This window comes from Halobellus inordinatus, from assembly GCF_024464655.1.
In the GTDB taxonomy this organism is placed as follows: Archaea; Halobacteriota; Halobacteria; order Halobacteriales; family Haloferacaceae; genus Haloquadratum; species Haloquadratum inordinatus.
In genome coordinates this window covers 1-452,017 of the sequence record NZ_JANHAV010000001.1, presented here as the reverse complement: position 1 = coordinate 452,017, position 452,017 = coordinate 1, and the positions used below count along the sequence as shown (strand labels likewise).

442 protein-coding genes, 12 tRNA genes and 2 pseudogenes (1 of these 456 cut by a window edge) are annotated in these 452,017 nt (G+C 66.2%); 212 read left to right on the top strand and 244 right to left on the bottom strand.

All coding sequences use genetic code 11. The features are described 5' to 3' along the window. From NO347_RS02275 to NO347_RS02245, 7 genes are all read left to right on the top strand, one after another. Positions 1 to 664, top strand: the end of a protein-coding gene (locus NO347_RS02275) for a flagella accessory protein C (RefSeq protein ID WP_256288417.1). It extends 746 nt beyond the left edge of the window; only the last 664 of its 1,410 coding nucleotides appear in the window; its start codon lies off the left edge, out of view; the stop codon is at positions 662 to 664. Further along, the gene (gene arlF, locus NO347_RS02270; protein ID WP_256288083.1) at positions 648 to 1,094 is read left to right on the top strand and encodes an archaellum stator protein ArlF; all 447 of its coding nucleotides are present in this window, start codon (positions 648 to 650) and stop codon (positions 1,092 to 1,094) included. The genes NO347_RS02275 and arlF overlap by 17 nt, the downstream gene beginning before the upstream one ends. Further along, entirely contained in the window at positions 1,095 to 1,553 is a 459-nt protein-coding gene (arlG, locus tag NO347_RS02265; protein ID WP_256288082.1) for an archaellum stator protein ArlG, read from the top strand. 2 nt (positions 1,554 to 1,555) lie between these two features. Then, the gene (gene arlH / locus NO347_RS02260) at positions 1,556 to 2,308 is read left to right on the top strand and encodes an archaellum protein ArlH (protein ID WP_256288081.1); all 753 of its coding nucleotides are present in this window, start codon (positions 1,556 to 1,558) and stop codon (positions 2,306 to 2,308) included. Next, positions 2,308 to 3,975 carry a type II/IV secretion system ATPase subunit gene (locus NO347_RS02255; protein WP_256288080.1) on the top strand — a complete coding sequence of 556 codons (1,668 nt, stop codon included), beginning with the start codon at positions 2,308 to 2,310 and terminating at the stop codon, positions 3,973 to 3,975. The genes arlH and NO347_RS02255 overlap by 1 nt, the downstream gene beginning before the upstream one ends. A 158-nt stretch (positions 3,976 to 4,133) precedes the next feature. After that, the gene (gene flaJ, locus NO347_RS02250) at positions 4,134 to 5,795 is read left to right on the top strand and encodes an archaellar assembly protein FlaJ (protein WP_394337703.1); all 1,662 of its coding nucleotides are present in this window, start codon (positions 4,134 to 4,136) and stop codon (positions 5,793 to 5,795) included. Beyond that, positions 5,792 to 6,880, top strand: coding sequence for a CheF family chemotaxis protein (locus tag NO347_RS02245; RefSeq protein ID WP_256288079.1), 1,089 nt, complete (start codon positions 5,792 to 5,794; stop codon positions 6,878 to 6,880). The genes flaJ and NO347_RS02245 overlap by 4 nt, the downstream gene beginning before the upstream one ends. Positions 6,881 to 6,965: 85 nt before the next feature. On the opposite strand, the gene NO347_RS02240 is transcribed toward NO347_RS02245, so the two are convergent. Then, positions 6,966 to 7,193 (bottom strand): DUF7511 domain-containing protein, encoded by a 228-nt coding sequence (locus NO347_RS02240; RefSeq protein WP_121568125.1) that lies wholly within the window; start codon positions 7,191 to 7,193, stop codon positions 6,966 to 6,968. A gap of 113 nt (positions 7,194 to 7,306) precedes the next feature. Between NO347_RS02240 and NO347_RS02235 the strand changes: the two genes are divergently transcribed. Beyond that, complete coding sequence (locus NO347_RS02235; protein WP_256288416.1) at positions 7,307 to 7,489, top strand: DUF7576 family protein; 183 nt, start codon at positions 7,307 to 7,309, stop codon at positions 7,487 to 7,489. Positions 7,490 to 7,502: 13 nt separating this feature from the next. Here the strand turns inward: NO347_RS02235 and NO347_RS02230 are convergent, their stop codons facing one another. Both NO347_RS02230 and NO347_RS02225 read right to left on the bottom strand, forming a co-directional pair. After that, entirely contained in the window at positions 7,503 to 9,899 is a 2,397-nt protein-coding gene (locus NO347_RS02230; protein ID WP_256288078.1) for an ATP-dependent DNA helicase, read from the bottom strand. A 92-nt stretch (positions 9,900 to 9,991) separates the two neighbouring features. After that, on the bottom strand, positions 9,992 to 10,363 hold the full coding sequence (locus NO347_RS02225; RefSeq protein ID WP_256288077.1) for an ArsR/SmtB family transcription factor: 372 nt from the start codon (positions 10,361 to 10,363) through the stop codon (positions 9,992 to 9,994). Between the two features lie 171 nt (positions 10,364 to 10,534). Between NO347_RS02225 and NO347_RS02220 the strand changes: the two genes are divergently transcribed. Both NO347_RS02220 and moaC read left to right on the top strand, forming a co-directional pair. Then, positions 10,535 to 11,977 carry an NAD(P)H-hydrate dehydratase gene (locus tag NO347_RS02220; RefSeq protein ID WP_256288076.1) on the top strand — a complete coding sequence of 481 codons (1,443 nt, stop codon included), beginning with the start codon at positions 10,535 to 10,537 and terminating at the stop codon, positions 11,975 to 11,977. After that, the gene (gene moaC / locus NO347_RS02215) at positions 11,974 to 12,519 is read left to right on the top strand and encodes a cyclic pyranopterin monophosphate synthase MoaC (RefSeq protein ID WP_256288075.1); all 546 of its coding nucleotides are present in this window, start codon (positions 11,974 to 11,976) and stop codon (positions 12,517 to 12,519) included. Before NO347_RS02220 ends, moaC begins: the two co-directional genes overlap by 4 nt. A 48-nt stretch (positions 12,520 to 12,567) precedes the next feature. On the opposite strand, the gene hflX is transcribed toward moaC, so the two are convergent. Then, positions 12,568 to 13,923: a GTPase HflX gene (gene hflX / locus NO347_RS02210; RefSeq protein ID WP_256288074.1), complete on the bottom strand. Its 1,356-nt coding sequence runs from the start codon at positions 13,921 to 13,923 to the stop codon at positions 12,568 to 12,570. 327 nt (positions 13,924 to 14,250) lie between these two features. Here hflX and NO347_RS02205 point away from each other — a divergent pair, with 327 nt between their 5' ends. Further along, entirely contained in the window at positions 14,251 to 15,324 is a 1,074-nt protein-coding gene (locus NO347_RS02205) for a DMT family transporter (protein WP_343217974.1), read from the top strand. A 93-nt stretch (positions 15,325 to 15,417) separates the two neighbouring features. On the opposite strand, the gene thrS is transcribed toward NO347_RS02205, so the two are convergent. The 7 genes from thrS to NO347_RS02170 form a co-directional block, all read right to left on the bottom strand. After that, the gene (gene thrS, locus NO347_RS02200; protein ID WP_256288073.1) at positions 15,418 to 17,343 is read right to left on the bottom strand and encodes a threonine--tRNA ligase; all 1,926 of its coding nucleotides are present in this window, start codon (positions 17,341 to 17,343) and stop codon (positions 15,418 to 15,420) included. A gap of 101 nt (positions 17,344 to 17,444) precedes the next feature. Beyond that, the gene (locus NO347_RS02195; protein WP_256288072.1) at positions 17,445 to 17,900 is read right to left on the bottom strand and encodes a hypothetical protein; all 456 of its coding nucleotides are present in this window, start codon (positions 17,898 to 17,900) and stop codon (positions 17,445 to 17,447) included. 110 nt (positions 17,901 to 18,010) lie between these two features. Beyond that, positions 18,011 to 18,793 carry an endonuclease V gene (locus tag NO347_RS02190; protein ID WP_256288071.1) on the bottom strand — a complete coding sequence of 261 codons (783 nt, stop codon included), beginning with the start codon at positions 18,791 to 18,793 and terminating at the stop codon, positions 18,011 to 18,013. Positions 18,794 to 18,797: 4 nt separating this feature from the next. After that, positions 18,798 to 19,745 (bottom strand): rhomboid family intramembrane serine protease, encoded by a 948-nt coding sequence (locus tag NO347_RS02185; RefSeq protein ID WP_256288070.1) that lies wholly within the window; start codon positions 19,743 to 19,745, stop codon positions 18,798 to 18,800. Positions 19,746 to 19,926: 181 nt separating this feature from the next. Further along, positions 19,927 to 20,211 (bottom strand): YgaP family membrane protein, encoded by a 285-nt coding sequence (locus NO347_RS02180; protein ID WP_256288069.1) that lies wholly within the window; start codon positions 20,209 to 20,211, stop codon positions 19,927 to 19,929. A gap of 200 nt (positions 20,212 to 20,411) precedes the next feature. Further along, a complete protein-coding gene (locus NO347_RS02175; RefSeq protein WP_256288068.1) occupies positions 20,412 to 20,546 on the bottom strand; it encodes a hypothetical protein in 135 nt (44 codons plus the stop codon). A 150-nt stretch (positions 20,547 to 20,696) separates the two neighbouring features. Next, the gene (locus NO347_RS02170) at positions 20,697 to 21,230 is read right to left on the bottom strand and encodes an inorganic diphosphatase (RefSeq protein WP_256288067.1); all 534 of its coding nucleotides are present in this window, start codon (positions 21,228 to 21,230) and stop codon (positions 20,697 to 20,699) included. 293 nt (positions 21,231 to 21,523) lie between these two features. Here NO347_RS02170 and NO347_RS02165 point away from each other — a divergent pair, with 293 nt between their 5' ends. Further along, positions 21,524 to 21,883: a PadR family transcriptional regulator gene (locus NO347_RS02165; RefSeq protein WP_256288066.1), complete on the top strand. Its 360-nt coding sequence runs from the start codon at positions 21,524 to 21,526 to the stop codon at positions 21,881 to 21,883. A gap of 91 nt (positions 21,884 to 21,974) precedes the next feature. Here the strand turns inward: NO347_RS02165 and NO347_RS02160 are convergent, their stop codons facing one another. Together NO347_RS02160 and rnhA are read right to left on the bottom strand one after the other, a co-directional pair. Continuing rightward, positions 21,975 to 22,631, bottom strand: a complete 657-nt coding sequence (locus NO347_RS02160; RefSeq protein WP_256288065.1) for a DUF7108 domain-containing protein — start codon at positions 22,629 to 22,631, stop codon at positions 21,975 to 21,977. Then, entirely contained in the window at positions 22,624 to 23,220 is a 597-nt protein-coding gene (rnhA, locus tag NO347_RS02155) for a ribonuclease HI (protein ID WP_256288064.1), read from the bottom strand. The genes NO347_RS02160 and rnhA overlap by 8 nt, the downstream gene beginning before the upstream one ends. Before the next feature lie 260 nt (positions 23,221 to 23,480). Here rnhA and NO347_RS02150 point away from each other — a divergent pair, with 260 nt between their 5' ends. From NO347_RS02150 to NO347_RS02140, 3 genes are all read left to right on the top strand, one after another. Then, positions 23,481 to 24,356, top strand: a complete 876-nt coding sequence (locus tag NO347_RS02150) for a transcription initiation factor IIB (protein ID WP_394337702.1) — start codon at positions 23,481 to 23,483, stop codon at positions 24,354 to 24,356. Between the two features lie 472 nt (positions 24,357 to 24,828). Further along, positions 24,829 to 26,091 (top strand): DNA repair protein NreA, encoded by a 1,263-nt coding sequence (nreA, locus tag NO347_RS02145; protein WP_256288063.1) that lies wholly within the window; start codon positions 24,829 to 24,831, stop codon positions 26,089 to 26,091. A gap of 106 nt (positions 26,092 to 26,197) precedes the next feature. Beyond that, positions 26,198 to 26,596: a TRAM domain-containing protein gene (locus NO347_RS02140; protein WP_121568106.1), complete on the top strand. Its 399-nt coding sequence runs from the start codon at positions 26,198 to 26,200 to the stop codon at positions 26,594 to 26,596. Between the two features lie 8 nt (positions 26,597 to 26,604). Here the strand turns inward: NO347_RS02140 and NO347_RS02135 are convergent, their stop codons facing one another. After that, the gene (locus NO347_RS02135) at positions 26,605 to 28,338 is read right to left on the bottom strand and encodes a radical SAM protein (RefSeq protein WP_256288062.1); all 1,734 of its coding nucleotides are present in this window, start codon (positions 28,336 to 28,338) and stop codon (positions 26,605 to 26,607) included. 123 nt (positions 28,339 to 28,461) lie between these two features. Between NO347_RS02135 and NO347_RS02130 the strand changes: the two genes are divergently transcribed. Together NO347_RS02130 and NO347_RS02125 are read left to right on the top strand one after the other, a co-directional pair. Continuing rightward, a complete protein-coding gene (locus NO347_RS02130; protein ID WP_256288061.1) occupies positions 28,462 to 29,118 on the top strand; it encodes a GNAT family N-acetyltransferase in 657 nt (218 codons plus the stop codon). Positions 29,119 to 29,199: 81 nt separating this feature from the next. Beyond that, the gene (locus NO347_RS02125) at positions 29,200 to 30,396 is read left to right on the top strand and encodes a 3-dehydroquinate synthase II (protein ID WP_256288060.1); all 1,197 of its coding nucleotides are present in this window, start codon (positions 29,200 to 29,202) and stop codon (positions 30,394 to 30,396) included. Between the two features lie 99 nt (positions 30,397 to 30,495). Here the strand turns inward: NO347_RS02125 and NO347_RS02120 are convergent, their stop codons facing one another. Continuing rightward, a complete protein-coding gene (locus tag NO347_RS02120; protein ID WP_256288059.1) occupies positions 30,496 to 30,948 on the bottom strand; it encodes a zinc ribbon domain-containing protein in 453 nt (150 codons plus the stop codon). A gap of 173 nt (positions 30,949 to 31,121) precedes the next feature. Then, positions 31,122 to 32,174 (bottom strand): transcription initiation factor IIB, encoded by a 1,053-nt coding sequence (locus NO347_RS02115; RefSeq protein ID WP_199722982.1) that lies wholly within the window; start codon positions 32,172 to 32,174, stop codon positions 31,122 to 31,124. A gap of 255 nt (positions 32,175 to 32,429) precedes the next feature. On the opposite strand from NO347_RS02115, the gene NO347_RS02110 reads away from it, so the two are divergent. Further along, the gene (locus tag NO347_RS02110) at positions 32,430 to 33,236 is read left to right on the top strand and encodes a helical backbone metal receptor (RefSeq protein WP_256288058.1); all 807 of its coding nucleotides are present in this window, start codon (positions 32,430 to 32,432) and stop codon (positions 33,234 to 33,236) included. 63 nt (positions 33,237 to 33,299) lie between these two features. Then, positions 33,300 to 33,878 carry a DUF84 family protein gene (locus NO347_RS02105; RefSeq protein WP_256288057.1) on the top strand — a complete coding sequence of 193 codons (579 nt, stop codon included), beginning with the start codon at positions 33,300 to 33,302 and terminating at the stop codon, positions 33,876 to 33,878. Positions 33,879 to 33,883: 5 nt separating this feature from the next. Here the strand turns inward: NO347_RS02105 and NO347_RS02100 are convergent, their stop codons facing one another. Continuing rightward, entirely contained in the window at positions 33,884 to 35,752 is a 1,869-nt protein-coding gene (locus NO347_RS02100; RefSeq protein ID WP_256288056.1) for a flippase-like domain-containing protein, read from the bottom strand. Positions 35,753 to 35,945: 193 nt separating this feature from the next. Between NO347_RS02100 and NO347_RS02095 the strand changes: the two genes are divergently transcribed. After that, positions 35,946 to 36,191 carry a DUF7123 family protein gene (locus tag NO347_RS02095; RefSeq protein WP_121568098.1) on the top strand — a complete coding sequence of 82 codons (246 nt, stop codon included), beginning with the start codon at positions 35,946 to 35,948 and terminating at the stop codon, positions 36,189 to 36,191. A 48-nt stretch (positions 36,192 to 36,239) separates the two neighbouring features. Here NO347_RS02095 and NO347_RS02090 read toward each other — a convergent pair whose 3' ends face one another. The 11 genes from NO347_RS02090 to ppsA form a co-directional block, all read right to left on the bottom strand. Then, positions 36,240 to 36,881, bottom strand: coding sequence for a winged helix-turn-helix transcriptional regulator (locus NO347_RS02090; RefSeq protein ID WP_256288055.1), 642 nt, complete (start codon positions 36,879 to 36,881; stop codon positions 36,240 to 36,242). Positions 36,882 to 36,998: 117 nt separating this feature from the next. Further along, complete coding sequence (locus NO347_RS02085) at positions 36,999 to 38,234, bottom strand: SPFH domain-containing protein (protein WP_256288054.1); 1,236 nt, start codon at positions 38,232 to 38,234, stop codon at positions 36,999 to 37,001. A 183-nt stretch (positions 38,235 to 38,417) separates the two neighbouring features. Then, positions 38,418 to 39,023, bottom strand: coding sequence for an NfeD family protein (locus NO347_RS02080; protein WP_256288053.1), 606 nt, complete (start codon positions 39,021 to 39,023; stop codon positions 38,418 to 38,420). A 158-nt stretch (positions 39,024 to 39,181) separates the two neighbouring features. Next, positions 39,182 to 40,345 carry a restriction endonuclease gene (locus tag NO347_RS02075; protein WP_256288052.1) on the bottom strand — a complete coding sequence of 388 codons (1,164 nt, stop codon included), beginning with the start codon at positions 40,343 to 40,345 and terminating at the stop codon, positions 39,182 to 39,184. Beyond that, the gene (locus tag NO347_RS02070) at positions 40,342 to 42,165 is read right to left on the bottom strand and encodes a DUF7282 domain-containing protein (protein WP_256288051.1); all 1,824 of its coding nucleotides are present in this window, start codon (positions 42,163 to 42,165) and stop codon (positions 40,342 to 40,344) included. Before NO347_RS02070 ends, NO347_RS02075 begins: the two co-directional genes overlap by 4 nt. A gap of 119 nt (positions 42,166 to 42,284) precedes the next feature. Further along, a complete protein-coding gene (locus NO347_RS02065; RefSeq protein WP_256288050.1) occupies positions 42,285 to 42,518 on the bottom strand; it encodes a DUF7312 domain-containing protein in 234 nt (77 codons plus the stop codon). A gap of 47 nt (positions 42,519 to 42,565) precedes the next feature. After that, a complete protein-coding gene (gene pyk / locus NO347_RS02060; protein ID WP_256288049.1) occupies positions 42,566 to 44,332 on the bottom strand; it encodes a pyruvate kinase in 1,767 nt (588 codons plus the stop codon). A gap of 64 nt (positions 44,333 to 44,396) precedes the next feature. Continuing rightward, positions 44,397 to 46,505: a methionine--tRNA ligase gene (gene metG, locus NO347_RS02055; protein WP_256288048.1), complete on the bottom strand. Its 2,109-nt coding sequence runs from the start codon at positions 46,503 to 46,505 to the stop codon at positions 44,397 to 44,399. An 85-nt stretch (positions 46,506 to 46,590) separates the two neighbouring features. Continuing rightward, positions 46,591 to 47,112 (bottom strand): YqaA family protein, encoded by a 522-nt coding sequence (locus NO347_RS02050; protein WP_256288415.1) that lies wholly within the window; start codon positions 47,110 to 47,112, stop codon positions 46,591 to 46,593. A 158-nt stretch (positions 47,113 to 47,270) separates the two neighbouring features. Continuing rightward, positions 47,271 to 48,383 (bottom strand): tyrosine decarboxylase MfnA, encoded by a 1,113-nt coding sequence (mfnA, locus tag NO347_RS02045; RefSeq protein WP_256288047.1) that lies wholly within the window; start codon positions 48,381 to 48,383, stop codon positions 47,271 to 47,273. Between the two features lie 67 nt (positions 48,384 to 48,450). After that, entirely contained in the window at positions 48,451 to 50,739 is a 2,289-nt protein-coding gene (ppsA, locus tag NO347_RS02040; protein ID WP_256288046.1) for a phosphoenolpyruvate synthase, read from the bottom strand. A gap of 184 nt (positions 50,740 to 50,923) precedes the next feature. Between ppsA and NO347_RS02035 the strand changes: the two genes are divergently transcribed. Further along, entirely contained in the window at positions 50,924 to 51,529 is a 606-nt protein-coding gene (locus NO347_RS02035; protein WP_256288045.1) for a J domain-containing protein, read from the top strand. Between the two features lie 203 nt (positions 51,530 to 51,732). On the opposite strand, the gene NO347_RS02030 is transcribed toward NO347_RS02035, so the two are convergent. Further along, a complete protein-coding gene (locus NO347_RS02030) occupies positions 51,733 to 52,614 on the bottom strand; it encodes a DUF7839 domain-containing protein (protein ID WP_256288044.1) in 882 nt (293 codons plus the stop codon). A 179-nt stretch (positions 52,615 to 52,793) separates the two neighbouring features. On the opposite strand from NO347_RS02030, the gene NO347_RS02025 reads away from it, so the two are divergent. Beyond that, on the top strand, positions 52,794 to 53,489 hold the full coding sequence (locus NO347_RS02025) for a metallophosphoesterase (RefSeq protein ID WP_256288043.1): 696 nt from the start codon (positions 52,794 to 52,796) through the stop codon (positions 53,487 to 53,489). A gap of 111 nt (positions 53,490 to 53,600) precedes the next feature. Here NO347_RS02025 and NO347_RS02020 read toward each other — a convergent pair whose 3' ends face one another. Then, complete coding sequence (locus NO347_RS02020; protein WP_256288042.1) at positions 53,601 to 54,875, bottom strand: NAD(P)/FAD-dependent oxidoreductase; 1,275 nt, start codon at positions 54,873 to 54,875, stop codon at positions 53,601 to 53,603. 93 nt (positions 54,876 to 54,968) lie between these two features. On the opposite strand from NO347_RS02020, the gene NO347_RS02015 reads away from it, so the two are divergent. The 9 genes from NO347_RS02015 (at position 54,969) to NO347_RS01975 (ending at position 62,101) form a co-directional block, all read left to right on the top strand. Continuing rightward, positions 54,969 to 56,141 carry a pyridoxal-phosphate dependent enzyme gene (locus tag NO347_RS02015; RefSeq protein ID WP_256288041.1) on the top strand — a complete coding sequence of 391 codons (1,173 nt, stop codon included), beginning with the start codon at positions 54,969 to 54,971 and terminating at the stop codon, positions 56,139 to 56,141. A 67-nt stretch (positions 56,142 to 56,208) separates the two neighbouring features. Then, on the top strand, positions 56,209 to 56,913 hold the full coding sequence (locus NO347_RS02010) for a metal-dependent transcriptional regulator (RefSeq protein ID WP_256288040.1): 705 nt from the start codon (positions 56,209 to 56,211) through the stop codon (positions 56,911 to 56,913). Next, on the top strand, positions 56,910 to 57,620 hold the full coding sequence (locus tag NO347_RS02005; protein ID WP_256288039.1) for a TMEM165/GDT1 family protein: 711 nt from the start codon (positions 56,910 to 56,912) through the stop codon (positions 57,618 to 57,620). Before NO347_RS02010 ends, NO347_RS02005 begins: the two co-directional genes overlap by 4 nt. A gap of 109 nt (positions 57,621 to 57,729) precedes the next feature. Further along, entirely contained in the window at positions 57,730 to 58,425 is a 696-nt protein-coding gene (locus NO347_RS02000) for a LysE family translocator (protein WP_256288038.1), read from the top strand. Positions 58,426 to 58,541: 116 nt separating this feature from the next. Beyond that, complete coding sequence (locus tag NO347_RS01995; protein ID WP_256288037.1) at positions 58,542 to 58,757, top strand: hypothetical protein; 216 nt, start codon at positions 58,542 to 58,544, stop codon at positions 58,755 to 58,757. Further along, complete coding sequence (locus tag NO347_RS01990; RefSeq protein WP_256288036.1) at positions 58,750 to 59,127, top strand: hypothetical protein; 378 nt, start codon at positions 58,750 to 58,752, stop codon at positions 59,125 to 59,127. The genes NO347_RS01995 and NO347_RS01990 overlap by 8 nt, the downstream gene beginning before the upstream one ends. A gap of 55 nt (positions 59,128 to 59,182) precedes the next feature. Next, positions 59,183 to 60,229 (top strand): NAD(P)-dependent glycerol-1-phosphate dehydrogenase, encoded by a 1,047-nt coding sequence (locus tag NO347_RS01985; protein WP_256288035.1) that lies wholly within the window; start codon positions 59,183 to 59,185, stop codon positions 60,227 to 60,229. A gap of 92 nt (positions 60,230 to 60,321) precedes the next feature. Then, positions 60,322 to 60,942, top strand: a complete 621-nt coding sequence (locus NO347_RS01980; RefSeq protein ID WP_256288034.1) for a DUF420 domain-containing protein — start codon at positions 60,322 to 60,324, stop codon at positions 60,940 to 60,942. 100 nt (positions 60,943 to 61,042) lie between these two features. Then, a complete protein-coding gene (locus NO347_RS01975; RefSeq protein WP_256288033.1) occupies positions 61,043 to 62,101 on the top strand; it encodes a glycosyltransferase family 4 protein in 1,059 nt (352 codons plus the stop codon). 142 nt (positions 62,102 to 62,243) lie between these two features. Here NO347_RS01975 and NO347_RS01970 read toward each other — a convergent pair whose 3' ends face one another. Beyond that, positions 62,244 to 62,798: a plastocyanin/azurin family copper-binding protein gene (locus tag NO347_RS01970; RefSeq protein WP_256288032.1), complete on the bottom strand. Its 555-nt coding sequence runs from the start codon at positions 62,796 to 62,798 to the stop codon at positions 62,244 to 62,246. 388 nt (positions 62,799 to 63,186) lie between these two features. Between NO347_RS01970 and NO347_RS01965 the strand changes: the two genes are divergently transcribed. The 8 genes from NO347_RS01965 (at position 63,187) to NO347_RS17245 (ending at position 71,473) form a co-directional block, all read left to right on the top strand. Continuing rightward, entirely contained in the window at positions 63,187 to 63,444 is a 258-nt protein-coding gene (locus NO347_RS01965) for an MTH865 family protein (RefSeq protein ID WP_121568072.1), read from the top strand. 18 nt (positions 63,445 to 63,462) lie between these two features. Beyond that, positions 63,463 to 64,233, top strand: a complete 771-nt coding sequence (locus tag NO347_RS01960) for a hypothetical protein (RefSeq protein ID WP_256288031.1) — start codon at positions 63,463 to 63,465, stop codon at positions 64,231 to 64,233. 62 nt (positions 64,234 to 64,295) lie between these two features. Continuing rightward, the gene (locus NO347_RS01955; RefSeq protein ID WP_256288030.1) at positions 64,296 to 66,101 is read left to right on the top strand and encodes a S9 family peptidase; all 1,806 of its coding nucleotides are present in this window, start codon (positions 64,296 to 64,298) and stop codon (positions 66,099 to 66,101) included. Positions 66,102 to 66,358: 257 nt separating this feature from the next. Next, the gene (locus NO347_RS01950) at positions 66,359 to 67,789 is read left to right on the top strand and encodes a GAF domain-containing protein (RefSeq protein ID WP_256288029.1); all 1,431 of its coding nucleotides are present in this window, start codon (positions 66,359 to 66,361) and stop codon (positions 67,787 to 67,789) included. A gap of 170 nt (positions 67,790 to 67,959) precedes the next feature. Continuing rightward, positions 67,960 to 68,391 (top strand): cobalamin B12-binding domain-containing protein, encoded by a 432-nt coding sequence (locus NO347_RS01945; protein WP_121568069.1) that lies wholly within the window; start codon positions 67,960 to 67,962, stop codon positions 68,389 to 68,391. Next, positions 68,391 to 69,569: a methylmalonyl Co-A mutase-associated GTPase MeaB gene (meaB, locus tag NO347_RS01940; protein ID WP_256288028.1), complete on the top strand. Its 1,179-nt coding sequence runs from the start codon at positions 68,391 to 68,393 to the stop codon at positions 69,567 to 69,569. Before NO347_RS01945 ends, meaB begins: the two co-directional genes overlap by 1 nt. Positions 69,570 to 69,642: 73 nt before the next feature. Continuing rightward, complete coding sequence (locus NO347_RS01935; RefSeq protein WP_256288027.1) at positions 69,643 to 70,566, top strand: alpha/beta fold hydrolase; 924 nt, start codon at positions 69,643 to 69,645, stop codon at positions 70,564 to 70,566. A 163-nt stretch (positions 70,567 to 70,729) separates the two neighbouring features. After that, the gene (locus NO347_RS17245) at positions 70,730 to 71,473 is read left to right on the top strand and encodes an NAD(+)/NADH kinase (protein ID WP_256288026.1); all 744 of its coding nucleotides are present in this window, start codon (positions 70,730 to 70,732) and stop codon (positions 71,471 to 71,473) included. A 106-nt stretch (positions 71,474 to 71,579) separates the two neighbouring features. On the opposite strand, the gene NO347_RS01925 is transcribed toward NO347_RS17245, so the two are convergent. From NO347_RS01925 to NO347_RS01890, 8 genes are all read right to left on the bottom strand, one after another. Next, positions 71,580 to 72,029, bottom strand: coding sequence for a DUF7313 family protein (locus tag NO347_RS01925; protein WP_256288025.1), 450 nt, complete (start codon positions 72,027 to 72,029; stop codon positions 71,580 to 71,582). 144 nt (positions 72,030 to 72,173) lie between these two features. After that, positions 72,174 to 72,449 carry a DUF7314 family protein gene (locus NO347_RS01920; protein ID WP_121568064.1) on the bottom strand — a complete coding sequence of 92 codons (276 nt, stop codon included), beginning with the start codon at positions 72,447 to 72,449 and terminating at the stop codon, positions 72,174 to 72,176. After that, complete coding sequence (locus tag NO347_RS01915) at positions 72,442 to 72,855, bottom strand: DUF7315 family membrane protein (RefSeq protein WP_425492333.1); 414 nt, start codon at positions 72,853 to 72,855, stop codon at positions 72,442 to 72,444. The genes NO347_RS01920 and NO347_RS01915 overlap by 8 nt, the downstream gene beginning before the upstream one ends. A gap of 134 nt (positions 72,856 to 72,989) precedes the next feature. After that, on the bottom strand, positions 72,990 to 73,754 hold the full coding sequence (locus NO347_RS01910; protein WP_256288024.1) for a cytochrome b family protein: 765 nt from the start codon (positions 73,752 to 73,754) through the stop codon (positions 72,990 to 72,992). Positions 73,755 to 73,758: 4 nt separating this feature from the next. After that, positions 73,759 to 74,565: a cytochrome b gene (locus tag NO347_RS01905; RefSeq protein ID WP_121568061.1), complete on the bottom strand. Its 807-nt coding sequence runs from the start codon at positions 74,563 to 74,565 to the stop codon at positions 73,759 to 73,761. Between the two features lie 2 nt (positions 74,566 to 74,567). Further along, positions 74,568 to 74,954 (bottom strand): DUF7318 family protein, encoded by a 387-nt coding sequence (locus NO347_RS01900; protein WP_121568060.1) that lies wholly within the window; start codon positions 74,952 to 74,954, stop codon positions 74,568 to 74,570. Between the two features lie 2 nt (positions 74,955 to 74,956). Continuing rightward, complete coding sequence (locus NO347_RS01895) at positions 74,957 to 75,622, bottom strand: plastocyanin/azurin family copper-binding protein (protein WP_256288023.1); 666 nt, start codon at positions 75,620 to 75,622, stop codon at positions 74,957 to 74,959. 61 nt (positions 75,623 to 75,683) lie between these two features. Continuing rightward, the gene (locus NO347_RS01890) at positions 75,684 to 76,688 is read right to left on the bottom strand and encodes a YjgN family protein (RefSeq protein WP_256288022.1); all 1,005 of its coding nucleotides are present in this window, start codon (positions 76,686 to 76,688) and stop codon (positions 75,684 to 75,686) included. Between the two features lie 135 nt (positions 76,689 to 76,823). Here NO347_RS01890 and NO347_RS01885 point away from each other — a divergent pair, with 135 nt between their 5' ends. Further along, the gene (locus NO347_RS01885; RefSeq protein ID WP_256288021.1) at positions 76,824 to 77,306 is read left to right on the top strand and encodes a DUF7321 family protein; all 483 of its coding nucleotides are present in this window, start codon (positions 76,824 to 76,826) and stop codon (positions 77,304 to 77,306) included. 15 nt (positions 77,307 to 77,321) lie between these two features. On the opposite strand, the gene nth is transcribed toward NO347_RS01885, so the two are convergent. From nth to NO347_RS01860, 5 genes are all read right to left on the bottom strand, one after another. Further along, positions 77,322 to 78,008 (bottom strand): endonuclease III, encoded by a 687-nt coding sequence (gene nth, locus NO347_RS01880; RefSeq protein WP_256288020.1) that lies wholly within the window; start codon positions 78,006 to 78,008, stop codon positions 77,322 to 77,324. A 142-nt stretch (positions 78,009 to 78,150) separates the two neighbouring features. Continuing rightward, entirely contained in the window at positions 78,151 to 80,850 is a 2,700-nt protein-coding gene (gene rad50, locus NO347_RS01875) for a DNA double-strand break repair ATPase Rad50 (RefSeq protein WP_256288019.1), read from the bottom strand. Then, positions 80,851 to 82,404, bottom strand: a complete 1,554-nt coding sequence (mre11, locus tag NO347_RS01870) for a DNA double-strand break repair protein Mre11 (RefSeq protein WP_256288018.1) — start codon at positions 82,402 to 82,404, stop codon at positions 80,851 to 80,853. It lies immediately after the preceding gene. After that, positions 82,401 to 82,889 (bottom strand): DUF7966 family protein, encoded by a 489-nt coding sequence (locus NO347_RS01865; RefSeq protein WP_256288017.1) that lies wholly within the window; start codon positions 82,887 to 82,889, stop codon positions 82,401 to 82,403. Before NO347_RS01865 ends, mre11 begins: the two co-directional genes overlap by 4 nt. A gap of 125 nt (positions 82,890 to 83,014) precedes the next feature. After that, a complete protein-coding gene (locus tag NO347_RS01860; RefSeq protein ID WP_256288016.1) occupies positions 83,015 to 83,278 on the bottom strand; it encodes a helix-turn-helix domain-containing protein in 264 nt (87 codons plus the stop codon). Positions 83,279 to 83,553: 275 nt separating this feature from the next. Between NO347_RS01860 and pan1 the strand changes: the two genes are divergently transcribed. Further along, positions 83,554 to 84,771 carry a proteasome-activating nucleotidase Pan1 gene (gene pan1, locus NO347_RS01855; protein WP_256288015.1) on the top strand — a complete coding sequence of 406 codons (1,218 nt, stop codon included), beginning with the start codon at positions 83,554 to 83,556 and terminating at the stop codon, positions 84,769 to 84,771. Positions 84,772 to 84,866: 95 nt separating this feature from the next. Here pan1 and NO347_RS01850 read toward each other — a convergent pair whose 3' ends face one another. From NO347_RS01850 to NO347_RS01840, 3 genes are all read right to left on the bottom strand, one after another. Continuing rightward, the gene (locus NO347_RS01850; protein WP_256288014.1) at positions 84,867 to 85,310 is read right to left on the bottom strand and encodes a DUF7346 family protein; all 444 of its coding nucleotides are present in this window, start codon (positions 85,308 to 85,310) and stop codon (positions 84,867 to 84,869) included. 50 nt (positions 85,311 to 85,360) lie between these two features. Then, positions 85,361 to 85,834 carry a DUF7322 domain-containing protein gene (locus NO347_RS01845; RefSeq protein WP_256288013.1) on the bottom strand — a complete coding sequence of 158 codons (474 nt, stop codon included), beginning with the start codon at positions 85,832 to 85,834 and terminating at the stop codon, positions 85,361 to 85,363. 64 nt (positions 85,835 to 85,898) lie between these two features. Then, a complete protein-coding gene (locus tag NO347_RS01840) occupies positions 85,899 to 86,087 on the bottom strand; it encodes a DUF7331 family protein (protein ID WP_256288012.1) in 189 nt (62 codons plus the stop codon). A gap of 301 nt (positions 86,088 to 86,388) precedes the next feature. On the opposite strand from NO347_RS01840, the gene NO347_RS01835 reads away from it, so the two are divergent. From NO347_RS01835 to sufD, 4 genes are all read left to right on the top strand, one after another. Beyond that, a complete protein-coding gene (locus NO347_RS01835; RefSeq protein WP_256288011.1) occupies positions 86,389 to 89,133 on the top strand; it encodes a DNA-directed DNA polymerase in 2,745 nt (914 codons plus the stop codon). A gap of 158 nt (positions 89,134 to 89,291) precedes the next feature. Next, the gene (locus NO347_RS01830; RefSeq protein ID WP_256288010.1) at positions 89,292 to 90,206 is read left to right on the top strand and encodes an ABC transporter ATP-binding protein; all 915 of its coding nucleotides are present in this window, start codon (positions 89,292 to 89,294) and stop codon (positions 90,204 to 90,206) included. A gap of 33 nt (positions 90,207 to 90,239) precedes the next feature. Beyond that, on the top strand, positions 90,240 to 91,670 hold the full coding sequence (sufB, locus tag NO347_RS01825; protein WP_256288009.1) for a Fe-S cluster assembly protein SufB: 1,431 nt from the start codon (positions 90,240 to 90,242) through the stop codon (positions 91,668 to 91,670). A 1-nt stretch (position 91,671) separates the two neighbouring features. Then, positions 91,672 to 92,883 (top strand): Fe-S cluster assembly protein SufD, encoded by a 1,212-nt coding sequence (sufD, locus tag NO347_RS01820; RefSeq protein WP_256288008.1) that lies wholly within the window; start codon positions 91,672 to 91,674, stop codon positions 92,881 to 92,883. Between the two features lie 47 nt (positions 92,884 to 92,930). On the opposite strand, the gene NO347_RS01815 is transcribed toward sufD, so the two are convergent. The 8 genes from NO347_RS01815 to NO347_RS01780 all read right to left on the bottom strand — a co-directional run bounded on the left by NO347_RS01815 (position 92,931) and on the right by NO347_RS01780 (position 102,959). Then, positions 92,931 to 95,987: a DUF7286 family protein gene (locus NO347_RS01815; protein ID WP_256288007.1), complete on the bottom strand. Its 3,057-nt coding sequence runs from the start codon at positions 95,985 to 95,987 to the stop codon at positions 92,931 to 92,933. Further along, entirely contained in the window at positions 95,987 to 96,892 is a 906-nt protein-coding gene (locus NO347_RS01810) for a DUF7284 family protein (RefSeq protein WP_256288006.1), read from the bottom strand. Before NO347_RS01810 ends, NO347_RS01815 begins: the two co-directional genes overlap by 1 nt. Beyond that, positions 96,889 to 97,299: a DUF7285 family protein gene (locus tag NO347_RS01805; RefSeq protein ID WP_256288005.1), complete on the bottom strand. Its 411-nt coding sequence runs from the start codon at positions 97,297 to 97,299 to the stop codon at positions 96,889 to 96,891. The genes NO347_RS01810 and NO347_RS01805 overlap by 4 nt, the downstream gene beginning before the upstream one ends. Next, on the bottom strand, positions 97,292 to 97,771 hold the full coding sequence (locus NO347_RS01800; RefSeq protein ID WP_256288004.1) for a DUF7283 family protein: 480 nt from the start codon (positions 97,769 to 97,771) through the stop codon (positions 97,292 to 97,294). Before NO347_RS01800 ends, NO347_RS01805 begins: the two co-directional genes overlap by 8 nt. 81 nt (positions 97,772 to 97,852) lie before the next feature. Continuing rightward, entirely contained in the window at positions 97,853 to 99,637 is a 1,785-nt protein-coding gene (locus tag NO347_RS01795; RefSeq protein WP_256288003.1) for a type II secretion system protein, read from the bottom strand. Further along, positions 99,637 to 101,736 carry an ATPase, T2SS/T4P/T4SS family gene (locus NO347_RS01790; protein WP_256288002.1) on the bottom strand — a complete coding sequence of 700 codons (2,100 nt, stop codon included), beginning with the start codon at positions 101,734 to 101,736 and terminating at the stop codon, positions 99,637 to 99,639. Before NO347_RS01790 ends, NO347_RS01795 begins: the two co-directional genes overlap by 1 nt. A gap of 45 nt (positions 101,737 to 101,781) precedes the next feature. Further along, complete coding sequence (locus NO347_RS01785) at positions 101,782 to 102,273, bottom strand: DUF7311 family protein (RefSeq protein WP_256288001.1); 492 nt, start codon at positions 102,271 to 102,273, stop codon at positions 101,782 to 101,784. Then, positions 102,270 to 102,959, bottom strand: coding sequence for a DUF7310 family coiled-coil domain-containing protein (locus tag NO347_RS01780; protein ID WP_256288000.1), 690 nt, complete (start codon positions 102,957 to 102,959; stop codon positions 102,270 to 102,272). Before NO347_RS01780 ends, NO347_RS01785 begins: the two co-directional genes overlap by 4 nt. 113 nt (positions 102,960 to 103,072) lie before the next feature. Here NO347_RS01780 and NO347_RS01775 point away from each other — a divergent pair, with 113 nt between their 5' ends. Beyond that, positions 103,073 to 104,164, top strand: a complete 1,092-nt coding sequence (locus tag NO347_RS01775; protein WP_256287999.1) for a tubulin/FtsZ family protein — start codon at positions 103,073 to 103,075, stop codon at positions 104,162 to 104,164. Positions 104,165 to 104,268: 104 nt separating this feature from the next. On the opposite strand, the gene NO347_RS01770 is transcribed toward NO347_RS01775, so the two are convergent. Further along, positions 104,269 to 105,618: an alkaline phosphatase family protein gene (locus NO347_RS01770; RefSeq protein WP_256287998.1), complete on the bottom strand. Its 1,350-nt coding sequence runs from the start codon at positions 105,616 to 105,618 to the stop codon at positions 104,269 to 104,271. A 113-nt stretch (positions 105,619 to 105,731) separates the two neighbouring features. Here NO347_RS01770 and NO347_RS01765 point away from each other — a divergent pair, with 113 nt between their 5' ends. Genes NO347_RS01765 through NO347_RS01755 form a run of 3 tightly spaced genes read left to right on the top strand, consistent with a single transcriptional unit; the run spans position 105,732 to position 108,426 of the window. Then, on the top strand, positions 105,732 to 106,175 hold the full coding sequence (locus tag NO347_RS01765) for a DUF5788 family protein (RefSeq protein WP_256287997.1): 444 nt from the start codon (positions 105,732 to 105,734) through the stop codon (positions 106,173 to 106,175). Beyond that, a complete protein-coding gene (gene polX, locus NO347_RS01760) occupies positions 106,172 to 107,926 on the top strand; it encodes a DNA polymerase/3'-5' exonuclease PolX (protein WP_256287996.1) in 1,755 nt (584 codons plus the stop codon). The genes NO347_RS01765 and polX overlap by 4 nt, the downstream gene beginning before the upstream one ends. 8 nt (positions 107,927 to 107,934) lie before the next feature. Continuing rightward, positions 107,935 to 108,426, top strand: a complete 492-nt coding sequence (locus NO347_RS01755) for a Mut7-C RNAse domain-containing protein (RefSeq protein ID WP_256287995.1) — start codon at positions 107,935 to 107,937, stop codon at positions 108,424 to 108,426. Positions 108,427 to 108,435: 9 nt separating this feature from the next. On the opposite strand, the gene NO347_RS01750 is transcribed toward NO347_RS01755, so the two are convergent. Then, complete coding sequence (locus NO347_RS01750; protein WP_256287994.1) at positions 108,436 to 109,419, bottom strand: cell division protein CdpA domain-containing protein; 984 nt, start codon at positions 109,417 to 109,419, stop codon at positions 108,436 to 108,438. Positions 109,420 to 109,750: 331 nt separating this feature from the next. On the opposite strand from NO347_RS01750, the gene NO347_RS01745 reads away from it, so the two are divergent. The 4 genes from NO347_RS01745 (at position 109,751) to NO347_RS01730 (ending at position 112,557) form a co-directional block, all read left to right on the top strand. Further along, entirely contained in the window at positions 109,751 to 110,032 is a 282-nt protein-coding gene (locus NO347_RS01745) for a DUF5789 family protein (RefSeq protein ID WP_256287993.1), read from the top strand. Positions 110,033 to 110,065: 33 nt separating this feature from the next. Next, positions 110,066 to 110,737: a CPBP family glutamic-type intramembrane protease gene (locus NO347_RS01740; RefSeq protein ID WP_425492340.1), complete on the top strand. Its 672-nt coding sequence runs from the start codon at positions 110,066 to 110,068 to the stop codon at positions 110,735 to 110,737. Positions 110,738 to 110,821: 84 nt separating this feature from the next. Further along, on the top strand, positions 110,822 to 111,271 hold the full coding sequence (locus tag NO347_RS01735) for a DUF302 domain-containing protein (RefSeq protein ID WP_256287992.1): 450 nt from the start codon (positions 110,822 to 110,824) through the stop codon (positions 111,269 to 111,271). Between the two features lie 452 nt (positions 111,272 to 111,723). Further along, on the top strand, positions 111,724 to 112,557 hold the full coding sequence (locus tag NO347_RS01730; RefSeq protein WP_256287991.1) for an MBL fold metallo-hydrolase: 834 nt from the start codon (positions 111,724 to 111,726) through the stop codon (positions 112,555 to 112,557). A gap of 433 nt (positions 112,558 to 112,990) precedes the next feature. Here NO347_RS01730 and NO347_RS01725 read toward each other — a convergent pair. The 4 genes from NO347_RS01725 to NO347_RS01710 all read right to left on the bottom strand — a co-directional run bounded on the left by NO347_RS01725 (position 112,991) and on the right by NO347_RS01710 (position 115,062). Next, positions 112,991 to 113,064: transfer RNA gene (locus NO347_RS01725), tRNA-Arg, on the bottom strand. Between the two features lie 30 nt (positions 113,065 to 113,094). After that, positions 113,095 to 114,384 carry an RNA-guided endonuclease InsQ/TnpB family protein gene (locus NO347_RS01720; protein ID WP_256287990.1) on the bottom strand — a complete coding sequence of 430 codons (1,290 nt, stop codon included), beginning with the start codon at positions 114,382 to 114,384 and terminating at the stop codon, positions 113,095 to 113,097. Continuing rightward, complete coding sequence (locus NO347_RS01715) at positions 114,385 to 114,510, bottom strand: hypothetical protein (RefSeq protein ID WP_256287989.1); 126 nt, start codon at positions 114,508 to 114,510, stop codon at positions 114,385 to 114,387. It lies immediately after the preceding gene. Positions 114,511 to 114,810: 300 nt separating this feature from the next. Then, positions 114,811 to 115,062, bottom strand: coding sequence for a Sec-independent protein translocase subunit TatA/TatB (locus tag NO347_RS01710; RefSeq protein WP_256287988.1), 252 nt, complete (start codon positions 115,060 to 115,062; stop codon positions 114,811 to 114,813). A gap of 427 nt (positions 115,063 to 115,489) precedes the next feature. On the opposite strand from NO347_RS01710, the gene NO347_RS01705 reads away from it, so the two are divergent. Beyond that, entirely contained in the window at positions 115,490 to 115,690 is a 201-nt protein-coding gene (locus tag NO347_RS01705) for a hypothetical protein (RefSeq protein WP_256287987.1), read from the top strand. Between the two features lie 91 nt (positions 115,691 to 115,781). Here NO347_RS01705 and NO347_RS01700 read toward each other — a convergent pair whose 3' ends face one another. The 5 genes and pseudogenes from NO347_RS01700 to NO347_RS01685 all read right to left on the bottom strand — a co-directional run bounded on the left by NO347_RS01700 (position 115,782) and on the right by NO347_RS01685 (position 122,685). After that, positions 115,782 to 116,861 carry a PGF-pre-PGF domain-containing protein gene (locus NO347_RS01700; RefSeq protein ID WP_256287986.1) on the bottom strand — a complete coding sequence of 360 codons (1,080 nt, stop codon included), beginning with the start codon at positions 116,859 to 116,861 and terminating at the stop codon, positions 115,782 to 115,784. A 63-nt stretch (positions 116,862 to 116,924) separates the two neighbouring features. Then, on the bottom strand, positions 116,925 to 121,349 hold the full coding sequence (locus tag NO347_RS01695; protein WP_256287985.1) for a beta strand repeat-containing protein: 4,425 nt from the start codon (positions 121,347 to 121,349) through the stop codon (positions 116,925 to 116,927). A 351-nt stretch (positions 121,350 to 121,700) separates the two neighbouring features. After that, positions 121,701 to 121,796 (bottom strand): annotated as a pseudogene (locus tag NO347_RS17325) (surface glycoprotein); the annotation flags it as partial. An 87-nt stretch (positions 121,797 to 121,883) separates the two neighbouring features. Further along, entirely contained in the window at positions 121,884 to 122,045 is a 162-nt protein-coding gene (locus tag NO347_RS01690; protein ID WP_256287984.1) for a hypothetical protein, read from the bottom strand. Positions 122,046 to 122,391: 346 nt separating this feature from the next. Continuing rightward, a complete protein-coding gene (locus tag NO347_RS01685) occupies positions 122,392 to 122,685 on the bottom strand; it encodes an ArsR family transcriptional regulator (RefSeq protein ID WP_256287983.1) in 294 nt (97 codons plus the stop codon). Between the two features lie 171 nt (positions 122,686 to 122,856). On the opposite strand from NO347_RS01685, the gene NO347_RS01680 reads away from it, so the two are divergent. After that, positions 122,857 to 123,336 carry a redoxin domain-containing protein gene (locus tag NO347_RS01680; protein ID WP_256287982.1) on the top strand — a complete coding sequence of 160 codons (480 nt, stop codon included), beginning with the start codon at positions 122,857 to 122,859 and terminating at the stop codon, positions 123,334 to 123,336. Between the two features lie 167 nt (positions 123,337 to 123,503). Beyond that, complete coding sequence (locus NO347_RS01675) at positions 123,504 to 124,316, top strand: HD domain-containing protein (RefSeq protein WP_256287981.1); 813 nt, start codon at positions 123,504 to 123,506, stop codon at positions 124,314 to 124,316. A 43-nt stretch (positions 124,317 to 124,359) separates the two neighbouring features. Here the strand turns inward: NO347_RS01675 and NO347_RS01670 are convergent, their stop codons facing one another. The 3 genes from NO347_RS01670 to NO347_RS01660 form a co-directional block, all read right to left on the bottom strand. Then, positions 124,360 to 125,274 carry a mechanosensitive ion channel family protein gene (locus NO347_RS01670; protein ID WP_256287980.1) on the bottom strand — a complete coding sequence of 305 codons (915 nt, stop codon included), beginning with the start codon at positions 125,272 to 125,274 and terminating at the stop codon, positions 124,360 to 124,362. Continuing rightward, positions 125,271 to 125,519 carry a YhbY family RNA-binding protein gene (locus tag NO347_RS01665; RefSeq protein ID WP_115821811.1) on the bottom strand — a complete coding sequence of 83 codons (249 nt, stop codon included), beginning with the start codon at positions 125,517 to 125,519 and terminating at the stop codon, positions 125,271 to 125,273. Before NO347_RS01665 ends, NO347_RS01670 begins: the two co-directional genes overlap by 4 nt. Positions 125,520 to 125,780: 261 nt before the next feature. Then, positions 125,781 to 126,065, bottom strand: a complete 285-nt coding sequence (locus NO347_RS01660) for a ribonuclease P protein component 4 (RefSeq protein WP_256287979.1) — start codon at positions 126,063 to 126,065, stop codon at positions 125,781 to 125,783. Positions 126,066 to 126,192: 127 nt separating this feature from the next. Here NO347_RS01660 and NO347_RS01655 point away from each other — a divergent pair, with 127 nt between their 5' ends. The 3 genes from NO347_RS01655 (at position 126,193) to NO347_RS01645 (ending at position 129,441) form a co-directional block, all read left to right on the top strand. Next, complete coding sequence (locus NO347_RS01655; protein ID WP_256287978.1) at positions 126,193 to 127,035, top strand: universal stress protein; 843 nt, start codon at positions 126,193 to 126,195, stop codon at positions 127,033 to 127,035. 130 nt (positions 127,036 to 127,165) lie between these two features. Continuing rightward, a complete protein-coding gene (locus NO347_RS01650) occupies positions 127,166 to 128,260 on the top strand; it encodes a glycosyltransferase family 4 protein (RefSeq protein ID WP_256287977.1) in 1,095 nt (364 codons plus the stop codon). Between the two features lie 59 nt (positions 128,261 to 128,319). Next, positions 128,320 to 129,441 (top strand): glycosyltransferase, encoded by a 1,122-nt coding sequence (locus NO347_RS01645; RefSeq protein ID WP_256287976.1) that lies wholly within the window; start codon positions 128,320 to 128,322, stop codon positions 129,439 to 129,441. A gap of 34 nt (positions 129,442 to 129,475) precedes the next feature. Here NO347_RS01645 and NO347_RS01640 read toward each other — a convergent pair whose 3' ends face one another. The 7 genes from NO347_RS01640 to cyaB all read right to left on the bottom strand — a co-directional run bounded on the left by NO347_RS01640 (position 129,476) and on the right by cyaB (position 135,050). After that, a complete protein-coding gene (locus tag NO347_RS01640; RefSeq protein WP_121568021.1) occupies positions 129,476 to 129,904 on the bottom strand; it encodes a hypothetical protein in 429 nt (142 codons plus the stop codon). 160 nt (positions 129,905 to 130,064) lie between these two features. Beyond that, positions 130,065 to 130,379 (bottom strand): PRC-barrel domain-containing protein, encoded by a 315-nt coding sequence (locus tag NO347_RS01635; RefSeq protein ID WP_256287975.1) that lies wholly within the window; start codon positions 130,377 to 130,379, stop codon positions 130,065 to 130,067. Positions 130,380 to 130,513: 134 nt separating this feature from the next. Next, positions 130,514 to 130,972, bottom strand: coding sequence for a DUF5804 family protein (locus tag NO347_RS01630; RefSeq protein ID WP_256287974.1), 459 nt, complete (start codon positions 130,970 to 130,972; stop codon positions 130,514 to 130,516). A 450-nt stretch (positions 130,973 to 131,422) separates the two neighbouring features. Next, positions 131,423 to 131,692, bottom strand: coding sequence for a hypothetical protein (locus tag NO347_RS01625; RefSeq protein WP_256287973.1), 270 nt, complete (start codon positions 131,690 to 131,692; stop codon positions 131,423 to 131,425). A 126-nt stretch (positions 131,693 to 131,818) separates the two neighbouring features. After that, a complete protein-coding gene (locus tag NO347_RS01620; RefSeq protein ID WP_256287972.1) occupies positions 131,819 to 133,012 on the bottom strand; it encodes a tRNA sulfurtransferase in 1,194 nt (397 codons plus the stop codon). A 149-nt stretch (positions 133,013 to 133,161) separates the two neighbouring features. Further along, positions 133,162 to 134,367, bottom strand: a complete 1,206-nt coding sequence (locus tag NO347_RS01615) for a methionine adenosyltransferase (RefSeq protein ID WP_256287971.1) — start codon at positions 134,365 to 134,367, stop codon at positions 133,162 to 133,164. A gap of 74 nt (positions 134,368 to 134,441) precedes the next feature. Then, the gene (cyaB, locus tag NO347_RS01610; protein ID WP_256287970.1) at positions 134,442 to 135,050 is read right to left on the bottom strand and encodes a class IV adenylate cyclase; all 609 of its coding nucleotides are present in this window, start codon (positions 135,048 to 135,050) and stop codon (positions 134,442 to 134,444) included. A gap of 122 nt (positions 135,051 to 135,172) precedes the next feature. On the opposite strand from cyaB, the gene NO347_RS01605 reads away from it, so the two are divergent. The 3 genes from NO347_RS01605 to NO347_RS01595 all read left to right on the top strand — a co-directional run bounded on the left by NO347_RS01605 (position 135,173) and on the right by NO347_RS01595 (position 137,255). Beyond that, positions 135,173 to 135,697, top strand: a complete 525-nt coding sequence (locus NO347_RS01605) for a DUF6789 family protein (RefSeq protein ID WP_256287969.1) — start codon at positions 135,173 to 135,175, stop codon at positions 135,695 to 135,697. Between the two features lie 232 nt (positions 135,698 to 135,929). Further along, on the top strand, positions 135,930 to 136,886 hold the full coding sequence (locus tag NO347_RS01600; RefSeq protein ID WP_256287968.1) for an FKBP-type peptidyl-prolyl cis-trans isomerase: 957 nt from the start codon (positions 135,930 to 135,932) through the stop codon (positions 136,884 to 136,886). Between the two features lie 81 nt (positions 136,887 to 136,967). Continuing rightward, complete coding sequence (locus tag NO347_RS01595; protein WP_256287967.1) at positions 136,968 to 137,255, top strand: DUF8049 family protein; 288 nt, start codon at positions 136,968 to 136,970, stop codon at positions 137,253 to 137,255. Positions 137,256 to 137,407: 152 nt separating this feature from the next. On the opposite strand, the gene NO347_RS01590 is transcribed toward NO347_RS01595, so the two are convergent. The 3 genes from NO347_RS01590 to NO347_RS01580 all read right to left on the bottom strand — a co-directional run bounded on the left by NO347_RS01590 (position 137,408) and on the right by NO347_RS01580 (position 139,120). Continuing rightward, a complete protein-coding gene (locus NO347_RS01590) occupies positions 137,408 to 138,034 on the bottom strand; it encodes a DUF7125 family protein (RefSeq protein ID WP_256287966.1) in 627 nt (208 codons plus the stop codon). 25 nt (positions 138,035 to 138,059) lie between these two features. Beyond that, positions 138,060 to 138,668, bottom strand: coding sequence for a MinD/ParA family ATP-binding protein (locus NO347_RS01585; protein ID WP_256287965.1), 609 nt, complete (start codon positions 138,666 to 138,668; stop codon positions 138,060 to 138,062). A 77-nt stretch (positions 138,669 to 138,745) separates the two neighbouring features. After that, a complete protein-coding gene (locus NO347_RS01580) occupies positions 138,746 to 139,120 on the bottom strand; it encodes a YlbF/YmcA family competence regulator (protein ID WP_256287964.1) in 375 nt (124 codons plus the stop codon). 149 nt (positions 139,121 to 139,269) lie between these two features. Between NO347_RS01580 and dph2 the strand changes: the two genes are divergently transcribed. Continuing rightward, a complete protein-coding gene (dph2, locus tag NO347_RS01575) occupies positions 139,270 to 140,304 on the top strand; it encodes a diphthamide biosynthesis enzyme Dph2 (protein ID WP_256287963.1) in 1,035 nt (344 codons plus the stop codon). Positions 140,305 to 140,406: 102 nt separating this feature from the next. Here dph2 and NO347_RS01570 read toward each other — a convergent pair whose 3' ends face one another. The 5 genes from NO347_RS01570 to NO347_RS01550 all read right to left on the bottom strand — a co-directional run bounded on the left by NO347_RS01570 (position 140,407) and on the right by NO347_RS01550 (position 143,373). Beyond that, positions 140,407 to 140,880, bottom strand: a complete 474-nt coding sequence (locus tag NO347_RS01570; protein WP_256287962.1) for a TIGR00725 family protein — start codon at positions 140,878 to 140,880, stop codon at positions 140,407 to 140,409. 37 nt (positions 140,881 to 140,917) lie between these two features. Further along, the gene (locus NO347_RS01565) at positions 140,918 to 141,307 is read right to left on the bottom strand and encodes a hypothetical protein (protein WP_256287961.1); all 390 of its coding nucleotides are present in this window, start codon (positions 141,305 to 141,307) and stop codon (positions 140,918 to 140,920) included. Positions 141,308 to 141,363: 56 nt separating this feature from the next. Continuing rightward, a complete protein-coding gene (locus NO347_RS01560; RefSeq protein WP_256287960.1) occupies positions 141,364 to 142,119 on the bottom strand; it encodes a YkgJ family cysteine cluster protein in 756 nt (251 codons plus the stop codon). 66 nt (positions 142,120 to 142,185) lie between these two features. Continuing rightward, complete coding sequence (locus NO347_RS01555) at positions 142,186 to 142,989, bottom strand: MBL fold metallo-hydrolase (RefSeq protein WP_256287959.1); 804 nt, start codon at positions 142,987 to 142,989, stop codon at positions 142,186 to 142,188. Positions 142,990 to 143,100: 111 nt separating this feature from the next. Beyond that, positions 143,101 to 143,373, bottom strand: a complete 273-nt coding sequence (locus NO347_RS01550; RefSeq protein WP_256287958.1) for a MarR family transcriptional regulator — start codon at positions 143,371 to 143,373, stop codon at positions 143,101 to 143,103. A gap of 200 nt (positions 143,374 to 143,573) precedes the next feature. Between NO347_RS01550 and NO347_RS01545 the strand changes: the two genes are divergently transcribed. Beyond that, positions 143,574 to 144,296: a class I SAM-dependent methyltransferase gene (locus tag NO347_RS01545; RefSeq protein WP_256287957.1), complete on the top strand. Its 723-nt coding sequence runs from the start codon at positions 143,574 to 143,576 to the stop codon at positions 144,294 to 144,296. Positions 144,297 to 144,419: 123 nt separating this feature from the next. Next, on the top strand, positions 144,420 to 145,322 hold the full coding sequence (locus tag NO347_RS01540) for a glycosyltransferase family 2 protein (RefSeq protein ID WP_256287956.1): 903 nt from the start codon (positions 144,420 to 144,422) through the stop codon (positions 145,320 to 145,322). 102 nt (positions 145,323 to 145,424) lie between these two features. On the opposite strand, the gene NO347_RS01535 is transcribed toward NO347_RS01540, so the two are convergent. Then, on the bottom strand, positions 145,425 to 146,255 hold the full coding sequence (locus NO347_RS01535; protein ID WP_256287955.1) for an amidohydrolase family protein: 831 nt from the start codon (positions 146,253 to 146,255) through the stop codon (positions 145,425 to 145,427). Positions 146,256 to 146,503: 248 nt separating this feature from the next. Between NO347_RS01535 and thsA the strand changes: the two genes are divergently transcribed. Beyond that, on the top strand, positions 146,504 to 148,072 hold the full coding sequence (gene thsA, locus NO347_RS01530; RefSeq protein ID WP_256287954.1) for a thermosome subunit alpha: 1,569 nt from the start codon (positions 146,504 to 146,506) through the stop codon (positions 148,070 to 148,072). A gap of 78 nt (positions 148,073 to 148,150) precedes the next feature. Here the strand turns inward: thsA and NO347_RS01525 are convergent, their stop codons facing one another. Both NO347_RS01525 and NO347_RS01520 read right to left on the bottom strand, forming a co-directional pair. Continuing rightward, positions 148,151 to 148,957: an SAM hydrolase/SAM-dependent halogenase family protein gene (locus NO347_RS01525; RefSeq protein ID WP_256287953.1), complete on the bottom strand. Its 807-nt coding sequence runs from the start codon at positions 148,955 to 148,957 to the stop codon at positions 148,151 to 148,153. 7 nt (positions 148,958 to 148,964) lie between these two features. Next, positions 148,965 to 149,501 (bottom strand): nicotinamide-nucleotide adenylyltransferase, encoded by a 537-nt coding sequence (locus tag NO347_RS01520; protein WP_256287952.1) that lies wholly within the window; start codon positions 149,499 to 149,501, stop codon positions 148,965 to 148,967. 166 nt (positions 149,502 to 149,667) lie between these two features. Between NO347_RS01520 and lonB the strand changes: the two genes are divergently transcribed. Both lonB and NO347_RS01510 read left to right on the top strand, forming a co-directional pair. Continuing rightward, complete coding sequence (lonB, locus tag NO347_RS01515; RefSeq protein WP_256287951.1) at positions 149,668 to 151,827, top strand: ATP-dependent protease LonB; 2,160 nt, start codon at positions 149,668 to 149,670, stop codon at positions 151,825 to 151,827. Between the two features lie 5 nt (positions 151,828 to 151,832). Next, positions 151,833 to 152,807, top strand: coding sequence for a CPBP family intramembrane glutamic endopeptidase (locus tag NO347_RS01510; RefSeq protein ID WP_256287950.1), 975 nt, complete (start codon positions 151,833 to 151,835; stop codon positions 152,805 to 152,807). Positions 152,808 to 152,842: 35 nt separating this feature from the next. On the opposite strand, the gene NO347_RS01505 is transcribed toward NO347_RS01510, so the two are convergent. Continuing rightward, complete coding sequence (locus NO347_RS01505) at positions 152,843 to 153,295, bottom strand: MGMT family protein (protein WP_256287949.1); 453 nt, start codon at positions 153,293 to 153,295, stop codon at positions 152,843 to 152,845. A gap of 131 nt (positions 153,296 to 153,426) precedes the next feature. On the opposite strand from NO347_RS01505, the gene trpC reads away from it, so the two are divergent. The 6 genes from trpC to NO347_RS01475 all read left to right on the top strand — a co-directional run bounded on the left by trpC (position 153,427) and on the right by NO347_RS01475 (position 157,953). Beyond that, on the top strand, positions 153,427 to 154,305 hold the full coding sequence (gene trpC / locus NO347_RS01500; protein WP_256287948.1) for an indole-3-glycerol phosphate synthase: 879 nt from the start codon (positions 153,427 to 153,429) through the stop codon (positions 154,303 to 154,305). Next, positions 154,302 to 155,549 carry a tryptophan synthase subunit beta gene (trpB, locus tag NO347_RS01495; protein WP_256287947.1) on the top strand — a complete coding sequence of 416 codons (1,248 nt, stop codon included), beginning with the start codon at positions 154,302 to 154,304 and terminating at the stop codon, positions 155,547 to 155,549. The genes trpC and trpB overlap by 4 nt, the downstream gene beginning before the upstream one ends. Before the next feature lies 1 nt (position 155,550). After that, on the top strand, positions 155,551 to 156,390 hold the full coding sequence (gene trpA, locus NO347_RS01490) for a tryptophan synthase subunit alpha (protein WP_256287946.1): 840 nt from the start codon (positions 155,551 to 155,553) through the stop codon (positions 156,388 to 156,390). A gap of 27 nt (positions 156,391 to 156,417) precedes the next feature. Further along, on the top strand, positions 156,418 to 157,212 hold the full coding sequence (locus NO347_RS01485; RefSeq protein WP_256287945.1) for a 2-amino-3,7-dideoxy-D-threo-hept-6-ulosonate synthase: 795 nt from the start codon (positions 156,418 to 156,420) through the stop codon (positions 157,210 to 157,212). A gap of 160 nt (positions 157,213 to 157,372) precedes the next feature. Then, a complete protein-coding gene (locus NO347_RS01480; RefSeq protein WP_256287944.1) occupies positions 157,373 to 157,531 on the top strand; it encodes a DUF7559 family protein in 159 nt (52 codons plus the stop codon). Then, positions 157,528 to 157,953 (top strand): Hsp20/alpha crystallin family protein, encoded by a 426-nt coding sequence (locus tag NO347_RS01475; RefSeq protein WP_256287943.1) that lies wholly within the window; start codon positions 157,528 to 157,530, stop codon positions 157,951 to 157,953. Before NO347_RS01480 ends, NO347_RS01475 begins: the two co-directional genes overlap by 4 nt. A 34-nt stretch (positions 157,954 to 157,987) precedes the next feature. Here NO347_RS01475 and NO347_RS01470 read toward each other — a convergent pair whose 3' ends face one another. From NO347_RS01470 to NO347_RS01455, 4 genes are all read right to left on the bottom strand, one after another. Beyond that, positions 157,988 to 158,587: an NUDIX hydrolase gene (locus NO347_RS01470; protein WP_256287942.1), complete on the bottom strand. Its 600-nt coding sequence runs from the start codon at positions 158,585 to 158,587 to the stop codon at positions 157,988 to 157,990. 62 nt (positions 158,588 to 158,649) lie between these two features. Continuing rightward, complete coding sequence (locus NO347_RS01465) at positions 158,650 to 159,147, bottom strand: DUF7109 family protein (RefSeq protein ID WP_256287941.1); 498 nt, start codon at positions 159,145 to 159,147, stop codon at positions 158,650 to 158,652. Continuing rightward, positions 159,144 to 160,286 carry a glycosyltransferase family protein gene (locus NO347_RS01460; protein WP_256287940.1) on the bottom strand — a complete coding sequence of 381 codons (1,143 nt, stop codon included), beginning with the start codon at positions 160,284 to 160,286 and terminating at the stop codon, positions 159,144 to 159,146. Before NO347_RS01460 ends, NO347_RS01465 begins: the two co-directional genes overlap by 4 nt. Before the next feature lie 72 nt (positions 160,287 to 160,358). Then, on the bottom strand, positions 160,359 to 161,486 hold the full coding sequence (locus tag NO347_RS01455; protein WP_256288413.1) for an MFS transporter: 1,128 nt from the start codon (positions 161,484 to 161,486) through the stop codon (positions 160,359 to 160,361). A gap of 146 nt (positions 161,487 to 161,632) precedes the next feature. On the opposite strand from NO347_RS01455, the gene NO347_RS01450 reads away from it, so the two are divergent. Beyond that, positions 161,633 to 161,803, top strand: a complete 171-nt coding sequence (locus NO347_RS01450) for an HVO_0758 family zinc finger protein (protein ID WP_199722979.1) — start codon at positions 161,633 to 161,635, stop codon at positions 161,801 to 161,803. A 57-nt stretch (positions 161,804 to 161,860) separates the two neighbouring features. On the opposite strand, the gene NO347_RS01445 is transcribed toward NO347_RS01450, so the two are convergent. From NO347_RS01445 to NO347_RS01430, 4 genes are all read right to left on the bottom strand, one after another. Continuing rightward, positions 161,861 to 162,955: an aldo/keto reductase gene (locus tag NO347_RS01445; RefSeq protein ID WP_256287939.1), complete on the bottom strand. Its 1,095-nt coding sequence runs from the start codon at positions 162,953 to 162,955 to the stop codon at positions 161,861 to 161,863. Between the two features lie 124 nt (positions 162,956 to 163,079). Then, a complete protein-coding gene (locus tag NO347_RS01440) occupies positions 163,080 to 164,273 on the bottom strand; it encodes a DHH family phosphoesterase (protein WP_256287938.1) in 1,194 nt (397 codons plus the stop codon). 158 nt (positions 164,274 to 164,431) lie between these two features. After that, positions 164,432 to 165,343: an NAD-dependent epimerase/dehydratase family protein gene (locus NO347_RS01435; RefSeq protein ID WP_256287937.1), complete on the bottom strand. Its 912-nt coding sequence runs from the start codon at positions 165,341 to 165,343 to the stop codon at positions 164,432 to 164,434. Next, positions 165,343 to 165,774, bottom strand: a complete 432-nt coding sequence (locus NO347_RS01430; protein WP_256287936.1) for a DUF5791 family protein — start codon at positions 165,772 to 165,774, stop codon at positions 165,343 to 165,345. The genes NO347_RS01435 and NO347_RS01430 overlap by 1 nt, the downstream gene beginning before the upstream one ends. Before the next feature lie 162 nt (positions 165,775 to 165,936). On the opposite strand from NO347_RS01430, the gene NO347_RS01425 reads away from it, so the two are divergent. From NO347_RS01425 to NO347_RS01415, 3 genes are all read left to right on the top strand, one after another. Further along, positions 165,937 to 166,431 carry a ferritin-like domain-containing protein gene (locus NO347_RS01425; protein ID WP_256287935.1) on the top strand — a complete coding sequence of 165 codons (495 nt, stop codon included), beginning with the start codon at positions 165,937 to 165,939 and terminating at the stop codon, positions 166,429 to 166,431. Positions 166,432 to 166,462: 31 nt separating this feature from the next. Further along, positions 166,463 to 166,918 carry a metal-dependent transcriptional regulator gene (locus tag NO347_RS01420; protein WP_121567970.1) on the top strand — a complete coding sequence of 152 codons (456 nt, stop codon included), beginning with the start codon at positions 166,463 to 166,465 and terminating at the stop codon, positions 166,916 to 166,918. Between the two features lie 391 nt (positions 166,919 to 167,309). After that, positions 167,310 to 167,382: transfer RNA gene (locus NO347_RS01415), tRNA-Gln, on the top strand. Between the two features lie 234 nt (positions 167,383 to 167,616). Here the strand turns inward: NO347_RS01415 and NO347_RS01410 are convergent. The 4 genes from NO347_RS01410 to NO347_RS01395 form a co-directional block, all read right to left on the bottom strand. Then, complete coding sequence (locus NO347_RS01410; RefSeq protein ID WP_256287934.1) at positions 167,617 to 168,279, bottom strand: DUF998 domain-containing protein; 663 nt, start codon at positions 168,277 to 168,279, stop codon at positions 167,617 to 167,619. A 176-nt stretch (positions 168,280 to 168,455) separates the two neighbouring features. Continuing rightward, complete coding sequence (locus NO347_RS01405) at positions 168,456 to 168,893, bottom strand: type IV pilin domain-containing protein (RefSeq protein WP_256287933.1); 438 nt, start codon at positions 168,891 to 168,893, stop codon at positions 168,456 to 168,458. Positions 168,894 to 169,114: 221 nt separating this feature from the next. Continuing rightward, on the bottom strand, positions 169,115 to 169,924 hold the full coding sequence (locus NO347_RS01400; RefSeq protein ID WP_256287932.1) for a hypothetical protein: 810 nt from the start codon (positions 169,922 to 169,924) through the stop codon (positions 169,115 to 169,117). A gap of 75 nt (positions 169,925 to 169,999) precedes the next feature. Next, positions 170,000 to 170,854, bottom strand: coding sequence for a hypothetical protein (locus tag NO347_RS01395; protein ID WP_256287931.1), 855 nt, complete (start codon positions 170,852 to 170,854; stop codon positions 170,000 to 170,002). A 764-nt stretch (positions 170,855 to 171,618) separates the two neighbouring features. Between NO347_RS01395 and NO347_RS01390 the strand changes: the two genes are divergently transcribed. From NO347_RS01390 to NO347_RS01370, 5 genes are all read left to right on the top strand, one after another. Then, positions 171,619 to 173,979, top strand: coding sequence for an amino acid permease (locus tag NO347_RS01390; protein ID WP_256287930.1), 2,361 nt, complete (start codon positions 171,619 to 171,621; stop codon positions 173,977 to 173,979). A gap of 1,121 nt (positions 173,980 to 175,100) precedes the next feature. Next, positions 175,101 to 177,482, top strand: a complete 2,382-nt coding sequence (locus NO347_RS01385) for a BGTF surface domain-containing protein (protein WP_256287929.1) — start codon at positions 175,101 to 175,103, stop codon at positions 177,480 to 177,482. Between the two features lie 173 nt (positions 177,483 to 177,655). After that, entirely contained in the window at positions 177,656 to 178,345 is a 690-nt protein-coding gene (locus NO347_RS01380) for an HD domain-containing protein (protein WP_256287928.1), read from the top strand. 118 nt (positions 178,346 to 178,463) lie between these two features. After that, entirely contained in the window at positions 178,464 to 178,787 is a 324-nt protein-coding gene (locus NO347_RS01375) for a DUF8066 domain-containing protein (protein WP_256287927.1), read from the top strand. A gap of 60 nt (positions 178,788 to 178,847) precedes the next feature. After that, positions 178,848 to 179,582: a diphthine--ammonia ligase gene (locus NO347_RS01370; RefSeq protein ID WP_256287926.1), complete on the top strand. Its 735-nt coding sequence runs from the start codon at positions 178,848 to 178,850 to the stop codon at positions 179,580 to 179,582. 18 nt (positions 179,583 to 179,600) lie between these two features. Here the strand turns inward: NO347_RS01370 and NO347_RS01365 are convergent, their stop codons facing one another. Beyond that, entirely contained in the window at positions 179,601 to 180,560 is a 960-nt protein-coding gene (locus tag NO347_RS01365; protein ID WP_256287925.1) for a nucleotidyltransferase family protein, read from the bottom strand. A 175-nt stretch (positions 180,561 to 180,735) separates the two neighbouring features. Here NO347_RS01365 and NO347_RS01360 point away from each other — a divergent pair, with 175 nt between their 5' ends. Beyond that, complete coding sequence (locus tag NO347_RS01360) at positions 180,736 to 181,038, top strand: transcriptional regulator (RefSeq protein ID WP_256287924.1); 303 nt, start codon at positions 180,736 to 180,738, stop codon at positions 181,036 to 181,038. Positions 181,039 to 181,087: 49 nt separating this feature from the next. Here the strand turns inward: NO347_RS01360 and NO347_RS01355 are convergent, their stop codons facing one another. The 7 genes from NO347_RS01355 to NO347_RS01325 form a co-directional block, all read right to left on the bottom strand. Continuing rightward, the gene (locus NO347_RS01355) at positions 181,088 to 182,422 is read right to left on the bottom strand and encodes an ABC transporter ATP-binding protein (RefSeq protein WP_256287923.1); all 1,335 of its coding nucleotides are present in this window, start codon (positions 182,420 to 182,422) and stop codon (positions 181,088 to 181,090) included. Beyond that, positions 182,419 to 183,588, bottom strand: coding sequence for an ABC transporter ATP-binding protein (locus NO347_RS01350; RefSeq protein ID WP_256287922.1), 1,170 nt, complete (start codon positions 183,586 to 183,588; stop codon positions 182,419 to 182,421). The genes NO347_RS01355 and NO347_RS01350 overlap by 4 nt, the downstream gene beginning before the upstream one ends. Next, positions 183,585 to 184,820: an ABC transporter permease gene (locus NO347_RS01345; protein WP_256287921.1), complete on the bottom strand. Its 1,236-nt coding sequence runs from the start codon at positions 184,818 to 184,820 to the stop codon at positions 183,585 to 183,587. Before NO347_RS01345 ends, NO347_RS01350 begins: the two co-directional genes overlap by 4 nt. Further along, positions 184,820 to 185,803 (bottom strand): ABC transporter permease, encoded by a 984-nt coding sequence (locus NO347_RS01340; protein WP_256287920.1) that lies wholly within the window; start codon positions 185,801 to 185,803, stop codon positions 184,820 to 184,822. The genes NO347_RS01345 and NO347_RS01340 overlap by 1 nt, the downstream gene beginning before the upstream one ends. Positions 185,804 to 185,934: 131 nt before the next feature. Further along, the gene (locus NO347_RS01335; RefSeq protein WP_256287919.1) at positions 185,935 to 187,773 is read right to left on the bottom strand and encodes an ABC transporter substrate-binding protein; all 1,839 of its coding nucleotides are present in this window, start codon (positions 187,771 to 187,773) and stop codon (positions 185,935 to 185,937) included. A gap of 118 nt (positions 187,774 to 187,891) precedes the next feature. Further along, positions 187,892 to 188,458, bottom strand: a complete 567-nt coding sequence (gene hpt / locus NO347_RS01330) for a hypoxanthine/guanine phosphoribosyltransferase (protein ID WP_121567922.1) — start codon at positions 188,456 to 188,458, stop codon at positions 187,892 to 187,894. 116 nt (positions 188,459 to 188,574) lie between these two features. Next, positions 188,575 to 188,997, bottom strand: a complete 423-nt coding sequence (locus NO347_RS01325; protein WP_256287918.1) for a type IV pilin domain-containing protein — start codon at positions 188,995 to 188,997, stop codon at positions 188,575 to 188,577. A 256-nt stretch (positions 188,998 to 189,253) separates the two neighbouring features. Between NO347_RS01325 and NO347_RS01320 the strand changes: the two genes are divergently transcribed. The 13 genes from NO347_RS01320 (at position 189,254) to NO347_RS01260 (ending at position 201,609) form a co-directional block, all read left to right on the top strand. Beyond that, positions 189,254 to 190,348 carry a monovalent cation/H+ antiporter subunit E gene (locus NO347_RS01320; protein ID WP_256287917.1) on the top strand — a complete coding sequence of 365 codons (1,095 nt, stop codon included), beginning with the start codon at positions 189,254 to 189,256 and terminating at the stop codon, positions 190,346 to 190,348. After that, positions 190,348 to 190,632, top strand: coding sequence for a cation:proton antiporter (locus tag NO347_RS01315; RefSeq protein WP_256287916.1), 285 nt, complete (start codon positions 190,348 to 190,350; stop codon positions 190,630 to 190,632). Before NO347_RS01320 ends, NO347_RS01315 begins: the two co-directional genes overlap by 1 nt. Further along, positions 190,633 to 190,944: a monovalent cation/H(+) antiporter subunit G gene (gene mnhG, locus NO347_RS01310; RefSeq protein WP_256287915.1), complete on the top strand. Its 312-nt coding sequence runs from the start codon at positions 190,633 to 190,635 to the stop codon at positions 190,942 to 190,944. It abuts the gene before it with no gap. After that, on the top strand, positions 190,941 to 191,483 hold the full coding sequence (locus tag NO347_RS01305; RefSeq protein ID WP_256287914.1) for a DUF4040 domain-containing protein: 543 nt from the start codon (positions 190,941 to 190,943) through the stop codon (positions 191,481 to 191,483). The genes mnhG and NO347_RS01305 overlap by 4 nt, the downstream gene beginning before the upstream one ends. Beyond that, on the top strand, positions 191,480 to 191,998 hold the full coding sequence (locus tag NO347_RS01300; RefSeq protein WP_256287913.1) for an MnhB domain-containing protein: 519 nt from the start codon (positions 191,480 to 191,482) through the stop codon (positions 191,996 to 191,998). Before NO347_RS01305 ends, NO347_RS01300 begins: the two co-directional genes overlap by 4 nt. Then, positions 191,995 to 192,354: a cation:proton antiporter subunit C gene (locus NO347_RS01295; RefSeq protein WP_256287912.1), complete on the top strand. Its 360-nt coding sequence runs from the start codon at positions 191,995 to 191,997 to the stop codon at positions 192,352 to 192,354. Before NO347_RS01300 ends, NO347_RS01295 begins: the two co-directional genes overlap by 4 nt. Further along, positions 192,351 to 193,916 carry a proton-conducting transporter transmembrane domain-containing protein gene (locus NO347_RS01290; protein ID WP_256287911.1) on the top strand — a complete coding sequence of 522 codons (1,566 nt, stop codon included), beginning with the start codon at positions 192,351 to 192,353 and terminating at the stop codon, positions 193,914 to 193,916. Before NO347_RS01295 ends, NO347_RS01290 begins: the two co-directional genes overlap by 4 nt. Further along, a complete protein-coding gene (locus NO347_RS01285; RefSeq protein WP_256287910.1) occupies positions 193,913 to 195,823 on the top strand; it encodes a cation:proton antiporter in 1,911 nt (636 codons plus the stop codon). The genes NO347_RS01290 and NO347_RS01285 overlap by 4 nt, the downstream gene beginning before the upstream one ends. Further along, positions 195,823 to 197,640, top strand: coding sequence for a Na(+)/H(+) antiporter subunit D (locus tag NO347_RS01280; protein ID WP_256287909.1), 1,818 nt, complete (start codon positions 195,823 to 195,825; stop codon positions 197,638 to 197,640). The genes NO347_RS01285 and NO347_RS01280 overlap by 1 nt, the downstream gene beginning before the upstream one ends. A gap of 274 nt (positions 197,641 to 197,914) precedes the next feature. Then, a complete protein-coding gene (locus NO347_RS01275; protein WP_256287908.1) occupies positions 197,915 to 198,424 on the top strand; it encodes an NAD-binding protein in 510 nt (169 codons plus the stop codon). 1 nt (position 198,425) lies between these two features. Next, on the top strand, positions 198,426 to 200,642 hold the full coding sequence (locus tag NO347_RS01270) for an amino acid permease (RefSeq protein WP_256287907.1): 2,217 nt from the start codon (positions 198,426 to 198,428) through the stop codon (positions 200,640 to 200,642). Positions 200,643 to 200,787: 145 nt separating this feature from the next. Next, a complete protein-coding gene (locus tag NO347_RS01265) occupies positions 200,788 to 201,267 on the top strand; it encodes an Lrp/AsnC family transcriptional regulator (protein ID WP_256287906.1) in 480 nt (159 codons plus the stop codon). A gap of 72 nt (positions 201,268 to 201,339) precedes the next feature. After that, entirely contained in the window at positions 201,340 to 201,609 is a 270-nt protein-coding gene (locus NO347_RS01260; RefSeq protein ID WP_256287905.1) for a hypothetical protein, read from the top strand. A gap of 33 nt (positions 201,610 to 201,642) precedes the next feature. Here the strand turns inward: NO347_RS01260 and coaBC are convergent, their stop codons facing one another. The 3 genes from coaBC to NO347_RS01245 all read right to left on the bottom strand — a co-directional run bounded on the left by coaBC (position 201,643) and on the right by NO347_RS01245 (position 204,709). Then, positions 201,643 to 202,827 (bottom strand): bifunctional phosphopantothenoylcysteine decarboxylase/phosphopantothenate--cysteine ligase CoaBC, encoded by a 1,185-nt coding sequence (gene coaBC / locus NO347_RS01255; RefSeq protein ID WP_256287904.1) that lies wholly within the window; start codon positions 202,825 to 202,827, stop codon positions 201,643 to 201,645. Between the two features lie 73 nt (positions 202,828 to 202,900). After that, a complete protein-coding gene (locus NO347_RS01250; protein WP_256287903.1) occupies positions 202,901 to 203,761 on the bottom strand; it encodes an FAD-dependent oxidoreductase in 861 nt (286 codons plus the stop codon). A 66-nt stretch (positions 203,762 to 203,827) separates the two neighbouring features. After that, positions 203,828 to 204,709, bottom strand: coding sequence for a DUF7551 domain-containing protein (locus NO347_RS01245; protein WP_256287902.1), 882 nt, complete (start codon positions 204,707 to 204,709; stop codon positions 203,828 to 203,830). A 143-nt stretch (positions 204,710 to 204,852) separates the two neighbouring features. Here NO347_RS01245 and NO347_RS01240 point away from each other — a divergent pair, with 143 nt between their 5' ends. The 3 genes from NO347_RS01240 to NO347_RS01230 all read left to right on the top strand — a co-directional run bounded on the left by NO347_RS01240 (position 204,853) and on the right by NO347_RS01230 (position 208,542). Then, complete coding sequence (locus NO347_RS01240; RefSeq protein WP_256287901.1) at positions 204,853 to 205,401, top strand: type II toxin-antitoxin system RatA family toxin; 549 nt, start codon at positions 204,853 to 204,855, stop codon at positions 205,399 to 205,401. Positions 205,402 to 205,526: 125 nt separating this feature from the next. Then, positions 205,527 to 206,864, top strand: a complete 1,338-nt coding sequence (trkA, locus tag NO347_RS01235) for a Trk system potassium transporter TrkA (RefSeq protein WP_256287900.1) — start codon at positions 205,527 to 205,529, stop codon at positions 206,862 to 206,864. A 76-nt stretch (positions 206,865 to 206,940) separates the two neighbouring features. Further along, the gene (locus NO347_RS01230) at positions 206,941 to 208,542 is read left to right on the top strand and encodes a TrkH family potassium uptake protein (protein ID WP_256287899.1); all 1,602 of its coding nucleotides are present in this window, start codon (positions 206,941 to 206,943) and stop codon (positions 208,540 to 208,542) included. 21 nt (positions 208,543 to 208,563) lie between these two features. On the opposite strand, the gene NO347_RS01225 is transcribed toward NO347_RS01230, so the two are convergent. The 4 genes from NO347_RS01225 to gatC all read right to left on the bottom strand — a co-directional run bounded on the left by NO347_RS01225 (position 208,564) and on the right by gatC (position 212,580). Continuing rightward, positions 208,564 to 210,222, bottom strand: a complete 1,659-nt coding sequence (locus tag NO347_RS01225; RefSeq protein ID WP_256287898.1) for a TrkH family potassium uptake protein — start codon at positions 210,220 to 210,222, stop codon at positions 208,564 to 208,566. Then, positions 210,222 to 210,902: a potassium channel family protein gene (locus tag NO347_RS01220; RefSeq protein WP_256287897.1), complete on the bottom strand. Its 681-nt coding sequence runs from the start codon at positions 210,900 to 210,902 to the stop codon at positions 210,222 to 210,224. The genes NO347_RS01225 and NO347_RS01220 overlap by 1 nt, the downstream gene beginning before the upstream one ends. Before the next feature lie 95 nt (positions 210,903 to 210,997). Beyond that, positions 210,998 to 212,302: an Asp-tRNA(Asn)/Glu-tRNA(Gln) amidotransferase subunit GatA gene (gene gatA, locus NO347_RS01215; RefSeq protein WP_256287896.1), complete on the bottom strand. Its 1,305-nt coding sequence runs from the start codon at positions 212,300 to 212,302 to the stop codon at positions 210,998 to 211,000. Continuing rightward, on the bottom strand, positions 212,302 to 212,580 hold the full coding sequence (gatC, locus tag NO347_RS01210; RefSeq protein ID WP_121568838.1) for an Asp-tRNA(Asn)/Glu-tRNA(Gln) amidotransferase subunit GatC: 279 nt from the start codon (positions 212,578 to 212,580) through the stop codon (positions 212,302 to 212,304). The genes gatA and gatC overlap by 1 nt, the downstream gene beginning before the upstream one ends. Before the next feature lie 162 nt (positions 212,581 to 212,742). On the opposite strand from gatC, the gene NO347_RS01205 reads away from it, so the two are divergent. Continuing rightward, entirely contained in the window at positions 212,743 to 213,222 is a 480-nt protein-coding gene (locus NO347_RS01205) for an NUDIX hydrolase (protein WP_256287895.1), read from the top strand. A gap of 21 nt (positions 213,223 to 213,243) precedes the next feature. Here the strand turns inward: NO347_RS01205 and NO347_RS01200 are convergent, their stop codons facing one another. Beyond that, positions 213,244 to 214,425: an asparagine synthase C-terminal domain-containing protein gene (locus tag NO347_RS01200; protein ID WP_256287894.1), complete on the bottom strand. Its 1,182-nt coding sequence runs from the start codon at positions 214,423 to 214,425 to the stop codon at positions 213,244 to 213,246. After that, entirely contained in the window at positions 214,426 to 215,109 is a 684-nt protein-coding gene (locus NO347_RS01195; RefSeq protein WP_256287893.1) for a PHP domain-containing protein, read from the bottom strand. Between the two features lie 142 nt (positions 215,110 to 215,251). Here NO347_RS01195 and purL point away from each other — a divergent pair, with 142 nt between their 5' ends. Beyond that, positions 215,252 to 217,381 (top strand): phosphoribosylformylglycinamidine synthase subunit PurL, encoded by a 2,130-nt coding sequence (gene purL / locus NO347_RS01190; protein WP_256287892.1) that lies wholly within the window; start codon positions 215,252 to 215,254, stop codon positions 217,379 to 217,381. Positions 217,382 to 217,428: 47 nt separating this feature from the next. Here the strand turns inward: purL and NO347_RS01185 are convergent, their stop codons facing one another. After that, complete coding sequence (locus NO347_RS01185) at positions 217,429 to 217,581, bottom strand: DUF7550 family protein (RefSeq protein WP_199723012.1); 153 nt, start codon at positions 217,579 to 217,581, stop codon at positions 217,429 to 217,431. Between the two features lie 91 nt (positions 217,582 to 217,672). Between NO347_RS01185 and NO347_RS01180 the strand changes: the two genes are divergently transcribed. Continuing rightward, a complete protein-coding gene (locus tag NO347_RS01180) occupies positions 217,673 to 219,541 on the top strand; it encodes an alpha-glucosidase (RefSeq protein WP_256287891.1) in 1,869 nt (622 codons plus the stop codon). A gap of 219 nt (positions 219,542 to 219,760) precedes the next feature. After that, on the top strand, positions 219,761 to 220,573 hold the full coding sequence (gene hisF / locus NO347_RS01175) for an imidazole glycerol phosphate synthase subunit HisF (RefSeq protein ID WP_256287890.1): 813 nt from the start codon (positions 219,761 to 219,763) through the stop codon (positions 220,571 to 220,573). A gap of 37 nt (positions 220,574 to 220,610) precedes the next feature. Here the strand turns inward: hisF and NO347_RS01170 are convergent, their stop codons facing one another. After that, positions 220,611 to 220,895 (bottom strand): DNA-directed RNA polymerase subunit L, encoded by a 285-nt coding sequence (locus tag NO347_RS01170; RefSeq protein ID WP_121568846.1) that lies wholly within the window; start codon positions 220,893 to 220,895, stop codon positions 220,611 to 220,613. A 26-nt stretch (positions 220,896 to 220,921) separates the two neighbouring features. After that, complete coding sequence (locus tag NO347_RS01165; RefSeq protein ID WP_256287889.1) at positions 220,922 to 221,938, bottom strand: MBL fold metallo-hydrolase; 1,017 nt, start codon at positions 221,936 to 221,938, stop codon at positions 220,922 to 220,924. A gap of 119 nt (positions 221,939 to 222,057) precedes the next feature. Between NO347_RS01165 and NO347_RS01160 the strand changes: the two genes are divergently transcribed. Further along, positions 222,058 to 223,161 carry a J domain-containing protein gene (locus tag NO347_RS01160; RefSeq protein WP_256287888.1) on the top strand — a complete coding sequence of 368 codons (1,104 nt, stop codon included), beginning with the start codon at positions 222,058 to 222,060 and terminating at the stop codon, positions 223,159 to 223,161. Positions 223,162 to 223,564: 403 nt separating this feature from the next. Here the strand turns inward: NO347_RS01160 and NO347_RS01155 are convergent, their stop codons facing one another. The 3 genes from NO347_RS01155 to NO347_RS01145 all read right to left on the bottom strand — a co-directional run bounded on the left by NO347_RS01155 (position 223,565) and on the right by NO347_RS01145 (position 226,123). Then, positions 223,565 to 224,194 (bottom strand): uracil-DNA glycosylase family protein, encoded by a 630-nt coding sequence (locus tag NO347_RS01155; protein WP_256287887.1) that lies wholly within the window; start codon positions 224,192 to 224,194, stop codon positions 223,565 to 223,567. A gap of 48 nt (positions 224,195 to 224,242) precedes the next feature. Next, entirely contained in the window at positions 224,243 to 224,719 is a 477-nt protein-coding gene (locus tag NO347_RS01150; protein WP_121568850.1) for a DUF5793 family protein, read from the bottom strand. A 495-nt stretch (positions 224,720 to 225,214) separates the two neighbouring features. Continuing rightward, positions 225,215 to 226,123, bottom strand: coding sequence for a serine/threonine-protein kinase RIO2 (locus tag NO347_RS01145; RefSeq protein ID WP_121568851.1), 909 nt, complete (start codon positions 226,121 to 226,123; stop codon positions 225,215 to 225,217). Between the two features lie 138 nt (positions 226,124 to 226,261). Here NO347_RS01145 and NO347_RS01140 point away from each other — a divergent pair, with 138 nt between their 5' ends. The 4 genes from NO347_RS01140 (at position 226,262) to NO347_RS01125 (ending at position 230,405) form a co-directional block, all read left to right on the top strand. Beyond that, positions 226,262 to 227,089 (top strand): lipoate--protein ligase family protein, encoded by an 828-nt coding sequence (locus NO347_RS01140; protein WP_256287886.1) that lies wholly within the window; start codon positions 226,262 to 226,264, stop codon positions 227,087 to 227,089. A gap of 78 nt (positions 227,090 to 227,167) precedes the next feature. After that, positions 227,168 to 227,998, top strand: coding sequence for a deoxyribonuclease IV (locus tag NO347_RS01135; RefSeq protein WP_256288412.1), 831 nt, complete (start codon positions 227,168 to 227,170; stop codon positions 227,996 to 227,998). An 83-nt stretch (positions 227,999 to 228,081) separates the two neighbouring features. Then, a complete protein-coding gene (locus NO347_RS01130) occupies positions 228,082 to 229,557 on the top strand; it encodes an endonuclease/exonuclease/phosphatase family protein (RefSeq protein ID WP_256287885.1) in 1,476 nt (491 codons plus the stop codon). A 38-nt stretch (positions 229,558 to 229,595) separates the two neighbouring features. Then, positions 229,596 to 230,405, top strand: a complete 810-nt coding sequence (locus tag NO347_RS01125; RefSeq protein WP_256287884.1) for a class I SAM-dependent methyltransferase — start codon at positions 229,596 to 229,598, stop codon at positions 230,403 to 230,405. Positions 230,406 to 230,450: 45 nt separating this feature from the next. Here the strand turns inward: NO347_RS01125 and NO347_RS01120 are convergent, their stop codons facing one another. Continuing rightward, positions 230,451 to 231,095 carry a DUF7095 family protein gene (locus NO347_RS01120; protein ID WP_256287883.1) on the bottom strand — a complete coding sequence of 215 codons (645 nt, stop codon included), beginning with the start codon at positions 231,093 to 231,095 and terminating at the stop codon, positions 230,451 to 230,453. 370 nt (positions 231,096 to 231,465) lie between these two features. Between NO347_RS01120 and ncsA the strand changes: the two genes are divergently transcribed. Then, a complete protein-coding gene (gene ncsA / locus NO347_RS01115) occupies positions 231,466 to 232,431 on the top strand; it encodes a tRNA 2-thiolation protein NcsA (RefSeq protein ID WP_256287882.1) in 966 nt (321 codons plus the stop codon). Positions 232,432 to 232,578: 147 nt separating this feature from the next. On the opposite strand, the gene ftsZ (NO347_RS01110) is transcribed toward ncsA, so the two are convergent. The 3 genes from ftsZ (NO347_RS01110) to NO347_RS01100 all read right to left on the bottom strand — a co-directional run bounded on the left by ftsZ (NO347_RS01110) (position 232,579) and on the right by NO347_RS01100 (position 234,776). Next, positions 232,579 to 233,790, bottom strand: a complete 1,212-nt coding sequence (gene ftsZ, locus NO347_RS01110) for a cell division protein FtsZ (protein ID WP_256287881.1) — start codon at positions 233,788 to 233,790, stop codon at positions 232,579 to 232,581. A gap of 4 nt (positions 233,791 to 233,794) precedes the next feature. Further along, positions 233,795 to 233,974 carry a ribbon-helix-helix domain-containing protein gene (locus NO347_RS01105; protein ID WP_121558722.1) on the bottom strand — a complete coding sequence of 60 codons (180 nt, stop codon included), beginning with the start codon at positions 233,972 to 233,974 and terminating at the stop codon, positions 233,795 to 233,797. A gap of 211 nt (positions 233,975 to 234,185) precedes the next feature. After that, positions 234,186 to 234,776, bottom strand: coding sequence for a double zinc ribbon domain-containing protein (locus NO347_RS01100; protein ID WP_256287880.1), 591 nt, complete (start codon positions 234,774 to 234,776; stop codon positions 234,186 to 234,188). A gap of 141 nt (positions 234,777 to 234,917) precedes the next feature. Between NO347_RS01100 and NO347_RS01095 the strand changes: the two genes are divergently transcribed. The 13 genes from NO347_RS01095 to NO347_RS01035 all read left to right on the top strand — a co-directional run bounded on the left by NO347_RS01095 (position 234,918) and on the right by NO347_RS01035 (position 243,784). After that, positions 234,918 to 235,580 (top strand): HAD family hydrolase, encoded by a 663-nt coding sequence (locus tag NO347_RS01095; RefSeq protein ID WP_256287879.1) that lies wholly within the window; start codon positions 234,918 to 234,920, stop codon positions 235,578 to 235,580. Continuing rightward, the gene (gene cbiB, locus NO347_RS01090; protein WP_256287878.1) at positions 235,571 to 236,527 is read left to right on the top strand and encodes an adenosylcobinamide-phosphate synthase CbiB; all 957 of its coding nucleotides are present in this window, start codon (positions 235,571 to 235,573) and stop codon (positions 236,525 to 236,527) included. The genes NO347_RS01095 and cbiB overlap by 10 nt, the downstream gene beginning before the upstream one ends. Next, on the top strand, positions 236,518 to 237,282 hold the full coding sequence (gene cobS / locus NO347_RS01085) for an adenosylcobinamide-GDP ribazoletransferase (RefSeq protein WP_256287877.1): 765 nt from the start codon (positions 236,518 to 236,520) through the stop codon (positions 237,280 to 237,282). Before cbiB ends, cobS begins: the two co-directional genes overlap by 10 nt. After that, positions 237,267 to 237,893: an NTP transferase domain-containing protein gene (locus tag NO347_RS01080; protein ID WP_256287876.1), complete on the top strand. Its 627-nt coding sequence runs from the start codon at positions 237,267 to 237,269 to the stop codon at positions 237,891 to 237,893. Before cobS ends, NO347_RS01080 begins: the two co-directional genes overlap by 16 nt. Continuing rightward, positions 237,884 to 238,906, top strand: coding sequence for a nicotinate-nucleotide--dimethylbenzimidazole phosphoribosyltransferase (locus NO347_RS01075; protein ID WP_256287875.1), 1,023 nt, complete (start codon positions 237,884 to 237,886; stop codon positions 238,904 to 238,906). The genes NO347_RS01080 and NO347_RS01075 overlap by 10 nt, the downstream gene beginning before the upstream one ends. Beyond that, positions 238,896 to 239,951 (top strand): aminotransferase class I/II-fold pyridoxal phosphate-dependent enzyme, encoded by a 1,056-nt coding sequence (locus NO347_RS01070; protein ID WP_256287874.1) that lies wholly within the window; start codon positions 238,896 to 238,898, stop codon positions 239,949 to 239,951. Before NO347_RS01075 ends, NO347_RS01070 begins: the two co-directional genes overlap by 11 nt. A 41-nt stretch (positions 239,952 to 239,992) precedes the next feature. Continuing rightward, positions 239,993 to 240,760 carry an adenosylcobinamide amidohydrolase gene (locus NO347_RS01065; RefSeq protein ID WP_256288411.1) on the top strand — a complete coding sequence of 256 codons (768 nt, stop codon included), beginning with the start codon at positions 239,993 to 239,995 and terminating at the stop codon, positions 240,758 to 240,760. 81 nt (positions 240,761 to 240,841) lie between these two features. Next, the gene (locus NO347_RS01060; protein ID WP_256288410.1) at positions 240,842 to 242,146 is read left to right on the top strand and encodes a cobyrinic acid a,c-diamide synthase CobB; all 1,305 of its coding nucleotides are present in this window, start codon (positions 240,842 to 240,844) and stop codon (positions 242,144 to 242,146) included. A gap of 82 nt (positions 242,147 to 242,228) precedes the next feature. Further along, positions 242,229 to 242,501, top strand: a complete 273-nt coding sequence (locus tag NO347_RS01055; protein WP_121568868.1) for an eL43 family ribosomal protein — start codon at positions 242,229 to 242,231, stop codon at positions 242,499 to 242,501. A 41-nt stretch (positions 242,502 to 242,542) separates the two neighbouring features. After that, positions 242,543 to 242,677 (top strand): DNA-directed RNA polymerase subunit P, encoded by a 135-nt coding sequence (locus NO347_RS01050; RefSeq protein WP_089764242.1) that lies wholly within the window; start codon positions 242,543 to 242,545, stop codon positions 242,675 to 242,677. Positions 242,678 to 242,689: 12 nt separating this feature from the next. Further along, a complete protein-coding gene (locus tag NO347_RS01045) occupies positions 242,690 to 242,998 on the top strand; it encodes a KEOPS complex subunit Pcc1 (RefSeq protein ID WP_256287873.1) in 309 nt (102 codons plus the stop codon). Between the two features lie 92 nt (positions 242,999 to 243,090). Continuing rightward, on the top strand, positions 243,091 to 243,477 hold the full coding sequence (locus tag NO347_RS01040) for a prefoldin subunit beta (RefSeq protein WP_121568870.1): 387 nt from the start codon (positions 243,091 to 243,093) through the stop codon (positions 243,475 to 243,477). Between the two features lie 4 nt (positions 243,478 to 243,481). Then, entirely contained in the window at positions 243,482 to 243,784 is a 303-nt protein-coding gene (locus NO347_RS01035) for a DUF3194 domain-containing protein (RefSeq protein WP_256287872.1), read from the top strand. 111 nt (positions 243,785 to 243,895) lie between these two features. Here NO347_RS01035 and NO347_RS01030 read toward each other — a convergent pair whose 3' ends face one another. From NO347_RS01030 to NO347_RS01020, 3 genes are all read right to left on the bottom strand, one after another. After that, a complete protein-coding gene (locus NO347_RS01030) occupies positions 243,896 to 245,803 on the bottom strand; it encodes a DUF2070 family protein (RefSeq protein ID WP_256287871.1) in 1,908 nt (635 codons plus the stop codon). Between the two features lie 40 nt (positions 245,804 to 245,843). Next, a complete protein-coding gene (locus tag NO347_RS01025; protein ID WP_256287870.1) occupies positions 245,844 to 246,392 on the bottom strand; it encodes a GMP synthase subunit A in 549 nt (182 codons plus the stop codon). Between the two features lie 188 nt (positions 246,393 to 246,580). Then, a complete protein-coding gene (locus tag NO347_RS01020) occupies positions 246,581 to 247,159 on the bottom strand; it encodes a DUF7097 family protein (protein WP_256287869.1) in 579 nt (192 codons plus the stop codon). Positions 247,160 to 247,350: 191 nt separating this feature from the next. Between NO347_RS01020 and NO347_RS01015 the strand changes: the two genes are divergently transcribed. Both NO347_RS01015 and NO347_RS01010 read left to right on the top strand, forming a co-directional pair. Further along, entirely contained in the window at positions 247,351 to 247,698 is a 348-nt protein-coding gene (locus NO347_RS01015) for a DUF192 domain-containing protein (protein WP_256287868.1), read from the top strand. A gap of 111 nt (positions 247,699 to 247,809) precedes the next feature. Beyond that, a complete protein-coding gene (locus NO347_RS01010; protein ID WP_256287867.1) occupies positions 247,810 to 249,378 on the top strand; it encodes a (R)-citramalate synthase in 1,569 nt (522 codons plus the stop codon). 228 nt (positions 249,379 to 249,606) lie between these two features. On the opposite strand, the gene NO347_RS01005 is transcribed toward NO347_RS01010, so the two are convergent. Together NO347_RS01005 and NO347_RS01000 are read right to left on the bottom strand one after the other, a co-directional pair. After that, positions 249,607 to 249,691, bottom strand: a tRNA-Ser gene (locus NO347_RS01005). A 75-nt stretch (positions 249,692 to 249,766) separates the two neighbouring features. Next, positions 249,767 to 251,461, bottom strand: coding sequence for a histidine kinase N-terminal 7TM domain-containing protein (locus NO347_RS01000; RefSeq protein ID WP_256287866.1), 1,695 nt, complete (start codon positions 251,459 to 251,461; stop codon positions 249,767 to 249,769). 207 nt (positions 251,462 to 251,668) lie between these two features. On the opposite strand from NO347_RS01000, the gene NO347_RS00995 reads away from it, so the two are divergent. Next, entirely contained in the window at positions 251,669 to 252,364 is a 696-nt protein-coding gene (locus NO347_RS00995; RefSeq protein ID WP_256287865.1) for a DUF6989 domain-containing protein, read from the top strand. Between the two features lie 37 nt (positions 252,365 to 252,401). On the opposite strand, the gene NO347_RS00990 is transcribed toward NO347_RS00995, so the two are convergent. The 7 genes from NO347_RS00990 to NO347_RS00960 form a co-directional block, all read right to left on the bottom strand. Then, positions 252,402 to 252,977, bottom strand: a complete 576-nt coding sequence (locus NO347_RS00990; protein WP_256287864.1) for a DUF7261 family protein — start codon at positions 252,975 to 252,977, stop codon at positions 252,402 to 252,404. Beyond that, positions 252,974 to 253,390 (bottom strand): DUF7262 family protein, encoded by a 417-nt coding sequence (locus NO347_RS00985; RefSeq protein WP_256287863.1) that lies wholly within the window; start codon positions 253,388 to 253,390, stop codon positions 252,974 to 252,976. The genes NO347_RS00990 and NO347_RS00985 overlap by 4 nt, the downstream gene beginning before the upstream one ends. Then, on the bottom strand, positions 253,383 to 254,093 hold the full coding sequence (locus NO347_RS00980) for a DUF7263 family protein (protein ID WP_256287862.1): 711 nt from the start codon (positions 254,091 to 254,093) through the stop codon (positions 253,383 to 253,385). The genes NO347_RS00985 and NO347_RS00980 overlap by 8 nt, the downstream gene beginning before the upstream one ends. Next, positions 254,090 to 254,674, bottom strand: a complete 585-nt coding sequence (locus NO347_RS00975) for a DUF7266 family protein (RefSeq protein ID WP_256287861.1) — start codon at positions 254,672 to 254,674, stop codon at positions 254,090 to 254,092. The genes NO347_RS00980 and NO347_RS00975 overlap by 4 nt, the downstream gene beginning before the upstream one ends. After that, positions 254,671 to 255,417: a DUF7289 family protein gene (locus NO347_RS00970; RefSeq protein WP_256287860.1), complete on the bottom strand. Its 747-nt coding sequence runs from the start codon at positions 255,415 to 255,417 to the stop codon at positions 254,671 to 254,673. Before NO347_RS00970 ends, NO347_RS00975 begins: the two co-directional genes overlap by 4 nt. Next, the gene (locus tag NO347_RS00965) at positions 255,414 to 257,279 is read right to left on the bottom strand and encodes a type II secretion system F family protein (protein ID WP_256288409.1); all 1,866 of its coding nucleotides are present in this window, start codon (positions 257,277 to 257,279) and stop codon (positions 255,414 to 255,416) included. The genes NO347_RS00970 and NO347_RS00965 overlap by 4 nt, the downstream gene beginning before the upstream one ends. A 137-nt stretch (positions 257,280 to 257,416) precedes the next feature. Next, positions 257,417 to 259,780 (bottom strand): type II/IV secretion system ATPase subunit, encoded by a 2,364-nt coding sequence (locus NO347_RS00960; RefSeq protein ID WP_256287859.1) that lies wholly within the window; start codon positions 259,778 to 259,780, stop codon positions 257,417 to 257,419. Between the two features lie 203 nt (positions 259,781 to 259,983). Between NO347_RS00960 and NO347_RS00955 the strand changes: the two genes are divergently transcribed. After that, a complete protein-coding gene (locus tag NO347_RS00955) occupies positions 259,984 to 260,991 on the top strand; it encodes a terpene synthase family protein (protein WP_256287858.1) in 1,008 nt (335 codons plus the stop codon). 11 nt (positions 260,992 to 261,002) lie between these two features. Here the strand turns inward: NO347_RS00955 and NO347_RS00950 are convergent, their stop codons facing one another. The 6 genes from NO347_RS00950 to NO347_RS00925 form a co-directional block, all read right to left on the bottom strand. Beyond that, positions 261,003 to 261,740, bottom strand: a complete 738-nt coding sequence (locus NO347_RS00950) for a DUF8116 family protein (protein ID WP_256287857.1) — start codon at positions 261,738 to 261,740, stop codon at positions 261,003 to 261,005. A 62-nt stretch (positions 261,741 to 261,802) separates the two neighbouring features. Further along, positions 261,803 to 262,375 (bottom strand): DUF8054 family protein, encoded by a 573-nt coding sequence (locus NO347_RS00945; RefSeq protein ID WP_256287856.1) that lies wholly within the window; start codon positions 262,373 to 262,375, stop codon positions 261,803 to 261,805. Positions 262,376 to 262,377: 2 nt separating this feature from the next. Continuing rightward, positions 262,378 to 263,151 (bottom strand): nucleotide-binding protein, encoded by a 774-nt coding sequence (locus NO347_RS00940; protein WP_256287855.1) that lies wholly within the window; start codon positions 263,149 to 263,151, stop codon positions 262,378 to 262,380. A 69-nt stretch (positions 263,152 to 263,220) separates the two neighbouring features. After that, on the bottom strand, positions 263,221 to 264,906 hold the full coding sequence (locus tag NO347_RS00935) for a cobyric acid synthase (protein ID WP_256287854.1): 1,686 nt from the start codon (positions 264,904 to 264,906) through the stop codon (positions 263,221 to 263,223). Then, on the bottom strand, positions 264,906 to 265,610 hold the full coding sequence (locus tag NO347_RS00930; RefSeq protein WP_256287853.1) for a cob(I)yrinic acid a,c-diamide adenosyltransferase: 705 nt from the start codon (positions 265,608 to 265,610) through the stop codon (positions 264,906 to 264,908). Before NO347_RS00930 ends, NO347_RS00935 begins: the two co-directional genes overlap by 1 nt. Before the next feature lie 181 nt (positions 265,611 to 265,791). Continuing rightward, positions 265,792 to 266,787, bottom strand: coding sequence for a glutathione S-transferase family protein (locus NO347_RS00925; protein ID WP_256287852.1), 996 nt, complete (start codon positions 266,785 to 266,787; stop codon positions 265,792 to 265,794). Positions 266,788 to 266,988: 201 nt separating this feature from the next. On the opposite strand from NO347_RS00925, the gene NO347_RS00920 reads away from it, so the two are divergent. Then, entirely contained in the window at positions 266,989 to 267,915 is a 927-nt protein-coding gene (locus NO347_RS00920; RefSeq protein ID WP_256287851.1) for a sulfide-dependent adenosine diphosphate thiazole synthase, read from the top strand. Positions 267,916 to 268,017: 102 nt separating this feature from the next. Here the strand turns inward: NO347_RS00920 and NO347_RS00915 are convergent, their stop codons facing one another. Together NO347_RS00915 and dcd are read right to left on the bottom strand one after the other, a co-directional pair. Then, a complete protein-coding gene (locus NO347_RS00915; protein WP_256287850.1) occupies positions 268,018 to 268,938 on the bottom strand; it encodes a thiamine-phosphate synthase family protein in 921 nt (306 codons plus the stop codon). Beyond that, positions 268,935 to 269,525, bottom strand: a complete 591-nt coding sequence (gene dcd, locus NO347_RS00910; protein ID WP_256287849.1) for a dCTP deaminase — start codon at positions 269,523 to 269,525, stop codon at positions 268,935 to 268,937. Before dcd ends, NO347_RS00915 begins: the two co-directional genes overlap by 4 nt. A 199-nt stretch (positions 269,526 to 269,724) precedes the next feature. On the opposite strand from dcd, the gene pth2 reads away from it, so the two are divergent. The 4 genes from pth2 to NO347_RS00890 all read left to right on the top strand — a co-directional run bounded on the left by pth2 (position 269,725) and on the right by NO347_RS00890 (position 273,526). Beyond that, entirely contained in the window at positions 269,725 to 270,063 is a 339-nt protein-coding gene (gene pth2 / locus NO347_RS00905; protein WP_256287848.1) for a peptidyl-tRNA hydrolase Pth2, read from the top strand. Positions 270,064 to 270,140: 77 nt separating this feature from the next. Beyond that, positions 270,141 to 271,223 (top strand): sensor histidine kinase, encoded by a 1,083-nt coding sequence (locus tag NO347_RS00900; RefSeq protein WP_256287847.1) that lies wholly within the window; start codon positions 270,141 to 270,143, stop codon positions 271,221 to 271,223. Between the two features lie 57 nt (positions 271,224 to 271,280). After that, entirely contained in the window at positions 271,281 to 272,690 is a 1,410-nt protein-coding gene (truD, locus tag NO347_RS00895) for a tRNA pseudouridine(13) synthase TruD (RefSeq protein ID WP_256287846.1), read from the top strand. Between the two features lie 110 nt (positions 272,691 to 272,800). After that, positions 272,801 to 273,526 carry a DUF2103 domain-containing protein gene (locus NO347_RS00890; RefSeq protein WP_121568896.1) on the top strand — a complete coding sequence of 242 codons (726 nt, stop codon included), beginning with the start codon at positions 272,801 to 272,803 and terminating at the stop codon, positions 273,524 to 273,526. A 24-nt stretch (positions 273,527 to 273,550) separates the two neighbouring features. Here NO347_RS00890 and NO347_RS00885 read toward each other — a convergent pair whose 3' ends face one another. The 10 genes from NO347_RS00885 to NO347_RS00840 form a co-directional block, all read right to left on the bottom strand. Further along, on the bottom strand, positions 273,551 to 274,312 hold the full coding sequence (locus NO347_RS00885; protein WP_256287845.1) for a 4-phosphopantoate--beta-alanine ligase: 762 nt from the start codon (positions 274,310 to 274,312) through the stop codon (positions 273,551 to 273,553). Positions 274,313 to 274,423: 111 nt separating this feature from the next. Further along, positions 274,424 to 275,278: a pantoate kinase gene (locus NO347_RS00880; RefSeq protein WP_256287844.1), complete on the bottom strand. Its 855-nt coding sequence runs from the start codon at positions 275,276 to 275,278 to the stop codon at positions 274,424 to 274,426. 393 nt (positions 275,279 to 275,671) lie between these two features. After that, positions 275,672 to 275,878 (bottom strand): cold-shock protein, encoded by a 207-nt coding sequence (locus NO347_RS00875; protein ID WP_004978121.1) that lies wholly within the window; start codon positions 275,876 to 275,878, stop codon positions 275,672 to 275,674. 258 nt (positions 275,879 to 276,136) lie between these two features. Then, positions 276,137 to 277,441, bottom strand: a complete 1,305-nt coding sequence (gene aspS, locus NO347_RS00870) for an aspartate--tRNA(Asn) ligase (protein ID WP_256287843.1) — start codon at positions 277,439 to 277,441, stop codon at positions 276,137 to 276,139. Positions 277,442 to 277,659: 218 nt separating this feature from the next. After that, a complete protein-coding gene (locus NO347_RS00865) occupies positions 277,660 to 278,382 on the bottom strand; it encodes a phosphoglycerol geranylgeranyltransferase (RefSeq protein WP_121568900.1) in 723 nt (240 codons plus the stop codon). A gap of 63 nt (positions 278,383 to 278,445) precedes the next feature. Beyond that, positions 278,446 to 279,162, bottom strand: coding sequence for a winged helix-turn-helix domain-containing protein (locus tag NO347_RS00860; RefSeq protein ID WP_305148728.1), 717 nt, complete (start codon positions 279,160 to 279,162; stop codon positions 278,446 to 278,448). A 51-nt stretch (positions 279,163 to 279,213) separates the two neighbouring features. After that, complete coding sequence (locus NO347_RS00855; RefSeq protein ID WP_256287842.1) at positions 279,214 to 280,290, bottom strand: glutamate--cysteine ligase; 1,077 nt, start codon at positions 280,288 to 280,290, stop codon at positions 279,214 to 279,216. A gap of 133 nt (positions 280,291 to 280,423) precedes the next feature. Next, complete coding sequence (locus NO347_RS00850) at positions 280,424 to 281,077, bottom strand: fibrillarin-like rRNA/tRNA 2'-O-methyltransferase (RefSeq protein ID WP_256287841.1); 654 nt, start codon at positions 281,075 to 281,077, stop codon at positions 280,424 to 280,426. Further along, positions 281,074 to 281,925: an NOP5/NOP56 family protein gene (locus NO347_RS00845; protein ID WP_256287840.1), complete on the bottom strand. Its 852-nt coding sequence runs from the start codon at positions 281,923 to 281,925 to the stop codon at positions 281,074 to 281,076. The genes NO347_RS00850 and NO347_RS00845 overlap by 4 nt, the downstream gene beginning before the upstream one ends. Before the next feature lie 60 nt (positions 281,926 to 281,985). Continuing rightward, on the bottom strand, positions 281,986 to 283,968 hold the full coding sequence (locus NO347_RS00840; RefSeq protein ID WP_256287839.1) for a PAS domain-containing protein: 1,983 nt from the start codon (positions 283,966 to 283,968) through the stop codon (positions 281,986 to 281,988). A gap of 151 nt (positions 283,969 to 284,119) precedes the next feature. Here NO347_RS00840 and NO347_RS00835 point away from each other — a divergent pair, with 151 nt between their 5' ends. From NO347_RS00835 to NO347_RS00805, 7 genes are all read left to right on the top strand, one after another. Continuing rightward, positions 284,120 to 284,251 (top strand): hypothetical protein, encoded by a 132-nt coding sequence (locus tag NO347_RS00835; RefSeq protein WP_256287838.1) that lies wholly within the window; start codon positions 284,120 to 284,122, stop codon positions 284,249 to 284,251. Position 284,252: 1 nt separating this feature from the next. Then, positions 284,253 to 284,801 carry a DUF8009 family protein gene (locus NO347_RS00830; protein ID WP_256287837.1) on the top strand — a complete coding sequence of 183 codons (549 nt, stop codon included), beginning with the start codon at positions 284,253 to 284,255 and terminating at the stop codon, positions 284,799 to 284,801. Positions 284,802 to 285,027: 226 nt separating this feature from the next. Beyond that, on the top strand, positions 285,028 to 285,678 hold the full coding sequence (locus tag NO347_RS00825) for a DUF6517 family protein (RefSeq protein ID WP_256288407.1): 651 nt from the start codon (positions 285,028 to 285,030) through the stop codon (positions 285,676 to 285,678). A 155-nt stretch (positions 285,679 to 285,833) separates the two neighbouring features. Beyond that, entirely contained in the window at positions 285,834 to 285,998 is a 165-nt protein-coding gene (locus tag NO347_RS00820) for a hypothetical protein (protein ID WP_256287836.1), read from the top strand. Then, the gene (corA, locus tag NO347_RS00815; RefSeq protein ID WP_256287835.1) at positions 285,995 to 286,993 is read left to right on the top strand and encodes a magnesium/cobalt transporter CorA; all 999 of its coding nucleotides are present in this window, start codon (positions 285,995 to 285,997) and stop codon (positions 286,991 to 286,993) included. The genes NO347_RS00820 and corA overlap by 4 nt, the downstream gene beginning before the upstream one ends. A gap of 223 nt (positions 286,994 to 287,216) precedes the next feature. After that, positions 287,217 to 288,284 carry a transcription initiation factor IIB gene (locus tag NO347_RS00810; RefSeq protein WP_256287834.1) on the top strand — a complete coding sequence of 356 codons (1,068 nt, stop codon included), beginning with the start codon at positions 287,217 to 287,219 and terminating at the stop codon, positions 288,282 to 288,284. A gap of 192 nt (positions 288,285 to 288,476) precedes the next feature. Beyond that, entirely contained in the window at positions 288,477 to 288,656 is a 180-nt protein-coding gene (locus tag NO347_RS00805; protein ID WP_121568908.1) for a DUF7836 family putative zinc-binding protein, read from the top strand. Between the two features lie 90 nt (positions 288,657 to 288,746). Here NO347_RS00805 and NO347_RS00800 read toward each other — a convergent pair whose 3' ends face one another. After that, the gene (locus NO347_RS00800) at positions 288,747 to 289,154 is read right to left on the bottom strand and encodes a translation initiation factor IF-2 subunit beta (protein WP_256287833.1); all 408 of its coding nucleotides are present in this window, start codon (positions 289,152 to 289,154) and stop codon (positions 288,747 to 288,749) included. Between the two features lie 288 nt (positions 289,155 to 289,442). Here NO347_RS00800 and NO347_RS00795 point away from each other — a divergent pair, with 288 nt between their 5' ends. Further along, positions 289,443 to 289,679, top strand: coding sequence for a UPF0058 family protein (locus NO347_RS00795; RefSeq protein ID WP_121568910.1), 237 nt, complete (start codon positions 289,443 to 289,445; stop codon positions 289,677 to 289,679). 136 nt (positions 289,680 to 289,815) lie between these two features. Here NO347_RS00795 and NO347_RS00790 read toward each other — a convergent pair whose 3' ends face one another. The 4 genes from NO347_RS00790 to malQ all read right to left on the bottom strand — a co-directional run bounded on the left by NO347_RS00790 (position 289,816) and on the right by malQ (position 293,345). Continuing rightward, the gene (locus tag NO347_RS00790) at positions 289,816 to 290,187 is read right to left on the bottom strand and encodes a group I truncated hemoglobin (RefSeq protein WP_256287832.1); all 372 of its coding nucleotides are present in this window, start codon (positions 290,185 to 290,187) and stop codon (positions 289,816 to 289,818) included. Positions 290,188 to 290,283: 96 nt separating this feature from the next. Then, positions 290,284 to 290,772: a DUF555 domain-containing protein gene (locus NO347_RS00785; protein WP_256287831.1), complete on the bottom strand. Its 489-nt coding sequence runs from the start codon at positions 290,770 to 290,772 to the stop codon at positions 290,284 to 290,286. Positions 290,773 to 290,846: 74 nt separating this feature from the next. Then, a complete protein-coding gene (locus NO347_RS00780) occupies positions 290,847 to 291,770 on the bottom strand; it encodes a DNA-3-methyladenine glycosylase family protein (protein WP_256287830.1) in 924 nt (307 codons plus the stop codon). An 84-nt stretch (positions 291,771 to 291,854) separates the two neighbouring features. After that, entirely contained in the window at positions 291,855 to 293,345 is a 1,491-nt protein-coding gene (malQ, locus tag NO347_RS00775; protein WP_256287829.1) for a 4-alpha-glucanotransferase, read from the bottom strand. 122 nt (positions 293,346 to 293,467) lie between these two features. On the opposite strand from malQ, the gene NO347_RS00770 reads away from it, so the two are divergent. Continuing rightward, positions 293,468 to 294,337 (top strand): SDR family oxidoreductase, encoded by an 870-nt coding sequence (locus NO347_RS00770; RefSeq protein ID WP_256287828.1) that lies wholly within the window; start codon positions 293,468 to 293,470, stop codon positions 294,335 to 294,337. Positions 294,338 to 294,358: 21 nt separating this feature from the next. On the opposite strand, the gene NO347_RS00765 is transcribed toward NO347_RS00770, so the two are convergent. Then, positions 294,359 to 295,639 (bottom strand): ArsA family ATPase, encoded by a 1,281-nt coding sequence (locus NO347_RS00765; RefSeq protein WP_256287827.1) that lies wholly within the window; start codon positions 295,637 to 295,639, stop codon positions 294,359 to 294,361. A gap of 106 nt (positions 295,640 to 295,745) precedes the next feature. Further along, positions 295,746 to 296,867 (bottom strand): pyridoxal phosphate-dependent aminotransferase, encoded by a 1,122-nt coding sequence (locus tag NO347_RS00760; protein ID WP_256287826.1) that lies wholly within the window; start codon positions 296,865 to 296,867, stop codon positions 295,746 to 295,748. Between the two features lie 88 nt (positions 296,868 to 296,955). On the opposite strand from NO347_RS00760, the gene NO347_RS00755 reads away from it, so the two are divergent. Beyond that, positions 296,956 to 297,468, top strand: a complete 513-nt coding sequence (locus NO347_RS00755; protein ID WP_256287825.1) for a CinA family protein — start codon at positions 296,956 to 296,958, stop codon at positions 297,466 to 297,468. Between the two features lie 92 nt (positions 297,469 to 297,560). Next, the gene (locus NO347_RS00750) at positions 297,561 to 298,127 is read left to right on the top strand and encodes a metal-dependent hydrolase (RefSeq protein WP_256287824.1); all 567 of its coding nucleotides are present in this window, start codon (positions 297,561 to 297,563) and stop codon (positions 298,125 to 298,127) included. Positions 298,128 to 298,161: 34 nt separating this feature from the next. On the opposite strand, the gene NO347_RS00745 is transcribed toward NO347_RS00750, so the two are convergent. Continuing rightward, positions 298,162 to 298,950, bottom strand: a complete 789-nt coding sequence (locus NO347_RS00745; RefSeq protein ID WP_256288406.1) for a PHP-associated domain-containing protein — start codon at positions 298,948 to 298,950, stop codon at positions 298,162 to 298,164. Between the two features lie 143 nt (positions 298,951 to 299,093). On the opposite strand from NO347_RS00745, the gene NO347_RS00740 reads away from it, so the two are divergent. Beyond that, positions 299,094 to 299,396: a DUF7565 family protein gene (locus tag NO347_RS00740; protein ID WP_121568919.1), complete on the top strand. Its 303-nt coding sequence runs from the start codon at positions 299,094 to 299,096 to the stop codon at positions 299,394 to 299,396. Between the two features lie 170 nt (positions 299,397 to 299,566). On the opposite strand, the gene NO347_RS00735 is transcribed toward NO347_RS00740, so the two are convergent. The 5 genes from NO347_RS00735 to NO347_RS00715 form a co-directional block, all read right to left on the bottom strand. Next, on the bottom strand, positions 299,567 to 300,019 hold the full coding sequence (locus NO347_RS00735; RefSeq protein WP_121568920.1) for a transcription elongation factor Spt5: 453 nt from the start codon (positions 300,017 to 300,019) through the stop codon (positions 299,567 to 299,569). Position 300,020: 1 nt separating this feature from the next. Next, positions 300,021 to 300,194 (bottom strand): protein translocase SEC61 complex subunit gamma, encoded by a 174-nt coding sequence (locus tag NO347_RS00730; RefSeq protein WP_103992772.1) that lies wholly within the window; start codon positions 300,192 to 300,194, stop codon positions 300,021 to 300,023. Between the two features lie 177 nt (positions 300,195 to 300,371). Continuing rightward, positions 300,372 to 301,532 (bottom strand): cell division protein FtsZ, encoded by a 1,161-nt coding sequence (gene ftsZ / locus NO347_RS00725; protein ID WP_121568921.1) that lies wholly within the window; start codon positions 301,530 to 301,532, stop codon positions 300,372 to 300,374. Positions 301,533 to 301,744: 212 nt separating this feature from the next. Continuing rightward, complete coding sequence (locus NO347_RS00720) at positions 301,745 to 303,172, bottom strand: D-aminoacyl-tRNA deacylase (protein ID WP_256287823.1); 1,428 nt, start codon at positions 303,170 to 303,172, stop codon at positions 301,745 to 301,747. Between the two features lie 66 nt (positions 303,173 to 303,238). Then, on the bottom strand, positions 303,239 to 304,561 hold the full coding sequence (locus tag NO347_RS00715; protein WP_256287822.1) for a sodium:calcium antiporter: 1,323 nt from the start codon (positions 304,559 to 304,561) through the stop codon (positions 303,239 to 303,241). Positions 304,562 to 304,784: 223 nt separating this feature from the next. On the opposite strand from NO347_RS00715, the gene NO347_RS00710 reads away from it, so the two are divergent. Next, positions 304,785 to 305,591: a shikimate dehydrogenase gene (locus NO347_RS00710; RefSeq protein ID WP_256287821.1), complete on the top strand. Its 807-nt coding sequence runs from the start codon at positions 304,785 to 304,787 to the stop codon at positions 305,589 to 305,591. Between the two features lie 49 nt (positions 305,592 to 305,640). Here NO347_RS00710 and NO347_RS00705 read toward each other — a convergent pair whose 3' ends face one another. The 3 genes from NO347_RS00705 to NO347_RS00695 all read right to left on the bottom strand — a co-directional run bounded on the left by NO347_RS00705 (position 305,641) and on the right by NO347_RS00695 (position 308,503). Further along, positions 305,641 to 307,584 (bottom strand): ABC transporter ATP-binding protein, encoded by a 1,944-nt coding sequence (locus NO347_RS00705; RefSeq protein WP_256287820.1) that lies wholly within the window; start codon positions 307,582 to 307,584, stop codon positions 305,641 to 305,643. 60 nt (positions 307,585 to 307,644) lie between these two features. Next, positions 307,645 to 307,914 (bottom strand): DUF7538 family protein, encoded by a 270-nt coding sequence (locus NO347_RS00700; RefSeq protein WP_256287819.1) that lies wholly within the window; start codon positions 307,912 to 307,914, stop codon positions 307,645 to 307,647. Positions 307,915 to 307,981: 67 nt separating this feature from the next. After that, entirely contained in the window at positions 307,982 to 308,503 is a 522-nt protein-coding gene (locus NO347_RS00695) for a DUF192 domain-containing protein (protein ID WP_256287818.1), read from the bottom strand. Between the two features lie 92 nt (positions 308,504 to 308,595). Here NO347_RS00695 and NO347_RS00690 point away from each other — a divergent pair. Next, a tRNA-Val gene (locus NO347_RS00690) sits at positions 308,596 to 308,669 on the top strand. Positions 308,670 to 309,059: 390 nt separating this feature from the next. Then, positions 309,060 to 309,133 (top strand) — tRNA-Phe (locus tag NO347_RS00685). Between the two features lie 192 nt (positions 309,134 to 309,325). On the opposite strand, the gene NO347_RS00680 is transcribed toward NO347_RS00685, so the two are convergent. Further along, the gene (locus tag NO347_RS00680) at positions 309,326 to 309,751 is read right to left on the bottom strand and encodes a universal stress protein (protein WP_256287817.1); all 426 of its coding nucleotides are present in this window, start codon (positions 309,749 to 309,751) and stop codon (positions 309,326 to 309,328) included. A gap of 94 nt (positions 309,752 to 309,845) precedes the next feature. On the opposite strand from NO347_RS00680, the gene NO347_RS00675 reads away from it, so the two are divergent. Then, the gene (locus NO347_RS00675) at positions 309,846 to 310,007 is read left to right on the top strand and encodes a hypothetical protein (RefSeq protein WP_256287816.1); all 162 of its coding nucleotides are present in this window, start codon (positions 309,846 to 309,848) and stop codon (positions 310,005 to 310,007) included. Positions 310,008 to 310,029: 22 nt separating this feature from the next. On the opposite strand, the gene NO347_RS00670 is transcribed toward NO347_RS00675, so the two are convergent. Continuing rightward, entirely contained in the window at positions 310,030 to 310,947 is a 918-nt protein-coding gene (locus NO347_RS00670; RefSeq protein ID WP_256287815.1) for a hypothetical protein, read from the bottom strand. 422 nt (positions 310,948 to 311,369) lie between these two features. Here NO347_RS00670 and NO347_RS00665 point away from each other — a divergent pair, with 422 nt between their 5' ends. The 6 genes from NO347_RS00665 to NO347_RS00640 all read left to right on the top strand — a co-directional run bounded on the left by NO347_RS00665 (position 311,370) and on the right by NO347_RS00640 (position 315,661). Beyond that, positions 311,370 to 311,564: a cold-shock protein gene (locus NO347_RS00665; protein WP_121568930.1), complete on the top strand. Its 195-nt coding sequence runs from the start codon at positions 311,370 to 311,372 to the stop codon at positions 311,562 to 311,564. A 227-nt stretch (positions 311,565 to 311,791) separates the two neighbouring features. Next, positions 311,792 to 312,616 (top strand): aldo/keto reductase, encoded by an 825-nt coding sequence (locus NO347_RS00660; RefSeq protein ID WP_425492339.1) that lies wholly within the window; start codon positions 311,792 to 311,794, stop codon positions 312,614 to 312,616. Between the two features lie 28 nt (positions 312,617 to 312,644). After that, positions 312,645 to 313,112 (top strand): VanZ family protein, encoded by a 468-nt coding sequence (locus NO347_RS00655; RefSeq protein ID WP_256287813.1) that lies wholly within the window; start codon positions 312,645 to 312,647, stop codon positions 313,110 to 313,112. A gap of 141 nt (positions 313,113 to 313,253) precedes the next feature. Next, complete coding sequence (gene nucS, locus NO347_RS00650) at positions 313,254 to 314,072, top strand: endonuclease NucS (protein WP_256287812.1); 819 nt, start codon at positions 313,254 to 313,256, stop codon at positions 314,070 to 314,072. Positions 314,073 to 314,174: 102 nt separating this feature from the next. Continuing rightward, positions 314,175 to 314,705 (top strand): 50S ribosomal protein L16, encoded by a 531-nt coding sequence (locus NO347_RS00645; RefSeq protein ID WP_256287811.1) that lies wholly within the window; start codon positions 314,175 to 314,177, stop codon positions 314,703 to 314,705. 95 nt (positions 314,706 to 314,800) lie between these two features. Then, positions 314,801 to 315,661 carry an ATP-grasp domain-containing protein gene (locus NO347_RS00640; RefSeq protein WP_256287810.1) on the top strand — a complete coding sequence of 287 codons (861 nt, stop codon included), beginning with the start codon at positions 314,801 to 314,803 and terminating at the stop codon, positions 315,659 to 315,661. 133 nt (positions 315,662 to 315,794) lie between these two features. Here the strand turns inward: NO347_RS00640 and NO347_RS00635 are convergent, their stop codons facing one another. After that, complete coding sequence (locus tag NO347_RS00635; RefSeq protein ID WP_121568935.1) at positions 315,795 to 316,160, bottom strand: Hsp20/alpha crystallin family protein; 366 nt, start codon at positions 316,158 to 316,160, stop codon at positions 315,795 to 315,797. 362 nt (positions 316,161 to 316,522) lie between these two features. On the opposite strand from NO347_RS00635, the gene gap reads away from it, so the two are divergent. From gap to NO347_RS00620, 3 genes are all read left to right on the top strand, one after another. Then, on the top strand, positions 316,523 to 317,569 hold the full coding sequence (gene gap / locus NO347_RS00630) for a type I glyceraldehyde-3-phosphate dehydrogenase (RefSeq protein WP_256287809.1): 1,047 nt from the start codon (positions 316,523 to 316,525) through the stop codon (positions 317,567 to 317,569). 102 nt (positions 317,570 to 317,671) lie between these two features. Beyond that, a complete protein-coding gene (locus NO347_RS00625; protein ID WP_256287808.1) occupies positions 317,672 to 318,895 on the top strand; it encodes a phosphoglycerate kinase in 1,224 nt (407 codons plus the stop codon). A gap of 77 nt (positions 318,896 to 318,972) precedes the next feature. After that, a complete protein-coding gene (locus NO347_RS00620; RefSeq protein ID WP_256287807.1) occupies positions 318,973 to 319,473 on the top strand; it encodes a metallophosphoesterase in 501 nt (166 codons plus the stop codon). A gap of 24 nt (positions 319,474 to 319,497) precedes the next feature. On the opposite strand, the gene NO347_RS00615 is transcribed toward NO347_RS00620, so the two are convergent. Next, entirely contained in the window at positions 319,498 to 320,031 is a 534-nt protein-coding gene (locus NO347_RS00615) for a DUF2391 family protein (protein ID WP_305148735.1), read from the bottom strand. Positions 320,032 to 320,190: 159 nt separating this feature from the next. Beyond that, positions 320,191 to 321,264: a type II glyceraldehyde-3-phosphate dehydrogenase gene (locus tag NO347_RS00610; RefSeq protein ID WP_121569196.1), complete on the bottom strand. Its 1,074-nt coding sequence runs from the start codon at positions 321,262 to 321,264 to the stop codon at positions 320,191 to 320,193. Between the two features lie 213 nt (positions 321,265 to 321,477). On the opposite strand from NO347_RS00610, the gene NO347_RS00605 reads away from it, so the two are divergent. From NO347_RS00605 to NO347_RS00590, 4 genes are all read left to right on the top strand, one after another. Further along, complete coding sequence (locus tag NO347_RS00605) at positions 321,478 to 322,428, top strand: aminopeptidase (protein ID WP_256287805.1); 951 nt, start codon at positions 321,478 to 321,480, stop codon at positions 322,426 to 322,428. Positions 322,429 to 322,614: 186 nt separating this feature from the next. Next, positions 322,615 to 323,274, top strand: coding sequence for an HVO_0476 family zinc finger protein (locus NO347_RS00600; RefSeq protein WP_256287804.1), 660 nt, complete (start codon positions 322,615 to 322,617; stop codon positions 323,272 to 323,274). 122 nt (positions 323,275 to 323,396) lie between these two features. Continuing rightward, entirely contained in the window at positions 323,397 to 323,606 is a 210-nt protein-coding gene (locus NO347_RS00595; protein WP_256287803.1) for a hypothetical protein, read from the top strand. A 221-nt stretch (positions 323,607 to 323,827) separates the two neighbouring features. Then, positions 323,828 to 324,634, top strand: a complete 807-nt coding sequence (locus NO347_RS00590; protein WP_256287802.1) for a protein-L-isoaspartate O-methyltransferase family protein — start codon at positions 323,828 to 323,830, stop codon at positions 324,632 to 324,634. 42 nt (positions 324,635 to 324,676) lie between these two features. Here the strand turns inward: NO347_RS00590 and NO347_RS00585 are convergent, their stop codons facing one another. Next, on the bottom strand, positions 324,677 to 325,771 hold the full coding sequence (locus NO347_RS00585) for a pyridoxal-phosphate dependent enzyme (protein ID WP_256287801.1): 1,095 nt from the start codon (positions 325,769 to 325,771) through the stop codon (positions 324,677 to 324,679). Positions 325,772 to 325,775: 4 nt separating this feature from the next. Further along, a complete protein-coding gene (locus NO347_RS00580) occupies positions 325,776 to 326,732 on the bottom strand; it encodes a succinylglutamate desuccinylase/aspartoacylase family protein (RefSeq protein WP_256287800.1) in 957 nt (318 codons plus the stop codon). Positions 326,733 to 326,895: 163 nt separating this feature from the next. Between NO347_RS00580 and NO347_RS00575 the strand changes: the two genes are divergently transcribed. Then, positions 326,896 to 327,186, top strand: a complete 291-nt coding sequence (locus NO347_RS00575; RefSeq protein WP_256287799.1) for a DUF7536 family protein — start codon at positions 326,896 to 326,898, stop codon at positions 327,184 to 327,186. A gap of 19 nt (positions 327,187 to 327,205) precedes the next feature. Here NO347_RS00575 and NO347_RS00570 read toward each other — a convergent pair whose 3' ends face one another. Then, entirely contained in the window at positions 327,206 to 328,429 is a 1,224-nt protein-coding gene (locus NO347_RS00570) for a potassium channel family protein (RefSeq protein ID WP_256287798.1), read from the bottom strand. 118 nt (positions 328,430 to 328,547) lie between these two features. On the opposite strand from NO347_RS00570, the gene citZ reads away from it, so the two are divergent. From citZ to NO347_RS00485, 17 genes are all read left to right on the top strand, one after another. Continuing rightward, entirely contained in the window at positions 328,548 to 329,687 is a 1,140-nt protein-coding gene (gene citZ, locus NO347_RS00565; protein WP_256287797.1) for a citrate synthase, read from the top strand. Between the two features lie 451 nt (positions 329,688 to 330,138). Next, on the top strand, positions 330,139 to 331,350 hold the full coding sequence (ilvA, locus tag NO347_RS00560; RefSeq protein ID WP_256287796.1) for a threonine ammonia-lyase: 1,212 nt from the start codon (positions 330,139 to 330,141) through the stop codon (positions 331,348 to 331,350). A gap of 241 nt (positions 331,351 to 331,591) precedes the next feature. Beyond that, the gene (locus NO347_RS00555; RefSeq protein WP_256287795.1) at positions 331,592 to 333,034 is read left to right on the top strand and encodes a cytochrome ubiquinol oxidase subunit I; all 1,443 of its coding nucleotides are present in this window, start codon (positions 331,592 to 331,594) and stop codon (positions 333,032 to 333,034) included. Next, positions 333,027 to 334,118 carry a cytochrome d ubiquinol oxidase subunit II gene (locus tag NO347_RS00550; RefSeq protein WP_256287794.1) on the top strand — a complete coding sequence of 364 codons (1,092 nt, stop codon included), beginning with the start codon at positions 333,027 to 333,029 and terminating at the stop codon, positions 334,116 to 334,118. The genes NO347_RS00555 and NO347_RS00550 overlap by 8 nt, the downstream gene beginning before the upstream one ends. A 51-nt stretch (positions 334,119 to 334,169) precedes the next feature. Then, complete coding sequence (locus NO347_RS00545) at positions 334,170 to 334,373, top strand: DUF7981 family protein (RefSeq protein WP_121568952.1); 204 nt, start codon at positions 334,170 to 334,172, stop codon at positions 334,371 to 334,373. A 27-nt stretch (positions 334,374 to 334,400) separates the two neighbouring features. Further along, positions 334,401 to 334,481 (top strand) — tRNA-Ser (locus tag NO347_RS00540). Positions 334,482 to 334,607: 126 nt separating this feature from the next. Next, a complete protein-coding gene (locus NO347_RS00535; protein ID WP_199723018.1) occupies positions 334,608 to 334,781 on the top strand; it encodes a hypothetical protein in 174 nt (57 codons plus the stop codon). A 419-nt stretch (positions 334,782 to 335,200) separates the two neighbouring features. Further along, positions 335,201 to 336,847: a thermosome subunit beta gene (thsB, locus tag NO347_RS00530; RefSeq protein WP_256288405.1), complete on the top strand. Its 1,647-nt coding sequence runs from the start codon at positions 335,201 to 335,203 to the stop codon at positions 336,845 to 336,847. Between the two features lie 424 nt (positions 336,848 to 337,271). Continuing rightward, the gene (locus tag NO347_RS00525) at positions 337,272 to 338,264 is read left to right on the top strand and encodes an ornithine cyclodeaminase family protein (protein WP_256287793.1); all 993 of its coding nucleotides are present in this window, start codon (positions 337,272 to 337,274) and stop codon (positions 338,262 to 338,264) included. Between the two features lie 77 nt (positions 338,265 to 338,341). Continuing rightward, a complete protein-coding gene (locus NO347_RS00520; protein ID WP_256287792.1) occupies positions 338,342 to 338,845 on the top strand; it encodes a DUF7549 family protein in 504 nt (167 codons plus the stop codon). Positions 338,846 to 338,927: 82 nt separating this feature from the next. Continuing rightward, a complete protein-coding gene (locus NO347_RS00515) occupies positions 338,928 to 340,367 on the top strand; it encodes a receiver/sensor box histidine kinase (protein ID WP_256287791.1) in 1,440 nt (479 codons plus the stop codon). A gap of 263 nt (positions 340,368 to 340,630) precedes the next feature. Then, positions 340,631 to 342,304: a type II/IV secretion system ATPase subunit gene (locus tag NO347_RS00510; protein ID WP_425492338.1), complete on the top strand. Its 1,674-nt coding sequence runs from the start codon at positions 340,631 to 340,633 to the stop codon at positions 342,302 to 342,304. After that, a complete protein-coding gene (locus NO347_RS00505; protein WP_256287789.1) occupies positions 342,291 to 344,468 on the top strand; it encodes a type II secretion system F family protein in 2,178 nt (725 codons plus the stop codon). Before NO347_RS00510 ends, NO347_RS00505 begins: the two co-directional genes overlap by 14 nt. A gap of 164 nt (positions 344,469 to 344,632) precedes the next feature. After that, positions 344,633 to 345,394, top strand: coding sequence for a class I SAM-dependent methyltransferase (locus NO347_RS00500; protein WP_256287788.1), 762 nt, complete (start codon positions 344,633 to 344,635; stop codon positions 345,392 to 345,394). 70 nt (positions 345,395 to 345,464) lie between these two features. Then, positions 345,465 to 346,838, top strand: a complete 1,374-nt coding sequence (locus NO347_RS00495) for a hypothetical protein (protein ID WP_256287787.1) — start codon at positions 345,465 to 345,467, stop codon at positions 346,836 to 346,838. A 163-nt stretch (positions 346,839 to 347,001) separates the two neighbouring features. Then, positions 347,002 to 348,066 carry an NAD(P)/FAD-dependent oxidoreductase gene (locus tag NO347_RS00490; protein WP_256287786.1) on the top strand — a complete coding sequence of 355 codons (1,065 nt, stop codon included), beginning with the start codon at positions 347,002 to 347,004 and terminating at the stop codon, positions 348,064 to 348,066. A 166-nt stretch (positions 348,067 to 348,232) separates the two neighbouring features. Beyond that, positions 348,233 to 348,303, top strand: a tRNA-Gly gene (locus NO347_RS00485). Between the two features lie 353 nt (positions 348,304 to 348,656). Here the strand turns inward: NO347_RS00485 and NO347_RS00480 are convergent. Beyond that, positions 348,657 to 349,457 carry an FkbM family methyltransferase gene (locus tag NO347_RS00480; protein WP_256287785.1) on the bottom strand — a complete coding sequence of 267 codons (801 nt, stop codon included), beginning with the start codon at positions 349,455 to 349,457 and terminating at the stop codon, positions 348,657 to 348,659. Positions 349,458 to 349,509: 52 nt separating this feature from the next. Then, positions 349,510 to 350,253, bottom strand: a complete 744-nt coding sequence (locus NO347_RS00475; RefSeq protein ID WP_256287784.1) for a methyltransferase domain-containing protein — start codon at positions 350,251 to 350,253, stop codon at positions 349,510 to 349,512. A gap of 845 nt (positions 350,254 to 351,098) precedes the next feature. Here NO347_RS00475 and gltB point away from each other — a divergent pair. Both gltB and NO347_RS00465 read left to right on the top strand, forming a co-directional pair. Then, positions 351,099 to 355,640, top strand: a complete 4,542-nt coding sequence (gene gltB / locus NO347_RS00470; RefSeq protein WP_256287783.1) for a glutamate synthase large subunit — start codon at positions 351,099 to 351,101, stop codon at positions 355,638 to 355,640. Between the two features lie 283 nt (positions 355,641 to 355,923). After that, a complete protein-coding gene (locus NO347_RS00465; RefSeq protein ID WP_256287782.1) occupies positions 355,924 to 356,685 on the top strand; it encodes a DUF7289 family protein in 762 nt (253 codons plus the stop codon). A gap of 35 nt (positions 356,686 to 356,720) precedes the next feature. Here the strand turns inward: NO347_RS00465 and NO347_RS00460 are convergent, their stop codons facing one another. The 7 genes from NO347_RS00460 to NO347_RS00430 are packed head-to-tail and all read right to left on the bottom strand — an operon-like array spanning position 356,721 to position 366,545. Beyond that, positions 356,721 to 358,235, bottom strand: a complete 1,515-nt coding sequence (locus tag NO347_RS00460; RefSeq protein WP_256287781.1) for a DUF7289 family protein — start codon at positions 358,233 to 358,235, stop codon at positions 356,721 to 356,723. Further along, positions 358,232 to 358,765: a DUF7266 family protein gene (locus NO347_RS00455; RefSeq protein WP_256287780.1), complete on the bottom strand. Its 534-nt coding sequence runs from the start codon at positions 358,763 to 358,765 to the stop codon at positions 358,232 to 358,234. Before NO347_RS00455 ends, NO347_RS00460 begins: the two co-directional genes overlap by 4 nt. Continuing rightward, positions 358,762 to 359,712, bottom strand: a complete 951-nt coding sequence (locus tag NO347_RS00450) for a hypothetical protein (protein ID WP_256287779.1) — start codon at positions 359,710 to 359,712, stop codon at positions 358,762 to 358,764. The genes NO347_RS00455 and NO347_RS00450 overlap by 4 nt, the downstream gene beginning before the upstream one ends. Then, the gene (locus NO347_RS00445; RefSeq protein WP_256287778.1) at positions 359,700 to 360,284 is read right to left on the bottom strand and encodes a DUF7288 family protein; all 585 of its coding nucleotides are present in this window, start codon (positions 360,282 to 360,284) and stop codon (positions 359,700 to 359,702) included. The genes NO347_RS00450 and NO347_RS00445 overlap by 13 nt, the downstream gene beginning before the upstream one ends. Further along, positions 360,284 to 360,811, bottom strand: coding sequence for a DUF7287 family protein (locus tag NO347_RS00440; RefSeq protein ID WP_256287777.1), 528 nt, complete (start codon positions 360,809 to 360,811; stop codon positions 360,284 to 360,286). Before NO347_RS00440 ends, NO347_RS00445 begins: the two co-directional genes overlap by 1 nt. After that, positions 360,808 to 362,859 (bottom strand): type II secretion system F family protein, encoded by a 2,052-nt coding sequence (locus tag NO347_RS00435; RefSeq protein WP_256287776.1) that lies wholly within the window; start codon positions 362,857 to 362,859, stop codon positions 360,808 to 360,810. The genes NO347_RS00440 and NO347_RS00435 overlap by 4 nt, the downstream gene beginning before the upstream one ends. After that, entirely contained in the window at positions 362,856 to 366,545 is a 3,690-nt protein-coding gene (locus NO347_RS00430; protein ID WP_256287775.1) for an ATPase, T2SS/T4P/T4SS family, read from the bottom strand. Before NO347_RS00430 ends, NO347_RS00435 begins: the two co-directional genes overlap by 4 nt. Before the next feature lie 194 nt (positions 366,546 to 366,739). On the opposite strand from NO347_RS00430, the gene NO347_RS00425 reads away from it, so the two are divergent. Both NO347_RS00425 and NO347_RS00420 read left to right on the top strand, forming a co-directional pair. After that, positions 366,740 to 368,956, top strand: a complete 2,217-nt coding sequence (locus NO347_RS00425; protein WP_256287774.1) for a coiled-coil domain-containing protein — start codon at positions 366,740 to 366,742, stop codon at positions 368,954 to 368,956. A 74-nt stretch (positions 368,957 to 369,030) separates the two neighbouring features. Further along, complete coding sequence (locus NO347_RS00420; protein ID WP_256287773.1) at positions 369,031 to 369,966, top strand: phosphoribosyltransferase HisG-related protein; 936 nt, start codon at positions 369,031 to 369,033, stop codon at positions 369,964 to 369,966. Positions 369,967 to 370,065: 99 nt separating this feature from the next. On the opposite strand, the gene NO347_RS00415 is transcribed toward NO347_RS00420, so the two are convergent. From NO347_RS00415 to gatB, 3 genes are all read right to left on the bottom strand, one after another. Beyond that, entirely contained in the window at positions 370,066 to 371,361 is a 1,296-nt protein-coding gene (locus tag NO347_RS00415) for an MFS transporter (RefSeq protein WP_256287772.1), read from the bottom strand. Between the two features lie 152 nt (positions 371,362 to 371,513). Continuing rightward, positions 371,514 to 374,087, bottom strand: coding sequence for a DNA topoisomerase I (locus NO347_RS00410; RefSeq protein WP_256287771.1), 2,574 nt, complete (start codon positions 374,085 to 374,087; stop codon positions 371,514 to 371,516). 147 nt (positions 374,088 to 374,234) lie between these two features. Then, positions 374,235 to 375,725: an Asp-tRNA(Asn)/Glu-tRNA(Gln) amidotransferase subunit GatB gene (gene gatB / locus NO347_RS00405; RefSeq protein WP_256287770.1), complete on the bottom strand. Its 1,491-nt coding sequence runs from the start codon at positions 375,723 to 375,725 to the stop codon at positions 374,235 to 374,237. A gap of 144 nt (positions 375,726 to 375,869) precedes the next feature. Between gatB and NO347_RS00400 the strand changes: the two genes are divergently transcribed. The 5 genes from NO347_RS00400 to NO347_RS00380 all read left to right on the top strand — a co-directional run bounded on the left by NO347_RS00400 (position 375,870) and on the right by NO347_RS00380 (position 383,394). Next, on the top strand, positions 375,870 to 377,171 hold the full coding sequence (locus NO347_RS00400; RefSeq protein ID WP_256287769.1) for an MFS transporter: 1,302 nt from the start codon (positions 375,870 to 375,872) through the stop codon (positions 377,169 to 377,171). A 79-nt stretch (positions 377,172 to 377,250) separates the two neighbouring features. Beyond that, positions 377,251 to 378,150 (top strand): prolyl oligopeptidase family serine peptidase, encoded by a 900-nt coding sequence (locus NO347_RS00395; RefSeq protein ID WP_256287768.1) that lies wholly within the window; start codon positions 377,251 to 377,253, stop codon positions 378,148 to 378,150. A 126-nt stretch (positions 378,151 to 378,276) separates the two neighbouring features. Continuing rightward, positions 378,277 to 378,762 (top strand): DUF7518 family protein, encoded by a 486-nt coding sequence (locus NO347_RS00390; protein ID WP_256287767.1) that lies wholly within the window; start codon positions 378,277 to 378,279, stop codon positions 378,760 to 378,762. A gap of 29 nt (positions 378,763 to 378,791) precedes the next feature. Then, positions 378,792 to 382,388, top strand: a complete 3,597-nt coding sequence (gene smc / locus NO347_RS00385; protein WP_256287766.1) for a chromosome segregation protein SMC — start codon at positions 378,792 to 378,794, stop codon at positions 382,386 to 382,388. Continuing rightward, entirely contained in the window at positions 382,381 to 383,394 is a 1,014-nt protein-coding gene (locus NO347_RS00380; protein WP_256287765.1) for a segregation and condensation protein A, read from the top strand. Before smc ends, NO347_RS00380 begins: the two co-directional genes overlap by 8 nt. 107 nt (positions 383,395 to 383,501) lie before the next feature. Here NO347_RS00380 and mtnP read toward each other — a convergent pair whose 3' ends face one another. The 6 genes from mtnP to NO347_RS00350 all read right to left on the bottom strand — a co-directional run bounded on the left by mtnP (position 383,502) and on the right by NO347_RS00350 (position 392,903). After that, entirely contained in the window at positions 383,502 to 384,362 is an 861-nt protein-coding gene (gene mtnP / locus NO347_RS00375; protein WP_256287764.1) for an S-methyl-5'-thioadenosine phosphorylase, read from the bottom strand. Positions 384,363 to 384,547: 185 nt separating this feature from the next. After that, complete coding sequence (locus NO347_RS00370; RefSeq protein WP_256288404.1) at positions 384,548 to 385,504, bottom strand: AEC family transporter; 957 nt, start codon at positions 385,502 to 385,504, stop codon at positions 384,548 to 384,550. A gap of 93 nt (positions 385,505 to 385,597) precedes the next feature. Further along, the gene (locus tag NO347_RS00365; RefSeq protein ID WP_121568984.1) at positions 385,598 to 386,311 is read right to left on the bottom strand and encodes a phosphoribosyltransferase; all 714 of its coding nucleotides are present in this window, start codon (positions 386,309 to 386,311) and stop codon (positions 385,598 to 385,600) included. Positions 386,312 to 386,402: 91 nt separating this feature from the next. Further along, on the bottom strand, positions 386,403 to 388,769 hold the full coding sequence (locus NO347_RS00360) for a PAS domain S-box protein (RefSeq protein ID WP_256287763.1): 2,367 nt from the start codon (positions 388,767 to 388,769) through the stop codon (positions 386,403 to 386,405). Beyond that, positions 388,762 to 390,216, bottom strand: coding sequence for a DUF7125 family protein (locus NO347_RS00355; RefSeq protein ID WP_256287762.1), 1,455 nt, complete (start codon positions 390,214 to 390,216; stop codon positions 388,762 to 388,764). Before NO347_RS00355 ends, NO347_RS00360 begins: the two co-directional genes overlap by 8 nt. Positions 390,217 to 390,416: 200 nt before the next feature. Then, positions 390,417 to 392,903 (bottom strand): PAS domain S-box protein, encoded by a 2,487-nt coding sequence (locus tag NO347_RS00350; RefSeq protein WP_256287761.1) that lies wholly within the window; start codon positions 392,901 to 392,903, stop codon positions 390,417 to 390,419. Positions 392,904 to 393,044: 141 nt separating this feature from the next. On the opposite strand from NO347_RS00350, the gene NO347_RS00345 reads away from it, so the two are divergent. Then, positions 393,045 to 393,944, top strand: a complete 900-nt coding sequence (locus tag NO347_RS00345; protein ID WP_256287760.1) for a PhzF family phenazine biosynthesis protein — start codon at positions 393,045 to 393,047, stop codon at positions 393,942 to 393,944. Positions 393,945 to 394,043: 99 nt separating this feature from the next. Here NO347_RS00345 and NO347_RS00340 read toward each other — a convergent pair whose 3' ends face one another. Genes NO347_RS00340 through NO347_RS00320 form a run of 5 tightly spaced genes read right to left on the bottom strand, consistent with a single transcriptional unit; the run spans position 394,044 to position 396,330 of the window. After that, complete coding sequence (locus NO347_RS00340) at positions 394,044 to 394,802, bottom strand: proteasome assembly chaperone family protein (RefSeq protein WP_256287759.1); 759 nt, start codon at positions 394,800 to 394,802, stop codon at positions 394,044 to 394,046. Positions 394,803 to 394,806: 4 nt separating this feature from the next. Next, positions 394,807 to 394,989 (bottom strand): RNA-protein complex protein Nop10, encoded by a 183-nt coding sequence (locus tag NO347_RS00335; RefSeq protein WP_256287758.1) that lies wholly within the window; start codon positions 394,987 to 394,989, stop codon positions 394,807 to 394,809. A gap of 43 nt (positions 394,990 to 395,032) precedes the next feature. Continuing rightward, positions 395,033 to 395,836 (bottom strand): translation initiation factor IF-2 subunit alpha, encoded by an 804-nt coding sequence (locus NO347_RS00330; protein WP_256287757.1) that lies wholly within the window; start codon positions 395,834 to 395,836, stop codon positions 395,033 to 395,035. A gap of 24 nt (positions 395,837 to 395,860) precedes the next feature. Further along, positions 395,861 to 396,046: a 30S ribosomal protein S27e gene (locus tag NO347_RS00325; protein ID WP_121558855.1), complete on the bottom strand. Its 186-nt coding sequence runs from the start codon at positions 396,044 to 396,046 to the stop codon at positions 395,861 to 395,863. A gap of 2 nt (positions 396,047 to 396,048) precedes the next feature. Next, complete coding sequence (locus NO347_RS00320; RefSeq protein ID WP_121568992.1) at positions 396,049 to 396,330, bottom strand: 50S ribosomal protein L44e; 282 nt, start codon at positions 396,328 to 396,330, stop codon at positions 396,049 to 396,051. 224 nt (positions 396,331 to 396,554) lie between these two features. On the opposite strand from NO347_RS00320, the gene NO347_RS00315 reads away from it, so the two are divergent. Then, positions 396,555 to 396,812 (top strand): HAH_0734 family protein, encoded by a 258-nt coding sequence (locus NO347_RS00315; protein ID WP_121568993.1) that lies wholly within the window; start codon positions 396,555 to 396,557, stop codon positions 396,810 to 396,812. A 72-nt stretch (positions 396,813 to 396,884) separates the two neighbouring features. On the opposite strand, the gene NO347_RS00310 is transcribed toward NO347_RS00315, so the two are convergent. Then, positions 396,885 to 399,317, bottom strand: coding sequence for a DUF2298 domain-containing protein (locus tag NO347_RS00310; RefSeq protein WP_256287756.1), 2,433 nt, complete (start codon positions 399,315 to 399,317; stop codon positions 396,885 to 396,887). A gap of 129 nt (positions 399,318 to 399,446) precedes the next feature. On the opposite strand from NO347_RS00310, the gene NO347_RS00305 reads away from it, so the two are divergent. From NO347_RS00305 to NO347_RS00295, 3 genes are all read left to right on the top strand, one after another. Then, entirely contained in the window at positions 399,447 to 400,259 is an 813-nt protein-coding gene (locus NO347_RS00305; RefSeq protein WP_256287755.1) for a glycosyltransferase family protein, read from the top strand. Then, on the top strand, positions 400,260 to 400,709 hold the full coding sequence (locus NO347_RS00300) for a GtrA family protein (protein WP_256287754.1): 450 nt from the start codon (positions 400,260 to 400,262) through the stop codon (positions 400,707 to 400,709). It begins immediately after the preceding gene. A gap of 69 nt (positions 400,710 to 400,778) precedes the next feature. After that, positions 400,779 to 400,853, top strand: a tRNA-Met gene (locus tag NO347_RS00295). A 303-nt stretch (positions 400,854 to 401,156) separates the two neighbouring features. Here the strand turns inward: NO347_RS00295 and NO347_RS00290 are convergent. The 5 genes from NO347_RS00290 to NO347_RS00270 form a co-directional block, all read right to left on the bottom strand. Continuing rightward, positions 401,157 to 401,567 (bottom strand): Rieske (2Fe-2S) protein, encoded by a 411-nt coding sequence (locus NO347_RS00290; RefSeq protein ID WP_256287753.1) that lies wholly within the window; start codon positions 401,565 to 401,567, stop codon positions 401,157 to 401,159. 72 nt (positions 401,568 to 401,639) lie between these two features. After that, the gene (locus NO347_RS00285; protein WP_256287752.1) at positions 401,640 to 402,536 is read right to left on the bottom strand and encodes an aminotransferase class IV; all 897 of its coding nucleotides are present in this window, start codon (positions 402,534 to 402,536) and stop codon (positions 401,640 to 401,642) included. A gap of 22 nt (positions 402,537 to 402,558) precedes the next feature. Continuing rightward, the gene (locus tag NO347_RS00280) at positions 402,559 to 403,425 is read right to left on the bottom strand and encodes a helix-hairpin-helix domain-containing protein (protein ID WP_256287751.1); all 867 of its coding nucleotides are present in this window, start codon (positions 403,423 to 403,425) and stop codon (positions 402,559 to 402,561) included. Between the two features lie 82 nt (positions 403,426 to 403,507). Continuing rightward, a complete protein-coding gene (locus tag NO347_RS00275) occupies positions 403,508 to 404,002 on the bottom strand; it encodes a DUF5790 family protein (RefSeq protein ID WP_256287750.1) in 495 nt (164 codons plus the stop codon). An 84-nt stretch (positions 404,003 to 404,086) separates the two neighbouring features. Then, positions 404,087 to 404,449 carry a dihydroneopterin aldolase family protein gene (locus NO347_RS00270; protein ID WP_121569001.1) on the bottom strand — a complete coding sequence of 121 codons (363 nt, stop codon included), beginning with the start codon at positions 404,447 to 404,449 and terminating at the stop codon, positions 404,087 to 404,089. 185 nt (positions 404,450 to 404,634) lie between these two features. On the opposite strand from NO347_RS00270, the gene azf reads away from it, so the two are divergent. Then, on the top strand, positions 404,635 to 405,420 hold the full coding sequence (gene azf / locus NO347_RS00265; protein ID WP_256287749.1) for an NAD-dependent glucose-6-phosphate dehydrogenase Azf: 786 nt from the start codon (positions 404,635 to 404,637) through the stop codon (positions 405,418 to 405,420). Between the two features lie 27 nt (positions 405,421 to 405,447). Here azf and NO347_RS00260 read toward each other — a convergent pair whose 3' ends face one another. Together NO347_RS00260 and NO347_RS00255 are read right to left on the bottom strand one after the other, a co-directional pair. Beyond that, a complete protein-coding gene (locus NO347_RS00260; protein WP_256287748.1) occupies positions 405,448 to 405,732 on the bottom strand; it encodes a hypothetical protein in 285 nt (94 codons plus the stop codon). Positions 405,733 to 405,786: 54 nt separating this feature from the next. Continuing rightward, positions 405,787 to 406,449 carry a DUF309 domain-containing protein gene (locus tag NO347_RS00255; protein WP_256287747.1) on the bottom strand — a complete coding sequence of 221 codons (663 nt, stop codon included), beginning with the start codon at positions 406,447 to 406,449 and terminating at the stop codon, positions 405,787 to 405,789. Between the two features lie 187 nt (positions 406,450 to 406,636). Here NO347_RS00255 and NO347_RS00250 point away from each other — a divergent pair, with 187 nt between their 5' ends. After that, complete coding sequence (locus tag NO347_RS00250; RefSeq protein WP_121569004.1) at positions 406,637 to 406,864, top strand: DUF7564 family protein; 228 nt, start codon at positions 406,637 to 406,639, stop codon at positions 406,862 to 406,864. 192 nt (positions 406,865 to 407,056) lie between these two features. Here the strand turns inward: NO347_RS00250 and NO347_RS00245 are convergent. Continuing rightward, a tRNA-Arg gene (locus tag NO347_RS00245) sits at positions 407,057 to 407,129 on the bottom strand. 176 nt (positions 407,130 to 407,305) lie between these two features. Between NO347_RS00245 and NO347_RS00240 the strand changes: the two genes are divergently transcribed. The 4 genes from NO347_RS00240 (at position 407,306) to NO347_RS00225 (ending at position 411,221) form a co-directional block, all read left to right on the top strand. Next, positions 407,306 to 407,803 carry a hypothetical protein gene (locus tag NO347_RS00240; protein ID WP_256287746.1) on the top strand — a complete coding sequence of 166 codons (498 nt, stop codon included), beginning with the start codon at positions 407,306 to 407,308 and terminating at the stop codon, positions 407,801 to 407,803. A gap of 347 nt (positions 407,804 to 408,150) precedes the next feature. Continuing rightward, complete coding sequence (locus NO347_RS00235; protein ID WP_256287745.1) at positions 408,151 to 409,635, top strand: single-stranded DNA binding protein; 1,485 nt, start codon at positions 408,151 to 408,153, stop codon at positions 409,633 to 409,635. Positions 409,636 to 409,770: 135 nt separating this feature from the next. Continuing rightward, positions 409,771 to 410,202 carry a histone family protein gene (locus tag NO347_RS00230; RefSeq protein WP_121569007.1) on the top strand — a complete coding sequence of 144 codons (432 nt, stop codon included), beginning with the start codon at positions 409,771 to 409,773 and terminating at the stop codon, positions 410,200 to 410,202. A 2-nt stretch (positions 410,203 to 410,204) separates the two neighbouring features. Next, on the top strand, positions 410,205 to 411,221 hold the full coding sequence (locus tag NO347_RS00225) for a histone deacetylase family protein (protein WP_256287744.1): 1,017 nt from the start codon (positions 410,205 to 410,207) through the stop codon (positions 411,219 to 411,221). Positions 411,222 to 411,255: 34 nt separating this feature from the next. On the opposite strand, the gene cca is transcribed toward NO347_RS00225, so the two are convergent. Further along, positions 411,256 to 412,674, bottom strand: a complete 1,419-nt coding sequence (gene cca / locus NO347_RS00220; RefSeq protein ID WP_256287743.1) for a CCA tRNA nucleotidyltransferase — start codon at positions 412,672 to 412,674, stop codon at positions 411,256 to 411,258. A 155-nt stretch (positions 412,675 to 412,829) separates the two neighbouring features. On the opposite strand from cca, the gene NO347_RS00215 reads away from it, so the two are divergent. Continuing rightward, positions 412,830 to 412,902, top strand: a tRNA-Asn gene (locus NO347_RS00215). 111 nt (positions 412,903 to 413,013) lie between these two features. Continuing rightward, positions 413,014 to 413,088 (top strand) — tRNA-Ile (locus tag NO347_RS00210). 125 nt (positions 413,089 to 413,213) lie between these two features. Here the strand turns inward: NO347_RS00210 and NO347_RS00205 are convergent. Then, on the bottom strand, positions 413,214 to 414,041 hold the full coding sequence (locus NO347_RS00205) for a ZIP family metal transporter (RefSeq protein WP_256287742.1): 828 nt from the start codon (positions 414,039 to 414,041) through the stop codon (positions 413,214 to 413,216). 232 nt (positions 414,042 to 414,273) lie between these two features. Between NO347_RS00205 and NO347_RS00200 the strand changes: the two genes are divergently transcribed. Then, on the top strand, positions 414,274 to 414,762 hold the full coding sequence (locus NO347_RS00200; RefSeq protein WP_256287741.1) for a zinc ribbon domain-containing protein: 489 nt from the start codon (positions 414,274 to 414,276) through the stop codon (positions 414,760 to 414,762). Between the two features lie 101 nt (positions 414,763 to 414,863). Here the strand turns inward: NO347_RS00200 and NO347_RS00195 are convergent, their stop codons facing one another. The 7 genes from NO347_RS00195 to NO347_RS00165 form a co-directional block, all read right to left on the bottom strand. After that, entirely contained in the window at positions 414,864 to 415,292 is a 429-nt protein-coding gene (locus tag NO347_RS00195) for a CopG family ribbon-helix-helix protein (protein ID WP_121569013.1), read from the bottom strand. A gap of 32 nt (positions 415,293 to 415,324) precedes the next feature. Continuing rightward, a complete protein-coding gene (locus NO347_RS00190; protein WP_256287740.1) occupies positions 415,325 to 416,047 on the bottom strand; it encodes a DUF6663 family protein in 723 nt (240 codons plus the stop codon). 10 nt (positions 416,048 to 416,057) lie between these two features. Continuing rightward, the gene (kdgK1, locus tag NO347_RS00185; RefSeq protein ID WP_256287739.1) at positions 416,058 to 417,017 is read right to left on the bottom strand and encodes a bifunctional 2-dehydro-3-deoxygluconokinase/2-dehydro-3-deoxygalactonokinase; all 960 of its coding nucleotides are present in this window, start codon (positions 417,015 to 417,017) and stop codon (positions 416,058 to 416,060) included. Between the two features lie 84 nt (positions 417,018 to 417,101). After that, a complete protein-coding gene (mutL, locus tag NO347_RS00180; protein WP_256287738.1) occupies positions 417,102 to 419,543 on the bottom strand; it encodes a DNA mismatch repair endonuclease MutL in 2,442 nt (813 codons plus the stop codon). Continuing rightward, on the bottom strand, positions 419,540 to 420,061 hold the full coding sequence (locus NO347_RS00175; RefSeq protein WP_256287737.1) for an NUDIX hydrolase: 522 nt from the start codon (positions 420,059 to 420,061) through the stop codon (positions 419,540 to 419,542). The genes mutL and NO347_RS00175 overlap by 4 nt, the downstream gene beginning before the upstream one ends. 85 nt (positions 420,062 to 420,146) lie before the next feature. Beyond that, entirely contained in the window at positions 420,147 to 422,906 is a 2,760-nt protein-coding gene (gene mutS / locus NO347_RS00170; protein WP_256287736.1) for a DNA mismatch repair protein MutS, read from the bottom strand. Between the two features lie 230 nt (positions 422,907 to 423,136). After that, complete coding sequence (locus NO347_RS00165) at positions 423,137 to 424,810, bottom strand: NADH-quinone oxidoreductase subunit D (RefSeq protein WP_256287735.1); 1,674 nt, start codon at positions 424,808 to 424,810, stop codon at positions 423,137 to 423,139. Between the two features lie 86 nt (positions 424,811 to 424,896). Between NO347_RS00165 and NO347_RS00160 the strand changes: the two genes are divergently transcribed. Beyond that, a complete protein-coding gene (locus NO347_RS00160; protein WP_256287734.1) occupies positions 424,897 to 425,577 on the top strand; it encodes a helix-turn-helix domain-containing protein in 681 nt (226 codons plus the stop codon). Between the two features lie 32 nt (positions 425,578 to 425,609). On the opposite strand, the gene ubaA is transcribed toward NO347_RS00160, so the two are convergent. The 3 genes from ubaA to leuS all read right to left on the bottom strand — a co-directional run bounded on the left by ubaA (position 425,610) and on the right by leuS (position 429,891). After that, complete coding sequence (ubaA, locus tag NO347_RS00155) at positions 425,610 to 426,422, bottom strand: SAMP-activating enzyme E1 (RefSeq protein WP_256287733.1); 813 nt, start codon at positions 426,420 to 426,422, stop codon at positions 425,610 to 425,612. 67 nt (positions 426,423 to 426,489) lie between these two features. Next, positions 426,490 to 426,783, bottom strand: coding sequence for a MarR family transcriptional regulator (locus NO347_RS00150; protein ID WP_121569020.1), 294 nt, complete (start codon positions 426,781 to 426,783; stop codon positions 426,490 to 426,492). 219 nt (positions 426,784 to 427,002) lie between these two features. After that, positions 427,003 to 429,891, bottom strand: coding sequence for a leucine--tRNA ligase (gene leuS / locus NO347_RS00145; protein ID WP_256287732.1), 2,889 nt, complete (start codon positions 429,889 to 429,891; stop codon positions 427,003 to 427,005). 171 nt (positions 429,892 to 430,062) lie between these two features. Between leuS and NO347_RS00140 the strand changes: the two genes are divergently transcribed. The 4 genes from NO347_RS00140 to npdG all read left to right on the top strand — a co-directional run bounded on the left by NO347_RS00140 (position 430,063) and on the right by npdG (position 432,371). Next, a complete protein-coding gene (locus NO347_RS00140; RefSeq protein WP_256287731.1) occupies positions 430,063 to 430,929 on the top strand; it encodes a TIGR01548 family HAD-type hydrolase in 867 nt (288 codons plus the stop codon). An 88-nt stretch (positions 430,930 to 431,017) separates the two neighbouring features. Beyond that, on the top strand, positions 431,018 to 431,395 hold the full coding sequence (locus NO347_RS00135; RefSeq protein WP_256287730.1) for a hypothetical protein: 378 nt from the start codon (positions 431,018 to 431,020) through the stop codon (positions 431,393 to 431,395). Further along, positions 431,392 to 431,607, top strand: coding sequence for a hypothetical protein (locus tag NO347_RS00130; RefSeq protein ID WP_256287729.1), 216 nt, complete (start codon positions 431,392 to 431,394; stop codon positions 431,605 to 431,607). The genes NO347_RS00135 and NO347_RS00130 overlap by 4 nt, the downstream gene beginning before the upstream one ends. 95 nt (positions 431,608 to 431,702) lie before the next feature. Further along, positions 431,703 to 432,371, top strand: coding sequence for an NADPH-dependent F420 reductase (gene npdG, locus NO347_RS00125; protein ID WP_256287728.1), 669 nt, complete (start codon positions 431,703 to 431,705; stop codon positions 432,369 to 432,371). Between the two features lie 27 nt (positions 432,372 to 432,398). Here the strand turns inward: npdG and hisE are convergent, their stop codons facing one another. From hisE to NO347_RS00055, 14 genes are all read right to left on the bottom strand, one after another. Continuing rightward, positions 432,399 to 432,701 carry a phosphoribosyl-ATP diphosphatase gene (gene hisE / locus NO347_RS00120; protein ID WP_121569026.1) on the bottom strand — a complete coding sequence of 101 codons (303 nt, stop codon included), beginning with the start codon at positions 432,699 to 432,701 and terminating at the stop codon, positions 432,399 to 432,401. 84 nt (positions 432,702 to 432,785) lie between these two features. Next, a complete protein-coding gene (locus tag NO347_RS00115) occupies positions 432,786 to 434,651 on the bottom strand; it encodes a PINc/VapC family ATPase (RefSeq protein ID WP_256287727.1) in 1,866 nt (621 codons plus the stop codon). 84 nt (positions 434,652 to 434,735) lie between these two features. After that, complete coding sequence (locus NO347_RS00110) at positions 434,736 to 436,439, bottom strand: methyl-accepting chemotaxis protein (RefSeq protein WP_256287726.1); 1,704 nt, start codon at positions 436,437 to 436,439, stop codon at positions 434,736 to 434,738. Positions 436,440 to 436,623: 184 nt separating this feature from the next. Further along, the gene (locus tag NO347_RS00105; protein WP_256287725.1) at positions 436,624 to 437,283 is read right to left on the bottom strand and encodes a non-canonical purine NTP pyrophosphatase; all 660 of its coding nucleotides are present in this window, start codon (positions 437,281 to 437,283) and stop codon (positions 436,624 to 436,626) included. A 105-nt stretch (positions 437,284 to 437,388) separates the two neighbouring features. After that, positions 437,389 to 437,667, bottom strand: a complete 279-nt coding sequence (locus NO347_RS00100; RefSeq protein ID WP_256287724.1) for a DUF5808 domain-containing protein — start codon at positions 437,665 to 437,667, stop codon at positions 437,389 to 437,391. Positions 437,668 to 437,772: 105 nt separating this feature from the next. After that, on the bottom strand, positions 437,773 to 439,368 hold the full coding sequence (locus tag NO347_RS00095; RefSeq protein ID WP_256287723.1) for a bifunctional N(6)-L-threonylcarbamoyladenine synthase/serine/threonine protein kinase: 1,596 nt from the start codon (positions 439,366 to 439,368) through the stop codon (positions 437,773 to 437,775). Between the two features lie 26 nt (positions 439,369 to 439,394). Continuing rightward, the gene (locus NO347_RS00090) at positions 439,395 to 439,709 is read right to left on the bottom strand and encodes a 30S ribosomal protein S24e (protein WP_121569032.1); all 315 of its coding nucleotides are present in this window, start codon (positions 439,707 to 439,709) and stop codon (positions 439,395 to 439,397) included. 189 nt (positions 439,710 to 439,898) lie between these two features. Beyond that, positions 439,899 to 440,432 (bottom strand): GTP-dependent dephospho-CoA kinase family protein, encoded by a 534-nt coding sequence (locus tag NO347_RS00085; protein WP_256287722.1) that lies wholly within the window; start codon positions 440,430 to 440,432, stop codon positions 439,899 to 439,901. A 4-nt stretch (positions 440,433 to 440,436) separates the two neighbouring features. Further along, positions 440,437 to 440,634, bottom strand: a complete 198-nt coding sequence (gene spt4 / locus NO347_RS00080) for a transcription elongation factor subunit Spt4 (RefSeq protein ID WP_121569034.1) — start codon at positions 440,632 to 440,634, stop codon at positions 440,437 to 440,439. Beyond that, positions 440,635 to 441,213 (bottom strand): DNA-directed RNA polymerase, encoded by a 579-nt coding sequence (locus NO347_RS00075; protein ID WP_121569035.1) that lies wholly within the window; start codon positions 441,211 to 441,213, stop codon positions 440,635 to 440,637. 3 nt (positions 441,214 to 441,216) lie between these two features. Further along, entirely contained in the window at positions 441,217 to 441,624 is a 408-nt protein-coding gene (locus NO347_RS00070) for a type II toxin-antitoxin system VapC family toxin (protein ID WP_256287721.1), read from the bottom strand. A 54-nt stretch (positions 441,625 to 441,678) separates the two neighbouring features. Beyond that, positions 441,679 to 442,908, bottom strand: a complete 1,230-nt coding sequence (locus tag NO347_RS00065; RefSeq protein WP_256287720.1) for a translation initiation factor IF-2 subunit gamma — start codon at positions 442,906 to 442,908, stop codon at positions 441,679 to 441,681. A 200-nt stretch (positions 442,909 to 443,108) separates the two neighbouring features. Then, positions 443,109 to 444,617: a ribonuclease FAU-1 family protein gene (locus NO347_RS00060; protein WP_256287719.1), complete on the bottom strand. Its 1,509-nt coding sequence runs from the start codon at positions 444,615 to 444,617 to the stop codon at positions 443,109 to 443,111. A gap of 22 nt (positions 444,618 to 444,639) precedes the next feature. Next, entirely contained in the window at positions 444,640 to 445,014 is a 375-nt protein-coding gene (locus tag NO347_RS00055) for a DUF7532 family protein (protein WP_121569039.1), read from the bottom strand. A 124-nt stretch (positions 445,015 to 445,138) separates the two neighbouring features. Between NO347_RS00055 and NO347_RS00050 the strand changes: the two genes are divergently transcribed. Further along, positions 445,139 to 446,143: a PrsW family intramembrane metalloprotease gene (locus tag NO347_RS00050; RefSeq protein WP_256287718.1), complete on the top strand. Its 1,005-nt coding sequence runs from the start codon at positions 445,139 to 445,141 to the stop codon at positions 446,141 to 446,143. Between the two features lie 16 nt (positions 446,144 to 446,159). Here the strand turns inward: NO347_RS00050 and NO347_RS00045 are convergent, their stop codons facing one another. After that, the gene (locus tag NO347_RS00045) at positions 446,160 to 446,783 is read right to left on the bottom strand and encodes a riboflavin synthase (protein ID WP_256287717.1); all 624 of its coding nucleotides are present in this window, start codon (positions 446,781 to 446,783) and stop codon (positions 446,160 to 446,162) included. Between the two features lie 279 nt (positions 446,784 to 447,062). Here NO347_RS00045 and NO347_RS00040 point away from each other — a divergent pair, with 279 nt between their 5' ends. Next, positions 447,063 to 447,761 (top strand): DUF7114 family protein, encoded by a 699-nt coding sequence (locus NO347_RS00040; RefSeq protein WP_256287716.1) that lies wholly within the window; start codon positions 447,063 to 447,065, stop codon positions 447,759 to 447,761. 95 nt (positions 447,762 to 447,856) lie between these two features. After that, positions 447,857 to 447,928: transfer RNA gene (locus NO347_RS00035), tRNA-Thr, on the top strand. Between the two features lie 434 nt (positions 447,929 to 448,362). Here the strand turns inward: NO347_RS00035 and NO347_RS00030 are convergent. After that, on the bottom strand, positions 448,363 to 448,986 hold the full coding sequence (locus NO347_RS00030; protein WP_256287715.1) for a metal-dependent hydrolase: 624 nt from the start codon (positions 448,984 to 448,986) through the stop codon (positions 448,363 to 448,365). 119 nt (positions 448,987 to 449,105) lie between these two features. Between NO347_RS00030 and NO347_RS00025 the strand changes: the two genes are divergently transcribed. Both NO347_RS00025 and NO347_RS00020 read left to right on the top strand, forming a co-directional pair. Beyond that, positions 449,106 to 449,723 carry a DUF2238 domain-containing protein gene (locus tag NO347_RS00025; protein ID WP_256287714.1) on the top strand — a complete coding sequence of 206 codons (618 nt, stop codon included), beginning with the start codon at positions 449,106 to 449,108 and terminating at the stop codon, positions 449,721 to 449,723. 42 nt (positions 449,724 to 449,765) lie between these two features. Next, on the top strand, positions 449,766 to 450,437 hold the full coding sequence (locus NO347_RS00020; protein ID WP_256287713.1) for a potassium channel family protein: 672 nt from the start codon (positions 449,766 to 449,768) through the stop codon (positions 450,435 to 450,437). Between the two features lie 306 nt (positions 450,438 to 450,743). Here NO347_RS00020 and NO347_RS00015 read toward each other — a convergent pair whose 3' ends face one another. The 3 genes and pseudogenes from NO347_RS00015 to NO347_RS00005 all read right to left on the bottom strand — a co-directional run. Then, positions 450,744 to 451,163: a YeeE/YedE family protein gene (locus NO347_RS00015; protein WP_256287712.1), complete on the bottom strand. Its 420-nt coding sequence runs from the start codon at positions 451,161 to 451,163 to the stop codon at positions 450,744 to 450,746. Further along, complete coding sequence (locus NO347_RS00010) at positions 451,160 to 451,717, bottom strand: YeeE/YedE family protein (RefSeq protein WP_256287711.1); 558 nt, start codon at positions 451,715 to 451,717, stop codon at positions 451,160 to 451,162. Before NO347_RS00010 ends, NO347_RS00015 begins: the two co-directional genes overlap by 4 nt. A 41-nt stretch (positions 451,718 to 451,758) precedes the next feature. Beyond that, positions 451,759 to 452,017 (bottom strand): annotated as a pseudogene (locus NO347_RS00005) (MBL fold metallo-hydrolase); the annotation flags it as partial.

Here is a 452,017-nt window from a genome sequence, read left to right as displayed (position 1 = left end):
CACGGAAGACGAACCCGAGCCCGACGACCTCGACGACGAGACGGCCGCCGCACAGGATGCGCTCGACGAGGCGCTCGATGGAGACCACTTCGAGGAAGCGGCGGAGGATATTGGCGACGAGGAGGCACTCGACCAGGCTGAAGAGGTCGAACCCGACGAGACGCTTTTCGAGGCCGACGAAACGTCTGAACCGGCGAACGATGCTGCCGACTCAGCCGAGAGTGGCTCCAAGGAGACGTCACCAGAGCCAGCCGCCAGCCCGGACCCGGCCACAACCACTGCGCAGTCGCCAACGGCGGATTCCGAACCGACCCACGATCCCGACGTGTATCTCGCCGAACTTCCGGCCCGGTACACGGCCGAATCCGTCGTCCTAGAATGGACGCGCTTCCTCGTCGACGTCGGCGGGGCGATCGGTGCCGCGCGAGCGCTCCGGCAGTACCGCTCGCAGGGCTGGATCACCCGCGACGTCGAGCGGACGATGAGCGAACACGTTCGCAACGCCGCCACCGCGGGGACGACGGAGCAGCCGCGGGACCTGCGCGTGGAACACCACCGCGAGAGCCTGACGTACATCAGTCGGCTCGCCGGCGACGTCGACGAGGCGCGACTCCTCGAAGAACTATCGGCGCTCGGAGGGGGTTCCCGTGGGATTCGGCGTTAGCGGCTCGACGGCAGTCATCTTTCTCGGCGTCCTCATCGCCTCCGGGACGCTCTACACCGCAGCAGCGGGTAGCGCAGAGCAGATCTCCGAAGCGCGCGATGACGATCAGGAAGACCTACTCGAACGCCGGAATACGGCGATCGACGTGACGCGGGTCGTGTACTATGACGACAGTACTCCTACCCTACAGGTCAGTGTCGAGAACGCGGGCACGACGACGCTATCGGTCAACGGAACGAGTCTTCTCGTCGATAATACATTCGAGTCCGTGACCCAAACGAGTGTCGAGAGCGACGAGACGACGGACGTATGGGGAGCCGACCAGACGCTCGTACTAAATACGACGATGGATCAGGAACCCGACCACGTCAAAGTCGTCGCCGAAAACGGCATCGCGGCGAGTAACACGACGGTCGAGGTGGTGAACTGAATGGCCGACGTCTCCGTTCCGAGTCTGATCCTGTTCATCGCGAGCATCGTCATCGCAGCAGGAGTCGCGGGCGTCCTCATCGACACGGTCACCGGAATCAGCGGGGCGCTCGACGATCGGGGCGCAGACGTCGCAGAGAACATCCGGACCGACATCGAAATTATCAGCAGTTCCGACAGTAACGTTTACAACGACAGCTCAAACAGCATAAGTCTGTACGTCAAGAACACGGGACAACGAACGTTACCAGCGACGGGCCAAACGTTTGACGTCATCGTCGACGCGCAGTATCGCGCGGACGTCAGTGTCTCCGTGGTCGACGGCAACAACGGAGAGTGGACGCCTCACGGTGTCGTCAACGTCACGATACAGAATATCGATCTGGCTGAGGGTAGCGGCGACCACGACGTCACGCTGACCGTCGACGGCGACGAAGAGAACTTCCGCTTCAACTACTAACTATGGGATCGAATCAGTTCTCGCTTGGACTCAAAGACCACGACCGCCTCGAGAAGGAACTCGGCGGCGGTATTCCGAAGGGCTCGATCGTCCTCATCGAAGGCGATTACGGGGCCGGAAAGAGCGTCCTCTCCCAGCGACTCACCTACGGGTTTACGCAGGAAGACATTGTGACGACGCTTGTCTCGACAGAACTAGGTGTCCGAGGCTTTCTCGACCAGATGCACTCGCTGACGTACGACGTCGTCAAGCCCCTGCTCGACGAGGAGATTCTCTTCATCCCCGCCGAGATCGACGCGTCGGGGACGCTGACCGGCAGCGGTGGGGACGACGAGCGGAAGCAACTCCTCAAGCGAATGATGGAGGCGGACACGATGTGGGATGCCGACGTCATCATCGTCGATACGTTCGACGCCATTCTCCGGAACGATCCCAAGTTCGAGGCGCTCGTCCGGCAAAATGAGGAGCGGCAGGCGGCGCTGGAAATCATCTCGTTCTTCCGTGACCTGACCACGAAGGGCAAGACGATCGTTCTCACGGTCGATCCCTCGACGGTCGACGACGAGGCGATCGGTCCCTTCCGATCGATCGCGGACGTCTACCTCGAATTAGAGATGGTCGAGGTCGGGAACGACGTCCGGCGAAACATCTTCGTGAAGCGATTCGCCGGGATGGGCCAGCAGGTCGGCGACCGCGTCGGCTTCTCGGTCCGCTCGGGGATCGGGATCGTCATCGAGTCGAGGAGTGTCGCATAATGGCTACCGAACACGGCTCAGCGAAGATCGACAACGAACTGCGGCGGCACGCCCAGCGGTGGGGCCATCTCCGCGAGCACCTCAAGCGGTTTCGGCAGATCACCGGCGAGTTCCCGATGCTCGTCGAGGAGCCAGACGGATACGAGTCGCGGCGGCCGAACATCATCTACCACGTGGGCGGCCCGATCTACTGTCAGGTGTACGGGAACTTCGGGGAGACGACGAAGTACTACACGATCGAGCCGGAACTGGACGACGACGAACGCGAGCTCTTCGGGCAGGTGAAAGACAAACTCCTCGAACGGTCGGTGACGAAGCCGGCACCTGCCGAGGAGACCGAGTACGAAGATCGGATTCGGGAACTACTCGAAGAGATCGTCGTCCTCGAAGACGAACGCAACGGGCGGTTGGCGGAAATCATCCAGCGACTCGAACTCGGGGCGCTGGAAGTGTCCGAAGAGACGTACGAGAAGGTCCAGTACCGACTCGTCCGCGACATCGTCGGCCTCGGACCGCTGGAGCCTATCATGCGCGACCCGGCCAACGAGGACATTCACGTCATTGGGCCACGCCAGGTCGACGTCGATCACGGCGAGTTCGGACTGCTGGAGACGACCGTCGAATTCGACTCCGAAGAGCAGTACGACAACTGGCTCCGGAATATGGGTGAACGCATCGGCGACCCGGTGTCGGACGCGCACCCGATCGTGGACTCGACGCTCCCGGACGGATCGCGTATCAACATCATCTACTCTGACGACGTCTCGCTGAAGGGTTCCTCGCTCACGATCCGTCAGGGCGACGACGTCCCACTGTCGGTGTTTCAGATCGCAAAGTGGGGAACGCTGTCGCCGGAACTGGCCGCGTATCTCTGGATCGCCTTGGAGAACGAGCGGACGGTGTTCGTCGTCGGCGAGACGGCGTCCGGGAAGACCACGACGCTCAACGCTGTCACGTCGTTCATCCCGCGAGACTCGAAGATCTACACCGCAGAGGACACCGCCGAGGTGCTCCCGCCGCACGACACGTGGCAGCAGCTCCTCACCCGCGAGGGACGCGGCGCGGATTCTGAGGTCGATATGTTCGACCTCGTTGCGGCCGCGCTGCGTTCGCGCCCCGACTACATCATCGTCGGGGAGGTTCGTGGCGAAGAGGGGCGGATGGCGTTCCAGGCCGCCCAGACCGGTCACCCAGTGATGCTAACGTTCCACGCGTCCGACATCGTCTCGATGATCCAGCGGTTCACCGGGGACCCGATCAACGTCCCGGAAACGTTTATGTCGAACTGTGACATCGCGCTGTTCCAGAACCGCGTCAAGCGGGGCAACGACACGCTCCGTCGCGTCACGTCGGTGCAGGAGATTGAGGGGTACTCGAAAGAGATGGGCGGTGTCGTCACCCGGGAGGCGTTCTACTGGGACCCAGTCGAAGACGAGATCGTGTTCCAGGGTCGGAACAACTCCTTCATTATGGAAGAGAAGATCGCGACGCTGCTCGGGTACGACGACACCCGGAAGATCTACGAGGACATCGAGTTCCGCTCGGAACTCATCCGACGGGCAATCCAAGAGAACATCGTCGGCTATCACGAGGTGAACGAGTTCATCGAGGACTTCCAGCGGGACGGTACGGAAGGCATCCCGTTCGATATGACGAGGGTCGACTGATGAGTAAAGCTGACCGACGGCCGAACCGGAGTGCCGCCGATGACCGACAGGGAGGATAATCGATGAGTGAGACGAATCCCGACGTCGATCCAGGGTGGAGTGCACAGCGGAAGCAACTCCAGGAGTTCGCGTCGTCGATCCTCGACTCCTACGAGCGGATGCCGATGGAAAATCGGAAGTACGCGCTCACGGTCCTGGCGCCGACGGTACTCCTGTTCGTCCTCGGCGTCGCCGGGGCCGTCTTCCTCCCGCTGCCGATCCTGGTCCGGATCCCGATCTTCCTCCTCGGCGCGCTGATGCTGGTGGCGGGCGCTCTCTATCCCCGCTTGCTCGTCGAACAGCAGCGACGCGGCCTGGAGAACCAACTGCACCTCGTCATCACGCACCTGACGGTGCTTTCGACGACGAATATCGACCGAGTTGCGGTCTTCCGGCAGCTTGGGAAAGAAGAAGAGTACGGCGAGCTCGCGGTCGAAATGCGGCGGATCACGGAGCTGGTCGATACGTGGAATCAGTCGCTCGATGACGCGCTGCGTCGGCGTGCACGTGCCGTTCCCTCGAAGGAACTCGGTGATTTCCTCGACCGACTTGCGTACTCGCTGAACGCCGGCCAAAGCCTCGATGACTTCCTGCTCGGCGAACAGCAGACGATGATCGAAAAGTACGTCACGGTCTACGAGGGTGCGCTCGGCAACCTAGAAGTGATGAAGGACCTCTATCTCTCGATGATTCTCTCGATGACGTTCGCCATCATCAACGCGATCGTCTTGCCGATTCTCACCGGCACCGACGCGACGATGACCATCGCGGCCGTTATCGTGCTGTTCGTCTTCGTCCAGTTGGGGTTCTACTTCGTCATCAGGACGATATCGCCGCACGACCCACTGTGGTATCAGCAGGACGAGTACCGGACGAAGATGGACCGGCAAATCGACATCGCACTTTACGGATCGGTCGCGCTAAGTCTCGTGTTCATTGGCATTCTGGGACTCGGCGTCGCCGGGTGGACGTCGATCGGACAATCGATCCAGTACGTGATGCTCGATATTCCGATTCCAGTGATGATGGCGGCACCCTTGACGCCGCTTGCGATTCCGGGGCTCGTTGCTCGGCACCACGAGAACAGCGTCAAGGAACGCGACAACGAATTCCCGGGATTCATCCGGGCGCTCGGCGCCTCCGAGAGCGCGAAGCAATCGACCACGCGCGCGGTGTTGGAAACGCTCCGCGAGAAGGACTTCGGCGTGCTCTCCCGAGAGATCGATCGGCTCTACACTCGATTGAATATGCGCGTCGCACCGGATCGCTCGTGGTTCTTCTTCACCGCGGAGACAAGTTCGTACCTCATCCAGAAGTTCTCGGAGATGTACCTCGTCGGGCGACAGATGGGTGGGACACCGAAACAGCTCGGCGAACTCATCTCACAGAATATGAACGAAGTGATCAAGCTCCGTCAGCAGCGCGACCAGGCGACCGTGACGCTCATCGGCGTTCTCTACGGGATCACCGCCTCCGCGGCGTTCGCGTTCTTCATCGGCCTGGAAGTCGTCGAGATCCTCGCGACGTTCTCCTCGGATCTGAACCTCGCGCAGTTCGAGTTCGGGAAGATCATCTACGCGGGCGTCTACGACATCCCGGTGATCGAGTACCTGCTGTCGCTCATTATCCTGTTCAACGGCGTCCTCTCGGCGCTGATGATCCGGATGGTCGACGGCGGGCACAAGGTGAACGCCTACCTCCACTTCGTCGTTCTCGTTTGGATCGGCAGTGGCAGCGCGGTGCTGACCTCGTGGCTCGCCGGGGGGCTGATCAGCGTATGACGGCCGCAGATTCCGACCGTGATGGCGGCGATCGCGACGCCTCCGAGTCACACTCTGAACACGGCGAAGCAGCCGAACAACGCTCGGAACTCCTCGAAGCGTATCGGGAGGAATCCGGCAGCGGCTCGGACTCGAAGTCGAAGTCGAAGTCGAAGTCGGACTCGAAGTCGAAGTCGAAATCTCGCAAGGCACAGAGCGGCGAGTCGATCATCGTCGACTTCGTCGCGAACTTCGTCGCCGGCGGCGACGCCGCGTTCGATCCGGTGAAAGGTCGCGTGCTGATGAGCGAGCGACGGCTCGTCCTCGCGACCTCGGACACGAAGACGATGATTCCGATCACCTCGATATTCGACATCGCAGTCGGGCAGGTGCCGCCCGAAGTCGAGGAGTTCTTCGATTACACCGTGATGGTCGGGTACGTCGACGGCGACTATCGACGGACGACCGTCATCGGTGGCGACCGAGAGACGATCGAGAAGTTCTCGCTCTTGCTCTTCCGGGCGACGCTCAACGGATCGACGGCGCTCGTGAAGCATCCGGCGAAGATCGGCGGGCGTGTGATGGATACGCCGAAGCGGAAGACTGGGCTCAATCTCGATTACGAGTCGGTGTCGTTCCCCGGCAGCGACGTCCAATCCGAGGAAGACGGGCCGTTCTCGATCGACCTCGCGTCGGTCGTCTTCTTCGAGGTGATAGAGCGGACGGCCGACGACGGCGATTCCATCCTCGTCCTCTCAGTGCAACACGTCGAGAACGGCCAGACGGTCACCTCCGAGATTTCGATGCGGTCGAGACGGAAGATGAACATCCTCGGCCGCTACCTGCGGCTGATCTACCACTGGATCAAGAGCGACGTCCGCGACGTCGAGGTGGCCGAGACAGAACTGGAAGTGCTCGTTGGGCTGTACTCGACCGCCCAAGACATCGATCTCGCATCGCTACTTGACATCGGCGACGCCGAACTCGAAGCCCGACTGGAGTCACTCCACGAAGACGACCTCATCACTGACGAGGAGCCACCGGTCGATCTCACGCCACAGGGTCGGTTTATCGTCAACGAGGAGTTCGAAGACATAAACGTGTGAGCGCGCGAGGCAGGACAACCGTTCGAGACCGGCAAGCGCGGCGGGAGACGCCAACCGGGAAAGTGACGGACGTCCTGCGGCGCCACTACCGCATTTCTTCTAGGGGGACGAACGCGTCCGCGTCGGCGGATAGCCAGGCGTCGACGTGTTCACAGCAACTCTCCCGACGCGGGTAGATCGTACAGCGGTCCGGCCGTTCCTCGTAGCGGACGACGACGCTTCGGAGTTCGAACAGTCGATGCGACGCATCGTCGGTGCGTTCGGCTCTCGGCTCTGGAGCGCGGTTTTCGGGATCGCCGGGCAAGTCGGACATCTCAGTCCACACTCGGACTATCGCTACGGACGTACTAAACCACTACTGTTGGCAGGCAAGTTCCGCCGGGTAACACGGAGTCAAGTGTGCCCGAGTGCCAAGCACTCGAAGAGATGGTAGACCCGACCTCCGATCTCGGAGAGGATATCGACGAATCTAACGCACCCGCGTGTGCGACCTGCGGAGAGAAGATCGTGCAGTCGCCGACCCACCGCGTCGTTACGTGGATCGAGGACAGCCAGGTGCAAGAGCGACACTTCTGTTCTGACGAGTGTAAGGCCGCCTACGACGAATAGCGACTTCTCTCTCTCAGTCCGCTTCGAGCGACGACCAGAACCGGTCGACGCCGTAGCCGAGCATATCCGGACTGACCGGATCGAACTCCTCGCGTTCGGTCTCGGGGAGGTACTCCCGGACGCTGTCCCAGGACTCGCGAGCGTAGCGAGCGTCCACGAGTGCACGGATCCCGACCTCGTCGGGCCCGCGAATGACGCGCCCGATCGCCTGCCGCGCTTTTCGCACGGCCGGCACGGTGAGCGCCGTCTCGAACCCGCTCCGACTCCCTTTGCCCTCGGAACCGAACCGGCGATCGTACGCCGTCTTCACCGCCCGCGTCCGCGGACTCGACGTATCGATGATCGGCACGCCGCAGACGACCGCCGCAGCGAGGCGGTCGCCCCGGTAGTCGACGCCCTCGGTGAGCGTCCCGCGGAGGCTCGTGACGAGGACTTTCGACTCCCCGCCGAAGAACTCCGTCTTCAGGGCCTCGGTCGCGTCGTCGTCGGACGCTTCGTCGAGGAGCACCGGGCGGTCGAGTCGCTCCGAGAGGGCCTCGGCCATCCACGCGGCCTCTGCGTAGTTCGGCATCCCGACGAGGACGTTCCCCGGCGAGCGCGCGATCTCACAGACGGCATCGACGTGGGCGCGTCGGGTCGGATTCAGTTCGCCTCGCGGGCCGCGGTTCTCGTGGGTGAACTTCGGCACGTCGACGGCGAAGGACGCGCGGTTCGTCGCGGGGAACGAGAGCCCGTAGGTCCGCTCCTCGATCGGCCGGCCGTCGTCCGCGAGCGCGTCCAGCCCTGTTACTTCCCGAAAGACAGCCATCGGTTCGAGCGTCGCCGACATCAGGACGCCGCCGCCGAACTCGCCGAGCCGCTCTGCAATCGCCTCGCCGGGGACGCAGTTGTGCAGCGAGATACGGGCGTTGTAGGCGCGTCGCCAGGAGTTCTGGCGGGCGGTCTCGTCCCAGGTGCGTTCGAGTTCGAGTTCTCTGAAGTACGCGACGTGGTCGGTCCGAGTCCAGTTCGCGAGCGTTCGCCCGACGGCGGGGGCGGCCCGTCGGACGTCGTCGTCTTCGGCCTCGTTCAGGATGCGAGCGACGACGGCGCCGACCGACTCCGCGCGGAGCCAGGTCGCGTCATCGTAGCCGGCGTCGTCGGCCCACGCCGTGAGTTCGTCGACGCCGGGATCTTCGGGGTCGCGGAGCGGGATCTCGTCGTCGTCGAGGCGCGTGAGGTCCGCGCGCCAGTCCGGCAGTGTCCGGTCTAGGTGGGCGTTCACGCGGCGGTCGATCTCCGAGCGAAGATCCGAGACGAACTCGCGGATCTCGCGCACTTCGCGGAGAGTCACGTCCGCGTCGGCGAGTTCGCCGCGGACGAGGTCGGCGTCGGCGCTTCCGGCGTCGCCATCCGCACTTGATTTCCCCGCATCCTCGAACTCGATGGGCTGGATCACCCGCGTCAGTTCGTTCTCGGCGTCGCGAAGCGTCGATTCGGCGACGCCGTCGCTCACCAGATCGCGAACGCGCGGTTCGAGCATATGCGCCTCGTCGCAGACGACGAAGGTCTCCTCGTCGACGAGCGCACCCGTGAACGAGCCAACCGTCGTGGGGTCGAACGCGTGGTAGTAGTTCCCGAGGACGACTTCCGCGTGCGGGATGACCGCGCCCATCACCGAGTGGGGACAGGTGCCGTAGCCCGCGCTCAGGCGAACGAGTTCCTCAGTGTCGATGTGGCCGCGGTCGGTCAGATCGAACGGGACCGCCTCGATCGGGTCGCCGTCCTCGGGGACGTCGTCGAGGAACGTCGCGTAGAACGGACAGTACTCCGTGTCGCCGTACTCGGCGGTCTCGGGGAGATACGGCGTCGGTTCGCCGGCGGTGGAGAGGTACTCGGGCCCCTGTGTTGAGCCCGAGTCGAGCAGCCCGATCTGCGTCTGGCGGGCCTCCGAAACGAGTGTCCCCGTCGAGGTATCGCCGCCGTCACCGACGAGGTTTCGCGTTCGTTCGCGGAGGCCCTCACACCGATCGTAGACCGTCTCGTCGTCGACGCCGGCGACGCCTTCGCGGCTGTAGGGGCAGACGTCGGCCTTCCCGACGAGCGTCAGTCCCGACACGGGCGACCACTCGTCCGGAAGGTTCGCGTTGATCGTTTCGAGGTCGGCCTCGAACTGGCGCAGTTGCTGCTTGACGCTCGTCAGGACGAGCACGCGCTCGTAGTCCGACTCGGGGTCGCGGACGCGGTCGATGCCCGCCGTAAGCGCGAGCATCGTCTTTCCAGTTCCGCACGCCCCTTCGACGACGAGAAAACCGTTCTCCTCGGCGACTTCGACGGCGGCGTCGATGCCGTCGGCTTGCTCGGAATACGGGTCGTCGTGGCCGAAGACCGCCTGCCAACTCACGTGCTGCAGTGGCTGCGCCGCGCTCATATTGGTGTCGGTGAGTGGCCGCGGCTCAGTATTTGAACGCTCGGCCGAGACGAAACGGCGAGACGGCGACTCCTGTCGACCGCCCCCCGTAGCTATTCGAACGTGTGATCGATGTCTGCCGAGTCGCCGACGCAGACGACCAACGAGTCGCGGGCCGGCGCGTACACCTTCATCTCGCGTCCTTTCACGGAGTAGCGGGTGTCGACGACGCGGACGAGCTCTGCGTCGCGGAGATTGTCGAGGTGGTGCCGAACGTTCTGCAGCGAGGTTTCGACGTCGTCTGCGAGTTCGGAGGCGGTGGCAGGGTTCTCTTGGAGAGCCGCAAGTGTCGAGCGGGCAGTGTCGGAGGCGAGACAGTTTATGAGCTGGGCGGCGTCATCGTCGTCGAGCGGAAGCACGCGGAGAGTGCTATCGTCCCCATTGGGAGGACGAGTCTCTGTCTCTGACGGCAGGAGCCCCGACATACCACCGTATTCCACGTACGTCTGCCTAAACGTTTCGGATATCCGACACACACCACGTCACGCGTGACCGGAGCGGTCACGCTTTGCCGGGGACGGCCAGTGGCGAGGCCAGCGTCGGGCGCGCTACAGCATCCCTCGCATTTTAGGATAGGTCGGACCGAACTGAGGAGTATGATAACGAGCGAGCGAATGGCCGCGGTGGATCGCAACGCCGAGGCGCTCGGCGTCCCGCGGAAGCAGTTGATGGAGTCGAGCGGCAACGCCGTCGCCCGTACGGTACGCCGCCTGGCCGACCCCGAAGACGCGGTCGCGATCGTGGCCGGCCGCGGGAACAACGGCGGCGACGCACTCGTCGCCGCCCGCTTTCTCGACGCCTACGACGTCACCGTCCACCTCCTCGGTCGGCCGGAGACGATCACGACCGATCTGGCCCGGGAAAACTGGGAGGCCCTGCGTGCCGCAGAGTACGACGCGCGGACAGTCACAGATTCCGTCGATCTCGATTTCGACCTCGGCGACCCGGACGTGATCGTCGACGCGATGCTCGGCACGGGCGTGACGGGGGCGCTGCGCGAACCGGCGGCGACGGCCGCCCGGCAGATCAACCGCCTCGGCGCGACGGTTCTCTCGGTCGACGTCCCCTCGGGAGTCGACGCCGACACCGGCGAAGCCGCGGGCGTCGCCGTCGACGCCGACCACGTGGTGACGTTCCACGACGAAAAACCGGGACTGACGTCGCTCGACGCCGACGTCACCGTCGAAGACATCGGGATCCCGTCGGCAGCGGAACTGTTCACCGGACCGGGCGACCTCCAGCAACTCGGGCGTCCAGCCCAGAGCCACAAGGGCGACTTCGGCGAGGTACTGGTCGTCGGCGGCGGCCCGTACACCGGCGCGCCCGCACTCGCCGCACAGGCGGCACTCCGAGCCGGCGCGGACCTCGTCCGCGTCGCCTGCCCCGCGTCGGTCGCGCGCGAGATCCAGGGCTACAGCGAGAACCTCATCCTCCGTCCCTACGACGGCGACCATCTGGAGCCGGCACACGTGGGCGAAATTCTGACGCTCGCGGCCGAGCACGACGTCGCCGTCTTCGGCCCCGGCCTCGGGAGCCACGAGGAGACCCTCGCGGCCGTTCGCGACCTTCTCGAACGCTACGACGGCACCGCCGTCGTCGACGCCGACGCACTCCAAGTCGTCCCGACGGTCGACACCGACGCGACCCTGATCTGCACGCCCCACCAGGGCGAGTTGCAGGCGATGGGCGGCGAGACCGACACCGAGTGGCGGGCGCGCGTGGAACTGGTCGCGGAGTTCGCCGAAGACGTCGGTCACGTGCTGCTCGTGAAGGGAGCCTACGACGTGATCACCGACGGCGACGAGACGCGCGTCAACCGCACCGGGAACCCGGGGATGACCGTCGGCGGTACCGGCGACGTTCTCGCGGGTGCGACCGGCGCGCTTGCGTGCGTCCTCACACCGCTGGAGGCGGCCGCCGTCGCCGCCTACGGAAACGGACGCGCCGGCGACGCAGCCGTCGACGAGAACGGGTACGGTCTCCTGGCAACGGATCTGATCGATCGGCTGCCCGCGGCGCTTCGGGAGGGCGACGAATGACCGACGCAGAGCGCGACGCCGACCGGAGGGACGACGGCGACGCTCGATCTGACGGGAGCGACGCGGAACTCACACACGTCGACGAGACGGGCGACGTCCAGATGGTCGACGTCGGCGCGAAGCCCGATACACAACGGAGAGCCGTCGCGGCCGGAACGATTCAGCTCACCGAGTCGACGATCGGCGCGATCCGCGACGACGAGATCGGCAAGGGCGACGTGCTCGCGACCGCGCGCATCGGCGCGGTCCAGGCGGTGAAACACACCTGGGAGACGATCCCGATGTGCCATCAGATCCCGATCACGAACGTCGACACCGACTTCGACGTCCGGGACGACCACGTGACGCTCACCGTGACCGTCGAGACGACCGGGAAGACCGGCTGTGAGATGGAAGCTCTCGAAGGCGTCACGACCGGGCTGAACGTCGTCTGGGATATGGTCAAAGCCGCCGAGAAGACGGCCGACGGGCAGTATCCCGACACGCGAATCACCGACGTCGAAGTCCTGACAAAAGAGAAGCAGCGGGTCGACGACGCCTAGTCGGGCCGCGTCGTCGATTCGGACATCGAGCCCAGTAGGCCCCGGGTCCTACCGCCCGTCGACGCTCGCTTCGGACTCGGCGGATTCGGGTTCCGCGTTGGAGGCTGGAACGCGGACGTCTGCCGCTTTCGATCGCGCTTTCTCGACGATGGCGGGGCGCGCGGAGAACTCGACGAGGACCTCCTCGCCGGTGTACTCCTCGCGCTCGACGTGGCCGTGGTCGTAGAGCCACGAGACGAGGCTCATCGCGTCGTCCGACATCGGCAAGAGCAGTCGCTCCTCGCGCCACTCGGGAAGCTCGGCTTCGATGCGGTCGGTCAGTTCGTCGATGTTCTCACCGGTGAGTCCCGAGACGACGACCGGGTTCGGCGCGAGGGCGTCCAGCGCCGCGCGCTTCTCCGCGAGTTCGTCTTCGTCGACGCGGTCGATCTTGTTGAGGACCGTGACGATGGGCGCTTCGTTCCGCTCGTAGAGCGTGTCGTGACTGGTGATGAGCTTCTCGCGCATCTCCTCGATCGACTCGGAGGCGTCGACGACGAGCAACACGAGGTCGGCGCGGTAGACCGAATCCAGCGTCGACTCGAAGGACTCGACGAGCCAGTGCGGAAGATTGGAGATGAACCCGACGGTGTCGGTCAAGAGAACGTCTCTCGTCCCCGTGTCGGCTCGGCGCGTCGTCGTGCCGAGCGTCGTGAACAGGCGGTCTTCCGACTCCGCGGTCGGGTCGAGATCCGGGTGGAGCCCCTCGTTCTCGCCCACGTCGAGGTCGTCTGCGAGCCGGCGCATCAGCGTCGACTTGCCGGCGTTCGTGTAGCCAGCGAGCGCGACGAGATCGAAGCCGGACTCCCGGCGCTGCTCGCGACGCGTCTCCTCTTTGTCGGCGATGGCGTCGAGTTCCTGCTTGATACGGGAGATCTGCGCTTTGATGTCCTGCTCGCGGCTCTCGTCGTACTCGCCGAGGCCCATAAACCCGGGGCGCTCGTCGCGCTTTGCCAGCGACGCTTTCGCCTCCGCGCGCGGGAGTTCGTAGCGCAGTTCCGCGAGTTCGACTTGCAACTGCGCCTTGCGGGTGTTGGCCCGCTGGCCGAAAATCTCGAGGATAAGCGTGAAGCGGTCGATCACTTCGACGCCCTCCGGAAGCTTCCCGCCGATGTTGTACGTCTGGTACGGCCCCAAGCGGTTGTCGACGATGACCGCCTGGGCGTTCGTCTCGCGGACGAGCGCGGCGAGTTCCTCGACTTTCCCCTCGCCGAAGTGGTAGGCGGCGTCCTCCTCGCGCGACTGCGAGAGTTGGCCGACGACGTCGTAGCCGGCCGCGCGGGCCAGGTCCATAATCTCGCTCAAGTCGGCAGTATCGCCGCCGTCGACCCGTTTCGCGACGACGACGGGGCTGTCTTCGCTCATCGTTTCACCGCAGCAGCGGCGGTCTCGGGGTGATTCACCTGCACTGTCTAGGCGGAGGTAGGCGGTCGAAGCACTTGAACGCTACCCGAATTCCAGCGCCGATCCGATCGTGTCGTTCCCGAGAGAGGGCCCCGACATCACTTGTGACTCGCCGTGATTCGAAGTAGCACGGTCTCGTTGCGTAATATCTCCCCATATTCCTAATATTATGGAATCTAAAACGATTGTATTGCTCTATTTTGTAGATAAGTATAAACATCTCCAGGCCTGAGTGAAGATATCTCTATGAGATATGGAATTCGTTCCCGGTTTCTACCACCTGAGGTGGTGCTGTTCGTCACACTTGCGACCGTCTGGGGGCTCTCTTTCGTCGCCATCGAGGCCGGACTCGCCCACGTCCCGCCGCTGTTCTTCGCGGCCGTCCGCTACGCGCTGGCTGGCGTCCTCGTCCTCGGCTACGCCGCGGTCACGACGGACCGCCTCCGACCGCGCGGTCGCACCGAGTGGCTGAACGTCGCCGTCGTCGGCACCTTCCTCGTCGGTGGCTACCACGCACTGCTCTACGTCGGACAACTGTCCGTCCCCGGCCCCGTTGCCGCCGTCGTCGTGAGTCTCTCACCGGTCCTGACGGCGGTCTTCGCTGCGATGCTCCTCGACGACTCGCTCGACGCGGTCTCCGCCGGCGGCTTCGTCGTGGGGCTCCTCGGCGTCGCCATCGTCGCCGACCTCGATCCGTCGAACCTGTTCGCGTCGGACCTCCTCGGAGTCGGTCTCTTGCTCGCCGGTGCCGCGACGTTCGCGCTCGGCTCTGTGCTCTCGACCCCGCTTCGGACGACGCTCGCGGACGTCTCGATGCAGGGCTGGGCGATGCTTCTCGGGGCTGGCGTGCTCTTCGCCGGATCGCTCGCGCGCGGCGAAGCCGTCGCGACCGTCGAGTGGACGACGACCGCGCTCGCGTCACTCGCGTATCTGACGGTCGCCTCGGGCGTGATCGGCTTTCTCGTCTACTTCGCGCTCCACGAACGGGTCGGCCCCGCCGAGAGCAACCTCGTCGGCTACTTCCAGCCGATCGTCGCCGCGCTCGGCGGCTGGCTCCTGCTCGGGCAGACGGTGAGCCAGACGACCGTCCTCGGCTTCCTCGGCATCTTCACTGGGTTCGTCCTCGTCCAGCACGAACTCGTCCGCGAGCAGTTCGGCGGCGTGCTGGTCCCCCGACAGCGGGTCGCCCGAAGCCGGGTGTTCCCGCAGCGGCGGGTCGTCCACTGGTCGAGTCTGGAGTACCGAATCTATCGGCACCTTCGGCGGGCGCGTACCCGCGTGTGTGACCTCTCTCCGGGTCGAGCCCAGATCTGCGAGAAGCAGTCCTCGCCCGCGACGGGATACGGTCACGACGCCGACTGACGAGACGACCGACTCGTCTCTCTATCGAAGTATTCGCAAGAATACGCCGCCCGTCCGCGCGTCCGCAGGATGTGAGAGATCCCAGAGACCGCGTTACTCCTCGATGAAGTCCGGCTCGATCCGCTTTTCGTCGTACTCGGATTCGAGGTGCGCGCGGAACGTCTCGACGTCGACGTCCTGTCGCTCCTGCTCCTTCCGGTCGCGCACCGAAATCGTCCCGTTCTCCTCCTCGTCCTCGCCGACGACGATCATATACGGCACGCGGTCCTCCTGTGCTTCGCGGATCTTGCGGCCGAGCGTCCACGAGCGGTCCTCGACCGAGGTCCGAAAGTCGCCCAGTTCGTTCTTCACGCGGTGGGCGTACCCGAGCTGGTCGTCGCTGATCGGGAGGATGCGGACCTGCTCGGGCGCGAGCCAGAACGGGAACTTGCCGTCGAAGTGCTCGATGAGCACCATAAAGAAGCGCTCGTAGGAGCCATACAGCGCGCGGTGGATCATCACCGGACGGTGCTCCTCGTTGTCCTCGCCCGTGTAGGAGAGCTCGAAGCGCTCGGGCATATTGAAGTCGAGTTGGACGGTCGGACCGTCCCACTTCCGACCGAGCGCGTCCTCGAAGGCGAAATCGATTTTGGGACCATAGAAGGCGCCGTCGCCGGGTTCGAGGTCGTAGTCGATGCCCTGATTTTCGAGCACCGAACGGAGCTGTGACTCCGCTTGCTCCCAGATCTCGTCGCCGCCGACGGACTTCTCCGGGCGGGTCGCGAGCGCGACGTGGGCGTCGAGGTCGAAGGTGTCGAGCACCTCGTAGATGGCGTCCATCACCTGATTGACCTCTCCTTCGATCTGCTCGGGGCGGCAGAACAGGTGGCCGTCGTCGATAGTGAACGACCAGACGCGCGAGAGGCCCGAGAGCTCCCCGCGCTGCTCTTTCCGGTAGACTTTGCCGTCCTCGAAGTAGCGAACTGGCAGGTCGCGGTAGGACCAGGACTTCTGATCGAAGATGGTCGCGTGGCCCGGGCAGTTCATCGGCTTCAGGCCGTATTCCTCGTCGTTGACGTCCATCAGGAACATATCGTCGACGTAGTTGTCGTAGTGTCCCGACTTCTTCCACAGTTCCGTCCGGAACAGATGGGGCGTCTCGACGGGGTCGTAGCCGGCGTCGAGGTTGAGCGAGCGGGCGTAGTCGGCGAGTTCGTCGAGGATCTTCTTCCCGTTGGGGTGATACAGCGGCAGGCCGGGACCCGTGACCTCCGGTATGGAGAACAGATCGAGTTCCTGTCCGAGCTTTCGGTGGTCGCGCTCTTGGGCCTCTTCGCGAAGGGTGAGGTAGTCTTCGAGGTCGGATTCGGACTCGAAGGCCGTCCCGTAGACGCGCGTCAGCGTGTCGTTGTCCTCGTCGCCACGCCAGTACGCCGAGGAGATGTTGAGAAGCGTCACTGCACCGATCTCGCCCGTGGACTCGACGTGGGGACCCTTACAGAGATCCTCGAAGTCGCCCTGGACGTAGAAGGAGATGGGATCCTCGCCGGCAGCCTCGTCCTGGAGAATCTCCTGTTTGTATGGGTTGTCGTCGTAGGTGTCGAGTGCCTCCTCGCGCGGCCGGAGTTCACGCTCGATGGGGAGGTCCTCTTCGATGATGGCCTCCATCTCGTCTTCGATCGCTTCGAGGTCGTCCTGATCGAGGTCGACGTTCGCGACGTCGTAGTAGAAGCCCTCGTCGGTCGGCGGCCCGATGGCGAGTTTCGCTTCGGGGTGGAGCCGCTGGAGCGCCTGGGCGAAGACGTGCGCGGCCGAGTGGCGCAGCACGCGGAGATACTCGTCGCTCTGGTCGGTGACGATGACGATCTCGGCACCGTCGTGAACGGGTGCCGCCTTGTCGACGAGTTCCCCGTCGACGACGCCCGCGACGGTGTCGCGGCCGAGTCCGGGTCCGATCTCGTAGGCGACGTCCTCGACCGTCGCGTCCTCCGAAACAGAGAGTTCAGAGCCGTCGGGGAGGCTGACAACGATTTCGCTCATACGCGTTGGGAGTGCGAGCGTACGAATAAGTGTTTTCGAGTCGCCGAACGGGCTGGTACGTCAGCGCTGGGCGCACGCTCGGTACCGACACCGATCCGCGGTCAGCAGATGGCGTAGTAGGAATAGAGTTCCCCCTCGTCTGTGATCTCCACGTAGGCGTTCCCGTAGCACGCGCTCGTCTCGATCGTGACGCTCTCTGTCGTGTTGCGGGCGGCCGCCACGACGCGGAACGGTTCGATCCCCGCCGGGTCAGCCGCCGAGAGGTTGTAGACGTCGCGTTCTGCACCCGGTTCGAGAGTGTAGGTCGCCTCGTGAACCGTCTCGTTCGTCGTCTCGCGGACGACGCGCACGTGGATCTCGACGCTCCGGTTCCAGGCGTTCTCCAGTCGCACCTCCTTGTTCGGATCCGGCTGGTCCGACGCGTGAGCCGTTCTGGCCGGCGTCGACGCCGTCGGCGACGTCGAGGTCGAGGGAGCGTCGCCGTTCGGGACGCCGAGGCAACCGGCGGAGAGCAGTAAGACGGCGACCACCACGGAGGCGGCTCGTGTGAGGTCCATCACGTGGGAACACGGCAGTGGGCAGAAAGGGCCTTGTGGAGGATCAAAGGAGTGTTTGAGAGATCTGAGAGAGTACAGCGGCGTCGCCGCGATACCCGACGCGACACTCGTTATGCGTACTCCGCCTTCACCTCGTCGGCGTAGGCGTCCGCCAGCCGGGTCGGCTCGGGGAGTTTGTAGCCGTCACAGAGCCGCTCGACGAGGTCGGTCGCGGTCCCGACGCCCACGCGATGTCCCGGACTGACGTACAGCGGGTTGACGATCGGCCGCGACGCGTACTGCCGGGACTGGAACGCGTGGCCGATCTGTTCACCGGGTGCAGCGTTCTCGACGTCCGCGCCGGCCCGGACCGGCGTCCGCCACCCCTCCGGGCGGCCGTCGACGTCGTCGTCAGGGGTGCCACAGAGCAGGCCCTTCGCGACGCCGACGCTCGGGAGGTCGAGCAACACGCCGAGGTGCGTCGCCAGTCCCGCCTGCCGGTAGTGGATGCGGCCGCTGCCGTCGAAGACGACGAGGTCGGGCTCACACGCCAGTTCCGCGAACGCGGCGAGAATCGGCCCACCCTCCCGGAAGGCGAGCAGTCCAGGAATGTAGGGGGTCTCCAGGTCGGTCACGGCGTGCGCGCGCTCGACGACAGTCTCCCCGCGGCGGACGACCACGACGCTCACGGCGCGGTCGTCGAGGAACGCCTGATCGACCCCGGCGACGAGCGGACGGTCGTCGGGATCGGTCGCTGCATCGAGGGTGTGGTCGGCCCGCAGCGACAGAGCTGTTGGATCGAAATCGAACGCGTCTTCCCACATCGCCGCCGCGGCGACGTCGAGTTGCAGCGACTCCATCTCCGCGCGCGTCAGCGCGGGGTCGGGGACGAACTCGGGACGAACCGGCCGCATCGGTTCAGGGGCGTCGGCCCGGACCGCCGGGGCCGCCCGGACCACCGCCCATTCCGCCGCCGCCGCGACCGAACTGCAGGGAGTTCGGGACGCCGACCCGGTCCTTCACGCGGACGCCGTAGGCGAGGCCGACGAGCAGGCCGGCGAGGTGTGCGAGGTGGGCGACGTTACCGCCGACGAGGCCGCTGCCGGCGGCGCCGAAGCCGGCGACGATGCTGAACGCGGCGAAGCCGAACGTGAGCACCCACAGCGGCATCGGGATGATGAAGTAGAGATACACCTTCAGGTTCGGGTTCAGGACGGTGAGCACGCCGAGCACACCCATAATCGCCCCGGACGCGCCGACGACGCCCGCGCCGAAGGGGCCGACCGTCAGCAGCGTCGAGAAGACCTGCGCGAGCCCGGCGATGATGCCCGCCCCGAAGAAGAGCGCGGCGAAGCGCTTCGTGGAGAGATAGCGCTCGACCACCGGGCCGAAGAAGTACAGCGCGATGCTGTTGAAGGCGATGTGCGTGAAGCCGCCGTGGGCGAAGATCGAGGTGAGCCACGTCCAGACGTACTCGATGTGCCCGGGCGAGAGCACGAACGCGGCCTGCCAGAGCGAACTCCGCGGCGACGCGCCGAGCAGGAAGGGGAAGATGAAGTACTGCAGCGCGAACGTGATCCACATCACGCCGAGGAAGACGTAGCTCATATTTCCACGGAAGTACCCGAGCGGGCCGCCAGTGCCGAGCAGTCGGTCGGCGAAGCCACTCGAACGCGACGTACTGCCGCGGTTCTGGACTGAGTCGTCGAACCCGCTGTCGAAGACGCCCGAGGGGTCGTTCCAGTCGCTGAGGCCCGGGCAGTCGTGGTTCTCCGGGAGTCGGTGTTCAGCACAGAACGTGTTCCCGCACCGTCGACACTGGTACGGCAGGTTCTCGTGCTTCCCGCACTCGTCGCAGGTAGCCATCACTCACCGTAGTCGCGGCGCAAGTAAAAGCGGTTCCCCTCGGTGGGATCGCGTGCGGTGCGAGGCTGGCGAACGGGCCGGCCCCACCCACCGGCGTCTTGCGACGATTGCGCGGGCACCGTTCGGCGAGGCGCTGGTCGCCGATCCGGGAACGCCTCGGAGACCCGAACTCGGGCGGGACTCAGGCGGCCTCGACGTCGATCTCTACGGCCTCGTCGGTGTGATCCGATCCGTCCGGACGACCCCCACCCGATCCGTCCGGGCTAGCGTCGTTCTCGCGGGTGTCGACGCCGGCGACGTCGTAGGCCGGACAGTACCCCGTCGCACCCGTCGCGAGCATCGTCCCGCCAGCTCCGAGCGCGGCCGCCCGCCGGACCGGGCCGCGCGTCGTGAGGGCCGCACCGAGTAGCGTCGCTCCTGCAGCGATGCGTGCGCGTCGATCCATTCGGCCGACGTTTTGTTCCATACTGATACCACGAACTGATAGGGACTATCGTAAGTCCTCGTAGATTTCTCGCCGGACGGTGCGGCGAGAATCTCCGAACAGTTACGATAATCCCTATGAGCAGTCTTGTATTTTTCACCCAAGACGTTCGGCGTTTCGCGGCCACGACCGCTCGTCGGCACAGCGGTCCGGTCGTCGAACGTGGCTCGAAGAAGACGTCGTTACGCCGCGTTCTCGGTCGTCTCTTCCGATCCGCTCTCGCTGGTCGGAGCCTCGTCTGCGTCGCGCTCCTGTCGGTGGTTGGTGGGAACGACCGTCGGGTGGGCGACGCCGAGGCGCGGGTTCTTGGCAGCCATCACAGATAGTACTTCAGCCCCTACGGGCAAAAGATTACCCATACGCATAACGCATCGGGGCGCACAGCGACCATTACTGGGAGGTATCCGGGTGACGTAAACCGCTGCTAAGCAGGGTGATACGGCGCGAAAAACGGAACGAGGGGTCGCTTACGCGAAGTTCTCTTCGTAGAGGTCCATCGCGTGCTCGATGGCGTCCTTCGCGGCGGCGGCGTCTTCCCAGCCGAGCGTCTCCGTCTGTTTGCCCTCTTCGAGGTTCTTGTAGGTCTCGAAGAACTCGGCAATCTCGGCCTTCTGCTGGTCGGTGAGGTCGTCGACGTCTTGGACGTCGTCGTAGCGCGGGTCCTCGTCGGGGACGGCGATCACCTTGTCGTCTTTTTCGCCGTCGTCGTCCATCCGCATCAGCGCGACCGGGCGGGCCTCGATGATGCACCCGGGGAACGTCTGATCCTCGACGAGCACGAGGATGTCGAAGGGGTCCTCGTCGTCGTAGTACGTCTGCGGGAGGAACCCGTAGTCCGAGGGGTAGTGAACGTTCGAGTGGAGCACGCGGTCGAGGACGACACCGGGAACGTCCTTGTCGTACTCGTATTTGTTCCGTTCGCCCTTTAGACACTCGACGACGGCGTAGACGACGTCCGGCGCGTCCGGGCCGGTCTCGATGTCTTCCCAGAGGTTCGTCATACCTGTGCTGTCTCCGAACGAGCAAAAAGTCCTTTCGCATCGTCGGTACGCAACCGGTAACATCACACGTGTCAGCGTGTAACGCGGTATATGCGACCGATTTGATGATCGGGTAATATTCGTCCAAGAATACCCAGACGGGCCCATCACTAGACATTTCCGGGCCGATATCCGTGGGGGAAGAAACACGGATCGCCCGATTGCGACCGCCAAGAACCGGCTAGAGGCCGATTTGGTTTTAATGTGAAGATTAGTTGAGAAGCGTTAAATATCCCGGACCCATTTCAACTGGTATGTCAGAGGCACAAACAGTTACTGACACGGAAGGTGTGGTACGCGACCTTACGGCATTCCAGCAGAATATCCTCGTCATCCTCGCCGAGGAGCCGATGTACGGCCTCGCGATCAAACGCGAACTCGAGACGTACTACGGCACCGAAGTGAACCACGGCCGACTCTACCCCAACCTCGACGACCTCGTCGAGATGGGACTCGTCGAAAAGAGCGAACTCGACAAGCGGACGAACCAGTACGAGCTTACCGAACAGGGCCACGACGCGCTCCTCGATCAGTTCGATTGGATGTTCGCGAAGTTCGTCACCGGCGACGAACGCGCCGCAGAACTCACCGACCTCGTCGAAGCGTACCGATAGACCGGATATCGTAGCATTTGCAACCGATTGCGCACCAGATCACACGCTGTCGTGCGGTCGGTGCGTGAAGACTCGCGAATGCTACTGTAGTTCAGGTTCCGGGCACTCCGTCGTCGACCACCTCGGCAACGAGCTCGACGCTATCGACGACGATGGATTCCTGTTCTTTCGATGGCCACGCGTTGCGCGGGTAGTACTCCGCGAGGAACTCCTCGCGCTCCTCGGGCGTGGCGTCCGCGACCGTCTTGAGGTAGTGGTTTCCCATAAAGTCCGCAAACGCGCGGACGTTGCCGGCGTGGGCGGGACCGTACTCTTTCTCTATCGCGTCGACGATCGCCTGGTTCTCGTCTTCGACGTATTCCCACTCCGCGCCGTGGTCTGGACCCGACAGCGATACCTCCACCGCGCGGTCGGTATCCTCGATGCGATCGAACTGGACCGTACCGTCTTCGACCCACTCCTCGGGGTAGAGAACGAGCGTGTCGTCCTCGTCGCGGACGCGTGCGGTGAAGTCGTGCTCGTCGACGAGTTCGTCGCGACGCTCCTGGTACGCCTCCGCGGCGTCGTCGACGGCGGCCTCGCTTTCCAGTCGCGTCAGCCGCTCCGCTTCGTCTATCACGTCTTCGGGTATCTCGGGATCGTCGGCCGCATCGTCACTTCCGGTCGGCCGGCGTCCGTCGGCCGGCTCTGGGACGTCTGCCGCCTCGCGCTCCCGTCGATCGAACGTCTCACTGTGGTCTTCAGCCATCGTCGAGCGCCTCGTTCGCTAGTGAGTCGGCGCGTCCGTTTACCGCTCTCGGTACGTGTTCGAGCGACCACCGATCGAACGCATCGAGCAGTTCGAGCACGCGGACCCGTCGCTCCCGCAGTTCCGGGTTGTTCGTGTCGTACTCGCCTTTCACCTGGCGGACGATCAACTGGGAGTCGCCGCGAACGTCGACCTCGTCGAACCCGTAGTCGCGGGCGACTTCCAGTGCGCGTGCGAGCGCCTCGTACTCCGCGCGGTTGTTCGTCGTCTCGCCGATGCGTTTGCTCCCCTCGTCGACGATCCCGTCGCTCGTGACGATGACCCAGCCGATCGCCGCGGGGCCGGGGTTGCCGCGGCTCGCGCCGTCGAAGTACACGTGCGCGCGTCCGCCACCGTCAGACCGGAGGATCGCAAGCAGATCTGTCGGCTGCGATCCCTGCACGACCACCTTGTCGTCGTAGGCGACGGCAGTCGCCCCGCCGCGTTCGGCACGCCACCGCTCGTAGTCGGTGTTACCCGCCCGAACCTCGACGCCCGCGGCTTCGAGTCGGTCGCGGGCGACGTCGGGATCGCACTCCACACTCGGCATACCGGAGAGAGTCAGAGCGCGGGAAAGAACCGTTCGGTCTCTCCTCGCTCTCCGAGGGCGTCGTCGCCGCCGCCGACCGTACGACTCGTGCGACGGTGCACCCCGAACAGCCGAGGGTTTAACTGTATCGAGATAGCGAATATAAAAATGCGATGACACGGCCCACCCGCCAGCGGGAACAGGACGTCGAGAGGACGCGATGGCAGGGCGAGCGTGAAGACGAGGCGGACGGAGCGGAAGACGACATCGACTTCGAGGATATGGACGAGGAAGACCTCGTCCGTACGGGTGACGGAGAACTCATCCACGAACCGACGGGTATCGTCGTCGAGGAAGAGCAGATCGATCCCGGACCGGAGTGGCGGGCGTTCAACCACTCCGAGCGCCAAGAGAAGTCTCGCGTGGGCGCGCCCACGACACAGACGATGCACGATAAGGGGCTGACGACGACGATCGACTGGAAGGACAAAGACGCTTACGGGCGCTCGATCTCCTCGCGCAAGCGCTCACAGATGCACCGATTGCGCAAGTGGCAAGAGCGCATCCGGACGAAGGACGCAGGCGAGCGCAACCTCCAGTTCGCGCTCTCGGAGATCGACCGGATGGCGTCGGCGCTGGGCGTCCCACGATCGGTACGGGAGGTCGCGTCGGTCATCTATCGCCGCGCGCTCAACGAGGACCTCATCCGCGGCCGCTCCATCGAAGGCGTCGCCACTTCTGCCCTCTATGCGGCGTGCCGCAAGGAGGGAATCCCCCGGTCCTTAGAGGAGATCTCTGAGGTCTCCCGCGTCGATCGAAAGGAGATCGGCCGGACGTATCGCTACATCTCCCAGGAGCTCGGCCTGGAGATGAAGCCGGTCGATCCGAAGAAGTACGTCCCACGGTTCTGTTCGGAACTCGATCTCTCGAAGGAGGTCCAATCGAAGGCCGACGAGATCATCGAGACGACCGCAGAGAAGGGACTGCTCTCCGGGAAGTCGCCGACGGGCTTCGCGGCTGCGGCAATCTACGCGGCGTCGCTGCTCTGCAACGAGAAGAAGACCCAGCGCGAGGTCGCCGACGTCGCGCAGGTGACGGAAGTCACCATCCGGAATCGCTACCAAGAGCAGATCGAAGCGATGGGCATCCACAGTTAGAGCCACGCCGGCGTCGCTCGCGAGTCTCGGAGGGCGCCAAAATCCCCTCCGTCGCTTCGTACTGTCGGTCGCTCGACGGTCGAGCCGCCTCTGTTGCGAGCGCGGACGACTCGGCCGTTCCACATTCGAACGTACCTCCTCCAGCCACAGGGGGACGATCGTCCCGGAGAGAAACGTCGACCTCACGTCGCGGCACATCCGGTAGACGCTCTCGCGTCGCGGCACATCCGGTAGCGCCCTCCCCACGGAGCGCCACGTCCGATGTGCCGTGTCGCCAGAAGCGGTGCGATAGCGAACAGTCGGCACGCCACAGTCCCGCACCGACGTGCCGAACAACCGCTGCCCGGCGCGGGATAGACATCACGTCACACGATCGCTGGCCGCTCGTTCGTAGATAAACTCACGCACCGAGCCGCGGGTCGATCGACGAGACGCCGAAGGTTCATATCCGTCCCCGCCGCACACCCACACGATGAATCTGGACGAGTACGTCGACGTCGAGCGGAACGAGCGCGCGGAGCGTCGGCGACTCGCCGAGGAGAAGTCCTACGACATCCTCGATCACCTGGAGACGTTTCAGGATCGCTTCGAGGAGACCATCCAGGGCGACTCGCTGTACGGCGGCGTCTCGCCGTCGATCTTCGTCGGCACCTCCAACTACCCGCGCGTCTCGACGGGCCTTCTCTCGCCCGTCGGTCACGACGAAAACGCCGAGCAGTTCGAGACCTCCGGAGCGTGGTACGACGAAGGCGTCTCGATCTCCGACGTCTTCGCGCGGCGCACGTCGCTTCTCAACTCCAATCGCTCACAGAAGGTGACGAACGTCGCGGACTCGTGGAACGGCTTTCTCGGCACCCAGCGCGAAGTGGCGATCGCCGACCGTCCCGTGACGGTCGAGATCGGCCTCGACGAACGCCCGGACGTCGACTTAGACGTCGGCGTCGAAGACGTCGCCACGCCGGTCGGGCCGCGCGCTCGTGCCCGCTCTGCGGAGTTAGCGGAGAACCCCCACGTGCCGCGTCCCGTCGAGAAGACGCTCGAAGACGACGACTGGAACGCCGAGGGCGCGATGAACTACCTCTATCGCCGCGGCTTCGACGTCTACGACATCAACACGATTCTCTCTGCGGGCGCGCTCGGACAGACCGACCAGCGGCGACTCGTGCCCACGCGCTGGTCGATCACCGCCGTCGACGACACCGTCGGCCAGTACCTCAGAGGGCGGATCCGGACGAATCCTGGAATCGACGCCGTCGAAGTCCACCGCAACGAGTTCCTCGGAAACGCCTTCTGGGTGATCCTCGCACCGGGCAAGTGGGAGTACGAACTCGTCGAGTTGAAAGCACCCGGGAGCGTCTGGAATCCCGACCCCGAAGCCGGGATGTACCTCGCCGCGGACAGCGAGGGCTCGGAGGGTCGCACAGGCTACGTCGACGAGACCGCCGGCGCGTACCACGCAGCACGGCTGGCCGTCCTCGAACACCTCGAAGACCGTGGCCGGCAGGCGAAAGCGCTCGTCCTCCGGCACGTCTCCGACGACTACTGGGGGCCGGTCGGCGTCTGGCAGGTTCGCGAGACCGTCCGGGACGCGTTCGAGGACGAACACGGCACCGCTGAAACGTTCGGCGACGCAGTCCGCGGCGTCACGAAGCACCTCCCCGTGTCGCTGTCGACGCTCCGGCGAAAATCGACGATGGCGGCCGGACTCCAGCGGACGCTCGGGGACTTCGGATGAGCGCGGAGAAAACCCAGCAATCGTGGGGAAATCGACCCGCCGCGGTGGCGTGACCGGCGGTACTACTTTAACGATTCGCCGAGAGATACCACCGGAGGTCTACACGGTGGAAATCTCAGATAAACTCCTGTGTCTGTTCAACGCGGACGTTCGCGCCGAAGAGGATCGCTACGTCGTCGAAGTACCGAAGCGCGAGGTCGAAACCGGGTCGATAGAACCCGGCGAGGCCTACCGCGTCGCTCTCATCTCTCGTGCCGTCGAGTCTTCCTCGGAACCGTCCGAGTCCGAACGGCCGTCCTCGGAGCCACAGCCGCCGGTCGAACCCGGCGAACTGCGCTACGTCGAGATCGAGGACATCGGCAAGCAAGGCGACGGCATCGCCCGCGTCGAACGCGGCTACGTGATCATCGTCCCCGACACGGAGGTGGGCGACCGAGTGAAGATCGAGGTCACCGAAGTGAAATCGAACTTCGCCGTCGGCGAAGTGATCGAAGAAGAGATCTAATCCTATCGTCAGTCCGCGCTCGGTCGTTCGTCAGTCGGGTAGCTCCCGGTGAACGTCGAGAAGTCGATTTCTGGACTCGGCACGGCCGCCGCAGAGTCGTACGGGCGATTGATGACGATATCGCCGGCCGTCCGGTCGCCGATGCCAGGAATCGCCGTGAGTTCGTCCATCGTCGCCGCGTTGGGGTCCAGCGGGTACGGAACGCCGGTCACCGACCGATAGCCGTGGTCGACGACCGCGACGTCGATCGTCGCCCCGAGGTCGCGCTCGCCCGGGATGCCGACCAAGAGTGGATACGTCCCGAGCTGCCGGCCGAACGTCCGACCGTCCTGGTGATATTCGAGGTGGACGTCCGGCAGCACGGTTCCGATCGGTGCGAGCCGCCGCAGCATCGGCCGGTCGATCTCCTCGCGGATGTCGCGTTTGTACTGTTTGAACCGCTTTTTGTGTTCCTTCGCGATGTCGGCTCCTTCGTCGGCCATCTCGGTGCCCTCGAAGGCCATCACCTGCCGGATGTTGATCCGCCGGACCATCAGCCCCGCGTCGTAGACGCGCTGGAGGAACTGTTTGTTGTGCTCGAAGGTCTCCGCGCGCTCACCTTTCAGCCCGTGCAGGAGGTTGATCCCGGGCAGGAGTTTCGGGAGGCGGTTCGCGGCGCCGTCGCCGTGCGTCGGCGCGTCGGCGGGGTCGTCGCCGGGACGCCAGCCCGCCTCCTCGTTGACGATCTCGATCGCTCGGAAGCACTCGTCGGCGGTGACGTTCAGCTGATTTCGCTCCTGTACCACGGGATCTGCCGATTCGAGTCCGAACGCCGCGGTGTCGCCGGGCGTGTTGTGTTCGGCGATGATCCGAATGCCCTCTCTGGCTTTCTCGGGCCACTTCACCACCGTGATCGGGTTCATGTTGTCGAGGTGAAGCGTCCCGAGGTTGGGCGCGACCTCCCGGATCCCGCCGTAGAGTCGGCGCAGGGCGTCCGGGTTGGGCGCTTCGCCGTCGCCGCCGTACGCGAGGATGTCGGCCTGTCGACCGAGCCGGAGGTGTCGAACGCCCCGCTCGTAGAGGTTCTCGACCTCGCGGACGACCGACTCGGGCGTCCGGAACGCGGGGTTGCCGTACATCGGCTCCGTACAGAACGAACATCGGTAGGCGCACCCGCGCGAGGTCTCCAGTTCGGCGATGAGGTACTCGGGGTGGTTCGGATGCTGTTCGACGACGAACGCGCCCTGCGCCGCCCAGCGGTCCAGTTCGTCGTTGTCGCGGTAGCGGTTCTCGAAGCCCTCCAGTCCGCTGTCGACGAGGTCGTACGCCGCGGCCTCGACGTCGCCCATCGCGAGGAAGTCGTAGTCGAGGTCCTGCCGCTGCATCTCCTGTGCGCCGGCGTTCTCCTCGCCGACGCCGAAGCGGATCGGCCCGCCCATCACGGAGACGCCCTCTGCGGCCCAGGCGAGTTCGCGCACTTCGTCGGGTTCGGCGGGCGTCCCGCCGACGTACTTGCCGGGGACGGTCATCCCGCCGAGGTAGACGAACAGGTCGGCGTCGGCGACGTCGGCCCACTTCGCCCGGTCCTCGCGGAGTTCGTCGATCGTGTGGTACGTGACGTTCGCCTCGGGGACGCCGGCGTCGACGATCGCACCGGCCGTGAACCGCGGATACGTCGAGATGTACGGCGGCACGCCGAAGTGCGCCGGCTCGTCGACGTAGCCGTCGACGAGCGTCACGGAGAGGTCGGCCGGGTCAGTCATACGAGTGCAAAGACGGCCGAGCGGTAAAACGCTCACCTTCTCAGACGAACTCGAGGGTCGGCCGCGATGCGCTGGCGCGCCGCAACCGCAAGAGAGGTTAGCTCGCGGGTCGGTTCGAGATGTATGAGCGAGGACGCCGGACCGAACCCGCACGCCGACGGAACGGACTGTCGTGCGGACTCGTCAGATACCTCGGACGCTATCGTGACGCTCCGTCCCGCCCGCCCGGAAGACGCCGCTGCCATCCGCGACATCTACGCGCCGTTCGTCCGCGACTCCCCGGCGACGTTCCGAACCGACGTGCCGACAACGGCCGAACTCGCCGAGAAGATCCGCGCGAAGCGCGCGGTCGACGAGTATCCGTGGTACGTCGCCGTCAGCGATGCGGGGGGGCGCGACCAGGAGGTCGTCGGCTACGCCTACGCCAGCCGGCTCCGCGACCGGGCGGCGTACCGCTGGACCGTCGAGACGTCCATCTACGTCGATCCCGCGACACATCGGTCCGGCGTGGGGACGCGGCTGTACGACCGCCTGCTCGGCACGCTCCGCCGGCAGGGGTACTGCTCGGCGTACGCCGCGCTGGGAATGCCGAACCCCGAGAGCGAGCGCTTTCACGAACGACACGGCTTCGAGCGCGTCGGACAGTTCCCCGCTGCCGGTTTCAAACTGGGTGAGTGGCGCGACGTCGTCTGGTATCACCGTCGACTCCGGGATCCGGACGGCGACCCGGACGAACCGCGCGCGGTCTCGGCCGTCGAGCAGCCGACTGACGAACGCTGACGCTTGAGCGGAGACGGCACCGCGGCAATCCTCCGCAGAGTCGCCACGTTCAAGCGCACCGACCGAGTTGAGCCGACAACGATGACACGAAGCGTCTGGCTCAAGGCCGACGACAGCGTCGGCGACTGGGAGACACGCAAACGACGGATCACGGCAGGGCTCGAAGCCGGGGTCGACTGGGTACTCGTCGACGAGGACGACGTCGAGCGCGTTCGCTCGCTCGGCGACGTCTCCGTGGCGGCGTTCCGGACGGACTCAGATACGACGCTCATCGACGACGTCGAGGAGGGTGACGAGGACGCCGCGAGCATCGACGCCGCGAGCGAGGCCGACACGTACATCGTCGGCAAGGACGGCGAGGGCGACGGCACCGTCGACCTCCCCGGCGACTTCTCCGGGTCGGCCGATCTCACGACGCTCCGCCGCGAGGACAACCGAGCGCAGGGCTCCTACGTCCGGATTCTCTCGAAGGACTACGAGAGCTTCGCCGAGGAGGCAGCCAAAGACGCTGACTACACCATCGTCGTCGGCGAGGACTGGACGATCATCCCGCTGGAGAACCTCATCGCGCGGATCGGCGAGGAGACTGACCTGATCGCCGGTGTCACGACCGCCGAAGAGGCCAAGACGGCCTTCGAGACGCTCGAACTCGGGGCCGACGGCGTACTTCTCGACTCCGACGATCCCGACGAGATCCGCCAGACGGTCGAGGTGCGCGACGAGGCCGAGCGCGAGACGCTCGACCTCCAGTGGGCCACCGTCACGGCCGTCGAACGGACCGGGATGGCCGACCGCGTCTGCGTCGATACGGGCAATCTGATGGAACACGACGAGGGGATGCTCGTCGGCAGTATGGGCCGCGGACTGTTCTTCGTCCACGCCGAGACCGCCGAATCGCCGTACGTCGCCTCCCGGCCGTTCCGAGTCAACGCCGGCGCGGTCCACGCCTACGTCCGGACGCCAGACGGCGGCACGAAGTACCTCTCGGAACTCAAGAGCGGCGACGAGGTGCAAGTCGTCGACGCCGACGGCAAGACGCGCGAGGCCGTCGTCGGCCGCGTGAAGATCGAAAAGCGCCCGATGTTCCGCATCGAGGCCGAGGTCGACGGCGACCGCGTGGAGACGCTGCTGCAGAACGCCGAGACGATCAAGGTCCACACGCGAGAGGGACGCACGGCCGTCACGGACCTGGAAGCCGGAGACGACGTCCTGCTGTTCTACGAGCAGACCGCGCGACACTTCGGCGAGGCCGTCGAAGAGAGTATCATCGAGAAGTAGGCGTCTGTAGTAGCGTTTGCAACTGATTACAGAGTCGATCGCACGACTGGTGTGATTGGGTGAGTGAAGACTTGCAAACGCTCTATATCGCAGCGGCGTTCAGTTTTCCGTTCGTCGATCGCCGACTTCTCCGTCCTCGACCGGGTAGTTCTCGAACTCGACCGTACACCAGGGACAGAACGAGATTTCCGGGTCGATCTCGCCGCCGCAGTTCGGACACTGCGGTGCGTCCGTCGACGTCGGTCCACGGGTCGCGAGACGGTAGGCGTCGAGCGCGCTGAGCAGCAGGAGCGCAAACAGCGGCGCGGTGACGATCGTCGGCAGCGACGACGGCTGCATCGCCGCGACGGACGCGGGATCGGTGAGACTGACCGTCGTCGGATCGACGAACACCGAGAGAAGCACGAGTGCCGCCCCGATGACGAACGAGAACCACGCTGCGCCCCGTCGCCACTCGCGGAGGTAGAGATGTCCGGCCCCGGCGACGCCGACGCTGGCACCGAGGACGGCGACGAGCGTCGCGATCATCGCACGGCGTCGCGTTCGAGTCATATCCGTGGCCGACGCCGTGGGCGTTCTTAAACTCACGGGAATATCTCTCGCTGTCACGCAGGGGACGTACGGCTGCCTCGCGGGGTGCCGACGGCTGTCTCGCGGGGAAGAGGTGGCCAGAAATGCGGAGTGCCGACGAAATCGCCGCGCCGACGGCGATACCGAGACCCGGCTTACGCGAGGCCGATGCTCTCTTCGGCTTCGAGCAGTTCGTGATATCGGTTGCGGATCGTGACCTCGGAGATATCTGCAACGTCGCTCACGGCGGCCTGCGTCGTCTTCTCGTTGGTGAGCAGGGCGGCGGCGTAGACGGCGGCGGCCGCGAGGCCGACCGGCGACTTTCCGGAGTGGACGCCCTTCTCTTTGGCGTTCTTCAGCAGCTGGCGCGCGCGGAGTTTCGCCTCGTCAGAGAGGCCCAGTTCCGAGGCGAATCGGGGGACGTACTGCTCGGGGTCGGCGGGCTTGACTTCTAGCGACAGTTCGCGGGCGATGTAGCGGTAGGTTCGCGCGACCTCGCTCTTGGGGACGCGGGAGACCTCCGCGATCTCGTCGAGCGAGCGGGGGACGCCCGCCATCCGCGCCGCAGCGTAGACACACGAGGTGGCGACGCCTTCGATGGAGCGGCCGGGGAGCAGATCCTCGTCGAGCGCGCGGCGGTAGATGACAGAGGCGGTCTCTCGGACGTTCTCGGGGAGGCCGAGCGCAGAGGCCATCCGGTCTATCTCGCCGAGCGCCTGCTTGAGGTTGCGCTCTTTCGAGTCGCGCGTCCGGAAGCGCTCGTTCCACTTGCGGAGGCGCTGCATCTTCTGGCGCTGGTTCGACGACAGCGAGTTGCCGTAGGCGTCGCGGTCGCGCCAGTCGATGTTCGTCGAGAGCCCCTTGTCGTGCATCGTGTTCGTCGTCGGCGCGCCGACGCGGGACTTCTGGTCTTTCTCCTTGGCGTCGAACGCGCGCCACTCGGGGCCGCGATCGACCGAGTCCTCGGTGATGACCAGACCACAGTCGTCACAGACGGTCTCGCCGTGTTCGTCGTCGACGACGACGTTGCCGCCACACTCCGGACAGGAGAGCTCTTCCTCGGTGGATTCTTCTTCGGTCTCTTCTTCTTCTTCCTGGCCGGGTCGTACCCACCGCTGGCCGGCCGAGTCGCCGTCTCGGCCGTCGTTCGTTCGCGATTCGTCTCTCGTTCTCGCGTTCACGCGAGTGTACGTACTCTTCTCGCTCATCGGTATAGCGACGAATGCTCCGTGCCACAGACACGGGGTAAGAGAGGCCCGGAGCGGTCCGTACCCATTCCACCGACGGAGAATATAAAAGCGGTTCGGAATCGCTCGCCCGAACCCAGTGCACAGCCCCGAGTCGCGTTGTCTGTCGAAATAGACCGTTATGATTTATATAGTCGGTATCGGCGGCACGACCCGCCAAAATCGTGGGCCAGTCCCGTCCACAACGCACTTGATCGTCCCCCGTCGACGACGACTATGTACTCTTCTCGCGGCGGCGCAGCCGGGGGGGCCGGCTCGTCTAGCGACGTCGAGCGCGTCGTCTCGCTCGCGCCGAGCGCCACGGCGACGGTGGCGGCGATGGGTGGCGAGGACCTCCTCGTCGGCGTGACGACGCACTGCCCGCTGGACCGCACGGTCGTCGGCGGGTGGCTGAACCCAGACTACGATCGGCTGGCCGACCTCGACCCGGATCTGGTCTGCACCGCCGACGCGTTGCAAGCGGACGTTCGCGACGAACTCGCAGCGCGCGGCTACGACGTCTGTCACGTCGAGCCCGACCGACTGGACGCCGTCGTCGACTCCTTCGCGACGCTCGGCCGTGCCGTCGGTCGTCCCGAGGCAGGCGAACGGCTGGCCGACGAGGCCCGCCGCCGGATCGATGCGGTTCGGGACCGCATTCCCGGGCGAAGCGACGGCGAGCAAGGCGGCGAGGACGCACGACCGGTCGTCTACTGTGAGGAGTGGGGTGACCCGCCGATGGCCGCCGGTAACTGGGTCCCAGAAGTCGTCGTGGCGGCCGGGGGCAGCTATCCCTTCTGTAACCCCGGCGAGCGCTCCCGCGAGGTGACACGCGAGCAGGTCGAAGCGGCGGATCCGACGCACGTGATCGTCCATCACTGCGGCCACGGCGACCGGGCCGACCCCGACATCCTCGCCGACCGCGGGTGGTGGGACCTCGACGCGTCCGTCCACGTTCTCGACGACGATCTGCTGAATCAGCCGAGTCCGCGGCTCCTCGACGGCGTCGAGACGCTCGCTGAACTCTTTCACGGAGATAACTGAAGTAGGTTCTCCGAATCGCACAGAAGCGACACACGTATCGCCGGCGGTCGTTCACTCAGGGGTATGTACGTCGCAGTCGGCAGCGGCAACCCGGTGAAGCGCGACGCGACGGCCCGCGTGTTCCCCGGCGCGACCGTCGTCGCCGAAGCAGTCCCATCGGGCGTCTCCGAGCAACCGATCGGGCACGACGAGACGCGAGCGGGAGCGCAGAACAGAGCCGAAGCGGTGCTCGAAACGGTTCGAGACGAAGCGGACGACTCCGAAGAGACCCGTCTCGGCGTCGGGATCGAAGGCGGCGTCGCGTCCTTCGGTGACGGCCGCGTTGTCGACGACGCCAACGGAGCCGCCGACGCCGAGGCATCCGCGACCGACACGTACCTCGTGATGTGGGCGGCCGCCACAGACGGCGACCGCTGGGGCGTCGGCTCCGGCCCGAGCCTCCGTCTCCCGGAGTCGATCGCGACTCGCATCCACGACGGCGAGGAGTTGGGACCGGTGATGGACGACGTGCTCGGTGAGTCGAACGTCGCGAAGAACCAGGGCGCAGCGGGCGCGTTCACCGCCGGACAACTGACGCGCACCGACGCGCTGGAAGATGCCGTCGCGGCTGCCGCCGCGCCGTTCCTGAGCGGCCTCTACTAGGAATCTCAGTCCAGCTCCGGCGCTTCCTCGCGCGCTTCGCGCACGTCGCGCGTCTCCTCGACCGCCGTCGTCAGCGAGACGTTGAGACCGAGCATCGAGGCGTAGCCGCCGATCACGGTGACGATGTTCTTGACGGCGTGATCCAGCACGGCCGCGCCTAGCGCCAGCTCGGCTCCGAGCGGCGTCAGCCCGACGACGAGCAGCGTGAACGCGCCCTCGTAGAGACCGACACCGCCGGGAGACAGCGGAAGCACCTTCGCGAGGTTCCCGACGCTGACCGCGAAGAAACTCACCGCGATCAGTTCCACGACCGGCAGCCCGGGAGAGAACGCCGCGAGGACCAAAAGTGCCGTGAAGACGTCGAGCGTCCAGACGAGGGCGCTCGTCGCGCCGACGCGGGCGAACCCGCGCCGCGTGCCGGCGACGGTCTGGAGGTCGCCGACGAACCGCCCGATGACGCCGGCGACGAAGTCGGCGTACGAGTCCGTGCTCACGCGGTAGACGAGCGCGGTGACGACGTCGCGGTCGCTCCGGGCCGACAGCGCGATGCCGATCACGGCGGCGATGGCGACGAGTCCGACGCCCATCGCGACGACGACGGCCACGCGGCCCGCGCCCTCCGCGCCGACGACGGTTCGGGCTAACTCCGCTGTCTGCCCCGTCGCCGTGTAGCCGAGCAGGACGACGCCCGCCATCGACGCGATGGTGAGTAGATCGAAGACCCGCTCGGCCGCCAGCGACGCGAAGCCCGAGGGGTACGGAATGCCGCGACGGGCCTTGACGACGTACGCGCGGATCAGGTCCCCGGCACGTGCGGGGAAGACCAGGTTCCCGGTCTGGCTGATGAACACCGCGCCCGTCAAGAAGCTCAACTGCTCGCGATAGCCCAACTCGGTGAGAATATCCTGGTAGCGGAACCCACGGAGCGGCCACGAGAGGACGTAGACGAGCGCGGCCGCGCCGACCAGCGCGGGATCGGCGTCGCGCATTTCCGTGAGCACCGTCCCGAAGTCGAGATACTGCGTCATCAACACGAGTGCGAGGACGGCCAGTACCGCACCGGCCGCGAGCCCGACCCGCTGGGAGAGTCGCGGACGAACCGACAACTGCCACCACGTCCGCAGAATCTGACTTCCCATCCCGAGGACGTCGCGGACGAGGTCGACTTTCGTGTCGCCCTTCGGCGTCCAGTCGACGGGGAACTCAGTCACCTCGTAGCCGGCCCGCTGTGCCCGGACGAGCATCTCTGTGTCCCAGAACCAGTGGTCGTCTTCGACCTCGTCTGCGAGCGTCTCGAACGCCTCGCGGCTGAACGCCTTGAACCCGCACTGGTGGTCCCGGAGGTCAGAGCGGAGGAACGTACGCACCAGGCCGTTGTACACGCGGCTGGGGACGCCGCGCTTTGCCGGTCTGTCAGCGACGTTCTCGGGCATCCAGCGCGAACCGGTCGCGACGTCGGCCTCGCCGGAGCGTACGCGCTCGACGAGCTCTTCGAGGTGGCGCATATCGGTCGCTAGATCGGTGTCGAAGTAGACCAGCACATCGCCGTGTGCGGCCTCGAAGGCGTGTTCGAGCGCCCCACCACGTCCGAGCCGCTCGTCGCTGTGGAAGTGCCTGACGCGGCCGTCAGCGTCCGCCAGGCGGTCTGCGATCTCGGGCGTCCTGTCGTCGCAGCCGTCCTCGGCGACGATGACCTCGAAGGCCCCCGGTTCGAGGAAGGCATCGAGCGTCCGGAGCGTCGTCTCCACGGTCGACTCGATGGTGCTGGCTTCGTTGTACGCGGGGAGTACGACGCTCACAGCGATGGAGGGGGCCGCGCCGTCGCTGGCGCGGTCGGCGGGCGGGCCGCGGGCGGCACCGTCGGAGGGACCCATTAGTGCTTTCTGGCCGGGCGGCGCGTATGAACTTTCTGCCTCGGCGCGGGTGGTCTGCTCCGTTAGGCGACCGTACCCCGAAGCCGAGAATAGCACGTGGAAACGCGGCCCCAATCGCGAAAGACCGCATCACAGCGGCGTGTTAACCGCGCGTACCAAACCCCTCATAGGGAGATACACCGTGTGTAGGAATATGAGCGCGACCGCCTCCACGACGACCGCACCGAACCTCAGCGACAAACAGCGACAGATTCTCCAGTACCTCCGCGCGAACGCCGACACGCAGACGTACTTCAAGTCGCGGCTGATCGCGGAGGATCTCGGTCTCTCGGCGAAGGAAGTCGGAGCCAATATGCGTGCCATCCTCGACGGCGACGTCGGCCTCACAATCGAGAAGTGGGGCTACTCCTCGGGGACGACCTGGAAAGTGACCCAGTAGCCTGCCACAGGTGCGTCGCGAAGAACACGATCAATCGGAACTACGGAGTCAGTCGTCTGCGCCGTCCCGCGGCTCGTATCGGATCAGCGAGTCGGCCTCGTCGGCCAGGGCAGCGGCCTCTGGTCCGAGCGAGTCGGCGTATCTGACGACGAGCGTGAGGAGCGTCTCCGGCCGTTCGACGGCGTACGCGCCGTCGCGCGAGAGCAGCCCGGCGTCGTCGAGTTTGCGGGCATACCCGCTCACGGTCGCTCGCGACACGTCGAGGCGTTCTGCGATCGCTGCGCCGCTCGTGCCCGGGTCGCGGAGGAGGGCAACGAGCATTCCGCGCGGCGTGCGACGACGGAGGTACCCGAGCGCGACCTGTTCGAACTCGGAGAACCGGTCTGCGGGGAAGAACCGCTTGTAATCGCCGTCGCGGCGGAACACGAGTACGCCGTCGTCGACGAGTTGTCGGAGGTGGTGCTGGGTCTCGCCCGTCCCCAGGCTGAGATCGTCGCGTATCTTCGAGAAGTGCGCACCCGGCGTCGACGCCACGTAGCCGACGATGGCGTCGCGGGCGTCGCTCGTCGAGTCGGACGTGGCTTCGGCCTCGCCACTGGCACCGAGTCCAGCGAGCGGCGACGCCGCCCCCAGCGCGGCGAAACGTCGGAGCGTCGCCCGCTTCTCCTCGTCGATGTCGCGGTTCGGCATTCGAATCTACCACTAGTACGACTCGACACGGAGAAAAGCGCTTCGCTCGTCTCAGCGAAACCGGACGAAAAAACGCGAACGCGGGTAACGTCGCCGGAACGCGTCGGTAACGCGGTCCTACTCCCGCTCTTTCTCGACGGCGCGGTCGTCGTCATCCGCGGCTTCGTCGCTCTGTTCTGTCGGGGCTTCCGTGTCGGTCGCGGCTTGTGCGTCGGCGACGATGTCTTCGGGATCTTTGATCGCGGCCTCGTCTGCGGCGTCGGCCTGGTCGATGACCGCGTCGGCGCTCCGGATGTCCGTGCCCGCGCCGCGCTTGATCGCTTCGGCCTCCTGTTCGAGTTCTTCGACGTCCATCTCGGTGGCCTGATCGATCTGCCCGAGGATCTCCTCGATGTCGTCGAGGCCGAGGAGTTCGCGCGTCTCCGCGTCGAAGTCGAGACTGTCGAGGCCGGCCTGCTCTTGGACGTCCGAGTCGGTCAACTGCCGGCCGTAGCGCCCGAGGAGGCTCGTGAGTTCCTGCGGGAGGACGAACGTCGTCGACTCGCCCTGCCCGATCGTCTCTAAGCTCTCCATACCCTTCTCGATGATCGCGCGTTCGCCCATCGACTCGGCGGACTTCGCGCGGAGGACCGTCGAGATGGCGTCACCCTGCGCTTCCAGGATCTGACTCTGCTTTTCACCCTGGGCGCGGATGATGTTCGACTGCTTCTCACCCTCGGCCTGCTCGACCGCAGAGCGGCGTTCACCCTGCGCTTCCAGGATCATTGCACGGCGACGGCGCTCGGCGGACGTCTGCTGCTCCATCGCCTGCTGGACGTCCTGGGAGGGATTGACCTCGCGGACCTCGACGCTCTCGACGCGCACGCCCCACTCGTCGGTCGGCTCGTCGAGTTCGCGGCGGATCCGGCCGTTGATCTCCTGACGCTTGTTGAGCGTGTCGTCGAGTTCCATATCGCCGATGACGGCCCGCAGCGTCGTCTGTGCGAGGTTCGAGACGGCGCGCTTGTAGTCGTCGACCTCCAGGAACGCCTTCTTCGCGTCCATCACCTTGATGTAGACGACGGCGTCGGCAGTCACCGGCGAGTTGTCGCGGGTGATCGCCTCCTGTCGAGGCACGTCGAGCGTCTGCGTCCGCATATCGAACGGATACGTCCGCGAGACGAACGGCGGGATGAAGTTGATGCCGGGTTGGAGGAGCTTCCTGTACTCACCGAACACCGTCAGCGCCTTCTTCTCGTAGGCGTCGACGATCTCGACCATCTGGTAGACGATGACGATCGCGAGGAGGAGTACGAGTATCCCGATCGTCGGGATACCGAGACCTGTCTGTAATGGAACGGGACCAAGTACCATACGCGGACTTAGTGTGTGGGTCTGATAAGCGTTGGCCCAGTCGAACTGAGAAATTCGGCGACGCGAGTGCGCACAGAATCGCGGTACGTCGGTGAGACCGGTTCGGCCGCCGTCTCCGTGTCGTCGTGTCTCAGTATCGTTACGTCTCGATGTCGTCGCGTCTGAGCGTCGTCGCAGCTACGATCAGGCGCGCTCGGTCTCCATCTCGGTGTCGTCCTCGCTGTCTGCTCTCTCGACGTCGTCCGACCGCGACGCTCGGCCCTGATCGAGTTGGCGGTCGATCTCGTCGTAGCCGGACGAGAGCGACTCGACGGTGACGACGTTCCCGCCGCCGGGATCGACGACGACAACTTCCGTCCCGACGGGGAGTTCGCCGTCCACCGATCGCGCGGCGTAGAGGGGGTTGAAACCGCCGTCGTCGAGCTTGACCTCGCCGTCGGTCGGGGTCACGCGTTCCGTGACGCGACCGGTCCGGCCGCGGAGACTCGCCGAATCGCTCGTCTGTTCGGTGCCTTTGCCGCCGTAGATGTCGAACTCGCGGTAGCCGTAGAGCGCAAGCGACCCGAAGACGAGGACGAGGACGCCGAGGACGATCGGTGAGGCCAGCGGCCCGAGGACCAGCCCGACGAGTCCGGCCGCGAGGAGGGCGATTCCGAGGACGATGAAGTGCGCGCCCGGCGCGAAGGCTTCGAGGAAGCTGACGCCGAGTCCGGCGGTGACCAGCAACAGCGGCAGCGTCTCCGGCGGGATCGAGAGCTGCAGGGCGACCGAAAGCGCTGGTTCGAGCATACGAGCGATAAGTCTGGCGCACGATTAAGCGTTGTCACGAGAGATCGATGCACACGTTGGGAAACCGAGCGACGGGAGTGTGCGATATCGGTCGATCGACCAACTGCGTGGCGTGACCGAGCGTGCGACACCGACCGACGGGAAGGCCGTCGGACCCGCTATTCGCGCTCCGGGACGGTCGCCTCGGGCGTGATCGTGGTATCGCGGGTGAAGCGAACGTTCAGTTCGCCGGTCATCAAGAGCGTCGCGCTCTCTCCGTCGGCGGGAACGCTGAAGACCATCCACACCTCCCGCGACTCCCCAGGTTCGAACAGCCCGGCGGAGGGGAAGCCGGTCACGCCGTCGAGCGGTTGATGCGCGTAGCGCTCGCCCGCGACCTCGACGGCCAACTTCGACTGTGCGAACTGCGTCGGAGTGTCGGCCCGGTTGGTCACGTTCATCCGAACTAGGAGGAACGTCTGTTCGTCGGGGGCGTCGTAGGTGGTCCCGTTCACCGTGAGCGCCTGCGTCGTCTTCGCATTCCAGCGCACGTCCGCCGTCGCGTTCGCGCTCGCCGTCGAGACCGCCGAGACGTCGAGGCCGTCGTCGCCGCCGGAGGCGAAGGGACCCCCGAGGCCGAGCGCCGGCCCCAGCGCAGCCCCGAGCACGAACGCGACGACGAGGACGATCGGGATGACAGTCGCCGGTAGCGAGCGCGAGGAGAGCGCGCGGATCCGGTCCGTGACTCCGGCGTCGGCCCCGGGGTCGCCGCTCGAATCGGGATCAGAACCGGACTGCGCCCCCGATGCATCCGCGTCGTCGCTGTCGTCCCCGTCGCCGCGGTCGAGCTTCGCGCGGATCGCCGCGAGCGACTCACCGAAGTCGGGGACGCGGTCGACGACGGACACGGGGACCGGCACCCCCAGTTCCTGGAGCCGTTCGACGGCTGCTTCGAGGCCGCTCGTCTCGGTGTACTGCTTCAGGACGTCCTCGAAGCCGCCCTCCTCGACTGTCTCGGCGAGCGTCGCGCGGTCGAGGAGGTGGACGCTGCGCTGGGCGGCCACCTTCTTGGCGCCGTCCGCGAACGCGCCCTGCGTCGCGACGACGGCCACGTCGATGCTGCGTTTCCGACAGAAGGCGACGAACTGCTTGAGGTGCCGTTCGGTGACCGTCGCCGTCGTCGTCGGGAAGGCGTAAATGACGCCGCGCTTGCCGTCGCCCCGCTCGCCGATCACGAACCGCGTCTCGTCGGCGCGCTCTTTGACGGAGATCTCCCAGCCCCGCTCACGCCAGAGGTCCGCGAGGAACGCGACGAAATCCTCGGGCTCCAGTTCGGGGATCACGACGACCCACCTCGGCGTGCGAGCAGTGCACCGGCGCCGAGCAGCGCGGCGACCGCGACTCCCGGCGACAGCGGGAGACTCGACTGCGAGGCACCAGCGGGTGCCAGCGGCGTCCGCGTGACGACGGGGTACGGCGTCGCCGTGGACGTCGCCGTCGCCGTCGCGGTCCGCGTCGGTGTGCTCGTCTCGGTCGGTGCCGGCGGGAACTCGATCCGCGCCGTGTCGTTGACGACGGCGTCGTTCGCGGTGTAGGCCGCCGCGTCGGGGTCGTAGGACTGCTCCTCGCCGGCGCGGACCAGTTCGGCGCGGATCTGTTGGGCCTCGAACAGCGGCGTCCCCAACTCCGCTGTCACGTTCGTATGCTCGCCGGGCGCGAGGTAGTCGCTCCGTCCGACCGACGACCCGTCGGCGTCTTCCAAGCGAACGAAACCGCCCGCGGGGACTTCGGCGCTCGCGATCCGTAGCGTCGTTCCGTTCGCCGTTTGGTCTTCGATGCGGACGCTCGGATCCGGTGCGACCAAGTAGACGTCCTGTGCGGTCTGCAAGAAGTGATTGCGGACCCAAAGCGTCGCGTTCGTCCCCCGAGAGACCGACGAGAGGTCGAACGACGCCTCGAAGTCCCCGTCGGGGCCGACTGTGGCATCGCGCAGCTGCAGGAACGCGTTCGGATCCGAGGACCGGAGGCGGACTTCCAGCGTCGTGTTCGGCGCGCGGTTCGTCGTCCCGGAGACGGCGAACGAACTGTTCTCCCAGGGGTAATGCACCGAGTCGTTGTCCGGCGACAGCGACACCGACTGCGAACTGAGATGGAACGGCGTCGACGCGATCGTCGTCGGCGAGTCGGCGAGGCCGCTCTCGTCGGTCAGCGTCAGGGCCGCGCGGTAGCGATTGCGCTTCTCCAGATTCCCGATCGGAACCTCGCTGGTGTCCCAGAGCACGTAGATCTCGTCGTTCGCGAGACTCGGCAGCACGGAGACGTTCGCCGAGGCCGTCGCGACGTACTCCCGCGGCTCCTGGTTCGGCCCGGGCGTCGTCTGCGTGAAGTTCACTTTGAGCCCGTTAGCCGCCGCGGCACCGGTGAGGTCGCTCGTGTTCAGCGCCGACTCCAGGCCGCTCTCCTCGAAGCGGACGACGGCGTAATCGCCGCGTGCGAGGTCGGTTCCGGCGCTCATCGTCGTCTCCAGGGGCCCGACGTTGGCGTCGCCGTCTTCGCCGCCGTCGACGTACTCCGAGGGCTCGAACGCCCCCGGCGCGCGGTACGATTCCGCTGTCGTTTCGCCCCGTGGGTCGACGGTGAGCGTCCCGATGTCGCGCTCGACGCCGTCGATAGAGACGCGGAGAAGGTAGTCTTCGGGCTCGATGGGCTCATCGAGCGGTGCGGAGTGCAGCGTCGCGGATCCGCCTTCGACGAAGACGGCTGGATCGGCGGCAGTCGTCTGGCGTGTGTCGAGAGTTACTTCGGACGTGCCGCTGCCGCCGAGCGCGACGGTGAGGTGAAAGCCGTACTCCGGGCCGCCGATCGTCACGTTCGCGGGGTCGGAGTGTGAGACCGAGAACGTCACCTCGTCGCCGCGGGTGACGGTCACGTTGCCGCCAGGGAACGACGCCGAGGCGTCGTCGGTCTGTTGCGGCGCGCGATCGGCGGCTGCGAGTGCGTGCGGAGAGGTGCTGTGGCTGTCCTCGCCGATCGTCTCGGTCCCGGCGCTGTGGGCCACTCCCGGCGCCGTCGACGCAGGGGCGAACCCCGAAACGGGCGTCGCACCGCCGACGAGGAGGGAGAGGGCGATAGCGAGAGCGAGGTAGGGATGGGCGTGAGACATCGGCGATACGGTCGTCTCCCTACGCTACCGACCAACTCGCATAAAACGCTGCGGTCACAGGATCAGAACTGATAACGGACGTGCAGCACGGAGGCCGAAATCGAGTGGCGGCGAGCCGCTCAGAGTACGCCCGGGACGATCGCTGACGCGAGGAGCGCGACCGTACCGAGCGCGCCAGCCACCACGAACAGGGCGTTCTCCGCGTCGGGATCGCCGGGTTCGATCGGCGCACGGAGCGAGAGCCGTCCGTCGCCGAGCCCGTCGGCATCGACGTCGGTCGCAGGCGGCGCAGCGTCCTGATCGGTTCGGGCCTCGTCGAACTCCCGGTCGGGACCAGTGTCCGGATTACTCATTACGAGTAGTACGACTGCCACAGGAAAAGACTTGCCGCCTCGGACGCCTATCGGATCTCGGCGTCTCGCGTGCGGTGTCTGATGACGTCGCCCTCGTAGACGATGCCGCGTTCGGCGTGCAGCGTCAAAGTCGTCCCGGGCGACAGCGACGTCGGCAGCGGCGCGCCCGAGATCATCGGGATGTCGAGTTCGCGGGCGACGAGCGCCGGATAGCCAGTCATCCCGGGGCGCGCATCGACGATACCGCCGAGTTTGGCGGCCTCGCCGTCGAACTCGCCGTCGAAGGTCGCCGGCAGCGCCAGGATCGCTCCGTCGGGGACCGACGAGAGGTCGCCGTCCTCGGTGACTGCGAGCGGGCCAGCGACGCGGCCTCCGACGACCTTCCGGCCCGTCGCGACGGCCTCGGCGGCGACGTGGAGTTTCAGCATATTCGTCGTGTTCGTGCCCTCGAGTTCGGTCATCATCCCCGAGAGGACGACGAGCGTGTCGCCGGATTTCGCGACGCCGGCGTCGAGCGCGGCGTCGACGGCGTCTTCCATCATCGCGTCGATGCCGTCGCGGTACGCCGAGTAGACCGGGATGACGCCCCACGAGAGGGCGAGTTGCCGGCGGACGCGGTCCGTCGGAGTCGTCGCGACCACCGGGACTGCCGGCCGGAACTTCGCCGTCTTCCGCGCTGTGTAGCCGGACTCGGAAGCGGCGACGATTGCACTCGCGCCGACGTCGCGGGCGAGATACCGCGCCGAGCGGGCGAGCGCCTCGGTGCGGGAGTCCTCGTCCGGCGTCGGAATCCGCTGTTCGCGGCTCTCGGCGTACTCGTCGCTGGACTCGACCTGTCGGACGATCCGGTCCATCGTCTCGACGACGCGTACCGGGTCGTCGCCGATCGCGGTCTCGCCCGAGAGCATCACCGCGTCGGTGCCGTCGAGGACCGCGTTCGCGACGTCGGAGGCCTCCGCCCGAGTGGGTCGGCGGGCGTGCACCATCGAATCGAGCATCTCGGTCGCCGTGATGACGGGCGTCCCGGCGGCGTGGCACTTTCGGATGATCCGCTTTTGGATGATCGGGACGTCTTCGAGCGGCATCTCGACGCCGAGGTCGCCGCGAGCGACCATCACGCCGTAGGCGGCGTCGATGATCTCGTCGAGGTTCTCGACCGCCCCCGCGCGCTCGATCTTCGCGACGACGGGGATGTCCGCGCCGAGTTCGTCGAGCGCGTCGCTGATGGTGTAGACGTCTTCCGCAGAGCGGACGAACGAGGCGGCGACGAAGTCGGCCTCGGTCTCGGCGGCGACGGCCAGTTCCGCGCGATCACCTTCGGTGATGAGGTCAATGTCGAGGTCGACGCCCGGGAGGTTGACGCCCTTTCGTCCCCCGAGTTCGCCGCCGGAGTCGACGCGCGCGACGACGCCGTCGTCGTCGACGCGGACGACCGTGGCCTCGATCCGACCGTCGTCGAGGAGCACCGTATCGCCCGGCTCGGCGGCCGTGATCGAATACGAGAGTCCGATCGTTTCGGGCGTCGCCTCCTCGCCCGCGACGAACCGGATCTCCGTGCCGGCCTCTAGCGTGATCGGATCTTCGAGCGGCGCGGTCCTGACCTCGGGGCCCTGGAGATCGACCATCGCGGCCAGGGGGCTGTCGGTCACGTCGTCTACGGACCGAATGCGCTCGATGACCTTCCGGCGGTGGTCCGGCGTCCCGTGGCTCGCGTTGAGGCGGGCGACGCTCATCCCGGCGTCGACGAGGCCCCGAATCGTGGATTCGTCGTCCGACGCCGGGCCGAGCGTGCAGACGATTTTCGCCTTTCTCATAGGACTCCCTACTCGGGAGTGAGTTAAAAAGACCGACGATGAGCCGGCCGGCGTAACGAGGGGTCTACTGGACTTTCGTTCCGGGGACGGCGTCGCCGTGGGTGGTCAGGAGGTCGGCCTGATCGCCCGCTGCGAGCAGCATCCCGTTGGACTCGACGCCGAACAGTTCGGCCTTCTCCAAGTTGGCGACGACGACGATCTTCGTGCCAGGGAGCGAATCCAGGTCGTGGAGCTGTTTGATCCCGGCGACGATCTGGCGCTCTTCGACGCCGATGTCGACCGTCAGCTTCGCGAGTTTGTCGGCGCCTTCGACGCCCTCGGCGGCGACGATCTCGCCCACGCGGATGTCGAGATCCTGGAAGTCCTCGAAGCTGATCCGCTCGTCGGCGATCGGTTCGAGGTCGGCCACTGCTTCCTCGCTCGGCTCGTCGCCGGCGCCGGTATCTGCGTCGGCCTCGTCGTCCGCGTCGGCCTCGTCGTCCGCGTCGGCCTCGTCGTCTTCGGTCGCGGCGTCGACTCGCGCTTCGAGTTTCTCGTTCAGTTCCTCGACGCGCTCCTCGGGGATCTTCTCGAACAGTTCCGTCGGTTCGTCGAACGCCGCGGCCGGGGCCTCGAGTGCGGCGTCGATGCCGACGGCGTGGACGTCGCCGTCCTCGTTGAGGTCGTCCCAGAGGTTCTCGGCCGCTTCGGGCGTGACCGGCTCGAAGAGCACAGCGACGGCCTTCGCGATCTGGACGCAGTCACGGATGACCTGCGCCTTCTCGGGATCGTCGTCGTCGAGCTTCCAGGGTTCGTTCCGCTGGATGTACTCGTTGCCGAACTGCGCGAGGCGGACGGCGGCGTCGCCGACCTCGCGGACCGAGTACTCGTTGACGCCGGCCTCGAACCCGGCCATCGCCGTCTCGATGCGCTCACGGACCGACTCCGAGAGGTCGGCGTCGGGCGTGCCGCCGAACTCGCGGGCGGCGAAGAGCAGCGAGCGGTACGCGAAGTTGCCGACCGTGCCGACGAGTTCGTTGTTCACGCGCTCGCGGAAGCGCGCCCACGAGAAGTCGACGTCCTGCTGGAAGCCGCCGTTGGTCGCGAGGTAGTAGCGCAGGAGGTCGGGACGGAAGCCCTCCTCGAGGTACTCGTCGGCCCAGACCGCGCGGTTTCGCGAGGTCGAGAAGCCCTTGCCCTCCAGCGTGATGAACCCGGAGGCCATCACGGCGCGGGGTTCGACGTAGCCCGCGGCGTGGAGCATCGCCGGCCAGAACACCGTGTGGTGCTGGATGATGTCGCGGCCGATGATGTGGACGATGTCGCCGTCCTCGCGCCAGGCTTCCTCCCAGTCGAAGACGTCGGGACCGACGCGTTCGGTGTACTGCTTCGTCGAGGAGATGTACTCGATCGGCGCGTCGACCCAGACGTAGAGGACGAGGTCCTCCTCGCCGGGGTAGTCGACGCCCCACTCCATATCGCGGGTGATACACCAGTCCTGGAGTTCGCCCTCGATCCACTCGCGGGGCTGATTCTGCGCGTTCGAGGTGCCTTCCAGGCGGTCGATGAACTCGCCGAGGTACTCCTGCAGGTCGGAGACGGCGAAGAACTTGTGCTCTCGGTTTCGGTACTCCGCTGAGTTGCCCGTGATCGTCGAGACGGGATCTTCGATCTCGCCGGGTTCGAGGTGGCGACCGCAGCCCTCGTCGCACTCGTCGCCCCGGGCGTGCTCGCCGCAGTAGGGGCAGGTTCCCTCGACGAAGCGGTCGGGGAGCCACTGGTCGGCGTCGGGGTCGTAGGCGACCGGGATCTCCTTCTCGTAGACGTAGCCCTCCGCTTCGAGAGTCCGGACGATCTCCTGGGTCGTCTCCGTGTTCGTCGCGTCGTCCGTGTGCCCGTAGTTGTCGAACTCGACGTCGAACTTCGGGAAGGTCTCCTCGTACTGTTCGTGGTGTCGGAGCGCGAACTCCTCGGGCGTGACGCCCTCCTGGGCGGCGTTGACGGCGACCGGGGTGCCGTGCATATCCGACCCGCAGACGAACGCGGTCTGCTGGCCGAGTCGCTTCAGCGCGCGACTGTAGATGTCGCCGCCGACGTACGTTCGGAGGTGGCCGATGTGCAGGTCGCCGTTGGCGTACGGCAGGCCGCAGGTCACCACCGCCGGGTTCTCGGTGGGAAAGTCCTCGTGGCTCATAGGGGGTACTCTCAGCGGCGACACCAAAATCCCGCTGATTCGGAGTCGCCGGCGGGCCGCCTCTCAGTGGCGAGGGCGACCCCGACTAGACGATCGACAGCACGGTGCCGACGCCGACGACGGTGACGACGAGGCGGCCGACGCTCCCGACGAACGTCGCGGCCGCGAACTTCGCGTAGTCCTCTTCGAGCACGGCGAACGCGTAGATCGAGAGGGTGTCCGGGAAGAACGGGATCGAGAGCGCGACCGCGAGCCCGGCGTAGCCCCACTTCTGTGCGATGTCGACGGTGCGGCGCTCGGACCACTCGATCACGTCGAACCGGGACCGCCGCAGGAACCGGATGACCGGTCCCGCCTCCTTGACCTCCTGGCCGATGTGGAACGCGAAGACGCTGCCCGCTGCCTTTCCGACGCCGGTCACGAGCGTGATGACCGCGAGTCGTCCCGTCTCCGAGAGGCCGAGATTCAGCGGCGCGAGCAGAACGATCTCGCTCACACCGGGCAGCGCGAACGCGATGAGGAACGAGTAGACGAAGATGATGCCCAGCCCGGGCCATCCCGTCGCCGTCTCGACCGCCGCCGAGAGCCAACCGAAGTCGGGCAACAGGTCACTCGCGAGCGCGAGACCGACAGTGCTGGCCGTGTCGACGACGAGGTCGAGCGGTACTGCCGTGACAGGGAGGGACACGTTACCGGAGAGTGAGTCGCACGGGGTCGTAAGTCTTGAGTTTCCGGGCGAAATCGGCGCCGTAGACGCGAGCGCGGCTACCGGATCTCGTCGAGATCCGACAGGAAGGCGTGGAGCACGTCCCGGGTGACGTGTGGCATCACGACGATCCGAGCCAACCCCGAACCGGTGCGGGAGAGTCGCCAGCCCCGGTCACGGATCCGCTCGAACGTCGGGGCGTCGACGTCGGCGACGACGATCGGGAGTGCCACGTCGGCGACGTCGTAGCCGCGCTCCCGGAGTTCGGTCGCCAGCCACCGCGCGAGACGGTCGGCGCGCTCGTACTCGCGGCGGTAGCCGTCAGGCCACAGTGCGTCCATCGCGGCGACGGCGCCCGCGACACCGGCCCCGCTCCGCGTCCCCGTCAGCGACGCCTGCGAGGTCGACTCCAGATACGGAGTATCGACCGCGAGCGCGTCGACGCCTGCGCGTTCGCGGAACAGGAGGCCGCCGGCGGGGATGACCGCCCGCCCGCACTTGTGAGGGTCGATCGTCAGCGAGTCGATCGGCGCGTGCGCGAAGCTCCACTCGTAGTCGGTGAAGGGGAGCAGAAAGCCACCCCACGCGGCGTCGACGTGACAGTACGCGCCGGCGTCGTGAGCGATTCTGGTGAGTTCCGGAATCGGGTCGACACGGCCGTACTCGGTGGTTCCGGCGACGCCGAGCACTAACACCGTCTGGTCGTCGACGGCGGCCCGCACGCCGTCGAGGTCGACGCGGTGGGCGTCGTCGGTCGGAACCGAGCGTAACTCCACGTCGAGGATGTCGGCAGCCTTGGGAAACGAAAAGTGCGCGCTCTCGGGGACGACGACGTTCGGGTGCTCGACGTCCCGACGGTTCCGAGCGGAGCGGAGCGCCTGGATGTTCGCCTCGGTCCCGCCGCTCGTGATGTATCCATACGGGGCGTCGGCCGCTGGTCGGCCGGCGCCCGCTCGTGACGACGAAGGGGCTGTAGCTGCGTCGTCGAGGCCGGCGAGCCGCCCGAGTCCGGCCACCGCGCGCGATTCGAGGTCGGCGACTTCGGCGTACGTCGCCGGATCCCCCGGGTTCGTCGCGAGAAATCGCTCCGCCGCGTCCCGCGCGGCGGGATGTGGCTCCGTGCACATCGACGAGAGAACCCGGTCGAACTCTTGCGGGGCCGCCCGCTGCATAGCGCCGTTTAGTTCCCGTCCGCGTTTAGTGGTTCCGTTTAGCGATCAGACCAGGGAGTACCGGAGATCAGCGAACGGAATCGAGCAGGAGGCGCTGTTCGACCCGCTTGACCTCGTGCTGGACATCGCGAACGGCGTCGATGTTCGCCGAAACCGATGAGACGCCCTTCTCGACGAGGAACTGGACCATCTGCGGTTTCGAGCCGGCCTGCCCGCAGATACTCGTGCGGACGTCGAGGTCCCGGCACGTCTCGATGGTGTCGCCGATGAGCTTCAGAACTGCCGGGTGTAGCTCGTCGAAGCGGTCGGCGACGCGCTCGTTGTTGCGGTCGACCGCGAGCGTGTACTGCGTGAGGTCGTTCGTCCCGAAGGAGACGAAGTCGATGCCGGTTTCGGCCATCGACTCGACTTCGAGCGCGGCCGCCGGCGTCTCGATCATCACGCCCCACTCGCGCTTCGTGGGGTCGATGCCGGCCTGTTCCATCAGATTCCGTGCACGGAAGACGTCCTCGGCGTCGTTGACGAGCGGGAACATCACCTCGACGTTGTCGTAGCCCATCTCGAAGATCCGCCTGAACGCCTCCAGTTCGTGCTTGAACAGATCCGGGTTGTCGAGCGAGCGGCGGATGCCGCGATATCCGAGCATCGGGTTGTGCTCGTGTGGCTCGTCGTCGCCGCCCTCCAACTGGCGGAACTCGTCGGTCGGCGCGTCGAGCGTGCGGACGCGGACGGGACGCGGGTAGAACGCCTCGGCGGCGGTTCGGATGCCGTCGACGAGTTCGTCGACGTACGCCCGCTCGCCGTTCTCGGCAATGTACTTCGTTGGCGTCTTGCCGAGCGAGAGCACCATATGCTCGATGCGGAGGAGTCCAACCCCGTCGGCGCCCGTCGCGGCGGCGCGCTCTGCGGCTTCGGGGATCGAAACGTTGACCTTCACTTCGGTCGCCGTCATCGGTTTCACGGGCGTCTTCGGTCGCGCCTCCTCGATGGGTTCGGGCGTCTCTTTCTCGGGCTCGGCACCCTCGCGAACGGTCCCTTTGTCCCCGTCGATCGTGATCGGCTGGCCGTCTTCCAGTTGCCGGGTGGCCGAGCCGGCGCCGACGACCGCCGGAACGCCGAGCTCGCGCGAGACGATCGCGGCGTGGGAAGTCATCCCGCCCTCGTCGGTGACGATGCCCGACGCGCGCTTCATCGCGGGCACCATATCAGGCATCGTCATCTCAGTCACGATGATGTCGCCCTCGCCGACCTGGTCGAGGTGGTCGAGTTTCGTGACGATCCGGGCCTCACCGGAGGCGATCCCGGGACTCGATCCGAGCCCGCGGAAGAGGACGTCGCCGGACTGAGAGGTGTCGCCTGCCTGGACCTGTCCGCCGTTCGCGCCGGCGGCCGCCTCGGCGGACTCCTCGTCGTCGGAGATCGTCGTGATCGGCCGCGACTGGAGCATATACACCTCGCCCTCGTGGATCGCCCACTCGACGTCCTGCGGCGTTCCGTAGTGGTCTTCGACGCGCTCACCGAGCGCGACGAGTTCTTCGATCTCCTCGTCGGAGAGCACGCGTGCGCTCCGCTTTTCGTCGGGGACCTCCGTCTCGATGGTCTCGCCGGTCTCCTCGTCTTTGACCATCATCATCTTCTTGTCGGCGACCGTGATGGTCTCGACTTCGGCAGTGTCCCGGTCGATGACGTAGTTGTCCGGGGAGACAGACCCGGAGACGACCGCTTCGCCGAGTCCCCACGCGGCCTCGATGATGATCTGCGGCTCGCCCGTCGAGGGGTGCGAGGTGAACAGCACGCCGGACTTCTCGGCGTCGACCATCTCCTGTACGACGACGGCGATGTCGACCTGGTCGTGCGGGAAGCCCTGTCGGTTCCGGTAGTAGATCGCTCGCTGGGAGAACAGCGACGCCCAGCACTCCTTGACACGCTCGACCAGCGCGTCCTCCTGGACGTTCAGGAAGGTCTCCTGTTGGCCGGCGAAAGACGCGTCCGGCAGGTCCTCGGCGGTTGCAGACGAACGGACGGCGACGAAGCGTTCGCCGTCGCCGAGGTCTTGGTACGCAGCGAGGATTCCCTCCCGAACGTCGTCGGGGACGGGGGTGTTCATAATAAGTTCGTGAGCACGTTCGTGAGCCTCACGAAGAGCCTCGGTGTCTTCGTGATCGACGTCGACAGCCGAAAACAGCTCCTCGTCGATGCCTGCGTCCTCGATGAATTCACGGTATGTCCCGGCGGTCACGACGAACCCCGAGGGAACAGGCAGCCCTGCCCCGGTGAGTTCGCCCAGCGAAGCCGCCTTTCCGCCGACGCTCTCGATGTCGGCGGACCGCACGTCGTCCAGCCAAGCTACAGCCATTAGCGTGTGCAAGTCCGCAGATATCACTAAAGTACTTTCCGAAGCGTGAGACGCCGAATAAAACGTACTCGGAAGCGAATTTTTAATATATAATAGGTGAGGATGCGTGGCGCGCTCGCTCTTCGGCTCTGGAGTACGAGCCCCGGGCGAGAAATTCTTTAGGGACGGCGCCCTGTGTCTATACGTGCTTCCGGAGTGGGTCTCGTTGTTGCCGCCGTGGCTCGTCTTCGGCCTCCTCGGGGGCGGTATCGCCTCCGTCGTCGCCGCGGGCGTGTTCGTCGTAGGCGGACGCCTCTTTCCGGACGAGCCGACGCCCGCCGGCCACCGAATCGATGGCTCGACGCGCCGACGCGCGGAGATTCGCGAGTATCTCCGCGATATTTCCGAGCCGTTCGCCGAGGACCACGTCGTCCGCGGCGAGACGATCGAATTCTACTTGCCGCGCCGGGACGTCGCGATCACCTTCGACGCGCAGGCGTACTTCAGACTCGAACGCGCAGGGACCTACACCGTCCTCTGTGAGCACGAGATGCCGGTCCACGCCCTCGGCCGTCGACTCCCGTTCGACGTCCCCACCTTCACCCACGGTCCCCGCTCGAACGCCAGAGCGGATCCGGTCTCGGAGGCGTTCGACTACCTGGATCTCTCGCGGGGTGCCAGTCCCGAGGCCGTCAGGACCGCCTACCGCGACCGCGTGAAGTCCGTCCATCCGGATCACGGCGGCTCACAGGCGGAGTTCAAGCAGCTCCAAGAAGCGTACGCAACGGCACGAGAACACGCGAGCGAGTAAACCTGTCTCACTAAGAGACAGCCCCAGTGCCGCAGAAGCCCCGGTCTGCGCGAGGTTTTATATACGGAGCCGCGGCCAGACCGCGCGTAATGTAGCCCTCGCCACGGCGCGTCTCGCGGTTGCGTGGTACACCGCGCCGTGTGATTCGGAGACGGGCAGTCCCGTGCCACCTGTTCGCCCGCATCGAGAGGCGTCGCTCGGTGTCAGTCCGCCCCGTCGCTGTCGCCCGCCTCGTCGCTGTCGCCCGCCTCGTCGCTGTCGCCCGCCTCGTTCGGATCGCCGGCCGCCGGCGTCGCCCCGTCACGTCCGGCTTCGGTTACCTCGTACAGGACGTCGCTGTCACGGAGTGCGTCCGTCACGCGCCCCACGTTGTCCGCCGTGGCCACGACGACGCTGTCGACACCGCGTGCGGCCGCCGCTGCGGCGACTTCGCCGGCAGCGAACGACGTTTCGACGTCGACCTCGGCTGCTCGAAGCGCGACGACCGCTTCGACTCCCGCCGCAACGACGACAGCCGCATCGGCACAGATCCCCGCCAACTCCTCCGGCGAAACCGCTCGGCTGCCGCCGGAGCGCGCCGACGGAACCTGAACGACGGTGACTTCGCCCGGCTCGATCTCGATGACGCCCTCGAAGCCAGTGACGCTCACGTCCTCGCCGGGGTCGGCGCTCGTCGTCGCGACGCCGGTCGCGGGGCCGGAACCGCCCGGCGAGGCGTGCAGCAGTCCGTCGCGGAGCGACAGCGTCACCGTGTCGCCGGTCTCGATCGTCGCCGTCGCGATGGCGGCATCCTCCTGGACGCTTTCGAGCACGTCGTCGGTGACGTGCTCGGCGAATCGCTGGAGCCCTTTGGCCTCCTGGAACAGCCAGTCGACGCCCTCTTTCGTCACGCGGTACCGCGACCGCGCTTCCTTCTCGACGTAGCCGTCGTCGACGAGTTCTCGGATGTACTCGCTGACGGCCTGGCTCGTCACGCCGACGGCCTCGGCGATCTCGCCCTGGCTCACCGCCGGTTGCCGGTCCGCGATTTCGACGAGGATGCGAAACCGCGTCGCAGTCCGCTTGTCTTCGAGGGCTCCGCTCATACTGGCGTCCTTGCAGGCCGCCGAGAAAAATCCCACCGGAACCCGACGAGCGGGGCGCCCAAGCCGCAGAGCACAGTTGCGTAGTCACGCTATCGTCATCGACGCGTGCTCTCACTGCCATCGTCGGTGCGTGCTCCCGCTGCCGTCACCGATATGACCGCCCCATCCGTACGTCGACCGTGGACGGCTTCCAGTTTCTCCCGCGGAGCGTCTTCCTGCCGACCGCGGACGCGCTCGTCGTCGCCGACCTCCACGTCGGGCGGAACGAAGCGTCAGACGTCGCGTTTCCGCTCGGTGAGCGTCGCGACCTGCTCGACCGAATCGGCGCGCTGCTCACCCGCGCAAAGCCGACAACCGTGGTCTTCGCCGGCGACGTGCTCCACCGGTTCGAGACGATCTCGGAGCGGAGTCGTGAGACGGTCGCCGAACTCGCAGCGGCGTGCCGCGAGGCTGGAAGCGATCCCGTGTTCGTTCGCGGGAATCACGACCCGATGTTGGATGCCGTCCGCGACGACGCCCGTGACGCCTACGTCGTCGCAGCGGACCCACGAACCGTAGTCTGTCACGGTCACGAGGAGCCGTCGCTCGACGCCGAGCAGTACGTGATCGGACACGACCACCCGGCGATCGACATCGAAGGGCAGCGGCGACCGTGTTTTCTCGACGCACCGGCCGCCTACGAGGGCGCGGACGTGCTGATGCTGCCCGCGTTCTCGCGACTGGCTGCGGGCGCCGAGGTCAACGACGCGCGCGGATCCGACCTCCAGTCACCACTCGTCCGCGACCTCGACGACGTCCGACCGACCATCTACGACGACGGGAGTGACGAAGCCCTCACGTTTCCGCCGCTTGCGTCGTTTCGACGATTGCTCTGATAGGGGTTATCGTAAGTCTCCATAGATTTCTTGCCGGACGGGACGGCGAGAATCTCCGAACAGTGACGATAACCCCTATGAGTCCGTACGGCGCCCCTCACGGATCGGGAGTCAGAAGTCCCACTCGACCGCTCTGGCCACCTCGCGACCGCTTCGCATCGCACCCTGAATGGAGGACCACGCGGTGTAGTCACCGGCCAGATACGTCCGACCGCCCGGCGCGCGGTGATCCGGGAGCGTGTCGTGTACGCCCGGCGGTTGATCGAACTGCGCGAACTCGATCCGGTGGGTGCGGACGGGGTCGAGGTCCGCGAAGTCGCGGTCGGGGTACCACGATTCCAGGGTCAGGCGCGTCTCGTCGGCGAGGGCTCCAGCGTCGCGGTCGAGTGCGGCGTCGCCGAGGAACGTGGCGTTGAGTAGCGCCTCGCCGTCGGGTGCGTACTCCGGCGCGACCTCGGACATCGGCACGACCGTATTCGGCGACGGATCGCCGGCATTGAGCAGGAGCTTGCGCCGCGTCGTCGGCGCGACGTCGTCCGGAAGCCGGTAGTGCTGAGTCACGCACCCGCGAGCGTCAGTCGGGATCTCCGCGACGTCCGTGAGGCGTTTCGCCTCCTTGGGGTCGGTCGCGACGACGAGTGCGTCGGCGTCGATCGTCTCGGCGTCGGTCTCGACGGTGACGCCGTCGCCGTGGTCGGTCACCGATTCGACGCGTTCGGAGAGACGGATCGACGCGCCCGTGCTTCGCGCTCGCGCTGCCAACTGCTCCGGAATCGCGGCCATTCCGGCAGCCGGAACGGCGATGCGGCCATCCGAGAGCGCCTTGAACGTGTACTCGAAGACGCGTTTCGAGGTCGATAGCGACCGATCGAGCGTAATTCCGCCGTAGAAGGGGGCGACGAAGTTGTCGACGTAGTCGTCCGAAAAGCCCCACTCGCGGAGATACGAGCGGATCGATCGATCGGCGCTCCTGAAGATCTCGGACTCCGTCCGCGTGTCGACGTGCTGCCGAAGGAACAGCGTCCGGACCTTGTCGGTGAACGTCACCTCGTCGTTGCGGATCGACGCCGGCGCGGATCGAAGGTCGCGCAGCGGGTCCGAGAGGACGGAGCGTGATCCGGGCCGGGCGATGACTGCGCCGGGCGTGAAGTACCGGAGGTCGAGCGCCGCCAGATCTAGTTCCCGCCGGACGGCCGGATACGCGGTGAAAAGCACCTGAAATCCGCGGTCGAGAGTGAATCCGTCTCTCGTCTCCGTCCGGACGCGGCCACCGACGGTCGATCGGCGCTCCAGCACTGTCACATCTGCGCCTGCGCCGGCGAGTCGACGGGCGGCGACGAGCCCGGCCAGCCCTGCGCCGGCGACGACGACGGAAGCTCCGTTCATACGCGTCGTTTCGATCGCGGGACACAAAGAGACTGCGAGTGGGTCCCGGAGAGAAGTGAATAGGGATTTGTTCGTCGGATCGTAACTCCAGGTATGCAAACGAGCGAGGCGTTCTGCGGCCTAGTCTGTACGGCGACCGACGAGCGCTACGACGCGACTGCGACGGGCGAGAGCGACGCCGGCGCACGGCTCGAAGCCGCGTACGACTACGACGCCGTCGAGTGGTCCGACGAGGCGCTCGCGGACGCGCCGCGGTCGATGTGGCGCTACAGCGACCTGCTCGCGTTCGAATCGCCGGTCACGGCCGACGAGGGCGGCACGCCGCTCGTCGCCGCGCCGACGCTGGCCGAGGAAGTCGGTCTCGGCGAACTCTCGATCAAAGACGAGAGCCGCAACCCGACCGGAACGGTTCTCGACCGGGGGCTGGCGCCGGCGGTGACGGCGGCGCGCGAAGCCGACGCGGACCTCGTCGCGCTCGCGACGCCGGGGAACGCGGGGCAGTCGGCGGCGTCCTACGCCGGGATGGCCGACATCCGCTCGTACGCGTTCGTCCCCTCCCGCGCGCCGTTCTCGAACAAGGCGATGGTGAACGTCCACGGCGGGGAGATGCGAGTCGCGGGCGGGCGCTACCCCGACGCGGAGGCCGCACTCCACGAACAGTTGCAGTCGGAGTGGTACACGCTGCAGGAGTTCGACAATCCGCACCGACACGACGGTATCAAGACGGTCGCCTTCGAGATCGCGGAGTCTGTCGATTGGGCGCTCCCGGACGCCGTCGTCCTTCCGGCGGGGACGGGTGAGGTCGTCGCGGGCGTCGTGAAGGGCTTCCGCGAACTCCGCGAGGTCGGGATGACCGACGACGTGCCGCCGGTGTATGCGGCCCAGCCCGCCGGCTGTGCGCCGCTCGTCGCCGCGCACGATCGCGGTGCCGACACGATCGAACCCTGGGAGTCGCCGGACACCATCGTCGGCGAACTGGAGATCCCCGAGCCGAACGGTGCGGAGCCGGCGCTCGACGCCGTTGCGGAGACCGGCGGCGGATTCGTGGCCGTCGACGACGAGAACAGCCTCGAAAGCGCTGTCGTGGCCGCTCAGAAGGCAGGGTTAGAGGTTGGTGCCGCCGGCGGAGTCGCGGTCGCGGCGGCCGGCGAACTCGCTGCCGACGGCGTGTTCGGCCCCGACGATCACGTCGTCGTCGTCAACACGGAATCCGGAACCAAGACCGCAGACGTGCTCCGGAGCCATTTGATGGGAAAAGGAATATGAGTTAGAACACTCACGCAGTATCGTTTGTACCGACAGATTATTAATTTTGGCTAGTCTAAATCGTCGTATGTTGAGCGACGTGATGGAGGACTATCTCAAAACGATCTACCAGATTCAGGCTCGATCCGGGCCGCCCGTCTCCACCTCTGCGGTCGCAGACGCCCTCGAGAAGACCCCGCCGACGGTGACGAGTATGCTCGGGAATCTCGAAGACCGCGGGCTCGTGACGCGCGAGAAGTACAAAGGAGCCGAACTCACCCCCGAAGGAGAGACGGTCGCACTGGAGATTCTCCGCCATCACCGCCTCCTCGAAGCGTACCTCGCAGAGCATCTTGATTACTCCTGGAGCGAGGTCCACGACGAGGCCGACGCGCTGGAACACCACATCAGCGAAGAGTTCGAGCGTCGCGTCGCGGAGGCGCTCGACGATCCGGTCGTCGACCCGCACGGCGATCCGATTCCGTCCGCTGATCTCGCCCCGCTCGAAGACGACGAGGCGACGCCCCTGACGGCCCACGAGGTCGACGACCGCGTCGTCGTCTCGCGCGTCAGCGACCGTGACCGCGACGAACTCGAATACCTTGCTGACGCGGGGATCACACCCGGGACGACGCTCGAAGTTGTCGACGTCGCTCCCTTCGGAATGGTCACGGTGCGAACCGGATCAGACGCCGAACAGAGTCTCCCAGAATCAGTGGCCGAAGCGATCTACGTTCGTCCTGCGACCGATGCGGCGCCAGCCGGCGGTTCAACTGAGGTGAGCGACGCGTGAGTTCCTACCTCGAAATCCTGATCGTCGCGTTCGTCGCTCAGTTGGCCGTCCTCCCCGGAGAGAAGGTGCAGTTCATCATCGCGGGGCTCTCGACCCGGTACGACCCGCGGATCGTCGTGGCCGCCGCAGGGTCGGCGTTCGCCGGCTGGACCGCAATCGAGATCCTCTTCGGGCGGGCACTTCAGTCAGCCTTGCCGCCGGTCGTCCTCGATGCAGTGACGGCGGCGCTGTTTTTGACGTTCGCGGTCCTCCTGTACCGTTCGGCTCCGAAGGCCGCCGGTGGCTCCGAACTCGACGGGACGAGCGTTACCGATGGGGGCTTCGCAGAGTTGGCAGACCTCGATCTCCCGCGCCCGCTCGATCGGTACGCCGGTTCCTTCGGCGGATTCCTCCCCATTTTCGTGATGATGGTCACCGGCGAGTTCGGCGACAAGACGCAGTTAATAACGATCGGGCTGGCCGTCCAGTACGGCGCGACCTCGGCGATCTGGGCCGGCGAGATGCTCGCGATCATTCCGATCAGCCTCGCGAACGCGTATCTGTTCCACACCTTCGCGCACAAGTTCAATATGCGCAAGGCCCACTTCGGCTCCGCGATCCTGTTCGCCTTCTTCGGGCTGGATACGGTCCTCTCGATCGTCACCGGCTTCTCCGTCTGGGAGACGTTCATCGGGGCGGTGACCGCCGCCGCGACCGGGCTCGTGTAACTGGGCGGACCCGTGTGACTGGCCGGTCGCACTCGGTGCACTGCGGTCCGACGTAGTGCCTGCCGCGCCTTCGGATCTTTTTTCTCGATACCACTCGTGAGATGGGACGATGACGAGTCTCGTCGCAACCCTCTCGGCCGGTATCGTCTTCGGGGTTGCCCTCGCTGCGCCGCCCGGACCGATGAACGCAATTATCGCCGAGGAGAGCGTCGTGCGGGGGTGGCTCGCCGGGTTCAAAGCGGGCCTCGGCGCGATGAGCGCCGACGCGATCTTTTTCGTCCTCGCGGCGCTCGGCGTCGTCGCGTTCGTCGAGCGGTTCCCGCTCCTGCGGGCGGGGATGGTCGGCGTCGGCGGCGTCCTGATGCTGTACTTCGCCTACGGCGCAGCCAGCGACATCAAATCGTCGTTCCGGGCCGGCGGCGGCGCCACCGACGACTCCGACCCGCGCATCGGGACCGGGTTCCGCAAGGCGTTCGTCCTCGCCCTCACCAACCCCTATCAGATCCTCTTTTGGCTCACGATCGGGGTCGGGCTGCTCCAGCCGGGCACGCTCGACGTGCTCGCACAGACGCCGTACGTCGGCTCCTCGCTCGCCGGCATTCTGGTCGTCAACACCGGATCGCCGGCGCTAGTCGCGGGCTTCTTCGGCGGAATCGTCGTGTGGGTCACCGGCTTCCCGGCCGCGCTCGTCAGCGCAGAGCGCCGCGTCGAGGCCTTCGCCCCGATCGTCGCCGGCGTCAGCGCCGTCGTCCTCGCCGGGTTCGGCGTCCTGTTCTTAGCGCAGAGCATCGCCGCGCTGTCGTGAACGAGCGCGAGGCGCGTGCAGTCGGATGAGGGACGACGTGCAAACGCATAATCGGATTCAGCGACCCGCCCAGATTGGGCATAAGGTATGTATACTCAGAAACAGAATTATCTATTATGTCACAACCGCCCGAAGAGCGCGTTGACGAAACGACGACGTGGCCCGAGCTCGCGATCGGCCTCTACGATCGCCTAACTGGACGAGGCGCCGAGATCACGTACGAATTCGAGGATATGTCGGTCGAAGTGCCCAGCGGGACGGGGCCGGACGCGGAGCACGCCACGTGGCTCGTCGACGGCACCGTCCGAATCACGACCAGAGAGCGTGAGTGATTCCCACGTAGACGAGCGGTTCACGCCGCTTTCGGTGGACGCAGACCTGACGATCGAGGTCGCTGGGACGCAGGCGGACGTGCGATCGATCGGCGAACGAGTGTTCGTGATGTTCCCCTCATTACTCGGCGCCGTTCAGGCGTTCCGAAGACTCCCCGGCGGGTCTGAGAAGCGGCTCAGCGAACTGCTTTCTCGGACTGACCTCACCGTCGAGTTCCGTGTCCGCGACCGGACCGTGGCGGTTTCTGGCGCCGGAGCCCGACCGGGGCTACTCTCCGAACTGCTCGGTGTCGAGACGGTCGAGATCCGAGTGAGCGGGGTCGCCGGAGCAGTCAGGCGCGGTGTCGCCGCCGCAATGGAAGCGGTATAAACACAACTGCTCCACGAACCAGTATATTCTAACGGCCCCGTCAGGTACGGTGCGTATGTTCGAGAAGACGACGTGGATCAAACTTCCGCGAAACGTCCTCGTCGGTCACGGCGTCCTCGACGACCTCTCAGACGCGCTGGCGGAGCTCTATCTCTCGGGCCGCCCGCTAGTCGTGACGAGTTCGACGCCGGACAGCCTGGTCGGCGACCGCGTCCGCGCCCAGTTCGACGATCCGGCGACCGTCACGGTCGATACGGCCAGCTTCGAGGCCGTCGAGCACGTCATCGACGCTGCCGAGGCGGCCGACGCGGGCTATCTCGTCGGCCTCGGCGGCGGCAAGCCGATCGACACCGCGAAGATGGCGTCCGATCGGCTCGACTGCGGATTCGTCTCCGTCCCGACTGCGGCGAGCCACGACGGGATCGTCTCCGGGCGCTCGTCAATCCCGGAAGGTGACACCCGGCACTCGGTCGCGGCCGACCCGCCGCTCGCCGTCGTCGCCGACACGGAAATCCTCGCGGAAGCGCCCTGGGAACTCACGACGGCTGGCTGTGCGGACATCGTCTCGAACTACACGGCGGTGAAAGACTGGAAGCTCGCGCACCGGCTGAAGAACGTCGAGTACAGCGAGTACGCGGGCGCGCTCTCACAGATGACCGCGGAGATGCTCGTCGAATCCTCCGACGCGATCAAACCCGGGTTCGAGGAGTCGGCGTGGCTGGTCGCGAAAGCGCTCGTCTCCTCGGGCGTGGCGATGTCGATCGCTGGATCCTCCCGGCCCGCCTCGGGCGCAGAGCACCTCATCTCACACCAACTCGACCGACTTGTCCCCGGTCGTGCGCTCCACGGACACCAGGTTGGCGTCGCCGCCGTCGTCACCGAGTACCTCCACTCGGGCGAACGCGGCGAGTGGGCCGACATCCGCGACGCCCTCGACGATGTGGGCGCGCCGACCACCGCCGGCGAACTCGGCATCGACGACGCGACGTTCCTGGAAGCGGTGACGACTGCGCACACGATCCGCGACCGCTACACGATCCTCGGCGACGGCGTCAGCGAGGCGGCCGCGCGCGAAGCCGCGGCGTTCACCGGCGTCATCTGAGCGACTCCCACCATCGCGCACATCCCACGCACGGCGTCCACGATCGGTCCTCGATCCGAAGACGGAATACGGCAGAGTCCTCACCCCACGGTATGGCAACTTCGAGCGCCGACAACGCGGCGAAGCGGCACCCGTTGGCCGTCACTGCCGTGCTCTCGGTCGTCGGATACGCTGCCGTCGTCGGCACCTTTCTCGGACTCGTTCCGGGGAGCGTCTTCCCCGAACTATCGCTGCGTGCGGTGAACCGGCTCTCGGACGCGATCGCTCTCGTGAACGCGATAAACGTCGTCGTGATCGCCGCCGGCTGGCGGTGGATCCGCCGCGACGAGGTGAAAAAGCACGCGGCTTCGATGGTGACCTCGTTCGTCCTGATCCTCGTGTTCCTCGTGATGTATCTCACGAAAATCGGCGGCGGGGGCACGAAGGAGTTCGTCGGGCCGGCGTTCGCGTACTACCCCTACCTGGCGATGCTCGCGATCCACATCATCCTCTCCATCATTTCGGTGCCGGTAGTGCTGTACGCGCTCGTGCTCGGTCTGACCCACTCGCCGACGGAACTTCGGACCGAGACGCCGCACCGTCGCGTCGGCCGGATCGCCGCGGGCGCGTGGCTGCTCTCGCTCGCGCTCGGCGTCGTCACCTACCTGTTGCTGAACCACGTCTACAGTTGGGAGTACATCGAAGCCGCCGCTGCGGCTCTGGTCTTCGTCTGATCGGATTCGGCTCGTCGTCTGTCGGGCCGTCGACCCGTCGGATCCCGGCCCCGACCGCCGAATGTCGAGGATTTTTATCGCCCCGACGAAATCCACGGGTATGCGCGTCGCGTTCGTCTCGTTGTATCCCGAACAGCGCCGGTCCGACGGCGCGACGAGGCGAACGCGACGAGTCGCCGAACACCTCGCGGCGCGCGGTCACGACGTCGTCTTCCTCTGTTCGCAGTGGTGGGACGGCGAGTTAGACGCCTTCGAGCAGAACGACGTCGAGTACGTCGCCGTCAGCGAGACGCCTTCGGCACGCACCTTCGCCTCGAAACTTCCCTTTGCGCTCCGGCGGGCTGATCCGGACGTGATCCACGCGACGAACAGCCCCCCCTCGCAGGTCGTCGCCGCGAAGACGGCTGCGCGCGTTCTCCGAGTCCCGGTCGTCGTCGACTGGTGGGCCGCCCGCGGAGACGACTCGGCCCGGATGCTCGGCAAGGCAGCGACGAGCGCGAACCGGGTTCTGACGCCGTCGCGGATGGTCAAGACGGACGTTCGCGAGCACGGCGTGCCCGAGGACGCGGTCTCGGTCGTCCCCGAATCCATCGACGTCGACCTGGTGCGTGAGTCAGACGTCGACAACCGAGCGGACCTCGTGTACGCCCGCCACTTGGACGAACACGCGAACGTCGAGTCGTTCCTCCTCGCGCTCGCGGAACTCCGCGACCGCGATTGGCGTGCGGCCATTATCGGCGACGGACCCGAACGCGACGCGGCAGAGCAGACTGCCGCGGAACTCCGGATCGACGACCGCGTGGAGTTCCTCGGTGACCTCCCGCCCGCCGAGTTCGTCCCGGTTCTGAAGGGCGCGCACGTGTTCGCCCAGACGGCGACCGTCGAGCCGTTCCCGCGCGGACTGCTCTGGGCGCTCGCCGCCGGCTGTGTCGGCATCGTGGAGTATCAGGCCCGATCGAGCGCCCACGAATTAGTCGAAAACTGCGAGCGTGGCGTCCGCGTGACCAACCCGCAGGAACTGGCCGACGAGGTCGTCGCCGCCGCGGGCCACGAGCGGGCGTCGATCAACGAGGCGTTCGCCGACTTCGATCACGCCGACGTATTGCAGTCCTACGAGCAGATCTACGAGACCGAGCGCGACGACTACGGGTTCTTTTGAAGCGCGCGATAGCGGAGAGAGCGGGCAGGTAGAGAGCCACGCGGAGAGCGGTAGTGCGGTGGTCCGGGTTGGAGACGAGCGAATAGCTATCAGGCCAGAGAAACGATCGCGCGCTGCGACGGTCTGTGGCCGCCGAAGACGATTACTCGTCTTCGATCTCGTAGTCGCCGCCGTACTTCAGGAAGAAGAAGGCGAGACCGAGTGTCGCGACCATCGCGAACGTCGTCGCGACGCCGAGCGTCTTCGCGGAGTCCGGAACCGTCGGGACGTTCGAGGGTGCAGGCGTCGAGATAGACTCGACGACTTCGATGGTCCCGACCATTCCCGCGCTCTGGTGCGGCGCGCAGTAGTACTCGTAGGTGCCGAGCGTCTCGAACGTGTGCGAGTAGGTGAATCCCGTGTTCTCGATCGGCTCGTGGCCCTCCCAGTTCGCGCCCTCGGGCTGGCTGTCGACGACGATGTTGTGGTTGTCGGAGTCCCAGACGAACTCGACAGTCGTTCCGGGCGTGATCTGGAGCGGTTCGTTCGTCCCGGGCTCGAACACCAGCGAGCCGCCGGGGCCGACCATAACCGTCTTCGTGCCGCCACCGCCGCCTTCCTGTGCTGCGGCGGTTCCGGCAGCACCGGCGGCCGCGGCGGTACCGGCCGCGGTCGTGAGGAAGGCGCGACGGGACATCTCCGCGTTGCCGTCAGTCATACCCGGGCGTTAGAAGTCGGCTGTAGTGAATACTTTGGTTTGTCTCGTCGAGAGCGCGGGCCGGTGTGTCGAAACGGGGCCGATGTTCCCCCGATCGAGGCGGGTGAGGCCCTGATGCTGGCGGGACCCAACTGAAACCGGCGGAATCTCGACCGCACCGACGCCGTCGACGCGACCGATCACTCCAGCGGCGGCGAGTGTCGACCGTTCATCTCGTCGATTTCGAGTCCGTGCCACTCGGGGTCGAGTGCGAGCGCCTCCTGCTCGAACACGCTCAGCCCCGCGACCGACGCGTACTCGGCGAAGGAAGCTACGGGCCGTCGTAAACTCTCAACCGATTTGTGGTGGTTCCGGAACGCTTTTGCGGATTGTGTGGCACGTCTCGGCTATGGCAGACGTTGAGGCGGAACTCCGAAAGCAGTTTATGGACGCGTTCAGTGGCGCCGACTACCCGATCACCAGTCAGATGGACCTCGTCCCCGCGCTCCCGGATGGACCGGGGACGAAGTTCGAGGCCGGCGACGTCACGCTCACCGCGATGGAGATGGCAGCGAAACTCGGCTCGCACCAAGACTTCCCCTACGACGACGCCGAGTCGCTCGTCGACGACGTCATCGAGGGGCTGAAAGCCGAAGGGATGATCTAAGCGGCGGCCGGTCGGTTCGTGCGCGAGACCAAACGGGCGCTCTGGGAGTCGTGGCTCGACCGCTACGTCGACAGCGACGACCCCACACCGCTCTTTGCGACGACCGACGACGCGGGCCTAGCGGTCGAGCTAACCGAGTACGGCCGACGACAGCGTCGCCCCGTGCTCCGGCGGAGTGAGGCGATGAACGCCCAGCTTAAGCAGGCCGTCGAAACCGTCGTAGAAGACCACGAGACCCGCCGCGGCGAGTACGACGGTCTCGTGTACCTGATGTACACTATCGAGGAGTCGCAGGTGGTCCCATACTACATCGGAAAAACAGGGATGTACCGCCGCTCCGACGACGGACTGAGCGCGAACCTCCGGAACGTCTCCGAGACGGGCGGGAAGTTCGCCCGCTGGGGCTACGGGAACGCGTACCACATCGGTGATCTGAGCGCGGCCGTTCTCGACGCCTGTGAGGACGTCGACGCCGCGAACCACGACGCTCCGACGGAGAAGTATCGGACGTGGGCACGGCGGCTCTTCGAGGCGGGGACGCATCGCCTCCGTCGCCCAGTCTACTTCTGGGTCCGCGCGTGGGACCGCAGCGAAGGCCCGTATCCGGACACGTACCCGTATCTCGCCGAACTGGAGTACCAGCTCGTCGGAATCGCCTACGAGCTGTTCCCGGAGACACTTTTGAACACCGAGGGCGTCCCGAACAACCCGACTGCCTACGCGAAGGCGCGGGGCTGGATCGCAGACGAGCGGACCAGTCTCGACGACTTCGCAGACGTGGATCGGTAGCCCGCTCGGGGCACGGGGGCACCACCCGAACGCTTTCGTCTTCTGCAGCGGAATCGGAACGTATGCCCCACGACATCGAGCGCTATCTCAACGTTCGGAGCGCCTACGGCGCGTCGGTCGCCCCCGACGACGAGCACGTCGCGTTCCTGATGGACACGACCGGCGTCCCGCAGGTGTGGACGGTGGCCGAACCTGGCGGCTGGCCCGAGCAGCGGACCTTCTTCGACGAACGGGTGACGTTCGCGTCGTTCTCGCCCGAGCGCGAGGAGTTCGTCTTCGGGATGGACGAGGGCGGCAACGAGCGCCAGCAGTTGTTCCGGTACGATCTCCCCACGGGCGAGATCACGAACCTGACGGCCCACCCCGACGCGAAGCACCGCTGGGGCGGGTGGAGCCACGACGGCGAGCGCTTCGCGTTCGCCTCGAACCGACGCGACGAGTCGGTGTTCGACGTCTACGTGCAGGACCGCGACGCCGGCGGAGACGAGGCCGAACTCGTCGCCGAGGGCGACGGCTGGCTGACGGTCGGCGGATGGTCCCCGGACGACGCACGGCTCATCGTCTCGGAGGCGTACTCGAACTTCGATCAGGACGTCTCGGTGCTCGACGTCGAAACCGGCGAGTTGACCCATCTGACCCCTCACGACGGGACCGTCCGGTTCCAGAGCGCCGAGTGGGGACCCGACGGCGAACGCGTCTATCTCGTCTCCGACCGCGACAGCGACACGCTCGATCTGTGGTGCGTCGACGTCGACAGCGGCGCGTTCTCGCTCGTCGCCGCCGACGCCGACTGGGAGATCGACGGGGTCGCGGTCGACGACGAGTCGGGGCGCATCGTCTACTCGACGAACGTCGACGGCTACACCGAACTGACAGTCGGCGAACTCGCGGGGCCGACGACGATTGCCGACCCGACGACGCCGGATCTCCCGCAGGGCGTCGCGGGCGGCGTCGCGTTCGATTCGACCGGCGAGCGGTTCGCGATCACCGTCACGCGGCGCAGCGACCCCGCGAACGTCTACGTCGTCGACGCCGAGACCGGAGCGACCGAACGCTGGACGCGCGCGGCGACCGCCGGCATCCCGCGGGACTCCTTCGTCGAACCCGAACTGGTCCACTACCCGACGTTCGACGGCCGGGAGATCCCGGCGTTCTTCACGCTGCCGGAGACCGACACCGGCGCGGGCGAGACACCGGTGATCGTCGACATCCACGGCGGCCCCGAGTCCCAGCGCCGACCCTCCTTCAGCGCGGTCACGCAGTACTTCCTCGCGAACGGCTATGCGGTCTTCGAGCCGAACGTCCGCGGGTCGGCGGGCTACGGGAAGGCCTACGGTCACCTCGACGACGTCGAAAACCGGATGGACTCGGTGGCCGACGTCGAAGCCGCCGTGGAGTGGCTCCACGATCACCCCGCGGTCGATCCCGATCGAATCGTCGCGATGGGCGGGTCCTACGGCGGATTTATGGTCCTCGCCGCGATGACGGAGTATCCCGACCTGTGGGCCGCCGGCGTCGACATCGTCGGCATCGCGAACTTCGTCACGTTCCTCGAAAACACCGGTGAGTGGCGGCGCAAACTCCGCGAAGCCGAGTACGGATCTCTCGAGGACGACCGGGAGTTCCTCGAATCCATCTCGCCGCTCAACACTATCGAGGACATCCGCGCGCCACTGTTCGTGCTGCACGGCGAGAACGACCCGCGAGTGCCCGTCTCGGAGGCCCACCAACTCGTCGAGGCGGCCAGCGACCACGTCCCGGTCCGCGAACTCGTCTTCGAGGACGAGGGCCACGGGATCACGAAACTGGAGAACCGGATCGACGCGTACGGCGCAATCGTCGAATTCCTGAACGAGCACGTACACTGATAGAGAGTATCGAAAGTCCGAATCGATGCTCGCCGAACGGTCTGGCGTGATCGCTGCACCGTTACGATAATCCCGATGAGAGACTCAGCGACCAGTGTACACGCTTGAATACGAATACTGATCGGATTCTGTATCCGATTCAAAATCGTGTTAGATGAGTCGAAATCACCTTTGTGTGTCTTAGACCCGGTCGATTGATCCGAGAAAATAGTCAACAGACCGAACGTCTTAATGGGCTGACGGGCGAGTCCCGCAGTATGACGAGAGAACATGCTGGGGGGCGCGTTCTCGTCGTCGTTTCTTCCGCCGTCGGTGAGGACGACCGAAAGGCTGACGGCGGATCAGACACCGATCGTCGCCCCGGTGCTGACAGGTCGGACGACGAAGATACGTTCTATCGAGGAGGGGGAGACACGAAGTCGGAAACGGGCGCTAACCCGGTTGGCTCTGGTGGCAGAACGGACGCCACCGGACCGTCCACGGATCGCCCTGACTCGACGGGATCCCCCAATGCGGACGGTGGCGAAGAGGACGGTTACGACGCCGACTGCGACTGTAACCCTAAGGAAGTAATCGCAGAGCTGGATCGGCGGCTTCCAGCGGACGTCGTGTCACGGTGTTCAGCGACCGCTGTCGAGTACGTCGAGGAACTCGGACCGACACTCGACTGTGTGGTCATTCTCGGGGCGGACCCACCGCTAATTCGGGAACTCGCCGCGGACAAATCGATTCCCACAGTCGTCTACGATCCACCAGTCGTCAGCGTCGTCGACGGCGCTCTTACTGACGAAGATCACGGGGAGCTAATCGAACGCGTGCGCGGCGAGGTCTGGTCGGACCGGTCCAAAAGCGAACTTCACGAGGCGAACGCACGACTGACGGCGCTGAGTCACTACGCCGAAGACATCACCGCGTGTGAGACCATCGAGGCGGTCCTCGACCGAACGATCGAAGCCGCGGTCGAGGCGCTGGCGTTCGATCACTCGATCGTCTTTCTCACCGAGGGAGACCGGCTGGTCCCGCGCGCCTCGGTACTTCCGGAACCCGAAGCGAGTCCGAGCAATATCGAGGACGGCATCGCGGGGCGAACGCTGGCCGCGGGCGAATCCGAAATCGTCGACGATATGCAGACTGACCCCGACGCCATTCCGGAACACGACGGGTTGCACGCCGTACTGAGCGTGCCGATCGGGACACAGGGAGTCATCCAGATGGCGTCGAAAGAGTGTGGGGCGTTCGACGAGAGAGACAAAGAGTTCGTCGAGATCCTCGCGGGATACACGCGGGAGGCGCTGGAACGGATCGAGCGCGAAGTGACGCTTCGGACGGAACGGGATCGACTCCACGCATTCTTCGGCGACCTCCCGGTGCCGGCGATCTACGTCAAGTGTCACGACGGCGTCGTCCAAATCGAAGAAGTGAACTGCGCGTACGCCAGCCAGTTCGGCGAACCAGAAACGGGCAAGTCGCTCTTGAATGCCGTCCAGAGCGATACGGAGTTCGAGCAGTATCAGACGGCTCTCAGGACCGGAGACGTCACCACGGACACCGTCGAGCGATCGGTCGAGGACGGGGCACCCCAGACGTTTTCACTCAGCGTCATTCCCGTGTCTCCGCCGGGGGTAAACGAGTGTTCCTACGGGATCTACGTCGGTGCCGACGGCGAGATACCGATGTTGGGTCCATAGTGACGGCTCATAGTGGGTATCGTAACGGTGCAGCGATCACGCCAGACCGTTCGGCGAGACTCGGAGCGGACTTCCGATAACCACTGTCAGCAGACGGGGGTGCGACTCGACGGCGTCAGTTGATGTTCGACGGCGGTAGAACCAAACGGTCGGCCTTCGAAGGGTCGAGTATGAGCGCCGACGCGGAGCGAGGACAAACACAGCAGCCGATCCGGTGTCTCATCGCGAAGGTGGGACTCGACGGCCACGATCGGGGCGCACACGTCATCGCCCGTGCGTTCAGAGACGCCGGCTTCGAGGTCGTCTACTCGGGGCTCCATCGTGCTCCCGAGGAGATCGTCCAAGCGGCCGTCCAGGAGGACGTCGACGTCCTCGGGATCTCGATACTCTCTGGTGCACACAACACGCTCGTCCCGAAAGTGATCGAGGGCCTCGAAGAGTACAACGCCTTCGCGGACACGCTCTTGATCGTCGGAGGAATCATCCCCGAAGAAGACCGCGAGGGCCTTCGAGAGATGGGCGTCGCGGCGATTTTCGGCCCGGGGACACCGATGCAAGAGACGATCGACTTCGTCCGGGAGCACGCTCCCCAACGCGACTGATGGAGGGAACGGACGCCGACCGACGCGACACGGCCACCCGACCTGAGGACGTCGACCCGGAGACGGCCGCACGCAACGAGCGCCTCGTCGAGTCGCTCCTCGCGGGCGAACACCGCGCGCTAGCGCGCGTCATTACCCGGATCGAGAACCAGGCCCCGGGCCACCGTGACCTCGTCGCTCGGTTGCACCCACACACCGGCGAGGCCGCCATCGTCGGGATTACCGGGAGCCCGGGCGCGGGGAAGTCGACGCTCGTGGATAAACTGGCGGAGGCCTATCGGAGACGCGGCGACACCGTCGGCGTCGTCGCCGTCGACCCCTCCTCGCCGTACTCCGGGGGCTCGGTCCTCGGGGACCGCATCCGGATGGCGTCGACTGTCGGCGATATGGACGTGTTCTTCCGCTCGATGAGCGCTCGCGGGCGGCTTGGCGGCCTCGCGACCGCGACGACGGACGCGGTGAAGGCGCTCGACGCCTTCGGGAAGGACGTCGTCGTCGTCGAAACCGTCGGCGCCGGACAGAGTGAGGTCGACATCGTCCGAACGGCCGACACCGTCGCCGTGCTCGTGCAACCCGGCAGCGGCGACGACGTCCAGATGCTGAAGGCCGGGATTCTCGAAATCGGCGACGTCTTCGTGGTCAACAAGGCGGATATGGACGGCGTCGAGCGGACTGTCGCGGAGCTAAAAGAGATGATTCACCGGCGAGACGCCGCGGGCGACGCGACCGAACGACGGCCACCGTCTGAGATCGGACACCACGGAGTCGCCGGATCCGCTGGAGCCGACGCAGACGCCGACACCCAAAATGACGCGTCCGACGACGACACAGACGACGTGTGGGAACCGCCGGTCGTCGAGACCGTCGCGACGACGGGCGACGGCATCGACGAACTCATCGACGCGTTCGACGCGCACGCCGACTATCTCTGCGACTCCGGCAAACGAGAGACGAAAGCCCGCGCCCGGTACGCGGACGAGATCCGTCGGCTGATGCGGAGCGACGCGAACGAACTTCTCGACGAGGAACTCCGCCGTCACGGCGGCGTCGACGCGCTCGCAAAGCGCGTCTACGAACGCGAGACAGATCCCTACGCCGTCGCGGCGTCGATCGTCGGGCCGCTTCGCGACTGCGTCGAAGCGAGACGCGAGCGCGACGAACCGAGAACGTCGGAGTGAACAGCACAGCGAGCAAAGCGGACCGGGGAGCTGCCCCAGCAGCCTGATTACCCTCGCGGTCGTGCGTTGTGGTATGAAGCTCAGATCGGTCGCCGGCGCACTCGTCGCCGGGACGGGAGCAGTCGCCCTCGCAAACGCCGCACTGAGACAGCGCGCCCCGCCGCTGGAGCCAGCACTCGGCGGTGACCACCGCACCTTCGAGTGGAACGGAATCGATGTCCGGTACGCGGAGGCGGGCGACACGGACGATCCGGACCTCGTCTTACTGCACGGCGTCAACGCCGCCGGGTCGAACGGCGAGTTCCGCGAGATATTCGACGAACTCGCAGCGGACTACCACGTGATCGCCCCCGATCTGCCCGGGTTCGGAACCTCAGAGCGCCCGCCGCTTCGATACTCCGCGACGTTCTACGAGGAGTTCGTCCGCGACTTCGTCGCCGCCTTCGAGAACCCGGCGGTCGTCGCCTCCTCGCTGACGGGGGCGTATCTCACGGCTGTCGCCGACGATCTAGATCTCGCCTCGGTCGTCCTCATCTGTCCCACCGAACGCGGCGGCCCCGACCGCAACCTCCCCGCGCGGGAACTCCTCCGCGCTCCGGTCGTCGGTGAGGCGCTGTTCAATCTTCTCTCGTCGAAGCCCTCGATCCGGTATTTCAACGCGGATCACGGCTACTACGATATGGATCGCGTGAGCGATGCGTGGATGGACTACGAGTGGCGGACGGCCCACCAGCCGAACGCCCGCTACGCACCCGCATCGTTCGTCAGTGGCTTTCTCAACGCCGAGTTCGATCTCGAAGAGACGCTCGCGGGCGTCGACGCCCCCGTGACGCTCCTGTGGGGGCGCGAGGCGGACATCACTCCGCTGAAGCGCGGCCGGGAGTTGGCGACAGCGACCGACACGCGACTCGTCGTCGTCGACGACGCGAAACTCCTCCCGCACGTCGAGTTCCCCGAGGAGTCCCTCGACGCCATTCGCGACGCGATCGGCGAGTGATGCTTCCACCGAGCGGCGACGCGACGCCCGACCCCCGCTCCGGAGCGCCGCGACGTCGCTCGCCGCAGCGAACCGCTGGGTCTTTTTTCCCCAGCGGTTTACCGGCGCGTATGCTTGGAGTCGAGCCGGAGTCGACGAAACCAGACCGGACGGGGGCGGGTCCGTGAGCGAGACGGCCGTCATCGTGAGCGAACCCGGCTCGACCGGTGACGCGGTCGTCGAAGCACTCGCCGGCACCGAGGGGATTCTAACCGAGCGCGCGGACCCGACCGCAGGAGACTGCCGGATCGGCGACGACGCGGATTCGGTGTTCGCCGTCGGCGAGACAGCCCTTCTCGCGCTCGCCGACTGTCCGCTCGACTGTCCCGTCTTCCCGATCGGCGTCGGCGCGGATCGGTACGATGTTCCGGTCGGAAACGTCGACGTCGCCGCGGAGGCCTTCCTGCGCGGGACATACGAGACTGTATCACATCCGATTCTGGACGTTGCGGTAGACGGCGAGGCGGCGGGGACGGCCATCACCGACGTGACGCTTCTAACCTCGGAACCGGCCCGCATCTCCGAGTACGCCGTGGGATCGCCCGACGGCTGGCTGGATACGGTCCGCTCCGACGGCGTCGTGATCGCCACGCCGCTCGGCAGCGCGGGCTACGCCCGCGACGCCGGTGGATCCCTGCTCGCGCCCGAAACGGGACTGATCACCGTTCCGATCTCACCGTACGCGATGCACGCCGACTCGTGGGTGCTTCGCCCACCGGTATCGCTCTCGGTCGAACGAGACGAGGCGGCCGTCTCGCTGCTTCTCGACGACGAATCCGTGCGTTCGGTTCCGGCCGACACGCCGATCGACGTCAGCATCGGCCGGGAGATATCGCTCGTTCGTCCGCAAACGCTCGGTGACGGGTAGGACGGCGGGGGGAAGCGAACTGCACAGCGAAAAAAGCACGTCAGCGCCGTCTACGAGAGCGGTTTTTCTGGGCGGTCGTCGACGACGTCGAAACGGACGACCCGACTCAGATGATCGAGTTCCAGAGCGGTTCGATGAGGTAGAAAAAGCCCTGATAGCTCGCGTACAGCAGCGCGAACACCGCAGAGCCGATGGCCGTCGTGGGACGTCCGAGTTCCTTGCTCTTCGAGCGCGCCTCCACCCGGCGGGCCTCGTACTCGAAGAAGTCCGAGACGAACACCGAGAGTGCGAGCGCGGACATCACCATCCCACCGTGTGGCTCGACGATCATAAAGAGGAACGAGACCAGCACCAGCGCCAGCGTGGTTGCGGTGTGCGGCAGCCACCGGCTGATCTCCGCGTCGCCGTCGCCCGAGTCAGCCTGCGTGTGGTGCTTCCGGTGCTGAATCGCGCGGGTGAGGAAATTCAGGAGCACCAGGCCGACGAGGACGACTGGGAGGATGGGTGCGACCCCCTCCAGCGCGTCGATCGGGACGAGGAACTGTAGCGGTTGCATACCCGACCTTGGGTACAGGACTCATTAGAGTTTTTCCAATCCGACGCGAGGATAGCGTGACCTATCGTGGAATAGTAGTCTGTCGTCGAGACGATCGTGACCGAAAACGTCGGCGCTCGCTCGCCGGATCGCAGCGCGACTGGTTTACTGGACGCGCTCTTCGAGCGCTTCGCGGGCCTGTCGGACGGCCGGAATACCCACCCAGAAGGTGAGGGCGCCGATGATTGCGAACCAGAAGAACACGTCCATCAGCAGCACGCCGAGGGTGTCGAACATCGTCGCAGAGTCGCTGAGCGACACCGGTTCCACCAGTTGCTGACTGCTCTCGAAGCTCGAGGTTCGGTACCATCCCGCGAGGACCATCCACGCGAGCCCTGCGCCGGTGAAGATTCCCAGCCCCTTGATGAACTCGTCAGCCATTGTTGTTCGAATCTTCGCCGGAGTCCTCTTGATACTTTCCCATTCCGCGGGCGCGGAACCGCGTCCCGATGATGTACACTCCCGCGCCAAACGCGATGATCGCGAGGCCGACGGCGGCGAAGACCGTACTCAGGATGCCGTCGGCGATCTGAAGCCCGACGAACGCGAGGACGCTCCGGACGAAGTTCCCCAGAAAACTCACATTCAGCGTCGCCGCGTCGAGGAGCATAAATCCGAACACGACGCTCACGACGGCGATGAGCGTCGAGAACACAGTCACGACCTTGTAAAGCGGCATCGGGACGACGACGTCGCGTCCGCGCCCGCCCTCACGGTTGCCGCTCCCGGTCGACGCCGCGTCCGATCCCTCGGCCGCGCTCGCCCCGGTCGCGTCTCCATCAGTCATTACCGGACCTACGGCGGGAAGCGAAATGTGCCTTTCCGTGTGCGGTCGTCGCAACGCTCAGAGACGAGTGGTCCGACAGAAAAACGAAACAAGAGTCGGAACGGTGAGCGCCGATCGGCGGCGCGCAGAGCCCGCTATTTCGGGGGGCGAAGCCGGTAGTAGCGGCGGTTGAGGTCGTACATATACCCCTCGCGCATCGTCTTCAGCACCGCCCACGTGACGAACCCGCCGACGATCGGCAGGAGGAACGTCAGGTCGAACAGCAGGTCGACGTTCATCGGAATGAGGTTCTTCGCGGAGTAGACGCTGATGGTGAACGCGAAGATGACGCCGCCGACGCCGACGGCGGCCCAGAAGGGCTGCTCGACGGGGCGGCGCGCGCTCCCCTTGTTGAGGAAGGGGACGATGGCGACGATGCCGACGACGACCAGGTTCGCGAGGACGCCGTACGTCCGGTCGGCCATCAGTTTCTGTCCGCCCAAGATCGAGAGCTCGGGGTTCAGGGGACCGAGCTTGAGGAGGCCGAACGACCAGTAGAGATACCAGTCCGGCAGGATGATCGCGGGCGTACTGGACGGATTCGCCGGCGCGCCGATGTGCGGCGGCAGCGTCGCAGACAGGAACAGCAGCATTCCCACGAAGAAGCTCGCGATCGCGAGGTTCCGGATGATCTCGTGGGGCCACGTCGGGAACGCGAGCACGTCGCGCTCGACGTAGTCGGACTCCTGTCGCAGGTCTTGGTCTTCGCGGCGGGCGCGCTCGAAGTACTCGTAAGTGAGTCGCGAGAGGCCCTCCGTGCGCTCTTTGCGCTCGCGCCACGTCGGCGTCTCGTCGTCCGGCGCGACGATGCCGCTGCCGTCGGTGCGAACGTCGTCGGTGTTGGTGTCTTCGTCGGTCATTGGTTTAGTGGGGTTCGGCGATGCCCTGCACCCAGACGATACCGATGTGGATGGCGATGAGCGTCGTCACCACGAACGGGAGCAGGAACACGTGGAGGATGTACATCCGCTGTAGCGTCGCTTGGCTCAACGAGAAGCCGCCGAAGAGGAGCTGTGCGGCCCACTCGCCGACGAGCGGGATCGACAGCGCCATCTCGACGCCGATCTGTCCCGCCCAGTAGGCGAGCTGGTCCCACGGGAGCAGGTAGCCGGTGTACCCGAAGACCATCGTCAGGCTGATCAGCACGATGCCGATGAGCCAGTTCAGCTCACGGGGCTCCTTGTACGCGCCGGTGAAGTACACGCGGAGCATGTGCAGGAACACCGCTGCGACCATCACCTGCGCCGCCCACCGGTGGATCGAGCGGAGCATAAAGCCGAACTGGAGATCGCGCATAATGAACGCGATACTCTCGTAGGCGACGGTCCCGGCGGCCTCGGTCCCGGCGGCCGCGGAGGGGCTGTAGTAGAACCCCAAGAGCGCGCCGGAGATGGCCGCGACGACGTATGCTAACGTCGAGAACAGCCCCAGCGTGTACAGCGGGTACCAGTACCAGAACTTGTTGTCGAGGTTGTACTGTTCGGTGTGACTCTTCGGCATCTGGAGGTTGACCCGGTAATAGAGGGTCTCTAAGAGCTCCAGGTAGTCGACGATGCGGAGCCGCTTGTCAAGCCAGATGAGCGTCGTGAGGAAGGTCGACTCGATCGGAGTCAGATCCTTCTCTTTCATCCAGCCTTTGTGATCGTAGTCGTCTTTCTTTTCGAGACTCATTGTTATCGCTTGTAATACGGGTAAACCGCGCGTTTGACGTGATCCCACGCGCCGTCAGCGAACGGCGTGCCATCGACGTCTTCCTCGCGGATGTAGAGATCCTCCCACTTGCGACGTCGTTTCTTGACGATCACGACGTCCGGCAGGAACTCCTTGCGATACATCGCAAGTATGAACGCCAGGTCGATGAAGATGACGGCCAACACGGCGCCGAGATACATATTCCCGGTGTCGGTCAGCCCCCATCCGGAGATGAGGCCGTACGTGAACAGGAACACGAACACGACCTCGATGATCGTGAGCAGGACGATGGCGATCGCCGCTGCGGTGCTCTCACGGGCCGGCTCGTAGCGGTGGATGTCGCCGTAGGTGCTCCCACTGGATGACATCGTCAGTTCCTCCCGGTGCCCGTGTGGGCCGATTCACCGTATTTCAGGATGTAGAACGTGAAGATCACCGTCACGAGGATCCCGAGTATCGTGGCGGCGCCGACCCAGTGCGCGTGGATCGGGACGCCGAGCTCGTGCAGTTCCTTCTCGCCGCCACCGCCGCCGCCCGCGTTGGGGTTCTCGACGACTTCGATCGTGGCGACCATCCCGGCCGTTCGGTGCGGTTCACAGTAGTACTCGTACGTGCCGAGCGTGTCGAACGTGTGCGTGTAGGTGAAGCCGGTGTTTTCGATCGGCTCGTGGCCCTCCCAGTTCGCGCCGTCGGGCTGACTCTCGACGACGATGTTGTGGTTGTCGGAGTCCCAGACGAACTCGACGGTCGTCCCGGGTGCGATCTGGAGCGGTTCGCTCGTCCCGGGCTCGAACACCAGCGAGCCGCCGGGGCCGACAGTTACCGTTACGGTCTCGCCGCTTCCGCCGCCTCCACCTGAGCCGCTCGCAGTCCCCGTGGCCGTCCCAGTTCCAGTACTGGTCCCGGTTGCTGTGCCGGTCGCTGTTCCGCCCGACGTCTCCGTCGTCTCCTGGGCGGCACCGAGGCCGGCGGTAGCAGAGGCCGTCGTGGCAGCAGCAGGGACGCTCGCTGCTCGCAGAAAGTCCCGCCTCTTCATACAAGCCGAAGGTGAGGATGGAATGCGCTTAAACCCACCGACTCCCCCCTCAGTGCAGACGCTACGATTCGCGAGCCTCGTCGGCTGTACCGGCGTCTACGGACTGCTGATCTCCCCGAGTCTCGGCCGTGGGACCCCCGTCTTCGCGGTCGCCTGAATCCGCCGAGCCGGCGAAATCCCGGGCTTTTTCCCCGTCATTATCGCCGGTTTCGTCCGCCCCGGCTCCGTCTTCGTCGGTACTGCGCGCCCGCTCTGGCTCCTCGTCGTGCAACAGTTCCTCCAGTCGCTCGTCGCCGGCGGCGTCGAGCGCGCGGAGTCGATTGCGGAACTCCTCCGTTCGGAAGCGATCCGAGAGCCGGGCGTTCGCGACCACCAGAAAGAGGAAGAATCCGATCACGAGAAAGCCGATGGCGGCGATGGGGGCGACGACCGTCGAGAGCGACGGCAGCGCGAGCCACGCGACGAGGAGTCCGAACCCGACTAGCATCTGCGCGCCCGCGACGATCTGTAGCATCAGGTTGCCGAACTCGCCGCTCCCTTCGACGACGTCTTGAGGCTCCGGAAGCGACGCGTCTTCGGGCGCCTCCATCAGCTCGTAGTCTTCCATCGAGCAGAGCGCGACGGTCGGTTTGACGTCGCGGAGGACGGTGCCTTCGCCCTCGACGCTCCCGTCGGCGTAGACGATGGCGTAGCCCTCGTCGGAGTAGGCGACGACGCGGTCCTCGACGCGTTCGACGATGGCGAAGATCTCACGGATCGCGACGCGGGCTTTCAGTTCCTGTTCGACCCGGTCGAGCAGCTCCTCGCCGACGATCCACGTGTCGGGGTCGAACGCCGCTTCCCACTCTTCGAGGCTCATCTCGGCCATCTCCGCGGGGCCGAAGTTGTCGAAGTCGTAGGTCTCTTCGACCTCTTTTCGGAGCGCCTCGAGGTCGTCGGACTCGGTGCTCGACTGGCCGGCCGCGTCGGCTTCCGTCGCAGGGTCCGGTGCGGCCGACGAGTCTTCGGCGGCGGCCGAGCCCGAACGGCTGTCTGCCGCGTACGACTCCTCGGAAGACTCCGTCATTTCCTGTCTGTAGGAGCGGCAGACTCCTTAGGGTAACGGTTCTCGCAGACAGGGCGGTCCGAGACACTACCATCGATCGGCGTGCGCCGACGACGAGTCGGACACTTTACCCACGGGGAGTCCATACTCGGACCGATGGTATCCGATTCGACCATCGCGACAGCCGCCGCGCTGATGGTCACCTCGAGCCTCCCGTTCTACCTCTACGGTGCGTGGATTATGATCGACGCCGAGGTCGTGAGCTGGGACGTACTCGTCTATCACCTGAAGTTCATTTTCCCCGGGCTCGTCCTCAACACGATCCCCGTCGTCACGTGGATGCTGCCGCGACTCCTGGACCAACTGGGTGGCGTGACCGTGCTCCACGCGATTTTGGGCCTCCAGGCGTACGCGCTCCTGGCGTTCGCGTTGACCGGAATCGTTCGCATCCTCCAGGTGAAGCGAGACGCCGACCTATATGACGACCCGACCCAGGACGTCGACCTGAACGAGCTCCACCCGGATATGAGCGCGTGGCGGGGGCGCCTCCGCGTCGGCGTCTTCGGCTACGTGCTCTTCTGGTTTCTCGCGTGGCTCTTGGGGCTGTATCAGTACGTCGGCCGCTACATCCTCGGGTGAAATGCTGCCCGTCGCCTAGGCCCAGGATTCGCCCGACGCGAGGTCGATGTCGCCGTCGAGTTTCGAGGACGGACAGATGTCTTCGAGCACACAGTCGTCGCAGTCGGGGTTCCGCGCCGTACAGACCGCGCGACCGTGGCTGATGAACAGGTGCGTGAACTGCTGCCAGTCGGATTCGGGGACCAGTTCCATCAGTTCCTGTTCGATCTTCGTCGGCGACTCTTCCTCGGCGATTCCGAGCCGTCGGGAAATACGCTGGACGTGGGTGTCGACGACGATGCCTTCGACGACGTCGTGACCGTGCTGGAGGACCACGTTCGCCGTCTTGCGGCCGACGCCGGAGAGCTCTGTGAGTTCGGCCATCGTGTCGGGCACCTCGCCGCCGTGCTCGTCGCGAAGCGCCTCGCCGATGGATTTCAGATAGCCCGCCTTGTTGTTGTGGAACGTGATGCCGTAGATGTCCTCGGCGAGCTGTTCCTCGGCGGCCTCGGCGTAGTCCTCGGGCGTCTGGTACGTCTCGAACAGTTCCTCGGTGACGTCGTTGACGCGTTCGTCGGTGCACTGCGCCGAGAGGACGACGGCGACGAGTAGTTCCAGCCGATTCGAGTAGTTCAGCGAGATCGTAGAGTCGGGGTACTCCTCGTAGAGACGGTCGAGAACCTCCGCGGCCTGTTCTTCGCGGTCGGAAAGCGGCGTGCCCATACGCGAGCGTCGTCGCCGCGTGTGTTGAGTGATTCGGCTTCCCACGACGCTCGCGCGGGGATAACTCCGAGCAGTGCAGTCGAGCGCCGGCGGTGCAGTCGAACGCCGGCGGTGCAGTCGAACGCCGAAACCGAATTACCGATCAGTCGTCCGCGCTCGACGTGACCGCCGCAAGCGACGCGTCCTCGACGCGGTCGACCGACGAGCGGTTGCTCGTCGGATCTTTCTCGACGGTCACCAGATCGTCGGCGGCCGCGACGAGTTCGTCGTCGTGGCTCACGATCAAGATCTGCTTCACGCCGAGGTTCCGCATCTCCTCGACGAGATCGACCAGCCGGGAGACGTGCCCGGAGTCGAGAAACACCGTCGGCTCGTCGAGGATGAGCGGCGGCATCGGGGCCGACCCCTCGATCCCCTCCGCGAGCAGCCGGTAGATCGCACACCGCAGCGAGAGGTTGAACAGCGCGCGCTCGCCCCCGGAGAGCTGTTCGGGTTCGAGCGCGGTGCCGTCCTTCTGGAAGACCGTCAGTTCGTACTCGTCGTCGAGCCGGATGCGCGAGTAGGCGTCGTTGCCGTAGACGAGATCGAACGTCTCGTTGAGCATCCGTTCGAGCGTCTCGACGTTCCGCCGCCGAAGTTCCGCGCGGAGGTCGCTGTAGGTCGATTCGAGCGTCGAGATCTCCTCGTGGAGCGACTCCAGATCGTCGACCCGCGCGGCGATCTGTTCGCGGTCCTCCCGGAGCGATTCGAGTTGCGACAGTTCGCCTTTCACGCTCCCGATGCTGTTCTGCAGTTCGTCGCGGCGCTCGCGCAGTTCCGTCAGTTTCACCTCGACGTCGGACAGGTACTCCTCGGCGTCGGCCTTGTTCGTCCGTGCCTCCTCGATTCGTGACTCGTCGACCGCGTCGGCGAGTTCCTCGCGCCGGTCCCGCTTCTCCTGGAGATACGACCGTCGCTCGTCGTTTCGGTCCGCGATCGACTCCCGCTTCTCGCGGCGGCGGTCGATCTGGCCTTCGATCTCGTCGATCTGTGCGCGCAACTCTTCGACCCGGTCGAGTCGCTCGCGCGCCGCCTCGATCGCATCGAGGTCGCCCTCCAGCGCCGAGACGCGCTCGGCGGCGTCGGCTGCCGCGTCGGCCTGGCCCTCGGCCGCTTCGCGTTTTTCGGCCGCCTGCGATTCGAGTTCGGCGGCCTCCTCGCGGAGCGACTCCGCCTCCGCTCGGCGGTCCTCGGCCGTCGTTTCGGCGTCCGCGATGCTGTCTTCGATCAACGAGCGCTTCTCGCGCAGATTCCCCAATCGCGTTTCGGCGTCCGCGAGCGACTCGGCCGTATCGAGTTTCTCGTCGAGGGCTTTGCGTCGCTCCTGCAGCGTTTCGACGTCAGCTTCGAGCGTCTGGATCTGCGCTTCGTACTCTCCGATGGCGTCGACGTGGGGCGACCCCTCGACGGGCTGACCGCACTCCGGACACTTCCCCGCCGCCTGGAGTTCCTTCGCCTCCTCGAGGCGATCGCGGACGGAGTCCAGTTCCGCTCGGGCGTCTACGAGATCGTCGCGGACTGCTTGCTGGTCCTCCTGCAGCGATTCGCGGTGGGCCGCCGCCTCGCCCACATCGATCGGTGCCTCCACGAAACGGGCCTGGAGTGACTCGATCTCGTCGTCGACTGTCGAGAGTTCCGCAGCGCGCTCCTCCGCGCGTTCTGCGGCCTCCTCGGCGGTCGATTCCGCGTCTGTAGCACGCTCGCGCACTTCCCCTGCGCGCGTTTCGAGTTCGTCGGCGCGCTCTCGCAACTTCTCGGCCTGGTTCGACAGCATCGTCTGGCGCTGGCGCGCTGCCTGCAGTTCCTCGCGGACGTCCGCTTCCTCGTCGTCGAGCGTCTCGCGGCGCGCGTCGATGGCGTCCGCATCGACGTGCCCGGAACTAGCCGCGTCGAGGTCCGTCTCTGTGAGTGCCGCATCGAGGTCGTCTTCGAGCGCGTCGATCCGCTCGCGCGCGTCGACGATCTCGTCTCGCAACTCCTCGCGCGTCGCCTCGCCGTCCTGAATCGTCCCGCGCAGTTCCTCGATGTCAGCGTCGAGGCTGTCGAGTTTCTGCTTCGTCTCCTCGTACGCCGAGAGCACCTCTGTCGCCTCCTCGTAGGTGTCTTCGGCGCGCGATTTGTTCTCCTCGAAGCGTTCGATCTCCGAATCGACGTCCGAGAGTTCGGTTTCGAGGCTGTTCAAGCGTTCGTGCAGTCCCGCGTCCTCTTTGGCCTCGATCTGGGAGTCGAGTTTCGAGAGCGCGCCGCGCTTCTCCGAGAGGACGTCTTCGACGCCGAGGCGTGCCTGGCCGGCGCGCTCGCGGTACTCCTCCAGTTTGCCGAGTTGCAGCAGGTCGTCGATAGTGTCCTGTCGCTGACTCGGCGTCGCGTTGATGAGTTTGTTCACCTCGCCCTGGCGGACGTACGCGCAGTTGACGAACGCCTCGGCGTCCATCCGGAGGAGGTCGGTGACGAACGCCCGGACGTCGGTGGCCCCGTCGACGGCGACGTCGGGGCCTTCGAGCGTACACGTCGCCGTCTGCATCCGCTCGCCGGAGCGGCGCAGGCGACGTTCGATCCGGTAGGTGTCTCCCTCGTGGACGAACTGGAGTGTGACCTCGGCCTCGTCCTCGCCCGTGGTCACGATGTCGTCGAGCGTCTCGTCGAGGGCGCGCGCGCCGTAGAGCGCGAAGAAACACGCCTCGAGCAGCGAAGACTTGCCGCTGCCGTTCAGGCCGTGAATCACCGTCACACCGTCGCGGAGGTCGAGGTCGGCGTCGGCGTAGGGCTTGAAGTTCTGGAGTCTGATCCGTTCGAAGCGCATCTAGAAATCCTCCATCGTTACTTGAGTGTCGCTCGGCGTCGCAGTCTCCTCCGAGTCGTCGTCTGTCGCCTCCTCGTCGCTAGAGGTTTCGTCGCTAGAGGTTTCGTCGCTAGAGGTTTCGTCGCTAGAGGTTTCGTCGCTAGAGGTTTCGTCGCTAGAGGTTTCGTCGCTAGAGGTTTCGTCGCTAGAGGTTTCGTCGCTAGAATCGTCGAGTGCGGGCGGAGCGGCCTGGTCGGCGGCGTCACCAGTCGCAGATCCGGCGGCATCCGCGGCGGCGACGTCGGAAACACCGTCCGTCGCGTCGGTGACGTCGGCAGCGCCGTCTGTTGGACCGGTAACATCGGCGTCATCCGTCTCGGAACCGCCGTCTGCACCGGACTCGGTCGTCCCAGCTCCGTCCCTTCCAGAGCTCTCTGCACCAGATTCGTCGTCCCCTCGCGGAGCGGCAGCGAACGCGGCGTCCGCTCCGTCCTCCAGGAGGTCGGAGATGCGGGACTTCACCGCGTCGCGGACGTTCGAGTCCGGCGTCTCACTCGCGCGGATCGTCTCGTCGACGTCGAGCGCGGCTGTCGAGAGTCCCAGGTCGCGAACGCGTTCGTCGACGGCGGCGTCGGGGTCGGCGAAGGAGACGTCGATCTCCGCGTCGGTCTCGTGCTCGCGGCGGTCCGTGACGCGCGCGATGAGCGCGCCGCGCTCCGTGAGAGACTCCTCGATCGCCGCGGGCGTCACGGGCTCGCCGTCGCCGGTCACCTCCACGACGACGACCGCGTCTGCGACCTCGCGCTGACGGAGTTGCTCGCGAACGCGCCCCGGTCCCTCGCCCGCGGCCAACTCCACGCTGACGAAGACGAACGGGCGGGTGTCGAGCGTGCGTCGCCGGATGTCGACCGCGTCGTCGAACGTCACGAGGTTGTACCCGCGCGCGTCCTCCTCGGCGGCGCTCGCGCGCTCGGTCGATCCGCAGTAGGTGACCCACGCGTCGTCGACGGTCTCGGTCCCCGGCGCGTGGTTGTCGCCGAGGAGGACCACGTCGAAGTCGACGTTCGAGCGGTCGAGGACCATCTCGGTGTCCCAGTTGGCGTGGGCAAAGGGCGTGAACAGCCCGTGGCTCACGAGCGCGGCGGAGGCGGCGTCGTGTGGCTCGAAGTCGTAATCGAGTTCCTCCCGTCGCGACTCGGGCACGTGGTCGAGACCGTAGAAGGCGGTATCCTCGACGACTCGCGGGGCCGCTCCGAGTCGCTCCGCCAGGCCCAGGTTCTCGAAGAGGTCGAGCCACTGTCCGCCGCGCGTGGACTCGTGATTCCCGACGACCGCGAGAAACGGGATCTCGGCGTCGTCGAGCCGCCTGAGAATGCGAATCGTTCCGAGGAGGTCCCGGAGTTCCGGGCGGCGGTCGTGGAACAGATCGCCGGCGTGGACGACGGCGTCGACGCCCATCTCGACGGCGTCGTCGATCACCTGCTCGAACGCGTCGAGGAAGTCCTTGCGCCGCGCCGAGGAGTGGTACTGCTGGTACCCGAGGTGGGTGTCGCCGGTGTGGATCACCCGTGTCATCTGCCCGGATCTTGACCGCTGCGTCCTAAAACGGTTCCGCGAGCGGAGTGAAAGTGGTCGTCGTCGGACGCCGGCGGACAGTCGGCGTCGGAGGCGACGCCGGCGGATCGAGGACTGTCATCGTGGCCCCTCAGGGCGGTCGCGAATCGTCGCAGCGTCGCGCTCGCGGTTCGTCCGCGGCGTGCTAATTCGGCTGTGCCACACCGCGTCGCCGTCCGGACCGCGGCGTCGAGCGCCGACAGCCGACCCGCAGCGACGAATCTCGCGCCCGCGCACGCACACGAGACTGCACCCTCTGCGTCGGAGATTACGTCCTCGGCGTCTTCGGTGTCGGCGACCACAGCTTCCGCACCGACAAGTCCGGTTTCGGGGCCTTCGGCGTCACAACCAGGGTCGGGCGCAGTGGGCGTCAGTCGGGCGGGCGCGGACCCCTCTGTGAGCGCACGGAGCGAACGTCGGACGGAATCGGGCGACGGTTCTGACACGGCGTCGATGGCGCCGCGTTGCTACTTGAACTTCCGGAGACTCCTCGTAGGGATGATCGTAAGTCCGCATAGATTTCTCGCCGGACGGTACGGCGGGAACCTCCGAACAGTTACGATAATCCCTATCAGAGGTTCAGCGTGTACAGCCGCTTGCGGGCGTCGGTGAACGAGAAGCGCGAGTCGACGACGCCGGCGTCTTCGAGTCGCGAGAGCGCGTAGCGAACGGTCCGCGGCGGGAGAAGCGTCTCCTCTGCGAGTTGGCTCTGGGTCAGCGTGTCGTTGTAATCGAGGACCTTGGCGACGAGTTTCGCACTCGGCGGCATCTCGCGGACCGGGTCCCAGCGGTCGGTCGACTCCTCTTCGGGGGCGAGTGCCTCGGTGGTGCTCATTCGTATCTCTCACTGGGGAATGTAGACTGATAATATTTACTGTATCAAAATATGCATTCTAATAATTATTTTGTCTCGGGACACAGCTCGTTCTGCCCCGATTTGACGCATCATCCCACTGTTACCAGCGAATGAGCGAGTAACGGGTCTCCTTGCTCGTTCGGGTACGTTCGGAGGCCGCCGGAGAGACAGCGCTCCCACAGCGCGGCGGATCCGACTATGGTACGGGTTCGCTCACCCGAAGTCTCTTATGAAGCCACATCCTACGGAGGGTGATGACTGACACTGTGGACGACGTCGAGCTCCCCTACGACGAGGAGGCGGCGTCGCAGCAGGAGAAGATCCAGGCGCTCAGAGAGCGCCTCGATATTCTCGAGTCCCAAAACGAGGAGATGCGGGACAAGCTGCTGGACGCGAACGCCGAGAACAACAAGTACCAGCAGAAGCTCGAGCGGCTCACACACGAGAACAAGAAGCTCAAGCAGTCGCCGCTTTTCGTCGCCACCGTCCAAGAGATCACCGACGACGGCGTCGTGATCAAACAGCACGGCAACAACCAGGAGGCGCTCACCGAGGTGACAGACGAGATGCGCGAGGACCTCGAACCCGACGCGCGCGTCGCCGTCAACAACTCGCTCTCGGTCGTCAAGCGTCTCGACAACGAGACCGACGTCCGCGCCCGGGTGATGCAGGTCGATCACAGCCCGGACGTCACCTACCAGGACATCGGTGGCCTCGAAGAGCAGATGCAGGAGGTGCGCGAGACCGTCGAGATGCCGCTGGAATCGCCCGAGATGTTCGAGAAGGTCGGCATCCAGCCGCCCTCGGGCGTCCTGCTCTACGGTCCGCCGGGCACCGGCAAGACGATGCTAGCGAAGGCCGTCGCCAACCAGACGGACGCGACGTTCATCAAGATGGCCGGCTCCGAACTCGTCCACAAGTTCATCGGCGAGGGCGCAAAGCTCGTTCGCGACCTCTTCGAGGTGGCCCGCGAGAACGAGCCGGCGGTCCTCTTCATCGACGAGATCGACGCGATCGCCTCCAAGCGGACGGACTCGAAGACCTCCGGCGACGCCGAGGTCCAGCGCACGATGATGCAACTGCTCTCTGAGATGGACGGCTTCGACGAGCGCGGTGACATCCGCATCATCGCGGCGACGAACCGCTTCGATATGCTCGACGAGGCGATCCTCCGCCCCGGCCGCTTCGACCGCCTCATCGAAGTCCCCAAGCCCGGCCAGGAAGGTCGCGCGATCATCTTCCAGATCCACACGCGCGATATGAACGTCGCCGACGACGTCGATTTCGACCGGCTGGCCGAACTGACCGGCGAGGCCTCGGGTGCCGACATCAAAGCGATCTGCACGGAGGCCGGGATGTTCGCCATCCGCGACGACCGGACGGAGATCACGATGGCCGACTTCGTCGAAGCCTGGGAGAAGATCCAGGCCGACGCGAGCGCCGACGGCGACGCGAGCCGCGCGTTCGCCTGATTCGGCGGCGTCTCTCCGGGCTTCTTTCTGCTGTTCAGAATCGACGGGACGGAGCCGTGCGTCGATTATCGCCGACCACTGTCGGCTACTGTCGATTACTCGCTGTTACCGTCGTCTTCGGCGCCTCGAAGCATCGCGACCGCACGGCGCGTCGTCTCGGTGGCGTCGTAGCCGCGCTCGCCGTAGACCGTCGTCTCGGTGAGGAGCCCTGCCGCGCGGAACTCACCGAGGAGGCCGTGAAGATCCGACTCACAGAGGTCGTAGGAATCGAGGAGTTCGACCACCGAGAGCGGGCCGCGATCGGCGAGTTCGACGAGCAGTCCAAGCGAGCGGTCGTCGTGTGCGGCCGTGGCGACGCGTCGGACCGCCTCGGGGACGGCGCGAGCGGCGACCGAAAGTGGCGCATCGTCCTCGACGGTCAACGCGTCGTTGGGGAGGTACCGTTCCTCGCCGGTCTCCGGATCGCGCACGCGACTCGATTCGGCCGAGCGCTTGACCAAGAGATACCGATCACCGGCGTCGTCGCGGACGGTCTGCATAGTCGTGACCTGGCCCGAGCGGCGCTTATCAGTTGCGCTGGCGGACGCGATCACTGATGTTCGTCCGGACCGGCGCCCGCGGTATCGGCGTCCGCGTTTGCCGCACCGGCAGAATCTCCGTCTTTCGCCCCGTCAGAGTCTGTATCTACCGTCCCGTCAGCAGCTGCGTCGGGCGTGCTCTCGTCGCTGTCTGCGACGTGCTCTTGGTACGTCCGATAGAGATCGTACGTCCGGTAGAGTGCGAAGAGGCCGACGACGACGGCCCCGCCGCCCCAAGTCCACTGACTACGGAACGCGATGAGCAGCAGGCCGAGGCTGACGCCTGCGAGCGCGACGTTGGCGTAGATGACCGTGGCCCAGAAGAACTTCGCGAGGTCGCCGTCGGCGTCGATGCCGGCGGCATCTTCGTCCCCCGACGTCTCGACCGACGGGATAGAAACGAGGTCGTTCTCGGGGTCTCCCCACCGGTCTTCGGGGTTGGGCTCGTTCGGTTCTTCGAGCCACTCGTCGAAATCCGTCGGCACGGTCGACTCGAGGGGCGGGCGCCGCAAAAACAGTTCGTTCCGCCGAAAGAGAGCGACGAGCGGGCTAACAGTACTCGGCGAGCGTCACCGTCCGGGCCGCTTCGACCCACGCGAGCGGATTCTGCGGATCGTAAAACACGATCCCGCCGTCGACCTCGTAGGACTCGACGTCGTCGAGTCCGTTCGCTTCGCCCAGGCGCGCTGGCGCGGCTGGCGACCGATCCGTCCGCTCGGAGTCTGCAGGGTCGACCATCGTAGCCTGTGGTATGACATAACACACTATAGGTCTTGCGTCCGATCCGGAACCCGTCGCGGAGAAACCGACGATCCGCCGAGACGGTCGGCGGAAGGATGATCATAGGGACTATCGTAAGTCCGCATAGATTTCTCGCCGGACGGTACGGCGAGAATCTCCAAACAGTTACGATAATCCCTATCAGTCGAGGGGCGGTCGGCAAGGAGACGAGGCGTTAGCGAACGTAAATGGCGGAATCCGGGTACACGCGACGGACACAATGCCGAAGCTTTTACTCGGGAATGCCGAAAGCGCCCCTATGGAACAGGCAGGGCTTACGGACGACTGGGGGGGCGGTGGCGACGACACCGCCGACGACGCCCGGCCGGACGCGGAAGCGGTGGCCGTCGCCGGCAACGGCACACAGCACGTCTCGGAAGTCGTCGACGCCGAGGACATCCGCTTTCCCGACGCCGACGGCACGGTCGAACTGATGGTGACGCAGGTCAACTACTCCGTCGAGGGCAGCAGCCGTCGGGAGTATCCCGTCCTGCACGTCTTCGGTCGGACGCCCGACGGCGAGACCGAACACGTCCGCGTGCTCGGGTTCGAGCCGTACTTCTACGCGCCGACCGAGACGCTCGACGACGACAAACTCGACAAGGACGTCATCACGCGAACGGAGGAGGGCTACGAGAGTATCCGGGGTGAGGAACTGACGAAGATCTGCACCCGGACGCCGCGGGACGTCGGCCAGGTCCGCGACGAGTTCGAACACTACGAGGCGGACATCCTCTTTCCGAACCGCCTGCTCATCGACAAGGACGTCAAGAGCGGTATCCGCGTTCCCGAGCGACGTCTCGGTGACGGCGGCGACGATGGCGACGATAGCGACGGGAAAGCAGATGCGATCCAGATCCCGCACGACGAGATCGAACCCGTCGAGGTCGAAGCGCCGCTGCGCGTGAACACCTTCGACATCGAGGTCGACGACCGCTCGGGCTTTCCCGAGGACGGCGAAGAGCCGATCGTCTGTCTCACCAGCCACGACTCCGAACGCGACGAGTACACTGCGTGGCTCTACGACGCTCCGGAGGCCGCCGCGGGCGTCGACTCTCCTGACGACCTCGACGCGTACGAACCGCTGCGCGAGGACACCGACATCGACGTTCGATCCTTCGAGCGCGAGGATGCGATGCTCGACGCGTTCCTCACCTACATCGAGGAAACGGACCCGGACGTGCTGACCGGTTGGAACTTCGAGGACTTCGATATGCCGTACCTCCTCGATCGAATGGAGGTCATCGATCCGACCTCGGAGTACGACCTCGACCCCGCGCGGTTCTCCCGCATCGGCGAGGTCTGGCGCAGCGGCTGGGGTGGCCCGAACGTGAAAGGCCGCGTCGTCTTCGACCTCCTGTACGCCTACAAGCGCACGCAGTTCACGGAACTGGAGTCCTATCGGCTCGACGCCGTGGGCGAACTCGAACTCGACGTGGGGAAAGAGCGCTACGCGGGCGACATCGGCGACCTCTGGGAGCAAGAGCCCGAACGTCTGCTGGAGTACAACGTTCGCGACGTCGAACTCTGCGTCGAGATCGACCGCAAACAGGACGTCATCGCCTTCTGGGACGAGGTGCGGACGTTCGTCGGTTGTAAGCTCGAAGACGCGACGACGCCGGGCGACACCGTCGACATCTACATTCTCCACGAGGCGCACGGCCGCTTCGCCCTCCCGTCGAAGGGCCAGGCCGACGCCGAGGACTACGAGGGCGGGGCCGTCTTCGATCCGATCACCGGCGTCAAAGAGAACGTCACCGTGCTCGACCTGAAGAGCCTCTATCCGATGTGTATGGTGACGATCAACGCGTCGCCGGAGACGAAGGTCGACCCCGAAAGCTACGACGGCGACACGTTCCAGGCACCCAACGGGACGTACTTCCGGCGCGAACCGGACGGGATCATCCGCGAGATGATCGACGACCTCCTCGCAGAGCGCGAGGAGAAGAAGGCCCTGCGGAACGAGAACGATCCCGATACGCCGGCCTACGAGCAGTACGACCGCCAGCAGGCGGCTGTCAAGGTGATTATGAACTCGCTGTACGGCGTCCTGGGCTGGGATCGGTTCCGCCTCTACGACAAGGAGATGGGTGCTGCCGTCACTGCGACGGGTCGTGACGTGATCGAACACACGGCGGAGGCCGCGAACGAACTCGGCAAGGAAGTCATCTATGGCGACACCGACTCGGTGATGCTGGAACTCGGCGGTGACGTCAGTAAGGAAGAAGCCATAGAGCAGTCCTTCGAGTTGGAGGAGTACATCAACGACTCCTACGACGAGTTCGCAGCGCGGGAACTCGACGCCGAGGAACACCGCTTCCAGATCGAGTTCGAGAAGCTCTATCGGCGGTTCTTCCAAGCAGGAAAGAAAAAGCGCTACGCGGGCCACATCGTCTGGAAGGAAGGGAAGGACGTCGACGACATCGACATCACGGGCTTCGAGTACAAGCGCTCGGACATCGCGCCGATCACCAAAGAGGTGCAAAAGCGCGTCATCGAGATGATTGTCCACGGGGAGGAGACCGACGAGATCGCCGACTACCTCCACGAGATCATCAGCGACTTCGAGTCGGGCGAGATCCCCGTCGACGAGATCGGCATCCCCGGCGGGATCGGCAAGCGGCTGGACGCCTACGACACCGCGACCGCGCAGGTCCGCGGCGCGAAGTACGCGAACGAGTTCCTGGGGACGAACTTCGGGCGCGGCTCGAAACCGAAGCGGATCTACCTGGAGAAAGTCCATCCCTCGTGGTTCCGACGGATGGAAGACGAGGAGAGGTTCGATCCGCAGCGCGACGTCCTCTACGGAGAGTTCAAACGCGATCCCGACGTCATCTGTGTCGAGTATGACGACCAACTCCCCGAAGAGTTCGAGGTCGACTGGGACGTGATGCTCGAAAAGACCCTGAAGGGACCGATCGCGCGGATCATCGAAGCGCTCGGAATGTCGTGGGACGAGGTGAAATCCGGGCAGGAGCAGACCGGACTCGGCAGTTTCGTCTGACGCACGTCAGCAAACGCGACCGGCAGGAACCTCACGTACCCACATTCGGTTTCGCAAAACGAAAATATATTTTCCCCACAATAAACTGTGTACTGGGGAATGCGTAACCATTATGGGTGCCAGACCCCACTTTAGGGACACGAGGCAACGAAACAACGATGGCTACACTCGAAATCAAGAACCTCCACGCGAACGTGGCGGAGGAAGGCGGCGAACAGATTCTTCGTGGCGTTGACCTGGAGGTCAAATCCGGCGAGATCCACGCGATGATGGGTCCAAACGGGTCCGGGAAGTCGACGACGGCGAAGGTCATCGCCGGACATCCCGCCTACGAGGTCACCGACGGCGAGATCCTCCTCCATCTCGACGAGAACGACGTCGACGAGGACGTCCCCGAGGACAAACTGACGTGGGATCTTCTCGAGCTGGAGCCGAACGAGCGCGCCGCGCTCGGTATCTTCCTCGGCTTCCAGTACCCCGCAGAGATCGAGGGCGTCACGATGACGAACTTCCTCCGGACCGCACTGAACGCCAAACTCGAGGAACGCGAGGAGCTCTTCGAGGACGAAGGCGAAGCCGAAGAAGCAGCGGGCGAAGAAGAAGACGCCGGCTACGAGACCTCCCCGATGGAAGGCCCCGCCGACGAGGGCGAGGTCGGCGTCGCCGAGTTCCAACAGCTCCTCAAAGAGAAGATGGAGCTGCTGGATATGGACGAGAAGTTTATGCAGCGCTATCTCAACGCCGGCTTCTCCGGCGGTGAGAAGAAACAGAACGAGGTGCTGCAGGCCGCGATCCTCGAACCGTCGGTCGCCGTCCTCGACGAGATCGACTCCGGGCTGGACATCGACCGCCTGCAGGACGTCTCGGCGGGAATCAACGCCCTCCGCGACGAGCAGGGCACGGGCGTGCTCCAGATCACGCACTACCAGCGCATCCTCGAGTACGTCGAGCCCGACCACGTCCACATTATGCTGGACGGGAAGGTCGTCAAGAGCGGCGACGCGTCGCTGGCCGAAGAACTCGAAGACAAGGGGTACGACTGGGTTCGCGACGAGGTATACGGGACAGCCTGATACGGACAGAGATCTAAGCAACCAAACACAATTATGAGCTCCGAACAAGATCACCTCAAAGAGACGGACACCGAGGCTCGCTTCGACTTCAAGAAGGAGGAGTCCTCGGCGTTCCAGACCGAGAAGGGCCTGACCGAAGAGACGGTCCGCGTTATCTCCGAGGACAAAGACGAACCCGAGTGGATGCTGAACCGGCGCCTCCGCGCGCTGAAGCAGTTCCAGAAGATGCCGATGCCGACCGACTGGCCCGGCCAGCCGGACCTCTCGGAAGTCGACATCGCAGAGATCGTACCTTACATCCGGCCCGACGTCGACGTCCGCGCGGGCGTCGACGACTGGACGGAACTCCCAGACGAGATCAAAGACACCTTCGACAAACTCGGCATCCCCGAGGCCGAGAAGAACGCGCTCTCGGGCGTCGGCGCCCAGTACGAGTCCGAAGTCGTCTACCAGAATATGCAGGAGCGCTGGGAGGAGAAGGGCGTCATCTTCATGAATATGGACAAGGCGGTGCAGGAGCACCCCGACATCGTCCGCGAGCACTTCATGACGAAGTGCGTCCCCCCGAGCGACAACAAGTTCGCCGCGCTCCACGGCGCTGTCTGGTCCGGCGGCTCGTTCGTCTACGTCCCCGAGGACGTGACAGTCGAGATGCCCGTGCAGGCGTACTTCCGGATGAACTCCGAAGGGATGGGCCAGTTCGAGCACACGCTCATCGTCGCCGAGGACGGCGCGGAAGTTCACTACATCGAGGGCTGTTCGGCCCCGAAGTACTCGGCGTTCAATCTGCACTCCGGCGGCGTCGAAGTGTTCGTCGGCGAGGACGCCCACGTCCAGTATTCCACGGTGCAGAACTGGTCGAAGAACACCTACAACCTCAACACCAAGCGCGCGATCGTCGAAGCCGGCGGCCGGATGGAGTGGATCTCCGGCTCGATGGGCTCGAAGGCGACGATGCTGTACCCCTCGACCGTGCTGAAGGGTCCCGGCGCCTCCGACAACCACATCACCATCGCCTTCGCAGGCGAGGGCCAGAACATCGACACCGGCGCGAAGGTCTACCACAACGCGCCGAACACCAAGTCGACGATCGAGTCCAAGTCGATCTCGAAGGACGGCGGCCGGACGAACTACCGCGGTCTCGTCCACATCGCCGACGGCGCGTCCGGTTCCTCGACCTCCGTCGAGTGTGACGCGCTGATGTTCGACAACGAGTCGACGTCGGACACGATGCCGTATATGGAGATCAACGAGTCGAAAGTCGACGTCGCCCACGAGGCCACCGTCGGTAAGATCGGCGACGAGGACGTCTTCTACCTCCAGTCGCGCGGCCTCGACGACGACGACGCAAAGCAGATGATCGTCTCGGGCTTCATCGAGCCGATCACCGAAGAGCTGCCGATCGAGTACGCGGTCGAACTCAACCGCCTCGTCGAACTCGAAATGGAGGGGAGCCTCGGGTAGTATGAGCGGCGCACAACTTCCCGCGAACCTCTCTGCGGAGACGGTCCGAGAGATCTCCGAGCAGCGCGAGGAACCCGAGTGGCTACTCGAAGCGCGACTCGACGCCCTCGACGCGCTCGAAACGCTCGATCTGCCGGACGTCATCCAGACGCCCGGCCGCCGCTGGACGAACCTCGAAGCGCTCGACTTCGAGTCGCTCGTCGACCCGCTCGAACAGGTCGACGAGACCGAGCGCACCGCCGACGAGGGCGTCGAGGTGCTCACGTTCACCGAAGCACTCGACGCGCACCCCGACGTCGTCGAGTCCGCGTTCGGATCGACGATCGACCCGCAGGAGAACTACCTGACCGCGCTGTCGGCCGCGCTGTTCACGACCGGCACGGTCGTCTACGTCCCCGAAGGAGTCGACGCCGAGGACGTGACGATCCGCGCGGAGATGAACTCCCGATCGCTGTTCAGTCACACGCTCGTCGTCACCGAGGAGTCCGCGTCGGTCACGATCCTCGAGAGCATCGAGTCGGGTGCTGACGTAGAGGGCTCGCGGTACTTCTCGAACCTCGTCGAGATCGACGCCGGCGAGAACTCCTACGTCCAGTACGGGTCGCTGCAGAATCTGAACGAAGACACCTACAGCTACTCGCTCAAGCGCGCGGACGTCGGCACGTACGCGACGGTCAACTGGATCGAGGGCAACCTCGGATCGCGGCTGACTCGCAGCGACGTCGAGAGCGAACTCAACGGCGACGCCGCCGAGACGAAGATCGTCGGCGCGTTCTTCGGCCACGACGACCAGCACTTCGACGTCAACGCCCGCGTCTGGCACAACGCCGAACACACGACCGCAGATCTCGTCACCCGAGGCGTCCTCGACGACGAGGCGCGCTCGGTGTACGAGGGCGTCCAGGACGTCGGTCGCGACGCGTGGGACACGAACTCCTACCAGCGCGAGAACACGCTGATGCTTTCGGACGAGAGCGAGGCCGACGCGTCGCCGAAGCTGATCATTCAGAATCACGACACCGAGGCGTCGCACTCGGCGACTGTCGGACAGGTCGACCAGGAAGACCTGTTCTATATGGTCTCGCGAGCCATCCCGCCCCGGCGCGCGCGGAATATGCTCGTCGAGGGCTTCTTCGTCCCCGTCCTCGAAGAGATCGAAGTCGAGGAGTTCCGCGACGATCTCGAAGCGCTGATCGCCGCACGGCTGCAGTAACCGACGCTTTTACTTACGGTTCTTTCTCCCGCACTTTCCGCGCGGTCTCATTCTCTCGGACACTGCCCCGTCGGCGTCGTACAGCGAGGCCCCGGAACCGGCCCGCTCCACGCGACTGATCGCTCGTCGACGTTGCCGTCGGTGTCGCCGACGCCGAATTTTCCGGGGGGCACGGCCACGACGGCGACCGTCCGCACGCGGAAGTCGACGCGTTCGTTCCGTCCGAGTCGTTCGTCGACCCCATCGCCGTCGACGTCGAGCGCCACGGTCGTCCCGTCGCGGACGTACGTCGTCGGACCGGTGGCTGCTTCGACGGCGAACCGACCGTAAGCACCGCGGGATTCCACGATCCAGAGGTTCGCCGTGGCGACCCACGGATTGAGCGTCGGCAGGATCGGGAGTCCAGCGGGGATCTCGCCGAGCGTCCCGTTCGTTGCGCGAGCGATCCCCTGCTGGGTCGCGTTCTCGGCGGTTCGAGTCGCCATCTCGCGGGCGACGTCGCGCGTCGTCGAGACTGTCTCGTCAACGGCCGACTGGGGAACGCGGACCCGTTTCGACGTCGCTGCCCGCCGCAGGTCGACGCGCAGCGCCGTACGGACGCGATCTTCCGCTACCTCGCTCGAACCAGTGCCTGTCGTTTCAGCGACGGCCACTGTCGCAACCTCGCGAGCGAGGGACCCGTCGGTCGCCGCGATCGCACGCTCGCCCGGGCCGGCCCAGCGCGCGAACGCGCGGCGGACGACGGCAGTCCGCTCTGTCGGCGAGAGTGTCGTCTCGCGAGCGAGCGTTCGCTTCGTGCGTTGTCGAACGTGGCCCATCGAGCGGGCGACGTTCGACCGCAGCGCGTCGGTACGCGTTCGGAGCGTCGGATCAGTGTGCGTTTCGAGCGTCTGGTCGGCGGTGACGAGCGCCTGCCCCGCGGTGTGCAGCGAGACGCGTCCAGCGTTCCCGAAGAGCGTTCGTGTGACGAGATCCGCCGCTTCGCCGTACGGGACGGCAAATACGTTCAGATTTCGGACGGCGAGACCGACGTACTGTTCGTCGTCGTCGATACCGTCGACGAGAGTTCCCTCGACCGGTTCGGGCGCGAGATACGCCGGGTCGCCGTCGGGGACGAAGACGACCTCTCCGCGTGCGCCTGCGGCCGTCCCGACGTCCCGACGGGGCGATGGCGGCTCGGGCGTGAGATCTGCGAGATCGTTCGCGCGTGAGGCCGCGATCCCTTTCGCGTCGAGCGCGCGACCGATGCCGGTGTTTTGCTTCCGGGTCCGGTCAGCGCGGGCGTCGAGCGCAGCGAGTAGCTGGTCGAGATACGCCGCACGAGTGGCGACGCGGGTTCGGTCCGCGACGCCGTCGTAGGTTTCAGGCGCGTCGAGGAGTACGGCACGTCGGTCGCGGACGAGCGACGCGAGGCGCGCCGCACCGTTGGCTCGCCCCGTGGCCGCAGCACTGGCGTCGACCTCGACAGAGAGGTGCCGCACACGATCGCGGAGTCGCGCGACGTCCGCGTACACCCAGTCGGCGAGTTCCGCGGGCCGGTCGCCGACCATCGCGGTCGAGGCACTCGTCCGGCCACCGGTGACTGCACGGCGAGCGATCGCGTCGGGTCCCCCGAGGTCCGACACGAGCTCACGGCTGGCTGTGCGTCCCGCTCTGAGGTTCGGTCCATCGAGCGCCCCGCCGGATTCGAAGAGCGGTCGGACGGGGCGGGCGGGCGCTCTCCCGCCACCGAGCCGGCCGGTCGCGGTCACCCGGACACGGGAGACGTCCCGCCACGACGCGGACGTCGTTTGTGGTGTCGCATTCACCTTGACCCAGGTCCGATCCACTCGCCGGTGCTCTACGACGCGTCGGGTTGCCGTGTAGAGCCGCCGCGTTCCGATCCCCGTTCGAGACACAGACCGCGACTGCCCACTTCCGGTGACGGCGACGTCAGTCGAGACGTCGGAGTAGACGAGCGTCCAGTTGGGACCTGGTGCGCGTGGGGCGGGTCGCCGGCCGTTTCGGACCGTCCACGCCTCGGCGTCGATGGAGACTCTCGCCCGGTAGCCGTCCCGCAGGACGGCGTCGAGGCTGTCGGCTCCGCGCGTCCCGCGGAGCAGTGACAAAAACGCCTCGTCGGCCGTGCCGTTCACACCCACCGAAATCGATCGGGTCGCCGGCAACGCCCCAGATCTCCCGTCGGAATCCGCGCGATCGGCGTCGTTGGGACTCGGAAGTTGACCGGTCACTGCCGACACGACACGCGGGTCCGTTCTCGGGCCGAGGAGGTCGGTCGCGCCGGTCTGCAGCGTCGCCGCGCGAACCCCAGCGGCAGCGTCCGGATCAGCTCTACCGAACGCCGCCCGCTGGGCGTCGAGGAGGCCGGCGTTCGTCGAGAGCGCGACGTGGCGGTTCGCCACGACGTTCGAGATCGGTAGCCCGCCGTACTGACCGAGGCCACGGGCCTGCGCCATCGCGGTGACGCCAATCGTCGTCCGGCGAGCGAGGCCCGGTGCGTCGATTGGGTCCGCGTCCAGGCGTGCCTGGAACGCTTCGGTTCGGTCGTGCAGCGCCAGGACGGGGACGCCGACGGTTATCGTCCGGTCGCGCTGGCTGGTCTCGACGACACGTCCGTCCCGTTCGATCGTCAGAACGACGTCGTGGACCGTCACTCGCAGTTCCGTCCCGTCGTCGGCGCTCGCGAGCGAGACGTGACCGAGTGCGCCCGGAACGGTCTCGACGGACTTACCGAGCGATGCCCGCGCGGCGCTCTGCCCTCGGCGGTGTTCGACCGCCGCGACAGCATCACGAGCAGCGAGGAACACGCGAAGCCGGAGGTGGCGACGGAACGTCTGCGAACCCGCGAGCGCGCGTCCGGCCTCGGTGTCTGCTGCGATGGTCACGGGGTCGCGAGCAGCCGCCCGCGCCGCATCCCGAACGGCGCCGCGGAGTGCGGCGGTCACCTCGGCGTCGACGCGATCGGCGACGACGTCAGCCGAGCGGTCGATCGGTTCGGGACCCGGTGTCGCGAGTGAGGCCGCGAACGTCGAACTGCCAACGAGGAGCAGCACGCCGACGAGGGCGAACGGGACCCGCGCGCGGTCGTCGTCTGCGAGCCGCATCAGCGAGCCTCCGCCGAGGGGTTCCAGGTACGAACGATGATCCGAACTGAAGACACGGACACCGACTCCGCGGCCGCAGCCGGCGTGTCGTATCGACTCCGTAAGTCTGCAGTCACCTGCCGGGCGAGCGCGTCAGCGACGCAGGCGTTCGCGGCATCGGTGTCTTCGGTCGCGAGCGGGGCAGACAGCGACGTGTTCATTTCGGCTTCGAGGCGCGCGTACCGATATCGAACCAACCCAGCGGCCGGATCGTCACCGCGGAGCGTGACGTGCGCGGGGCCGGGCGGGACGAGTACCTGCACGGTCCGGTCGGCGACTGCGCGGCCGAGTGTCTCGAAATCGGTCGTTTCCGACGCATCGATCGGTGCGACCCCAGTCGGGACGACGAGCGTCGCCGTGTGGACGCCATCGGTAGGCGGTCGAGGACCGACGCCGACAGCACCGCCGACCGGCGCGTCGGGATACGGTCGCCACACTGCGTCGATCCGAGCGGTCGCGCCGGTTCGAGCGCGGACGGCTTCCCGCACGGCCCGGCGGAAGTCCGCGCGGGTCCGCGTGAGTGGGGCTGCCTCGGGATCTGAGTCCGCCGAGTCCAGGGTGACGCCCGCAGTTCCCGTCGCGGCGCGAGCGAGCAATCCGGCGAGGCTCCCGTGCGCAGTCCGGTCGAGTTCGGGCGAGTCGAGAGGCGTTTCGGCCGCGTTCCCATACCGTGGATCAGCGTCGTCGAGGGCACGAACGCCGGGGGCGAGCGAGTAGGTCACCTGTGCCGTCGTCGTCGCGAGCGCGTCGGAGACGGCGTCGGCCTGTCCAGGGTTCTGCGGTGGCGACTGCTCGACACTCACCAGACCGAAGACGGACGCGGAGACGAGGAGCAGACAAACCACTGCGTCGAGAGCGGCGTTCATCGCCACACCCAGACCCGTAGCTGACCCCACTCGACGTCGCCGTCCCCCATCGCAACGCTCACCGGCCGGGCAGCACTGTCGGCGTCGCTGCCGACGTCGTGCGGCGGCCGACGGCCGTTCGTCCAGCGCGCGTTCTGTGTCGTGAGCACGACCGCGACGCGGTAGCCGTCTGGCGCGACCCTGTCTGCCCGAACGAGGCTCACGGGAGAGACGACGCCGCCACCGTGGATCTCGCCGTAGACGCGGTCGAGCGTCGGCTCTGCGAGTTCGTTCGTCGTCTCTGACGGCGTCACGGCACCGAGTGTGGTGGCGTACAGCGACAGGCCAGCACAGACCGCGAAGAGCGCGACGAGCGCCACTATCGGTGACGTCTGGGCCCGTTCGGCCGCCCTCGCCTCGTTACGCATCGACGAGCACCACGTCGACGTCGTCCCAGGTCGTCCGGCGAACGATCAGCGTTCGATCCACGACACGCCACGGCGCCTCCGTCGCGTCGGCTCTGGCGCTGACGACTGCCTGTCGGAACGCCGCCGGCGAGCGGAACGCCCGGTCGGGCGGCGTCCCGTGCAGCACCTCCCGAAGCGGCGAGTCGCCGGCGGGGACAGGAGTAACGGGGCCGAACGCCACCGTCGCGTGAGCCGTCCCCGCGTCCGAGCGGAGTCCGACGCGGCGCGTCCCGAGCCGGACCTCCTCGGCGTCGAGCGGGTGCTCGCCAGTCGCGGTGTACTCTGCGGCCGCGACGCGGTCGATCGTCGCCGCGACGGCACCTGCGTCCGGTGGCGGGGCAGTCGGAAGTCCGGTAGCGGCACCGACGAGTGCGACGCCCGTCAGCGACAGGCCGATCCACGCGTACCACGCGTCGAGTGTGAGGTCGAACATAGGGCGGCTGGTGCCGTCTCCGTATATAAACGCTCGCCGCCGCGGAGCACTGCTGGTCGGCCTCCCGAAATTGTGCCCCGGTCAGAACAGCATCGACGCCCCGAGAAACGCCGCGAGATACGCCACCGTCGCCGACAGCAGCGCCAGTCCGACACGGTACCCCACGAGCGTCCGATCGAGACCGCGGTCCAGTCCCGTCGCCACGACAGTGAGAATAGCCGCGAGCGCGAGAACGTACAGGCCGACCGCTGCGCCGAGCAGCGCAGGGTCGAGCGTCGTCGCCCCCGGGGCTGCCGATCCAGCAATCGACGAACGGCTTGCGGCTGACGCGCCCAGCGACTGCTGGCCCGCGCCGACGCCGGATGCGGCCATCTGTGTCGCCATCGCCACGGTCGCGCCGCCGACGAGCGGACCGAACAGCGCCGCGGTGTGTCCGAGTGTACCCGTGATCGCTGCGAGTTCGCGGCGTGCGTCGGCCTCGACGCGCCGGAGTTCGGTCAGATGATCGGCCAGCGTGACGAGTGTCGGACCGGCAGGTCGGCCCTCTCTGGCTGCGACGGCTAAGAGCGATGCCGTCGCGCGGGCCCGCGGGCTCGGAACGTGTTCGAGTGCGCCGTGCGCCCCGAGGAACGCTCGGTGTACGCCGACGCGCAGACGACGTTGGACGCCCGCCGCGGCGTCGAATACTTCGCTCGTCCGTCCCGTCGTCGCGTCGGCAGCCGATTCGATCGCCGTCTCGACGGACTCGCCGGCTCCGACCCGACGTCCGATGACGGCTGTCGCGTCCGCGAGCCCCGATTCGACCGCGGTGACGTCGCGACGGACCGCCGCCATCGGGCGGTAGTACGCGGTGAGACCGGCCCCGAGAGAGAGCCCCGCGGCACCGACTGGTGTCGCCCACGGCGCGACGAGCGACCCAACAGCGGCCCCGAGGACGAGGCCACCCGACGCCGCGGCGACCCCGCGCCACCGCCCGGACGGCACGTCCGGATGCCCGGTCGTCACGCGCGGCGGGGCGAGCGCGATCGGACGCCGAAGCAGGAGCCAGGCTCCGGCAAACACCAACCCTACCGGGAGGACGACGTCGTAGAGGCCGACGAACGCCATCGCCGGTACTGACACCCCGCCAGCACGGGCGGCCGGCAACACGCCGACGAGTGCGAGCGGCAGGAGCACGCCGAACGCGTAGATTCCGCTGGCCGGACCGCGAATGTCGCCTGCGAAGGTCGCCATCTCGGTTCGCGCCCCGTCGAGCACCGTCTCCAGTGCGCGATCGAGCGCGTGGTCACGTTCCTCCGCGGGGGCGTCGGAGGCACTCAAGAGCAGCGACGTCGACCGTTCGAGTGCTGGGAACCACGAGTGCCACTCCGCGGCGAAGCCGCCGAGTCCCGCAGCCGGGCCGGCGCGCGTCCGGTCGATGTGTGCAGCGAGGCTCCGAGCGAGTGGCCCTTCACCGGTCTGGGCCGCGAACGTGGCGGCGCGTTCGGGCGCTGCTTCGAGCCGAAGCCGAAGGGCTGCGCGGGCGACGAGTCCGGGTGCGTCGCCGAGAGCCCGCGACCGTCGGAGTGTCGCGGCCGCGACGGGGAGCCGGTGGACGAGGTGAGTAACTCCGAGACCGAGGCCCGCGGCCGCCGAGGCCGCGGCCACGAACGGGAGTGACGGGACGGCGAGTACGACCCCACACAACACGAGGATCGCAGCAAAGGGGGCGAGCACGTACCCGGCCCGGACGACCGTCTGGGCTCGGAGGTCGCTCTCGAGAAACGCCAGCGACCGGTGAAGCTCTGCTGTCGGCTCGACGTCGCTTGGATACCAACGCGCGAGTCGGCGTGCCGCACGAACGACGCGGTCGTCGGTCGCCGGCATCAGCGACCTCCGCGCTGGGACGGGCGTAGATCGTCGGGGGCAGTCAACCCCGCGGTGGCGAGTCGCTCGAAGCGACTCGCGCGCCGGTCGAGCAGCGAGAGCAGGTCGCCGTAGGACTCGTCCCCGTGGCAGAGCCGCTCGAACAACGCGCTGTCCCCTCTATCGAGCGAACCGGTTCGACGGAGCGTTCCCGATTGCCGCTCGAAGAGCGAGACGAACGTGGTCTCTCCGTCGACAGCGCGGACTTCCTCGATGGCGTCGACGTAGCGTGCGTCGCCGTCGTGAGTGCAGGTGACGACGAGATCCGTCGCACCGAACGAGGACGGTGGGACGCCGAGATCGGAGACCACGCGCTCGCGGACGGCAGCCGCGGAGTCGCCGTGGATCGTTCCGAGCACCGCGTGCCCGTGCGCGCCGACTCGCATCGCCTCGTAGAGCGCACCGGCTTCCTCACCGCGGACTTCGCCGACTGCGAGCGCCCCGTCGCCGAGCCGAAGCGCCGCGCGAAGCGCGTTCGTCGGAGAGAACGAACCGCCTATCCCGGCGCCTTCGCCCGACCCCCCTGCGTGGCCGTCGGTGTGGAGCGCTTGCACGTCCCGGCCGTGCGCACGGAGCGCTTCGACCGGGAGCTCCGGCGTGTCTTCGATGCTCACGAGCCGCGTCGTGTAGGGGAGTTCCCAGAGAAGCGCCCCGAGCAGGGTCGTCTTGCCGGCACCGCGCGTCCCGGCGACGATCGTTGCCGCCCCGCGCTCGATCGCGAGCGAGAGAAACGCCGCAGCCGCCGGTGAGAGCGACTGGGCGGCGACGAGACGCGCCAACGTCCAGGCCTCGCCGTCCCGCGCGCGAAAGGCGAATCCGACGCCGTCGCTCGCGGGTGCCGTCACGCCAGCCACCCGGATCCGGCGACCCGTCTCCGCGACGACAGACGCGTCGAGCGTCGGCGAACTGCGGGAAAACGCGCGGCCACTCTCGCGACGGAAGCGTGAGGCGAGTGACGCCGCGCCGCCGGGCGTCAGCCGGAGGTTCGTGGGGACGCGCTCGCCGTCGAGGACGACTCTGACGGGCGAGTCAGTCACCGGGGCCGAGACGACGACGTCCGAGACTCGCTCGTCGGCGAAGAGGTGCTCGAAGACGCCGAGTCCGCGAGTGTACCGGTCGAGCGCCGTCGAGAGCGTTTCGACCGGGTCGGCAGGGCTGGCGACGCGTCGAACGGCTCGGCCCGCGGCACGCGGTCCGCCGCTAACGGACCCGTTCGCGAGCACGCCGTAGGCGGCCGCCAGGGTCGACGTGGCGGCGGCGTCGAGTCCGTGTGCGACCGGATCGAGGTGGTATCGCGCTCCGTCGGCGGTGTCGTACACCCAGACGTCCGCACCGGTCGGCAGTTCGTACGTCTCTCGGGGAGAGGCGTCAGACGGCGGCTGGCGAGCCACACGCGCACGAGCGATCGTCGGCCCGACGAACGCGCGGAGGACGCCAGCGTAGTCGTCCCCGTCGCCGACAGAGTTGGAGTCGTCCGCTCCAAGGCGAGCACCCGCGCGCGCAGCCCCCTCTGCGAGCCCTGATTCGGCGGCGATTCGTGCGACGGCGCCCGCGCGTCCGGTCGCCAGCCGAGCGGCCGCGAGCGGGTCTCGACGGGTCCGCTCGGCCAGCGACTCGTCGTGGAAGCGAACGCGCTCGACGAACCGACCCGCGGCGAGGAGCAGCCCCACGGATTCGTCGGTGTACGTCCGTTCGCGTCCATCGGATCGCGTCCTGACGGCGTCCACGTCGTGGTCGGTTAGTGCCGCGACGACGGTTGCGCGACACCCTGGACGTGACTCGAGAACTCCCTTGCCGGGGCACGCGGAAGCGTCGACGACGAGTTCCCGGCGATCGGCAACACCCGTGCCAGTCGGTCGTTCGATCGACGGCTGGCACCGACAGCCCTCACCCGTCTCGCCTGGATCAACCCCACTGGCCACCGGTCCCGATCCCTCGTTAACGGGGGTCGGTTGGTCTGGGTCCGAACCGAGTCCGAGAGCAGCGACATCGGGAAGCGACGACGTGAGGCGACTGAGAGACGGCTCGTCGCCGAGGACGGAACCGAGGTTGAGCGACATACGACGGGTGGCCGCGTCACGGTATATAAAGAATCGGCCGACGGCTCAGGTCGCCGCCGTCACAGATGCTCCGGGCGGACGCCGCGTGACGACGAGCGTGGGGTGCTCGGCCACACCCACGAGCGCGAGCGAGACGCTTTGGCGACCGGGTTCGCGCAAGACGACTGGGCCGGCGGGCGTTCGGACTGGAACCGGCAGCGAGAGTCCTCGAAGCCGCGTCGGCGACTCCGCCAGGGCGAACGTGACAGCCGAGCGATTTCCCGGTCCCCTAGGCCGACCGCCGATCGCGACGAACGCCGGCTGGGCTGCTGTCAGCGACGCGCGCGGGAGTCGGATCGTGATGCGTCGCGTCGCGGCTCGCTCGCGCGTCGGCGTCGCGTCTTCCGTCGTTGCGAGGCTACGCCCGGCGCGGTCGATCCGGTCGACGGCACGTTCGATGGTCGCGTCGGTCCGCGTTGCTCGGGCGTCGTCGACCGCGGGAACGACGGCCGCGAACGTCGCGACCGTGAGTGCCGCCGCGACGACGAGGCGAATCACCGGAAGGCGTCGCGGAGTCGCGACGCGAGAGACGGATCCGCGTCCGATGCCATATCCGTCGACGCGCCCTCTGAACGGCTGACGGCGTCGCGGACTGTCTGCGCGTCGCGCGCGCGATCACCGCCGCGAGTGGACTGTCGGGACTGCGGCGTGGACGGTCTCGCGTCTGCGTCGTCGACCGCGTCGTTCGGGGTTCGGGTCGGCGTCTCGGCTGTGGTCGATCTCCCCACCGCGTGGCGTGTCTCGCCGCTTTTCGATTCCGCGGGCGTATCTCCGTCACCTGTCTCTCCCGACTCCGCGAACCGCTCGCGGACGAGCGCTCCGTCCTCCCGCTCGACTTGCCGTTCGAGTGCTTCGACTTTCGCGAGTGCGATGGACGCCCGGCGCTCGACCGCCTCGTCGATGGCTTCGACGCCGTCGAGCAGCCCTCGGACTGCGTCGAGGTCGGCCTCCAGCGCGGTCAGCCGCTCGTCGAGACTCGCCACGCGCTCCTCGACGGCGTCCGCGTCGTCTCGGGACGCGGAATCGGCGTGCGTCGTCGCCGAACCCCGGTCGAAGTCGCTGTCCGTCGCTGGGGGTAGGAGTTTCTCGTCGTCGGTCGCGGCCGATTCGGAAGCGGCGATAGCGCCGTCGACGGAATCGAGACGAGCGGTGAGCGCGTCGTGGCCAGTCTGTTCACTCGACATACCGCCCGTGGCCGCGTCATCGTTCATAAACGGTCGGCCGCAGAGAGTCCGCCGCGCACGCGACCCGGGACCCGGGGCGAACGTTGAAGGGCCACCTCAGAGATACACGAGATATGAAGTCCGTCCTGATCGGCGTCGGCCAGGCCGGCGGGAAACTCACCCGCGAACTGGTCGCATACGACGAACGGATGGGATTCGGCTCCATCCGTGGCGCAGTCGCGGTCAACACCGCCAAGACAGATCTGCAGGGTCTGCCCTTCGAGACCGTCTTGATCGGCCAGGACCGCGTCAAAGGCCACGGGGTCGGCGGCGACAACGAACTCGGGGCCGAAGTGATGCAATCGGACAACCGCGAGGTGCTCTCGGCGCTCGACGGCCGCATCACGGCCGGCGTCGAGTCGATCTTCGTCGTGGCCGGGCTCGGCGGCGGCACCGGCAGCGGCGGCGCGCCCGTCCTCACGAAGGAGCTCAAGCGTATCTACGACGTCCCCGTCTACGGGCTCGGAATCCTCCCCGGCCGCGACGAGGGCTCGATGTACCAGGTGAACGCCGGTCGATCGCTGAAGACGTTCGCTCGCGAGTCCGACGCCCTCCTCCTCGTGGACAACGACGCGTTCCGGTCGGCCGGCGAGAGCATCACCGAAGGCTTCGACGCGATCAACGAGGAGATCGCACAGCGAGTCGGCCTCCTCCTCGCATCGGGCGAGGCCGTCGAGGGCGTCGCCGAGAGCGTCGTCGACTCCTCGGAGATCATCAACACGCTCCGCAGCGGCGGCATCGCCGCCCTCGGCTACGCCTCCGCCGAAGCAGCCCCCGACGCCGAGGAGAACATCAACGCCGTGATGAGCACCACCCGGCGCGCCCTCCTCACCGGGTCGAGCCTGCCTGACGCGACGGACGCCGACGCCGCGCTCCTGATCGTCGCCGGCGAGCAGGACGCCATTCCGCGGAAGGGCGTCGAGCGGGCCCGTCGGTGGGTCGAAGAGGAGACCGGCAGTCTCCAGGTCCGCGGCGGCGACTTCCCGCTATCGAGCGGTCGCCTCGCGACCTTGGTCCTCCTCGGCGGCGTCGAACGCTCCGAACGTCTGGAGGCGTTTATGCAGCGCGCCAAAGACGCCCAAGAAGAGTCCGACGCGGCGGCCGAAGCGGAGGCCGAGGACGCCGCGGATATGTGGGCGAACGACGACCTCGACGATCTGCTGTAGGCGACGCAGGGCCGTTGGAGGGGGGATACGAAGCCGTTGGAAGCGACGTGAACCGAGCGCTGAGGCGCCGTTCGGTCGGTGCGAAAGAGGTGAGAAGTCGCTCGCTACTGCTGGAGTAGGCTCGCGCCGTCGAACTCGGTGCGGGCGTACTCGACTTCCAGCAGGTCGAGGATCGTCGGCGCGATGTCGTAGAGGTCGGCGTCCTCTATCTCGACGTCGGAGTCGTCGACGAACAGCGACGCGTTGTCGAAGCTGTGCATCCCGTTCCGGGGGCCGGTACCGAACACGTCTTCGTGGCCCTTGAAGCCAGATTTGAGGTCGAAGCCGTGGTTCGGGACGACGACGAGGTCCGGCGCGATGTCGTCGTGGTCGCCGCGGAAGGCGTCTTCTTTCTCGACGACCCGTTCTGCGACCTTGCGACCGTCGGGGCCTTCGAGCGCTTCCAGTTCGGCTTTGAGTTCCGCACGGACCGCCTCGTACTCGTCCTGCGGGACGCCTCCGCGCGGTTCGCGGTCTTCGAGGTTGATGTAGAACCGCCCGGGGATGAGCGAGTACGCGCGCGTGTCGTCGGCGATGTCGCCGAGTTCCTCGTGGTCGTCGTCCGCATACGAGAGCCAGCCCTCCTCTTCGAGCCAGGCGTTGCAGTGGACCTCGTACTCGAGGGACGTGAAGCCGTGGTCGGAGGCGACGACGAGCGTGACGTCGTCCGGGAGCGATTCGCGGATCTTGCCGACGTACTCGTCGACCTTCTCGTAGAACTCCAGGAACGCCGCTTTGTTCTCGCCGTCGTGTTCGTAGTCCTTGAAGAGGAAGTGATTCACTCGATCGGTCGTCATAAAGACTCCGAAGAAGAGGTCCCAGTCGTCGCGATCGAGGACGTTCGTGAACGCCTCGTACCGGCGGTCGAGGGTCTTGTGCGCGTTCTCGACGAACTCCGTCTTGTCCTCGTTGTGGCCGAGTTTGGCGTTGACGTCGATCCGATAGCCCATCTCGTCGAGTTCGTCGCGGAACTCGTCGGGGTGGGCGGCCTTGTCGACGCCCGGCGAGAGAAAGCCCGAGACCATCCGCTGGACGTTCCGCTGCGGCGGGAACGTCACCGGGACGTTCATCACGCTCGCCTGGCGGCCGGCGTCGGTGACGCGATCCCACAGGCGCGTCGCCTGCACGTCGCGCCCCATCGGGACGTAGGTGTCGTAGGAGCCGTTCTCGCGGTCCTGAAAGCCGTAGACACCGGTTTCACCCGGGTTGACGCCGGTCGTGAGCGACGGCCAGCAGGCCGAGGACTCCGGCGGGACGATGCTCTCGATGGGGCCGGCGCTCCCCTCCTCAGCGAGCGCGGCGAAGTGCGGAAACCGATCTGGGTTGTCGGCGAGGAGGCTGAAAGGAACGCCGTCGATACCGATGAAGGCGACGCGCGGGTGATCCGCCCCGCGAAGTCGGTCGAACAATCCCATATCCTCCGTATTTCCTGGTGAGTCATAAGAAGTTTCGTCTCCGTGCGAACGACTGCCGGCGTCTCTGACGGCGAAGGAGCGAAGTGGACGGCCGCGTAACTGCAAGGCGAGCCGTGAAGGAGTTCGAACGAAAACAGCTGTTGGAGCGCGTCAACCGCGAGGCCGCGACCGTCGGCGTCGACATCCCGGATCGGATCGACGTACAGGACGAGGAGATCGACCTCCGGGAGTTCGTCTTCGAGATCAAGCGTCGCGATACGATTCCGGCCGGCGAGCGCGACCGCGTCGAGCAGGCGAAGAAGAACCTCCGTCGCGAGCGACTCCAGCGACTCCAAGAGATCGAGGCGGGCGAGATCACCTACGAGAAGGGAGAACGGCTCGCCGAGAGCATCATCGGCATCGACCGCGCGCTGAACGCGCTCGAACAGCTTCGGCCGGTCGACCTCGAACAGGAGTCGAAGGTGCAAGAGGCCGCAGACCAGAAGCGATGGATGGGCTTCCTGAAGCAAGCGCTCGGGCACGAAGACACCAGTAGCACGCGCGGGGGTCGACTGTGAGCCGCAACGCGGAGGTCGCCCACCAACTCGAGATATTCGCGGACCTCCTCGAAGCCGACGACGTGGAATACAAGCCGAACGCCTACCGTCGCGCCGCGGAGAACGTCCGCGAGTACCACGAGCCGATCGAGGACCTGGCGGACGAAGGGAAATCCGCGGTCGAGCGGATCGACGGCGTCGGCGACGCCATCGCCGCGAAAGTCGTCGAGTACATCGAGACCGGCGAGATCGAGGAGCTAGCCGATCTCAAAGAGAAACTGCCCGTCGACATCGAGGCGCTCACGCGAGTCGAGGGCGTCGGTCCCAAGACGGTCGGGACGCTCTACGACGCGCTGGGCATCACCACGCTCGACGAGCTCGCGGAGGCTGCCGAGGAGGGGCGCATCCAGGAAGTGAAAGGCTTCGGCGCGAAGACCGAAGCGAACATCCGCGAGAACGTCGCGTTCGCTCGCGAGGCACAGAAACGAGAGCGCCTCGGCGACGCGCGTCCGCTCGCGGACGACGTCCTCGCGTACCTCCGCGGGATCGACGAGGTCGAGCAGGCTGAAGTCGCGGGGTCGATCCGCCGCTGGCGGGACACGATCGGCGACGTCGACGTTCTCGTCGCCGCAACCGAGAGTGAGGCCGTGATCGACGCGTTCGTCGAGTTACCGGCCGCATCGGACGTGATCGAGGCGGGCGAACACAAAGCGGGCCTCCGCGTCGACGACATCCGGGTCGATCTCCGCGTCGTGGTCCCCGACGAGTTCGGCTCCGCACTCCAGTATTTCACCGGAAGCAAAGATCACAACGTCGAACTCCGGAACCTCGCGATCGATCGGGGGCTGAAGATGAACGAGTACGGCGTCTTCGACGTCGCCGACGTTGACGACCCCGACACGGGCCAGCGCGTCGGGGAACGGATCGCCGGCGAGACGGAGGAATCGATGTACGCGGCGCTCGATCTACCGCTCATCCCGCCGGAGATCCGCGAGGGGACCGGCGAGATCGACGCCGCGCGCGGGGGAACTCTCCCCGACCTCGTCGCGGAGGGCGACGTCCGCGGCGATCTCCACACGCACACCGACTGGTCCGACGGGCGCGCGTCGATCGCAGAGATGGCGCAGGCGGCCGCCGAACGCGGCTACGACTACTACGCCGTGACCGACCACGCGAGCGGACCGGGAATGGTCGGCGGCGTCGGACTCTCCGACGACGAAATCCGAGAACAGATGGACGCGATCGAAGATGCGCGCGAGAAGACCGATTCGGAGTTGACCCTGCTGCACGGCATCGAGACGAACATCGACGCCGACGGCGGCCTCTCCACCGCCGACGACCTCCTCGCGGACCTCGACGTCGTCGTCGCGTCACCGCACGCCGCGCTCGGCCAGGACCGCGAGACGGCGACCGACCGGCTCGTCCGAGCCGTCGAACACCCGAGCGTCGACATCCTGGGGCACCCGACCGGCCGCCTCATCAACGAGCGCGAAGGGCTGGACCTCGACGTCGCCCGGATCGCCGAGGCGGCCGCAGACGCCGGAACCGCGCTCGAAATCAACGCCGACCCCGCGCGGTTGGATCTCCACGGCGAACTCGTCCGGGTCGCGATCGACGCCGGGTCGACGATCGCTGTCGACACCGACGGGCACGCCCCCGGCGCGCTCGCGTACGTCAGATACGGCGTCCACACGGCTCGGCGCGGCTGGTGTGAAGCAGACGACGTGTTGAACACCCGAGACGTCGACGAGCTTCGCGCCTTCCTGCACTGATTCGACCGATGACCGAGAACGACTCCACGGACCGGTTGCTCCTCGACGCGATGCTCGGCAAACTGACCACGTACCTGCGGATGTGTGGCTACGACGCCGCGTATATCCTCGACGAGGGCGGCGAGTGGGGGCCAGAGCCCGGAAACGACCCCAGTGACGACGAGATCCTGGCGCAAGTCGAGGCGTCGGATCGGACGCTCGTGACGCGCGACGTCGAGCTCGCGACCCGCGCGACCGACGCCGTGCTCCTGTCCACGCGCGACGTGAAAGACCAACTCAGAGAGGTCCGCGACGCCGGCTACGCCCTCACGCTCGACGATCCGCCGACCCGCTGTAGCGCGTGTAACGGCGAACTCCGTCCCGTCGACGCGGCCGAGTCGCTTCCGGCGTACGCACCCGACCCGGCCGAGACCGACTGCTGGCGCTGTCGCTCCTGCGGGCAGGTGTTCTGGAAGGGCAGCCACTGGGACGACGTGACAGCGACGCTCGAAGAGCTATAGGAGCGACAGTCAGCGCGAGCGGTCCGACCGCGACGTCCACTCTTCACAGGGGTCCATATCGTCCATCAGTTCCTCGTGTGCGCCGCAGTACGGCTGGATCCCCGAGTCAGTACGGACGTACTCGAAGTGTGCGCAGTTGCCGCAGTAGGAGTCTGCAGCGTCGGATGCGGAGCCGCGCTCGGTGCGCTCGGAGCGCTGGCTTCGCGGCGTCTGTGCGCGCTCGGTCTGCTGTCGTGGCTTCGAAGCCGAACTCGCTGCTGCACCGGCGCTCTGCGTCGCGCCCGGTGCGGCGTCCATCGGCGACGAGATCGACTCGGCGTCGGTGCCGCCGTCCGACGCCGGGCCGGGCGTGTTGCCGGGGGCGCTGGAACCGCCGTTGCTGGATCTGCCTGCGGTCTGCGTTTCGACTTCGCCGTCGGGTGTACCGCCAAAGAAGCCGATACCGCCGAGGCCGCCGCGCGAGCGCTCGACCGGGACGTACTTCGTTTCGCTCTTGCGCGTCACGTTCACGGTGGCCGTCCCCCCGGGATCGTTGCGCGTCTTGAAGTTCGCGACGCCGGCGAACAGACACCAGAAGGTGATCATCGCGCCGAGGAAGTAGACGCCGACGGTCATCAGCGTCAAGTCGGGCTTGCCCGCGCCGCAGAGCGATCCCGACCAGCGGCAGGGGTACGCGTAGGTGAAGAGCGCGACGCCGATCACGGCGATGCCGGCTCCGACGACCGCTGCTGCCTTCGTGAGCCGCGCGGAGGGGAGCACCGCGAAGATACCGAGAAAGACCGCAGGGACGCCGACGCCGGCGAGCACGCCCCCGAGTTGGCGCTTGGCCGTCAGCGCGGCCGGTTCGGTTCCGTAGAGAACGTCCGTCGTGGCGACGACGATGCCGAAGACGACGAAGAGCGCCCCGGCGAGAAACAGCACTAGCCCGAAGAGCAGTCGCCGGAGGCTCGCCCCCGTTTCTTTTCCCCTGTAAACCTCCGAGAGACTGGGCATAGGCCTAGTTCGAAGTCACCACACAAAACGATGCGTCAGACGGACGTACGACGGACACTCGAACGGGGACCAGAACCCGTCTTCCGAGCGGGCAACACATATGCGATGGGACGAGGTCGACTGGGCAGAAGGTGGCGAGCAACCGGGGAGAAGACGACGAGCGATAGAGCAGTAGGCGACGGACAACAGACCAAGCTGGCAGCGATCGATAGAGCAGTAGACGACGGACGGTAGACACACAGGCGACGGACAGAGAGACCCGCGAGCGTCGCGTTCACGGGCCTTCGGGCGTGTCGAAGAGATTATTGTACGGGCTCGCTAACCGCCGGGTATGGCAGACGAGGAGGAATCCGAGGGCCCCGTCGTCGAATTAGGCGAGGAAACACCCGTCGAGGGCCAGCCGCTGGCGCGCGTCGCCGCGCGACTCACCTGGCCCCACGAGATGAGCCGGATCGTCGAACAGGAGGGCGACAGCGTCGTTCGGACGCCGTCCGGCCCCCAGACGCTCGCCGACGTCCTCGAAGCAGTCGACGAGACGTACTTCGACTCCCGACAGACGTTCGTCGACCGGGTCCACGACGTCATCGGCGATGGGCCCGTGCAGACCGAGTGAGTATCGGCCACGACGGTGTCCGTTCACGTACGTATTCGTAACGCCGCTTTCGAGTCGAGTTGGCTCCAGCGGTCGCTGTTCGTCGGTCTCGTCCTCTCGATACTCTGGAGTTCGTGGACGGTCCCACCGTCGGATCTCACCGCACGCGTCGTCCGCGACGCCGTCGTGTTCCTCTTCGTGCCCATCGGTCTCGCGATCACGCACGGGCGGAACCTCGGCTACCGAGTCGACCGGCGGGCGCTCCGCGACACCCTTATTCTCGCTGCATTCGTGCTTCCCTTCTACCTCGTCGGCGCGTCGCTGCCGAGCATCCGCGCGTACTACCCGATGTGGCAGACGACGACTGCGCTCGGGCAGTTCCTCCCGCACACGATCCAGCAACTGCTCGTCGTCGTCGCCGCCGAGACCTACTACCGCGGACTGCTCTGTGTCGGCGTCAGCGACGATTTCGGGTTCAAGAGCGTCTTCATCAGCCCCGTCGTCTACGCCCTTCACCACGTCGGCAAGCCGCCGATCGAACTCCTGCTGTCGGGGCCGACAGACGTTCTCTTCGGCGCAGTCGATTACCACAGCCAGTCGCTGTTGCCCTCGATCGTCGCCCACGGCCTCGGCCTGACGCTGCTCGATTGGCTCACACTGCACGACCCCGTGTTTCCGCCGCAGGACGTACTGGCGGCCTTGCGGTGGTTGCCAGTCCCGCTGTGAGGTGCTGATAGACTGCCGTGCGAGGGACAGAGACCGCTGTGAAAGGGCATAGATTTTCCTCGCGTGCCGTCGTATGACAACCCGATGACTCTACCGATAGATCCGGAAGCGATCGCTGCGTCAGATATCGGCGAAGAGCGCGCGACACTACAGATGGAACACGGAGACGCGATCGAACACGTTCGGGAGGCGTTCACCGACGCCGGCTTCGGGATCGCGACTGAATTCTCGGCCTCGGAGTTGCTCAACGAGAAGATCGACGCCGGACGCGACCCGTATCACGTTCTCGGGGCCTGCAACCCGTCGATGGCGAACCGCGCGCTCGACGCCAGCGACAACCGGATGGGTGGGCTGTTCCCGTGCAACGTCGTGGTCTGGCAGGAAGAGCCGGGCGTCCAGACCGTCTATCACGTGAGTATTATGCGCATCGCTCGCCTGGTCGGGATGGCACCCGACAGCGACGAGATGGCCGACGTCATCGCCGATACGGGCGAGCTCGTCGACGAGGCGTTCGGGAACCTCGACGCGGAGTGAGAACTGACAGTTGCGTTCGTGCGCCGTCACGCACTCGATGGCACGACCGCGTGCAAGCGGGCGCGTGACGGCGCACGGACGCCACTACTGGAGGGCGATTAGGATCGGTCAGACGCGGGGCGTGGATCCCACGATCCGAGGCGCCGCATCGTCGCATCCATCTGTGAAAAGTGGGCGGTTTTCCTGTCACGGTCAGACATAGCATACCTAGAATCAGGAGTATCACATAAGTATTTTTCTGCGCCGCCTATTTGGTTTTTATCACTAGTGTACCCACATATTGTATTTATATATAAAATATATTCCGGCTATAGTTGCTATTTCTTTCAATTTCTGCCGTCTAGTGTCACAGTCGACGCGCGGTACGGGCTGTCCGCTCGTTCACGAGAAGCGACAGACAATAGGTAGCGACAACCGACAGAATTAGCCCGCGGCCCAACCCACCGTCGGGTATGATTCACAGCGACTGGGACGATTGGCTCCCGCGCGCCGTCGAATCGGCCGACCCGGAAACTGTCGCGATCTGGTATCTCGGCTGCAACGGCTTCATTCTGAAGGGCTCGGAGGGGACGACCGTCGCGATCGACCCGTATCTCGGCACGGGTGACCCGCCGCGGACCGTCCGGATGATTCCCGTGCCGTTCGCGCCCGAGGACGTCGCCGAGATGGACGCCGTCTTCGCCACGCACGAACACACCGACCACACGCACGGCCCGAGCCAGGCGCCGATCCTCGAAACCACCGGCGCATCGTTCTACGCGCCGGACGACTCGCTCGCGGTCGCCTTCGACGACGAGGCGTGGCTCGACGAGTACGACCTCACAGAAGAGCAGTTCACCGAGGTCACCGAGGGCGACACCGTCGAGGTGGGCGAGTTCACCGTGCACGTCGAGATCTCTCACGACCCCGATTCGACGCATCCGGTCTCCTACGTGTTCGAGCACGACTCGGGGACGTTCTTCCACGGTGGCGACACCAAGCCGCACGACGACTTCGACGACGTCGGCGAGCGCTACGACATCGACCTGGGCGTGCTCGCGTTCGGCGCGATCGGGAACATCGACGACAAACAGACCGGCGAGCCGAAGCGCACGCGCTGGTACTCGACGGAGAACGAGGCCGTCGAGGCGGCCTCGGCCCTCCAGTTCGAGCGGTTCCTCCCGAGCCACTGGGATATGTGGAAGGGGCTGACCGCCGATCCGAAGGTACTCCACCACCACACGCGGAGCTACGCGTACCCCGAATCGCTGGAGATCGCCGAGATCGGCGATCGGATCGACCTCTGAGTCGCGGGCGAACGCGACCCGCCACTTCGTCGTAGCAACGTCCCCTCGGTAAAAAGCGGACGTGACAGGACTCCCGCGAGCGGTAGCGAGCGGGCGGTCGTCACGGGAGTGCGCGACGTGAGCGGACGTGACGGGACTCCCGCGAGCGGTAGCGAGCGGGCGGTCGTCACGGGAGTGCGCGACGTGAGCGGACGTGACGGGACTCCCGTGAGCGGTTGCGAGCGGGCGGTCCTCACGGGGGTGAACGAAGTGAGCGGACGTGACGGGATTCGAACCACGGTCGGACGTGCTTGCTCCGCTGCGCGCGACTTCCCCGATTCGAATTCCTCAGCGTCGTTTTCACGCCTCGCTGTCGCTCGGCGGGAAACGGACGTGACGGGACTCCCGCGAGCGGCAGCGAGCGGGCGGTCGTCACAGGAGTGACCGAAGTGAGCGGACGTGACGGGATTCGAACCCGCGCTCTAGGGGTTAGGAACCCCTCGCCTTAGTCCACTGGGCCACACGTCCTACCGCAGGATAGCGTAGCCGTCGCGTGAACTACCCCTGCCTACTCGCCGCCTTCGGCGGCTCCTTGAGGCAGGGGCTTCCTGCTTCCACGACGCACTTTGCAGACACAACGGTGTCCGTAGGGAGCGCAGTCTCCACAGGCGTTAACGAATCGCTGCGCGATTCGTTCGCACACCAGAAATCTTCGATTTCTGGGGACGTTCGTTCGGAGTGAACCACTCCTACGTCTTCGAGACCGCGAGAAAGGATGTTCCACGACGCATTCGCGTCTCTATCCGCTTCAAACCCACAAGATGGGCACGAGTGTTCGCGCACCCACAGCGGTTTATCCGTCTTGACACCACAGGACGCACATTTCTTTGTCGTGTCTTTCGGGTCAACAGCGACGAAGTGCGTTCCCTCCCGCTCGCACTTGTATTCGAGCATCCGAAGGAACGTCCCCCACGCCGCACCCGCACGGTTGCGCGAGTTGCCCGGTAGTTCCACCAAACCCTTCGCGTCCAAATTCTCTACGGCCACAAGGTCGTATTCTCGGGCGTAGTAGTTCGAGAGTTTGTGGAGGAAGTCACGGCGCTTGTTCTTCAACTCGGCGTGTCGTTCGGCCACGACCCGGCGTTGTTTCTCCCAATTCGCAGAGCCGTGCTGTTTCCGCGAGAGGTTGCGCTGTGCGCGTTCCAACCGCTCGCGCTCGTCGCTGAAGTCAGGACTCTCGATAGCGTACCCGTCGGTGTCGTGAGCGTACTTCAGGAAGCCTACGTCAATCCCGACGACTTTCTCGGGTGTCTCCGGTTTCTCAGGCGTTGCTTCGTCCACGTTGATACCGAATGTGGCGAACCACTCACCCGTCGGTTCCTGCTTGACCGTGACCTGTTTGATGGTCGCGTTCTCGGGAATGTCTCGGTGGAGGTGAATCGGTATTTCTCCGATTTTGCTCAACCACAGGACAGGCCGACCACTCGTATTCTTGAGTTTGAAGCCGGACTGATTGTAGGTGAGCGACCGATACTCCCGAGGCGGTTTCCACTTGAGCATTCCCACGGCGCGTCCGTTCTCCTTCTGCGCTTTGAGCGTGGAGAGATTATCGTAAACGCGCTTGACAACCATCTGCAACACCTTCGAGTGAACGTCTCCGAGGTCGTCCCACCACGATTTGAGGTCGGGGAGTGTGCCCTGTACCTTGTAGCGGGCGGGAATCTCGTCTGACTCGTTGAGTTTGTAGAGGACGTGGTTATACAGTTGCCTACAGGTATCGACGTGGTGCAGAAGCGTCTCCGCGAGAGCTTCCGGTGGGTCGAGCCGATACTTGTAGTTGTAGTGCATCTATTCTTCTCGTTCCTCGATAAGTTCGTCCAGTTTCTCTTGGACGAACGAGGAGAGATTCAGGTGGTTCTCCTGGATCCACTCCTCTTGGTCGTCTCGGATGGAGATGTTCTTGCGCGTTGCCACAACATATTATACACAAAATACATAAATAAGAGTTGTGATTGCGTGGGCCTGTGGGCCGGGCGACGAACGTGTTTGAGAACCGTACGGCGCTGTATCCCCTCCCTACTGCGCTACTCGGTCGCTTCGCTCCCTGCGTTGCTCCTTGAGGAAGGGGACTTAGCGCCTACTTACAGTTAAACAGATACGGTTCCGAGAAAAACGCCGGGTGGGGGCAGCGCCTCATAGGGCTTATCGTAAGTCCGCATAGATTTCTCGCCGGACGGTACGGCGAGAATCTCTGAACAGTTACGATAATCCCTATCAGTTCGCGTCGGTGGACGTTTCCGTCGACTTCGTGGTCTCGGCCTCGTCCGCCTCTTCGTCGTCCATCTGACTCAGTTCATCTTCGATCTCTTCACGGCCGCGCTTGAACTCTCCCATCGCCTGCCCCGTGGAGCGGGCGAGTTTGGGGATCTTGTTCGCGCCGAACAGCAGCACCAGTATGAGCAGGACGACGAGCACTTCCGGCCCACCCGGGAGCCCCGGGAACAGTGGGGTAACACTTACGGACATTGCTACCAGCACCTAACCCAGTCGTAATTATAGGCTTTTTGCCTCCCACACCCGGGTAAAGAACGGCGTTTCACGTCCACAGATGGGCGCTCAGCTAATATACTGGCCGCAGCATCATAATTGCACCTCTCATCCGCTCCGAGGGCGAGCGCCCGGTAGATCCGTACGAACCGCTCAGCGGTGACGGCGACGTCGGGCTCGAAGACGCGACGGGCTGTGGCCGTCTCATAGGGATTCTCGTAACTGTTCGGAGATTCTCGCCGTATCGTCCGGCGAGAAATCTATGGAGACGTACGATAATCCCTATCAGTTGTACGGCTGACGTCGTCGCCGGGATCGAGCATCCTGAGTCTGTCGGACAGAAGTCCGTGAATCGTGTTGGCCCCCGCGGGGTGCCGATACGCTTCACATCGTTCTGTCCGACAGTATGACAACCGTCCTGTTGGGCGGGTTCGCGACGCTGTTGCTCGGAATGGTTGTCCTGCAGGCGTTCGTGTTTGGCGGGCATCTGCACCTCTACATCGACAAATTCGGTGAGGCGCACCTCGAACTCGCGCGCTTTGCGGTCGTCTGTGGGACTGTGCCTTTTGGATTGTATGTCCTCGACGAGATGTTACGGAGTGCGTGAGCGACGGCAAGCGGTGTGACTCAGCGCTTGCCGTCGACCGGGCGCAAAGAATGGAGCGTGTGAAGGGGTGGTGCGAGGTGTGGGAGGCGCGCTATTCGTTCTGGGACGCGAAGTACGCGCCGGCGACGATCGCCAGGATGACGATCACGACGCCAGCGATGAGCAGCGGGCCAGGCCCGCCGTCGTCACCCGGCGGCGACGTCGTCGTCGCCTGGGTCGCTGGTTCCGTCGTCTCGTCCGGCTGATCGGTCGTATCAGCCGTCGTCGTCACCTGCGCTTGCTCCTGCGTCGTGACCGCGAACGGCGAGAAGCCCGTCGTCTCTGCGCTCAGGACGACTTCGCCGTCTTGGGTCTCGGCGCTCGTTTCGAGCGTCTCCCAGGCACCGTCGCGGTAGTGCTGGACGACCAGCTGCTCAGCACTCACGCCCAGTTCGTCCAGGCGCGACTGCGAGACGCTGATCGAGACCGTCGCGGTCTCGCCTTCAGCCGGGTCCGGCGCGGAGATGTCGACCCCGCTCACGTAGTCGCCTTCGGGGGCGGGTACGTCAGCCGGCGGGTCGGGCAGTTCTTGGACAGACGTCTGGCCCGTCTTGTTCGGAACGGACACGGAGACGCTCGTTGCGCCCGTACCGCCCGAGAGGTTCACCTTCGCGGCGCCGTCCTGGTCGAGATCGACCGTTTCGGAGACTGGCTCAGGCGTGGTGTCGCCACCCGGCGTCGCGGTGTCTTCCGGTGGGGCAGCACCGCCGCCACCGCCACCGCCGCCACCGCCACCACCGGTATCGTCGTCATCGTCACCGCCGCCACCGCCGCCGGTATCGACCTCGACGCTGAGGTCGATCCGTTCAGAGGTGGCAGACTCGAACGACGTGGTGTCGGAGGCGTCTTTGCCCTCGACCGAGACTGTGAGTGTTTCGCCCTCGGAGCCGTCCTCCGCGGGGAACTTGATTTCGTAGTAGCCGTCGGCGTCAGTCGTCGCCGTGTAGCTGTTGCCGTCTTCGTCGGTCACCGTGACGGTGAGCCCGTCGACCGCATTTCCATTCTGGTCAGTGACCGTGCCGAAGACTTCGTGCGGCGGACTTGGAACGGCGACTGCAGTCGCTGGGGCGATGAGCAGCATCGCCACCATCGCGACTGCGAGATACCGCAGGCCACGAGAGTTCCGTATCATCTTGGTTGTCATTTTGTTGTAGTTACCCCCAAATAAATTCGGAAAGGTGTGGACTGCGGTTGGTTAGCGAACCTGGTCGTACTTGGAGACCGTGTAGACTTCGCCGTTCTCGACGAAGACCCAGTAGGCCTCACCGGGCTTGAAGTGGCCACCTTCGACGGTCTTGTAGCCGAACTGACCGTCGGATGCCTGACCGTAGATGTGGGTTGCAGTGCTCACACTATCGAGTGTTGCGAGTGCACCGCCCGCCTGAGTGTCCGCATCTTGGGCATTCTCCTGCCAGTGACCGACGAGGTTCCAGCCTTCGTGGAGTTGCTGCTCGCCAGGCGTGGCGCTCTCGGCGGTGGTTCCAGACTCTTCGTTGCGCACCGTGATGTCGACCGTCGCGTCAGCGTCGGTCTTCACGATGTACCCCTGACCGCCTTCGAGGGACTCGATGTCCTGGTTGTCGGCGGACTTCTCGGGGCTGTAGGAGAGCCACTCGCCGTTCTCGTAGGTCATCACCGTCGCATCGCTGAATTCAGAACTCGCGATGTCGAGCGAGCCGAATTCAGCGGGGACGGACACGAAGTTGACACCGTCCTTCAGGTGGTATTCGTGCGTGTCGACCGGATCGTCCGTACCAGCAGCAGAGGTGTGGTCTCCGAATTCTTCCTCAACCGTATCGACGCCGAATTCGATGTGCTCTGCGTCACCCGTGGCAATCACCGTGTCGAACTCAACAGTGATCTCGTTGTAGCCGGTGAGATAGGCATTTTCTGCAGGGGTGCCTGCGAACGTGATGTTCGAGACATCGAACTCACCAGCTTCTTGGATGGGTTCGTTGAACTGCACAACGACCGTCGATCCGGCGTTGTTGCGCTTGTTGTCGGAGGTGAGCTCAGCGTCGTCAGCCTCCGGATCCTCGTAGTCGACTTCAGCCGTATCGTCGATATCGAGTCCCACATCGTCGTCCGTCGCGCCGTCGAGGGCCTCGATGCTCTGTAGGTTCAGACCGTAGATGCTGTCGCGCTGAACAGTGTAGTTCACCGTGTAGGTGTACTTGTCACCGTTCGCTTCTTCGGTTGCATCCTCGATGTGGAACGTCTCGTCAGTGTGATCGACTTCGACGAGCTGCGGACTCACGAGGTTCGCCGTGAAGTTATCCAGCTTGTCGGTAGCGTTGAACGAGATCTGGACTTCGTGGTTCGACGTGTTCGTCAGCTGGATGTCGCTGACCCAGACACTATCCGTGATCGTGACGGTCTGAGTGTTGTTGTTGTCGACAGAGTCGTTGAAGCGAGCGACCTGAATCTCGTCGTTGCCGATATCGTCCTCGACAAGCGAGGTGTTCAGGGTGACCGTCGCGGTCGTGTCGCCCGCATCGTGTTCGACACCGACAATTCGGTGGTTCACACCGCTCTCACTGTTCTGGTAGTGGATGTTACCGTCAGTGAGGTTCGTGTCCGTGTCGTTGTAGACGCTCTCAGAGAACCGAAGTTCCACGGTGGTATCACCAGTTTCGGCCGTCACCAGGTCAAGCGTCGGCTTCTCGGTGTCAGTGAGCGTGACCGGCTCACCAACTGGCGCGTTACCGACGTCGTCAGTCCCGCCCGTCATCGTCAGCGAGGCGGTGCTGATGTCTGCCAGGACTTCGCTTTGAGTCGTCACCGTGTAGGTGTCGGCGTCTTCGCGCGTGACGTCGTGAACCGTGACGTTGTCCCCGCTGAAGGTGGCGCCGTCGACCGGTTCACTGAGTTCGACCGTGATCGTGTTCGTACCCGCGTTCGTCGTCGCGCTGACGATCTCGGGCTTCACGGTGTCTTTCGCGACAGTGCTGCTCTCACTGTCGGTGTAGCCAGCCTTCGAGAGGTCCTCGACGTCGACCGTGATGCCGAGGCTCTCGGTGTCTTCGAGACTGGAGAGATCAAGCGTCGATCCGGTGAGCTGGATATCGTCACCAGGACCAACCTTCGTGTACGTCGCGTTGATGTTCGAGTCGGCCGTCGCAGAGACCGTCACGTTGACCGTCTCGTCGACGTCGATCGAGACACCAGCGTAGCTGTCTGCGCTCGTGTTGGTGACGTCCTCGAGGCCACTGATCGTGACCGTCGGTCCGGTCGTGTCGTTGATGGCAACCGTCTCGGTACCGACCTGCGCACCGGCGGAGTCAATGAGCTGACCCGCGCGAGCGTTGACGAGGTCGGCTTCGAGGTCGGAGGCCTGCACGTCACCGTTCAGGTCAACGACGAGGACCGTGTGACCATCCTCAAGGTAGGCATCCGTGACCGCATCGATGCCAATGGCACCACCAGCGCTGACGTCCTGGTAGGCGAAGTCGTCCACCGTGAACGTAGCGTCACCGCTCGGGTAGACGTCTTCGTTGAAGTGGACGTAGGCAGTGTTGGTACCAGCGTCAGTTTCGACCTCGGTGATCGAGGGGAGTTCCTCGTTGATGGTGAAGTTCGCCGTCTCGGAGGAGTCGGTCTCACCGAAGCGGTTCTCCGTCGAGACTTCGACGGAGAAGGAGTTACCATCGTAGCCGTCCGGAATCGTGAGTTCCTTCTGGATGTCGTCGGTAGGCACAACGTCCGAGGACGTGCCGAGCGTCGTGAGGACCTCGTCATCGTCCGTGGTCGCGGTGCCCTTGTCGTCGACCAGTTCGAACGTGACGGACGTCGCGTTCGTCTGGTCCGTGTAGTTGTATTCGACAGTGATCGTATCACCAGGGCGGACGACGCCCGCCGTCGTGGAGGCGTCGTTGACGTCAGCCGTGTTGTCGTTGATGACGACCCACTTCTTGTTCGTCTCAGCGGAGTGCGTGTTGCCAGCGCTGTCAGTGACCGTGACGTTCACCGAGTACGTGCCTTCGTTCAGAGTACCCGGAGAGTTGTCCGATTGGTCAAGGTCGAGATCAAGCGACTTGCGCGTGTCGTCGTTGACGTACTGCGAGTCATCGACGTTGTACGTGTAGTCGGTCGATCCGTTCAGCGTGACCGTAACGGATTCGGTGTTGTCTTCGTAGTAGTTGTACGCGACACCGAGCGTGTCACCGGACTGCTTGATGACTTCGCTGGTGGGTTTCTCGATCTGGATGTCGCCGGGGTTGATGTCGTCGATCTCGAGGACATCAGTTTCAGTATCGGAACTGCTCAGACCGGCTTCGTCAACGGCGGTAACCGTCACGTTGTAGGTCGTGTTAGTCAACCCGTCACCGTTGACGGTGTCTGCATTGGCTTCCGTCAGCGTGATCGTATCCTGACCATCCGTATCCGCAGTCACGAAGGTGGTGTTGTTACCCGTACCATCAGCGAGCGTCACGTTCACGCGAGCAGGATTTGCCTCGGTGAGATCGTACTCAACCGTGAGATCCTGACCCGTGCGGTTGTACTGAAGTTGAGTCGGCGACGTCAGGTCGATCGAGGGCGATGTCGTGTCGAACACGACACGGTCCTGTGCCGTCGCCGACGTCGTGTTACTAGCGACGTCAGTCACGTTGACGGTGAGGTTGTACGTACCGTCAACGAAGCCGTTGCCTTCGACAACGTCTGCGCTGGACGCGTTGAGGTCGAGAGCAACCTGCTTTTCGTTGTTGTCACCAGCGTACTGGCTGTCGTCGATGTTGTACTCGACGACGTTCGAGCCGTTCTCGAGGATGACTGTTGCAGTGTTGGGGTTCGCCTCGTTGTAACTGTAGTTGACGTTCAGCGTGTCGTCAGTCGTGTTGACGACCGTCGTAGTGGGCTTGTCGATGCTAAGGTCAGCGGGATCGGTCGTGTCGACCGTCGCGCTGTCAGACTGACCCGTTGCACCGTTGTTGTCGTTGGCAGTGTCGTTAGCTTCGTTGAGTGTGATCGTGTATTCACCGTCAGAGGCGCCACTATACGTAGCGGTGTACGTGTATGGCCCACTTCCACTCTCGGTGAAGTCACCACCGACTCCTGTCAGAGTGCCAGTCTCGGCGCCACTAACTGCGGCTGAGACAGCACCTAATTGTTCAGTACTGTTGAACTCAACTTGGACATCCTGTCCGGTCGGGTTCGTAACCGTGTATTTTGAGATAACTGGCCCAAGGCCGTCGGCGGCAGTCGTTTGTGCGAAGCTATCGAGCGAGTTACCTTCTGTGTCTTCGATAGCACTAATCTGAGTGACCGATGGAGTTGCGTCAGCCGAAAGCGTGCTATCGACTGTGAGGATGACGTCCTCACCGTTTGAGGCGAGTTTGACTCCAGTAACCGCGCCAGGCTCTCCGTTCACTTGGTAGTCACCAGTCGTTACTGTACTTGCGTTTAGACCACTTGGCTCGGTGTAGTTGACGTAGATCTTGTCACGAGCCAGGCTATCTCCTCCAGACTGGTTGCCGGTGACGGCGCCCTCAAATGTGGGAGCCGTCACGTCATTAACCGTAACATCTTGGAAGTTGGTGAAATCGAATCCCTCACCGCTGCCATAGGTACCATCGCTGTTAGCGTCAACAGCGTACTGAGCGGATCCAGTCGTGGTTGCCACGTTAGGAACACCAACAGATCCGATGTCAAATGTGATGTTCACAGTGTCACTGTTGACACCATTAGCATCGTCGTCACTCAGACTGACTGTCGCGGTGTCGTTGTTGTCGTAGACGTTGGTAGAACCGACAGTGACGTTCCCGTTGTTGATTGTGGTGCCTGAAACCGACGATCCACTCAGATCGAAGTCAACCTCCGTGGGGAGGCGGACAGCGAAGACCTGAGCCGTCGTGTCACTAGTGTTAACATCAGTTGCATTGAGCGTTACCGTTAGTGTATTACCCGTCGTATTTCCATCGACGGAACTGGGTGAAATACTACTATTCCCAGCACTGGTCGATGCCGCTGCAGCACTCCCAGCGAACGCGATGGAGCCTCCGAAGACGGAGACGATCATCAGCGCCGCGAGGAACACTGCGCGGACTTTGTCGTGTTTATCGTGTGTCATTCAGTGTTGAATGTATAATCGTGGTTAGTTAGCGAGCGATACGACTGCTGGATCATCGCGTGCTCCGGCGGGCTCGCGCCCGGCGCGTCAATCGAGGTCGTAATAATCCTCGAGCACCTCCTCCAGTTTTTCAGAGACGTTCTTCCCGTCTGCAACGGCATCACTGCGGACCTGTCGCCAGACGTCCCGGCTGATCTCGATGGACGTGTGCGTGGTGTCCGAGCGACTGCCGTTATCCGATGTTGTCATCGTTGCCATGTTCCGTTCTACTACAATCGATCCAGTTCGAGTGGCCTCCACACAGCTATGCACCACTCGGCACGTGTATTCCAGTTTACACCACTTATATCTATTGCTAGTGTCTACCGCTGGTATTCGCCAAAGGTTTTATTTGAATCTGGCAAACACGAATGTTTCACGGTCTTTACTGTGGGTTTAGGGAATCCGGACGGTCAGGTGTGGTACCAATATTCACGGACTCAACGTGGCTCGTCAGCTACAGTCAGACCACGCACGCACGAGCGCGAAAAGAGAGTGTAGTTACGAGGTGTAGTTACGAGATGCAGTTACGAGAGAAACGGGTCTGATTCCGGCGTCACTCCGTGGGAGCGCGATCGGAGATCGCCAGCGGTTCGATGGTGATCTTCGCTGCAAGCTCGTCGACGGCGGCGGTGAACGCCTCGCGATCGTCGTCGTAGAGGCCAGCCGTATCGGACGGGCCGACGTCGGTCAGGAACTCCTGCCCGGCGAGTTCCCGCAGTCGTGTGTTGAGGGATGTCCGCTTGCGGTCGAGCCGGACGGACAGATTCGAAGCGCCTGTACGCCGGCCATCAGCCGACACTTCGAGAATCTCGAAGTCGGTCGACTGCGTCAGGCGATAGGTGATCACACCTACGACAGATACTACCGGTATATGGGTATTCGGCTCGGGAACCGTGGTGACACACGACGACTGCGTCGCCGGACAGCAGACCCCGCGACGCTCGGTGAATTCGGGCCGAAACAGGCAATCGAAACCAGCGACAGCAACATTGAACCGGGATGCCTGCGCACTCCCGGTATGGTTTCAGTCGGCGATACTGCCCCTGACTTCACCGCACCGCTCGCAGACGGCGACATCGGCTCGTTCACCCTCTCAGAAGAACTCTCGGAGGGGCCGCTCGTGCTCGCGTTCTTCCCCGCGTCGTTCACGAGCACCTGTACGACCGAGATGTGTACGTTCCGCGATCAGATGGCCAACTTCGAGGACGTCGGCGCCGAAGTGTACGGCATCAGCATCGACACGCCGTTCACGCTCAACGAGTTCCGCCGGCAGAACGAACTGAACTTCGCGCTCCTCAGCGACACCAACCGCGAGATCATCGACGCCTACGACGTCTCGATGGACTTCGCGGACCTCGGCGTCTACAACGTCGCAAAGCGCGCGGTCTTCGTCGTCGACGAAGACGGGTCAGTCACCTACGCCTGGGTGAGCGACGACCCCGGCGCCGAACCCGACTACGACGAGGTCGCCGCCGCCGCCGAAGAAGCGAGCGCCTGAGAGGAAGTACTCTCACTGTGTACCGCCGAGCGCCACTCCCGGTGGCGGTGGTCGGCGGTAAGAGACGAGAGTAATCAGTATGAGTCGGTCGCGACACCCGAATCTGACACGTTCCCGATCGGCCTACCCGTAGGCTACTTTGCGCTCCCCGGAGAATATACAGAAGTATGGCTGAGTCTACCGAGAGCGTCGGTCACGAGTACGACCCGGACGCAGACCACAATTTCCCGGACGAGCGACTCAACGCGGTTCTCCCGCAGATCCTCGACGACCCCGAGATTACGACGTATCTGCAGGCCCAGAACGTCAACGCGGTCACGCGCAAAGGATACAACGACCACGGTCCCAAACACATCGAGATCGTCCGCAACCGCGCGCTCAACCTCTATGACCTCCTGAAGGGCGGCGACGTGGCGTTCAACGGCGCGGCCGACCAGGGCCTCGCGGAGGCCGACGAACCGGTGATCGTCGCGCTGGCGGCGACGCTGCACGATATCGGCCACGTCGTCCACCGCGACGAGCACGCGTACTATTCGATTCCGCTCGCATCCGACGTCCTCGACCGCATCCTCCCGCAGTTCGAGTTCTACGACACCCCTGAGGTAGTCCGGATGAAGGCCGAAGTGCTGCACGCGATTCTGTGCCATCACACCGAAGAAGATCCGCTGACGACCGAAGCGGGCGTCATTCGCGTCGCCGACGCGCTGGATATGGAGCGCGGCCGCTCGCGCATCCCCTACGAGAAGGGTGGCCGGGGGATCAACACCCTCTCCAGCCAGGCGATCGAGAGCGTCTCGCTCCGTCCCGGCGACGGCAAGGCCGTCCTCGTCGAGATCGAGATGGTCAACGCTGCCGGCGTCTATCAGGTAGATAACCTCCTGAAAGCGAAACTCAGGGATTCGGGACTCGCATCGCACATCCGCATCGTCGCGGTCAACACGAAAGCCGACGATCAGCTCGTCGAGCGGATCGAACTGTAAGGCGACCGAATAGCGAGAGCAGCGCAGACGAGGGGCGACGCGCTCAGTCGTCTGCGGGCGTGACTTCTTCGAGGCCGGCGACGGTGAGTTCGCCACCGAGCGTCCGGTTCGGGTACGGGATGTCGATGCCCTCCTCGTCGAAGCGCCGTTTCACGGTCTGGACGTACTCCGCGCGGGTCTTGACGAAGTCAGCACGACTCGGGTCGTCGATCCAGATTCGAGAGGTAAGCGTCACCGAGGAGTCACCGAGTTCCGTCAGCCGCACCGTCGGCGCGGGATCGTCGAGGATGTCGTCGCGGGCGTCGGCTTCCTCGACGATGATCTCGGTCGCTCGCTCGACGTCGTCGTCGTAGCCGATTCCGAAGGGGACCTGGAGGCGGAGTTTGTTTTTCGCGACGGGGTTCTTGATGACGCCGTCGGTCAGCGCCGAGTTCGGCACCGTCAGGAGTTCGTTGTCGAACGTCCGGACGCGCGAGACGCGGAAGCTGATGTCTTCGACGATACCGGAGTTGCCGTCCCATTCGATCCAGTCGCCGATCTTGAACGGCTTGTCGGTGTAGATGAAGATGCCGGCGACGAAGTTCTTCAGGACGTCCTGCATCGCGAACCCGATCGCCAGCGTCGCCGCCGCGGCGATCGTCGCGAGCGACTGCAGGAAGTTGGGGTAGCCCGCCGCCCCGAACGCCGCGGTGATGCCGACGAAACCGACGACGAGGACGAGGAGTCGCCGCAGTGGCGTCTGTGCGTGTGTTTCGAGACCGCGCGAGTCCATCATCCGGTTCGCGAGCGGGAGCACGACGCTGCGCCCGACGAGATAGACGACGGCGAACACGCCGAGGAACGCCAGCGCCTGTCCGAGCAGGCCGGCGACCGTGTCCGGCAGTCCGAATCCAGCGAGGAAGCGACCGATAGAGTCGCTCAGGCCGACGCCCGTCTGGAGCGTCGCCCCGCCGGTCATCGGTAGAGAACTCCCGTGTTACCTCGTGTTTCGATTACCGTGGCATCGGTGCGCTCTGCCAACTCCGCGGCTAACTCCTCGACCGTCGTGCCGCCCTGAGCGGCTCGGAGGAACTTCACTTTGATGAGGTCCCGGTCTGCGAGTTGGTCGGATACTTCCTCGACGACGGGGTCGAGACCGCCCTTTCCGACCCAGACGGTGACATCCAAGTCGTGTGCCTGCTTTCGCAACTCCTGTTCGTCCATACCGACTCGCTACGGCCGCACCCGGTTTGAAACTTAAGACTCACAAATAGTCCATACTATCGTAGCAGTTGCAACTGATTGCGCACCCGATCGCACGACAGCGTCTGATCGGGTGAGTGAAGACTTGTAAATGCTACTATCGGCACTCACACGGGCTGGGCCGCCGAAGCGGACAGACCCTTATAGGAACGATCGTAGGTCCTCATACATATCTCGCCGGACGGTACGGCGAGAATCTCCGAACAGTGACGATAGTCCCTATTACTCGTCACCGTACGGATACCGCTTCGTCGCGCCGCATAAGAGACACCGGACGACGACGTGTCCCGACTGGAGCCGAACGCGTGCGGTCGAACCGGGTCGGAGATACGCGTCACACTCGTCGCAGGTGAACCGACGGAACCGGCGCGGGAGGCCCGAGCGGTTCCGCTCGGCGATGCGGCGCGCGAGACGAACGTACTCGCGTGCGCGTTCGACGTCTCCCCCGGCCGTCGCCTCCCGAGCGAGGTCGTGCAACCGTTCGATCCGTTCAGCCGGGATACCCATTACCGACGCGTCGTGACGAGCGGAAAAAGACGTTCCGAGTCGGCCGCGTGGACCCGGACAGCCAGGCGCCGTCTCATATTCTTGTACTCACCGCACAATATTAGTTAGTGGGGTGCGAATGATAAGTATGCGCATCGTATTTGCTACAGACCTCTCGGACGCGAACGAGGCAGCGATCCGCTCACGGACGTGCCTGGACTGCCTGGACAACATCGGCGTCACGGAGGTACACCTCGTGACGGTCGTCCCCGACAACGTCACGAGCGGGCTACCGGGGATGGGTGCGGCCTCGGACGCCCGACAGGCGCTGCAGGCACAGCGCGACGTATTCGAGTCCGCGGGCTTCGACGTCGAGACGCACGTGGCGCGCGGAACCCCATACCGACGCATCAACGGCTTCGCCGAGCGACTCAACGCGGATATGGTCGTCATCGGGTCGCGTGGTGAGAGTCCACTCGAAAACCGCCTCGTCGGGAGCACGACACGAAACGTCGCCCGGACGTCCGTCCGCCCGCTGCTGGTCGAACGCATCGCCCCGCCGGAGTCCGACAAGGCGGTCGTGAAAGAGCACCTCTTCGAGCACGTCCTCTTTACGACGGACTTCTCGGAGAACGCCCGGAAGGCCTTCGGGTACCTCCCGCACCTGACGGGCGCGACGCAGGAGGTCGACCTGCTCCACGTGCAGCACGGCGACACGGAGATCAGCGACGCCCAAGAAAAGCTCGACGAGCTCGCCGCCGAAGTCGAACGCGAGATGGGTATCGAGGCCGGGACCAACATCCGCAACGGCGACCCCGTCCAGGAGATCCTCGCCGAAGAAGAGCGCGTCGGCGCGACGACGACGCTGCTGGGGACGCGGGGGCAGAGTCGCCTCCGTCGCCTCCTGCTCGGGAGCGTCTCTGAGGCCGTCGTCGCTCGCGGCAACAACAACGTCCTCTTAGTCCCGCCGGCGGCGTCCCAGCGGCGCTAAGCGAGACGTAGCCCTCGCGTTCGGTCGCCGTCGACGACACGCGCGCCCGTGACAGTCGCTGTGACACCACGGCACACCACGGCTCCACAGCCGACAGTATAAATGGACCCACCGCAAACGGCCACGCGACGTGGCTCTCCGCGCGCTCAACTACCTCGAACTCGAATCTCGGCTGGCACGAAGCGGTATCGGGACCGCCGCTGACCAACAGCGCGCCGCGCTCGAACGCACCGACGTCGAGGTCGTGACCTCGCCGTGGCGCGGCGGCGACCCCCTCTCGGGGGTCCGATCGCTCGCGGCCGGCAGCGGCTTCTTCGAGGACTTCGACGTCGCCCACTGCAACCTCGTCGGTCCCGGATCGCTCGCCGTCGCGCGATACGCCAAACGAAACGACGTACCGCTCATCCTCCACACGCACGTCACGCGCGAGGACTTCGCCGAGTCGTTTCGGGGGTCGACGACGATCGCCCCCGCACTCGGTCGGTATCTGAAGTGGTTCTACTCGCAGGCGGATCTGGTCCTCTGTCCCTCCCAGTACACGAAGCGCGTGCTCGAATCGTACCCAGTCGACGCCCCGATCCGCCCGATGACGAACGGCGTCGACGTCGACGCGCTGGCGGGCTTCGAGACCCTCCGCGAGGAGTACCGCGACCGCTACGACCTCGAGGGGACGGTCGTCTTCCTCGTCGGCAACGTCTTCGAGCGGAAGGGACTGACGACGTTCTGTCGCGTCGCCGAGTCGACGCCGTACGACTTCGCGTGGTTCGGCCCCTACGACACCGGACCCCACGCCTCGAAAGCCGTCCGGCAGTGGACGACGAATCCGCCCGAGAACGTCACGTTCACCGGCTGGATCGACGACATCCGCGGCGCGTACGGCGCCGGCGACGTCTATCTGTTCCCGACGAAGAACGAGAACCAGGGCATCGCCGTCCTCGAAGCGATGGCCTGCGGGAAGGCGGTCGTGCTCCGCGACATCCCGGTCTTCGAGGAGTTCTACACCGACGGGCACGACTGCATCAAATGCGAGACCGAAGCCGAGTTCCGCGAGGCCGTCGAGCGCCTCGCCGAGGACGAACAGCTCCGGCGGCGACTCGGCGAGAACGCCCGCGAGACGGCGATGGAACACAGCCTCGACCGCGTTGGCGACCGGCTCGCCGCGACGTATCGCGAGGTCCGCGATGCGAAACGCGCGGGGCGACCGATCGACCTCGACGACGAGTAACGGGTACTGCCCGTGTCCGATTCGCAACTGATTAAGCCCGCGTCCGTGAATCGCCGCCGATGCATCCCGTTTCGGTCGCCGCCTTCACCGACACCTACCTCCCGACGGTGAACGGCGTCTCCTACACGATCCAGACGTGGCGCGATCGCTGGCGGGACCGCGGCGGGACGATGAACGTCGTCTACCCCGGAAGCGACGAGTACGACCCCGACGACGGCGAATACCCGGTCGGGAGCCTCCCGTTTCCGATGTACGAGGGCTTCCGGTTGGGGACGCCACGGATCCCCACGGCCGCCGCGGACGTCGACGTCGTACACGCACATACACCCTTCGCGGTCGGTCTCGGCGGCGTCCGACTCGCCCGCCGCGAGGACCTTCCGCTCGTTACCTCGTACCATACTCCGACCGCGGAGTACGCGGACTATCTCACCTCTCGACCGCGCGTCGAGCGCGGCATCGAACGCATCGCCGAGCGCTACGAGCGGTGGTTCCTCTCCCGTTCGGACGCGATCGTCTGCCCCAGCGAGGACGCCAAAGAGCGTGCGGTCGGGAACGTCCCGGTCGACACGCCGGCGGTCGTACTCTCGAACGGCGTCGACGTCGAGTTCTTCTCGCCGACCGACCCCGAGTCGTTCCGCGCGCGCTACGACCTCCCGTCCGGCCCGCTCGTCGGCTACACCGGCCGTCACGGCTACGAGAAGAACCTCTCTGAGTTCCTGCGCGCCGCCGCCGGCGTGGACGCGACGGTCGTTCTCGGCGGCGACGGACCGGCACGCGACGATCTGGAAGCGCTGGCCGACGACCTCGGTCTCGACGCGCACTTTCTGGGCTTTCTCCCGCGCGAGGAACTTCCCGCGTTCTACTCCGCGCTCGACGCGTTCGTCTTCCCGAGCCCCGTGGAGACCCAGGGGCTCGTCGCGCTGGAGGCGAACGCCTGCGGGACGCCCGTCGTCGCTGTCGACGCCGGCGCGCTCTCGAACACCGTCGAAGACGGCGTCACGGGCTATCACTACGCACACGGCGACGTCGACGGCTGTCGCGACACGATCCGGCGCGTGCTCGACGAGCGCGCGACGCTCGCGGAGTCCTGTCTCGCACAGCGCGAGGAACTGAGCGTCGAGCACGCGGTCGATAAACTGGCGTCGCTCTACGAGCGCGTCATCGAGAAAAAACGGACGTAACGGGCGTCGCAGCCACCGACCGCAGCAGAGGCCTTCAGTCGTCGAGGTCTTCGACGGCCTGTGCGATCCGCTGGAGCTGTCGGGTCGCATCGCGGACTTCGTCGCGGAGCTGACGGACCTCGCGAACGAGTTCCTCGTTGCCAGCGGACTCTTCCTCGCGGCCGCCCATCCCGCCGGGGCCGCCGCCCATTCCACCGGGGCCGCCACCCATACCGCCGGGACCGCCACCGCCCATCATCCCGCTCATCATTTGTGCGAAGGGGTTGCCACCGGCGCCACCGGGACCGCCGCCGCCCATCATCTCTTCGGGCTCGGGGCGGTCGCCTTCCTCTCGCTCCTCGGCTCGTCGCTCGCGAATCTCCTCGACGCGCTCGCGGAAGGATTTCTCCTCGGAGTCAGCGTCGGCGTCCGGCGATTCGTCTGCGTCGTTCTCAGCGGCGTGATCGTCTGATTCGTCCGACATACCTGCGCGTACACCCTCGGCCCGCAAATGACTGTTGGTCGGAACCGAAGACGCGAAATCGAGATCGGTTCAGTATCCGGCTCAGCCGACGTCTTGCTTCGACAGAATTCCTGGTGCGGTAGAACGCCCGGTTCGAGATCGTACGAAAGCGGTCGGCCGATTACACCAGCGCCGAGTCTTCCTCTTCGCCGTTCGGCTTCGACATCTGCTCGATGACGTCGTGGAGCGTCACGTCGTTGACGAGGATGACGTCGCCGACGGCGCGGACCCATCGGTACGGGAGGATGACGCCTTTCTGTCCGCCGACGACGCCGGCGAATAGTTCGTCGTTCAGTTGAGTGAGCGCGAGTCCGGTGACGGCCTGCCGCTCGGTGAGGTCGATTCGGACGTCCGCGACTTCGCCGACGAAGACGCCTTCGTTCGAGTACACCTCGCGGCCGACGAGCGTCGTGATCTTCTCGGGTGTCTCGTCCATATGCCGCTGATCGGGAGCGTTCGTCTTAATTGTTCGCAGCGAGCGTCGCTCGGCCCCCTCGAGACGACGGGAGCCGGCAGACGAGCGTCAGACGCGCGGTCCGCGGAACACCCATTTGCGGTGGCCCTGGTACGTCACCCGTCCTCGAACTCGTCGTCGGTCACGCGGACGACGACCGTCTCCGAGACTGGCCGGAGGTCGTAGGACGGGAGGGTGCCGTCCGGTCGGCGGGTGACGTACATCGGTTCGACGAGACGGCCGTCCTCGACGCCGTAGATGGCCACCCGCTCGCCGGTGTCTTCGGGCCGGACGTCGCCGTCGCGGACCGCCGCCGCCAGCGACCGACTTAGCCACTCGTCGCTCGAAACACTCGGCTCACGGACGACCGCGAGGTCGACGAACCGGACGAGATACCAGTTCAGGTCGTTGCACAGCGACACCGCGGCGCCGAGGCTCACCGTATCGACGGCCAGCGAGTTCTCGAAGGGGGCGTAGCGCTCGTACGTCGAGAGCGCCTCGCGAGCCGTCTCCCGGGAGAGCAGTTCGTACTGGACGTCGACGTCCGGCGAGCCGACGAAGCAGACCCGCGTCACGGCTGTCGTGGGCGGCGACCGCCGGATCGCTTGCGGGCCGGTGCGAAGACGGAGTGCGACGACGTGTGAATCATTGGATCGGGGCCGCGCGACGGCGCGGCGTACTGTCCGGCGGTTTCGAATGTGGTCATAAATCGGTTCCGGTGCGAGGCGTCACAGGACGAAGTGATAGGGACTATCGTAAGTCCGCATATAGTAGCGTTTGCAAGTCTTCACGCATCTAATCGCACGCAGTCGTGCGATTGGCTGTGTAATCAGTTGCAAACGCTACTATAGATGTCTCGCCGGACGGGACGGCGAGACTCTCCGAACAGTTACGATAATCCCTATGAAAGCGAGGAGCCGAAAAGAGCGTCGGGAGGACGTGGGGGGGACGTGCCGTCAGCAGTATCGCGGAGGAGTGCCGTCAGCAGTCGTGCGGCGCGTTCACAGCGCGAACGACGCCGAGGTTCACCGACTCTCGACGTCGTCGAGCCACGAGGTCGCACACGACTCGTCACAGAACGAGAGTAGTCGGCGCTCACGCGTCAGTTTCGAGCCAGCGGCGGCCGCCCGCTCGCGGTCGAGTTCGACCTGGTAGTGCGGACCGCAGAGTTCGACTGGCTCACCGCAGGTCGGGCACGCTTCGGTGGTGGTGTCCCACTCGCTACGCGGGACCACCTGCCGCACGTTCCACTCGGGATCGGCGGACGACGGGGAGGGACGGCACGTCTTTGACATCGACCGTACGTACGGTCTGGAAGTATGTAAATGCATTTTAACCCGGTCTTTCACACGGAAATCTTACTGTGCGTAACTTTCACGCACAACCCGATATACGTTCGCACAATTCCGGGTGTCGCGCGTTCACAGGGGGACGATCTCCGCGTTCCGCCCCGCCTCGCGTGCGATGTCGAGAAGCCCGTCGGGTTCGGCGGCGACGACGTCCGAGCGCGTCGCGTTCGTCTCCGGATGAGAGGGAGCGATCCGGTCACAGCCGACCGGGAGCGTCGCGTCCGTGTACGTCCCGAGATCCTGCGCTTCGGCCACGATGTCTGGCTTGTCGACGGTGAGAAGCGGTCTGTGGACTGGGACCGAAACCGCCGCGTCCGTCGCTGCGAGATTCGCCCCGGTCTGACTGGATTTCTGCCCCAGCGCCTCGCCCGTCGCGATGCTGTGGGCGTCGTCGCGTTCGGCGACGGCCTCCGCGGCGGCGAGCATCGCACGCCGGAGCGACAGCATCCGAGTGTTGTCAGTGGTCTCGACGACGCGCTCGACGAACGGGCCGCCGTCGACGATCCGTGGACGGGTGTCGGCGCGCGGGGCGCGTGCGGCGAGCCTCTCGATCACTTCGAGCGCCCGCGCGCGGTGGTCGGAGCCGCCGTAGTCACCGAGGTCGACGTAGACGGGGATCGCGACGACGCCGCGACGGAGGAGCCGCCACATCGCCACCGGCGAGTCGAGACCGCCGCTGACGAGGACGACGGCGCGACCCTGGGTGCCGACCGGGAGGCCGCCGGGGCCGTCGAACCGTCGCGCCGAGACGAACGCCTCGGTCTCGCGCGCTTCGATCCGGTAAGTCCGGTCGGGATCGTCGAGGTCGACGGGGCTACCCGTTTCCTCGCCGACGACGCGTCCGGCTTCGACCTTGAGATCACGGGTCGAGAAGTCGTGGGCGTCCGCTGGCCCGATTCGGTCGCCGTCGACCGCGTACGACTCCGCGGCCGTCTGTGAACTGGCCGCAGCGAGCCGTCGGGTGGCGTCGCGGATCAGGTCGAGTCGGGGAGTGACGGCGACGGCAGGGCGGGCGAACGCGACGCCGGGCAGGGTCGCAGCGACACGTGCGGCCGCCGTCGGCTGGTCGGTGCGGACGACGACGCGCGACCACGGACGTTCGACCGTCGCGTCAATTTCCGCTGCGGCGAACGCGGCCGCGAGGTCGGCGGCGACCCGCTCGGCCATCTTTGCGCGGACCGCGCTGCTCTTCGCGCCGAAGTCGCCGTGACCGACTAGCACGGCGTTGGTCGGGTCAGTCGCGTCCGGGGGGTTCGTTCCGCTCACACAGTATATTTTGCGTCAGCGGGTTTCAGAACGTCGAAACGCGTCGTGGGTCGGGACTGTGGAAGTCCTCATAGGGATTATCGTAACTGTTCGGAGAGTCTCGCCGTCCCGTCCGGCGAGACATCTATGCGGACTTACGATAATCCCTATCAGAACGTCGACAGCTCGCCGTCGATCACGCGCCGGGTGACGTCGGTGACGTTCGCCAGTCGGTCGTCGATGAGGTCGCGGATCTCCGGTTCGATCTCGTCGAGTTCGACGCCCTCCTCGGTGACGATCTTCGCGTCGGCGACGTGGGGCTGGTCGATCGGGCGGCCGATCTGTGAGAGGAGTCGGACCTGGAGGTCGCGGATGCCGTGGACGTCGTCGACGACGGTCTCGGCGATGTCCGTCGAGAGGAGGTTGTAGATCTTTCCGATGTGGTTGACGGGGTTCTTTCCGGAGGTCGCCTCCATACTCATCGGGCGGTTGGGCGTGATGAGGCCGTTGGCACGGTTGCCGCGACCGACCGAGCCGTCGTCGCCCATCTCCGCGCTGGTGCCGGTGACGGTGAGGTAGATCGATCCCTCGGCGTAGTCGTCGGCGGTGTTGACGTCGACGTGGACCTCGCGGTCGGTTAGCCCGCGAGCGACCCCGCCGACGAACTCCCGGACGCGCTCGACGGCGTCGTCGTAGTCGTCGAGATCCTCGACGTGGGCGTCGACCATCGCCGCGGCGACGGTGATGTCGATGTGATCGCCCTCGCGCTTTCCCATCACCTTCACGTCGGGGCCGAGTTCGGGATGCTCGTCGGCGTACGCGCCGTTGAGTTCCCGCTCGACGGTCAGGACGATCTCCTCGGTTTCGGTGAGCGGCGCGTGGCCGACGCCGAAGGAGGTGTCGTTCGACATCGGGACTTCCGCGCCGTCCTCACCGAAGACGTCCTGAAGGTCGCCGGAGCCCTCGCCGAGCCGAGTGTCGATGACGACGTCGGTGCCGACTTCCAGTTCGGGGATATTCTCGTTCAGGTAGTCGCGGGCCGCGGCGATCGCCGCCGCGTCGACCGGGAGCCGCTGGCCGTCGTACGTCTTGGTCGCGCGACCGACGATGAGAACGTAGATGGGTTCGACGATTTCGCCGCCGCCGTACTGGGGGGCTGACTCGCCGGCGACGAGCTGTGTCTCGTCGGTGTTGTAGTGGAGGACTTTGCCAACACGGTCCAGATAGAGTTGCGAGAGCGCACGGGAGACGCTCTCTGCAATGCCGTCGCAGATCGAATCCGGGTGGCCGATACCCTTCCGCTCGACGATTTCGACCTCCTGGTCCTCGACTGCAGTTCGGTCTGCAGCCTCGATAGCGATGTTCCGTTCGGTCATTACCCCTGGCTACTTCCCGGGCGGTTCTATAACTTGCGGAAAAGATCCGTCGGAATAATATTACTACCGGGTATTTACTCGGCGTCGGCTTCGAGTAGCATACCGAGATAGGAGGTCCGGATCTGATCCGTCGGGTCGAGACCTAACGTCCGAAGGACGTCGAAGGCGCCCTCTCGGACGCTCGCGACGTCGTCGCTCGCTTCCGCTTCGGCTTCGACTTCGACGAACTCGCCGAGGCCGGCGACCTGATCGAGCGTGACGGTGTAGCCGTCGAGTTCGTAGAAGGCCCGGTGCTTTTCGACGACTGCTGCTGGCTCGAACCCGAGACCGTCGAAGATCGCTTCGGCGGTGTCGCCGTCGTCGACGCCGGTCTCGTGCTCCTCGCGAGTCTTCGAGTCGGCGTCGACGAGCGGACCTTTGTAAGTCAGTTTGGTCGTCGCTACCCCCTGGTCCGCCCGCGCGGGGTCATCGTCCGAGCGTCTGTCCAGTTCGCCCTCGACGTCAGACTCCCGCGTCTCGCGGCGGAGACGGAGCGCCTCGTCCGTCTCGGCAAAGTCGCGATGCGGCGCGTCGTAGTAGGTGTCGACCTGCGTGACTCGCTCGACGAACACTGCGTCCGCCTCGGCGAGCGCCGGGCGGATAGCGTCGTGTGAGGCGCGCAGTTTGACCTCGACCTCGAACATACCAGTCGGTCGGTCTCACCGGAGAAAAGCGGTCGGAATCGACCGTACGTAGTACCGGGAGACCGACAGTAAACATAGTTATTTATCATTATAGAAATCCTACGTTTGGACGGGACCATACTATGAGCAGTGAAACCGCAGAGCGTCCCGTTGACGCGGTAGACGAGGATGTAGACGGTATCGAATCGTTCGGGATTCTGATCACCGCTCGCGTCGTCCTCGGTTCGATGGCAGGTGGACTGTTAGGAACGGTGGCGATGCTCCCCGTTCTCGTCGGTATTCCGGAGCTTCTAGGGCTGTTCCGAACCGCACCAGTGACGCAATTCGCTGGACTGGCTTCGTTTTTCGGACTCGAACCGACGATCTACCTCGGCATCGTGCTGTTCGCCTTCGGCGGCACGGTCGCGCTCCCGCTGACGTTCCTCGTCGTCGGAGCGTTCCTTCCGCCGGAGTCGCCGCGCTACCTTCGCGGTGCGACGTTCGCGACGGCGTTCTGGTTCGGATTCGTGCCGGCCTTCTGGCCCGACGTGGGGCTCTTGACGTCGTCGTCTTTCCTCGTCTTCTCGCTCCTCGGACACTGGATATACGGCCTCACCCTCGGCTACGTCCTGAGCCGTGTGGTCGGTATCCCACAGCACGACGTGTGAGTTCGCCCACACTCATCCATCTCTCTACACTGTTTGTTCACGGCGAAGCATCCAGCGCGGTGTCTCGAGTCTGTCGATCTGCGACAGGAGCGCCCGAGAGGCGTCATCGCCGTCGCTGACGCCAGCATCCGCGTAGCGTCCCACGTTTCTCCCGGCAAACGGCCGCTGCGTCGGTATTCCCTGCCCAAGTCGAAACGTGATTCTTAAGGGTCGCACGGGAGATGGTCAGCGTATGAGTGACGAACAGCAGGCGGACGCCGCCGAATCGCAGGCAGACGCCGAGGACGACGTCGCCGAGGACGCTATCCAGGACGGCGACTTCGTCCGTCTCGCCTACACGCTCCGGACGACAGACGACGGTCGCGTCGTCGACACGACCGACCAAGAAACGGCCGAAGAAGCCGAAATCGACACCGACGAGTACGAGTTCGAGCCGCGCGTGATCGTCGTCGGCGCCGGACACGTCTTCGAAAGCGTCGACGAGGCGCTCATCGGCGCGGAGGTCGGTGACACCGGCACCGTCGACATCGCCGCCGCCGAGGCCTTCGGCGAGTACGACGACGACGAGGTCCGAACGGTCAGCGCCAACAAGATCGACGAAGAGAGCCGCTACCCCGGCGCACAGGTCCAGATCGACGGCGAGCAGGGCCAGATCGTGACCATCGTCAGTGGCCGCGCTCGCGTCGACTTCAACCACCCGCTCGCGGGCGAGGACCTCGAGTACGACTACGAGGTCCTCGACGTCGTCGACGACCGCGAGGAACAGGCCGCCAGTATGCTGGAGATGTACCTCCAGGAGGCTCCCGAGGTCTGGATCGAGACCGACACCGTCGAAGAAGAGCAGGTCGTCGAGTCCGACGAGGACGACGAAGACGCCGACCCCGAGACGGAGACCGTCGAAGTCGAGAAGGAGACGCTGTACATCGAAGCCACGCCGCAGATGACGATGAATCAGCAGTGGCTCTTCTCGAAGCAGCAGATCGCACAGGACGTGATGGACCGACTCGATCTCGACCGCGTCATCGTCCAGGAGACCATCGACGGGATGGGCGGAATGATGGGCGGTCTCGGCGGAATGATGGGCGGCGCAGGCGGCGCGGCCCCCGAAGACATCGAGGAAGCTATCGAGGACGTCGACGTCGACGCCGACGAACTCGCCGACGAACTCGACGCCGACCTCGAAGAGTAACGCACCGGAAAGTCGGTTTCGCGACTCGAAGATCGATCGGGTGGTCGACCCCACACGACTCCCGCTAGGTGATGCACACCGATGCCAGACGAATCTACGAGCACTGAACTCTCGAACGCCGGACTCGCTACCGACGATCTGCGGGTCGCGGTCGTCGCCGCGGCCTGTACGATCGGACTGACGCTCGGGCTCAGGTACGGCCTCGGCCGCGAGATCGCGTTCGTCTGGCGGCTGCTTCCCCTCGGTCCGTACTTCCTCTCGCTGTTCACGAAGCGGCTGCAGCTCGGCGGTCTCGACACCGCGCGGAACTGGTCGCTCCTGACGGTCGCAGTCACGCTCGGCGCGTTCGTCTACTTCGGCGTCGTCTGATAGTGATTACTCTCACTGTTGACCGCCGAGCGCCACTCCCGGTGGCGATGGTCGGCGGTAAGAGACGAGAGTAATCATTATGAGGCGCCCGCACGCTCGCGTCGATCGATGAGAACGAGCAGTCGAAAATACCGCCCAGCGACGGGGTCGGCCTATGCGATGTCGCGGCTCGTGTCGACGGTGACGCGCTCGCCCAAGCGGAGTTTGATCGTCTCCTCGGGCGGGTGTCCGCCGCGGAACTTCGGAACGGCGAGTCGGTTCTCGATCTCGGAGCCGTCGATCTTCGTGCGGAGGTCGAACACGACATCGGACATATGCTTCGTGTAGCTCCGGTTCCGGGGTTCGGTCTCCTGTTTCATCCCGTGGACGATCGCCAGCCCGCCGGTGTTGACCATATGCGTCTGGAGTTCGTTCAGGAACTGGCGGTATCGCGCCGGCTCGGTCTCCTCTAACGCGTCGACGACGTCGATAACGAGGTTCGCGCCCTCGGGGAGGTCGCGAACGAAGCGGTTCGCCGTGTCCAGCGGTGCATTACCGCCGACGTCTCTGACCGTCGGGTCCCCGACGTGTCCGGGCGCGCGGTCGATCGCGTCGCGGATCGCCTGATCCGAGCGGATCGTCGTGAGATACAGCGTCGCCCGTACTGCCGTCAGTTCGTAGAGAAACAGCTCCGACTGGCTGGCGGGGTCCGCGGCGAGAAGCACGATGCTCCCCGGCGGGATCCCGCCGTCGAGTTGGCGATCGAGGACGCTGACGCCAGTCGAGAGTCTCCCTGCCACGACGGGGCGTTCGCGGGCGAGCGGTTTAGCTTTTTGGTCGGTCGCAGACTGCCTGTGCGAGGTCGTCGTACGCTCGTCTGACGGGAGGCGCAGCGAGCGGATCGGCCGCAGGCGGGACCGTCGCGAGAACCGGACAGCCGAGCAAGTCGTCGACGCCGGGCGGCGCGAGCAGTGCCCGCGTGAGGACGCCACCGACGACCGGCGTGCCGACCGCGCGCGCCATCGCAGCCGTCTTTGCCGCGTCACGGAGCGCGGCGACGCAGGGCGTCGCGACGAGGAGGACGGCGTCGGCGACGCGCAGCGGGACGGTCGCATCCGGACCAGCACCGGCCGGACAGTCGACGAGGACGGTGGCGTCGTCGTCGCTATCGACGAGCCGTCGCAGCCGTCCGCCGACGCCGTCGGGTGCGTCCTGCGGAGCAGGTAGAATCCGAGTTTCAGAACTGGGCGACGCCGGGTCCGGATGGCCGAAGCCACCGGGCGAAGGGTCGCGCGGGACGCCCGCGAGCGCGTGGAGGTTCGGCAGGTCGCAGTCGGCATCCACAGCGAGCGTCGGCCCGTCGACCGCCCGCGCCAGTCCCAGCGTGGTCGTCGTCTTGCCGCTGCCTCCCTTCCCGCCGGCGATAGCGAGCATACCGTCGCTGGTCCCGTCTCGGTACTTGAACGCTCGGACCCAGGTGAAGACGGACCGAAAACAGCCGACTCGCCGAGTTAGTCGTGACAGCAGCCGCCGGCTTCGCCGCCGAAGTCGATCGCCAATGGGTCGGAGATCGCCTCGTTGATCGACTGCAGGCGCTCCTGGAGTTCCTCTTGGGCTTCCAGATAGGCGGCCATCTTCGGCATCGAGTGAAGCTCTTGCTGGGCGGACTGGACCTTCTGGAGTGCCGCTTCGCTCGCGTCCCCAGTCTGACGGGCCTGCATATACTGCTCGCGGAGTTCCTGGAACGTCGCGATCTGCTCTTGGACGTCGTCGTCGTTCTCGACGGCCGCTTTCGTTTCCTCGAACGCCTCGTACTCGGGCGTCTCCGCGATGGCTTCGCCGAGGTCGCTGCCGAGTTCTTCGAGTCGGTCTGTCTGGACGCTCATCGACGTACGTTCGGACGCGATGTGTTTCAAGGTGCCGGACCCAGAGAATCTCGGACACGCTGGCCACCCACTGAGCCGCACTCTCACGGTCGTTCGCCCGGTTCTCGGAACCGCCGACGTTATCAGCGTCGACCGGCTACGGCGTTGCAATGAGTCAGGACGGCGCCACGGAGGGTGATCTCCGAAACACCGGGATGTCGCTGAAGCACGACCGGGAGTGGGACTACGAACTCGACCGCATCGTCGAAGCCATCGAAGAACGTGACGCGACGAAAGTCGGCCTGCAGTTCCCCGAGGGGCTGAAGCGCCGCGGGCCGGCCGTCGCCGACGACCTCCGAGAACTGTGCGACGACGACGTGACGTTTATGCTGTCGGGACAGCCCTGCTACGGGGCGTGTGACCTCGACACCTACCTGATGCGGCGGACCGACGTGTTCGTGCACTTCGGCCACTCGCCGATGAAGGAATCGGAGAACATCATCTACGTGCCGCTGTTCTCGAACGTCGACCCGTTCCCGATCCTCGAAGAGGCCGTCGACGAGTTGCCCGAAGAGGAGGTCGGTCTCGTGACGACGGCGCAGCACATGAATCGCTTCGAGGAGATGGTCGAGTGGCTCGAAGAACGCGGCTACGACGTCCACACCCGCCGCGGCGACGACCGCCTGACCTACGAGGGGCAGGTCCTCGGCTGCAACTACGCCTCGGCCGACATCGACGCCGATCAGGTGCTCTACGTCGGCGGCGGGAAGTTCCACCCGCTCGGCCTCGCGATGGAGCACCCCGAGAAGAAGGTTCTCATCGCAGACCCCGTCAACAACGTCGTCACCGTCGCGGACACGGAGAAGTTTATGAAACAGCGGTACGGCGCGGTCCACCGCGCGATGGACGCCGAGAAGTGGGGCGTGATCTTCTGTACGAAGATCGGCCAGGGTCGGATGGAGATCGCAGAGTCCATCATCGAGGACAACGACGACGCCTATCTCATCACGATGGACGAAGTGACGCCGGACAGGCTCAGGAACTTCGACATGGACGCGTTCGTCAACACGGGCTGTCCCCGCATCACGACTGACGACGGGCCGCGGTTCCACAAGCCGATGCTGACGCCCCAGGAGTACCGGATCGCCGTCGGCGACGAGCCGCTCGATTCGCTCTCGTTCGACACCTTCCACGGCACCTGGTAAGCGTCTCGACGGTACCGACCGGCGCGGGTGGCCTCCGCGGCGCGTCCCGCTCCCGCGTCGTGTCCTGCTTCCGCCACCCGTACCGCGAGCGTGCCGCTCCTGTTATTCGTCGTCGACGACTGAGCCGCCACTAGCAGCGACCGCGTTTTCGACGTACTCGACCGCTCGTTCGGCGGTCTCGACCGCTTCGACGTGATTTGCGTCGTGCGTGCCGATGCCGGCCGTCGGCCGCTCGTAGACCGCAGCGTAGCCGAGTTCCGAGAGCGTCCCCCCGCTGCCGTCGACCGCGACGACGGCGTCGCCGTTCATCACGACGAGTGCGTTGCGCGCGTGCCCGAGGCCCGTCGCGATCGCCTCGTCGACGAACGAGTTGGCATCGGCGCGGTCGTCCGTCGGGAGGATCCCGATCGTGTGCCCGCCGGCCTCGTCGGCGCCGCGACAGACGGCTTCCATCACGCCGCCGAGACCGCCGCAAACGACGGTGTGGCCCCGCTGTGCGATGTGTCGGCCCAGATTCGTCGCCACTTCGGCCGTGTCGTCGTCGATCGTGCTGCCGCCGATGACGCTGATTCGCATAGCGGTCGCTCGGCGGGGATCGTGGAAGAACTTTCGTCTACGAGCGAACCTCGATGGATTCGATGTCAGCCACCGGAGACAGCGAATCGAGGTCGTCCGCCGGGCCACACCCGCTTCGGCGCTGCATCCGGAGCGGGAGCACCCGGTCGTCGCCGACGACGGGGCTCTGGGTCTCGACGATGTACGCCTCGTGTCGAGTGTCGTGTGAGCACGGGACGAGACGCAGAACCCGTCGGTCGACGATCCCGTCGATGTCGACGTCTTTCTGCCGCGCGTCGATGGTCTCCTCGGTCACTGCGGCCACGCGGGTCACGATCGGCGACGCGAGCTCCACGCTGCCGACGGTGACTGTGTCCGTGTCGAGGGTGATCGCCACCTCGTCGCCCTCGCTCGCGCGTTCGATCTGCTCGAAGAGTTCGGCGGTCATCGGAGCCAGCTATGGAGGGAGCGCTCAAGAACCCTCCTACCGGGCGCCGCGTACGGTTACTCCGCGTCGCGAATCGGCGACCCGTCCGCGCGCTTCGGTCCCTCGGAGTCGTACACGACGACGCCCTCGGTATCGACGGGGCTGTAGTTGTCGCGGACGCCGATCGCCTCCTCCAGTTCGCGGACCGCGCGCTCTTTGAGCGCCGCCGCCAACTCCTCCGCGTCCGCGCGGGAGATGTCGCGACCCAGTCCTTCGCACTCGTGGGCGCGGACCATCCCGGCCTCGTCGACAGCCTCGCCCATCGGCTGGCTCGTCCCGCCGAGCGCGACGCTGAACGGGTAGGTCCGACAGATGAGCGGGCGGTCCTCGTGGACACGACAGGCCCCGAGGCCGGGTTCCTCACCCCAGTCGTCGTTCTCTTCGTAGAACACGCAGTCGCCGCAGGCGTCCGTCTGGATCGCCCACTCGAACGTCTCGCCGTGGGGGCCGTCCTCGCCCTCGGTGATCCCGTACGGCATCGGGCGGGCGACGTCGCGCCAGTCGTAGGATTCCGCGGCGTCGCCATCCGAAGCGTCGTCGCTCGGTTCGTCACCGGCCCCGCTCGCGGCCGCTTGCAGCGCCCGCACTTCGTCGGGGAACACCGTCGCAGTGTGGGGCTCTCTGGTCTCGGAATCGGCGCTCTCGTGGCCCGTACAGCACGCGCCACAGCGCGTGCACTCGAAGCCGATCGACTCGATCGCGTCCGCCAGTTCCGACACCGACAGGTCGCGAGCGCGGGCGAGTTCGGTCTCCAGCGTCGGCGCGTCGCTCACGGTTTCTCTCACAGCGGCGCGGACAAAATCTTCTCGATCAGCAACAAACGCTCCGACGCCGACCCGTCAGCGCGCTTCGACGGTCTCGGCCGTTCGGTCGAACACGACCGAGTTCTCCACGTCCAGTTTATCGAGGTGCGCGACGACGGTCGCCCGCGCGAGATCACGGACGCCCGTGAGATCGGCGTCGTAGGCGGCGTCGAGCACCGCATCGACGCTTGTGGCACCCGATCGGACGGCATCGAGGACCCGCTGTTCGCGGTCGAGTCGGTGCCGAAGCAGGCGTTCACAGGTGGCCCGCGTGTCCGCAATGGCGGGGCCGTGTCCAGGGAACAACTGCGATGGATTCCGGGCGTAGAGCCGCCGGAGTGCGACGAGGTACGCGCGGATGTCTCCCTCGGGCGCGGCGACGGCGACGCTCCCCTCGGCGACGGCGACGTCGCCGCAGAGCGTCCCGCTCGCAGTCTCGAAGGCGACGTGGTCGGGCGCGTGCCCCGGCACGTCGATCACGGAGACGCCGTCACCGATCGGCAGTTCGCTCCCCTCGACGAACGTCCGATCGGGCCGGATCCCCGCAGCCCGCGCAAAGTGGTCTTCGCGGCCGCGACGGCACCAGACGGTCGCGCCCGTCTCGGCGGCGTACGGTTCGACACCACCGATATGGTCGGGGTGTGCGTGCGTGACGGCGATGTGGTCGACGGTGGCGTCGGCGACCGCGGCGTCGAGGTCGTCGGTCCGGGCGGGCGGATCGACGAGCAGTGCGGAATCGTCGCCGACGAGGTACGCGTTCGTCGAGCCGGTCGGCACGCGGCCGTCGACCGGGACGGAGATGCGGCGAACGGGGGCATCGCGTTGGCGGGCCGAAGTCACGACCCGAGTTACTGGCCGTCGGAAGAAAACGCTACCGTCACGTCTCCCGTAGTGAGTGAGCGGCGCGTAGAAGAAAACGGGAAGCGACGGAGGACGAGTCGCCGAAAGCCGTCAGGTGTTGAGGTAGTAGACCTGCTTTCGGGCGTCTTTGAAGCTGTATCGGGAGCCGACGAGGTCGGCGTCTTCCAGACGGTTGAGCGCGTAGCGGACGGTCCGGTCCGGAAGGAGCGATTCTTCGGCGAGTTGCCCCTGCGAGAGCGGCGCGTCGCCTTCGAGAACCTTGGCGACGAGTTTCGCGCTCGGCGGCAGTTCCCGGAGCCGGTCGCGGTACTCCGCTTCCGAGAGGGGATCGTCGCCGTCGATTTCTGCGGTACTGGTGCTCATAGGCACACAGAGCAACGTATTCCTGGTAAATGTTGTCTACAAGTGAGACAATATAATCCGTAGACCTTAAACACATACAAGGGTGTAGAATTCACATCCGAATACGGGCAAGCGGACGGATCGTCGATCCGTTCAAGCGATGGCGGACGCGACGCGCATCCAGTACGGTTTTAGTCCGCGAGCGTGGACTGGCAGATAGCGTGAAAGGAAAGGAGTGGTACCAGGCTGACGACGTCGCCCAGGAGTACGACTCGAAGCGGTTCTCACGGGGCGGGAGACTCATCGACAGCCGCGAGAAACGGGCCGTCGTCGAAGCGATCGGACCTGTCGAGGACAAAGACGTCCTCGAAATCGCCTGCGGGACGGGGCGGTTCACCGTGATGCTGGCCGAACGCGGGGCGAACATCGTCGGACTCGACATCTCCAACGCGATGTTGGCCCAAGGCCGCGAGAAGGCTCGGCAGGCCGGCGTCGCCGACCACATCGAGTTCCTCCGCGGCGACGCCGCCCGGCTGCCCTTCCCCGACAACCACTTCGACGCCGTCTTCGCGATGCGGTTTTTCCACCTCGCGGAGACGCCGGCGAAGTTCATAGCCGAGATGGCTCGCGTCTCGAAAGACATCGTCTTCTTCGACACCTTCAACGAGCAGAGCACCCGCGTCGTCTACAATTGGCTGCTCCCGATGGGCTCGCATCTCTACTCCTCGGATCAGGTCGAACGGCTGCTCGACGGCGCCGGCCTGTCGATGGTCGACGCCGCACACGACTTCCTGCTCCCGTACGGCTTCTACCGCAAGATTCCGAACGGCATCGCCCAGGAGTTCCGCGACCTCGACACGTCGATCGGCGAGACGTCGGTCGGCGACGCGCTGGCGTCGGTCTCCTACTGGACTGCGACCGTCGACACCGCCAAGCACGGATAGCGCGAGCAGTTCCACGAGCGTCGTCTCGTACTCCGACCGCTCCGCCGCCGAATCGCCCGGCGAGTCCGAGTCGCGGTCGGCCCGAGGTGCGACATTTAAGTTCTCGTGTCGCAACCGACGGGTATGGAGCTCTCGGTAGTGGTCCCGACCCTGAACGAACGGGACCATCTCGCGGCCACGCTCGACGTCCTGGCCGCGCACGCCCCCGACGCCGAGGTCGTGGTGGTCAACGGCCCCTCGGCCGACGGGACGACGGGGATGATCCGTGACCGAGACGACGTCGACGTGCTCGTGGAAGTCTCCGATCGGACGCTGAACGTCTCTCGCAACGCGGGGATTCGAGCCGCGTCGGGCGATGTCGTCGCTTTTCTCCGACACGACCTCGCCATCGAAGAGGGCTGGACGGCCGCCATCGAAGCAGGGCTACAGAACGCGGCAGTCGTGACGGGTCCCATCCACGAGACGCTGCCGGCCGGGATGACGACGACCGCGCCGGAGACCCGGCAGATCCGCGGGCGCGACGTGACGTACTTCAACGGCGGCAACGTCGCCTTCCGCGCCACGGTGCTCGACCGCCTCGACGGCTTCGACGAGTACCTCGAAACCGGAGGTGCACGCGACGCCGCACACCGACTTGCCGGACTCGGCTACGACGTCGCCTGGGAGTCAGAGATGTCCGTCCGCACGGAGTACGAGGCCGATGGCGGGGTCGACGAACGCGACCACAGGTGGAAGTATCGGGCGCTGACGTATCGGCTGGTGAAAAATTACGGCCTCCGCCCGACCGTCCTCCGTCGGATCGTTTCGCACGCGGGCTCGGATGCGATTGCGGCCGCCCGCGACGTCGTCGCAGGCGATGCCACACCGACGGGCTGGGTCGGCACCGGACGCGACGTGGTCGCCGGCGTCGCGACCGGCTGGTCGGACGGCCTCGTCGCTCGCGCGAGAGATCAGAGCCCGACCCGGAATCCGCACGGCTGCTCGAAGCGCGCTGACCGGGCGGTCGCGAGGTACGACTGGCGCTGACCGCGGGCCTGAACCGGGAAGTCATAGGGGTTATCGTAAGTCCTCATAGATTTCTCGCCAGACGTTACGGCGAGAATCTCCGAACAGTGACGAGAATCCCTATCAGTCTTCGCCGGGGGCGAGTGCGGGGACGACCCGTGAGGGGTTCGTCGAGAACGCGCGGCGCATCGCGTCCTCGGAGACGTCGAGCGTCAGAATCTCCATCACGCCGACGTTCGGGTGCGTCTCGGGTGCCCCGCTCCCGAACAGCACGCGGTCGGGATGTTCCAGCAGCGCGCGTTCGAGGACGCTCCGGAAGTGGACGTGTTTCGTGTCCAGATAGAGCTGATCGTACTGATCGAGGAGTTCGATGGCCTCGAGCATCAGTTCGCGGTCGAGCGGATAGCCGCCGAAGCCGGCGAGAACGACCGGAAACTCGCGATCCGAGAGCGTCTCGGCGACTGCCGCGGGCGGAAACTCGCGGCCGCCGTCGACGACGACCGGGAGTCCGACGTCCTCCAGTTGATCCAGCGTCGCCTCGTCGGGGAGCCCGTCTCGGTCGGGGGCGAGCGTGAAGCCGTGAAACCGATCGTCGTAGGCGTACTGCTCGATGTCTTCGGGACTGGCGTGGTGTGACGCCCGCGAGGCGGTGAGGTTACGGAGCCGAGCCGACGCACGGGAACTCGGGTCGCGCGGGCCGTCGATGCGGGCGAACGCCAGGAACGGTCGCTCGACGCTCAGCCGCGCGACCGCGTTGTTCGCCCGGAGGTATCCTTCGTCGGCGGGGCGGCTCCCCGGCGAAACGACCGCCTTGACGACGCCCGCCTGGTGGAGTTCGCGTTCGAGCGATTCGGGCGTCGTCTCGCGGCCGCGGCTCGCGACCTCCGCCTCGTCGGTCGGATCCAACCGCGCGTGGAGGTCGACGACCCGAAACCCGTGGTTCAACTCGAGCATCGTCGGACACTGTCGCGGCGACGCAAATATACCTTGGCGAATGCGTCCGCTGCGTGCGGGCGGCTCCCGTCGTGCCCTGGCACCCCGTGAAACATACATATAGTGTCACAAACCGTCGCTCGCTTGCTGGCACTCCGTAGCGAGAAACACACAATCACGCTTAGAATCCCCTTATCGGCATTCAGACCCTAAAATTCGAAATGTACATATAGAACTGCTAACGTCTTTTCCGTCGAGGTTCCATAAATATGTCGACACGTATGCAGCCACTGTACGTTCTCTCCGGAAGCAGCGAGCGCACCCGCGGGGGTGACGCACAGGACTCGAACATCCGGGCGGGCAAGGCCGTCGCGAGCGCCGTTCGAACGACGCTCGGCCCGCGCGGGATGGACAAGATGCTCGTCGATTCGGGGGGCAACGTCGTCGTCACCAACGACGGCGCGACGATTCTCGAGGAGATGGACATCGAACACCCGGCCGCTCAGATGATCGTCGAGGTCGCACAGACCCAAGAAGAGAGCGTCGGCGACGGCACCACCACCGCATCGGTACTGACGGGCGAACTCCTCTCGCACGCAGAGCACCTCCTCGACGACGACCTCCATCCGACGGTCATCATCGAGGGCTACAACGAGGCCGCCCGACTCGCCCAGGAGGCAATCGAGAACCAGGTGCTCGACGTGACACTCGACGACGACGTGCTGGCGGCCGTCGCGGAGTCGTCGATGACCGGCAAAGGAACCGGCGACGTCACCGCCGACGTGCTCGCGCGCCACGTCGTCGACGCCGTCCGCGCGGTCCACGACGGAAGCGAACCCTTCGACGCCGACGACGTGCGCATCCTCACCCGCACGGGCGCGTCGTCGTCGGCGACCGAACTAGTCGAGGGCGTGGTCGTCGACAAGTCGCGCGCTCACGGCGGAATGCCCCGATCTGTCGAGGACGCGACAGTCGCCGTCCTGACGACGAAACTCGACGTCCGCGAGGGCGAAGCCGGCACCGAATACAGCATCTCCTCAGTCGACCAACTCGAAGCCGCGATCGAGGCCGAAGACGCGGAACTCCGCGGGTACGCGACGGCACTGGCGGACGCCGGCGTCGACGTCGTCTTCTGCACGAAGTCGATCGCCGACCGCGTCGTCGACCACCTCGCGCGGCAGGGCATCCTCGCGTTCAAGAGCGTGAAGTCCGCGGATGCGCGCGCTATCGCCCGGGCGACCGGCGCGAAGCAACTCGGCGACGTGCGCGATCTCGATCCCGCCGACTTCGGCCACGCAGACCGGATCGCGACCCGGACGTTCGGCGACGACGAACTCACCTTCGTCGAGGGCGGCGACGCCGCGAAAACGGTGACGCTCCTGCTCCGCGGCGGGACCGAACACGTCGTCGACGAACTCGAACGGGCGATTTCGGACGCCGTCGACGTCACCGTCGCCGCGATCGACGCGGGCGGCGTCGTCCCCGGCGCCGGCGCGACCGAAGTCGCGGTCGCGGATCACATCCGCTCGGCAGCGAGCGGCGTGCAGGGACGCAAACAGCTCGCGGTCGAGGCCTTCGCCGACGCCGTCGAGGCGCTCCCGCGCACGCTCGCGACGAACGCCGGAATGGACCCGATCGACGCCGTCGTCGAACTCCGATCGACGTTCGACCGCGACGGCGTCGCGGGGATTCTCTCGACGGGGCGAACTGGCGAAGTTGGCGACCCGATCGAGGCGGGCGTTTTCGACCCCGCGGCCGTGAAGCGCGAAGCCGTCACCGCCGCCACTGAAGCGGCGACGATGATCATCCGCATCGACGACGTCATCGCCGCGAAGTAAGCGCGTCTCGCACCCAATAAGCGTCCTTCCCCCAGAAGCGCCCTTCCCCCAGAAGCGCCCCTCCCCCAGAAGCGCGCCTCACTCCGAGAACACGACGTCGTCACCGGGGGCGAGGTCGAACGCTTCGTCGCCGCGTCCCCGATTCACGTCGCATTCGACGTAGCCGTGACTGCCGACGGTCACCAGGCGTGCGCCCTCGGGAACGTCCGCGAACGCAGTCGCGACGGTCGCGGAGGTGCCGTTCACGCCGAGGTCGTCGCCCTCACGACCGTCGAGGAAGGAGCCGGTGACGTTCGTGATCGCGTTGCCGAAGTCGTCGACGACGAGGACTTCGCCGCGCGCCTCGTTCGCGCCGGGATCGAGCGTCGGCTCCGGGAACCGGCAGTCGACGACTGTTTCGGGTGCGTCAGCGGCGACGAGCGTCTCCGCCTGTGTCACCGCGTCGATCGATCCGACGGCGTCGACGCCTGCTTCGTGGACTTCGGCGGCGGCAGGGGCGAACACGTCCCGACCGTGGAACGTCGACGAGGCGGGGTCGGCGTAGTCGTAGACGAAGCACTCGATGGGGACGGTCTCGTCAGTGTTCGCAACGAGGCGACGCGCCGCCGGCAGCAACACGCCGTTGTCGGGGCCGACGAGCGCGTGCTCACCCGCGCGGACGACGAGCGCGTCGCGGTCGGTGCCGACGCCGGGGTCGACGACGACGAGGTGGACCGCGGGCGGGAAGTACGGGAGCGTCTCGCGACACCAGAACGCGGCGGCGCGGACGTCCTGGCGGGGAAGATCGTGGGCGACGTCGACGAGGCGGGCGTCGGTGTGCTGGAGGACGACGCCTTTCATCGCGGCCGGGTACGGGGAGCCGAAATCGGAGGCGAGCGTGAGCATTACTCTCTCACTCGGGGTCCGTACTGCTATCGCCGTTAGTAGCGTCGGTGTCGCTGACGCTCTGGATGCGCTCTATGCCGTTGATCTCGTCGATGACGTCGACGACGGGGTCCGGCACCAGACTCTGCCAGTCCTCGCCGTGGATCATCCGCGAGCGGAGTTCCGCGCCTTCGAGGACGTCCCGATTGAACATCGGCGACTGGCGGACGTCGACGCCCGCCTCCGAGAACAGTTGGATGACGAGCGGGTTGTTGGAGTAGGCGACGTCGAACGCGGGCGACATACTCTGGACGTGGCTCACCCAGACGGAGTTCCGGTCGAGGTCCTCGATCGGGACCGCGTAGGTAGTGATATCGAGGTCCGAGACGGACTTCGTCACCATCATCACGCGCTCGCCGGCCGTGAACGGATTCCGCGGGCTGTGAGAGTCGCCAGCCGATCCGATCCCGAGGACGAGTTCGTCGACTTCACGTGCGATCTCCTCGACCATCCGGTGGTGCCCGTTGTGGTAGGGCTGGAACCGGCCGATATAGAACCCCCGCATACCACAACTGTGGCTGCCATCATTTATAAATACCCCGAGACGCGGCAGAGCTGTAATACAGCACATAAGCGGCCTGAAACAGTCGATATCGCGGATGCAGCCCCGATACATTCGAGGAGAAAGTATATCAGTCGCCCGGCCTACCGTATAGGTAGCGAAGTATTCTATGAGTAACGACACGGAAGCCGACGAGAACGCCCCCGAAGAGGGGGGCGGCGTCACCGACGAGGCGCCCGACTCACCGCCGTCTGACGGCAGTGAGCGGTTCCCCGACGGGGTCGCCGACGAACCGTCCGACGGAGCCGTCGGACCCGACGAGCGAGGCGACCGTCCCGGAGACCGGAACGGTCAATCCGATGGAAGCGTCGAGGGAACCATCGAGGACCTCGGAAGCGACGTCGAAGTCGACGCCGAGGTCGCAGAGGACGTCGACGAAGACGACCTCCTCGGTGGACTGCGGATCGACTCCACGGAAGAGATCGACGTTCCGGACCGGCTCGTCGACCAGGTCATCGGGCAGGAACACGCCCGAGACGTGGTAATGAAGGCTGCAAAGCAACGGCGGCACGTGATGATGATCGGCTCGCCCGGGACGGGCAAGTCGATGCTCGCGAAGGCGATGTCGGAGCTGCTGCCGCCCGAAGAACTGCAGGACGTCCTCGTCTATCACAACCCCGACGACGGGAACAACCCCAAGGTTCGGACCGTTCCCGCCGGGAAAGGCGAGCAGATCGTCGAGGCCCACAAAGAGGAAGCGAGAAAGCGCAACCAGATGCGCTCGTTCCTCATGTGGATCATCATCGCGATCGTCATCGGCTACTCGTTCATCATCGCCGGGCAGATCCTGCTCGGCATCCTCGCAGCCGGTGTCATCTACCTCGCGTTCCGCTACGGCTCGCGCGGTGGCGACGCGATGGTGCCGAACCTCATCGTGAACAACGCCGACACGACGACCGCGCCCTTCGAGGACGCGACCGGCGCTCACGCCGGTGCACTGCTCGGCGACGTCCGCCACGACCCGTTCCAGTCCGGTGGGATGGAGACGCCGAGCCACGACCGCGTCGAACCCGGCGCGATCCACAAGGCGAACAAGGGCGTGCTGTTCATCGACGAGATCAACACGCTCGACATCCGCAGCCAGCAGCACCTGATGACGGCGATCCAGGAGGGCGAGTTCTCGATCACCGGCCAGTCCGAGCGCTCCTCGGGCGCGATGGTCCAGACCGAACCCGTCCCGACGGACTTCATCATGATCGCCGCGGGGAACCTCGACGCGATGGAGAATATGCATCCCGCCCTGCGCTCGCGGATCAAGGGCTACGGGTACGAGGTGTATATGGACGACACCATCGAGGACACCCCAGAGATGCGCCGGAAGTACGCCCGCTTCGTGGCCCAGGAAGTCAGCAAGGACGGCCGCCTGCCGGAGTACTCCGCCGAGGCGATCGAGGAGATCATCCTCGAAGCGCGGCGGCGTGCCGGCCGCAAGGGCCACTTGACGCTCAAACTGCGTAATCTGGGTGGGCTCGTCCGGGTTGCCGGCGACATCGCCCGCTCGGAGGACGCCGACGCCGTCACGCGCGATCACGTGCTGCAGGCGAAGGGTCGCAGCCGCTCGATCGAACAGCAGCTCGCGGACGACTACATCGAGCGCCGGAAAGACTACGAACTGCAGGTCTCGGAAGGCTACGAGGTCGGCCGCGTCAACGGGCTCGCCGTGATGGGCGAAGACTCGGGCATTATGCTCCCCGTGATGGCCGAAGTCACGCCGTCGCAGGGTCCCGGTGAGGTCATCGCGACCGGCCAGCTGAAGGAGATGGCCCAAGAGGCCGTCTCGAACGTCTCGGCGATCATCAAGAAGTTCTCCGACGAGAACATCTCCGAGAAGGACATCCACATCCAGTTCGTCCAGACCGGCCAGCAGGGCGTCGACGGCGACTCCGCGTCCATCACGGTCGCGACCGCGGTCATCTCCGCGCTCGAAAATATGGGCGTCGATCAGTCGCTCGCGATGACCGGCTCGCTGTCGGTCCGCGGCGACGTGCTCCCGGTCGGCGGGGTCACCCACAAGATCGAGGCCGCCGCCAAGTCCGGCTGTGACCGGGTCATCATCCCGGCCGCGAATATGCAAGACGTGATGATCGAAGAGGAGTACGAGGAGATGGTCGAGATCATCCCCGTCTCCCACATCAGCGAAGTGCTCGACATCGCGCTCGAGGGCGAGCCCGAGAAGGACTCGCTCGTCGACCGCCTCAAGAGCATCACCGGCTCGGCGCTCTCGCAGGGCGAGAACGTCTCCGGACCCTCTAGCCCGAGCCCGCAGTAACGTCTATGCCCCAGTGGGCGACGTTCGCCGGATTCGCGTTCGTCGTCACCGCGGGAGTCCTCTTACTTTCGCACGCGTCACGCGGCGTGCTTTCCGAACGAGATCACACACAGAGCGACGGCGACGTCGATCAGCAGGGGCGAGCCGCGAGGCCGCGATCGACCGACGCCGATAGTGAGACCGGCGCGAACGCCGCCGCTCGCGGCTCGGAGACAGATCGCGGCGAGCCCACCGAAGTCGGAGCGTTTCAGCGCGTCGACGCGGCCGACGAGGCTGCGAAGGCGCGCCACGACGAGGAGACGATCGTGCTGCCGAAGTCCGGCGTCGAGTACCGGGTGACAGATGCGGGTCTGAATCAGGGCGGGTCCGCGCCCGCACGGGAACTCTCGACCGCGTCACTACTCGCGAACGTCGCCGTCTCGCAGGGCTTCTTTGGCGTGCTCCTGCTCTCAGGTGCGTGGTACGCCGAGATCCCCGCGTGGGCGTTCGGCGTCGCTGCAGAAACTGTCAGCGTGCGCGCCCTCGCGATCGGCGTCGGCCTCGGTCTCGCGCTCTACGCCGCGAACGAGGCCGGCGCGGCCGTCGGCGCCCAGTTCGGACTCGGCGAGGGCGAGCGACTGCGAAGCGCGCTCGCACCGGACACGCTGCTCGGTTGGGCGGTCCTGTTGCTCGTCGTTTTGCCCATCATCGCGGGCTTCGAGGAACTGCTCTTTCGGGGAGCACTCGTCGGCGTCGTCGCGGCCGGCTACGACGTCTCACCGTGGGTGATGGCCGTCGTTTCCTCGGGTGCATTCGCGCTTGGACACGGCGCACAGGGTCGCCTCGGTGTGCTCGTGACCGGGACGCTGGGCTTCGTCCTCGCGGCGGCGTTCGTCGTGACTGGAAGTCTCCTCGTCGTCGTGGTCGCGCACTATCTCGTGAACGCGCTGGAGTTCGTCGTGCACGAAGGACTCGGCGTCGAGTGGGCACGCGATAACTGATAGCGTGGGGCGCTTCCGACGTTCTGCAGGTCTTCTCAAATCGACTCGATCTCTCGCAACCGTTCTGTGACCGACGCGGGCGCGCCACTCGGGGCGTCGCGGACGCGATGGTCCGGGACGAAAAGCGGCACCGGATTCTCCGCTAACGCGGTTCGCGCAGTCTCCACGTCCTCGGCTTCGTCGGGGTCGAGGTCGGCCATCCGCATCACGCGGTCCAGTGACACTGTCTCGCCGTAGGGGACGTTTCGCGTCGCTTCCAAGACGCGCCGCTGTTCGGTCGGGACCGTGAGTGCGACCTCGACGTCGTCGAAGTGGTCGGACGCGCCGTCGAGGTACGCGAAGGCGCGATCCAGCAGCGGGTGATCGGATGCTGCGTCCGCCGGCGGCGACGCCGGGAACGAGACGCTGATCACGCGGCCGCTGGCGATCCCGATCTCGATCGCCCGGCCCAGCCGGTCGGATTCGCGGGCGAAGACGCCGACGTCCATACTCCCGCGTTGCGCGCCATCGCTCTTGAACGTTCGCGATACCGGACCCGCGTCGCTCCGCTGACCGCCGAGGATGGACCCGGCCGCGACGCGCAAGTCTTATGTGCAAATACGTCCGTTAATGGACATAGATGAACGCTAGTGAGGACAAACTTGCCCCCGAGGTGCGGTCGATCCTCGCGGCGGCCCGCGAGCGGTCCGGCGGTGAGGGGACGCTCGACGTCGACGCGCGGTCGTTCCCCGAGGCGGTCGCGACGGCGGAGGCGGCCGGACGCGTCCCCGTCGTCGCCGAGGTCAAGCCGACCAGCCCGACGACCGACGGCGAACGGACCGACGATCCGGTCGCGCTCGCGCGTGAGATGGTTGCGGGCGGCGCGACGGCGCTGTCGGTCCTGACCGAGCCCGAACACTTCGGCGGGTCGACGGAGAACCTTCGGCGCATCCGCGAGGCCGTCGACGTACCGGTGCTTCGCAAGGACTTCGTCGTCCGCGAGGAGCAACTCGACGTCGTCGAATCGGATCTGGTCTTACTCATCGCGCGCTTCCTCGACGAGGACGACACGGACTCCCTCGCGGCCCTGTACGAGGCAGCCGAAGAGCGGGGGTTCCAGCCGCTCGTTGAGGTTCACACGCGCGCGGAACTCGACCGAGCGCTCGACGTCGGCGCGGAGATCATCGGCATCAACAACCGTGACCTGGGGAAGTTGGAAGTCAATCTGGGGACGTTCGAGCTGCTCGCCCCTCACGTTCCCGAGGACGTGACACTCCTCGCCGAGAGCGGCGTGGCGAGCGTCGATGACGTCCGGCGGATGCGCGCCGCGGGCGCAGACGCGCTCCTGATCGGGACGGCCATTATGGACGGCGACGTCGAGACGAACACCGAGCGACTCACCACGGCCGACGCCGAGCGTACGAACAGGGATTCGACGGCGGAGGCGGCAAGCACAGACGCGACAGCGGTGACAGACGCGAAAACGACAGACACAGCCACGGATACCGACACACGATGACACAGCAATACGCGGACGGCAAGTTCGGCAAGTACGGTGGACAGTACGTACCAGAGGCGCTGATGCCGGCGATCGAAGAGTTGACCGACGCCTACGAGCGCTACGTACTGGAGAACGAGGACGGATTTATGGACGAGTTCCGCGCGCGACTGCGGGACTTCGGCGGGCGCCCGACGCCGACGCAACACGCCGAGCGCCTCTCGGAGCGCTACGGCCGCGATGTCTACTTAAAGCGCGAGGACCTGCTCCACGGCGGCGCGCACAAACTCAACAACGCGCTCGGCCAGGTCCTCCTGGCGAAGTATATGGGCAAAGAGCGGATCGTCGCCGAGACCGGCGCGGGACAGCACGGCACCGCGACGGCGATGGCGGCAGCCCACCTGGATATGCCCTGTGAGATCTACATGGGCGAGCGCGACATCAACCGCCAGCGCCCGAACGTCTTCCGGATGCGGCTCAACGGCTCGGAGGTCAATCCGGTCACGACCGGCCGCGGCACGCTGAAAGAAGCCATCTCCGAGACGATGCGCGACTGGGCGACGAACGTCGAGGACACCCACTACGTCATCGGGTCGGTCGTCGGCCCGCATCCCTTCCCGGCGATGGTCCGCGACTTCCAGGCGGTCATCTCCGAGGAGGCACGCCGCCAGCTTCGCGAACAGACGGGCGGACTCCCGGACTCGGTGCTCGCGTGCGCCGGCGGCGGGTCGAACACGATGGGGACGTTCGCGCACTTCGTCGACGACGAAGACGTCGGGCTGTACGCCGTCGAGGCCGGCGGCTCGACGCTCGAAGTCGACGAGGAAGCGGGAGTCGCGCCGAACTCCGCGTCGCTATCGACGGGCGAGGAGGGCGTCCTTCACGGGGCGCGGACCAAGCTCCTCCAGGACAGCGACGGCCAGATTATGGAGAGCCACAGCGTCTCCTCCGGCCTCGACTACGCCGGCGTCGGCCCCGAACTCGCCCAGCTCGTCGACGAGGAGCGCGTGAACGCGGTCAACGTCGACGACGACTGCGCGCTGGAAGCGTTCCACCGGCTCTCACAGCTCGAAGGCGTGATCCCCGCGCTGGAGACAGCCCACGCGTTCGGCTACCTGGAAGAAAATTACGAGGACCTCGGGGAGACGGTGCTGGTGAACGTCTCCGGCCGCGGCGACAAGGACCTCGAAACCGTCATCGAGGAGACCGAAAACCGAGACATCGAGGCCGCGCCGTCGCTGGCGGAGTTCTCGGGAGGGATCTGAGATGGCCGACGACCTCGACGCCGCGTTCGCCGACGGGCCGGCGTTCGTCCCGTATCTCGCCGCCGGCGACCCCGACTACGAGTCCTCGCTGAAATACGTCGAGGCGCTCGAACGCGGCGGCGCGGACGTCATCGAACTCGGCCTCCCCTTTTCGGAGCCGGTCGCCGAGGGATCGACGATCCAGAACGCCGTCGTGCGGGCGCTCGAAGGGGGAATGACCCCGGATCGGTTCTTCCAGTTCGTCGACGACCTCGACGTGGACGTTCCGCTGGTCTGTATGACCTACTACAATCTCATCTTCCAGTACGGCGACGAGCCCGGGCCGCGGCCGTTCGTCGAGCGCGCCGCGGAACTCGGCCTCTCGGGGTTCGTGGTCCCCGACCTCCCTGCAGAGGAGGCCGACCCCCTGCGGGACGCGTGCGACGAGTTCGGACTCGACCTCGTCTTCATCGTCGCTCCCACGACGCGCGGCGAGCGCCTGGACCGAATTATGTCGCAGGTCTCCGGCTACGTCTACGTACAGGCGCGGCTGGGCGTCACCGGCGCGCAGGACGACGTTTCCGGACAGACCGAGGAGAGTCTCGAACGCCTCGCCGACTACGACGTGCCGAAGGCCGTCGGGTTCGGGATCAAGACCGGCGATCACGCCGAGCGGATCGTCGCCGCCGGGGCGGACGGAATCATCGTTGGGAGCGCGCTCGTCGACATCGTTGCGGAAGGTCACGAGACCGGGAAATCGGCGGACGCCGTCGCCGCGCGGCTGGAAGAGAAGGCCCGCGAACTGAAGGACGGCGCCCTGCGCGGATACGAACAACGCGTGCCCCAAGCGGAAGGCAAATAACCGACGGTTGCCACAGTTTCTCACACGATGAACGCAGGACTCACAGCCCGACTCGATCGCATCTCGACAGGGGGGCGATACCTCGTCGTCCCGATGGACCACGGTATCACACTCGGCCCTGTAAAGGGCCTCGTAGACCTCGAATCGACAGTCGACTCGATCACGCGCGGCGGCGCGGACGCCGTCCTCACGCAGAAAGGCGTCGCACCGCGCGTCCACGGAAACAAGAACGGGAAAGGCTACATCGTCCACCTCAACGGCTCGACGGTCATCGGTCCCGACGAAGAGGACAAACGGCGGACGGGCTCGGTCGAAGAAGCGCTCCGCGCGGGTGCGGACGCGGTCTCCTTCCACATCAACATCGGCAGCGATCACGAGCCCGATCAGCTGACCGAACTCGGCGAGCTGACCGAAACCGCCCACCAGCTCGGGATTCCGGTCCTCGCGATGAGCTACGCGCGCGGGCCGGGCGTCGACGAACACGACGCCGAGAGCCTCGCACACGCCGTCCGCATCGCCGAGGAACTCGGTGCCGACGTCGTGAAGACCGCCTACTCCGGCGACGCTGACTCCTTCGAGCGCGTCTGTGAGGCGACGCGGCTCCCCGTCGTCATCGCCGGTGGTAGCCGCGGGACTGACCGCGAGACCGCAGAGATGGTCCGCGGCGCGATGGACGCCGGCGCGTCGGGCGTCTCGATGGGGCGTTCGATCTTCCAGCACGACGACCCCGAAGCGATCACCCGGACCGTCAGCGCGATCATCCACGACGACGCCGACGTCGACGAGGCAGTCGAGGCCGGCGGCCTCGGTCTCGAAGCGTAACCGACGCCGATTACCGCCCGGCGGGCGGTCGTATTCTCCTCTCCTCGCGCCCTGTAGCGACGATGGTGGTCTCACGTCGCCGTCCGGCAGCGGCCCGCTCCCGTCCGGCAGAGCGGGCCGAGCCCGCGCGTTTATCATCGTGGCGAGCCAAGCCGTGGATATGCCTACTACGCTCGAAGTACGGTGCACCGACGACGAGTGCGAGATGGATATGTTCGAGCTTCATTACACGTACGATATGCCCGACGACGTCGGCGTCGCCGACTTCGTCTGTCCGTACTGCCGCGGGAGCGAGCCCCTGGAGGCGATCAAGCTATGAGCGGCTTCAGAAAGCTCAGCGACCTCGGCGATCCCGAGCGGTTGCGCGAGATCGGCGAATCGGTCGCCGAGAACGCACTGGAACGCGTCGGCCGCAGCGTCGCGCGCGTGCAGGAGCGAAAGCCGCTGCCGTACGACCTCTTAGAGAGCGACGACGCCTACCTCGTCGTCTTCGACGCGCCGGGCGTCCGCGAGAAAGACGTGCAGGTGCGCTTCGAGAACAGCGAGGTACAGGTCCGCATCGACCGCTTCCGTGACTTCTATGAGGGCTTCGAGATGCGCTTTCCCGGACGCGGGCTCGCCTTAGACGGGGCGGCGCGGCTTCCCGAAGGGGCCGCCGTCGACGCCGAAAACGCCTCGGCGACCGTCACCGACGCGGGCACGCTCCGAATCAGACTCCCGAAGCGCGGCGACGACGCCTGAGCGCCGAGCGGCCCTTTCTCTCGCGTCTCGCGTCCTACACCGGAAGCTCCGCGTCTGAGTCGACGACGCGGTCCGGTTCCTCGGGGACGGTCCAGTCGGTCGTCAGTTCGAGCAACTGCGCGAGCATCAGCCCGGTCGCCCCCCAGACGGTGTAGTCGCCGACGTGGAAGTAGTGAATGCGGCGGCAGCCGTAGCCGGAGAACTCGCGCCGTTCGGATTCGTAGTTGTCGAGGTCGACGAGGTCAGAGACGGCGAGCGGGACGACTTCGGCGACCTCGCGTTCGTCTGGATCGTACGCGCGGTTGGGGACTGCGGCGACGAACGGCCGTACGGAGTAGTCAGTCACCGTCAGGATGTCGTCGAGACGGCCGAAGACGGCCGCCTCCTTGGACCGCAGTCCGATCTCCTCGTCGGCCTCGCGGAGCGCTGTAGTCTGGAGCGTGCCGTCTTCGGGTTCGCGTGAGCCGCCGGGGAAACTCATCTGTCCGGGGTGCTCCCCGAGGTGGTCCGCGCGCTTCGTGAACAGGACGTGCGTTTCCCCGTCTCGTACCAGCACCGGGGCGAGGACCGCCGCCTGTTGGCCCGCGCCGCCGACCGGCTCCGGTGTATACGCCGACACCCGCGAGAGATCCATACTCGGGGTGGGGTACGAGCCGAGGGGGCTTATACTGTCGGCCGGCTCTTTATGTGAGTGAGTTACGAGTCGCCGTCGAGCGCGTCGTCGAGTCGCGCGCGGATGTCGTCGACTGCGACAGTATCGGACCACACGTCGACGTCGTACGTCACGTCGAGGAGCCGACGCATTTCGGCGTCGTCCTCCTCCGCGACGGCTCGCGCGGCCGCCGTTCTGAGGCGTTCGGCGACGGCCGCGTCGGCGGTCTCGCGGTCCACCTCGCGCGTGGGCACCTCGAGAATGTGCGGCAGGTCTTCGACGTGCTCGGGGAGCGACGGAAAGGCGGCCGGGCCGGGCGCGAGCAGCGTCTCCCCGTCGTCCTCGTAGCGGACGAGCGCGAACGCCGCGATCGCGTCGTCGACGGCCTCGGCAACGACGTCCGCGTCGACGCTTGCCTGCCGTTTGAACGCCAGTTCTTCGAGGGCTTCCTCGAGTTCGCCGGGAGCGAGCGCACCGAAGAGGTCGACGACGCCGGCGAGTTCGTCCCGCTGTAAGTCACTCGCCCGGAAATCGTCCGTCACTCGCCGCCTCCCGCGTCGATCGGTGGCGCGCTCGTCGTTCCCGGTCCAATCGCGTCCTCGAGGTCGGACGTGGCTGCGTCGAGCACCGCATCCGCAGTGATCGGCGCGTTCTCCCACGCCGGGAGGCGATCGTCGCTTCCCGTCGGTTCGGTGACCGCCGCCGCGTAGCGTGTCACCTGCCGCCGCTCGTGGTCCCGGTCGAAGTGGAAGTCGTTGAACGCCGCATCCATCGCGTACTGCTCGACGAGCGTCTCTGCCGTCGTCCGATAGCGCTCTGGGAGCGTCTCGAAGTCGACGTCGATGCCGTGTTCGAGGACGCCCCGCAGGAGCGTCTCGCCGACCGATCGGCTCATCTCCGAGAGCCCGGCCGAGCCGTCGACCGCGCGATGGTCGTGTTCGTACGTGCCGAGGTCGACCTGTGCCGTTCCCTCGAACCCGGCGACGTCGAACGCGTCGCCGAGGGTTCCGACTTCGAGCCCCCACTTCCGAGGCGTCCGGATCCGGCGGGCCGTCTCGGCCGTCGCAGCGAACTCGCCCGCGAGTGCGTAGCGGAAGGAATCGAGATACTGGAGATAGGGGTCGGGATGGGCATCGACGAGCGCGCGGACGAGCGGGACGTAGAAAAGCCGAAAGAGCCGCCCGTAGAGGCGCTGGTCTTCGACGCGCGCGTAGTAGCCCTTCGAGAAGTCGTAGCCGTTCGCCAGCGGGAACAGCAGTCGACGGACGAACGACTCGTCGTAGGTCGTCGTGTCGGCGTCGTGGACGACGACGAACTCCGCTTCGGCTGCGCGGCCGAGCGCCAGCCACACGTCGCGGCCCTTTCCGCGACCGCCGGCGAGACCGGCATCGGCGAGCAACTCCGCGAGGCGTGGGCCGTCACACCACAGCAGTTCCAGCCGTAGGTCGTACGTCGAGAGCCACTCGTGGACCGACGCGACGCGCTCGGGGGCGGCGCGGAGCGGAACGACGACCCGAGCGGGTTCCAGCCGTTCGAGCGTCTGTAGCACCCGGTCTGCGGCCGCGCCCTGACAGTCGCGCTCCGTCATCGGCACGACCACCGCCGCGCGCCCGGTCGGAGCGGTCGGGAGCGGATCGGCGAGACCGTGGAGTGTCGTCACCCGCGCTTGCACGTACTCCATCGAAGCATTCTCAGGGCGGAACGAGCAAAAGCGCGGGGGTTCCGGATGCCTATCGCCCGCGCGCCGTGGGTGTCACTGCGGGAGCCGCCCCGCCTGCTGGAAGGCGACCAACCCGACGACGACGACGGCGAGTCCGAGCGCGAGTTGCGTGAAGATGGCGTCGTAGGCAAGTCCCAGTTCGCGGAGCGTCCCGACGGCCGACGACCCCGTCGCCTGGACGACCATCATCCCGCCGGAGTACCACGCGTACGCGCTCGCTCGCGTCTCGTCCGGTAGCGTGTCCAGCAGATAGGTGTCGATCGCCGGAAAGAGGCTGTGGATCACGTAGCCGATCACCGCCGTGAGGACGAGGATCGGGACGAGTCCCGTCGTGACTGTCAGCACGAGCACGGAGACGGTGAACGACCCGATGATCACGAGAATGTACGGGACGCGCGGGAGCCGGTCAGTGAGCCGCCCGGAAATAAAGAAAGCGGGGACGCCAGCGGCGAATATCACCGTGAGGAGGTTCTTCGCGGTCGCGTCGGCGAGCCCTTTCGTCTCCATATACAGCTCGTAGAAGTTGAACAGTCCCTGCCAGACGAAGCCGGTCGCGCCGACGACCACGACGCCCAAGAGCACGACGCGCCACTCCGAGCGGATCGCGCCGAGGAGGTCTCTGTCGTCGGTACCCGCGTCGGGGAGCTCTGTCGACCGCGCGGCGAAATACAGCGCAACCGTGACGAGCGCCGCCGCGGCCGCGACGCAGACGAACACGAGCTGCCAGTCGAAGAAGAACGTCAGGATCAGCGTCACGAGCGGCGCGGCCGCGACGGCGGCGAGTTGGCTCATCATCCCGTGGACGCCGAGCGCCCAGCCGACGCGTTCGGGGTAGAGTTCGCTGACGAGCGGGTTCGCGGCGACCAGATAGACGCCCGAGGAGAGGCCCATCAGGAGCGCGCCGATGCCGACGAAAAGCACCGAGTTCGCGCTCGCGGTGAACGCCGCAGCGGTCGTGAGCACCGCGCCGGTCACGAGGATCACGCGGTGACGGGGGACGCGCGTGAGCACCCAGCCGGTCGGGATCCGCGGGAGCGCGCTGCCGAGCCACGCGAGCGTCGCGATGAGCCCGGCCGTGCCCTCGCCGATCTGAAACACCGCGATGAACTCCTGCAGCAGCGGTGCGAAGACGACCCTCGCGAGGTTCACCAGGAAGAACATCGAACAGAGCGTACCGAACAGTCGGCTCCGAGACACGACCGACTCTTGCCCGTAAGGGGTGTCAACTGTTGCGATCCAGCGCCGGAGACGAGCGGACCGCGCTATACTGATCTTTTTACCTCACGCCCTCCACGTTCGAGGTGACTATGAAGACGACGCGGAAGGGGCTTCGAGACGGGGAGTTGGAGAAAGACACCTACGGGCGTCTGAACTGCGCGGAGTGCGGCGAGACGCTGAAGACCGAAAACGATCCCGACGAGGTCTACACTGTGCGGCGGTGTCCCGACTGCGAAACGGAGTGGAAGGAACTCCGGTAGACAGCGGGCGGGCGGTGAATCGGAGAGAACGGCCGCAGACAGGTGAGGGGAACGCCGTCACTCGAAGACGGCGTCGAACGCTCGCGCGCCGAGCGGCTCGAACGTGCCGGCAGCGACGTTTTCGGGGACGTGCTCCGACGAGCTCGTGCCGACGAGCGCGGTGGTGACGCCGGGGGCGCTTCGGGCGAAGTTGATCGCTCGCTGCGCGGCGGTCTCTCCGTGTAACTCCGCGTCGACGGCTGCCGGGATCGACGACGCAAGATCACCCTGTGCGAGAGTCGCGCTCGCGACGACGTCGAGGCCGGCCGCCTGGGCGTATTCGAGCGCGCTTACGTCCCGTTCTTCTTCGGGGTGTCGGTGCGCCGCGACGGTGAACGCGTCGGCCATCGTGACGCTGAACGGGAGCTGAATCGCTTTCAGTCCGGGCTCTGCGGCGCCCACTTTCTCGGCCGCTCTCGCGGCGCGGTCGACGACCTCGGGCAACGAGAGATACGCGTCGTGATTGCGGGGCACGCGGAACGCCTCCCAGGTCGCGACGCCGTAGGCGCCGATGTCACCCGCCTCGCGGCGACGTTCGAGGCGCTCGAAAGCCGCTTCGAGTTGGTCGTAAACCGCCTCGCGGTTCCTGGCCGCCAGTTGCGTTTCGGGGTTGTGGACGTAGTAGCAATCGACCGTGTCGACGCCGAGGTTCGCGAGCGAGCGGTCCAGCAGTTCCTCCAGGAAGTCGGGGGCGATGGCGTGGCTGCCGCGCGCGAGGTCGTCGACAGCGACGTGGCCGGGGCGGACGAACTCCTCGCGGACGTACGCGCCCGGATCGTCGGGACGGGAGCCATCGAACGGGACGAAGCCGCCCTTGGTCGCGACGACGACTTCCTCGCGGCCGGCGTCGGCGGCGTCGAGCGCCTCGCCGACGACGCGCTCGCTCCGCTGGTGGCGGTAGTTGATCGCGGTGTCGACGTGGTTGATGCCGGCCGAGAGCGCGTCGGTGATCGATTCGCGGTAGCGCTCGTCGTACTCGTCGGTCGGAGTCCCGAGGTACGTGCCGAGGCCGATGCTCGAAGCGACACCCGGTCCGAACCGACGGAAGTACGTCCGGGCGAAGGCGTCGCCGAACCGATCGCGGTATCCCCAGGTCCCCTGACTCGTCGCCATAGTCCAGGCAAAGGGACGCGCGGGTAAACGGGCGTCGGAAGTCGGAAGTCGGGAGCCGAAGTTCGGAAGTCGCTAACCGCCAACTGCCAACCGCCAACCGCAAACTGCCAGCCGTCCCACGGCGTCAGATGTCGCCGGACATCGACTCGAACAGGCGATCGCGGAGCGCGTCGCGGGGCATCGTCTCGCCGGTCCCGGTCTGGATCTGGCCGCTGTGTAAGACGAGTTGTCCGCCGCCCATCCGCGCGTGCCCGCCCGCCGAGGCGCTCTTTAGACCCGATACCGCCGAGTCGAGCGTCTGACCCATATGGACGCGATCGTCGCGTGAGCGCCCGGAGATGTGGATCGTCCCGTCCCGCTCGCCGAGGACGACGACGGCGGTGACGCCTTCGAGTTGGACCAGTTCGTCGGCCGCCTGGGGGATGGCGTCGGGATTAGAGATGCGACCGACGTCGCTGATGGCGAACGGCCCGCGGACGTCGCGGCCGGCGATCGCGCGGGCTTTCAGTTCCAGGACTTCCGTCGAGACTTCGGGGTTTGCGATCCGGTCGAGTTGGTCCTCGTTGACCCCAGCGTACAGGAACCCCGCAGCGGCGAAGTCCGCGGCCGAACAGCCGGCAGTCAGCCGCTTGGTGTCGGTCAGAATCCCGTAGAGCAGGCCGGTCGCGACCGTCGACGGGACGGTGTAGGCCGCGTCGACTTCGCTCGCGTGTTTGGCCGGCGGGACCGGCTTGGCGCCGACGTCCTCGAAGTACTCGGCGACGATGCTGGAGGCGGCCCCGTAGTCCGTCCGCACGTCGGTGAACTCGCCGCCGGTCCCCTCGCCGGGGTGGTGATCGACGACGGCGAATGGGAGGACGCTATCGGCCCCAGCGAAGCCCCGCGGGCGGTTGTGATCGACGAGGACCACGTGTTCGGCCGCGACGTCGCTGACGTGGGTGATCCGGTCGATGTCGATCTCCAGTACCGTCTGGAAGGCGCGGTTCTCCTGGTGGCGGACCTGCCCGGCGTACTGGACCGTCGCATCAGTTCCGACCTGTTCGGCGAGGCTCGCGACGCCGATGCCCGTCGCCATCGCGTCGGGGTCGGGATTCGGATGCAACAGCACCGCGACCTCGTCGAGTCCGGAGACCTGTTCGAGAAAGCGCGTCCCCATCGGCCGTTCGAACCGCTTGATCGCGTAGAGACCGACGAGGAGCGCGAGGAGACCGACGACGACAGCGAGGACGACAGCAGGGTAGGCCACGAAGAGCTCCCTCGCGCGACCGACGAACTCCGAACCGGCGTTCGAGGCGACGCCCGGAAGCGGGGACCACATACTCTTTGCGTCAGAGTGCATCCCTAAGAAGATTCCTTCGTTCAGCCGGGTGACGCGCTCACAGACTGGAGTCTGAGGAAATCACAATCGAACAGCTCCACGGCGCGTCCCGAAACGAGCGCTAGAGTGGTTGGGGGAACCGCCGCCGAACGTGCAGTTCAGATCTCCGAAGCGTCCGTTCCGGACAGATACGCCTCGATCGCCGCGCTGTAACCCTCCCGATAGGTCGGATACGCGAGGTCGTAGCCGAGTTCGCGCAGGCGCGCGTTCGAGCAGCGCTTGCTGGTCTGGATCCGCCGGCGCGCGGCCGCCGAGAGGTCCGGGTCGTCCAGTCCCTCCTCGATCGTCCGCTTCGGTGGGGCAGGTTCGTCGCACTCGGTAGCCAGCCAATCGGCGAACGCCCACTTGTCGACCGGTTCGTCGTCCACGACGAGGACGACGTCGTCGCGTGCCAGGTCGGATTCGAGGAGGAACGCGACCGCGCCCGCGGCGTCGTCGCGGTGCACCATATTCAGATATCCCTCCGTCACGGGGCCCTCTAGATAGCTATCGAGTCGGTACCGGTCGGGACCGTACAGCCCCGCAAAGCGCGCGACGGTGCCGTCGATGCCGGCCGCAGCCGTTTCCTCACGGGCGACGCGCTCGGCCGCCGCGAGGACGCGGGTCTTCTCGGTCGTCGGCTCGATCGGCGTCTCCTCGTCGACGAAGTCGCCGCCGTGGTCGCCGTAGACGCCCGTCGAGGAGGTGTAGACGAGCCGATCCGGAGGCGAGGAGCGATCGGCGTACGCCGCGATGACGTTCCGTAATCCCTCCACGTAGACGTCGCGGGCGGCATCCGCACCGCGACCGCCGGAACTGGCCGCGAAGACGACCCAGTCGGCGTCGGGGAGGGCAGCGAGCGAGTCGGCGTCGGTCGCGTCGGCACGGACGGCGTCGAGACCCGCTTCGGCGACCGCGTCGAGTCCGGCGTCGGAGCGGCGGACGCCGATCACCTCGTGGCCGGCCGCGTCGAGTTGCCGGCCGAGTTCGAGGCCGACGTACCCACAGCCGACGATGACGGTTCGGGCCATCAGCGCTCGTTCCGTTCGGCGAGGAACTGCTGGATCGCCGCGAGCTGTTCGAGCGTCATCGTCGTCCGGCCTTCGAGCGCCTGTTGGACTTCCTGCCCCGAGAGCCCGAGATCGACGTTTGCGGCGATCGTGTCGACGTCGACGACGCCGGTCGTCATCGCCATCAGGAGGTGATCGCGGAGTTCGAGGACGATCGCCTCGGCGTCGGGGCGGGCCTCGTCGAGTGCGAGGATTGCGGCGGCGTCTGCGACGCTCAGATCGGGCACGGTGCCGTCGGCGAGCGCCTCGACGGTGTCGACGTCGACGCCCGATTCGGCGGCTGCGGTTTCGACGCCGACGTCTGTCAGGACGGCTCTGAGCTGTGCTTCGTAGGCTTCGCGCAACGCCTCGGGAGTCAGCGTCGCCGGCTCCTCGGCCGCGTCGTAGAGCATACCGCTACTCGCCACCGCGGCGGCAAAACGGTTTCCGAACGGGGCGTGGCGGCGTCTCGGGGGCGTCGGGGTCGCACCCCGCGAAGGGGAACTGCTTAAGTTCGTCACTACCCACCCAACGAGTATGAGCCACGTATCGCCCGCAAATCGGGAGGTGCAGCCGTGAGCGTCGGCCATCGCGTCAGCTCCGATCACCAGCTCGCGCGGTTGCTCCAGATCGGGATCGTCCTCGAAGAGGTCGTCGAGGCCCGGTCGTATCACCACTATCAGTCGCTCGACGACGGGGAAGAGCTCGACGCCGAGATCGAATCGCTCTTGGAACACGCCGCCGCGGAATCCGCCGAGCATCGCGAGCGACTGGAAGCGCTCGTCGAGGAACTCGACGCCGAGAGCATCCCGTTCGACGAGATCGAAGCGCTCGTCGAAGCCCAGTACGGCAAGACAGAGCCCGAGGACTTCGACGACATCCTCTACGACCAACTGTGCAACGAGGAGACGGCGTACAAGTTCTACGACGACCTCGTCGGCGCGCTCCGGGCCTCGGAGGCGACCTTCGGGATCGACCGCGACCGACTCATCGACGTGCTCATCGAGATCCGCGAGGAGGAAGCAGACGGCGTCGAAGAAGTCACGAAAATTATGAACAAACGGCAATGAGACGAGATACGATGCGTCACGGAGGGACGGTATGAACACGGCCGACCAGTACGTCAAGGCGATCTACCTCCTCCAGCAGATGGAGAACGGCCCGGCGTCGACCGGCGCGCTCGCGGATCGCCTCGACGTCAGCCCCGCCAGCGCGAACGAGATGATCGGGAAACTCGAATCGCGAGGGCTCGCCGAACACGAGAAGTACAAGGGCGTCACGCTCACCGACGACGGGATCGTCCGCGCCCGGGATGCACTCCAGACGTACTGCATCATCGAGCGGTTCCTCGCGAACGTCCTCTCCGTCGAGGAGTTCCGCGCCGAGGCACGCGAACTCGAACCGGTCATCGACGACCTCGTCGCCGAGCGCCTGGACACGATCATCGATCGAAACGCCGAGTGCCCCGACTGCTTCGACCCCGAAACGGACGCCTGTTGTCACCTCGAAGTGGCCTCCGAGGCCAACGTCGAAGCCGAAGAGCAACGCGCGGACTGACGCCGTTTTTCTCCCGGCTTATTAAGCAGGACGAAGCCCGTAGCTTCAAGATGTTCCCGACTGAGGCGTTGGATATGGATGGGACAACGGCGCTCGATCGCCTCCTGAAACTCGCGGGATTGGGGCCCCGCGAGACGTCGGAGGCAACCGACCGAACAGCACCGTACGCGTGTTTGGGCTGTGGGGCGACGTACGACGTACAGTATCACGTTTGTCCGGAGTGCGGGGGTTACTCTGTGGAGCTACAGCAGACCGGTCTCGATCCGGATAGCAACCCAGAGAGCAGACACGAACGTCGATAAGGCAGCCGACCACCGGGCGGGATCGAGGGCCGACGAGCGCCGTCGGAACCCGATGCCTTTTCAAAGACTGCGACGTGAGTAGGAGATGCAGTCCCGTGGTGTAGTGGCCAATCATATGGGCCTTTGGAGCCCATGACGGCGGTTCGAATCCGCCCGGGACTACTACATTTCCCAGAGAGCGAACCCTGAGCTGCTGCTGTCGGCTGCGGCGGATGTTCGGTTCGCCAGGATCGACATCTTCGGCAACACGCGTACCGAGGCGCATTCACTTTTCGGTCTCTCCGTTGGAGTCGGCGACGGCTGACCGTTCGGGGGAAGGCCAGAGGTTCGACAGCGTGGCCGAGCCCCCAACCGCGACGAGAGACCGATCGCGCCCGAAGCGTCAGCGAACGCTCGTTAAATGGCTGTCTCACCTGTCGAGTCGGTGGACGCGGCCAACAGATAGCCGCCGAACGCGGGCAACCAGACGATGAGCGGGTAGACGACCCACCGTTCGATCCCGCCGCTACCGAGGACCGCGAGCGGGCTCGGACCACGGACGGCCAATCCGTAGAAGAAGACGCTCAGGAGGATGAGTAGGGAGCTGCCACCGAAGAGACCGCAGAGGAAGGAGAACGGCCTGGAGACGACCCGGGTGGAGAGGACGACTGTGATTCCTCCCGCGAAGAACGTGAGAAGAGCGAAGAGACCGTGCCACGGAGTCACGTTTCCCGGGAAGACACCCACACCGAACGCGCCGAGTCCGAACACGGCGAGCGCGAGTGGGAATCCGCGACGGTCCAGCACACGGGAGAGGTAATACGCCGAAAGAACGACGAGCACACCTGTTACAAGCATCGTCGTGTTGAAAATCGTCGCTGACGGTTCGTGGATGATGGGGTTGGGTGGGCGGGTCGAGCCCAGGTCGCTGATGTCCTGTCTCGTCGAGTAGTTCGGGTAGAGGACTTCGGCGGTGACGATTCCCATAATGCCGATGAATCCGGACAGCGTGAGACCGAAACCTGCGATCGACAGTTCCGAAAGGCCAAGACGGGACCAGTAGGTGTTGAGATCGTTCATCAACGGCCGTTTTTCCACGTGGAGTGACAAACCTTTCTCACAATCACTGATCGGTCTCACCGCCGCAGCGTCAATCACGGCAGAGAAAGAGTACGTGTTCGTTCTTCGGACAGCGTGCACGGACGCCCCCACGGAAACGGAACGCGTCCACGCAGTCCGCGGTGAGTAGCGTGGCGTTATGCGCTCCCAGGTGCCTTGGACTGACTCAACGTCGCGGAGGTCTCGCCGTTCTGTGAGGACCAGACGACGCGGATCGTCTGCCCACTGAATCCTTGCGAGGCGTTTTTGGTTAGCGAATCACCGGCGCTGACGGAAGTGTACGAACTGTTCCATCCCAACGATTCGTTGTGCCACTCTGCTCCCGCCGTGTCGAGTTGCGTTGCGGTAATCGAGTCACCCGACTGGTGCGTAATTGTGACGTTACTGGTGCTGGCAGTCGTATTGTAGTCGAAGTCGAAACTGGCCTGCGGGGCTGTCTGCTGAACGCCCTGCCCGAGGTTGAGCACGAACGAACCGATGACGGCCGCGAGAATGACCGTGATCGCGACCATCAGAATTACCCCGATGACTGGGGACACTGCGTCGTCATCTGCGAGGAGCTGTTTTAGCTGCATACTAACGACAATCGTAGGGTTCGCTTAAAATAATACTCCTGTAGTAGCATTTGCAAGTCTTCTCATCGGATCGTACGCTGTCGTGCGATCGGGTGCGCAATCAGTTGCAAGTGCTACTATAGCACCCCTCGGGTGACGACCCGCCTGTTGACGTCCACGGACGCGGCGATAGCCTGCGATTGGTTCCAAAACGAATGTGAACAGGCTAGCTCAGGGACCGCTCAGGCGACGAAGTCAGCGTCGGCGAGATACTTGCGTTTGGTTCGTTTTGCTTCTGGACCCTCTGGAACGAGACCGGGCGTGGTTACCGGACTGTCGAAGCGACCGGGGTCCGGACGAACACTGTCGAGTAATTCCGAGAACATGGCACTGCTCCGTCCCGTAATGTGCACGAAGCCGCCGTAGTTGCGTTCCTCGAACGGCGTGGTGTCCGGGTCCGGGAACGACTCTCGGATGCAGGGGACGCGCTCGCGGATGTATTCTGCGGCTTCACGCTGTGCGTACTGGCACTCCGCGTAGTATCGTTCGCGATACTCCTCGTCGATATCTGTGTGTGTAACTGATTCGTAACGGACGGCGTCGTCGGAAACGTCGCCGTCGGCGAAGCCGAGATTGACCGTGAAGCAGTCGGGATAGCGGAGCACGAGGAGAAAGAAGAACTGGTCGTCGTGGGTGTAGCGCTCCTGCAGCCGGTAGTAGCACTCCCGGTAGTAGGTCGCGAGCGCTCCGATCCAGTCGTCGCGCTCGCCGCGGATGTACGCGTCCGCGACATCGTGATAGTCCGCGCCGGCGACCTGCTGTAGGCGGTGCTGGAAGCTCTGTCGCATCTCGTCGAGTTCGTACTCGTAGGCTTCGGTGAGCGGGACGTCCGGATCCGCGAGCAGGTCGCTCTTGTCGATACCCGCATCGGCGATGCGCGTCATATTCTTATGGAGGACGCGTTCGGCGTCGAGATCCGGCAGTGGGACTCGAACCGCCTGCTGGTACAGAACGTTCGTCGCGCGTTCTTCTCGCCCTCGCCACTCGTCCATCGTATTCCGTGGTAGCGAGATGCTCCTATTACTGTCTGTCTATCCGTAATGATCGATGGGCGTGGTTTGACAACGTCACTCGGGCGACTCGGACGAGTCCGGATCCCACGACCGATTGACCGCCGACTCCGGATCGAGGTCCGCGACGAAACGCATCGTTGCGAAGTTCGCGCCGAGACCGAGGATGCTGCCGCCGAGGATGCCGACCGGGATCCCGAGCAGCGGCACGTTCACCACGAACGCGGTCGCAAAGGGTGAGACCACGAGGACGAAGAGCGAGAAGCCGACCGCATAGGAAACGTACGGGCCGCCGTCGACGGCGAGCGCGTACGACGATCGGGCGGCATCGACGACGCCGACGTCGCGTAGAACGAGGAGATACGGCGTCGCATAAAAGAGGTACGCGGCGATCAGAAAGACGAGCAACGTCGGGATGACGATCAGCAGCACCGCACCACTGAGGTTCCCAGCCAACGTGCCGACGCCAAAGACGCCGACTGCGAGCGGGAGCACCGCGAGGAATGGCACGGCAGTCAGCACGAGAAAGGGGACAAAGTACGCACGAACGTTTCGGCTGAAGTCGTAGGCGTCGCGATCGAGTGCGTTTCGGATGCTCCCGAAGTACCCCGCCGTCGCTGCGGCCTGCACGACGAGCAATACCGGGACCGTCACGACCGCCAGCGGGAGCATCTCGATCGGAAGCCCGGTGTTCGCGGTGACGCCCGAGTTCGGGACGCTCACGAACTGCCAGATGGTGACGACCGACAGCGGGAGCCCGAATTTGAATCCGATGTGTCCGCCGTCGAACGTGGCGATAGCGACGATCTTGTCCGTATCCAGAAGGGCGAGCAGTACCGGGACGAGCGCCAGCAGCGGATACTCTCGGGCCCGTTCCATCCCTGCGAAGAGTCGAGTCGTGAAACTAGGCATCGGAGACACCCCTGTCACTGCGACGGATTCGTAAGTGTCTCTCCTGCCAGCGAACGAGAGTGGAGGGACGCCTTCTGATCGGGTGTACGTCGGGTGTGGGGACCATCTCTGATACGTCTGTATCGACGACGATCGCAGATAAAACTCGGTTTAGCTCAAACGGGTGTTGGGGTGACCGAAGGCGCGGCTGCTCCCCTCGGCGACCAGTCCTGTGTCGGCAGGTCGTCGCCGCGTCGACTTCGTCGGTTTCGTAGACTGTGTTTATACTCGTCTGTCGGCTCGATAACTGACTCTGGGTTCGCCTCGGAAAGTGACAAAATGTTTTGGTCTGGGGCCGATATTTTACGAAAACGGTGATTTTTGGTGACTTTAATACGTGATGCGGCCGCAATCGTTCGGTATGGATCCGTACGAGGCGAGTGGCGCGGCGGACGTTGTCGGAGTTCTCGTAAGTCCTCGCAGATCTCTCGGCGTGTCCTCCGACGAGAGTCTATCAACGGTTACGGAAACCCCGATAGAACGTGCCCGCCGTCCGCTCACAACGGTCGGAACGACGGATCCCACGAGCGGTTACGGCTGTGTGAGCGGGCGCAGATTCCGGGAGTTGCACCGTCCGAGCTCCGCCGTACTGCAGCCGTGACGTACGCAGCGCTCTCGACGGAGCGCACAACCGTCGATTGCGACTAACTTGGACAAAACAGAGAGGGGATGGCAAATCTGCACACGCAGGAGTCGGTAAACGACGAGCACTCCGGGAGCAGAGGATGGTAGAGCACACTCGGTCACTCGGCTTCACCGTCGCGTACGCGATGGGCCTCGGGACGATGATCGCGGCGGGGATCTTCTCGCTGTCCGGCGTCGCCGTCGCCCGAATCGGCAGTAGCGCGGTCATCGCGTTCATTATCGCCGCAGTCGTCGCCGGGATCACCGCGGCTTCGTACTCCGAGTTCGCCTCGATCTACTCCGAGAACGGCGGCGGCTACCTGTTCAGTTCACAGACGTTCGACAGCGACTTCCTCACGTACTTCGTCGGCGTCTCGCGGTTTCTCGGCTACACGGGGACGACCGCGTTCTACCTCGCGACGATGGGCGAGTGGTGGCAGCGGTTCGTCTTCCCCGAAGTCTGGCCGATTCCGCACGGGACGATGCCGCTCGTCACGACGATTCTCCTTGGCGCCCTCAACGCCCGCGGGACTGAGGAGAGCGGGACGTTCCAGGTCATCGTCACCTCCGCGAAAGTCGCCGTGCTCTTCGCGTTCATCGGCGGCGCGTTCGCTTTCGCCGGGCCAGTCGAAGCTACTGGGCGGTTCGCCGGGAACTTCCAGGCCGAACCCGTCGGCATCGTCTCCGTGGCGGCCCTGGCGTTCATTACGTTCTTCGGATTCTCAGCCATCGCTGCGAGTGCGGGCGAGATCATCGAACCACGGAAGACGGTCCCCAAGGCTATCGCGACGTCGATCCTGACCGTCGTCGTGCTCTACACCTTCGTCATCGTCGCGATGGTGAACTCGCCGATCCCCGCAGAAGTGGTCGCCGAACTCGGAGAGACCGCGATGGGCCGGGTCGCGGCCGCGTTCCTCGGTCCGATCGGTCGGGTACTCATCGTCGCGGGCGCGATCTTCTCGATGGTGTCGGCGTCGAACGCCTCGATACTGGCCGCCTCGGGGATCGGGTCGCTGATGGGCGAGCGCGGACAGGCCCCGCGGCCGTTCCAGCGCATCCATCCCGAGTACGGGACGCCGTTCTGGAGCGTCGCGACGGCGACGGGAACGATCGTCGCGTTCATTCTGGCCTTCAGCGGCATCCTGCCGTCGGTCGAGGTCGTCGGCCGCGGACTCCACTTCCATCTCTCGGCGCTCACCGGCTTTGCGACGTTCAATCTGCTCGTTCCACTCTCGGTCGTGAACGTCGCGCTCGTCTACTCGCGGCGCCGCTATCCGGACCTCGACCGTCCCTTCAGCGTCCCTCTCGTGCCGTTCGTTCCCGTCCTGGGCGTCCTGGCCAACGTCGCACTTATCGGAAATCTGCCCTTCTCGGGGATCCTCAGCGGCATCGTCGTCGTGATCGCGCTCGTAGCGTCGTACTACTTCTGGGGCGGCGCGCCCGAACGCGAGGAACTCTTCGCGCGCGTGACTGAAGCCCGCCCGCACGCTGCATCCGTCGAACCGGGCGGGCACGCCGCCCGTGCGGGCGAACGCCCGCCGACCGTAGCGGGTGAGTCGGCCGCAGCGGCCGGCGGAGAGGAGGCCGAAGCGGAGACCGAAGAACGGTTCCGTATCCTAGTCCCGGTCGCTCGGCCGAGTCGCGCACCCGCCTACGTGCGCTTTGCGAGCCAAATAGCCGAAGCGCGGACGGGCAACGGCGATCCGCTCGTCCAGGTCGTGACGATCACCCAGCTACCCGAACAGACCCCCTTCGAGGCGCTCGAAGACACCGCCGGCGACCGCGCCGACGCGCTCGAAGCCCAGCTCGAAGGCGTCGAGACCGGGGTCGACTACACCGTCGAGGGACACATCTGCCGGGAGGTCGCCTTCGACATCCTCCAGACTGCTCGGGACGACGGCGCGGACCTGATCCTGATGGGGTACCCCGAGGACCACCCGGACATCGCGTCGTCGGTGCAGTTCAAATCGCCGTGTGACATTCTCTACGTCCACAAACTCCCCGAGCACCCGAGCCTGGACGTGGTCAACGTCGGTGCCGGCGGCGGACCGCACCACCACGCCCTCCTCCCCCTGATCGACGACCTCGGAACGCAGGGCGCGGCGGTCCACGTCATTCGCGTCGCACCGACGGGCGAACACGGGACACACGAAGCGATCGAGGACACACTCGATCACCTCTCGGAAGGGATCGACGTCGAGGTTCACGAGATCGAAGCTGATCTCATCGCCGACGGCCTCGTCGAGTCGGCGGCGGCGAGCGGCGGCGTCCTGTTCATCGGCGCGACTCGCACGCGCGAGCTCCGTCGGTGGGTCTTCGGGAGCACCCCGGACCGCGTCATCGAGCGCGCCCCCGAAACCGACCTCCCGGTAGTCGTCTACGCCAGTTCGACCGGCGTCGTCGGCCGCCTCTCCGAATACGTCTTCCCCGTCTATCGCTACCTGCAGAAGCTGTTCCGGTAGTCTCACGCGGATTCTCGGCTTGCTTGTCTGGGACTCTGTCGCTGATCGTACATTTTTGCGGTGTTGAATTAACGGAGGGCGTCCGAGAAAGGAAGGTTACTTATAATATATGCTAGTCGTCCTACTCGGGCGTCTAATCGACAGACGGATGCACGGTCACGGACTCTCGCGTCGCCGCCCGACTCGGTTCCGAGTCGTGACTGACGACGGAGTTCGAGGCATCCGGCAGAACGAGGCGGACACCGACTTCCGTTTCTGGTGGTTCAGTTTGTGCGTCGTTTCATCTGCACTCGCGTCAGCGTCTGCGTCAGTCGCTCGCGCGTCGTCGACGACCCACTACTTCACGTATGACAGGCTACACGAGCCGCTTTCGAGCCGTTTCTCTCGTAACGATTCTTGTACTCAGTCTTCTCAGCGGGATGGGGGCGTTCTCCGGCGTCGTTGCCGCGGATCAAGGGAACATCTCATTTGATTCGTCCACGTACACCGACGGCGACGTCGTCACCGTCACCGTCGAAGATAGCGATTTGTCGACGACCACGGACTACGTCGTCAATATCGAGTCGGATACTGAGTCGCAATCATTCGTGTTTGGCGAGCATCCTGGTACAGAGAAAAAATACACCACAGAATGGAGTGTTTCAGACCAAAATGACGACAATAAGATATCCAAACTGGATATCACCTATCAAGATAGCAGTCGCGGAGGGAACGAGATTTCGTCTGTTAGCCGGAATAATAACGGGACCGTCACTATCACCTTTGACAGCTCTCCGGAGTCCCGCGATGGTATCGAGTACACTAGAGGCGAAACCGTCAAGCTAGTACACCAAACAGATGCACAGTTTAGAGGAATCTCTGAACTGAGCACTGTAGACAGTATTGGGGCGCTTCACGTATCCGAGGGGGATAAAATAAAATCAACATATGTCGATGAAAGCAGTGGTGAAATTCGGCAGAGTACCGCAAGAGTCGACAACGATCCAGAGCCCCTCACTCTCGGATCGGTCACCGAATTCTCCATCGACAGCCTCTCGGGAGCGTCGCTAACGCACACAGAGAGCGTCATCGAAGTCCCGTTCAGCGAAGACGTCTCGAAGGCGGGCGGTGAAGCGGGGGCGTTGACGCTCGCGGATAACGTCACCGTCCTCGTCGACGGAGCGGACGTAACAGATCGCTACGCCCTCGACACCGACGGATCTACGGACGGACAACTGCTCCTCAGTTCCGCGACGGCGCTCGATCCGCGCTCGGAAGTGGGCGTCAGAATCGACGCGGTGAACGACTCGGTCGACAGCGAGACCATCACACCCGGGACAGTCGACGTGACGGTGGCGTCCGCGACCGTTCCAGAGGGCAGCGGCGAGGCAAACGTCTACGCCGGATCGGCGATGGCGTTCGTCGCGACCGATGGCTCGGCCGACCTCGATCAGGCGTTCGAGGTCGTCGACGACGACGGGGCGTTCGTCTTCGCGGGTCGCACCGGACCGGGAAGCCAGGTGTTCGTGGTCGACACCGACGCGCGGAACTGGACCGAGGCGTACACCGTCGAAACGACGCTCGACGACGGCAGCACCGATCGAACGACGGGAGTCACGATCCGGGATCTGGGGCTCGGAGTCGCGATCGACGATCGGAACCTCACGACCGCCGCGGCAGTCGAAGGGACCATCTTCGCGAGCGCGGGCGGGCGCACCGTTCAGGTCGACCTCCGCGAGACGGACGGTGTGGTCGTCGAACGTACGAACATCACCCTCGGTGGGAACGGCGAGACGGCGTTCGACTTCCCGGCATCGGTGTTCGATACGACTGGACCGGGTAATTACACCGTCAACGTGACCGACGTCGGCACCGACGCGACAGTCCGCTCCGACCGCATAGCTGTCGTCGACGACAGCCTGAGCACCGCGAGGTTCCGGTCGACCGTCGTCGGCGAGCACGCCGGCGACGTCGCCGAAATGGGTGTGAATCTGGCCTACGCCGAGATCGCGACGGTGACGCTCGGAAGCGTCGGCTCGGGCTTTCGGGCGAACGTGACCGTATCCGATGGCGACGACGACGGCACCGTCCGGCTGCGGTTCAATACAGCCGCGGTCGCCGGTGCGACGAGTCTGCCAGACGACGGGGGCGACGTGTTCGGCGTCGCCGCGTCCAGCGGAAACACCAGCGGGACGGCAGACGAGGTGATCGCGGCCGATATCGACGAGGGGACCCTCTTGAGCGAGCCGCTAGCCTCCGGAGAGTACGAGGTCACTGTTCGGACGGGCGCAGACGCGGGCGCAGACGCGGAACACGCCGCGACGCTCGTACTCGACGCCCCCGCTCCAGAGCGACTCACCACCTGGGTCGCGCCCGCGGATGCAGCGCTTTCGACGCACGAAGACCTCTCGACGGCCGTCGAGACAGGGCGGCTCACGCAGCGGGCGGACGTCGCCGTGGGCGACCTCGTTGTGCATCGAATCGACGCACCGGGGCTCGCCGGCCAGTTTGCACAACACGACGGAACGGCGACCGAGACGTTCTTCGCGCTCGATGGCACGGACGAGGCGGCGCTGTACGCGCTGAACGTCACACAACAGAACCCACCGCCAAATCGCGAGGCCTACCAACTCGAACTGAACGCGAGCAACGCACGCGTCGTCGCCGACCCGAGCAACGATACCTACACAATGCTGTACGAAATCGATGCACCGGCGGCGACAGCGAGCGACAGTGAGGCTGTAGGCACGGTCTCGGACGGAGCAGACACCAGTGTACCCGCGGCAGGGGACGCACTCACAGCGTCGTTCGCGGTTCACGAGAACGGAACGTTCACAGAAGTCGACGACGACAGTCGGACAGTCGCTAGCAACTACTCGCTCGTCGAGGCGACCATCGCGACGGACGACGATCCCCTCGTCGTCGCAGCCGCGGCGAACCAATCGATCAGCGGGACCACGACCGTCGCGCCGGGAACCGAGATCGAACTCCGACTCCGGTCGACGAACGGGACGCAGCCGTCGTTCCACAAGACGACCCAGGCGGTCGTCGGACCGAGCGGCGCGTGGTCCGCTGCGTTCGACTTCGACGCACAGGGCGTCGGCGATACCTTCGAGGCGACCTCCGCGGCCGGCGTCATCAGCGATTCGAACGAACTCGGCGTCAGCGGCGAGGTTCGCGCGTTCGTACCGACGACGGCGGTGGCGACCACAGCCGCGACGACCGTCGGTCAGGCGGGCGGCGCAGGCGGAAGCGGTGGCGTCGGAAGCGACGGATCCGGGGGGTCGTCCCGGAGCAATGCGGCAGCACCAACCACCGAGTCGACAGCGACTCCCGAACAGCAGTCCGACGGGGACGGGCGCTCGATCACCGATTCGACGGGAGAGTTCTTCGGGACCGTGATCGACACCCTCGTCGACGGCTCGGGCGAGAGACCACTCCGGGAACGGTTGCTGGATTTCGACGTGCTGGTCGCGCTGGCTGCCCTGACGACCGTCCTGGTGTTCGTGACGCGGCTCGAATGACCGAACGGTCCGTATCGCCGCCGTCGCAGACGGTCGGCGGGCATATCGGCAGCGGGACGGGGTCAAGCCGTCGTAACGCCTAAGAACCGAAGAACCATTTTATCGGGTAATGAACCCGAACGCGAATACAGACACCGTGGGACCGCCCACTGATTCGAAGGAGAGGTGGTTCCGTGGGCGTTGAAATCAAGGAGTCGACGGTCGCAGACGAGGAGTTCGAGGAGATGGAGCGGTTCGTCCGCGACTATCTCGCTGCGAGCGTCGAAGGCGAAGACGACGGCGGCCGAATGCGGTGGTACCCCTGGCACAGCGCCGAGTATCGCTTCAACCACATTCTGAACGTCGTCGATCTGGCGACCCAGATCGCCGAGCGCGAGGGCGCAGACACGGACGTCGTCCGAGTCGCCGCGCTCTTTCACGACATCTCGAAGCTCGAAGCCGACCAGGAAGTCCACGCCGAGGAGGGGGCACGCGTCGCTCGCGAGTACCTGAACACCCACGGCGACTTCCCGCAGTCGTTCGTCGAGCAGGTGTGTCAGGTCGTCGCCGACCACTCCTATCAGGGACCGCTCGCGGACGTCTCACTCGAAACGCAGAGCCTCATCGAGGCCGATATCCTCGACAAAGTCGGCGCGAACGGCACGGCGCTGATGCTGCTCCGGATGGGATACGAGGCGCGGACGCACATGGACGCCGCCGAGATGGTCGAGCGGGTCCTCGAACGCGGCCGCGACGCGACGGGCCGAGTCAACTCCGACGCCGCCGAGAGCATCGCGCACAAGCGGCTCAAGCGCGTCAAGTGGTTCCGCGAGTGGCTCGAATCCGAGGTCCCGGAGATGGACCACAGCCTCGAGAAGCGCTGAGCGGTTAGCGGTCGGAGTAGCCCTCCGTCCAGTGCAGATGGAACGAGCGGTGTAGCTATCGGCGGATCGTGACCCCGAGAGCAGTACGCTTAGTAGCCGCGGCCCGCACGTCGAAAGCGTGCCCTCCGAATACCCTCCACGACCGTCGAGACGGGCGAAGATCGCGCTCGCGGTCGTCGCTGTCGTGACGTTCGCGTACAGTATCGTCGTCGCCGGACAGATCCTTCTGTGGTTCGTCCTCGCGGGGATCGCCGCCGGAATCTACGTCGCCTGGCTCCTCGTCGTCGCCGTCCTTCGGCTGGTCGACGCGACCGAGCGAATCGCGAGTGCGCTGGAAGCCGAACACGGCGACAGCACTGGCGACAACAACGACGGCAGCAACGACGACGGCAGCAACGACGACGGCCACCAAATCCGCGACGTAGAAGTCGACGATCGCTGAGAGACGCTTGAAGACGACCGAACCGGTGGTCGTTTGTACGCCGCTCGCCTACAGCCGTCGATGACGGACTCAGGCAGTTGGGTCAGCCTCTTCTCCGGCGGCAAAGACTCCTCGTGGGCGCTCTACCGCGCGTTGGAGGAGGGACTGAACGTCTCACATCTCCTGACGGTCCACCCCGGCGAGGACTCGTATATGTATCACGTCCCCGAGACGCGGCTGGCCGGGCTCGCCGCCGAGAGCATCGGTATCCCGCTGGTCGACGTCGAACCGGACGACCTCGACGCTGGCGACGTCGACGACGTGGGTGCTCAAGGCGACCGCGAGATCGAGCCACTCGAAGCCGCGCTCGTCGAGTTGCAGTCGGACCTCGACGGTGGCCTGGCCGGCGTCATCGCCGGCGCCGTCGAGAGTGAGTTCCAGACCTCCCGCATCCAAGAGATGTGCGACCGTCTGGAGATCGGTCTCTTCGCGCCCCTCTGGCAACGTGATCCGTTGGAGCTCGGGAGAGAAATGCTCGACGCCGGGTTCGAGATCCGGATCATTCAGGTCGCCGCCCACGGCCTCGACGAGTCGTGGCTGGGGCGGACACTCGACGCCGACGCGCTCACAGAACTAGTCGAACTCAACGACGAGTACGGCGTCCACGTCCTCGGCGAAGGCGGGGAGTTCGAGACGTTCGTGACCGACGGGCCGCATATGGACCGCCCGATCGAACTGGAGTACGAGACCGTCTGGGAGGGGACTCGCGGACACATTCGCGTGACGGACGCGCGGCTCGGCGAGGCGACGGAGTAGCGGGAGAATCGCGGCGCGCTATTCGAGGTGCGAGTGCGCCCCGATCAGGGCGTTCGAGAGATCGAGATTCTCGATGTAGGTGTGCTCGTCGACGATAGTGTCGCGGATGTCCGCGTTGTGAATCGTTGCGTCACTGAAGACGACAGTTCGTTCCAGATGTGAGTCCGACACCGACGCATCGGCCATCACGTGCACGTCCTCGTCGAGCACGGAGTCTTCGACCGTCGCCGACTCGTGGACGAACGTGTCGCCGCCGAGGTACCACGAGACGGCGTCGAGGTAGCTCTCGGGCGTGCCGATGTCGAACCACGCGCCGTCGAACGTGAACGCGTGGACGGTCCCGCGCCGCTGGAGCCACTCGATGAACCAGCCGGGCTCGTCGGGGTTGTTGCCGTTCGAGAGGTACGTGTCGAAGTCGGGGAGCGTATCCGCGGGGAACGCATAGCAGGCGATCGAGACGAGCGTGCTCTGGGGGTCGTCTGGTTTCTCTTGGAAGTCGACGACGCGGTCGCCGTCCAACTGGACGAGTCCGTAGGACCGTGCGCGCTCTTTCGAGCCGACGTCGTAGGCGGCGAGACACGGAGTCGCCTTCGACTCGAAGAAGTCGACGAACTCGCCCACGTCGAACGAGAGCAGATTGTCGCCGGCGATGACCACGAGGTCGTCGTCGACGCCCTCGCGGTCGATGAGTTGCGCGAGCGCGCCGACGACGCCGAACTTCTCGTCTTCCTCGACCGTCTCTTCGATCGAGAGGGTGGGTTTCTCGTAGGGCGCGTCTGCGAGGAAGGACTCGAAGGAGTCGGCGAATCGCTCGTTGGTGCTCACGAACACCTCGTCGATCCGCTCGTCGGCTTCGAGGTCCTCGAAGATGACGTCGATGACGGTCCCGTCACCGACTGGGAGGAACATCTTGGGGCGGTCTTTGGTGATCGGCCACATACGCGTCGCGTACCCGCCGGCGAGGACGACTGCCTTCATATATTGACTCTCCGCCCGGAGTCTCAAGTTTGTTTCCCCGGGTATCCTGTCGAGCCCCGTCTTGTCCCCGAATTTTACCTGATAAATGTACACATACGCCCAGTGCAGCGTTCGATATCACGGGATCGCACAGAGCAGGCGACAGTATATACGGGAGCGAGAACCTAGAGGGGGTATGTCCGAGTCGGACGACGAGGCCACGACCCGACAGCGGATCGCAGACGCGCTGCGAGCGGAACCCCACGGCGCGGCAGATCTCTCGACGGCGGTCGGCGTCCCTCGCTCGACGGTGTATCACCATCTCGACCACGTCGCGCACTCGATCGAGGGATCCGACGCCGACGAGCAGTTCCTCGTCGCGCCGCCCGAGTGCCGTGCGTGTGGCTTCGACAGCTTCGACGACCCGCTGAACGATCCCTCGCGGTGCCCGGAGTGCCGCTCCGAGCGCATCGCCGAACCGCAGTTCGTGATCGACTAGGCGCGCTCGTCGGGCGCGGTCGTCGAGCACGGCGAAACACGGGCCCGTCTCAGCGGTCGGCCCGGTCGTCACTCCTGACAACGTCAGCCGCCGCGTCGTCGCGATCGAGAAGGTGACAGGCCGCCGTGTGCTCGGAGGAGACCGGCCGCAGCGACGGCGGGTCGGCCTCACAGGGCGTCTCGAAGGCGTCCGCCAGCAGCGTCGCCGCCGCTGCGTGCTCGCCGGCGACGATTCGGGAGAGCGCACGGTCGAGGACCGCCTCGGCGTCCGGATCGGATAGACGCTCTGGAATCTCGAACTCGCGTCGCAGTGCCGTACAGACGTTCTCGTCGTCGACGTCGCCGGGATCGAGAACACCTCCGCGTTCGGCCGCCACCCGCTCGCGGATCGCCCGGACGTCCACACCAGATCCCCCCTCGTCCAGTCGCGTCCGGAGGCGCAGGACCCCCCGCCACGCGTCCTGGTCGAGATCGTACGCGTCCGGTTGAATGACCGCCGGACAGCGCGTGTGGAACCGACAGCCTGCGGGCGGGTCCGCCGCGCTCGGGACCGCCCCGGTCAGTTCGACGTCGGGACGCTCGACGGTCGGATCGGGCACGGGAACCGACGCGAGAAGCGCCCGCGTGTAGGGGTGCTGCGGATCGCCGAACACGACGTCGACAGGCCCGGATTCGACGATTTCGCCCAGATACATCACCGCGACGCGGTCGCAGAACTCGCGCACGACGGCGAGGTCGTGACTGATGAGCAAGACGCCGAGGTCCAGCTCCGATTGGAGCGACGCCAGAAGCGTGAGGACGGCCGCCTGGACGGGCATATCGAGCGCCGAAACGGGTTCGTCGGCGACGAGGAGGTCCGGATCGACGATCAGCGCGCGCGCCAGTGCGGCTCGCTGTTTTTCGCCGCCCGACAGTTCGTGCGGGTAGCGGTCGGCGTGGCCCGCGTCGAGGCCGACGCGTTCCAGCGTGTCTTCGACCAGTCGGCGGCGGCGCTCGCGGTCGGCCATCCCGTGCACGGCGAGTGGTTCGCCGACCGACTGGCCGATCGACAGCCGCGGGTCGAAGCTCGACGTCGGATCCTGGAAGATCAGTTGCGCTCGGCGACGGAACCGCCGGAGTCGCTCGCGGTCGTACGCCGTGACGTCGTCGCCGTCGAAGCGCACCGTCCCGCCGGTCGGGTCCTCGATCCGAAGCAGTGCGCGCGCCGCCGTCGACTTGCCGCACCCGGACTCGCCGACGAGGCCGAGCGTCTCGCCGCGCTCGACGGTGAGATCGATCCCGTCGACCGCCCGCACGCGCCCGACATCACGGTTCCAGATCCCGTCGGTGATCGGGTAGTGTTTCTCCAGCCCGGAGACGTCCAGCAGCGGCGGATCTGTGGTCACTGTGGTTCACTCCCGTCGCGAGAATAGGACCCACCCGCCGTCGCGTCGGAGTCGACAGCGGTTCCGTAGACGACCGTCGGATCACCATCCGGTGCGAAGTGGACGCAGGAGACGGCGTGTTCGCGATCGGGGTCGCCGTCCGCCGTTGCCGCCTCCGCTGGTGTGGCAGCGTTCCCGCTTCCGGAGACGTGGTACAGCGGTGGGTGTCCTCCTCGCCGGCAAGCCTCCACGGCGTAGGGGCAGCGGTCGCGGAAACAGCAGCCAGCGGATTGTTCGGCCGAGTTCGAGTCGGTCAGGGTCGAGTTGTTTGCGCCAGAGTCGGCCGGCCCCGAAGCCGAATCGGTCGCCGTCGCGGCGGATGCTCGGGGGGCGCCGCGTCCAGGGATCGAATCCAACAGCGAGCGCGTGTACGGATGGGCGGGGCGATCGAAGATCGCGTAGACGTCGCCGCGTTCCATCACTCGACCCTGATACAGCACCACGACCCGGTCTGCGACGTCGGCGACGACGCCGAGGTCGTGAGTCACGAGTAGGATGCCCATCCCGAACTCCGATTGAATCTCCTCGAGGAGTCCGAGGACCCGCGATTGGATCGTGACGTCGAGCGCCGTCGTCGGCTCGTCGGCGATCAACAGATCCGGGTCGCCCGCGAGTGCCATCGCGATCGCGACCCGCTGTTTCATCCCGCCCGACAGTTCGTGGGGATAGTCGTCGACGCGACTCGCGGGATCTGGGATCCCGACGCGGTCGAGGAAGTCGATCGCACGTGCCCGGGCCTCACGCTTCGAGACGTCCGCGTGCAACTGCACGGCCTCGATCAGCTGCCAACCGACCGTGTAGACGGGGTTGAGCGAGTCCTGTGGATTCTGGAACACGTGCGCGATCCGGTCTCCGCGGACCGCGCCGAGTTGTGCCTCCGAGAGCGAGCGGAGGTCCTGTCCGTCGAAGTGCACGGTTCCCCCGCGGATCTCGCCCGGCGGTTCACGGAGCACCCGCGTGATCGACTCGCCCACGACGGTCTTGCCGCTGCCGGACTCACCGACGAGACAGACGGTCTCGCCGCGCTCGACGTCGAAGGAGACGCCGTCGACCGCCCGGACGACACCCTGGTCGGTGCGGAACTCGACCGTCAGGTCGTCGACGCGGAGGAGGGACTCGTCGCTCATCGGCCGACCTCCTGCCGCGGATCGAGCGCGTCTCTGAGCGCGTCGCCGAGGAAGTTGAACGCGAGGATCGTCGCGAAGAGGAACAGTCCGGGGATCGTCGAGATCCACCACGCGGTCGCGAGATCACCGCGGCCCGCCGCGATCGTCTGCCCCCACGAGGGCAGCATCACGTCGCCGAGGCCGATGAACGAGAGCGCCGCCTCAGAAAGGATGAGCACCGGAACGTTCAGCGTCGCGGCGGTGACGATCGAGTTCGAGACGTTCGGGACGATGTGCCGCCAGACGACGGACGCGCCGGACGCACCGGCGCTTTGGGCCGCCTGGACGTACGTCTCCTCGCGGCGCTGGAGCGCCTCGCTGCGGACGATGCGGGCGATGCCGCCCCAGCCGGTCAACCCGAAGATGACGATCAGCACGAACAGGCTGCCGCCGTAGAGGTACGCCAAGAACAGAAAGAGGAAGAACGTCGGAAACGTCTGCTGGACGTCGACGTAGCGCATCAGCACTTCGTCGACCCAGCCACCAGCGTAGGCGGCCGTCGCCCCGACGGCGGTCGCGACGGTGACCGAGATGAGCGTCGCGATCAGTCCGACCTGCAGACTGACGCGCATCCCGAATATCGCGAGCGCCAAGAGCCCCTTCCCGCTGCCGGTCGTCCCCAGCGGATAGCGCCACGTCCCCTGACACCGACCGTCGACGACGGGGCCGAGACACTGGGTCGGGATCGACACGTCGACGCTCAGGAAGACCGGCGGCTGGTATCCGGCCGCGACGTGCAGCGTCGGCGGGTCGATGAACAGCGTGCCGACCGTTCCGAGCAGAAAGATCACGACGAGGTACACCAGGCTGAGCACCGCGAGACGGTGGCGTCGGAAGCGCTGCCAGTAGTACGCGGTCAGACGTCGGTTCCGTGCGAGCGGCACGGCAGCGAAGCCCAAGACGAGAAGCGTCGCGACGAACAGCCAGTCCACGCCGGTCGCGTCCCAGAGGAATCTCGACTCGGCGACGACGACCTCAACCGTCGGGTCGCCAGCAGCCAAGAGGACGTCGTACGCCAGCGCGAGCGCGTAGAGGCCGCCGGCGACGAGGGCGAGAAGTTGCGTCGTCGAGACGCGGCGTCCGTCCGCGTCGATCGTCTCCCAGTCGACGTCCTCGAAGCGCTCGCGAGAGCGATCCGAGGTCGGGTCCGTCACGTCACCGCCGCCCGGTCCACTCCGTTCGTCTCCCGGCATCACCGATCACCGTAGTCGATACGCGGGTCCAGCCAGCCGTAGGCGAGATCCTGCAGCAGATTCCCGACGACAGCGACGAACACGGGGACGAGCGTCGTCCCCAAGACCAGCGCCGTGTCCTGCCGGCGGATCGCGTCGAGGCTGAGTCGGCCCAGGCCGGGGATGCCGAAGACGACCTCGACGAGGTAGGAGGCCGACAGGATCACGCCGAGCAAGTCGCCGACGAGAATCGTCGACAGCGGCACGAGCGTCGGGCGAAGGACGTGTCGCGTGATGATCCGCCAGTCGGACGCGCCTTTCGCCCGGGCCGTTTTCACGAACGCCGCACGGACGTACTCGAGCGCCTCCGCGCGCGCGTAGCGCATCGTACTCGCGATCGCGCTCGTCGCGAGCACGAACACCGGCAAGGCGAGTTGGCGCGCGTTCGCGAGCGAGAGGGGTCGCGTCCGGGCCAGTTCGGCATCGAAGAGGACCGGGACCCAGCCGAGGCGGACGGCGAAGACCAACAGCAGCACGATGCCGAACCAGAAGTTGGGGATGCTGACGCCGAAGAACGCCACGAACGTCGCCGCGTAGTCGGTCTTCGTGTACTGATTGAACGCCGAGTAGAGCCCGATCCCGATGCCGAGCACCGTCGAGAGGAGCACGGCGGGGATCGTATACAGCAACGAGTAGGGGAGCGCCGTCAGAATCGCCGTCACGACGGGCTGGGACCGCGAGTCCGACCAGCCCCAATCGCCCGAGGCGAGGTTCCCGAGGTATTCGAGATAGCGCTCCCAGAGCGGCCCTTGCAGACCGCGGCGACGGGCGTACGCCTCCGCGGCGGCCTCGGCGCTCCGGCCGCTGGCGGCCGCCTGAAACTGGACGCGTGCTAACTGTGCGTCAGGTGCGTGCTCGAGCAGGACGAACGTGACCGTCAGGATGACGAAGGCGACGACGCCCGCCCACGCGACCCGACGCGCCGTGTACCATTTCAGTCCCATCGTGGTGTGTCGCTCCCAGGCCGTACTCCGATTCCGCCGGCCGCCGTTGCCGGTCAGTTCCGTCGACCGCAGTTAATATTGTCGTCCGAACGGGGTGTCCCCACGGGTCGGTGCGGCGGTCGGGCGCCGACTCACTGCTGGCCGAGTCGCCAGGTGTTCTGGTCCCAACTGTAGCCGAATACCTCCTCGGGACCGGCCACGGCGGTGTCGTAGCCGACGACCTCCACGCCCATATTGAGGAAGTTGAACGGTTGTTCGGCCGAGAGCGCGCCGAAGATCTCGGCGAGGGTGCCACGCCGCGCTGCCTCGTCTACGGTGCTCGTCGCGGTCTCGAACAGCGAGGCGAAGTCCGTCTCGGGGTGGTAGCCGTAGAAGTTGATGCCGCCCCGTTCGAGCGTGAACCCCTGAATCGAGGAGGGCGTCCGCGGATAGGTGTTGAACGTGATTCCGAGGATAAGGTCCCACGGCTCCTGACTCAGCGATTGGTCACGCGGACCGCCGTTGTACGGGCCGGCGTCCCACGGCGGGTCGCCGTCGCCCTGCCAACTGTTGTAGAGGTGGTGTTCGACCAGCGTCCCGTACTGCTTGCCGGTGACGTTGACGTCGATGCCGATGGCGTCGTACTCCCGGGCGACGTACTGCGCCGTCGTCTCGACCGTCTGGGACCCCTGCGCGAAGACGAGATCGAGCGTGAGTTGCTCGCCCTCCGCGTCGACGACGCGGTCGCCGTCGTAGCGGTACGGGGTGGATCCGAAGTGCTCCCGGAGGAGTTCCCGCGCTCGGTCGTGGTTGTATGTGTCACCGACGCCGTATTCGGTCACCTGCTCGTCGGAGTACCACCGCGAGAACGTCGGTTGGAACGTGTGGGCGACCGTCGCGTAGCCGCGGAGAACGTCGTCGACGAGCGTTCGTTTGTCGACGGCGTGCGCGAGCGCGCGCCTGACGCCCGGTTTCCGCAGCGCCTCGTAGAACGACCCGTTGGCACGCTGATTGTAGATGAGCGACGTCATATACGCCTGCGGGAAGACCTTGACGTCGACGTCGTCTCGCCCCTCGAACTGTTCGACGCGCGTCTCGGGGATGTCGGTGGCGGTGAGTTCGCCTGATCGGAGCGCGGAGAGGCGCGTGCTCTCCTCGGGGACGACCTCGTAGGTGTAGGCGTCGAAGTACGGCGCGTTCTGCCACTCGTCGGGGACGTCGTCGACTTCGCGCAGGTAGTACTCCTCGTTGCGCGTGGCGACGAACTCCGATTCGCGGTTCCACCGCTCGAAGCTGTAGGGGCCGAGGTTTCCGGCGTACGCGAGCGTCTGGACCTCCTCGTCCTGTGCGAGCCCGTCCTGGTCCTCGTCGGGACGGTACCGGGCGATGATCTCTTTCGGCATACAGAATGCGCCCCACATAATCGGCCGGAGCGGGAACGCGGGGTCGACGGACTGCAGCCTGATCTCGAAGGAGCGGGGACCGGTCTTCTCGACCGGGATCGGCTCGCCCTGTTGTCGCCAGTCGCCGGGGTTCGGGTACCCGGCCCAGTTCGAGTCGGCCTGGTAGACCTCCGTGATCATATACACCCAGTCTTCGGCCGTCATCTGGCCATAGCCGGCCCCCCACCGGAGATTGTCGCGAAGTTCGACCGTGTAGACCCGCCCCTCGTCGGAGGTGATGTCCGCCCAGAGCGGGAAGGTCTCTTGTTCGGGCGTGATGGCGTACGCGCCGTCGAGCGCCAGTTGGATCCGGTTCGCGGACGGCATATCGTCGACGCTCAGGAAGTTCAGCGTCTGCGTCCCCGTAGGCGTTCCCTCGACGTACTCTATAGCCTCCGCGTCCTCCGTCGGCGCCCCGTTTCGATCCGGCGCACTACAGCCTGCGACCGCCGTCGCCCCACCGAGACCGAGAAGTTGGAGAAAGGAACGGCGAGACCGACCGGCGATCGGGGTCGGTCCGCGGCCGTCTGAACCGCTACCGGATGGCATAGAAGCTACGTGCGCCCATCCGGTCAAATACCCATCGATAGATCGGGCGAAAACGTTCGTTCTGTCGCTCGTATTACCCGTTTGTGCGGATCGGGGTCGTCCCGGTTCGACGGGGAGGTCAGTCGTCGCCGTGCTCGTCGACGATGACGACCTCGCCGTCCTCGACGCGCACGTTGATCAGCGTCTTGACGTGGTGACCGCTGTCGTCGAGTTCGTTCGGCCCGGCCTTCTTGATCACGGCGACGGTGTCGACGACGTCCGCACCGATGTGTTCGAGCGCGTCGAGCACCGCGCGCATCGTCCCGCCGGTCGAGAGCACGTCGTCGAGGACCAGAACGCGGTCGCCCGGATCGACGTCGTTGATGTACATCTCGTTCTCGGAGTAGCCGGTCTGCTGGCTCAGCGGTTCCTCGCCGTCGAGACCGTACTGTCGCTTGCGGATGACGACGAGCGGGATGTCCGTCATCAGCGACACCGCAGTGGAGATGTGAATCCCCATCGCGGCCGGCGTGACGATCTTGTCGACATCGTCGATCTCGGCCTTCCGGATGATCTTGATGACGATCTCGCGGAGCAGTTCCGGACGGAGCATCGGAACGCCGTCGCTGATGGGGTGGACGAAGTACTCGTACTCGCCTTTCTCGATAATCGGCGCTTCGAGGAGCGACTGCCGCAGTTGGTCCATGTCGTGGGTACTCCGGGTCGAAAATAAAAACTGGCGGTTCGGTCGCTCTAGCGCAGAGCGACACACGGGGTGCGTCAGCGAGCACCACTCCGAGCTGAGAACAGACGTTCGCCCCGTCAGATCGCGGGAGCAGTGGATTGACTCAACGTCGCGGACGCCGATCCGTCTTCGGACTCCCAGACGACGCGGACGGTTTCGCCGTTCCACTCGGTACCGGAGAGGTTGTACGTGGCCGTGTCACCCGCGCTGACCGTGCCCGCAAAGAGTGTCGGTCCGCTGTAGTCGATCGCTGCTGCGGACGTCACGTTCAATTGGGCGGCGACAACCGTGTCACCGCTCTCGTGGGTGACGTCGACGGAGTCGTTCGCGTAGCCGAACCCGAAACTGGCCTGCGGAGCCGTCTGTTGGATGCCCTGACCGAGGTTCAACACGAACGAGCCGATGACGGCTGCGAGGATCACCGTGATCGCGACCATCAGGATGACGCCGATAACTGGAGAGACAGCCACGTCGTCCGCGAATAGTGTACGTACGTTCATAGTATGAGATAGTATTCCTAAGTATATGACAATGAGTTGGCTAGTAGTAGCACGGTTGCTAGTCGCGTGGTGCGGTCGAGCACGCAGGTCGTTCTGGACGGTTAGGCAATCTATCTTAAATACCAATTGTCGGATCGAGAACGGAGTCACGCCAGAGCGGAAGACGTATTTGACCCCCTTAGTAAACGGTAGAGTAACGTATGAGCCGAGTGACCGACGGGAAACGGCCGGCGTCGATCGAGGCGGGTGGTGGCTGATGAGTGCCGGCAGCTCCCGGATCCTCGTTCCAGTCGGAGAATCCTCCACGTTCCGGAACACGGTCGCCTACGCCCTCCGAGAGGCGCGCACGGGTGCCACAGAGGGCGACGAGCAAGCCACGGTTCACTTCGTGTATCCCGCACGGTGGCGCACCGTCGACGGGGGTTCGCTCGACGACACGGAGACGGCCAGCGACCTCCTCGAACGGGTACAGGTCTGGGCCGAAGAGGATCTCGACTACGACGAAGAGGGCGAACCGCCGGTGGAGATCGAGACGGCCATCGTCGGCGCGGATCGCTATCTCTTCAGCCCCGGCGACTTCGCGGCGATCTTGGTCGAATACGCGCATCGAACAGGACTCGACCGGGTCGTCGTCGATCCGGAGTTCCAGCCCGGCGGGAGCGCGCCGATGCTTCGGCCCTTCGAGGTGGAACTCTCACGGTCTGACCTCTCCGTCGAGGAAGCCCCGGTCGAACGGCAGACGACCCGGACGCGCCTCGTCTCACGAGCGACGGTCTCGAAGGGTCTCGCGACGTTCGGCGCGACGTACGCCTTCTATCTCGTGATCGGCGGCCACCTCACCACGTTCAATCTGGTGACGGGCGGACTCACGGCGTTGCTCGCGACGATCGCGTTCTCGAATATCACGTTCGTCACGTCGCCCTCGCCACGCCGAACCACGCTTCGTATCCTGCGGATGGGCCTCTTCGTGCCGTATCTCGTCTGGGAGATCACGAAAGCCAACATCGCGATCGCGTACATCATCCTCCACCCGGATCTCCCGATCGACCCCGAGATGCGGCGGTTCCGCGCCGCGGTCTGGGGCGGCCTTCCGGTGACGACGCTCGCGAACAGCATCACGCTCACGCCGGGGACGCTGACGGTCGACATCGGCCGCGACGGCCTCGACATCCACACGCTGACCGATGACGCCCGCGACGACCTCGCCGCCGGGAGCTTAGAGCGGGCGGTCCGGTTCGTCTACTACGGTCGCTCGGGCGCGCGGATCCCGACCCCGACGGAGCGCGGGAGCATCTCGCTTCTCGGCCCCGACGGTGAACCGATCGCGGAACCGACGGAGGACGCCGAATAATGGCGGTCTCCGGAGTCGTCGATACGGTACTGCTGACCGCGGCAGGCGCGTTCGTCCTGTTCGCCATCGTGTTGGTCTACCGGATCGTCGCAGGACCGACGATGCAGGACCGCGTCATCGCGGTCAACGGGATCGGAACGAACGCGGTCGTCGTGCTCGCGCTGCTGGCGGCGGCGCTCGATCAGCCGGGATTCCTCGACATCGCCCTCGTCTACGGGATGTTGAACTTCCTGATGAGCATCGCCATCTCGAAGTTCACCGTCGAGCGCGGCGGGGTGATCTGAATGTCCATCACGGAGATCCTGATCATCCTGCTGGTCGCTGCGGGAACGTTCTTCGGGTTCGTCGCGGTGGTCGGCATCGTCCGCCTCCCAGATCTCTATACGCGCGCGCACGCGACCTCGAAGAGTGACACGCTCGGGATCATCCTGACGCTGAGCGGCGTCGCGCTGGTCTTCGGCGCGGACCTAGCCGTCGCGAAGACGGCCCTGCTCGGGCTGTTCTTGTTCGTGACCAACCCGACGGCCGCCCACGCGATCACGCGGGCAGCCTACGATCAGGGCATCGCCCCGTGGACAACGGAGGGTGAGGAGTGACGCCCGTTTCGACCTCGCTCGCGGTCATCCTCACGTTCGCCGTGCTGGCTGCGATCGCCGCGATCCTTCTTCGGGACGTCCTCAACGCGATCATTGCGTTCGCAGCGTTCAGCTTCGGCATCGCTGTCGCGTGGATCCTGCTGGCCGCACCGGACGTCGCGCTGACCGAAGCGGCCGTCGGCGCCGGCATCACCACGGTACTGTTCCTCGTGACGATCGCGAAGACCGTCCGCCCGGGCGGTGAGCGACTCTTCGAGCGGATCGCCTGGCGGTCCGTCGCGATCGTCGCGGTTCTGGTCGGCGCGCTGCTGACGACGATCCGGTCGCTTCCGGCGGTCGGATCCAGCGAGGCGCCGGTCGCGACGTCGCGGATCACGGAGTACTACCTGCAGAACGCCTACCCCGAGACCGGCGTCGAGAACGTCGTGACCGCCGTGTTGGCCGCCTACCGTGGGTTCGACACCCTCGGCGAGGCGACGGTGGTCATCGCCGCCGGCCTCGCGGTGCTTCTCGTCCTTCGACAGGAGGCGTACGTATGAGCCAATCAGATCCGAACCGAACCTACGTCGAGAGTACCATCATTATGACGACCGTCCGCGTGGTCGTCCCGTTCGTCTTCACGTTCGGGGTGTTCGTGATGTTCCACGGGGCGGAGTCCGCAGGCGGCGGCTTCCAGGGCGGCGTCATCGTCGCCTCGGCGGTCCTGCTACTTGCGTTCGCCTTCGGCATCGAACCGACGCGGGCGTGGCTGGAAGGGCCGCTCGCACAGCTCGCGATCGCCTCCGGCGGCGGCACGTTTGCGCTCATCGGACTGGGCGCGCTGCTCTCGGGCGGTGCGTTCCTCGAATACCCCGCCTACGGCTTCGGGACCGACGGCGTGAAATACGGCATCGAACTCGTCGAACTCGGGATCGGAGCAGTCGTCTCCGGCGTCCTCGTGAGCCTCTTCTTCAGCCTCTCACAGGGGGACTTCCAGTCCGTCGGGAACGGCGGAGGGAACGGCAGTAACAATGGCAATGGAGACGGCGACGCCGCCGGAGGTGAGCGAGCGTGATCGACCTGCTCGCGACCCACTACAACTACCTTATGTTCGTCGCGCTCGTCGCCATCGGACTGTACGGCGTCACAGCGAGCCCGAACCTGGTGAAGAAGGTCATCGGCCTGAACATCTTCCAGGTCGGCATCTTCCTGTTCTTCGTCACGAGCGGCTACGTCGACGGCGCTGTGCCGCCGGTGGTCCACGGGGACGTAGCAGGGACGTACGCCAGCCCGCTGCCGCACGTGCTCATCCTCACCGCCATCGTCGTCGGCGTCAGCCTGACCGCGGTGGCGCTCGCACTCATCGTGCGCATCTACGACGCGTACGGGACGCTCGACGAGGAAGCCATCCGGGAGGTGCAAACTGAATGACTGACGCCATCGCGCTCCTCGTAGTGGTCCCGATCGTGCTCGCGCTCGTCCCGATCGCGCTCGGACGCCTGTGGGACGGCGCCGGCTGGGTCGCGGCCGCGCTCGCCGCGCTCGCCCACCTCGGACTCTCTGTGACCGTCGCGGCGAAAGTGATCTCTACGGGGCGGTTCACCTACGCCGTCGGCGGCTACACGCCGCCGTTCGGCATCGAACTCGTCGCCGACGGCATCTCGGCGACGCTCGTCGTCCTGGTGTCTGTCGTGACCGTCGCCGTCGTCCTCTACGCGCGGCGGGCCGGCCCGGACTCGAACAGCTTCTACAGCGAACTGCTGTTGCTCACCGCGGGCATCTCCGGCGTGTTCGTCACGGGCGACGTGTTCAATCTGTACGTCTTCATCGAGATCACCGGGCTGGCGACCTACGCGCTGGTCGCGACCGGCCGCTCGCCCGCCGCGGCGCTCGCGAGCCTGAAGTATCTCCTCGTCGGGACCATCGGCGCCTCGCTGTATCTGCTCGGCGTCGGCTACCTCTACATCGCGACGGGGACGCTGAATATGGCCGACCTGTCGACGCAACTGCAGGCAGTCGGCTACGACTCGCCGCTGGTCTTGACCGGCTTTGCGCTCCTCGTCGTCGGCCTCGCGGTGAAGTCGGCGCTCTATCCGCTGCACACGTGGCAGCCGGGAGCCTACGCCGAATCGCCCGACAGCGTCACTGCGTACATCTCCGCGCTCGTCTCGACGGCGGCGGCGTACGCGCTGTTCCGCCTCGTCTACGCGGTGTTCACCCCCGCGTTCGACGCGGCAGTGCCGTTCGCGCTCGACGCGCTGGTGGTCCTCGCGTCGGTCAGCGTCGTCGTCGGCTCGGTGCTCGCCGTGTTGCAGTCGGACCTCAAGCGGATGCTCGCGTACTCCTCCGTCGCGCAGTTCGGCCTGGTGATCGCCGGCTTCGCGGTCGCGAACGCGACGGCTGTGACCGGCGGTCTCGTCCACCTGGTCGGTCACGCGATAATGAAGGCGGGCCTCTTCGTCGGCGTCGGCGCGCTCGCGGGCGTCGCGGGCGGCCGAACCGTCGACGACCTCGCCGGCGTCGCCGACCGCGCGCCGGTCGTGAGCGCCGCCTTCGCCATTCTCGCGTTCGCGCTCGTCGGCGTCCCACCGGCAGTCGGCTTCGCCGGCAAGTGGCACATCGTCCTCGGGGCGGTCGAGGGGGGCCGCTGGGGCGTCGCCGCCGTCGCGGTCGTGAGCACGCTCCTGACGCTCGCGTACTTCGCCCGCGTCGTCGAACGGATGTACTTCCAGGACGCACCGGCGGCGACGGCCGACACCGTGAGTGGCCCCGACGCCACCGCGACGGCCGATACCGACGCCGCGCTGACGCCCGACGGCGGCGAGTCGGGGTCGGAGTCCACTGACGACGCGAAGACGACTGGGACTTCGGGCATCACCATCGAAGCCCGCATCGTGGTCGTCGCCGCCGCGGTCGGCGCGGTCGTCCTCGGACTGTTCGCGTCTGATCTCATTGCCGTCTTCGAGCCCGTGCTGGAGGTGTACTTCCAATGACCGAGATCGACTCTCTCAGGCCGCTGGCGGCGGTACTGCTGCCCGCTATCGGCATTCTCACGATCGTCGCATCGCACCGCCGACCGAACGTCCGCGAGGGCTTTACCATCCTCACGGCGCTCGGGACGTTCGGGCTCGTCGCGAGCCTCGTGCCCGCGACGCTGGCCGGCACGACGCACGTCTCCCGGCTGGGGACGTTCGTGCCCGGCATCGACCTCACGCTCAGCGCGGACCCGCTCGGGATGATCTTCGCGCTGCTCGCGAGCGCGCTGTGGCTCGTCACCAGTTTCTACAGCATCGGGTATATGCGCGGCCTCGACGAGCACTCCCAGACGCGGTACTTCGCGGCGTTCGCGGGGAGCGTCGGGGCGGCGCTGGGGGTCGCGTTCGCGTCGAACCTCGTCGCGCTGTACGTCTTCTACGAACTGCTGACCGTCGCGACGTACCCGCTCGTCGCCCACGACGAGAGCGACACGGCCCGGAAGGCCGGCCGGAAGTACCTCACTTACACCTTCGGCGGCGGCGTCGCGGTCCTGGCCGGGACGGTACTGGTCTTCTGGACGACCGGTACTGTCGCGTTCACACCCGGCGGCATCGCCGATCTGGCGAGCACCGACCCGGTCGCCGCACGCGCGGCGTTCGCGCTGCTGGCGGGCGGTTTCGGCGTGAAAGCCGCACTGATTCCGGTTCACTCGTGGCTCCCGGACGCGATGGTCGCGCCGACGCCCGTCTCCGGTCTCCTGCACGCGGTTGCGGTCGTCAAGAGCGGCGTCTTCGGGATCGCGCGCGTCGTGCTCGACGTGTTCGGGCCCGAAACCGCCGGGAATCTCGGCGTCGGACTGCCGCTGGCGGCCGTCGCCGCGGTCACCATCGTCGTCGCGAGTATCATCGCGCTCAGACAGGACAACCTGAAGCGCCGGCTCGCGTACTCGACGATCAGTCAGCTCTCGTACATCGTGCTCGGGTTGGGACTGCTCTCGCCGGCGGCGCTCGTCGGCGGCCTGCTGCACATCCCGGCGCACGCGTTTATGAAGCTCACCCTGTTCTTCTGTGCGGGTGCGATCCACGTCGAGACGCACACCGACGACATCAGCGATATGGCGGGGATCGGTAAGCGGATGCCCGTCACGATGGCCGCCTTCGCCGTCGCGAGCGTCGGGATGGCAGGCCTCCCGCTCGTCGCCGGCTTCGTGAGCAAGTGGTACCTCCTGATCGGAAGTCTCGACGCCGGCAACGCGGTCTTCGCGGGCGTTCTCCTCGTCTCGGGGCTCCTGAACGTCGGCTACTTCTGGCCGATCGTCTACCAGGCGTTCTTCCAGACGCCCGAAGACGCCGACTCGAAACCGCTCGTCGAGTTCCCGATCGGCGGGGCTCGCGTCCGCACGGACGGCGGCGAGCGGAGCGAGAGCGGTGAGCGGAGCGAGGACGTCGAGCGCGACGTGAGCGGTTCCGAACCCGAGACCGCCGGCTCGGAGGAAGTCCCCATCAACACCGCCGAACCGGTCGACCCCGACGTCGACCCCGACGTCGAGCCCTCCGAGTCGGAGGGCCGAATCGAGGTCGACGCCCGCGTCGAAGAGGACGGCGAGTATGCCGTCGACCGACACCCCAGCGACCACCTCGGCGACGAGGCGACAGACGACGGAACCGACTCCCACGACGCTGATCCCGACGAGGGGGCGTCGCTGACCGGAGCCGGCGACGACGACCACCACGGACACCACGGCGGCCCGCCTGCTTCCGGCTGGGAACGCCGTGGATTCGGCGACGAGAGCACGTGGTTTATGCTCGGACCGATCACCGTCGCCGCGGCCGGCGCCGTCGCGCTCGGCCTCGTGCCCCGCGGGATGGTCTTCCTCGCGCTCGTTCAGCGCGTCGTCGCCGAGGCTACGGGGGTGGTGTTCTGATGAGCGCGACTGTGTCGCCGCTCGCCGCCGACCTCTCGGCGACGGTGCTGGCGTCCGAGGTGCCGACGCTGCCGACGGCCGACGTGCCGACCGTGGTGCCACCGGCGTTCGCCATCCTGGCGGTCGCGATCGTCGCGCCGTTCCTCTCGCGCCGCCTCGGCCACGCGCTGGGCGTGCTCGCGACCGGCGGGGTCGCCGTCTGGTCGCTCCTGGTTCCGGCGGGCGTCTACCTGCAGACCACGTTCCTCGGCTTCGATGCGGTCCTCATCAACGTCGACGCCTTCTCCCGGCTGATGGGCGTCATCTTCGGGCTCATCGGCGCGGCCGCCGTGCTGTACTCGTACTCCTCGGAAGCGGAAAACCGACAGACCGCGTTCGCCCTCGGCTACGTCGGGACGAGCGTCGGGGCCGTCTTCGCCGGCGACTGGCTGACGATGGTGTTCTTCTGGGAACTGATGGCCGTCACGAGCACTCTCCTCGTGTGGGACTACGGCGGCGAGGCCGTCCGCGCGGGCTTCCGCTACGCCGTCTATCACGGCCTCGGCGGGAGTCTGCTGATGGCCGCGGTCATCTGGCACTACACGAACGTCGGGTCGTTCCTCTTCAGCGCCTCCGATGGCATCACTGCGGGGATCCCAGCCGTGCTCGCCGCCATCGGGATCGGCGTCAACGTCGGCTTCGTCGGCCTGCACACGTGGCTGCCCGACACCTATCCACGTCCGCACGTCGCCGCGAGCGTCTTCCTCTCGGTGTATACGACCAAGACGGGCGTCTACGGCCTCGCGCGCGCCTTCCCGGACGGTAACCTCGCGATCGCGTATATGGGCGCGGCGATGGCGCTGGTCGGCGTCGTCTACGCGCTCCTGCAGAACGATATGCGCCGCCTCCTGTCGTACCACATCCAGTCGCAGGTCGGCTATATGGTCGCCGGCGTCGGCGTCGGTACGGCGCTGGCGACGGCCGGCGCGTTCGCACACGTGTTCAACCACATCCTCTACAAGGCGCTGCTCTTCATGACCGCGGGCGTCGTGATCGCGCGGACCGACGAGCAGAGCCTGAAGTACCTCGGCGGGCTCGGTCGGGCGCTGCCGGTGACCGCGATCGCGTTCACGGCCGCGGCGCTCTCGATCAGCGGCTTCCCCGGCTTCAACGGTTTCGTCAGCAAGGGGATGATCACCGCGGCCGCGCACAAAGAACACCTCGACGGTATCTTCTACATCCTGCTTCTCGCGGGCGTCGGGACGTTCATGTCGTTCATCAAGTTCGGCTACTACGCGTTCCTGAAAGAGCACAGCGGGACGTGGAACCTCCGTCGCTCGGTCACCGGCCAGCGGATCGCGATGCTCGGCGTCGCGGCGCTCTGTGTGGTGCTCGGGCTCTACCCGGACGCGCTGTTCGCGCTGCTGCCCGGCAGCACCGCCGACGCCCACCCCTTCACGCTGAGCCACCTCGGTGAGGGCTTCCTGCTCGCGTTCCTCGGTGTCGTCGGCTTCGCCGTGCTCAAGAAACCACTCTCGAAGATCGGAAGCGGCATCGACGTCGACGCCGTCATCGAACCGGCCACGTTCTACGGGATGCGCGGCCTCGTCCGCGGCGTCACCGACCTGTTCGCTACCGTCGACCGCGCTGTCGTCGCCACGGCCAACGCGGCGCTCGACGCCGCGTCCGACCCCTACGGTGCGATTCGCGGACCGGCCACCGCGGTCGTCGGCCGCGAGGGGAGTTCGTTGAAAGAGGGAAGCCTCAGAGCGAGCATCGCCACGAGCGTGCTCCTCGTCATCGTCGTGCTGGCGGCGACGCTCGTCGGATTGCTGTAGACCGACACTCATCAGGTCTCTGGAAACTCTCTACACCCCACTCGTTTTTCCGCCTCGTCTGTGCCAGCGCCGAGTTGCCGCGGGCGCAGACTGCGTCTCGTGATTCCAAGAGCAGAGAGCGGCAGTACTCCCACTCACGCCGGTTCCTCCGGACTGTTTGTTTAATAATTCCTTATTTCTAGGACAATTCAGCAATCTAAAGAAGAATTTATCACGTTCTGTCCTCTATATTCATTCGCGTGACTGCCACGAAGCCGTCCCGTGACACTTCACGATGACAGATACACACATACTCGTCCTCGGTGGCGGCCAGATCGGTCGTCGTCTCGCAGAGGACCTCACAGACCATCCAGCAACGGGCGACGTCGGGTTCGTCGACGGAAGCGAAACAGCCGTCGAGGCCGCGGGGTCGAACGGAGTGACCGCGACCCACGCACCAGTGACGGACACCGACTCTACGGCCGTCGAAACGGCTCGCAACGCGGAGATCGTGGTCCTCACAGGCGGCAACGACGGGATGAACCTCCTGTTGGCCCAGCGGTTACGACTGCGCGAGGCCGATATCGATCTCGTCGTTCTCGTCAACGACCCGCGAAACCGCGAGGCGTTCGACGAACTGGACGTCGATACCGTCTGTGTCGCCGAGACCACTGCGGCCGCGCTCGACGTCCGGATTTCGGCGCTCACGACCGCAGAGGAAAACGCCGATTCGATCGAGGACAGTCCGACGCGGGGCGCCGTCGCCGAGGGTGCCGATCGATCGAACGACCGGATGGTGAGGTGACGTGCCGAAGACGCTCGAACGCGACCTCGGGCTCCCGGCGGTGCTCGCCATCAGCATCGGCGCGATGGTCGGCAGCGGCATCTTCATCCTCCCGGCCCTCGCGGTCGAGATTGCGGGCCCGGCCGTCATCCTCGCGTACCTCGTCGCGGGCGTGCTCGTGGTCCCGGCCGCCCTCGCGAAAGCCGAGATGGCGACGGCGATGCCGGAGGCGGGCGGCACCTACCTGTTCATCGAACGCGGGATGGGGCCACTTTTGGGCACTGTCGCGGGCATCGGAACGTGGTTCGCGCTGTCGTTCAAAGGTGCGCTCGCGCTCGTCGGCGGCGTTCCCTACCTCCTGTTGCTGTTCGACGTGTCGCCCGGCGCCACGACACAGGTCGCGCTTGCGCTGGCGGCGCTCCTCGTCGTGGTGAACGTCCTCGGGGCGAAGCAGACCGGCCGACTGCAGGTCGCCATCGTGGTCGTGATGCTCGCCGCACTCGTGTGGTTCGTCGTCGGGGGCGGCCCGTCGGTCCGACAGCCAAACTACGCGCCGTTCTTCGGCGGCGGCGCGGGCGGTCTGTTGGCGGCCACCGGGCTGGTGTTCGTATCCTACGCAGGCGTCACGAAGGTCGCGAGCGTCGCCGAGGAGGTCGCCGATCCCGACCGCAACATCCCGCTCGGGATCCTCGGGTCGCTCGCGTTCACGACGGTCCTCTACGTGCTGATCGTCGCGGTGATGATCGGCGTCACGGAGCCGACGCGGATCGCCGAGAGCGCGACCCCGATGGCCGTCGCCGCCGGGGCGACGCTGGGAACCCCCGGAGTCGTCGCCGTGGTCCTCGCCGCGATCCTCGCGCTCGTGAGTACGGCGAACGCCGGGATCCTCTCTTCGTCGCGGTACCCCTTCGCGATGGCGCGTGACGATCTCGTCCCCGACTCGATGGCGACCGTGAGCGAGCGCTTCGGGACGCCCTCGAACTCGATCACGCTCACCGGCGTCGTACTGCTGGTGCTGATCGCGTTCGTCCCGCTCTTAGAGATCGCAAAGCTCGCGAGCGCCTTCCAGATCCTCATCTTCGTCCTGATCAACGTCGCGCTCGTCGCGTTCCGAGAGGGCAACGCCGAGTACGACCCGGCGTTCACCGCACCGCTGTATCCGTGGATCCAGATCGTCGGCGTCCTCAGCGGTCTCGTGTTGTTGACGCAGATGGGACTGGTCCCGTTCGTCGGTGCAGTCGCGCTGATCGCCGTCGGCGTCGCCTGGTTCCTCCTCTACGGCCGCCGCCGCGTCGATCGCGAAGGCGTTGCCGTCGACGCCGTTCGCCGGCAGGTCGGCCGCAGCGCCGTCGATCGGACGCAGCAGGCGCTCGACGAGTGGGCCAGCGGCTACCGCGTGCTCGTCGCTCTCGATCACGCCGTCTCGAAGGACGAAGAACGGTCGTTCGTTCGCATCGCGTCCGACCTCGCTCGAACCCACGATGGAGAGGTCGCTGTCGTGCGATTCGAGCAGGTCCCGGATCAGGTCCCGCTGACGTACGCCTCCGAGACGGAGACCCCCGCAGACGTGCGCTTCGACGAGCAGACGAGCGAACTCGACTGCGAGTTCGACGTGCCCGTGAAAAGCGGGACGATCGTCTGTCACGACGTGCGCCACGCCGCCGTCAACTACGCCGCCCACGAGTCGGTCGATCTCCTCCTCACCGAGGAGACGGCGACGCCCGCAGGGCTCCGCGGACGGCTGTTCGGCTCCGACGTCGACTGGGTTCGGCGGCACGCACCCTGTGACGTCGCGCTCTTGCACGCCGAGCCCGGAGGGCTCGACGACGTGGACGTCGTCGGCGTACTCTCAGACGAAGGCCCGTACGATCCGGCGAAAGTCGCCATCGCGGACGCGATCGCCACGTCGGCCGCTGGATCGATCGCGTTCAGGTACGTGGATCGCGAGGACGAGTCCGTCGTCGCGAAGCGAACGCTCCGAGACTATCACGGCGACGTAGCCGAGCTGTGTTCGGCCCCGGTTTCGAGCCACGCACAGTTCACTGACGGCGGGACGGCGACGCACCCGAAGTCGGAGCCGACCGCTCCGGACCTCCTCGTCGTTAGCGCCGCGGAACGCGGTAACGACGGGATCGCGTCGTATCTCGCGACGGCGAACCGTCCCGTGCTCGTCGTCCACCCGGAGGACTCACAGCGCCGCGGGCGGATCGCTCAGATGCTCGAACGCTGGGTGTTCTGAGAGGGATTATCGTACGTCTCCATAGATTTCTCGCCGGACAGTACGGCGAGAGTCTCCGAACAGTTACGATACTCCCTATAGCTCCCCCACTGACGCTGTCGCCACAAGCACAACACCTATCTATGATTCGATTTGCACACAGAGTATGGCCGCAGTCGATCTTGACGATCTCGACCGCTACATCGTCTATGCGCTCCAGAAAGACGCCAGACACACATCCAGCAGCGACATCGCCGAGGCGAAGGGCGTCTCCGCGAGCACGGTCAGAAACCGGATCGGAAAGCTCGAATCGGAGGGGATCATCCGGGGGACGCACGTCGACGTCGACTACGAGCGGATGGGGTATCAGCTCTACACGATCATCTTCTGTACGGCCCCGATCCCCGAGCGCGAGCGGTTGGCCGAGCAAGCGCTCGACGTCGAGGGCGTGATCTCCGTCAGAGAGATTATGACCGGCGAGGAGAACGTCCACATCACTGCCGTCGGCCGTGACAGCGACGATCTGAGCCGGATCGGTCGGGAGCTCAGCTCACTCGGCTTCGAGATCGTCGAAGAGGAGATCATCCGCAACGAGTACAACAACCCCTACAGCCCGTTCGGGTCAGACAGCAGCGGCGGGGAGTGAGACGGTCCTCCGACCGGGCAGTGTCGCCCCGAGCGACGCAGCCGTTATTCGCGAAGATACCGTAGAGATGGTATGTCAACAGTTAGCGCACGAGACGCGTTACAGTACGCGCTCGGTCGGGAGATGGCCGTTCTGTACGCCGTGGTCCTGGCCGGCTACGTCGCGTTGCTCCTCGGTGGGTGGTTCGCGTCGAATTGGGCGATCCGGGGCGGCGGTGCCGGGTTCGTGGGGCAACTCCTCGCAGCGGTCGTCTTCCTCGTCGGGTTCGTCGCCGTCCTGGGTGGCCTGATCGGCCTCGTCTACAAGGTGATTGCCGACGCCAACGACGTGGCGCGGGACTAGTAGAACAGAGCGACGAGCGCGGCGTGGAGGCGTTCAGTCGCGAACCGTTACGGCGATCCGGTCCGCGATCGCACCGCCGAGCGCCGTCTTCGATCCCGAGAACTCGTCGACTTCGTCGGCGTCGACGAACAGCGTCCGCGTCTCGTCGTCGCCCATTACGGACGCGTCGTTGGCGACGACGAACGCGAGGTCCGTCCGTTCGAGGGTGTTGCGAGCGGCTGCGACCATCTTCTCGTCGTCGCCGGACGTTTCGGCTTTGAAGCCGACGATCGGGAGGTCCGGATACGCCTCGCGCACCCCATCGAGGAGTTTCGGCGTCGGTTCGAGTTCGAGCGTGCGGTGATCGCCCGAACGGAGTTTCTCGGCGGCGGCTTCGACCGTGTAATCGGAGATAGCGGCCGCGGACACGACGACGTCCGCGGCGGGCGCGTCGCCGTCGGCATCGGTTTCACCGACCGCGGCGAGGACCGCATCCCGCATCTCGGCGGCGGATTCGACGGTCACGGTGTCCGCGTAGTGGACATCGCCGGCGTCGTGGACGAGCGTAACGTCGGCCCCGCGGACGTAGCAGGCGCGGGCGACGGCGCGGCCGGTCTTGCCCGACGCGCGGTTCGTGAGAATCCTGACGGGGTCGATCTCTTCTGCGGTCGCACCCGAGGTGACGACCACGTGACGACCCGCGAGCGTCCGTTCGGTCGTCGCGCGCGCGGTGGCGGTGATGATGGCGTCTTCGGTCGCGATCTTCGCTTTCCCTTCCTCGATCCGCGGATCGACGAAATCGACGCCCCAGGACTCGACGCGGTCGATGGCGTCCAGCACGCCCGGGTGGTCGTACATCGGTTCGTGCATCGCGGGCGCGATCACGACCGGCAGGTCCGCGCCGAGCGCGGTCGTCGCGCAGGTCGTCACCGGCGTGTCGTCGATCGCACTCGCGATCTTGCCGACCGTGTTCGCCGTCGCGGGCGCGAGCAAGAGCACGTCGGCCCAGCCGTCGCGACCGCAGAGTTCGACGTGTTCGACGCGCCCGGTGAGTTCGGTCACCACGTCGTTGCCCGTCGCGAATTCGAGCGCCCACGGGTGGATGATCCCCTGTGCGCTCTCGGTCATCACACCGCGGACGTTCGCCCCCTGGCGTCGCAACTCGTGGGCGAGTTCGACCACCTTCACGGCGGCGATGCTCCCCGAGACGCCGAGCGCGACGTTGACGCCGTCTAACATCGCCCGGGGGTTCGACGGCGGCGGGGTAAAACTCCCCGGTCTGGCTCCCTCCGCGCGAGCGGGCGCAAAACGGCTACTCGTCGAGTCGTCCCAGTTCGTCGTCGACGAGGCTCGGATGCGTCCGCTGGGGTTCCGGATGCGCCTCGGTGAACGCCTCGCGCATTCGGTCGCGGGACGCCGAATCACGGCGGTCGCGCTCGGCGTCGTCGATCTCCTCACAGCCCGGCGGGACCTCGCGGCCGCGGTCGGTGAAGTAGCCCTCGGGCGTCACCCAGTCGTTGTAGTACGGCGTCTCGGAGTCGTGAACGACGGTCAGGCCGACCTCGGCGCCGTGGCCCGCGGCGACGACTGCCTGGTGATACTTCTCGGTCAGTCGGCCCGCAGCGTAGACGCCCTCGACGTTCGTCCGCCCGAGGTCGTCCACCTCGACGTACGTCTTCGATCCCGCATCGCGCGTGTCGACGCCGAGGCTGTCGAGGTACGAGACGTCGGACCACGACGCGGCGACGACGGCGTCGGCGCTGATCGTTCGCTCCGCGGGCGTTGCGTCGTTGCCAGCCGCCACTGCGACTTCGAAACCGTCGCCGCGCCGCCCGACGTCGCGGACGCGCCCCGTCTGTCGCCGGACGCCGTTCGCGTCGGCCTGCTCGCCCAGGAGGTCGAGGAACTGACGTGAGTTGATGCCGGCCGGGAACCCAGGCACGTTCTCTAAGTGTGCGTTCCGGGCCAGGATGCTCTCGTCGGCGTCGACGACGAGGGTGTCGAGTCCCGCGCGAGCGGTGAACGTCGCGGCCGTCAGCCCGGCGACGCCTCCGCCGACGACGAGGACGTCTGCGGCGTTCGGATCACCGCCGTCGGGGATCGCACCGGAGGAGTCAGTACCGGCATCACTGTCGCTCGGCGCAGTACTGGCGTCTGTGGGGTGTTCGGACATACCCGCCGAGAGGTTGGCACGGTCGATGAGTCTCACGGTTGGGGCGAGCGACGAAAGCGTTGACCGTCAGTACTCCGAGTCGGTGTCGTACAGTCGCTGGTCGTCGGTCGCGTCGATCGAGACGAGGCCGTCCGGCACCGCTCCCGGTTCGATCCGGAGTCGCCAGCGGCGGTCACCGAGCGGTGTCGTCGCAGCGAAGCGGAACGGCGTCTCCGGCAGCCGCTGGGCGAGCGCGATCGAGATCGGGAGCGTCGGGAGACGCCCGGTCCGCTCGGCGAGGGCATACTCGCCGAGCGTCACCTCCCAGCCGTCGCCCCGTGCGGGCGAGACGGACTGCGAGCCGACGAATCCGACGTGTTCGAGGTGTTCGACGGCCGCACGGACTCCCTCGTCCGGCCGCATCGCTGTCGGGGCGCGTGGCCCTCGAAGCGAGTCGGCCGCGGCGTCGACGACAGGCAGGTGTTCGGTCCGAGTGGTCCGGTGGGCGAGTTCGCTCGTCATACTCCACAGCATCGTGAGACAGAAGTCGTCGCGGTCGCTGACGACCTCCGCGAGCGTGAGATACGTCTCCATCGCCGCGGATTCGACCTCGCGGAGACCCGCGTCGGTGAACGCCTCGAAGATCGCGCCAGCGACGTCGTGGCAGAACGAGAGATAGCGCAGCCGTCTGTCGTCGTCGCCCGCGGCTGCGAGCCCCATCGGTCCGTCCTCGACGTCGTGGACCAGTGGCTCGTAGAAGGGGACCTGTGGGTCGTACTGACGAAGCGTCGCGCGGTACTCTGCGGCGGCCTCGGCCGCCTCCGCAGCCGTGTCTCTATCGTCGAAACGCAGCCCCGAGACGGGGTGTGGCTCACAGCCCGTCCGCCCGCAGACGACGGCGTAGGGGCCGTCCCGCGCCGCGAGGCAGTCGACGTGCCGGCTGATGTCCCGGAGGGTCGAACCGACCATCGTGTCGAATATGACTTCTCCGAGACAAGTACGTTGTGGTCGACACCCGATATCGGGTACGATAGCGTCTCACAGGGCGATATCCGGCGTCGGCACACGGTACTGCCCACAACGCTTTCTGTGCTGCCGCCCAACGAGTCCGCGTGGACGAACTCGTCGTCAGCACCGTCGTGTATCTCCCGCCCGAGGAGACCTACGAATTTCTCGTCGATTTCCCTCGCTATGCGGACTACTCGAAACACCTCCGGAACGTCGCCAGGCGACGCGGCGACGGCGGCGCAGGGACGCGCTATGCGATGCGCTTCGCGTGGTGGAAGCTCGCCTACACCGTCGAATCGGAGGTGACGGAGGTCGACCCCCCAGAACGCATCGAGTGGCGGATCGTGAAGAATCTCGACGCCAGCGGCCGCTGGCGGATCGAAGCGCTCGACGAGGTGCCGGAAGACGCCCCCGACGACGCCGAAGCCGCCTCGCGCGTCTCGTTCGAGGTGGCGTACGATCCGTCCTCGGCGAACGAGGGCGGGATCGACCTCCCGCGGTTCGTCTCGCTGGGCTGGGTCGTCGAGAAGATCAAGCCCGCGATCACGAGCGAGGCCGAACGGCTCGTCGAGCGCGTCGTCGCCGACCTCGAAGGGGCGGCGCGACCGGTCGAGTTGACCGTCGAACGGCGGTCGAAGTCGGGAGCGGGCTGAGCCGCGCTGCCCGTATGGAACGGGTCGCCGCCAGGGGCGAGACTCATCCGCAGGGACAGAGCGATGCCGAAAGAGCGATACGCCTTCGCCAGGCACATCCGAAAGATGAATCCGGGTGGTCGTCAGTGCGCGTAGTCATCGTCGGGGCGGGACAGGTCGGATCGAGCATCGCAGCCGACCTCGCAGACGCCCACGAGGTTATCGTCGTCGACTGCGACAGCGAGCGGACCGAGGAGCTGAACTACTCGTTCGACGTGCTCGGCGTGACCGGCGACGGCACGTCAGTGGCGACGCTCGAAGAGGCCGGCATCGAGGAGACCGATATGGTGATCGCCTCGACGGACGACGACGAGACGAACATCGTCGTCTGCTCGACCGTGAAGGCCATCTCGGACGCCTTCACGATCGCGCGGGTGAAAAACACCGAGTACCTCCGAACCTGGGAGCGCTCTTCGCGAGCGTTCGGCGTCGACTTCATGGTCTGTACGAACCTCCTGGCCGCGGAGTCGATCGTCCGGATGATCGGCTTACCGGCCGCACGCGACGTCGATCCCTTCGCCGGCGGCCAGGTGCAGATGGCCGAGTTCGAGGTCGACGCCGACAGCCCGGTGGCGAATCAGACTGTCGCGGAGGCGGACCGCTTCGACTCGCTGACGTTCGTGGCCATACTCAGAAACGGCTGCGTGGAGATCGCTCGCGGCGAGACGGTCATCAACGCCGACGACCGCGTCATCGTCATCGGCTCGCCAGAGAGCGTCCAGCAGTTCGCCCGCTCGGTCGAACCCGACGAATCGCCCGGCACCGCCGAGGAGGTCGTCATCGTCGGCGGCTCGGAGATCGGCTATCACGTCGCGCGCCTGCTCGAAGATCGCGGATTCAAGCCGCGACTCGTCGAGCAGGACGGCGAGCGCGCGCGCAACCTCGCCGAGCGACTCCCGAATACGGTCGTGATGGAGTCCGACGCGACCGACATCGAGTTCCTCGAACGCGAGCACGTCGGCGACGCGGACGTGGTCGTCTCGACGCTCGACTCCGACGAGAAGAACCTCCTCGTGTCCTTGCTGGCGGCGCGGATGGGCGTCGAGCGGACCATCGCCATCATCGACACCAGCGAGTACGTCGACCTCTTCGAGACCGTCGGCGTCGACGTGGGTGTGAGTCCACGCGGGGTCGTCGCAGAGGAGATCTCGCGGTTCACCCGCGAGGGAGACGCCGAGAACGTCGCGCTCATCGAGTCCGACAAGGCCGAAGTGCTCGAAATCGAAGTCGACGAGGAGAGCATCCTCGCCGGGCGCCCGATCCGGGAGTCCGCACGAGACCTCCCGAACGGTGTGGTGATCGGCGCGATCACGCGCGAGCGGGAGTTCATCGCGCCCCGGGGCGACACCGTCCCGCAGGTCGGAGATCACGTCGTCGTCTTCGCGGACATCGACGTCGTCGACGACGTGGCCCCACTGTTATGAGCGCGCGAGTAGCCGACCCGGTCACCGGACCGAAACATCTTCTACCCGCCAGCGAGAGCCAGCGGCCACAGCTCCGATGACTCTACGAGTCGACGCCCGCGCCAGTTTCAGCCTCGTCGGGTCCGTGCTGAAGTACCTCGCGGTCCCGCTCTGTTTCCCGCTCGTCGTCGCCCTCTACTACGGGGAGACGGTCGCGCCCTTCCTCGCGACGATTCTCGTCACCGTCATAGTCGGTGTCGGACTCGAACGCCTCGAACCCGACCCGGACCTCCGGGCGCGCGAGGGCTTTCTGATGGTCGCAGCGACGTGGTTCGCCGTCGCCCTCGTCGGGGCCATCCCATATCTCATCGAGGCGAACGGCCTCCCGCCGCTCGTCGCACCCGTCCATCCCGAGTCGACGCTCGCGAACCCAGCGAACGCGCTCTTCGAGACGATGAGCGGGTTTACGACCACCGGAGCGACCGTGCTGGGCGACATCTCTTTCGAATCGCACACACGGGGGATTATGCTGTGGCGACAGCTTACCCAGTGGCTCGGCGGGATGGGTATCGTCGTCCTCGCGGTGGCGGTCCTCCCCGAACTCTCGGTCGGGGGCGCACAGCTGATGGACGCCGAAGCACCGGGGCCAGGTATTGAGAAGCTAACCCCGCGAATCGCCGAAACGGCGCGGGCGCTGTGGGGAGCGTACCTTGGACTGACGATCCTGGAGATCGGACTGCTCTACAGTCTCCACCTGGTCGGCGTGGATCAGACAATGACGCTCTACAACGCCGTCTCTCACGGCCTAACAACGATGCCGACAGGCGGGTTCTCGCCGGAGGCCCGTAGTATCGAAGCATTCAGCACCGCGGCGCAGTGGATCATCATTCCCTTTATGATCGCCGCCGGGACGAACTTCGCGCTGTTCTGGCACGTGCTCACCGGCGATCCGAAGCGGCTCGTCCGCGACTCGGAGTTCCGGTTCTATGTCGGCGTGATAGCGACCCTGACGGCCGTCATCACGGCGGTCCTGTTCGCCGACGGACTCATCAGTGCGGCCCCGGCCGGTGAGACTTTCGACGCCGCCTACCTAGAGAGGTTCCGGACAGAAATCGTCGGACAGCTCGAACCCTCGCTACGCTACGCAGCGTTTCAGGCCGCATCGATCGTTACAACGACCGGGTACGCGAATATGGACTTCAACGCGTGGGGGACTGCGGCGCAGTATCTCCTGCTTTTCGCGATGTTCATCGGTGGCTCGGCTGGATCGACTGGTGGCGCAGTCAAGATCGTCCGCTGGTACGTGATCCTCAAATCCGTCCGTCGAGAGCTCTTCACCACCGCACATCCCGAAGCGATCCGTCCCGTTCGGCTCGGCGGCCGCACGCTCGACGAGCGTGCGGTCCGTGGCATATACGCCTTCACGCTCCTGTATCTGATCATCTTTTTTGTCGCGGCCGGGATCATCTTCCTCGACGCGGTGCGGGTCGGACTGAGTCTCACGATTCTAGAAGTGCTGTCAGCGACGGCAGCAACGCTCGGGAACGTCGGACCGGGATTCGGTACAGTTGGGCCGATGGGGAGCTATCTCGCGTTCTCGAACGCGAGCAAGCTCTTTATGTTCGTTCTGATGTGGATCGGACGTCTAGAGATTATCCCCGTACTCGTGCTGTTGACCCCCGAGTACTGGAGTCGGTGAGCGGCCGGGCAGTGACCCCATTCAGGGATCGAGCCCGTACAGCACTGACCGCGCAAAGACGAGGATCGGAATGATCTCCAGCCGTCCAATCCACATATTCAGGAGAAACATTGCCTCAGCGACGGGATGCATCGTCGGACCGGTGATACCCGTCGAGAGCCCGACGTTGCCCTGGGCGGATGCGACCTCGAAGAGCGCATCCGCGTAGGAGAACTCCGGGCCAGCGAGGTTGACGAGGACGAGGCTCGACCCTACGAGGACGAGAAGCCAGAGCAGGGAGACAATAGCGGCCTCAGAGAACTCCCGCTCCATTTCCTCGCGGTTCAGTCGGCGACCGTTCAGCCGCGTTCCAACAACCGCGCTGGACGGGAGAAATACGCGGTGGAACTGCCACGCGATGCCCCGACCGATGACGTAGCCACGAATGATCTTGATACCCCCAACGGTCGATCCGGCGGCGCCGCCAAGCACCATCGCACTCGACACGAGGACCTTGCCGCCGGCCGTCCAGCGACCGATCGGTGCTGACTGAAACCCCGTACAGGAAAGCGCGCTTATCCACTGGAATGTAGAGTCACGAGCGGCGCCGGCCACAAGAGGCCCGAGCACCGATCCGATCCCGAACCACTCTGAGGCGTCGAACGCTCCCTCGGTCGCGGGGATCGAGACGACGTTCTGGACGATGAGAACGATGGCGCCGAGGAGAAATAAGAGGAGTAACCACCGCGTCTGGAGGTCCGAGACGAGCGCCCGGACGTCGCGATCGGCGAGCACGGTGTAGTGAACAGGGAAAGCGATAGCGCCGAGCGCCATCACGGGGAGGAGTACCGACTCGATGAGCGGCGAATCGTAGGTCGCGATCGAATTGTCGGTAACAGAGAATCCTCCGGTCGAAAGTCCCGTCATCGCGTGGTTGAGCGCCTGCCAGCCGGCGCGCCAGAGCGGGAGTTGCGAGCCGTAGTCGGATGCGAGGATTGCGGCAAAAAGAACCAGAATCGAGACGACCGTATAGCCGAAGAAAATCTTCCAGACCGTCCGGACCGTCGAGACGATACTCGGATGGATCTTCTCCTCGCGGGTCTCAGAACGATAGAGCGCGTAGCTTCCGCTCCCTGGCCGCGCGAGGATCGAGACGGTGAGGACGATCACTCCGACGCCGCCGACCCACTGGATCAGCGAGCGCCACCACTGGATCGTCCGCGGGAGCGAGGGTTCGTGGACCGCCATCGTAAGCCCGCTTCCGGTCCATCCGCTCATACTCTCGAAGAAGGCGTGGAGCGGGTTCGAAAAGTATGCGAGGCTCGACCGCGCGTAGTCTGCGCCCGCAGGAACGTACCCGACGGCGACGTCGGCGGGGACGAACCGCGCCGAGAATAAGAAGGGGAGCGACCCGAAGACGGCGACGAGCAACCAGCCGGCCGCGGCGATGATCATCCCGTGCTTCATTCGTGGGTCAGGCGCAGACGTGAACGCACGACGCGCGCCGAGGCCAACGGAGGCGGTGATACCCCCAGCGAGAGCGAACGCGAGAGCGACGTACCACTCGCGGAAGACGACAGCGACGAGGACCGAGGCGGTCATCAGCACCGCCTCCATCGTGAGCAGCGAGCCGACGTCGCGGGCGATGGTCGCCAGGTCCCGCGGCCATCCCGAGACGTCCCTGTCGCGTGGGCGAACCATCAGTGGTCCTCGTAGTAGCCAAACACGTCCGTCACCTCGGGTGTCGCGCCCCGTGCAGAGTAAACCGTCAGGAGGTCGCCGCCTTGGAGCACCGTGCCGCCGCGGGGGGTGATCGGGCTGCCCGTTCCGTCGCGCTCGACGGCGACGACGAGCATATCGCTCCGGAGGAGGTCGGCTTCGGCCGCCTCGCTGATCGACATCCCGGCGATGGGAGCGTCGGGGGCGACCTCGATCTCGAAGACTGCCGCCTCGTCGCCGATTCGCATATAGTCGGCAATCGAGGGGTACTTGACTGCGCGATAGAGATATTCCGCGATCAGCCGCTGGGGGTTCTCCATCGTGTTCACGCCGATCTGACGATAGAGCGTCATATGATCGGGATTGTGGACGACAGAAACGATATCGGGGATCTCCAGTTCCTTCGAGAGCAGACAGACCATAATATTTGTCGCGTCCTGGTCGGTGGTGGAGATGAGCGCGTCAGCGCGCTCGGCGCCAGCGTCCAGCAGTGTCTCCTTTTCCGTGGCGTCGTCGTTGAGAACGAGACAGTCGAACGCCGTCGAAGCGGCCTCGGCCTTTTCCTCGTCGCGCTCAATGACGACGACTTCGTTTCCGCCTTCGGTTGCAATCTCGATGAGCGGCGTACCGATACTGCCCGCTCCGACGACGATAATGTACATCTCGCGATCTGTTTGAGGTGGATGGCCCACCGTTGAAAATATACCGTTACCTGCGCAACGCCTCCGGGATCTGTCGAGACTCCCGACTGCGGCGGTCAGTCCTCGACGGCCGACGCGGCGCGGACGATCGACTCCTCGCCGAACTTCGGTCCGATCAGTTGCAGGCCGACCGGGAGACCGTCGGCCTCGCCCGCGGGCACGGAGATGGCGGGGAGGTTCGCGAGATTGACCGGGACGGTGTTCGCGTCCATCAGATACAGTTGAAGCGGGTCGTCCAGGCTCTCGCCGAGTTCGGGCGGGAGCACGGGCATCGTCGGCGTCGCCAGCACGTCCGCCTGATCGAGGGCGTCGTCGAAGTCCCGTTTCACCCACGCCCGGGCGTCCTGGGCTTTCTTGTAGTACTTGTCGTGGTAGCCCGCCGAGAGCGCGTAGGTGCCGAGCAGGATGCGTCGCTTGACCTCCTCGCCGAAGCCCTCCTCGCGGGCGCGGGCGAAGGCGTCGTTCCAGTTGCCCTCGTAGCCCCCGGACTGGCCGTATCTGACGCCGTCGAAGCGCGCGAGGTTCGAGGACGCCTCCGACATCGCGATGACGTAGTACGCCTGCACCGCGTGTTCGAGGGAGTCAAGCGAGACCTCGACCGTCTCTGCACCCTGCGCGCGGAGGTCTTCGAGGGACGCCTCGAACACCTCGACGACGCGGTCGTCCGCGCCCTCGAGGAGGTCGGTGATGACGCCGATCGTCATTCCGTCGACGTCGCCGTCGGCGGCCCCGGCGTAGTTCGAGTCAGCCGCGGGGTGTGCAGCGTCCTCACCGTCCTCGTCGAGGTCGAACCGGGTCGTCGAGTCCTTCGGATCCGGGCCGGAGATGACGTCTAAGAGCGCGGCGGTCTCCTCGACGCTGGTGCCGATCGGCCCGATCTGTTCGAGGGAGTTCGCGTAGGCGACGAGGCCGTAGCGCGAGACGAGGCCGTAGGTGGGCTTGATGCCGACGACGCCGCAGAACGCGGCGGGGTTGCGGACGGAGCCGCCCGTATCGGAGCCGAGCGCGAGGTCCGCGTCGCCGGCCGCGACGGCGGCTGCCGAACCGCCGGACGAACCGCCGGGAACGTGACCCTCGTCGACGGGGTTCTTCACCGCGCCGTAGGCCGACGTCTCGGTTGTGCCGCCCATCCCGAACTCGTCCATATTCGCCTTGCCGACGATAGTCGCGCCTGCGTCTTTCAGGCGCTCGACGACGGTCGCGTCGTAGGGCGGGACGTACGATTCGAGCATCGCCGACCCGCACGTCGTGCGGATGCCTTCGGTGCTGATGTTGTCCTTGACGGCGACGGTCGCGTCCGCGAGCGGGCCGTCGTCGGCCCCCTCGATCGTCTCCTCGGTGATGAACGCGTTCTGACTCATTATGACACCCGCGGGCCTTTGAAGAAGCCGTCTTCGGTCTCTGCAGCGTTCTGCAGTGCCTCCTCTTGGTCGAGGCTCGCTTCGACCTCGTCGGGTCGCATCACGTTCACGAGGTCGGCTTCGCTCTCGACTTCGGGCACCTCGTCGAGGGCCTCGAAGTACTCGAGGATCTCCGCGAACTGCGTCGTGAACGCGTCGACTTCGTCGTCGTCGAGATCGACACGCGCTAGCTCTGCGACGTGTTCGACCTCCTCGGCGTCGACGGGCGTCTCGCTCATATCCGTGAGGAACCGTGGCCTGGGAGTAAGGGTTTCGGTGCGCTCTGGCGCGCCGCCGGATGCGACGACGCGGCAGACGGGTAATAAGCGGCACACCTGAGCGGCGAACCGCATCGCTTACGGGATAGTAAGAGACTCCCGTGGGCCCGCGAACGGAGCAGTATGGAGACGACGCGTCATTTCACTGCGACGGTCTACATCGTCGAGAGCGGAGCGGTCGCGCTGCATCGGCACGGACGCCTCGGCATCCGGATCCCGCCCGGCGGCCACGTCGACCGCGACGAACTGCCGCACGAGGCCGGACTGCGCGAGGTCCGCGAGGAGACGGGCCTCGACGCCGAGTTGCTCGACGGGACCGACGCCGTCGACGCGCCCGCGGGCCGCAAACTCCCGCGGCCGCGCCACCAGATGCTCTACGACATCAACGTCCACGACGACGGGACCGTCGGCCACCAGCACATCGACCACGTCTACTTCGCGCGTGTGAACTCCCGCGAGATCGACCCGAACGGCGACGACGAGGCCGACGCGGCGGTCTGGGACTGGTACGACGAACAGGACCTCCGCGAAAGCGACATCGACCCCGACACGGTGCAGTTCTCCCTGGAAGCGATCGAGGCCGCCGAGCGCGCCGAAGAATAGCGGTCCGCCGACGCGACCCGGTTACGACTCGGAGTCGGGCGGCGTGACGGGGCCGTCGCTCACGAGCGCCCGGACGTAGCGCTCGACGTGATCGTCCATCCGGCGCTTGTACCCCGCACGGCGGGCCAGCCGGTCGAGTTCGCGCGAGACGTACGTCCCGTACTGGACGGCCTTCTTGTCCGCCGTCCGGACCGAGTCGGGGACGACGCCGCGCGCCACCTCCCGAAGCGCGACCTTCCGTCGGTCGCCGTCCACGAGGAGGTGGCCGGGGAGGTCGAGCGCGGCCGCGACGACGTCGTCGTGGAGCAGCGGCGCGACGGGTTCGATCCCGGCGGCGCGGACCGCGAGGACGTCGCGCTCGGCCTGATCGGGGAGCGTCCCGAGGAGTTCGTGCCGCGCGCCCCGGACGGTGTCGGCCGCGACGCGCGGGTCCTCGGGGGCCTTTTCGACCTTCGCGTAGCCGCCGAACAGTTCGTCTGCCCCCTGGCCGAGTGCGAGACGATCGAAGCCGTCGGCGGCCGCGCGCTCGGCGACGAGAAAGAGCGGGAGCGCGATCGAGAGGTCCATCGGGTTCGTGCGGCCGAGAACGTCGACGAGGGCCAGTACGGCCTCGCGGATATCGTCGTGTGTGAGTTCAACGACGCGGAGATCCCGGTCCATCTCGGCAGCCGCCGCGCGCGCGGCAGCGACGTCGTGACAGCCCTCGAAGCCGGCGACGTAGCAGGGCGCGTCGGGAGCCCCCGTAGCGACGACGGCGGAGTCGACGCCGCCGGAGAACGCGACGGCGACGTCGCCCGTGGAGTCGTCGCCACCGAGTGCCCGCGTTCGAGCGAGCACGGCGTCGCGGACCGCGGCCAGCGCCGCGTCGTCGTCCTCAGTCGGATCGGGGTCCGGAAGCGTCCAGCGGCGGCCGGAGGCGTCGGAGTCTGGTCGTTCCCCGACCCGAACGACCGTTCCGGCCGGCACCGAAACCGGTGCTGGAAGTTCGCGCGGGTCGAACGCCCACGCCGAGGCGTTGTCGGCGTCGACGAAAATCGGACGGCGTCCGAGGACGTCACGTACGAGATTGCCGTCGATCTCGCCCGCGAAGCCCCCGGTTCCTGGGAGCGGCTCCCGCGTCTCGGTCGCGTCACGGACCACTTCGAGAGCGGCACCGTCGAGCGGGGCGTCCGCGCTGGACGTCGCCGTCTCCTCGGACGACATCTACACCAGATCCGAGACGGTACGCTTGATTCGGCGCTTGATGCCGCCGCCGAACTGTCTGAACGAGATGCGCCAAGGCGTCCGACTGCCGACGACGCTCGTCTCACCGGCGACGATCGCGTCGAGGATTCCCTCGACCGAGCGGTCGTCCGTCCCGACCTGCGTGACGGCCTGGCCGACCATCTCGCTGATGTGGGCGTCGCTGCCGGCGGTCATCGGCAGTCCGCGAGCGGTCGCAAAGCGCTTTGCCTTGCGGTTGGCCCAGCCGGTGAACAGCCGGGAGTTGTACACCTCGATCGCGTCGGCGTCGGCGAGCTGGTCCCGGCTGATGTGGGCTGCGACGCCGTGCCGTGAGGATTGAAACGGATGCGGGACGACGGCGACGCCGCCCTGTTCGTGGATGCGGTCGAGCGTCTCGTCGTAGGAGAGCCCCGCCGGTACGAGTTCGTCGATGCCGAACGCGAGGATGTGGCCCGCAGCCGACGTCACCTCCATCGCCGGGATTCCGACGAGGCCGTACTCCGGCGCCAGCGCCGCGGCTTCCAGGCTCGCGTCGATCTCGTCGTGATCCGTCACTGCGAGCGCGTCGAGGCCGACCGCCTCCGCCTGCGCTAAGAGCAGTTCGACCGGGTCGCGGCCGTCGTACGACAGCGACGAGTGCGCGTGCAGCTCGACCGATAGCACGGGTGAGCATAGAAACCCAGGTTAAAAAAGCGACCCGGTCCACGCCTCGCGGTGCGTCACCACGCCACTATCTCACGCCGATGAAATGCACGTCCGTGCATACAGAAAAGCATTAATCGCGCCTACTTGAACAGGGAAGTGAATGAGCCTGCCGGACTCTGATCGCGAACTCGTTACGGCCGAACTCGGGCGCGACCCCACCCAGACGGAGGCCGCGCTGTTCGAGAATCTCTGGAGCGAACACTGCGCGTATCGCTCGTCTCGACCCCTCCTCTCTGCGTTCTCTTCGGACGGAGAGCAGGTCGTCGTCGGTCCCGGGGACGACGCTGCCGTCGTCCGTCTGCCCGACAACGATGGCGACGCCGACGAGGAGACGTACATCACGATGGGCATCGAGAGCCACAACCATCCGTCGTACGTCGATCCGTACGACGGCGCGGCGACGGGCGTCGGCGGCATCGTCCGCGACACGCTCTCGATGGGCGCGTATCCGATCGCGCTCGCCGACAGCCTCTACTTCGGCGGCTTCGACCGCGAGCACACTCGCTACCTCCTCGACGGCGTCGTCGAGGGCATCTCCGACTACGGCAACGCGATCGGCGTGCCGACGGTCGCAGGAAGCGTGGAGTTCCACGACGACTACGAGGGCAATCCCCTTGTCAACGTCGCTTGCGTCGGACTGCTCGACGAAGAGCGCCTCGTGACCGCCGAGGCTCAGCAGCCCGGTAACAAACTCGTCCTCGTCGGCAACGCGACCGGACGCGACGGCCTCGGCGGCGCGTCCTTCGCCAGCGAAGACCTCGCCGAAGACGCCGAGACGGAGGACCGCCCCGCCGTGCAGGTGGGCGACCCCTACTCGGAGAAACTCCTCATCGAGGCGAACGAGGACCTCATCGACGGCGACCTCGTTCAGTCGGCGCGGGACCTCGGCGCGGCCGGCCTCGGTGGCGCGTCCTCGGAACTCGTCGCGAAGGGCGGCCTCGGTGCACGGATCGAACTGGAACGCGTCCACCAGCGCGAACCGAATATGAATCCGCTGGAGATCGTCCTCGCGGAGTCCCAAGAGCGGATGTGCTACGAGGTCCGTCCCGAGGACGTCGACGGCGTCGCCGCGATCGCCGAGAAGTACGACCTCGGCTGCTCGGTCATCGGCGAGGTGACCGACGGCAACTACGTCTGCACGTTCGAGGGCGAGACGGTCGTCGACGTGCCGGCGGAGTTCCTCGCCGACGGCGCACCGATGAACGACCTCGACACCGTCGAACCCGAGCAACCGCAGCGCGATCGACCGGATATCGATCTCGCGCCCGCATTCGAGGCGGTCGTCAGCGCGCCCAACACGGCCTCGAAACGGTGGGTTTACCGCCAGTACGATCACGAGGTCGGCGCGCGGACCGCGCTCCGCCCCGGCGACGACGCCGCGGTGATGGCGATCCGCGAAGCGGGGACTGGCCTCGCGATCTCCTCGGGCGCGGTGCCCGCGTGGACGGACTGCGCGCCGTACGACGGGGCTCGCGCTGTCGCCCTGGAGAACGCGACGAACCTCGCGGCGAAGGGCGCAACGCCGCTGGCTGCGGTCGACTGCCTGAACGGCGGCAACCCCGAGAAACCGGACGTGTACGGCCGATTCACGGCGATCGTCGACGGCCTCGCCGATATGTGCCGGGACCTCTCGGTTCCGGTCGTCGGGGGGAACGTCTCGCTGTACAACGACTCGGTCGCGGGGCCGATTCCCCCGACGCCGACGCTCGCGATGGTCGGCGCAAAGGCGGGCTACGACGCGCCGGAAGCCGCGCTCGACGGCGCGGGGATCCTCCTCCTCGTCGGCGAGGGTAGCGACGCGCTCGGTGGGTCGGAGCTACTCGCGCAAGTCGGTGGCTCCGATCAGTTCCCGACGCTGCCCGCGAACGCCAGCGACGTCGTCTCGACGCTCGCTGAAGTCGCGGACGACGACGCGACGCTCGCGGTACACGACGTGAGCAACGGCGGGCTCGCAGTCACGCTCGCGGAGATGGTCACCGAAGACATCGGCGCCGACGTCGCTGTCGACGATCTCGTCACGCTCTTCGAGGAGACGCCCGGCCGTGCGGTCGTCGAGACGACCGACCCCGACGCCGTCGAAGCCGCATTCGAGGACGTCGCGCCGGTTCGGACGCTGGGCGAGGCGACGCCGGACGGAACGCTCTCGCTTTCGGTCGGCGGCGACAACCTGGCGGTCGAGGCCGCGGAAATCGCGTCACTTCGCGACGTGCTCGAAGCGGAACTCGACTGAGGCAGCGCGAAAACAGCGGTTCTTTTCGTCGCTCGAACGCGACGCGATCAGACGAACAGCGGGACGCCGAAAACGATGGCGAGGCCGACGACGAGCACCACGAGGCCCGTCGTGACCTGACTCATTCCGAACTCCTGCATCGGCGAGGTGACGCGTCCGTCCTCGTCTGCACCGTCGTGATGGTCGTCGTGGTCTGTCATACCTACGGTGTGGACTGTCGTGTATAAAATCCTCCCGGAATAGCCGCTCGACCGGGCGACAGTATAACTTATCGGGGCGTCTCGCGGGCGTATGGACCGCGAACAGCCCGACGAGTCGACGTCGAGATCATCGGGAACAGTGGATGGCACGCACGGCTCCGAGTCCGGTTCAGAAGAGAGTAAAAAACGAGACGAAACGGAGACGCTACCGAACGGAGAGGTTCGACGGTGGTGGAAGGAAGCAGTCGTCTATCAGATCTACCCACGGTCGTTCAACGACACGGACGGCGACGGGATCGGTGACATCCCGGGCATTATCTCGAAGGTCGAGTACCTCGACGACCTCGGCGTCGACGTCGTCTGGCTCAATCCGGTCTACGAGTCGCCGAACGCGGACAACGGCTACGACGTCTCGGATTACCGCGCGGTTATGGACGAGTTCGGAACGATGGCCGACTGGGAAGCACTCCTCGCAGAACTCCACAGTCGCGACATCAGGCTCGTGATGGATCTCGTCGCGAATCACACCTCAGACGAGCACGAGTGGTTCCAGCGCTCACGGCGATCCAAAGACAGCGAGTACCGCGAGTGGTACTTCTGGCGCGAGGGACACGACGCCGAGGCGGTGTCGTGGAGTGCCAGCGATGGGCCACCCGATGAAGCCCCGCCGAACGACTGGCAGTCGTTCTTCGGCGGCCCCGCGTGGACCTACGAGGAGGCGACCGGCGAGTGGTATCTCCACCTGTTCGACGAGAAGCAACCCGACCTCAACTGGGAGGCGGAAGCAGTTCGCGAGGCAGTGTTCGAGACGATGGAGTGGTGGCTCGAGAAGGGGATCGACGGGTTCCGGATGGACGTCATCAATCTCGTCTCGAAGCCGCCGGGACTGCCCTCCACGGATCCCGAACGCGGCATCGACACGGTCGATCGAGTCACACAAGGGCCACGCGTCCACGAGTACCTCCAGGAGATGCGCGAGAAGGTGCTCTCGCCGGACCTTCTCACCGTCGGCGAGATGACTGGCTGGCAGATGCCAATGGAGCACGCGCGTCAGTACGTCGGCCAGGGGCCTGACCGCGACGGGCTCTCGATGCTGTTTCACTTCGATCATATGCGTCTCGGACGTGGGGAGCAGCTCTGGGAGACGCGCGAGTGGAGCCTCACCGATTTGAAGGCCGTATTCGATCGGTGGCAGTCCGGGCTCGCAGACGAGGGATGGAACGCGCTGTACTTCAGCAATCACGACCAGCCGCGGACGGTCTCGCGGTTCGGCGACGACGGCGAGTTCCGGCGAGAATCGGCGACGCTGCTCGCGACGCTGCTTCACACGCTCCGGGGGACTCCCTACATCTACCAGGGCCAAGAGCTCGGGATGACGAACGTCCCGTTCGAGTCGCTATCGGAGTTTCGTGACGTCGAGACTCGCAATCCGGTCCGACGAGCGATAGAACGCGGTGAAATCGAGTCTTTCGAGGCGGTTGCAGACGAGATCCGGGCGAACAGCCGAGACAACGCACGGACGCCGATGCAGTGGTCCGACGACGCCTACGCCGGATTCACCGATGCCGACGCCGAGCCGTGGATCAAGGTGAACCCGAACTACGAGGAGATCAACGTCGCCGCACAGCGCGAGGATCCGCAGTCGGTCTGGCACTACTACCGGCGACTGATCGAACTCAGAGACGAACACGACGTGATGACGTACGGCGACTACGACCCGTTCTTGCAGGATCACGAGTCCGTCTGGGCGTACACTCGGACGCTCGGCGACGTCACGTGGTTCGTCGTGCTCAACGTCTCCGGGACAGCGACGACCGTCGAAGCGCCGATAGAGGTCACAAAAGACGCAGATACGGGCGTACTGATCGCAAACTACCCCGAGGAGGCGCGTGCGCACGAGGAGCTACCCGGCGGAACGTTGGAGTTGCGTCCGTGGGAAGCCCGCGTCTACGACCTATAGCTGTGGGGGTGGGGCGAACAGGCGACACGGGAGCGTCGCGGCGCGGTGTGTCGCACATCCGCGTGTCGCGCCGCGGCCGGGGTCAAGTCACGGCGAGGCTGGCCCTGGCATCGTATATAAAATCGGGGGCGCGTTCGCCGCCGTTTCACGACCGCGACGTCCGGACCCGCCCGTAGCCGAAACCATCAAGCGGGTGATCCGCGAACCATCCCGTAACGAATGCTCACGAAGCGGATCATCCCCTGCATCGACGTCGACCTCGACGACGACGGGAACCCGGCGGTCTACACCGGCGTCAACTTCGAGGACCTGAAGTACACGGGCGACCCCGTCGAGATGGCCAAGCGATACAACGAGGCAGGCGCCGACGAGTTCGTCTTCCTCGACATCACCGCCTCGGCGAAGGGCCGCGAGACGATGCTCGACACCGTCTCGCAGGTCGCCGACGAGGTGTTCATCCCGCTCACGGTCGGCGGCGGGATCCGCACCCGCGAGGACATCAAAGAGACGCTCCGTGCGGGCGCGGACAAAGTCTCGATCAACACGGCGGCGCTGGAGAACCCTGATCTGATCGACGAGGGCGCGCGGGCCTTCGGTTCGCAGTGCATCGTCATCTCCGTCGACGCGAAGCGGCGCTTCGACGAGAGCGGCGAGCACTACGTCGAGATCGACGGCGAGTCCTGCTGGTTCGAGTGCACGGTGAAAGGCGGTCGCGAAGGCACCGGCGTCGACGTCGTCGAGTGGGCCAGCGAGGCCGAATCCCGCGGTGCGGGCGAGTTGTTCGTCAACTCCATCGACGCCGACGGGACGAAAGACGGCTACGACATCCCGCTGACGAAGGCCGTCTGTGATACCGTCTCGACGCCCGTGATCGCCTCCTCGGGCTGTGGCAGCCCCGAGGATATGTACGAAGTGTTCACCGAGGCGGACGCCGACGCCGGCCTCGCGGCGTCGATCTTCCACTTCGACGAGTACAGCATCCAGGACGTCAAAGAGTATCTCGACGAGCGCGACGTCCCGGTTCGGCTGTAGTCCGACGTCGCCCGCGCGGGCGGTCCGTCGAGTTCGATTACTGGGCGGCTTCGAACGCCGCAGAGAAGTCTTCGACCGTCGTCTGCACGTTGCGAGAGGCGTCGCCGAGCGCGTCGAGCGGATCGACGCCGGCCTCTGTCTTGATCGAGAGGATCGGTTCGGTCTGTCCGCCCGACTGCTCGGGGTTCACGTCGTAGGTCGCGGCGGCGACGCCCTCGGTCTCCAAGAGCGCGCCCTTGATCACGTTCATAAACGTGTGATCCTCGCCCGCGACCTCGATGCGGAGTTCCTCGTCCGTCTTGTCGATGACCCGCAGTTCCATACCCGCTCTTTTCCCACGGCGGCGTTTCAGTATTTCGTATTCGGGAACAGGGCCGGGACGTCGGGATCCGTCTCGACCAACCGGTATTCGGAGCCGTCGCGTTCGACGACGCCGGCGTGTTCGAGGTGATCGAGATGGGCGAACGCCTCGCCCGGACCGTGGAGGATGTGGATGTCTTCGAGTTCGCCGAACAGGTGCGCGCTGACCGTCCAGGCATCCGCCGGCCCGTGCTCTCGAAGTGTCTCGACGACCCGACTCGTCCGTTCGAGGTGGTGCTCGCGAATGACGCGCGCGCGTCCGGACGGGTCTTCGATCGGTTCGCGGTGGCCCGGCCACGCGTAATCGAAGTCGCGGGCGATGAGTCGATCCAGACTGTCGATGTAGTGTTCGAGTGGGCGGTCCAATCGGAGGTCCGCGCCGCCGACGTTCGGCGTGTACTGGGGGAGGATCGCGTCGCCGACGAACGCCTCCGAACGTGGCTCTGAGACCGGATCCGGGCCGTCGTCCGCGTCTCGATCGAACGTGAACGCGATCTGTCCTGCGGCGTGTCCGGGGAGGTGGAACACGGTCAGTTCCCCGTCACCGGCGGCGACCTGGTCACCGTCCGTGAGCGGTTCGATGTCGGCTGGATCGCCCGCCACATCCTCGAAGGCCGACTGGACCGCGACGAGTTCCTCGCGCTTGCCTTTCGGGATTCCCCACTGCGTGAATCGTTCCTCGCGGAGCGCCCGCAGTTCGGCGAGCGCGTCGTCGTCGCCCGCGATCAGCGGGAGATCGGCTTCGTGAGCGAAGACTGTCGCACCGGACTCCGCTTGCAGTTCGCCCGCGAGGCCGGTGTGATCGGAGTGCCAGTGCGTGAGGAGAATCCGGTCGAGATCGGAGACCGACACGTCTGCAGCCGAGAGCCCGTCGAGGAGATCCGCGCGGACGTTCGCAGTCGACGCACCGACGTCGACCAGCGTGGTTACGTCTCCGTCGAGCAGATAGGCGTTGTTCTCTCCCTCGAAGACGGTGTTGCCGAGCGAGATTCGGGTGACGTCCATACCCTCAGGCACCGTGCGGACGACAATGAGGGTTACCATACCACGGGTGCGACGGCGGCCGTCGGCTCCGACGCGTCGGTACATTCAATTCGATCGGTGTCAAACGGCGCGATCAGGGGATGGAGGACTTCTACGATCTGCTGGAGGTGTCCGAAGACGCCTCGACCGACGAGATCGATCGCGCGTGGCGACAGAAAGTTCGGACGTACCACCCGGACGTCAACGACGACACGCGGGCGAACGCGCAGTTCAAGACGCTCAAGACGGCCCACGAGGTGCTCTCAGACGAGACCAAACGAGCGGCCTACGACCGGATGGGACACGCGAAGTACGTCCGAAAACGGCTCGACGGCCTCCCGACGAAGATGGGGCCCGGGTCGGCTGGCGGGCAGCGGAGCGGCGGCGCGACCGGCACGTCGGAGAACACAGCCAGCACTGACAGGACCGCACAGTCCGACACGCAGCGTTCGTCGTCCACGAGTACGAGTCGGAGCACGAGTGGGTCGAGCCGATTCGGCCGGAAGCGGCGGGCAAACCGTGACAGCGGGCCGGAGACTGGCAATCGCACGACCCGAACGTCGACAGCCAGCGGGAGTCGATCGACTGCGTCGCGATCGCAGTCGGCGACGTCCCGATCGACCGGTGGAAGGCAGTCGTCGGCGACGACCGGGCGCAGTGGCTCTCGTACCACGAGCAGTGCCAGCGAGTCGGCGGGGGCGACCGCGGACGCGACGACGTCGGCAGGGGGTGCGTCGCGGAGTTTCGGAAGCCCGTTGCTGTACGGGTGGTTCGGCGTGTTGTGTGCCGCAGTGCTCTACCTCGTGGGACTGTGGCAGTACGTCGATGCGAACGTGGCGGCGGTCGCGAACTTCCGCTCGGCAGTCACCGCGGACCCGATCGGGGCGCTGACCACGGCCCAGACACTTACCGCGCCGGGGACGTTCGTGCTCAGCACGGCGACAGTCGACGTGCCCCTCACGCTGCTCCTCCCGGTAGGCGTCGGCGCGCTGGCGCTCGTGCTTACGGCGGTCGTGCTCTCGTTCGGACACGGGACGGCGTATCTCTATCTGCTCGGGAGTCTCGCACCGCTGGCCGGTCTCGGCGTCGGCCCCGTCGTCACCGTTCCGGACGGTGCCGTGCTCGCCTTATTGGTCGTCCTTCCAATCGGCGCGAGCGTCGTCTTTCTCGCCGACGTCGGCCGAGTGCTGTTTGTCGGACAATAGCGCCGCTGGCAGGGGGTTCTGTGCTGGAAAGGAAGCGGGGCCGCATCGGGCGGACCCCTGACTGACCAAGCCACTGCGAAGAGCACCAGTCTCGCAGGTCCTTACGTGACGCGCCCGGTATCGACCACGCGCGTCGAGAGACTGTTGAACGCTTGCATTCAAAAATCACCCGGATGGTGCCAATATCCACCGCCCGACCACAGATGAGCAGACATACATATGGAAATATTCGAATTTGGTTCTGGAAAGATTAAATATGTATCCTCGCGTGAGTCATCGCCGTATGATTCGAGACTATCCGGATAAATTATTGAAAATTCTAACAGGCAGGGGATCCGGGTCTCACTAACGAGAGCAGCGTCGTCTTGGATTCGAGACGGCTGTGTCGAGGTCGGCGCCGACGTCAGCGGACCAGATACGGGTCGTTGCCCGCACTGAATCGACCGAGATCGGCCTCCCGACGGAAATCCGTCGAACGGAGCGTATCGAGCGCTTCGACGAGTCGGTCGTGATGGGTGTCGTCCCACTCGGCGGGGTCTTTGATCGGGAGCACGAGGAAGCCGCTGCCGCGCAGTTCAGTCCCGTGGAGGGCCTCCATCTCGATGTCTGTCTTCCACGCCTGCGCGGTGTACGTTTCGAGGACGTGTGCGGTCGCGCGCGCGCCGACCGGGAGGAGGACGTGCGCCGCGATCGCGCGCAGCTCGGCGTCGAAGAAGCGTTCTAGATCGTCGTACGACGACGGTGTCGGTTCCCCGTCGTCGGGCGCACACATATGCAGGTACGAAAAGTACGTCTTCGTCGGCCCCGGTTCGGCGCCCGTCGCGGTCAGCAGTCCGGCATCGGCCAGCGCGGCCTGCAGTCGGCGGCCCGCGTCGTTGGTGAACGGAACGCCGGTATCGAGACCGCCGTGGACGCCGGGGTGGTCGCCGACGACGTGGAAATCTGCGTTGGCGTCGCCGTACCCAGGGACGAAGCGCTCACAGGGGGGTCGCATATCGAAGGGGTTGCTCGTTCTGTCGGTGACGTTCTCCACGATGGATCAGATAGCGGCGAGTCCGTTAAAATGGAACCGATTCGGCGTCTAGAGTTCGACGCCGGACGGGATCAGACTGTGAGACCTGAGGAGATTCCCGTCGGCGTCGTAGACGAGGAACGTCTGTTTCTCGTAGACGACGACGTTCTCGCCGTCGATGCTCACCTCGACTCGATATCGCCCGTCCTCGGAGTCGGCCGTGTCGCGGCCGTACTCGCGAGCGGCGCGGATGAACGTGAGAACGTCGTCCGCCGACTCGTTGAGTTCGAGGACGAAGTCGCCCGTAATCCGATTTGTCACGCTGACGACGCCAGCGGCACCTGGCTCGTCGAGCGGATCTTGCAGCCGAAACGCAACGTCCGTTTCGCTGGCGTCGAGATACGTACCGTCCGGATCGGAGAGCCGTCGCTCTAGCACGTCTTTCGGCCCGTGAAACGCGATGCGGACCAGCGGCTTCTTGGGGTCACCACCGTTCTCGACCCAGTCGATGTTTTCCACGTCCAACTCGAAGTAGTCCCGCCTCATTCCCTACATTCCGGTTAGTCGTCATCGTGTATGAACGTAACGCCCGCGTCAGACGTGGCGCCTATGTCGGACGGCGATCGACCGGAAAGACGAAACCTCGGGACCGAGCGTGCTGGACGTTTTGAATGTACTCTCGTTTCGCTAGTATGGCGTCGAGGTCGGTGGCAGTAGCTCGAGGCGCAGTCGTCGTATGATCATCCGGCGTCGAGGTCACATCACAGTCCATATAGGAGCATTTGCCACTGATTGCGCATCCGATCGCACGACAGCGTACGAGCCGATGAGTGAGGACTTGCAAATGCTACGATAGCGACTGGCCGGAAACGCTGCCGCCTACCGATGCCGACGCTGCACTGGGAATACGAAAGGCACGGAGAGGCGCAAGGCGCGCGAAACCGCTTGGTTCGATTTTGTATCGCAGTATCTCATTTATCGATGCGAACGTGGAAAGGCCGGTTCAGCGACCAAAGCAGACCAGATCAAGAGGAAGGGTAGTTATACCGTGTAATCTCGGACCGTTTGGAAGTCGTCGGCAGCGACGGCGTCCCCGAGTGCGTCGGCGTCGAGGTCGGGAACGTGGCCGGGATACTTGCGGTTGAAATACGAGAGGAGGTTGTCGATGTCGCGGTCGAGGAGTTCCCGGGCGTTCTCGTGATCCGTCGGCACGGCCTGCGGCCAGTCGAAGATCGTAACGCCCGATTCGCTGACGGCGACGTTGTACTCGCTCATATCTGCGTGGACGTATCCGGTCTCGTACGCGGCGGCGACCTCCCGGAGAATCAGGTCCAAGACGCCGACGACCTGGTCGTCCGCGAGTTTGGCGCGGTCGAGTTCGACGCCCTCCAGTTTCGCCATCACGATGGCGTGACGGTTCTGGTCGATCGGACGTGGGACCGAAACCTCAGGAAAGAGCGTCTCCAGCGCCTCGTACTCGCGCTCTGAAGCTTTTCGAGCCGTGTAGAGCCACGACACGTGTTGGTTATCTGATGTGTAGTCGCGCTCGCGCATCACCTCGCGGAAGTTGGTGTAGCCCTCCCGGTGGAACTTCAGCGCCATCGGTTTGTACGACTGCACTTCGAGGACGTCGCTCTCCTTGCCGACCCCGAGGGGTGCGCCGACGCCTTCGACGGTGCCGCGCTTGGAGAACGTCCGTAGCGCGAGGGCGTCGTACCCTTCGGCAGTGAGCGTGTAGCCCTCGTATTGGATCGTCTTCCGCTCGATCAGCCCGCGGCTCGCACATCTATCCAGACGATACTCGACTTCCTCGGGCGTGAGGTTCGAGAGATCGGGGAGTTTCTCGCGGTTCACCCACTCCGAAAAGCGCATCCCCTGCTCGACGCCGGAGAGAAGATAGAAGTCCTCGGGTTCGAGTTCGGCCATCACGCCGGCGACGTTCCGCACCATACCGAACGGAGGGTAGCGACGCGTAAAAGACTCGCGAGTCTGTATAGCGGCGGATATACGAGATATTGCTATACAAAATCCGCTTTTCGGCTGTTCTCTGACGAAACCGCTTTCAGCGACCGGGCGTAGCCTCCGGGTATGACCGAGGACACGGCCGGGGCGCTCGCCGACCGGGAGTGGCGGTTCATCCGCGAGGAGGCGCGCGACGGGCCGATGCAAATGGCGCTCGACGAGGTGGCCGCAGAGACGGCCGCCGACGGCGGGCCGCGAACGGTCAGGGTCTACCGGTGGGACCCGAGCACCCTCTCGCTCGGCTACGGCCAGGACCCCGACACCGTCGACTGGGAGCACTGCGCCGACGAAGGCATCTCAGTCACCCGCCGGCAGACCGGGGGCGGAGGTATCTACCACGACCTCGACGGCGACGTCTCGTACTCGATCGTCGCGCCGAAGGCCGAACTCCCGGGCGACCTGATGGACGCCTATCACTTGCTCTGTGAACCGATCCTCGACGCGTTCGACCGTCTCGGCGTCGACGCCGACTACGTCTCCGACCCGATGCCCGAGATCTGGTCGCCCGCGTGTTACCTCCGCGAACTGCACCCCGCCCACGACATCGTCGCCGACGGGCGGAAGATCAGCGGCAACGCGCAGTACCGCCGCCGCGACGCCGTCGTCCAGCACGGTTCGCTCACGTACTCGGCCCGCGCCGCCGACCATCTCGACGTCTTCGACGGCCACGACGTCGACCCCGGGCGGTTCCGAGAGCGCGTCGTCGGCGTCGACGAACTGGCCGACGTCTCGCGGCCCGAAACGGTCGCCGCCGTCGAAGCGGCGCTCACGACGTGGACCGACGCCACGGAGGGCGAGTGGACCGATGCAGAGCTCGAACGCGCGCGGGAGCGCGCGGACGAGAAGTACGCGAACGACGAGTGGGTCCGCCGGCGGCCGGACGACCGCTCTTGAACGGTCGGCACTATGGAAGAACCGACGGCCGCGATGCGACCCGAAGTCGCTTTACTCCCGGCCGACCAGCGATCGAGTATGCGAGTTGGCGCACACGAGTCGATCGCCGGCGGCGTCGCGAACGCCGTGGATCGACAGCTCGACGACGGTGGTAACTGCGGACAGATCTTCACGCACTCCCCCCAGGTCTGGCAGGATCCGAACATCGACGACGACGACGCCGCGGCGTTCCGCGAATCGTCGGTCGAGAACGACGTCGGCCCCTGGGTCATCCACTCGTCGTATCTCGTCAACCTCTGTACGCCCAAAGACGACCTCCGCGCGAAATCGATCGACTCGATGCAGCAGGAGGTCGACACCGCCGCGAAACTCGACATTCCCTACGTGAACGTCCACCTGGGCGCACACACCGGCGCTGGCGAACAGCAGGGCCTCGACAACGCCGTCTCGGCGCTCGACGAACTCGACATTCCTGACGGCGTCACTGTCCTCGTCGAGTCCGACGCTGGATCGGGGACGAAGATGGGCGACGAGTTCGAACACCTCGGTTACGTCCTCGACGAGAGCACACAGGACCTCGAAATCTGTCTCGACACCGCCCACGCCTTCGCCGCGGGCTACGATCTCTCGACCTCCGGCGGGGTCGACGAGACGCTCGGAGAACTGGACGCCGAGGTCGGCATCGAGAACCTCGCGTGCGTCCACCTGAACGACTCGAAGCACGAGTGTGGGACGAACAAAGACGAGCACGCCCACATCGGCGAGGGCCTGATCGGTGAGGACGGAATGTCCGCGTTCGTCAACCACGACGCGATTCGCGACGTCCCGCTCGTCTTAGAGACACCAAACGAGGGCGGGAAGGGCTTCGCCTGGAACATCGAGCGGGTCCGCGACCTTCGAGCGGAGTAGCCGCCGGCATCGCCAGCGGCCGGAACCGCTCGGGTTCGCTGAACGAACGTTCTTCAAGCGATACGCCCAACGTTCGACTATCCGTGGACGACACCGACCGCTCTGCAGCCGCGACCGACGCGCCGTGGACTCGCCGAGGGATACTCCGCGTCGGGGGCGGGTCGTTGGCTGCCACGACGCTTCTGGCGAGTGGTGCAGCCGAACGAAGCCTCGCGACCGCCAGCCCTGACACCGAATCCGGAGCTACCGGCGCGAGAGCGGTAGCCAGCGACGGTGATCTCTCCGTCTCCATCGCGACGCAGAATCTCGGCCTCGGCGCGGACTTTCTGTCGATCGCGCGCGACAACGACGAGGCGACCGTCCCCGAGCGCGTCGGGGCGCTCTACACAGACGTGCGAAAGAGCAGGCCCCGCGAACGGATGGTGGCCATCGCCCAGGAACTCACACAGCGGCGACCGGCGATCGTCGGCGTACAGGAGGCGGCGATCGTCCGCCGGGGCCCCCGGACGGGCAACGACCCCGAATCGCCCGACGCCGACGGTATCGTCTTCGACTTCCTCGACGCGCTCCGCGCGGCGTTGCGCGCTCGCGAGACGCCGTACCGCCCGGTCGCAGTCGCGACGAACGCCGATCTCGAATTTCCGGGCCGCGTCGACGGCGAGGCGATCGACGTTCGGCTGACCGACCGAGACGCGATTCTCGTTCGCGAAGACGCCGACGTGACCGTCCAGGACACGTCGACAGCGACGTTCGACGCATCGCTCACGCTCCCGCTCAGCGCCGAGCGGTCCGTCGAGATCGAACGCGGGTACGCCCGGGCCGACCTGCGCGTCGCGGGCGAACCGCTCTCGGTCCTGAACACGCACCTCGAATCGGCGCTCGAAAGCGTCCGGACCGCACAGGCCACCGAGTTCGCGTCCGCGGTCGATGCCGGATCCACGCCGCTCGTCGCCCTCGGCGACTTCAACGACGGTCCAGACGGCGAGCGCGACGCGTACGAGATCCTGACGGAGACGCTCTCGGATGTCGCAGTCGAAGGAACGAGCGCCACCGGCGAGACGGCAGCCAACGGAAGCACGGCAGCGACACCGGAAGCGCGGATCAGCGGGACGTGCTGTCGGCCGTCGTCGCTGCGGCCGCCGGACGAGGACGGACTGACGCGGCGGATCGATCACGTGTTCGTCGACGGCATCCGCGCGAGTCACGTGCGTCGGTTCGGGGTAGAGGCCGTCGACGTCGACGGTGCGACGAGACGATGGCCGTCGGATCACGCCGGCGTGCTCGCGGCACTGACGACGGCACCGGCGGAGACGCCGACCGCGACGGAAGACGCGACGGCGACTGTCGAGGGGACAGTCGCGAACGGATCGGCCACGTCTGAATCGGCGCCGACATCGCCGCAGACCGTCGAACCGACCGCGAAGTCGGCGGAGGCCGGGGGCGACACGCGCTCGAGCACGTCGGCCGAGAATCCCGGGTTCGGCGTCGTCGCCGCTCTCTCGGCGCTCGTCGGTGGGGCGGCCGGAGCGGCGCTGCTCGACCGGCGGCGCGAGGCGTGACCGACTCGCTTTTTAGCGCGCCACCGGAACGGACGCCCGTGCGGAAGTTCTCGCCGGAGTACCTGCGTCGGACGCGCGAGGGGATGTGGGAGCAGTCCCGCGAGGCGTTAGAACCGCTCTCGCTCGCGGACCGTGAACGGATCCTCGACGCGGGCAGCGGCACGGGCGAACTCGCCCGCGTTCTCGACGAGGAGTCGCCGGGGCGCGTCGTCTGTCTCGACGCCGACCCCGACCTCCTGGCGGTAGCGCGCGAACAGACCGGCCTCGACGTCGTCGCCGGCGATGCGACACGGCCACCGTTCCGACCAGACTCCTTCGACATAGTCGTCTGCCAGGCGCTGTTAGTCAACCTCCCCGATCCGGTCACCGCGCTTCGGGCCTTCGCCGACTGCTCGACCGAACTGGTCGCCGCCGTCGAACCCGACAACGCCGACGTCGGCGTCGACTCCACCGTCGCTGCGGAGGTCGAACTGGAACGGAGCGTCCGCGAGGCGTACATCGAGGGCGTCGAGACTGACGTCGCGATGGGCGACCGGCTGGTCTCGCTGTTTCGCGACGCCGGGCTCGAAGCGGTGCAGACGCGACGCTACTACCACCGGAAACTGATCGAACCCCCGTACGACGGGACGGAACTCACAGCGGCCGCGCGGAAAGCCAGCGGCGCGGCCCTGACAGAACACGAGGCGGAACTACGACGGACGCTCTCGGCCACGGAGTACGACAGGCTCAGACGCGAGTGGCGCGAGATGGGGCGCGAGGTCGTCGAGGCGATGCGCGAAGAGCGGTATCGGCGCGCCGAAGTGGTCCCGTTCGACGTCGTCGTCGGGCGCGTGAGCGAGAGCGTATGAACGTGGGCGAAGGCGGCTGAATCCGAATCGACACGAGAGCCGGCGTCAGACGACGTCGCCGCGGACGGTCCGACCCGTCTGCGACGCGCGGTAGTCCTTCACAGCGTCGGCGGCCTCGCCGGCCGTCCCCTCGTCGAGACCGAGCATCGACAGCGACTCTTCGAGCGTCGGGAAGACCAACTCGCCGCCGCGGAGCTTTTCGAGCGCCGACTCCGAGCGCTGGTCCTCGGCGTACAGACAGACGCCGCGCGGGTCGAGAATCTGCTCGTAGGCGTCGCGGGCGAGTGCGCCCTTCAACCGCTGCTGGACGTTGTCCTCGAAGGAGGCGTTACACACTTCCAGGTGGATCGGCTCGTCGCCGGGCACGAGCTGCGCCGCGAGACACTTTTCGGGGGCAGCGTGGCCGCTGGCGTTCGTGCGGAGGAGCTCCGGGTTCGCTTCGGCCCACTCCGCGGAGACGCTCCGGCCGACGCCTTTCACGCCGTGGGTGGCCTCGAACTCCGCGGCGGCGTCGGCGTCGCCCCGGAGGATGAGATCTTTCGTCAGGTAGATATCCAGGCGTTCGACGGGGTCGAGTCCGAGCGCGACGTCGCCGTAGACCCACACCTCGCGCACGGGGACCGGCATCGACTCGGACTCGACCGCGTCGAGGACGGCTTCGACCCGGTCTAACGCACTCGCGCGTTCCATACCGCGCTATCGGGAGTCGGGGGCCGAATGTGTTTCGACGGCCGGCGGGTGAGAGGTGTCGTCCGCGCCGCTGTCAGAGCCAGTACCCTTTCGGCCGCCCAAGGACGTCAGACGAGTGACATATATCCACTCGGCACTGCGGTTTCGGAGGAATTTTGAGTGGGGTGTGCTTACGTCACAGTGGCACCTCTGGGGTGTCGATCGACCGGTCATCGCGACGGTGACCACTCGGGGCAACGCAACCCTGGGGTGCCTTCCCCCATCCCCCCTCTCCCTCGATCACGCGTTCCCCATTCTGTTGACGTCGTTTCTCGCTACTCGAACGGTCGAGACGAAACCCGTATCCTCCCGCATCGCCAACGCCGCATCGATGGAGTGCGACAAGTGCGGCCGCGACGCCGTGATGCACGCTGGCTACTCCGGCGCACACCTGTGTGAGGAGCACTTCTGCGCGTCGGTGGAGAAACGCGTCCGTCGGCGGATCCGTCAGGACGGACTCGTGCCACGGGACGCCTCGCCAGAGGACCCCGAGCGCTGGGTCGTCGGCCTCTCTGGCGGCAAAGACAGCGTCGTGCTCACCCAGATCCTCGACGAGACGTTCGGCCAGGATCCACGCATCGAGATTCTCGCGTTGACGATCCACGAAGGGATCGAGGGCTACCGCGACGAGAGCGTCGACGCCTGCGTCGAACTCTCCGACGACCTCGACATCCAGCACGAACTCGTCTCCTACGACGAGGAGTTCGGAATCCGGATGGACGAAGTCGTCGAGGACGACCCCGAGGGAATGGCCGCCTGTGCGTACTGCGGCGTGTTCCGTCGGGACCTGCTCGAAACGTACGCCGAGGAGTTCGACGCCGACATTATGCTGACGGGCCACAACCTCGACGACGAGGCCCAGACGGCGCTGATGAACATCCTCGAAGGCGACGTCGAACAGATGGCGAAACACTTCGACGCCAGCCTCGGCCCCTTCGACGAGCGGACCGAGTCCGAACACTTCGTGCCGCGCGCGAAACCGCTGCGCGACGTGCCGGAGAAGGAGGTCGCGCTGTATGCGCACCTGCGAGACCTCCCGGCGCACATCACCGAGTGTCCGCACGCCTCCGAGGCGTTCCGCGGCGAGATCCAGGAACTGTTGCTGAAACTGGAGGACGGCCACCCCGGGACGAGACACTCGATCATCTCGGGCTACGAGGAGTTGGCGTCGATGGCCGCCGATCGCTACCGTGGGGAGTCGACGCCGGAGATGCGCGAATGCGAACGCTGTGGCTCGCAGACGACGCGGGACGTCTGCCGGAAATGTCGGCTGTTGGAGTCGCTTGAGGCCGTCTGAACCGGACGGTCTGTGTGCGGATTACGGCTGAAAAAGCGGATATGGCCGAGCCGAAACGACCGGACGGTTGGAGACAACGGGCCGCGTACGCCGATAGCCGGCGCATCCCGGCCGGACTGGAATCGGCCGGGAAGTTGACGTCTGCGCTTAGCGGATGACGTCGAGTCCGTTCTGCTGTTCGCGCTGTTCTCGCCCCCCGTCTGACTGCCAGGAGCCGCCCGTGGCAGTCGATCCGGTGTTGGCGCCGGATCCGTTCTGCGCGAGTTCGACGTTGTCGCTTGCGTCGAATTCCGAAGATTCGAGACTCTGACGGGACCGATCGGCCTGCTTCTGGGTCGACGGTCCGAGCACCTGCGCGGACTGGACGCCCGTCATAATGGCCATCACGCGGACTTTGCCCTTGTACTCGTCGCGGATGCGTGCGCCCCAGATGACGTTCGCCCGCGCTTCGAGCCGCTCTGTGATGTTGTTCGCGATGCCCTCGGCCTCCTTCAGCGTGAGGTCGGGGCCGCCCGTGATGTGGACGAGTCCGCCCGAGGCGCCGCGGTAGTCGACGTCCAAGAGCGGGTGGTTCATCGCGTCGTTGACGACCTCCTGGGTCTTGTTCTTGTCCTGGGTCTGTCCGACGAGCATCACCGCGACGCCACCCTGATCCATAATCGTGGACATATCAGCGTAGTCCAGATTGATCAGCGAGGGCTGGGTGATGGTCTCGGAGATGCCCTTGACCGTCTCGGCGATGATCTGGTCCATCACCGAGAACGCCTTGCCGATCGGGAGGTTCGGGACGTAGTCGAGCAGCCGGTTGTTGTCGAGGACGATGATCGAGTCGGCTTCGTTACGAAGCTTTTCGAGCCCCTCCTCGGCTTTGACTGTCCGCGCGCGCTCGACGTTGAACGGCGTCGAGACCATCCCGACGACGATCGCGCCCTGTTCTTTGGCGATCTTCGAGACGACCGGCGCGGCACCGGTGCCGGTGCCACCACCCATCCCCGCGGTGACGAAGACGAGGTCGGCCTCGCCGAGGACTTCCTTGATCGTCCCCTGGGCCATCTCAGTCGCGCGCTCGCCCATCGAGGGGTCGCCGCCGGCGCCGAGTCCCTGCGTCAGCGACTTGCCGACGAGGATCTTCGTGTCCGCCTCGATCATCTTGAGGTGCTGTTTGTCGGTGTTGATCGCCACCGTGTCAGCACCGTCGACGCCGATGTTGTAGAGGCGATTGACCGTGTTGTTGCCGGCGCCGCCGCAACCGACGATGACGATTCGGGGGCTCCCGAACTCGTCACCATCCGGAGCCTCGGTGGTTGCGTCGCGCTCTTCCTCGTCGCGCTCCATAGCCTCTCTGACAATATCTTGCATCGTCTTACACCTTGGCCCACGTGTGTTTGGTTGGCGAGTCGCGGCTCTCGGCCTGTTGTTCGTTGATCATCTCACGCACAGCCGAGCGGATCGCCTCCGACCGGTTCGGGAACTCCCCGGTCTCGACCATCTGTTCGACCTCCTCGATCTGCTGCTTCGGAATTCGTAGTGTCACACGCTCCATTGTTGCATTCCCCCGGTAAGACGGCGCGCACAGTCCGTGCGAACGTCTTACACCACCGAAATCGGCAGACAGCGGATCTCTCCCCCGCCCCCGACGGTTCTGTAAGACGACCGTCTTACGCAGAGATTACCACAGAGCGATACATTATAAAAGTAACGCCGGCCGTAAGACAAATACGTGAAATCCGCGTATACGCTAGTTTCAGTGCCGTTTACGTCCGTTCGAGGACGTCGGCTGCCGACGTCCGGCGTCCACAGCTCGGGCAGAACGCCCAGTCGGATCTGAGTTCGTCGCCGCACTCACAGAAGACCCGATGAGATGCCTTCTCCCCGCAGTTAGGGCAGTATACGTGCTCACCGTCGACGGTTTCACCGCACTTGTCACACGTCTTCTCGCGGGCGTCCGCACCGACGTCGGCGTCGCCGGATGCAGCGTGTGTCTTACGCTCTGTATCTCTCGTGTTCTGGGGCGCAGCGGAGCCGTTTTCGACCGTTTCAGACGACGCCGCGCCGTCGACGGTGACGTTGACGTTGAGGTCTCTCGCTCCACGCGGTTCTCGTCCGACGAGTTCGTCGAGTCGCTCGGCGACGAGTTCGTCGACGCGTTCGCGGATGACGTCGTCGACGGTGTCGGACGCCGAGTGGTCGTCCGCTCCGGTGTCGGTCGCGTCGGCGTCGGTGTCACGGTCCGCCCCCTCGAGGTAGGTGCGCAGCGCATCGCGCATCGCCTCGCTCTTCGAGGCGTCGAGCGCCTCTAAGCGCTCGACGAGATCGTCGTCGGCGCGGAACGTGATTTTACTCATCGGTTTAACATATGCAACCGACTATTTGAATCTTCCTTCGTGTCTGACGGCTGTCGGTCGACGTTCCCGGGGCGGCCCAAGATCGAGGGCGATCTCCGGACCTCCGGCAAATTCAAGTCGACTTTCACCGACCCAATTGTAGTGGCAGTTACGTTCGATCTCTTCGGTACGCTCGTCGCGGTCAACCGTCCCGAGGATCCCGCCGCCGCCGTGGCGGCAGAGCTTCGCGACCGCGGGGTCGCCGTCCCCGACGACTGGCGAGCGGCCTACGCCGAACCCCACGTCGACGCCCCCGAGGGGGCCGAGGTCCCTCTCCCCGCGCACGTCGCCGCCGCGCTCCGCGCCCGCAACGTGGAGGCCCCGGCCAACGCCGCCCGGCGCGCTGTCGTCGCCGCCTTCGACCCCGAGGTCAAAACGCGTGCTGGGGCTGTCGATGCCGTGGCCGCGGCCACCGAACGCGAGGCCGTCGGCTTGCTCTCGAACTGTTCGGTCCCCGAGCTCGTAACGCGAACGCTCGTCCGCTCGGAACTCGACCGCGCCTCCTTCGATGCCATCGTCACGAGCGTCGGGTGCGGGTGGCGCAAACCACACCCGAAGGCGTTCGAGACGGTCGCGGGCGAACTCGGCGTCGAAGCCGGAGGGTTGGTCCACGTCGGCGACGACCCCGCGACAGACGGCGGCGTCGAGGCTGTCGGGGGGACGTTCCGGGACGTCAACGACACCGGCCTCGACGCTCTTGCGACGGAACTGCGGCGCGAGGGGTCGCTCGGAGACGGTTCACGAGGAGGCGAGGAATGCCGGTGACCGCGACGGTCGCGGTCGGCCTCGCGGTCGGCCTCGACGCCGCGTTCGGCGAACCCCCGGCGCGGCTCCATCCGGTCGCGCTCCTGGGTCGCGTCGTCGCACGAATCGAGCGAGAGATCGAAGCGCGAGAGACCTGGCTGGGGATGCGCCCGCGACTCGCTGGCGGCCTCGTCGCGGTCGTGCTCCCGATTGGGTTCGCCGGCGCCGCGGTCGCGACCGTCGCGGGCGGGACGAGCGTCCACCCGTGGCTCGGGGCGGCGCTGGCCGGTGGGGTGCTCTTCTCGACCACGAGCCTGCGACTCCTGCTCGGGAGCGCTCGGACAGTGGTTCGCGAAAGCGACACCGACCTCGGCGCCGCTCGCAACGACCTCCGCGCGCTCGCGGGGCGCGACGCTTCGGCGCTCGACGCGCCACACGTGCGCTCGGCGGCCGTCGAGAGCCTCGCGGAGAACCTCGCGGACGGCCTCGTCGCACCCTTGCTGGCGTTCGCGACCGTCGCCGGCGTCGCGAGCGCGCTCGGCCTGCCGTCGTCGGTGTCGCTTGCAGCCGGCGCGGCCGCCTGGGTCAAAGCCGTCAACACGCTGGACTCGATGCTCGGCTACCGCTCGAAGCCGATGGGCTGGGCGCCCGCCCGCCTCGACGACGCCGTGATGTGGGCTCCGGCGCGGCTCTCGGCGCTCCTGCTCGCGGTCGTCGCCGGCGCGCCGGCGCTCCCGTTCCGGCGTCGCGTTCGGGCGTTCGCCCGGAAGCCGTCGTCGCCGAACTCCGGCTGGCCGATGGCGACGATGGCGGCGCTGCTGCCCGCGCGGTTGCACAAGCCGGATACGTACGACCTCGACAGCGACGCGCCGCTTCCTGACGTCGCGACAGCGACGAGAGCGATCCGCGTGACTCGGCGCGCGGGCGTGCTCGCATTCGTCCTCGCGGGGGTGGTCGCGTGGTTCTGACCGCGCTGCGCGGGGCGCTCCGCTTTCTCACGCGACTCCCCGTCGGCGGCGGCGACGCAGCCTGGGAGGCGTTCCGACGCACGCCCGTCTCGATCACGCTCGCCGGCTACGTCGTCGGCGCGCTGGCCGCACTACCGCTCGTGGTGCCGATCCCGGTCCCGGGCGCCGCCGCACTGTATCTCGTGACGCTCGTGCTCCTCACGGGCGTCACGCACGCCGACGGCCTGGCCGACCTGGGCGATGCGGCGGCCGTCCACGGCGGCGTCGACGCCGCACGCCGGCGCGAAGTGCTCAAAGACTCACAGACGGGCGTCGGCGGCGCGCTCGCGGTGTCGCTGGCGCTCGTGACGCTCGCCCTCGGCGCGCTCGGTCTCGCCGGGACGCTCTCGTTCGTCGGGTTCACGCTCGCGCTCGCGGCCGAAGTGGGGGCGAAGACCGGCATCGCGTTGCTCGTCTGCACGCAGAAGGCGGCCCACGAGGGGCTCGGATCAGCGCTGACCGAGGCCGCGACTCCGACTGATCTGCTTCCCGTCGTCGTCGCCGTCCTTCCGCTGTTCGCGCTCGCGTCCGCCGTCGGGACCGGCTACGCGGGGCCGTTCGCCGCACTCGTTGCACCGGTCGCTGTCGCCTGGCTTGTAGGGCGCTGGGCCGCGGGTACGTTCGGCGGGATCAGCGGCGACGTCCTCGGCGCAGCGAACGAACTCGGCCGCGTCGCCGGCGTTCACGCGGGGGTGATCGTATGGACGCTCTGGTGATGTGCGGCGGCCGCGGAACGCGGCTTCGGAGCGGGGACGACGAGCGCGCGCTCGATGTCGAGAAGCCGCTGGTCGAAGTCGGTGGGGCGTCGATGCTCTCGCGAGTCGTCGCCGCCCTCCGTGAGAGTCGGATCGGACGGACGGGAACCATCCACGCCGTCGTCTCGCCGCACGCACCCGAAACCGCGGCCCGAGCGCGGGACCTGTCGCTCTCGATCGTCGAGACAGCGGGCGACGGTTACGTCTCCGACCTCTCTACAGCCCTCGACGCGGTCGGTCGCCCCGTGCTCACCGTTCCCGCCGACCTCCCGCTGCTCGCGGCCGAGCACGTCGACGACGCGGTGGCACGAGCGCGTGGCGACGTTGGGTCGGAGTCCGGGAACGACGACGCCGTGACCTCGCTCACCGTCTGCGTTCCCGCCGCGCTGAAGCGTCGCCTCGGTGCGTCCGTCGATACGGCGTTCGAGCACGACGAGCGAGACGTCGCCCCGACGGGACTGAACGTCGTTGCCGGCGACGACGACACCGTGGCGTTGACGTACGACGCCCGCCTCGCGGTCAACGTGAACCGACCCGCAGACCGAGACCTCGCGGAGGCGCTATGCGAGTAATCCTCGTCGCAGGGACGACCCGCACGGCCGAAGTCGACGGGATCAGCGCCGCCGGCGCGTCCCGAGAGTTGCTCGTGCACACACCGAGCGCCGACGCCGAGATCCTGACGTACGGTGATACGGTCCGGGCGCCCGTGACGCCGGTGAGTCCGACGGGCTGTCCGACGCCCGCAGTGGTGACGCGGGCCGTCCGGGAACTCCTCGACTTCGAGGTGACCGTCGTCGACGGCGGCCTGGCGCGGCCGACAGGCGCGCCGACGGTCACCGTGGGCGCACGCCCCGGTAGCGACATTCGCGAGGCGGACCCCGTCCCGACTGCTCCGGGCGCGTTCGCGGCCGCGCGGGAGTACGGCCGCGCGCTCCCGGACGAACGAATCGTCGTCGGCGAGACGATCCCCGGCGGGACGACGACGGCGATGGCGGTCCTCCGCGCGCTCGGCGAGGAGACGATTCCGGTGACGTCGTCGTCACTGCCGGAGAACCCGCTCGACCTGAAAGAGCGCGTCGTCGCGGACGCGTTCGAGGGGTCCGACGTCGCGCCGGGAGACGGCGCACACACCCCCGAGTCCGTCCTCAGATACGTCGGCGATCCGGTACTGGCCGTCGCCGCCGGGCTGACTGCGGGGGCGCTCGAATCCGGGACCGACGTCGTCCTCGGCGGCGGCACGCAGTTGCTCGCGGTCGCCGCGCTCGTCCGCCACGCCGGCGTCGCAGAGCGGGCGACGCTCGCGACGACGCCGTATCTCGCCGACGATGTACCGGGGCTCGACAACGCCGCGGCAGGGCTCGACCTCGATCTCGTCGTCTCCGACCCCGGCTTCGACGCCGCCGAGGCGGGGGCGCTGAACGCCTACGCCGACGGCGTCGGAAAGGAGGGCGCGGCGATGGGCGGGGCACTCAGACTCGCCGACGAGGCCGGCCGATTGAGCGACGTGACGGACGCGACCCACGCCGTGCTCGACCGACTCGAAGGGGCGGATCAAACAGCCGCAGAGGGCAGAAGTGGACCCTGACAGCGTCGACACCGTCTCGCGCGTTCCCCACGGCGGGAGCGACGACGCGGGCCTCGTCGATTTCAGCGCGAACACGAACCCGGTCCGCCCCGAGGGCGTCGCATCCGTCTACGAGTCTGCGCTCGCGGACGCGACGCGTTACGCCGACGACTTCGCCGACTTCCGCGCGGCGGCCGCCGACTACGTCGACTGCGATCCTGCCTCTGTGGTCCCGACTGCAGGCGGGCTCGCGGCGCTCCGTCTCGCCTTCGGCGTCACCGTCTCGCCCGACGACCGCGTGCTCGTTCCCGAACCGAGCTTCGGCGAATACGCCCGCGAAATCCGGTTGCAGGGGGGCGACCCCGTCGGCGTCGCCCACGACGAGGTGCTCGACGCGGACCCGAGCGACTACGACGCGGCAGTCGTCTGCACGCCGAACAATCCGACGGGCGAACTCGCCGGTTCCGACGCGCTCCGGGCGTTCCTGGCCGACTGCCGGGCCGCAGAGACGCCGCTCGTCGTCGACGAGGCGTTTCTCGACTTCACCGACGCGCCGAGCATCGCGGGCGAACCGGGCTCGATCGTCGCTCGCTCGCTGACGAAGATGTTCGGCCTCCCCGGCATCCGCGCGGGCTTCGCCGTCGCGACCGGCGACCTCGGCGAGCGACTTCGAACGGCCCGCCCGGCGTGGGGGCTCTCGACGCCCGCCGCCGCGGTCGGAACGTACTGCCTCCGCCAAGATACGTTCGTCCGTCGCACGCGGGAGCGCGTCGCGGCCGAGCGCGTCCGGATGCGCGACGCGCTCGAACCGACGTTCGACGTCGCGCCCTCCGACGCACCCTTCCTCCTGCTCGACGTCGGCGAGGGGCACGGCGGGATCGGTGCCGAAACCGATAGCGACGCCCCCAACTCCGACTCCGTCGACGCCGTCCTCGAACGCGCTCGTGCCGGGGGCGTGGCGCTCCGAGACGCGCGGACCTTCGAGCGACTGGATTCGCATATTCGCGTTGCCGTCCGCCGCCCGCACGAGAACGACCGACTGCTCGACGCCCTGTTAGATCGATGACGCGCGAGTCCGACCCCTCGGACGCGTCCCACTCGTCGCCACTGTTCGCGACGACCGTCCGCGACGAGGTCTGCCGTCTCTACCGACCCGACACGCGGTGGCTCTCGACGGGATACGACGGCGGCGAGTCGCGGGCGGACGCTGCGTATCTTCTCTCGGTTCCCGAGGGCTGGGACGACGTGGACGTGACCGACTACGTGCGGCGGCGTCGCCGACGAGCAGGCTTCGAGGAGGCAGGTCCCGCGTTGCTTACGGGCGTCTCGATGCGGCACGCACACCGGGCGCACCTCGGTCCCGTCGAAGCCGTCGTCACCGCCGGCGTGAACAATCCGGCGGCGCTGCCGATGCCGGACGAGGCTGGACCAGAGCGACGCGGCGGCTCCCGGGGCAACGAGCGCAGACACGCCGGCACCGTCAACGTCGTCGTCGGGACGACCCGCGCACTCGCGCCGGGGGGGCTCGCGAACCTCGTCGCCGTCGCCGCCGAGGCGAAGGCGACGACGCTACTCGCAGAGACCGGGTTCCCCGGGACGACGTCCGACGCCGTCCTCGTCGCCTGCGACCCCGGGGGCGAGACGGCGCAATTTTCCGGGAGCGCGACCGCCGTGGGGTCGGCTGCACGGGCCTGCGTGCGCGACGCGTTGTGTGCCGCGCTCGGCTCCCGATACACCGACGAGGAGCCGCCGGAATCGGTCGCGGAAGCCGAGTACGGTGTCGTGACCGACGAGTCGGCGCGAGTAGAGCGTGTCGCCGGCGGCGAGTCCTTGTCGACAGGAGAGCGCGAAACGACCGACGCGTCCGGCGAGTAGCCGGGCGACTCCGCACGGAACCCTTTAACCGGTAGCGTCGTCGACACTCTCTCGATGACGACCGACGCGGTGCCCTCCGACCTGCCTGGTGTCGTCCTCGCCGGGACGGCCTCCGGCGTGGGCAAGACCGTCGCGACGCTGGCCGTCTGTCGCGCGCTCGAACGCGCCGGGCGGACGCCGGTCGCCGCCAAAGCCGGCCCGGACTTCATCGACCCGAGTCACCACGCCGCCGTCCTCGATCGGCCGTCGCGGACGCTCGATCCCTGGATGGCGGGCGAGTCAGGGATCCAACGCGCCTACGCCCGCGGGGCCGACGAGGGCGACGTCTGCGTCGTCGAGGGGATGATGGGCCTCTACGACGGCGACGTGAGCACCGCCGCTGTGGCCGAGGCGCTGGATCTGCCCATCGTCCTCGTCGTCGACGCCACCGCGGGGATGGAGAGCGTCGCCGCCACGGCCCTCGGCTTCCAGCAGTACGCCGAGCGCGCGGGTTACGACGTCGACGTCGTCGGCCTCCTGGCGGCGCGCGCCCACGGCGGGCGACACGAACAGGGGATTCGCGACGCCGTCGAGGGACTGCGATACGTCGGGCGAACGCCGCCGCTGGACGGTCTCGAAATCCCGGATCGCCACCTCGGGCTCCATTTCGGCGACGAATCGCCCGTCGCCGACGACGCGATCGACGGCGCGGCGCGACAGATCCGAACCGGCACGCTCCTCGATCTGGTTCGCCGGCCTCGTCTCGACACCGCTCCCTCGCTCCGCGCCGCCGACGAGACCGGCATCCGGATCGCAGTCGCCGCCGACGACGCCTTCCGCTTCGTCTATCCGAGCACGCGTGATCGCTTCGCCGCCCGCGCGTCGACCGAGCCGTTCTCGCCCGTTGCGGGCGACCCCGTCCCCGAGTGCGACGCCGTCTACCTCCCCGGTGGCTACCCGGAGCGCCACGCCGCCGCGCTCGCGGAGTCGGAGACGCTCGACGAACTCGGGTCGCTCGCGGCGGACGGCCTCCCCATATTCGGGGAGTGCGGCGGGATGATGGTCCTCGGCGAGTCGCTGCAGACCGACGACGGCGACGACCACGAGATGGCCGGCGTCCTCCCCGTCGAGACGCGGATGACGGATCGCCCGGTCGCGCTCGATCACGTCGGCGTCCGCGCCCGCGAGGACTGTCTCGTCGCGCCGGCGGGCGGTACGCGTCGCGGCCACGAGTTCCACTACTCGTCGGCGACGGCCGCGCCGGACGCTCGATACGCCTTCGAGATGGTCCGCGGCGCGGGCGTCGACGGGGCCAACGACGGCCTCTGTGAGTACCGCACGCTCGGGACCTACGCGCACTTTCACGTGGGATCGGGCGCGTTCGACTACTTGCTCGAAGCAGTGTAACGGTGCACGCCGGACTCGGTGGTGTCCTACCGAGATCCATCTCGTAGGGTTTATCCCGACGCCGGAGGTACAACGCGGTACTATGGCCGACAACAAGGCGCGCACGACCGGCAGCGCCGGTCGCTTCGGCGCGCGGTACGGGCGCGTTGCCCGCCGACGCGTGAAAGAGATCGAAGAGGAGATGCGGAACGCGACGGTCGACGAAGATAGCGTCACCCGTCTCGAACCCGGCATCTGGCAGAACGACGAAACGGGCGAGGTCTTCACCGGCGGGAGCTACCGCCCGCAGACCCCCGGCGGCAAGCAGGTCCGTCGCTCCATCCGCGCCGCACTCTCCGGCGACGGCGAAGAGTAAGCGCGAAAGATCCAACACCCACTATCCCCACTACCTGAACGATGAGCTACAAGTGTTCCCGGTGTAAGCGCGACGTCGAACTGGACGAGTACGGCGGCGTCCGCTGTCCGTACTGCGGCCACCGCGTGCTGCTGAAAGAGCGCGCACCGGACGTCAAGGAAGTCCCAGTCGAGTAATCCCCTTCTTCGATGGCGAGCCGAGGGACCCCCGCCGACGGGGTCGCACACGAAGCCGCGATCGACTTCGAGTACGACGACGAGCGACGCGCTCGGCTCGTCACCGAGAGCGTCCGCGTCGAAGTCGACGAGATCGCGGACGATCGGTCCCGCGCCGACGTGACTCGTGAGGGCCGTACCGTCCACGTCGACGTCGCGGCCGCCGACCTCGTGGCGCTGCGCGCCGGAATAAATACGTGGATACGGCTGGTTCGCGTCGCCGAAGACGTCGAACGCGCGGGTGCGGAGCGACCGGGCACGGCCGGACGGCAAGCGGAGTGAGCGGCGGCGACGGCGACTGCTCCGAAGCGTCGCGAGCGTAGGCCGAGCGGAGAATACGGGCCTTTTTCAGTCCGCATCCCGTCGCCACGCGTATGCAGGGTAATCTGCCGCCGGAAGCGCAGGAGAAACTCGAAGAACTGCAGGACCTTCAGGAGACGGCCCAGAAGGTCGCCGCGCAGAAGGAACAGGCCGAGTCCACGCTCAACGAGTCGAAGACGGCGCTCGACGCCCTCGACGAGATCGACGAGGACACGACGATGTACCGCGAGGTCGGCGAACTGCTCGTCGAGACCGACTACGACGACGCACACGAGGAGCTTTCCGACAAGGTCGACAGCCTCGAGATCCGCGTCGAACAGCTCGGAAAGCAGGAAGAACGCGTCGAACAGCAGTTCGAGAGCCTGCAGGAAGAGCTCCAGCAGATGCTCCAGGGTGGCGCAGGCGGCGGTCCGATGGGCCCCGGCGGCGCCGGCGCATAAGTCGATGCCGACCGACGAGGAAGTCGTCCAGACGGCCGCCGAGGCCGCAGAGGGCGTGATCTTCGCCCACTACAAGCAGTCGGAACTGACCGACTTCGACGTGACCGTGACGTTCGAGGAGGGCGTCCTCGACGTCGACGTCTACGTCAACGCTCCCGACGACGCAGAGCAGGATGCCGACGCCGTCGACGTCTACGTCAACGCTCCCGACGACGCAGAGCAGGATGCCGACGCCGTCGCCGACGAGGCCGCGCGGGCCGCCGGCGACGCCGTCGACGAACTGTTCGCGGCGGACGAAGACGAGTAATCGGGACACAGAGACCGGTCGTCGGTCGTCGTTTCTCGACCGGCGGAATTTCTTTTCCGGGTAGCAACCGCGCTGTCGGCGGTCGGGTATCCGAGACGGGGTGCCAGCGAGTCAGGCGAACAGGAAGATCAGGACGCTCACCGCCACCGCGGCGAGGATGATCGAGACGGCGAACGCGCCACCCATCGCGACGACCGCGTTCGCGTGGCTGGCGAGCGTCTCCGTGCGGTCGTTCCCGAAGACCGTGACCTCGGCGCGCTCGACGGCGACGCCGGCTTCGACGGGTTCGAGGTCCGCGCGGGCCTCCTCGAGGAGCTCACAGACGAGCGTGCGGAGTTCGTCCCACTCGATTGCGGCCCCGACCTGATTGTCCGCCTCGACGGTGTTGACGATGTGTGTGTCGGTGGTCATCACTTCCGCCTCGTCGACGGGGCCGTCGTCGACGAGCGCATCGACGAGTTCGCCGCGGAGTCCGGGTTCCATATTGTTGCCGTCGACGAGTACGTACGCCGTCTCCTGACCGTCGACGGCGGTGACGGCGACGCGGACGCCGAGCGGTCCGATACCGTCGACCGGTTCCCAGTCGGTCTCGTCCCAGGCGACCCCGAGGTGTGGTTCGTGTCGATCAGCCGTCGAGAGCCGCTGTCCGGAGATTCCGGCCGCACCGATCATATCGAACGCGCGCTGTGAGCCGGGCGTGACGTGCCCCAGGTCCGGGCCGCTCAGCCCGTCGTTGGAGTTGTGCGCGTCGACGAGGACGACGTCGTCGAGGCCGCTCGTCCGGGCTTCCGCCGTCGCCGAGAGGCCGACGCCGTACTCGACATCGTCGGCGAAGCCGGGCGCGTACGTCGAGATCAAGAGCGCGTCGTCGCCGAACGCCTGCCCGAGCATCGACGCCTCGCCGGATCGGGTCCGGACGCTTCGGGTGGCATCGCTCGAATAGGAGACGCGATCCGCGGCGGTGTTTGCCGCGTCGAGGATGGTGTCGACCTCGCGCTCGGTCACGAGGTTGAAGTCGTGGCCGGCGGTGGCGTGCGGCGGGAAGACCAGCCCCGAGCAGTCGTTGGCGACGCGTTCGGGGAAGTTGCCGCCGCCGATCTCACCCATCGGACCGGGGTGGATCATCGGGAGGACGAACCGCGCCTTCTCGTCGCCGCCCGTGGTGCGAAACGAGAGCACCGAGACCGGGACGATCGCCTCCTCGCCGAGTTGCTGGAAGAACTCCTCGAGTTCGCGTGATCCCTCGGCGACGTGGCCGACGAACCCGCGGAGGAAATCGAGCATCGAGACGCCGAGACTCCGCCGCCACGGGCGGTCGACGGCGACGACGAAGGCGTACACCGCCAGCGCGTAGAGGCCGCAGGTGATCCCGAGCAGGAGGAAGTGCTCGGCCGAGATGGCGGATAGCTCTGCGGGCGCGTCCGCCGAGCGCGCGAGGTACGGCATCAGATACGCGTCGAGGACGGTGCCGCCGACAGAGAGTAGTCGGAGCGTGCCGCCGTAGATGAACAGCAGCACGGCCGCCGCGACCGTCTGGATGCTCGCCGGGAGCGCCGCGACGAGGATCGACGACCGCGAGACCGCCATCACGACGAGCAGGCGGAACGCGAACACCGACGCGAGCGCGACGACGAGCGCGTCGAAGACGAACTGCTGTTCGAGCCCGGCGAACACCGAGACGATGGCGGCGAGCGTGACGATCACGACGACGATGATCTCCGAGACCAGCGCTAAGAGTGAGGAGCGATTCGGCGTGAGTTTGCCGCCGACGAACCGATCGACGCCCGTCGTCCCGAACGCGGCGACGACGGTCGGGACGCCGATGAAGAAGATTCCTTCCCAGGCGTCGCGGCCGAGGAAGAACAGGCCGCGCCAGGTGCGGGCGTACGCGCCGGAGTCGAAGGCGGCGACGCCGGCGAGCGCTGCCAGGAGGAGCGCGAAGGCGAGACTGGCGTACCAACTCGGGGCGCGGAAGATGAATCGCGAGAGTCCTGCGAGGTCGCTTTGTGTCGAAGTCATCGTGAGAGAGGGGAGGGGAAAGAGCGAGGGGACCGCCGCGCTACTCGCAGATCGCGACGAAGTTGCGGAACACTTCCTCGCCGCGCTCGGTGTGGGCGACCTCGGGGTGCCACTGCACGCCGTAGAGGTCGCGGTCGGTGTCGCTCATCGCCTCGACGTCGCAGACGTCGGACGTCGCCGTCCGGGTGAATCCCTCGGGGACTTCCTTCACCTCGTCCGCGTGGCTCGCCCACACGCGCGTCTCGGGCGCGAGCGAGCCGACGAGCGGGTCGTCGTCCTCGAGGATCTGTACGTCGACGTCGGCGTAGCCGCCGTAGTCGCCCGAGCCGACTCGCCCACCGAGTTCGGCCGCGAGGATCTGCATCCCGAGGCAGATCCCGAAGACCGGAACGTCGAGATCGAGGTAGTCGGGGCAGTTGCCGATGCGGTCCATATCCGGGCCGCCAGAGAGGACGATCCCGTCGGCGTCGATCTCCGAGGCCGGCGTCGTGTTGTCGAGGAGTTCGACGTCGACGTCGAGGTCGCGGAGCGCGCGTCGTTCGAGGTGGGTGAACTGGCCGTGGTTGTCGATGACGACGATGCGAGTCATCAGTTGCAGACTCTTACAGCGAAGGAAGGCAAAAAGCGCCCGGTCTGCTGACGGCACGTGTCAGTGGTGAGGAGCGAACTGGACGACGGCCCGGCGGGCCGCGCAGAACTGCGTCGGTACGGCCTTCTCGGGGCACGCCAAGCGGGCCCTCGAAGCAGAGTGTCCCGGTCGTGCTCGTTTCACAGGGCTCACGACTCGTCCGCGTCGCGCCGTTCGCGCGCGGTGGCAAATCCGAACTCCGTCTGCTCCTTCGAGCGCCGCTCCTCGCGGGTGGCGAACGCCTCGGCGTCGGGTTCGGCATCGTCGTCGATCCGGGCGAAGGAGTTGTGGATCTTGGCGTGACACCACCGACAGAGCGCGACCGTGATCTCGTGTGACAGCGACCCGTCGGAGTTGCCGCCATCGTCGCCCGCGGTGCCGACGCGCCGCCCACGCGTACTCGCGCTCTCCCCGTAGGAGAGGTGATGTTCTTCCAGCAGCGGCCGGGAGCCGTCGTGCGCCATCCGCACCGATTCGAGGCCGCAGCGGACGCACTCGCGGCCGTCGGTCGTCGAGCGGTAGTGCGGACAGTCGCGGAACTCACAGTCTTCGTCGGCGGCGACGCAGTCGTAGTCGGCCGCACGGCGCGCGGCGGCGAATTCCGGGTCGTCACCGGCGCGGTTCAGCGCGAAGCGGCACCGGCCGTCGCTGGTGAGGTGATCGCAGACGCCCGCGTGCTCGTAGGGGTCGTCGACGCCGACTGGCGTGCCGGTTGGCGTCTCCCGCATACTGATAGAGATTATCGTAAGCCCTCATAGATTTCTCGCCTGATGGTACGGCGAGAACCTCGAACAGTTACGATAATCCCTATGAGAGAGCGTCGCCGCCGAGTTGAATCCGCCGGTGCAGAGTCGAATCTGACAGTGGCCGAAGCCGCGTCAGTCGAGCGATTTATTCGTCCGCCGGGAGAGCGCCACCTGTGCGACTCGAACACCGCCGAGACGGGACCCGACGGACGCTCGCCAGCGACGTCGACGTCGCCGATACGTTTCTCTCGAAGGCGCGAGGGCTGATGTTTCGGCGGTCGATTCCGGACGGGTACGCGCTGGTGTTCCCCTTCGGCGAGTCGGGAAAGCGCGACCTGCATATGATGTTCGTGCCGTTCGACATCGACGCGCTGTGGCTCGTCGACGACGAGGTGGTGGCGAAAAAACGACTCCGCGCGTGGCGCGGCGTCGGGATCGAGACGGCGGACACGGTCGTCGAACTCCCCGCCGGCGCCGCAGACGACCTCGAATCGGGTGACACCGTCCGACTCGTCGAGTGACGACGTTACCGGCGACGACGGCGTCAGGTCGGTAACGCGACGCGGGACATCTTGTCGAGAGGCGTTAGTTTAAATATCTGCACGTCCACAGTCCGTGTGAGCACATGACTCGTGGTCGATTTATTCGGGGGTAACCCCGACAACCCCCTAGCATCCATCGTGGATTCTGACGATTCTGTACAGCTTCTAGATACGACGCTACGCGACGGTGAGCAGGCCCCTGGCGTCTCGCTGACGCCCGACGAGAAGGCCGACATCGCCCGGTCGCTCGACAGAGCGAACATCGAGTTCATCGAGGCCGGCAGCGCCTGCACCGGCGAGGGCGAGCGCGAGACCATCCGGCAGGTGACCGCGCTCGACCTCGACGCGACAGTGACGAGTTTCGCCCGCGGCGTCCAGCGGGACATCGACCTCGCGCTCGACTGCGACGTCGACGGCGTCACCATCGTCGTGCCCGCCAGCGACAAGCACGTCGAGCGGAAGGTCGGCACCACCCACGACGAGGTGGTCGAAAAGACCGGCGACCTCGTCACCTACGCGAAGGACCACGACCTCTGGGTCGAGGTCATCGGCGAGGACGGCTCCCGCGCGGACTTAGACTTCCTCGAACGCCTGATGCGCGAGGCGCTCGATTCGGGCGCCGACCGGTCGTGTTACGCCGACACCGTCGGCCACGCCACGCCGGAGACGACCTACGAGTACGTCTCCCGGCTGGCAGAACTCGGCCCCGTGTCGACGCACACCCACGACGACCTCGGACTGGGGATGACGAACGTCTGGGCCAGCCTCGCCGCCGGGGCGGATCTCGTCCACGGCACGATCAACGGCATCGGCGAGCGCGCCGGCAACGTCGCGCTCGAAGAGGTCGCGATCGCCTTGGCGCACGGCTACGGCGTCGAGACGATGGACCTCGACGAGGTGTACGACCTCGCACAGCAGGTCTCCCACGCGACGGGCGTGCCGCTGCCGCCGAACAAGGCGGTCGTCGGCGAGAACGCCTTCACGCACGAGAGCGGGATCCACACCGACGGAACGCTCAAGGACGACACGATGTACGAGCCCTACCCGCCGGAGATGGTGGGTCGGGAGCGACGGCTCGTCCTCGGCAAGCACGCCGGCCGTGCGGGCGTTCGCGCCGCACTCGACGAACACGACGTCGACGTGTCCGAGGAGGATCTCGCGGCGATCGTCGAGCGCGTGAAACGGCTCGGCGACCGCGACAAGCGCGTCACCGACGCCGACCTGCTGGCGATCGCGGAGGACGTGCAGGGCCGCGAGCGCGACCGTCACGTCGAACTCCTCGATCTCACGGCCGCCTCGGGCGGCGGCACCCCGACCGCCTCGGTCCGTATCCGCGTCGGCACCGAAGAGCGCGTCGCCTCCGGCACCGGCAGCGGCCCCGTCGACGCCGCCGTCAAAGCGGTCCGGGCCGCGCTCGGCTCCGACGCCGACGCCCAACTGGAGTCGTACCACGTCGACGCGATCACCGGCGGCACCGACGCCGTCGTCACCGTCGAAGTGGAGATGTCGAAGGGCGACCGGACGGTCACCGTCGCCACCTCGGACTCGGACATCACCCGCTGCAGCGTCGAGGCGATGGTCGAGGCGCTCGATCGACTCCTCGCCAGCGACGCCGTCGAAGACGAACCCGAACCGGAAGACGCCCTCGCCGACGACTGAGAAGCGTTCTCACACCCGCGTCGGGATGTGCACCCGGTGATTCTCGCCCGGTTCTGCCGGGCACGCGTTCACAGACGACCAGCGGGTGCTATCGCCGCCGCACCAGAGCCGCGCGAGAAGGCATAGAGCGATCCTCGTCACCACCCGAGACGACCGCGAGGACCCCGATACGGCAAGAACGAACGGTGAGCGGCGCAGACGCATCGCTCGAAGGCGAAAGTTCAGAAGCGCCGAGGGTGAGATTTGAACTCACGTGTCCGAATGGACAGCAGATTTCGAATCTGCCGCCTTGGCCGGGCTAGGCTACCTCGGCTACACTCTCTGTTGGACGTCGACGCGTTTAATCGGTTTCGATTTTCGAGAGATCGTCGGACGTCGTGGCAGCGGCTCACGCACAGTCGCTGGGGAAGCGGAGGCGGATGACGCTGGCTTCCGTCTCGGTCGGCGGCGAGTCTGCCTCGACCGCGTCGTCGCCGTCCGCATCCCCGAATCGCAGTTCGCCGCCGTTTTCGATCACGCACCAGTACGCGAGCCAGAGCCCCAGTCCTTCGGCGTGCTGAAGCGGCGTCTCCGACTCCGCTGCGAGGGCTTCGCGGTCGACGGCTGGGATCCCGGCCCCGCTCGATTCGATGCGGACGACGACGTCGTCGCGGCACTCGACCCCGACCCGGAGGGTGAGGTCGTCGCGGTCGGCCTGCGAGACGAGCAGTTCCAGCAGTTCTCCGACGGCCGTCGCGAGCGACCCGGCGTCGGTGAGTTGCGCCTCCGTATGGGCGGCGCCCTCGAACTGGATGACAACGTCGGGGTACTCGCGTCGGGCCTGGTGGACGACGCTGTCGACGAGCGCGGTCACGTCGTGCGTCGTCGAGGGCTGCGAGTGCGAGTCGTCGAGTTCGGACACTTTCCGGGCCTTGTCGCTGACGGTGAGGAGGTCGTCCGTGCGGGAGAGAATCGACTCCGCGGCTCGGGTCGCATCGTCCGCCGAGCCCGACGCGACGAGATCCGCGTACCCGCGAACGACGTTCATATCGTTGCGGAGATTGTGCCGGAGCACTCGGTTGGCCACCTCGAGTCGCTGTTCGTATCGGTGGCGGCTGGTGACGTCGCGCAGCGCTACGGCGTAGCCGATCTCGTCGCCGCGCTCGTCGGTGAGCTCTGAGACGCGGACGTCGTAGGCCAGGTTGTTCGCGTCGGTGACGGTGGTGCCGTGAAGCTGATCGAAGGGCCGATCGGGAAACACCGCCGTAATCGAGTGGCCGATCCGTGGCGCGGGGTCGAGCACGCGGCAGGCGATGTCGTCGGCGTCGACCACGACGCGGTCGGTGTCGAGGACCACGAGCCCGTCGCCCATCGCCTGGAGCGCTTGTCGCCGTGCGATGGGGACGCGTTCGAGCAGATCAAAGTGATAGAGGCTGAGTACCAGGAGGACCCCCGTAAACGAGAACACGAACGGCGTCAGGTCGAGGTTGGGGATGGGGCTCACGCCGAGCATAAACGCTATGTTCGAGAGGAACGGCGGGAGCGGCGCGATGAGCAGGACGACCACTTGCTTCCAGTACACCAGCGACCAGCGGATCCCGACGAAGAGGATCATACTCATTCCGACCGCGACGGCGACGTACGCGAGGACGATGTGCGTGTAGTAGAGCGGCCCGAACACGAGGTCGATTGCCGATCCCGCCGTCGCCGTCGTGTCCGGCGCGACCGTCCAGACGAGATTGTGCGAGGCGTTCGTCGCGACCGCGAGAACGACGGCGAGCGGTTCGACGGTGAGTAGTCCCGCGCGCACCGGGGTGAGCCACTGCGAGCGGCTGACGTACTGGACGACGAAGACGAGCCACAGGATCGGGACGACGGTCGAGAACGCAAAGGAGAGTTCCCACCAGACGGTCTGTGCCGCGACGGAGTCGAATCCGAGCTGGATCGCGTACGCGAGCGCGGAGAGCCCGACGACGAGGTGGAGTGCCGCGATCTCCGGGCCACACCGTGAGTCCCGGTGCTGCCAACCGAGGACGACGACCACTGCGTACACGATGACAGTAGCGAACCCGACAGCGGAGATCGCAGTGAGTTCCCACGGCATACGAGAGTAGTGACGTGTTTCCCCGAAGCAGCCCTGGTACATCAAACCACCAGTCGGCAGAGCGGGTCGAATCGGCCTACGACGGCGGGATGGTCCGGAACACAGCCAAACGTGACACACTGTGTGAAACTTTGACAATGTGGTCAGTCCGATCGCGGCTGAAGGAAGTTTTATTCCGGCGCTAGAGCGAGTAGCGCCATCGACCGGATGAGAGAAACACTCGACGCGAGCGCGGAGGGAGTATCGGACCCGAAGGCGTGGGCGCTCACGGCGACCGATCGGCGAGTGCTCGGCTGGCTCGGCGTGAATCTGCTCGTCTTCGGGCACGTCGTGGCTTTCGAAACGCCGCTGTGGCTGACCTACGCGTACAACGGTCTGCTGTACGCGATCGGAATCGGCGTCGCATTGCGGTCGCCGAAGATTCGCGACGTCTTCGTGCTCGGGAGCGTCGCAGGCGTGTTAGAAGTGGGTGTCGACGCGTTTCTCGTCTCGACGGGGTCGTTAGTGTATCCGGATTCGCTTCCGATGCTCCTGGGATCACCGCTGTATATGCCGATCGCGTGGGCGCTCGTCGTCACCTACTTCGGCTACTTCGGACGGCGACTCGATGAAATCGCCGGACCCGTCGCCGCGACCCTCGGTCCGGCGGTGACCGGAATGGTACTCGTGGGATTCTTCGAGTACGGAGCACACTACGCCGGCATCTGGAGCTACGCCATCGCACCGTTCGCGATGCTCGGTCACGTCCCGGCGTTCATCGTCATCGCGGAGGGCGTAATGTTCGCCGCGCTCTACTGGGTCGTTCGACTGCGCCGACCGCTGCTCGGGGGCGTCGGCTTCGCGGCGGTCATCTCGGTCAGCTACGTCGGTAGCTACGCGCTGTTTTCCGCACTCGGCGGCTGAGTCGCGGCAGCACGTACCCCTTACCGTCCAGCGACGATCAGACGGCCCGCAGCGAGAGCGTCGCCGTCGTCGATTCCGCTGGCGAGACAATCCGGACGCTGACCGCGGCGGCGACGACCGTCGTCTCCCCCGCCCGCTCCTGAACGACGACGCCATCGATCGCTCGACACGGCCCGAAATCGCGTCCGCGACCGGAGGGACAGCGCTCGGCCGCCCAGCGAGTGGCCTCCGCGTCGTCGAACGTCACGGTCACCGCTCTGCTCTCGTCCGCGTGGGAACGCTCCAGTCGGTCGATATCCGTACCGACATCTGTCCGGATTCGCTCGACGAGCGAGCCGCGGTCACGCCACGAGACGTCGCGCCCGGCGTCCGTTTCGGCGTCACGGACGGCCGTGCGGAAGGAGGCGGTCAGGCTACGGTCGATCTCCGCGAGCGACGCAACGTCGACCGCGCCCGCGGCGGTCCGGTCGGCGTCGTAGCCAAGTTGCGCGTAGGCGAGCGTCATCGAGAGGAAGGCGACGGCGACGACCGCGGCCGCGACGAGCACGATCTGTGCGCGGTCGTCATCCCGGAGCGGTCCGCCACGCGGTGACTGCGGCCAGCGGCGGGTCACGCGTACCACACCCGTAGCGTGACGGTACACTGCCCCGTCGCGAGCGTCGCTCGCCCGGACGGCGCGCCGTTGGGCGATGGCGGACCGACGGTCCCGTGTGGGAACTCGATACGCCCGAACGCGGCTGTCGGAAGAACCGCATCGAGTCGAGCCCGAAGGGCGTCGCGTTCGGTTGCGAGTGCGGCCGGCGAGCGACAGGCCGCCGCGAGTCGACTCCGGCCGGCGCCGATCGGTGGCTCCGCGTCGAGGATCGCGAGTGCGTCGGCTGCAGTGCGGTCGAGCTTCGCGTCCGAGCCCCCCTCGGCGGCCGGAATCCAGAGGAACCCGGCGACGACCGCGAGGATCAAGAGCGCGCCCACGGCAGCTTCGAGGAGCGATGTCGCGAGCTGCGCTCGATCGGAGCGGTCACGCACCGACACTCACCACCAGCCGCTCGACGCTGGCATTTCTTGTGTGCCACGCGACAGTCGCCGCTCCGGCAACGTATGGATCGTCGGCGTCGAATGCGAGCACGAGCGGGTACGCGTCCGGAACGGCGACCGAGTACTCGCCCTCGAGGCCGGACGGGTCGTGGAGGACGACTCTGTTGCCGGCTCGAACTGTCGTCACACTTCGTCCTCGACGCGGGTCCACCGCCACCGTGACGTCTCCCGTGTGGTCCGCGAGCGTGACTTCACGTCGATCCGAGAGCACGATCCGCTCGGTATTCTGAACAGGGTGCTCGACACGAACGCGGCGTTCGACCCGCTCGAATCCCGCATCGCGGACGCGACGACCATCGCCCGACACCGCGTGGCCGCTGCGCTCCACGAGAACGTCGCCGCCGAGTGTGATACGGATCGACCGTCCCCGGAGAGACGGGACGGCGGCTTCGAGGTCGGACGCGGTCAGATTCCTGACGGCCGCTGAGCGGACGACGTTCGGCCCGCGCGTGTGTGCGGCGTCGACATCGAGGAGGTGCGCGGCGAGATCGTCCGCGGCGTGCGTCGTCGCCGGATCCCGATCGGCGTCGACGAGCGCGTCGTTCGCGAGCGCCGCGCCGGCGACCGTGACCGCCGTCACGACGACGACCGCCACGGCGAAGCCGATCAGATTCGCCTGGGCGCGCGACGTCACGTAGCCGCCTCCCGTTCGATCGTTGACGAAACGGAGCCGCGTGAGCGATCACGCTCTGCGAGGCGCGAGGCGCCGTTACGCTCGTTGAGGAGTCGAATCGAAACTCGTCCCTCGGTCACGACGACGACCGCCCGCGACGGCGACGCACTGTCCCACGAGCCGCGGACGACGGTGGCGTCGGGAACGGTGAGCCGGATCCGTCCGCCGATTGAGGCATCCGGATGAACGAGCCGCAGCGCCGGCGTGGACGTATCGTTCGCGACGACGACTCGGTAGGGATCACCGCGAATAGCGGGCGGAAGTCGGACGGCAACGCTGCGGTCCGCGCGTACGTCCGTGTCGGTTGGGACCGCCGCTTCGACGCGCTCGGCGGCCGCGACGAGCGCCCGATCGCCGAGTTCGGTCCCGACCGCCGCGCGGTAGTCGGGCGCGATGCCGCCGAAGAACGTCGCCGTCAGGAGCGCGACGAACAGCACGCCGACGCCGAGTTCGAGCGTCTTGCCCACGACGGGCGAGAGGCCGCGATCGAACGATCGCCCCTGCGACCGACTCCACCCTCCTGTGTCGCGTCGCCGGCTCATCGGCCCACCTCGACCGCAAGCCGCACGTCGTGGACGACGAGATAGGCGGTCCGCTCGCCCTCGAAAGACGCGACGACGCTCGGCGTGCCGTCGCCGTCGATGTCGCGGCGTGAGGTCGTTGCGCCGCGTGCCTGGAGGTGGCGTTCCCAGGCGGCCGGCGTCGGCGTTTCGATGCCGATGCGGTACGAGGACGCAGGGAGATCGACCCGCTCGGTTCGCGCGTCGGTGCGGAGCGTCATCGCGAGGCGATGGCCGCCGGTCGAGACGCCGTCCGCGCCGCTGGCGTTCAGGACGGGTACCCCGACGTACAGGGTCCCGTTCGCGGGTGCGACCCGACTCGGCGCGACGACGCGACTGCCGCGGTCGTCGCTCTGGACGACGGCACCAGCGAAGCCGGTGACGCGCTGGCCGCCGTCGGCGTAGACGATCGCCCCGGCGTGGCCCGCCCAGACGACGCCCTCGTCGTCGAGGAGCCACACGGTCCGGTTGACCACCTGAATCGTCCCCGTCGCGAGTTCGACAGTCGTCTCTCGGTCGCCGGGGGCGGGGCCGAGTGCCGTCTCGAAGTCGTCGCCGACGCGCGTCGCGGCCGCCGAGGCCGACCCGTCCTCGACAATCGATCCGGCCGTCGCCGTGAGTCCGCCGACAGCGAGGACGGTGATTCCAAGGAGGAGCGCGACGCCGACGACCGCCGTCTGTGCGCGGTCGTTCCCCGGCGCAGAAACGGAGCTGTCGGCGCTCATACCAACCCCATTCCCGCAAATACGATATGACAGACTGCGACCAGACTTCCGGAGTGCAAGAGCGCCTCGTACTGCCCGCGACTGGCGACGCCGGCGAACCACCCGGCGGCGAGCATCGTCGCCTGGGTGGTCACGTAGACGCGGTACTGATCCCGCGCGAGGTCGACCGCGCCGGGATCGACCGCGACGCCCGAAAGCTCCGACATCGTCGATAGCCGGTCGAACCCGGCGAAGACGTTGGCGCTCGTCGCGACGCTGATCCCGACGACTAAAAGCGCAGTCGTCCAGCCGACGGCGACGTAGACGAGCATCCCCGATCTGAGCGCGCGTTTCTCGTGATAGAGGCGGCCCACTTCGCTCTGGAGCGTCTCGAAGACGACGCCCGTGTCGCTGCCGGCGTCGAGCGCGCCGATCACGAGGCCGACCGTCTGCTCGGCCATCGGCGTGCCGACGCGGTCGACGAACCGATCGAGCGCCGCCGTCCGCAGGTCGGTCTCCGCGTCCGCCGTCGGCGTTGTGAGGTGCAGATTCATCGAGAGATCGGCGACGTCACCGTTCAGCGGCCCGAGGTCGACGTCGCGGGCGACGTGTTCGACCGCGGCGGAGAAGGGCCGCCCGAGGTTGACGTGGCCGGAGACGGCGTGCACGAAGTCTTTGAGTTCGTGGTCCTTCGCGTCGTCGAGTCGGGCACGGCGGACGGCGACGAGGCCGACAGGAATCGCGTAGCCGACGTAGCCGACCAGAAGCGAGATCACGACGTCGACGCCGAGGAGGACAGACGCGACGAGCGCGGCGACGCCGATCGGCGCGAACGCGACGCTCGCGCTCGCGGGGTTCGTCGTCGCCGTGCGGAGTGTACCGACCGTGCTCGCGGGTCGATGGTAGGTGACGTGCTGATCCGGCGGCCGGAGCCGGGCGACGAGCCCCGCAGTCCCGAGGCCGACTACGAGAATGAACGCCGCGCTGCCGTAGACGGCGAGCGCACGGAGCGTGACGGGACCGAGCGGCGTCTCAACCGGTGCCGAGAGTTCGGGCGAGACGATGCTCATCACCGTGAGGACGATGACGAGGAGCGCCGGGAGGACGAGCAACACGACGAACAGTTCCGCGAGCAGTTCGAGAAATCCCTGCGCGCGACGCCGATCCCGGTCCTGCTGGTGCCGCAGCATCCGGCTCTCCATCGCGAGGTACTCCCGGAGCGCGTCCGAGCCCTGCTCGGCGTGCTCGCGGAACTTCAGCAAGAAGGGCGCGAGCGTGTCCTGTGCCGGCGTGTCGCGGGCGACTCGCCGCAATCCCTCGTCGACGTTCCCCGTCATCGCGGCGGTGTTGAGCGCCTTTCGGAGCGCGACTGCCGTCTCCCCGTAGGCGTCGGTGTCGGCGACGCGCCGGAGCATCGCGCGGCGGCCGTCGCTCCCAGACGCGAGGACGTTCAGGTAGCGAACCGCACTCGGAAGCGTGCGCCCGATGTTCGATCGCCGCGCGGCGGTCAGCCAGCGGAGGTACCGGCCGCCGGCGTAGACGACGCTCCAGTGGACACCCGCGGCTGCGAGAACGCCGACGAGCCCGGCCAGTGCTGTCGCGTTCCGTCGGGAGATATCGAGGGCGTCGGCGGTGGAGCCACCGATTTCACCGGTACCGACGCCGGCGAGTCGGTCGAGGAGGCCAGCCGCGGCCGATTCGATCATCGTTGGTGGGAGCACGAGTCCGATGGCGACGAGAGCCCCACCGGCGAGCACCGCCAGAAGCCACGAGAACGCGTAGACGCGAGCGAGGTACAGATCGAACGCCACGGTCAGGTTGGTTCCGCGGTAAGCGCGCCGGTCGCGCTCGTGGCGGCGTGAATCCGCTCGGCTGGCGAACAGCGCGTACGCCGCGCGGTCGAACGCCCCGAGCGAGCGCGTTGCGTGATTCGAGCGTCGTCGAGCCGAATACGAACGCTGTGTCGGATCAGACGGTGACGACGGTCCCAGATTCGAGCCCTGCTCGGCGTCGCCCCCGCTCACGGCTTCCGTCCTCCAGGCCGATCGCGGGTCCGCACCGCAGCGTCGTCTGCGGTTCCAGTCTCGCGCTCGGACGGCGACGACTCGGTATCGGGCTCGGCAGTCTGGTGTGCACGCTGCCGCCGAACTCGCTCGACGGTCGCGGCCTCGTCAGTCCGGAGATCCGAGAGGAACCCGAACAGCCGGTCGACGTCGGTCACGTCCTCCTGGAGGAGATACTCGACGTAGCCGCGCTTCCGACGGAACTCGCGTTCGATCGTCTCGACGTCCTGGTCGGTCGCGTCGGCGATGCGGTGGAACACGCGGAGCGCGCGGCGGTGCGTCTCGCCCGCGGTAGCGGCATTGTCGCCGCCGAGCGACGGATGATCGTAGGCCATCGCGAACGACCCGTCGGTCTCCCGCCAGAGGATCGTGTTGTAGTAGAGGTTCGTCCCGTCCTTCTCGACGACGCCCGTCCGCGCGGACGCGGGCAGTTCCTCGTACTCGGATTCCGAAAGGAGTTCGACGACCGAGCCGACGTACCGCTCGCCGTCGACGCGGCGGGGGAAGACGACCAAGTCGAGTTCGCGCAGGAGATACACGGGCAGTCCCTGCTCGACGACGCGGTTCACCAGCGTCTCGATGTCTTCGGCGTGTGTGGTGCCGACGACGCCGTGGCCGGTGTTCAGCACTTCGGCGAAGGTTTCGAACGACTCCGGGGTGTTGACCTCGGCGATGACTTCCACGTCGGGGTTCAGATAGTTCGCTTCGGTCATCAGATCCGCCATCGAGACGCGCTTGTACTCGTTCTCGTGGTCGCGCGTCGTCAGCGACACGCCGGTCTCGTGGGGGAGATACACCTCGCGAGACCCCTCGTCGATGCTGATCGGGCGGTGGTCGTACGGAATGAAGGGCATATGGGCGTTCATCAGCGTCGTCTTGCCGGCCCCGGTCGGTCCCGAAAAGAGGACGACGCGGTGGTGTTCATACAGGAGCCAAAGCAGCGTCACCAGCTCCGTCGGAATCGACCCGAAGCCGACGAGGTCGATCGGCGTCAGCGGCGACGACGCCTGTTTGCGGATCGAGACGTGCGGTCCGTCTTCGGAGATGACCGGGAGCGCGACGGCACACCGGATGGTCTCGCCGTGACCGGTGGCGTCGGGTGCGACTCCCTCGGGGCGGAGGTTCACCTTCGCGGAGGGCTGGCTCGCGCTGAGTTCAACGCCGTCGGCCGCCGCCAGTTGGGTGACGACGTTGACGAAGCTAGTCTCGTCCTCGAAGGCGAGGTTCGTGGGGACGCGTTCGCCCGCTCGGACGACGTCAGCCCGCGGAACGACCTTCACGCGCTCGCCGACCCGATTGGCTTCGACGTCTTCGAGATGCGGGTCGCGGATCGGGACCGTGAGGACGCCCTCGCCGACGTAGTCGCGGAGGACGTAGTAGACAAGGTCGTCGAGGCGGTCCTGGGCGTACCGGCGGTCGACCGGCGGCACGCCGAGCCCGTACGCTGCCAGCGCGTTGCGGGCGCGGTACCGCGTCGCTTCGAGCCACGCGCGGGTGTTGCGCGCGGTGAGGCGGCGCGAGAGGAACTGTCTGGCGCGGTCGCGAATGAATGCCGTCCGATCTTCGACGACTTCGTCGACGTTGGCTTCCCAGATGCGCTCTTTGCACTCGGCGACGAGTGCTTCGTCACCCGGGAGGAGGTCGGGTTCGAGCACCGCGTACTTCGCCTCGAAGCGGTCGCTACCGAGGAGCCGGTCCCGGTGGACGACGACGTCGATGTCGAACCCCGCAAAGGAGACGGTGTAGTGGCGGAGTCGCTCGCCGGCGACCCGCGTCGCGAACTCGGCGTCCGCGCGGAACGGCGTGACCGCGGGTGCGTAGTTGTCGGTGTGAACGACGAGCGCACCGTCGGTCTCGCCTTCGACGTCGACGACGTCGACGCGGTCGTCGAGCGCTATCGGCGTCACGGGGCCAAGCAGGCGCAATTCGCAGGTCGCATAGTAGTCGAGGCGGCGGCGGATGGCGGGTGCGACGTCGAGAAGCCGATCGAGGACGCGCCGGTACTTCGGCGGCAACCCCGCGGCCGCTCGCTCGGCAGTTCCCTGACGAGTGAGCGGCCGGCGGACGTCCACGCCCGAAAAGTAATCTAGCACTGACACGAGCGCGCGTTCGGAGTCGGCTCCAAGGGCCGGCTCTCGAATCTGATACGAGAAGCCGACACCGTCGGGGCCGTCGCGGATCGTCGTGACGACGCCGGGCGTGATCTCGTACTGTGCGCGAACTGTCGGTGCGTACCACGCGTCGGTGCTGTCCGGTGGTTCTGGCGCCGGAACGACCGGCGCGCCAGGGACTGTGGCGTCCCGTTGCGCGGCCGAAGTCATCCCGCCTCCACGGGGACGCGTCGATCATACATTACCGTCGCTTCTTCCCCGTTCGTATATAAACGCTCGCGGCAGTTATCTCGGGCGATAATCGAAGGACTGCGTCGAGGTCATAGTCGTTTTCAATTGACAGTAAACACATCACTTATTCTGGTCGACGGAAACCAGGAATCATCGGAGCGATCGAAGACCCCGCCGCGACTGTGGTTGCATCGATCGACGGCGACAGAGCCGCAGCGCTCCTCGAGTCGATCGCGGATCACGAACTACCGCCGGCGCTCGGCGACCTCGTTTCGGAGTATCAGTCCTTCGAGGCGGCCCGGCCCGCGTTCATCTGGAAGTGGGTCCACCACCTCGCGCCGGCGAACACGATGCCCTTCGTCGACGAAACTCACCACGAGCGCGTCGCCACGAACAAGACGATGCTCGTGTTGTTCGTCACCATCCTCGACGACCTCCTGGAGAAGTACCGCGACTACGAGACGTTCGACGCGATCGTCAGTCTGGCTCGGGCGGGAGATCGCCTCGACGGGGGAGACGGAGTCGGTGTCGAAGCCCGCTCGGACGCGGTCGACGACGAGTACGTCGCGTTCGCGGCGCGCGTGTGGGAGACGCTCGTCTCCCGCCTCGAACGGGGGCCGAAGTTCCAGCAGTACGTCCCGCGGTTCCGGTTCGACGTGCGACAGATCGTCACAGCGATCGAGTACAGCACCCTCGTCATCGAGCGCCCAGAGCAGGCGACAGTCCACGATCTCCGGCGGTACGAGACGCACAATATGGGAATGCACAGTTACCTCGACATCGACCTGATGCACGCCTCGGCCGACCTCGCCCGGGCGACGGCAGACCTTCGGGCGGCGGTCGACGCCGCCCAGCAAATGGCGCGGATCGGCAACTGGGTCAGCACCTGGGAGCGTGAGGTGTTAGAAGGCGACGTCAGTTCCGGAGTCGTCGTCGCCGCGCTCGAACGCGGAGTCGTCCACCCAGAGGATCTCCCGAATCCCGACGATCCGGACGCCGAAGCGGCGGCACGCGTCATCGACCGGATCGACGACCACGACCTCGAATCGGAGTTCCTCGACGAGTGGAACGTGCAGTATCGACGGCTCGAAACCCTCCGCGATCGGATCGACGCCGTGGACCTGGGTCCGTTCGTCGAAGGGACCAAAGAGGTCCTGCGCTATCATCTCGCGAGCCGCGGTTTCAAGTGACTGCGCTGCTCTCAAGCACCACTGAACCGCTCGCGCTCGCGGCGACACACCCGCTCCCAGAGCGTGAAGAGCGAACTCCCGAGGCCGTATCGCTCGTCGATAGTGCGTACCCACTCGTCGTCGGTAAAGAGCAGGTACTGAAGTCGTCGGACCGTGGGATCGAGGTCTTCCATCGCGAGGTCACCGACGTAGTAGCCGACAGTCTGATCGCGCGCCTCGGCGATCAGTTCCGGGGGCACGCCGATGCCGCACTCGGTCGCGACGTAGTCGAACCACTCCAGATGCAGGATGGCGTCGGCAAACGCGAACCGATCGGCGAAGCCCGAGACGGATTCGATCGCGGGGGACCCGCGGGAGACGACGTCGTCGGGGCGGCTGAACCGCGGCAGCGAGAGGTGATCGATCGTCGCGGCGTACTGGTCGGCGACGCGCCTGAGTCGCCAGTCGGCGTAGGCCGTCGGCGCAGTCAGTGAGAGTTCGTACCACACGGGCGTCCACTCCAAGAAGGGGAGCCCGAACGCGGCGTCGGCGTAGAGGTCCGCGGCGATCAGGCGATTGACCGCGGGCGCGACGTCCGCGCCGGTTCGGTTCGCCCGCATCGCCGTCTCCGCTTCGTCGATGAAGCCCGAGAGGTCGCCAGTGTGAAACCCCATTCCGTCGGCGACACGCAGGAGATACTCTCCCCCGGGCCGGAACCAGTCGGCGAAGTCCGACGCCGTCCGCGCGCGCAACAGCGAGAAGACGCTCACACGACCCCTAGGAGGTCCGTTGGTATATATAGTCGCGTTTGACAGCGCACGGCATCTGTCCGTTATCCTGACGAGTCCGGCGGTTCCTCACCGTCGAGTTGCTCCGCCAGACCCCACTCAGCGGCCCGCGCTTGCGCCTCCGCGCGCGCCTCGTCGCGAATCGCGTCGATGCGGTCGGCGTCGGCGAGAAACGCTTCGACCGCACTCGCTCCCGCGGCGTCGGCTAGCCGATCCTCGGGCGCGGCGTCGCGCGTTCGGTCGACGAGCGTCTCGTCGTCCGCGAGGACGTCGGCCGGCGCGGAAGGGGCGACTCGGAGTTCCTCGACCCGATGGGCTGCCGCCAGCGCGTCGGCCGCGAGTTCGTACACCTCGGCGTGGAACAGGTCGCCGGTGAGCGCGTCGAGCGCGGCGCGGCCGCCCGCGTCGCTCGCGGAGTGGTACGCCAGCACGGGGACGCCCGCCTCGAACGTGAGGACCGCCCGCTCGTCGTTCCCGAAGAGGATGGACCCCTGTGGCTCGAAGACGACGTAGCCGGTGAGTTCGCAGTCGAGCACCCCGGCGAGCGTTTCACCGATGTCAGCGTCGGTCCGCGAGCGGCAGAGTTCGCCCTCGGGAATGTGGCCGTCGGCCACCATCGTCAGAGGCGGTCCGGGACGACGGCACTCCGGAAGCGGTCCGCGACGACCGCGGCGTCGCCCGCCCGGACGTCGAGATTCCCGGCGGCCTCGTGGAAGGCGTCGGCCGCGGGATCAGTCGGCGCGTGCGCGAGGAGTGGTTCGCCGGCCCGCCGCGCGGCCCGCACCGCGTCGCTCTCGGGGACGCTCGCCAGCGCCGTCCCACCGAAGTAGCGCGCGGCCTGCTCCGAAATCGTCTCGACGTCTTCGTCGGGGCGGACGCGGTTGAAGAGCACGCCCGCCGTCTCGGTGCCGTACGAGCGGGCGTACTCCTGCACCTTCAGCCCGTCTGAGAGCGAGGGCACCGTCGGCTGGAGGACGACGACGACGCGATCGGCGAGAACAACCGGCAACACGGCGCTTTTCGAGCCGAGCGCCGCGGGCGAATCGAGCAGGAGGACGTCGGTGTCGGCTGCGAGTTCGGCGACGACGTCCCGAAGGTTACCCGGATCGGCGGCCTCGAACGCCGTGAGACTCGTTCCGCAGGGGACGACCGACATTCCGAACCGGTCGTAGACGGCGTCCTCGACCGCGACGTCGCGATCGGAGACCAGGAGGTCGTGCAGTGTCACGTCGGCGTCGTCGAGTCCCGCGTGAAAGAGGAGATTCGCCATCCCGGTGTCGGCGTCGATGACCGTGACGTCGTACCGCTCGGCGAGCGCCATCCCGAGCGCCAGCGTGCTCGTCGTCTTTCCGGTGCCGCCTTTCCCGCTCGCGACGGCGAACGCCTCGACCATACCCGAACCTCGCGGTACCCGCTGAAAAGTCTTCGAGTCCGATTCTCGGCTGTGATTCCGTGACGGCGCTCAGGTGGATCGTGTCACATCGGACACGAGGGCGTCCAGCGGGAGCGGGTCGACGAGGTCGGCGGCGCGCTCGTAAGCGGTTGCGTCGGTCGCGCCGGTGCCGGCGGTGTCGGTTCGCGCGCCGTCCGTCGGCCGTGATATCCCCGCGGACTCGAAGACCGCGTCGACGAACGCCTCGCGGGCGGTCTCGTTCTCGAAGAGGCCGTGGAGGTACGTCCCGAGTGCGTTGCCCGACGCCGCCCCGAGCGTCACCGGCTCGCGGTCCGCTGTCGAGAACGGCGTCTCGGTCGGCGTCGAGCGTGCGAGGGGTTCGTCGATCGCCCGCGTCTCGCCCGCGTGGATCTCGTATCCCGCGACGGCGCCCGAGGCGCCGGCGAGCGGTCCCGTTCCGTCCAGCGTCCACGAGACGGGGGCGACGCGCTTCCGTCGCGAGAACGTCGTCTCCACTGCCAGCAGGCCGAGTCCGGGGAGTTCCGCGTCCCCCGCGTCGCCCGCACTCTCCACGTCGGCGTCGACGAGGCGCTCGCCGAGGAGTTGGTAGCCGCCGCAGAGGCCGACGACGGGGCCCTCGTAGTCCCGCAGGCGCTCGTGGAAGCCGGCCTCGCGGAGCGTCCGGAGGTCGTCGGTCGTGTTCTTCGTCCCGGTCAGGACGACCGCGTCGGCGTCCGCGAGCGGCGCGTCGAGAGGAACGAACGCGACGCGGACGCCCGGAACGGCCGCGAGCGGATCGACGTCGGCCGTGTTCGACGCCCGTGGGAGTCGGGGGACAGCGACGGTGACGCTCTGGGCCTCGGGAACGCCGTCGTCGTCGCCGCGGACCGACCGCTCGCCGACGGCCGGCAGCGAGACGCTGTCCTCGTCGGGAAGGCCGGGGTCGTCGTACGGGAGCACCGCGAGAACTGGCACGCCGGTTCGCGCTTCGATCTCCTCGATACCGGGGTCGAGCAGCGAGCGGTCGCCGCGGAACTTCGTGATCGCGACGCCGACGACGCGGTCGCGCACGTCGTCTGGCAGCAGTTCGAGCGTGCCCAGACTAGACGCGAACACGCCGCCGCGCTCGATGTCGGCGACGAGCAGGACGGTGGCGTCGGCGAATCGCGCCGTCTCGACGTTCGCTAGGTCCCGGTCGTGGAAGTTCACCTCCGCAATCGAGCCCGCGCCCTCGGCGACGACGACGTCGTGATCGGCCGCGAGGCGCGCGTGCGCCGCTTCGGCCGCCCGACGGGCATCGTCCCAGTGCTCGGCGTAGTAGTCGCCCGCGGCGTAGTGGCCGACCGCGACCCCGTCGACGACGAGTTGGGATTCGCCTCCGCCGCGCGGCTTCAAGAGGACGGGGTTGTGGTCGGTCGTCGGCCGGACGCCGGCCGCGCGGGACTGGACGTACTGGGAGACGCCGATCTCGCCGAATGCCGGGCTGTAATCGGTCTCGGTGGCGGGGCCGGAGTCGAAGCGGGGGTCGGAGCCGCCGGCCTCACGAGTCCGCACCGCGCTCGGACGGACGACCGCCCGCGCCTCGTTGCTCATATTCTGCGCCTTGAACGGCGCGACGTCGACGCCGGCGTCAGCGAGACGGCGACAGAGACCGGCGGCCACCGTGCTCTTGCCGACGTGACTGGCCGTCCCCGCGACGAGAATCGTCTCGGCGGCACCGCTGTCGTCGCCGCCCGCTCCGACGTCGTCGGCCATCAGTACTCGGTGCCTTTCCGGGCGCGAACGCCCGCGTCGAAGGGGTGTTTCACCTTTCGCACTTCGGTCACGAGATCGGCGGCGTCGAGCAGGTAGGTCGGCTCCGAGTGGCTCCCGGTGAGGACGAGTTCGAGGTTATCGGGTTTCTCGTCGATTAGATCGAGCACGTCGGCCTCCTCGAGGAGGTCCTGCTCGACGGCGTAGAGGATCTCGTCGAGGACGAGCAGGTGAACGCCGTCCGTGGGGTCGCCGTCGAGATCGAGCGGGGCCGTCAGGTCAGCGTCGGCCGCGCCGTCGACGATTTCCGCCGTTCGTTCGAGCGCGCCGCGGGCCTTCGCGTGGTGCTCGTCGTCGTCGGAGCCGTCGAGCAGGCCGTGCCAGCCGTAGTGACCCGTGTTCTCGTAGGAGATGCCGGGGACGGCCGCGATTGCGTTGTACTCGCCGCGGACGCCTTCGACCGAGTCGGCGCCGCCCTTCAGGAACTGGAGGAGGTGGACGCGGTAGCCGTGGCCGGCCGCGCGGAAGGCCATCCCGAGCGACGCCGTCGTCTTGCCCTTGCCGTCGCCCCACCACGCCTGTACCAGGCCGAACTCCGCGGGGGCCGCGGGTTCGATGTCGGTCGCGGACGGGCGGACGCCGCCGCCCGGCGTCTGGCGTCGGGTCTCGGCTGGCGTCCCTGCGGTCGCGTCGTCGCTGTCAGTCATACGCGAGGAGAGGGAGGGGTCGGACAAGAAGGCGACGCGTTGATCCGGGCGAGCGTCGCGGTGGGGGTCGGTCAGTCGCCCGGCCGCTGAGAAACCGTGCTCATAGGGATTCTCGTAACTGTTCGGAGAGTCACGCCGTATCGTCCGGCGAGAAGTCTATGGAGACGTACGATAGTCCCTATCAGTCGTCGGCGACGGCAGCGTCGGCCCGGAGTTCCGACGGAAGGTCGGCGGGCAGCCGATCGCGGTCGTGCGGCTCCGAGAAGTCGATGTCGGGGCCGGACGGGACGAGTCGCTTCGGGTTCACGTCGTCGTGGCTCATATAGTAGTGCCGCGTGATGTGATCGAGTTTCACCGTCTCGGCGACGCCCGGGAACTGGTAGATCTCCTTCGTGTAGTTCCAGAGATTCGGGTACTCGTGGATCGCCCGGCGGTTGCACTTGAAGTGGGTGTGATAGACGTGGTCGAACCGAATCAGCGTCGCGAACATCGCGATGTCGGCCTCGGTGAACACGTCGCCGGCGAGGAAGCGCTGCTCGTCGAGGACGGCCTCCCAGCGGTCGAGCGCGTCGAAGAGGTCCTCGATCGCCGCCTCGTGGGCCGCCTGCGTGTCGGCGAACCCGGCGCGGTAGACGCCGTTGTTGATCGGGTCGTAAATCTCGTCGATGGCCTGATCGACCGCGTCGCGATAGCCCTCGGGCCAGAGATCGACACCGTTGGCGTCGTCGAACTCGGTGTCGAGCATCCGCATAATCTCGCGGGATTCGTTGTTGACGATGGTCTCGCGCTCGCGATCCCAGAGGACGGGAACGGTCACGCGGCCGGTGTAGTCTGAGTCCGCGCGCGTGTAGATGTCGCGGAGGTAGTCCTCGCCGTAGACCGGATCGGGGTACTCCTCGGAGAACTCCCAGCCGTCCTCGTAACGGACGGGCTCGACGATCGACAGCGAGATGTCGTCTTCCAGCCCGAGCAGGCGGCGGGCCATCGCCACGCGGTGGGCCCACGGACAGGCACGGGAGATGTAGACGTGATACCGACCCGACTCGGCGGGGTATTCGGCGTCCGGATCGTCCTGAATCCAGTCGCGGAACGTCGTCTCCTGTCGGTCGAACTCCCCGTCCTCGTTCGTAGCCTGGTAGGCGTCGGTCCGCCACTCACCGTCGACGAGCATATTCATCGGCGGACACCTCCGCGCGCCGCTGTAGAACGTGTAAGCGTCGAAGATCCGTTCATTGTGTCTGGACGAGGTGGCGTAGCCGTGTAAGTCGTTCGGCCAGCGAACGCCTCCCGCGGACGGCAATGAGCGTCACGAGCGGGGCGACGCCGCGCTCGGCCCGTCATCGAAACGTCTTAGTAGTAAGTAATATCACTAGGTGGTATGCCGGAGTTCACCGGATTCACAGACGTAAGCGAAGCGCAGGTAACGCGAGCGATCGCCAGCGACTGGAGCGAAGAGTTCCTCGATCGGGTCGACACCGACGTCATCATCGTCGGCGGCGGTCCCTCGGGACTCGTCACGGCGAAGGAACTGGCCGAGCGCGGCGTCGACGTGACCATCGTCGAGAAGAACAACTACCTCGGCGGCGGCTTCTGGCTCGGCGGGTTCCTGATGAACAAGGTGACGGTGCGCGACCCCGCGCAGTCGGTGCTGGACGAACTGGGCGTCCCCTACGAGGAGTCCGACGAAGCGCCCGGTCTGTACGTCGCCGACGGACCGCACGCCGTCTCGGCACTCATCGAGGCCGCCTGCGACGCTGGCGCGGCGATCCAGAATATGACCGAGTTCACCGACGTCGTCGTCCGCGAGGGCGACCGCGTCGGCGGCGTCGTCCTCAACTGGACGCCGGTCCACGCGCTCCCTCGCGAACTCACCTGCGTCGACCCCGTCGCGGTCGAGTCCGACCTCGTCGTCGACGCCACCGGCCACGAGGCCGTCGTCATCTCGAAGCTCGCAGAGCGGGACGTCCTGGACGCGCCGGGCATCGAACACGCGAGCGAGCACAACACGGGAATGGACGCGACCGGCGACGACGAGTACGGCGCACCCGGTCACGACTCCCCCGGCCACGACTCGATGTGGGTGAGCAAATCCGAGGATCAGGTCGTCGAACACACCGGCGTGGTCCATCCGGGGGTCGTCGCCACCGGAATGGCCGTCGCCACCGTCGACGGACTGCCCCGAATGGGTCCGACGTTCGGCGCGATGCTCCTCTCGGGCAAGCGTGGCGCGCAAGCGTGTCTCGACGAACTAGAGCGCGACGCCGCCCCCGTCGACTTCGCGCCGGCCGCGCCCGCGGACGACTGATACTGTTGGACAGAACGATGTGAAAATCATCGGCACCCCGTGGGTGCCAATATGATTCACGAACTGCTGTCCGGCAGTATGAGTCTCGCGAACGGAGATGGCCTACTGCTCGGGACGAAGAAGCGTCTTGACCGCCGTGACGACCGCGTCGGCGTCGGGACCCAGCACGTAGGTGATCGGCTCGATGCCGTACCCGCCGGTCTGATAGCAGACGAACGTCTCCGAGAGCGTCTCGGGGCCGCGTTCTTCGACCGACTCCCGGATCGGGTCGGTCGGCGCGTCGGGGTCGAACTCCACCGTGTCGTAGCCCGCGGCGTCGAGGTCGGCGACGAGCTGGGAGTCGTAGCGGACGTTGATCGCCGCGCGGACGTCGCAGCCAGCCGCACGCGCCGAGAGGAGCACCGACGCAACGTGCTCGCTGACGCCGAACTCGGGATCGCTCGGGACCGTCGCGCGCCCCTTCACGTCGAAAATGCGGCCGGGGACGCCCGCGACGTCGTCGACGGTCGACGCGTCGGGGAGGCACTCGACGAGGTTCGATCCGACGTTCGGGATGAGTCCCGCGAAGCCGCTCGCGTTAGTGAGTCGGCGGAGCGCCTGCCGGACCGACGACCGCACCTGCTCGCTCGTACGGAGCCCGCTTTCGGGGTCGTGAATCCGCACGTAGCCGTCGTAGTCGGCCAGTTCCGGCATCGCTTCTTCGTGCAGGCGAGCGAGCAGGTCGCCCTCCTCCAACTGGCGGACGAGCACTTCGGCCTCGACGAGAGCCTGCACCCGGCTCATATCGCCCGTCGCGAGCCCGTCGGCGACGCGCTCGACGAGGTCGACGACGCGGTCGTCTTCGAGCACTTCTTCTCGGCGGCTGATCTCGCCGTGGGCGTACTTCGAGACGGCCGACTGGCTGATCCCGAGTGCCTCGGCGACTTCGTGTTGGGTCAGGCCGCGGTCGCGGAGTTCCTCGGCGAGCATCGAGCGGAACGTCGGGAGGAACTCCTCGACGACGACCTCCTCGATGAATCTCATTCTCGGTCTCCGGTGAACTCGGGGTCGTCACCGATCCGCGAGGCCTGCGGCCCCTCCTGTCCCTGGTACTTCGAGCCGCGTTCGGCGCCGTAGGGGCGGGCCGCGGGCTGTGTGAGCTCCGTAAACACGAGCTGTGAGACGCGCATCCCCGGCGTGAGCGCGACCGGGGCAGTACCGAGATTCGAGAGTTCGAGCGTGATCTGACCCTCGTAGCCCGGGTCGACGATCCCGGCCGTCGCGTGGATCACGATCGCGAGCCGACCGAGCGAGGATCGGCCCTCGACTGTCGCGAGGAGGTCCGGCGGGATCTCGACGCGCTCTTTGGTCGTCCCGAGGACGAAGTCGCCGGGGTGGAGGATGAACTCCTCTCCCTCGGGGACCCGCGTCTCGGTCACGTACTCGGAGACTTCGGCCTCACGGTTCGGGTGGATGCACGAGATGTTGGTCCGCTGGAACTCCAGGAACTCCTCGCCGAGCCGCAGATCCAGGCTCGCCGGCTGAACCTGCATATCGAGGTCGTCGATGGGGTCGACGACCAAATCCCCAGTTTCTAAGCGAGCCAGGATGTCGTCGTCCGAGAGTATCATCGTCAGAACGAGCGTGAGCGAGGGACGTAAAGTCATCCTTCCGAGAGAGCCAGCCGAGCGGAGTGACGGCCAATAGGGATTATCGTAACTGTTCGGAGAGTCTCGCCGTACTGTCCGGCCAGAAATCTATGCGGATTACGATAATCCCTACAAGCGGACAAAGCGAGGACATATACCACGTCGCGCGCCACCCTCGCGTATGAAGCAAGCCATCGTCGCCCGGACGGATCTCGGAATGGGCCGCGGCAAGCTCGCGGCGCAGGTCGCGCACGCCTCGCTGTCGGCCTACGAAGACACCGACGAGCGGACCAGAAAGCGGTGGAAAGGCGAAGGCCAGAAGAAAGTCGTGCTCAAAGTCGACAGCGAACCGGAACTGTTCCGCCTCGCCGACGAGGCCGAACGCCTGGGCCTCCCGCACGCCGTCGTCAGAGACGCCGGGCACACCCAGTTAGATCCCGGAACGGTGACCTGTCTGGCCGTCGGCCCCGCCCGCGAAGAAGACGTCGACCGAGTCACCGGCGACCTCTCGCTGTACTGATCGAGAGGGGGCGAACGACCATCGATGGGATCGAACGGCCAAACGACTTACCACAGATCCGTGCGGAGAGACAGAAGATGAGCGAGTTCGCGGGTCCGAGTGCCGATAGCTTACTCTTGGAGGTCGTCGACGATCTCGGAGACGCCGTGATCGCTCGCGACGCGGGAAGCGGCGAGGTCGTCGCTGTCAACGGCACCGTCGAGGAGTTGTTCGGCTACCCGCCGGCAGCCTTCCGCGAACTCGGGATCGACGAGTGCGCCGTGTCCCCAGCGCAGGCGCAGGACGCACGGACGGGGGCCGAGCGAACGGCCCGCGAGACGGGGTCGGGGACGTATCGCTGGGAGGTCGAGCGGCGCGACGGAACGACGTTCTGGGCGGAGTCGACTGTCTCGCCGACGACTGTCGGCGAACGGGAGTGCTTCGTGAGCGTCGTTCGCGACGTGAGCGAACAGACCGAGCGCGAGCGCGAACTCGAACGCTTCGCCGAGATCCTGACACACGACCTCCGGAACCCGCTGAACGCGGCGCAGGCGCAGGTGGGGATTCTCCGCGGCGAGGTCTGCGGCGGCGAGGAGTTCTTAGACCGTCTCGAACGTGTCCACGGTCGGATGGCAGACATCGTCGACGACGTGCGAACGCTCGTCAGCCACGGCGACCGCGTCGAAAATCCCGTCCAGGTCGATCTGAATCAGGTCGTCGACGGCGCCTGGGAAGCCGTCGTCGGTGGGAGAGGCGGCCGCAGCGCGCACGGGAACGCCCGGGGCGCGCCGACACTCGTCGTCGAAGACGACCTCGGAACCGTGACGGCCGACGAGAGCCGGATCGGCAGACTCTTCGAGAACCTCTTCGAGAACGCCGTCCGGCACGCGACCGGCGACAGCGGCGTCACCGTGACGGTGTCGACCACGCCGGGGGGGCGCGGAATCGTCGTCGCCGACGACGGCCCAGGCATCGTCGCGGACGACCGAGAGCGCGTCTTCGATTACGGGTACACCACCGCCGACCGCGGGACGGGCTTCGGCCTGAATATCGTCTCGGCTGTGGCCGACTCCCACGGATGGGATATCGACGTCCGCGAGGCCGACTCTGGGGGCGCGCGCTTCGAGATCACCGGAATGTGGGACGACCCCGTCCGGCGGGGCGACGCCGCGCGCGAGTAAGACGAAGGCCGAACCGGAGCGGCCTTACCCCCAGAGCGGGAACCCGGTGACGACCAGATGCGCGAGGCACACCCGCTCGAACGGCGCGTCGGCATCGAGTACTACTTCAGCGACGCCGACGGGACCGGCGGCCGCCTGCGGACGACGCCCGAGGACTTCCGCGTCCGCGAACTGGAGACGATGGAACCCGAACCGCTCGCGGCCGACGCGGGCGACTATCCGCACCTGCTCGTCCGCGCGGAGCTCCGGCAGTGGGACACGAACGACTTCGCCCACCGGCTCTCGAACGCGCTCGGGATCAGCCGCGAGCGGGTCTCGTGGGCGGGCACGAAGGACAAACACGCGGTCACGACGCAACTATTCACGCTCTCGGACGTCGATCCCGACGACCTGCCCGAGATCGACGACGCGGACGTCGAGGTGCTCGGCCGGATCGGCCGAACGCTCCACTTCGGCGATCTCGCGGGCAACGCCTTCGAGATCAGCGTTCGCGACGCCGACGTCACGCCCGTCGAGGAGATCACCGCCGAACTGCACGCGCGGCTTCACGAGGCGGCAGACGAGCGTCGGCGCAGCGTCGCCGACGTGTTCACCGAGGCCGACGGCTGCGTCGACGTCGCGGTCCCGAACTACTTCGGCCACCAGCGCTTCGGCAGCCGCCGTCCTGTCACCCACGAGGTCGGCCTGTGCGTCGCCCGCGGCGAGTGGCGCGAGGCCGTCCTGACGTACGTCGGCAATCCGTTCGATGCCGAACCGGAGGCGACGCAGGCCGCGCGGGCGTTCGTCGACGAGCAGGCCGCGACGACCGATCCCGACTGGCAGGCGGCGCTCGATCGAATGCCCGGCGCACTCCGGTTCGAGCGTGCGATGCTGCACCGGCTGCACGAAGACGGCGACGAGACCGCAGAAGACTGGCGACACGCGCTCGAAGCCGTCCCCCAGAACCTTCAGCGCCTGTTCGTCAACGCCGCGCAGTCGTACGCGTTCAACCGGATCGTCAGCGAGCGGCTCTCGCGTGGGCTCCCGCTCTCGGAACCGGTCGCGGGCGACGTCGTCTGCTTCGCCGACACCGACGCGCCCGAGGGGCTCTATCGGCCGGACACGGACCGAACGCAGACGGCGACCGAGCGACGCGTGGACGTGATGCGCCGCCACTGCGAGCGCGGCCGGGCGTTCGTGACGGCGCCGCTCGTCGGCACCGAAACCGACCTCGCAGAGGGCGAACCCGGCGATGTCGAGCGCGCAGTCCTCGATGATCTGGGCCTCGAACCGTCCGACTTCGATCTGCCCGGCGAGTTCCACTCGACGGGGACGCGCCGAGCGGTCCTCCTTCGGACGTGCGTCGACGTAGACACCGACCTCGAGGACAGCGAGGACACCTACGACCTGTCGTTTTCGCTGCCGTCGGGGTCGTACGCGACGGTGCTTCTCCGGGAGTACCTGAAGACGAGTCCGACGGAGTTGTGAGCGCGAATTGTGGATGTACGCCCGCTGCGGCGTCATTTTCGGACATATGCGTACAGCCAAGCCAGTGACTCGATAGCCGCGCTTTTATTTTTCCGTCGTCTTCCACCGCTATGGACTGCCGGCGGTGCGGGACGCCCCTCGAACGCCCCGGGGACTACTGTCTGGTCTGCAACACGGCCAACTGCGACGCCGTCGTCGTCGCGTTCGAGCGCGACCGCGCGGAACTGACGATGCTCGACGGCGAGGAGATCGTCGGTCGCACGACGCTGACGACGGTCCCCGAAGACGACCCCGAAGCCGAGGTCGTCGAACTTCGGAACTTCGCGGGGCGCGTCGCCGACGAGATCCGCCGGAAGCGTCCCGAGACCGTCTTTGCAGCGGGCGACCGCGACGTACTGCGGGAAGCCCGCGCGCAGTTGCACCACGAGTTCTACCGCGTCGCAGCCGACGACCCAGTCGAGCGCGTCCTCGACCGCCGCGGCGAACGGTCGCTGGAAGTCGTCGAGACGCCGCCGCGAGAGAAACTCGGCGGGTCGCACTCGACGCTCATCGGCGGGCGCCGCGGTCGCAAGGCGATCGGCGTCGTCGCCAACCACCCGCACGTGAAGAAGATCGTGCCCGGCCCGATCGACGCCGGCGGAACCGGGTCGCGGACGGGGCTCAGAGCGAAAGTTACGCGCGCCGACGACAACGGCAACGTCCGACTTCTACTCCGGGACGGTTCCAGCGTCCAGGAGAACCGTATCGTGACGACCGCGATGGACAGAGAGACGGGCGAGTTCGTCCGCGACGACCTCAACGACGCGCTTACCGACGCCGAGTTGCGAGAACAGTAGCGGTCCGAGAGTGCTGTGCGACGCTCACTCGAGCGTGCCGGAGCGAATCGCGTCCTCGGCGGCCGCGAGAGCGCGCTCGCGGTCGAACTCGCGCACGATCGTCTCCAGCTTCTCCCGTGAGGCCTCCTGTAGCGTCCGCGCGTGTTCGGTGATGTTCGGTACCGCGCGGAGGATGTTGTCGATGATCGGCACCGTCGCAGTCTGTGCCGAACGCGACAGCGGGTTCAGGTCGATCACGATCTCTCGTTTCCCCATCTCGGCGAGCGCTTCGGCCCGATCTCCGTCTTCGAGCGGCACGAGCACGACGTCGGCCGATCCGATTCCGTCGGCGTCGACTTTCGCGCGCTCGTGATCGAGCCCGGGGATCCGGGCGTCGGCGGTGAGCCCCTTGATCTCGACGCCCGCCTCGGCCGCGTCGTGCTCGCGGAGGTGTTCGACGATGGCCTGCATCCGCTCGTCCGTCCGGTTGAACAGATTGACCTCGATGTCGGCCCCGACCACCGACGCCAGTTCGATCATCTCGCCGGGGACGAGCGCGGCGGCGTTGCCGTTGACCGAGAGGACCGGATGATCCGCGAGAAGCAGCAACGCGGCGGCGGCGCGCTCGGCTCGATCGGCCGACTGCGTCGTCTGCTCGCCGAGCAAGTAGTCGAACGCCTCGCCGCGGCCCTCCGCGATGAGGCCCTGCTTGCTCGTGATTCCCTTCTCTACGCCCGCTTCGATGCGGTGTCGCGTGAGCAGCGACTCGTATCGGGGGTGGCTCTCCGGGACGTCGATCTCGCTCATACCCCGATATTTACGGGGCAAACAAAAAGCGAGCCGATTCGGCGAGCAGCCACAACAGCCGTCACGCATCGATCGCGGACCGTCGGCGGCAACGTCAGGTGTCAGGTTCGCTCAGGCGTCGCGTGCGCCCTGCGCGCGGAGCGTCGCCCCCGCGGCGTGGACGGAACAGACCTCGGGGTCGTAACCCGCCGCCGAGAGGTCCCCTCCGAACGCGAATACGGTGTCACCCAGCATCGCCATCGCCGCGTCGCCGCCCGCGGCGCGAACGGCCGCGATGGCGTCGGCGACGTGGTCAGTCAGGAGGTCGGCCTCGCGAGCGAAGCGGCGCGACAGGGAGACGAGACGGTCAGGGGTGGGCCGCTCGCGGAGGTCCGCGAGCGCACGCTCTCCCGCAGCCGTCAGCGCGCGGGTGTCACCCGAGAGGACTTCCTCTGTGGAAACCGAGCCGAACGAGAGGTACTCGACGCGCGGGCTGGCCGGGACGCCGTCGAGCCGGCCGTGTTCGGGCGCGCCCGGTTCGAGCCGGATCGGGAGTCCGCCGCGGGCCTGCGCGACCACGTCGCCGAGGCCCGTCCCCGCCTCGACTTCCGCGCGGTGGGCGACGGCGACGAGGGCGTTCTCGGTCCGGCGACAGTCGTACGCCGCGTTGACCGCGTAGGCGGTTCCGAGCGCCATCGCACCGGAGACGCCGAAGCCGGCTCCGAGCGGGAGGGGCGTCTCGGCGGTCACGGCCGCGCCGGTCGCGCCGAGTGCGTCGAGCACGGCGTCGACGGCGTCAACGGTGAGCACCTCGCCGTTGAGCGTCACGTCCGAGGCTCCGGCGTCGCGTTCGATCCGCACCTCGACGCCGTGTGAGAGGGTGATGCCCGCACCGCGCGAGCCCGCAACTAACGGGTCCTCGTCCGGGTGCGCGCTGAAAAACCCCGTGACGTGCCCGGGAACGAACGCCGTCGCCTCGTCGGTCATCGTGCGTCGGTTGCGCACGCGCCGTTAAATCGGGCGCGGTTTCGGCGGGGGTTGCGTCGCCACAGCCGACGTCACGATACTGCGGCCTATGAGGGCGTCATAAGCGACTTTCCACCCGAGAAAAGGAACCGCTCACGCAGCGTGTACAGATATATAGTAGCGTTTGCAAGTCTTCACGCACCTAATCGCACGCGGTCGTGCGATTGGCTGTGTAATCAGTTGCAAACGCTACTATAGCGTTCGCTCGGAGCCTGTAGTCGTCTGATAGGGATTATCGTAACTATTCGGAGATTCTCGCCGTACCGTCCGGCGAGAAATCTATGAGGACGTACGATAATCCCTATGAAAATCGAGATGGTGTCTGTCGCTGTGAGCGACAGGTGTGTCTCGGTATTACTGTCGAACGACGTTCGCTGCGCGAGGCCCCTTGGGCGAGGACTCGATGTCGAATTCGACCTCAGTACCTTCCGTGAGGTCTTCGCCGCCGACATCCTCCATATGGAAGAAAACGTCTTCGTCGTCGTCGAGGTCGCCGTCGTCAGTCGAGATGAAACCGTAGCCGCCAGTGTCGTTGAAGAAATCAACCTTACCGTGTGCCATTGCAACCAAACCGATGGTCGTGTGAGGGATAACCCTTCCGAGGGTCGAGGTACCACGACCCCTCATTAGAGACGCCTTCGCTCTAGGGGCTCAGGCGCTGGCGGTCTCGCGGGAACAGGGCGATCCGGAAGGAATCGCTTGCCCCCGCGATAGTGTCGCGTCGTCGCTTACGGCGACAGACGCTGGCGGTCTCGCGGGAACAGCGAAAGCTCACTTCGCTCGCTTTTCTGGCTCCCGCTCGACAGCGACGCCTTCGCTCTAGGGACTCAGGCGCTGGCGGTCTCGCGGGAACAGCACAGCTTCTCGGATGTTGTCCAGCCCGAGCATCGTCATCACGAGACGCTCGCCGCCGAGACCCCAGCCGGCGTGCGGCGGCATCCCGTATTTGAACATCTTCGTGTAGTACTCGAACTGGTCGGGATCGAGGCCCTGCTGCTCGAAGCCGGCGACGAGGTGATCGTAGCGGTGTTCACGCTGCCCGCCGGAGACGAGTTCCATCCGCGGGTGCATCATATCGAACCCCGTCGAGAGCTGCTCGTCGTCGTCGTGGTCCTTGATGTAGAACGGCTTGATCTCGCTGGGCCAGTCGGTGATGAAGTAGTGCTCGCCGACGTCCTCGCCGAGCGCGCGCTCGCCCTCGGTCGGGAGGTCGTCGCCCCAGACGAGCTGTTCGTCGAGTTCGCCCGTCGCGTTGATCCGCTCGATGGCCTCCTCGTAGGTGAGCCGCGGGAAGTCGCCCTCGGGCACCTCGAACTCCTCGTCGAGACCGAGCAGTTCGAGCTGACGCTGGCAGTTCTCTGCGACGCCCTCGTAGGCGCTCTTGACGACGTGTTCGCAGGCGTCCATCGCCTCCGTGTGATCGACGAACGCCGACTCGAAGTCGATCGAGGTCGCCTCGTTGAGGTGCCGCGGCGTGTTGTGCTCTTCGGCGCGGAAGATCGGACCGATCTCGAAGACGCGTTCGAGGCCGGAGCCGACCATCAGCTGCTTGAACAGCTGCGGCGACTGGTTCATAAAGGCCTCCTCGCCGAAGTAGGTGATCGGGAACAGCTCGGTGCCGCCTTCGGTCCCGGTCGCGACGATCTTCGGCGTGTTGATCTCCGTACAACCGATGTCGCGGAAGGCGTCGCGGACAGAGCGGAGGATCTCCGCGCGGATCTCGAAGATCGCTTTCACTTCCTCCTTGCGGAGGTCGAGCGTTCGGTTGTCGAGCCGCGTCGAGAGTTCGGCGTCGACCTTTCCGGAGGGGTCGAGCGGCAGTTCGGTGTCGGACTCCGCGAGCACCTCGATGCTCTCGGGGATGATCTCGACGTCGGTCGGCGCGCGCGGCTCCTCTTTCACCGAGCCGGTGACGGTGATGACGCTCTCCCGAGAGACGTCGAGCCCGGTCTCGACGAGATCTGCGTCCATCGAGTCCTCTTCGAGTTTGATCTGAATCTTCCCTGACTTGTCTCGGAGGATCAGGAAGGCGATCCCGCCGAGGTCACGGACCTCGTGGACCCAGCCGGCGACAGTGACCTCGTCGCCAGGCTCGGCGTCGGCCGTGAAGGTTCTGCCTTGCATACTCCGTGTTACCGACCGCCCGGTCTTAAAAACGGTCGGTTCGGACCCGAAGTGTGTCGTTCCCGCACGGAACTGCGAGCGGTGAGCGCGGCTCAAGCGACCGGCCGTCCGGGTGGACGCAAAAGTGAAGGCGAATGCGAGGCCGAAGACGGCGACGAAAACAGCGCGGGAGAGCGGCGAAAATAGCGGACGGGAGGTGAAGGCCGGAGCAGAGCGCGCTACTCGACGACGGCTTCGGCGTGGGCGTCTTTGACGCCTTCGACGGTTTCCCGAACGGCGTCGACACCTTCGTCGTGGAGGAGGTCGCCGACGACGATCGTATCGGCGTTCTGCCCCATTTCGTAGGCGGTGTCGTAGTCGTGGATCCCGCCGCCGTAGAACAGCGTCGACTCTTCGAGCGCGTCGCGGGCGGCCGCGACCTTCTTCGGATCGCCGAAAGTACCCGAGTACTCGATGTAGATGATCTCCTGGCCGAACATCTTCTCGGCGACGGCCGCGAACGAGGCGACGTCCTCGGCGGTCTGGTCGGTGTCGGCCTCGGTCACTTCGGCGACGGACGCGTCGGGGTTCAACACGACGTAGGCTTCCGTCGTCGTCCGGTCCCAGTCGAGGGGACCGTCGATGCGGACCCACTCTTTGTGTGCGCCGGTCACCCAAAACGAGGACTCGGCGTTGAACACCGTCGGGACGAGGTAGCCGTCGAGGTCCTCAGATTCGATGACGACCCCGGGATTCGACGGCTCCTGGTACAGCGGCACGTCGTAGCGCGAACACGCGTCGACGACGCGCTGCATCTTGTCGGTCGTGATGTCGAGCGTTCCCCCGATCTCGATCGCGTCGGTTCCAGTCTCACAGACGTCTTCGAACGTCTCGCCGTCGACGAGATCTTTGTCCGGGTCCACTTTCAGCACGTGGTCCCACTCCGTCCAAGGCCCGGTCATTGACGATACGTCTCCCGGGGAACGTTAAAAATGGCGCGGAAGCGGTGGCCGTCGACCGGCGTGCTAGGCCTGTTCACTGTCGTCTTCGCCGCCTTCATCCTCGTCGCCGTCGCCCTCGTCACTAGCGTCGTGAGCGTCGTCGTGCTTCGCGTCGTCGCCATCCTCGCCGACAGTGATCGTGACCGGCCCGACACTCGTCTCGCCCTCGTCGTCCGCGTCGTCACCGAGTCGGCGGTCGAGGTTGAACACCGTGTTCAGTTCCGACTGCACCTGCTCGGCGACGCCGCGGACCAGTTCGCTCGGCGCGATCGCGGTGTACTCGTAGGGGTTGTTGCCCGCGCCGGCGCTCTCGCGCTTGCGACGGGTGACGGTCTCCTCGTCGTGCAGTTCGGCGAGCGCCTCGCGGACGGTGCTCGGGTAGAGCCCGGTCCCGTCGGCGACCTCCTCGCTCGTCGAGTGGGGGTTCTTCCGGAGATAGACGTAGATCCGCGCGCGGGTTTCCGTGTCGAGGAGCCACGCGAGGAGGTCGACGATGCCCTCGTCGAACTCCGAGACGGCGCGGTCGGCCTCCGCTTCGAGGCGTGCACGCGTACTCTCGCCGTCCGCATCGACGTCCGCCTCCGCCTCGTCGGCCGCCGCCGCGTCGCTGGATCCGTGGTAGGTGTCCTCGCCGACTTCGATGTCGATACCGTCGTCTTCGCTCCCGTCTGCCGCGTCTGCGTCAGTCAGTCGGTCGGTTCCGTCGCTCTCGGTCTCGTCTGTCGGCTCGTCAGGGGACATCGTGTTCTAGTCGAAAGGTCAAAACTCGCGAGACAAAAGCCTTTCTCGGGATCAGTCGAGACAGAGCGCTTCACAGAGTGCGTCGAGTCCTTCCTCCTCGTGAATCCGACGCTGCCACGCCGCGCCGCTCTCCATCTCGAAGCGCGTCCGGAGGCTGTCAATGCCGAGACGGTCGGACTCGGTAGCGACGAACTCGCCGAGCGTGATCGTGTCTTCGACGTCGCGCGTGATGAACGACGCGTCGTAGCCGTAGCGGATCGCGTGCCACTTGTTGGCGTCGAGGATCTCTCGACGGATGTCTGTCCCCGACTCGCCGTCCTCGTAGCGGGCGGCGAGGTCTTCGACGAGCGCGTGCACGTACTCGACGAACGCCACGGTCGCCGCCGGGGCAGTCTGGGCGTCGGGCGTGCGGACTTCGACGGTCCCGTGGCCCGTGTGTGGCCGCACGTCGTACCAGAGTTCCCCGCGGTCCTCGATCGACCCGAGTTCGACCATTTTGCGCTCGAACTGCTGGTAGGTCTCGAAGTCCTCGAAGTACGTCGGCATTCCCGTGTTCGGGAGCGCCTCGAAGATCTTCGCACGAGCGGATGCTAATCCGGTGTCGAAGCCGTTCCAGAACGGGGAGTTGACAGAAAGTGCGAGCACCGGCGGGAGGTACCAGCGGAGCTCGTTGGCGATCCACGTCGCCTTGTCGGCGTCGTCGACGCCGACGTGGACGTGGAGACCGGCGGTCGTGTTGCGGTGCTGGGGATACTGGATGCGGTCCAGCTGAGACTTGTACCGTGGCTTCGTGGCGTGATCGAGTTCGCGCCACTTCGCCGCCGGGTGGAGTCCGGCGGCCGCGATCCGATAGCCGTGTTCGGCGGCGTGATCGACGAGAGCCTCGCGAACCGCACGGACCATCTCGTCGACCGCGTCGACGTCCTCGATGAGCGGCGTCTGCGTCTCGATCGTGAACTGGAACAGTTCGTGGTCGATTCGGTCCTCGAGGATTCCTCCGGGGGGATGATCGTAGACGAGATCCGAGATGCCCGACGCCGGGTAGCCCCGCTCGTCGACTATGTAGAACTCCTCTTCGACGCCGAGCGTGCCCATCCGGTCGAAGGCGTCCGCCGACCCTAGCTCCATCGGCACGTGGTTTGCGGCGGCCGATTAAATATGTCGCGGGCTGCGGCGAACGATTCGCCCATCCGCGCCGGGGGCGACCGTCGGCCCGAAGCCGATGGCGTCACTCCCGGAACCGACGCGGTCGTCGACGCGCTCACTCGGACCCCTCCGGTCGCGGCTCGGCGACGACCGCGAGGTGATCGTCGTGGAAGCGATCCAGCCGCTGGGTTTCGAGGATCTCGTAGCCCGCTCGAAGTTCGGCGAGCACGTCGTCGAAGACCTCTGCGGGGTCGCTGAGGACGTCCTCGCTCCGCGCCTTGAACGCGGCGAGCAGCCGGCCGTCCGGCGCGAGGAACTCCCGGTTCCGCAGCGCCACCGTCGCCTGCCCGCGGGTCGCGACGTCCTGGATCAGACAGTCCAGATCGGATTCGACGACGTGCGCGTACGTCTCCGGCTCGCGGGCGTCTTTCAGCAGCGGGAAGAGGTTCGGCCGCGACTCGGCGACGCCGACGAGGTCACGCGTCGGGCGCGGGGCGAACTCGACGGCGTACGTCGGGCCGGCGAAGTCCGCGACGTGCGAGACGGTCGTGCCCGAGGCCGCGCCGAGATAGAGCACGCCGTCGTCGCCGGCGATGCCGAGGTCCATCCCGATTTCGAGCATCGCACCGAGTTTCGACCGCCCGGCGTCCCACGCGCGCCAGCCCTCGTCGTCCTGCGGTTCGCCGTAGACCGGGTCGCCACGGGTGGCGAGTCGCTCGCGGCCGTCGAATCGCCGGCGCTCGACGCCGGCAGGGAGCGCGGAGCTCATTGGCACACCTCCCGCTCGCGGATCGTCGCCATCCGGTCTGTGAGGTCGTCGTGGACGGACTGCTTGAACTCGCCCGAGTAGTAGTCGATCCGGGCTGCAATCGCGAGCTTGCCGGCGAACGCCCGCGCGGCCGACCCGCGCTGGTCGGGGTGAGTCCCACGGACGTACTCGTGCGTGAAGATGACGCCGTGTTTCGGCGAGGAGCCGCGGCCGCGCAAGTGCGCGAAGAGCGCGTCCTCCGCGCCGAGCACCTGCACCGTCCCGGCGGGCTTTTTCGCCAGCGACTCCAGTCCGCCGGCGAGCGAGAGCAGTCGCGCTGCGAGGACGGGACCGGCCATCTCGGCGAGGTTGGGGGCGACGTCGGGGGCGTGTGACTCCACGAACGAGCGGAGCTCGGCGCGCTCGTCGTCGAGGTCGACGACCCGCTCGGCGAGCGAGACGACGCGCTCCTCGGCGGGCGTCTCGGGGGTCCACGCTGCGACCTCGCGGGCACCGTCGACGCCGCCGGGGACGTCGCGGTCGAACGTGCCTGCCCACTCGGCGAGACGCTCGGCGAGTTCGTTCGCGGTTCGCTCGGCGTCGTCCATCGCGCGGACCGCGTGCGTGAGCTGTTTGTCGTCCGAGCGCTCGCGCTCCTGGACGGCCTCGCGGGTCGCCGCGAGCGTCGCCTCGTGGAGCGCGTCGTAGTAGTCGGCTTCGTCGGCAGCGAAGCCCGCCCGGACCGCTTCGGCCGGCCAGTCCCGAGGGTGCTCGGCCGTTCGGTCGTAGATCGCCGCCGCGCCGGCGTCGAGGTCCCCCGGATCGACGTCGACGAACCATCCCGCACTTTCGGGACGCTGATCGCTCATACCCGTCCTTGCGTACGGACTCGTATATGTATTCTCGAAGGCGTCGGCGGTCGGCGCCACTCAGGCGATCGGGAGTTCGACGGCGAACACCGCGCCCTCGGCGTCGGTCGCAGCAGCGGGCGCTGTACGCGTGTCGGCGGGCCGCCCCGCCGTCTCGTCTTCTATCCAGACGTCCCCGCCGTAGGCCTCGACGAGCGTGCGAACGAGATAGAGTCCGACGCCCGTGCCCTCGCTGTCGAGACCCTTCTCGCCTTTCCCGAAGATCGACGGTCGGAGGTCCTCGGGGACCCCGGGGCCGTTGTCGGCGACGCGCACGGTAACCGCCCCCGCGTCGTCGTCGACGGCCGCCGAGACCGTCACTTCGGGAACGTCCTTGTCGTTGTGCTGGACGGCGTTCTTCAGCAGGTTTCGAAACACCGACGAGAGCATATCGTCGGCCAGGACCTCGACCGCCGGCAACGACCCCGCCACTGCGACTGTGGCGCCATCGAAGGTCTCACAGACCTCGGTGATCTGCGTCTGGAGGATGTCGTCCAAGCAGACACGGGTCGGGTCGCGGTCCGGATGGACCATCACTTCCGCGAGGTCGGCCGCCGTGTGGGTCAGTTCGACTGCCGACTCGGCGTTGTTCAGAATTTTGGTCAGGTGCTCGTTCCCGTCGGCGTCGACGTAGGGGCCGAGCAGGTCGCCGTAACCGAGCACGACCTGGAGGTTGTTCCTGATGTCGTGTCGGACGACCTTGTTCAACAGGTCGAGGCCGTCGCGCTGCTCTTCGAGTTGCTGTTCGTACGCCTTGCGTTCAGTAATGTCGCGGCTTACACCGACGAGTCCGATGATCTCGCCTGACTCGTCGCGGTAGGGGAACTTGTTGTCGATGAAGACGTGTTCAGTCCCATCGACGTAGCGGACGCGCTCCCACGTCTCCCCGGATCCGGTCTCGAAGACGTGGCGGTCGTCGGCTCTGACCGCGTCGGCGCTCTCGGTGTCGAACAGTTCGTCGTCGGTCTTGCCGACGACCGTCTCGGGCGTCTCATCGAAGATGTCAGCACCGACCTCGTTGATGAAGACGTACTCGCTCTCGCGGTTCTTGATGTAGATGGCTTCGGACGTGTTGTGTACGATCGCGTCGAGGCGACGCTTCGCTTCCGTGAGTTCCCGTTCGCGCTGTTTGCGCTCTGTGATCTCCCGTGAGAAGATCGAGAGGCCGTCCTCGTCGGGATGGACGTCGACTTCGACCCAGTAGTCGAACGGCGCTTCGACGTACATCTCGAACGACTGCGGCTCGTTCGTCTCCATCGCAGCCCGGTAGTTCGACTCGGCTTCCGTCCCGACGATCTCGGGGAACGCCGTCCAGAGCCGTTCGCCGAGGGCGTCCGCGGCCGACACGTCAGTTCGATCGGCCATCTGGTCGTTCCAGTACGTGATCTCCCACTCCGAGTCGACGGCGTAGTACGCGTCCGAGATGCGCTCTGTGAGCTGCTCGTACTGGCGCTTCTGGGCCTCCAGATCTTCGCGGGCCAAGACGCCGCCGATCGCGGTCCCGATCGTCGCGCCGAGTTCTGCCAGGAGCGTCTGTTCGGACGCCTCGAAGGCCTCGGGCCGTCCGGAGTACACGTTCAAGACGCCGTACGCCAGATCACCTTCGACGAGCGGAATGGCGGAGCTCGATTCGAACCCGTGGGCAAGCGCTTGCTCGCGCCAGGGTTCGTAGTCCGGATCGTCCCGAATGCGCTGCATAATCTGCGTCGTGCCGGTGCGGAGCGCCACCGCGGTCGGGCCGTTCGCCTCCGCAGAGTCGTCGAGCGCGATCGAGATCTCGTCGAGGTACTCTTGTCCCGTCCCTGCAATCGCGCTCGGAACGACGGCGTTGGTGTCGGTATCGTGCACCCCGATCCAGGCGAAGACGTACGGCTCAGAGTCCGCAAAGGCTCGACAGACTGCGGCTTCGAGTTCGTCTCGTGTCTTCACTTCCACGAGTGCCTCGTGAACACGGCGGATGACCCCGTCGATGCGTAACCGCGTGTCGGCCCCCGAACTGCTCATTGTACAGAACAGTTATCTGTGAGAATGAATAGATTGTGATTCGCCCGTGCTGCCTTGTACGATAGTTCCACTATTGAACAATTTAAGGTGTCGTCTCCCGTGAACATACCACGGTAAGAGTTAACACGCCAGGATCCTTTCAGGCGGAGTGATGAGTGGTCGACAATCCTTCGTCTGTCAGGACTGCGGTTTTCGCGTCTCTCCCGGCTCGTTCCGCGCTCGATGTCCCGAGTGCAACGGTGACCTCGGCGCACCCGACACCGCGCGGTGGGGCGCGGGGTGAGATGACGGAACACGATGGGACGGGAGAGGACCCCTCTCGTCCACCTTCGTCTGTGGATTCGGCGTCGTCCGCGACGGGCCCGCATCGGATCAGATCGCTCGCCGTGACGACAGCGGACGTCGTCGACGGACTCGAAGCGGCGTCCCGGAGCCAGCGGGCGGTCGTGCTGCGCGTGACGCCGCCCTTCTCGGGTCGGATGCGAGCGCGGATCCACGACGCTGGCATCGTCGGTCCGGACGAGGAGGCGGCGTCCAGTTCGGAGACGGACGCAGTGCCAGTCGACAGTGAGAGCGGCTCCGACGACGCGCCGTCACCGATACACCTCGCCCCCGAGCGGTTCGTTGCAGACCCGCCGTCGTATCCGACCGTCGACGACACCGAAGACGAACTCCGCGCCTCGGAGACGCCCTACACGCGAGAACGGCATCGCGAACGCCATCAGGAGGCTGTCGACGAGTGGCGCGAACAGGTCCGGGAACGACTGGTCGAGGAAGTCACGTTGGAGACCGCGACTGGCCCACACACCGTTTCCGTCTCGTATCTCGGGTAGCGAGATATAGGGGTTGTCGTAAGTCTCCATAGATTTCTCGCCGGACGGTACGGCGAGAATCTCCGAACAGTTACGATAACCCCTATAGTAGCGTGTGCAACTGATTGCGCACCCGATCGTACACTGTCGGACGATCGGGCGGGTGACGACGTGCAAATGCTGCTATCGTCGACGTCGGGGTCGACCCGCGGATTTAAACCCGATCGGGTGAGTACCTCCGATCGTGATATCGAACCGTCGCGTGGTAGCCGCTGTCGCCGTCGCGCTCCTGCTCTCGACGAGCGGCTGTATCGGCTTTCTCACTGGAAGCGAAGCGCTCACGTTCACCGCGGAACCGGCTGCCGTCGCTGATTCGGCAGTCGAAGAAGCGGGCTACGAGTCGAATGGGACGCGGGAAATCACCGTGAACCGGACGTTCGAGGTCGCCGGCCAGGAACGCCGCGTCGTCGCCACGAACCAGGTCACGAGCTACGATAAGAGTCTGGACCTCGGACCGCTGGGCGAGACGCGCCTCGGTGTCTTCACCGTGGTCTCGACGCCCGCCGTCGAGATCGCCGGCCAGACCCTCAACCCGATCGGGCAGTTCTCGAACGCGCGGCTGGTCGAGTTCGTCCAGCAGCGCTACTCCGGCCTGAGCGACATTCGACAGGTGAGCGAACGGAACATCACCGTCCAGGGGACCGAGACGACGGTGACGAAGTTCGCGGGAACAGCGACCGTAGAGGGCCGAGAGATCGACGTCTTCGTTCACGTGACGAAGTACCGCGACGGTGAGGACTTCGTCCTCGCGATCGGCGTCTACCCCCAGCAGCTCGACGGTGAGGAGGAGAACGTCCTGTCGATGATGCGCGCGCTCGAACACCCGGTCTCGGACTGATAGTGTCAGACAGAACTATGTGAAAAGTATCGGCACCCCGTCGGTGCCAATATGATTCACGAACTTCTGTCTGATAGTATGACGACGCCGAAGCGCGCACCGTACCTGTTTTTGCACCGAACAACGCTTTTGTCCTCGCTCCGAGAGTGTCAGCTATGCGACGAACGCGGCTGATCGGGATCTCGCTCACCGCGCTCGCTCTCCTCGGGTACGCGGTCGGTGTCGCCGCGCCGTATCCGGGACGGTCGGCGACGCTCGTCGGCGTGATGGTCGGCGTGACGCTCTACGCCATCAGTTACGACGGGAGTGGGGCGACGTGATCTCGGCGATCGTCTACGACGTCGGACGCGTCGAACACCACGCGATCGAGACTGAATCGGATCTCCGAGCGGCACGCGAAGCCCCTGGGACGACGTGGGTCCGGGTGAGTGCCCCGACACGAGAGGAAGAGCGGATGGTCGCCGAGGCGTTCTCGTTACATCCGCTAGAGATGGAGGACGTTCGCGGCGACGTCAGGCCGAAGAGAGAGGAGTTCGAGGGGCACACGTTCGTCCTGGTGAAGACGGTCGCGCTCGAACGAGGCGAGACGACGTTCGACGAGGAGATCCGGACGCAGCCGATCGGCCTGTTCCTGGGCAACGATTGGCTCGTGACGGTGACCGCCGAGGACGGCTACGTCGCCGTCGTCTCCGACGTCTGGCAGTCCGTCGAGAATCAAGAGGGTCGGACGCTGAAACAGGGGCCGGACTTCGCAGCCTACCGGGTGATCGACCACACCGTCGAGGACTACTTCGAGCTACTCAACACCGTCGGCGACACCATCGAGGAGATCGAGGAAGCGATCCTCTCGACACCGGACGAGGAACTCATCGAGGGCCTCAACGCCGTCCGTCGGGACCTCCTCTCGTTCCGAAAAGTCGTCTGGCCGATGCGGGAGGCGGTCGGGACGCTGGCGCGTGGCGACGCCGAACGTGTCAGTGAGCCGATGGAGAAGTACTACCGTGACGTCTACGACCACTTGGTCGAGATCGTCGATCTCACCGAGACGTACCGGGATCTCACGCGTGGGACGCGCGATATCTACCTCAACGTCGTCTCCCAATCGACGAACGACGTGATGAAGCGGTTGACTGTCGTCGCGACGATCTTCATCCCGCTGACGTTCGTCGTTGGCGTCTACGGGATGAACTTCGGCGACCACGCGACGAACCTCCCGGAGCTGACGTGGCCGTACGCCTATCCCGCTGTCGTCGTCGGGATGGGACTGGTCACGGCGATATTGCTCCTCCACTTCCGGCGAGAGGGCTGGCTCTAAGCGACGACCTCCACAACCTTCGGAACGTATATATAGTCTTGGCAGTCCACCAGCGTCAGATCGTTCGAGGGCCAATACTCGCGTATTGAGGCTCAAAGATCGTGAATAATCCGCTTTCGGTCGCCAAAATGTTTAAATACTTCTGGTACTTACAGATAGTAAGGTCAGTTCGGGCCGGACTCTATCTTATTCCTCCCGGTCGCGAACGAACCCCCTCCCCATCATGAGTGACACACGCACCAGAGAGCACGTAGCGGGCCGTAGCACACGGCAAGCAGACGAACGCGAGGACGATACACAAGTGACAACCCACAACACTGAAACGCGAACCGACGGAGAACGCACCGAGAGCGACGAAGAGCACGCCCACGAAGAGGAGACCGAAGCAGAAGAGCACGTCTGCCCTGAGTGTGGCGGCACGCTCATCACCGACGAAGCCCGCGGCGAGACGGTCTGTGCGGACTGTGGTCTCGTCGTCGACGAGGGCTCGATCGACCGCGGTCCGGAGTGGCGGGCCTTCGATAGCGCCGAGCGCGACCGCAAATCTCGCGTCGGCGCGCCAACGACGAATCTGATGCACGACAAGGGGCTGTCGACCAACATCGGCTGGCAGAACAAAGACGCCTACGGCAACTCGCTGTCGTCGCGACAGCGCGAGCAGATGCAACGCCTCCGCACGTGGAACGAGCGCTTCCGCACGCGCGACTCGAAAGAGCGCAACCTCAAACAGGCGCTCGGCGAGATCGACCGGATGGCCTCGGCACTCGGCCTCCCGGAGAACGTCCGGGAGACCGCGTCGGTCATCTACCGCCGCGCGCTGAGCGAGGACCTACTTCCCGGCCGTTCGATCGAGGGCGTCGCAACCGCCGCGCTGTACGCCGCGGCCCGACAGGCCAGGACGCCCCGCTCGCTCGACGAGATCGAGCGCGTCTCGCGCGTCGACAAGATGGAGTTGACTCGGACGTACCGCTACGTCGTCCGCGAGCTCAAACTGGAAGTCGAGCCCGCAGACCCCGAACAGTACGTCCCCCGGTTCGCCTCGGAACTCGGCCTCTCGGACGAGGCCGAACGACAGGCGCGACAGCTGCTCCGAAACGCGAAGCAGGCCGCGATCCACTCGGGGAAGTCGCCGGTCGGCCTCGCGGCCGCGGCCGTCTACGCGGCCGCCCTGCTCACCAACGAGAAGGTGACCCAGAGCCAGGTCAGCGAGGTCGCCGACGTCTCCGAGGTCACGATCCGTAACCGGTACAAAGAACTCCTCGAGGTCGACGACCCGGGGATGCTCGCGTAGGCGACGACGCAGCGCCGAGAAAGGACGTAGCGAATCGGGAGGAGACGGGACAGACCGAATCGTCCACGCGGACGAACGGCCCGAGACGGTTCCCGTCGAGCGGCCCGAGACAGCCCCCTGTCGGGCAGCTATTCGTCTGCCGACGGTGCCGGCGCAACAACCTTTATTGACGTACCGGGAGTCGATTGGGCTATGGTCGAAGCGTTTGTCCGACTGCTGTGCCCTGAATGCGGGAAAGGCTGGGAGGCGAAGCCGACGTCGCTACCCAATCACCGTGAAAACTACACGTGCTCTTCTTGCGGTGCGACCCGTCGGCTCGCGGAGTTTATGCGGACCGAACGCGACCTCGACACCGTAAAACAGTTCGAGTGAACCAGCAGGCTGTGCCGACGGCCCGCGGCAGACGCGACTGGCATCGTGCTACGGACTTCGGGGCGACCCAGGTCCGTCCTCGCGACCGTATCAGAGGTCAGGAACCGTCGAGAGCGCGCCGCAGGCGTCGCATTTCAGCATCGTCGTGCCGCGCTCTTCGACGAGTCGCGTGTCCGGCGATCCGCATTCGCTGCACGTGACGAAGTCGTCGACGTACGTTTCGAGCGCCTCCGCGACCCGCCGTTGTTTGAAGTCGCCCGTGAAGCGCGCGCGGCCGCGGTCGTCGATCTGCGCGCTCGTCCCGAGCTCCGACTGCAGAAACCGGACCAGATGATCCGGCTCGCGCGCGAGCCGGTCGTGCGTCGACTCGAAGTTCTCCCAGACCGTGGCGTTGCCCTCCTGGCGGACCTCCGGATCCGGGACCTCGAACCGGTCTCCACCTTCGGCGATGTCGGGCGACTGGTCGAGTGCGCGGTCGAGTTGATCGTCGTAGTCCATACCCTCGTTATGGGGCCGCGTCGTGTAAAGCGTTCATATACTGTCGGTCCTGTCGTGGTTCGTGTATCTCTAGAAACACTTTTTACGGCCCTGATGTATAGAACAGTATAACGACTAATGACACTCGACCAATAATAACCGGATGGTCGGTGGGCTGTCCCGGAATCCTTCATCATTGTCGACCTGAAATCGGTCGATTCGGGGCGTTTCATCGGGATATTCGGCAGGCCCGTGTTAACGAGACTCAGGATAGTAATATATTCTTCGAGTCTCAACAGACTTTTGCTCATGAAGAAGCAGGAGCTCATCCACCTTCACGGCCTGCTTGCGGAAGTACACACACAGGTCGAAGCGTGGGAAGACGAGGAAGTTTCGCTCGAAGCATACAATGAACTCGGCGTCCGACCGACCTCGATTCACAAGTCGAAAACCGATCACAAAGCCGCTGTTTTTAAACTAGTCAAAGGAATCACCTCCTCGATGGACGAAGTCGAGCAGGACCGCGTCGCAGCCGCCGCCGACTGACCCCCGACGACTCGCCGCATCCTCCGCACACCACGTCTCAGAGCGATAGCCACAGCGACACACGGGGCCGTCGTCCGCCGGCGCACCCACGCGCGTCGCATCCGATCTACCTACGATCGCGTCTGTAGTCGCCTGCTCACCGGTCCGCGCGCGCCAGTAACTCTTCCTCGTACGCCGCGACGGCCTGCACGACTTTCGCGGCGTCGTCTTCCGGAACGTCGAACGCGTCAAGACTATCCGAGAGGTGCTCGATAGCGCGCTCGATATGCTCCTCAGTGAACGGGACGTGAAGGTGCGCCTCGCGGATCGGAGCAGCGTCGTACGTTTCGGGCCCACCTGCGGCCTCACACAGAAAGTCGGTCTGTGTCTGTCGGAGACGTTCGACGTCAGCGTCCTCGAAGAACGGGCCTATGTCCTCGTCCGCGACGAGTCGGTCGTAGAAGTCGTCGACGACGGTGCGAATCCCCTCGCGTTGGCCGAGTCGATCGTACAGCGTCTCGTTCGCCATGTCTCGCGGTGAGTACTGCAGCCCCACGATACTGTCGGCTGTCACGGATACATCTCTGGAGAGAAGAACCGCGCGGCCACCCGTCCGCAACGCCGATCAGCCGTCTTCGACGAGGTCGTCGAACTCGGGGATGAGGTCGTCGTCTCCCGAATCGTCGGTCGATCGGTCTTCGGTCTCGGAGTCCGCGCCGTTTCTGCCGTGCTCGTTGGATTCGTCCTCGCCTGTCGCGTCCTCGTCGGTCTCGTCACCCTCCTCGACGGGCTCGACCGAGAGAACCTTCAGCGGGACGTTTTCGAGCCGCTGGCCGATCTCCTTCCGGGCGATCCGGGAGGCGTGTTCCTCCTGTTCGACGTTGAAGACCGTCATCTCCAGTTCCAGCGCGACGAGCGCCTCGTCGGCCGCGATGAACGCTGGCGGGAGTTCCTCGCCGTCGGGCGAGGTGCGCGAACCCATCGAGATCTCGACGTAGCTCAGATCCGGATTCAGCATCTCGCCCGTCTTCGAGATGGCGATCCGGATCGCCTCGTCGGGCGTCGTCACGTCGTACACCGGTATCGCGGCCTCGACGACGACTCTGCAGTCCATACAGGATAGTACGGTCGCCCGTGGCATCAAAGGTTCGCCGATCGATACCAATATCCGATCAAACCGATCGCCGGTCAGTCGTCGCCGCGAGCGCGGAGGTAATAAAAGAGGTACGTCTGGGCGTAACCGGCGTACTCGCCGCCGAGACGTTCGCGGAGGGCGCGCGACGTCTCGGTGTAGTTGCCGCGGTCGCACTCGGGGAAGTGCTCGGCGATGGCGCCCTGTATCCAAGTGTCGAGTGGGACCGCCTCCAGATAGCCGAGCGAGAACAGCAACACGCAGTCTGCGACCTTGTCGCCGACGCCGACGAACTGCGTCAGATACTCGCGGGCGTCCTCGTAGTCGCGACCGACCGCCTCTCTCGGGTGAGCCTCTCCGCCGGCGACCATCTCTGCGGTCCGCTGTACGTAGGGCGCGCGGTAGCCGAGTTTCAGGTCGCGGAGGTCGTCCTCGCTCTGTGCGGCCAACTGCTCGGGCGTCGGGAACGCCTCGAAGGCCTCGCCGTCGACGTCGTGGTGCGTCCCGAACTCGCGGGCGAGCGCCATCTGCATCCCGTGGATCCGCGAGACGCGCATCTGCGCCGAACAGATGAACGAGACGAGACAGGGAAACGGCGGGTCGCGGACGAGTCGCATCCCGCGGTAGGCGTCGTAGGCGCGCTCAATGAGGTCGTCGTCGGGCGTCGCCGCGTAGATCGCGTCGAGGTCGTCGTCGAGGCGCAGGAGGTGCGTCAAAAGCGGCACGGGGTCGGTCGTCGCCTCCCACTCCAAGTCGCCGTCACGCTGGCGGACGCGGACGACGACGTCCTCGTCGGTGACGCCGTCGACCGGCGGCACGACCGTCTCGTACCACGCGTCGCCGCCGTAGACGTCCATCGACTCGTACATCCGTCCGTCGGCGCTGTCCCACAGGTACGACTGGCCGCTTTCGAGCGTCGCCTGGAGATCGAACGGCCCGGGGATCGAGGAGAGCGGGATCGCGCCGGATTCGAACGTCATCGAGACAGTGGACGGCCCAGGCGCGTATCGGGGTTTCGATGCGTCGAGGAGCGGGTGGGAACTGGGCGGCGGGGAGCGTAGTGCTCAGTTCCGGATGTGCTCGTCGGTGACGCGCGCGAGCCGCGCCGCGGTGTCGTCTTCGAACGCCTCGTCGGTGCAGCGCCACGTCCAGTTGCCCAGCGCGGTTCCCGGGCGGTTGAATCGCGCGTGCTTGTCGAGGCCGAGGACGTCCTGCATCGTCGTGAAGACGAGCACGGCGTCCGAGCGCCAGACTGCCTCGATCATCGACCAGTGGATCTCCGAGCCGTCCGCGCCGATGTTGTACTCGAGGCAGTCGCGCTGGCGCGGCGGGAGCGCGTCGTAGTACCCGACGAGGGTGTTCGTGTCGTGCGTCGAGGTGTAGCCGACGCTGTTTTCGGGGTAGTGCATCGGCTGGTACATATCGCCCTCGCGGCACCAGTCGGCGTAGTGAGGCACGCGCATCGACGGGAAGTCGAAGCGCTCGCGGAGGTCGACGAGCCCCTGATCGAGGAACCCGAGATCCTCGACGACGAACGGTAGTTCGCCGAGTTCCGCTTCGACGGTCTCGAAGAAGTCCTCGCCCGGCGCGTCGCGCCACTCGCCCGCCGCCGGCGACTCGGCGTCGGCGGGGATCGCCCAGTACTCGTCGAACCCTTTGAAGTGGTCGATACGCGTGACGTCGACGAGTTCGAGGAGGCGTTCGAGTCGCGCGAGCCACCAGTCGTATCCGGTCTCCGAGAGCGCGTCCCAGTCGTAGACGGGATTCCCCCAGCGCTGGCCCTCGTCGCCGGGGTTCGGCGGGACGCCGGCGACGGCCGCCGGCTCGTGGTCGTCGGTCAGATCGAAGGCCTCCGGGTTCGCCCAGACGTCGGCGCTGTCGAGCGCGACGTAGATGGGGAGATCGCCGACGAGGTCGATGCCGCGCTCGCTGGCGTACTCTCGCATCGAACGCCACTGCCGATCGAAGACGAACTGGACGAACTCGCGGTAGGCCACCTCGTCAGCCAACTCCTCGCGGTGGGTCACCAGCGCGTCCGGTTCGCGCGTCCGGACCGGTTCGGGCCACGACGTCCACGCGCCGTCGTACCGCGTTCGCAACGCCATAAACAGCGTGTAGTCGTCGAGCCAGGTCGACTCGCGCTCGCGGAACGCCGCGAACGCCTCGCGGTCGGCGTCGTCCGCGTCGGCGTGGAACCGCTCGGCCGCGAGCCGCAACGTCTCGGTTTTGTACTCGCGGACGCGGTCGTACTCGACGTCGTGCGCCGGGAACGAGGGGACCGGTTCGAGGTCCGCCTCGTCCAGATACCCGGCGTCGACGAGTCGGTCGAGGCTGACGAGCAGCGGATTCCCCGCGAACGCGGAGTACGCCTGGTACGGCGAGTCGCCGTGGACCGACGCCGTCGGGCCGACCGGGCAGAACTGCCAATACGACTGCGCTGCGTCCGCGAGCCAATCGAGGAACGTGCGGGCGCCGCGGCCCAGGTCGCCGATGCCGTGTGGGCCGGGCAGGGAGGTGACGTGGAGGAAGACCCCGGACCGTCGATCGAATCGCATACTCGGACCACCCCGGGCAGAAAGTTAAGCGTGTGGCAACGGGCCGACGCCGGCGCGCACCGGGGCGGGCGGCCTGCCGTGAACCGCACACAATTAACACCGCGCGGGTCGTTGCTCGGATCGTGCATCCGAAGACGGTCCTCATCACCGGCTGTTCGTCCGGCATCGGCCGCGCCACGGCGCTCGCCTTCCTCGAGGAGGACTGGTGCGTCTACGCCACGGCCCGCAACCCAGCAGACATCGAGACGCTCGGTGAGAAGGGCTGCAACATCGCCACCCTGGACGTCACTGACCAAGACGACGTCGACCGCGTAGTCGACCGCATCATCGAAGAGGAGGGCCACATCTCCTGTCTCGTCAACAACGCCGGCTTCGGGCAGATGGGGCCGGTCGAAGACGTCCCCACCGAGCAGGTCCACCGGCAGTTCGACGTGAACGTCTACTGGCCGCATCGACTGCTCCGCGCGGTCCTCCCGCATATGCGCGAACAGGAGGACGGCACCGTCGTGAACGTCTCCAGCGCGGCGGGGCGGGTCTCGTTCCCCGGCGGCGGCATCTACGCGGGGTCGAAGTTCGCGCTCGAAGCGATGAGCGACGCGCTCCGCAACGAGGTCGACGAGTACGGCATCGACGTCGTCGTCGTCGAACCCGGCCCGGTCGAGACGCAGTTCACAGACCGCGCAGAGCGTGAGGTCCACGGCGACGACGGGGACAGAGGCGACGGCGACGACGCCGACGACATCCCGGGCATCGAACGCTCGGGCGCGTACGAGTCGTTCTACGAACTCTTCTCGGACACGCAACTGATCGGCGGCGGCGGACTCGGCGCAATCTCGGCCGAGCGCGTCGCAGAGGACATCCTCGACGCCGCCTCCTCGACGAAGCCACGACCCCGGTATCAGCCCGGGACGGCCGCGCGGATCTCGGTGCTGGCGCGACACCTCCCTGCGCGGTGGCTCGACACCGCCTACCGGTACCTCAGAAAGCTCTAGCGTGCGGTTCTGCGCGTTTCGCTACTCCAGACACGCCGCGACGACGCGGAGCGCCCGCTCGCCGCGCACTTCTTCGGCCAGAAGCGGCACGCGCTTTACGTCCCGACTCCTGAACAGTTCGGTCGCGCGACCGATGGCGTCCTGCTGGACCTGCCAGCGACGCTGACAGAACTCACAGTGCTCTAAGTCCGGCGAGACCACCCAGCGGTCGTCGACGTCGGCGCTCGTCACCTCAGCGAGGTCCTCCATCACGCGGTTGACGACGAGCGTCTGGACGGGGATGCCGTAGCCGTCGAGGCGCTCGACGAGGCGCTCGGACTCGACGACGCTCATCTCCTCGGGAATCATCACCACGCGGAAGTCCGTCTTCGCGGGATCGCGCAGGACGGTCCGGAGGCGTTCGATCCGCTCGCGGAGTTCGTCGAGGTCGGGCGCGGCGGCGTTCTCCTCGTTGCCCATCCCGAACATTCCTTTGACGCCCTCCATCATCCCCGAGAACTGCTGGCGGAACTTCGCGATGCGGCCGACCATCGAGTCCATCAGTTCCGGGAGTTCGAGCAGTCGGAGCGTGTGCCCCGTGGGTGCGGTGTCGACGACGACCCGGTCGAATCGGGGGTCGTCGAGGTACTCCATCAGTTGCTGCATCGCCGCCGCCTCGTCGGCGCCGGGCATCGACCCCGGCCCCATCGCGCCGCCGATGAGGTCCTCCATCCCGCCGAGGTCGCCGAAGGGCGACGCCCCTGCGCCCGCCGCGTCGCCGCCGGCGAAGGGGTTGTCCTCGACGTCCGCGTTCTGATCGAATCCGCTGCTGGCGTCGGCGTCAGATCCGAACCCGGCTCCTGCGCCCGCATCGCCCGCAGCGCCCGATCCGGCCGCCCCCGGTCCGGCCTCGTCGCCGAACGGGCCGGCGACGACCGAGTCCGGATCGATCTCGGCGGCGTACAGCGGGATGTCCTCGCGAATCCGCGTCGGCTCGGCCGGCACGTCGACGTCGAGCGTGTCCGACAGCGAGTGCGCCGGGTCCGTAGAGACGACGAGCGTAGCCGTGCCCGCGGCCGCGGAGGCGAGCGCCGTCGAGGCCGCCATCGTCGTCTTGCCGACTCCCCCTTTCCCGCCGTAGAGGACGTAGTCGGGAGCGTCGACCTGGTCGGGCAGCCCCGTCGCGTCCTCGGCGTCTTCGATCGGGTCGACGTGATCGACCGCCTCGACGTCGACGGTGTGGTCGTGGCTCTCCTCCGGCGAGTCGCTCTCGGTACGCGCGTCGTCGCCCTCGTCGGCGGCGTCGACGTCGATACTCGACATACGAGGGGGGACGAGATGCGGACTTGTGTACTTCTCGGTCGGCGGATGCGAGAGTCGCCCGAGCCAACGCGGTCCGCTCAGCGTACGCTTGCACCGCCCGCAGCCTTCAGCGGTCGTCGAAGTACGCGGCGAGTCGGTCCGCCGCCTCCGCCGCCCGGTCGGTACAGAGCGCAAAGCGGATCCAGTCGTCGTAGGCCTCGCCGAACGCTTCGCCGGGCATCCCCGCGACCCCGGCCTCGTCGATCAGCCGCTCGACGTTCGCCATCGTCCCCGGGAAGTCCTCGAAGCGCGCCAGGACGTAGAACGCGCCCTCCGGGGTGGTGTAGTCCGCGCCGGCCGCGTCGAGCGCGTCGGTGAACGCGTCGATCCGCTCGCGGAGCGTGTCGCGGACGGACTCGTAGTACGACGGAGGCGTCTCCTGTAAGGCGTTGGCGACGGCCGCCTGCGCGGGGCGGCTCCCGGTGACGTTGACGAGCATATGCCGCGCTCTCGCGTCGCCGACGAGGTGGTCGGGGAAGACGCCGTAGCCGACGCGAAAGCCCGTGATCCCCATCGACTTCGAGAACGACGAAGTGACGACGACGTGCTCGCGGTCGAGCGTGAGCGCGCTCTCGAAGCGTCCGGTGAAGTCGAAGTGGTCGTACACCTCGTCGACGAGGAGGAGGGCGTCGTGCTCGGCAGCGACGTCCGCGATTTCGTCGACGGCGTCGCGGCTGTAGACGGTGCCGGTGGGGTTGTTCGGCGTGTTGAGCACGATCATCGCCGTGTCGGACGAGGCCGCCTCGCGCATCCCCGCGACGTCGACGTGGCCGTCGTCGTGGACGGGCACGCGCGTCACGTCGCCGCCGAGCATCGTCGCCTTCCCCGGGTAGTACGGGTAGACGGGGTCGGTCAGGAGGAACTCCGAGCCCGACCCACGCTCTATCGCCTCCGCCATCGCGAGGTAGTTGGCCTCGGCCGCGCCGTTGGTGACGACCAGCCGCGATTCGTCGACGTTCCGCCGTTCAGCGATCACCTCGCGAAGCGCACCGAGCCCCTCGCTCGCCGGGTACTGGAAGTCTCGCGGGTCGCTGTCGGCGTAGGATTCGAGTCCATCTCGGAGCGCCTCCGGTGGTCCCCAGTCGGGGTTGCCCGAGACCATCGTCACGACGTCGCGGTCGGCGGCGACGGCGTACTGGATGACGCGGTAGAAGAGCGGTTCGTCGTACGCGTCGTCCGTCTCTGTCATCTCGTCTGCGGCGACGGATGCGAGAAGGGTGTGTTTTTCGACCGCGCCGTGCGGGCGTTCTTTACTGTTCGCCGCCCACCACACGGGTATGCGAGAGTTCGCATCCGATCCCCCGATCGAAGTCCGCGTCGGCGACGCCCTCCGCGAGACGGGCGAGACGGTCGCCGTCGCCGAGTCGTGCACGGGCGGCCTGATCGGGTCGCTCCTGACCGACATCCCCGGCTCTTCGGACTACTTCGACCGTTCGCTGGTGACGTACTCCTACGACGCGAAACTGACTGCGCTCGGCGTCTCACGGGAGTCGCTGGACGAACACGGGGCGGTCTCGGAGCCGGTGGCCCACGAGATGGCGGCCGGCGTCCGCGACACCGCCGGGACCGACTGGGGAATCTCGACCACCGGGATCGCCGGGCCGGACGGCGGCACGGCAGAGAAGCCGGTCGGGACCGTCTTCATCGGCGTCGCCTATCGGGGCGAGTGGGGAACAGGGGAGTCCTACACGCGCGTCGAGCGCTACGAGTTCGACGGCAGTCGAACCGAAATCAAAGAGCAGATCGCACGGCAGGCGCTCGAAACACTCCTCGTCGCCGTGGAGGCGTAGTCGGGACGGTCTGACGGGGTGAGAAAGTGGCCGACGGCGCGGCGCTCGATGAGACACAACGTTTGTAGGGGCGGCACGCAGACTCACAGCCGATGAACAAAGACGGGCACGTGCTGAACGGGGCGATCCTCGCGATCGGACTCGGGGTGATTCTCTCGGTGGATCCGACGTCGGGACCGCTCGTCGGGGGGGAGAGCGGGGCCGTCACGGTCGACGCCGCCGTGACGCTCGCCAGCGACACCGCCTGGTCGGTCGCGGAACTGTCGCTGCCGGTCGTCCTCGGCGCGCTCTTTCCCGACGTCGACACCGCGTTCGGCCGCCACCGAAAGACGCTGCACAATCTGCCGATCCTGGCCATCTTCCTCGCGTTTCCCTACGTCTTCGGGAACCTCAAGTTCGTCTGGATCGGGGTCGCGACGCACTACCTCCTCGATATGGTCGGCTCGAAGCGCGGGATCGCGCTCTTTTACCCGCTTTCGGCAACCGAGTACGACCTCCCGACCGGCGTGGCGACGTCGAGCAGCTGGGCGATCCGTGTGACGGTCTTCGTGACAGTGCTCGAACTGGTGTTGCTCGCGCTCGTCCACAACTACGTCTTCGCGCTCGACACGTCGCTGGCGGAGGCGACGAGCACGTTCGGGGTCCTCATCGGACTGTGAACGAACAGCACTGAACCGGTCTCCGAGACGGAGGTCAGTACTCTCTGACGTCGTCGAATCGATTTTCGTAGGCGACGTGTCCCGGATGGGTTGGCTCCATTCCCGAGAGAAACAGTCGGTCGATCTTCCCCCAGGAGTTCTCATAGCCCAGATGCGCGAACTCGGTCAGTCCGCGAACGGAGTGAGCGAGGCCGCTGCGCCGGAGAACGCGACGGGGCGCTTGCTCTCGGAGCGCGTCGACGAGGTCGGTCGCGGAGTCGATCGCGCGCTCGAACGTCGTCCACACCTCGCCGACGCTGCCGCGGAGGTGGGCGTACGAGGAGCCGAACCCCGGGAGACCGACGTCGTTCGCGAGGGTTCGAGCGTGGCGGTTCTGCCGCGAGGGTACCTTGAAGTTGTGCGTCTCGACGGCGTGGATTCGCTCGGCGAAGGCTGCGATCGTCTCGCGGTCGAGACTCACGTTGAGGAAGTTCGGGTGGGGGACGAGCACGGCCGCGTCCTGTCTGTCGAACTCCGCGAGCGCGCCGGCGAGCGAGATGAAGTCCGGGACCGGCTCGGAGAGCCCGATCGCGAGGACGTGGTTCCGATTCCGCCAGGAACCGGTGAACACCTCGCGGGCGGGGACGACGAGCAGGTCGTCGTCCGAGAAGCGTTCCGCGCGCTCGCGGATCGTCGGCAGGCGGACGAAATGCGGCGCGTACACCAAGACGTCGAGGCCGCGTGCCTTCGCACGAGCGACGACGCGCTCGTTCAGGATCTTCACGTGAGGGTCGACTCGGGTAGTCGTCGCCGCGCCGCCGTCGGTGCGTACGGCTGCCGCCACGTTCGAATCGGCGTCACTCGTTTGGTCCGGTCCGGACGCGGCCGTGTCGGTCACGTCCGTCGGTCTGCACGGCGCCGGGTTAGTGATTTCTATTTCTCATCCGCTGCGGAACGGTTTTGTCGGACCTGTGCGTGCGTTCCGATATGTCCCTGTGGAAGTGCGGCATCGGCGACTGTGGGGAGCGCTTCGAGGACGTCGAGTCCGCGATCATCCACCAGACGGTGGAACACGCCCGCCACGAGTGTACGGTCTGTGGCAGCATCGTCCCGGACGGCTACTTCGCGATCCGACACGCCTTCGAGGAACACTCCCGAGCGGAGTACGTGCGCGCCTACGACGCAGATTCGACGGCCGTGCGCGTCCGCGAAGACATCAAGGCAGATATCGAAGACGAAGCTAACCTCCGGGACGTCGTCGAAGAACTCAAACGGCGCGACGCGCTGTGAGCGTCGCCGGAGCGCTCCCATCCGTATTCGCCAGGCCCCGTCCGCAGACGCCGGGATCGTCGTCGCCGTCGCCCTCCTGAGACTGCGACCCAGTGCCCGTTTTCGCGTCTCGACTGCGCACAGGCCGCTCTCACGACGACGTGGACACTACCGACCGGCGGGAAAACGGCTCAGCGCTCGTCGCTGTCGAGGACGCGGATCTGGTCGCCGCGGACGGTGACCGGAATCGGAACCGTCGCCTCGTAGAGTTCGACTGTGACCTGGTCTTTCGTCTCGTCGATCCGCTGGACGCGAGCCTTCTCGCCCTTGAACGGACCGGCGATCAGTTCGACGATGTCGCCCTCGGCGATGCCTTCGACGTCCGGCGTCGGCGAGAGGAAGTGCTCGACTTCCGCGATCGAGGAGCGGCCGGCTTCCCCGCCGCTCTTGACGAGGCCGCGAGCGTGCGGAATCTCCTCGAGAACGCGCGTGATCACGGCATCGTTGTCCGATTCCACCATCACGTAGCTCGTGAGCGAGTCCGGAGCTAACACGGCGTGGATCTCCGGTTCCTCGCGGTTGGCGATCATATCGGCGACCGTCCGCTCCTGGCTGGCGGTCGTCTTCACCGAGTAGATCGGCACGTCAGACACCCCCCGGGAGGAAGCTCATCACCGCGTAGATGAGAAAGCCCAGGAAGCCGACGAGAACGATGCCGGCGCCGGCGATGAGACCAATCTGTGAGAATTCCTCCCACGAGGGGGTGCTCGCCAGCTTCAGCACCCGCACGTAGCTGGTCAGGTCGTACTTGACGTCCATCGTTGTGCCGTAGCTTGTATGCCGGGCTTTTTCTATCTATTGATGCCCGCTTCGCGCTGCGGCAGCACTGGAGGGAAGTGATGAAGCAAAAAAAAAAACCGGACGTCCCAGAGCAGCAGTACGGAACCAACAGTCGGGGGTCCCGAGAGACGGAACCACACGACGGGGATAGGGTCGCTATTCGACGTAGTCGATCTCGGCGCCGCCGGCCTGTCCCTGTGGCGGGGCCTGCGGTTGGGGTTGGGCCTCGTCGTCGTCGCTGCGGCCGTAGATCTGCGGCGATTCGACGCCCGTGACGACGATCATCGTCCGCATCGTGCCGTCGATCTCCTCGTCGACGGAGGTCCCCCAGATGATCCGTGCGTCGGGGTCGATCCGGTCGTAGATCTCTTCGACGACGCCCTCGGCCTCCTCGATGCTCATATCCGACCCGCCGGTGACGTTTACGAGCGCGGAGTTCGCCCCCGAGATGTCGACGTCCAAGAGCGGCGAGCGGAGCGCGCTCTTGACGGAGTCTTGGGCCTTCGATTCGGAGTCGGACTCGCCGAGGCCGATCATCGCGACGCCGCCGCGCTCCATCACGGTCTTCACGTCGGCGAAGTCGAGGTTGACCAGCCCGGGCTTTGTGATGAGTTCGGTGATCCCCTTCACCGAGCGCATCAGCACCTCGTCGGAGACTTTGAACGCCTGGCGAACCGGAAGCTTGCCGACCGCGTCGAGCAGGCGGTCGTTCGGCACGACGATGACGGTGTCGGCGACGTCGCGGAGGCGTTCGAGCCCCGCTTCGGCGTTGGTCCGGCGGACCTCGCCCTCGGCGGTGAACGGCGTCGTGACGATGGCGATGGTGAGTGCGCCGGACTCGCGAGCAGCCTTCGCGACGACCGGGGCCGAGCCGGTGCCGGTCCCGCCGCCGAGCCCGGCCGTGACGAACACCATATCCGAGCCGTCGATCGAGTCGTAGATCTCCTCTTGGGACTCTAAGGCGGCTTCCTCGCCGACCTGCGGGAGCGAGCCCGCGCCGCGGCCCTGCGTCTTCTGTTCGCCCATCAGGATCTTCGTGTCGGCTTCGATCTCTACGAGGTGCTGGACGTCGGTGTTGGCGGCGACCAGCGTCGCGCCCTCGATGCCCTCTTCGTGCATTCGGTTGACGGTGTTGCCGCCGGCGCCGCCGCAGCCGACGACCGTGATGTCAGTCTGGAGGTCGACGAGGACTTCCTGCAGTTCCTCGTCGGTCATCGTTCCGGTGCGGGGCATCTCCCCGCCCGTGGGTGCGTCGACGGCGTTCCCATCCCCCGTCTCCTCGGCCTCGTCTATCGCATCGTCGACGATGGAGTCCATAGTATGGCCATTCGTACCGAATACAGCCTAATTATCTTTCCCCCTTTCGTCGGACACGCGTCTGACGCTCAGGTGGCTTGACGCGGGGGTTCGGCGGAGTTCCCGGGGGCGAGGGGGATGATCCACTGGGAGTCGCCAGTCAGATCGACTGCTATCGACGCCCGAATCGGTCCGGAGTCGGCGGCCGTACGACTCCGAATGCGACGCACAGACTACGGCGAGTTCGTCGGCCGGGGCGCGCTGCCGACCGGGAACGTTACGGTCTCCTCGGCGTGGACCTCCGCGGGCGTGACCTCGCGTCCGTCGACCTCCACGGTCTCGCCCGCGGACAGTCGGCCGAAGGCCGGCCCCTCCGGGACGCCCAACTCGGCTGCCGCCGCCGGGTCGAACGTCTCTCGCGTCGCGACGACGCGGCCGTCCTCCCTCCGGACCTCGTCGTACTTCGATTCGAGGATGGACGCGAGCGCGTCAGCGAGCGCGTCGAGAGCGCTGACGTCGCCGACAGCGGCATTCCCCTGGGGTTTCGTCCCGCCTTCGACCGTCTCGAAGGCGAGGAGCGTGGCGCTTGCGGCCTCCATCGTCGCCGCCTGGTCGATGCCCGAGGCCTCCGCGAGGAGGTCGTCGGGGAGCGAGACGACGTCGAAGGCGTCGCGGTCGGCCACGTCGTCGGTGGCGTCTTTCGCCGGGGTCCCGAGCCGAAGTCCGGCGTCGATCGGCGAGAGCGCTGCTTCGATGGTTTCGACGAGGTCGAGGTCGACGTCGGTCGTGACGCGGAGCCACGTCTCGCCGACGACGCGGTAGCCGAGGTCGTCGATGACGGCTTCGAGTTCGGGATCGTCGGCGGCGACGAGCGCGCGTGTCGCCGCCGACTGCTCGAACGCCTGGTCGACGACCGCCGCGTTCGCCTCGGGTGCGCCCATCGACTGGAGGACCCAGTCGGCACCGATGTGGCCGATCGCCCAGTCCGTCTCGCGGAGGACCCGTTCGAACTGGGGTGCGTAGTGGCCACCGCCGAATCCGACGATCTGTCGCGGTTCGTGGCCCGAGTCGGCGCCGCCGGTCGGGGCAGCGTCGACGGACCGCGTTGCGTCCGGAGCCGTCCCCGAAAGCGAAAGCACTGCGCGGGCGACGGCCGCGGCACCCTCGGGGTCGTCCCACTCGGTCTCGCTGCTGCCGAGTTCCACGAACAGGGAAGGGGCGCCGACGTCGCTCGGGCCGTGGTGCGTGCACTCGATGCCGACGTCGTAGCCCTCGGGCGCGTGGCGGTCGAACGCCTCGACGACCGCTCGCTGGACGTTCGGACACGTGCGAGCCAGCTCGCCCGGTTCACCGCCGTGTTCGGCCGGCCCGAAGTTCCCCGTGAAGTGCGCTGTCAGGAGCGGGCCGGTATCACCCGAGTGCCGCGAGAGAAAGGCGACGAAAGCGGGCTGTTCCGAAAAGGCGGCCGCGACGCCGTCGAGTTCGAGGTGCCAGGCGTCGAACTCCCGGAGCTCGAAGTCCTCGTAGCGGTAGTACGTCCCACCACCGTCGGCGTCGCTGCGCGCGGTGTCCTCGCGCGTCTCCCACTCGACGAGCGAGCGGAGTGCCTCGCCGATCGCGACCGAGGCGGAGTCGGCGCGGCTGACGACCAGTCCGATCACGACCGGGAGTGGTCGCCGCTCGGTATAAAAACTCTCGGAGCGGCGGGAAGGCGGACGCTTCGTCGCTCAGTCCGCGCGCTCCGGTTCCGGCATCGGCGTCCCGCGGATGTTGGCGACGGTGAGTTTGGCGAGTCGCTGGAGGTCACGCCGACGGCTGGCGAGGAGTCCGGCGGCGAGCACGACGTAGACGACCGAGTACGCCAAGAGCAGGTAGATAGAGTACGTCTCCGCGAGCGCTTCCGGATAGACTCGGATGAGCGCGAACTCGATGACGACCTGCGAGACGAACAGGACGAGAAGCGTCACCGCCTCGCGGACGCTGATGCGGAAATTCACGAGGACCGCGAGCGCGAAGAAGCTCTGTGCGGCGGTGAGCCAGATTTCGGCCGCCTGCTTGAACTCGAACGGCAAGACGCCGTAGGAGCCGAGCGAGATGCTGTAGACGACCGAAAGCGTCCCGATCAGGAGCGTCCACTGATTCAGCTTCGAGGAGATGAGCGCGTTGAACGCCGCCGTCGCCCGCGCCTTGTTCACGAGGTAGGCGGTCACGATGAGTTCGGGGCTCTCAGACGCCAGCGGCGCGATCCACTGGATCATAAAGAACTCCGGGATACCGTACTGCAGTCCCAATCGCTCCAGTCCGTGCGCGAACGGTTCGACCGCTGTGAGGATCAGGAAGCCGGAGTAGACGAACAGCGTGAGGACGATGGGGACGCGGACCTTCCGGGGATACGACTGGAAGTACGCCGGCACGCCGACCTGTTCGTCGTGGTCGTCGACGTCACCGCGGACGATGATCGCGATGTAGGTGACGTAGAGACCGACGAGGACGACCGTGTCGACGATGTCGATACCGCCGCTGAGCGGGACGAAGAAGGCGAAGATCGTAGCCAAAAAGAGGAAGAGAATCTCCGTCGAGATGCTCGGATCGAGTTTCACGGCGTCGCGGAGCGTGCCCTCGCGGTTGACGACGCTCCCATCGTCACGGCCGCTGGCGGTCGCTTTGTAGATCGAGAACAGCGCGATCCCGGACCAGCCGAGACCGATGAGGATGCGGTTCGCGCCGGTCATATTGGCGACCGCGAGGTTCGCCTTCGCCGGGTCGGTCGCCGCCTGCCAGGCGTACAGCGCGTCGACGGCGTACTCGGGGGCGACGGCGAGAACGGCGAGAACGGCCAGTGCGAACGCCCGCGGCACGTCTTTCTCAGCCGTCTCAGCCCCCCACGCAAGGAGGAAGGACGCCCCGAGGACGGCGAGGCCGCTGACGCCGACGATCGAGAGCGGCGCGAAGCCGTCGGCCAGTCCCGTCGCCCACGCGACGACCCACGGGAGCGTCAACACGACGCCCCCGGCGACGGCGGTGAGCGGGTGGCGTAAGCGCGAAGTCATCACTCAAAGTGGCCGCTTGCCCCGCCTATCTCTTGCGGTTCATACTGTCGGACAGAACGATGTGAAAAGTATCGGCATCCCGTGGGTGCCAACATCATTCACGAACTTCTGTCCGACAGTATCAGTGATAGCGACAGCGTGAGCGCGGCCGCGACGCCGCCGGAGACGCGCGAGACTGGCCGCCGAGCGACCATTTAATTCGATCGCGTGGCGACGCGTGGGTATGGATGTATACGGACTCTTGGGGAATCCGGTCGAGCACTCGCTGTCGCCGCCGATGCACGAGGCTGCCTACGAGGCGCTCGGGATCGACGCGCGCTACGTCACCTTCGAACCCGACCGCGACGCCGCTGCGGAGGCCGTCGCGGCCGCGGAGACGCTCGGAATCGCGGGGTTGAACGTCACGATCCCGTTCAAGCAGGACGTCCTCGACGCGGTCGAATCGGACGACGTCGCCCGCCGCGTCGGCGCGGTAAACACGATCGCCTTCTCCGACGAGACGCCGCAGGGGTACAACACGGACGTCGCGGGCGTCGAACGCTCGTTCGCGCACCACGGCGTCGCCATCGACGGTCGCGACGCGGTCGTCGTCGGCGCGGGCGGGGCCGGCCGGGCCGCGTCGTTTGCGCTCGCGGACGCCGGGGCGTCGGTCCACATCGCGAACCGGACGGTCGAGAGCGCGGAGTCGCTCGCGGCCGACGTGCCCGGCGCGACGGCGGGCGGCCTCGACACACTCGACCGCGTCGCCGACGCCGACCTCCTCGTCAACGCGACGAGCGTTGGGATGGAGCCCGACGTGGACGAGACCCCCGTTCCGGCCGACCATCTCCACGCTGACCTCGCCGTGCTCGACGCGGTCTACGCGCCGATCGAGACGCGATTGCTCCGGGAAGCCGCCGAGGTGGGCGCGACGACCATCGACGGCGCGTGGATGCTCCTGTTCCAGGGCGTCGAGGCGTTCGAGCGCTGGACCGGGCGCGACGCGCCGGTCGACGCGATGAACGAGGCGCTGCGGGCCGAGTTGGAGTAAGTATCGAGGTACTGGCAGGGACGAGAGAGGGCGAGAGCGAGAGGTTGACTCAGTCGTCGGCGTCGCTCTCGACGCTCGTTCGCGAGGCGCGGCGGCTGGCGCGCTCGACGAACTCCTCGGGCAGTTCGTCGATCTCGCCGGCCTGGACGCCCCAGAGGTGCGCGTAGAGGTCGTCGTTCGCAAGCAGCTCCTCGTGGTCGCCGCGTTCGGCGATACGGCCGTCTTCGAGGACGACGATCTGGTCGGCGTCCTTGATCGTCGAGAGCCGGTGCGCGATGCTGAACGTCGTTCGGTGCTCGGTCAGGCGGTCGAGCGACCGCTGGATGAGCATTTCTGTCTCGGTATCGACGTCCGAAGTCGCCTCGTCGAGTACGAGGATCTCGGGATCGCGGAGGACGGCGCGAGCGATCGAGAGCCGCTGGCGCTGGCCGCCCGAGAGCTTCACGCCGCGCTCGCCGATCTCGGTGTCGTAGCCATCGGGGAGGTTCTGGATGAAGTCGTGCGCTTCGGCGGCCTTCGCGGCCGCGACGACCTCCTCGTGGGTCGCGCCGAACGTCCCATAGCGGATGTTCTCTTCGACGGTGCCGTAGAACATAAACGTCTCCTGGCTGACGTAGCCGATAGAGCGCCGGAGGCTCGGGATCGTGACGTCGCGGATGTCGGTCCCGTCGATCGAGATCGATCCCTCGTCGACGTCGTACATCCGGAGGAGCAGTTTGAGCACGGTCGACTTGCCGGCCCCGGTCGGACCGACTAACGCGAGCGTCTCGCCGCCGTCGACGCTGAACGAGATGTCTTCGACGATCGCCTCCTCGTCGCCGTAACCGAAGGTGACGTCGTCGTAGACGACGCGACCCTCGTCGACGACGAGGTCCTCGGCGTTCGGGTCTTCCGCGATCTGGGATGGCTCGTCCATCAGGCCAAAGATCCGGGCGGCGGAGGCGTACGCACGCTGGTACATATTGATGATCTGGCCGAACTGCGCCATCGGCCAAATGAAGCGCTGGGTGAAGAGGATGAAGCCGACGAACTCGCCGGGCGTGAGTTCCCCGGTGAAAAACAGCGGCGCGCTGCCGGTCTGGCGGTAGGTGAGCACCCAGGCGCCCCCGAGGAGGAACGTGAGGACGAAGCCGACGCCCGAGAGAATCCGGAGGCTGGGGAAGAACTTGATCCGCGTGCGGATCGCCCCCCAGTTGGCGTCGAAGTAGTCCTGGGAGACGTCGTCGACGCGGTCGGACTCGAAGTCCTCCGTGTTCGCGGACTTGATGACCTGGATTCCGCCGAGGTTGTTCTCAAGTCGGGAGTTGAGTTGCCCGACCGACGAGCGCACGTCGGCGTACTGCGGCTGGATCGTCTGGACGAAGCGGTAGGTGAAGTAGCCGATCAGCGGGACGACGGTCAGCGTGATTGCCGCCAGTTGCCAGTTCCAGTACAGCAGGATCGCCGCGATGCCGAGGACCATCACGCCGAGGCGGAACGCCGAGTTCATCCCGTCGTTGAGGAAGCGCTCTAAGCGATTGACGTCGTTCGAGAGGATCGACATCATCTCGCCGGTCTGCTTGTCGGCGAAGAAGTCCATATTCAGCCGCTGCATCTTGTCGTAGGTGTCGGTCCGGATCGCGTGCTGGATATGTTGGGCGAAGGCGTTCCAGCCCCAGTTGCGCGTCCAGTGGAACGCCGCGCCGCCGAAGAAGGCGACGGCGATCAGCCCCGCAGAGAGATAGAGTTGCTCGGCGGACGTCGCCGGCAGCCACGCGTCGGGGACGAGCCACAGCGAGAACGGCCGCTCGTCGAAGAAGATGGAGTCGACGGCGACCGCGAGGAGGATCGGCGGCAGGAGATCGAGCACTCGCGCGACGACGCTGGATGTCAGCCCGACGGCGAACGCAAACGCGTTCTCGCGGCCGTACTCGGCGAAGAGTCGGCGCATCGGGTTCTCCGCGCGCTCGCGCTGGCGCTCGAAGGGATCGTCTTCGTCCGCGAGGGAGTCCATCATCGCGTCTCAGGGCTCGTCGGTACTAAAGGGTTGGATCGTAGCGGTATTCGAGGAGGCTCACAGGGACCGGCGTTCGACGTCGGGATCGATCCCTGCCGCTTCGAGGTTCTCGCGAACGCGCCTCCGGAGTGGATCGGGAACCGTCTCCCGGCCGACGGGGACGGCGGTCTCGCCGTCGCCCTTCACCTTCCAGTAGAGGACGCACTCGGAGGGTTCGTAGAACTCGATACTGTAGTGGTCGTCGGCGCCGCGGTAGTGAACGCGCGCAGCGTAGCCTTCGGCCTGCCAGCCGTCGAGGGAATCGAGGCCGTCGAGCGAGCCGTCCATACGAACCCTGACGGGCGCGGTCACCCTCGGCCTTTCGTTCCGGGCCGGTGCGTCGACGACGGGAGTGCTACCCGTCTGCCGGCCCCCAGCGTCCCGCGACTCGAATCCGATCGCCCGGCTCGATACCGTGTTCTGTGGTGTAGTTGTACGGCACTTCCAGCACGTACTTGCCCCGGCCGCGGTAGCGCGTCAGGTCCGAGCCGGAGGTGCCCTCGGGCGGGAGTTCGGCGTGGTGGATGGTCGTGATCGTCCCGTTAGCGTCGACGAAGGCGATGTCGAGCGGGAAAGCCATCTCACGCATCACGTAGGCGTGCTGTTCGTCGGCGTCGTGGACGAAGAGCATCCCCTCGTTCGGGCCGAGCGAGTTGGTGTCGCTGAGTCCGGTGTAACGCTTCTGCCCCGTGTCGGCGACGCGGACGTTCACCGACGCGAGCGTCTCGCCGGTCGCGTCGTCGACGACAGTGACTGTCGTCCGCTCGTACTCGCCGGTCGGAAGCAGCCCGGGGTTCATCGCGACGGCGACGATGCCGAGCGCGAGGAGGGCAGCGAGCGCGAGCACGACGGTACCGAGCGTCGACCGATCGACCATACGCTGCGATTCGAGCGAGTCGGCGTAAGGATTCCGTCGTTGGGATTGGAAACCGTTCATCTTATACACGTGTGCAGACTCGTGTCGCCTACGGGCTCGTGGTCTAGCTGGTTATGACGCTTCCCTTACAAGGAAGAGGCCGGTGGTTCGAATCCGCCCGAGCCCATACGAGTGCCCGAGCGTAGGGAGGGCCGAGTCTGTTCCGAGCGGTGGATTCTGAACCAGGGAGCGAACGCAGTGAGCGACCGAGGTTCGAATCCGCCCGAGCCCACTAATTCTGTGCGAGCGACAGCGAGCACGAATTCGTGAACCGAGGAAGGAATCGAACTCAGAGAGTCGCAGCGTCGAGCGGAGCGAGGCGACCGCCTCTCGATTAGTTCGAATCCGCCCGAGCCCATCAGATTTTGTGACGGCAGCGACGACGAGTCCGAATGCCGTTACAGAGGTGGTGGGTTCGATGCAGGAAACGGTGCAGTCGGGCAATCGAATCGACCGACACCGGCGGCGCGACAATCCGAAACCCTTTTTTATATACTCGGCCTCGATCGAAGTGCGCGCCGCCTTAGCTCAGACTGGGAGAGCACTCGACTGAAGATCGAGCTGTCCCCGGTTCAAATCCGGGAGGCGGCATTTTCCTGCGACCGAAGGGAGCAGTGAAAATGTTCCCAACCGCGATTTGAACCAGACGAGTCGCGCACGGCGAACGAAGTGAGCGAGCACGTCTCGGCGAGGTTCACAATCCGGGAGGCGGCATCCAGTTTCTACACGGTTCCCATTCGAGTAGCTTCCGCACTCGACTGAAGGTCGAGCTGTCCGACAGTATCAGACGAGCAGGAGCGGCTCGTCGAGCTGACGGGCGACCTCGTGGGCGATGTGACCCAGATGGGCCGCTTCGTAACCGCTCTCACCGTGCGTGCCGAGGACGACCAGTTCGATCCCGTGGGTGTCGACGTATTCGAGTATCTTTTCGTGGGGCGTTCCTCGGTCGACGTGAGTCTCGACGTAATCCACGGAGGAGTCGTACGCCTGCGCTTCGAGGTCGGCGACGATTCGTTGGCCTTCGTCCTCGAGGTCGTCGAGCATCGTTTCGATCTCCGCCTCCGGTTTATCCGCAGAGAACTGCTCGGAATCAGCCACGTAGAGCAGGTGTAGGTCCGCGTTGAACAGGGCAGCCAACTCGATCGCTCGTTCGACGGCGTTCTCGGCGCCGTCGCTGCCGTCGGTGGGGGCGAGAATCGTCTCGTACATAACTAGCGTTTCTCCGCCTAGATAGTAGTTTGTTGGGGTGTAACACGTTGACAATGCCCGCGATATTATGTGTATCCGCACTGAACGTACGGCTATGGCACCCGACGTCGAAGCGGAGAGCGACCTGCCGGCCAGCCTCGAGGAACTGTTGGACCAACACGAACCCGAGACGATAGCGGCGATTCGCGACTACTGTGATCAGTTGCTCGAAGCGTACGACATCGAAGAGGACCTGGACGAACGGACCTACGGGTAGCCGGCTGGAGAGCCGAGAACGACTAGGTGTAGCTGTCGATGAGCGCGGATACCTCGTCGATGTAGTCCTCGCGGACGCGTCTGTTCGACATCTCCTGGACGTGCGTCGACGTCTGATCGATACCCGGGCTCGTTCCGAGTGGTCGATCGACGAGGTCGTACTGTGAAATCAGTTCGACCGTTCCCTCGACTGCTTCGAGATTGTCGATGATCGCGTCGATCGCCTGCCTCACCTCGGTCCGGTCGGCAAAGTCGGGGCACCGCGTCATCCACCCACGATCGCCGCCGTGTTCGTAGGCGGCCCACACGTCGGCCTCGAAAAAGCTCGTTTCGCCCCGGTGTTCGATGTTCGAGGTGGCGTCGTCCTGTACGTAGATGGCGTACTCGGGCGCTTCCTGGTCGAGTCCGAAGATAGAGAAGAAGTCGTCCCACTCGGTCGGCAGGTCGTCGAGTTGGCCAGTCAACGCGACGTCCCACACCTGATTGCGGGCGTTCGTCCGCTCTGCGCGCCACGAATCGAAGCGGCCTTCGTCGACGAAGACGGGGATCGAATTTCGGCCGATCCCCTCGTACAGCCCCGCGTAGTAGACGCCCTCCATCGGCTCCAGTCGAACGACCGGTTGCCCGGAACTGATGCTGACGAGCGCGTCGATACTGGTCGGTGCGTCTGTCGAGAGGGCGTCTCTGAACTCGAAGTGTCGCTGCTTGATGAGTCGTGGATCCCCGAAAATCATCGGGGCGTACAGAGACAGCGTCCCCTCGACTGTGACGTACGACCCAGTGTCGAGCGTGTCTCGGCGATGGGCGCTCCAGAACTCCTTGACCCCGCCGATTTCGTCGACGCCCCCGTCTGGCACGATGGACTTTCGCTGGTGGTAGGCACTCGCGGCGTTGACACCAAGCGTCAACGCACCGAGCGTCGCCGAGATCGGATCGACCATATCGTACCCTCCAAACGACACTACTTAACAGTCATCGATCCCGACATCGGGCGTCGGTGCTCCGAGGACTCATAGTGATTACTCTCACTGTGTACCGCCGAGCGCCACTCTCGGTGGCGATGGTCGGCGGTAAGAGACGAGAGTAATCATTATCACACGTGCTGAGGGCTGCGATTTTTTCCGGACTTGTCCGGGGGGCGAGGACGACGGACCACTATAGTAGCTTTGCAACTGATTGCGCACCCGATCACACGCTGTCGGGCAATCGGGTGCGTGAAGACGTGCAAATGCTACTATAGACAGAGACGAGAGCCAGCAACACCGGGCGGCCGCGAGTCCAGTTCTGGAGGCTCTCGGTCACACGGCGTGGTACCACGAGTCGCACAACAGTTATACATCGGCGGGGATTCGGTACGGTCGCAATGGCAAACGGCACTGTCGACTTCTTCAACGACACAGGCGGTTACGGCTTCATTTCCACCGAGGACGCGGACGAGGACGTCTTCTTCCACATGGAAGACATCGGCGGCCCGGACCTCGAAGAGGGTCAGGAACTCGAGTTCGAGATCGAGCAGGCCGACAAGGGCCCGCGCGCGAAGAACGTCGAGCGTCTGTAAGAAGTCGACGTACCACATACGTAGCGGACGGAGGCTGGCGGTCGAGCGGGCAGCTGATTCCGGTTCGGTTGCGGCAGTTCTCTGAAAAATCCTTCTTTCGGCACCGCGATCCCAGAGTTGCGACGCCGTCTCCGAGCCCACGATGAGATCGGGAGCCGATCGGTTCCGACCCCCACAATAGCCGACACGTTCTCGGCGACGGCGGTCAAAGCAGGCGTATGGTCGAGATGGAGTACGTCGAGGCGTACGGCGCGCGCGTCCCGAAGGTGGGACTCGGGACGTGGCAGCTCACGGGCGAGGAGTGCTACGAGACGGTGTCAACCGCGCTTGATGTGGGCTACCGGCACATCGACACCGCGCAGTTGTACGACAACGAGACGGAGGTGGGCCGCGCGATCGCCGACGCCGACGTCGATCGCGAGGACCTGTTTCTGACCACGAAGGTCTCGCCGCGAAACGCCGGCTACGACGGCGTAATCCGATCGACGAAAGAGAGCCTGGAACGACTGGACACGCCCTACGTCGATCTGCTTTTGTTGCACTGGCCGAATCCGCTCGTCTCGGTGGGTGAGACGATGCGTGCGATGGATCGGCTCGTCGAGCAAGGGCTCGTCTACAACATCGGCGTCAGTAACTTCCCGAAGGTCTTCTTGGAGCGCGCACGCGAGGCTGCGGAGACGCCGATCGTAACGAATCAGGTCCAGTTTCACCCTTACAAGCCCCAGCGGCGAATGCTCGGCTACTGCCAGCGAGAAGAGATATTCCTCACCGGTTACAGCCCGCTCGCCCGCGGCACTGCACTCGGAGACGATGACGTCCAGCGGCTCGCCGAAGCGTACGACAAGACGCCCGCCCAGATCGTTCTCCGGTGGGCCATCCAGCACCGCGACGTCGTCGTGATTCCGAAAGCCTCCGGCGAAGCCCACCTCCGCGAGAACCTCGAACTCTTCGACTTCAAACTCACCCGCTCGGAGGTCGAAGAGCTCACCAAGTCGTCGCTGCTCAGATCCGGGAAGGCGATGCTCGATGGGATGCTGAGCGAACTCCGCTGATGGCTGCTCGCGGACGCACCCCGAATCGATGACCGACGCCGACGACCGCGGGCGCGACCACCCCTCTCGATCCCGACGCAGAGCGGGGAGCGTCGCTGCCGCGTGGACACTCATCGTCGTGCTCGCGTCGGTCGTCGACCCGGCAGCGATACTCGGCCCGGCCGCCGGCGGGGCCCCAGCGCAGGACATCGGGACCACGGCGGCAGTCGGGATGGACGTCTACACCGTCGCACACCTCGTCGCCTACGGTGTCCTCGCGTGGCTCGTGGGGGTGTGGTTCGACTCCGGCTCGGCCGACTCGAACGCTGTCCGCACTGCACTCGTCGCGGTCGGCGTCGCAGCGGCTGTCGGCTTTGGTGTTGAGGTCCTGCAGATCCCGGTGGCTGCGCGGGCGGGGAGTACGGCTGACGCCGTCGTGAACGTCGTCGGCGCAGTAACGGGCGTCACGACGCGTGCGACCGTCCGGACGGTCATACTGTCGGACAGAACTATGTGAAAAGTATCTGCGCCCCGTGGGTGCCAACATACTTCACGAGCTTCTGTCCGACAGTATCAGGACCGCGCGAGATGGCGCGCGCCGGGGTCGGTGACAGCGGGGACGCGCGGTTTTTATTCACAGAGCCGAAACGGGATGGAGATGTCGGTCACGACGCTGCACCGCCCGACGCACCGCGACGCGCTCGGACTCTTAGAGACGGCGTTCGGCGGCGGGCGGCTGGTGACCGTGTTCGGCCGATGTACCGTCGAGTACGACGGGCGAGCGTCGTCCAGCCTCGGCCCCGGCGATCGACTCATTATCTGCAAGCCCGACGGCACGATCCTCGTGCACACCGACGAGAAGCGCAAGCCGGTGAACTGGCAACCGCCGGGCTGTACTCATCGGGTGAGCGTCCGTGAGGGCCGGCTCAGAATCCGGAGCGAACGCTCCGCTCCCGAGGAGCGCCTCGACGTCGATTTCGAGCGGATCGAACAGGTCTCGGCGTACGAAGTGACCGATCGGAGCGATCTGACGTTGACCGGGAGCGAAGAGGACCTCCGACAGCGGATTCTCGACGATCCCGCGTTGATCGAACCGGGATTCGTTCCGGTCGCCACCGAGCGCGAGACGACAGCGGGGCCGGTGGACGTCTTCGGTGCCGACGCCGACGACCGGCCGGTCGTCGTGGAGTTGAAACGGCGGCGCGTCGGTCCCTCAGCAGCGAGCCAACTGCAGCGATACGTAGACGCACTCGACGAGGAGTTCCCCGGCGAATACGTGCGCGGCATCCTGGTTGCCCCCTCCGTGACCGACCGGGCGGCCGCACTCCTCGAAGAGCGGGGCCTGGGGTTCGTCGCGCTGGACCCGGTCGGAGAAGATGGCGACGGCAGTGGGAGTGATAGCAATCGGAGCGGCGGCAGTGGGGGCGACGACAGCGAGAGCGACGACAGCGAGAGCGGCACCGTCGACGGCGCATAGGGGCCAAGGAGTCCCCGCGTGCAGACCCAGTGACCACGGGATCGGCGGCGAACAGTTCGAAGCGCTTTTAGGTCGTCTGGGCGTCGTTCCGCACAAGTAACTATGTCCGACAAACCCGCCTCCATGTACCGGGAACTGTCGAAGCCGTCCTACACGCGGCGAGAGTACATCACGGGCATTCCCGGCTCGAAGATCGCACAGCACAATATGGGTAACCTCCAGACCGGTCCCGAGGACTACCCGATCCAGATCAGCCTCCGCATCGAAGAGGAGTGTCAGATTCGCCACGGCTCGCTCGAATCCGCGCGCCTGTCGGCGAACCGCGTGATGCTCAAAGAGGTCGGACAGGAGAACTACAAGATGGTCCTCCGGAAGTTCCCCCACCAGGTCCTGCGTGAGAACAAGCAGGCGACCGGGGCGGGTGCGGACCGTGTCTCAGACGGAATGCGTCAGGCCTTCGGCAAGCCCGTCGGCACCGCCGCGCGCATCCAGCGCAACGAGCGCGTCTTCACCATCTACTGCAACCCCGAGGACGCCGAGGTTGCGAAGGACGCGCTCCGCCGCGCGTACAACAAGATGTCGCCGCCGTGCCGCGTCGACGTCGAGAAGGGCGAGAAGCTCCTGGTCTCCTAGAGCCGCCGGGCACGCTGGGACCCGAGCGCCACGCCGCGACGACTTCGCACCGCGAACCGGCCGCTTTTTGCGCTGTCGCTTCCACGCAGTAGTCGATGCTTCGACTCGCCGTGACGACGTCCTCGGAGACGTTCGAGCGGATGCACGACCCGCTGGCCGCCCGCGACATCGCCGTCGAGCACCTGCAGGCGAAAGAGCGGGTCGTCGATCTCACGACGCCACCGACCCGTCACTTCGACGTCGGGTTCGTGTATCCCAGTCGGCTGATGGAGGGCGGCGTCGTGGACGGGCGCCACGCGATTCCGTGGGTGAACGACCGGGACGCGGTCGTCACCTCGCGGAACAAAGCGGGCGTGATCGCCGCGCTCTCCCGTGCTGGCGTGTCCGTCCCGGAGACGCGCCTCGTCTCGAATCCCGTCAGCGACGAGGACGTCGCCGCGGCCGTCGCCGACATCGACTTTCCCATCGTCGTCAAGCCGAACTCCGCGACCCGGGGCGTCGGCGTCGCGAAAGCCACCGATCTCGACTCCCTTTTGGGCATCGTCGACTACCTGAATCTCGTCCACGACTACCGCGCGACGGGCGATCAGTCCTATCTCCTGCAGGAGTACCTGCCGAACGCGCGCGATTACCGCATAATGGTCGTCGACGGGACCGTCGTCGGGGGCGTCGAACGCAAACTTTCGGACGACGCGCGCGACGCCGGGCGCTGGAAGCACAACGTCCACCGCGGGGCGACGGCGACAGCGGTCGACGTTCCTGACGACCTCCGATCGCTCGCCGCCGACGTCGCCGCCGAACTCGACATCGACTACCTCGGCGTCGACGTGCTAGTCTCGGACGGCCGGGCTGTCGTCTCGGAGACGAACGCGCGGCCGACCATCGACGACGAAAAGTACGCGGACAGCTTCTGGGACCGACTCGCAGCGCTGATCCGGCGGACAGCGGGCGAGTGATCGGTTCGGGTCGAGTCGAGGACGTACCTGCGGTGTCAGTATCCAGAGCGGTCACGTCGCTCGCGTAAGTGGTTCCGAAAGAGTCCAGTGGGAGTACGGCCGAGCAGCGTTCAGCGGCGTGGCGAAAGCGCCCTCAGTCGAGGTCGATCGAGGCCGAGTCGTCGACCTTCTGCAGCGTGACCTGGAGGATACCGTTGTTGAACGACGCGCTCGCGCTGTGTTCGTCGACGCGAGTCGGCAGGCGGATGCGTTCGTCGTACTCGCGACGGTCGCCGGCAGCGGAGATCGTGAGCACTTCGCCGTCGCACTTCAGTTCGATGGCGTCCTTCGTGACGCCCGGGAGGTCGGCGACGAGTCGAAGCTCCTCGCCCTCGTCGTAGATGTCGACGTGGGTCTCGGAAGCGAACCCGGTGGCATCGTTGCCGGTCATTTCGTCCATCATCCGTTCGATCCCCTCGAAGAAGTCGTCGAACGGGTCGTCGCGGTCGTCTCTCATCACCCCCTGCTAGGTCGGTTTCGATGAAAAGCCTTCTCCCCCCGGCGGGATCGGCCGGACGACAGAGTCTAGGCAGGCCGTGCGGTGGTTTCCCGAAACGCTCCGCCGCAAAGTGAGACACAGATGAGAGAATCGGGAGCGGCACGGGCAGACGAAAGCAGTACCTGCCCCCGGGAAGAATGAGACGTAGATTTCTGAACGTTTTTGATCCGCAGTGAGTACGAACGACGAAACCACCCACTGTTCGCCAGTAAGACCGACCCACGAAACGGTCGTACGAGACGCCGAGACCCGTTCTGGTGCCCGTCTTAGCCGCAAACTCGATGACACCGGGATTCAAGTAGGACGGAATAGTAAACTCGGATATGAGTGAACAATCGGATATGGACGCAGACGTGGACGACGGCGACGCCGTTCGAGTCGCGCTGAACGGCTTCGGTCGGATCGGTCGCAACGTACTCCGGGCCGTCCGAGACGACCCGCGAGTCGAACTCGTCGGCATCAACGACGTAATGGATTTCGAGGATATGGCGTATCTCGCGAAGTACGACACGGTGATGGGCCGCCTCGACGACGTCGCGCTCGACGGCGACTCGCTCGTCGTCGGCGACACGTCGGTCCCGCTGTACAACGTCCAGAATCCGACCGAACTGCCGTGGGGTGAACTCGACGTCGACGTCACGCTGGAGTGTACCGGCATCTTCCGGACGAAAGACGACGCCGCCGCGCATCTAGAGGCCGGCGCGGATAAGGTCATCATCTCCGCGCCGCCGAAGGGCGACAAGCCGGTCAAGCAACTCGTGTACGGCGTCAACCACCACGAGTACGACGGCGAGGACGTCGTCTCGAACGCCTCCTGTACGACGAACTCCGTCAGCCCCGTCGCGAAAGTGCTCGACGAGGAGTTCGGCATCGAGAGCGGTCTCCTGACGACCGTCCACGCCTACACCGGCAGCCAGAACCTCGTCGACGGCCCGATGTCGAAGACGCGCCGCGGCCGCGCCGCCGCCGAGAACATCGTCCCCACCTCGACCGGGGCGGCGCAGGCGACGACCGAGATTCTGCCCCAACTCGAAGGCAAACTCGACGGGATGGCGATCCGCGTGCCGGTCCCGAACGGCTCGATCACCGAACTGGTCGTCTCCCTCGAGGCGACACCCTCCGTCGAGGAACTCAACGACGCCTTCCGCGACGCCGCCGACTCCGGGCCGCTGGCAGGCGTCCTTGGGTACACCGACGACGAGGTCGTCTCCTCGGACATCCAGGGTCTGCCCTTTTCCTCGACGGTCGACCTCCAGTCGACGAACCAGGTCAACGGCGGCGGCCTCTACAAGATCCTGACGTGGTACGACAACGAGTACGGCTTCTCCAACCGGATGCTCGACGTGGCCCACTACGTCACGCACGGCTGATCGGCAGACGGTTTTTCTACTGTCGTGGTAACAGACCACACACCGGACTCGCATCCGAACACGACTAAGTAACACCATTCCGAGCACACGGGACAGAGAGCGATGTCCACCCCCACAGCCACGTTCAAAACGCTCGACGACCTCGAATCCGACCAGCGCGTGCTCGTCCGCCTCGATCTGAACTCTCCCATCGAAGACGGCGAGCCGCAGGACAACCGCCGCTTCGAGCGCCACGCCGAGACGGTGCGAGAGCTCGCGGACGCGGGGCACCGCGTCGTCCTGCTGGCGCACCAGGGGCGACCCGGCCGCGACGACTTCGTTTCGCTGGCCGGCCACGCCGACATCCTCGCCTCGCACGTCGGCCGCGACGTCGGCTTCGTCGCCGACACCTACGGCGACGATGCTATCGACGCTATCGAGGCGCTCGAACCCGGCGAGATTCTCCTCTTAGAGAACACGCGGATGTGCGACGACGAACTCCCTGAGGAGGACCCCGAGGTCAAAGCCGAGACCGAGTTCGTCCAGTCGCTCGCGCCGCACTTCGACGCGTACGTGAACGACGCGTACTCGGCGGCGCACCGCTCGCACGCCTCGCTCGTCGGCTTCCCGCAGGTCCTGCCCGCCTACGCCGGGCGCGTGATGCAGACCGAGTACGAGGCCAACACCGCCATCGCCGAAAAGGAGTTCGACGGGCAGGTGACGATGGCCGTCGGCGGCACGAAGGCGACGGACGTCATCGACGTGATGAACAACCTCGGCGAGAAGGTCGACGACTTCCTGCTCGGCGGCATCGCGGGCGAGCTGTTCCTCCGCGCCGCGGGCCACCCGGTCGGCTTCGATCTCGATCCCGAACAGGATCTCTACGACACCCAGTGGGAGCAGAACCACGAACTCGTCGAGGAGATGCTCGCAGAGCGCGGCGAGCAGATCACGCTGGCGACCGACCTGGCCTACGAGGCCGAGGGCGAGCGCGCGGAGGTCGACGTCGACGAGATCGAGGAGAAAGACGTCTCGTTCCTCGACGTCGGCACCGACACCGCCGAGGGGTACGCGGATGTCGTCCGCGACTCCGAGGCCGTCTTCGTGAAGGGCGCACTGGGCGTCTTCGAGGACGAGCGCTTCTCAGTCGGCACTGTGACCGTACTCGAAGCTATCGCCGAGACCGACTGTTTCTCCGTCGTCGGCGGCGGCGACACCTCCCGCGCGATCGGGATGTACGGGATGGACGAAGCCGACTTCGACCACGTCTCGATCGCCGGCGGCGCGTACATCCGCGCGCTGACCGGCCAGCCGCTTGCGGGCGTCGAGGCGCTGAAAGAGCAGTAACGTCGCGAGCGATGACCGAATCGCGAGCGACGCCCCCGTCGAAGCGCTGAAGCAGGCGTGCGTCGAATCGGATACCGATGCGCGTCGGACTCTGTTCTGACACCCACGACAACCTCGATCTGGCACGCGCCGCCGTCGAAACGTTCGAGAGCGAGGGCGTCGACGCGGTGATCCACTGCGGCGACGTCGTCGCGCCGTTCACCGCCGCCGTCTTCGACGCCGACTTCGCCTTCCACGCCGTCCGCGGCAACAACGACGGCGAGTGGGCGCTCGCGGAGACGATCGAAGCGTTCGGAACGTACCACGGCGAGAGCGCCGCGCTGACGTTCGACGGCGTCGACCTCGCCGTCTATCACGGCACGAGCGAACGGCTCGTGGACGCGCTCCTCGCGTGCGGCGACTACGACTACGTCGTCCGCGGGCACACCCACGAACGGACGCACGAGGAACGCGATGGCACGGTTCACGTCAATCCGGGCGGACTGCCGTTCCCCGGCGCTGACGACGTCTATCACGTCGGTACGCTCGATACCGAGACGCGCGAGGTGACGTTCCACGAGATTCTACCGGAGGAGTAGCGATTTTCGTCGGTCCCGACGCAGTCACGTCGCCGGGAGGATGTCGCCGAGCGCTGCGCCGATGCTCATCGGTACGAACGCGACGGCGACGTCCGCGAGCGCCAAGAGCGGCGTTCCCCACTCGACGCGTCCCCACCCGGTCATCACGACCACCGCGGTGAGAAACGAGACGCCGAGGACGCCCACGAGTCGCCGGGGGAGGACTCCGAAGAACGGTTCCTGCACGCGGACGTCCTGAATGTCGGCGACGTAGAGGATGCCGATGACGAGTCCGACTCCGGCGAGGAGCGTTCCAACGAGCAGGGGCGGATGCGCGGCGAGGAATCGGCCCACTTCGTTCGTGCCACCCTCGACGAACATCGGGATACCGAACAGGACACATCCCAGAAACGCCTCCGCGAGGTCGCCGCGGTCGAACCCGCGGACGACCCGGCCGAAGACGCCAGCGTTCCGTGCGGCCGACACGGCGGCGCGGCGGGCAGTTCGGACGCGTTCTCGCTCCGCCGGAGAGTCGACGGTTGCTTCGAGCGCGTCGAACTCTGCGAGGAGACGGTCCATCTCGTCGTCCGGCGGCGCGTCTGAACCGGCGTCGGCGGCCGCTGAGTCGGTTCTGTGGGCGTCGTCGGTCACGGACGCGACCACTCGGTGAGAACGGATAAACGTGGGCGGCGGAACGGTCGGTGACGTGTCGAACGAGCGGTGTGTCGCCTCGGGGGGTCAGTCGTCGGCGGCCTCGGCTTCGACCTGGCCGGACTCGCTAAAACCCGCGGGATCACCCGAGAGACCGACGCCGAGCGTCCGGTTCGTGCGCTCGATGCTCTCGTCGGCGTCCGCGGACTCGGTCACGGCGCGGATCGCGTCGACGTTCTCGGGGACGACGTCGGACTCCTGGTGGATCGCCTGGAAGAGATAGAGGTCACGACCCTCGGTCGCGATCGACTCACCCCACAGGCAGTTCTCCCAGAGGTCGCCGCGGGGTCGGCCGGCGTCGAGCGCGAAGTCCTTGAGCTTTCCAGCCCCGTCGAGACCGAGGCCCTCCGGAATGACGTAGACGCGGGATTCGCCCTCCAGCAGTTGGCGGACGTGGGCGGCCGTGACGTCGGATTCGAGCGTGACGTTGAGCGCGTGGACGTGCATCAGCGTCGCCGGGACCTTCAGCCCCATCGTGTCGATTTCGAGATCGGGGAAGATCGTCTTGACGTCGGGGCCGTGGTGCGACGGGATGCCGATCGGGTCCGGAAGGATGTCGTTGATCGGACCCCGGGAGTTCTGGCCTGGGTCGCCGCCACGGCGAACGAGCGTCGCGCGAACCTTCTCGACGCCGTAGGCCTCCTCCAGCGGTGCGACGAGCCGCGAGATCCCGGTCGTGTTACAGGAGACGACGCGGACGGAGTCGGCGCCGCGGGCGTCGTCGTAGTTCGACCGGGCGTTGAAGCTCACGTCGGCGACGTCCGCGTCCTCGCCGCCCTGGAAGATCGCCGGCGTGTCGTAGGAAGCGTACAGCGACTTGTTCTCGGCGCCGATGCCCGACGGCGTGGCGTCGACCATCACGTCGGCGTCGGCGACCAACTCGTCGACGATGCCCGCGGTCTCGATGCCGGCGTCCCCGAAGAGCGGGGCGCGCTCGGGGATGGCGGCGTACATCGGGTAGCCGCGCTCGACGGCGGTGTGGGCCTCGAAGTTGGGCTGCGTCTTGGCGACGCCGGCGACTTCCATATCTGGCTGGGCCGCGACGGCGTCGGCGACGCGCTTACCGATCGTTCCGTAACCGTTGACACCCACTCGTATCATCATTCGAGAATCCGGGGAGCACACGCATAGTTATTTCGGAGCATAACGACCAGAAATTAACTCCTCGGCGAGTAACGCGGGCGATTTTCCCGAAGGCGAGTAACGAACGCGCCAGGTCCTGAAACGCGTTCACACGCGTCTTCGTCTGCGGGGCTAGCCCCGGGAACCGGCCCGATGCGAACGCCTAACTCCGCGGGGGTCTCACCGAGTAGTATGTCGAACGACGGACTCGTGACTGCCGCGAGGACGGCAGTCGAGCAGTGTATGGCCCTCGAAGCGTCCGAATCGTGCGTCGTCGTCACCGACGACAAACGCCGGCCGATCGGCGAAGCGCTCTATGAGGCCGCGTGCGCGGTCTCGGAGGATACGACGATCCTCCAGTATCCGCCGGGCGACCAACACGGCGAGGAACCGCCCGCGACGGTGGCCGCCGCGATGGCTGCGGCCGACGTCTTCCTCGCGCCGACGACGAAAAGCATCAGCCACACGCGCGCTCGCGGCGACGCCTGCGAGGCCGGCGCGCGCGGCGCGACCCTCCCCGGAATCACCGAAGACGTGTTCGTCACGGGTCTCGACGCCGACTACGAGACCATCGCCCAGCACTGCCGCGACGTGCTCGCGCAGGTCGCAGACGCAGACGAGATTCGCGTGACCGCGCCGGCGGGCACGGACATCACCTTCGAGACTGGCGACAGGGAGTGGAACACCGACACGGGTATCGTCCACGACGCCGGCGGCTTCTCGAATCTCCCCGCTGGCGAAGTGTTCGTCTCGCCGACGAACGCCGACGGCACCTACGTCGTCGACGGGACGATGCGACCGCACGGCCTCCTCGACGACGGGCAGGAACTCCGGTTCGAGGTCGAAGACGGCTACGTCACCGAGATTTCGGACGACGAGATCCGATCGCAGGTCGAGGAAGCCGCCGAGGAGGTCGGCCGCGACGCGTACAACCTCGCGGAACTCGGCATCGGGACCAACGTCGGGGTGACCGACCTCGTCGGCTCCGTCCTCCTCGACGAGAAGGCGGCCGGGACGATCCACATCGCGATCGGCGACGACGCCGGAATTGGCGGCGACACGGACGCACCGCTGCATCTCGACGGGATCGTGCGAGAGCCGACCGTGCGGGCGGACGGCGAGGAAGTGGAGCTTCCTCGGTGAGCGAGCGGGGACGTCGTCGACCTCTCGAACGTCGAGCAGTAAGCCGCGAGAACGGAGAGCAGGTGGGGCTGCCTCGACAGACGGCGAGGAGGGCACCAGCGCAGCACGAAACCCTCGTGAGCCAGCGACTCGCACGCTGCCCCGCGGAAGGGCGGACTTTTACGGCCAGACGGGTTACGGAGCCGTATGAGCACGCCACAGGACCGCATCGCGGTCGAATGTCCCTCCTGTTCGCCCGCTGAGCCGACGGTCCACGAGGTACTGAAAGAAGGCAGCGGTCACCACACCGTCCGCTGCACGGAGTGCGGTCACGTCCACAAGGTCCGCATCGAGACGGAGACCGAAATCGAGCGCGACGTCGTCGTCTCCCAGGACGGCGAGTCGTTCTCGACGAGCGTCGACGCGCCGCCCGAAGAGACCATCGCCGTCGGCGAGGAGTTCATCGTCGACAGCGAGGAGGCCATTATGCTCGTTCGGATCACCGGCATCGAGGTCGGCCCCGAACAGCGCACCGAGGAGGCGACGATCGAGGACGTCGACACCATCTGGACCCGCGCGGTCGACAACGTCACCGTCAAAGTGACCGTCAACCCCAAAGAGGGGACCGGCGACCGCGAGTCGACCCGAAGTTTCGAGTTACAGCTTCCGGGCGACCACGAGTTCGTCGTCGGCGAGACCGAATCCTTCGGCGACGAGGAGTTCGACGTGAAGGCGATTCAGGTTCGTCAGGACGCCCCCGAGTACCGCCACGGAAAACTCGACCACGAGGGCGATATGGTCTACGCGAAAGACGTCAAGCGGCTCTACGGCACCGACAAGACGACGTCCGCCTGGTCGGCCTGGTAGCGATACAGCGACGTTTTCGGGAACTCAGGGCGGCAGATTGCAGCCCGTATTCCTGTTTTGAACGATGCAGATTTGAGTCACCGATACGCTTACGTTATCATCGGGAAAAACACAATTCCGAAGTGACACGAATTGCCGCCCACGCCCTCCTCGTAGTCGCGGGTACAGCCGCCGTGCCGATCGTCTTCGGGGGAGTGCTCTTCCCGGAGTGGACGTTCGCGACCGTCGGCTTCCTCGGTTACCTGGCCGCTGTCGCGCTCGTGGTCGTCACGGGGATGAGCCTCGCCGTCGTCGACCTCACGAGCGCCGTCGAGCGGCTGCTCGGCCCGTGAGAGGAAACGATTCGGCCCGCTATAGTAGCGTTTGCACGTCTTCACGCACCGAATCGCACGCAGTCGTGCGATTGGCTGTGTAATCAGTTGCAAACGCTACTATAGAAACAGCGGTAGCGTGTATCCGGGGGCGACGGACACACGCGCCATCCCTCGTCGAGCGACTTCGCCGCGGCGGGCGGAGCGTGCAGTTGATTAGTGCGCACCTCCGAGAGCGACGTATGGATCCCGGGGAACTGCGCGGGGATATGGTCGACGGCCTCGAAGAGCGGCTGACGGTCGATGCGGCCGTCTCTCTCGCGATGCGGACGGTGCCCCGTCAGGAGTTTGTCGACGACGCACCGTACGACGATCGAAGCGGCGACGCGGCCGGCACACTCTCACCGGAGATCGTCGCGCGGCTCCTGACGGCGCTCGACGTCGACGCTCCAGAGAGCGCAGCCGCGGCTGAGCCCACAGCGGGGACACGTCGGGAGACCGAGGGCGAACGCGACCGAACTGGCGACGTCCTCGTCGTCGGCGCGGGCGTCGGCTACACCGCGGCCTTGCTCGCGGAGATCCTCGACGAGACGCGCGTCCACGCCGTCGACATCGACCGACGGCTCGTCTACGCCGCGCGCTCGAACCTCGATTCGGCGGGCTACGGCGGCGTCCTCGTCGACGCCCGCGACGGAGCCAACGGCCTCCCTGAGTACGCTCCCTTCGACCGGATTCTGGTCGAGGCGGCCGCGATCGACCCGCCGAAGCGACTCGTCGACCAGCTCGCTCCCGACGGACGGCTCGTCCTCCCGCTCGGCGGTCCCGAGCAGACGCTCGCCGCCGTGGACGCCTCGGGCGACGTGATCGAGCGCCACGGGCCGGTAGCGTTCAAGCCGCTGCTCGTCGACGGGGAACAGGGCAGCGCCCCGGCACGGAATCGGACGATGAGAGAGGACGCCGAACGGGCGAGCGCGGACGGCTACTTCGCGAAGACCGGCTGGGAACAGGACTGGATCGACTGGGACGAACAGTTGCGTCGTCGTCGATAGCGTCGGCGTCGGTCGAGCCGGGCCGGGTCGCTTTTTCGAACGCTACTGCGTTTTCAGCCCGCTGCCGGTGAGCGGGACGACCACGTCGTCGTCGGGAGCGACGACGCCGCGCTCGCGGTAGGCGGCGAGTGCGGCGGGCGCGACCGCGCAGGTGGGCTCGACGTAGAAGCCGTGTCGGTGTAAGGCGTCGCGCTCGCGTTCGACCGCCGCCGCCGGGACCGCGATGGCGTCGCCGTCGGTGGCGTCGATGCAATCGAGAATCTGCGTCTTTCTGACAGGGTCGCAGATCTGAATCCCGTCCGCGACGTCGTTGGAGCCGGCGGCAGCGTCCTCGCCGTGGAGTTCGGCGGCGATGGGCGCATAGCCCGCCGCCTGTGCGCCGAGGAGCCGCGGCAGCTCGTCGATCCAGCCGGCCTCGCGGAGGGCACGAAAGCCGCGGTACGCGCCCAAAAAGAGCGTGCCGTGGCCGAGCGGCGTCACGACGGCGTCCGGCGCGGTCCACTCGCGCTGGGCGCACACCTCGTAGGCGAACGTGGCCGTCCCCGCGAAGAACGCCGGGTTCCACGCGTGTGAGGCGTACCACGCGTCGCCGGACTCGACGGCGTCGACGCAGGCGGCGGTCACGTCCTCGCGACTCCCGTCGATCGGGACGGGCGTCGCGCCAGCGCGTTCGATCGCGCGGCGCTTGGCGGGCTTCACCGACGACGGGACGTAGATGTCGGCGTCGATGCCCGCGCGGGCGGCGTACGTCGCGATCGCCGCACCGGCGTTCCCCGAGGAGTCCTCGACGACGCGCTCGACACCGAGTTCCGCGGCGACCGACAGCGTCACCGTGGCGCCGCGATCCTTGAACGAGCCGGTCGGAAAGACGTATTCGAGTTTGAACTGGGCGTCCCAGTCGGGGGCGCCGACGAGCGGCGTCAGGCCTTCGCCGAGCGAGACGTGCGGGTCGACCGGGAGGAAGTCGTCGAACGACCACAGTCCGGCGCAAGTGTCCGCCCACGAGGTCGGTGGCTCGCGATCCGCGGGCGTCGGAGTCGACGCGAACTCCAGTGGCGCGCCGCAGTCACACCGCCAGGTCCACGCGTCGTAGGTCCGGTCGCACCCGGAGCAGTGGAGCGTGAGCGGGGAAGACATACGTTCAGTACGCGTCGACGTTGGTGCCGACAGAGCAGACGTACTCGCCGGTCGCGACCTGCGGGAGCCGACGGGTGCGCCAGAAGACCCCGTCGTTGTTCGCGGTCACGCGAGCCTTCAGTTCGCCGAAGACGTCCGTCACCTCGAAGAGGAGGTCGCCCGCGGAGACGCGCTCGCCGAGGTCGACCTGGAAGCGCACGAGGCCGCCGGTCGGCGAGCCGAACTGGTCGAACCCCTTCGCACGCGTCTGTGGCTCGGGAGTCACCGATCCATCGAGGAAGCCGTAGTCGTGGAGGACGTTGAAGACGCCCTCGACGCCCGCCTCGATGCTGGTCTCGTCCCAGCCGACGCAGCCGCCGAGTTCGGGGTCGATCGTCGGGATCCCCTGGTCGGGGCCGGCGCGGGCGAGTTGCCCCTCCGGACCTTTCTGATCGAGGACGTACCCGCAGCCGAAGGTCTTCGCGAGTTGGAGACACTCGTCGTGAAGACGGTGCCGGCGGCCACAGCGGACGCGAACCTCGTCGATCATCCGCGAGGTCGAGCCCTGATGCAGGTCGAGAATCAGGTCCGCGCGGGTGGCGGCGTCGAACGTCGCGGCTGCGATCCGCTCGGAGGACGTGCCGTTCTCGTCGCCGGGGTACGCCCGGTTCATCTTCGTGTCGTCGATCGGGTTCCGGTGCTCTGCGACCTGGAACGCGTGGTAGTTGACGATGCCGACGACGAGGATCGTCCCGGACAGTTCCGCGGGGTCGAGTTGGGGGACGACCCGGTTGATCACGCCGACGCCGTTCAGTTCGTCGCCGTCCGAGGCCGCCTGCATATAGAGAGTCTTGCCGTCGGACGCGCCGTTGATGACCGCACAGGGGAGTCCGACGGAGGAGCCGTCGCGGGCTTCGCCGACTTCGAGACGGCCCGTGTCCATCTCGCCGGGACCCGCACTCGCCGTTCCGAGTGTCGTCATTATCTGACACTCGGAGGCACCCGCCTTTAGGGGTTCGGTCTCCGCCGCTCGTCGCCGTCTACTGGCCGTTCTCGCTGTTCCGGTACCGAAAGGGAGTGGCAGTATTCGCCGGAGATGCCACGGGACCGACGACGCTTTGTCGACGCCACCGAAAGGACAGGACGTGAGCGATGAGGTTCCAGACCGGCCGCCGCAATCGAGGCTGGTCCGAGCGTTGCACGTCCCACGGAACGCCGCGGTCGGCGCCGGCGTCGGCGTCGCGCTCGCGGTCGTCGCGTACCTCGCCCGCGTACTCGAACTGTTCGGGCCGTTCGCAGGCACGCGCGAGTATCCCGTCTTGGGTCCCGAGGGCTGGTTTCTAGTGCTCGCGTTCGTCCTCGCGACGTCGACCGCGCTGCTCGTCGCGTCGGCGCTGACCGTCGTCGAGGCCGTGCGGCTGACGCGGCGGCTGTAGACTGCGGCCGAAAAGAGAGCTAGATCTCGAACTCCTGTTCGTCGCCGACGAGTTCGCCGAGCCGTTCGGCCCCCGCCCGCGTCCCCTTCGCGATGATGACGTCGCCGCCGCGGAGTTCGGTCGTCGGGCCGGGCTGGACGACCCACTCGCCGCCGCTCGCGCGGCGGACGGCGATGACGCGCATCCCGGTCTGCGTCTTGACCATCTCCTCGCCGAGAGTGGTGCCCGCGAGCGGCGCGTCGGTGGCGACCGTGAGGCGAACGATCACCTCGTCGGACTCCTCGACGGCGGCAGCGACGACCGGATGAGCGTCGATACCGCGGAGGACTCCCTCGCTGATCTCTAAGGCCGCATCGGAGATGACCTCCGTCGCCGACGCCAGGTGGACGAGCCCGCGGAGTCGGACGGGATCTTCGACGCGACTCGCCGCGCGGAGCGTCCAGGCCTCGAAGCGCGACTTCAGCGCGTCGACTTCGGCCTCCAGTTCGTGGACTTCCTCGGCGACGCCCTCGCTGTCGAACAGCACCGCGCCGTAAGCCAGATCGACTGCGAGTTCGCTCATATCCTTCATCAGGATGATCGAGTCGACCGCGCGTTCGAGGTCCTCGATCGGCGGTTCGACTGCCTCCGGGGGTTCGTAGGCATCGCCGGTCACGTCCTCGAACACCCCCGAGATGCCGTCGAGCGGGCCGCGAAGCAGGAGCGAGTCGTCGGCCTGGAGTTCGCTGTCGGGGCCGGGGTTCATCAGCCAGCGGCGCTTGCCCGTCACCGACTCCCGACGGATCGCGATGACGCGGACGCCCATCTCGGTCTCCATATTGATGTCGCGGAGCGTCCGCCCGACGTAGGACGAATCGGGCGCGACAGTCGCACGGACCAGCACCTCGACGGCCTCTGGGAGGGCCGTGCGGATTGCGTCCGGCATCCCGATGTCTTCGATGACGATTTTCGCGATGTCGCCGGCAGCGTTCGAGATCTTCTCTGCGGCCCCCATCACTCCGAGTACCGGCGCGAGCTGTTCGGCGTCCTCGGGGCTGCGGGCGGACATCAGGAGGCTCATCCGACCCTGAAGCTGGAGGATGTCCATCCGGCCTTCGAGTTCGAGGACCTCACGGGCGATCTCGTCGCTCCCGTTGAGGACGGCAGAGTACGAGAGATCGATGAGGAGCTCTGCGGTGTCTTTCATCTCCGCGAGCACCTCCTTGACGCTGACCGGCTCGTACTCGACGTCCTGTGGATCCATACCCCGCCGTTCGCCGCGGGTCGCAAAAACACTTGGTGGTCGACCCAGGGCTGGGATGAATGTCACTGACACCCGGAAACGATAACGCTTTTTTCACGTGGAAGGGAACCGCATAGGTATGTCAGACGACCTGAAGCGCGGGCTGGAAGGCGTCCTCGTCGCCGAATCAGAGCTTAGTTACATCGACGGTGACGCCGGAAAACTGGTCTACCGCGGGTACCCGATCGAGTCCCTGGCCCGTGAAGCGTCCTACGAAGAAGTCGTCTATCTGTTGTGGCACGGCGAACTTCCGACCGCCGAGGAACTCGCCGATTTCGAGTCGTGGATGGCCGGGACAAGATCGCTGAACGACGAGGTGCTCTCGGAGATCCGGAAACTGGCGGAGGCCGACGAGGTGCCGATGGCGGCGCTCCGTACCATCGTCTCGTCGCTGTCGGCGTACGACGAGGACGCCGACCACGAGGACGTGACGGATCTCGAAGCGAACCTCCGGATGGCGTGTCGCATCACGGCCAAGATTCCGACCGCACTCGCCGCCTTCGAGCGGTTCCGGAACGGCGACGACGCGCTCGAGCCGCGCGAAGACCTCAGCCACGCCGCGAACTTCCTCTATATGCTCAACGGCGAAGAGCCCGACGAGGTGCTCGCAGAGACGTTCGATATGGCGCTCGTCCTCCACGCCGACCACGGCCTGAACGCCTCGACGTTCTCGGCGCTCGTGACCGCCTCGACGCTGTCTGATCTCCACAGCGCCGTCACCTCGGCCATCGGGACCCTCGCCGGATCGCTTCACGGCGGTGCGAACGCCAACGTGATGCGGATGCTCAAAGAGGTCGACGAGAGCGACGTCGACCCGACGACGTGGGTCGAAAACGCCCTCGACGAGGGACGGCGGATCCCCGGGTTCGGCCACCGCGTCTACGACGTCAAGGATCCGCGCGCGAAGATCCTCGGCGAGAAGTCGAAGGCGCTCGCGGAAGCCGCGGGCGACACGAAGTGGTACGACTGCTCTGTCGCCATCGAGGACTACATCACCGAGGAGAAGGGCCTCGCGCCCAACGTCGACTTCTACTCGGCGTCGACGTACTACCAGATGGGCATCCCGATCGACATCTACACGCCCATCTTCGCGATGTCCCGCGTCGCCGGCTGGATCGCCCACGTCCTCGAACAGTACGAAAACAACCGCTTGATCCGTCCGCGAGCGCGCTACGTCGGGCCGAAAGACCTCGACTTCCCGGCTATCGACGAGCGGTAACGTAGCACACACAGCCGTTACGCTTCTTCGACGACGCTCTCACGACCCACCAGAGCCACGCGACCGTCCCGGCACAGGAAGGCTCTGCAGGTCCGCTCTGGGGACAACGAGACCGGGACGAATCGGCCGACTGCGGGCAACTCCCGGCAGACGTGTGACAGACAACCGTCAGACAGCGGCCGGGAGGGCTCCGCTGTCGGCCGATTTCACTTTCACCGTGCGTGGGGGATATTTATGTACCTCGCGGGTGCATAGACAATTGCACGTCACACGCGTGCATTCCCCCTTTCCCCTTCAACGCCCCTGAGCGACAGCGCCGTCCGTCGGTGGCAGTTTCACCCGTGAGGCGGGCCCCTCTCGATCGTAGAGGCCCGGCCAGGACGCGTGCGGGCGACAGAGACAGCCGTACAGTCGACAGTATTAGGCCCGCCGCCGGGGAACGGTCGTCCATATGCTCTCTCTCGCTGACGTCGAGGCCGCGCGCGACCGGATCGAAGACATCGCCCGGTGGACGCCGCTGGAGTACTCGCACACGTTCTCGGATATGACCGGTGCGGACGTACACCTGAAGCTCGAAACGTTCCAGCGAACCGGCGCGTTCAAGATCCGTGGGGCGACGAACCGGATCGCGACGCTCTCGGCGGCCGAGCGCGAGGCGGGCGTCGTCACGGCGAGCGCGGGGAACCACGCCCAGGGGGTCGCGCTCGCCGCCAGTCGCTCGGGCGTCGACTCGAAGATCGTGATGCCGGAGCACGCGCCGATCTCGAAGGTCGAAGCGACCGAGCGCTACGGCGGGCAGACGGTGCTCTACGGGGCGGACTACGACGAAGCGCAGGCGAAAGCCCACGAGATCGAACGCGAGGAGGGCCGAACGTACGTCCACGCGTTCAACGACGAGGTGGTGATGGCGGGACAGGGGACGATCGGGCTGGAGATCGTCGACGACTGCCCCGAGGTCGACACTGTCGTCGTCCCCATCGGCGGCGGCGGGCTCATCTCCGGCATCGCGACCGCGGTGAAGGGCCGGAATCCGGATGCGCGAGTGATCGGTGTCCAGGCCGAGGGCGCGGCGTCGCTCCCGCAATCACTCCAGGCCGGCGAGATCCGCGAACTCGACGCGGTGAACACGATTGCCGACGGGATCGCCACCCGGAAGGTCGGCGAGCGCCCCTTCGAGGTCATCCAAGAGCGCGTCGACGAGGTCGTCACCGTCTCCGACGAGGAGATCGCCGTCGCTCTGACGTATCTGCTTGAGCGCGAGAAGACGCTCGTCGAGGGGGCGGGGGCCGTCCCGCTCGCGGCACTGCTGTTCGAGGCGTTCGACTACGAGGACGGCGAGACGATCGTCCCGGCGCTCTGCGGGGGCAACATCGACACGAATCAGTTGACGACCGTTCTCGTGCGCGGGCTCGTCGAGACGGGGCGCTACCTGAAGATCCGGACCGTGCTGCGCGACCGTCCCGGCGCGCTGCAGGACCTCGTCGAGATCATCGCCGATCAGCGGGCGAACATCTACGCGATCCAGCACGACCGGACGTCCCGGGACGTCGCGATGAACGAGGCCGACGTCGAGATCGACATCGAAACGCGCGGGCACGATCACATCGAGGAACTGCTCGTAGCACTCCGTGCGGCAGGCTACGACGTCGACGTGCTGGCCTAGCGGCCCCGTGTAAATATAAGCGAGGCAAACCTTTTCATTCGGTGAGAACCAACGGCCGACACAATCCCGCGTAGCGAGTGGACACCAGTACCCAAGAGTCGTCGGCGGTCCGTGGCCTCTCGTCCGTCAGTACGTCGGCGGTGGGTCGGACGGTCCACCGGTAGTCGGTCCGAAATACGAACGAAATCCGAACGCCACCCGGTGCACGCGCGTATGCCGCGTGCGTGCGACATCACCATCAATGATCGAACCCGCCCTCGCGAGTAGACTTCAGTTCGCGCTCACGACGATCGTCCACATCATCTTTCCCGTGATGAGTATGGGGCTCGCCCCATTTCTCGTCTACTTCACGTGGAAAGACATCCGGACCGGAGAACCGATCTACGAGCAACTGCGGCGTTTCTGGACGAAGATCTTTGCGATCAGTTTCGTCGTCGGGACAGTGACGGGCATCGTCTTGGAGTTCGAGTTCGGGACGAACTTCGCCGCGTTCTCGACGGCCGCCGGCGAGTTGTTCGGCGGGCCGCTCGCCGTCGAAGGGATGATGGCGTTTATGCTCGAGGCGACGTTCCTCGGCATCTTCGTCTTCGGTCGCGAGCGCGTCGGCAACGTCCTGTATATGATCTCCGCCGTCGCGGTCGCGCTCGGCACGTGGCTATCAGCGGTCTGGATCCTGATCGCCAACTCCTGGATGCAGACGCCCCGGGGCTACGAGTTGGTGACCGAGAACGGCCAGATGATCGTCTCGCTCGTCGATCCGATCGCGGCGTACGCCAACCCACGGTTCCCGTGGATGTACGTCCACATGCAGAACGCGGCCGTCCTCTCGGTCGCGCTGTTTATGGCCGGCGTCGCCGCCTACCACCTGTTCCGGCACTACCACTGGGAGTACCCCGTCGATCACCCGCAGTTCTGGGAGAAGACGCTGAAGATCGCGCTGGTCGTCTTGATCATCACCGCGCCGTTTCAGGTGCTCCACGGCGACGCCTACGGACGACACGTCGCCGAAACCCAACCGCAGAAGTTCGCTGCGATGGAAGCGGTCTGGGAGACCGAGAGCTACGTCCCCGAGTACATCATCGCGGTGCCGACGAACCTCGAAGACCTGACGAACCCACGCGCAAAGGAGATATTCGGGATCGGGATCCCTGGCGGCGCGTCCTGGCTCGCAAGCGGGGGTGATCCGAGCGCCGAAATTATAGGCCTAAACGAGTTCGAGACGGAAGCACCCCCGGTCGCGATCGTCTTCTGGTCGTTCCGCATAATGGTCGGACTCGGCTTCTGGTTCGTCCTCTTGGCCTTCTGGGCGGGCTACCGCTGGTGGCGCGGCCAGTTGCTCGAAGACGACCTGTTGCACAAGTCGCTGATGGCGTCGTCACTGCTGGGTATCCTCGCCGTCGAAGTCGGCTGGATCGTGACCGAGGTCGGCAGACAGCCGTGGGTGATCCAAGGCGTGATGAAGACCGCCGACGGCGTCTCCCCCGGACTGACCGGCTTCGAGGCGACGCTGACGCTCGTCAGTTTCGCGGCCGTCTACCTCGGACTGCTGGCGCTGTACAGCTACGTCGTCTTCCGGATCGTGCGGGCCGGGCCGCCAAGCATTACGCCAGAGGCACCCGAGACCGACGTGGTCCGCGAGGAGACGGGGGCAGGGCCGACGCCCGCGGGAGGCGACGATGACTGAGCCGGGGGGGACAGTCGGGTTCGCCGCGGGTGCAACAGGACGAGAAGCAGCCGCGACGCTCGAGGCCGGATTCGCGCTCCAGACAGGGGGACTCGCCGACGGGCCGCTGCTCGGGCTCCCGCTGACGGAACTGTGGTACGGGCTGGTCTTCTTCATCCTCGGGACGTTTCTGTTCCTCGATGGCTTCGATTTCGGCGTCGGCGCGATCTTCGTCACCCGAAGTGAGGGGTCCGCTCGCGAGCAGTTGTTGGCGGCGATCGGCCCCTTTTGGGACGGCAACGAGGTGTGGCTCGTCGTCTTCGGCGGGGCGCTTTTCGCCGCCTTTCCGGCCGTGTACGCCAACCTGTTCAGTCGCCACTACCTCCTGATGTTCGCCATCCTGGGCGCGCTCATCGTTCGCGGACTCGCGCCGGAGATGTACGAACAGCGGCACGACGAGACCTGGCAGCGCTGGTGGGGCCGGGCGTTCGTCGTCGGTAGCGTGGCGGCACCCCTCTTTTTGGGGATCTTCGCTGGCAACTGGTTGCTGGGATCGACGGCGCTCGTTTCGCTCCCCTCGCTGGTCGTCGGCGTCGCGCTGGTCGCGCTCTCGACTGCCGGCGGGGCCGCATTTCTCGGATTGAAGACGCGCGGACGGCTCCAGCAGGAGACGGCGGCGTACGGCCCGAAAGCGCTCGTGGCGTATCTCGCGCTCGTCGTCGTCGCCGTCGGCTACCTGTTCGCGACGCGGCCGGATCTCCGGGGCGATCTGCTCTCACCGGTCGCGCTCGGTCTCGTCGGGGCGAGCGTCGTCCTCGGTGCGGGTTACGTCGTCGCGATGCGCCGCGAGTCCTACGTCGGTGCGCTGGCAGCGACGGCCGGGCTCACCTACGGACTGGTGGCGCTGGTCGCGGCACTCCTGTATCCCGTGATCGACCCGGTCGCGGGGCTGACCGTCGCCGACGCGATCGTCTCGACGCTCCCGCTGAATCTGATGAGCATCGGGGCGGCGCTGTTGCTCCCACTGATCTTCGCGTACTTCGTCGTCCTCTACGCGGCGTTCTGGGGACCGGTGGAGGAAGGCGAAGGATACGCCGGCGAGTAGTCGCCGCCGCGCAGCGAGAGATTTTAGACGGCGCGACGGAGATGTCCCGTCGTGAACCGAACTGCGTCGGCACTACTGTGGGGGCTCGTCGGGACGCTCGCGTTTCTCGTTCTCGTCCAGGGCTACCGGCTGCTCGTCGGAGCGCTGGGATTGGACTTCCTCACGGCGTCCGGGGTCGCCCTCCTCGTCGGCGGCGTCGTGACTGCCGCGTCCTACGTCGCCGAACCCCGGTTGGCGGCGAAGGGAAGGACTTAAACGACTCAGTAGGCTACCTCAGACCGAGCCGGGATGGCCGAGTGGTAAGGCGCACGCCTGGAAAGCGTGTTCCCTCTGGGATCCAGGGTTCAAATCCCTGTCCCGGCGTTTTTCCTGCGATCCAACGTCCGGGAGTGATCTCTCCGGCGTTCACCGCCGCGTCCGGAAGTTGTGTGGTACTACTTGTCACAGACACAAAGTTAATCACTGTGGGATACATCAACACGGTTGACAATGCCTGACACGAAATCTGGACGGGAGCGAAAGGGGCGGAACAAGCGCAACCAGCTCCAAGAAGAACTCTACGATGAGGAGATCGAAGCGCTCGAAACCGACGAGGATCTCCCCCCGTTCGAGCCGTCGAGCGATCGGCCGTTTGTCGCCGACGAACTGCCAGACAGGGAGTGAGCAACGAGGACTTCTTTTCAGGTACGGAAGTATCGCTGTCACGGCGGAGGCGACCCACTACGAACGCGCGGCAAGTGATGCCCACGTGGATTCGCACTCGCGTCGCGCGCGAGACGCCTAAGCCCGCGAGAAGTATGACGACGGGAGACATCGTCGGGAGCCAAAGCCGTGCGAAAATAGCCCGCTCAGCGGGGGCGTGAAGTAGTATATAAATAACCGTCGGACACCTGGATTCGAACAGTATTATGTGACACTTTCCCACACACAAACATCGGCTGATAGTAGCCATCTGGCCTCGATGCGACGGTTCTCGGGAGATGCGTTCGCCGGACAGTGAGAACCCGATAGCGAAGTTTTTATATAGAATCACAAACAATCGAACGATGTCTATGAGTCAGCGAATGCAGCAGGGTCAGCCGATGATCATTATGGGCGAGGACGCCCAGCGCGTCAAGGACCGCGACGCGCAGGAGTACAACATTCAGGCCGCTCGTGCCGTCGCTGAAGCCGTACGATCGACACTCGGCCCGAAAGGGATGGACAAGATGCTCGTCGATTCGATGGGAGACGTCACCATCACGAACGACGGCGTCACCATCCTCCAGGAGATGGACATCGACAACCCGACGGCCGAGATGATCGTCGAAGTCGCCGAGACCCAGGAAGACGAGGCCGGCGACGGCACGACGACCGCCGTCGCGATCGCGGGTGAACTCCTGAAGAACGCCGAGGACCTCCTCGATCAGGACATCCACCCGACGGCGATCATCAAGGGCTTCCACCTCGCGAGCCAGGAAGCGCGCTCTGCGGTCGACGACATCGCCGAGTCGGTCGAGCCCGACGACACCGAGCTCCTGCAGAAGGTCGCCGAGACCTCGATGACCGGCAAGAGCTCCGAGCTCAGCAAGGACCTCCTCGCACAGCTCATCGTCGAGACCGTCGAGGCCGTGACGGTCGAAGCCGACGACGGCTCCTACATCGTCGACCTGGCGAACGCGAACATCGAGACGCAGACCGGTCGCTCGACCGGTGACTCCGAACTTCTCAACGGCGCAGTAATCGACAAGGACCCCGTCCACGACGATATGCCCTCGTCGTTCGACGAGGCGAGCGTCCTGCTCCTCAACGAGCCGATCGAGGTCGAAGAGACCGACGTCGACACGCAGGTCAACATCGAATCGCCCGACCAGCTCCAGAAGTTCCTCGATCAGGAGGAAAAAGAGCTCAAACAGAAGGTCCAGCAGATCGTCGACTCCGGTGCCGACGTCGTCTTCTGTCAGAAGGGTATCGACGACCTCGCACAGCACTACCTCGCGAAGGAGGGCATCCTCGCGGTCCGCCGGACGAAGAAGTCCGACATCGCGTTCCTCCGCGACGTCGTCGGCGGCAACGTCGTCTCCGACCTCGACAGCCTCACCGAAGACGATCTCGGCTACGGCTCGGTCAGCCGTGACGGCGAGGACGAACTGTTCTACGTCGAGGGACTCGGCGACGAGGCCCACGGCGTCACGCTGCTGCTGCGCGGCTCCACCGATCACGTCGTCGACGAGATCGAACGCGGCGTCACGGACGCTCTCGACGTCGTCTCGACGACGGTCTCCGACGGCCGCGTCGTCGCGGGCGGCGGTGCCATCGAGGTCGAAGTCGCTCGTCGGCTCCGCAGCTACGCCGGCTCCGTCGGCGGCCGCGAACAGCTCGCCGTCGAAGCCTTCGCCGACGCGCTCGAACTCGTCCCGCGCGTCCTCGCGGAGAACGCCGGACTCGACTCCATCGACACGCTCGTCAAGCTCCGTGAGGCCCACGAGGACGGCGACGTCCGCGCCGGCCTGAACGTCTTCAGCGGCGACGTCGAGGACACCTTCGAGGCCGGCGTCGTCGAGCCCGCACACGCCAAAGAGCAGGCGCTCTCGTCTGCCACCGAGGCCGCGAACCTCGTCCTCAAGATCGACGACATCATCGCCGCCGACGAACTGAGCACCAGCGGCGACGGCGACGAGGAAGGCGGCGCCCCCGGTGGCGGAATGGGCGGTATGGGCGGAATGGGTGGAATGGGCGGCGCGATGTGACGTCCGTCTGAGGACACCCACCACACCCCGACACACCGAGCATCGCTGTCTCACCGTCGGCTGACGCGGTCCGCAGCCGATCTCTCGATCGTCGAACTTCTGCTTATTCTTGTGTCGATCGTCGAGCATCTGCTTACTCGTGCGTCGCTCGCTCGACGCCGTCGCGCTCGGCCCCTATTCCCGAATCAGTCCATTGTGGCGGATCCACTTGTGGCGGCCCGATCGAAGCACATTCAGGACCGCCGCAACGCGGCCCACGACTCAGGGCGTGTGACTCCGGACCCACGTTCCGTCGTCAGGTGATATTCCGTCGTCCAATTCGACGAAGAGCACATAGGTTGTAGTAAAATCTGTATTTTCTCTCTAAATCAGATTCTGATTCGATTATAGTATGAATTAAGTGCGGACACTTCGAAGCGCAAGTATGGAGACGCTTCTGTTGAACGGTACGGACGTCCGCGAGAACGCCGCGATGGCGGAGCTCGTCCCCGCCATCGAGGACGCGTTCGCCGCCTTCGAGCGCGGCGACGCACAGATGCCGCCGAAATCCTACATCGATCTCCCGGCGTACAACGGCGATTTCCGATCGATGCCGGCGTATCTGGACGCAGGCACGTGGGACGCCGCGGGCATCAAGTGGGTGAACGTCCACCCGGACAACCCCGAGAAGTTCGACCTCCCGACGGTGCTGGGGACGATGATCTACTCCGATCCCGAGACCGCCGTCCCGCTCGCAGTGATGGACGGCCGAGAGCTCACGATGCTCCGGACCGGCGCGGCGGCCGCTGTCGCGACCGACCACCTCGCCGTTCCCGACGCCACGTCGCTCGGAATCGTCGGCGCGGGCGTCCAGTCTTACACACAGTTGCGCGCCATCTCGCAGGTGCGTGACATCGAGACGGTCGTGATCTCCGACCTCGACGAGGAGCGCGTCGCCGATTTCATCGACGCCTTCGAGGACGAGTTCGACGTTCGCGCGGGATCAATCGAGGACGCCGCGTCCTGCGACGTGCTCTCGACGGTCACCCCGGTCGAGTCGCCGATCGTCTCCCGCGACGCCGTCGGCGACCACACCCACATCAACGCGATGGGTGCCGACGCCGAGGGGAAACACGAACTCGACGACGAGATCCTCCTCGATTCGAAGCTAGTCATCGACGACTACGAGCAGACGACCCACTCGGGGGAGATCAACGTCCCTTGGAGCGAGGGCGTCCTCGACGACGACGACATCTACGGCTCCGTCGGCGAGATCGTCACCGAAAAGAAACCCGGCCGAACCGCAGCAGACGGGATCTCCGTCTTCGACTCGACGGGACTCGCGATCCAGGACGTCGCGGCCGCCCACATCGTTTACGAGCACGCCACGGAGAACGACAACGGCTACCCGTTCGATCTGTTCGGCCTGAGCGAGTAGTTCGGAGCGGCGACGAGCGAGCGACGTCCGCGGCGTCCGTCCGGTAGCTTTTACAGAGCCGACGACGCGGACCACGTATGGTGTGGGTACGTTCGGAGTACGCGGGGGCGCTGGCGGTCGTCTCGACGTGGTTAGCCGCGCTCGTGCCCTGGAACGTCACGTACTCCAGCGGCGTCTCCGGCGGCTCGGTGCTGTTCGTTCGCTTCCCGTTCTTCCAGATCCGCTACGCGTTCGGCGTGCCTGTCGCCCGTCGCGTCAGCGTCTCGGATCCGCTCTCTGCGGTGGCGTTTCAGGCCGGACAGACGATCCAGGCGGCGTATCAGGTCTGGGCGGTCGGTGCGGCCGTCCTCGCCATAGCGGTCGTCATCGCCGCCGCGTACTATCACGACGAGGCGCGCGTGGAATCGGGCCCCCTCGACCCAGTTCGATTGCTCGGCGGCCTCCTGGCACTCTCGGGCGTCGTGCTCGCGGGCGCGACGTTCCTGCTCGCGACGCGCGGCTTCCCCGGCGTCCCGCTGCCGATCGGCGTCGTCTTCTTGCTCCTATTCGGCGGCGTGCTGCTGACCGTCGATCGGGAGTAGCAGCCTATGTTCGGAACGCTCGCCTGGTGTCGGCCGGGCGAAACGAAAACGGCAAATAGTCACTGTTCGGATGGTTGAGGTGATGAGTGAGTCGGGAGCGGATGCAGTCTGCGTGTTACACGTCGAACCCGATCCGCAGTTCAGAGAGCTCACCGAGACGTTCCTGGAGCGCCAACAGAACTCGTTCAGGGTGACGGCTGCCGCCGGCGCCGACGCGGCGCTCGACCGGCTCGATGCGGACGTCGACTGCATTGTCTCTGACTACGACCTCCCGAGCCAGGACGGAATCGAGTTGCTCCGGACCGTCCGGTCGGAGTATCCGGACCTCCCGTACGTACTGTTTACCAGTCAGGGCTCGGAGACGATCGCCAGCGACGCGATCGCGGCCGGCGTCACCGACTACTTGCAGAAGGGGACGACCCCAGAGCGATTCGAGTTACTGGCCAACCGCGTCCGCAACGCGGTGTCGGCCTACGAGTCCGAGCGAGCGGCGAAAGAGCACCACCAGCGTCTGCAACAGGTGATGAAGACCGTGCCGACGGCGATCACGCGAGTCAACCGCGACGGCGAGATCGTCTTTACGAACGAACGCGCGCAGTCGAACCTGGGGTTCGAGCCGAACGAGGTGACCGAGCGGACGTACAACGACCCGAAGTGGGAGATCAGAGATCTCGACGGCGATCCGGTCCCCGACGAGGAGTTGCCCTTCCAGCAGGTGCTGCAGTCTGGCGAACAGATCGAAGGATACCGACACACCATCGTGTGGCCCGACGGGGAGCGTCGCGTCGTCGAGATCAACGGCGCACCGCTGTTCGACGACGACGGCGAGGTCGAGAGCATCGTTTTCTCGAACACCGACGTCACGACGCAGACCGAACGTGAACGAGCGCTCCAGCGGGAGCGCGACCGACTCGACAATTTCTCTAGCGTGGTCTCACACGACCTTCGAAATCCGTTGAACGTGGCGAGCCTCAGCCTCGACCTCGCAAAAGAGGAGTGTGACAGCGACCACCTGGGGCGCGCCGATCGCGCGCTCGATCGGATGGAGCGGCTCATCGACGACCTGCTGGCACTTGCGCACACGGACGATCTCGTCGACAGCATCGAACCGATCGAGATCGAGCGCGTTGTCACCCAGTGCTGGCGAAACGTGCAGACAGAGGAAGCACGGCTCGAATTACAGACGAGCGCGCAAATCTGTGGGGATCGAAGCCAGCTCCGCCGGGCGTTCGAGAACCTGTTCCGGAACGCGATCGAACACGCTGGCGACGGTGTCACCGTCACTGTCGGTGCGCTCCCGGACGAAGACGGGCTGTACGTCGCCGACGACGGAGCCGGCTTCGACGCGGGAGACGACGACCGACTGTTCGAGAGCGGATACTCGACACAGCGGACCGGTACGGGCTTTGGCCTCGCGATCGTAGAGAGCATCATAGAGGCCCACGGAGGGGAGGTACGCGCAACCCCCAGCGAGGATGGCGGGGCACGGTTCGAGATTGTAGGCCTCGAATGCGACTGTTGAGGCCTCCCGCCTCCGATCGCAGACCGCCCATCCGCACGGCCGACAGTATAAGTCGCTTCGCCTGAAAGAGTCGGCACACGCGGAACCACGCAGCTATGGGGGACCCAGACTCGAATCGAAGTGCGGGGACACACGCGACCCACGAGCGAACCGCCTCTCCAACCGGCGGGCGTACCGGAGACGATTCCGGCAGCGTACAGAACGGCGAGAGCGACGCGCCACTCCGAGCGGACGGCGGTTCGCTCGCTGCGACCGTCGAGGCGCTGACGGACGACTCCGAGGGACCCGTCGGCGACCTGCGAGAGCGGATCCAGCGCGCCATCGACGTCCTGCGAGGATCGTCGATCGACGTCCGTCCGTACCGCCCGGAAGACGGCAACTTCGCTGCATTCGACACGCCCGCCGGCGAGGAGATCGTCGACCGCTACTGGGTGAACGCGCCGTACGCCTACGTCGTCATCACCTACGACGACGAGGACAGCGAGCACTACTACTACGCGATCGAACCCGAACTCGACGAGTTCGAGGCCGAGCTCCTCGCGCGCGCCCGAGTCGACATCAGGGACCCGCTCCTGTACCGCACCGACGAGGAACCGACCGCAGAGGAGACGCTCCGAGACGAGCTCAAGGAACTGCTGGAACGGTACGGCGTCGACGTGTCGATGCTGACGTTCCACACGTTGCTGTACTACCTGGCTCGCGACTTCCGGGGGTTCGGCCGCATCGATCCCCTGATGCACGACCCCCACATCGAGGACATCTCCTGTGACGGCTACGACCTCCCGATCTTCGTCTACCACGACGAGTACACCGACGTGGAGACGAACGTCGTCTTCGGCTCTGAAGACCTCGACGACTTCGTGATCCGACTCGCCCAAGAGTCCGGGCGGCACATCAGCGTCGGCGACCCCGTCGTCGGGACGACGCTCCCGGACGGGTCGCGGATCGAACTCGCACTCGGCGAGGAAGTCACGCCGCGCGGATCGGCGTTCACGATCCGAAAGTACGCAGAAGAGCCGTTCACGCCCGTCGATCTCGTCAACTACGGGACGTTCTCCGTCGAGGAGATGGCGTATCTCTGGCTCTGCATCGAGAACAACAAGAGCCTCATCTTCGCCGGCGGGACCGCTTCGGGCAAGACGACGTCGATGAACGCCGTCTCGATGTTCATCCCACCGCGCGCGAAGGTGCTGACGATCGAGGACACCCGCGAGCTATCGCTGTATCACGACAACTGGCTCTCGTCGGTCACCAGAGAGCGGCTTCACGAGGGGGCCGACATCGATATGTACGACCTGCTGCGGTCTGCGCTCCGGCACCGCCCGGAGTTCATCATCGTCGGCGAGGTCCGTGGGAACGAGGCCGTGACGCTGTTTCAGGCGATGAACACGGGCCACACGACGTTCTCGACGATGCACGCAGACAGCATCGAAACGGTGATCAACCGACTGGAGAACGAGCCGATCAACGTCCCGCGTGCGATGGTGCAGTCGCTCGATCTCCTCTGTGTCCAGACGCTCACGCGCGTCGAAGGCGAGCGCGTCCGCCGCTCGAAAGCGATCGGCGAAATCGGCGAAATCGACCAGCGGACCGGCGAACTCGACTACTCGCGGGCGTTCACCTGGCAGCCGGAGGCGGACGCGTTCCGGCAGTCGGACTCGAACCTCATCGACGAGATCCAACGTGAGCGGGGCTGGAGCCGGACCGAGCTGAAACGCGAGCTGAACCGCCGAGAGCGGTTCATCCGACTGCTCGCGGAGTTGGATACGACCGACTACCGCGAGTTCACCGCGCTGGTCAACGAGTACTACGCCAACCCCGAGCGCGTGATGGACCGCCTCGAAGCCGCCGAGGAGTCGTCCGGCCAGCACGCCGACGTCGTCGCCGGATCCGACGGCCTGCACGGCGAGGAGGCGAGCGTCGATGCCGGCGATTGAACTGCTCGGCTACGCGCCGCTCGTCGTCGTAACGCTGCTCGCGCTCCCGGTCGCGCTCGTGCCGTTCAGCCCACGGGCGCGTCTCGTCGTCTCCCGGCTGGCGCTACCGATCTTCGGGCGGTACGTCGCCGAGTCGAGCCCGAAGCGACAGCAGCAGATCGAGCGGATGCGAGCCGCGTTCGTTGGCGAGAGCCACCGCGTGTTCGCCTCCCAGACGCTGTTAGTCGCCGCCGTCGCGGGCATCGCCGGAAGCGTCTACGGCGTCTATCTCGGGGCGCTGATACTGCGCTCGCTCGCCGTCAGTCCCGAAGTGATCAGATCGACGCTCCCGGGACCGCTGGGCTTTCTCGCGGCGATCGTCAACGTCCCGGAACTCTCGCTGCTCCAGTTGTTCGCGTTGTTGTTCGTTTCGAGTGCGACCGTCGGGACGGCACTCGCGGTCGGGACCTACTGGGGCCGCTGGACGTATCTCGACCAGCGTGCCCGCGCTCGCGGCATCGAGATCGACGCGACCCTCCCCCGAACGGTCGCTTTCGTGTACGCGCTCTCGCGGTCCGGGATGCCGTTCCAGGCAGTGTTGCGGACGCTCTCGGAGAATCAGGACGTCTACGGGGAGGCGTCGCGAGAGCTCGGGGTCAGCGTTCGCGATATGAACGCCTTCGGGACCGACATCCTGACCGCGTTACACAGCACGGCGAGCCGGACCCCGAGCGAGAACCTCGAGGAGTTCACCGAGAACCTCGCGAGCGTCCTCTCGTCGGGGCAGAGCGTCTCAGCATTCCTGCGCGAACAGTACGAGCGATTCCAGGAGGAGGCCGAAGCCCAACAGCGACAGTACCTGGAACTCCTCTCGACGTTCGCGGAGGTGTACGTCACCGTCCTCGTCGCCGGACCGCTGTTTTTCATCACCGTCCTCGTCGTCGTCGGCCTCGTCATTCAGGACACGCTCACGCTCGTCCGACTCGTGGGCTACGCCGCGATCCCGCTCTTGACGTTCGGCTTCGTCGTCTACGTCGACAGTATGACCGAGGGCCTGAACGTCCCGGGAGGCGGCGGCGGGGACACCGATCCCACGAACGTCGGCAGCGCACGCGGGAGCCGCCACGACGGGTCAACACAGGCAGACAGCGACGCCGTCGAGGTCACCGACGGCGGATCCGTACGTGACCGAACCGGGGCGGACGCCGAGAACTGGGCACGGCTTGCGGTCTACGATCAGATCGGCTCGGTCCGACAGACGCTGTCGAATCCCGTCGGGACACTCCTTCGGAACCCGACGTATACGCTGCTTCTCACCGGTCCGGTCGGACTCCTGGTCATCGGGCTCTCGATCGACAGCGCCGTACTGGAGGCAGTCGGCGGGATCCTGGTGGGTACGCCGGGAGCGCTCACGCGACTCGTCGAATTGCTCGACGGGGCGATCGTTCAGGCGATGATTCTCGTCCTCGGTGGCATCGCCCTCGCACACGAGATCCAGAAACGACGGCTGCGGGCGGTCGAGGCGGAGATGCCCGACTTCCTCGACCGGATGGCAAGCATCAACGAGGCGGGCGTCACCATCGTCGGCTGTCTGAACCGGCTCTCGGACGCCGAACTCGGACGGCTCGGCGACGAGATCGGCCGGGTGTGGCGGGACATCCAGTGGGGCGCCAGCGTCGGCGAAGCGCTCACCGGGTTAGAGCAGCGGACGGGCACGCCGACGGTGTCACGTGCAGTGACACTCATCAAGAACGCGATGGCCGCAAGCGGCGACATCAGTCCGGTGCTCCACATCGCCGCCGACGAGGCCCAAGAGACCCGGCGGCTTCGGCGCGAGCGTCGCCAGGAGATGCTGACGTACCTCGTCGTCATCTACGTCTCGTTTCTCGTCTTCCTCGGGATCATCATCGCGCTGACGGTTTCGTTCATCCCGGCGATCGAAGCCGCGAGTCAGTCCGCCGGGGGCTCGACTAACCAGATCGGCGGCGTCGACACCGGCGTCCTCGGCGGCTTCCAGACGGTCAACACGGACGCCTACGAACTGCTCTTCTTCCACACCGCGGCGATCCAGGGCATCTGTTCGGGCATCGTCGCCGGACAGTTAGGAGAAGGGAGCGTCGCGGACGGGCTGAAGCACGCGGCCGTGTTGCTGACGCTGACGTACGTGGTCTTCGCACTGCTCTGAACGGACATCGCGCGGTGGCGGCGGCATAACAGTGGCAATGACGGCGGCGTAACAGTGACAGCGACGGATCGTCGCTGTGCGCTGGGCATCACTCTCTGAATCGACCTGCCGTTGCCTGTCCACCGGACCGTCGGTGCTTTGTGTGCCCGCCGCCTCGCGTCGGTATGGACGACGAGCGGACGGCGACGCCCGAACCGGTCACAGAGACGTACGACCGGATCGCAGAGCACTTCGCGTCGACGCGGGAGTACCCGTGGCCCGAAGTGGCGGCGTTTCTCGGCCGCGACGTGGGCGGCGACCTCGCTGACGGCGCAGCGGTGCTCGCCGACGGTGCCGCGCCGGCGTTAGAGCGCGTCCGATCGGCAGCCGACGACGCAGGGGGAGTCGGGCTGGACCTCGGCTGTGGAAACGGTCGCCACGCCGAGCTGCTAGCCGACGACGTGGAACGCGTCGTCGGCGCCGACGCCAGTCGCGGGCTCCTGGGGACCGCTCGCGAGCGGGCACAGGACCACGAATTCGACGAGTCACTCCACCTCGTGCAGGCGGACGCAGCGGGGCTTCCGCTTCGATCCGGCGTCGTCGACGTCGCGGTATACGTCGCGACGCTGCATCACTTGCGCACGCGGGACCAACGCGTCGCGAGCCTCTCGGAGTTGGCCCGCGTGCTCGCACCGGGCGGCCGCGCTATCGTCAGCGTCTGGTCGACCGCACACGACCGATTCGAGGCGATGTCGGGGTTCGATACGACCGTCGAGTGGACGCTCCCCGGTGGCGAGCGCGTCCCTCGGTACTACCACATATACGACCCGTCGGAGTTCGAAGCCGATCTGGCCGCGAGCGACCTGCAAACCGTCGACAGCGTCGTCTCCAGCGGGAACTGCTACGCCGTGGTAGAGGCCGGAGCGAGGACACGGTCCGACAGCTAATCGCGCGCGAGAGCGAGTGACCGGGTGCGAGCGGGGGAACAGATATACTCGTTCCTGTGTACAACCTACTATGGGTCGTCGTGTCACACGGCGTGGCTTTCTCGCAGGACTGACCGCCCCCGTTACAGCAGGGGCGGTCTCCGGAATCACGCGTGCCCAGTCCGGGAGCGGCGCCGGTGGGTTTACTCCGATTGAACACGGCTACGGGTTTCGGAACTGGGGAGCCGAAGACCAGTACTTCGACTCCCCGCCCGCCCCGACGCAAGCGGAGATCCGCGAGCGGATCCGGACGAGGTGGGTCGAACAGGCACGGGCCGTCCTCGGACTCGACGTCGGCGCACTCTCGCAGGCGATGGTGAGTGCAATCGCCACGCAGCTCCGCGCGGCAGTGGTACAGCGGGCGGGAACGAACGGCCACTGCTACGGAATGGCGCTGACGGCCCAGCGGTACTTCGAGCGGCCAGGAACCATCCCCGTCGACCGGCGTCGCGCGAGCGAGATCGAAGTCCCGACGGTTCCGGTCGACGAACCGATCGCCCCGGTGTACGACGAAATCGTACAGCGGCAGGCCGATCAGTATCTCCGGTTTCGGGCGTTTCTCGCACGGCAGGCGATCCTGTATCGCGACTGGATCGACACGGAAGCGATCCTCCGCGACGTCAGGAACGTCATCGAGCGGTTCGGGACCGCGACGCTCATCCTCTTCAACAACACCCTGCTCTCACATCAGGTGCTGGCGTACGGCTTCGAGGACCGCAGCGACAGTGTGGTCGTTCCGATCTACGATCCCAACCTCCCCGCCTCGGCGTATCGGCGGCGCTCGCCGCGGTTAGAGTTCGAACGCGACGGCGAGTCCGTCTCGATGCGACAGTACGGCCAGTACACGGGAATGCTGTTCAGTCGGTACGATCGGATCGAAGACGCAGCCGACCGCACCGCGCCGACGCCGATGGATCACGTCACCGTCGACCAGAGGAGGGTCCGAGAGTCGCTGTTCCCGTTCACGCTCGTTGTCGCGACCTCAGAGGACGTCGATCTCACCGTCGTCGGTCCCGGCGGGAGCCAGATCGGGCGCATCCGCGGCGTGTACACGGACCGAAGTCGCGGCGAGTACGGGCGGGTGCGGAGCCAGCACGGAGCGGAACCGGGAGCCTACCGGATCAGCGTGTTCGGAACCGCCGACACCGAGTACGAACTGACAGCGATGGTGACCGACGCGGACGGTGCGTCCGTGAACGCGGCGCGGACCGAGACGATTCAGACAGGTGACGAACACGAGTACGACCTCGAAGTCACAGAGGAGGGAGCGGGGAGCCTCCGCAGGGTTCGTACCGACCGAAATCTGCCGGCACTCGTGGGAACGGGCGTCGCCGGAGTCGCCGCCGGAGCCGTCGGCTATCGGACAGTGAAGCGCCTGCGGGAGCGCGACCGCCACGAATCGTGAGTCGTGTCGGAGGCTGTTCGGAGCAGAGACAGCGACAGCATAGCGACCGAGAGCGGCGGCAGCAGTCCTGGCCGGCCGACGCTTCTTGAACGGTTCGCGGGTGGTCGGTCGCGGCGCACTCGAACTCTGCGTTTAAGTCGGAGCGACCGCTATCAGGAGACGAATGAGCGAGACAGAGGACGTACGCGACTACGAAGTAGTCGTCGTCGGCGGTGGTCCGGCGGGTATCCAGACCGCCCTGTACACGACCCGACTGGGCCACGATACGGTTGTCGTCGACCGCGGGGGCGGCCGGGCAGCGATGATGCTGGACACGCACAACGTTATCGGCGTCCCCGAGCACACCTCGGGCAACGAATTCCTCCAGACGGCGCAGGAACAGATCGAATCGTACGGCGCCGACGTCGTCCGCGACTTCATCGTCGAGGCCGAACGGACCGACGACGGTCGCTTCCGACTCGTCGGCAACGACGCGGAGTTCCGGGCCGACCGCGTCGTCCTCGGCGTCGGATTCAACGACGAGCGCCCCGACCCGCCCGTACCGCGGACCGGCAAGGGACTGCACTACTGTCTCCACTGTGACGCGTATATGTTCATCGACCGTCCGGTCTACGTGATGGGGACGGGCGAGGCGGCCGCCCACGTCGCGATGATTATGCTCAACTTCACCGACGACGTGGATATCCTGCTCCGCGGCGACGCGCCCGAGTGGAGCGACGAAACCGACGAACAGCTCCGCGGGCACCCGATCGGCATCGTCGAGGCCGAGATTACCGGGATGCAGAAGAGCGACGACGGCTGGCTGAAGGCCTTCGAGTTCGACGACGGGACCGTCCGCCAGTACCGCGGCGGGTTCCCGATGTACGGTTCGAACTACAACGACGCGCTCGCAGAGCAGTTGGGCTGCGAACTGAACGACGACGGCACGGTGGTCGTCAGCGACAGTATGGAGACGACCGTCGAGGGCGTCTACGCCGTCGGCGACATCACGCCCGGACACAATCAGATTCCGGTCGCGATGGGCAAAGGCGCCCAGGCGGGCATCGACATCCACTACGGCCTCCGGGAGTTCCCGCGTGATCTCAAGACGCTCCGGGCGACCGGCCCCGTCGGCGCCGACGAGGTGCCGAGTACCGGCAACCGCGTCCGCGCCGCCGCCGCGGAGTTCGAGGAGGCGCGCGCGCCGCCGATCGAACCCGCCGATCCCGAACCGGCCGACGACGACTGATACTGTCCGACAGTATGGCCCTCTCTCGTTCGGACCTGTCGAACACAGTACCCTGCTGCGAACCAGTACGCCGAGCGACGACTCCAAAGGGTAACACCCTTATTTGGGGACCGGGAACGGGTGAGTGAAGGTCGTCACCGCGCGGTCGTGGTGATGATCCGGACGAGCGCCGGTGGTCTAGTGGTAGGACCTGAGCCTTCCAAGCTCATGGCCCGGGTTCAAATCCCGGCCGGCGCATCTTCCCGCTACTACGAATGAGGAGCGACAGCGACGAGTGAGTCGTGCGGGAAGATGCGCCAAGGGTTTTGAACCCTATCAGTCGCGCGCAGCGAGCGAAGCGAGCGAGCACGTCTGATTCCGGTTCAAATCCCGGCCGGCGCTTTTTCTGCCGAACGAAGTGAGGCGAAAATCGTCCAGAGGGATTTGAACTAGCGAGCGACCGGGGGGAGCGAGTGAAGTTCACAATCCCGGCCGGCGCATTTCTGCTGCGAACGAACTGATCAGAGAAATTGCCAAGGGAGATTTGAACGAGACGAGCCGCAGCCTGCGAGCGAAGCGAGCGAGAACGGGGCGTCGCGACCGACCCGCGCTCACTCTGCGTCCGCTTTGTACGCCTTGAGGAACACGTCGTGGGTGTCGCGTCGGAGGTAGATCGGTTCGACCTCGAACCCCGCGCCGTAGAACACGCGGACGAGGTCGGTGAGCGACCAGGCGTCGAGGTAGTCCTCGAAGACGTCGTCGGGGCGCTTCCGCTGGAACGTCGTCGGGAGGTGTGCCTCCAAGTAGACGAGACGGCACTCCTCGCGCGCCAGCAGTTCTTCGAGCGCCTTGACCACGTCGAGTTCGGCTCCGAACACGTCGATCTTGACGACAGTCGGGAGTGGAATGGTCTCGTCGTCGAGGATGTCGCGGGCGTCGACCGTCTCGAATCCCGCCGCGTCACTGTTGCCGAGCAGACCGACGCGTCCTTGATGAGAGTGGTAGCCGTCGCCTGCCTGCTGGCTGATGGCCGTCTCCGAGAGAATGACGTTCGAGCGCTCTCCGGTGGACGTTCTGAGTTGGGACGCTCCGTCTCCCGGTTCGAAGGCGACGACTGTCCCCTCAGTGAGGTACGCCGCAACCGGTCGGGTGAAGATACCGACGTGTGCACCCACGTCGTAGAAGACATCGTCCCGCCGTAGATTCGCGAACAGGTCTGCGAACACCGGCCGTTCGTCCGAGACGGCCGCTTCCAGGCCGGTGCCGACGTCGATGTCGTACCGTAGTTGCCACCACAGGGCAGTCAGCGCCCCGACGGCGTACCACCAGGCGTGTTTCGCGAGCGAGCGCGGCCCGCGCTTGCGGAGCACGTGGAACGCCCGACTGACGAGCGACGGGGTTTGAGTGCTCATTGCCCCACCTCCGCGCGGCCCGCCGTCCATCCTATGGAGAGCGTGTCGCCTCTCATCGTTTCCGTGCGACGAAACCGGTCCACGGGAACCACTTGAAGAAGATGTCGACGTCCCGGTCGACGTCGAACCCCGCGTCGGTGAGGATATCCTCGTACTCGGCGACGGTCAGCGGCCGGAGTTGCCCACGGAGCGTCTTCGCCTTCCCGATGATCTCCTCCTCGGTAAGGCCCTGGCTGGCCTTGAAGTCCCAGTACTCCTCGTTCCAGATGTCCTGGAACTGCGAGGACCGGGCCCGCGTCTTCTCGGCGAAGACGAACGCGCCGCCGTATTCGAGGTCGTCGTAGATCTGCTGGACGAGTTCTCGCCGGTCCTCCTCGCGGACGAAACTCATCGTGAACAGGCTGATGACCATCGACGCCCCGGGGAAAGACATGTGTGAGGAGACGTCGGCCTGCAGGAAATCGACGTTCGGGCAGTCACCGATGCGTTCCCGCGCGCGATCCAGCATCGGGGCCTGGATGTCGATGCCGATGAACGACGGCGGCCCTTCCGTCCCGTAGCGATTGACGAGCTGTTCGATGGTCGTCCCCGTCGCACAGCCGAGATCGTAGACTTTCTCTTCTCCCTCCGATTGGAGGAACCAGTCGGCCAGATCAACGACCTGCGATTGGACCTGTTCGTAGAGCGGGATCGACTTCCGGACGTGTGCGTCGAACTCCTCGGCGACCTGCTCGTCGAACGTCCACCCACCCTCGCTCTGTTCGAGACTGCCATCCACCGTCGTCTTCTCTTGCATAGTTGTGGATCTGCCGACCGGGAGGACCCGATCGCGTTGTCTGTTGATGACTGTCAAGCGACCAATTGTAATGCCGGTGCTACCACACCAACCCGCACAGTAGCGGCGTGGTTATCACGACTTACTAGGAGGATAACCGCCCCAGGGTGGGCCGTAGTGTGTTCCTTCTCGTCGCCGAGGGTACTTGGATTTCGACGAACCTCACACCGAGAGAGCAGTCGGTATCATACGGTCGGACAGAACGATGTGAAGCGTATCGGCACCCCGGAGTGGTCTGCATAAGTTCTGAACTAGGCGGGAGAGACGACGAGAGCCACGACGATCTCAACGGGGTCACCCGATTTCCCTGTGTCGTGGGCAGCGTCCATCAGCGGGTTCAACAGTTCCGCTGATCACTCTGGGTGCCAACATACTTCACGAATGTCTGTCCGACAGTATCAGTAACGGACAGTACAGACGCCGCCGGATCCACACCGACAGCGTTCGACTACGGTAGCTGTTGGGGGCTGCTCGGTACTCGATCGGACGCGGCAGCGGCGGGTGGATCGATGTAGCCTGGGATGCACCCGACCGCTCCGTCACCGTCAGTGGTCACGGCTGTGCGGAGAGCGACCATTGTGGCGCGCGGTTCGCGTTCACTGACAGGAAACAGACAGTAGTCGAACCACTCGGAGAACGGACGACCACCGCGTCTCGCCGGATGTCGCGTCCTCGTCGATGTAGTTCGTCGGGCGTCGAACTATTATTCACTCGGATTTGTATTATACTAATAACCTTATATGTGGTTAGTGAACCCTTATGCTTTCAGGAGAAGGCCCTTTAGGGGGCAAGTCAAGGGGGGACATATGACCAAGCCACAGAGACACACGACTGGCGAGTCCTGCGGGCTCGCGGACCCGTCGGACGAGCGGTCGAACTGCGGCGTAGGTGCCGTTATCGACCTCGACGGCGGCCGATCCCACGAAACGGTCGCCGATGGGATCGAACTGCTAGAGAATCTCGAACACCGCGGGACGACCGGAGCCGAGGAGAACACCGGCGACGGGGCCGGGATTATGATTCAGCGCCCCGACGAGTTCTTCGACGCCGTCGTCGACGCCGATCTCCCCGACGAGTACGCGGTCGGATCGCTCTTTATGCCGCAAGACGGGGCCGCGCGCGAAGGTCTCATCGCCATCTTCGAGCGCGTGCTCGGTGCGCACGGACTCGACGTACTCCACTGGCGCGACGTCCCCACCGACAACTCTGATCTCGGCGCGACCGCGCTCGACTCCGAGCCCGACGTCTGGCAAGTGTTCGTTGCACCCGAAGACGACCTCGACGCCGAGGCCTTCGACCGCGCACTGTACGTCGCACGACGCGACGTCGAGAACGAGGTCGAGGAACTCGAATCGGAAGGTGCGGCTCGCTTCTACATCTGCTCGCTCTCGCGGAAGACGCTGGTCTACAAGGGACTGCTGAAAGGCGAGCAACTCGCCGACTACTACCCGGACCTCGACGACGAGCGGCTCCGATCGACGCTGACGCTCGTCCACGCGCGCTTCTCGACGAACACGCTGGGTGCGTGGCACCTCGCACACCCCTACCGCCACATCGTCCACAACGGCGAGATCAACACGATCCAGGGCAACATCAACTGGATGCGGAGCCGCGAGACCGACCTCGAACATCCGGACTTCGGCGAGGACCTCGAAACGCTGAAGCCGATCATCAACGATCCGGATCAGTCCGACACGGCCTCCGTCGACAACGCGGTCGAACTGCTCCTGCAGGGCGGTCGGGACCTCCCGCACGTCCTCCGGATGCTCATCCCCGAGGCGTACCGCGGCGACGACCAGATGACCGAGGAACGCCGCGAGTGGTACGACTACCACGCCTCGCTGATCGAGCCGTGGGACGGCCCCGCGCTCGTCGCGGCCACCGACGGCGACCGCGTCGCAGCCGTCCTCGACCGAAACGGCCTCCGTCCGTGCCGGTACGACGTCACGACCGACGACACGCTCGTGATGGCTAGCGAGGTCGGCGCACTCGACACCGACCCCAGCGAGATTCGCGAGCGCGGTCGACTCCAGCCGGGACAGCTGTTCGTCGCCGATCCCGAGGAGGGCCGCGTCATCCCCGACGAGGAGGTCTTCGAGTCCCTCACCGACGAGAAGTACGGCGAGTGGGTCGACGACGAACAGCAGCAACTCGACGAACTCGCCGACGCCGACGACTACACGCCGCGAGAGAACGTCGACCACCTCCGCGCGGCGCAGGCGGCGTTCGGATACACCCACGACCAACTGAGCCACCTCATCGAACCGATGGCCAAAGAGGGCAAAGATCCGGTCGGCTCGATGGGCGACGACACGCCGCTGTCGGTCCTCTCAGATTTCAACCGTCCGCTGTTCACGTACTTCAAGCAACTGTTCGCGCAGGTGACGAACCCGCCGCTCGACTACATCCGCGAGGAACTCGTCACCTCGCTTGAGTCGCGGCTCGGTGCCCAGCGCAACCTACTCGACGAAACGCCCGAGCACGCGCGACAGCTCGTTCTCGACTCCCCCGTCCTGACCGACGCGCAGACGGCGAGCATCAAGTCGCTGGGCGAGGACGGCGATTCGATGTCTACGACGATCGTCGATATCACCTACGACCCCGAGCGCTCGCTCGAAGCGGCGGTCGAGCGCGTCCGCGACGACGCCGTCGATGCCATCGAAGCGGGTGCCGACGTCGTCGTGCTCTCGGATCGGAACCTCGGACCCGACCGCGTCGCGGTCCCGAGTCTGCTCGCGACGGGCGCGGTCCATCACTGTCTCGTCCGGAACGGCCACCGGAACCACGCCGGCCTCGTCGTCGAGTCCGGCGACCCCCGCGAGGTGCACCACGTCGCGACGCTCGTCGGCTACGGTGCGGATGCAGTGAACCCCTACCTCGCCTACCAGACGATCGCCGACGTCGTCGCCGGTCCCGACGGCGCCGACGAGAGCGAAGCCATCGCAGCGTACAAGAAGGCCCTCGAAGACGGCCTCCTGAAGACGATGGCCAAGATGGGCATCTCGACGGTCGAGTCCTACCAGGGCGCGCAGATCTTCGAGGCCGTCGGCCTCGATTCGGGCTTCGTCGCGGAGTACTTCGAGGGCACGGAGATCCGCACCGAGGGCATCGGTATCGACGTCATCGAGGAGGACGTTCAGACGCGACACACCGTCGCGTACGGGAACGATCCCGAACTCGACCGGCAGGGCGAGTACGAACACCGCTCGGACGGCATCCACCACCAGTGGAACCCCCAGACCGTCGGCACGCTCCAGCAGGCGGTCCGCTCGGGCAACTACGAGAAGTACCAGGAGTTCGCAGAGCTCATCAACGACCAGACCGAGGAGCTCCAGACCCTCCGCGGCCTGCTCGAGTTCGAGTCCGACCGCGAGTCGGTGCCGATCGAGGAGGTCGAACCCGTCGAGGACATCGTCACCCGCTTTTCGACGGCCGCGATGTCGCTCGGCAGCCTCTCGCCGGAGGCCCACGAGAACAACTCGATCGCGATGAACCGCCTCGGCGGCAAATCGAACTCCGGCGAGGGCGGTGAACCGCCGGAGCGGTTCGGCACCGAGAAGGAGTGCAACGTCAAGCAGGTCGCTTCGGGCCGCTTCGGCGTCACCTCCGAGTACCTCACGAGCGCCGACGAGATCCAGATCAAGATGGCGCAGGGCTCGAAGCCCGGCGAGGGCGGGCACCTGCCCGGCAAGAAGGTCAACGAGATGATCGCGCACGTGCGGTTCGCGACGCCCGGCGTCGGCCTCATCTCGCCGCCACCGCTGCACGACATCTACTCGATCGAGGACCTCAAGCAACTCATCCACGACCTGAAGACCGCCAATCCCGACGCCGACATCAACGTGAAACTCGTCTCGGAGGCCGGCATCGGCACGATTGCGGCCGGCGTCGCGAAGGCCAACGCCGACGTAGTACACATCTCGGGTCACGACGGCGGGACGGGCGCGTCGCCGAAGACGTCGATCAAGAACGCGGGCCTCCCGTGGGAACTCGGCCTCGCGGAGGCCAACCAGATGCTGCGGGCGACGGACCTGCGTTCGCGAATCCGCGTCAGCGTCGACGGGGGGATGAAGACCGGCCGCGACGTCGCCGTCGCGGCGCTGCTCGGCGGCGAAGAGTACATCTTCGGGACGGCCTCGCTCGTCACGTCCGGCTGTGTGATGGCTCGGCAGTGCCACGAGAACACCTGTCCGGTCGGCGTCGCCACCCAGCGCGAGAACCTGCGCCAGCGCTTCCCCGGCCAGCCGGATCACGTCATCAACTATATGACGTTCATCGCGCAGGAACTGCGCGAGATTATGGCCGACCTCGGCTTCCGCTCGCTCGAGGAGATGATCGGCCGACCGTCGCTTCTCACCCAGCGCGAGACCGACCACGAGAAGGCCAAGCACCTCGATCTCTCGGACGTCATCGCGGAACCGTCCGGCGACGCGCGCCAGAAGACCGAAGATCAGGTCCACGAGGGCGTCGAGACCCAACTCGATCACGACCTCATCCGGCGGGCCGGCCCCGCGCTCGAAGAGGGCGAGCCGATCGCACTCGACGAGGAGATCTCGAATGTCGACCGCGCGGTCGGCGCGATGCTCTCGAATCGGATCTCCGCGGCGTACGGCGGCGACGGCCTCCCGGACGATACCATCCACTGCACGTTCGACGGCGTCGCCGGCCAGTCCTTCGGCGCGTTCCTCGCCAACGGCGTGACGATGGATCTCACCGGCGCCGCGAACGACTACGTCGGCAAGGGGCTCTCCGGCGGGAAGATCATCGTCGAGACGCCCGACAACGCCGCCTACGAGCCTGACGAGAACGTCCTCATCGGCAACGTCGCGCTCTACGGTGCGACGGAAGGCGAACTGTACGTCAACGGCGTCGCTGGCGAGCGCTTCGCCGTCCGCAACTCCGGCGTGAAAGCCGTCGTCGAGGGCGTCGGCGACCACGGCTGTGAGTATATGACCGGCGGCGTCGTAGCCGTGCTCGGCGACACCGGACGCAACTTCGCCGCGGGGATGTCCGGCGGCGTGGCCTACGTCTACGATCCCGACGACGAGTTCGCCGCGAAGACGAACACCGGAATGGTCTCGCTCGAAGACAGCCTCGACGACTCCGACCGCCAGATGCTCCGCCGCCTGGTGGAGAACCACGCGACCTACACCGACAGCGACCGCGCGGCGTGGATGCTCGACGACTGGGGGGAGGTCGTCACCGACTTCGTGAAGGTGATGCCCGACGCCTACGCCGAGGTCATCGAGGAGCGCGCCCGCGACGACGTCCGAAAGGAACTGCCGCCCGCCGCGGCCGCGACCGCCGCGGAGGACGGCGACGCGCTCGCACAGACCAGCGACGACTGATCGGGTCGTCTCGGTCGTCTCGGCCGTCTTTTTTGAATGACGAGAGTGGCGAACAGTCGGCACAGTCGCACCCCGGAGAACGGGGGACCTCGCGCCGACGTGCCGAACGACCGCGGCCCGACGCGAGGCGGAGCTTACGTCACGGCGGTCGTGGGGCCGTCATCCGATATAAACGCACGCCGCAGCGAGACGCACGCCACAACGAAACGCGCACAACAACGAGACGCACAGCGGCGGGCCACTCGACGGCACACTTAATGTTGCGACGGCGAAAGCGGCCCGTATGAACGGCGACGAACGCGCTGTGAGCGAGACAGTCAGTTTCGTGCTCGTCTTCGCACTCGTCGTCGCGTCCGTGGGGACAGTCTACGCCGTCGGCGTCTCGGAACTCGAAGCGACGCGGGACGCAGAGCGCGTCGAGAACGCCCAGCGCGCCTTCGACGTCCTCGCAGACAACCTCCGGGATATCACCGAGGGCGCACCGAGCAGAGGGACGGAAGTGAAGCTCTCGGAGGCGACGCTCCGCTCGGTCGACGACGCCTCGATGAACGTGACTGTCGATCCGGACGGTGCGTCACCGACGTACTGGGAGTACGCGCTGTCACCGATCGTCTACGACGTCGAGGCCGGCGGAGAGATCCGGCTCAGCAACGGCGCAGTGCTCCGGGACAGCGAGCGCAGCGGGTCGGCAGTCGTCCGTGGGCCGCCGCTCGTCGTCGACGACGACCACATTCAGCTCACACTGATCAGACAGGAGCACGTCGGATCGGCTGTCACCGGCGGGTCACAGACGGTCCGGGTTCGGATGTCCGCGACCCGGTCGCGGCTCTTCTACGACAACGAGTCGGTCAATCACGAGATGGTTCGCGTGAACGTCACGACACCGTACACGGACGCGTGGGGGCGGCACTACGAGTCCGCCGGCTTCGCGTGCACTGAGATCAGCGAACCGGCGCCGGGCACCCCCGGACGCGTCTCGTGTACAGTCAACGATGTTGACCGTGTCACGGTCATCTGGGTGCGCGTGACGACAGCCTTCGAATGAAGGCGGGAACGGACAGTCGTGCTGACTGACCCGGATCAGTTCAGGTCGATCGTGACGTTGTTCTGCGTGACGTGGAGATACGTGATGTACGACGAGGCGTCGGTCGTGTCGTACCGGAGGACGCCTCCTGACGCGCTCTGGTCGATCTGGGTCGTCCCGCGGTCACCGGGGCCGTGGTCGACGTGGAGTTTGAACTCCCCGTCGAAGGTCGCGAAGTAGTGGCGCGTGAGGATTCGGAGCGTCTGTTCGTCGCCGTCGTAGTACGTCGTGTTCTCCCCGTCGTCGCCGGTGTGATTGAACGAAACCGGGTCCACGCTGCCCCCATCGTCGCGGGCGTCCCAGTCGATCGCAGTGTCGTGGCCGACGTTGCTCGATCCGTACGTGAAGTTCTGTGCGGAACTCGTGAAGTCGACGTCGATCACCGTGTCACCGCCCTCACAGGCGAGTTGCACCGGGCCGGAGTCCGACGGGATGCTATCGTTCGACCAGCGGTGAACGTCTTCGGACGTCGAGGCGTCGTCGTAGTAGACGTCCATCACCAACTGCTCGGTGGACGCACCGCCGTTGCAGTAGTTGTTTCCGATCCCGTTCGGGACCTCGATGGCAACTTCGTAGGCCTTGTCGCCGTCCTCGATGTAGAACGAGGCGTAGAGGTTGTTGAACGTCCCGTGGTCCTTTTTGATCGACGTCTGGAAATCCGTGACGGCGTGCCCGTCTGCGATCCCGCGGATGGTCACACTGCCGTCTTTTTCGGGATACGGGAAGACGCCCACTGCCCCAGCCGTCTCGAGGACGACCGTCGCGGTCCGGTTGCTATCGTCGGTGGAGACGTTGCCAGTCGTCCGCGTGCGGAAGTACTCCGCCCAGCCCTCGTAGAACCGACTGTGGACAGTCACCGCGACGGTGCCACTGCGTACCGGGTTGTGATACTGTTGTGTCGCCCCGTCCACGTCCTCATCGTACGGCGCGCCGACGCCGTCGTCGGTCGCCGCCGTCTCGTTCGGGAAGATACGGGTGGTCGACGCCGAACGACGGACGGTCGCTCGCGCGTTCCCGGTCACAGTGTCACTCGAGCGAACGCGGATGACCGGCAAAGTGAGCGTCTGATCCCGATAGTGAAACTCCGGGGGCGACACCATCGTCGTGCCGCCGTCGCGGTACCGCCAGACGCCGCCGCCCTGATAGGCGATCTCCGTCTCGGCGGTCTGGTAGGTGACCGATCCGAGCGACGCGTTGTAGACCGTCTCAGTCTCGTTGTCGGTGTAGTTGCGATGCCGAATACGGAGCCACCCGCTCTCGGACTCGGAGGAATACTGACCCCCGCCGGAGCGCCCGAGTTGGACCGTCTGCACGGATCCTTCTCCGAGTCCAACGACGGCAGTGCGGGCGTCCAGAAGCGTCATCGCGTGTGCCGCTCGATCGGCCGTCGCTTCCTGTTGCACGTCGGCCAGCGCCGAGGAACCGATGGCGACGACGACGCCAGCGCTGGTGATCGTCAGCGCGAGGAGCAATACGAGTCCGATGTTCGACGACTGCGCGCGGTAATTCATCCTTCGAGAGCCCCCTCTGTCGGCCCGGTGAGCGACAGCGACGACGAGGCGTCGCCGTCGGCGACCACGAGCGTCGGGTCCGGACCGCTCGTGTCGAGTCGCACGACCGTCCACCCCCCAGTGACCGATCCGTCTTCGATACCTACCGTCGTCGAGACAGTAAGCGTGGCGCTCACGTCAGATCGAGACGGCCGCAGCGTCAGTTCGTGTCTCGCCGGCTGGTCGGCCGGGTCTGAGACTCCCCTGACGTAGATTCGATAGGACTCACCGGCCACGCGCTCGGGGAGGTCGACGCCGACACGGACGGAGCGCGAGCGCGCCTGCGACTCCGACAGCCGATCGGCGTCGGCGATCCCCGCGGCGAGTTGCTCGGCGACGACGTCGAGTTCTTCGCGGACGACCTGTTCGCGCTGGTTTTCGACGTACCCGCCTGCGCCGACGAGCAGCCCCGAGATCAGGACGGCGGTGATCCCCAACGCGATGACGTAGTTCACCGTGATCGAGACCGCGCGGTCGCAGGAAGACGTCATTCGGGGACCACCTCGATTCGCGCCTCGTAGTCGAGTTTCGGCGTCCGGTACGTGACGTGGAGGTCTGCCGCGTAGATGGCGGGCGTCGAGTAGGGGTCGCTAGACGCGGGGCCGACCCCGGGCTCGTCGACGACCATCGTGTACCGCCCGCCCGCTTCGTCGCCGTTGGTGTACGCGATTTCGAGGTCGCCACCGACGTCGTCGACGACCGAAAGGTTCGAGCACGGCGACCCGCCGACGGACGCGTTCGCGACGTCGATCCGGAACGTGTCGCCGGAGAACGAACCGGGCGAGCAGGTGTCGACGACAGACCCGTTCTCTGAGACCTGCACCGTCGGCCCACTGTCGTCGTAGACAGAGATGTTCCGAGTCCCCGCGTCCGAGGCGACGTTCAGGTGGAACGCGTCGTCGCTGGGACCGCTCGCGAGAGTGGTCTCGTCGACGGTCAGACGCAGCGAGCGGAGCCCCGAGAGGTCGGGGTCGGACGCAACGGTCCAGTTTGCTACGCCGCCCGCGGTCGTGAATTTCTGTGTGACGTCGTCCTGCTGGATCCGCGTGCCGTTCGTGGCACCGACGAGATCGACGTCAGCACCGTCACCGACGACCGCGCGATGCTGTGCCGCGGCGTCGTCCCAGATCCGCAGCGTCGACCGGAGCGAGGTGTTCAGCGCCGAGTGCGAGGAGTTGTTACGGTAGTTCACCGATCGGATCGCATCCTCGCCGGCCGTCCGCGCTTCCGAGGCGTACTCGATCGCGCCAGCGGAATCGACGCCAGCCTCGCGGGTCGCCAAGTTCCCGGTGTAGATGGCAGTGTTCAAAAGCAGCGCGAGCGCGACGAACAGGACCGCGAGGGCGAGCGCGCCCACGAGGAGGAGTTGAGCGCGGTCCACACGCTCCGAGGGACGCTCGGAGCTCCGCCCGCCTGACTGCCGCCTCAGATCCGCCATACGACGAGCTCCACCTCCACGACCGTGTACAGTTGTTGCGTCGGGTCCGCGTCGTCGACAGGGTAGGAGGCGTTCGAGAGCGTCGTCGAAGAGACCGACCCGTCGGGGTCGCGTAGGTGGTCGTCGTCCGAGAGGGTGACGAGCCGGCGCGCGCTCGAGGCGTGGTCGCTCGGCTGACCGAGATCGACGATCGGTTGCGGCTGGCGCTCGCCGTCGTCGTCGATATAGTACAGCGTCAGGTCAAAGGCGATTCCGCGATCCAGAAACGTCTCGTTGAGGACGGATCCGAAGGCGGTCGGTGGACCGCTCCGAACGTAGCCGTCGTCGGTCGCTCCGTGCCAGGTGCCGGCCGACTCGTTCCAGTACAGCAGCGTCGGCAGCAACGTTCCCTCCTCGTCGGCCGACGCGAGGACGCCCTCGGCGACGGCGGCCTGTTGGTTCTCGATGTGCTGGCTGGACGTGCTGCCGGTCAGCGGCGTCACGGCCGTCACCTGGAGCGCGAAGACGAGACTGGAGACGAGGATCATCGCCGCCGTGATCGCTTCGAGCGTATGGGCCTGTGCGCGGTCCATCACCACGTCCTCACGAGTAGTCTGTGCGTGTCGCCCTCGAACGATACCGCGCGCCGCGCAGACGTGACAGAGGTCGTCTGCGGGACTGACGGCCCGGCCGTGAGCGGGTCGCCGTCGGCTCCGGTCGCGACCGCGCCGTCGAGCGTGCGAATCGAGACGTTGACCGACCGTGACTCGGGGAGCGCGAAGACCGTCCGTGCCGTATCGGCAGTCGTATTGAACCGACAGGAGGTCGGCGCGTCCGTGCCGGTGGAGACCTGCTCGAAGAACGCGTTCGTGCACGTCGCGTTCAGAACGTACGGCTCGGACGGCTGCCCCAGTCGATCCGTCGAGAGTGATGTCGAGAGGCGATCAGCCGTCTGGGAGCCGTCGACGCCCTGAAACGGCGCGAAGATCGTCGGGACGAACGCGACCACGACCGCGACGACGAGCAAGAAGAGACTCACGCCGATCGCGAAGTCGATCGTCGTCTGTGCGCGCGTCTCAGCACGCGCTTCGTCGCTCACGCTCGACCGGCGCAGCGTCATCCGACCACCATCCAGACGACGAGCGCGATCGTTTGCAAGATGACGACGAACTTCACCCCAGAGACGATCTCGGCGTCGCGGATGTAGCCGCTGATGAATCCCGAGAGCGCCGCCTGCAGCGTGACGGCGTGGAAGAAGAGCACCGAGAGCAGGTCGGTGTCGACGCCGCTCCCGAAGTTCATCCCCTGTCCGGAGAGGTTACTGCTCCCGCCCGAGCCCGCTTGCGACGCCAGACCAGCCATCACGTCGAGGAACTGCGTCTTGAGGATGGCCATCACCCCGAGCAGCGTCAGATACGTCATCAGGATGATCGCCACCTGCATCCGGGTTCGGGATTTCCGCTCGCGCTCGATGTCGTCTTGGTTCTCTGAGGCCTGCGCCGCGGTTGTCAGGACTTCGGTGATCTGACTCGACGCCTCCTGAGCCTTCGAGATGAGTTTGACGGTCCGCGCGAGTCGCGGGATGTGGTACTTGTTGTTGAACTCGACGAGCGCGCTGCGGAGGCTCATCCCGTAGTTCACCTTCGCGTGCATTATCTCGAACTCCTCGGCGATCTTTCCAGAGGAGGTCGAGGCGACGGTTTCGACGGATTCGAGCAGCGTCTGTCCGGTGTCGTTCGCGCTGGAGAGTTTTCGGAGGTTGTCCGAAAGCTTCCCGATGACGGCGTTCCGCGAGCGCACGTTCCAGGAGTGAAAGGCGGCGAGCGGAATCCCGACGACGTAGACCGGCACGTACCACCAGATGAACGTCCCCCAAACGGGATTGTCGAGCATTCCCTGCCAGGCGAGCGGGGCAGCGCCGTTGACGACGGCGATACCGAGGAGCACCAGCGCCGCGGGCACGGTCACGACGAGCGTGTACAGTGGGTGATCGCGGAAGAACAGGTGCGGGCGCCGCAGTAGTTGCGCGGTCTTGTACGTGCCCTCCCGTGAGCGAATGCGGTCGAACACGCGGAACTCGCCGACGAAGCTCTCGATCAGCCCCATATGAATCAGCCCCTCGCGGTTCACCTGTTCGAGCCGATCCGAACCGTTTGTGGGCTGGAGATAGCCGTCGCCGGGTTCGTCCTGTTTGACAGTCGAGACGAGTACGAGAAAGCCGACGCCGGTGAGCGGCACGAGGCCGTAGACGGTGCCGTACAGGAGGCTCTGTTGGGCCTGCCCGAGCATACTCATAATCACGAGGATGATGATGAGAAGCAGCGGAAACAGCGAGAGCGTCATATACATCTCGCCGAAGAGTTCGAGCGTCTCCAGGACGGTCTCTTGCTCCTGTTTGGCCGTCCGGAGGTGCTTTTCTTTCTTGTCGTCGAGGAACTGCTCCATATTACCGCCGGAGTTGACGATCGAGAGCATATCCGTCAGGAACTGCGAGAGTTCCTCTGAGGGCGTTGTCATCGCCTGATCGCGGATCGCATTTCGATAATCGGTCCCGAAGTACTCGGTCTCGCGGACGATGCTCTGAAACTCCTTTGCGACCTCGCCGTAGGTGTCGTCGGCGCGGCCCATCGCCTCCAGAATCTCCAGTTGGTTCAGCCCCCCGACCGAGAGAGCGTACATAAACGAGATGGCGTCGGGGAGCAGCATATTGATCTCGCGCTTCCGTCCGGAAGCCTTCGAGTACGGGACGGCGACGAGGCTCCCGAACCCGATACCGAACCCGATCGCGCCGAAGACGACACCCGAGACGATCGTAACCGCTGGCACAGTGAGCGCGTCCAGCGCGGCGGCCGTCGCTTCGTCTCCGGTAGGGAGGCCGATGCTGATAACGTCCGGCGAGATCAGACCAAACTCGAAAATCGCCCACCCGACGAAGGTTCCGAGGAGCCAGAGGAACGCCCCGGCGATGACGCCGATGGCGATCGCGTGGGAGAGATACAGCTCCACCGTCGCCGGCATCCGCGCCTGTTCCAGTTTCGTGCCGACATCGTTGACGAAGTCGCCGTCCTCGTCGAAGAGGAACTGGAAGACGGGGTAGAAGATGTCGCCGAGCGCGTCGTTACTTCGGTCGAGTCCCTCTCCCTCGGCGTCGCCGACGTCGAGACTCATCGGTCCGCACCTCCTGTCTCGTCGTCCGCGTCTGTCTCCTCGGCGTCGTCGGCATCGTTCTCTCCGGTTTCGTCCTCCACGTCTGTCTCGCTAGCGTCGTCGCCGCCACCCGGTCTATCGCCCGAATCATCCGAATCATCGCCTCGGGCACGCGCGCTGTCGTCTGCGTTATGATCTCCCGTCTCGTCGCTCGGCTCGACGCCCTCGAACTCGCTGAAGTCCCACATCTCCTCGCCGTCGACGTCAGCGTCCGCATCGGCAGCCGCTGTGCCCTCCTCGAGTAAGTCCTCGATGCCGAACTCGTCGGACTCCCCGCGGGACTGGTTCGCGTCCGTCTCCTGGGGATCCGCTCGCGAGCGGTCTGTCCCGGCCGGGCCGTGGTCGCCACTCTGGTCGACCGAGTCGCTCTCGAAGGCGTCGAACGGGTCGGCAGCTCCGTCGTCCCCGGCATCGACGTCTCCGAGGGCTGCGTCGCTGTCACCCGTCTCCTCGTCCCCGACAGCCCGCTCGTCGTCTTCGAGGCGCTCCTCGTCGGAGATCGGTTCCGCATCTGGGAGCGCGTCAGCGGCGGTGTCGCCTTCGAGGGCGCCATCGACGTCGGTGTCTCCGTCGTCTCCGTCGAGCGCCTCCGCCGATTCGGAAATCGAGTCGAGTTCGGGCTGGTCGGTCTGCTCGTCGAGCGCGTCGAGTTCCGGATGCTCGCCGATGTCGGCGGTGACGTCCGGCGCGGCGTCGACGTCGACCAGTGCATCCGCGACGTCGACGTCTTCGAGGTCCTGGTAGTCCGGCCAGAGTTCTTCCGCCGCACGGTCGAGGATGTCGCGACAGAGGTCGCGGATGTCCTCGTCGGGATCGGGCCGGGGGACCATCTCCTCTTTCTCGGGGTCGACGTCGATCTCGACGGACTCCATCTCGCGGAGGTCTTCGAGGCTCCGTTCGAGGTCGTCGCGCGCCATCAGCGCGAGGATCGTCTCCTGATCGTTGATGAACGCCTGCAGCGTCGCCGCGACCTGCGTGTACGTGTTGAGGCCGCGATCGATCAGGTACGCCAGGACCACGCGGCGCTTGAACAGTTCCTCGTCGAGTCGCTCTCTAGTCCACCCGCGGTCGAACCGGACGTCTTCGAGCGTGTTCGACGAGCCCATCTTGAGGAACTCGTCGCCCTCGGCCTGCCACTGGTAGACGTCCTGGACGTTGATCTCGTCGTTCTCGGCGTCGTAGTGGTTGATCTCGGTCAGCGACTTGTTCCGCCGGACCTTGTCGCCGTGGACGCGGGTCGACGTCTGGATCGAGACGAGATCCAGCGCCGTGAACATCGTCTTCGAGACGTTGATCGGATCGGTGGTGAAGCGCTTGAGGACCTCACCGACGCTGTCGGCGTGGAACGTCGTGTACGTGGTGTGGCCCGTCGACATCACCTGAAAGAGCGTCCGCCCCTCCTCGCCGCGGATCTCGCCCATCACGATGTAGTCGGGGCGCTGTCGCAGCGCGGCTTCCAGTAAGTCGAACTCGTCGACGTCGCCGCGGTCGTCGTCGCTGAACGAGGGGCGCGTGACGGAGGCGACCCAGTTCCGCTGGGGCAGTTCGACCTCGCGGGTGTCCTCGATCGAGACGATCTTGGAGTTCGAGGGGATGAAAAGCGACACCGCGTTCAGCGACGTCGTCTTCCCCGAGGCAGTCCCGCCGGCGAAGATCAGGCTCTTGTCGTTCTCGATGCAGAGCCAGAGGAACGCCATCTCCTCTAAGGAGAAGGTCTTCCAGTTCACGAGGTCGATCGGCGTGAACGGGACGTCCTTGAACTGGCGGATGGTGTAGTTGGTCCCGTGGTCGGACACCTCCCGACCCAGCGTCAGTTGGGCGCGAGAGCCGTCCGGGAGCGTCGCGTCGACCTGCGGACGGCGCTTCGAGATGCCCTTGCCCGACCGCTGGGCGAGTTTGACGACGAAGTCGTCGAGTTCCTCCTCCTCGTGGTAGACGTTGGTGATGATCTGCTCGTAGTCGGAGTGATAGACGAACACCGGGGAGTTGTAGCCGTCACAGGAGATGTCCTCGACGTTCACGTCGTGTTTGATGCCGTCGATCCGCTCGTAGCCGATGAAGTCCCGCCGGAGGACGTACAGCAGTTTCTCGACCTGGTAGTCGGTCAGCTCTGTCGGGCCCTCCTCGAGCACGGCCGGTTCGGGCCGCGCGGCGGTCCCGTCGAGTGAGGGATCGGAGTGTGCTGTCGTCGACTCGGCGAACAGGCCGTCGAGACGGCCGCCGAGCGAGCCTTCACCGAGGCCGAGCGAGCGCGCGATCGACGCGAGCGGCCGTTCGGAGGCGGTCGCTGCCGACCCGGGTCCGGCAGATTGGGCCGCGGCGTCACCGTTGCCGAACGCTCCCCCGAGGTCGAAGTCGAACTGCGAGAGCATCCCGTCGTCCGTAGAGCCGGTGGAATTCGACGGAAGGATCGAGAGCCCGGTTTGTCGTGGGCGGTCGGGGACCTGATAGAGGTTGTAGCGATCGAGGAGTTCGAGCGCCTGCTGTTCGATCACGCGGCGGCGGGTGTCGGGACCGTCGCCGACGACGCTCTCGTCGTCGTACTTGATTGCCGTTCGGAGTTTGCCGGTCAGGAACTCCACCAGGTCGGCTTCGATCCGGTTCTGGTAGGGCTCGACGACGTAGTACTTCTTCTCGTTCTCCTTCGTCGAGTGGAAGATGATGACGAACGAGTGCGGCTTGTCGACCCAGTAGCGCTCGACCTCGCGGAAGTGCGTCTTCTTCGAAAGCGGCACCGCCTTTTCGAGATCGTAGCGGTTGGCGACCGTCGTCGCCCCACGCGCGTCGGTGAAGAAGGCGTCCTCGTCGAACTCGGGGTCGACGTCGACCGTACGCTCGTCGACGACGTCTTTCAGCTCTGCGGCGCGCTGCCCGCCGCGAGCGAGCGCGTTCTCCATCACCTCGGGGTCGAAGCCGAGCGCGTCCTCGGCGTCGAACCGCTCGATTTCGCCGTCTTCGTCCCGCGGGCGCGAGCCGTCTTCCTCGTAGTAGTACTCGCGCTTGTAGTGCTCCCACATCCAGACGTCCTTGACCACGGGCGTCGTCTCCGGGTCGCAGAACGCCTCGAACTCCGCTGAGATGCGGACCGCTTCCGCGATTGCGGCCTCGACCTCGTCGTCGGTGTCGACGGGGTGGAACTCGAGGTACGCCTCGGGATCGAGGCTCACGTCGTCCCACTCCTCGCGCGTCGGCGTCGGGATCTCGACGGTCTCGCCGTCGTCCCAGCGGGCGCTCTCGGCGTCGTCGCCGTCGTCTACCTCGCGCGGGTCGTAGCCCTGATAGAGCGTGGTGACGTCGCCGTCGACGCCGTACTCGTCGAGAAAGTCCGCCCAGGTGTACTCGCCGACTGCGACCTTCGGGCCGTCCTCGGCCGGCCCGGCTGCGGCGTCCTCGGTCGCGTCGCCACTGTGGTCCTGCGCGTCGGAGCCGCGCGCAGCCTGGTCGTCAGATCCCTCCGCCGGAACGTCGGCGGCGTCAGTCGCCGGGAGCCCCCCAGCTTCCTCGACTGACAGTTCCCCCGCGTCGTCGGCGGTCCGATCGACGATGTCCCCCTCGTGAGGCGACGGCGAAGCGTCCCCGCCCCCCTCCAACGTGTCCTCGCCGTCCGACTCGGAGTCGGCGGCGGACGCGTCGTCGTCGGTTGCCATCGTTCGGGGGTCGGCTTCCCCACTGAAAAAGACTTCTGCCGGACCGGGCGAGTATTTATGACCGCGTCGGCCTGAAAAAATGTGTTCGGGTTGTTACGTCCACAGCGGAAAGAACCGCTACGACCCCGGCCGACGCTATCAGGAACGGTATTTTGCCCGGTTGTTTTATGTGAGCAGTTTCGGTAAGGTGGTCTATGAGCCACGAGTCCGACGCCGATAGAACGACCGCCGTGTCAGACGACGACGTGCGCGTAGAGAAGTCGTTCGCCGGCGACGAGTTCCCGGTTCCGGCGATCAAGTTCCGGCTCGACTCCGAGAGCGACGAGCCCGTACACGTCCGGCTCGTCGATCAGATCCCCGAGGACTTCCCGATGGAAGGGGTCGGCTTCCATCCGGACTACGAGAGCGACAACTGGACCGCCTACAAGGACCACCGCGTCGAGTACGAGCGGACCCTCGACCCCGGTGAGGAGACCACGACGGTGTACGGGATCCGTCTCGAACAGGTCTCGGACGTCGAGGGATTCCTCGGCGAGCCGATTCTCGAACGCCCGCCCGCACCCGAAGAATCCAGCGACGACCAGACCGGCGCCGAGGTCGAAGACATCCTCGGCGCGGACCGGAGCCAACTCGTCCGCGACGCCCTGCAGGGCAACGGACGGCTTGCGACCGAAAGCGAGCCCAACGGAGACATCGGACACGAGCAGCCGGTCGGACACGAATCAGAGCCCGAACAAGATCCGGTGCCGGACGCCGTCGAATCGTCCGCAGCGGTGGACGCCGACGACGCGCGTTCGGACGACCCGGGACTCGGCGCGGAGGCCAGTGCGGAGGCGACAGCCGAGAGCGTCACCGACGACGCCGCAGTAGAAGACGCCACAGGCGACACAGCAGAAGGAGACGCGGACGGCATCGAGGGAGAAGTGGACGCAGGCGACGCCACGGCTGAGAGCGGTGCGGGAACGGCGGCAGCGGAGTCGGAGGCGACCGCCAGCCTGGCGGACGCATCGGACGTGGCCGCGGGGCCCGGAGCCATCCCGCGCGAGATAGCGACTGATCTCACGCCCGCACTACGCCAGCGAGACGACGGCGAGAGTACGCCGGTGGAATCAGACGAGACCGACGAGGAGAGTGCGGAGCCGGTGGAGTCGGATGCAGAGGGCGAAGAAGATGCCGACGCCGACGCGGCCGACGAGGCACCCGAAACAACGGCGTCCGGAGAGAGTGACGCAGACGACTATCTCGACATCGACGAACACGTCGAAGAACACGTCGACGAGCCGGGTGTGAACGCTTCTGACGTCGCGGTGACCGCCGCAACCGACGAGTCCGGGGCCGATGCGAGCGCCGAGTCCGGCACCGACGTAAGCGCCGAGCCAGCATCGGCGAAATCGGCAGGTACCCAGTCGGGGTCCGCCGCTGCGGAAGCCGGAACCGCAGCGTCCGGGGGCCTGGCGGCGACGCTCGCCGAGGAAATCCGTTCCGGGGAAGTCTCCGAGTCCGATCTCGATACGCTCCGCGGCGAACTCGACGTCGGGCTGCCACGGAGCGCGGACGTTCGCCTCCGGCGCGTACAGGCGCAGATGGAGGAGCTCAACGCCTACGCCGACGCGCTCGCGGAGTTCATCGACGAGGAAGGCACCGGCGCGGAACTGGTCGAGCGCCTCGACACGGAACTGAACGAGATCACCGCGGAACTCGACGATCTGCAGGCCTCGCTCGACGCCGCCGAAACGGACCGCGAGGAGATTCGCGCGGACGTGTCGAGCCTCCACGAGGACGTCGACGCGAACGACGGGCGAATCGCGGAGACGACGCAACGACTCGACGAGGTCGACGAGATCGCCTCGGCTGCCGCAGCCGGCCTCGACGACCTTCGCGAGCGGGCCGACGGGCTCGAAGAGCGACTCGACGCGACCGCAGACCGTGTCGCGGACGTCGAGGTGGGCGTCGACGACGTTGCGAGCGACGTCGAGACAGTGGCAGCCGACGTAGACGACGTCGCAGCCGACGTCGATACGGTGGCAGCAGACGTCGACGAAGTAGCCGCCGAGATGGGTGAGGTCGCGGCGGACGTCGACGGACTCGCGGCCGACGTAGACGGGATGTCGTCCGATCTAGAGGGCGTCGCAGCCGACGTCGACGACGTCGCGATGGACGTAGACGAGACCGAGGCGCGCGTCTCGCGGCTCGACGAGGAGATGGGCGACGTCCGCGAGGACATCGCGACGCTCGACGGCGACGTCGTCGACGTTCGCGACTCGCTCGAAGCCGAGATCGACGAGCTTCGGGCCGATATGTCCGCGCTCTCGGCCGAACTCGATCGCTTCGAGTCCATCGAACGCGACATCGAAGAACTGCAGACGTTCCGCGACCGCCTCAACGACGCCTTCGGCCCCGGCGGTCAGTGAGCGGGTCGGATCCCCTCCGAGAGCCGTAACCGCGAAGCGCAATCTGTTTAGCGCGCCACCCCGTGCGTTCGACAATGACTGAGACGGAGGCGATTCGCGTCGCCGTCCCCCGCAAGGGCCGACCCCTCGAAGCCGTTCTCGAACGCGTCGCCGACGTTGCCGAGCGAAGCGCCGCCGGCAGCGCGGCCGACGTCGAGACCGTGGCCGACGAGATCATCTCGACGCTCCGCCACGAGAAAGCGGTCACGAAGGGCCATACCCAGCCGGGCGCGGACATCTACCAGCGGCTCGCAACGTACTCCGATCTCGAGGACGACTACGAGCCCGAGTACACGCTCCTCCGCGACGACCGCCAGGGGATGCCCCGTCGGATCGTCTTCGACAGCCTCACCGTCGACATCGGCGGCGTCCCGGTCCAGTTCGTCGGCCGCGAGGAGCCCTTCCGCGCGCTCCGCACCCACGAGTTCGGCCTGGGATTCGACAGCGCGGATCTGGTCTTAGAGGAGGTCGTCGAACTCGAACCCGAAGGCGTCGGTTCGATCGCCGACGTCAACGCCCGGATCGACCCGATGAACACCGACGTTCGGGTCGTCTCGGGACTCGGCGACACCGTCTATCACACCCTGATGGCGCGTCCGGAGATTCTGCCACCGGGGGCCGACCTCGACCGCGAGTTCGTCGCCGGCTACGAGGGCGAACTGTGCATCTCGCCGCGGTACGAACGGCTCGTCGAGGCCGTCCTCGGTACGCGACCGCTCGACGGCATCTCCTTTGCCTACCCCGACGACGACCGCGAGGAGGAAGCGGCCATCGCGGACGTCGGTCTCGGCGTCTACCTGACGATGACTGGCTCGACCGCCCGCGATCACGGCCTCGTCCTCGGCGAGAACCTGTTCCCCTCGGAGACGGTCCTGATGGAGAACGTCGCGGAGGCCGAGGAACTCGACGCCGCCGAAACCGTTCGCGACGCGCTCGCGACCGCGGCCCACGAGACCGAAATCGCGGTGTGAGCGCGCAGATGGCGTGAACGCGCTGTGCGCTCCGGGCTTGTCGCTGGCGGGGTGACGCGCAGTTCGATTCGAGCCACATCGCTGGCGGATAGCGCCCGGTTAGTCCTCGCCGAGCGGCGTGGCACCGCTGTCGGCGTCGGTCGGCAGCGACTCGCGGACCTGGGTGTACACGAGAACGAGCGCGACGAGCGCCGCGACCGCACCGAAGGTGAACGGCGTCGACAGCCGACCGGCGTTGTACAGGAAGCCGGCGGTGAGCGGCCCGACCGCGACGCCGAGCCCGAACGCCATCGTCAGCACCGAGAGGGTGCTGCCCGATTGTCCCTCGCGTGCCAGGTCGCCCGCGAGCGCGAGCGACGGCGCGAACACCAGCGCGACCGCGACGCCCTGGAGGAGACGTGCGACGAGCATCGCCAGCGGCGTCGAGACGACGCCCTGCGCGAAGACGGCGGGGACGAGGATCACGAAGCCGGCGAGCAGGAAAGGCCGACGGCCGTAGGTGTCGCTCGCGCTCCCGATCGGGATCTGGAGCAGGACGTTCGCGATGACGACGGCCGCGAACTGGACGCTGAAGAGGAACGTACCCTCGTTCAGGCGGGCGCGGATGGGCGCTTCCAGCGGCGCGAACAGCGCGATCGTCATCGCCATGAAGAACGTGGCGACGCCGAGGACGAACACCGAGTCGAACCGTCCCGGCCCGCTCCGTTCGAGGATCCGAACCGAGAGGTCGTCGCCGGCCTCGGCGTCGAGCGTCGGCGGGTCGTCCACCACCGCGTAGACGAGCAGGAAGCTCACGATGGCCCCGGCCACGGCGACGCCGAACGCCGCGTCGAAGCCCGAGAGCAGGCCGAACGGAGTCGGGTACGGGCCGAATCGGATGACGACGCCGGCGACGATCGGGCCGAAGCCGAAACCGATCAACCGAAACGTGTTGAAGACGCCGAAGTTACCCCCGCGTTCGCTGTCCGACCGGGCGTAGTCGTTGACGAGCGCCACGGTCGCCGGAACCGTGAACGCGGCACCGATCCCCTGGAATCCACGGGCGACGAGGACCGCCCAGTAGTTGGTCAAGAACGGATACGCGACGCTCCCGATAGCGAACAACACCAGGCCGAAGAGGACGAACGACTTGCGCTTGCCCAACCGATCGGACAGACGACCGGTGAACGGTTGCCCGAAACTGTTGACGAACCCGAAAAGCGACAGGACGAACCCGATGAGTAGCTCCTCGCCGACGGCGACGCCGAAGAGGTCGCCGCCGACGAGACCGCCCAGCGATACCTGGCCACTCGCGATGTACAGCGGCAGCACGATGATGAGAAAGGAGTTGCCGAGCGCGTCCGCCATCCGGGCGAGCCCGAGCGCGATCACGCGCCCGTCGGTGTCACCGATCATCGTACGGCCCCGCTCTGTGTCCGCGTTCGAGCGACGACAGCTGGCCCCGAGCGTCTCCACATACTCGGGGCGACGGACGCCGCACGGAAGTCGCTTTCAGTCGGGACAGATCCGCAACGACGAGTCAGCCAGGACAGATCCGCAACAGGGCCTCAGTCGGCGTTCGCCTGCCACTTCCGCACCGTGTCGGGTCCGACGCCGTCGACCTTTTCGGCCAGCGCATCCGGTTCGACCTCTTTGAGCGAGGCGACGTCCTCGACGCCGGCGTCTTTGAGTTTCTCGGCGGTCTTCTCGCCGATGCCGCTGACGCTTTCGAGGTCGGAACCGCTCTCGCTCTGCTCGGCCTGATACTCGCGATAGTTGCAGATCGGACAGCCGAGGTCCCACGGTTCGCTGTCGTCGTCGTAGGTGATCCGGAGTTTCGGGAGGTCGTGTTCCTCACAGGTCTCGTCTGTCACCTCGATGTCACCGCGGCGCGGTAAGGGAAGCGAGTACTCACAATCGGGATAGCGCGTACAGCCGACGAGCCGCGACCCAGAGCGGAGGCGTTTGATCGCGAGTTCGCCGCCCGTTTCGGCGTCGCCGCCTTCGTCTCGCGGCGTCTCCGACGCCGCGCTCTCACCGCATTCGGGACACGGCCCGATTACCAGATCCTCCTGCTCGTCGGCCTCCTCGGCCTTACAGAGCGGACAGCCGTGGACGAACGTCTTGCGACCCGCGAGCATCTTGATGTGGTGCAGACCGTGTTCGTCGCAGGTCTCCTCTAAGATGAGCGGCTTGCCGGTCGAAGGCAGCGGGAGCGTGTAGGTGCAGTCCGGATAGGAGTCACACCCGATGAAGTACGAGCCCTGCCGGCTCTTTCGGATCACGAGGTCGCCGCCGCACTCGGGGCACTCGCCGACGGTCTTGTCCGCCTTCAGCGACTCCTGGAGGTGTTTTCCGACCTCCTCGCCGGACTCCATCAGCCCCTCGAACACCGATTCGAGAATCTCGCGGGACTCGTCTGTCACCCCGTCGAGCGTCGCCTCACCGCGGGCGATGGCCTGCATATCTTCCTCCAGTTGGGCCGTCATCTCCTCGCTCACGATGCGGTCGGCGAACTCCTCGGAGGCCTCGACGACCGACCGGGCCAGTCGCGTCGGCCGCGGCGGGTCGCTCTCGATGTACCCGCGGTCGTACAGCTTCTGGATGACGTCGTGGCGGGTCGCCTTCGTCCCGATGCCCATCTGTTCCATCGTCTCGATGAGCCGCGACTGGCCGTAGCGCCGCGGCGGCTGGGTCTGCTTTGCGTCGAGGCGAGTGTCGGTGACGGTCAGTTCCTCGCCCTCGGCGACGTCGGGGACGAACGACTCGCTGGCGTTGGAATACGGGTAGACCGCGTGATAACCCGGGTCGAGGAGCCGCTTGCCGTTGGCCTTCAGCGAGAGGCCCTCGTCGTCGCCGGCGACGGTCGCGACGACGCGGAGGTGCTCCCAGGTAGCCGCCTCGGCGACGGTCGCGAAGAACCGCCGGACCACGAGTTCGTAGACCTCCCATTCGTCTTCTGTGAGTTCAGAATGACTGGGCAGTTCGCCGGTCGGGTGGATCGGCGGGTGATCTGTCGTCTCCTCGTCGCCGGCGGTCGGTTCGATCTCCTCCTGGTCGAGCAGCGATTTCGCGTCGTCGCCGAAGTCCCGCGTGCCGGCGAACGAATCCAGGAGCTCTCGGGGGTCGAGGTCGTCGGGGTAGACGGTGTTGTCCGTCCGCGGGTAGGTGAGATAGCCGGCGGTGTAGAGGTCCTCGGCGATGCTCATCGCGCGCTGGGCGGAGTAGCCGATCGAGCCCGCGGCGCGGATGAACTGCGTCGTGTTGAACGGCGCTGGCGGATCGTCGGTCCGGGTGCGCCGACGGACCGACTCGACCGACGCCGTCGACGACGACCGGAGCGTCTCGTAGGCCGCGTCCGCAGTGTCTTCGTCCCAGACGCGCTCGGCTTCGTTGCCATCCTCATCGAGGTAGAAGTACTGCGCCTCGAAGGAGCCGTCTTCGTCGGCATCGTCTTTTTCGAGGTCCGCAAACAGTTCCCAGTAGTCTTCGGGATCGAACGCCTCGATCTCGCGCTCGCGATCGACGATGAGCTTCAGCGTCGGCCCCTGCACCCGGCCGACAGAGATGAAGTCGTCACCGAGCTGGCGCGCCGACAGCGAGAGAAAGCGCGTGAGCGCCGCCCCCCACACGAGGTCGATGATCTGGCGGGCCTCGCCGGCGGCCGCGAGGTCGAAGTCGAGTTCGTCGGGGTTCTCGAAGGCGTCGGTCACCTCGTTCTCCGTGATCGAGGAGAAACGGACGCGGTCGACCGGGACGTCGTCGTTGACCTCGCGGACGAGTTCGTAGGCCTCCTTGCCGATGAGTTCGCCCTCGCGGTCGTAGTCGGTCGCGATGACGACGCGACCCGCGCGGCGGGCGAGACGGCGGAGCGCCGCGACGATGTTCTCCTGGGTCGGGTGCTTGTCGATCGGTGCGTCGATCAGTTCGACCGGCTCGACGTCCCGCCAGTCGTTGTACTCCGGCGGGAAGTCGACGCCGACGACGTGGCCTGAGAGGCCGATACAGCGCTTGCCGCCCCACTTGTAGACGTTCACGCCGTTGAGGCGGTCGGCCTCGGCGGACCCGCCGCTCAGGATGTCGGCGATCCGCCGAGCGGCGTTGTCCTTCTCGGTGATGATCAGTTCCGGGCCCTGACTCATTGCCCGGCGATAAGCGAGGGGCCGGCCTAAAGCTTTCGCGCCGAATCGTGCAAAATCAGCGGACAGCGCGCCCGTGCGCGCGAAACAGCCGTTTCAGGCGCTCGCAGTGTGGCGGGCGTCGCAGCTCCTCGAATCGAGACGGGGTCGCTACTCGTCGAGTCGCTCGCGGAGCTTCTGGTTCACGTCGCCGGGGTCGGCGCTGCCGCCGGTCTTCTGCATCACTTGCCCCACGAGGAAGTTGATCGCGCCGCCCTCGCCGGCGTGGTAGTCCTCGACGGCGTCGGGGTTCTCCTCGATGGCTTCCGCGACCGCGACGTCGACCTCGTCGTCGTCGGCCGTGCCGAGGCCCTCCGCCTCGATGACCGTGTCGGGGTCCTCGCCCTCGTCGAGCATCGTCCGGAGGACGATCTCCTCGGCGTTCTTCGTCGTAATCTCGTCGGCGTCGACGAGTTCGACGAGACGCGTGAACTCCTCGAGGCGGTCGTCGACGTCGGTGATCGCCATATCGCGGTAGTTGAGTTCGCCCAGTAAGTTGTCCGCGACCCACGTCGCCGCCAAGTCGGGGTCGAACTGGGAGGCGACGTCCTCGAAGAAGTCTGCGACCTCCTTCGTCGAGGTGAGCTTCGCCGCCGACTCGGCGTCGAGGCCGTACTCCTCGCGGAAGCGCTCGCGGCGGGCGTCGGGGAGTTCGGGGATGTCGATCTTCGCTTTCCAGTCGGAGACTTCGAGCGGCGGCAGGTCGGCCTCGCGGAAGTAGCGGTAGTCCTTTTCTTCTTCCTTCGAGCGCATCGAGACCGTGATGCCGCGTGACTCGTCCCAGTGGCGCGTCTCCTGTTCGACCGCGCGGCCGCGCTGGACGGCGTTCTTCTGCCGCGTCACCTCGTAGGCGAGCGCCTGCTCTGCGCCCTTGTGACTGGAGATGTTCTTCACCTCGGTCCGGTTGGCCGCCTCCAGCGACTCGACGCTGATCGAGCCGTCGTCGTCGACCTCGTCGGCCGGGACGAGCGAGATGTTGGCGTCGACGCGGAGCGACCCGTCGCGCGTAGAGTCGAAGACGCTGAGGTATTCGAGGACCTCTTCGAGTTTCGCGAGGAACGCGCGGGTCTCCTGAGGACTGCGGAAGTCGGGGCGGGTGACGATCTCCATCAGCGGCGTGCCGGCGCGGTTGTAGTCGACGAGCGTGTAGTCTGCGGTGTCGATGCTGCCGCCCTTGTGCTGGAGGCTGCCCGGGTCCTCTTCGAGGTGGGCGCGTTCGATGCCGATCTCGCGGCGCTCGCCCTCGACGGAGACTTCGAGGGTGCCGTCGGCGCAGATCGGGGCGTCGTACTGCGTGATCTGGAAGTTCTTCGGCAGGTCGGGGTAGTAGTAGTTCTTCCGGTGGAACCGGGTGTGTTCGGCGACGTCGGCGTCGAGCGCCTTTCCGACCTTCACGGCGGCCTCGACGGCCCCCTCGTTCAGGACGGGTAACGCACCCGGCAGGCCGAGACAGATCGGGCAGGTACGGCTGTTGGGCTCTTCGTCGTCCGCCGGTTCGGTCGAACACCCACAGAAGATCTTCGTGTCCGTCTCGAGTTGGACGTGGACCTCCAACCCGATGACGGTGGCGAGATCGCGCTGGGAGAGCGCCTTCGCGGTCATTGACGCGTGATTCGACGTAGCGGGGCTAAAGGCTAACGGGACGGTCGGATAGGTGGGCGCCGAAAGCACCCTGACCACTGTCCGCTAGCGCCCATACCACCGGGAGTTTTTTCGCCGGACGATCAATAACGCTCGATTGGAACTGTGGGCCCAAACTCACCGCCGCGTTCGACGCGGGTCGGTCAGTTCATCGACGTCCGGCGGCTGTTGGCCGGGCTGGATCTCTACTACGGTTGGTTCGTCGTTGCCTCGTGCTTTCTCGGCGGGCTGCTGATCTACGGGCTCCTGTACTCGTTCAGCGTCTTTTTCGGCCACCTCGTCACCGCGTTCGGAATGTCGCACGCTAACACGTCCCTTATTTTCTCTCTGCAGTCGGTGATGATGTACGTCGGCGCGGCGGTGTTCGGGTTCACCATCGACCGGTACGACGTCCGCCGACTGTTCGCGCTCGGGTCTGTGCTGATCGTCGGCGGCCTGTTCGGGACGAGCATCTTCTCCAGTTTCATAGGCGTGCTGGTGTGTTATGGGATCGCAGTCGGCATCGGATTCAGCATCGTGATGGTCATCGCATACGTGACACCGGTGTTCTGGTTCGAGCGGCGACGGGGCATCGCCACGGGGATCGCGACCGCGGGTGCCGGGGTCGGGATGATGGCGATGCCACCGTTCGCTCGTCTGTTGATCGAAGCGCTGGGCTGGCAGCGCGCGTACTTCGCGCTGGCGTTGTTAGTGAGCGTCGCCCTCGCAGTTGCGACGGTCCTGATTGCCGACCGGCCGGAACGACTCGGTATCGACGCCTCCGCGGAGTTCGTGACGACTGCCGACGACCGGTCTTACCCCTCCGCCCGTGAACAGTTGCGTGACGTCCGATCTGTCGTGCTGTCGCCGTCGTTCGCCGTGTTCTTTCTGGCGTTTCTCGGATCGTATCTCGTGCCCTTGTCGCTGACGGTCAACTTCGTCGAGTTCGCCCGGTCGGTCGATATCGGAGCACAGGCCGGCGTCTTCGCAATCAGCGTGATCGGAGCGACCAACACCATCGGGAAGTTCGTCACCGGCTACCTCGCCGACCGGTTGGACACGACGCACGTCCTCGCCGGCAACGCGGTCGTGATCGGGGTGCTGACGGTTCCGATCACGCAGATACACGACGCGGGAGTGGTGCTCGCTATGTCGGCGCTGTTCGGGTTCGGATACGCCGGACTCGGGGCGCTGATGACGCCGGTGATGGCAGACCTCTTCGGAGCGCAGAATCTGAACGGACTGTTCGGTGTCGCGTCCGTCTCCTCAGCCTTCGCGGGTGCGCTCGATCCTTATCTCGCGAACCTCTCGTTCGACCTGTACGGGACGTACATCCCCGTGTTCCTCGGGATGGCACTCATCAGCGTCCTCTCGGCGGGGCTGTTCCTCCTGGCCCGGCAGTGGGCCGAGACGGGGGTTCGTGCGTGACGGAGGGGACACGGCGCTATTCGACGTCTTCCTCGCGCTTCCGTAACCTATTCCCTCGGTCCCATCGACGGCACGCCCGATGAGCGACTCGCTGGCCGACGCTGCCGGGATCGACGTTCGCCGCGGGGTCACCTTCGCGGCCCCTGACGGCAGCCCCCTCCATCTCGATCTCTATCGCCCGGCGACGGCCGGGTTCGGGACAGCCGACGCTGCCCGCCGCGCCGCCGTCGTCCTCGTTCCCGGCAGTCGCGGTCGCGCCCCCGACAGCGGCGAACTGGCGCGGTACGCGCTCGATCTGGCCGAGCGCGGCTACGTCTGCGTCGTCCCGGCGTATCGCGGCAGCGACGTCGCGAGCTTCCCCGCCCAGATTCGGGATCTGAAGGCCGCGGTCCGGTGGCTTCGCGCCGCGGACGACGTCGGCGTCGACCCGGACCGCGTCGGCGCGTTCGGCCACGGCACGGGCGCACACCTCGCCGTCCTCGCCGCGGTGACGGCCGGAGAGGCGTCGTTTGCGCCACACGAATCGGCGTTCGCCGGTGTTCCGATCGACGCCGCGGCCGCATCCAGCGCACACGACGGGATCGCCGCAGTCGTCGGCGTCGCCGGCACGTACGCACTGGAACACCAGCCCGAAACCGACGGTCTCGTGGCGCTGCTGGGCGGTGACCGCGAGTCGGCACCGGACGCCTGGGAGCGAGCGTCGCCGTCGACGTATCTGGGTGGTAACGGACAGCCGGGAGCGCGGGACACCTCACAGACGGACGCCGCGGCCGACGTGCCCCCAATTTTGCTCCTCCACGGCGAGGACGACGACGTCGTTCCGGCGATGGCCTCGGAACTGTTCCACGATATGCTGGAAGAGAGCGACGTCACCGCCGAGTGCGTGGTCGCGGCCGACGCCGGCCACGGCGTCCACGAGACGCAGCGGCCGTTCACGCTCGGCTGGACCGAAGCGTTCTTCGATCGGCATCTCCGGTGAGAGGTTCGGCGCCCCGTCGCAGCCGGTGCTACCGGCGTCCGTCGAATCGGATATTCACGTCAACTATCACTTCCTGGGTAGGTGTCTGACGTACGTTTATGTGGCCGGAGACGGGCTATCTACCCTATGAGCAACCGTGTGGAGGAGCTCGAGTCGAAGGTCGCGGAGCTACAGGCCGCCGTCAACGGGCTGACCGAAGAGCTCGTCGAGACGAAAGAGCGCGTTCGGCTCCTCGAAGAGGAGGTCGAAGTCGACCTCGCGGCCGGGACCCGTCCGGTCGGTCACGACAACGTCGTCGCGTCGGAGCCCGAATCGGCATCGGAGCCCGAATCGGCGTCGGACGCCCAGTCCGAACCCGAGGCGGCCGCCGAATCCGACGCCGAGGCGAACACCGCGGAAGACCCGATGGACCCACACCAGGAGTCGCCGGCGCAGGCGGAGTCGCGCCGCGAAACGTCCGCACAGCAGTCCGACGACGCGGACTTCATCGACGCCGACGCGGACGACCACATCCCGAGCGAGGTCGAATCGAAGGACGACGATACTAAGACGAACGAAACCGAGGGTGACGACGAGGCGGCGACCGAAGACGACGACATCATCGTCGCATAATCGGGCGCTCCGCCCGCTACGAGCAACCTATGCACATCAAAGAGCTCGTCCTCGACGGCTTCAAGAGCTTCGGGCGGACCACGCGTATCCCGTTCTACGAGGACTTCACAGTCGTTACGGGGCCGAACGGCTCCGGTAAGTCGAACATCATCGACGGCGTACTGTTCGCGCTCGGGTTAGCCCGGACGCGCGGCATCCGCGCCGAGAAGCTGACTGATCTCATCTACAACCCCGGTCACGCCGACGACAGCGACGGCGGCGGGGGCGGACCCAAAGAGGCCACCGTCACGGTCGTCCTCGACAACGCGGACGGCACGCTGGAGCGTTCGCAACTCGTCAACGCCGCGGGCAGCGACGACGTCGGCGACGTCTCCGAGATCCGCGTCAAGCGCCGCGTGAAAGAGACCGAGGACAACTACTACTCGTATTACTACCTCAACGGCCGCTCGTGCAACCTCTCGGACATCCAGGACCTCCTCGCGCAGGCGGGCATCACGCCCGAGGGCTACAACGTGGTGATGCAGGGCGACGTCACCGAGATCATCAATATGACGCCCCACCAGCGCCGGGGCATCATCGACGAGATCGCCGGCGTCGCCGAGTTCGACGCCAAGAAGGAGGACGCCTTCGAGGAACTCGACGCCGTCGAAGATCGGATCGAGGAGGCCGACCTCCGGATCGGGGAGAAGGAGACCCGACTCGACCAGCTCGAAGACGAGCGCGAGACGGCGCTGGAATACAAGTCGCTCCGCGAGGAGCGCGAGGAGTACGAGGGCTATCAGAAAGCCGCCGAACTCGAAGACAAGCGCGAGGACCTCGAAGCGACCCGGGAGCGAGCCGAGAGAACCGAATCGAAGCTCGAATCGCACCGCGAGGAACTCGACCGCCGACAGGGTCGCGTCTCGCGGCTGGAGGACGAACTCGAAGCGCTCACGCGGGAGATCGAACGGAAGGGCGAGGACGAACAGCTCCGGATCAAATCCGAGATCGAGGAGGTCAAAGGCGAGATCGACCGGCTGGAGAACGCCATCGAGGCCGCCGAAGAGCGAATCGACGACGCCGAGAGCGAGCGGCGGAACGCGTTCGTCCAACTCGACCGCAAGCAGGAGGAGATCGACGAACTCGACGCGGAGATCCGCTCTGTCAAAGTCGAGAAGGCCTCCGTGAAGTCCGACATCGGCTCGCTGGAGACGGACCTGGCCGAAGTCCAGGCCGAAATCGACGACGTCGACACCGAGTACGACGAGCTGAAATCCGATCTCGCCGAGAAGAAAGCCCGGCTCGAAGAGCTGAAAACGGAACAGAACGACCGCCAGCGCGAGAAGGATCGCCTCCTCGACGACACGCGACGACGGGCGACCGAAATATCCGAGACCGAAGCGGAGATCGAGGACCTCCGCGAGACGCTGCCCGATCTGAAAGCCGAGGTGTCTGACCTCTACTCGGAACTCGACAAGGCCGAGAAGAACGAATCGAAGATCGAGGGCGTCGTCGACGACCTCCAGGCGGAGAAGGCAGAACTGAAAGACGACCTCGACGACGTCGTCGAGGAGATCCAATCGAAGCAATCGGAGTACGCCACGCTTGAGGCCCGCGCGGGCGACGACGGCGACAACTCCTGGCCGCGCGCGGTCACGACGATCCTCAACGCCGGGATGTCGGGTATCCACGGCACCGTCGGCCAATTAGGCGCCGTCGACGGCGAGTACGCGACCGCCTGTGAGACGGCCGCCGGCGGCCGCCTCGCGCACGTCGTCGTCGACGACGACGGGGTCGGCTCTGACGGCATCGACTACCTCAAGTCCCGAAACGCCGGCCGGGCGACGTTCCTACCGATCACGAAGATGGACGACCGGGGGCTGCCGCGACTCCCGGATCACCCCGGCGTCGTCGACTTCGCCCGCAACCTCGTCGACTACGACGCCGAGTACGAGTCCGTCTTCTCGTACGTGCTGGGCTCGACGCTCGTCGTCGAGGATATGCAGACCGCCCGCGACCTGATGGGCGACTACCGGATGGTGACGCTCGACGGCGACCTCGTCGAGCGTTCCGGCGCGATGACCGGCGGGTCCGGCGGCGGCTCGCGCTACTCCTTCTCGAAGTCCGGCAGCGGCCGGCTCGAACGGCTCGCAGAAGAGATCGAGGAGTTAGAAGACCGGCGTCGGAGCCTACAAGCGGAGATCCGCGAACTCGACGAAGACATCGAGGACGCCCGGAGCCGCGCGGCCGACGCCCGCGAACGCGTCCGCTCGATCGAGGCCGAAATCGAGGCCGCCGAAGCCGACGTCGAGGAGGCCGAACGTGAGATCGACGACCTCGAAGCCGAGATCGAACGCCTCCGCGAGAAGCGCGCCGAGGTCGACGAGGAGATGCGGACGATAGACGCAGAGATCGACGACCTCGACGCCGAAATCGCCGACGTCGAAGCCGAGATCGACGACCTCGAATCCGAACTCGAAGACTCGAAGATCCCCGAACTCACGGCCGAAGCCGACGGTATCCGCGCGTCCATCGACGAGAAAGAAGAGCGAATGGACGACCTCGACGGCCGGCTCAACGAACTCCAGTTAGAGAAGGAGTACGCCGAAGACGCCGTCGCAGACCTCGAAGAGACGATCGAGAACGCCCAAGAGCAGAAGGCCGACGCCCGCGACGTCATCCGCGAGAAAGAGGCCGGAATCGAAGACCGCGAGGAGGCGCTCGAGGCGAAGCGCGAGGCCGTCGAGGCGCTCGAAGAAGAGCTCAAAGAGCTCAAATCGGACCGCTCGGACTTGCAGGCGACGCTTCGGGAAGCAAAGAGCGAGCGCGACGAGAAGCGTGACGACGTCGACCGCGTCGAGTCGAAACTGGACTCGCTCCGAGATAGCGTCGAGCGGTTGTCGTGGGAGATCGACGAGTTGGAGGGGGAAGTCGGCGACTACGACCCCGAGAACATTCCGGACCACGAGGAGGTCGAATCCGAGATCGAGCGGCTTTCATCTGCGATGGAGGCGCTCGAACCGGTGAATATGCTCGCGATCGACGAGTACGACGACGTGAAGGCTGATCTCGAAGACCTCCAGGAGCGCCGGGACATCCTCGTCGACGAGCGCGAGGCCATCGAAGAGCGGATCGACCGCTTCGAGGCACAGAAGAAAGAGACGTTTATGCGGGCGTTCGACGCGATCAACGAGAACTTCACCGAGATCTTCGAGCGCCTCTCCGATGGGACGGGCGAACTCCACCTCGAAGACGCCGACGATCCGTTCGAGGGCGGATTGACGATGAAAGCCCAGCCGGGCGACAAGCCGATTCAGCGGCTGAACGCGATGTCCGGCGGCGAGAAGTCTCTCACCGCCCTGGCGTTCATCTTCGCCATCCAGCGGCACAACCCCGCGCCGTTCTACGCGCTCGACGAGGTCGACGCCTTCCTCGACGCCGCCAACGCCGAGCGCGTGGGTGAGATGGTCGACGACCTCTCGGCGGACGCTCAGTTCGTCGTCGTCTCGCACCGCTCGGCGCTCCTGGAGCGCTCCGAGCGCGCCATCGGCGTGACGATGCAGGGCGACAACGTCAGCGCCGTCACCGGGATTCAGTTGAGCGACGACGGCGACGAGGAGGAGGCGGAGGTGCCGGCGGATGACTGACTCAGCCGGGTCGGCTCCGGGAACCGGCGCTCTCACCGATGGCCTCCGCGCCGACCGCGGCCCAGAGCGCGACCCGTCGGCCGACGACGACGAAGTCGAGCCCGTCGAACTGCTCGTCCAGTTGGCCGAGGAGGGCGAAATCGACCCCTGGGACGTCGACCTCGTCGAGGCGACGGACGCGTTCCTCGAACGTCTCGACGAGACCGATCTGCGGACCTCGGGGCGGGCGCTGTTTTATGCGGCCGTCCTCCTGCGGATGAAGAGCGACGCGCTGCTGGAACCGGACGACGAGGAGCCCGAAGACGAGATCGAGCCGTGGGAGGCCGCACTGGAGAGCGGCGGGCCGATCGCAGACAGCGAGGGCGACGGCGCGGGCGCACCGGGGTTCGATCCGGTCGACGCGCTGGAGGCGGAGATGGACCGGCGTCTCGAACGCAAACAGGCGCGTGGGTCGCCAGAGACGCTCGACGAACTCGTCCGCGAACTTCGGGAGGCCGAGCGGCAGTCGTGGTGGAAGCGCCGCCGCGAGTACGACACCTCCGAGTCGCCGCACGGCCACCGCCGCGGGACCCAAACGCTCGATTACCGCTCGGCCGACGAGTTCCGCGAGGCCGACGAGCCGACCGCGGCCGACGTGACCGACACGGCCCACACCGAGGACATCGAGACGTCGATCGCGGCCGTCCAGGAGTCCATCGACGTCCACTACGACAACGGCCGCGAGGAGGTCCTGTTCAAAGAAGTCGCCGACGCCGCCGAGACGCCGGTGACGTCCTACCTCGCGCTGCTCTTTCTCTCGCACCGCGGGGACGTCCGACTCCAGCAGGACGACCTCTTCGGAGACCTCTGGATTCGGAATCCCGACGCGGAGTTCGCGGACCCGGACGCCGACGGCGACGAGGACGTGAGCGGATCGGGAGCCGACACCAGGACGGACGGCGACACCGACGCGGAAAGCGAAAAAACAGCGGACGAGGCCGTCGCGCCCGCCGCGGACGACGATTGAGGCGCGGTCCGCGTCGGCTGGCGGGTCAGGTCGTTCGTGACCCACAGGAGCCGGCGAGTCGTTCGTGACCTCCCGGGAACTGGCGGGGTCGTTCGCGACGACCGGACTTACTCGACGTACGCGCCGATGAGCGGTTCGAGGTCGTCTTTCGTCGCGTCCGGAATCGCGTCGTCGGGCGTGTTGATCGTGCCGTCGAGCGCCGTGTGGCAGTCGCAGGCGTGGTCTTCGGGGATCGCCTCGATCGCCGCCTCGACGGTCTCTTTGATCGCCGTCTCGTTCTTCGCGGCGTTTTCGAGCACTTCGTCCAGTGTGACCTCGCTGTCTTCCTTCCAGACGTCGTAGTCGGTGACGCCGGTGACGGTGGCGTAGGCCATCTCGGCCTCGTGGGCGAGTTTCGCCTCGGGGATGGTCGTCATCCCGATGACGTCCCAGCCCTGGTCGCGGTAGAACTCGCTCTCGGCGCGCGTGGAGTACTGCGGTCCCTCGATGCAGACGTAGGTTCCGCCGCGGACGACGTCAGCGTCGGTCGCCGATTCGGCGGCGTCCGCGAGGATCTCGTTGAGGTCCCCACAGTACGGATCGGCGAACGGTTGGTGGACGACGACGTCCTCGTCGAAGAACGTCAGGTCGCGGTGTTTCGTCCGGTCGTAGATCTGATCGGGGATCACGAGCGTCTGCGGTGGGAGGTCCTCGCGGAGGCTCCCGACCGCGTTCGAGGCGAGGACGTGCGTGACGCCGAGTTTCTTCAGCGCGAAGACGTTCGCTCGATACGGCAGCGTCGTCGGCGAGCGCTGGTGGTCGGGGCCGTGTCGCGGCACGAACACGACTTCGCGGCCGGTGTCGCCGAACTCGCCGACCGTCAGGGGTGCCGAGGGTTTCCCGAACGGCGTGTCGACGTCGACCTCCCGCGTGTCTCGCAGCGGTAGCGCGTCGTAGATTCCGCTCCCGCCGATGAATCCGATAGCCATAGTCGTGGCTTCGAGCGACGGCGCTAAAGCGTGATGGGTCGGCGTCGGTTCGGTGATCGTTCGCACGCGATCGGCGCGGGCCGCAGCGCCGGCGTCGCAGCGGCCTCGTAGGGAGTATCGTACGTCCCCATAGATGTCTCGCCGGACGGTCGGCGAGAACCTCCGAACAGTGACGATACTCCCTATCAGAGCACCACGCCGCTCTCTAGAACGGCGATGAGGACCGTCAGCGTGAGCACGGAGACCACCGTGGTAGCGAAGATCGCCGTCGAGACGAACTCGGTAACGGGGACACCCGCGACCTCGCCCTCGGCGAACTCGCCGACGAGGATCAGCGGCGTGACCGCCGACGGCATCGCGGATTCGAGGACGAACGTCCGCGCGACGGCGGGATCCGAAAAGCCAACCAGGAGCGCGACGGCGACTGCGATCACCGGCGCGACGACCATCTTCAGGCCGACGACGCCGCTGACAGACGACAGCGTCGATGCGACGTTCGTCCGCGCGAGCTGGATTCCCAAGAGGAGCAGCATCACCGGAATCGCCGAGTCGCCGACGAGTTGGAGCGTCGACATCGCGGTCGAGTCGACCGGCGGGACGACGCCGAGCGCGCGAGCGAGGAGCGCGGCGGCGACGGCGTACACGAGCGGCACGCGGAAGACCTGCCGGACGCCCGCAAAGCGGCTCTCGGCGCTTCCACGTGAGGCGAGGAAGACGCCCACAGTGTAGATGAGTGCGGCCTGCACGGAGAGATAGACGACGGCCGTCGCGCGGCCGGTGTCGCCGAAGGCGAAACTGGAGACGGGGACGCCGTAGTTGCCGGTGTTCGGAAAGGCGATGACGAGCGTCAGCGCCGCCAGCGCCGTCTCCGACGCGCCGAAGAGACGACCGGCGGCCTCTGCGAGCGCGATCGCGAGAACGTGAAAGACGAGAATCGCGACGGTGATGCGCGCCAGCGTGGACTGTGCGAGCGTCGTCGTCGCGAGGCTATGAAAGACGAGGGCCGGCGCGAGCACGTAGACGACGACGGTGTTGAGCGCGTCCGTCTCGATGTCGCGGACGCGCCCCAGCAGGTATCCGACGCCGCCGACGGCGACGATCGGGAGGATCGCGGTCGCGAAGACGGAGACCAGAGAGACCACGTCAGAGGGCACACGAAGTCGCTATTCAAACGCTTCGGTCGCCGGCGTGACGGGAGCGTCCGTATCGGAGGCTCGGATCCGCCCCGACCGACCCTACGCGCCGATACCTTCGTTGTCGACGAGTCGCCAGGCGTCAGTGTGAGCCGATTCGACGTAGCCGCGCCGCTCCATCTCGGCCATCACTTCGCTCATCCGATCGGGCTGGGCGATCTCCATCTCGATCCGGTCGACCGAGTGGAACTCCGAGAGGTAATGGCGGATGTCCTCGACCTCGAAGGTCTCCTCGTCGGCCTTCTCCATCACGCCGGAGATGAGGTCGATCATATCCTCGATGAAGTTCCAGGGGTAGACGATCCACGTCCACTCCTCTAAGCGCTCGCCGACGAAGTCGGGCTCGAACTCGCTCGTCTGCAGGAGTTGCAGCGTCGCGGTCCGGACCTCGCCCGCGTCGCGGTCGGTCACGTACTCGTAGGCGCGCTCGATCGACCCGCCGGTGTCGGCGATGTCGTCGATGATGAGCACGTCTTTGCCTTCGACGCTGCCTTTCGGCATCGGGTAACGCACCTCCGGCTCGTCGGCCTTCTCGGCGGTGCCGACGTAGTGCTCCATCTTCAGGCTCGTCAGATCGTCGAGTCCGAGGAAGTCGCAGATGCACCGACCTGCGAACCAGCCGCCGCGAGCGAGCGCGACGACGACGTCCGGTTCGAAATCGGCGGTCTTCACCTGGTCGCTGACGTCGCGACAGAGCCCGTAGATGTACTCCCAATTAGTGATCGTGCAGTTGAACTGGTCGGGCAGGTCGCCCATAGATTTCGGTCACCGTTCGGTGAAGGGTGCGGCTGGACCCTTAATCTGTTCGTCTGGGCCGGCTTCGGACGCGTCACGCGAACGACCAGCCTCAGCTCGTGACCGGGAGTGTGATCGAAACGACCGTGCCACGGGGGTCGTTGTCGGTGATCCGGATCCGCCCGCCGAGTTCGGTCACGACCCAGTTGACAAGCCACAGGCCGAGCCCGCTGCCGTGGAGGAGCGGCGTCTCTTCGCCCTCTTCGAGCACGAGCCGTTCGTTCTCGGGGATCCCCGGCCCGTTATCGGTGACAGTGATCGTCGCGTGGGGATGCGCAGCAGACTCGGAGACGTCGACAGTCAGCCGCACTTTCGGAGTGTCGGCATCGTTGTGCTGGACCGCATTCCGAAGCAGTTCCGTGAGCGCGGTTTCGAGTTCGGCGTTGACGCGGTGCTGCGTCTGCGGGATCTCGACCGATTCATCGACGCCGGCAGTAGTGTCGAGGACGTCCTGCTTTGCCCGCCGGATCACTGTTTCGAGGGACCGGACGACGTTGCGCTCGTTGTCGTCGCTGAACGTGCGTTCGATCTGCTGTACCTGGTCGCTGATCCGGAGGAGTTCGTCCGCCGAATCGATGATCCTCGAGACGGCACCCCCGGCGTCGGTCCCGTGATCGGAGAGCAGGTCGGCGTAGCCGCTGATGATGTTCAACTCGTTGCGGAGGTTGTGTCGGAGCACTCGATAGAGCACCTGGAGCTGTTGTCTGCGCCGCCGTCGCTCCGTGATCTCGGTATTGACCGCGACGAACCGTTCGACGGCTCCGTCGTCGCCGAAGAGAGGTGCGATCGTCTGGTCGATGTACTGGCGCCGGCCGTCTTTGCGGCGGTTGATAACCTCGCTCTCCCATATCTCGCCCGACGTGATCGTCTCCCAGAGGTCGCGGTAGAACCGCCGGTCGTGCTCGCCGGAGCGGAGGATGCGCGGTGTCCGCCCCAACGCTTCCTCTCGACCGTAGCCAGTTGCCTTCTCGAACGCCCGGTTTACGTACTGGATCGTGCCCTCGACGTCGGTAATATAGATCGCGTGTCCGGTGTGTTCGATCGCCTTCTCGAAGAGTTCCGCCTCTTCGCGTGCGCGGATTCCCGTGATCTCGCGACCGATAGCGCGTCCGAGGTTCGCCAGGGTCTCTCGTTCCTCCCCGCCAAAGGCGTCTTCCCGCGAGGTGTAGAGATTGAGGGCACCGAACAGTTTGTCGTCGTGCTGGATGGGGACGGCGGCCGTCGCGCGGACATCGAATTCCGATAACGCGTCGTGCCACGGGGTCATCTCTGGATCAGCCGTGGCGCGCTGGGCGGTTTCGACCTCACGAGACCGAAGCGCGCGGCCCGTCGGCCCCTGCCCGGTCGGGGCTTCGCCGGCGGTGATTTCGACCTGGTCGAGATACGCCGCCGCGCCGCCACCCGTCGCCCGCGGCACGACCGGATCGCCGCCCGTCTCGAACTGCCGCTCGCCGATCCAGGCGAACTGATAGGACTCGGATTCGGCGAGTCGCCGGCAGACGGTGGCTTCGAGTTCGTCCCGATCGGTCGCCTGAACGACTGCCTCCGTCGTCTCTTGCAGCGTTTGAGTGATTCGGGTGAGTTCTTCGAGCCTGTCTCGCTGGCGTTCGACCGTCCGCTCGCGCTCACGCCGCGCAGTGACATCACGGATGCTCAACACGATGTTCGGATGCGCGTCGGCGTGGCCTTCGAGGACGCTCGCCGAGACCTCAGTCTCGATGACGGTTCCGTCCTTCCGGATACACGAAAGCGACTCGGTCCGCGCTCGGCCCTCTTCGAGGACGCGCTGGACGAACGTCTCGTACGCGTCTTGGTCCTCGCGGTGGAGGTCAGCGGACGGCGACAGCGACACCAACTCAGACTCAGCGTAGCCAAGTAGTTCCGTCGCGCGGGGATTGCACTCCGCGATCCGGTCGGCCGCTGGGTCGATAATCAAAAGAGCATCGTCGACAGCGGCGAAGATCGTCTCGTAGCGCTCTTTGCTCCGTTCGAGCCGGGTCGTGAGGTCTGCAGAGAGCCGCCGTCGTTCGAGGAGGTTTTCGAGTCGTCGTCGAAACTCTGAGACCTCAAGCGGCGTCGTGATCGTCTCGTCGACGACCGATCGGAGAGCGTCAGTAAGCGTCTCACCGCCGTCGGCCGTCGCGAGCAATACGGGGAAGAATCGCGGACGTTCGCGTTCTTTGCACGCTTCAACCCACTCGTGGTGGCGTGCGAGTGCAGCAGGGTCGACGAGACAGAGGTCGCCATCGACCGCGTCTTCGGGATCGGAGACGACGACGGGGGTGTACGGCGAGTCATCCCGGAGCCACCGTTTGAGGTGTCGTCGATTCTCCTCGTGCTCCAACAGGAGGAGGATTCGCCTGTCGCGCTGTACGGTCGGTGATTGGGGATCGCGCGGGTCGAGGCGGCCGTCAGTCATCGGTACGGGGCGACTCCCACTCGGGTGTGCCCGAGAGGATACCGCGGAGCCCCGTCAGCGGTTCACCAACTGAGAGCCCATCTTCGGTAATCTCGAACTCCCGGAGTGAACGTTCGAAGTTGCTGGTGCGTTTCTTGAGAACTCCGCCGATCTTCCGGAGCGTCCCTTGGTGCTCGATGTGCTGGAGAACGACGATGTTGTCCGCGAGATAGCTCAGTTTGGCCCCCGTCGCCGAGAAATCGCCGGTGACAGTGTAGGTCTCGTCGACGAGGATGACCGTCACACCCATATTCTTCAGATACCGGCTCAGCGCGTGCAGACGTCTGGTGAGTTCGTCTTCGGGACCGCGGACGGAAACCCGGTAGCCGTCGATACCGTCGATCATCACGATATCGGCGCCTTGCTCTTCGACCTCCTGTCGGACGCACCCAGCGAACTGTTGCGGTGACAGTTGCAGCGGTTCCATCTCCTCGACGTACAGCGATCCCTGCTCGCACATCTCCGCCACGGGGACGTCGACCGACTCAGAGCGCTCGTGGAACGTCGCCATATTCTCCTCGAAAAGGTAGATCACTGAACGCTCGCCGCGCGCTGCGGCTTCCTTCATAAAATGCGTCCCGAGGGTGGTCTTGCCGACGCCCGTAGGCCCGCTGATCACCGTGACCGTTCCCCGTTCGATACCGCCGTGAAGCAGTTCGTCGAGACCAGGAACGCCCGAAGAGAGCGGTTCGGCGACGAACTGCTGAGTGTGCTCGTCGGGCTGTAATTCCGGATAGACGACCATTCCTTCGTCCGATATCTCCATCGCGTGCGTTCCGCTCTGGGCCGCCGATCCGCGGAATTTCGGAACCGAGATCGATTGACCCCGATCAGCGTCGTCGAGTTCGATCGTCCCGTCGCTGAGGAACTGCAGGTCCTCGTCGGATGAACTCGCAGTATGTTGAGAGGTGAACAGCACAGTCGCGTCGTCTCGGGTGAGATACTCGAGGAAGCCAATCGCCTGTTTTCGGAACCCGCGGTCGTCGCGGGTCAGATGCCGCAGCCGAGTGATCGGGTCGACGAAAATGCGGTCGGGATCGATCGCTTCGACCGCGTCGGTGACGCTCTCGGCGAACGGCTCCCGTTCGACATCGCTCGCCTCGAAGACAGTGTACGATTTGTCCTCGAAGAACACGTCCGCGCTCGGACTCAGATCCAGGAACTCGACGGCGTCGAGATCGAAATCCAGCGCCGTGGCGTTCTGTTTGATATCTTCGGCGGATTCCTCGAGGTTGATGAACAGCGTCGTCTCGGCTTGTCGGACGCCTTCGAGTAAGAAATGACAGCCAAGAATTGTCTTTCCGGTCCCCGGGTCACCGCGAACAAGATAACTACGACCGGGGATCAGACCACCCTGCAACACCGAGTCGAGTCCGTCGACGCCCGTCGAGAGTCGACGATCAGTCACAGCGTGTCCCCCCATAGCCCGTGTGGCCGACGGGGGAGCACACGACACTCGTTGTGTTCCCTGAGATTCCCTCTGAGTACCCCACTACCATTTGGTTGTACGTATGGCAGTGTTTACGATAGAAAAATCACTGTGGTCATATGTACATACGAACTTTTATTTATACTGGATATTTCCACTCAGTGACCAGAGCCAGCAGATCAGCCATCGAAGAGGCTGCTGAGGAGGTGCCGCTGTGCTGCCCGAAGGCGGTCGTGGAACGACGAGGAAGAAATGTCCATCTTCGCGGCGAGTTCGGTGCCGGAAAGCCCTTTCGGGGACTCGAAGTATCCGCCGTAATACGCAAGCTCGATGGTCTCTCGCTGACGGTCGGTGAGTCCGTCGAGGACGGAACCCGAAGAGTGCTCTGAGACGACAGGCGGGTCCTCCGGTTCCGTCACCGCGAGGAGTTCTGCGTCCGGATACGTCGCCGAGACGATGTCGACAGCGCGATGGACGGGCATCGTCGACGGAGTCGTAACACGGATCCGGGCATTGGTTTCGTCTTCGCCGACGATCTGCTGGAGCCGGATGCCGTGCTTGGCTAAGATGGTCGCGATAAACGGGTCTGAGAACGTCACCTGGAACAACACGTGGTCGCCGCCGTCACCGAGCTGTCGGATGGACGTGATTCCAGTCGACTCCACCGCCGTCTGGACAACCCGTTCGGCCGAACCCGCGAGCAGTCGTACGAAGACCGTCGTCTCGCCGCTCTCCTTCTGGTGGAGTCCGTCGAACGAGACAGAACACTGATGTTCCAGTGCGATCCGGATGAGCGGACACGACTGCGAGCGGATCTCGAAGTCGAGTTTTTGGCCCTGCTCCGAGAGAACAGCATCCTCCCACTCCATCATACTCATCATACAGCCCAGGAGTTCACCACACTCTTCGAGTACGGCGGTGGTCCACTCCGACACCGCGCCACGCTCGCTCGCGAAGACCGTGAGGACGCCGTAGAGAACGCCCTGGTACTGGAGCGGGATCGCGACAGCCGATCGAAAGCCACGGCGTACTGCGTCCCGACGCCAGGGTTGGTGTTGGATATCTGTCGCCGTGTTCTGGACGACAGTCGTCTCAACGGTGTGAGCGGTCCGAACTGCGGGCTCCGCGACCGTCTCGTCGAGAGTGAACGCGTCAGTGTCGAGGTACCCCTGGTCTTGGCCAGCCCACGCTTCGGGGACGAGTTCGTCGCGTTCTGGACTCAGGCTCCCAACCCACGCGAACGTGAACGGGTCGGTGGTGCTAAAGAGTTCACACGCTTTCTGCTCGAGTTCCGCACGTGTGTCTGCCGTAATAGCGATCCGAACGATCTCACGGATGTCCGCGTTCAGTTGTTCGATCTGCTGGAGCGCCTCTGTCTGCGCTTCGAGTTCGCGGCGCTGTCGTCGCATCTCCTGTTCGCGCTCCGTGCGGGCAAAGACGGCCTCCGCGTTTCGCGAAAGCAGTTCGAGTAGCCGCTGATCCGTGACTTCGAACTCGTCGACAGAGGTGTGGCCGCAGACGATCGCTCCGAACCCGTCGATCGGGGCAACGAGGACGCTCCGGACCGGCGTATCCGAGCTTTGGATGCACTCGTCCGTGCGGGCGTCGGCGAGTCGAACCGACTCGCTCGTCAGATATGCCTCACCGATGATACTCTCGCCGAGCGACAGCGGCAGGAGATCACCGAACGCCTCCGGGACGCCGTCCGAGTGCGCGATCGGATGCAGTCGTTCGTCGTCGGGATCGAAGAGATAGACTGCGACGAAGTCCCGATTGATGGTCTCGACCGCCGTCTCGACGATCGACTCCGCGATTTCGACGTCGGTCTCGGCGCGAACCAAGTCGCGCGCGCTCTCGTGGAGTTCTTCGAGCGTCTGCTCGTACCAGACTTGCTCGGAGATATCGCGAAAGATACCGTGGATCAGCGTCTCGTCTGTCGGCGCATCGTCTGGCGCCTCGACGGCGGCGACGCTGATCTCCACGGGGACGGTGTCGCCATCAGCATCCACGACGTGGATCTGCTCGCCGTCAGGCTGATACCGCAGCGTACCACCCACTTCGAGGTGTCTCTCAAAGAGTTCCTCGTATCGGTCCGATTCATCACCAGGGTGCAATGTCGTTATCTTCTCGCCGATCAGTTCGGATCGCGATCGCCCAGTCAATTGCTCGGCTTTGTCGTTCAGTTCGCGGAGATGTCCCGTCTCGTCGCTCACGAGAATCGGAACCGGTGCGTTTTCGACGAGCGCACGGTAGGGGTCGGCTGCCGCATCGGACTGCAGCGCGCCGTTCGTCGCCCCATCGAGGCGACCGACGACGAAGCGCTGCTGCGCCGACTGGATCGTCGATTCCCAGACGAGGAGGTGGGAGCGTCCCTCACCGGCCGCAGAGGCACCGCCGATCACGATCGGTTGCTCGTCGACGCTCGGGTCCTCGGGGTCGCTGGAGTCTGACTCGAGTCGCTCGCGAAACGCCTCTCGAGCGTCTGCGCGGCTGTGGGCGGGAACCAGCGCGTCGAACAGATCCGCATCGCGAAGTGTTTCGCTGTCGGTGTTGACGGCGTCACAGAACGTATCGTCGACGTACCTGATGCAGCCATCAGCGTCGACCGTCACGATCCCCGCCGAGAGCGATTCGAGAACCGATTCGAAGAACTGCGCTGACGGCATTCGAACTGCAATCCTTCCCCCTGACTGGTCATTCTATCGGTACGCGTGAGAGTCGCCACCATTCGCCAATAATCCGAGGCGCAGGACGAACCACACACGGAGGGACGGGGACTTTTCACCCGCGACCTCGTTCGGGCGGGTATGGATACCCGCCGCACACTGCTCGTAGACGCCTTCGCCGCCGAACCGCTCGCCGGCAACGCGGCCGGCGTCGTCCCGGAGGCGGACGGCCTCACAGCGGATCAGATGCGAGCGATCGCCCGCGAACTCGCCGTCAGCGAGACGGCGTTTCTGCTCCCCTCGGAGACGGCCGACCGCCGACTCCGCTACTTCTCGCCGGAGCAGGAAGTCGACCTCTGCGGGCACGCGACTGTCGCCGCGCACGCACATCTCCGCGAGGCCGGGGCGATAGACGAGGGCGAGCACACCATCGAGACGAACGTCGGCGTCCTCGACGTCGAGGTCGAATCTGACGGGAGCATCTGGATGACCCAGGAGATGCCGCGGGTCGAACGCGTCGAGGTCGACTACGAGCGGCTGGGGAACGCGCTCGGAATCGACCCCGCGGCGCTTCGCGATGTCGGCGCGGACGCTCCCGTTGCGGTCGCCTCGACGGGGCTCCCCTTCCTGATCGTTCCGGTGAACTTCCTTCAGAACCTCGGGTCGGCCGATCCGAACGACGGGGCGGTCGAAGCGATCGCCGACGAGCACGACGTCGCTGGCATCTACGCGTTCACCTTCGACGCGCTGGGCGCTGATTCGACGCTGCACGCGCGGGCGTTCGCGCCGTCGGTCGGCATCGCCGAGGATCCGGCGACGGGAACCGCGAGCGGCGCCTGCGGCGCGTACCTGCGCGAGGTCGGCGCCTTCGAGGACTTCCCCGAGGAGATGGTCTTCGAGCAGGGGCACTTCGTCGACCGGCCCAGCGAAGTCCGCGTGCGCGTCGCGGGAGACGTTCGCGTGGGCGGGCGCGCGGTGACGTCGCTCGACGGCCGGCTCGCGGTCCCGCCGGCAGAAGAAGACGACATCGTCGAGGCGTGAGCACTCGACGCCGACGGGCGTACCGCAGACCGCGTATTCAGGAGGCGAACCGATCCGAACCAACCTGGATCGGCCGCAGTCTCTATTATACGATCCGACTCAACCGATGTACCGCAGGTCGTCGTCGGTCGGCATCCCCTGCTGTTGGCTCTGCATCTCCTGAATCTTCTCTGCGACCTCTTTCATCTCCTCGGCGCGCTCTTCGAGGGAGTCGTAGCCGACCTCGAAGCCGATGACGTCCTCGAGAACTTCGAGAACCACTTGCGCGCTCGTGGGATCGACCAGATAGCCGCTCGTCTCGCCCATCAGGCACGCGGCCGAGAAGTCGCGGCGGCCGCCGAGCCCGAGGAGCAGGCCGCTGACGCCGACGATGCCGCCGGCGGGTTCGCCCTCACGGAACTCGACGCCGGCCTCGGCCAGCGCGTCGATGGCGTCGGCGTCGCTGACGGCACCGAGAACGTCCGGCTCCTCGACGAGTTCGCCCGTCGGGACGCCGCCGAGCGCGTAGATCTCGTCGACGCCGAACGACGTCGCGACGTCGAGGAAGGCGTCGGTGACGTGGTAGTGTCCCGAATGTGACTGTGCCTGGTGGTCGCCGGTGAGAACCAGCAGGTCGCGTTCGCCGGCGTCGACCGCGTGGAACTCGGCGCAGGCCAGCGAGGCGACGCCGTCGTCGTCGACGCCGACCTGCGGGGGGAACTCGTCGGAGTAGACGCGGGCGACGAGGTCCGAATCGAACTCCTCCAGTAGGTGCTCTACAGCCAGTTTTCCGACGTGACCGACGCCGGGTAGTCCCTCGACGAGAGCCGGCTCGCGGAGCTCAGGCTCTGCGAGCGTCTCGATTTCGATGTCGTCCATACCCTCACTCGCGGACGCGGCGTTTAAGAGCGCGTCGGTACTCGCCGTAGGCGTCCTCGGGGTCGAACGGCGCGGGCACGGAGTTTTCCGTCTCGGCGCCGCACTCGGGACAGGTAGAAGAGAGCGTGTAGACCGGGCGCTCGTGGACGTCGCGCCAGGCGGAACACACGCGGATGTCGGATTTCACGAGCGGAAGGTGAGTCGTGGTCGCAGTCGGTCAGTCGGGGGCGTTATTCGTCTTCTTCGTGCCGGTCGCGGTGGTAGTTGGCGGTGCCGCCGTCGGCCTCGATCGACTCGCTGGCCCGGCCGGCCGCCGCCTCGAGGGCGTCCTCGGCCGTCTTGTAGTCCGGCGCGCGGACGCGGATGCGGTACTCCGGCGAGCCGACGTAGGTGACTTCGAGTTCGATCTCCTCGGGGATCTCGTCCTCGTCGCCCTCGGCCGCCTTGAGCGCCTCCTTGATCCGATCGACGCCGTCGCCGGTCGGACACCGGAGATCGACGTAGCCCGTGACGTTCACGTACGGGACGGAGACGTTCTGGCGTGCGGTGTCGACGATCGCCTCGATCTCGTCGTCGTCGAGGTCGACGTCTTCGAGCGCGCTGGTGCCGTGGATCGCGGCCGACTCGAAACTGTCGTAGAGAGACTCGAACTCCGCCAGCAGCGCGTTCGCGACGGCGCTGTAGCGCTCGTCGTCGACGTCGTCGCCGAACGCGACCTCCATCCAGTTGTCGGCCTTCTGCTCGTTCTTCCACTCCTGGATCTTCTCTTTCCGCTGGTGCTCGTTGACGTCCTTGATCGAGAGATCGATCTGCTGTGAGCTCTCGTCGACGTCGATGACCTTCGCCACGACGGTCTGTCCCTCGCGGACGTGGTCGCGGACGTTCTTGATCCAGCCGCTGGCGACCTCGCTGATGTGACAGAGGCCGCGTTTGTTCTCGTACTCGTCGAGGTCGACGAAGACCCCGAAGTCCGTGATCTCGTCGACTTCGCCGACGACGAGTTCACCGGATTCAGGCCAACCGCTGTACTTCATATATTGGAACCTCCGAGCGGAGACTTACGCCTCGGCCGAGCGTCGCTCGACCGTCTCGATGACTTCGCCGTGGATCTCGGCGTCGCCGCCGGTCGGCGTCGCGAGCGTCGTCCCGCAGACGGCGCAGTTGACGGTCGTGGACGCCTTGCCGAAGACGACCTGTTCGTTGTCACAGTCCGGACACTGAACGCGGTAGAAGTTTCCTGCCATCGTTACTCCTGGAATGTGAGACGGCCTGCGCGCCACCCTTCTCGCATGTGGGCTTTGCCGCAGTCCGAGCAGATGTACTTCAGGTGGGTCTTCTTCGTCGGCTTGTCCCCACCGGGCACTTTCGAGAACTTACCGGCGTTTCCGATCGTCGCTTTTCCGCGGCGGGTCTGCCGCGCGTTCCACTTCATTCCGGTCGACCGGCCCGTTCGGACCTTCTCGACCTCGTGCTCGTGGTGCCCGTCACAGTTCGGGCAGTACGTGTTGAATCGGCGTGGCATCTCCATAGATATCGACCTTGTGCGCTTTTCGATGTGGCCAGTTAAAACCCGTTTGGTTCGGATCGACGCTCGCGACGCCCGCCAGACGGCTTCGGGAGGCCGGTCGCGTGTGAGACAACGACGAGCGGACGCTGAGGGGGAGATCCGCCGCGGTGGCCGCTGAGAGACGCCGGGAGCGCCCCCGAGGCGTCTCCGAAGCGATTAAGCCCCGACTGAGCAAACGTCGTCGTATGAAGAAGGTCATCATCCGCGGGGATCCGGACATCAATCGCGGCGCGACCATCGAGGTCGACGGCGAGGAGGTCGTCTGCTTCTCGATCGACCGCCAAAGCGACTACCACGGTGCCGAACGGCCGCAGCTGTGGTGTACGGTCGGGGCCGAAGACGAGCGCGAGGCCTTCGAGAAACGCGAGTTCGTCCCGCACTTCCTCGACGTCGTCGCCGTCGACGCCGAGGCCGTGAACGTGATCTCCAAACGCGGCGCGTAAGTCGGCTCGATCACGGGTCGGTCAACCGCTCGCCGGCCGATCGGTCGCTGTTTCTGCGGGAGGCGAGAGTGGCTACGCGGCGTCAGACGATTCGCGCCGGAGGTCCCCGAGCGCGACCTCGTAGATCGTCACGTCGCCCGAGCGGTGGACCGCCTCGATGGCTTCGGATCCGAACGATACCGAACCATAGCGCGCGCGTTCGTTGGGTCCGACCCAGATGTACTGTACCTGATACTCGTAGAGGAGCGCCGCCCGCGCCGAGGCGTTGCCGGTGTAGATCGTGTCGACGTCGCGCACGCGGTCGAAGTACGCCTCGCGCCCGCGGTAGCCGATCTCGTGTCGCCAGCCGGCCACGGTCGGCACGCCAGTTAGACTCGATGCGGGGTTTGCGTTCCAACTGTACATCGCGCGCTCGCGGCCGTCAGTCCCGCCGGGATAGGTAGTCGTCCCGGGCGCTTCGAGCATCGTCGGTCGGCCTTCCAGGTCGTCGACCCAGTCGATCGCCGCCGCTTGTTCGGGGTGGTCGGTCTCGACGAACTGCGTGGCGTCGAGCGTCGGTCCGCCCGCGGGGGCACGCTCGACGTGCGTGCCGACCGCGAGCACGCCGTAGACGCTCGTCGAGGTGACGAGGGCGACAGCGAGACCGATCGTACCGACGCGTCGCCAAGGGATCTGCGACCACAACGTCGGTCCAGAGGTGTCGCCGTCGCCACCGCCGTCGCGTGCGGCGTCTCGGTCACCCGTTGCCCACGCCCCGAGCACGAGCCCGGGGAGCGCGACGCCCATCGCGGTGCCCCAGAACGCCCAGATCTGCGCGTACGTCTTGAAGACGGTGTTCATCCGGCCAGGGCCAGCCTGCTCGTTGACGTACACGAGTTCGACGAGGGTGACCAGACCGGCACCCGCGACGACGAGCACGGCCTCGTAGCCGATCGACCGCGACGTGCGGAGACCGACCCAAGCGACGACGAGGAGCGGCACCGAGACCGCGAGCGCGGCGAAGCCGATCGAGTGGCCGACGTAGCCTGCGGCGAGGAGTCCGGCCGCGAGGAGCCACGGGCGGGCGACGCGCAGGCGCGAGAGGAGGTAGCCGCCGAGGCCGACGACGAACGCGCCGTGGACGAGCAAGAGCGCGCCGAGTCCGCTCCGCATCTCGGGGCCGAGGAGTTCGATCGACCGTTCGCCGCCGCCCGTCGCCGTGCCCAGGAGGAAGGGTGCAGCGAGCACGCCGGCGACGACCGCGGCGACGCCGGCGACGACGAGCGAACCGAAGATGCGGCTGCTCTCGGCCGTCGCTGCGGCGGTCGGCCCGTCGCCGTCAGCGGGTGCGATTCGCCCGGAGAAGCGGCGGAGTCGCGAGCGAAGCCCCGCCGTGCGGGGAAGGAGCGTCCACGGATCCGCGGGTGCGAAGGTCACCGCGAGCCACCCGAGCGCGAGCACGCTCGGGAAACTCCAGGTGTTCTGGACCGCCTGCCAGGCCGCGAGCACGGGGACGACGAGGAAGACGAGCGCGCGCCTGCGACCCCGCTCGCGCGCGGGCGTTCGGTAGCACGCGTAGCCGACGGCCGCCGCCAAAAGGAGCGTCGGCGCCCCCATCATATGTGCGTGCAGATCGCCGTTCAGCCACGCGAACAGCGGAAATTCGTTTATCGTCCCGGGGATGACGCGCGAGGCGTTCCAGTAGCTGAACGAGTCCGCTCCGGCGAGGATTCGCTCGGCCGTGTAGTCCGTTCGCGCCGCAACATAGGTGGCCGCCGACCGCCGGAGCGACTCGGGGAGCGCGAGCAGCGCGAACCGACCGGCCGTGACGAGGTTGCTCGCGAGGCCGACAAAGAAGACGGCGACGCCCCCGGCGAGGCGGCGCGGGAGTCCCCGATCGGCGCCGATCGAAGCCGCGAGTTCGAACGCGGCAGTGACGAACGCGGCGTAGAAGCCCGCGAGCGCGAGGTTGTAGGCGAACCGCGGCGGCGTGCCCGTCAGCCACGCGAGCAGCGTCGTCGTCAGGTGGCCGCCGTAGTAGTACTTCACCGGCGCGTTCGCGAACCAGAAGTCCTCCGGCGGGAGGACCGCCGAGCGCTGGAGCGTCTTCAGGAGCCCGAAATCGAGGAACTTCTCGCCGCCGCCGGGGTGGACGGCCGGGTCGAACGCGCGGAGCGCGACGACGAAGACGAAGCCGAGGAGGAAGATAGCCGCCGCGTCGCTCGCGGCGTTTCGGTCGATGTCCACGCCGAGGCGAACCCGACCGCCACGGAGGGCTGTGAGGTCGAGCGCGGCAGTCGCACTCGCGACGAGCAGCGTCAGAGCACCCGCTGCGAGCGCGAGCGGACCCCACGTCAACTGACCGACCCAGTAGGCGGGGACGCTGAGAACGACGAGCGCGGCGGGGACGGCGAGGCCCGCGCCCCGGCCGCTCGCGCGAGGGAGGAGCCTGGCGGCGAGCGGGAGACCGAGAGCGAAGAGCGCGGCGTAGAGGACCAGCCAGCGGGCGACGAGGGCGTACTCCATTCTCCGTATCGCACGGACCGAGACGCCGAGACATACGTTTTGTGATGCGCCGGGCGGATACCGGAGGAAGTGACTCTCCGCCGACCGCTAGCGGTTCGTTTTTCACACAGAAGCCGGTATCTGGGGGTGATGACTCGTTCCGTCGGGATCGTCGTCCCCGCCTACCGGCCCGATCCCGAACGTCTCGGCGCGTATCTCCGTGCGCTCGCGGAGCGACTCGATCCCGCCGTGATCCGAGTCGAACTCGACGCGCCGCAGTCCGACCCCCGCAGTCAACTCGGCGCCCTCCCCGACTGTGTCGAGATCGCTGCCGTCGACGCCAGACGCGGCAAGGGGGCTGCGATCACGGCTGGGTTCGAGGCGCTCGTCGACTCGGTCGACGTGCTCTCTTTCGCCGACGCCGACGGGAGCACGCCGGCAGCGTCGTTCGCGGCCGTCGTCGACGCCGTCACGTCTGGAGACGCCGACGTCGCGACCGGCTCCCGTCGGCACCCAGACGCCGACGTCGCCTCGCATCAGACGTTCGCCCGTCGCCGCCTCGGCGACGGCTTCGCGTGGCTCGCGCGCCGCTTCCTCGACGAACGGCTCTACGATTACCAGTGCGGCGCGAAGGCGATCACTGCCGATGCCTGGCGCGAGGTCCGCGGACACCTCTACGAGCCCGGCTTCGCCTGGGACATCGAACTCGTCGCCGTCGCAGGTGCGCTGGATCACCGGATCGCGGAGGTGCCGGTGCGCTGGGAGGACCGCCCCGGGTCGACCGTCTCGCCCGTCCGAACGACGCTTCGGCTCGGCCGAGCGCTCGTGACGGCGCGACACCGTGCGCGTCTCCTGCGGGAGGACCGGCTGCACGAGCTGCTGGACGCGCGCCGCGAGGCCGAGCCGTCGCTGATCGAGCGCCTCGCTGCAACGGACGCCGCAGACGCCGTCGAGGCCGACTGAATGGTCCGCGAGACGGTCGACGCGCTCGCCTCGGGCGTCCGGTTCGGCAAGTTCGTCTCCGTCGGAGCGGTCGGCGCGGTCTTCGATATGACCACCACGACGGCGCTAATCGTCGGTTTCGGGATTCTCGGCGAGTACGCGAAGCTCGTTGGCGCGGAGGTCGCGATCGTCGTGATGTTCGCGATCAACGAGCGCTGGACCTTCTCGGAGCTGGGTGCGTCGGGGGCGCTCCCGACGCTGAGTCGGTTCGTCCGGTCGAACCTCGTCCGCAGCGGCGGTCTCGCCGTCCAGTTTCTGATCGTCCGGGGGCTCCGACAGCTCGATCTGTCGGTCGTCGTCTTCGGCTTCGACCTCTGGCAGTTGATCCCGATCCCGATCGCCATCGCGGGATCGATGTTCCTGAATTACGTCGCAGAGAGCCTGCTCACGTGGCGCGTAACGCGGTCCTGACCGCGAGGGAAATTGCCACACTGCGGGCGAAACACAACCCTTAACCGTAACCCACGGTTTCGTTTCAGTAGCGGGATGGGATAGCCAGGAGATTCCGCCGGGCTCATAACCCGGAGATCGGTAGTTCAAATCTACCTCCCGCTATGGTTCTGCCGAACGTAACACAGCGAGGCGTCGTATCGCCGAGTAACTCCTGCGTTCGGCAGTCATAGCACGAGTAGATTTGAACGAGACTGCGAGGGAGCGCCGCGACCGACGCAGACGTCGTTCAAATCTACCTCCCGCTATTCTCCTGAAATCAACCATTCGAGAGGTGCTGTACGGTTATCAGTCGAATGCGGTTCAAAAACCACGAGCTGTCAGATTCACCTAAGGATTGTCGTAATTATTTATCGGCTCTTACCGCACTATCCGGCGAGAATGCTATGCGGACGACGATACTTCCGATCAGAAGTCGATCCGACCGCCCGAGGAGAGGTCCCGCTCCTCGGAGAGGCCGGGTTCGGCGGCGTCCCACTCGTCGTCGGTGAGATAGACCGCGCCGTCGTCGACGGTCACCTCGAAAGTGTCGAGGACCGCACCCTCACACGGACCGAAGTTGCAGTTTCCGCTCTGCTTTTCGAACGTCGCACCGTGTTTCTGACAGACGAGTTCGCCGTTGCGCACCAATGCGCTCGAACCCTTGTCTAATCGGACGTCGCGCCAGTGCGGACAGTAGTTCGTGAAGGCAATGACAGAACCGTCGTCGCGTCGAGTGAGGAGTCCTTCGGTCGTCTCGAATCCGGATTTCGCGGTGAAGACGACCGTCTCGTCCGCGGAGACCTCGTCGGCCGCAGCGATGCGGCGTTCCTCGTCCATAGCCGCGCGTTTGGGGTACGGCGATTCAAGCGTGACGGTTTGGCGTCGACGCGGTGGGAGGCGTGGGCGGAGTCACTCCCGGAGGCCGCTGTCGCCCCCGCCATAGTGGTCGCGCTCGACGCGAGCGTCGTAGACGCGCTGGAACAGCGTCGTGAGCGGGCCGCCGCCGACATCGATGCCGTCGACCGTTTCGGCGGGGCGGACCTCCCAGGTCGTGTTCGTCACGAACGCTTCTTCGGCCCCGCGGAGGTCGTCGGGCGTGAACGCACCCTCGCGGACCGGAATGCCTTCGTCGCGGGCGATGTCGAGGACCTCTCTGCGCGCGATCCCCGGACGGACGGGGCCGTCGAGACTCGGCGTGCAGAGCGCCTCTCCATCGACGAAGAAGAGAGTGGACGTCGCGCCCGCCGCGAGGTGACCGTCGCCGTCGAGCATCACGGCCTCGTCGGCGTCCGAAACGCGGAGTTCGATACGGGCGAGGACGCCGTTCAGGTAGTTGTGCGTCTGCGCTCGCGACGGGAGCGACTCGTCGGGGATGCGACGCGTCCGAACCGTCTGGAGCGTCGCCGGCTCGTCCCAGACGGAGGTCGAATCGACGCCGCCCCGGGGGCGCGGGGTCACTTGGACGACAACCGTCGGGTCGACCGCCGGGTCGGGCGTGAGCGCGTCCGACTGGACCCCACGGGTGACAGAGAGCTTCACAGAGGCGTCTTCGAGGTCGCTCGCCCGCAACGTCTCGTCGACACGCCGTTTCAGCTCCGGGTCCGAGAGGCCGTGATCGAGCGAGAGCGCCTCCGCAGAATCCGCGAGGCGGTCGGCGTGTGCGTCCCAGCGGAACACGTCGCCGCCGTACGCGCGGAGCGTCTCGAAGATCGCGTCGCCGTACACAAATCCCCGGTCACGGACGCTCACAGCCGCCGCTTCTGCCGGAACCAGTTCGCCGTCGACGTGGTAGCGGAGGTCGGCCATCCGGTCGGAGATCACGAGAGCGCTAAGACTGCTCGCGAGCGCGCTCGACCCAACCGGAGACGCGCTTCGATGAGACGCCGATATCGTCGGCGACGTCGTCGGCGTCAGCAGCCGCGAGGTCCGCGACAGTCTCGATGTCGACGGTCCCGAGTCGCTCGGCGTAGGCAGGACCGATGCCTTTGAGCGTCTCGACCGGTTCGCTCTCGTCTTCGCCGGTCTCTGCACCGGCGGCTTCGTCGTCCGCTGTCGTGTCCGCTTCGTCCGCTGTCGTATCTGCTTCCGCCGCTGTCGCGTCCGCTTCGTCGTCAGCAGACGCAGCGTCGTCATCTTCCGCACTCGCATTCTCGTCTTCGCTCCCGTCTTCGAGCGCTTCCGTCGGCGTGACGGCCTCGGCGGGCTCTTGACCCGTCGCCTCGTCGACGAGCGTCTCGGTCGAGGCCGCAGCGTCGGTGTCTGCCGCGACCGCGTCGTCGGCCGTCTCGATATCCTCGGCGTCGGGGTCGGGGGAGACAGCTTCCTCACCTTCCCCGGCCGTTTCGACGGCCTCTGCGGGCTCTTTGCCGGTCTCATCGTCGAGGAGCGTCTCAGTCGACGCCGCGGCGTCGGTCTCGGCCGCTACTGGCTCTGCGGTCGCATCCTCGGTCGACGTCTCTGAGTCGGTCGCGTCCCCCGACTCAGTCGCGTCTTCGGATTCGGTCGAGGTCTCGGCGTCGTCGGCGCCTTTGATCGTCGCCTCCGTCGACGCGTCCGCGTCCGCACGTTCCGTCTCGTGTTCGACAGAGACCTGCCCGCCCGCCCGCGTCGATCCCGGCGACGATTCAGACTCATTCGTGCTCCCGCCGCCGACGAGCGAGCGCAGCGACGACAAGATCGTGTCGAAGATACTCATTACGTTGATGATATGGCCGTCGAGTATTTAAAAACCGTTGCGCCGCGTCGGCGTCACCGAGCGGATGCCCGGATTGCGGTCGCTATGCGTCCGCCTCGTCCGCACTCGCGTCCGCTGCGTCGGCCTCGTCTGCGGCCTCCTCGTCGCTGTCGGCCGCATCGTCCGCCGCAGAACTCTCGGCGGCTTCGGCCGCTTCCTGCAGTTGGCTCCGGACCTGCGGCATCGTGCCGGTGAGGTCGCCGACGAGGTCTTCGGCCTCGGCGAGCGACACAAGGAGTTCCTCGACTGACTCGACCTGCGCTTCGATCGCGTCGGGGTCGTCGAAGGCTTCCGCGCGTTGTCCCACGATGAAGGTCTTCTTCGCCTGGCGGAGGTGCTCTTCCGCCTCGCCGACGTCCAGTGCCGAACGGAGCGCGTTGAGAACCCCGAGGACGTTGTCTGCCTCCGCGTCCCACACCGCGTCGGAATCGGGGAGTTCCGCTCGCGCGTCGGCGAGGTGGCTCTCGACCTCCTCGCGCATCTCTGCAGCAGCCTCTCCGAACAGGTCGTCGTCACCGAGTGTGCTCTGGCTACTCATACCATCGGCTTCGACGCGGGAGGGGTTAAAAACACGCCCGAAAGTGAAAGTGAAATCGTGCGGCTGATGCGCGCTCGGGCGCGGTCACTCCTCGACCGCGACGAGTTTCATAAGCGGATAGTCGCCTTCCATCTCCATCCGCGTGCGGACGGTCACGCCCTCGTACTCGATCCGCATCTCGACGTCGACGAAGCGACCGGTCAGCTCCGTGTACTCGGCCGACTGCGCCTCCAACTCTGCGGCGATGCGGTCCGTTCGGACGTCGACGTCGACGTCGACGCAGTACGGTTGGTTCTCGATCGCTTCCTCCATCGCCCGGCCGAGGCTTTCGGCGCTCTGGGGGCTCACGGGCGTGCCCGCGAACTGGTGATAGAGCGTGCCGAACTTGATACCCGCCTCGAAGCACGCGCGCTCTGCATCCGTCCCTGCCTGCCCCGCGTCGGTCATATCCGGTCTCCGTCGCCGTGGGCTAAGGGACTATCGGCTACGGCGACGGATCGGCCCAGTCAGGATGGGCTCCGGGCGGGGCAGCCGACCCCCGAGACGTAGAAAACCGAAGCGAGACCTGTCGGCTCGCCGTCACGGGCGCGAATCGGACGTTTCTTGGCCTCCCTGCCCGGATGGTCGTTCGAATGGACGACCCGGTTCTCCTGACAGGGGCGGGCGGACGCGTCGGGCAGGCCATCCTCCGCCACGTCGGTTCCGAGTTCGACTGGCGACTGCTCGACCGAGAGCCGCTGCCGGACGCGAAGCGTCCCGAGAGCGTCGACGACGACGACGTGTTCGTCGCGGACGTCACCGACGACGAGGCGGTTCACGAGGCGCTCGAAGGCTGCCGCGCCGTGGTCCACCTCGCGGGCGATCCGCGCCCAGAGGCGCCGTGGGACAGCGTCCTGCAGAACAACATCGACGGGACGCAGACGATGTTCGAGGCGGCCGTCGAGACGGGCGTCGAGAAGTTCGCTTTCGCCTCATCGAATCACGCCGTCGGCGCGTACGAGACGGACGCGCGGACGCCGGAATTGTATCGACCCGAAGACGAGTTCCGCTTGGACGGGACGGAGCTGCCCCGCCCCAGCAACCTCTACGGCGTGAGCAAAGCGACCGGCGAGGTGCTCGGGCGGTACTACCACGACCATCACGACCTCTCGGTCGTCAACGTCCGCATCGGCAACCTCACCGAGGGCCATCCCCCGATCGACTACGAGCGCGGGCAGGCGATGTGGCTCTCCTACCGCGACTGTGCGCACCTCTTCGAGCGCTGTATCCTGGCGGACTACGACTACGAGATCGTCTACGGCATCTCCGACAACGACCGGAAGTACTACTCCATCGAGCGCGCGAAGGAGGTCCTCGGCTACGACCCGCAGGACAACTCCGCGGAGTGGCGCGAGGACGAACGCGTCGTCGAGGAGTGAGGCACGCTCGCGGTCGAACCGAGACGATCAGTTCTCCCAGGCGTCGTGGCTCTGTATCTCCTCGCGGACCGTCTCGCAGTCGTCCGCAGAGGACATCCCGAGCGCGTCGACCACCTTCGAGCGCGTCTGTCTGTCGGCGACGCTGGTCCCGTCTGACGTTTCCAGTCTGAACGTCGGCGACGACGAGAGCCCGCCGAGGCTCGATCCACCCGATTCGACGATCGTTGGGAGAACGCCGTGCGCCGCCAGCACGCGAACGAGCTCGTCTCGCCCGTCACCGATGGCGTCTTTGATATCGTCTTGGATTACCATACCAGAGAGTCGTACGCGCCGACAGTCGTTCAATTTTTTGACTGATTCGGGCGTTCAGTCGAACAGCCCGGCGACGTCGCGCTCTTCGCTCCGCTGCCGTTCGACGTGCCGCTGGAGTCGATCGTAGACGAGCGCGCGTCGCTCGCGGTCGGCCGCGAAGTCGAACAGCATCCCGACGAAACCCCGCGAGCGCGAGGCCGCGAGCGCCGTATCGGGCGAATCGCCGTCGGGGCTGTCGCTCTCGTCCGCCTCTGATCGCGCGTACCGAATCGCGTCGTCGACGACCGATTCCTCGAACGCCTCGTACTCGCGCGCCAGGAGTGCTGCCGCGGCAGCGACGTGCTCGAAGGAGAGATCCGTCGGCTCCAGCGCGTCGCCGTCGTAACGGAGCGCGGGCGGCCGACGACGTTCGGCGAGTTCCGGGTCGGCGGCGAGTCGCCGGAGATACGCACGCACGTCCGCGACGTTCACGTCCCGGGACGCTGCGTCGACGTCGGCGAGGTACTGCGCCGCGCTCTCGGCCAGTCCGCGCGCCCCGCTCCAGTTGCGCCGGCGAGAGTGATGTACCGCCGCCGCGTACTGGATCAGCCCGTGGAGCAGTCGCTCCTCGGGCGTCCCGTCGTCGAGGTCGAGCCACGGGTCCTCCCAGGCGTCGTGTGCGGCGCGATGGTCGCCGGCGTTGAACACCGCGATACCGATCCGGAGCGCATCTTGCACAGTCGGAAGTTGTCGTCGCGCGAGTAAATACTCGGCGTTCGGCAGGATTCCGCCCTCCTCGATGCCAGCGAGAGTGTGCCAGCAGGAGTGTGACAGTGGGTGACGAACTTATCCGCTTGCAGGACTATCGTACAGGTGAACAGCATATGACTACACAGCCCACGTCCCCGCCCCGGAGGCGAAGCCAATGACCCGCGCGCACGTCACCTGTCTCGACTGCGGTACCGAGTTCGTCCGCCCGAACGGCTACGGAGGGAACTACTGCCTCTCGTGTCACGAGTCGTGGGCGGCCGACGCCGACGAGCGCGAGTCCGAGGAGACGGGCCCCCGCCGGCTCCGGCGTCGGACGACGCCCTCCGTGCGGCGACTCGACGACGATGACGCCGACGCGCCGTCGCGCTACGACGACGAGTGAGCGGCGCTGGCAAATTTTTTCTCAGAGGGGACGTCTCGTGTGCTCGTCGTGTGGCACCGGTACACTGTAGCGTCCTGACGGAGATTTGAACTCGCTCGCATCGCTTCGCGATGCTCGCTGCTCAAGCCTCCGATAGTCGTATAAACCGGCGCAGACGACCCGCTCCGCTCGTCGCGTTGCGTCTCGCAGAAACGTCCTGACGGAGATTTGAACTCCGGTCCCTGGCTCCGCAAGCCAAGAGGATAGTCCACTACCCTATCAGGACTCATCTCTTCGTACTCCGCATTCACTTATGAGGGTTACGATGCGACGGTGCTACGGCACCGACACACACGGTTGCGGTCGGCCGGCAAATCGAACCCGAAGCCTGACCGAAGAGTGACACAAGAGACCGTTTGAGCCTCCGACACCGCTTTTGGGTGGTACGTGCTATCACAAAGTATGCTGCGCCGAACGGTCCTCTCGGGCCTCGCAGTCGCCCTCCCGACCGCCGTCGCCGGCTGTACCAGCTCAGAGCAGGCGACGCCGGGGACGGACACCGCGAACGGAGCCACCGAGACAGACACGCCACCCAGTTCCACCGTGACGACGAATCACATCACAGCGACGTTGATACCGCGAGCGAAGTGCCCCGAGCCCGGCGCGGCGACCGTCTCGTTCGGCGACGACGGCGAAATCTCGGTCGTCGGCTGCGTCGTCGGCAAGAACGCCTGTACCGTCCCGCGGTTGCAGGACACCACTTACGACGCCGACACGGGCGACGTCACCGTCGTCGTCGCAGCCGTCGAAGAACGCGAGGAAGACGAGGCGTGCGCGGAAGTGCTCACGAATCTCGGCTACGAGGTCGATATCGAGACGAGCGGCACAGCGCCGACCGGTGTGGAGGTCGTCCACGACGACGTCGACGGGCGACGGACTGTGGCGGACGTGACGAAGTGACCGCGTTCCGGCAGAGAGGAGACGGCGCGCCGGCGACGTGGCGAACAGATGGCGCACCGGCACCGACGGGCGCATCGAACGTTCAGGTCCAGCGAACGTTCATATAGGAGGACGGAACCACACCTCGCGTGCCAGAGATCGACCGGGGGATACAGCGCGTAGCACGGGGGCAGATCGGGGAACCGCGAGACGGCGAGACGGCCCGCACACGGCGCAGAACCACCGACAAGACAACGCTTAAGCGGCGGCCTACCCTGGCTGTGGATATGCCTGTGGCCGTATCCGCTCGACCCGCGGGTTTCGCGCTCGAACCCGACGGCCGTCGCCGCGATGGGGGTGTCGCGTAGATGGGAGCAATCGAAGACGTGTACGACGACCTCGACACCGACGTCGACTTCGAGGAGTTCGAGGCCGCCGTCGAGGACAAGGTCGAACAGATGGGGGGCCTCGCCGACGAGGAGACCGCCGCGATGCTCATCGCCCACGAACTCCGCGACGAGGAGGTCGAGGGCGTCGCCGACGTCGCACCGGGGATGGACGACGTGAAGTTCCTCGCGAAGGTGATGAGCGTCGGCGACCTCCGGACGTTCGAGCGCGACGGCGACGACGACGACGGGAGCGTCGTCAACGTCGAAGTCGCCGACGAATCCGGCCGCATCCGGATCACGATGTGGGACGGTATGGCCGAAGACGCCGTCGAGAGGCTCGAAGTCGGGCAGGTGCTCCGTGTGGCGGGGCGTCCGAAAGAGGGCTACAACGGCGTCGAAGTCGACGTCGACAAGGTCGAACCCGCCCCGGACGCCGAAGTCGACGTGGAGGCGCTCGACACCTACCGCGTCGAGGACCTCGCGCTCGGGCTCTCGGACGTGAATCTGAAGGGTCGCGTACTCAGTACCGACAGCGTCCGGACGTTCGACCGCGACGACGGCTCGGAGGGCCGCGTCGCGAACCTGACGCTCGGCGGTCCGACCGGTCGCGTGCGCGTCACGCTCTGGGACGAGAAGGCCGATCTGGCGACCGAGTTCGACACCGGCGACTCCGTCGAAGTCGTCGACGGCTACGTCAGAGAGCGCGACGGCACGCTCGAACTCCACGTCGGGAACCGCGGCGCGGTCGAAGCCCTCGACGAGGCGATCGAGTACGTCCCCGACACGACGGACATCGACGCGCTCGAACTCGGCGAGACCACCGATATCGCGGGCGGCGTCATCGAGACCGATCCCAAGCGAACGTTCGACCGCGACGACGGCTCCGAGGGACAGGTCCGGAACGTCCGAATCAAAGACGAGACCGGCGACATCCGGGTCGCACTCTGGGGCGAGAAGGCCGACCTCGACATCGACCTCGCGGACTACGTCGTCTTCACGGACGTCGAGATTCAGGACGGCTGGCAGGACGACCTCGAAGCCTCCGCCGGGTGGCAATCGACGATCAGCGTGATGGACGACGCGCCGGAAGACGCCGCCGACACTACCGCCGAAGCAGCGCAGTCGACCGGACTGGGCGCGTTCGAGGCGAGCGGTAGCAACGATACGGACGACACCACAGCGAGCGACGGAGCGGCCAGCGTCGACGGGTCGGGGTCAGGCGCAGTCGCCGCGACAGTCACGGACCAGTCGGCGGAGACGACGACCACGGACGCGGAGACGGGCGGCACCGAGACGTTCACCGGCACGGTCGTACAGGCCGGAAGCCCGGTCGTCCTCGACGACGGGACCGAGACGCGAAGCGTCGAAACCGACGAGTCGCTCCGCCTGGGCGAGGAAGTGACCGTTACCGGCCCCGTCAGCGACGGAACGATCACCGCGGCCGACGTCGAGCGGACGGAGTAAGCCGCGACGGAGCGGAGACGACGTTCGCCAGTCGCGCCGCGCAGAACCGCCGAGCGACGGCGTCGGACAGACAGCGAGCGGCACAGGGGTCGCTACGGAAAGGATTATACGCCGGTCGAACCGCATATGTTGGTAATGAGTGTCGAGTTGCCGTTCGCCCCCGTGGACACTATCATTCGACGGAGAGCCGGCGACCTCCGGGTCAGTTCCGGGGCAGCCGAGGAACTCGCTCGTCGCGTCCAAGAACACGGGGCGGCGCTCGCCGTCGAGGCCGCCGAGAAAGCGGCCGAAGACGGCCGCAAGACGTTGATGGCCGAGGACTTCGACGTCCAGCAGGTCGTCAGTCGTCGCGAACTCGAACTGCCGATCGCGCCGATCGACCGTATCGCCCGCCTCGAAATCGACGACCGGTACCGCGTCTCGATGGATGCCCGGATCGCCCTCGCGGACATCCTCGAAGACTACGCCGACAACGTCGCGAGCGCGGCCGCGACGCTGGCTCAGCACGCGGACCGGCGAACGGTTCAGGCCGAAGACATCGAGACGTACTTCGCCCTCTTCGAGTAGCGATGCAGTTCGGCTACAGCGAGACCTGCCTCGCACACGACACCGGCGACCGGCACCCGGAGACCGCCGACAGACTCCGCGCGATCCGCCGCGCGCTCGCGAAGCGACACGGCGTGTCCTACGTCGAAGCCGACGCCGCCGACGAGTCGTCGGTGACGGCCGTCCACAGCGCCGACTACGTCGACGAGATCAGTTCGTTCTGCGACGACGGCGGCGGCAACTGGGATCCCGACACCGTCGCGTCCGAAGACACCTGGGACGCCGCTCTCGCGTCGGCAGGGCTCTCACAGTGGGCCGCCCGGGAGGCCGCCGACGGCGCGGACGGCCGCGACACGCCGTTCGCGATCGGCCGCCCGCCCGGGCACCACGCCGTCGCCGACGACGCGATGGGGTTCTGCTTCATCAACAACGCGGCGGTCGCCGCCCAGACGGTACTCGACGATCCGGACGCGGACGTCGACCGCGCAGTCATCTTCGATTGGGACGTCCACCACGGCAACGGCACCCAGGACATCTTCTACGATCAGGGCGACGTCCTCTATGCCTCCGCCCACGAGGAAGGACTCTATCCGGGGACCGGTGAGGTCGACGAGACGGGAACTGGTGACGGCGACGGGACGACGTTGAACATTCCGCTCGCTGCGGGCGCGGGCGACGAGGACTACCTTCTGGTCGTCGAGGAAGTGCTCAGACCCGCCATCGAGCGGTACGATCCGGATCTGTTCATCGTGAGCGCCGGCTTCGACGCCCATCGGCACGATCCGATCTCGCGAATGCGCGTCTCGACGGAAGGGTACGCTCTCCTAACCGATCGGATCCGCTCGCTCACCGACGACGTCGACGCAGGGCTTGCGTTCGTGCTCGAAGGTGGCTACGGCCTCGACACCCTCTCAGAGGGCGTCGCGATCGTCCACGAGACCTTCGACGGCCGCTCGCCGATGGATCCCGACGACGACCCCGACGAACAGACCGAGCGGTTGGTCGAAGACGTCCGGAAGGCCCACGGCCTCGACGAGTAAAGAGACGGACCCGACGCCAGCGATCAGCCCACCGCTATGGCTGCGGGTCGAAATACGCCGCTAACTCCGAGCCGAATTTGTCACAGAGCGTCGCGACCGCGTCGCCGACGAGCACGTCGTAGTCGTCTTCCAGTGTGGTCTGGATCCGCGCGCCGAGGCCGACCGTAAACAGTTCCTCGGAGGCGAGCAGTTCGGCGGCGTCGGTGAACTCGCGGGCCCGTTCGACGACGTATCGGTCGCCGTCGACGAACGGCCCGTAGACGTCGGGAGCAGAGTCCGAGTCGGGCTCGTCGTGTCCCTCCTCGTCGTCCGCGTACGCATCGCCGTCGTCCGCATACGCCTCGTAGAAGCCCTCAGCGTGCTGGCGAACGTGCACGGGCGGGCCGTCGTGGCGTTCGATCGCCGGGAGCGTCCGGTGGGCGAGTTCGACGAACAGCACCGCGCGCTCGTCGGCGAACGTCGCGGCGCGGATCGGCTCGAACCCACGGCGATCGAGTTCGTCGCGGACTCCCGACAGTGACTTTCTGAGCTGGGGGTACAGCTGATCGTCGACGATGTCAGGTGCGTCGAAGACGATCGCGACGGGCGTCGTCCCGCGGCGGTCGACGTGGGTACGAACTGCCTCGGGGGCGAGCGGAGCCGGTGTCGCGGACTCGAACAGTTCCGCGCGCGGGTCGTCGAGAAAGTCTCGGGCGTAGTGCTGGAGACGCGCGAGATTCGCGGCCGAGCAGACCGCGGCGACGTTCCGCGTCGAGTCTGTCGGGTCGACCATCACGAGCGGGTCGTCGTGAGACTGCGAGCCGTGATCCTCGGGGTCGAAAACGACCGGCGGATGCCAGTCTGCGGCCGCCTCAAGCAGCGATGCGAAGTCGCCGTGTTCGAGAACGAGCAGTTCAGAGAGATACCCCGAGAAGCCCTCGGTCCGGAGATTGCTCCCGTAGACGCCGATGCCCTTCAGGAACTGTTTGAACACGCGCATCTCGCTCGCGAGGTCGTCGTCGATGCGCGCCCGGAGATAGGCGTTGTGGTGTGGCGTACGGTCGACAGCCGACTGTAACGCGGACCCCTCGCCGACGTCGTAGCAGGGAACGAGATCGACGTCGAAGCCCTCGAACTCGCCGGTGACGTAGGGGTGTTCGGCGTACTCCTCGTGTCCTCCGGGGAGAACTGCGTTGCCGATTTCGAGGCCGTAGCGCTCCAGCGTCTCGCGGTCGAGCGACGGCGGGAACCGGACGAACAGGTCGATGTCACGGTCGCCGGCGAGCCACGTCCCGCGAGCCGTCGATCCCACCTGAACGACGTCGCCATCGACCGGGAGTTCGGCGAGTTCGGCTTCGACGCGCTCGGTGAGCGACGCCACTGCGGCCCGCATCGCCTCGCGTTCCGCGGCGTCGGGCGTGATCCGCTCGCGGACGCGTTCGATCACCTGGCGTCTCTCGTCGGCATCGACCATCGTTGTCACCGCTTCGGGTGGGCTCGGCGAAAGAGTGTCGATGCGCCCAGGACAGTCGCCGTGTGGCGTCTCGACTGTGCCGGTACCTCGCATCCGTGCGGTGAAAACGAAAGCCCTATCATACTACCTCGGTGTACGTTCGTGTGCAGGCACGAGCCGTCGTAGCTCAGTTGGTAGAGCACCTCGCTGTTAACGAGGTGGTCCCAGGTTCGAGCCCTGGCGACGGCGCTTCTTCCTCTCGACGTCGACGTGTGAGCCGGTAGTGTCACTGCTACTGTGCAGAACCGCGCCGCGACAACGATAACGTCTAAGAGGGAGACCGCGGAACGGTAGACCGTCGGGCCCTTAGCTCAGTCTGGTTAGAGCGCTCGGCTCATAACCGAGTGGTCGATGGTTCGAATCCGTCAGGGCCCATACGAGTGTCCGAGCGGAAGCGAGGACCGAGCCTGCAACGCTGACGGAATCGAATCAGGGAGCAGCTTTGCTGCGACCGAAGTTCGAATCCGTCAGGGCCCATCCTTTATTACCACCGAGCCCGCTCAGCCGAGCGAGACATCGAGATACAGCATCACGACGATACCGATGATCGTCCCGAGCGTCGCGACGCGCTCGTGGCCGCTGGCGTGTGTCTCCGGGACGATCTCGTCACTGATGACGAACAGCATCGCACCGGCAGCGAAGCCCATCGCGTAGGGGAGCAAGACCGAGACTGTCTGGACGGCGTAGGCACCGAGAACCGCCAGCGGGATCTCCACGAGACCCGATCGAATGCCGGTGAAGACGGCGTATGTACGCCGATTGAGTCCCGCGTTGACGGCGGCGACGGACACGGCCAGTCCCTCGGGGATGTTCTGGATGCCGATCGCGAGCATCAGGGGGATCGCGCCCGCAACGTCGCCGCTGCCGAATCCGACACCGACAGCGAGCCCCTCGGGCATATTGTGCAGCGTGATAGCAAGGATGAACAGGATCACGGGCGCGAGTCGGTCGTCGGTAAGCGGTAGCGACTCGCCCGGGTCCGCCGCGTCTGCTCGGCGACGTCCCGTCAGGAGGAAGTGCGCGTGCGGAACGAGGCCGTCGGAACGGTCGAGAAACAGCGCGCCGAGAAGGAGACCGACGAGAACCGGAATCGGATTGCCGTTCGAGTACGTCTCTATCCCCGGAATGATGAGGCTCGTGAAACTGGCTGCGAGCATCACCCCGGCGGCGAATCCGAGCGCTCCATCGAGCGCCCGTTTTGACGGGTCCCGCCAGACGAACACGAGCGACGCGCCGAGGAGATTCATCCCCGCGATCACGAGGCCGCCGACGAGGCCGTGAACGATCGGGTTCGAGCCGAACAGCTCGACGAACCTATCAGCGAGCATGTCAGCTCCCCGCGCCGGGTCGAATCAGTCCCGTAGCGCCGTGGTGTCGCTGCCGTCTAGGGAGACGAGCAGGAGTCGTGAAAGCCGTCCGACAGGAAGCCATAGGAGACGACTCGTCGGCGAGGGGCTTATATCATCGGCTACCACGTGGGAGCGTCGCTCCCGGCGGTGGATCGTATGAGAGAGATCGAAAACCCACAAGACCTAATCGGTCGCGTCCGAAAGTGTACGTATGAGTAGCCAGCGGGAGAAGCGGCCGTGGCTCGCGGCGTTCCTCGGCACGCTCGCCACCGGGCTCGGACACTTCTACCTCAGACGGTGGAAGCGTGGGCTCGGATGGTTCGCCGCCGCGGTTGCCACCTCGGTGCTGTTCGTGCCACCCGAGGCCGCACGGACGCTTCTCGACGGCGGCGGCGATCCGGCGACGCTCGCGCCCGTCCTGATAGTCGGCGTCGCGAGCGTCGCCGACGCCTACGTCCTCGCCCGGAGCCGACAGCACCGATCGCGGGTTGCTGACGCTCGTCGGGCGGCGACGGGTAGCGAGTATAGCCGCGACGACGTCGACGGGGCGGCGGCTGACACCGCGACGTCGACGGGCGAGACGGTGACGGCGGACGCCGAGGAGACGTGTCCTCACTGCGGGAAGGAGTTGGACCCGGATCTGGACTTCTGTCCGTGGTGTACGACGCGGTTGGCCGACGGACCGCGGCGCACCGAGTGAGGAGCGTACCGCGGCCGGTTCTTATAGGGAGTACGTAACTGTTCGGGGATTCTCGCCGTATCGTCCGGCGAGACATCTATGGAGACGTACGATAATCCCTATTACTCTTCGGTCGGAATGCCGCTGAACTCGTCGACTGGCATCACCGAGTAATCGACGCTGAGCGTGTCTTTCGTCGCGCGGATCTTGCCGACGAACGTGGAGATGTCTTCGAGACCCCCTTCCAGGACGAACAGTTCCATACAGCGGTGCTCGCCGACGTGACTGTGGAAGTTCGAGGCGACGAGGTTCTCGTACTCGTGGCGGAGTTTCATCATCCGCTCTTCGACGTTCGTCGTCTCGTACTCGAAGACGACCGTCACCACGGCCATCAGTTCTCTATCTTCCAGTCGTTTGTCCTCGAACTCCCCGAGCAGATTTCGCGAGGCCTCGCGGACGACCTCGCTCCGGCCGGTGTAGCCGTGCTCTTCGGCGAAGGCGTCGATTCGCTCGACCAACGCTTCGGGCATCGAGACGCTGACGACGGTCATATATTAACTCAGAGGCCGTCGGATATTAATTCCTAGGAATCGGGGGCGCCGTACGTCGATCGGAGAGTCTCAGCCAACACCCCGTCGCGACGAAAGACCACGTAGACGACGAGGAACGGTTCGTCCGCGGGCCGAAGGACGAACACCGCTCGGGGGTGCTCCGTCTCGGGCGGGATCGACTCGCCGCGATCGGCACGGCGCACGAGCGGGTCAAGCGGCGTGACACCGGTGCGAAACTCCTCGAAAAGGTCGCGAGCGCCGGCCTGCTTGGCGAAGACGTAGAGCGCGCCGTTGGGTTCGCCGTCGGTGTTCTTGGTCACGCGGCCGTTCATCGCCGCGTTGTCGGCCTCGGCGACCATCCACGTCTGTTTGGCCGCCTCGAAGATCCCGGTGACGCCGTCGTAGAACTCGAAGACGGAGTCGGCGACGACGTCGATCGATTCGAACCGCGGGTCGCCGTCGGACCACGCGAGCGTCGCGTCGACGAGCGTGCCCGCGCGGAGCGACGCGACGGCATCAGCGAGTGCACCGTCGTAGCCGGTGGTGTCGACGTACGTCGGGGCGAACGCTTCGTCGGGGCCGGAGTCTGCCCGCGCTGCCTCCTCCTCGGAGTCGACAGTTGCGGCGTCTGCATCGTCGGAATCGGCAGCCACTGCGGCGGCGTCGTCGAAGTCGTCGGCCTCGACGAGCAGGAGTTCGTCGGGGTCGCGAGGGCGGCCGAGAACGCGGTATCGGTCGCTCGTCTTCAGATCCATCACGCACTCATCACCGCGAGATGCCGCCACCCTGTTCGGCGACGACGCGTTCGACTTCGGCGGGCGTGACGACTGCCAGGTCGCCGTCGACGGTGCGCTTCAGCGACGCCGTCGCCGCCCCGTGTGCGAGCGCGTCGGGAACGTCGCCACCGGCGACGCGCTCGGCGAGATAGCCGCCGACGAAGGCGTCGCCGGTGCCGATGGCGTCGAAAGTGTCCGCGTCGTAGACTGCCTGTTCGAACACCTCTCCCTCGTGGACGGCGAGCGAGCCGTTTTCGCCGCGAGTGAGGACGACCGTCTCGAAGTCGAAGTCGTGCAGGAGGCCGTTTGCCACCTCGACGGGATCGCCGTCCCGACCGAGGCAGGTGGCCGCGTCGCGCTCGGCCGCGACGAGCACGTCGATGTGCGGAAACAACGATTCGTAGCCCGCTTTCGCCTCCTCGGGCGTCCACAGCTTCGATCGGTAGTTCAGGTCGAAGGCGGTGGTTACGCCCGCTCGTCCGGCCGCCCGGAGCAGCGCGTCGGTCGTCTTCGCGAGCGTCGACGAGAGCGCCGGCGTGATCCCGCTCGTGTAGAAGAACGCCGCGCCGTCGAGTGCGGTCGCCGGCAGTTCGTCCGGCGTCGCAGTCGTCACCGATGCGTCCGTCCGATCGTAGATCACGTCGGTGCCGCGGGGTTCACCCCCGTGTTCGAGGTAGTACGTCCCGAGGCGCGCGTCCTCGGAGTCGTCCCACGCGATGTCCGTCTGGACGCCGTGGCTGCGCAGTTCGGAGACGATCCGTCGGCCGAGCGGCGAGTCGGGGAGTTTCGAGACCCACGCCGCGTCACAGCCCAGCCGTGAGGCCGCGACGGCGACGTTGCTCTCTGCCCCGCCCGTTCGCGCGTCGAGTTCGCGGGTCCGTTCGAGGCGCTCGCCCCGCGGCGGCGAGAGTCTGAGCATCGTCTCGCCGAAAGTCACGATATCCGCCATACCCGCTCGTTCTCCGAGGGGATACATAAGTTCCGGAGATGAACAGTCTCCGCGCTCAGGAGAGTAGGAACCGAAGACGGAAGATCAGGCGTCCCGCCGGCCGCCGTGTCCCGGGTAGTCGCGCTCGAAGCGATCGCCGATCTCGTCGCCGTCGATCGCGACGACGACTGGGCGGCCGTGGGGACACGCGTAGGGGTTCTCGCAGTCGTCGAGCGCTTCCAGCAGATCCACGACTGAGCCCTCGGTGAGCGAGGTGTTGCCGGTCACGGAAGGGTAACACGCCAGGTCCGCAAGCAGGTCGTCGGCGACTGCCTCGACCGTCTCCGCGCCGCCGTCGCCGTCCTCGGCGACGAACGCCGTGAGCGTATCGCGCAGGAGTTCGGGATCGAGCGCCTCCGCGAACACCGCGGGGACAGCCTCGACTGCGACGGTGCGCTGGTCGACGCGTTCGGCGCGGAAGCCAATCGACGCCAGCGCCTCGCGGTACTCCTCGAACAGCGCCGCCTCGCGCGCGGTGAGTTCGAGATCGACGGGGTCCGCGAGCGCCTGTGTGGCGACGTCGCCGTCGAGTTCGGACTGGAGGCGCTCGTAGTTCACCCGCTCGTCGGCCGCGTGCTGGTCGACGAGCACCATCCCCGAGTCGGTCTCGGCGACGACGTAGGTATCGTGGAGTTGGCCGAGGATCCGCATCGACGGCAACGAGTCGAAGTCGGGTTCGAGCGTCGCCGCCTCACCGTGGAGGTCGCGCTGGGTCGTCGGCCCGACGATGCCCGTCGGGCGCGGCTGTGAGGCGTCCGAGCGCTCGTCGCGGGCCGTGCCGCGGGCGTCGTCGACGTCGAAATTACCGCTCGATCGGGAGTCCGTGTCTGCGCTCCGCGCCGTCTCCGTCGGATCAGCAGCCGTTCCCGGTGGCGTAGCGGTCCGCGACGACTCCCCGATCGAATCAGCCTCCGACTCGCCGAACGTCGATTGATCCGACGTCGAGGTCCGGGAGTCGCGGGCGGGCGGACGATCGTCGCGGCCGCGCTCTCGTTCGCTGCCAGCGTCGGTGACAGTCCAGGCGTCCTCGTCCGTCGGATCGACCGTCTGAGCGCGGTCGTCGCCGTCGCCGCTGTCACGGTCGCGCTCGAAGCCGTCGCTGTCGGTGTCGACGCTGTCGGAACCGTCTTCGGTGTCCCCCGAGCGGCCGTCGCCGCGATCCGCGAAGCGGTCGGCGTCGAGACGCTCGTCCGAGGTGGTGTCCAGATCACCTGTTTCGGAGCTGCTATCGCGCGCTCGCCCGGTCTCGGAAGACTGCAACGCGTCGCCGTCTTCGGTGGCGGTGACGCTATCAGCCACCGTGCCTCCGGCGTCGTCTCCACTGCTCGGCTGCGGGCTGTGTCCCGCGCCGCCGCGCACCTCCGAGTCGGGCGATTCGGGCTCGATCGCGGTCTCCGCGGGTGCTGAACGGCCTCTAGGCGCCGTCGACCTGATCAGCCCCTCGTCGAGCAACGCGGTCCGCACGGCGTCGGTGACGGCCTCGCGGACGCCCGCCTCGTCGCCGAAGCGGACCTCCATCTTCCGCGGGTGGACGTTCACGTCGACCGCGTCGGCGGGGACGTCGACGAACAGGACCGCGAAGGGGTAGCGGTCGGTGGCCAACTGGCCGCCGTAGGCGTCGAGGACCGACTCCCGGAGGACGCGGGCGGTGACGTACCGGTCGTTGACGAACGTCGAGAGGTACTCCCGAGTGCTGCGGGTCGTCTCCGGATGGCTGACCAGTCCCGTGACGCGCTCGATCGGCCCCGCATCGGGGCCGTGTTCGACGCGGATCATCGACTCGGCGACCTCGCGGCCGTACACCGAGAGGACCGCCGACTGGAGGCTCCCGCGGCCCTCGGTCGCGAACACCTCGCGGTCGTCGTGTTCTAAGGAGATGGCGACGTCCGGGTTCGCGAGCGCGTAGTGCGTGACGACGGTGTTGACGTGATCGAACTCCGTCGCGGTCGTCTTCAGGAACTTCCGGCGGGCGGGGGTGTTGTAGAACAGGTCGTCGACCTCGACGACAGTCCCCTCGGGGCAGCCCGCGGCGCTCACGTCCGTTACTTCGCCGCCCTCGACGCGGAGTTCCGTGCCGACGCCGTCGCCACCGCGGGGCTTCGTCCGGATCGTCACCCGCGAGACCGCGCCGATCGTGTGGAGCGCCTCGCCGCGGAACCCGAGCGTTCCGACGCCGGCTTCGAGGTCGTCGATGTCGTCGATCTTGCTCGTGGTGTGTTCTTCGACCGCGCGCTGGACCGCCTCGCGGTCCATCCCGACGCCGTCGTCGCGGACGCGAACGCCCTCGGTGCCGCCCGCGTCGACCGCGACGGAGATGCGATCTGCGCCGGCGTCGAGGCTGTTTTCGAGGAGTTCTTTCACGACCGACGCGGGCCGTTCGACGACCTCGCCGGCCGCGATCTGTCGCACGGTCTGCTCGTCGAGCGCGCGGATCGTCGGCGTCGGATCGGCGTCTGCGGCATCGCCCGCGGCGTCGTCTCCGCTCACGGGTCGTAGACCTCCGTCGCCGTCAAAACTGCCTCGGACTGTACCGCGCTCAGTCGGTCGGCGGCCGCTTCCGGCGACAGCCACGCGTGCGTCGAGTGTTCGTGGCTGAGCTGGACTGGATCGTCGGCGACGACGTCGAGTCCGGCGGGGACCGCACACCAGTAGTAGACCGCGAAGCGTCCCTGGTCGGTGTCGTTTCGCCACGACGCCGTGTGGATGGGCCGGCCGACGTGAACGTCGAGCGCCGTCTCCTCGACGATCTCGCGGTGGATCCCGTCGGGCGCGTCCTCGTACGGTTCGAGCCGGCCGCCGGGGAGTTCCCACCCGCCGTCGGTGCTCCGGCGGACGATAAGCACGTCACCCGAGGCGGCGAAGAGGACACCTCGCTGACTGATCGTCGCCTCCAGGTGGTCGTCGGCATCGGTCACGTCGGCGCTCCCTGCCGTGACGCGGTCGCCTCGCACCGCGTCGAACGGCCGATTCGGCCCGACAGCAGACAGCGCGGTCGCTCGTCCCAACACATTTGCTATCCGGGTACTGGTCGTATGCGCCCTAATCGTTACCGGTCGTGGCGATAGCGACGGCCGGCCCGTCGGGCGCGCTCTACTCGTCCAGCCGCTGCTTCCACTCCTGAACGGTCGTCATCAGTTCGATCGGGGACATGTCGTTCAGATCCAGTTCCGTCAGTTCGGCGGCGATATCGTCCAGTTCCGGGTCGACTGCGGCCGGCCGCGACGGGTCGGCGTCGGGGTCTGCGGCAGAGGTGGTCGACGCATCGGCCGCCGCGTTCTCCTCGCCCGTCCGACCGCCGTCGGTCGCCTCCGCGCTCGCCGTCTCGTCGACGAACTGGCCGGCCGAGAGGTCGAAGACGGCCTGCGTCGGCTCACTATCGCCGCCACCGCTTCCGCGGGCCTCGATCGCCTCCTCGGCGCGGAGGCGCGCGAGCACCGCGTCCGCGCGGGAGACGACCGGGTCGGGGACGCCGGCCAACTCCGCGACGTGGACGCCGTAGGAGCGATCTGTCGGACCGTCCTCGATCGTCCGGAGGAACGTCACGTCGTCACCCGCATCGTCGACGGCGACGTGGACGTTCGCGACGCGATCGAGGTGGTCCGCCAGCGACGTGAGCTCGTGGTAGTGCGTCGCAAAGAGCGTCTTCGCGCGGACCTCGTTGTGGAGATACTCCGTCGCGGCCCACGCGATCGAGATGCCGTCGTAGGTCGCGGTGCCGCGCCCGACTTCGTCGAGGATGACCAGCGAATCTTCCGACGCCGAGTGCAGGATGTTCGAGAGTTCCTGCATCTCGACCATGAACGTCGAGCGGCCCTGCGCGAGTTCGTCGAGCGCGCCGACACGGGTGTAGATGCCGTCGACGACGCCGATCGTCGCCGAGCGCGCCGGGACGAAGCTCCCGACCTGTGCGAGCAGCGTGACGAGCGCGACCTGCCGCATATACGTCGACTTCCCGCTCATATTCGGCCCGGTGACGATCAGGAACTCTCGATCTCCGTCCATTCGGACGCCGTTGGGGACGAACTCGGTCGTCTGCTCGACGACGGGGTGGCGACCGGCGTCGATCTGCAGCGGTCCCGGCTCGGTCAGTTCCGGACGGGTCCAGTCGTTGCCGGCGGCGTGCGTCGCGAGCGACGCCAACGCGTCGACCTCGGCGAGAGCGCGACCGACGTCCTGCAGGAGTTCGGCGTGGTCGGCGACCCGCTCGCGGAGGTCACAGAAGAGGTCGTACTCCAGATCGCCGCGGGCCTCCTCTAATCTGAGGATCTCCCGCTCGCGCTCCTCCAGTTCGTCGGTGACGAACCGCTTGGAGTTCTTCAGCGTCTTGATCTCCCGATAGTGCTCGGGCACCTGATCGGCGACCGACTTGCCGACCTGGATGTAGTGCCCGTCGGTCTTGTTCCGATCGACCGTGACGTGGCTGAGGCCGTGCTGGCGCTTCTCGCGTTCGGCGAGCGTGTCGATCCACTCCTGTGCGTCCTCGTGGCGGTCCAGCAAGTCGTCGAGTTCGTCGTCGTAGCCGCGGCGGAACAGGCCGCCCTGCGTCACCGTCTTCGGGGGGTCGTCGGCGAGCGCCGCCGCCAGTTCCTTGCGGAGACGGCCGGCCGCGTCGCGGTCGGGCCGCTCGACGACCGCGGCGAGCGGCGACGATTCGAGGCGTGACCCCTCGATAGCGTCGGCGACGTCCGGAAGGATTCCGAGCGTATCGCGGACGGCCAGCAAGTCGCTAGCGTCGGCGCTGCCGGACGCCGCCCGGGCGGCCAGCCGTTCGAGGTCGTAGCCGCCGTCGAGCGCCTCGCGGACGCGTTCGCGGGCGAGTGCGGCCGCGGTGAGCGCCTCAACCGCGTCGAGTCGGCGCGTCAGTTCCGCGCGGTCGCGTCGCGGGCGGGTCACCCACTCGCGAAGGAGTCGCCCGCCCGGACTCGTCACCGTGTGGTCGATCGTGTCGACGAGGGTGCCGTCGCGGTCGCCCTGCATCGTCTCCGTGAGTTCGAGGTTCCGCTGCGTCGTCGAGTCGAGTTCGAGGTGCTCGTTCGTCTCGAAGGAGCGCAGGCGCGTCATCGACGGCAGGACGCCCGCGCCGGTCTCCTCGACGTAGCGGAGGGCCGCGCCCGCCGCGCGGATCGCCGGGTCGCGCTGGAGGCCGACGCTGTCGAGCGTCTCGCGGCCGAAGTGCTCGCGGAGGCGATGTTTCGCGCGTCCCGGTGCGAAGGCGTCGGCCTCGAAGAGCGAGACGGTCGCGTCGGTCTCCTCGCGAAGCCGGCGGGTGAGCGCGTCGTCGCCGCGGACGTCAGGACCCGGAAGGATCTCGACCGGCCCAAACCGATAGAGTTCCGAGAGCGCGTCGTCGGCGTCGTCGGCGACCGTCACGAGGAACTGTCCGGTCGTCGCGTCGGCGAAAGCGAGGCCGATGCCGTCGTCGTCGGAACCCGAGACGCCGCCGGTGGATCGGCGCTCGTCACTCGTTCCGCTCGTCTCGCCGACGACTGCGGCGATATAGCGCGCGTCGGCGTCGTCGGTCTCTAAGAGCGTGCCGGGCGTGACGGTCCGCGTGACGCTTCGGTAGTGGTCGCCGCTGTCGTCTTCGAACTGGTCGGCGACGGCGACCCGGTAGCCGCGCTCGACGAGTGCCTTTAAATATGGTGTGAGGTCGTCGACGGGGACGCCGGCCATCGGATACGACGACCCGTGCGAGGACTTCTCGGAGATCTTCAGATCGAGTTCGTCACCGACCAGTTCGGCATCGTCGGCGAAGAACTCGTAGAAGTCGCCGCACTGCATCGTCAGGACGTCCGCGTCGGTGTCGGATTTCAGAGAGAGAAACTCCTCGACGATTCCCTGCGAGGCCATACGCGCACCTGGGCTGCGCGCGGATAAAACGCTGCGGTGTGGGCGGACGGCGCGCGCAGATGAGCACGGCGCGACCCTGGGTTTATATCGGAGGAAGAGGCCAGCGTCTCCGTGACGTAGCATCCGTCCCGCGTCGGGCAGCGGTCGTTCGGCACGTCGACGCGGGCAGTGACGCGTGTGCCGACTGTTTGCCTTCACCCTCAGTGAGCGACGCCGTTTCGTCGGCGACGCTACCGGTCGACTTCGCCCATAATCGTGTCGAGGCTGCCGAGCGTCGCAATCAGGTCCGGGATGTACTCGCCCTCGGTCATTTCGGGGAGGGCCTGGAGATGCGAGAACGAGGGGCCACGGATCTTGAACCGCGCGGGAGTGTCGGTGCCGTCCGAACGGATGTAGATCCCGAGTTCGCCCTTCGCGGCCTCGACAGCTCGATACACTTCGGCGTCTGGGTCGGGCTTGATCGTCCGCGGGACGTTGGCCTGGATCGTTCGCTCGTCAGCCGGCCACTCCGCCAAGCGGTCAGCACACTGTTCGACGATCTTCGCGGACTGTTCGAGTTCCTGTAATCGGACCAGGAGACGAGCGAAATTGTCACCGTCTGGTTCGGTGACGACATCCCACTCGAGCTTGTCGTAGTAGCCGTAGGGATCGTCGCGACGCAGGTCGTAGTCGATACCCGAACCGCGTGCGACGGGGCCGGTGCAGCCGTAGGCCTTCGCCGTCTCCGTCGAGAGCACTCCGGTGTCGACGGTTCGAAGCTGGATGACCTCGTTGCCGGTGAGCAGGTCGTGATACTCTGCCAGTCGCTCCGGAAGGTCGTCGACGAAGTCGTAGATCTTCGCGAGAAACTCCTCACGTGGCTCGGGGAGGTCCCAGACGACGCCGCCCAGGCGGAAGTAGTTGAACATCAGCCGCTGGCCGGTGAGGTCTTCGAGGATGTTCTGGACCGTCTCGCGGTCCTTGATCGCGTACATAAACGTGGCCGTGAAGTCGCCGATGACGTCGAGCGCGTACGCGCCGACGGCGAGAAAGTGCGAGAGCATCCGCGAGAGTTCCGCTGCCATCGTCCGGACGACCTGGGCGTACTCGGGGACTTCGATGTCGGCAAGGTGCTCTGCCGTCCGCGCGTAGGCCCACTCGTTCAGCAAGCCCGCGCCGCCCCAGTCCCAACGATCGGGGTAGGGCATAATCTGGTGACGGTAAGTCTTCGACTGGCACATCTGCTCCTCACAGCGGTGGATGTAGCCGATGTCGGGGTCGACGTCGACGATCTGCTCGCCGTCGAGCGTGACTTGCAGGTGGAGGACACCGTGCGTGGCCGGGTGATGCGGCCCGATGTTCAAAAGCAGCGTGTCGCCGTCGCGCTCGTCGTCCTGGACGGGATTGACGTTCTCGGTGTAGGGGACGATCTGTGGCCGATGCTGATCGTAATCCAGCGAGAGCGGGTGTCCCTGCCACGTCTCGGGGAGGAGCAGGCGGCGCAGATCCGGATGGTCGTCGTACTCGATGCCGATCAGATCGTACGCCTCGCGTTCGTGCCAGCCCGCGGTCGGGAAGACGGGGGCCGCCGACTGGCTCGCGGGCGCGTCACTGGGCGCCGGGACGATCACGCTCAGTTCCGTGGTCGGATCGGCGTACTGCCTCAGGTGGTGAATCGTCTCGTAGCGGTCGGGGTACTCCTGAGCGGTCACACACGAGAGGTGGTCGAACCCGGCCACCTCGCGTAGGTGTCGCAGCACGTCCTGCACCGCATCCGGGCGGATCACGACGCCGGGCGCGTGCTGGTGGGATTCCCGGCGGACGTGAAACGACTGCTCCAGCGACGCGAGAGCGCGTTCGGCGGTCGAGTTGGTCGGCGTATCGACCGGCGTCGGCTCGGCGGAGGGTTCGCACGGGTGTTGCATACCGCAGTGTTCGGAAGACTCTCACCTGGGACTGCTGCCTCACGTCTGAGGTATACTTTTACCTTCGACAGACCCAATCTCCTCCGATGCGCTCGCTGCGGTTGCGGCTCGACCTCCCCGAACCGTACGTTCATCCGATGCACGCGTTCGTGGCCGACACACCCGGGTTCCGGGAGACGCGCCTCCGGCACTGGAATCCCGCAGTCGGCGATCGAAACACGCTCGTGTTCTTCGTCGACGGCGACGATCCCACGTCGTACACGGCGGAGCTGGCCGACCAGCCGTCGATTCTGGATTACGAAGTCGCCACTGAACCGACACAGCGGGGGTTCCACCTCGCCGTCACCGAAGATCAACGCGCCGCCGATGCCAGATTGACCGCGGCGTTCCTGGGAACCGGCGTCGTGGTCGTTCCACCGGTCATCTACCGCGAGGATCGCTGTATCGACGTCTCGCTCGTCGGGACGGCGAGCGAAGTGGAGACCGCACTCGACGGACTCCCGAGCGAAATCGGAGTAACCGTCCAGCAGATCCAACCGTACGACGGCCGCCTCTCGGACCCGACCGCCGCGCTCTCGTCTCGACAACGTGAAGCGCTCCGCGTCGCAGTCGCGTGTGGATACTACGCCGATCCCCGGGATGCGACGCTCGAAGCGGTGGCCGAGGAACTCGACTGCGCCGTCGGAACCGCAGCCGAACACCTCCGAAAGGCGGAGGCGACGGTACTGGAACGCGTCGTCGACGCGATTCCGGGCGGGAGAACGTAAGCGCGGGCTCGAACGCCCTCGCAGCGACGGATTCAGTCGCCGCCGACCGCACAGGCCGCCGTGTACTCCACCTCGTCGATCGAGTCGATCGGGTCGTCGCCGCAGACCGGACAGTCGGGGTTCTCGCGGTACGGAACCTTCTCGAAGGAGAGTTCCATCGCGTCGTAAAAAAGCAGTTGTCCTGTCAGCAGATCGCCGGCGTCGAGGATGAGTTTCACTGCTTCCGTGGCCTGGATACAGCCGACGGTTCCGGGCAGGACGCCGAGGACGCCGGTTGTCGCACAGTCCGGGACTGTTCCGGGCTCGGGCGCTTCGGGGAACAGACAGCGGTAACACGGTCCGCCGGGAACGAGCGTCGTCAGCTGTCCCTCGAACTTGTAGATCGCGCCGTGGGCGATCGGGATCTCCCGGAGCCGACAGAAGTCGTTCAGGAGGTACCGCGTCGGGAAGTTGTCCGAGGCGTCGACGACGAGGTCGTAGCCGGGGACCACCTCCTCGACGTTCGATTTCTCCAGTCTGGTCTCGTAGGTCTCGACGTCGACGTCCGGATTGAGGCCCTCGACGAACGCCGCTGCGCTGTCGACTTTCGGTCGGCCGACGTCGGCATCGTGGTGGATGACCTGGCGCTGGAGATTGCTCCGCTCGACGACGTCGTCGTCGACGATGCCGAGCGTGCCGACCCCCGCGGCGGCGAGGTACTGAATCACCGGCGCGCCCAGGCCGCCCGCGCCGACGACGAGCACCCGGGCGTCGAGCAGGCGCTTTTGTCCCTCGGGACCGACCTCGTCCATAATGATGTGTCTGGAGTAGCGATCCAGTTGCGTAGCGTCGAGTGAGAGCGACATAGTCGTACTCGGGAGTGGGGAGGGATAACTTCTCGTGGAAAATTAGTCCAACCCCAAACGGGAGCGGTTACTCCGCGCAGCAGGCTTCCGCTTCGTCGCCGTCGCCCTCGGCGGGGTGGGTCTCCGGTGCGTCGTCGGTGAGCTGATAGAGATTCTGTCGCGCGTCGGCGAAGTAGACGTCCTCGTCGACGACGTCGATTCCCTCGAGTCGCTCGAGTGCGTAGCGGACCGTCCGGGCCGAGAGCATCGATTCCTGGACGATTCCTTTCTGGGTTAGCGGGCCGTTGTACTCGAGTACTTTGAAGACCAACTTCGCGCTCGGAGGGAGGTCGTCGAGACTCTCCTCTTCTGCCTCTGCCATTGTTACAATTCGAGCAGTCGAACGGTCATAAACCTTCGCGAGTCGGGACGGAGAGAACGGCCAGATTACGGTGCTACAGCAGGTTACGCCCGTGTAATCACTTGGACTGTCACGGCGACGGCAGCGACGATTGATACTGTCGGACGGAACGATGTGAAAATCAGCGGCACCCCGTGGGTGCCAACATGATTCACGAACTTCTGTCCGACAGTATGAACCCTACTCGGCTTCGAGTTCGATCGCGGGCCGGAACGGGACCGCCTGCTTGCGCGCTTCGACGTCTTCGCCTTCCTTCTGGACGACGATCTCGGCGTCGAACTCCCGGCCGAGGAAGTCGGCCGCGCGCTCGTAGGCGTCCTGTTCGTCGAGACCGGCGAGCGCGTCGAGTTCGTCGTCGTCGCGACCGCGGGCGAACTCGATCAGTTCACCGACGAGGTCGTTGACGGCGTTGCCGCGCTCGCGGAGATCGGGGTCCTGCATCACTTCGCCCATCACTGCGCCCTGGTCCGCACCGAGGTCGGCGACCGTGCCGAACACGTCGTGCTTCCAGTCGGCCGCGACGGTGACGCGAATGCGGTCGGGGTCCGCCTCGGGAACGTCCTCGTCGGCGTTCTGCAGGGACTGGCGGATGCCCTGGATGTCGTCGACGAGCCGTTCGATCTGCGTTTCCGCGGCCTCGATGCCGCGGTCGAGCAGGTCGTCGTCGACTTCGGGCCACGGCGCGTCCTCCGCAGGCGTGCCCGTCAACTGTTCGTGGAGTTCGTTCGTCAGGAACGGCACGAACGGCGCGAGCAGGCGCAGTCGCGTCTCCAGGACCTCCCGAAGCGTCCAGCGCGCCGCGGGGCGCGAGCGATCCGTCCGGCGGCGGTACCAGCGCAGGTCCTCCTCGAAGTCGTAGAAGGCGGCCTGACTCGCAGTCCGGGTCTCGGAGCCTTCCATCGCCTCAGTGACCGTAGCGACGGTCCGCTGGAGGCGCGACAGCAGCCAGCGGTCCGCCGTCGCCAGATCGGGGCGTTCCTCGGGGCCGGGGTCGTCGACGACGTCCTGGGCGCGGTTCCAGAAGCGCTCCAGTTGCGTCTGCACGGACTCGACCTGTTCGGCGCGCCAGTCGTAGTCCTGCCACGGCTCCGCGGAGTTGAGCAGGAAGAAGCGCACCGTGTCCGCGCCGTACTCGTCGATCGCCGCACCGGGGAGGACGACGTGCCCCTTCGAGGACGACATCTTCTCGCCTTCGAGCAGACCCATCCCCATAATGACGATGCCCGCGGGCCACTGGGCCTCGCCGAACAGTTCGGCGTGGTGGAACAGATAGAACGTCAGGTGATTCGAGATAAGGTCGTTCGCCGAGAAGCGGTAGGTGACGGGGTACCAGTAGAGCCACTCCGCACGCAGTTCCAGCGCGCGCTCGTCGGGGTCCTCAACCGCGTCGGCACCGTAGAACAGCGCGTCGAAGAACTCCCGATCGAGGTCTTCGACGGGGATCTCGTCCAGCCGGTGGGCGATCGTGTAGTACGCCATATAGATCGTCGAGTCCGACAGCGGTTCGATGACGAACTCGTCGTCCCACGGCAGGCGCGTGCCCAGCCCGTAGTTCCGGATGCAGGGCCACTCGTTCAGCCAGTCGATCGTGTGATCGTACTCGCCGCGGGTGTTCTCCGGGATCGCCTCCATCCGCGAAACCACGTCGTGGGCTTTCTGCTTCCACGCCTCGTCGTTGTAGCGCAGGAACCACGTGTCCTGCTCGGCGACGACGACGTCGCCGCCGCAGCGGCAGACGACCTCCTCGGAGAACTCCTGCATCGTGCCGAACGCGCCCTCGTCGCGGTAGGCGTCCCTGAATCGGCCGCGGACGTCTTCGACGATCTCGCCCGCAAACTCCCCGTACTCGTCGTTCAGGCGGCCGCTGTGGAACTCGCTGTTGTACAGCTCCTTCGTGGCCTCTTCGAGTGCAGGGTCAGCGCTGGACTCGATGCCGGCCTCCTCGACGGCGGTCTTCGCTGGGATGTCGCCGTAGCCCTCGATCGAGAGGATCGGAACCGGTTCGATCTCCTCGACCTCGTCGGGATCGATGCCGTACTCGCGTAGCCGCTCGTCGTCGGCTTTCGCCTCCTGCAGGGCGACGTAGTCGTCCGGCGAGTGTGCCGGCACCGACATCACGACCCCGGTGGCGTTCTCGGCGTCGACGAAGTCCGCAGGTAGGACGACGACCTCCTCGCCCGTGATGGGGTTCGTGACGCGCTCGCCGACCAGGTGCTCGCCGGCGACGGTGCGTTTCGGCGTGACGTCGTGGCCCTGCAGTTGTAGTTTCTCGACGGCGGGCGCGGAGACGAACCACTCCTCGCCGTCGACGTCGGCGATCACGTAGTCGGCGTCGGGGTCGATGTAAGCGTTCGTGACTCCGCGGACGGTCTCGGGGCGGAGCGTCGCCATCGGGACGACGGTGTCGCCGTGGCCGAACCGGACGAGCGTGTACTCCTGGAACTCGGCCTCCTCGCCTTCCAGTAAGTCGTGCGTCGTGACCGGCTGTTTCTCGTTTGTGCAGTACTTGACGGGGTGTAGCCCCTTCTCCAGGAGGCCGCGGTCCCGCAGCGTCTCGTACTGCCAGGTGATAAACTGCGAGTAGCGGTCGTCGTTGGTGGTGAACTCCCGCCGCCAGTCGATCGAGAGCCCGAGGTTCTTCATCCCCTTCTTGTAGTGCTGCTCGATGAAGTGGCGGGCGTAGCCCATCGGCGTCTCCAGGTCCGCGAGCGTGTCTTCGGAGACGTTGTAGGTGTCGCGGAGAACCGACAGTTGCTCTTCTTCGCCCTTCTTCAGGCGCTCGACCGCGCCGATGATCGGCGTGCCGGTGACGTGCCAGGCGATCGGGAACAGGACGTTGTCGCCCTGCTGGCGTCGATACCGGGCGTAGACGTCGGGGACGGTGTACGTCCGGGCGTGGCCGATGTGCATCCCGCCGCTGGGGTACGGATACGGGACGGTAATGAACGTCGCGTCCTCCTCGGCGGCGGTGTCGGGGTCGTCGGCACCGACGGGGTCGGCCTCGTAGCGACCCTCCTCGGCCCACCGCTCGCGCCACCGCGCTTCGAGTTCCTGCGGGTCGTAGTCCATATCTCCTCTCTGGCGACCCCACGGTAAAATATCTCCTAACTCGATGCCGAGGGCGTGGGCTGTGTCCGCCATTCGCGTTCGATCGACAGCGACGAGCGCTCGCGTCCTGGTCGACACCTGCGAGCGCGTGGAAGGGACAACGCTAAGGCCGCCGCCCGGCCGCCTACGAGTATGCACGCAGACGCGGTCGTCCTCGACATCGACGGCGTGCTCCTCGACGTGGCCGACTCGTATCGTCGCGCTATCGTGGAATCCGTCGAGCGCCTGTACGACCGGACGATCGACCGCGACGACGTTCAGTTGTTCAAGGACGCCGGCGGCTTCAACAACGACTGGGACGTGACCTACGCGGCGGCGCTGTACGTCCTCGTCGACGAGCGCGAGCCGATCGGACTCTCGGCGTTCACCGACCGGATCGAAGCCCAGGGCGGCGGTCTCGACGCCGCCGAAGCGGTCGCGAGCGCTCATCTCGACGCCGACGCGCTCGCAGCCGTCCGCGACGAGTGGAACCGCAAGGGACTCCGCGAGGCGTTCCAGGCGCTGTATCTCGGCGCGGACCTGTATCGAGAGCTAGAGGGCGGCGAGCCGCCGTTCGAGACCGCGGGATACATCCACGACGAGCCGATCATCCTCGAACCCGAGACGATCGACCGACTGCGACAGCACGCCGACGTGGGCGTCCTCACGGGACGGCCGGCGGCGGAGGCCGAGATCGCGCTCGACCGCGTCGGACTCTCGGTTCCCGACGAGCACCGCTTCACGATGGACGACTGGGAGGAGGGCAAGCCGCACCCCCACGCGCTCGTGACGCTCGCAGAGCGCTTCGACGCCGACAGCGTCGCCTTCGCCGGCGACACCCTCGACGACGTGAAGACCGCGGTCAACGCCGCCGAGAGCGATCCCGAGCGGGAGTACTACGGTATCGGCGTCCTGACTGGCGGACTGGCCGGCGAATCGGGGCGACGGGCGTACGAGGCCGCCGGCGCGGCCGCCGTCGTCGGCTCCGTGAACGACCTCCCGGCGCTGCTCTTCGAGTAGGTCCGGCGGCGGCGGCAGCGCGCCTCGGCAGGTGCGCTACGAGCACCCAACGAGCACGCTTTTTGCGTCCCCGTCTAACCCTCACGCGATGGACGCGCTTCGCATCGAACGACTCGCCTGGGCCGGCATCTTCGCCGCGGTCGTCGCCGTCGTCGTGACGACCGTCCTCGCGCCCGACCCGACCGGCCTCCTGCCGCTCGGCGTCGCCCTCGGCACCTTCGTCGTCGTCGCCCCGCTGGCCGCCTGGTTCGCACTCGATTCGATCTCGCCGGAGGCGGAAGCGGGCGATCAGACCGTCCAGTATCTCGTCTTCTTCGGCGTCGCGCTCGGCGGTCGTCTCGCACTCGGTGCGCTCGGCGTCGGCGGCCCGGTCGGCGGCCTCGTCCCGCTCGCAGTCGGCTGGCTGGTCGCGACCCAGGCGAAAGGACTGAATCCGCGGCGCTGGACCGGAGGGTCGAGAGCGTGAGCGACGTCCGCTCGAACTTCCTCCGGTTCGCCGCAGTGGTGATCGCTGTCGACGTCCTCGGACTCGGCGTGTGGCGACTGCTGCCCCCGGAGACCTCGATCCGAACGGGTCTGCTTCTCGGGACGCTGATCGTCGCTCCCCTCGTGGGGTTCCTCGTCGTGTACCTCCCGATGGCGACAGCGGCACAGGAGAGAGCGAACGACTGGGAGTGAGCGAGACGGCCTGCGACACCGCGACACAGGGGCGAACACCGGCAGCCATCCCCGGTCACGCAACCCTTTACCCGACCGCCTCCTCACGGCCACCTATGCGAATCGCACTTCTCGGCGGTACCGGCGACGTCGGCGAGGGCCTCGCGCTCCGCTGGGCCTACCACACGGACCACGACGTCGTAATCGGCTCTCGGGACCCCGACGCCGCACACGACGCCGCCGCCGCGTATCAGGAGACCGTTGCAGAACACGGCCGCGAGACGAAGATCACGGGCTTCGAGAACGCGATGGCGGCCGATCGGGCTGACGTCGTCGTCCTCAGCGTCCCGCCGTACCACGTCGCGGACACGGTCGACGCCGTCGCCGACAGCCTCGATGCGGACGACGTGCTGGTCACCCCCGCCGCGGGGATGCAGCGAGACGAGGACGGCTTCCACTACCACCCACCGGGCGCGGGCAGCGTGACCGCACTCGTCGCCGACGCCGCCCCCGAGGACGTGCCCGTCGTCGGCGCGTTCCACAACCTCGCGGCCGGGCGCCTCGCGAACCTCGACGCCGACCTCGGCATCGACACGCTCCTCGTGGGCGAGGACGAGGGCGCGAAAGACACCGTCGCCGGAATCGCAGAGGACATCGACGGCCTCCGCGCGCTCGACGCCGGCGGCATCGCGAACGCCGCAGAGGTCGAGTCGCTGACGCCGCTGTTGATCAACGTCGCCCAGAACAACGACGGCCTGCACGACCTAGGCGTTTCGTTCCGATAGCGTTCTTTTCCCGGTCTGCGGTCCGCCTCAGAACCGATCGCGGAGTTCCGTTCGGAGATCGTCGAGCGTGACGTCCTCCATCGCGAGCACGACGAGCAGGTGATAGACGAGGTCGGCGCTCTCGGCCAGCAGTTCCTCCTCGTTTTCGTCTTTCGCGGCGAGAATCGTCTCGGTGGCCTCCTCGCCGATCTTCTCTAAGACGGCGTTTTTCCCCTTCTCGTGGGTGAAAAGCGACGTCGTGTAGGAGCCCTCGGGTAGCGTCTCCTTGCGGTCCTCGATCGTCGCGAACAGTTCGTCGAGCACCTCCGCCGGCGGCGTGTCCGATTCCATACCCGAGAGTACACCGGTCGGGGGAAGAATCGTCCGATTCAGCGAGGGCCGGCGCGACTGAGCGGATCCGACGAACGCCGTGAATCAGGCCGGGTGGACCGTGATCCGCTGTTTCCGGTCGATCGCCTGTTCGAGTTCGTCCGCGATGGCGCTGCCGCGGGAGACCTGGATGTCGCCGCCGCGACCGACCGTCGCGGTGAAGAGGTACTCCCCGTCGGCGCGGATCTCGACGGTCTCGCCGACGTGTTCGTCCATCCGGACGACGACGTGCCGGGAGGTGACTTCGGGCGTGACGACGATGCCCTCGGAGGACTGGGCGCCGCCGCCTGCACCCCCGGAGCCGCCGGCGCTTCCACTCGCGCCGCCGCGACCCGGTTTCTCGTCGTGCGTCCGAACGTCGATCTCGATGCCGAGGCGGTCTTCGACGTCGGAGATACGGCCGCCGCCCTTGCCGATCACGTAGGAGATGTCGTCCTCTTCGACGTAGACGACCGCCTTGTTCTGGCCCTTGAGTTCGACGTCGACGTGCCCGCGGGCGATCGAGCGGATCTCGCGTTCGATCTCCTGGCGGGCGAGGCGACCGACGCCGCTCTCCTCGCTCTCTCCGTCGCCGGTGAGCGGGACGGTGATGACCTGCCGGTTGAACGTGTAGATCTCGTACTCGGGCTTTCCGGTCTCGAAGTTCGTGACCTGGATGACCGGGCGTGCGAGGTCCTCCGCGGTGAGTCCTTCGGGGACTTTCACCTCCGTCTTGACGTCGTAGACGGTGTCGACGCGCCCGTCTTCGATGTAGACGACGGTGTCTACGACCTGCGGGATCATCCCGAGTTCGACGCGGCCGACGAGACGCTGGAGCGCGTCGATGGCGCGCGTGGCGTGGACGACGCCGACCATCCCGACGCCTGCGAGGCGCATATCCGCGAAGACGCCGAAGTCCTTCGTCTTCCGCACCTCGTCGTAGATCGTGTAGTCCGGGCGGACGAGGAGGAGCGAATCGGCCGTCTTCTCCATGTCGCCGCCGAGCGCGGTGTACTGGGTGATGTCCGGACCGACCTGGAGGTCGCGGGGCTTCTCCATCGTCTTGACCGCGTAGTCGCTCTCGGTGAGGAACTCCGCGACGGCCTGCGCGAACGTCGACTTCCCGGCTCCGGGAGACCCGGAGATGAGGACGCCGCGCTGGCGCTCTTTCAGCCGATCCCGGAGTTCGTCGGCGAACTCGTAGTCATCCAGGTCGGTCTTGACGATCGGCCGGACGGCGGTGATCTCGATGCCGTCGGCGAAGGGCGGGCGCGCGACCGCGATGCGGTAGTCGCGGAACTGCACGATGCTCATCCCCGGTTCGGAGAGTTCGAGAAAGCCCTCGGAACTGGTGCGGGCCGTCTCCTCGATGTCGTCGGCCCACTCTTTCATCTGCGCCTCGTCGGAGACCTCGTCGTCGATCGTCTGGTAGTGCATCTCGCCGATGGCGCCGCGCTTGGCTTTCGGCTTCGTCCCGGTCTTGAGGTGGACCGACATCGTCTGGTCGTCGAAGAACTCCTCGATGACGAGTTCGCCGGAACCGCGGACGCGCGGTTCGACGTACTCGACGTCGATCCCTTTCGCCTTCGCGACCTCCGACTGGACGACGTCGCTCGTGAGAAGCGTCGCCTGCTCCTCTTCTGCGATGTCGCGGATGAGCGCGTCGATGTCGCCCTCGTGTGCGCCGGTGGCCTCGCTGGGTTTCGTCCGGCGGCCGACGTACCGGACGTCGACGTCGCCCGCGTCGGCGAGTTCCGCGAGGCGCTGGAGCTCTTCGAGGCCCGCCCAGCCCGTGTCGAGGCCGTCGTTGGCCTGGGATTCGAGTTCTCCGACGACGGCTTCGGGGACCAGAACCGTGACCTCGCCGTCCGACTCGACTCGCTCGGACACGCGACCGTCGATGACCGCGCTCGTGTCCGGCACTATCTTCATATCTCCGGATTCGATCGGCGGACAAATAAGGGTATAGACTGCTGGCGGACCAATCAGCGGCGAGACAAAACGAGGTGGTCGAAGTCAGTCGTCAGAGGCCGCGCTAGCGGCGGGGCCTCCGGCATCCACGGAGCCGTCGGCGTCGCTGACAGGTTGCTCCGTCCACTCGAACCCTTCGTCGCGGTGTTCCTCGAGGATCTCGAAGGAGTCGACGAGGTCGTCGAGGTTGTTCGCGCGTTCGCAGAGCTGATCTGCCTGCGTTTCGAGTTCGGTGAGCGACTCGGACTGCTGGGTCGCGTCCTCGACGGCCGCGGCGGTCTGTGCGGTCGTCTCCTCGGAGATGTTCGCGACCTCGTCGACGCGGGCGGCGACGTCCTGCGAGGAGTCCGCCTGCTGGTCGGTCGCGTTGCTCACTTCACGGATGCTCGCGTCGATTCCCTCGACGTCGTCGACGATCGACTCGAACTCCTCGATGGCCTCCGCGACGGTCTCGACGCTGGATTTCACCTGCTGGTCGGTCTCGTGAACGGTCGCGAGCGTCTCCTCGGAGCGCTCGGTGACGTCTTCGATGAGCGTCGAGACCTCGTCGGCGGACTCGCGGGTCTCCTCGGCCAGCGATTTGACCTCCTCGGCGACGACGCCGAAGCCGTCACCGGCGGAGCCGGCGTGGGCCGCCTCGATCGAGGCGTTGATCGCGAGCAGATCGGTCTGGGAGCCGACCGAGTCGATGAACTCGGCGATCTCGTCGATCTCCTCGATGTGTGCCGCTAGTTCCTCCATCGCTGCCGCCGTCTCTTCGATCCGGGCCTCGGCGGCGTCGAGTTCTTCCATCGCCGTCGTGGCGACGTCGCGGCCGGCGCGTCCGCGTTCGGCGGCGCGCTCTGCGGTCCCCGCGACCTCGTCCGCAGAAGCGGCGATCTCCTCGACGGTCGCCGAGAGCGTCGAGAGTTCCGAGGCGACCGTCTGGAGGTGTTCGGTCTGTTCGTCGGCGCCGGCTTCGATCTCGTCGACCGCGGCCGCGACGGCCTCGCTCGCTTCGGTCGCACGCCGGACGTGCGTTTGAGCGTCCGAACTCATCTCTGCGACCTGGTCGGCGAACGTCTGGACGTCGCCGAGCGTCGCCGAGAGCGTCCGGAGGAACTCGTTGTACGAGCGGGCGACTTCGCCGTAGCGGTCGTCCTCAGCGGCGAGTTCCTCGGCGGGCATCAGCGCCGTGAGGTCGCCCTCGCGGGCGCGCTCGGTCGCCTCGCCGAAGGCGTCGACCAACTGCTGGAGCGCCCGCGTGTGCGTCGTGAGGTCTGAGGCCATCCGGCCGAGCGAGTCGCCGAACTCGCCCGGAAGTCGTTCCTCGAGCACCGGGTCGTCGAACTCTCGATCCGCCATCGCCGTCGCCTGCGCGGACACGAGTTGGAGGTGCTCGTGCATATCTCCGAAGTCTTCGACCAGTTGGGCGACCTCGTCGTCGCCGTCGGTCGTCGGTGGCGACGTCGAGAGATCACCGGCCGCGACGGCGGACGCGGACCTCGAGAGCTGGTCGATCGGCGTGACGACGTCGCGCCGGACGATCAGGACCGTATTGAGGAACGCGACGACCGCGCCGACGAGGAGCAGCGCCGACAAGAGCGTCTGCGTCTCCCCGCTGGCAATCCACGGAAGCGCCGCCTGTGCGACCGAGATCGCGAACTGGATCCCGACCGCGACGTGCACCTTCCGGGCGACCGAGCGGGAGACGCCGAGGACGTCCATCGTCCCCCACAGGAGCCGTTCGTACGGTTCGAGCAGATACATACCCTACCGTCTCTGGACGCATCCCATAAGCCTATCATTGCGTTCTCATCAGATGAAAACAGAATTTGCCGAGAGATAGCTGTCTAAATCAACGTTTGCCTCTCGCTATCAGATTCGATACGTGGCGTGGACAGCTGCCTCGAACAGAATCGGTCAGCCGGCGACAGCCGAGACAGCGGCGGCGTCAGGGCGCGCGGCCTTCGAACCACTCGGCGAACTTCGCGAAGGCGCGGCCGCGGTGTGAGACGGCGTTCTTCTCGTCGGCGGTCATCTCTGCGAACGTCGTCCCGTCGTGTTCGAAGATCGGATCGTAGCCGAAGCCGCCCTCACCGCGCGGTTCGACGATCCGGCCGCGGACGGAGCCACGGAACAGTTTCACGGGGAGTGCGTCGGCGTCCGCTGCGGCGTCGCCATTGCCGTCTTCGTCGACAGATGCCGCCCCAGCGGCCGCGGCGGCGCTGCGGTCCGCGCGGTCGACGGGGTCGGGCGACGCCGCGAAGTCGTCGCCGTCGCAGTACGCCAGCACGCACTGGAAGGAAGCCCGGCGCGGGGCGTCGATCTCGGTAGCGACGAGTCGCTGGACGGCGTCGATACCGAGCGTCTCCTCAACGTACGAGGAGTACGGACCGGGGAAACCCTCGAACCCTTCGACGAACAAGCCGGCGTCGTCGACAAGTACCGGCTCGCCCACGTAGCGGTACGCTTCCCGGGCGCCGCGGGCCGCGATGGGGCCGAGATCCGAAGCCTGGACCTCGGTGTAGTCGTAGTTCAGTTGCTCGACGCCGTCGAGATACTCGCGGGCCTCGCGCACCTTGCCCGCGTTGGTAGTGACGTATCGGAGCATTCGCTCCGAGGTCGGGTGGGTCGGGAGAAAGCGTCGTCGGTTCCGCGTCGCGTCCGTCCGCTGCGGTGCGACGACGCGGCGACGGCGGCGTCGAAAGTGGAACGGTCAGTCGACGATGACTTCGACCGGGCCGCCCTCGTCCTCGTCGGCTTCCTCGGCGTCGCTGCGGGACTTCTGCTCCTGCCAGAGCAGTCCGCCGACGACGACGAGTGCGACCCACGAGCGCCAGTTCGCGAGGTTGAGCGTGTAGCCGATGCCGAACGGCTTCTTCACGAGCATTCCCTTGCCGGGCCGCCAGTACGACGACAGCATCCGGCCGAGCGAGGGGCGCTCGAAGTTGTACGGGATCCCGAGAATCTCACCCTGTTTCGGTTTGTCTACCATACGACAGCATACGCCGGGCTCTAATAAATCGTTTTGGCATCGTGTTGCCGCGTTGGGCGATTTCCGCTTCGCGCCTCGAGGGCGGTCGACCCGCCATCGAGGCCGTTACTGATACCGGCCGCGTCCTTCGATCGCTCGAAGCCGGGTACGGACCTCTGCGTCGCCCGCAGCGGCGTAGCCCGCCTCGAAGGCGTCGAGCAGGGGTGCGGACTCGGCCGCCGTCCCCGCGACGCTCTGTTTGAACACGTGGAGATCCATCGCGTGATCCTCGACGTGCCCGGTGTGGTAGCCGAGACCGAAATCGACGAGGTACGTCCGCTCCTCGCCGACGCGGACGTTTCGGGTCGTAGGATCGCCGTGGACGAAGCCCGCGTCGTGGATCGCCGCGAGGTGGCGGCCGACGGCGCGGCACCGATCGACCGTGAGCGCCGCCGCGAGGTCGTCGTGGCCGACGTACTCGAAGACGAGCGTGCCGTCCTGCGGGTCGATGTCGTACACGACTGGCGTCGGGACGCCGACGCGGCGGGCAGCGCTGGTCAGGCGCGCCTCCGCGCGGGTCCGCTCGGCACGGAGACGTTCGTCGAGCGCCGGGTGGCGGTACGCTTTGGGTACGCGGCGTTTGATCACCCGGTCGTCCTCGAAGGTGACTGTCGCCTCCGCGCCGCGGATCGTCCCCGACGCGCTGGGGTCTCTGACGACCGACTCCTCCTCGCCGCGCCACGTGACGGGCACCTCGTCGGGTCGGAAGTTGGGGTCGACGGAGGAATCGGCGACGTCGAGGGTGTCGCCGGCGGCATACATCTTCGCGCCGAGCACCGCGATCATCCCCGCGTTGTCCCGCAGGAACCGCGGTTCCGGCGCGTAGAAGTCCGCGCCGCGCTGTTCGCACATCGACGCGAGCATCGCTCTGAGCCGCGCATTCTGCCCGACGCCGCCGCCGAGGACGAGTTCGTCCGTCCCCGTCAGCGACAGCGCCCGCTCTGCGACCTCCGTCAGCATCCCGAAGATCGTCTCCTGGAGGCCGGCGCAGACGTCTTCGACCGGGACGCCGTCGTCGACGGCGTCTTTCGCCGCGGACATAATGCCCGAAAACGAGAAATCCATCCCCTTGACGACGTACGGGAGGTCGTAGTAGTCGCCGTCTTTCGCCCGCTGTTCGACCTTCGGCCCGCCGGGATGGGACCAATCGAGATGGCGCGTGAATTTGTCGATGGCGTTGCCGACGCCGGTGTCCATCGTCTCGCCGAGGATGCGGTACCGGCCGTTGTGATAGCCGAGCAAGTGTGCGTTCGCCCCCGAAGCGTTCAGACAGACCGGCGAGTCGAAGCCGGACTGGTGCCGACCGATCTCCAGGTGGGCGACCATATGGTTGACGCCGACCAGCGGGACCGAGAGCGTCTGGGCGAGGGCACGCGCCGCAGTCCCGACGATGCGGAGACACGGGCCGAGACCGGGTCCGCGGGAGAACGCCACGGCGTCGACGTCGAGACCGTCGCCACCGGCGGTTTCGGCGGCCTGATCGAGAACCGTCGCGACGACGTCGGGGATGGCCGTGCCCATATGTTCGGCCGCCTCGCGCGGATGAATACCGCCGCTGTCGGGCTGGTAGGGATCGGATTCGATGACGACCTCGTCGGTCTCGGTGTCGTAGAGCGCGGCGCTAGCGGCCCACGCGGTTCCTTCGATTCCGACGATTCGCATCGAAAAAAGTACTCGTTAGGACCGAATCAGGCTTCTTCGGCTTCCGCTTCGCCGCCTTCCTCGGCCTCGATCTTGTTCCGGTCGAGCATATAATCCTGCTCGATGTCGCGGGCGAAATCCGGGGAGTCGTAGACCTTCGCGTAGCCGACGGTCTTTCGCATCCCGAACTTCGTATCGAGTTCGTGGACGACGACCTCGTCGGAATCCTTGTTGAGTTTCGCCGCGAGACTGTCGCGAACGGAGAGTCGAGACGGCGTCGCATCCTCGTGAACGATCTCGAACCGGACGTCGGACCGATGCAACATCGGGTTCTCGTCCTCGGAGATAATGTCGATTTCCATGGTTCAGTTGTTCTACCATCCATCCGAAAGGAGTAAAAGGATTTCGAAGGGGTAGAGCGGTGAGAAAATCGGTCGAGAGGCCGTTTTCACGACGCGTTTCCGATCCCGTGCCGGAATTGGCAATCGGAGTCAGTAGCTCAGACCACCGGCTGTTGTCATCGCCGCGACAGTCACGGCGTCGGAGTCGGGTCAGTCCTCGACGCCGAGCGTCGCCAGCGCGGCGTCGACGTCGCCTTCCATCCGCTCGAACAGCGAGCGCATCTCGGCTTTCGCGTCGGCCGTCACCTCGACGCGGACCATCCCCTCTCCGGGCTGGCCGTAGACGACTGTCGCGCCCGTCGGGGCGGCGAGAACGGCTGGAAGCGCCGCGAGGTCCTCCTCACCGTCGACGACGATTGTGATGGGGGCGTCGGCGTCGAGGGCGTCGACGAGCGCAACGAGCAGGTCTTCGGAGATGACGCCGGGGGCGTTTTCGACCGCCCGACGGTGCTCGGGGTCCGAGAGCGCGTCGCTGATCTCCTCGTCGACCGCCTCGCGTTCAGTCCGGCCATCGACGAGCGCGACGGCGGGGATATGGCCGGCCTGCCGGAGGTGGTAGGTGACGACGTCGCCGACGGCGATCACCGGGCGTCCGGCGTCAGCCAGCAACGCCTCGGCGTCCTCGTAGACGGGGCCGAACGGCTCTTTGAACGCGCCACGCAGCTCCGCTGGCAGGGTGAGCATCCGTTCAGCGGACCTTCAGCGCGTAGCCGCCCGGTTCCCTGACGTTCATCTCCTCGGCGATCTCCGATTGCTCGGGATGCGTGATGACGACGTAGCCCGCCCAGTCCTCGGTGAGGCTGCTGGATCCGCAGTTTTCACACGCCTGCGCGTCGGCGTGGTTGATGTAGTGGCACTCCCGGCAGGCGAGACGGGACTCCGCCATCTACGTTCCCTCCGCCTCGGTCGTGGCGGTGTTGGCCTGTCGGTCGGCTTCGAGCCACCCGTGCTTGCCGAGACCGGGCTGTTTCGCGGTGAGGCCGATCTTCGAGTCGCGCGGGTTGCGCTCGTCGATGCTCTTCGTGACGACCCGCACGCGGACGGAGTCGCCGACGCTGAGCGTCCGGTTCGATTCGGTGGACGCGAGCTGCTGGTTCTCGCCGTCGTAGGCGAGATACTCGTCGGAGATCTGCGAGACGTGGAGTAGCCCGTCGACCGGCCCGATGCCGACGAAGGCGCCGAACTCGACGACCTCGACGACCTCGCCGTCGACGACCTCCTGCATCGAGGGATCGAAGGTGATCGCGTCGAACTCCGCCTCGTAGTAGACGCCGGCGCGGCCGGGGAGTACCGTCCCCTCGCCGATGTCGTGGACGTCGATGACGCTGACGACGCTGCCGACGTCTTCGTCCATCCGTCCTTCGAGTTTGTCCTGCAGGAGCCGCTTGACCCGCTGTGGCGTCACGTCCGCGAGGTGCGCTGGCGGCACCTCGACTGTGTCTTTGAGTCGTACCCGTTTGTACATACGTTATGGTTCTGTTATTTCCAATGTGTTTCGGCCCCTTAAACCGATTACGCGAATTCCGCGTTCGAGCAATCGGTCCCGGAGCGGCCTGTCGTTCGTGAGGACGTAATCGCCCTCGGCTTCCGCCAGTTCGACCACTGCGTCGTCGGCGTACGATTCGCCGGTCTCGACGATGCGACACCGCGAGACGAGGTCCCGACCGACGCTCGCGGCCGTCGCCTCGGCGCCGTTGCCCGACTCGCTGAGCTTCTCCAGCTCGGTGACGACCGATCTGGTGGTGACCAGATCCGCGTCCGCGCCGACGAGGCGGTCGAGCTCGTCGAAGATCCGGACGTCGAGTTCGACCGGCATCATCAGCGCGTTCGTGTCGAGTATTACCGTCGTCATCGTCTCGTGGGGTCCCGGCGTCATCTCGTGGCTCTCCGCGTCAGTTCGTCGTCCGGCGCGCGGCGTCGCTCGCGGTGATCACTGCAGCGTTCCGATTCCGATGAGTCGCCAGCGAGCGCCGACGCGGCGGTTGATGGCGATCTTCGAGCCGGATTCGGCGCAGACGGGGCGCTTCAGCGCCACCTCGGCCTCGCCGGAGCGAGCGCTCGTGACCGAGCCGACGGTCGTCGCGGTCCCGACGGTGAGCATCAGCGGTTCGCCGGTCGAGATCTCCTCGACGCTGCCCTCGTCCTCGCCGACGATCCGGTCGAGCAGTTCGACGTCCATCGTGAACTTCTCGCGCGTCGGCGGTAGCGTCCCGGGCTCGCCCGCGACCTGGCCGGCCAGTGCGTCGCCCTTCGTGAGGCTCGGGTCGAGTCCGGTCCCGATGCCGCAGAGACCGCCGGGGCGGACCTCCTCGACGGAGCGGCCGCCGGCCTGCAGCGAGCGAATCTCGGTCGTGATCGGCTGCCACTCCGAGGAGCCGCCCTCCTCGACCTCGCGGCCGGGGCGCAGTTCGAGTTCCTCGCCCGTGGCGAGTTTGCCCTGCACGACCGACCCGCCGACGACGCCGCCGGAGAGGTCCTCCCAGGTCGTGCCCGGGCGGTTGATGTCGAACGAGCGCGCGGCGAAGAGCCGCGGGGACTCCGTCTCGTCGCGCTCGGGAGTCGGGATCTCCCGCTCGATGGCGTCGATGAGGAGGTCGATGTTCACTTCCTGTTGCGCGCTGACGGGGACGATCGGCGCGTCCTCGGCGACGGTGCCGGAGACGAACTCCTTGATCTGCTCGTAGGACTCGACCGCGCGCTCGCGGTCGACGAGGTCGATCTTGTTCTGTGCGATGACGATGTTCTCGATCCCGATGATGTCGAGCGCCATCAGGTGCTCTTCGGTCTGGGCCTGCGGGACGTCCTCGGTCGCGCTCACGACGAGCACGGCCCCGTCCATAATGGCCGCGCCCGAGAGCATCGTCGCCATCAGCGTCTCGTGGCCCGGCGCGTCGACGAACGAGACCGTTCTGAGTACCTCTGTCTCCTCGCCGTCTGGGCCGGTCTCGTCGACCGTGTAGCACTCCGGCGCGTCGACGCCGGGAATCTGCCGGAACGTGGCGTCAGCGTACCCAAGTCGGATGGAGATGCCGCGCTTCATCTCCTCGGAGTGCTGGTCCGTCCACGATCCGGACAGCGCCTGCACGAGCGTCGTCTTCCCGTGGTCGACGTGACCGACGAGCCCGATGTTCACCTCCGGTTGTTGTGTTTGTTGTGTCACCATTGACCTCCTAGAGAGTAATCTTGGGAGCAATTCGCCGCGAGCGACTGATAAAGTTGCTGTTCTCTACTCGCTGTGAGAGCATAAATCGTCCGTGAACGGGGAGAAACGGCCGTCAGAGGGGTCGATCGTGTGATGTGGAACCGAACCAATGGGTCGGCATCCACCCGCGACGACCGGGGTAGCATCCGCGCGCCAGTTCAATCCGAGAGCGCGCGTTCCAGACTCGTCGCTACCGACCGCGCTTTCTCCGCGGCCGCGTCCGGGACCAGCCCCGCGTCGACCGCCGCGTCGAGTTCGTCGTCGTCGACGCGCTCGACCGTGCCGTCGGGGTGTTTCACGACGTCGACGTGGAGGTCGACGTACCGGATCTCGTCGGGGAAGCACTCGACGGGCGTACAGACGTTGACGTAGGTGCCTTTCGCGTCGCCGTCGGCGCTCCGGTAGACGGTCGGGTACCACCAGCGGCCCTCGCGGAATTTCGTCAGCGCGGTGTCGCCGTCCTCGCGCGTCGTTCCGAGCGCGTCGTAGGTGCCGCCGCCCGAGAGCGTCCGCGTCACGGCGATCGTCCCGTCTGCGTCCCAGTCGGTGACTTCGCCCCGGCCGAGCGAGAACGCCCGGCCATCGGGTTTCCCGTGCTCGATCTCGACGAAGTCACCCTCGACGGGGCCGAACTGCCGGGTCACGACCTCGAACGGGAACTCGCTTCCCTCACCGGGGCCGCACAGCGCCTCCGCGAGATCGACGCCGGCGCTGGCGGATTCGCTCGCGGCCTTCGTCCGGTGGTGGCCCGGCATCGTCGCGGCGACCGCGCGGCGGGCGCCGTCGAGCGCGAAGCGCGACTCGCGGCCGAACCACAGCCAGCGGCCGGTTGTCGGCGCGGCGTGGAGGCCGACCTCCGTTCCGTCGGACTGGGACGGCTCGTCGAGCGCCGCGGTGAGTGCGTCCGTCCGGTCGACGGCGCGTTCGAGTGCGGCTTCGAGCGCGTCCATATCGGCGCGGGTGGCGGCGTGGGACCACTCGATGCCCCAGCCGTCGGGTATCTCGACCGAGAGGAACTCGGTCATCCCGGCGAGTTCGCGCCCGGCGGCGTCGTCGCGGGTGTCGACCGTGACGCCGTCGCGGCCGCGAACGAGCGACGCGAGGCCGCCGTCGGCCCGGATCTCGGTGCCGAGTTGCGCGCGGTGGTCGACCCACGGCGGCGCGCTCTCGCGGACCTGCACGCGGACGGTGTCACCCTCGTCGACGTACTCGTCGGTGTCGCTGTACGGGAGGAATCCCTCGGCGTCTCCGAGATCACAGATCGCACCGGAACCGAGCGTGTCCGTGACGCGGGCGTCGAAGACCGCGCCCGGCGGCGTCGGATCGTCCCACGCGAACGTGTCGCGGCCGACCGCCCGGAGTTCGCCGTCGACGGTCGCGACGGCGTCGGCGTCGCCGTGGACACCCACTCCTTGCCGGTCGCTCGTCGTCGCGACCGTCACCTCGTGGCTCGCGTCGTCGAAGTCGGCGTCGAACCGCTCGCGGATCGGCTCGGAGGCCTGGACGACCGCGTGGCCCGCGTCGAGGAGCAGATGCGTGACGGCGGTGGTGTAGATGCCGCGGACGCGGACGTTCGCCACGTCGGTGGCATCGTTGGCGGCCGCGTCGGCAGTGGCATCGTTGGCGGCCGCGTCGGCACGCTCGCCCCCGTGCTCGTCGTCGCTCATCGGCGCAGATCCTCCGGCCGGCTCATCGCAACGCGTCCTCGTCGTGGGCGAACCGGACGCGGTCGTGGACGGTCGGACCGAGCGAGAGCTCGACGACCTCCTCGGAGAGAATACGCCCGTCCTCGACCGGGACGCCCCAGGTGTCGAAGCGGAGGTACCCGCGGAGGTCGCTCCCGTGCGTGAAGAGGTCGAGGAACTCGACGTCGTGTTCGTGGATGTCGTCGGTGCTGTGTGCCTTCTCCATATCGGAGTAGACGACGTCGCACTCGAAGAACTCGCGGAGGTCGGCGGCGTCGCGCTCGACGGCCGCCGAGACGAGCTGTGACGCCTCGCGGATGTCCTCGCGAGAGAGTCCGACGTCCTGTAGCGCAGCCTGTGTCCGCTGGTCGAAGTGCATCGGTACGCGTCGCTAGGAGCGGGCGGGTTTTGAATCCAGCCTGTCGGCCGCGCAGGTGAGTGAGACTCGCTGTGAGCTGCCAGGGGCCGAAGACCTTAGGTAGCGGGGTGTGAAGCCGCCGTCGATGACGAGGCGACGGGATCCGGTCGAGGAGGCGTCCGACGGCTCGCAGGACCTCTACGACGTCGCGACGTGGGAGGAGCGAACGCTGGTCGACAGAGCCGCAGCGCTGATCTGGCGGGTCGTCGCCGGATCCGCCCGCCTCGCCGTGGTGTTGTTCGCGTTTCTCCTTCTGCTCGGGATCGGCGGGTTCGCGGCCTTGACCGATCCGCAGACGGGGCTGCTCACGGTCCTCTCGGCGATCCCCGCGATCGGACTGGCGGCGTACGTCTACTCGACGGACGTGACCTCCAGCGAGCCGCTGTCGCTCCTGGTCGCGACGTTCCTCCTCGGCGTGTTGACGGCGAACTTCGCCGCCGTGCTCAACACCGTCCTCCAGCCGTACTTCCGCGTCCTCGGATTCTTGGGTTCGGCGCTGTTCTTCTTCCTCGTCGTCGGGCCGGTCGAAGAGACCGTGAAGCTCCTGGCCGTGCGGCTGTACGCCTACACCGACGCCCGCTTCGACGCCGTCCTCGACGGGACGGTCTACGGCGCGATGGCCGGCCTCGGCTTCGCCGTCATCGAGAACGCGCTCTACATCACTCGCCAACTCCCGAATCAGGGCCTCGACCTCGGGCTCGGGCTCATCGGCGCCGGTGGCGGGATCACCGCCGTCCGGGCGCTCGCGGGACCGGGACACGTGATCTACTCGGCGATCGCCGGCTACTACCTCGGGCTCGCGAAGTTCAACCCCGGCAAGCGCGGCCCGATCGTCGTCAAGGGAATCTTACTCGCGTCGTTCGTCCACGCGACGTACAACACGACCGTCGGAATCGGCACAGCGGCTATCTCGATCGCGACCGGCTTCACGGGGCTGGCGCCGTACCTGGTCTACGTCATCATTTACGACGGCATCTTCGGGCTGTTTCTGCTGCGGAAGATCCGGCGGTATCGGGACAGCTACAAGCGGGCGCACGCGCCGAAAACGACCGAGTCGGACTTCGACTCTGAGTTGACCGAATTCGAGTAGGGAAATCCGAACGGCGTCAGTCGTCGCTGAGGGCGTCGGCGTACCCAGACACCATCTGTTCGACGTACTTCGCGACCACGTCGACCTCGACGTGGATCGGATCGCCGACCGACTTCTCCGAGAGCGTCGTCAACTCGTACGTCGTCGGGATGATCGCGACGCCGAAGCGCTCGGGACCGCGCTCGGCGACGGTGAGGCTGATACCGTCGAGTGCGATCGACCCCTTCGCGACGACGTAGCGCGCGATCGATTCTGGAAGGTCGAACTCGAACACCCAGTCGTCGCCGACGCGCTCGATACCCGTGACTTCGGTCGTCGTGTCGACGTGACCCTGTACGAGGTGGCCGTCGAAGCGGCCGTCGGCGGCGAGGGCGCGTTCGAGGTTCACGCGATCGCCCGCCGCGACCGTTCCCAGATAGGTCTTTGCGACGGTCTCTGCGGCGAGAAACACCTCGAACTGGGCGGGATCGGTCTGGAACGCTTCGACGGTCAGACAGACGCCGCTGACGGCGATCGACTGGCCGTGGTGGAGATCCGAGTACTCGGCCCCCTCGTCCGGTTCGATGCGGATGCGGCGGCCGCCCTCGTCGTCGGTTGCCTCGACGACGGTGCCCGTCGTCTCGACGATGCCGGTGAACATACTGCTCTGTTGGGTTCAGTTCCGAAAAGCGTCTCGGAACGGTGGTGCGGTCGACGTCGAGGCCGACTACCGGCAGTAACTGTGGCGAGCGTTCCGCGCCGCAAATCCGGGTGCCGGCCCGGGGTTCAAACGACCGACCTAAGAGATACCATACCATCAGGCGTTGAGCCGTCTCGCGACCGTGCAGACGACCGGCGGGCGGCACCGTCCATCCCGGCGCCGCCAGCGGATCGGTGGGTTTCCAAAGGTCTTTGCCGTTCCCGCCGCTAGGAGTGGTCGATGGACGACGCCGTGCGGGTCCGTGACGCCGCGCACGAGGCGGTCGACGACATCGAGCCCGACCGACTCCGCGAGGTGCTGTTCGATCGCCTCTCTGTTGCGCCGATGACGCCAGCCGTCCTGGCGCTGGTGAGCGCTCGCGCACCCGAAACCGGAGTAGACACCGATACCGATGGGCTCGCAGAGCGCGCCGCCGGCGTGCAGTTGATCTACGAGGGGCTACGGCTCACACGGTCGCTCGCACACGACGAGCCCTGGACGCTGACCGACGAGAGCGACGTCAGCGGCGACATCGACGCCGACCTCGACGTGCTCGCCGCAGACGTGCTCGTCTCGCGTGGGTTCTACCTGCTGGCCCGGACCGACGCCGCAGACCGCGCGGTCGACGTCGTCCGCGCCTTCGGGCGGGATCAGACGCTCAGACGTGGCGAAGGCGCCGACGCCGACGCCTTAGACCGGAACCTCGAAGCCGACGTCTTCGCGCTCGCCGTCGTCGTCGGGATGACGGCCGTCGGGGAGACGCCCTCGCCCGCCGTACTCGAATACGCCTCGGAGTTGGGTCGCGAGTGCGACCGCGGTGGACGGCTCCAGTCGGCCGACGCCGCATTCTCGGAGTCGACGACCGAGCGCATCGCGTCGCTGTCGACCGTCGGCGGCGGTTCGGACGACCGCGTACCCTCTTCTGCGACCGACTCCTGACGCCCGAAGTCCGACCTGTCGCGTGAGTTCGTATCGCACACGTCACCGCCGGGAATCGAAACGCCTAAAGACGAATCCGCGCTACGGAGAAACGCGCCTGGGTAGCTTAGCGGTAAAGCGCGTCCTTGGTAAGGACGAGACCCCGGGTTCAAATCCCGGCCTAGGCTTCGTCGTATTTTCGCGCTGTTCGAGTCTGTAGCCGTCGCGTCCGGCAGCGACCGTGAATTGCGAGCGCGTGCGCTCCGTACTCGTCGCTGTCGAGTGAATAGCCTCCGACAAAACGAGTCGAGTTGACCGACCGATCACGCGCTCGTCGCCCGTTCGCACTTTACACACAGCGCGCTCTCGTCTTCCTTCGGTACCACGGTCCCGCAGCGGGGACACCGAAACCGGGTGTGCGTGTACTCGGTATGGGATTCGATCGGCGTTAGTCCACTTTTCGAGGACATACTCCCGTAAACAACACACTACCTCAAAATACTTCTGGACATACACATACATACTCCTAATATCGGTTGGGGACGGAGCGAACAGGAGCGGTCGCGTTTCGAATAACCGAAAGTAATTGCCGAAAAAGTGGACGGAACAGATCGAGAGCGAATTACTGGAAGTCCTCGACGAACCGGGCCGGGAGCCGGTCGACGAAGTGCGGAGGGAGCGCTTCGACGGCGATCTGGGCGACGGTCACCATCGGCTTACGCAGGAGGACGTACACTGCAGAGATACCGACAGCGACGAAGACGGCGGTCTCGACGACGCCGTCGAAGGCGTACACCGCCGGGACCGCGAACACGGCGGCGGCCAGCAGGTCCTCGGGCGCGCCGTCGTAGCGGATCCAGCGCCGCGGACGGATCCAGCGGCCGTGGTAGTGGCTGTAGACCGCCCGTTCGGAGGTCCCGAGCCACGGTTTCAGCTCCAGTCCGCCGCCGAGAGCGTCCATCCCCGAGTGCAGCGCCGCTGCAGCGAGGAACAGCGCGGCAGCGACGGTGAGCGTCGTGGGAACGGCGACAGCGACGGCTCCGGCGACGGCTGCCGCGGCCGTGAAGTACACCGGGAAGTGCAGCGTCCGACGGTGACCCGCATAGAGGTCGAAGTCGGGGAACAGCCCACCGAGGGCGGCGGCAGCGATGGGGATCGACGAGGTTCCAGCGGCGCTCCCAGGGAAGAGCACGCCGACGAGAACGGCGAGCACGACGCCTGCGAGCGCGTGCGTGGTAGCCATCATCATCGGTGCATAGGGCGATGAGCCCTAAGACCGTTGCGTGTATCTCGATACCATATCTGTTGGTGCAGGCAGGTCAGAATACCTGCCGGGCTTTTTACTACGGAACGTCTAAGAGGGGTATGTGGCTGCCATCCCGTTCGGAGGCGGCGAGACAGGCAGCCAGCGGAATGCGGATGAGCGTCGCCATCATCCTCGGATACGGCATCGCGACGCGGAACCTCAGCGTCATCATCAACGCCGTCGTCGCACTTGCGGTCACGTACCTCCCAGCGCTGTTAGAGCGCGACTGGGACGTTCGCCTCTCCCCGGAACTGACGTTCGTCGTGACGCTCGCCGTGTCGTTGCACACGCTGGGAATGGTCGGTCTCTACGAGGAGGTCTGGTGGTACGACCACCTGACGCACACGCTCTCGGCGATGCTCGTCGCGGCCGTGGGCTACGCTGCGACGCGGGCGATCGACCTCCACTCCGAGGAGGTCTCGTTCCCGCCGCGGTTTCTCTCGTTGTTCTTGCTGCTGTTCACGCTCGCACTCGGCGTGTTCTGGGAAGTGCTGGAGTTCGCGGCACGACAGGCCACAGCGACGCTCGGGATCGAGGCCGTCCTCGTCCAGTACGGACTCGAAGATACGATCCTCGATCTCGTCTTCGATACCGTCGGCGCGATCCTCGTCGCGCTGTTCGGAACCGAACGCCTCACCGAACTGACCGAACAGCTCCGGGAGCGGCTCGCGGTGTGACCGGGTCTACGCTTTTGTACTCCGAGTGTGTTACGTTGTCATATGACGTTCATTATCGTTGGGTACGGACGAGTGGGCGCGCGGACGGCCCGGATTCTCCACGAGGAGGGCCACCCGGTCGTAGTCGTCGAGAACGACCCCGACAAGGCCGACCGGGCCCGCGAGTCCGGATTCGAGGTCGTCGAGGGCGACGGCAGCAACGAGTCGGTGTTGAAGCGCGCTGGCGTCGAGAACGCGGTCGCGCTCGGCGGTCTCACCGGCGACCCGAACACGAACTTCGCCGCCTGTATGATCGGCAAGCAGTTCGGGTGCCGGGTGGCGATGCGGATCAGCGAGGACTACAGAGAGGAGATCTACGAGCGGTACGCCGAAGACGTCGACGAGGTCATCTACCCGGAACGCCTCGGTGCGGCCGGCGCGAAGACGGCGCTACTCGGCGGGAGCTTCAACGCCATCGGCGAACTGACCGAGCAGTTGCGGCTGACGACGGTGACGATTCCCGAGGACGCGCCGGTGGTCGGACAGAAAGTCAACGACGTCGACCTCGACGACTTCGGCCGCGTCTACGCACACGGCCGCGACCGGGAGCCGATGACGATTCCGCTCCCGGGGACGGTCATCGAGCCCGGTGACCAGTTGGCGCTCGTAGTCGAGGAGGACGGCCTCGAACGGATGAAATCGGCGCTTCTCGGACCGGACAGCGCAACTGCGTAGTCGACACTCGAAACCGAGAACTGTATGCGTCGTCGCGGGGGACGACGACGCCGTGTACCGGGGTGCAACGTCCGCGTGTTGGGCGCGCGGTGGGAGGATGGGAACTGATTTGGCCGTCAGTGCGCGCCCAACCGTGTGCTCTTTCGTACCACACTTAAAACCGCGTCAGACGGCAGGCAGACTTGTGGCGTCTGACGCCCGAATGCGGCGACAGAGTCGTCATACTCACTCCGCTGGATCTCGGATCGTAGAACGGCAGTTTCGACGCGACTTCGGGGCCGCGCGAACGCGGAAGAACAGCGCGTCTTAGCTGCGCGCGTAGCCCTGGATGTACGCACCGATGAACATCCCGGCGAGCGCCCAGAGGATCGTGACGTTACCGACGCCGAGGCTGGCGTAGGCCGCGCCCGGGCAGATACCGGACAGTCCCCAGCCGACGCCGAAGACCGCGCCGCCGATCAAGACGTTCTTGTCGAACGGCTTCAGCCGGCGCTCGTACCGACTCCCGGTGAGCGGCGCGCTGTCGCGGATCCGAGGCATCGCCCAGAAGGCGATTCCCGAGACGATCGCCGCGCCGAACATCACGAACGGCAGTCCGAGGTCGTCGAACTGGAGGAAGTTCAGCACGACTTCCGGCCGCGCCATATGGCTGAACCCGAGCCCGAAGCCGAAGATCAGCCCGCCGACGAGGATCAGCGGGATGAACAGCGGATGACGGTCGCTCATGGGCTCACCCCCAGCGCAGCGACGACCTGCGCCGTTATGATCGCGACGAGGAGGAACGTTCCCACGCCGGCAAGTGACGTCTTCGACGCCGAGCCGACGCCACAGACGCCGTGACCCGACGTACAGCCCTTACCGATTCGGGTCCCGATCCCGACGAAGATCCCGCCGACGAACAGCCGCCACGGCTGGACATCTGTCGTCCAGAGCGTGATGCCGGCGAATTCGTACAGTGTCCCGGTCGATCCGGGCTCGTAGAGCGATGTCGAGATGAGCCCGGACTGAACTGTCGCGGCGAATGCCAGCGCGCCGAGGATGATGCCCAGCGTGAAGACGACGCGCCAGTTCCGCGAGGAGACGTACTGCCGGAACCGCGATTGGCCCGAGAAGTACGACAGCGTCGACTCGAGGAACGTACTCGCGCCGGCCGGGATGCCGGTGCCGATGTAGATGACGACCACGCCGAGGCCGACGAGGAATCCCCCGACGGCGTAGCGGCTGATCCCGTTCGGGAACAGCTCGGCGGCCATCTGTAGTGGAAGTGGATCTGTTACCATTTCGTATATTTTAGAGTCGTATTGATTTAGGGTCGTCTGTCTCAGTCGTCGGCGAGCGATTCCTGGCTGGCGGCGCAGTTGTTGGGGCCGAGTTCCAGCGAGAAGGCTTCCTCGTCGTCGGCCACGTTCTGCCCGAGGTTCGTCGCGATGATGTCCTCGTAGTTCGCCGGCCGCGGCGGCATATCCGCCAGGATGAGCTCGACGAACGCGTCTTCGGCCATCGACAGCGCGTCCATCCGCTCTTTCAGGTCGCCGATCGGTGCCGTGTACGTGCCGTCCTCGGCGGGCACTGCGGCATCA

Coding starts and splice junctions, on each gene's coding strand:
- NO347_RS02020 (WP_256288042.1), bottom strand. CDS start 54,875: ATGAACGGAGCTTCCGTCGTCGTCGCCGGCGCAGGGCTGGCCGGGCTC.
- pth2 (WP_256287848.1), top strand. CDS start 269,725: ATGAAGCAAGCCATCGTCGCCCGGACGGATCTCGGAATGGGCCGCGGC.
- NO347_RS00790 (WP_256287832.1), bottom strand. CDS start 290,187: ATGGCGAACGAGACGCTGTACGATCGACTCGGCCAACGCGAGGGGATT.
- NO347_RS00490 (WP_256287786.1), top strand. CDS start 347,002: ATGAGCGAGACAGAGGACGTACGCGACTACGAAGTAGTCGTCGTCGGC.
- NO347_RS02150 (WP_394337702.1), top strand. CDS start 23,481: ATGGACGAGGAAGACCTCGTCCGTACGGGTGACGGAGAACTCATCCAC.
- NO347_RS01945 (WP_121568069.1), top strand. CDS start 67,960: ATGAGCGCCGACGCGGAGCGAGGACAAACACAGCAGCCGATCCGGTGT.
- truD (WP_256287846.1), top strand. CDS start 271,281: ATGCGCGAGGCACACCCGCTCGAACGGCGCGTCGGCATCGAGTACTAC.
- NO347_RS02010 (WP_256288040.1), top strand. CDS start 56,209: ATGTTGAGCGACGTGATGGAGGACTATCTCAAAACGATCTACCAGATT.
- citZ (WP_256287797.1), top strand. CDS start 328,548: ATGTCAGACGACCTGAAGCGCGGGCTGGAAGGCGTCCTCGTCGCCGAA.
- moaC (WP_256288075.1), top strand. CDS start 11,974: ATGACCGACGCAGAGCGCGACGCCGACCGGAGGGACGACGGCGACGCT.
- NO347_RS01550 (WP_256287958.1), bottom strand. CDS start 143,373: ATGAGCACCAGTACCGCAGAAATCGACGGCGACGATCCCCTCTCGGAA.
- nreA (WP_256288063.1), top strand. CDS start 24,829: ATGAATCTGGACGAGTACGTCGACGTCGAGCGGAACGAGCGCGCGGAG.
- NO347_RS01140 (WP_256287886.1), top strand. CDS start 226,262: ATGACCGAGGACACGGCCGGGGCGCTCGCCGACCGGGAGTGGCGGTTC.
- NO347_RS00885 (WP_256287845.1), bottom strand. CDS start 274,312: ATGAGCGAGATCGACGTCCCGGAGAGCCACCCCCGATACGAGTCGCTG.
- NO347_RS01770 (WP_256287998.1), bottom strand. CDS start 105,618: ATGGGATTGTTCGACCGACTTCGCGGGGCGGATCACCCGCGCGTCGCC.
- kdgK1 (WP_256287739.1), bottom strand. CDS start 417,017: ATGGCGGATATCGTGACTTTCGGCGAGACGATGCTCAGACTCTCGCCG.
- NO347_RS01815 (WP_256288007.1), bottom strand. CDS start 95,987: ATGCGGCTCGCAGACGACGACCGCGCGCGGGTCCCGTTCGCCCTCGTC.
- NO347_RS00205 (WP_256287742.1), bottom strand. CDS start 414,041: ATGCTCGCTGATAGGTTCGTCGAGCTGTTCGGCTCGAACCCGATCGTT.
- gatA (WP_256287896.1), bottom strand. CDS start 212,302: ATGAGTCAGAACGCGTTCATCACCGAGGAGACGATCGAGGGGGCCGAC.
- hisE (WP_121569026.1), bottom strand. CDS start 432,701: ATGGAATCGGACACGCCGCCGGCGGAGGTGCTCGACGAACTGTTCGCG.
- NO347_RS00365 (WP_121568984.1), bottom strand. CDS start 386,311: ATGGGCGACCTGCCCGACCAGTTCAACTGCACGATCACTAATTGGGAG.
- NO347_RS02095 (WP_121568098.1), top strand. CDS start 35,946: ATGAGCGCGACCGCCTCCACGACGACCGCACCGAACCTCAGCGACAAA.
- NO347_RS00900 (WP_256287847.1), top strand. CDS start 270,141: ATGAGCGAGTTCGCGGGTCCGAGTGCCGATAGCTTACTCTTGGAGGTC.
- NO347_RS02195 (WP_256288072.1), bottom strand. CDS start 17,900: ATGGACCTCACACGAGCCGCCTCCGTGGTGGTCGCCGTCTTACTGCTC.
- NO347_RS00715 (WP_256287822.1), bottom strand. CDS start 304,561: ATGACTTCGCGCTTACGCCACCCGCTCACCGCCGTCGCCGGGGGCGTC.
- NO347_RS00605 (WP_256287805.1), top strand. CDS start 321,478: ATGTCGAACGACGGACTCGTGACTGCCGCGAGGACGGCAGTCGAGCAG.
- NO347_RS01615 (WP_256287971.1), bottom strand. CDS start 134,367: ATGACCGAACGGAACATCGCTATCGAGGCTGCAGACCGAACTGCAGTC.
- NO347_RS00160 (WP_256287734.1), top strand. CDS start 424,897: ATGCGCTCGCTGCGGTTGCGGCTCGACCTCCCCGAACCGTACGTTCAT.
- NO347_RS00890 (WP_121568896.1), top strand. CDS start 272,801: ATGGACTGCCGGCGGTGCGGGACGCCCCTCGAACGCCCCGGGGACTAC.
- NO347_RS00395 (WP_256287768.1), top strand. CDS start 377,251: ATGAGCGACTCGCTGGCCGACGCTGCCGGGATCGACGTTCGCCGCGGG.
- NO347_RS00705 (WP_256287820.1), bottom strand. CDS start 307,584: ATGGACTCCCTCGCGGACGAAGACGATCCCTTCGAGCGCCAGCGCGAG.
- NO347_RS00410 (WP_256287771.1), bottom strand. CDS start 374,087: ATGAGTCAGGGCCCGGAACTGATCATCACCGAGAAGGACAACGCCGCT.
- azf (WP_256287749.1), top strand. CDS start 404,635: ATGGACGACCCGGTTCTCCTGACAGGGGCGGGCGGACGCGTCGGGCAG.
- NO347_RS00945 (WP_256287856.1), bottom strand. CDS start 262,375: ATGGTGGCCGACGGCCACATTCCCGAGGGCGAACTCTGCCGCTCGCGG.
- cbiB (WP_256287878.1), top strand. CDS start 235,571: ATGCCGGTGACCGCGACGGTCGCGGTCGGCCTCGCGGTCGGCCTCGAC.
- nth (WP_256288020.1), bottom strand. CDS start 78,008: ATGGGCACGCCGCTTTCCGACCGCGAAGAACAGGCCGCGGAGGTTCTC.
- NO347_RS01895 (WP_256288023.1), bottom strand. CDS start 75,622: ATGAAGAGGCGGGACTTTCTGCGAGCAGCGAGCGTCCCTGCTGCTGCC.
- NO347_RS01335 (WP_256287919.1), bottom strand. CDS start 187,773: ATGCCATCCGGTAGCGGTTCAGACGGCCGCGGACCGACCCCGATCGCC.
- hflX (WP_256288074.1), bottom strand. CDS start 13,923: ATGAGCGAAGACAGCCCCGTCGTCGTCGCGAAACGGGTCGACGGCGGC.
- NO347_RS01480 (WP_256287944.1), top strand. CDS start 157,373: ATGCCTACTACGCTCGAAGTACGGTGCACCGACGACGAGTGCGAGATG.
- NO347_RS01660 (WP_256287979.1), bottom strand. CDS start 126,065: ATGGGTATCCCGGCTGAACGGATCGAACGGTTGCACGACCTCGCTCGG.
- NO347_RS01040 (WP_121568870.1), top strand. CDS start 243,091: ATGCAGGGTAATCTGCCGCCGGAAGCGCAGGAGAAACTCGAAGAACTG.
- NO347_RS00850 (WP_256287841.1), bottom strand. CDS start 281,077: ATGAGCTCCGCGCTCCCTGCCGGCGTCGAGCGCCGGCGATTCGACGGC.
- NO347_RS00835 (WP_256287838.1), top strand. CDS start 284,120: ATGAGTGGTCGACAATCCTTCGTCTGTCAGGACTGCGGTTTTCGCGTC.
- NO347_RS00330 (WP_256287757.1), bottom strand. CDS start 395,836: ATGAAGTACAGCGGTTGGCCTGAATCCGGTGAACTCGTCGTCGGCGAA.
- NO347_RS01850 (WP_256288014.1), bottom strand. CDS start 85,310: ATGCAGACCGTCCGCGACGACGCCGGTGATCGGTATCTCTTGGTCAAG.
- NO347_RS01705 (WP_256287987.1), top strand. CDS start 115,490: ATGACAACCGTCCTGTTGGGCGGGTTCGCGACGCTGTTGCTCGGAATG.
- NO347_RS00670 (WP_256287815.1), bottom strand. CDS start 310,947: ATGGTCGATCCGATCTCGGCGACGCTCGGTGCGTTGACGCTTGGTGTC.
- NO347_RS00495 (WP_256287787.1), top strand. CDS start 345,465: ATGGGTCGTCGTGTCACACGGCGTGGCTTTCTCGCAGGACTGACCGCC.
- NO347_RS01690 (WP_256287984.1), bottom strand. CDS start 122,045: ATGACAACATCGGATAACGGCAGTCGCTCGGACACCACGCACACGTCC.
- NO347_RS01105 (WP_121558722.1), bottom strand. CDS start 233,974: ATGGAGCGTGTGACACTACGAATTCCGAAGCAGCAGATCGAGGAGGTC.
- NO347_RS02165 (WP_256288066.1), top strand. CDS start 21,524: ATGTCAGAGGCACAAACAGTTACTGACACGGAAGGTGTGGTACGCGAC.
- NO347_RS01050 (WP_089764242.1), top strand. CDS start 242,543: ATGAGCTACAAGTGTTCCCGGTGTAAGCGCGACGTCGAACTGGACGAG.
- NO347_RS00285 (WP_256287752.1), bottom strand. CDS start 402,536: ATGGCCGACCTCCGCTACCACGTCGACGGCGAACTGGTTCCGGCAGAA.
- NO347_RS00105 (WP_256287725.1), bottom strand. CDS start 437,283: ATGCTCCGATACGTCACTACCAACGCGGGCAAGGTGCGCGAGGCCCGC.
- arlG (WP_256288082.1), top strand. CDS start 1,095: ATGGCCGACGTCTCCGTTCCGAGTCTGATCCTGTTCATCGCGAGCATC.
- NO347_RS00590 (WP_256287802.1), top strand. CDS start 323,828: ATGGATCCCGGGGAACTGCGCGGGGATATGGTCGACGGCCTCGAAGAG.
- gatC (WP_121568838.1), bottom strand. CDS start 212,580: ATGAGCGAGACGCCCGTCGACGCCGAGGAGGTCGAACACGTCGCAGAG.
- NO347_RS00750 (WP_256287824.1), top strand. CDS start 297,561: ATGAACAAAGACGGGCACGTGCTGAACGGGGCGATCCTCGCGATCGGA.
- NO347_RS01800 (WP_256288004.1), bottom strand. CDS start 97,771: ATGTTCGACCTCACACTCGACGCGTGGTACGCGTGGATCGGCCTGTCG.
- NO347_RS00655 (WP_256287813.1), top strand. CDS start 312,645: ATGACCGACGCCGACGACCGCGGGCGCGACCACCCCTCTCGATCCCGA.
- NO347_RS00070 (WP_256287721.1), bottom strand. CDS start 441,624: ATGACGCCGGGACCCCACGAGACGATGACGACGGTAATACTCGACACG.
- NO347_RS01775 (WP_256287999.1), top strand. CDS start 103,073: ATGAAGTCCGTCCTGATCGGCGTCGGCCAGGCCGGCGGGAAACTCACC.
- NO347_RS01995 (WP_256288037.1), top strand. CDS start 58,542: ATGTCACAACCGCCCGAAGAGCGCGTTGACGAAACGACGACGTGGCCC.
- NO347_RS01735 (WP_256287992.1), top strand. CDS start 110,822: ATGACTCTACCGATAGATCCGGAAGCGATCGCTGCGTCAGATATCGGC.
- ppsA (WP_256288046.1), bottom strand. CDS start 50,739: ATGGCTGTAGCTTGGCTGGACGACGTGCGGTCCGCCGACATCGAGAGC.
- NO347_RS01460 (WP_256287940.1), bottom strand. CDS start 160,286: ATGGAGTACGTGCAAGCGCGGGTGACGACACTCCACGGTCTCGCCGAT.
- NO347_RS00140 (WP_256287731.1), top strand. CDS start 430,063: ATGCACGCAGACGCGGTCGTCCTCGACATCGACGGCGTGCTCCTCGAC.
- NO347_RS01320 (WP_256287917.1), top strand. CDS start 189,254: ATGAGTGCCGGCAGCTCCCGGATCCTCGTTCCAGTCGGAGAATCCTCC.
- NO347_RS00075 (WP_121569035.1), bottom strand. CDS start 441,213: ATGTACAAACGGGTACGACTCAAAGACACAGTCGAGGTGCCGCCAGCG.
- NO347_RS00135 (WP_256287730.1), top strand. CDS start 431,018: ATGGACGCGCTTCGCATCGAACGACTCGCCTGGGCCGGCATCTTCGCC.
- NO347_RS00580 (WP_256287800.1), bottom strand. CDS start 326,732: ATGACGACACTCGGAACGGCGAGTGCGGGTCCCGGCGAGATGGACACG.
- NO347_RS00380 (WP_256287765.1), top strand. CDS start 382,381: ATGACTGACTCAGCCGGGTCGGCTCCGGGAACCGGCGCTCTCACCGAT.
- NO347_RS01790 (WP_256288002.1), bottom strand. CDS start 101,736: ATGTCGCTCAACCTCGGTTCCGTCCTCGGCGACGAGCCGTCTCTCAGT.
- NO347_RS00325 (WP_121558855.1), bottom strand. CDS start 396,046: ATGGCAGGAAACTTCTACCGCGTTCAGTGTCCGGACTGTGACAACGAA.
- metG (WP_256288048.1), bottom strand. CDS start 46,505: ATGAGCCACGAGGACTTTCCCACCGAGAACCCGGCGGTGGTGACCTGC.
- ubaA (WP_256287733.1), bottom strand. CDS start 426,422: ATGTCGCTCTCACTCGACGCTACGCAACTGGATCGCTACTCCAGACAC.
- malQ (WP_256287829.1), bottom strand. CDS start 293,345: ATGCGATTCGATCGACGGTCCGGGGTCTTCCTCCACGTCACCTCCCTG.
- NO347_RS02170 (WP_256288067.1), bottom strand. CDS start 21,230: ATGACGAACCTCTGGGAAGACATCGAGACCGGCCCGGACGCGCCGGAC.
- NO347_RS01505 (WP_256287949.1), bottom strand. CDS start 153,295: ATGGACGTCGGCGTCTTCGCCCGCGAATCCGACCGGCTGGGCCGGGCG.
- NO347_RS00785 (WP_256287831.1), bottom strand. CDS start 290,772: ATGGACTGCAGAGTCGTCGTCGAGGCCGCGATACCGGTGTACGACGTG.
- NO347_RS01420 (WP_121567970.1), top strand. CDS start 166,463: ATGAACACGGCCGACCAGTACGTCAAGGCGATCTACCTCCTCCAGCAG.
- NO347_RS02030 (WP_256288044.1), bottom strand. CDS start 52,614: ATGAGCGGAGCCCTCGAAGACAAGCGGACTGCGACGCGGTTTCGCATC.
- NO347_RS02090 (WP_256288055.1), bottom strand. CDS start 36,881: ATGCCGAACCGCGACATCGACGAGGAGAAGCGGGCGACGCTCCGACGT.
- trpA (WP_256287946.1), top strand. CDS start 155,551: ATGGCCGACGACCTCGACGCCGCGTTCGCCGACGGGCCGGCGTTCGTC.
- gap (WP_256287809.1), top strand. CDS start 316,523: ATGAGTGAACAATCGGATATGGACGCAGACGTGGACGACGGCGACGCC.
- NO347_RS00915 (WP_256287850.1), bottom strand. CDS start 268,938: ATGAGATTCATCGAGGAGGTCGTCGTCGAGGAGTTCCTCCCGACGTTC.
- NO347_RS00940 (WP_256287855.1), bottom strand. CDS start 263,151: ATGGTCGAGGCGTTCGCCGTCGCGAGCGGGAAAGGCGGCACCGGAAAG.
- NO347_RS01315 (WP_256287916.1), top strand. CDS start 190,348: ATGGCGGTCTCCGGAGTCGTCGATACGGTACTGCTGACCGCGGCAGGC.
- NO347_RS01430 (WP_256287936.1), bottom strand. CDS start 165,774: ATGCTCTACGACGCGGCCGAGGAGCCGGCGACGCTGACTCCCGAGGCG.
- NO347_RS00345 (WP_256287760.1), top strand. CDS start 393,045: ATGGATACCCGCCGCACACTGCTCGTAGACGCCTTCGCCGCCGAACCG.
- NO347_RS00150 (WP_121569020.1), bottom strand. CDS start 426,783: ATGGCAGAGGCAGAAGAGGAGAGTCTCGACGACCTCCCTCCGAGCGCG.
- NO347_RS01080 (WP_256287876.1), top strand. CDS start 237,267: ATGGACGCTCTGGTGATGTGCGGCGGCCGCGGAACGCGGCTTCGGAGC.
- NO347_RS01700 (WP_256287986.1), bottom strand. CDS start 116,861: ATGATACGGAACTCTCGTGGCCTGCGGTATCTCGCAGTCGCGATGGTG.
- NO347_RS01935 (WP_256288027.1), top strand. CDS start 69,643: ATGAAGCTCAGATCGGTCGCCGGCGCACTCGTCGCCGGGACGGGAGCA.
- purL (WP_256287892.1), top strand. CDS start 215,252: ATGAGCCTGCCGGACTCTGATCGCGAACTCGTTACGGCCGAACTCGGG.
- NO347_RS01600 (WP_256287968.1), top strand. CDS start 135,930: ATGAGTGACGAACAGCAGGCGGACGCCGCCGAATCGCAGGCAGACGCC.
- NO347_RS00925 (WP_256287852.1), bottom strand. CDS start 266,787: ATGAATATGCTCGTCGACGGTGAGTGGCGGACCGACGCCTACCAGGCT.
- NO347_RS01525 (WP_256287953.1), bottom strand. CDS start 148,957: ATGCTCACGCTCGCCTCCGATTTCGGCTCCCCGTACCCGGCCGCGATG.
- mre11 (WP_256288018.1), bottom strand. CDS start 82,404: ATGACACGGGTGATCCACACCGGCGACACCCACCTCGGGTACCAGCAG.
- mfnA (WP_256288047.1), bottom strand. CDS start 48,383: ATGCAGCGGGCGGCCCCGCAAGAGTTCGACCGGGTTCTCTCGTCGATG.
- NO347_RS00445 (WP_256287778.1), bottom strand. CDS start 360,284: ATGGACCGCGCACAGGCCCATACGCTCGAAGCGATCACGGCGGCGATG.
- NO347_RS01350 (WP_256287922.1), bottom strand. CDS start 183,588: ATGAGCGACGAGTCCCTCCTCCGCGTCGACGACCTGACGGTCGAGTTC.
- NO347_RS01395 (WP_256287931.1), bottom strand. CDS start 170,854: ATGCCTAGTTTCACGACTCGACTCTTCGCAGGGATGGAACGGGCCCGA.
- NO347_RS01750 (WP_256287994.1), bottom strand. CDS start 109,419: ATGCCCAGTCTCTCGGAGGTTTACAGGGGAAAAGAAACGGGGGCGAGC.
- NO347_RS02220 (WP_256288076.1), top strand. CDS start 10,535: ATGATAACGAGCGAGCGAATGGCCGCGGTGGATCGCAACGCCGAGGCG.
- NO347_RS00455 (WP_256287780.1), bottom strand. CDS start 358,765: ATGACGTCTTCCTGCGACCGCGCGGTCTCGATCACGGTGAACTACGTC.
- NO347_RS00240 (WP_256287746.1), top strand. CDS start 407,306: ATGCTGCGCCGAACGGTCCTCTCGGGCCTCGCAGTCGCCCTCCCGACC.
- NO347_RS01840 (WP_256288012.1), bottom strand. CDS start 86,087: ATGGTCGACCCTGCAGACTCCGAGCGGACGGATCGGTCGCCAGCCGCG.
- NO347_RS01950 (WP_256288029.1), top strand. CDS start 66,359: ATGACGAGAGAACATGCTGGGGGGCGCGTTCTCGTCGTCGTTTCTTCC.
- NO347_RS00845 (WP_256287840.1), bottom strand. CDS start 281,925: ATGAGCGATCAGCGTCCCGAAAGTGCGGGATGGTTCGTCGACGTCGAT.
- NO347_RS02160 (WP_256288065.1), bottom strand. CDS start 22,631: ATGGCTGAAGACCACAGTGAGACGTTCGATCGACGGGAGCGCGAGGCG.
- NO347_RS02255 (WP_256288080.1), top strand. CDS start 2,308: ATGGCTACCGAACACGGCTCAGCGAAGATCGACAACGAACTGCGGCGG.
- pan1 (WP_256288015.1), top strand. CDS start 83,554: ATGACTGACACTGTGGACGACGTCGAGCTCCCCTACGACGAGGAGGCG.
- NO347_RS01280 (WP_256287909.1), top strand. CDS start 195,823: ATGAGCGCGACTGTGTCGCCGCTCGCCGCCGACCTCTCGGCGACGGTG.
- dph2 (WP_256287963.1), top strand. CDS start 139,270: ATGAGTCAGGACGGCGCCACGGAGGGTGATCTCCGAAACACCGGGATG.
- NO347_RS00620 (WP_256287807.1), top strand. CDS start 318,973: ATGCGCGTCGGACTCTGTTCTGACACCCACGACAACCTCGATCTGGCA.
- NO347_RS01180 (WP_256287891.1), top strand. CDS start 217,673: ATGGACCGCGAACAGCCCGACGAGTCGACGTCGAGATCATCGGGAACA.
- NO347_RS00730 (WP_103992772.1), bottom strand. CDS start 300,194: ATGGACGTCAAGTACGACCTGACCAGCTACGTGCGGGTGCTGAAGCTG.
- NO347_RS01455 (WP_256288413.1), bottom strand. CDS start 161,486: ATGTTCTTCCTGGTGAACCTCGCGAGGGTCGTCTTCGCACCGCTGCTG.
- NO347_RS01585 (WP_256287965.1), bottom strand. CDS start 138,668: ATGCTCGCTATCGCCGGCGGGAAGGGAGGCAGCGGCAAGACGACGACC.
- NO347_RS01145 (WP_121568851.1), bottom strand. CDS start 226,123: ATGGTGCGGAACGTCGCCGGCGTGATGGCCGAACTCGAACCCGAGGAC.
- NO347_RS01675 (WP_256287981.1), top strand. CDS start 123,504: ATGGCTGAGTCTACCGAGAGCGTCGGTCACGAGTACGACCCGGACGCA.
- NO347_RS00195 (WP_121569013.1), bottom strand. CDS start 415,292: ATGACCGTCGTCAGCGTCTCGATGCCCGAAGCGTTGGTCGAGCGAATC.
- NO347_RS01520 (WP_256287952.1), bottom strand. CDS start 149,501: ATGCGGGGGTTCTATATCGGCCGGTTCCAGCCCTACCACAACGGGCAC.
- NO347_RS00615 (WP_305148735.1), bottom strand. CDS start 320,031: ATGGACCGTCTCCTCGCAGAGTTCGACGCGCTCGAAGCAACCGTCGAC.
- NO347_RS01900 (WP_121568060.1), bottom strand. CDS start 74,954: ATGTCATCCAGTGGGAGCACCTACGGCGACATCCACCGCTACGAGCCG.
- NO347_RS01810 (WP_256288006.1), bottom strand. CDS start 96,892: ATGAACGCCGCTCTCGACGCAGTGGTTTGTCTGCTCCTCGTCTCCGCG.
- NO347_RS02245 (WP_256288079.1), top strand. CDS start 5,792: ATGACGGCCGCAGATTCCGACCGTGATGGCGGCGATCGCGACGCCTCC.
- NO347_RS01030 (WP_256287871.1), bottom strand. CDS start 245,803: ATGACTTCGACACAAAGCGACCTCGCAGGACTCTCGCGATTCATCTTC.
- NO347_RS00710 (WP_256287821.1), top strand. CDS start 304,785: ATGGATGTATACGGACTCTTGGGGAATCCGGTCGAGCACTCGCTGTCG.
- NO347_RS00660 (WP_425492339.1), top strand. CDS start 311,792: ATGGAGTACGTCGAGGCGTACGGCGCGCGCGTCCCGAAGGTGGGACTC.
- NO347_RS01390 (WP_256287930.1), top strand. CDS start 171,619: ATGGTAGAGCACACTCGGTCACTCGGCTTCACCGTCGCGTACGCGATG.
- NO347_RS00625 (WP_256287808.1), top strand. CDS start 317,672: ATGTCCACCCCCACAGCCACGTTCAAAACGCTCGACGACCTCGAATCC.
- NO347_RS02015 (WP_256288041.1), top strand. CDS start 54,969: ATGCAAACGAGCGAGGCGTTCTGCGGCCTAGTCTGTACGGCGACCGAC.
- NO347_RS02225 (WP_256288077.1), bottom strand. CDS start 10,363: ATGTCGGGGCTCCTGCCGTCAGAGACAGAGACTCGTCCTCCCAATGGG.
- NO347_RS00450 (WP_256287779.1), bottom strand. CDS start 359,712: ATGGCGGATCTGAGGCGGCAGTCAGGCGGGCGGAGCTCCGAGCGTCCC.
- npdG (WP_256287728.1), top strand. CDS start 431,703: ATGCGAATCGCACTTCTCGGCGGTACCGGCGACGTCGGCGAGGGCCTC.
- NO347_RS00320 (WP_121568992.1), bottom strand. CDS start 396,330: ATGGAGATGCCACGCCGATTCAACACGTACTGCCCGAACTGTGACGGG.
- NO347_RS00780 (WP_256287830.1), bottom strand. CDS start 291,770: ATGACGTTCGAATCCGGCGCGATCCCGCTCTCCTCGATCCCCGGGCCG.
- NO347_RS01710 (WP_256287988.1), bottom strand. CDS start 115,062: ATGTCCGTAAGTGTTACCCCACTGTTCCCGGGGCTCCCGGGTGGGCCG.
- coaBC (WP_256287904.1), bottom strand. CDS start 202,827: ATGTTAGACGGCGTCAACGTCGCGCTCGGCGTCTCGGGGAGCATCGCC.
- NO347_RS01225 (WP_256287898.1), bottom strand. CDS start 210,222: ATGGTTCGCCCACGCGACAGGGACGTCTCGGGATGGCCGCGGGACCTG.
- cca (WP_256287743.1), bottom strand. CDS start 412,674: ATGGTCGATGCCGACGAGAGACGCCAGGTGATCGAACGCGTCCGCGAG.
- NO347_RS02065 (WP_256288050.1), bottom strand. CDS start 42,518: ATGAGTAATCCGGACACTGGTCCCGACCGGGAGTTCGACGAGGCCCGA.
- thrS (WP_256288073.1), bottom strand. CDS start 17,343: ATGAGCGAAATCGTTGTCAGCCTCCCCGACGGCTCTGAACTCTCTGTT.
- NO347_RS00350 (WP_256287761.1), bottom strand. CDS start 392,903: ATGCCGTCAGCGCAGTTCTTCGAATCGGTTCTCGAATCGCTCTCGGCG.
- NO347_RS00930 (WP_256287853.1), bottom strand. CDS start 265,610: ATGACTGACAGCGACGACGCGACCGCAGGGACGCCAGCCGAGACCCGA.
- NO347_RS01955 (WP_256288030.1), top strand. CDS start 64,296: ATGCCCCACGACATCGAGCGCTATCTCAACGTTCGGAGCGCCTACGGC.
- NO347_RS02175 (WP_256288068.1), bottom strand. CDS start 20,546: ATGGCTGCCAAGAACCCGCGCCTCGGCGTCGCCCACCCGACGGTCGTT.
- NO347_RS00555 (WP_256287795.1), top strand. CDS start 331,592: ATGATCGAACCCGCCCTCGCGAGTAGACTTCAGTTCGCGCTCACGACG.
- NO347_RS00820 (WP_256287836.1), top strand. CDS start 285,834: ATGCGACGAACGCGGCTGATCGGGATCTCGCTCACCGCGCTCGCTCTC.
- NO347_RS00305 (WP_256287755.1), top strand. CDS start 399,447: ATGACTCGTTCCGTCGGGATCGTCGTCCCCGCCTACCGGCCCGATCCC.
- NO347_RS00280 (WP_256287751.1), bottom strand. CDS start 403,425: ATGAGTATCTTCGACACGATCTTGTCGTCGCTGCGCTCGCTCGTCGGC.
- trpC (WP_256287948.1), top strand. CDS start 153,427: ATGAACGCTAGTGAGGACAAACTTGCCCCCGAGGTGCGGTCGATCCTC.
- NO347_RS00230 (WP_121569007.1), top strand. CDS start 409,771: ATGAGTGTCGAGTTGCCGTTCGCCCCCGTGGACACTATCATTCGACGG.
- NO347_RS01920 (WP_121568064.1), bottom strand. CDS start 72,449: ATGGCTGACGAGTTCATCAAGGGGCTGGGAATCTTCACCGGCGCAGGG.
- NO347_RS00100 (WP_256287724.1), bottom strand. CDS start 437,667: ATGGTAGACAAACCGAAACAGGGTGAGATTCTCGGGATCCCGTACAAC.
- NO347_RS00600 (WP_256287804.1), top strand. CDS start 322,615: ATGAGCACGCCACAGGACCGCATCGCGGTCGAATGTCCCTCCTGTTCG.
- NO347_RS02080 (WP_256288053.1), bottom strand. CDS start 39,023: ATGCTCGAACCAGCGCTTTCGGTCGCCCTGCAGCTCTCGATCCCGCCG.
- NO347_RS01220 (WP_256287897.1), bottom strand. CDS start 210,902: ATGTACATTATCGTCGTCGGAGCGGGCAGTATCGGTACGCCGCTCATC.
- NO347_RS02185 (WP_256288070.1), bottom strand. CDS start 19,745: ATGGCTACCTGCGACGAGTGCGGGAAGCACGAGAACCTGCCGTACCAG.
- NO347_RS01470 (WP_256287942.1), bottom strand. CDS start 158,587: ATGGATCTCTCGCGGGTGTCGGCGTATACACCGGAGCCGGTCGGCGGC.
- NO347_RS01365 (WP_256287925.1), bottom strand. CDS start 180,560: ATGAAGGCAGTCGTCCTCGCCGGCGGGTACGCGACGCGTATGTGGCCG.
- NO347_RS01570 (WP_256287962.1), bottom strand. CDS start 140,880: ATGCGAATCAGCGTCATCGGCGGCAGCACGATCGACGACGACACGGCC.
- NO347_RS00425 (WP_256287774.1), top strand. CDS start 366,740: ATGAGCCACGAGTCCGACGCCGATAGAACGACCGCCGTGTCAGACGAC.
- spt4 (WP_121569034.1), bottom strand. CDS start 440,634: ATGGCGGAGTCCCGTCTCGCCTGCCGGGAGTGCCACTACATCAACCAC.
- arlH (WP_256288081.1), top strand. CDS start 1,556: ATGGGATCGAATCAGTTCTCGCTTGGACTCAAAGACCACGACCGCCTC.
- NO347_RS00225 (WP_256287744.1), top strand. CDS start 410,205: ATGCAGTTCGGCTACAGCGAGACCTGCCTCGCACACGACACCGGCGAC.
- NO347_RS00250 (WP_121569004.1), top strand. CDS start 406,637: ATGACCCGCGCGCACGTCACCTGTCTCGACTGCGGTACCGAGTTCGTC.
- NO347_RS00700 (WP_256287819.1), bottom strand. CDS start 307,914: ATGGACGGCTCGCTCGACGGCCTCGATTCCCTCGACGGCTGGCAGGCC.
- NO347_RS01625 (WP_256287973.1), bottom strand. CDS start 131,692: ATGTCAAAGACGTGCCGTCCCTCCCCGTCGTCCGCCGATCCCGAGTGG.
- NO347_RS00680 (WP_256287817.1), bottom strand. CDS start 309,751: ATGTACGAGACGATTCTCGCCCCCACCGACGGCAGCGACGGCGCCGAG.
- NO347_RS00505 (WP_256287789.1), top strand. CDS start 342,291: ATGCCGGCGATTGAACTGCTCGGCTACGCGCCGCTCGTCGTCGTAACG.
- NO347_RS02110 (WP_256288058.1), top strand. CDS start 32,430: ATGTACTCTTCTCGCGGCGGCGCAGCCGGGGGGGCCGGCTCGTCTAGC.
- NO347_RS00475 (WP_256287784.1), bottom strand. CDS start 350,253: ATGCAAGAGAAGACGACGGTGGATGGCAGTCTCGAACAGAGCGAGGGT.
- NO347_RS01745 (WP_256287993.1), top strand. CDS start 109,751: ATGGCAGACGAGGAGGAATCCGAGGGCCCCGTCGTCGAATTAGGCGAG.
- NO347_RS01160 (WP_256287888.1), top strand. CDS start 222,058: ATGGAGGACTTCTACGATCTGCTGGAGGTGTCCGAAGACGCCTCGACC.
- NO347_RS01680 (WP_256287982.1), top strand. CDS start 122,857: ATGGTTTCAGTCGGCGATACTGCCCCTGACTTCACCGCACCGCTCGCA.
- NO347_RS00800 (WP_256287833.1), bottom strand. CDS start 289,154: ATGGACTACGACGATCAACTCGACCGCGCACTCGACCAGTCGCCCGAC.
- hisF (WP_256287890.1), top strand. CDS start 219,761: ATGCTCACGAAGCGGATCATCCCCTGCATCGACGTCGACCTCGACGAC.
- NO347_RS00860 (WP_305148728.1), bottom strand. CDS start 279,162: ATGTCCCCTGACGAGCCGACAGACGAGACCGAGAGCGACGGAACCGAC.
- mutS (WP_256287736.1), bottom strand. CDS start 422,906: ATGGCCTCGCAGGGAATCGTCGAGGAGTTTCTCTCTCTGAAATCCGAC.
- NO347_RS00855 (WP_256287842.1), bottom strand. CDS start 280,290: ATGGAGCTAGGGTCGGCGGACGCCTTCGACCGGATGGGCACGCTCGGC.
- NO347_RS01755 (WP_256287995.1), top strand. CDS start 107,935: ATGACCGAGAACGACTCCACGGACCGGTTGCTCCTCGACGCGATGCTC.
- NO347_RS01000 (WP_256287866.1), bottom strand. CDS start 251,461: ATGCCGTGGGAACTCACTGCGATCTCCGCTGTCGGGTTCGCTACTGTC.
- NO347_RS01345 (WP_256287921.1), bottom strand. CDS start 184,820: ATGCCGGGAGACGAACGGAGTGGACCGGGCGGCGGTGACGTGACGGAC.
- NO347_RS00995 (WP_256287865.1), top strand. CDS start 251,669: ATGAGAGAAACACTCGACGCGAGCGCGGAGGGAGTATCGGACCCGAAG.
- NO347_RS00110 (WP_256287726.1), bottom strand. CDS start 436,439: ATGTATCTGCTCGAACCGTACGAACGGCTCCTGTGGGGGACGATGGAC.
- NO347_RS01985 (WP_256288035.1), top strand. CDS start 59,183: ATGTTCGAGAAGACGACGTGGATCAAACTTCCGCGAAACGTCCTCGTC.
- NO347_RS00755 (WP_256287825.1), top strand. CDS start 296,956: ATGCGAGAGTTCGCATCCGATCCCCCGATCGAAGTCCGCGTCGGCGAC.
- NO347_RS00020 (WP_256287713.1), top strand. CDS start 449,766: ATGACGTTCATTATCGTTGGGTACGGACGAGTGGGCGCGCGGACGGCC.
- NO347_RS02240 (WP_121568125.1), bottom strand. CDS start 7,193: ATGTCCGACTTGCCCGGCGATCCCGAAAACCGCGCTCCAGAGCCGAGA.
- NO347_RS00015 (WP_256287712.1), bottom strand. CDS start 451,163: ATGAGCGACCGTCATCCGCTGTTCATCCCGCTGATCCTCGTCGGCGGG.
- NO347_RS00970 (WP_256287860.1), bottom strand. CDS start 255,417: ATGAGCGCCGACAGCTCCGTTTCTGCGCCGGGGAACGACCGCGCACAG.
- aspS (WP_256287843.1), bottom strand. CDS start 277,441: ATGCAAGGCAGAACCTTCACGGCCGACGCCGAGCCTGGCGACGAGGTC.
- NO347_RS01055 (WP_121568868.1), top strand. CDS start 242,229: ATGGCCGACAACAAGGCGCGCACGACCGGCAGCGCCGGTCGCTTCGGC.
- NO347_RS01370 (WP_256287926.1), top strand. CDS start 178,848: ATGACGGACTCAGGCAGTTGGGTCAGCCTCTTCTCCGGCGGCAAAGAC.
- NO347_RS01595 (WP_256287967.1), top strand. CDS start 136,968: ATGCCAGACGAATCTACGAGCACTGAACTCTCGAACGCCGGACTCGCT.
- gltB (WP_256287783.1), top strand. CDS start 351,099: ATGACCAAGCCACAGAGACACACGACTGGCGAGTCCTGCGGGCTCGCG.
- NO347_RS01580 (WP_256287964.1), bottom strand. CDS start 139,120: ATGAGCGTCCAGACAGACCGACTCGAAGAACTCGGCAGCGACCTCGGC.
- NO347_RS01025 (WP_256287870.1), bottom strand. CDS start 246,392: ATGACTCGCATCGTCGTCATCGACAACCACGGCCAGTTCACCCACCTC.
- NO347_RS00830 (WP_256287837.1), top strand. CDS start 284,253: ATGACGGAACACGATGGGACGGGAGAGGACCCCTCTCGTCCACCTTCG.
- NO347_RS02230 (WP_256288078.1), bottom strand. CDS start 9,899: ATGAGCGCGGCGCAGCCACTGCAGCACGTGAGTTGGCAGGCGGTCTTC.
- mtnP (WP_256287764.1), bottom strand. CDS start 384,362: ATGGCTATCGGATTCATCGGCGGGAGCGGAATCTACGACGCGCTACCG.
- NO347_RS01440 (WP_256287938.1), bottom strand. CDS start 164,273: ATGTGGTCCCCGCTTCCGGGCGTCGCCTCGAACGCCGGTTCGGAGTTC.
- NO347_RS00640 (WP_256287810.1), top strand. CDS start 314,801: ATGCTTCGACTCGCCGTGACGACGTCCTCGGAGACGTTCGAGCGGATG.
- trpB (WP_256287947.1), top strand. CDS start 154,302: ATGACACAGCAATACGCGGACGGCAAGTTCGGCAAGTACGGTGGACAG.
- NO347_RS01185 (WP_199723012.1), bottom strand. CDS start 217,581: ATGACAGACCACGACGACCATCACGACGGTGCAGACGAGGACGGACGC.
- NO347_RS01340 (WP_256287920.1), bottom strand. CDS start 185,803: ATGGGACTGAAATGGTACACGGCGCGTCGGGTCGCGTGGGCGGGCGTC.
- NO347_RS02070 (WP_256288051.1), bottom strand. CDS start 42,165: ATGTCTCACGCCCATCCCTACCTCGCTCTCGCTATCGCCCTCTCCCTC.
- NO347_RS00235 (WP_256287745.1), top strand. CDS start 408,151: ATGGGAGCAATCGAAGACGTGTACGACGACCTCGACACCGACGTCGAC.
- NO347_RS01120 (WP_256287883.1), bottom strand. CDS start 231,095: ATGGAACGCGCGAGTGCGTTAGACCGGGTCGAAGCCGTCCTCGACGCG.
- NO347_RS00270 (WP_121569001.1), bottom strand. CDS start 404,449: ATGACCGACGCGGGGCAGGCAGGGACGGATGCAGAGCGCGCGTGCTTC.
- NO347_RS00740 (WP_121568919.1), top strand. CDS start 299,094: ATGTCCCTGTGGAAGTGCGGCATCGGCGACTGTGGGGAGCGCTTCGAG.
- NO347_RS01165 (WP_256287889.1), bottom strand. CDS start 221,938: ATGGACGTCACCCGAATCTCGCTCGGCAACACCGTCTTCGAGGGAGAG.
- NO347_RS00520 (WP_256287792.1), top strand. CDS start 338,342: ATGGTGTGGGTACGTTCGGAGTACGCGGGGGCGCTGGCGGTCGTCTCG.
- NO347_RS00695 (WP_256287818.1), bottom strand. CDS start 308,503: ATGGTCGATCGGTCGACGCTCGGTACCGTCGTGCTCGCGCTCGCTGCC.
- sufD (WP_256288008.1), top strand. CDS start 91,672: ATGAGCGGCGCACAACTTCCCGCGAACCTCTCTGCGGAGACGGTCCGA.
- NO347_RS00360 (WP_256287763.1), bottom strand. CDS start 388,769: ATGACTGACGGCCGCCTCGACCCGCGCGATCCCCAATCACCGACCGTA.
- NO347_RS02115 (WP_199722982.1), bottom strand. CDS start 32,174: ATGAGCGAGAAGAGTACGTACACTCGCGTGAACGCGAGAACGAGAGAC.
- NO347_RS00025 (WP_256287714.1), top strand. CDS start 449,106: ATGTGGCTGCCATCCCGTTCGGAGGCGGCGAGACAGGCAGCCAGCGGA.
- lonB (WP_256287951.1), top strand. CDS start 149,668: ATGAGTAACGACACGGAAGCCGACGAGAACGCCCCCGAAGAGGGGGGC.
- NO347_RS01795 (WP_256288003.1), bottom strand. CDS start 99,637: ATGCCGGCGACCGACGACCGCGTCGTTCGTGCGGCACGCCGACTCGCG.
- NO347_RS01405 (WP_256287933.1), bottom strand. CDS start 168,893: ATGCAGCTAAAACAGCTCCTCGCAGATGACGACGCAGTGTCCCCAGTC.
- NO347_RS01830 (WP_256288010.1), top strand. CDS start 89,292: ATGGCTACACTCGAAATCAAGAACCTCCACGCGAACGTGGCGGAGGAA.
- NO347_RS00875 (WP_004978121.1), bottom strand. CDS start 275,878: ATGGCACACGGTAAGGTTGATTTCTTCAACGACACTGGCGGCTACGGT.
- rnhA (WP_256288064.1), bottom strand. CDS start 23,220: ATGCCGAGTGTGGAGTGCGATCCCGACGTCGCCCGCGACCGACTCGAA.
- NO347_RS01075 (WP_256287875.1), top strand. CDS start 237,884: ATGCGAGTAATCCTCGTCGCAGGGACGACCCGCACGGCCGAAGTCGAC.
- NO347_RS00190 (WP_256287740.1), bottom strand. CDS start 416,047: ATGGATCTGAAGACGAGCGACCGATACCGCGTTCTCGGCCGCCCTCGC.
- NO347_RS01860 (WP_256288016.1), bottom strand. CDS start 83,278: ATGAGCACCACCGAGGCACTCGCCCCCGAAGAGGAGTCGACCGACCGC.
- gatB (WP_256287770.1), bottom strand. CDS start 375,725: ATGACCGCGAAGGCGCTCTCCCAGCGCGATCTCGCCACCGTCATCGGG.
- NO347_RS00515 (WP_256287791.1), top strand. CDS start 338,928: ATGAGTGAGTCGGGAGCGGATGCAGTCTGCGTGTTACACGTCGAACCC.
- NO347_RS01540 (WP_256287956.1), top strand. CDS start 144,420: ATGGAGCTCTCGGTAGTGGTCCCGACCCTGAACGAACGGGACCATCTC.
- NO347_RS00045 (WP_256287717.1), bottom strand. CDS start 446,783: ATGTTCACCGGCATCGTCGAGACGACGGGCACCGTCGTCGAGGCAACC.
- NO347_RS01485 (WP_256287945.1), top strand. CDS start 156,418: ATGAACGCAGGACTCACAGCCCGACTCGATCGCATCTCGACAGGGGGG.
- NO347_RS00920 (WP_256287851.1), top strand. CDS start 266,989: ATGCCGGAGTTCACCGGATTCACAGACGTAAGCGAAGCGCAGGTAACG.
- NO347_RS00050 (WP_256287718.1), top strand. CDS start 445,139: ATGACGAGGCGACGGGATCCGGTCGAGGAGGCGTCCGACGGCTCGCAG.
- rad50 (WP_256288019.1), bottom strand. CDS start 80,850: ATGCGCTTCGAACGGATCAGACTCCAGAACTTCAAGCCCTACGCCGAC.
- NO347_RS01300 (WP_256287913.1), top strand. CDS start 191,480: ATGAGCCAATCAGATCCGAACCGAACCTACGTCGAGAGTACCATCATT.
- mnhG (WP_256287915.1), top strand. CDS start 190,633: ATGTCCATCACGGAGATCCTGATCATCCTGCTGGTCGCTGCGGGAACG.
- NO347_RS00415 (WP_256287772.1), bottom strand. CDS start 371,361: ATGATCGGTGACACCGACGGGCGCGTGATCGCGCTCGGGCTCGCCCGG.
- NO347_RS01020 (WP_256287869.1), bottom strand. CDS start 247,159: ATGCGGGAGACGCCAACCGGCACGCCAGTCGGCGTCGACGACCCCTAC.
- NO347_RS01565 (WP_256287961.1), bottom strand. CDS start 141,307: ATGACCGCCGAACTCTTCGAGCAGATCGAACGCGCGAGCGAGGGCGAC.
- NO347_RS00315 (WP_121568993.1), top strand. CDS start 396,555: ATGAAGAAGGTCATCATCCGCGGGGATCCGGACATCAATCGCGGCGCG.
- NO347_RS01260 (WP_256287905.1), top strand. CDS start 201,340: ATGTCAACAGTTAGCGCACGAGACGCGTTACAGTACGCGCTCGGTCGG.
- NO347_RS00200 (WP_256287741.1), top strand. CDS start 414,274: ATGAGTAGCCAGCGGGAGAAGCGGCCGTGGCTCGCGGCGTTCCTCGGC.
- NO347_RS01475 (WP_256287943.1), top strand. CDS start 157,528: ATGAGCGGCTTCAGAAAGCTCAGCGACCTCGGCGATCCCGAGCGGTTG.
- NO347_RS01805 (WP_256288005.1), bottom strand. CDS start 97,299: ATGCGTAACGAGGCGAGGGCGGCCGAACGGGCCCAGACGTCACCGATA.
- NO347_RS00525 (WP_256287793.1), top strand. CDS start 337,272: ATGGAGACGCTTCTGTTGAACGGTACGGACGTCCGCGAGAACGCCGCG.
- NO347_RS01325 (WP_256287918.1), bottom strand. CDS start 188,997: ATGAACGTACGTACACTATTCGCGGACGACGTGGCTGTCTCTCCAGTT.
- NO347_RS01720 (WP_256287990.1), bottom strand. CDS start 114,384: ATGCACTACAACTACAAGTATCGGCTCGACCCACCGGAAGCTCTCGCG.
- NO347_RS00840 (WP_256287839.1), bottom strand. CDS start 283,968: ATGAGCAGTTCGGGGGCCGACACGCGGTTACGCATCGACGGGGTCATC.
- NO347_RS02190 (WP_256288071.1), bottom strand. CDS start 18,793: ATGCGGCCGGTTCGTCCCGAGTTCGTCCCCGACCCCGCGCTGACGCGC.
- NO347_RS01670 (WP_256287980.1), bottom strand. CDS start 125,274: ATGACCGGCGGGGCGACGCTCCAGACGGGCGTCGGCCTGAGCGACTCT.
- NO347_RS02105 (WP_256288057.1), top strand. CDS start 33,300: ATGTACGTCGCAGTCGGCAGCGGCAACCCGGTGAAGCGCGACGCGACG.
- NO347_RS00115 (WP_256287727.1), bottom strand. CDS start 434,651: ATGAAGATAGTGCCGGACACGAGCGCGGTCATCGACGGTCGCGTGTCC.
- NO347_RS00585 (WP_256287801.1), bottom strand. CDS start 325,771: ATGTCTTCCCCGCTCACGCTCCACTGCTCCGGGTGCGACCGGACCTAC.
- NO347_RS01170 (WP_121568846.1), bottom strand. CDS start 220,895: ATGGAACTGCGGGTCATCGACAAGACGGACGAGGAACTCCGCATCGAG.
- flaJ (WP_394337703.1), top strand. CDS start 4,134: ATGCCGATGGAAAATCGGAAGTACGCGCTCACGGTCCTGGCGCCGACG.
- NO347_RS01640 (WP_121568021.1), bottom strand. CDS start 129,904: ATGTCGGACGAATCAGACGATCACGCCGCTGAGAACGACGCAGACGAA.
- NO347_RS02100 (WP_256288056.1), bottom strand. CDS start 35,752: ATGGGTCCCTCCGACGGTGCCGCCCGCGGCCCGCCCGCCGACCGCGCC.
- NO347_RS00960 (WP_256287859.1), bottom strand. CDS start 259,780: ATGACTTCGGCCGCGCAACGGGACGCCACAGTCCCTGGCGCGCCGGTC.
- NO347_RS00570 (WP_256287798.1), bottom strand. CDS start 328,429: ATGGATCCACAGGACGTCGAGTACGAGCCGGTCAGCGTCAAGGAGGTG.
- NO347_RS00090 (WP_121569032.1), bottom strand. CDS start 439,709: ATGGAAATCGACATTATCTCCGAGGACGAGAACCCGATGTTGCATCGG.
- NO347_RS00460 (WP_256287781.1), bottom strand. CDS start 358,235: ATGAATTACCGCGCGCAGTCGTCGAACATCGGACTCGTATTGCTCCTC.
- NO347_RS01965 (WP_121568072.1), top strand. CDS start 63,187: ATGGCAGACGTTGAGGCGGAACTCCGAAAGCAGTTTATGGACGCGTTC.
- NO347_RS01410 (WP_256287934.1), bottom strand. CDS start 168,279: ATGAACGATCTCAACACCTACTGGTCCCGTCTTGGCCTTTCGGAACTG.
- NO347_RS01290 (WP_256287911.1), top strand. CDS start 192,351: ATGACTGACGCCATCGCGCTCCTCGTAGTGGTCCCGATCGTGCTCGCG.
- NO347_RS01890 (WP_256288022.1), bottom strand. CDS start 76,688: ATGACGGAGTCTTCCGAGGAGTCGTACGCGGCAGACAGCCGTTCGGGC.
- NO347_RS01510 (WP_256287950.1), top strand. CDS start 151,833: ATGCCCCAGTGGGCGACGTTCGCCGGATTCGCGTTCGTCGTCACCGCG.
- cyaB (WP_256287970.1), bottom strand. CDS start 135,050: ATGTTCGAGGTCGAGGTCAAACTGCGCGCCTCACACGACGCTATCCGC.
- NO347_RS00765 (WP_256287827.1), bottom strand. CDS start 295,639: ATGTCGAGTATCGACGTCGACGCCGCCGACGAGGGCGACGACGCGCGT.
- NO347_RS02125 (WP_256288060.1), top strand. CDS start 29,200: ATGACACGAAGCGTCTGGCTCAAGGCCGACGACAGCGTCGGCGACTGG.
- NO347_RS01400 (WP_256287932.1), bottom strand. CDS start 169,924: ATGGACGAGTGGCGAGGGCGAGAAGAACGCGCGACGAACGTTCTGTAC.
- NO347_RS01970 (WP_256288032.1), bottom strand. CDS start 62,798: ATGACTGACGGCAACGCGGAGATGTCCCGTCGCGCCTTCCTCACGACC.
- NO347_RS02120 (WP_256288059.1), bottom strand. CDS start 30,948: ATGACTCGAACGCGACGCCGTGCGATGATCGCGACGCTCGTCGCCGTC.
- NO347_RS00665 (WP_121568930.1), top strand. CDS start 311,370: ATGGCAAACGGCACTGTCGACTTCTTCAACGACACAGGCGGTTACGGC.
- NO347_RS01885 (WP_256288021.1), top strand. CDS start 76,824: ATGGTATCCGATTCGACCATCGCGACAGCCGCCGCGCTGATGGTCACC.
- NO347_RS01835 (WP_256288011.1), top strand. CDS start 86,389: ATGGAACAGGCAGGGCTTACGGACGACTGGGGGGGCGGTGGCGACGAC.
- NO347_RS01045 (WP_256287873.1), top strand. CDS start 242,690: ATGGCGAGCCGAGGGACCCCCGCCGACGGGGTCGCACACGAAGCCGCG.
- NO347_RS00290 (WP_256287753.1), bottom strand. CDS start 401,567: ATGGACGAGGAACGCCGCATCGCTGCGGCCGACGAGGTCTCCGCGGAC.
- leuS (WP_256287732.1), bottom strand. CDS start 429,891: ATGGACTACGACCCGCAGGAACTCGAAGCGCGGTGGCGCGAGCGGTGG.
- NO347_RS02235 (WP_256288416.1), top strand. CDS start 7,307: ATGGTAGACCCGACCTCCGATCTCGGAGAGGATATCGACGAATCTAAC.
- NO347_RS00310 (WP_256287756.1), bottom strand. CDS start 399,317: ATGGAGTACGCCCTCGTCGCCCGCTGGCTGGTCCTCTACGCCGCGCTC.
- ilvA (WP_256287796.1), top strand. CDS start 330,139: ATGCTCTCTCTCGCTGACGTCGAGGCCGCGCGCGACCGGATCGAAGAC.
- ftsZ (WP_256287881.1), bottom strand. CDS start 233,790: ATGCAAGATATTGTCAGAGAGGCTATGGAGCGCGACGAGGAAGAGCGC.
- NO347_RS00030 (WP_256287715.1), bottom strand. CDS start 448,986: ATGATGGCTACCACGCACGCGCTCGCAGGCGTCGTGCTCGCCGTTCTC.
- NO347_RS00040 (WP_256287716.1), top strand. CDS start 447,063: ATGGACGACGCCGTGCGGGTCCGTGACGCCGCGCACGAGGCGGTCGAC.
- NO347_RS00675 (WP_256287816.1), top strand. CDS start 309,846: ATGGCACCCGACGTCGAAGCGGAGAGCGACCTGCCGGCCAGCCTCGAG.
- NO347_RS00440 (WP_256287777.1), bottom strand. CDS start 360,811: ATGACGCTGCGCCGGTCGAGCGTGAGCGACGAAGCGCGTGCTGAGACG.
- NO347_RS00810 (WP_256287834.1), top strand. CDS start 287,217: ATGAGTGACACACGCACCAGAGAGCACGTAGCGGGCCGTAGCACACGG.
- dcd (WP_256287849.1), bottom strand. CDS start 269,525: ATGATACTCTCGGACGACGACATCCTGGCTCGCTTAGAAACTGGGGAT.
- NO347_RS02000 (WP_256288038.1), top strand. CDS start 57,730: ATGACGAGTCTCGTCGCAACCCTCTCGGCCGGTATCGTCTTCGGGGTT.
- NO347_RS01100 (WP_256287880.1), bottom strand. CDS start 234,776: ATGAGTAAAATCACGTTCCGCGCCGACGACGATCTCGTCGAGCGCTTA.
- NO347_RS01275 (WP_256287908.1), top strand. CDS start 197,915: ATGACAGATACACACATACTCGTCCTCGGTGGCGGCCAGATCGGTCGT.
- NO347_RS00165 (WP_256287735.1), bottom strand. CDS start 424,810: ATGCAACACCCGTGCGAACCCTCCGCCGAGCCGACGCCGGTCGATACG.
- NO347_RS01285 (WP_256287910.1), top strand. CDS start 193,913: ATGACCGAGATCGACTCTCTCAGGCCGCTGGCGGCGGTACTGCTGCCC.
- NO347_RS00645 (WP_256287811.1), top strand. CDS start 314,175: ATGTCCGACAAACCCGCCTCCATGTACCGGGAACTGTCGAAGCCGTCC.
- NO347_RS00055 (WP_121569039.1), bottom strand. CDS start 445,014: ATGCACTTCGACCAGCGGACACAGGCTGCGCTACAGGACGTCGGACTC.
- NO347_RS01265 (WP_256287906.1), top strand. CDS start 200,788: ATGGCCGCAGTCGATCTTGACGATCTCGACCGCTACATCGTCTATGCG.
- NO347_RS01200 (WP_256287894.1), bottom strand. CDS start 214,425: ATGTCGTCCGAGGAGACGGCGACGTCCAGCGCGGACGCCCCGCTCGAC.
- NO347_RS00610 (WP_121569196.1), bottom strand. CDS start 321,264: ATGATACGAGTGGGTGTCAACGGTTACGGAACGATCGGTAAGCGCGTC.
- NO347_RS00795 (WP_121568910.1), top strand. CDS start 289,443: ATGAAGAAGCAGGAGCTCATCCACCTTCACGGCCTGCTTGCGGAAGTA.
- smc (WP_256287766.1), top strand. CDS start 378,792: ATGCACATCAAAGAGCTCGTCCTCGACGGCTTCAAGAGCTTCGGGCGG.
- NO347_RS00760 (WP_256287826.1), bottom strand. CDS start 296,867: ATGACAGAGACGGACGACGCGTACGACGAACCGCTCTTCTACCGCGTC.
- NO347_RS00340 (WP_256287759.1), bottom strand. CDS start 394,802: ATGGACGACATCGAAATCGAGACGCTCGCAGAGCCTGAGCTCCGCGAG.
- nucS (WP_256287812.1), top strand. CDS start 313,254: ATGTCGGTCACGACGCTGCACCGCCCGACGCACCGCGACGCGCTCGGA.
- NO347_RS01910 (WP_256288024.1), bottom strand. CDS start 73,754: ATGACCGACGAAGACACCAACACCGACGACGTTCGCACCGACGGCAGC.
- NO347_RS02085 (WP_256288054.1), bottom strand. CDS start 38,234: ATGGTACTTGGTCCCGTTCCATTACAGACAGGTCTCGGTATCCCGACG.
- hpt (WP_121567922.1), bottom strand. CDS start 188,458: ATGGACCAACTGCGGCAGTCGCTCCTCGAAGCGCCGATTATCGAGAAA.
- NO347_RS01975 (WP_256288033.1), top strand. CDS start 61,043: ATGCGCGTCGCGTTCGTCTCGTTGTATCCCGAACAGCGCCGGTCCGAC.
- NO347_RS00260 (WP_256287748.1), bottom strand. CDS start 405,732: ATGGTAATCCAAGACGATATCAAAGACGCCATCGGTGACGGGCGAGAC.
- thsA (WP_256287954.1), top strand. CDS start 146,504: ATGTCGACACGTATGCAGCCACTGTACGTTCTCTCCGGAAGCAGCGAG.
- NO347_RS00300 (WP_256287754.1), top strand. CDS start 400,260: ATGGTCCGCGAGACGGTCGACGCGCTCGCCTCGGGCGTCCGGTTCGGC.
- meaB (WP_256288028.1), top strand. CDS start 68,391: ATGGAGGGAACGGACGCCGACCGACGCGACACGGCCACCCGACCTGAG.
- NO347_RS00060 (WP_256287719.1), bottom strand. CDS start 444,617: ATGAGCGACGACGAGCACGGGGGCGAGCGTGCCGACGCGGCCGCCAAC.
- NO347_RS01655 (WP_256287978.1), top strand. CDS start 126,193: ATGCGCATCGTATTTGCTACAGACCTCTCGGACGCGAACGAGGCAGCG.
- NO347_RS00085 (WP_256287722.1), bottom strand. CDS start 440,432: ATGCTCACCCTGCCAGCGGAGCTGCGTGGCGCGTTCAAAGAGCCGTTC.
- thsB (WP_256288405.1), top strand. CDS start 335,201: ATGATCATTATGGGCGAGGACGCCCAGCGCGTCAAGGACCGCGACGCG.
- ftsZ (WP_121568921.1), bottom strand. CDS start 301,532: ATGGACTCCATCGTCGACGATGCGATAGACGAGGCCGAGGAGACGGGG.
- NO347_RS02135 (WP_256288062.1), bottom strand. CDS start 28,338: ATGACTGACCCGGCCGACCTCTCCGTGACGCTCGTCGACGGCTACGTC.
- NO347_RS01665 (WP_115821811.1), bottom strand. CDS start 125,519: ATGGACGAACAGGAGTTGCGAAAGCAGGCACACGACTTGGATGTCACC.
- NO347_RS00975 (WP_256287861.1), bottom strand. CDS start 254,674: ATGAGCCGGCGACGCGACACAGGAGGGTGGAGTCGGTCGCAGGGGCGA.
- NO347_RS00535 (WP_199723018.1), top strand. CDS start 334,608: ATGCCTGACACGAAATCTGGACGGGAGCGAAAGGGGCGGAACAAGCGC.
- NO347_RS01915 (WP_425492333.1), bottom strand. CDS start 72,855: ATGACTGATGGAGACGCGACCGGGGCGAGCGCGGCCGAGGGATCGGAC.
- NO347_RS00390 (WP_256287767.1), top strand. CDS start 378,277: ATGAGCAACCGTGTGGAGGAGCTCGAGTCGAAGGTCGCGGAGCTACAG.
- NO347_RS00550 (WP_256287794.1), top strand. CDS start 333,027: ATGACTGAGCCGGGGGGGACAGTCGGGTTCGCCGCGGGTGCAACAGGA.
- NO347_RS01205 (WP_256287895.1), top strand. CDS start 212,743: ATGGAGACGACGCGTCATTTCACTGCGACGGTCTACATCGTCGAGAGC.
- NO347_RS00420 (WP_256287773.1), top strand. CDS start 369,031: ATGACTGAGACGGAGGCGATTCGCGTCGCCGTCCCCCGCAAGGGCCGA.
- NO347_RS01535 (WP_256287955.1), bottom strand. CDS start 146,255: ATGCTCGAGTTGAACCACGGGTTTCGGGTCGTCGACCTCCACGCGCGG.
- NO347_RS00465 (WP_256287782.1), top strand. CDS start 355,924: ATGAACGGCGACGAACGCGCTGTGAGCGAGACAGTCAGTTTCGTGCTC.
- NO347_RS01925 (WP_256288025.1), bottom strand. CDS start 72,029: ATGCAACCGCTACAGTTCCTCGTCCCGATCGACGCGCTGGAGGGGGTC.
- NO347_RS01445 (WP_256287939.1), bottom strand. CDS start 162,955: ATGGCGACGAGTCAGGGGACCTGGGGATACCGCGATCGGTTCGGCGAC.
- NO347_RS00880 (WP_256287844.1), bottom strand. CDS start 275,278: ATGACCGACGAGGCGACGGCGTTCGTTCCCGGGCACGTCACGGGGTTT.
- NO347_RS02130 (WP_256288061.1), top strand. CDS start 28,462: ATGAGCGAGGACGCCGGACCGAACCCGCACGCCGACGGAACGGACTGT.
- NO347_RS01450 (WP_199722979.1), top strand. CDS start 161,633: ATGAAGACGACGCGGAAGGGGCTTCGAGACGGGGAGTTGGAGAAAGAC.
- NO347_RS00095 (WP_256287723.1), bottom strand. CDS start 439,368: ATGCGAATCGTCGGAATCGAAGGAACCGCGTGGGCCGCTAGCGCCGCG.
- NO347_RS01780 (WP_256288000.1), bottom strand. CDS start 102,959: ATGTCGAGTGAACAGACTGGCCACGACGCGCTCACCGCTCGTCTCGAT.
- NO347_RS01250 (WP_256287903.1), bottom strand. CDS start 203,761: ATGTCCGAACACCCCACAGACGCCAGTACTGCGCCGAGCGACAGTGAT.
- ncsA (WP_256287882.1), top strand. CDS start 231,466: ATGGAGTGCGACAAGTGCGGCCGCGACGCCGTGATGCACGCTGGCTAC.
- NO347_RS00480 (WP_256287785.1), bottom strand. CDS start 349,457: ATGAGCACTCAAACCCCGTCGCTCGTCAGTCGGGCGTTCCACGTGCTC.
- NO347_RS00935 (WP_256287854.1), bottom strand. CDS start 264,906: ATGGCCGACGACGTCGGAGCGGGCGGCGACGACAGCGGTGCCGCCGAG.
- NO347_RS01150 (WP_121568850.1), bottom strand. CDS start 224,719: ATGAGGCGGGACTACTTCGAGTTGGACGTGGAAAACATCGACTGGGTC.
- pyk (WP_256288049.1), bottom strand. CDS start 44,332: ATGAGAAAGGCGAAAATCGTCTGCACGCTCGGCCCGGCGTCGGACGAC.
- NO347_RS02180 (WP_256288069.1), bottom strand. CDS start 20,211: ATGGAACAAAACGTCGGCCGAATGGATCGACGCGCACGCATCGCTGCA.
- NO347_RS00435 (WP_256287776.1), bottom strand. CDS start 362,859: ATGAGTCTCGACGTCGGCGACGCCGAGGGAGAGGGACTCGACCGAAGT.
- sufB (WP_256288009.1), top strand. CDS start 90,240: ATGAGCTCCGAACAAGATCACCTCAAAGAGACGGACACCGAGGCTCGC.
- NO347_RS01635 (WP_256287975.1), bottom strand. CDS start 130,379: ATGGACGAGACACCCGAGAAGATCACGACGCTCGTCGGCCGCGAGGTG.
- NO347_RS01645 (WP_256287976.1), top strand. CDS start 128,320: ATGCATCCCGTTTCGGTCGCCGCCTTCACCGACACCTACCTCCCGACG.
- NO347_RS00275 (WP_256287750.1), bottom strand. CDS start 404,002: ATGAGTAGCCAGAGCACACTCGGTGACGACGACCTGTTCGGAGAGGCT.
- NO347_RS01980 (WP_256288034.1), top strand. CDS start 60,322: ATGGCAACTTCGAGCGCCGACAACGCGGCGAAGCGGCACCCGTTGGCC.
- NO347_RS01435 (WP_256287937.1), bottom strand. CDS start 165,343: ATGGCCCGAACCGTCATCGTCGGCTGTGGGTACGTCGGCCTCGAACTC.
- NO347_RS00805 (WP_121568908.1), top strand. CDS start 288,477: ATGGTCGAAGCGTTTGTCCGACTGCTGTGCCCTGAATGCGGGAAAGGC.
- NO347_RS01905 (WP_121568061.1), bottom strand. CDS start 74,565: ATGAGTCTCGAAAAGAAAGACGACTACGATCACAAAGGCTGGATGAAA.
- NO347_RS01230 (WP_256287899.1), top strand. CDS start 206,941: ATGACTCTACGAGTCGACGCCCGCGCCAGTTTCAGCCTCGTCGGGTCC.
- NO347_RS01360 (WP_256287924.1), top strand. CDS start 180,736: ATGTCCGAGTCGGACGACGAGGCCACGACCCGACAGCGGATCGCAGAC.
- NO347_RS01605 (WP_256287969.1), top strand. CDS start 135,173: ATGAGCAGTGAAACCGCAGAGCGTCCCGTTGACGCGGTAGACGAGGAT.
- NO347_RS00010 (WP_256287711.1), bottom strand. CDS start 451,717: ATGGTAACAGATCCACTTCCACTACAGATGGCCGCCGAGCTGTTCCCG.
- NO347_RS00865 (WP_121568900.1), bottom strand. CDS start 278,382: ATGACCGGGCCTTGGACGGAGTGGGACCACGTGCTGAAAGTGGACCCG.
- NO347_RS01135 (WP_256288412.1), top strand. CDS start 227,168: ATGCGAGTTGGCGCACACGAGTCGATCGCCGGCGGCGTCGCGAACGCC.
- NO347_RS01035 (WP_256287872.1), top strand. CDS start 243,482: ATGCCGACCGACGAGGAAGTCGTCCAGACGGCCGCCGAGGCCGCAGAG.
- NO347_RS01245 (WP_256287902.1), bottom strand. CDS start 204,709: ATGGTCGGTTCGACCCTCCGGGACATCAGCCGGCACGTCGACTGCCTC.
- NO347_RS01730 (WP_256287991.1), top strand. CDS start 111,724: ATGATTCACAGCGACTGGGACGATTGGCTCCCGCGCGCCGTCGAATCG.
- NO347_RS00500 (WP_256287788.1), top strand. CDS start 344,633: ATGGACGACGAGCGGACGGCGACGCCCGAACCGGTCACAGAGACGTAC.
- NO347_RS00430 (WP_256287775.1), bottom strand. CDS start 366,545: ATGGCAACCGACGACGACGCGTCCGCCGCCGACTCCGAGTCGGACGGC.